Origin of the sequence: Paenibacillus sp. BIC5C1 (assembly GCF_032399705.1) — a bacterium.
Classification (GTDB): domain Bacteria; phylum Bacillota; class Bacilli; order Paenibacillales; family Paenibacillaceae; genus Paenibacillus; species Paenibacillus taichungensis_A.
On sequence record NZ_CP135922.1, the window covers coordinates 4,957,721 to 5,419,093 of the forward strand.

At 46.5% G+C, this 461,373-nt stretch carries 419 protein-coding genes, 4 tRNA genes, 1 other RNA gene and 2 other annotated features (2 of these 426 only partly in view); of the genes, 91 read left to right on the forward strand and 333 right to left on the reverse strand.

Going from position 1 to position 461,373, the window contains the following annotated elements:
- The 11 genes from RS891_RS22175 to RS891_RS22225 all read right to left on the reverse strand — a co-directional run.
- Positions 1 to 275 carry the 5' portion of a DUF1064 domain-containing protein gene (locus RS891_RS22175; protein ID WP_315793222.1) on the reverse strand. 229 nt of this gene lie to the left of the window's left edge, so 275 of the gene's 504 nt are visible here — the first part of the coding sequence; the start codon lies at positions 273 to 275; the stop codon falls past the left edge of the window.
- Complete coding sequence (dnaN, locus tag RS891_RS22180) at positions 275 to 1,405, reverse strand: DNA polymerase III subunit beta (RefSeq protein ID WP_315793223.1); 1,131 nt, start codon at positions 1,403 to 1,405, stop codon at positions 275 to 277. The genes RS891_RS22175 and dnaN overlap by 1 nt, the downstream gene beginning before the upstream one ends.
- Positions 1,389 to 1,529, reverse strand: coding sequence for a hypothetical protein (locus tag RS891_RS22185; RefSeq protein WP_315793224.1), 141 nt, complete (start codon positions 1,527 to 1,529; stop codon positions 1,389 to 1,391). Before RS891_RS22185 ends, dnaN begins: the two co-directional genes overlap by 17 nt.
- Before the next feature lie 4 nt (positions 1,530 to 1,533).
- Positions 1,534 to 2,469 carry a primosomal protein DnaI gene (dnaI, locus tag RS891_RS22190; RefSeq protein ID WP_315793225.1) on the reverse strand — a complete coding sequence of 312 codons (936 nt, stop codon included), beginning with the start codon at positions 2,467 to 2,469 and terminating at the stop codon, positions 1,534 to 1,536.
- A 4-nt stretch (positions 2,470 to 2,473) separates the two neighbouring features.
- Positions 2,474 to 3,499 carry a replication protein gene (locus tag RS891_RS22195; RefSeq protein ID WP_315793226.1) on the reverse strand — a complete coding sequence of 342 codons (1,026 nt, stop codon included), beginning with the start codon at positions 3,497 to 3,499 and terminating at the stop codon, positions 2,474 to 2,476.
- A gap of 26 nt (positions 3,500 to 3,525) precedes the next feature.
- A complete protein-coding gene (locus RS891_RS22200) occupies positions 3,526 to 3,933 on the reverse strand; it encodes a hypothetical protein (RefSeq protein ID WP_315793227.1) in 408 nt (135 codons plus the stop codon).
- Positions 3,934 to 3,948: 15 nt separating this feature from the next.
- Positions 3,949 to 4,647 carry a hypothetical protein gene (locus RS891_RS22205; protein WP_315793228.1) on the reverse strand — a complete coding sequence of 233 codons (699 nt, stop codon included), beginning with the start codon at positions 4,645 to 4,647 and terminating at the stop codon, positions 3,949 to 3,951.
- Between the two features lie 320 nt (positions 4,648 to 4,967).
- A complete protein-coding gene (locus RS891_RS22210) occupies positions 4,968 to 5,396 on the reverse strand; it encodes an ORF6C domain-containing protein (RefSeq protein ID WP_315793229.1) in 429 nt (142 codons plus the stop codon).
- Positions 5,377 to 6,516 carry a ParB N-terminal domain-containing protein gene (locus RS891_RS22215; protein ID WP_315793230.1) on the reverse strand — a complete coding sequence of 380 codons (1,140 nt, stop codon included), beginning with the start codon at positions 6,514 to 6,516 and terminating at the stop codon, positions 5,377 to 5,379. Before RS891_RS22215 ends, RS891_RS22210 begins: the two co-directional genes overlap by 20 nt.
- A 13-nt stretch (positions 6,517 to 6,529) precedes the next feature.
- A complete protein-coding gene (locus tag RS891_RS22220; protein WP_315793231.1) occupies positions 6,530 to 6,838 on the reverse strand; it encodes a helix-turn-helix transcriptional regulator in 309 nt (102 codons plus the stop codon).
- Positions 6,839 to 6,883: 45 nt separating this feature from the next.
- On the reverse strand, positions 6,884 to 7,090 hold the full coding sequence (locus RS891_RS22225) for a helix-turn-helix domain-containing protein (RefSeq protein ID WP_315793232.1): 207 nt from the start codon (positions 7,088 to 7,090) through the stop codon (positions 6,884 to 6,886).
- Between the two features lie 192 nt (positions 7,091 to 7,282).
- Here RS891_RS22225 and RS891_RS22230 point away from each other — a divergent pair, with 192 nt between their 5' ends.
- The 3 genes from RS891_RS22230 (at position 7,283) to RS891_RS22240 (ending at position 9,494) form a co-directional block, all read left to right on the forward strand.
- Positions 7,283 to 7,702 (forward strand): helix-turn-helix domain-containing protein, encoded by a 420-nt coding sequence (locus tag RS891_RS22230; protein WP_315793233.1) that lies wholly within the window; start codon positions 7,283 to 7,285, stop codon positions 7,700 to 7,702.
- Positions 7,703 to 8,122 (forward strand): ImmA/IrrE family metallo-endopeptidase, encoded by a 420-nt coding sequence (locus RS891_RS22235; RefSeq protein ID WP_315793234.1) that lies wholly within the window; start codon positions 7,703 to 7,705, stop codon positions 8,120 to 8,122. It abuts the gene before it with no gap.
- A gap of 73 nt (positions 8,123 to 8,195) precedes the next feature.
- A complete protein-coding gene (locus tag RS891_RS22240) occupies positions 8,196 to 9,494 on the forward strand; it encodes a tyrosine-type recombinase/integrase (RefSeq protein WP_315793235.1) in 1,299 nt (432 codons plus the stop codon).
- A 97-nt stretch (positions 9,495 to 9,591) separates the two neighbouring features.
- Here the strand turns inward: RS891_RS22240 and RS891_RS22245 are convergent.
- Positions 9,592 to 9,664 (reverse strand) — tRNA-Val (locus tag RS891_RS22245).
- A 144-nt stretch (positions 9,665 to 9,808) separates the two neighbouring features.
- Here RS891_RS22245 and RS891_RS22250 point away from each other — a divergent pair.
- The 3 genes from RS891_RS22250 (at position 9,809) to RS891_RS22260 (ending at position 11,090) form a co-directional block, all read left to right on the forward strand.
- The gene (locus RS891_RS22250) at positions 9,809 to 10,063 is read left to right on the forward strand and encodes a hypothetical protein (RefSeq protein WP_113053899.1); all 255 of its coding nucleotides are present in this window, start codon (positions 9,809 to 9,811) and stop codon (positions 10,061 to 10,063) included.
- Between the two features lie 236 nt (positions 10,064 to 10,299).
- The gene (locus RS891_RS22255; RefSeq protein WP_076288307.1) at positions 10,300 to 10,743 is read left to right on the forward strand and encodes a GNAT family N-acetyltransferase; all 444 of its coding nucleotides are present in this window, start codon (positions 10,300 to 10,302) and stop codon (positions 10,741 to 10,743) included.
- A 110-nt stretch (positions 10,744 to 10,853) separates the two neighbouring features.
- On the forward strand, positions 10,854 to 11,090 hold the full coding sequence (locus tag RS891_RS22260) for a DUF3892 domain-containing protein (RefSeq protein WP_076288193.1): 237 nt from the start codon (positions 10,854 to 10,856) through the stop codon (positions 11,088 to 11,090).
- A 59-nt stretch (positions 11,091 to 11,149) separates the two neighbouring features.
- On the opposite strand, the gene RS891_RS22265 is transcribed toward RS891_RS22260, so the two are convergent.
- From RS891_RS22265 to RS891_RS22280, 4 genes are all read right to left on the reverse strand, one after another.
- Complete coding sequence (locus tag RS891_RS22265) at positions 11,150 to 11,431, reverse strand: hypothetical protein (protein ID WP_079349571.1); 282 nt, start codon at positions 11,429 to 11,431, stop codon at positions 11,150 to 11,152.
- Positions 11,425 to 11,637: a hypothetical protein gene (locus RS891_RS22270; RefSeq protein WP_113053898.1), complete on the reverse strand. Its 213-nt coding sequence runs from the start codon at positions 11,635 to 11,637 to the stop codon at positions 11,425 to 11,427. Before RS891_RS22270 ends, RS891_RS22265 begins: the two co-directional genes overlap by 7 nt.
- Positions 11,638 to 11,795: 158 nt before the next feature.
- The gene (locus RS891_RS22275) at positions 11,796 to 12,116 is read right to left on the reverse strand and encodes a DUF3889 domain-containing protein (protein WP_113053897.1); all 321 of its coding nucleotides are present in this window, start codon (positions 12,114 to 12,116) and stop codon (positions 11,796 to 11,798) included.
- Positions 12,117 to 12,170: 54 nt separating this feature from the next.
- Positions 12,171 to 12,467 (reverse strand): hypothetical protein, encoded by a 297-nt coding sequence (locus RS891_RS22280; protein ID WP_113053896.1) that lies wholly within the window; start codon positions 12,465 to 12,467, stop codon positions 12,171 to 12,173.
- A 228-nt stretch (positions 12,468 to 12,695) separates the two neighbouring features.
- On the opposite strand from RS891_RS22280, the gene RS891_RS22285 reads away from it, so the two are divergent.
- The gene (locus RS891_RS22285) at positions 12,696 to 13,598 is read left to right on the forward strand and encodes a manganese catalase family protein (protein ID WP_113053895.1); all 903 of its coding nucleotides are present in this window, start codon (positions 12,696 to 12,698) and stop codon (positions 13,596 to 13,598) included.
- Between the two features lie 110 nt (positions 13,599 to 13,708).
- Here the strand turns inward: RS891_RS22285 and RS891_RS22290 are convergent, their stop codons facing one another.
- The 3 genes from RS891_RS22290 to RS891_RS22300 all read right to left on the reverse strand — a co-directional run bounded on the left by RS891_RS22290 (position 13,709) and on the right by RS891_RS22300 (position 15,873).
- Positions 13,709 to 14,728, reverse strand: a complete 1,020-nt coding sequence (locus RS891_RS22290; protein ID WP_315793236.1) for a VanZ family protein — start codon at positions 14,726 to 14,728, stop codon at positions 13,709 to 13,711.
- 135 nt (positions 14,729 to 14,863) lie between these two features.
- The gene (locus RS891_RS22295; RefSeq protein ID WP_315793237.1) at positions 14,864 to 15,250 is read right to left on the reverse strand and encodes a DUF5071 domain-containing protein; all 387 of its coding nucleotides are present in this window, start codon (positions 15,248 to 15,250) and stop codon (positions 14,864 to 14,866) included.
- 41 nt (positions 15,251 to 15,291) lie between these two features.
- On the reverse strand, positions 15,292 to 15,873 hold the full coding sequence (locus RS891_RS22300) for a DUF3221 domain-containing protein (RefSeq protein ID WP_315793238.1): 582 nt from the start codon (positions 15,871 to 15,873) through the stop codon (positions 15,292 to 15,294).
- A gap of 705 nt (positions 15,874 to 16,578) precedes the next feature.
- On the opposite strand from RS891_RS22300, the gene RS891_RS22305 reads away from it, so the two are divergent.
- A complete protein-coding gene (locus RS891_RS22305) occupies positions 16,579 to 16,995 on the forward strand; it encodes a TroA family protein (RefSeq protein WP_315793239.1) in 417 nt (138 codons plus the stop codon).
- A gap of 155 nt (positions 16,996 to 17,150) precedes the next feature.
- Here RS891_RS22305 and RS891_RS22310 read toward each other — a convergent pair whose 3' ends face one another.
- The 4 genes from RS891_RS22310 to RS891_RS22325 form a co-directional block, all read right to left on the reverse strand.
- Entirely contained in the window at positions 17,151 to 18,866 is a 1,716-nt protein-coding gene (locus RS891_RS22310) for an ABC transporter ATP-binding protein (protein WP_315793240.1), read from the reverse strand.
- 44 nt (positions 18,867 to 18,910) lie between these two features.
- Positions 18,911 to 19,942: a FecCD family ABC transporter permease gene (locus RS891_RS22315; RefSeq protein ID WP_024631187.1), complete on the reverse strand. Its 1,032-nt coding sequence runs from the start codon at positions 19,940 to 19,942 to the stop codon at positions 18,911 to 18,913.
- 2 nt (positions 19,943 to 19,944) lie between these two features.
- The gene (locus RS891_RS22320) at positions 19,945 to 21,000 is read right to left on the reverse strand and encodes a FecCD family ABC transporter permease (RefSeq protein WP_113053889.1); all 1,056 of its coding nucleotides are present in this window, start codon (positions 20,998 to 21,000) and stop codon (positions 19,945 to 19,947) included.
- 239 nt (positions 21,001 to 21,239) lie between these two features.
- Positions 21,240 to 21,977: a glycerophosphodiester phosphodiesterase gene (locus tag RS891_RS22325; protein ID WP_315793241.1), complete on the reverse strand. Its 738-nt coding sequence runs from the start codon at positions 21,975 to 21,977 to the stop codon at positions 21,240 to 21,242.
- A gap of 358 nt (positions 21,978 to 22,335) precedes the next feature.
- Here RS891_RS22325 and RS891_RS22330 point away from each other — a divergent pair, with 358 nt between their 5' ends.
- A complete protein-coding gene (locus RS891_RS22330; protein ID WP_315793242.1) occupies positions 22,336 to 22,530 on the forward strand; it encodes a hypothetical protein in 195 nt (64 codons plus the stop codon).
- Between the two features lie 189 nt (positions 22,531 to 22,719).
- Here the strand turns inward: RS891_RS22330 and RS891_RS22335 are convergent, their stop codons facing one another.
- The 5 genes from RS891_RS22335 to RS891_RS22355 form a co-directional block, all read right to left on the reverse strand.
- Entirely contained in the window at positions 22,720 to 22,851 is a 132-nt protein-coding gene (locus RS891_RS22335; protein WP_211754062.1) for a YjcZ family sporulation protein, read from the reverse strand.
- Positions 22,852 to 22,949: 98 nt separating this feature from the next.
- Positions 22,950 to 23,534, reverse strand: coding sequence for an LOG family protein (locus RS891_RS22340; RefSeq protein ID WP_072735382.1), 585 nt, complete (start codon positions 23,532 to 23,534; stop codon positions 22,950 to 22,952).
- Between the two features lie 233 nt (positions 23,535 to 23,767).
- Positions 23,768 to 24,193: a hypothetical protein gene (locus tag RS891_RS22345; protein WP_181586606.1), complete on the reverse strand. Its 426-nt coding sequence runs from the start codon at positions 24,191 to 24,193 to the stop codon at positions 23,768 to 23,770.
- Positions 24,194 to 24,207: 14 nt separating this feature from the next.
- On the reverse strand, positions 24,208 to 24,876 hold the full coding sequence (gene ung / locus RS891_RS22350) for a uracil-DNA glycosylase (protein ID WP_113054054.1): 669 nt from the start codon (positions 24,874 to 24,876) through the stop codon (positions 24,208 to 24,210).
- A 229-nt stretch (positions 24,877 to 25,105) separates the two neighbouring features.
- Positions 25,106 to 26,326, reverse strand: a complete 1,221-nt coding sequence (locus RS891_RS22355) for a MalY/PatB family protein (RefSeq protein WP_315793243.1) — start codon at positions 26,324 to 26,326, stop codon at positions 25,106 to 25,108.
- 247 nt (positions 26,327 to 26,573) lie between these two features.
- On the opposite strand from RS891_RS22355, the gene RS891_RS22360 reads away from it, so the two are divergent.
- Positions 26,574 to 27,281, forward strand: a complete 708-nt coding sequence (locus RS891_RS22360) for a helix-turn-helix domain-containing protein (protein WP_113053884.1) — start codon at positions 26,574 to 26,576, stop codon at positions 27,279 to 27,281.
- Between the two features lie 153 nt (positions 27,282 to 27,434).
- On the opposite strand, the gene RS891_RS22365 is transcribed toward RS891_RS22360, so the two are convergent.
- From RS891_RS22365 to RS891_RS22375, 3 genes are all read right to left on the reverse strand, one after another.
- Positions 27,435 to 30,356 (reverse strand): insulinase family protein, encoded by a 2,922-nt coding sequence (locus RS891_RS22365; RefSeq protein ID WP_315793244.1) that lies wholly within the window; start codon positions 30,354 to 30,356, stop codon positions 27,435 to 27,437.
- Positions 30,357 to 30,636: 280 nt separating this feature from the next.
- Positions 30,637 to 30,722 (reverse strand) — tRNA-Leu (locus RS891_RS22370).
- 237 nt (positions 30,723 to 30,959) lie between these two features.
- Positions 30,960 to 31,409, reverse strand: a complete 450-nt coding sequence (locus tag RS891_RS22375; RefSeq protein ID WP_315793245.1) for a general stress protein — start codon at positions 31,407 to 31,409, stop codon at positions 30,960 to 30,962.
- Positions 31,410 to 31,617: 208 nt separating this feature from the next.
- Here RS891_RS22375 and RS891_RS22380 point away from each other — a divergent pair, with 208 nt between their 5' ends.
- Positions 31,618 to 31,854: a hypothetical protein gene (locus RS891_RS22380; RefSeq protein WP_113053881.1), complete on the forward strand. Its 237-nt coding sequence runs from the start codon at positions 31,618 to 31,620 to the stop codon at positions 31,852 to 31,854.
- 176 nt (positions 31,855 to 32,030) lie between these two features.
- Here RS891_RS22380 and RS891_RS22385 read toward each other — a convergent pair whose 3' ends face one another.
- Positions 32,031 to 32,513, reverse strand: a complete 483-nt coding sequence (locus RS891_RS22385) for a NucA/NucB deoxyribonuclease domain-containing protein (protein ID WP_083678812.1) — start codon at positions 32,511 to 32,513, stop codon at positions 32,031 to 32,033.
- Positions 32,514 to 32,610: 97 nt separating this feature from the next.
- The gene (locus tag RS891_RS22390; protein ID WP_113053880.1) at positions 32,611 to 33,759 is read right to left on the reverse strand and encodes a sensor histidine kinase; all 1,149 of its coding nucleotides are present in this window, start codon (positions 33,757 to 33,759) and stop codon (positions 32,611 to 32,613) included.
- Between the two features lie 323 nt (positions 33,760 to 34,082).
- On the opposite strand from RS891_RS22390, the gene RS891_RS31745 reads away from it, so the two are divergent.
- Positions 34,083 to 34,247 (forward strand): DUF6199 family natural product biosynthesis protein, encoded by a 165-nt coding sequence (locus RS891_RS31745; protein WP_397386969.1) that lies wholly within the window; start codon positions 34,083 to 34,085, stop codon positions 34,245 to 34,247.
- A 144-nt stretch (positions 34,248 to 34,391) separates the two neighbouring features.
- Positions 34,392 to 35,585 carry an MFS transporter gene (locus RS891_RS22400; protein ID WP_315793246.1) on the forward strand — a complete coding sequence of 398 codons (1,194 nt, stop codon included), beginning with the start codon at positions 34,392 to 34,394 and terminating at the stop codon, positions 35,583 to 35,585.
- An 81-nt stretch (positions 35,586 to 35,666) separates the two neighbouring features.
- Here RS891_RS22400 and RS891_RS22405 read toward each other — a convergent pair whose 3' ends face one another.
- From RS891_RS22405 to pyrR, 24 genes are all read right to left on the reverse strand, one after another.
- The gene (locus tag RS891_RS22405; RefSeq protein ID WP_053784203.1) at positions 35,667 to 35,996 is read right to left on the reverse strand and encodes a DUF1904 family protein; all 330 of its coding nucleotides are present in this window, start codon (positions 35,994 to 35,996) and stop codon (positions 35,667 to 35,669) included.
- A gap of 171 nt (positions 35,997 to 36,167) precedes the next feature.
- Positions 36,168 to 36,293, reverse strand: coding sequence for a sporulation protein YjcZ (locus tag RS891_RS22410; RefSeq protein WP_113053877.1), 126 nt, complete (start codon positions 36,291 to 36,293; stop codon positions 36,168 to 36,170).
- 116 nt (positions 36,294 to 36,409) lie between these two features.
- Complete coding sequence (locus RS891_RS22415) at positions 36,410 to 37,084, reverse strand: hypothetical protein (RefSeq protein WP_258530686.1); 675 nt, start codon at positions 37,082 to 37,084, stop codon at positions 36,410 to 36,412.
- A gap of 179 nt (positions 37,085 to 37,263) precedes the next feature.
- Entirely contained in the window at positions 37,264 to 37,434 is a 171-nt protein-coding gene (locus RS891_RS22420) for a hypothetical protein (protein ID WP_181586604.1), read from the reverse strand.
- Between the two features lie 87 nt (positions 37,435 to 37,521).
- The gene (locus RS891_RS22425; protein WP_113053876.1) at positions 37,522 to 39,072 is read right to left on the reverse strand and encodes a tetratricopeptide repeat protein; all 1,551 of its coding nucleotides are present in this window, start codon (positions 39,070 to 39,072) and stop codon (positions 37,522 to 37,524) included.
- 237 nt (positions 39,073 to 39,309) lie between these two features.
- Positions 39,310 to 39,735 carry a hypothetical protein gene (locus tag RS891_RS22430; protein ID WP_113053875.1) on the reverse strand — a complete coding sequence of 142 codons (426 nt, stop codon included), beginning with the start codon at positions 39,733 to 39,735 and terminating at the stop codon, positions 39,310 to 39,312.
- 190 nt (positions 39,736 to 39,925) lie between these two features.
- Positions 39,926 to 40,123 carry a hypothetical protein gene (locus tag RS891_RS22435; protein WP_315793247.1) on the reverse strand — a complete coding sequence of 66 codons (198 nt, stop codon included), beginning with the start codon at positions 40,121 to 40,123 and terminating at the stop codon, positions 39,926 to 39,928.
- 185 nt (positions 40,124 to 40,308) lie between these two features.
- Positions 40,309 to 41,541 (reverse strand): sialidase family protein, encoded by a 1,233-nt coding sequence (locus RS891_RS22440; protein ID WP_113053873.1) that lies wholly within the window; start codon positions 41,539 to 41,541, stop codon positions 40,309 to 40,311.
- A gap of 23 nt (positions 41,542 to 41,564) precedes the next feature.
- A complete protein-coding gene (locus RS891_RS22445; RefSeq protein ID WP_113053872.1) occupies positions 41,565 to 41,933 on the reverse strand; it encodes a hypothetical protein in 369 nt (122 codons plus the stop codon).
- 242 nt (positions 41,934 to 42,175) lie between these two features.
- Positions 42,176 to 42,249: transfer RNA gene (locus RS891_RS22450), tRNA-Ile, on the reverse strand.
- A gap of 56 nt (positions 42,250 to 42,305) precedes the next feature.
- Positions 42,306 to 42,379, reverse strand: a tRNA-Met gene (locus RS891_RS22455).
- Between the two features lie 71 nt (positions 42,380 to 42,450).
- Positions 42,451 to 42,615 (reverse strand): hypothetical protein, encoded by a 165-nt coding sequence (locus tag RS891_RS22460; protein WP_167666091.1) that lies wholly within the window; start codon positions 42,613 to 42,615, stop codon positions 42,451 to 42,453.
- A 132-nt stretch (positions 42,616 to 42,747) separates the two neighbouring features.
- Positions 42,748 to 44,202 (reverse strand): ABC transporter substrate-binding protein, encoded by a 1,455-nt coding sequence (locus tag RS891_RS22465; RefSeq protein WP_113053871.1) that lies wholly within the window; start codon positions 44,200 to 44,202, stop codon positions 42,748 to 42,750.
- Between the two features lie 21 nt (positions 44,203 to 44,223).
- Complete coding sequence (locus tag RS891_RS22470; RefSeq protein WP_315793248.1) at positions 44,224 to 45,087, reverse strand: ABC transporter ATP-binding protein; 864 nt, start codon at positions 45,085 to 45,087, stop codon at positions 44,224 to 44,226.
- A gap of 2 nt (positions 45,088 to 45,089) precedes the next feature.
- Positions 45,090 to 47,966 (reverse strand): ABC transporter permease, encoded by a 2,877-nt coding sequence (locus RS891_RS22475; RefSeq protein ID WP_315793249.1) that lies wholly within the window; start codon positions 47,964 to 47,966, stop codon positions 45,090 to 45,092.
- Complete coding sequence (locus RS891_RS22480) at positions 47,966 to 49,081, reverse strand: efflux RND transporter periplasmic adaptor subunit (protein ID WP_315793250.1); 1,116 nt, start codon at positions 49,079 to 49,081, stop codon at positions 47,966 to 47,968. Before RS891_RS22480 ends, RS891_RS22475 begins: the two co-directional genes overlap by 1 nt.
- Positions 49,044 to 49,982 (reverse strand): ABC transporter ATP-binding protein, encoded by a 939-nt coding sequence (locus RS891_RS22485; RefSeq protein WP_315793251.1) that lies wholly within the window; start codon positions 49,980 to 49,982, stop codon positions 49,044 to 49,046. Before RS891_RS22485 ends, RS891_RS22480 begins: the two co-directional genes overlap by 38 nt.
- A gap of 271 nt (positions 49,983 to 50,253) precedes the next feature.
- Positions 50,254 to 50,895 carry an orotate phosphoribosyltransferase gene (gene pyrE, locus RS891_RS22490; protein WP_062326374.1) on the reverse strand — a complete coding sequence of 214 codons (642 nt, stop codon included), beginning with the start codon at positions 50,893 to 50,895 and terminating at the stop codon, positions 50,254 to 50,256.
- Positions 50,892 to 51,632, reverse strand: coding sequence for an orotidine-5'-phosphate decarboxylase (gene pyrF / locus RS891_RS22495; protein ID WP_315793252.1), 741 nt, complete (start codon positions 51,630 to 51,632; stop codon positions 50,892 to 50,894). The genes pyrE and pyrF overlap by 4 nt, the downstream gene beginning before the upstream one ends.
- 111 nt (positions 51,633 to 51,743) lie before the next feature.
- Entirely contained in the window at positions 51,744 to 54,962 is a 3,219-nt protein-coding gene (gene carB, locus RS891_RS22500) for a carbamoyl-phosphate synthase large subunit (RefSeq protein ID WP_113053865.1), read from the reverse strand.
- Position 54,963: 1 nt separating this feature from the next.
- A complete protein-coding gene (gene carA / locus RS891_RS22505) occupies positions 54,964 to 56,106 on the reverse strand; it encodes a glutamine-hydrolyzing carbamoyl-phosphate synthase small subunit (RefSeq protein WP_053784194.1) in 1,143 nt (380 codons plus the stop codon).
- Positions 56,107 to 56,445: 339 nt separating this feature from the next.
- Positions 56,446 to 57,750: a dihydroorotase gene (locus RS891_RS22510; RefSeq protein WP_315793253.1), complete on the reverse strand. Its 1,305-nt coding sequence runs from the start codon at positions 57,748 to 57,750 to the stop codon at positions 56,446 to 56,448.
- 126 nt (positions 57,751 to 57,876) lie between these two features.
- The gene (locus RS891_RS22515) at positions 57,877 to 58,788 is read right to left on the reverse strand and encodes an aspartate carbamoyltransferase catalytic subunit (RefSeq protein ID WP_315796393.1); all 912 of its coding nucleotides are present in this window, start codon (positions 58,786 to 58,788) and stop codon (positions 57,877 to 57,879) included.
- Positions 58,788 to 59,351, reverse strand: a complete 564-nt coding sequence (gene pyrR / locus RS891_RS22520) for a bifunctional pyr operon transcriptional regulator/uracil phosphoribosyltransferase PyrR (protein ID WP_090901445.1) — start codon at positions 59,349 to 59,351, stop codon at positions 58,788 to 58,790. Before pyrR ends, RS891_RS22515 begins: the two co-directional genes overlap by 1 nt.
- A gap of 784 nt (positions 59,352 to 60,135) precedes the next feature.
- Here pyrR and RS891_RS22525 point away from each other — a divergent pair.
- Positions 60,136 to 62,811, forward strand: coding sequence for a YhgE/Pip family protein (locus RS891_RS22525; protein WP_315793254.1), 2,676 nt, complete (start codon positions 60,136 to 60,138; stop codon positions 62,809 to 62,811).
- Positions 62,812 to 62,966: 155 nt separating this feature from the next.
- Here the strand turns inward: RS891_RS22525 and RS891_RS22530 are convergent, their stop codons facing one another.
- The 8 genes from RS891_RS22530 to lspA form a co-directional block, all read right to left on the reverse strand.
- The gene (locus RS891_RS22530) at positions 62,967 to 64,268 is read right to left on the reverse strand and encodes a DUF6080 domain-containing protein (protein WP_113053862.1); all 1,302 of its coding nucleotides are present in this window, start codon (positions 64,266 to 64,268) and stop codon (positions 62,967 to 62,969) included.
- Between the two features lie 24 nt (positions 64,269 to 64,292).
- Positions 64,293 to 64,613, reverse strand: a complete 321-nt coding sequence (locus RS891_RS22535; RefSeq protein ID WP_258530685.1) for a DMT family transporter — start codon at positions 64,611 to 64,613, stop codon at positions 64,293 to 64,295.
- Positions 64,600 to 64,890, reverse strand: a complete 291-nt coding sequence (locus RS891_RS22540) for an EamA family transporter (RefSeq protein ID WP_113054051.1) — start codon at positions 64,888 to 64,890, stop codon at positions 64,600 to 64,602. The genes RS891_RS22535 and RS891_RS22540 overlap by 14 nt, the downstream gene beginning before the upstream one ends.
- A gap of 26 nt (positions 64,891 to 64,916) precedes the next feature.
- Positions 64,917 to 65,549 (reverse strand): HAD family hydrolase, encoded by a 633-nt coding sequence (locus tag RS891_RS22545; protein ID WP_113053860.1) that lies wholly within the window; start codon positions 65,547 to 65,549, stop codon positions 64,917 to 64,919.
- Positions 65,550 to 65,582: 33 nt separating this feature from the next.
- The gene (locus RS891_RS22550) at positions 65,583 to 66,497 is read right to left on the reverse strand and encodes a decaprenyl-phosphate phosphoribosyltransferase (protein ID WP_397386860.1); all 915 of its coding nucleotides are present in this window, start codon (positions 66,495 to 66,497) and stop codon (positions 65,583 to 65,585) included.
- Between the two features lie 179 nt (positions 66,498 to 66,676).
- Complete coding sequence (locus RS891_RS22555; protein ID WP_315793255.1) at positions 66,677 to 67,930, reverse strand: LL-diaminopimelate aminotransferase; 1,254 nt, start codon at positions 67,928 to 67,930, stop codon at positions 66,677 to 66,679.
- Positions 67,931 to 68,039: 109 nt separating this feature from the next.
- On the reverse strand, positions 68,040 to 69,023 hold the full coding sequence (locus RS891_RS22560; protein ID WP_113053858.1) for an RluA family pseudouridine synthase: 984 nt from the start codon (positions 69,021 to 69,023) through the stop codon (positions 68,040 to 68,042).
- On the reverse strand, positions 69,016 to 69,510 hold the full coding sequence (gene lspA, locus RS891_RS22565; RefSeq protein WP_024628399.1) for a signal peptidase II: 495 nt from the start codon (positions 69,508 to 69,510) through the stop codon (positions 69,016 to 69,018). The genes RS891_RS22560 and lspA overlap by 8 nt, the downstream gene beginning before the upstream one ends.
- A 220-nt stretch (positions 69,511 to 69,730) precedes the next feature.
- On the opposite strand from lspA, the gene RS891_RS22570 reads away from it, so the two are divergent.
- Positions 69,731 to 70,468 carry a TraR/DksA C4-type zinc finger protein gene (locus RS891_RS22570; RefSeq protein ID WP_111618747.1) on the forward strand — a complete coding sequence of 246 codons (738 nt, stop codon included), beginning with the start codon at positions 69,731 to 69,733 and terminating at the stop codon, positions 70,466 to 70,468.
- A gap of 12 nt (positions 70,469 to 70,480) precedes the next feature.
- Here RS891_RS22570 and RS891_RS22575 read toward each other — a convergent pair whose 3' ends face one another.
- From RS891_RS22575 to RS891_RS22755, 37 genes are all read right to left on the reverse strand, one after another.
- Positions 70,481 to 70,837, reverse strand: a complete 357-nt coding sequence (locus RS891_RS22575; protein ID WP_109998718.1) for a DUF5665 domain-containing protein — start codon at positions 70,835 to 70,837, stop codon at positions 70,481 to 70,483.
- Positions 70,838 to 71,075: 238 nt separating this feature from the next.
- Complete coding sequence (gene ileS / locus RS891_RS22580) at positions 71,076 to 74,174, reverse strand: isoleucine--tRNA ligase (RefSeq protein ID WP_315793256.1); 3,099 nt, start codon at positions 74,172 to 74,174, stop codon at positions 71,076 to 71,078.
- A 591-nt stretch (positions 74,175 to 74,765) separates the two neighbouring features.
- Positions 74,766 to 75,057: a binding site (T-box leader), on the reverse strand.
- A gap of 58 nt (positions 75,058 to 75,115) precedes the next feature.
- Positions 75,116 to 75,625 carry a DivIVA domain-containing protein gene (locus RS891_RS22585; RefSeq protein ID WP_063566974.1) on the reverse strand — a complete coding sequence of 170 codons (510 nt, stop codon included), beginning with the start codon at positions 75,623 to 75,625 and terminating at the stop codon, positions 75,116 to 75,118.
- A gap of 239 nt (positions 75,626 to 75,864) precedes the next feature.
- Positions 75,865 to 76,647: a YlmH family RNA-binding protein gene (locus RS891_RS22590; protein ID WP_076288135.1), complete on the reverse strand. Its 783-nt coding sequence runs from the start codon at positions 76,645 to 76,647 to the stop codon at positions 75,865 to 75,867.
- Between the two features lie 16 nt (positions 76,648 to 76,663).
- Positions 76,664 to 76,933: a YggT family protein gene (locus RS891_RS22595; protein WP_205524745.1), complete on the reverse strand. Its 270-nt coding sequence runs from the start codon at positions 76,931 to 76,933 to the stop codon at positions 76,664 to 76,666.
- A gap of 7 nt (positions 76,934 to 76,940) precedes the next feature.
- Positions 76,941 to 77,408, reverse strand: coding sequence for a cell division protein SepF (locus RS891_RS22600; RefSeq protein ID WP_063566976.1), 468 nt, complete (start codon positions 77,406 to 77,408; stop codon positions 76,941 to 76,943).
- Positions 77,399 to 78,100: a YggS family pyridoxal phosphate-dependent enzyme gene (locus tag RS891_RS22605; RefSeq protein ID WP_090901480.1), complete on the reverse strand. Its 702-nt coding sequence runs from the start codon at positions 78,098 to 78,100 to the stop codon at positions 77,399 to 77,401. Before RS891_RS22605 ends, RS891_RS22600 begins: the two co-directional genes overlap by 10 nt.
- A gap of 6 nt (positions 78,101 to 78,106) precedes the next feature.
- On the reverse strand, positions 78,107 to 79,000 hold the full coding sequence (gene pgeF / locus RS891_RS22610; protein WP_113053855.1) for a peptidoglycan editing factor PgeF: 894 nt from the start codon (positions 78,998 to 79,000) through the stop codon (positions 78,107 to 78,109).
- A gap of 51 nt (positions 79,001 to 79,051) precedes the next feature.
- Positions 79,052 to 79,441 carry a YlmC/YmxH family sporulation protein gene (locus RS891_RS22615; RefSeq protein ID WP_258530684.1) on the reverse strand — a complete coding sequence of 130 codons (390 nt, stop codon included), beginning with the start codon at positions 79,439 to 79,441 and terminating at the stop codon, positions 79,052 to 79,054.
- A gap of 200 nt (positions 79,442 to 79,641) precedes the next feature.
- On the reverse strand, positions 79,642 to 80,424 hold the full coding sequence (gene sigG, locus RS891_RS22620) for an RNA polymerase sporulation sigma factor SigG (RefSeq protein ID WP_024628410.1): 783 nt from the start codon (positions 80,422 to 80,424) through the stop codon (positions 79,642 to 79,644).
- A 111-nt stretch (positions 80,425 to 80,535) separates the two neighbouring features.
- Positions 80,536 to 81,258: an RNA polymerase sporulation sigma factor SigE gene (gene sigE, locus RS891_RS22625; protein ID WP_017687308.1), complete on the reverse strand. Its 723-nt coding sequence runs from the start codon at positions 81,256 to 81,258 to the stop codon at positions 80,536 to 80,538.
- An 11-nt stretch (positions 81,259 to 81,269) separates the two neighbouring features.
- Positions 81,270 to 82,250, reverse strand: coding sequence for a sigma-E processing peptidase SpoIIGA (gene spoIIGA, locus RS891_RS22630; protein WP_315796404.1), 981 nt, complete (start codon positions 82,248 to 82,250; stop codon positions 81,270 to 81,272).
- Between the two features lie 255 nt (positions 82,251 to 82,505).
- Positions 82,506 to 83,618, reverse strand: a complete 1,113-nt coding sequence (ftsZ, locus tag RS891_RS22635; protein ID WP_063566980.1) for a cell division protein FtsZ — start codon at positions 83,616 to 83,618, stop codon at positions 82,506 to 82,508.
- Between the two features lie 150 nt (positions 83,619 to 83,768).
- Positions 83,769 to 85,055 (reverse strand): cell division protein FtsA, encoded by a 1,287-nt coding sequence (gene ftsA, locus RS891_RS22640; RefSeq protein WP_113053854.1) that lies wholly within the window; start codon positions 85,053 to 85,055, stop codon positions 83,769 to 83,771.
- A 293-nt stretch (positions 85,056 to 85,348) separates the two neighbouring features.
- Positions 85,349 to 86,116, reverse strand: a complete 768-nt coding sequence (locus tag RS891_RS22645) for a cell division protein FtsQ/DivIB (protein WP_315793257.1) — start codon at positions 86,114 to 86,116, stop codon at positions 85,349 to 85,351.
- A 58-nt stretch (positions 86,117 to 86,174) separates the two neighbouring features.
- On the reverse strand, positions 86,175 to 87,458 hold the full coding sequence (gene murA, locus RS891_RS22650) for a UDP-N-acetylglucosamine 1-carboxyvinyltransferase (protein WP_113053852.1): 1,284 nt from the start codon (positions 87,456 to 87,458) through the stop codon (positions 86,175 to 86,177).
- A 17-nt stretch (positions 87,459 to 87,475) separates the two neighbouring features.
- Positions 87,476 to 88,381: a UDP-N-acetylmuramate dehydrogenase gene (gene murB, locus RS891_RS22655; protein WP_113053851.1), complete on the reverse strand. Its 906-nt coding sequence runs from the start codon at positions 88,379 to 88,381 to the stop codon at positions 87,476 to 87,478.
- A 148-nt stretch (positions 88,382 to 88,529) separates the two neighbouring features.
- Complete coding sequence (gene murG, locus RS891_RS22660) at positions 88,530 to 89,639, reverse strand: undecaprenyldiphospho-muramoylpentapeptide beta-N-acetylglucosaminyltransferase (protein WP_113053850.1); 1,110 nt, start codon at positions 89,637 to 89,639, stop codon at positions 88,530 to 88,532.
- 7 nt (positions 89,640 to 89,646) lie between these two features.
- The gene (spoVE, locus tag RS891_RS22665) at positions 89,647 to 90,744 is read right to left on the reverse strand and encodes a stage V sporulation protein E (protein WP_099858475.1); all 1,098 of its coding nucleotides are present in this window, start codon (positions 90,742 to 90,744) and stop codon (positions 89,647 to 89,649) included.
- Positions 90,745 to 90,792: 48 nt separating this feature from the next.
- Positions 90,793 to 92,214 carry a UDP-N-acetylmuramoyl-L-alanine--D-glutamate ligase gene (gene murD, locus RS891_RS22670; RefSeq protein ID WP_315793258.1) on the reverse strand — a complete coding sequence of 474 codons (1,422 nt, stop codon included), beginning with the start codon at positions 92,212 to 92,214 and terminating at the stop codon, positions 90,793 to 90,795.
- 3 nt (positions 92,215 to 92,217) lie between these two features.
- Positions 92,218 to 93,186, reverse strand: a complete 969-nt coding sequence (gene mraY / locus RS891_RS22675; RefSeq protein ID WP_063566988.1) for a phospho-N-acetylmuramoyl-pentapeptide-transferase — start codon at positions 93,184 to 93,186, stop codon at positions 92,218 to 92,220.
- A gap of 12 nt (positions 93,187 to 93,198) precedes the next feature.
- Positions 93,199 to 94,611 carry a UDP-N-acetylmuramoyl-tripeptide--D-alanyl-D-alanine ligase gene (locus RS891_RS22680; protein ID WP_315796406.1) on the reverse strand — a complete coding sequence of 471 codons (1,413 nt, stop codon included), beginning with the start codon at positions 94,609 to 94,611 and terminating at the stop codon, positions 93,199 to 93,201.
- A complete protein-coding gene (locus RS891_RS22685) occupies positions 94,611 to 96,098 on the reverse strand; it encodes a UDP-N-acetylmuramoyl-L-alanyl-D-glutamate--2,6-diaminopimelate ligase (protein ID WP_315793259.1) in 1,488 nt (495 codons plus the stop codon). The genes RS891_RS22680 and RS891_RS22685 overlap by 1 nt, the downstream gene beginning before the upstream one ends.
- Positions 96,099 to 96,227: 129 nt before the next feature.
- A complete protein-coding gene (locus RS891_RS22690) occupies positions 96,228 to 98,192 on the reverse strand; it encodes a stage V sporulation protein D (protein WP_053781224.1) in 1,965 nt (654 codons plus the stop codon).
- Positions 98,193 to 98,285: 93 nt separating this feature from the next.
- Positions 98,286 to 100,616, reverse strand: a complete 2,331-nt coding sequence (locus RS891_RS22695; RefSeq protein WP_315793260.1) for a penicillin-binding transpeptidase domain-containing protein — start codon at positions 100,614 to 100,616, stop codon at positions 98,286 to 98,288.
- Positions 100,617 to 100,666: 50 nt separating this feature from the next.
- The gene (locus RS891_RS22700; protein ID WP_113053846.1) at positions 100,667 to 101,095 is read right to left on the reverse strand and encodes a hypothetical protein; all 429 of its coding nucleotides are present in this window, start codon (positions 101,093 to 101,095) and stop codon (positions 100,667 to 100,669) included.
- A gap of 27 nt (positions 101,096 to 101,122) precedes the next feature.
- Positions 101,123 to 102,073 (reverse strand): 16S rRNA (cytosine(1402)-N(4))-methyltransferase RsmH, encoded by a 951-nt coding sequence (rsmH, locus tag RS891_RS22705; protein ID WP_113053845.1) that lies wholly within the window; start codon positions 102,071 to 102,073, stop codon positions 101,123 to 101,125.
- 18 nt (positions 102,074 to 102,091) lie between these two features.
- A complete protein-coding gene (mraZ, locus tag RS891_RS22710) occupies positions 102,092 to 102,529 on the reverse strand; it encodes a division/cell wall cluster transcriptional repressor MraZ (protein ID WP_017687291.1) in 438 nt (145 codons plus the stop codon).
- A 275-nt stretch (positions 102,530 to 102,804) separates the two neighbouring features.
- Positions 102,805 to 104,070, reverse strand: coding sequence for an adenosylhomocysteinase (locus RS891_RS22715; RefSeq protein WP_113053844.1), 1,266 nt, complete (start codon positions 104,068 to 104,070; stop codon positions 102,805 to 102,807).
- A 45-nt stretch (positions 104,071 to 104,115) separates the two neighbouring features.
- Complete coding sequence (gene bshC, locus RS891_RS22720; protein ID WP_315793261.1) at positions 104,116 to 105,747, reverse strand: bacillithiol biosynthesis cysteine-adding enzyme BshC; 1,632 nt, start codon at positions 105,745 to 105,747, stop codon at positions 104,116 to 104,118.
- 155 nt (positions 105,748 to 105,902) lie between these two features.
- Positions 105,903 to 107,666 carry an ABC transporter ATP-binding protein gene (locus RS891_RS22725; RefSeq protein ID WP_113053842.1) on the reverse strand — a complete coding sequence of 588 codons (1,764 nt, stop codon included), beginning with the start codon at positions 107,664 to 107,666 and terminating at the stop codon, positions 105,903 to 105,905.
- A 17-nt stretch (positions 107,667 to 107,683) separates the two neighbouring features.
- The gene (locus RS891_RS22730; protein WP_376038011.1) at positions 107,684 to 108,577 is read right to left on the reverse strand and encodes an ABC transporter permease; all 894 of its coding nucleotides are present in this window, start codon (positions 108,575 to 108,577) and stop codon (positions 107,684 to 107,686) included.
- A 35-nt stretch (positions 108,578 to 108,612) separates the two neighbouring features.
- A complete protein-coding gene (locus RS891_RS22735) occupies positions 108,613 to 109,545 on the reverse strand; it encodes an ABC transporter permease (protein ID WP_063566998.1) in 933 nt (310 codons plus the stop codon).
- 189 nt (positions 109,546 to 109,734) lie between these two features.
- Positions 109,735 to 111,432: a peptide ABC transporter substrate-binding protein gene (locus RS891_RS22740; RefSeq protein WP_113053840.1), complete on the reverse strand. Its 1,698-nt coding sequence runs from the start codon at positions 111,430 to 111,432 to the stop codon at positions 109,735 to 109,737.
- Between the two features lie 151 nt (positions 111,433 to 111,583).
- Positions 111,584 to 111,958, reverse strand: coding sequence for a DUF3397 domain-containing protein (locus RS891_RS22745; RefSeq protein WP_109998736.1), 375 nt, complete (start codon positions 111,956 to 111,958; stop codon positions 111,584 to 111,586).
- Entirely contained in the window at positions 111,958 to 112,920 is a 963-nt protein-coding gene (locus RS891_RS22750) for a ketopantoate reductase family protein (RefSeq protein WP_315793262.1), read from the reverse strand. The genes RS891_RS22745 and RS891_RS22750 overlap by 1 nt, the downstream gene beginning before the upstream one ends.
- Positions 112,921 to 113,064: 144 nt before the next feature.
- On the reverse strand, positions 113,065 to 113,715 hold the full coding sequence (locus RS891_RS22755; protein ID WP_063567002.1) for an RsfA family transcriptional regulator: 651 nt from the start codon (positions 113,713 to 113,715) through the stop codon (positions 113,065 to 113,067).
- A 316-nt stretch (positions 113,716 to 114,031) separates the two neighbouring features.
- Here RS891_RS22755 and RS891_RS22760 point away from each other — a divergent pair, with 316 nt between their 5' ends.
- Complete coding sequence (locus RS891_RS22760) at positions 114,032 to 114,268, forward strand: DUF2626 domain-containing protein (protein ID WP_053781237.1); 237 nt, start codon at positions 114,032 to 114,034, stop codon at positions 114,266 to 114,268.
- 181 nt (positions 114,269 to 114,449) lie between these two features.
- Positions 114,450 to 115,529, forward strand: coding sequence for a coiled-coil domain-containing protein (locus RS891_RS22765; RefSeq protein ID WP_315793263.1), 1,080 nt, complete (start codon positions 114,450 to 114,452; stop codon positions 115,527 to 115,529).
- On the opposite strand, the gene RS891_RS22770 is transcribed toward RS891_RS22765, so the two are convergent.
- Together RS891_RS22770 and RS891_RS22775 are read right to left on the reverse strand one after the other, a co-directional pair.
- Positions 115,521 to 116,801, reverse strand: coding sequence for an ABC transporter substrate-binding protein (locus tag RS891_RS22770; protein WP_315793264.1), 1,281 nt, complete (start codon positions 116,799 to 116,801; stop codon positions 115,521 to 115,523). The genes RS891_RS22765 and RS891_RS22770 overlap by 9 nt on opposite strands.
- Positions 116,802 to 117,024: 223 nt before the next feature.
- Complete coding sequence (locus RS891_RS22775) at positions 117,025 to 118,359, reverse strand: PhoH family protein (protein ID WP_024628438.1); 1,335 nt, start codon at positions 118,357 to 118,359, stop codon at positions 117,025 to 117,027.
- A gap of 153 nt (positions 118,360 to 118,512) precedes the next feature.
- Between RS891_RS22775 and RS891_RS22780 the strand changes: the two genes are divergently transcribed.
- A complete protein-coding gene (locus tag RS891_RS22780) occupies positions 118,513 to 119,208 on the forward strand; it encodes a YhcN/YlaJ family sporulation lipoprotein (RefSeq protein WP_315793265.1) in 696 nt (231 codons plus the stop codon).
- Between the two features lie 7 nt (positions 119,209 to 119,215).
- On the opposite strand, the gene RS891_RS22785 is transcribed toward RS891_RS22780, so the two are convergent.
- The 6 genes from RS891_RS22785 to RS891_RS22810 all read right to left on the reverse strand — a co-directional run bounded on the left by RS891_RS22785 (position 119,216) and on the right by RS891_RS22810 (position 124,977).
- Entirely contained in the window at positions 119,216 to 119,668 is a 453-nt protein-coding gene (locus RS891_RS22785) for a pyridoxamine 5'-phosphate oxidase family protein (protein WP_063567005.1), read from the reverse strand.
- Positions 119,669 to 119,767: 99 nt separating this feature from the next.
- On the reverse strand, positions 119,768 to 120,829 hold the full coding sequence (locus tag RS891_RS22790) for an LCP family protein (protein WP_113053834.1): 1,062 nt from the start codon (positions 120,827 to 120,829) through the stop codon (positions 119,768 to 119,770).
- 90 nt (positions 120,830 to 120,919) lie between these two features.
- Entirely contained in the window at positions 120,920 to 121,216 is a 297-nt protein-coding gene (locus RS891_RS22795) for a YlaH-like family protein (RefSeq protein WP_053781242.1), read from the reverse strand.
- 298 nt (positions 121,217 to 121,514) lie between these two features.
- On the reverse strand, positions 121,515 to 123,359 hold the full coding sequence (gene typA / locus RS891_RS22800) for a translational GTPase TypA (protein WP_109998743.1): 1,845 nt from the start codon (positions 123,357 to 123,359) through the stop codon (positions 121,515 to 121,517).
- Between the two features lie 177 nt (positions 123,360 to 123,536).
- Positions 123,537 to 124,031 (reverse strand): hypothetical protein, encoded by a 495-nt coding sequence (locus tag RS891_RS22805; protein ID WP_113053833.1) that lies wholly within the window; start codon positions 124,029 to 124,031, stop codon positions 123,537 to 123,539.
- 286 nt (positions 124,032 to 124,317) lie between these two features.
- Positions 124,318 to 124,977 carry a TerC family protein gene (locus tag RS891_RS22810; RefSeq protein WP_315793266.1) on the reverse strand — a complete coding sequence of 220 codons (660 nt, stop codon included), beginning with the start codon at positions 124,975 to 124,977 and terminating at the stop codon, positions 124,318 to 124,320.
- A gap of 103 nt (positions 124,978 to 125,080) precedes the next feature.
- Here RS891_RS22810 and RS891_RS22815 point away from each other — a divergent pair, with 103 nt between their 5' ends.
- The gene (locus tag RS891_RS22815; RefSeq protein WP_315793267.1) at positions 125,081 to 125,782 is read left to right on the forward strand and encodes a TerC family protein; all 702 of its coding nucleotides are present in this window, start codon (positions 125,081 to 125,083) and stop codon (positions 125,780 to 125,782) included.
- Positions 125,783 to 125,911: 129 nt separating this feature from the next.
- On the opposite strand, the gene thiI is transcribed toward RS891_RS22815, so the two are convergent.
- The 6 genes from thiI to RS891_RS22845 all read right to left on the reverse strand — a co-directional run bounded on the left by thiI (position 125,912) and on the right by RS891_RS22845 (position 130,846).
- Positions 125,912 to 127,156 (reverse strand): tRNA uracil 4-sulfurtransferase ThiI, encoded by a 1,245-nt coding sequence (thiI, locus tag RS891_RS22820; RefSeq protein ID WP_315793268.1) that lies wholly within the window; start codon positions 127,154 to 127,156, stop codon positions 125,912 to 125,914.
- Positions 127,157 to 127,162: 6 nt separating this feature from the next.
- Positions 127,163 to 128,311, reverse strand: a complete 1,149-nt coding sequence (locus RS891_RS22825) for a cysteine desulfurase family protein (protein WP_315793269.1) — start codon at positions 128,309 to 128,311, stop codon at positions 127,163 to 127,165.
- 174 nt (positions 128,312 to 128,485) lie between these two features.
- Positions 128,486 to 129,247 (reverse strand): lytic transglycosylase domain-containing protein, encoded by a 762-nt coding sequence (locus tag RS891_RS22830; RefSeq protein WP_315793270.1) that lies wholly within the window; start codon positions 129,245 to 129,247, stop codon positions 128,486 to 128,488.
- A 249-nt stretch (positions 129,248 to 129,496) separates the two neighbouring features.
- Positions 129,497 to 129,919 carry a hypothetical protein gene (locus RS891_RS22835; RefSeq protein WP_315793271.1) on the reverse strand — a complete coding sequence of 141 codons (423 nt, stop codon included), beginning with the start codon at positions 129,917 to 129,919 and terminating at the stop codon, positions 129,497 to 129,499.
- Between the two features lie 34 nt (positions 129,920 to 129,953).
- Positions 129,954 to 130,172, reverse strand: coding sequence for a DUF1540 domain-containing protein (locus tag RS891_RS22840; protein WP_315793272.1), 219 nt, complete (start codon positions 130,170 to 130,172; stop codon positions 129,954 to 129,956).
- A 167-nt stretch (positions 130,173 to 130,339) separates the two neighbouring features.
- Complete coding sequence (locus RS891_RS22845) at positions 130,340 to 130,846, reverse strand: YpuI family protein (RefSeq protein WP_063567014.1); 507 nt, start codon at positions 130,844 to 130,846, stop codon at positions 130,340 to 130,342.
- A 287-nt stretch (positions 130,847 to 131,133) separates the two neighbouring features.
- On the opposite strand from RS891_RS22845, the gene RS891_RS22850 reads away from it, so the two are divergent.
- Positions 131,134 to 133,011, forward strand: coding sequence for a S8 family peptidase (locus RS891_RS22850; RefSeq protein WP_315793273.1), 1,878 nt, complete (start codon positions 131,134 to 131,136; stop codon positions 133,009 to 133,011).
- A gap of 97 nt (positions 133,012 to 133,108) precedes the next feature.
- On the opposite strand, the gene RS891_RS22855 is transcribed toward RS891_RS22850, so the two are convergent.
- Entirely contained in the window at positions 133,109 to 133,366 is a 258-nt protein-coding gene (locus tag RS891_RS22855) for a hypothetical protein (RefSeq protein WP_315793274.1), read from the reverse strand.
- A gap of 85 nt (positions 133,367 to 133,451) precedes the next feature.
- On the reverse strand, positions 133,452 to 134,972 hold the full coding sequence (locus RS891_RS22860) for a MocR-like pyridoxine biosynthesis transcription factor PdxR (RefSeq protein WP_315793275.1): 1,521 nt from the start codon (positions 134,970 to 134,972) through the stop codon (positions 133,452 to 133,454).
- A 109-nt stretch (positions 134,973 to 135,081) separates the two neighbouring features.
- On the opposite strand from RS891_RS22860, the gene RS891_RS22865 reads away from it, so the two are divergent.
- A complete protein-coding gene (locus tag RS891_RS22865; RefSeq protein WP_113053825.1) occupies positions 135,082 to 136,311 on the forward strand; it encodes an aminotransferase-like domain-containing protein in 1,230 nt (409 codons plus the stop codon).
- A gap of 239 nt (positions 136,312 to 136,550) precedes the next feature.
- Here the strand turns inward: RS891_RS22865 and rnpB are convergent.
- From rnpB to RS891_RS23015, 30 genes are all read right to left on the reverse strand, one after another.
- Positions 136,551 to 136,959, reverse strand: an RNA gene (gene rnpB / locus RS891_RS22870) — RNase P RNA component class A.
- A gap of 81 nt (positions 136,960 to 137,040) precedes the next feature.
- On the reverse strand, positions 137,041 to 138,156 hold the full coding sequence (locus tag RS891_RS22875) for a Nif3-like dinuclear metal center hexameric protein (protein ID WP_113053824.1): 1,116 nt from the start codon (positions 138,154 to 138,156) through the stop codon (positions 137,041 to 137,043).
- Positions 138,132 to 138,890 carry a tRNA (adenine(22)-N(1))-methyltransferase gene (locus RS891_RS22880; protein WP_113053823.1) on the reverse strand — a complete coding sequence of 253 codons (759 nt, stop codon included), beginning with the start codon at positions 138,888 to 138,890 and terminating at the stop codon, positions 138,132 to 138,134. Before RS891_RS22880 ends, RS891_RS22875 begins: the two co-directional genes overlap by 25 nt.
- A gap of 183 nt (positions 138,891 to 139,073) precedes the next feature.
- Positions 139,074 to 140,213, reverse strand: a complete 1,140-nt coding sequence (rpoD, locus tag RS891_RS22885) for an RNA polymerase sigma factor RpoD (RefSeq protein WP_024628459.1) — start codon at positions 140,211 to 140,213, stop codon at positions 139,074 to 139,076.
- A gap of 43 nt (positions 140,214 to 140,256) precedes the next feature.
- Positions 140,257 to 142,077: a DNA primase gene (gene dnaG / locus RS891_RS22890; RefSeq protein ID WP_113053822.1), complete on the reverse strand. Its 1,821-nt coding sequence runs from the start codon at positions 142,075 to 142,077 to the stop codon at positions 140,257 to 140,259.
- A 47-nt stretch (positions 142,078 to 142,124) separates the two neighbouring features.
- Complete coding sequence (locus RS891_RS22895; protein WP_371129144.1) at positions 142,125 to 142,592, reverse strand: YaiI/YqxD family protein; 468 nt, start codon at positions 142,590 to 142,592, stop codon at positions 142,125 to 142,127.
- Between the two features lie 228 nt (positions 142,593 to 142,820).
- Entirely contained in the window at positions 142,821 to 144,896 is a 2,076-nt protein-coding gene (gene glyS / locus RS891_RS22900; RefSeq protein ID WP_315793276.1) for a glycine--tRNA ligase subunit beta, read from the reverse strand.
- Positions 144,889 to 145,776, reverse strand: coding sequence for a glycine--tRNA ligase subunit alpha (gene glyQ, locus RS891_RS22905; protein WP_024628463.1), 888 nt, complete (start codon positions 145,774 to 145,776; stop codon positions 144,889 to 144,891). The genes glyS and glyQ overlap by 8 nt, the downstream gene beginning before the upstream one ends.
- A gap of 409 nt (positions 145,777 to 146,185) precedes the next feature.
- Positions 146,186 to 146,938 carry a DNA repair protein RecO gene (gene recO / locus RS891_RS22910; protein ID WP_063567024.1) on the reverse strand — a complete coding sequence of 251 codons (753 nt, stop codon included), beginning with the start codon at positions 146,936 to 146,938 and terminating at the stop codon, positions 146,186 to 146,188.
- 33 nt (positions 146,939 to 146,971) lie between these two features.
- On the reverse strand, positions 146,972 to 147,112 hold the full coding sequence (locus RS891_RS22915) for a YqzL family protein (protein ID WP_113053819.1): 141 nt from the start codon (positions 147,110 to 147,112) through the stop codon (positions 146,972 to 146,974).
- 101 nt (positions 147,113 to 147,213) lie between these two features.
- Entirely contained in the window at positions 147,214 to 148,113 is a 900-nt protein-coding gene (gene era / locus RS891_RS22920) for a GTPase Era (RefSeq protein WP_090901607.1), read from the reverse strand.
- 41 nt (positions 148,114 to 148,154) lie between these two features.
- On the reverse strand, positions 148,155 to 148,568 hold the full coding sequence (locus tag RS891_RS22925) for a cytidine deaminase (RefSeq protein ID WP_090998102.1): 414 nt from the start codon (positions 148,566 to 148,568) through the stop codon (positions 148,155 to 148,157).
- A 294-nt stretch (positions 148,569 to 148,862) separates the two neighbouring features.
- Complete coding sequence (locus RS891_RS22930; RefSeq protein ID WP_315793277.1) at positions 148,863 to 149,234, reverse strand: diacylglycerol kinase family protein; 372 nt, start codon at positions 149,232 to 149,234, stop codon at positions 148,863 to 148,865.
- Entirely contained in the window at positions 149,234 to 149,731 is a 498-nt protein-coding gene (gene ybeY, locus RS891_RS22935; protein ID WP_036674804.1) for an rRNA maturation RNase YbeY, read from the reverse strand. Before ybeY ends, RS891_RS22930 begins: the two co-directional genes overlap by 1 nt.
- 33 nt (positions 149,732 to 149,764) lie before the next feature.
- Positions 149,765 to 152,014, reverse strand: a complete 2,250-nt coding sequence (locus RS891_RS22940; protein WP_063567029.1) for an HD family phosphohydrolase — start codon at positions 152,012 to 152,014, stop codon at positions 149,765 to 149,767.
- 15 nt (positions 152,015 to 152,029) lie between these two features.
- A complete protein-coding gene (locus RS891_RS22945; protein ID WP_315793278.1) occupies positions 152,030 to 153,001 on the reverse strand; it encodes a PhoH family protein in 972 nt (323 codons plus the stop codon).
- A gap of 6 nt (positions 153,002 to 153,007) precedes the next feature.
- Entirely contained in the window at positions 153,008 to 154,201 is a 1,194-nt protein-coding gene (gene yqfD, locus RS891_RS22950; RefSeq protein WP_113053816.1) for a sporulation protein YqfD, read from the reverse strand.
- Entirely contained in the window at positions 154,198 to 154,491 is a 294-nt protein-coding gene (yqfC, locus tag RS891_RS22955) for a sporulation protein YqfC (protein ID WP_024628472.1), read from the reverse strand. The genes yqfD and yqfC overlap by 4 nt, the downstream gene beginning before the upstream one ends.
- A gap of 174 nt (positions 154,492 to 154,665) precedes the next feature.
- Positions 154,666 to 155,286 carry a hypothetical protein gene (locus tag RS891_RS22960; RefSeq protein WP_315793279.1) on the reverse strand — a complete coding sequence of 207 codons (621 nt, stop codon included), beginning with the start codon at positions 155,284 to 155,286 and terminating at the stop codon, positions 154,666 to 154,668.
- Between the two features lie 13 nt (positions 155,287 to 155,299).
- Positions 155,300 to 156,310 carry a flotillin-like protein FloA gene (gene floA, locus RS891_RS22965; protein ID WP_315793280.1) on the reverse strand — a complete coding sequence of 337 codons (1,011 nt, stop codon included), beginning with the start codon at positions 156,308 to 156,310 and terminating at the stop codon, positions 155,300 to 155,302.
- Between the two features lie 162 nt (positions 156,311 to 156,472).
- On the reverse strand, positions 156,473 to 157,795 hold the full coding sequence (locus RS891_RS22970; RefSeq protein ID WP_315796407.1) for an NfeD family protein: 1,323 nt from the start codon (positions 157,793 to 157,795) through the stop codon (positions 156,473 to 156,475).
- A gap of 339 nt (positions 157,796 to 158,134) precedes the next feature.
- A complete protein-coding gene (locus tag RS891_RS22975; RefSeq protein ID WP_053781272.1) occupies positions 158,135 to 158,578 on the reverse strand; it encodes a GatB/YqeY domain-containing protein in 444 nt (147 codons plus the stop codon).
- Positions 158,579 to 158,593: 15 nt separating this feature from the next.
- Positions 158,594 to 158,767, reverse strand: coding sequence for a 30S ribosomal protein S21 (rpsU, locus tag RS891_RS22980; protein ID WP_005547957.1), 174 nt, complete (start codon positions 158,765 to 158,767; stop codon positions 158,594 to 158,596).
- A 189-nt stretch (positions 158,768 to 158,956) separates the two neighbouring features.
- Positions 158,957 to 159,316 carry a histidine triad nucleotide-binding protein gene (locus tag RS891_RS22985; RefSeq protein ID WP_024628477.1) on the reverse strand — a complete coding sequence of 120 codons (360 nt, stop codon included), beginning with the start codon at positions 159,314 to 159,316 and terminating at the stop codon, positions 158,957 to 158,959.
- A 213-nt stretch (positions 159,317 to 159,529) separates the two neighbouring features.
- Positions 159,530 to 159,829, reverse strand: coding sequence for a hypothetical protein (locus RS891_RS22990; RefSeq protein WP_258530696.1), 300 nt, complete (start codon positions 159,827 to 159,829; stop codon positions 159,530 to 159,532).
- Positions 159,830 to 160,338: 509 nt separating this feature from the next.
- Complete coding sequence (locus RS891_RS22995; RefSeq protein WP_315793281.1) at positions 160,339 to 163,758, reverse strand: SbcC/MukB-like Walker B domain-containing protein; 3,420 nt, start codon at positions 163,756 to 163,758, stop codon at positions 160,339 to 160,341.
- Positions 163,755 to 164,939, reverse strand: coding sequence for an exonuclease SbcCD subunit D (locus RS891_RS23000; protein ID WP_315793282.1), 1,185 nt, complete (start codon positions 164,937 to 164,939; stop codon positions 163,755 to 163,757). Before RS891_RS23000 ends, RS891_RS22995 begins: the two co-directional genes overlap by 4 nt.
- Before the next feature lie 71 nt (positions 164,940 to 165,010).
- Positions 165,011 to 169,330 carry a helicase-exonuclease AddAB subunit AddA gene (gene addA / locus RS891_RS23005; protein ID WP_315793283.1) on the reverse strand — a complete coding sequence of 1,440 codons (4,320 nt, stop codon included), beginning with the start codon at positions 169,328 to 169,330 and terminating at the stop codon, positions 165,011 to 165,013.
- Complete coding sequence (gene addB, locus RS891_RS23010) at positions 169,327 to 172,830, reverse strand: helicase-exonuclease AddAB subunit AddB (protein ID WP_315793284.1); 3,504 nt, start codon at positions 172,828 to 172,830, stop codon at positions 169,327 to 169,329. Before addB ends, addA begins: the two co-directional genes overlap by 4 nt.
- Positions 172,831 to 173,025: 195 nt before the next feature.
- Positions 173,026 to 174,402 carry a class I SAM-dependent rRNA methyltransferase gene (locus RS891_RS23015; RefSeq protein ID WP_113053809.1) on the reverse strand — a complete coding sequence of 459 codons (1,377 nt, stop codon included), beginning with the start codon at positions 174,400 to 174,402 and terminating at the stop codon, positions 173,026 to 173,028.
- A 461-nt stretch (positions 174,403 to 174,863) separates the two neighbouring features.
- Here RS891_RS23015 and RS891_RS23020 point away from each other — a divergent pair, with 461 nt between their 5' ends.
- Positions 174,864 to 175,865 carry a Na/Pi cotransporter family protein gene (locus RS891_RS23020; protein ID WP_113053808.1) on the forward strand — a complete coding sequence of 334 codons (1,002 nt, stop codon included), beginning with the start codon at positions 174,864 to 174,866 and terminating at the stop codon, positions 175,863 to 175,865.
- Between the two features lie 53 nt (positions 175,866 to 175,918).
- Here RS891_RS23020 and RS891_RS23025 read toward each other — a convergent pair whose 3' ends face one another.
- The 18 genes from RS891_RS23025 to gpr all read right to left on the reverse strand — a co-directional run bounded on the left by RS891_RS23025 (position 175,919) and on the right by gpr (position 193,785).
- Positions 175,919 to 176,353 carry an NUDIX hydrolase gene (locus RS891_RS23025; protein WP_113053807.1) on the reverse strand — a complete coding sequence of 145 codons (435 nt, stop codon included), beginning with the start codon at positions 176,351 to 176,353 and terminating at the stop codon, positions 175,919 to 175,921.
- Between the two features lie 114 nt (positions 176,354 to 176,467).
- Positions 176,468 to 177,814, reverse strand: a complete 1,347-nt coding sequence (gene mtaB, locus RS891_RS23030) for a tRNA (N(6)-L-threonylcarbamoyladenosine(37)-C(2))-methylthiotransferase MtaB (RefSeq protein WP_113053806.1) — start codon at positions 177,812 to 177,814, stop codon at positions 176,468 to 176,470.
- Positions 177,815 to 177,816: 2 nt separating this feature from the next.
- On the reverse strand, positions 177,817 to 178,581 hold the full coding sequence (locus tag RS891_RS23035) for a 16S rRNA (uracil(1498)-N(3))-methyltransferase (RefSeq protein WP_063567294.1): 765 nt from the start codon (positions 178,579 to 178,581) through the stop codon (positions 177,817 to 177,819).
- Between the two features lie 139 nt (positions 178,582 to 178,720).
- Positions 178,721 to 179,398, reverse strand: coding sequence for a site-2 protease family protein (locus RS891_RS23040; protein WP_076288076.1), 678 nt, complete (start codon positions 179,396 to 179,398; stop codon positions 178,721 to 178,723).
- Between the two features lie 3 nt (positions 179,399 to 179,401).
- On the reverse strand, positions 179,402 to 180,367 hold the full coding sequence (prmA, locus tag RS891_RS23045; RefSeq protein WP_113053805.1) for a 50S ribosomal protein L11 methyltransferase: 966 nt from the start codon (positions 180,365 to 180,367) through the stop codon (positions 179,402 to 179,404).
- A 162-nt stretch (positions 180,368 to 180,529) separates the two neighbouring features.
- Positions 180,530 to 180,922, reverse strand: coding sequence for a hypothetical protein (locus tag RS891_RS23050; RefSeq protein ID WP_315793286.1), 393 nt, complete (start codon positions 180,920 to 180,922; stop codon positions 180,530 to 180,532).
- Positions 180,915 to 181,094: a YfhD family protein gene (locus RS891_RS23055; RefSeq protein ID WP_113053803.1), complete on the reverse strand. Its 180-nt coding sequence runs from the start codon at positions 181,092 to 181,094 to the stop codon at positions 180,915 to 180,917. Before RS891_RS23055 ends, RS891_RS23050 begins: the two co-directional genes overlap by 8 nt.
- Before the next feature lie 225 nt (positions 181,095 to 181,319).
- Complete coding sequence (locus RS891_RS23060) at positions 181,320 to 181,688, reverse strand: hypothetical protein (protein WP_063567301.1); 369 nt, start codon at positions 181,686 to 181,688, stop codon at positions 181,320 to 181,322.
- Between the two features lie 152 nt (positions 181,689 to 181,840).
- Positions 181,841 to 182,962, reverse strand: a complete 1,122-nt coding sequence (gene dnaJ, locus RS891_RS23065; RefSeq protein WP_063567290.1) for a molecular chaperone DnaJ — start codon at positions 182,960 to 182,962, stop codon at positions 181,841 to 181,843.
- Between the two features lie 129 nt (positions 182,963 to 183,091).
- Positions 183,092 to 184,936: a molecular chaperone DnaK gene (gene dnaK / locus RS891_RS23070; protein ID WP_113053802.1), complete on the reverse strand. Its 1,845-nt coding sequence runs from the start codon at positions 184,934 to 184,936 to the stop codon at positions 183,092 to 183,094.
- Between the two features lie 160 nt (positions 184,937 to 185,096).
- Complete coding sequence (gene grpE, locus RS891_RS23075; protein WP_076288071.1) at positions 185,097 to 185,672, reverse strand: nucleotide exchange factor GrpE; 576 nt, start codon at positions 185,670 to 185,672, stop codon at positions 185,097 to 185,099.
- 40 nt (positions 185,673 to 185,712) lie between these two features.
- Entirely contained in the window at positions 185,713 to 186,744 is a 1,032-nt protein-coding gene (hrcA, locus tag RS891_RS23080) for a heat-inducible transcriptional repressor HrcA (RefSeq protein WP_113053801.1), read from the reverse strand.
- 253 nt (positions 186,745 to 186,997) lie between these two features.
- Positions 186,998 to 187,468: an N-acetyltransferase gene (locus RS891_RS23085; RefSeq protein WP_063567287.1), complete on the reverse strand. Its 471-nt coding sequence runs from the start codon at positions 187,466 to 187,468 to the stop codon at positions 186,998 to 187,000.
- A gap of 117 nt (positions 187,469 to 187,585) precedes the next feature.
- Positions 187,586 to 188,770: a radical SAM family heme chaperone HemW gene (hemW, locus tag RS891_RS23090; RefSeq protein ID WP_113053800.1), complete on the reverse strand. Its 1,185-nt coding sequence runs from the start codon at positions 188,768 to 188,770 to the stop codon at positions 187,586 to 187,588.
- A 181-nt stretch (positions 188,771 to 188,951) separates the two neighbouring features.
- The gene (lepA, locus tag RS891_RS23095; protein WP_315793288.1) at positions 188,952 to 190,766 is read right to left on the reverse strand and encodes a translation elongation factor 4; all 1,815 of its coding nucleotides are present in this window, start codon (positions 190,764 to 190,766) and stop codon (positions 188,952 to 188,954) included.
- A 146-nt stretch (positions 190,767 to 190,912) separates the two neighbouring features.
- Positions 190,913 to 191,272, reverse strand: a complete 360-nt coding sequence (locus RS891_RS23100; RefSeq protein WP_315793289.1) for a hypothetical protein — start codon at positions 191,270 to 191,272, stop codon at positions 190,913 to 190,915.
- Between the two features lie 54 nt (positions 191,273 to 191,326).
- Entirely contained in the window at positions 191,327 to 192,622 is a 1,296-nt protein-coding gene (locus RS891_RS23105; protein ID WP_113053798.1) for a stage II sporulation protein P, read from the reverse strand.
- A 161-nt stretch (positions 192,623 to 192,783) separates the two neighbouring features.
- Positions 192,784 to 193,785, reverse strand: coding sequence for a GPR endopeptidase (gene gpr, locus RS891_RS23110; protein ID WP_113053797.1), 1,002 nt, complete (start codon positions 193,783 to 193,785; stop codon positions 192,784 to 192,786).
- 175 nt (positions 193,786 to 193,960) lie between these two features.
- Between gpr and rpsT the strand changes: the two genes are divergently transcribed.
- Complete coding sequence (gene rpsT / locus RS891_RS23115; RefSeq protein WP_024628504.1) at positions 193,961 to 194,233, forward strand: 30S ribosomal protein S20; 273 nt, start codon at positions 193,961 to 193,963, stop codon at positions 194,231 to 194,233.
- A gap of 166 nt (positions 194,234 to 194,399) precedes the next feature.
- Here rpsT and holA read toward each other — a convergent pair whose 3' ends face one another.
- From holA to RS891_RS23130, 3 genes are all read right to left on the reverse strand, one after another.
- Positions 194,400 to 195,416 (reverse strand): DNA polymerase III subunit delta, encoded by a 1,017-nt coding sequence (gene holA / locus RS891_RS23120; RefSeq protein WP_315793290.1) that lies wholly within the window; start codon positions 195,414 to 195,416, stop codon positions 194,400 to 194,402.
- A 258-nt stretch (positions 195,417 to 195,674) separates the two neighbouring features.
- Positions 195,675 to 196,931, reverse strand: a complete 1,257-nt coding sequence (locus RS891_RS23125; RefSeq protein ID WP_315793291.1) for an anti-sigma factor family protein — start codon at positions 196,929 to 196,931, stop codon at positions 195,675 to 195,677.
- Positions 196,928 to 197,476: an RNA polymerase sigma factor gene (locus RS891_RS23130; RefSeq protein WP_024628507.1), complete on the reverse strand. Its 549-nt coding sequence runs from the start codon at positions 197,474 to 197,476 to the stop codon at positions 196,928 to 196,930. Before RS891_RS23130 ends, RS891_RS23125 begins: the two co-directional genes overlap by 4 nt.
- Before the next feature lie 350 nt (positions 197,477 to 197,826).
- Here RS891_RS23130 and RS891_RS23135 point away from each other — a divergent pair, with 350 nt between their 5' ends.
- Positions 197,827 to 198,129, forward strand: coding sequence for a hypothetical protein (locus RS891_RS23135; protein ID WP_053781298.1), 303 nt, complete (start codon positions 197,827 to 197,829; stop codon positions 198,127 to 198,129).
- A 621-nt stretch (positions 198,130 to 198,750) separates the two neighbouring features.
- Here the strand turns inward: RS891_RS23135 and RS891_RS23140 are convergent.
- The 3 genes from RS891_RS23140 to RS891_RS23150 all read right to left on the reverse strand — a co-directional run bounded on the left by RS891_RS23140 (position 198,751) and on the right by RS891_RS23150 (position 202,962).
- Positions 198,751 to 201,615, reverse strand: a complete 2,865-nt coding sequence (locus tag RS891_RS23140; protein ID WP_315793292.1) for a ComEC/Rec2 family competence protein — start codon at positions 201,613 to 201,615, stop codon at positions 198,751 to 198,753.
- Between the two features lie 104 nt (positions 201,616 to 201,719).
- On the reverse strand, positions 201,720 to 202,241 hold the full coding sequence (locus RS891_RS23145) for a deoxycytidylate deaminase (protein WP_113053793.1): 522 nt from the start codon (positions 202,239 to 202,241) through the stop codon (positions 201,720 to 201,722).
- A 133-nt stretch (positions 202,242 to 202,374) separates the two neighbouring features.
- Complete coding sequence (locus tag RS891_RS23150) at positions 202,375 to 202,962, reverse strand: ComEA family DNA-binding protein (protein ID WP_315793293.1); 588 nt, start codon at positions 202,960 to 202,962, stop codon at positions 202,375 to 202,377.
- Positions 202,963 to 203,148: 186 nt separating this feature from the next.
- Between RS891_RS23150 and comER the strand changes: the two genes are divergently transcribed.
- On the forward strand, positions 203,149 to 203,994 hold the full coding sequence (gene comER, locus RS891_RS23155; protein ID WP_315793294.1) for a late competence protein ComER: 846 nt from the start codon (positions 203,149 to 203,151) through the stop codon (positions 203,992 to 203,994).
- Here the strand turns inward: comER and leuS are convergent.
- The 17 genes from leuS to spoVAC form a co-directional block, all read right to left on the reverse strand.
- Positions 203,975 to 206,419 (reverse strand): leucine--tRNA ligase, encoded by a 2,445-nt coding sequence (leuS, locus tag RS891_RS23160; protein ID WP_315793295.1) that lies wholly within the window; start codon positions 206,417 to 206,419, stop codon positions 203,975 to 203,977. The genes comER and leuS overlap by 20 nt on opposite strands.
- A 71-nt stretch (positions 206,420 to 206,490) precedes the next feature.
- Positions 206,491 to 206,757, reverse strand: a binding site (T-box leader).
- A 98-nt stretch (positions 206,758 to 206,855) separates the two neighbouring features.
- Positions 206,856 to 207,812: a phosphotransferase family protein gene (locus RS891_RS23165; RefSeq protein WP_315793296.1), complete on the reverse strand. Its 957-nt coding sequence runs from the start codon at positions 207,810 to 207,812 to the stop codon at positions 206,856 to 206,858.
- Positions 207,813 to 207,989: 177 nt separating this feature from the next.
- A complete protein-coding gene (locus RS891_RS23170) occupies positions 207,990 to 208,760 on the reverse strand; it encodes a class I SAM-dependent DNA methyltransferase (RefSeq protein ID WP_090998008.1) in 771 nt (256 codons plus the stop codon).
- Positions 208,761 to 208,898: 138 nt separating this feature from the next.
- A complete protein-coding gene (locus RS891_RS23175; protein ID WP_113053789.1) occupies positions 208,899 to 209,804 on the reverse strand; it encodes a CvfB family protein in 906 nt (301 codons plus the stop codon).
- On the reverse strand, positions 209,801 to 210,148 hold the full coding sequence (gene rsfS, locus RS891_RS23180) for a ribosome silencing factor (RefSeq protein WP_315793297.1): 348 nt from the start codon (positions 210,146 to 210,148) through the stop codon (positions 209,801 to 209,803). Before rsfS ends, RS891_RS23175 begins: the two co-directional genes overlap by 4 nt.
- Before the next feature lie 22 nt (positions 210,149 to 210,170).
- Complete coding sequence (yqeK, locus tag RS891_RS23185) at positions 210,171 to 210,737, reverse strand: bis(5'-nucleosyl)-tetraphosphatase (symmetrical) YqeK (RefSeq protein WP_113053788.1); 567 nt, start codon at positions 210,735 to 210,737, stop codon at positions 210,171 to 210,173.
- A complete protein-coding gene (locus tag RS891_RS23190; RefSeq protein ID WP_074095918.1) occupies positions 210,721 to 211,311 on the reverse strand; it encodes a nicotinate-nucleotide adenylyltransferase in 591 nt (196 codons plus the stop codon). The genes yqeK and RS891_RS23190 overlap by 17 nt, the downstream gene beginning before the upstream one ends.
- A gap of 15 nt (positions 211,312 to 211,326) precedes the next feature.
- Positions 211,327 to 211,620: a ribosome assembly RNA-binding protein YhbY gene (yhbY, locus tag RS891_RS23195; protein ID WP_063567269.1), complete on the reverse strand. Its 294-nt coding sequence runs from the start codon at positions 211,618 to 211,620 to the stop codon at positions 211,327 to 211,329.
- A 278-nt stretch (positions 211,621 to 211,898) separates the two neighbouring features.
- Entirely contained in the window at positions 211,899 to 212,762 is an 864-nt protein-coding gene (aroE, locus tag RS891_RS23200) for a shikimate dehydrogenase (RefSeq protein ID WP_315793298.1), read from the reverse strand.
- Between the two features lie 41 nt (positions 212,763 to 212,803).
- The gene (gene yqeH / locus RS891_RS23205) at positions 212,804 to 213,931 is read right to left on the reverse strand and encodes a ribosome biogenesis GTPase YqeH (RefSeq protein WP_024628522.1); all 1,128 of its coding nucleotides are present in this window, start codon (positions 213,929 to 213,931) and stop codon (positions 212,804 to 212,806) included.
- Entirely contained in the window at positions 213,928 to 214,455 is a 528-nt protein-coding gene (locus tag RS891_RS23210) for a YqeG family HAD IIIA-type phosphatase (RefSeq protein ID WP_315793299.1), read from the reverse strand. The genes yqeH and RS891_RS23210 overlap by 4 nt, the downstream gene beginning before the upstream one ends.
- 109 nt (positions 214,456 to 214,564) lie before the next feature.
- On the reverse strand, positions 214,565 to 216,778 hold the full coding sequence (locus tag RS891_RS23215) for a transglutaminase TgpA family protein (protein WP_315793300.1): 2,214 nt from the start codon (positions 216,776 to 216,778) through the stop codon (positions 214,565 to 214,567).
- Complete coding sequence (locus RS891_RS23220) at positions 216,775 to 218,022, reverse strand: DUF58 domain-containing protein (RefSeq protein WP_113053785.1); 1,248 nt, start codon at positions 218,020 to 218,022, stop codon at positions 216,775 to 216,777. Before RS891_RS23220 ends, RS891_RS23215 begins: the two co-directional genes overlap by 4 nt.
- A 3-nt stretch (positions 218,023 to 218,025) precedes the next feature.
- Entirely contained in the window at positions 218,026 to 218,982 is a 957-nt protein-coding gene (locus tag RS891_RS23225) for an AAA family ATPase (RefSeq protein WP_053781313.1), read from the reverse strand.
- Positions 218,983 to 219,189: 207 nt separating this feature from the next.
- Positions 219,190 to 219,540: a stage V sporulation protein AE gene (spoVAE, locus tag RS891_RS23230; protein ID WP_053781314.1), complete on the reverse strand. Its 351-nt coding sequence runs from the start codon at positions 219,538 to 219,540 to the stop codon at positions 219,190 to 219,192.
- A 3-nt stretch (positions 219,541 to 219,543) separates the two neighbouring features.
- The gene (gene spoVAD, locus RS891_RS23235; RefSeq protein WP_113053784.1) at positions 219,544 to 220,560 is read right to left on the reverse strand and encodes a stage V sporulation protein AD; all 1,017 of its coding nucleotides are present in this window, start codon (positions 220,558 to 220,560) and stop codon (positions 219,544 to 219,546) included.
- The gene (spoVAC, locus tag RS891_RS23240) at positions 220,557 to 221,060 is read right to left on the reverse strand and encodes a stage V sporulation protein AC (protein WP_113053783.1); all 504 of its coding nucleotides are present in this window, start codon (positions 221,058 to 221,060) and stop codon (positions 220,557 to 220,559) included. The genes spoVAD and spoVAC overlap by 4 nt, the downstream gene beginning before the upstream one ends.
- Positions 221,061 to 221,674: 614 nt before the next feature.
- On the opposite strand from spoVAC, the gene RS891_RS23245 reads away from it, so the two are divergent.
- Together RS891_RS23245 and RS891_RS23250 are read left to right on the forward strand one after the other, a co-directional pair.
- Positions 221,675 to 222,748 carry a M42 family metallopeptidase gene (locus RS891_RS23245; protein ID WP_113053782.1) on the forward strand — a complete coding sequence of 358 codons (1,074 nt, stop codon included), beginning with the start codon at positions 221,675 to 221,677 and terminating at the stop codon, positions 222,746 to 222,748.
- 205 nt (positions 222,749 to 222,953) lie between these two features.
- Entirely contained in the window at positions 222,954 to 223,271 is a 318-nt protein-coding gene (locus RS891_RS23250; RefSeq protein WP_113053781.1) for a hypothetical protein, read from the forward strand.
- A gap of 223 nt (positions 223,272 to 223,494) precedes the next feature.
- Here RS891_RS23250 and RS891_RS23255 read toward each other — a convergent pair whose 3' ends face one another.
- A complete protein-coding gene (locus RS891_RS23255; protein WP_315793301.1) occupies positions 223,495 to 224,202 on the reverse strand; it encodes a metal-dependent hydrolase in 708 nt (235 codons plus the stop codon).
- Positions 224,203 to 224,519: 317 nt separating this feature from the next.
- Here RS891_RS23255 and nirB point away from each other — a divergent pair, with 317 nt between their 5' ends.
- From nirB to RS891_RS23275, 4 genes are all read left to right on the forward strand, one after another.
- The gene (gene nirB, locus RS891_RS23260) at positions 224,520 to 226,949 is read left to right on the forward strand and encodes a nitrite reductase large subunit NirB (protein WP_315793302.1); all 2,430 of its coding nucleotides are present in this window, start codon (positions 224,520 to 224,522) and stop codon (positions 226,947 to 226,949) included.
- A gap of 70 nt (positions 226,950 to 227,019) precedes the next feature.
- Positions 227,020 to 227,346 (forward strand): nitrite reductase small subunit NirD, encoded by a 327-nt coding sequence (gene nirD / locus RS891_RS23265; protein WP_315793303.1) that lies wholly within the window; start codon positions 227,020 to 227,022, stop codon positions 227,344 to 227,346.
- 54 nt (positions 227,347 to 227,400) lie between these two features.
- A complete protein-coding gene (locus RS891_RS23270) occupies positions 227,401 to 228,183 on the forward strand; it encodes a formate/nitrite transporter family protein (RefSeq protein WP_315793304.1) in 783 nt (260 codons plus the stop codon).
- Between the two features lie 225 nt (positions 228,184 to 228,408).
- Entirely contained in the window at positions 228,409 to 229,038 is a 630-nt protein-coding gene (locus RS891_RS23275) for a YfbR-like 5'-deoxynucleotidase (RefSeq protein ID WP_113053733.1), read from the forward strand.
- 52 nt (positions 229,039 to 229,090) lie between these two features.
- Here the strand turns inward: RS891_RS23275 and RS891_RS23280 are convergent, their stop codons facing one another.
- Together RS891_RS23280 and RS891_RS23285 are read right to left on the reverse strand one after the other, a co-directional pair.
- A complete protein-coding gene (locus RS891_RS23280) occupies positions 229,091 to 229,849 on the reverse strand; it encodes a response regulator transcription factor (RefSeq protein ID WP_315793305.1) in 759 nt (252 codons plus the stop codon).
- Between the two features lie 5 nt (positions 229,850 to 229,854).
- Positions 229,855 to 231,735, reverse strand: coding sequence for a cache domain-containing sensor histidine kinase (locus RS891_RS23285; protein WP_315793306.1), 1,881 nt, complete (start codon positions 231,733 to 231,735; stop codon positions 229,855 to 229,857).
- A 176-nt stretch (positions 231,736 to 231,911) separates the two neighbouring features.
- On the opposite strand from RS891_RS23285, the gene RS891_RS23290 reads away from it, so the two are divergent.
- The 5 genes from RS891_RS23290 (at position 231,912) to RS891_RS23310 (ending at position 236,554) form a co-directional block, all read left to right on the forward strand.
- Positions 231,912 to 233,213 (forward strand): ABC transporter substrate-binding protein, encoded by a 1,302-nt coding sequence (locus RS891_RS23290; RefSeq protein WP_113053730.1) that lies wholly within the window; start codon positions 231,912 to 231,914, stop codon positions 233,211 to 233,213.
- 112 nt (positions 233,214 to 233,325) lie between these two features.
- Positions 233,326 to 234,198, forward strand: a complete 873-nt coding sequence (locus tag RS891_RS23295; protein WP_315793307.1) for a carbohydrate ABC transporter permease — start codon at positions 233,326 to 233,328, stop codon at positions 234,196 to 234,198.
- Positions 234,199 to 235,023: a carbohydrate ABC transporter permease gene (locus RS891_RS23300; RefSeq protein ID WP_315793308.1), complete on the forward strand. Its 825-nt coding sequence runs from the start codon at positions 234,199 to 234,201 to the stop codon at positions 235,021 to 235,023.
- A gap of 110 nt (positions 235,024 to 235,133) precedes the next feature.
- On the forward strand, positions 235,134 to 235,559 hold the full coding sequence (locus tag RS891_RS23305) for an Rrf2 family transcriptional regulator (protein ID WP_315793309.1): 426 nt from the start codon (positions 235,134 to 235,136) through the stop codon (positions 235,557 to 235,559).
- Between the two features lie 137 nt (positions 235,560 to 235,696).
- Positions 235,697 to 236,554 carry an SDR family oxidoreductase gene (locus RS891_RS23310; RefSeq protein ID WP_315793310.1) on the forward strand — a complete coding sequence of 286 codons (858 nt, stop codon included), beginning with the start codon at positions 235,697 to 235,699 and terminating at the stop codon, positions 236,552 to 236,554.
- Between the two features lie 471 nt (positions 236,555 to 237,025).
- On the opposite strand, the gene RS891_RS23315 is transcribed toward RS891_RS23310, so the two are convergent.
- The 14 genes from RS891_RS23315 to RS891_RS23380 form a co-directional block, all read right to left on the reverse strand.
- Positions 237,026 to 237,565 (reverse strand): RNA 2'-phosphotransferase, encoded by a 540-nt coding sequence (locus RS891_RS23315; RefSeq protein ID WP_315793311.1) that lies wholly within the window; start codon positions 237,563 to 237,565, stop codon positions 237,026 to 237,028.
- 87 nt (positions 237,566 to 237,652) lie between these two features.
- Entirely contained in the window at positions 237,653 to 238,096 is a 444-nt protein-coding gene (imm48, locus tag RS891_RS23320; protein ID WP_315793312.1) for an Imm48 family immunity protein, read from the reverse strand.
- A 246-nt stretch (positions 238,097 to 238,342) separates the two neighbouring features.
- A complete protein-coding gene (locus RS891_RS23325) occupies positions 238,343 to 239,935 on the reverse strand; it encodes an FAD-dependent oxidoreductase (protein WP_315793313.1) in 1,593 nt (530 codons plus the stop codon).
- Positions 239,925 to 240,878, reverse strand: coding sequence for an ROK family protein (locus RS891_RS23330; RefSeq protein WP_315793314.1), 954 nt, complete (start codon positions 240,876 to 240,878; stop codon positions 239,925 to 239,927). Before RS891_RS23330 ends, RS891_RS23325 begins: the two co-directional genes overlap by 11 nt.
- A gap of 28 nt (positions 240,879 to 240,906) precedes the next feature.
- A complete protein-coding gene (locus tag RS891_RS23335; RefSeq protein WP_113053705.1) occupies positions 240,907 to 241,734 on the reverse strand; it encodes a MurR/RpiR family transcriptional regulator in 828 nt (275 codons plus the stop codon).
- Positions 241,721 to 242,428, reverse strand: a complete 708-nt coding sequence (locus tag RS891_RS23340) for an N-acetylmannosamine-6-phosphate 2-epimerase (protein ID WP_315796409.1) — start codon at positions 242,426 to 242,428, stop codon at positions 241,721 to 241,723. Before RS891_RS23340 ends, RS891_RS23335 begins: the two co-directional genes overlap by 14 nt.
- 17 nt (positions 242,429 to 242,445) lie before the next feature.
- Entirely contained in the window at positions 242,446 to 243,999 is a 1,554-nt protein-coding gene (locus tag RS891_RS23345; protein WP_315793315.1) for a DUF4127 family protein, read from the reverse strand.
- A 27-nt stretch (positions 244,000 to 244,026) separates the two neighbouring features.
- Positions 244,027 to 244,845 (reverse strand): carbohydrate ABC transporter permease, encoded by an 819-nt coding sequence (locus RS891_RS23350; protein ID WP_315796410.1) that lies wholly within the window; start codon positions 244,843 to 244,845, stop codon positions 244,027 to 244,029.
- Between the two features lie 26 nt (positions 244,846 to 244,871).
- Positions 244,872 to 245,753, reverse strand: a complete 882-nt coding sequence (locus RS891_RS23355) for a carbohydrate ABC transporter permease (RefSeq protein ID WP_315793316.1) — start codon at positions 245,751 to 245,753, stop codon at positions 244,872 to 244,874.
- A 67-nt stretch (positions 245,754 to 245,820) separates the two neighbouring features.
- The gene (locus tag RS891_RS23360) at positions 245,821 to 247,134 is read right to left on the reverse strand and encodes an ABC transporter substrate-binding protein (RefSeq protein ID WP_315793317.1); all 1,314 of its coding nucleotides are present in this window, start codon (positions 247,132 to 247,134) and stop codon (positions 245,821 to 245,823) included.
- A 252-nt stretch (positions 247,135 to 247,386) separates the two neighbouring features.
- Entirely contained in the window at positions 247,387 to 248,376 is a 990-nt protein-coding gene (locus tag RS891_RS23365; RefSeq protein ID WP_113053702.1) for a serine/threonine protein kinase, read from the reverse strand.
- A gap of 155 nt (positions 248,377 to 248,531) precedes the next feature.
- Entirely contained in the window at positions 248,532 to 249,401 is an 870-nt protein-coding gene (locus RS891_RS23370) for an alpha/beta fold hydrolase (protein WP_315793318.1), read from the reverse strand.
- Between the two features lie 195 nt (positions 249,402 to 249,596).
- A complete protein-coding gene (gene rnhA, locus RS891_RS23375; RefSeq protein WP_063567948.1) occupies positions 249,597 to 250,259 on the reverse strand; it encodes a ribonuclease H in 663 nt (220 codons plus the stop codon).
- An 87-nt stretch (positions 250,260 to 250,346) separates the two neighbouring features.
- The gene (locus tag RS891_RS23380) at positions 250,347 to 250,844 is read right to left on the reverse strand and encodes a HEAT repeat domain-containing protein (protein ID WP_113053699.1); all 498 of its coding nucleotides are present in this window, start codon (positions 250,842 to 250,844) and stop codon (positions 250,347 to 250,349) included.
- 214 nt (positions 250,845 to 251,058) lie between these two features.
- Here RS891_RS23380 and RS891_RS23385 point away from each other — a divergent pair, with 214 nt between their 5' ends.
- Complete coding sequence (locus RS891_RS23385; protein WP_315793319.1) at positions 251,059 to 251,625, forward strand: DUF421 domain-containing protein; 567 nt, start codon at positions 251,059 to 251,061, stop codon at positions 251,623 to 251,625.
- A gap of 66 nt (positions 251,626 to 251,691) precedes the next feature.
- On the opposite strand, the gene ssuD is transcribed toward RS891_RS23385, so the two are convergent.
- Positions 251,692 to 252,852: an FMNH2-dependent alkanesulfonate monooxygenase gene (gene ssuD, locus RS891_RS23390; protein WP_315793320.1), complete on the reverse strand. Its 1,161-nt coding sequence runs from the start codon at positions 252,850 to 252,852 to the stop codon at positions 251,692 to 251,694.
- A gap of 230 nt (positions 252,853 to 253,082) precedes the next feature.
- On the opposite strand from ssuD, the gene RS891_RS23395 reads away from it, so the two are divergent.
- Complete coding sequence (locus tag RS891_RS23395; protein WP_315793321.1) at positions 253,083 to 253,685, forward strand: TetR/AcrR family transcriptional regulator; 603 nt, start codon at positions 253,083 to 253,085, stop codon at positions 253,683 to 253,685.
- Positions 253,686 to 253,906: 221 nt separating this feature from the next.
- Here the strand turns inward: RS891_RS23395 and RS891_RS23400 are convergent, their stop codons facing one another.
- Together RS891_RS23400 and RS891_RS23405 are read right to left on the reverse strand one after the other, a co-directional pair.
- Entirely contained in the window at positions 253,907 to 254,674 is a 768-nt protein-coding gene (locus tag RS891_RS23400) for an ABC transporter ATP-binding protein (RefSeq protein ID WP_113053695.1), read from the reverse strand.
- A 2-nt stretch (positions 254,675 to 254,676) separates the two neighbouring features.
- Positions 254,677 to 255,753 (reverse strand): FecCD family ABC transporter permease, encoded by a 1,077-nt coding sequence (locus tag RS891_RS23405; RefSeq protein WP_315796412.1) that lies wholly within the window; start codon positions 255,751 to 255,753, stop codon positions 254,677 to 254,679.
- A gap of 248 nt (positions 255,754 to 256,001) precedes the next feature.
- On the opposite strand from RS891_RS23405, the gene RS891_RS23410 reads away from it, so the two are divergent.
- From RS891_RS23410 to RS891_RS23425, 4 genes are all read left to right on the forward strand, one after another.
- A complete protein-coding gene (locus RS891_RS23410; protein ID WP_315793322.1) occupies positions 256,002 to 256,448 on the forward strand; it encodes a MarR family winged helix-turn-helix transcriptional regulator in 447 nt (148 codons plus the stop codon).
- Between the two features lie 52 nt (positions 256,449 to 256,500).
- Positions 256,501 to 257,346, forward strand: a complete 846-nt coding sequence (locus RS891_RS23415) for an alpha/beta hydrolase (RefSeq protein ID WP_315793323.1) — start codon at positions 256,501 to 256,503, stop codon at positions 257,344 to 257,346.
- 193 nt (positions 257,347 to 257,539) lie between these two features.
- A complete protein-coding gene (gene sigK, locus RS891_RS23420) occupies positions 257,540 to 258,241 on the forward strand; it encodes an RNA polymerase sporulation sigma factor SigK (protein ID WP_113053693.1) in 702 nt (233 codons plus the stop codon).
- Between the two features lie 576 nt (positions 258,242 to 258,817).
- Complete coding sequence (locus RS891_RS23425; RefSeq protein WP_315793324.1) at positions 258,818 to 261,463, forward strand: galactose-binding domain-containing protein; 2,646 nt, start codon at positions 258,818 to 258,820, stop codon at positions 261,461 to 261,463.
- Between the two features lie 107 nt (positions 261,464 to 261,570).
- Here RS891_RS23425 and RS891_RS23430 read toward each other — a convergent pair whose 3' ends face one another.
- From RS891_RS23430 to RS891_RS23445, 4 genes are all read right to left on the reverse strand, one after another.
- Complete coding sequence (locus RS891_RS23430) at positions 261,571 to 261,750, reverse strand: hypothetical protein (protein ID WP_063565447.1); 180 nt, start codon at positions 261,748 to 261,750, stop codon at positions 261,571 to 261,573.
- Positions 261,751 to 262,155: 405 nt separating this feature from the next.
- Positions 262,156 to 263,229: a DUF3298 and DUF4163 domain-containing protein gene (locus RS891_RS23435; RefSeq protein ID WP_315793325.1), complete on the reverse strand. Its 1,074-nt coding sequence runs from the start codon at positions 263,227 to 263,229 to the stop codon at positions 262,156 to 262,158.
- 153 nt (positions 263,230 to 263,382) lie between these two features.
- Entirely contained in the window at positions 263,383 to 264,633 is a 1,251-nt protein-coding gene (locus RS891_RS23440; protein WP_315793326.1) for an MFS transporter, read from the reverse strand.
- Between the two features lie 25 nt (positions 264,634 to 264,658).
- A complete protein-coding gene (locus tag RS891_RS23445; protein WP_315793327.1) occupies positions 264,659 to 265,582 on the reverse strand; it encodes an ADP-ribosylglycohydrolase family protein in 924 nt (307 codons plus the stop codon).
- 526 nt (positions 265,583 to 266,108) lie between these two features.
- On the opposite strand from RS891_RS23445, the gene RS891_RS23450 reads away from it, so the two are divergent.
- Both RS891_RS23450 and RS891_RS23455 read left to right on the forward strand, forming a co-directional pair.
- Positions 266,109 to 266,777: an HAD family hydrolase gene (locus tag RS891_RS23450; RefSeq protein WP_315793328.1), complete on the forward strand. Its 669-nt coding sequence runs from the start codon at positions 266,109 to 266,111 to the stop codon at positions 266,775 to 266,777.
- 47 nt (positions 266,778 to 266,824) lie between these two features.
- Positions 266,825 to 267,997, forward strand: a complete 1,173-nt coding sequence (locus RS891_RS23455) for a mannitol-1-phosphate 5-dehydrogenase (protein ID WP_315793329.1) — start codon at positions 266,825 to 266,827, stop codon at positions 267,995 to 267,997.
- Between the two features lie 138 nt (positions 267,998 to 268,135).
- Here RS891_RS23455 and RS891_RS23460 read toward each other — a convergent pair whose 3' ends face one another.
- The 3 genes from RS891_RS23460 to RS891_RS23470 all read right to left on the reverse strand — a co-directional run bounded on the left by RS891_RS23460 (position 268,136) and on the right by RS891_RS23470 (position 270,763).
- On the reverse strand, positions 268,136 to 269,023 hold the full coding sequence (locus RS891_RS23460) for a hypothetical protein (RefSeq protein WP_315793330.1): 888 nt from the start codon (positions 269,021 to 269,023) through the stop codon (positions 268,136 to 268,138).
- Positions 269,024 to 269,165: 142 nt separating this feature from the next.
- Positions 269,166 to 269,819 carry a YkyA family protein gene (locus RS891_RS23465; protein ID WP_315793331.1) on the reverse strand — a complete coding sequence of 218 codons (654 nt, stop codon included), beginning with the start codon at positions 269,817 to 269,819 and terminating at the stop codon, positions 269,166 to 269,168.
- A gap of 41 nt (positions 269,820 to 269,860) precedes the next feature.
- Complete coding sequence (locus RS891_RS23470) at positions 269,861 to 270,763, reverse strand: polysaccharide deacetylase family protein (protein ID WP_258530664.1); 903 nt, start codon at positions 270,761 to 270,763, stop codon at positions 269,861 to 269,863.
- Between the two features lie 229 nt (positions 270,764 to 270,992).
- Here RS891_RS23470 and RS891_RS23475 point away from each other — a divergent pair, with 229 nt between their 5' ends.
- Both RS891_RS23475 and RS891_RS23480 read left to right on the forward strand, forming a co-directional pair.
- The gene (locus tag RS891_RS23475; RefSeq protein WP_315793332.1) at positions 270,993 to 271,937 is read left to right on the forward strand and encodes a DMT family transporter; all 945 of its coding nucleotides are present in this window, start codon (positions 270,993 to 270,995) and stop codon (positions 271,935 to 271,937) included.
- A 98-nt stretch (positions 271,938 to 272,035) separates the two neighbouring features.
- Positions 272,036 to 272,872 (forward strand): sulfurtransferase, encoded by an 837-nt coding sequence (locus tag RS891_RS23480; RefSeq protein WP_315793333.1) that lies wholly within the window; start codon positions 272,036 to 272,038, stop codon positions 272,870 to 272,872.
- 61 nt (positions 272,873 to 272,933) lie between these two features.
- On the opposite strand, the gene RS891_RS23485 is transcribed toward RS891_RS23480, so the two are convergent.
- The 5 genes from RS891_RS23485 to RS891_RS23505 form a co-directional block, all read right to left on the reverse strand.
- Positions 272,934 to 273,521: an imm11 family protein gene (locus RS891_RS23485; RefSeq protein WP_315793334.1), complete on the reverse strand. Its 588-nt coding sequence runs from the start codon at positions 273,519 to 273,521 to the stop codon at positions 272,934 to 272,936.
- Between the two features lie 151 nt (positions 273,522 to 273,672).
- Positions 273,673 to 274,713: an NAD(P)/FAD-dependent oxidoreductase gene (locus RS891_RS23490; protein ID WP_315793335.1), complete on the reverse strand. Its 1,041-nt coding sequence runs from the start codon at positions 274,711 to 274,713 to the stop codon at positions 273,673 to 273,675.
- Between the two features lie 245 nt (positions 274,714 to 274,958).
- On the reverse strand, positions 274,959 to 276,545 hold the full coding sequence (locus RS891_RS23495) for an exosporium glycoprotein BclB-related protein (protein WP_315793336.1): 1,587 nt from the start codon (positions 276,543 to 276,545) through the stop codon (positions 274,959 to 274,961).
- 37 nt (positions 276,546 to 276,582) lie between these two features.
- On the reverse strand, positions 276,583 to 276,942 hold the full coding sequence (locus RS891_RS23500; RefSeq protein WP_315793337.1) for a hypothetical protein: 360 nt from the start codon (positions 276,940 to 276,942) through the stop codon (positions 276,583 to 276,585).
- A 353-nt stretch (positions 276,943 to 277,295) separates the two neighbouring features.
- Positions 277,296 to 277,847: an NAD(P)H-dependent oxidoreductase gene (locus tag RS891_RS23505; protein ID WP_315793338.1), complete on the reverse strand. Its 552-nt coding sequence runs from the start codon at positions 277,845 to 277,847 to the stop codon at positions 277,296 to 277,298.
- 200 nt (positions 277,848 to 278,047) lie between these two features.
- Here RS891_RS23505 and RS891_RS23510 point away from each other — a divergent pair, with 200 nt between their 5' ends.
- From RS891_RS23510 to RS891_RS23520, 3 genes are all read left to right on the forward strand, one after another.
- Positions 278,048 to 278,410, forward strand: coding sequence for a winged helix-turn-helix transcriptional regulator (locus RS891_RS23510; protein ID WP_113053675.1), 363 nt, complete (start codon positions 278,048 to 278,050; stop codon positions 278,408 to 278,410).
- Positions 278,411 to 278,455: 45 nt separating this feature from the next.
- Positions 278,456 to 279,175, forward strand: coding sequence for an SDR family NAD(P)-dependent oxidoreductase (locus RS891_RS23515; RefSeq protein WP_113053674.1), 720 nt, complete (start codon positions 278,456 to 278,458; stop codon positions 279,173 to 279,175).
- A 318-nt stretch (positions 279,176 to 279,493) separates the two neighbouring features.
- On the forward strand, positions 279,494 to 280,525 hold the full coding sequence (locus RS891_RS23520; RefSeq protein WP_315793339.1) for a MerR family transcriptional regulator: 1,032 nt from the start codon (positions 279,494 to 279,496) through the stop codon (positions 280,523 to 280,525).
- A 20-nt stretch (positions 280,526 to 280,545) separates the two neighbouring features.
- Here RS891_RS23520 and RS891_RS23525 read toward each other — a convergent pair whose 3' ends face one another.
- Entirely contained in the window at positions 280,546 to 281,982 is a 1,437-nt protein-coding gene (locus tag RS891_RS23525) for an alpha/beta hydrolase family protein (RefSeq protein WP_315793340.1), read from the reverse strand.
- A 326-nt stretch (positions 281,983 to 282,308) separates the two neighbouring features.
- Here RS891_RS23525 and RS891_RS23530 point away from each other — a divergent pair, with 326 nt between their 5' ends.
- Positions 282,309 to 283,166 carry a CPBP family glutamic-type intramembrane protease gene (locus tag RS891_RS23530; RefSeq protein ID WP_315793341.1) on the forward strand — a complete coding sequence of 286 codons (858 nt, stop codon included), beginning with the start codon at positions 282,309 to 282,311 and terminating at the stop codon, positions 283,164 to 283,166.
- A 132-nt stretch (positions 283,167 to 283,298) separates the two neighbouring features.
- On the opposite strand, the gene RS891_RS23535 is transcribed toward RS891_RS23530, so the two are convergent.
- From RS891_RS23535 to RS891_RS23575, 9 genes are all read right to left on the reverse strand, one after another.
- Positions 283,299 to 284,162, reverse strand: coding sequence for an IS3 family transposase (locus tag RS891_RS23535; protein WP_315796181.1), 864 nt, complete (start codon positions 284,160 to 284,162; stop codon positions 283,299 to 283,301).
- A complete protein-coding gene (locus RS891_RS23540) occupies positions 284,159 to 284,479 on the reverse strand; it encodes a transposase (protein WP_315793342.1) in 321 nt (106 codons plus the stop codon). The genes RS891_RS23535 and RS891_RS23540 overlap by 4 nt, the downstream gene beginning before the upstream one ends.
- A gap of 232 nt (positions 284,480 to 284,711) precedes the next feature.
- Complete coding sequence (locus RS891_RS23545; RefSeq protein WP_315793343.1) at positions 284,712 to 288,149, reverse strand: DUF4838 domain-containing protein; 3,438 nt, start codon at positions 288,147 to 288,149, stop codon at positions 284,712 to 284,714.
- A gap of 10 nt (positions 288,150 to 288,159) precedes the next feature.
- Positions 288,160 to 289,323 carry an N-acetylglucosamine-6-phosphate deacetylase gene (locus tag RS891_RS23550; protein WP_315793344.1) on the reverse strand — a complete coding sequence of 388 codons (1,164 nt, stop codon included), beginning with the start codon at positions 289,321 to 289,323 and terminating at the stop codon, positions 288,160 to 288,162.
- Positions 289,320 to 290,102, reverse strand: a complete 783-nt coding sequence (locus tag RS891_RS23555) for a glucosamine-6-phosphate deaminase (protein WP_309304335.1) — start codon at positions 290,100 to 290,102, stop codon at positions 289,320 to 289,322. Before RS891_RS23555 ends, RS891_RS23550 begins: the two co-directional genes overlap by 4 nt.
- Positions 290,103 to 290,141: 39 nt before the next feature.
- Complete coding sequence (locus RS891_RS23560; protein ID WP_315793345.1) at positions 290,142 to 292,415, reverse strand: Ig-like domain-containing protein; 2,274 nt, start codon at positions 292,413 to 292,415, stop codon at positions 290,142 to 290,144.
- 59 nt (positions 292,416 to 292,474) lie between these two features.
- Positions 292,475 to 294,034 (reverse strand): extracellular solute-binding protein, encoded by a 1,560-nt coding sequence (locus RS891_RS23565; RefSeq protein ID WP_076287988.1) that lies wholly within the window; start codon positions 294,032 to 294,034, stop codon positions 292,475 to 292,477.
- Between the two features lie 48 nt (positions 294,035 to 294,082).
- Positions 294,083 to 294,952 carry a carbohydrate ABC transporter permease gene (locus RS891_RS23570; protein ID WP_053781400.1) on the reverse strand — a complete coding sequence of 290 codons (870 nt, stop codon included), beginning with the start codon at positions 294,950 to 294,952 and terminating at the stop codon, positions 294,083 to 294,085.
- 13 nt (positions 294,953 to 294,965) lie between these two features.
- Positions 294,966 to 295,934: an ABC transporter permease gene (locus tag RS891_RS23575; RefSeq protein ID WP_090953579.1), complete on the reverse strand. Its 969-nt coding sequence runs from the start codon at positions 295,932 to 295,934 to the stop codon at positions 294,966 to 294,968.
- A gap of 494 nt (positions 295,935 to 296,428) precedes the next feature.
- Here RS891_RS23575 and RS891_RS23580 point away from each other — a divergent pair, with 494 nt between their 5' ends.
- Complete coding sequence (locus RS891_RS23580; protein ID WP_315793346.1) at positions 296,429 to 296,563, forward strand: hypothetical protein; 135 nt, start codon at positions 296,429 to 296,431, stop codon at positions 296,561 to 296,563.
- Between the two features lie 181 nt (positions 296,564 to 296,744).
- Here the strand turns inward: RS891_RS23580 and RS891_RS23585 are convergent, their stop codons facing one another.
- On the reverse strand, positions 296,745 to 297,419 hold the full coding sequence (locus RS891_RS23585; protein ID WP_113053668.1) for a hypothetical protein: 675 nt from the start codon (positions 297,417 to 297,419) through the stop codon (positions 296,745 to 296,747).
- 358 nt (positions 297,420 to 297,777) lie between these two features.
- Between RS891_RS23585 and RS891_RS23590 the strand changes: the two genes are divergently transcribed.
- The gene (locus tag RS891_RS23590; protein WP_315793348.1) at positions 297,778 to 300,063 is read left to right on the forward strand and encodes a helix-turn-helix domain-containing protein; all 2,286 of its coding nucleotides are present in this window, start codon (positions 297,778 to 297,780) and stop codon (positions 300,061 to 300,063) included.
- A gap of 76 nt (positions 300,064 to 300,139) precedes the next feature.
- On the opposite strand, the gene RS891_RS23595 is transcribed toward RS891_RS23590, so the two are convergent.
- A complete protein-coding gene (locus RS891_RS23595) occupies positions 300,140 to 301,165 on the reverse strand; it encodes a leucine-rich repeat domain-containing protein (RefSeq protein ID WP_315793349.1) in 1,026 nt (341 codons plus the stop codon).
- A 181-nt stretch (positions 301,166 to 301,346) separates the two neighbouring features.
- Between RS891_RS23595 and RS891_RS23600 the strand changes: the two genes are divergently transcribed.
- A complete protein-coding gene (locus RS891_RS23600) occupies positions 301,347 to 302,531 on the forward strand; it encodes an aminotransferase class I/II-fold pyridoxal phosphate-dependent enzyme (RefSeq protein ID WP_315793350.1) in 1,185 nt (394 codons plus the stop codon).
- A 119-nt stretch (positions 302,532 to 302,650) separates the two neighbouring features.
- Here RS891_RS23600 and RS891_RS23605 read toward each other — a convergent pair whose 3' ends face one another.
- The 5 genes from RS891_RS23605 to RS891_RS23625 form a co-directional block, all read right to left on the reverse strand.
- Positions 302,651 to 304,699 (reverse strand): iron ABC transporter permease, encoded by a 2,049-nt coding sequence (locus RS891_RS23605; RefSeq protein ID WP_113053664.1) that lies wholly within the window; start codon positions 304,697 to 304,699, stop codon positions 302,651 to 302,653.
- Positions 304,696 to 305,691: an ABC transporter substrate-binding protein gene (locus RS891_RS23610; RefSeq protein WP_113053663.1), complete on the reverse strand. Its 996-nt coding sequence runs from the start codon at positions 305,689 to 305,691 to the stop codon at positions 304,696 to 304,698. Before RS891_RS23610 ends, RS891_RS23605 begins: the two co-directional genes overlap by 4 nt.
- Before the next feature lie 196 nt (positions 305,692 to 305,887).
- Positions 305,888 to 307,297 carry an alpha/beta hydrolase family protein gene (locus tag RS891_RS23615; RefSeq protein WP_315793351.1) on the reverse strand — a complete coding sequence of 470 codons (1,410 nt, stop codon included), beginning with the start codon at positions 307,295 to 307,297 and terminating at the stop codon, positions 305,888 to 305,890.
- A 154-nt stretch (positions 307,298 to 307,451) separates the two neighbouring features.
- Positions 307,452 to 308,093 carry a TetR/AcrR family transcriptional regulator gene (locus tag RS891_RS23620; protein WP_113053661.1) on the reverse strand — a complete coding sequence of 214 codons (642 nt, stop codon included), beginning with the start codon at positions 308,091 to 308,093 and terminating at the stop codon, positions 307,452 to 307,454.
- 107 nt (positions 308,094 to 308,200) lie between these two features.
- Positions 308,201 to 308,731: a CueP family metal-binding protein gene (locus tag RS891_RS23625; protein ID WP_397333670.1), complete on the reverse strand. Its 531-nt coding sequence runs from the start codon at positions 308,729 to 308,731 to the stop codon at positions 308,201 to 308,203.
- Between the two features lie 168 nt (positions 308,732 to 308,899).
- On the opposite strand from RS891_RS23625, the gene RS891_RS23630 reads away from it, so the two are divergent.
- Complete coding sequence (locus RS891_RS23630) at positions 308,900 to 309,556, forward strand: TetR/AcrR family transcriptional regulator (RefSeq protein ID WP_181586593.1); 657 nt, start codon at positions 308,900 to 308,902, stop codon at positions 309,554 to 309,556.
- 39 nt (positions 309,557 to 309,595) lie between these two features.
- Here the strand turns inward: RS891_RS23630 and RS891_RS23635 are convergent, their stop codons facing one another.
- Positions 309,596 to 310,366: an SDR family NAD(P)-dependent oxidoreductase gene (locus RS891_RS23635; RefSeq protein ID WP_113053658.1), complete on the reverse strand. Its 771-nt coding sequence runs from the start codon at positions 310,364 to 310,366 to the stop codon at positions 309,596 to 309,598.
- 359 nt (positions 310,367 to 310,725) lie between these two features.
- On the opposite strand from RS891_RS23635, the gene RS891_RS23640 reads away from it, so the two are divergent.
- Positions 310,726 to 311,493, forward strand: coding sequence for an undecaprenyl pyrophosphate synthase (locus RS891_RS23640; RefSeq protein ID WP_315793352.1), 768 nt, complete (start codon positions 310,726 to 310,728; stop codon positions 311,491 to 311,493).
- A gap of 23 nt (positions 311,494 to 311,516) precedes the next feature.
- On the opposite strand, the gene RS891_RS23645 is transcribed toward RS891_RS23640, so the two are convergent.
- Positions 311,517 to 312,407: an alpha/beta fold hydrolase gene (locus RS891_RS23645; RefSeq protein WP_113053657.1), complete on the reverse strand. Its 891-nt coding sequence runs from the start codon at positions 312,405 to 312,407 to the stop codon at positions 311,517 to 311,519.
- Between the two features lie 153 nt (positions 312,408 to 312,560).
- Here RS891_RS23645 and RS891_RS23650 point away from each other — a divergent pair, with 153 nt between their 5' ends.
- Positions 312,561 to 313,274 carry a MerR family transcriptional regulator gene (locus RS891_RS23650; RefSeq protein ID WP_315793353.1) on the forward strand — a complete coding sequence of 238 codons (714 nt, stop codon included), beginning with the start codon at positions 312,561 to 312,563 and terminating at the stop codon, positions 313,272 to 313,274.
- A 110-nt stretch (positions 313,275 to 313,384) separates the two neighbouring features.
- Here the strand turns inward: RS891_RS23650 and RS891_RS23655 are convergent, their stop codons facing one another.
- From RS891_RS23655 to RS891_RS23665, 3 genes are all read right to left on the reverse strand, one after another.
- Positions 313,385 to 314,422, reverse strand: coding sequence for an NAD(P)/FAD-dependent oxidoreductase (locus RS891_RS23655; protein ID WP_113053655.1), 1,038 nt, complete (start codon positions 314,420 to 314,422; stop codon positions 313,385 to 313,387).
- Positions 314,423 to 315,397 (reverse strand): ABC transporter substrate-binding protein, encoded by a 975-nt coding sequence (locus tag RS891_RS23660; RefSeq protein ID WP_113053654.1) that lies wholly within the window; start codon positions 315,395 to 315,397, stop codon positions 314,423 to 314,425.
- A 114-nt stretch (positions 315,398 to 315,511) separates the two neighbouring features.
- A complete protein-coding gene (locus RS891_RS23665) occupies positions 315,512 to 317,122 on the reverse strand; it encodes a helix-turn-helix domain-containing protein (protein WP_315793354.1) in 1,611 nt (536 codons plus the stop codon).
- A gap of 230 nt (positions 317,123 to 317,352) precedes the next feature.
- Between RS891_RS23665 and RS891_RS23670 the strand changes: the two genes are divergently transcribed.
- The 3 genes from RS891_RS23670 to RS891_RS23680 all read left to right on the forward strand — a co-directional run bounded on the left by RS891_RS23670 (position 317,353) and on the right by RS891_RS23680 (position 322,089).
- Complete coding sequence (locus RS891_RS23670) at positions 317,353 to 317,724, forward strand: hypothetical protein (protein WP_315793355.1); 372 nt, start codon at positions 317,353 to 317,355, stop codon at positions 317,722 to 317,724.
- A 217-nt stretch (positions 317,725 to 317,941) separates the two neighbouring features.
- Positions 317,942 to 320,593 carry a cation-translocating P-type ATPase gene (locus tag RS891_RS23675; RefSeq protein ID WP_315793356.1) on the forward strand — a complete coding sequence of 884 codons (2,652 nt, stop codon included), beginning with the start codon at positions 317,942 to 317,944 and terminating at the stop codon, positions 320,591 to 320,593.
- A 152-nt stretch (positions 320,594 to 320,745) separates the two neighbouring features.
- Positions 320,746 to 322,089 (forward strand): MFS transporter, encoded by a 1,344-nt coding sequence (locus tag RS891_RS23680; protein ID WP_315793357.1) that lies wholly within the window; start codon positions 320,746 to 320,748, stop codon positions 322,087 to 322,089.
- A gap of 118 nt (positions 322,090 to 322,207) precedes the next feature.
- Here RS891_RS23680 and RS891_RS23685 read toward each other — a convergent pair whose 3' ends face one another.
- The 3 genes from RS891_RS23685 to RS891_RS23695 form a co-directional block, all read right to left on the reverse strand.
- The gene (locus tag RS891_RS23685) at positions 322,208 to 322,672 is read right to left on the reverse strand and encodes an SMI1/KNR4 family protein (RefSeq protein ID WP_315793358.1); all 465 of its coding nucleotides are present in this window, start codon (positions 322,670 to 322,672) and stop codon (positions 322,208 to 322,210) included.
- A 33-nt stretch (positions 322,673 to 322,705) separates the two neighbouring features.
- Entirely contained in the window at positions 322,706 to 323,362 is a 657-nt protein-coding gene (locus RS891_RS23690; protein ID WP_315793359.1) for a DUF2625 family protein, read from the reverse strand.
- Between the two features lie 61 nt (positions 323,363 to 323,423).
- Entirely contained in the window at positions 323,424 to 324,101 is a 678-nt protein-coding gene (locus RS891_RS23695) for a Crp/Fnr family transcriptional regulator (RefSeq protein WP_315793360.1), read from the reverse strand.
- 165 nt (positions 324,102 to 324,266) lie between these two features.
- Here RS891_RS23695 and RS891_RS23700 point away from each other — a divergent pair, with 165 nt between their 5' ends.
- The gene (locus RS891_RS23700; RefSeq protein ID WP_315793361.1) at positions 324,267 to 325,118 is read left to right on the forward strand and encodes a leucine-rich repeat domain-containing protein; all 852 of its coding nucleotides are present in this window, start codon (positions 324,267 to 324,269) and stop codon (positions 325,116 to 325,118) included.
- A gap of 63 nt (positions 325,119 to 325,181) precedes the next feature.
- Here the strand turns inward: RS891_RS23700 and RS891_RS23705 are convergent, their stop codons facing one another.
- Positions 325,182 to 326,981, reverse strand: a complete 1,800-nt coding sequence (locus tag RS891_RS23705; protein WP_315793362.1) for an SgrR family transcriptional regulator — start codon at positions 326,979 to 326,981, stop codon at positions 325,182 to 325,184.
- Positions 326,982 to 327,092: 111 nt separating this feature from the next.
- On the opposite strand from RS891_RS23705, the gene RS891_RS23710 reads away from it, so the two are divergent.
- Positions 327,093 to 328,328 carry an MFS transporter gene (locus tag RS891_RS23710; RefSeq protein ID WP_315793363.1) on the forward strand — a complete coding sequence of 412 codons (1,236 nt, stop codon included), beginning with the start codon at positions 327,093 to 327,095 and terminating at the stop codon, positions 328,326 to 328,328.
- Between the two features lie 172 nt (positions 328,329 to 328,500).
- On the forward strand, positions 328,501 to 329,982 hold the full coding sequence (locus tag RS891_RS23715) for a right-handed parallel beta-helix repeat-containing protein (protein WP_315796414.1): 1,482 nt from the start codon (positions 328,501 to 328,503) through the stop codon (positions 329,980 to 329,982).
- A gap of 120 nt (positions 329,983 to 330,102) precedes the next feature.
- On the opposite strand, the gene RS891_RS23720 is transcribed toward RS891_RS23715, so the two are convergent.
- The 3 genes from RS891_RS23720 to RS891_RS23730 form a co-directional block, all read right to left on the reverse strand.
- On the reverse strand, positions 330,103 to 330,933 hold the full coding sequence (locus tag RS891_RS23720; RefSeq protein ID WP_113053644.1) for a methyl-accepting chemotaxis protein: 831 nt from the start codon (positions 330,931 to 330,933) through the stop codon (positions 330,103 to 330,105).
- 68 nt (positions 330,934 to 331,001) lie between these two features.
- Complete coding sequence (locus RS891_RS23725) at positions 331,002 to 332,000, reverse strand: sensor domain-containing diguanylate cyclase (protein WP_113053643.1); 999 nt, start codon at positions 331,998 to 332,000, stop codon at positions 331,002 to 331,004.
- A 28-nt stretch (positions 332,001 to 332,028) separates the two neighbouring features.
- On the reverse strand, positions 332,029 to 332,835 hold the full coding sequence (locus RS891_RS23730; RefSeq protein ID WP_113053642.1) for an alpha/beta fold hydrolase: 807 nt from the start codon (positions 332,833 to 332,835) through the stop codon (positions 332,029 to 332,031).
- Positions 332,836 to 333,052: 217 nt separating this feature from the next.
- On the opposite strand from RS891_RS23730, the gene RS891_RS23735 reads away from it, so the two are divergent.
- Both RS891_RS23735 and RS891_RS23740 read left to right on the forward strand, forming a co-directional pair.
- On the forward strand, positions 333,053 to 334,270 hold the full coding sequence (locus RS891_RS23735) for an MFS transporter (protein WP_315793364.1): 1,218 nt from the start codon (positions 333,053 to 333,055) through the stop codon (positions 334,268 to 334,270).
- Positions 334,263 to 334,829: a TetR/AcrR family transcriptional regulator gene (locus tag RS891_RS23740; RefSeq protein WP_315793365.1), complete on the forward strand. Its 567-nt coding sequence runs from the start codon at positions 334,263 to 334,265 to the stop codon at positions 334,827 to 334,829. Before RS891_RS23735 ends, RS891_RS23740 begins: the two co-directional genes overlap by 8 nt.
- A 103-nt stretch (positions 334,830 to 334,932) precedes the next feature.
- On the opposite strand, the gene RS891_RS23745 is transcribed toward RS891_RS23740, so the two are convergent.
- Positions 334,933 to 336,567, reverse strand: a complete 1,635-nt coding sequence (locus RS891_RS23745) for a nucleoside hydrolase-like domain-containing protein (RefSeq protein ID WP_315793366.1) — start codon at positions 336,565 to 336,567, stop codon at positions 334,933 to 334,935.
- Between the two features lie 524 nt (positions 336,568 to 337,091).
- Here RS891_RS23745 and RS891_RS23750 point away from each other — a divergent pair.
- From RS891_RS23750 to RS891_RS23760, 3 genes are read left to right on the forward strand one after another with little or no spacing between them, the layout of a single operon-like run.
- Entirely contained in the window at positions 337,092 to 337,742 is a 651-nt protein-coding gene (locus RS891_RS23750) for a hypothetical protein (protein ID WP_315793367.1), read from the forward strand.
- A 34-nt stretch (positions 337,743 to 337,776) separates the two neighbouring features.
- Positions 337,777 to 338,334, forward strand: coding sequence for a DUF1697 domain-containing protein (locus tag RS891_RS23755; protein WP_315793368.1), 558 nt, complete (start codon positions 337,777 to 337,779; stop codon positions 338,332 to 338,334).
- A gap of 55 nt (positions 338,335 to 338,389) precedes the next feature.
- Positions 338,390 to 339,046: an Imm50 family immunity protein gene (locus tag RS891_RS23760; protein ID WP_315793369.1), complete on the forward strand. Its 657-nt coding sequence runs from the start codon at positions 338,390 to 338,392 to the stop codon at positions 339,044 to 339,046.
- A gap of 5 nt (positions 339,047 to 339,051) precedes the next feature.
- On the opposite strand, the gene RS891_RS23765 is transcribed toward RS891_RS23760, so the two are convergent.
- The 4 genes from RS891_RS23765 to RS891_RS23780 form a co-directional block, all read right to left on the reverse strand.
- Entirely contained in the window at positions 339,052 to 340,239 is a 1,188-nt protein-coding gene (locus RS891_RS23765; RefSeq protein ID WP_315793370.1) for an MFS transporter, read from the reverse strand.
- A 110-nt stretch (positions 340,240 to 340,349) separates the two neighbouring features.
- Complete coding sequence (locus RS891_RS23770) at positions 340,350 to 341,306, reverse strand: helix-turn-helix transcriptional regulator (RefSeq protein ID WP_064636122.1); 957 nt, start codon at positions 341,304 to 341,306, stop codon at positions 340,350 to 340,352.
- A 262-nt stretch (positions 341,307 to 341,568) separates the two neighbouring features.
- A complete protein-coding gene (locus RS891_RS23775) occupies positions 341,569 to 343,203 on the reverse strand; it encodes a carboxylesterase family protein (protein WP_315793371.1) in 1,635 nt (544 codons plus the stop codon).
- A 173-nt stretch (positions 343,204 to 343,376) separates the two neighbouring features.
- Positions 343,377 to 344,633, reverse strand: a complete 1,257-nt coding sequence (locus tag RS891_RS23780) for an amidohydrolase (protein ID WP_315793372.1) — start codon at positions 344,631 to 344,633, stop codon at positions 343,377 to 343,379.
- Between the two features lie 375 nt (positions 344,634 to 345,008).
- On the opposite strand from RS891_RS23780, the gene RS891_RS23785 reads away from it, so the two are divergent.
- Together RS891_RS23785 and RS891_RS23790 are read left to right on the forward strand one after the other, a co-directional pair.
- Positions 345,009 to 346,655 (forward strand): alkaline phosphatase, encoded by a 1,647-nt coding sequence (locus tag RS891_RS23785; RefSeq protein ID WP_315793373.1) that lies wholly within the window; start codon positions 345,009 to 345,011, stop codon positions 346,653 to 346,655.
- Positions 346,656 to 346,829: 174 nt separating this feature from the next.
- Entirely contained in the window at positions 346,830 to 347,195 is a 366-nt protein-coding gene (locus tag RS891_RS23790) for a VOC family protein (RefSeq protein WP_113053633.1), read from the forward strand.
- A 129-nt stretch (positions 347,196 to 347,324) separates the two neighbouring features.
- On the opposite strand, the gene RS891_RS23795 is transcribed toward RS891_RS23790, so the two are convergent.
- The 8 genes from RS891_RS23795 to RS891_RS23830 all read right to left on the reverse strand — a co-directional run bounded on the left by RS891_RS23795 (position 347,325) and on the right by RS891_RS23830 (position 355,119).
- Positions 347,325 to 348,548 carry a GNAT family N-acetyltransferase gene (locus RS891_RS23795; protein WP_315793374.1) on the reverse strand — a complete coding sequence of 408 codons (1,224 nt, stop codon included), beginning with the start codon at positions 348,546 to 348,548 and terminating at the stop codon, positions 347,325 to 347,327.
- 253 nt (positions 348,549 to 348,801) lie between these two features.
- Complete coding sequence (locus tag RS891_RS23800) at positions 348,802 to 350,283, reverse strand: methyl-accepting chemotaxis protein (protein ID WP_315793375.1); 1,482 nt, start codon at positions 350,281 to 350,283, stop codon at positions 348,802 to 348,804.
- Positions 350,284 to 350,582: 299 nt separating this feature from the next.
- Positions 350,583 to 351,626 carry a pectate lyase family protein gene (locus RS891_RS23805; RefSeq protein ID WP_113053631.1) on the reverse strand — a complete coding sequence of 348 codons (1,044 nt, stop codon included), beginning with the start codon at positions 351,624 to 351,626 and terminating at the stop codon, positions 350,583 to 350,585.
- Between the two features lie 198 nt (positions 351,627 to 351,824).
- Positions 351,825 to 352,964, reverse strand: coding sequence for a DUF4179 domain-containing protein (locus RS891_RS23810; RefSeq protein ID WP_113053630.1), 1,140 nt, complete (start codon positions 352,962 to 352,964; stop codon positions 351,825 to 351,827).
- Entirely contained in the window at positions 352,954 to 353,502 is a 549-nt protein-coding gene (locus tag RS891_RS23815; RefSeq protein WP_254790176.1) for an RNA polymerase sigma factor, read from the reverse strand. The genes RS891_RS23810 and RS891_RS23815 overlap by 11 nt, the downstream gene beginning before the upstream one ends.
- Positions 353,503 to 353,642: 140 nt before the next feature.
- On the reverse strand, positions 353,643 to 353,969 hold the full coding sequence (locus RS891_RS23820) for a hypothetical protein (protein ID WP_113053629.1): 327 nt from the start codon (positions 353,967 to 353,969) through the stop codon (positions 353,643 to 353,645).
- 38 nt (positions 353,970 to 354,007) lie between these two features.
- On the reverse strand, positions 354,008 to 354,631 hold the full coding sequence (locus tag RS891_RS23825; RefSeq protein WP_113053628.1) for an SMI1/KNR4 family protein: 624 nt from the start codon (positions 354,629 to 354,631) through the stop codon (positions 354,008 to 354,010).
- A 38-nt stretch (positions 354,632 to 354,669) separates the two neighbouring features.
- The gene (locus RS891_RS23830) at positions 354,670 to 355,119 is read right to left on the reverse strand and encodes a DUF6386 family protein (RefSeq protein ID WP_315793376.1); all 450 of its coding nucleotides are present in this window, start codon (positions 355,117 to 355,119) and stop codon (positions 354,670 to 354,672) included.
- A gap of 251 nt (positions 355,120 to 355,370) precedes the next feature.
- On the opposite strand from RS891_RS23830, the gene RS891_RS23835 reads away from it, so the two are divergent.
- Positions 355,371 to 355,748, forward strand: a complete 378-nt coding sequence (locus tag RS891_RS23835) for a PilZ domain-containing protein (RefSeq protein ID WP_113053626.1) — start codon at positions 355,371 to 355,373, stop codon at positions 355,746 to 355,748.
- Between the two features lie 66 nt (positions 355,749 to 355,814).
- Here the strand turns inward: RS891_RS23835 and RS891_RS23840 are convergent, their stop codons facing one another.
- Together RS891_RS23840 and RS891_RS23845 are read right to left on the reverse strand one after the other, a co-directional pair.
- Complete coding sequence (locus RS891_RS23840; protein ID WP_113053625.1) at positions 355,815 to 357,161, reverse strand: uracil/xanthine transporter; 1,347 nt, start codon at positions 357,159 to 357,161, stop codon at positions 355,815 to 355,817.
- Positions 357,158 to 357,742, reverse strand: coding sequence for an ankyrin repeat domain-containing protein (locus RS891_RS23845; protein WP_315793377.1), 585 nt, complete (start codon positions 357,740 to 357,742; stop codon positions 357,158 to 357,160). Before RS891_RS23845 ends, RS891_RS23840 begins: the two co-directional genes overlap by 4 nt.
- Before the next feature lie 184 nt (positions 357,743 to 357,926).
- Between RS891_RS23845 and RS891_RS23850 the strand changes: the two genes are divergently transcribed.
- Positions 357,927 to 358,820, forward strand: a complete 894-nt coding sequence (locus RS891_RS23850; protein WP_315793378.1) for a LysR family transcriptional regulator — start codon at positions 357,927 to 357,929, stop codon at positions 358,818 to 358,820.
- A 99-nt stretch (positions 358,821 to 358,919) separates the two neighbouring features.
- Here the strand turns inward: RS891_RS23850 and RS891_RS23855 are convergent, their stop codons facing one another.
- The 5 genes from RS891_RS23855 to RS891_RS23875 all read right to left on the reverse strand — a co-directional run bounded on the left by RS891_RS23855 (position 358,920) and on the right by RS891_RS23875 (position 365,734).
- The gene (locus tag RS891_RS23855) at positions 358,920 to 360,839 is read right to left on the reverse strand and encodes a beta-glucoside-specific PTS transporter subunit IIABC (RefSeq protein ID WP_315793379.1); all 1,920 of its coding nucleotides are present in this window, start codon (positions 360,837 to 360,839) and stop codon (positions 358,920 to 358,922) included.
- A gap of 127 nt (positions 360,840 to 360,966) precedes the next feature.
- A complete protein-coding gene (licT, locus tag RS891_RS23860; RefSeq protein WP_113053622.1) occupies positions 360,967 to 361,818 on the reverse strand; it encodes a BglG family transcription antiterminator LicT in 852 nt (283 codons plus the stop codon).
- A 234-nt stretch (positions 361,819 to 362,052) separates the two neighbouring features.
- Positions 362,053 to 363,477: a glycoside hydrolase family 1 protein gene (locus RS891_RS23865; protein ID WP_113053621.1), complete on the reverse strand. Its 1,425-nt coding sequence runs from the start codon at positions 363,475 to 363,477 to the stop codon at positions 362,053 to 362,055.
- Positions 363,478 to 363,705: 228 nt separating this feature from the next.
- A complete protein-coding gene (locus tag RS891_RS23870) occupies positions 363,706 to 365,163 on the reverse strand; it encodes a glycoside hydrolase family 1 protein (RefSeq protein WP_062325655.1) in 1,458 nt (485 codons plus the stop codon).
- A 280-nt stretch (positions 365,164 to 365,443) separates the two neighbouring features.
- A complete protein-coding gene (locus RS891_RS23875; RefSeq protein WP_315793380.1) occupies positions 365,444 to 365,734 on the reverse strand; it encodes a hypothetical protein in 291 nt (96 codons plus the stop codon).
- A 107-nt stretch (positions 365,735 to 365,841) separates the two neighbouring features.
- Between RS891_RS23875 and RS891_RS23880 the strand changes: the two genes are divergently transcribed.
- The 3 genes from RS891_RS23880 to RS891_RS23890 all read left to right on the forward strand — a co-directional run bounded on the left by RS891_RS23880 (position 365,842) and on the right by RS891_RS23890 (position 367,732).
- Complete coding sequence (locus RS891_RS23880) at positions 365,842 to 366,066, forward strand: hypothetical protein (RefSeq protein ID WP_113053618.1); 225 nt, start codon at positions 365,842 to 365,844, stop codon at positions 366,064 to 366,066.
- A gap of 18 nt (positions 366,067 to 366,084) precedes the next feature.
- On the forward strand, positions 366,085 to 366,846 hold the full coding sequence (locus tag RS891_RS23885) for a LuxR C-terminal-related transcriptional regulator (RefSeq protein ID WP_315793381.1): 762 nt from the start codon (positions 366,085 to 366,087) through the stop codon (positions 366,844 to 366,846).
- A 97-nt stretch (positions 366,847 to 366,943) separates the two neighbouring features.
- Positions 366,944 to 367,732, forward strand: coding sequence for a hypothetical protein (locus RS891_RS23890; protein WP_315793382.1), 789 nt, complete (start codon positions 366,944 to 366,946; stop codon positions 367,730 to 367,732).
- A 104-nt stretch (positions 367,733 to 367,836) separates the two neighbouring features.
- On the opposite strand, the gene RS891_RS23895 is transcribed toward RS891_RS23890, so the two are convergent.
- On the reverse strand, positions 367,837 to 369,588 hold the full coding sequence (locus RS891_RS23895) for an ABC transporter ATP-binding protein (protein WP_315793383.1): 1,752 nt from the start codon (positions 369,586 to 369,588) through the stop codon (positions 367,837 to 367,839).
- A 170-nt stretch (positions 369,589 to 369,758) separates the two neighbouring features.
- Between RS891_RS23895 and RS891_RS23900 the strand changes: the two genes are divergently transcribed.
- The 3 genes from RS891_RS23900 to RS891_RS23910 are packed head-to-tail and all read left to right on the forward strand — an operon-like array spanning position 369,759 to position 374,588.
- Positions 369,759 to 371,177, forward strand: a complete 1,419-nt coding sequence (locus RS891_RS23900; RefSeq protein ID WP_397386970.1) for an ABC transporter permease — start codon at positions 369,759 to 369,761, stop codon at positions 371,175 to 371,177.
- Positions 371,178 to 371,189: 12 nt separating this feature from the next.
- Positions 371,190 to 372,704 (forward strand): ABC transporter permease, encoded by a 1,515-nt coding sequence (locus RS891_RS23905; RefSeq protein ID WP_315793384.1) that lies wholly within the window; start codon positions 371,190 to 371,192, stop codon positions 372,702 to 372,704.
- A gap of 57 nt (positions 372,705 to 372,761) precedes the next feature.
- Positions 372,762 to 374,588: an ABC transporter substrate-binding protein gene (locus RS891_RS23910; protein ID WP_315793385.1), complete on the forward strand. Its 1,827-nt coding sequence runs from the start codon at positions 372,762 to 372,764 to the stop codon at positions 374,586 to 374,588.
- 77 nt (positions 374,589 to 374,665) lie between these two features.
- Here the strand turns inward: RS891_RS23910 and RS891_RS23915 are convergent, their stop codons facing one another.
- Positions 374,666 to 375,157 carry a hypothetical protein gene (locus RS891_RS23915; RefSeq protein WP_315793386.1) on the reverse strand — a complete coding sequence of 164 codons (492 nt, stop codon included), beginning with the start codon at positions 375,155 to 375,157 and terminating at the stop codon, positions 374,666 to 374,668.
- 183 nt (positions 375,158 to 375,340) lie between these two features.
- Between RS891_RS23915 and RS891_RS23920 the strand changes: the two genes are divergently transcribed.
- The gene (locus RS891_RS23920; RefSeq protein WP_113053611.1) at positions 375,341 to 375,541 is read left to right on the forward strand and encodes a hypothetical protein; all 201 of its coding nucleotides are present in this window, start codon (positions 375,341 to 375,343) and stop codon (positions 375,539 to 375,541) included.
- A gap of 148 nt (positions 375,542 to 375,689) precedes the next feature.
- Here RS891_RS23920 and RS891_RS23925 read toward each other — a convergent pair whose 3' ends face one another.
- The 9 genes from RS891_RS23925 to RS891_RS23965 all read right to left on the reverse strand — a co-directional run bounded on the left by RS891_RS23925 (position 375,690) and on the right by RS891_RS23965 (position 384,968).
- Positions 375,690 to 376,394 carry an ankyrin repeat domain-containing protein gene (locus RS891_RS23925; RefSeq protein ID WP_315793387.1) on the reverse strand — a complete coding sequence of 235 codons (705 nt, stop codon included), beginning with the start codon at positions 376,392 to 376,394 and terminating at the stop codon, positions 375,690 to 375,692.
- Positions 376,395 to 376,407: 13 nt separating this feature from the next.
- Positions 376,408 to 377,913, reverse strand: coding sequence for an S-layer homology domain-containing protein (locus RS891_RS23930; RefSeq protein ID WP_315793388.1), 1,506 nt, complete (start codon positions 377,911 to 377,913; stop codon positions 376,408 to 376,410).
- Between the two features lie 119 nt (positions 377,914 to 378,032).
- The gene (locus RS891_RS23935; RefSeq protein ID WP_113053609.1) at positions 378,033 to 378,725 is read right to left on the reverse strand and encodes a response regulator transcription factor; all 693 of its coding nucleotides are present in this window, start codon (positions 378,723 to 378,725) and stop codon (positions 378,033 to 378,035) included.
- Positions 378,703 to 380,202, reverse strand: a complete 1,500-nt coding sequence (locus tag RS891_RS23940; protein ID WP_315793389.1) for a sensor histidine kinase — start codon at positions 380,200 to 380,202, stop codon at positions 378,703 to 378,705. Before RS891_RS23940 ends, RS891_RS23935 begins: the two co-directional genes overlap by 23 nt.
- A gap of 252 nt (positions 380,203 to 380,454) precedes the next feature.
- Entirely contained in the window at positions 380,455 to 381,192 is a 738-nt protein-coding gene (locus tag RS891_RS23945) for a cyclase family protein (protein WP_315793390.1), read from the reverse strand.
- 81 nt (positions 381,193 to 381,273) lie between these two features.
- Positions 381,274 to 381,903 carry a type 1 glutamine amidotransferase family protein gene (locus RS891_RS23950; protein WP_315793391.1) on the reverse strand — a complete coding sequence of 210 codons (630 nt, stop codon included), beginning with the start codon at positions 381,901 to 381,903 and terminating at the stop codon, positions 381,274 to 381,276.
- 257 nt (positions 381,904 to 382,160) lie between these two features.
- Positions 382,161 to 382,949 (reverse strand): hypothetical protein, encoded by a 789-nt coding sequence (locus tag RS891_RS23955; RefSeq protein WP_315793392.1) that lies wholly within the window; start codon positions 382,947 to 382,949, stop codon positions 382,161 to 382,163.
- Positions 382,950 to 383,193: 244 nt separating this feature from the next.
- Positions 383,194 to 383,745 (reverse strand): GNAT family N-acetyltransferase, encoded by a 552-nt coding sequence (locus RS891_RS23960; RefSeq protein WP_113053605.1) that lies wholly within the window; start codon positions 383,743 to 383,745, stop codon positions 383,194 to 383,196.
- Between the two features lie 296 nt (positions 383,746 to 384,041).
- Positions 384,042 to 384,968, reverse strand: a complete 927-nt coding sequence (locus tag RS891_RS23965; protein ID WP_113053756.1) for an NADP-dependent oxidoreductase — start codon at positions 384,966 to 384,968, stop codon at positions 384,042 to 384,044.
- 180 nt (positions 384,969 to 385,148) lie between these two features.
- On the opposite strand from RS891_RS23965, the gene RS891_RS23970 reads away from it, so the two are divergent.
- A complete protein-coding gene (locus RS891_RS23970; protein ID WP_315793393.1) occupies positions 385,149 to 386,027 on the forward strand; it encodes a PhzF family phenazine biosynthesis protein in 879 nt (292 codons plus the stop codon).
- Here RS891_RS23970 and RS891_RS23975 read toward each other — a convergent pair.
- The 4 genes from RS891_RS23975 to RS891_RS23990 form a co-directional block, all read right to left on the reverse strand.
- Positions 386,022 to 386,978: an alpha/beta hydrolase gene (locus tag RS891_RS23975; RefSeq protein ID WP_315793394.1), complete on the reverse strand. Its 957-nt coding sequence runs from the start codon at positions 386,976 to 386,978 to the stop codon at positions 386,022 to 386,024. The two genes, RS891_RS23970 and RS891_RS23975, sit on opposite strands and share 6 nt — an antisense overlap.
- A 313-nt stretch (positions 386,979 to 387,291) precedes the next feature.
- The gene (locus RS891_RS23980; RefSeq protein ID WP_113053602.1) at positions 387,292 to 388,497 is read right to left on the reverse strand and encodes a cation:proton antiporter; all 1,206 of its coding nucleotides are present in this window, start codon (positions 388,495 to 388,497) and stop codon (positions 387,292 to 387,294) included.
- Between the two features lie 3 nt (positions 388,498 to 388,500).
- A complete protein-coding gene (locus tag RS891_RS23985; RefSeq protein ID WP_113053601.1) occupies positions 388,501 to 389,007 on the reverse strand; it encodes a cation:proton antiporter regulatory subunit in 507 nt (168 codons plus the stop codon).
- The gene (locus RS891_RS23990) at positions 388,997 to 389,470 is read right to left on the reverse strand and encodes a GreA/GreB family elongation factor (protein WP_113053600.1); all 474 of its coding nucleotides are present in this window, start codon (positions 389,468 to 389,470) and stop codon (positions 388,997 to 388,999) included. Before RS891_RS23990 ends, RS891_RS23985 begins: the two co-directional genes overlap by 11 nt.
- A gap of 388 nt (positions 389,471 to 389,858) precedes the next feature.
- Here RS891_RS23990 and gdhA point away from each other — a divergent pair, with 388 nt between their 5' ends.
- Positions 389,859 to 391,235 carry an NADP-specific glutamate dehydrogenase gene (gene gdhA, locus RS891_RS23995; protein ID WP_113053599.1) on the forward strand — a complete coding sequence of 459 codons (1,377 nt, stop codon included), beginning with the start codon at positions 389,859 to 389,861 and terminating at the stop codon, positions 391,233 to 391,235.
- 200 nt (positions 391,236 to 391,435) lie between these two features.
- Here gdhA and RS891_RS24000 read toward each other — a convergent pair whose 3' ends face one another.
- Positions 391,436 to 391,978, reverse strand: coding sequence for an NADPH-dependent FMN reductase (locus tag RS891_RS24000; protein ID WP_113053755.1), 543 nt, complete (start codon positions 391,976 to 391,978; stop codon positions 391,436 to 391,438).
- A 507-nt stretch (positions 391,979 to 392,485) separates the two neighbouring features.
- Here RS891_RS24000 and RS891_RS24005 point away from each other — a divergent pair.
- Positions 392,486 to 393,340, forward strand: a complete 855-nt coding sequence (locus RS891_RS24005; RefSeq protein WP_315793395.1) for a pentapeptide repeat-containing protein — start codon at positions 392,486 to 392,488, stop codon at positions 393,338 to 393,340.
- Between the two features lie 180 nt (positions 393,341 to 393,520).
- Here RS891_RS24005 and RS891_RS24010 read toward each other — a convergent pair whose 3' ends face one another.
- The 15 genes from RS891_RS24010 to argH form a co-directional block, all read right to left on the reverse strand.
- A complete protein-coding gene (locus RS891_RS24010) occupies positions 393,521 to 394,498 on the reverse strand; it encodes a diaminopimelate dehydrogenase (protein WP_397386862.1) in 978 nt (325 codons plus the stop codon).
- Between the two features lie 144 nt (positions 394,499 to 394,642).
- Positions 394,643 to 394,789 carry a hypothetical protein gene (locus RS891_RS24015; protein ID WP_157258407.1) on the reverse strand — a complete coding sequence of 49 codons (147 nt, stop codon included), beginning with the start codon at positions 394,787 to 394,789 and terminating at the stop codon, positions 394,643 to 394,645.
- A gap of 50 nt (positions 394,790 to 394,839) precedes the next feature.
- A complete protein-coding gene (locus RS891_RS24020) occupies positions 394,840 to 395,823 on the reverse strand; it encodes an alpha/beta fold hydrolase (RefSeq protein WP_315793397.1) in 984 nt (327 codons plus the stop codon).
- Between the two features lie 272 nt (positions 395,824 to 396,095).
- Complete coding sequence (locus RS891_RS24025; protein ID WP_113053596.1) at positions 396,096 to 396,851, reverse strand: exodeoxyribonuclease III; 756 nt, start codon at positions 396,849 to 396,851, stop codon at positions 396,096 to 396,098.
- A gap of 105 nt (positions 396,852 to 396,956) precedes the next feature.
- A complete protein-coding gene (locus RS891_RS24030) occupies positions 396,957 to 397,691 on the reverse strand; it encodes an alpha/beta hydrolase (protein WP_113053595.1) in 735 nt (244 codons plus the stop codon).
- Positions 397,692 to 397,728: 37 nt separating this feature from the next.
- On the reverse strand, positions 397,729 to 398,751 hold the full coding sequence (locus RS891_RS24035; RefSeq protein WP_113053594.1) for a FecCD family ABC transporter permease: 1,023 nt from the start codon (positions 398,749 to 398,751) through the stop codon (positions 397,729 to 397,731).
- Entirely contained in the window at positions 398,744 to 399,751 is a 1,008-nt protein-coding gene (locus tag RS891_RS24040) for a FecCD family ABC transporter permease (protein ID WP_315793398.1), read from the reverse strand. Before RS891_RS24040 ends, RS891_RS24035 begins: the two co-directional genes overlap by 8 nt.
- Before the next feature lie 24 nt (positions 399,752 to 399,775).
- Positions 399,776 to 400,780 (reverse strand): ABC transporter substrate-binding protein, encoded by a 1,005-nt coding sequence (locus RS891_RS24045; RefSeq protein WP_315793399.1) that lies wholly within the window; start codon positions 400,778 to 400,780, stop codon positions 399,776 to 399,778.
- 117 nt (positions 400,781 to 400,897) lie between these two features.
- A complete protein-coding gene (locus RS891_RS24050) occupies positions 400,898 to 402,541 on the reverse strand; it encodes an AraC family transcriptional regulator (protein WP_315793400.1) in 1,644 nt (547 codons plus the stop codon).
- 109 nt (positions 402,542 to 402,650) lie between these two features.
- Positions 402,651 to 403,475 carry an alpha/beta hydrolase gene (locus tag RS891_RS24055; protein WP_315796416.1) on the reverse strand — a complete coding sequence of 275 codons (825 nt, stop codon included), beginning with the start codon at positions 403,473 to 403,475 and terminating at the stop codon, positions 402,651 to 402,653.
- 241 nt (positions 403,476 to 403,716) lie between these two features.
- Positions 403,717 to 404,577, reverse strand: coding sequence for a carbohydrate ABC transporter permease (locus tag RS891_RS24060; RefSeq protein ID WP_315793401.1), 861 nt, complete (start codon positions 404,575 to 404,577; stop codon positions 403,717 to 403,719).
- Between the two features lie 25 nt (positions 404,578 to 404,602).
- Positions 404,603 to 405,547: a carbohydrate ABC transporter permease gene (locus tag RS891_RS24065; RefSeq protein WP_315793402.1), complete on the reverse strand. Its 945-nt coding sequence runs from the start codon at positions 405,545 to 405,547 to the stop codon at positions 404,603 to 404,605.
- Between the two features lie 27 nt (positions 405,548 to 405,574).
- Complete coding sequence (locus RS891_RS24070) at positions 405,575 to 406,921, reverse strand: sugar ABC transporter substrate-binding protein (RefSeq protein ID WP_315796418.1); 1,347 nt, start codon at positions 406,919 to 406,921, stop codon at positions 405,575 to 405,577.
- Between the two features lie 66 nt (positions 406,922 to 406,987).
- A complete protein-coding gene (locus RS891_RS24075) occupies positions 406,988 to 407,932 on the reverse strand; it encodes an amidohydrolase family protein (protein WP_113053588.1) in 945 nt (314 codons plus the stop codon).
- A gap of 18 nt (positions 407,933 to 407,950) precedes the next feature.
- Positions 407,951 to 409,459 (reverse strand): argininosuccinate lyase, encoded by a 1,509-nt coding sequence (gene argH, locus RS891_RS24080; protein WP_315793403.1) that lies wholly within the window; start codon positions 409,457 to 409,459, stop codon positions 407,951 to 407,953.
- A gap of 231 nt (positions 409,460 to 409,690) precedes the next feature.
- On the opposite strand from argH, the gene solA reads away from it, so the two are divergent.
- On the forward strand, positions 409,691 to 410,845 hold the full coding sequence (gene solA / locus RS891_RS24085) for an N-methyl-L-tryptophan oxidase (protein WP_315793404.1): 1,155 nt from the start codon (positions 409,691 to 409,693) through the stop codon (positions 410,843 to 410,845).
- 102 nt (positions 410,846 to 410,947) lie between these two features.
- Here the strand turns inward: solA and RS891_RS24090 are convergent, their stop codons facing one another.
- From RS891_RS24090 to RS891_RS24130, 9 genes are all read right to left on the reverse strand, one after another.
- Positions 410,948 to 412,786 carry an RICIN domain-containing protein gene (locus tag RS891_RS24090; protein WP_315793405.1) on the reverse strand — a complete coding sequence of 613 codons (1,839 nt, stop codon included), beginning with the start codon at positions 412,784 to 412,786 and terminating at the stop codon, positions 410,948 to 410,950.
- Between the two features lie 46 nt (positions 412,787 to 412,832).
- Entirely contained in the window at positions 412,833 to 414,167 is a 1,335-nt protein-coding gene (locus tag RS891_RS24095; RefSeq protein WP_113053585.1) for a glycoside hydrolase family 43 protein, read from the reverse strand.
- A gap of 297 nt (positions 414,168 to 414,464) precedes the next feature.
- Complete coding sequence (locus RS891_RS24100) at positions 414,465 to 417,455, reverse strand: beta-galactosidase (protein ID WP_315793406.1); 2,991 nt, start codon at positions 417,453 to 417,455, stop codon at positions 414,465 to 414,467.
- 162 nt (positions 417,456 to 417,617) lie between these two features.
- Positions 417,618 to 419,150 carry a glycoside hydrolase family 30 protein gene (locus RS891_RS24105; RefSeq protein ID WP_315793407.1) on the reverse strand — a complete coding sequence of 511 codons (1,533 nt, stop codon included), beginning with the start codon at positions 419,148 to 419,150 and terminating at the stop codon, positions 417,618 to 417,620.
- An 82-nt stretch (positions 419,151 to 419,232) separates the two neighbouring features.
- Complete coding sequence (locus tag RS891_RS24110) at positions 419,233 to 420,078, reverse strand: carbohydrate ABC transporter permease (RefSeq protein ID WP_315793408.1); 846 nt, start codon at positions 420,076 to 420,078, stop codon at positions 419,233 to 419,235.
- Positions 420,071 to 420,958 carry a carbohydrate ABC transporter permease gene (locus RS891_RS24115; RefSeq protein ID WP_063565348.1) on the reverse strand — a complete coding sequence of 296 codons (888 nt, stop codon included), beginning with the start codon at positions 420,956 to 420,958 and terminating at the stop codon, positions 420,071 to 420,073. Before RS891_RS24115 ends, RS891_RS24110 begins: the two co-directional genes overlap by 8 nt.
- Positions 420,959 to 421,059: 101 nt before the next feature.
- On the reverse strand, positions 421,060 to 422,319 hold the full coding sequence (locus RS891_RS24120) for an ABC transporter substrate-binding protein (protein WP_113053582.1): 1,260 nt from the start codon (positions 422,317 to 422,319) through the stop codon (positions 421,060 to 421,062).
- A 184-nt stretch (positions 422,320 to 422,503) separates the two neighbouring features.
- On the reverse strand, positions 422,504 to 423,532 hold the full coding sequence (locus RS891_RS24125; RefSeq protein ID WP_315793409.1) for a LacI family DNA-binding transcriptional regulator: 1,029 nt from the start codon (positions 423,530 to 423,532) through the stop codon (positions 422,504 to 422,506).
- A 37-nt stretch (positions 423,533 to 423,569) separates the two neighbouring features.
- Positions 423,570 to 423,695: a hypothetical protein gene (locus RS891_RS24130; protein ID WP_258530653.1), complete on the reverse strand. Its 126-nt coding sequence runs from the start codon at positions 423,693 to 423,695 to the stop codon at positions 423,570 to 423,572.
- Positions 423,696 to 423,780: 85 nt separating this feature from the next.
- On the opposite strand from RS891_RS24130, the gene RS891_RS24135 reads away from it, so the two are divergent.
- Positions 423,781 to 424,155 carry an iron-sulfur cluster biosynthesis family protein gene (locus RS891_RS24135; RefSeq protein WP_256336612.1) on the forward strand — a complete coding sequence of 125 codons (375 nt, stop codon included), beginning with the start codon at positions 423,781 to 423,783 and terminating at the stop codon, positions 424,153 to 424,155.
- 172 nt (positions 424,156 to 424,327) lie between these two features.
- On the opposite strand, the gene RS891_RS24140 is transcribed toward RS891_RS24135, so the two are convergent.
- Complete coding sequence (locus RS891_RS24140) at positions 424,328 to 426,385, reverse strand: methyl-accepting chemotaxis protein (RefSeq protein WP_315793410.1); 2,058 nt, start codon at positions 426,383 to 426,385, stop codon at positions 424,328 to 424,330.
- Positions 426,386 to 426,645: 260 nt separating this feature from the next.
- On the opposite strand from RS891_RS24140, the gene RS891_RS24145 reads away from it, so the two are divergent.
- A complete protein-coding gene (locus RS891_RS24145; protein ID WP_315793411.1) occupies positions 426,646 to 427,662 on the forward strand; it encodes a hypothetical protein in 1,017 nt (338 codons plus the stop codon).
- Positions 427,663 to 427,830: 168 nt separating this feature from the next.
- Positions 427,831 to 428,787: a phosphotransferase family protein gene (locus RS891_RS24150; protein ID WP_315793412.1), complete on the forward strand. Its 957-nt coding sequence runs from the start codon at positions 427,831 to 427,833 to the stop codon at positions 428,785 to 428,787.
- Positions 428,788 to 428,955: 168 nt separating this feature from the next.
- Here RS891_RS24150 and RS891_RS24155 read toward each other — a convergent pair whose 3' ends face one another.
- The 14 genes from RS891_RS24155 to RS891_RS24220 form a co-directional block, all read right to left on the reverse strand.
- A complete protein-coding gene (locus RS891_RS24155) occupies positions 428,956 to 429,834 on the reverse strand; it encodes an amidohydrolase family protein (RefSeq protein ID WP_315793413.1) in 879 nt (292 codons plus the stop codon).
- 1 nt (position 429,835) lies between these two features.
- A complete protein-coding gene (locus RS891_RS24160) occupies positions 429,836 to 432,991 on the reverse strand; it encodes a GNAT family N-acetyltransferase (protein WP_315793414.1) in 3,156 nt (1,051 codons plus the stop codon).
- A 298-nt stretch (positions 432,992 to 433,289) separates the two neighbouring features.
- Positions 433,290 to 433,625: a type II toxin-antitoxin system PemK/MazF family toxin gene (locus RS891_RS24165; RefSeq protein ID WP_113053576.1), complete on the reverse strand. Its 336-nt coding sequence runs from the start codon at positions 433,623 to 433,625 to the stop codon at positions 433,290 to 433,292.
- Positions 433,622 to 433,924, reverse strand: coding sequence for an AbrB/MazE/SpoVT family DNA-binding domain-containing protein (locus RS891_RS24170; protein WP_017687001.1), 303 nt, complete (start codon positions 433,922 to 433,924; stop codon positions 433,622 to 433,624). The genes RS891_RS24165 and RS891_RS24170 overlap by 4 nt, the downstream gene beginning before the upstream one ends.
- A gap of 370 nt (positions 433,925 to 434,294) precedes the next feature.
- The gene (gene rarD / locus RS891_RS24175; protein WP_315793415.1) at positions 434,295 to 435,173 is read right to left on the reverse strand and encodes an EamA family transporter RarD; all 879 of its coding nucleotides are present in this window, start codon (positions 435,171 to 435,173) and stop codon (positions 434,295 to 434,297) included.
- A gap of 104 nt (positions 435,174 to 435,277) precedes the next feature.
- On the reverse strand, positions 435,278 to 436,066 hold the full coding sequence (locus RS891_RS24180; RefSeq protein ID WP_315793416.1) for a nucleotidyltransferase domain-containing protein: 789 nt from the start codon (positions 436,064 to 436,066) through the stop codon (positions 435,278 to 435,280).
- 22 nt (positions 436,067 to 436,088) lie between these two features.
- On the reverse strand, positions 436,089 to 436,688 hold the full coding sequence (locus RS891_RS24185) for a maltose acetyltransferase domain-containing protein (protein ID WP_113053574.1): 600 nt from the start codon (positions 436,686 to 436,688) through the stop codon (positions 436,089 to 436,091).
- A gap of 64 nt (positions 436,689 to 436,752) precedes the next feature.
- Positions 436,753 to 437,196 carry a GNAT family N-acetyltransferase gene (locus RS891_RS24190; RefSeq protein ID WP_113053573.1) on the reverse strand — a complete coding sequence of 148 codons (444 nt, stop codon included), beginning with the start codon at positions 437,194 to 437,196 and terminating at the stop codon, positions 436,753 to 436,755.
- Positions 437,197 to 437,498: 302 nt separating this feature from the next.
- Positions 437,499 to 438,119 (reverse strand): hypothetical protein, encoded by a 621-nt coding sequence (locus tag RS891_RS24195; RefSeq protein WP_315793417.1) that lies wholly within the window; start codon positions 438,117 to 438,119, stop codon positions 437,499 to 437,501.
- A gap of 562 nt (positions 438,120 to 438,681) precedes the next feature.
- Positions 438,682 to 439,194, reverse strand: coding sequence for a pilus assembly protein (locus RS891_RS24200; protein WP_315793418.1), 513 nt, complete (start codon positions 439,192 to 439,194; stop codon positions 438,682 to 438,684).
- Between the two features lie 172 nt (positions 439,195 to 439,366).
- A complete protein-coding gene (locus RS891_RS24205) occupies positions 439,367 to 439,684 on the reverse strand; it encodes a hypothetical protein (RefSeq protein ID WP_258530651.1) in 318 nt (105 codons plus the stop codon).
- Positions 439,685 to 439,728: 44 nt separating this feature from the next.
- Positions 439,729 to 440,163 carry a hypothetical protein gene (locus RS891_RS24210; RefSeq protein WP_315793419.1) on the reverse strand — a complete coding sequence of 145 codons (435 nt, stop codon included), beginning with the start codon at positions 440,161 to 440,163 and terminating at the stop codon, positions 439,729 to 439,731.
- A gap of 169 nt (positions 440,164 to 440,332) precedes the next feature.
- The gene (locus tag RS891_RS24215) at positions 440,333 to 440,893 is read right to left on the reverse strand and encodes a DUF4367 domain-containing protein (RefSeq protein ID WP_315793420.1); all 561 of its coding nucleotides are present in this window, start codon (positions 440,891 to 440,893) and stop codon (positions 440,333 to 440,335) included.
- A gap of 64 nt (positions 440,894 to 440,957) precedes the next feature.
- A complete protein-coding gene (locus RS891_RS24220; RefSeq protein ID WP_315793421.1) occupies positions 440,958 to 441,191 on the reverse strand; it encodes an XRE family transcriptional regulator in 234 nt (77 codons plus the stop codon).
- A 264-nt stretch (positions 441,192 to 441,455) separates the two neighbouring features.
- Here RS891_RS24220 and RS891_RS24225 point away from each other — a divergent pair, with 264 nt between their 5' ends.
- Positions 441,456 to 443,216, forward strand: coding sequence for a methyl-accepting chemotaxis protein (locus tag RS891_RS24225; RefSeq protein ID WP_113053566.1), 1,761 nt, complete (start codon positions 441,456 to 441,458; stop codon positions 443,214 to 443,216).
- Between the two features lie 210 nt (positions 443,217 to 443,426).
- Here RS891_RS24225 and RS891_RS24230 read toward each other — a convergent pair whose 3' ends face one another.
- The 3 genes from RS891_RS24230 to RS891_RS24240 all read right to left on the reverse strand — a co-directional run bounded on the left by RS891_RS24230 (position 443,427) and on the right by RS891_RS24240 (position 446,222).
- Positions 443,427 to 444,626: an MFS transporter gene (locus RS891_RS24230; protein ID WP_315796420.1), complete on the reverse strand. Its 1,200-nt coding sequence runs from the start codon at positions 444,624 to 444,626 to the stop codon at positions 443,427 to 443,429.
- 96 nt (positions 444,627 to 444,722) lie between these two features.
- Positions 444,723 to 445,757, reverse strand: a complete 1,035-nt coding sequence (locus RS891_RS24235; protein WP_315793422.1) for an ROK family protein — start codon at positions 445,755 to 445,757, stop codon at positions 444,723 to 444,725.
- Between the two features lie 195 nt (positions 445,758 to 445,952).
- On the reverse strand, positions 445,953 to 446,222 hold the full coding sequence (locus RS891_RS24240) for a hypothetical protein (protein WP_315793423.1): 270 nt from the start codon (positions 446,220 to 446,222) through the stop codon (positions 445,953 to 445,955).
- 108 nt (positions 446,223 to 446,330) lie between these two features.
- Here RS891_RS24240 and RS891_RS24245 point away from each other — a divergent pair, with 108 nt between their 5' ends.
- Positions 446,331 to 446,546, forward strand: a complete 216-nt coding sequence (locus RS891_RS24245) for a helix-turn-helix domain-containing protein (protein ID WP_315793424.1) — start codon at positions 446,331 to 446,333, stop codon at positions 446,544 to 446,546.
- A 184-nt stretch (positions 446,547 to 446,730) separates the two neighbouring features.
- Here RS891_RS24245 and RS891_RS24250 read toward each other — a convergent pair whose 3' ends face one another.
- On the reverse strand, positions 446,731 to 450,924 hold the full coding sequence (locus RS891_RS24250) for an S-layer homology domain-containing protein (protein ID WP_315793425.1): 4,194 nt from the start codon (positions 450,922 to 450,924) through the stop codon (positions 446,731 to 446,733).
- Positions 450,925 to 451,071: 147 nt separating this feature from the next.
- Here RS891_RS24250 and RS891_RS24255 point away from each other — a divergent pair, with 147 nt between their 5' ends.
- On the forward strand, positions 451,072 to 452,424 hold the full coding sequence (locus RS891_RS24255) for an IS4 family transposase (RefSeq protein WP_315793080.1): 1,353 nt from the start codon (positions 451,072 to 451,074) through the stop codon (positions 452,422 to 452,424).
- On the opposite strand, the gene RS891_RS24260 is transcribed toward RS891_RS24255, so the two are convergent.
- On the reverse strand, positions 452,407 to 452,865 hold the full coding sequence (locus tag RS891_RS24260; protein ID WP_315793426.1) for a leucine-rich repeat domain-containing protein: 459 nt from the start codon (positions 452,863 to 452,865) through the stop codon (positions 452,407 to 452,409). The genes RS891_RS24255 and RS891_RS24260 overlap by 18 nt on opposite strands.
- A 1,484-nt stretch (positions 452,866 to 454,349) precedes the next feature.
- Between RS891_RS24260 and RS891_RS24265 the strand changes: the two genes are divergently transcribed.
- The 3 genes from RS891_RS24265 (at position 454,350) to RS891_RS24275 (ending at position 457,005) form a co-directional block, all read left to right on the forward strand.
- Entirely contained in the window at positions 454,350 to 454,688 is a 339-nt protein-coding gene (locus tag RS891_RS24265; protein WP_315793427.1) for a hypothetical protein, read from the forward strand.
- Between the two features lie 186 nt (positions 454,689 to 454,874).
- Entirely contained in the window at positions 454,875 to 455,486 is a 612-nt protein-coding gene (locus RS891_RS24270) for a TetR/AcrR family transcriptional regulator (RefSeq protein ID WP_315793428.1), read from the forward strand.
- Positions 455,487 to 455,682: 196 nt separating this feature from the next.
- Positions 455,683 to 457,005 carry an amidohydrolase family protein gene (locus RS891_RS24275; RefSeq protein ID WP_315793429.1) on the forward strand — a complete coding sequence of 441 codons (1,323 nt, stop codon included), beginning with the start codon at positions 455,683 to 455,685 and terminating at the stop codon, positions 457,003 to 457,005.
- Here RS891_RS24275 and RS891_RS24280 read toward each other — a convergent pair.
- From RS891_RS24280 to uca, 3 genes are all read right to left on the reverse strand, one after another.
- Positions 456,994 to 457,332: a type II toxin-antitoxin system HicB family antitoxin gene (locus RS891_RS24280; protein WP_113053561.1), complete on the reverse strand. Its 339-nt coding sequence runs from the start codon at positions 457,330 to 457,332 to the stop codon at positions 456,994 to 456,996. The genes RS891_RS24275 and RS891_RS24280 overlap by 12 nt on opposite strands.
- 238 nt (positions 457,333 to 457,570) lie before the next feature.
- Positions 457,571 to 459,313 carry an allophanate hydrolase gene (gene atzF, locus RS891_RS24285; protein ID WP_315793430.1) on the reverse strand — a complete coding sequence of 581 codons (1,743 nt, stop codon included), beginning with the start codon at positions 459,311 to 459,313 and terminating at the stop codon, positions 457,571 to 457,573.
- On the reverse strand, positions 459,310 to 461,373 hold the 3' portion of the coding sequence (gene uca / locus RS891_RS24290; protein WP_315793431.1) for an urea carboxylase. 1,662 nt of this gene lie beyond the right edge of the window; 2,064 of the gene's 3,726 nt are visible here — the last part of the coding sequence; its start codon lies off the right edge, out of view; it ends in the stop codon at positions 459,310 to 459,312. The genes atzF and uca overlap by 4 nt, the downstream gene beginning before the upstream one ends.

Consider the following 461,373-nt stretch of genomic DNA (forward strand, 5'->3'; position numbering starts at 1 on the left):
TCTACCACACGCCGGCTACCATCCAACTCAGTTACCATAAAATCAGCAATGTATGTGATCTTCGGTTTCTCTTGTAGAACAAATTTAGGATGACATTCAAAGTCCTTGATTTCCCCATACTTCCGCTGTTGGAGGAGAAACTGGTAATACTCCCCCTCCGCTACACTGTCAAAACGTTTGCCAGTTACATCAAGTTCATGCTTTTTGACAATCCATTCTGTAAATAGGGTTCCGTCTTCAGTGACGATTACTTTCGTTGCATTGTATTTGTTCATTATACTTCTTCCGTCCTATAAGGAAGTACCATATGGAGTGATCTCTCGTCACTTTCATCCAATATATAAATCGGCTTCAACTTACCAGGGAAAATCAGTGTCACTTTATCTCCTTCTAATGCTTTGATAGCATCTATGAAGTACTTGGAATTCAGAGCAACGGCGAAATTTTCACCTTTAAATGACAATGGAACCAAACTCTCATTTGCCTTTCCAGATTCTTTTCCTTTGCCACGAATGCTCACTTCATTCTCTGTAATGCTGATGATGATCTGGTTATGCTTATCTTCCTTGGCAAGTGTGTAAATGAGATCAAGGCAACTCATTAATTCTCTTTTTTCGACGCTTACTTCCGTAACACCATCTGGCACGATTGACATCCGGCCTACATCCGGGAACGATCCTTCCAACACTCTGGAGTAAAAAGTGAATCGGTCTGTTCTCGCAAATACGTGTACTACTTCGCCGGTGAAAGATTTCGAAAATCCGAATTCAAGATTGTCTTTATCCAAGATGATCTTTTGCAACTCACCCAATGCCTTAGCCTCAATGACAGCTCCACCCAAGTTACCTACTTCTGTGTGCTGATCCGCTTTTGCAAGTCTGTGCCGGTCTGTCGCTTCAATGCCAAATACTCCGTCATTGATGTACACATGTGCTCCAGCTAGAATTGCCGCATTCTTGCCGGTTGGATCAGCAGCATAGGTTGCTTTTCTGAAAAGCCGTTTAAGTTCTCTGCCTGTAGTCTCAAATAACTCGCTGTCATCAATGTCAGGCACCCTTGGAAACTCTTCTGGATCAAATACACCCATGTCAATTTCCTTCTTCCTAGATATGATAATCGCGTTGTTACCTTTTTTCTCAATGCTCACATCACCATTAAGTTTCTTGATTACTTCAAGGGATAGCTTAGGGAGTGCGATCTGACCAGGCGATTCAACTTGAACGTGTTCACTGAAAATGTATGACTGTATCGTTGTACGTGTATCCGTTCCAGTGACCTTAACACCTTCTGTACCAGCCTCGATTAAGAAGCAATCCAGAATAGGCATAATGTTCTTGCTTGCAATGGCCTTGCTTGCATCTTCCAAGGCTTCTGCCAGTAGTTCGCTATCAACGACTATTTTCATAAGGTCGATTCACCTCCAACGGTTTTTTCTTTGCGTTGGGATTGCACTCCGGGCAAGGTCCCAGCACCATCATTGCACCAATAAACTGATATTTCACTGTTGCGCCACCACAAGTTTTGCACATTCTACTATCCCCTCCGTCTATTTCTTCCGCCTACTGGCAGCAACTTTACAAATGGTTCGATCCGCTCAATGATCCGAGCTGCCTTCTTCTCATCCTGAGATCCCTTGGCATTAGCAAAATGTTTGGACAACTCTTGTATCGTTAGATTGGATGTGTAGATGGTCGGCAACCGCTCCATACGTCTCTGGAGAACCGGACCAATAACTTCATCCCTTACCCAACCACTCATCGACTCTGCCCCAATATCATCCATGATAAGCACTGGTACCGTTCTGAGAGCATCCAGTTTCTTTGCTACGCTCTCTTTGGAGCCAATGGCATCTTTGACCTCTTCGATGAAATCGGGAACGTACACCATAAGGACATCCACTTCACATTTAGCTAACTCCTGTGCGATAGCTCCAGCAAAACGGCTCTTACCGACTCCCATTGGGCCGTACAAATACAATCCCTGTACCGTTTCTTTGGGAACAAATTCACTACAAAACTTCACCGCTCCCGCAATAGCTGCCATCCTGGGAGCATCAGGCTCAATGTCATCAAAGGTGGCGTTCAAAATGTGTTCCGGGATGAAATGGCTTTTAATCCGTTGTCCTATACCCTGCTGCCGCTCGTGAGACTTTAGTAAATCGCATTTCCTGAGTCGGAACACTAACTCGTCCGTTTTATCAGGGTTAGGCTCTTCGACGCTCCTATGCCCCTTCTGGACGTTCTGACAGCCTATTAGACCGGGGCACTTAGCGCACGCATCACATTGAGCCAAATGTTCGGACACATCCCTGTACCGTCTTGGGCTTGTTAGGTCTCCTGAGCGATCAGGATAAGCCTCTCTGAGCCGTTTGACTTCGGGATGGATATTAATCTGCTGAATAGCTGCCTGCTGCCTTTCTTCAAACCTTGGGGGAATTAGCGCTTTGAGTTCCTCCTGAAAGCTGCCCATGTACTCACACTCCTTGCTTTGACCTTAGATTAGCAAGCAACTCTTTTAAATCATCTGCGGTCACGTTTGATACCGTTTCAATCGGCGCATCTGGTACGGTAGTCGCTATTTGCATTTCGGCTGTGTTTGATTTTTCGCGTTTGGCATGCAACGAATATACAACCGTTGCACAGTAACTCAGGTTTCGTATCTGATCCCATTTGTTCTTGGGTTTAAAATTGTCAAACGATTGGTCAATACCATCGATAACTGTTTGGAGCGGAATCCTCTCAGCTATGAACTGTTTAACCGCAACTTCATCGTTTAAGGTTATCTCCAGTCCCTTACCTCTTCTCAGGAGATAACGAGCTGCCACTTGATTACGATATTCGGTTTGGGAAACCTCCCGATCAGAGTCAGAATCTGCTTCGGGATTAGGAACAGAATCCGGGTTTCCCTTGTACGGTTCAAATACCGAATCGGAATCAGTTAAACAACAACCAACTTTAATACTGTCTTTAAACATGTCTTTAGAGGTGCCTTCAGCCTTACTCCCGCAAGGGATTGAAGCCTCTTCGACTTCCACTTTTCGTAACTCGCCAGTTACACTTTTCGTAACTTCGGAGTTACACTTTTCGTAACTTTCAGGCAATTCATCTTCTTTTTGTGTTACACTTTTCGTAACTTTGGTTTTGCTCAAATTAAGTGAAATAAGTTCGGAAAATTTGTCTCTATCCCACTCTTTCACGAGACTGACTCGCCATTCATCATAGTTTTTATTAAGCGAATAAACTTGATTTCCGTCCCACATGATTACTTTGCATTGTTGCAGGTAGACAATTTCTTTCTTCGCGTCCTGTATACGCACTCCACATAGTTCAAAATGCTTTAGGAGGGGTATAACAGCCTCTTTCTTTTGGCAGCCATAAGATAGCCTTAGAACGAGTTTGAGAATCTTCTGCTGTCGCTCGGTGAACTTTCTGCTGATGATCTCATCCCATATCTCATTAGCTATGCCGATATATCCGTTACCTAACTGGGGACTTGCCACTCACCTCACCCCGGAACTTCTGATTTCTATCTTCTTGCACTTGCTGGATTGTCGTACTCAGCGAGCAGAACCTTCAGGCTGTATTTTAAAGAGTTTATAACTTGATCATTACTTTCCACTGCATTGTGCCAGCGAACCTTATCTGCCTCGGCGTCAGCCTCCTGGATACGAAGCTTAATGATAGCCAGTTCCGCATGCTGCGCTTTATCTTTACCAGCAGCCAGGTACGCCTCGGCATAGACCCGCTTACGTTCGGCATAAATGCGTTTATAGTCTCTCACCGCCTCCGCAGCTCTCCGGCCTAACAAAACTTGTACCTCGGTCAAATACTCGATCTTTCGCGCCAGTGTAGCCGGGTAATCGTGACTGCACTGTTCTGCTAAACTGTATAGTTCGCCTAGCGTATATTGTTTTTGTAGAGACAATGCAGTCACTCCTACTTAAATTTTTTAATAATCATCACCGTAATAGGTATCTACTTCATCCTCATCAACAACAACCTTCGCGCCTGTAGCGAAAATTTGGAACATTAACTTATCAAAGTCATAAAACGATGTCATGATCTCATTGTTTTTGGATAATTCATGACTATCAATTTTGGAATTGTAGACATGACCTTCTTTATCTAAGTGAAGTTGATATTTATAATTGTATTTCGATCTGCTAGAGCGCCATGATTCTGTACCGTCACTTTCAGGATCAAGGTAAATGTGTTTGTAACCGTAATCGTTATCTTCAAGAATGAAGCCTATTTTTTCGCCATCTTTATCGCGATCCTCGTTCTCATCCTTTTTCATAGCCTCAACTAACTCAGATAACTTGTATTCTGACTTGACGCCAACGAGCATTTTTTCCATATTTTCTTTTATTTTTTGGACACCCTGAATGTGAAGCGCTGTTTCCAATTGAGACTTTACTTCATTCAGAACCATGAGGTTGTATCCGCCAATTCCGAGTTTGCTCATATCAATTTCCAGTTGTTCTTTTACTTGGTTTTCCAACTCTTTACGGAAATCTCCATAGGAGCCAAAGTAATCTTCAACGACTTTTTTGATAGTAGTCTCCAATTGCTTTTTAATAACTTCTTCTACAAACCCATCCTTTTGGATAGTCTCCATAGCGTCATTTACCAGGTTATTTAAATTCATATTTTCATCCCCTATTTTCAAAATTGGAATTGCATGGTATACTGCCGTTGAATTCTTTTTTAAATGATCGTGTTGGTAGCACGATTAACCTAAGGACTCATTTGATACTGTTGTTGCGGTAGACTCTTCTGCAATAGTAGTTACAAAAGAGTCCTTCTTCATTTGGATCAGGAATTTTCTGTGCATCGGTAATCATGATTTCTTATTCCGATCAATGTTTCGAGTGATTATCGCGTGCTGCAATGGCTTGTGTGACCAGATACGTGCCAAGTCATCCAGAGTCATAAATTTGTTTCCCATCGGTTTCAACTCCTATCAGATCAGATGTAGTCTTCCGGACGAAATCCCTTAATGAAATCAACTGCATCATCAAAGTCGATACGCCGTACATGGCTGTATTTTGCTACTTCAAATCGTTCTTTCAACTTACTCCAGATCATCCGGCGGTATCGACCGACCAAGTCTTTGAATTTCTCATCTGACTCCTTGTATCGGTCCTTCGTTAATGAATTCGACTTCTTGCGAACAAGAGACTGGAGTTGGTAGCACTCCGCATCCGTCAGCGTTACGCTGTCCCGGACCTCCTGAACCATCATCTGGACCTCTCCAACCTTTTCGACCACATCCTCTTGCATCTGTCTGATGCCATCCACCAAACCGCGAATAGCCATACCTTGTGCTTCAGTTAACTGCATCTGTCTTTCTACAACCGATAAGAAGTCAGGCTGATTAGGATTCATCAATGTCATTTGGATTTACCACCTTTCTTGAATTAATTGCTGGACGCATCTGGTCAATGAAGGATTGAAGCATATCAAGACCTTCTGACAACCGCTTTTTCTCACTGGTGCTTGCACCCGAGACTGCCCCAAGCATGAATGATGTTATACCAACCTTTTGAAGGAACTGCTTAACATGAATGCTGATTTGAATAGTGTTACTGTCAGCTTCAAAGCGAAGTTTTTTCATCTGAGCTGCCGCTTGTTGGTCATCAAAGTCATCAGGCTGCTGGAGCTTCATTGTCTCCAACTCTTCTTTCGTCCGCTGATAACCCGCTTTCAGCTCTTCTATCTTCAGACGCTCAGCTTCCACATCGTCCTGAAGCTTGCCCTTCCAGTATTGGTCACGCTCTTCAATCTTCTTAGCAGATTCCTGAGCTTTCTGTTGGAGAACAACTTCTGTTTCTTCATCTCGTCGCTCTACCGCCGCTGCTACTGCTTCGTCCACCTGATCGGCTGGAATCGCGCCCTTGTACCGCCGCTGAAGTTCTTCCTTCTCCTGCTCGGCTTGATTAGCCCGAGTCTCAGCCTCTCGCAAAGCAGCTTCAAGTCGTTCTTTTGTCTCCACATACGCTTTGTGTGTAGATATGATCCCTTCATCAAGTTGCTGGATGATTTCTGGTGTCGCGTTTTCCATGATGTACTTCGCTTTATCGTAATTTCTGCCTGATCCAAACCCTGCTTGATCAGCAACTATGTCACGAACCTGTCCGGCAGGCTGCTCAGGAACATTTTCCTTGCCTGCGGCCATTCGTTCCTTTGCCTTGATCCGTTCGATTTCCTCCAACCGTTTAGCCCACTCGACTCGCTCTGAGAAGGTAAATTCTTTTCGATGCTCGTTTTCTGAAATTTCCAGTCGGAGTTGATGTTCAAAATCGCTGATTTCCATTACTCGGACTACAACCTCTTTACGTCCTAGGTACTGATGAGCACGCAAGCGACGCTCTCCTGCAATTAACTGATAATCTGGTGTTACTACTATAGGATTGATAAGTCCGTTATGATCAATGTCTTGCGCCAGTTCTTCGATGCCGCCGAAGTCTTTCCGAATTCGATCGCTGACTTTAATTTGGTTAATGTCTATGAGCAAAATAAGACCCCTTTCAGCTTTCTTTTTTGTAACTAGCAGCCCGCTGTGCAGCTCTCCATGCCTCCAAATCAGAGAGACGGAACTTGATTACAGGCCTTCTGGAACCTGATGTCCCATAACGTTCATGTGGAATGCTTCCTTCTTGACACATACGGTATATCAGTTTTTCAGAGATCCCTATGTGTGCTGCCGTCTCTGCTACGTCCAGAGTTTTATCACTCACTCCAGCAAACTCTGCTCTGAGTCGATTTTCTGCAATAGTTACATGCTCGGATATCATTGAACGAATTGCATCCTCAAGAGCAACTAAAGGATTATCCATATCACATTTCCTTTCTATGAAAGTGTGCTATACTTAGCAGCAAACTCAGACACGGTTTTTCACCAGTTCATCAACTGTGCAATCAAGAGCACTGGAAAGCTTAAGCAAAGTTTCTGCATATGGACCTTGTTTTTTCTTCCCAATGTTGTAAAGTGCCGATACTGTTACGCCACTTTCTTTCGAAAGACGGTAAATAGTCCATCCCTTCGCTTCGATTAACCTCTGTATGTTTACTTCGATTGTTTGACCCATTCCACTCACCTCCTGAACACATATTATAACTCTATTGTGTTATATTCAACCTGTATCATAACCCAATAGAGCAATAAAATCCCCTTTTCTCTCCCTATTGCTTCTAATCGCTTGACTTATCTCCCTTTTATGTTCTATTATAACTTTATAGAGTTATAACTAATAAGAGATATACTTTTAGGAGGCATTTAAGTGGATTTAGCAGATAAAATCTTAGAATTGATGAGTGAACAAGGAATTACTAAATACCGACTCTCTAAAGAAACTGGTGTCTCCTACACAGGTCTTACTAAAATCCTTTCCAAACAAACCAAACACCCACAAGTTGACTCACTTCAATCGATTGCAAATTTTTTCAATAAGCCACTTGATTACTTTTCAGAACAAGAAAACGAACACCAAGCTCCTGAATGGGCCACCGCCAAAGATCTTTCTGACATTAAAAAGATTCTCGAAGAGGATCAGCCCGTCTTGTTTGATGGGGTGCCAATTACAGATGAAAACCGTCAAAGAGCAATGGACATTCTAACCGGGCTACTTTGGGAAGCGAAAGAGCTAAATAAGAAAACTTATGGACGCAAGAAAAAGGCAGCCCCTAAAGACGAAGAGTAGGTGACCGGTTTGGATGACATCATTCGCAAGCTCGTTCGCAGATTCAAGACCAACGATCCTTTTGTAATAGCTAAAGGACTTAACATAATAATCCAACATGCGGAATTCGGACCCGGCACGAGAGGTTTGTACTACAGACGGTTACGAAGGCGGTTCATAGTTATACATAACGGCTTGCCTGAAGAATGGCAGCGTGTAGTGTGTGCTCATGAACTTGGACACGATCGACTTCATTCGGGCTTAAGTCAATTCTGGATTGATGAGCATACTTTCTTCAATACAGGCAAATTCGAACGACAGGCAAATATTTTTGCTGTAAAACTGTTAACCCAACTCACTGAGCGCGAGCCAGGAGAAACAGAAGAAACATACCTCTTGAGATGCGGCATACCGAAACAGCTTCATAACTTAGAAATGTAACTTTGCGCTTTCCAGCCGCAAGGCTGTTTACCATAGACAAAAACAGAACTGGTGTTCGTCAGGAGGGATTTATGTGGCAAAAGGAAGCATAGAAAAAAGAGGGAAAAACACATGGCGTCTTACGGTTGACTTAGGTATAAACGGGGACGGCAGTCGGAATCGTCCTCGTAAATCAATTATGATTGAGGATGAAGTCTTGTTAAGAACAAAGAAACGGTTGAATGATCACCTTAATAATGAGCTGGCTAAATTTAAAATTGAAGTAGAAGCAGGAGCATATATCGCACCAGAAAAAACAAAATTCATTGACTTCATTGAAGAATGGCGAGAAAAGTATGCTAGTAACCCCAACAACCTTTCTCTAACTACATTAACTGTATACGAGAATGTCATTGAATCTCGATTAATACCTGCATTTAAGAATGATCGTATAGATCAACTTACCACTTTAAAACTTGTGTCTTTTTTTCACGATCTAGAAAAACCGGGAACAAGGAAGCCTTCCAGTAGCAAGAAACCCCTAAGTGAAAAACAAAAGGCAAAACAACTTGAACCACTTGATGCCAGTACACTAGCACACATCCATCGCGTACTAAAGAATATATTTTCCCGAGCAGTCGAGTGGAAAATAATAAAAGAAAACCCGATGGACGGAGTAAAAAAACCAACCGCAAAAAACGCAAAAGAGAAACTAATTGAGCAACGGGAAAATCCCCAATATTTCGATGAAATGGAGGCCCAAGAAGTTGTTGATGCCTTGTATAAAGAAACAAGAAAATGGCGGCTTTTAATATTAGGATCAATGTTAGGAGGATTCAGACGTGGTGAACTTAACGGATTAGAATGGCCAGAAGTTCTATTTGACAATAACACGATAAGAATTGAAAACAACATACCTCTCACCTTGAAGGGGAAAGCTGTCGAAAAAGGACCGAAGTCTTTAGCTTCATTTAGAGATGTAGACATGCCAGATTGGTATATGAATGAGTTGAAAATTTATAAACAGGAGTGGCTAAAAGAAAAAGAGTTTTTAGAAGACAAGTGGCTTGGTGCTGATCGGCAATATGTTTTCCATAATGGCACAGGAACCCCCTACTATTACCAACATCCTTCAAAATGGTGGAAACGATTTTGTGATAGGCATAGTCTGCGGTACATTAAATTCCATGGCTTACGACACAGTGCCGGAACCTTACTACTTGAAGACGAGGATGAAGCTAATTATGATTCGATACTTATCGCTATTCAGAGGCGCTTAGGTCATGCCAGACTTTCCACAACATCAGACACGTATGTGCACGTCACTAAAAAGGTAAAGACTCGAGTAGCAGGAAAGTTAAATAAATTCGATCCTTCAGGTTTACGCAAATGAAATTCCGTCCCCAGTTCGTCCCCAAAGCCATTATTTCGCCCCTCTATCAGAACATAAGAAAATAAAAAAGCCCTTGCTACACAAGGACTTTTGCGTATGATCTGTAGTGGGCTCGAACCACTGACCCCTACCCTGTCAAGATAGTGCTCTCCCAGCTGAGCTAACAGATCATGATATCTAGTTGTTGTCCAATCAAGTAACAGTATCATACCAAGTAACCGTGTTCATTGTCAATCGTTATATTGGTAATATTTTATTCGAATTGGTGCACAATAAAGGAAAGATTACCATTTTGATGACGAGGTGACTTCCATATGAGGAACATGAAAGAACGTAAACTGCGTTTATTTATCACAGCCAAAAACATAGCCTGTCTGATTGCGCTTGTTGCATTAATATACGTTTCTGTCGGTTGCAGTTTAGAACGGGATGAACACACCGTACAATTCCAACAGTTGAAAGTACCCCATGAGGTTAATGATGACCTGCCTGTTTGGATGGATGTGTATTCCAAGTCTGTTGTGCATGACGTTTACTCCCCACAAGGCAATGTTGAAGTCTTACCCTGAGAAACATTATGTCGCATTTCACTCATCTTCGTCCCACTTTTTGGAATAAGCCTTTTTGGTCACATAATACAACAAAGCTATCATTCCGGCCGACATCAAAAGGGTGATTGCCATCACTCCAGCCATACCCATGGTTCGAACCCCCTCTCCCAGTATGTTCCAGTCTTAACTATACAGTAAAAGCATTTTTTTGTATAATTCAGTCTGATAGCGTAGAGCAGAAAGAAGGTATGGAATTGGCAGCTGAGATTAGTTATGTAACGACTGAAGAACAACTCCAGAAAGCACTGGATATTCGCAATAACGTTTTTGTAATCGAGCAGCAAGTGCCTGCTGACATTGAGATTGATCAATATGATATCATCAGTCCGGATGTGCATCACGTGTTGTTGAGTAAAGATGGACAGGCAGTAGCCACGGGGCGTCTGATCTATTACACCAAGGATACCGCCAAAATGCAGCGCATCGCTGTACTCAAATCGCATCGTGCGTTCGGTTATGGACGTGTGCTGCTGTTAGCCATGGAAGAACGGGCACGTGAATTGGGATTGGCCTATTCTGTTTTGGACGCACAATGCCAGGCGCAGAAGTTCTATGAGAAGCTCGGATATGAAGTGATCTCGGAAGAGCCTTTTTATGATGCAGACATTCTGCATGTTCGTATGCAAAAGAGCCTGTAAATAACCTTTGCGTGCGAGATAAAGCTATGTGGTGCATACTTTTTTTTGATCCGGACAGGCTAAAGAGGTAACCAGATTCCTATTTGGCCAGATAAGGAGAGTGTGACATCATGGATCAAACGACACGCGAAAGCTTCACAGCAGTACAAAAAAATGGAGACGGCGATCTGACGGCGTTCCAAACTTCATCCGGGCGTGTGCTGGATTACCAACAGGCACTGGCTGAAGTAAAAGCGGGAGCAATTGCAGGTGTGAACGTCTTTAAAGGCAAAGACGGCGAAATGTACATTCGCGGTGACGCAGACGGCGACCCAACCAATAACCTGGATCAACTTCCTATCTTCTAATAGATGTACACTGATTAACAAGGCGCCAATCCGGCATTCCGGGTTGGCGTTTTTACGTTTTAATATTCGGTAAAATATTTCACGGCATCGCCAGCAGGCTGGCTTTTGCGAATGGGTTGTGGTTCCTGCTCCCATGCTTGCAGAATGAGTATACCTTCCAACGTAGACTTGTTCTCCCACACAATATGCTGCCTGCGCTCAAGCTCCAGCAGTGACTCATGAATGAACGCCTTGCTTCTTCCCGTCTTATTCTCCAGCTCATCCATCCGTGGCACTCGGCGGCGCTGGCCCGCATAATTAACAATTATACGCAAAATTTTGCGTTCAAAATCGTTCAGCATATATCTTCCTTCCCTTCCTTATGGAGTACGGGACGCCATGCCAGAATACCTTGTTCCAGAAAAGTTCTTGGTGAACCCTCTTTTCCTGCGGATGCTCTAATCTTTCCTTCGCGTACACTGTTGATTCGAATCTGCCGCTGCGTAATATGCCCTGCACGATCCATGTAGACGAGTTCCACCATCTGACCAATATATTTTCCTAGCATAATCATCCCTCCAATAAGAACATGTGTTTGTTTTATTATTATATGCGAACATAAGTTCTTTATTCAATAACTAAAAAAAGGATTTTCTTGAAATTAAAAAAACCAGACTCACTCCCTTCATAGGGAAGTCTGGTTCCTGTCCTGCTTGCTATGCAATCTCAACGTCGATCCGATTCCATGAATTGTACCTTTTTCAACTGCTGGGTAGACGGGTTAAAATCAACATTTACAAATACAGCAAATTGTTTACCGTCTTTGTTACGAACCCATAACTTGAACTGTTCACGAGATTGGTCTGCTGTTAGTGAGGTGCGGCCGATGTGTTTGTAATCCAAAATATCCACGTTGTACTTGGTTTGTGTTTCTTTCACTGCAATAATTCCCCATTTCGCATAATCCGGAATCGCAGTTGCTGAACTGGTTGATAATCCACTTAAACTTAGTATCACCGTCATCAGGGCTACGATGAGCATTCTCATATCATTCACTCCTCGGGACAATGTTTACGTTAGCCTGCCCTGTAGAAGTTTATTTTACACTAGTAGACGAATGATAAACGCAATCGGTTGCAGGAGCGATTGAACTGTACTTATCGCCATCTTATACCGTTCAATTGGTGAATTGAAGCTTATCCCCCAGTCACCCTCCAATAAAAAATTTCGCAGAGGTGGATCTTCCTGCTTTTCCAAACCGTACTTTTCTGCAAGCTCATCTTTTCTTTGTTGATCCAACTCACTCGGATAATCTGCATATGCTCCCGTAACATCGCTACATCCAAAAACGACAAGCAGTAGGACACCCCATCCCACCATAATCCAACGTTTGCGCACGCTCAGCTTCTCCTTCATTTAAATCAGATAATGACAACTATACTTAACTTCATTCGTCCTGATTGTACATAAATAACACGGGATTGGAAATAACAAATGTAGACTCATTACATACGTCTTAAGCCTTATTTGCAAAATTATGGGTTTAGCGTATTCAATAAACGTGTAATAGGCCATGCAAGCATCACTTCATTATTCTGAGCAATCATTTCGAGGAGGTTACACCTGATGTTCAAACGTATGGATGAAATCGCAATTGAAATCCCCAATGTCGAGAGACCGGACCCGAATGCAGCGGCAGCAATACAAGAATTGCTGGGTGGTAAATTCGGAGAGATGTCAACGTTGAACAACTACCTCTATCAATCCTTTAATTTTCGTTCCAAAGAAAAATTGAAACCCTTCTACGATCTGGTGATGAGTATCACCGCCGAAGAATTGGGTCATGTGGAGCTTGTGTCTCACGGCATTAACAAATGCCTCAGAGGTTCCACCGAATACAAAGAGCCTGACGATACACCGCTTGGTTCCGTGAAGGATGCACGTCTGTCCTATCATTTCCTGGCTGGCGCACAGGGAGCAATGCCTTTCGACTCCATGGGCAATCCCTGGACAGGAGCCAACGTCTTCAACAGTGGGAATTTGGTCGAAGATTTGCTGCATAACTTTTTCCTTGAATGCGGAGCACGTACACATAAAATGAAAGTTTACGAAATGACCGATCACCCCGCAGCTCGGGCAGTTGTTGGCTATTTGTTGGTACGCGGTGGCGTACATGTGGTCGCTTATGCTAAGGCGCTTGAAATCGCAACCGGAGTGAATGTAACCAAATTGGTGCCGATTCCATCCCTGAGCAACAAATCCTTTAACGAAGCGTGGAAATACGAAGAAAAAGGCCTACACACCAAGCTGTATACTTATAGTGATAAAGACTTTACTGCGATCAGTCAGATCTGGAAAGGGACACACCCCGAAGATGGACAAGCGCTGGAAGTCATTCAAGGCGTACCTGAAGGGTACCCGATCCCGGAAGCTCCTGCGGTGGAAGAGGAATTCGCACCGGGCATTTCGCAGGAAGACTTTCAGGAAATTGCACGTCGTCTGAAGATGGCGGGAAATATTGCGGAATAAGGTAGCATTATGTAGTGGATGTATTAGTTGTTCTTGATTGGGCTTGAAATGGATTAAGCCCTCAAATCTTGCTGCTTCAGTGGGCAGGATCGAGGGCTTTTATTGATGTATTAAAACATGGATTTAATGCTGTTGATGAACTTTTGCCCTGTGTTTGGCTCTGTCAGTGTAATGTCCCACATTACAATATTGGTCACCGCATTTGAATCATCGTTAAATACTTTTATAGTCAATGCATTAACCCCTTTTAACGGAATTCGAAAAGAGTCAGGATGGTTCTCCCCGCTGTTCGCTGATACAACCAGGGAATAAATTTCGGTTCCATCAGCGATAAAGCTTACTGTAATACTCTCATTGCTCGCTGTGCGGAAAATATCGTCCGGTATAGCGAAATAACCTGTCATATTTTTGTATTTTCCATTTAAGAGATATGAAAACACATCCGTTTTTTGTTTCTCTCTACTATACAGATTGATTTGAGGCTCGACATTTGTCTGCCCTACTGTAAAACCGGAGAGTTCTTCATCCCATGTAACAGCCCCATCACTCGAAGCAAGTTCATTCAGTGCAACACTTTTTCCGTCAACGTTATCTAAATAATGATTGAGACCACCAACTACAGATATCGTAACCATTGAGAAAATAATCGCTGTCAGGAAGATTCGAATAAGTCCTTTTAATGTATTCCGCTGATGCATTACTACCCGCTGTGCACCATATCCCACGGCAGCCCCTAAAGTATTAATCAGGATATCGTCTATATCAAACGCACCTAAACGCGAAATCATTTGTACCGTCTCTATCATCGTAATACATAGAATGAATAGGCTGATAAAGCGAATAAACCCACAGCGAAAGAGGAGCGGAATGACCATCCCGAAGGGGATGAAGGCTATAAAGTTCCCCATTTCAAAAAACCAAATCTTAAAATCCCTCCCCATCGGAAAATGTAAAGGAATTCCTTGAGGGGTTAAGCTGTATCGTAAACCCTGATCAAGACTGGACGAGCTTCTATCGAAGCCCAAGAATAAGAAATACAATGTTAAACAAGTATACAACGATAACAATACAATGATGAATTTTCTTGACTTTCCTTGATACAAAATCAAAATCACACCTTCTTTTTTCAATAAACTTCTACATCATCAAATCATTCCCACACTACAATCTGCAGAAATTTCCTCGACTTGAATGGCGGTCTGCACAGTCTGAACTTTTCTGAATCACAAAATGAAAAATACGCTTCTTAAATTGTAAATTGCTTGTTATCGTATTTTATTCAGTAGTGGTACTACAACCTCATCCAATTCCTCAAGCATCTCACTTTTAGTAGGATTATTCAAAATTCTTTCCAAATCATCCTTCAATACTATTAGATATCGGGAAGGCAATCTACTGATTAAACCACTGATCATAAAATATTCCCATTGTGGATCTTTAGTTTTAAATACATTTTGAATATGAGGAATAAGTTCTTCTCCAAATCTCAAAAGTAAATCTTCTACGGACTTGGCAATGGGCCAATTTCCATCTTGCAACCATTCCATAAGCTCAGGAATGATATCTCGCAACTCTTCATTACCTAATTCACTTAACTTACGCACCGCTTCGAAATCATGCTTCTCGCGGGGAAGCCATTCTCTAACATCCATGCTCATCACCTCTTGTCATCCGACGATGAAATCCAGCATTCCTACTTCTGCTCCTCTGCCGGCTCGATATCTTCTATTTTCACTTCAATCTGATCCTGAGTATCCGTGGTTGACATGGCATCTCGCATACGAATAGTCCATATTCCTGTCTTCTGATCAAAATCAACATTCTCAATTACAGGAATACGTACTTGCTCTCCGTCTGACGAGTACAATCCAGCCCGGATGGCATCCTCCTCACTCCTATGAGCACCATCTGGGGTGGCCGGGCAAGATACAGCAATCGTTTCCGCTCTGGCTTGTCCAGGGTAAGGCTGGTTTTCGGGGCTGCCATCCGTCCAAATCTCAACATAGGAGCCGATCTTAGGATTAGGCGCATTGGAGAACCATTTGGCCGGATAATACCGATCCGATCCCCCATTGGCACTGAAATTTTCATATGCAGGGTTAACAACAAGTATGGAATTCTCCTTGCGGTCAACCACATAACCAACGAAGCCTTCTGCTCTTTGTGCATTCGCCTGGACATGTGTCTCACATTCGTTTTGCCCCGTAACCGTACAACCTGTAAGACATAATATCAAGGTCAAGCACGAACTAAGCAGCAGACGAAGATTCCACATATGTAAAGCCCCCTGTTAATTCCTTATTCTCTTTTTGACGTTGCCTATAGGGTGATTGTTGCATGCAACGTACGATTAACATCCCTTTTATGATGTCAAATAAATCACCTTGATTTATTGCTCTTGTACCAGTACCTTCCCCATACAATCAATATCACACATAACAAAAGTGCACAGTATCCCCAGGTGAAAAACAAAGCCAGTCCCAATCCAATGTTGGCTCCTATATATCCCCCGCGTAACTCCGTATATAATGCATACCCCAATGGTACGCTACCTGCAACAAAAAGTCCGATTAACCATCCGCCCCAACGTTTAAAATTAGATCCCTCTCTATCCTTGGAAATCTTTTGGATACCTTGAGCCAGTAGAATCAACATTAAAATCAATATTAGCCAGGTTATGAAAATGTACAACATAGCTTTTCTCTCCTCTCCTTCAAATTCCCCTTATTTTCGTACAAAGGTTTTCCGCCTGTTTGTCCCCGCTTTCGATATACTGATCACATTCGAACTATATTGATAATGATTAACATCATCCAAAGAGTAGCCTATGCGGGAGAAACCATAACGATGGACGCAACACGCAAGCTCGGTACCCTTATACTCATGATTACCCTGATTGGTGCGCTGTTATCAGCCTGCGACAGCAAAGCAGAGCCACACCATCTTCCAAGATTGTCGCGATGGGCAATATGGTCGGACAATGATGACACTGGGCATTCGGCCTGTTGGCGCAGAACTCACCATCATCCGTCATCAAATCGTGTACCGGAACCAATTGCAGTACATTCAAGATGTGGGTGTAATCAACAACGCTTCCGTTATTGCAGGTTTGGAGCCTGACCTTATTGTCTATGAGCACCGTTCGGACGCGATGAGAGAGTTGCTTGAGCAGGTGGCGCCCACACGTACTATCAATCCGGCCAGCAATACCGCCGAGCAGCTGCGCTGTATTGCGAAAAATGTGGGTGAAGAACAGAAAGCGGAACAATGGATTGTCCACGCCTCTGTTCGTACACACACGTATACGACAAACGCCAAATGGAACTTCGATGACCCGATCACAAGAGATCGTTTACTCAAAGTCATGCCACGTATTTTAAAACATCCACTGACTTAGATGTGTGATACTCTTCTCTCGCCAGCAGGCACAACGTGATATTAAAAAGTAAAAAAAGACGCCTTCGCTTACTCAAGATAATGAGTAGATGAAGGCGTTAATTTTTAATTTATATACAGCTTCCTTATATTACGTTCACAAACTCTCTGTTACGTTCAGGCACCAAACTGTGCATAATGCAGACGACTGTATACTCCACCTGCTTCAAGCAATTCTTCGTGTCTGCCCTGCTCTGTAATCCCTTGCTCGGCAACAACAATAATGCGATCCGCATTTTTGATCGTAGCCAATCTGTGGGCAATAACCAGGGTAGTCCGTCCTTCGGACAATTCCGCAAGGGATTGCTGGATCGCTGCTTCGGTCTCAGTATCCAGTGCAGATGTAGCTTCATCCAAAATTAGAATCGGAGGATTCTTCAGAAACATACGCGCAATGGACAAACGCTGTTTCTGTCCGCCGGACAGTTTCACACCACGTTCACCAATCAACGTGTCCATTCCTTCCGGCATAGAAGTGATCAGTGTCTCCATCTGAGCACGACGAGCGGCCATCCAGATTTCTTCCTCTGTTGCATCCAGCTTGCCATACGCAATATTCTCACGAACTGTCCCATCGAAGAGGAACACGTCCTGCTGCACAATTCCGATCTGACTGCGTAATGAATCCAGCGTCATGTCTTGAATCTCCTGACCATCGATCGTGATGCGACCTTCCAGCACATCATAGAAACGAGGCAGCAGACTGCACAGCGTTGTTTTTCCTGCACCGGATGGTCCAACAAGAGCCACTGTTTCGCCAGCGTGAATATTCAGATCAATCCCTTTCAGAACAGGCTCCTGATCCGAATAGCCAAAGGTCACCTGCTCATATCGGATATCTCCACGCAGATGAGAGACCGTAGTGGCACCCGGTCGATCTTCAACGTCCGGCTCCATATCGAGCAATTCCGTATAGCGTTTGAAACCTGCAATCCCTTTTGGATACGTCTCAATAACGGAGTTGATCTTCTGAATGGGTGTAAGAAACACATTGGACAGCATAATGAACGCAATAAATTGACCATAGCTCATACTTCCATTAATGACAAACCAAGTGCCGCAAACTAGTACAAAAAGGGATACCAGCTTCATCAGCATGTAACTGATGGAAGAGTTCCAAGCCATGATTTTGTACGCGATCAGTTTGGTCTGACGAAAGCGGCTATTGTTCACAGCGAATTGTGCTTTTTCATGCTCTTCATTAGCAAAAGCCTGAACCACGCGAATACCACTTACATTGTTTTCTACACGTGCGTTAAAATCCGCTATATCCCCAAACATTCGGCTAAATGCCTTGGACATCTTGCTGCCAAAATACAAGGATAGATAAATAATGAGCGGTACGATAATAAATGTTAATACGGCCAGATTTCCGTTGATGCTCATCATGATGCTGAATGCACCGATCAACGTCATCACTGCGATAAATACATCTTCCGGGCCATGATGGGCAATCTCGCCGATATCCATGAGGTCATTGGTCATACGAGAGACTAGGTGTCCGGTTTTGGTATTGTCGAAGAAACGAAATGACAGCTTCTGTACATGGTTAAAAAGTGCCTTACGCATATCGGTCTCGATATTAATACCAAGCTTATGTCCCCAGTATGTAACAACAAAGTTGAGGAACGAGTTTAATAGATAGATCGCGAGCAGCGCAAGACATGCCCATAATATCCAGTCCCAGCGTCCCCCCGGCAAAAGGTCATCCACGACTCTATTAACTGCCAGCGGGAAGGCCAGTTCCAGCAGAGCTACAAAAATCGCGCAGCTAAAGTCCAGAATGAACAGCTTTTTGTAAGGCCTGTAATAGGCAAAGAAACGGCGAAGCATGGACTGGAGTCCTCCTTATAGCAACCATACAACATGATTGCTTTCTATTTCGTTTTGCTCAAGAGATACAGGAAGTACGGGGCACCAATGATGGCAACCAGAATACCTGCCGGAATCTCTGAAGGCTGCAAGATTACGCGTCCCAGCGTATCTGCAACAAGCACAAGCAATGATCCGACCAGAGCGGATGCAGGCAAAAGGAACTGATGTTTTGGTCCCACGAGACGACGTGCCAAATGTGGACCGATTAGACCCACAAAACCAATGCCGCCACTGACGGATACGCATGATCCGGCCAGTCCCACGGCAGCAGCCAGTAGGATCAGTCTTTCACGCTCCACCGGTGCGCCGAGACCACTCGCTGTTTGATCGCCTAGGTTCAGTACATTGAGCACACGGGCTTTATACAGAACAAGCGGCACAAGGACAATGAGAAACGGCAGCAACGCTGTTACGAATTTCCAGTTGGAACCCCAGATGCTACCTGCCATCCAAGTGGCCACAAATTGATACTTCTCCGGACTGAGCCGAAGTGTTAGTACGATCATAGCTGAGCTGATCCCTGCAGCTACCCCAATCCCTGTAAGCAACATGCGCGTAGGCATGAGACCTTCTCCCTTTTTGTAAGAGAGCACATAAATCAGAAATGCAGCAAATGTTGCACCGATCAGAGCCAGAATTGGCAGCAAAAATACCGGAGCCGCCGTCGTTGTTGGGAAGAAGGATACAAACAACATCACAACCAATCCCGCTCCAGCGTTGATACCCAGAATCCCTGGATCAGCCAGAGGATTTCGGGATACCCCCTGCAGAATACAACCGGACAGCGCAAGTCCTGCACCAACCAGAACCGAAATGACGATACGCGGCAAACGGAATTCAAACAGAATCAGTTCCTGCTTTGCCGTCCCACCGCCAAACAAGGTCCGCATAACCTCAAGTGGAGAAAGCCGAGTGAACCCTGTATTCATACTGATAATAAAAGCCGTAATAATCAACGCACCAAGCACAATCATGACAATGGTGCTTTTTGTTCTCTTTTTGCGTTCTGCTCCAACCAGAGTTGAGGATTCCATGGTTACAGAGTCCTCCTTTCTTTACGCGCCAGATAGAGGAAGAAAGGTACCCCAATTAGGGCAACCAAGGCGCCAATTGGCGTCTCATATGGCGGGTTAATCATACGTGCAGCCAGATCCGCGAATACGAGCAGCAGACTGCCCATCACTGCGGAACATGGAATAATCCAGCGATAATCGACCCCAACCAATTTACGTGTGAGATGGGGAATGATAAGCCCTACAAAACCAACAGCACCCACCACGGATACGGCTGTACCCGCGAGGATCAGGACAACAATCAGACCAACCAGCTTGATCAAGCCAGTACGTTGACCCAACCCAACGGCAATGTCTTCTCCCAAGCTAAGCAGCGTAATGGAACGGGAAATAATAATCCCTGCAATAAGCGCAGCCAAAACCCAAGGGAACATGACCTCTAACTGGGACCACTTCGTCCCGGCTACACCACCAGCTGTCCAGAAAGCGAGATCTTGTCCAATTTTGAAATACAGTGCAATCCCTTCGCTTAGTGCTGACAACATCGCAGACACTGCCGCCCCCGCCAGAACGAGCCGGAGAGGTGTAAGTCCGGATTTGGACGCTGCACCGAAACCATAAACCAATAGAACCCCAAGTCCTGCCCCCACAAAGGAGTACAGAATGATATACATATATGGCATGCCTGGGAAAAAGGCAAAGCAGACAGCGAGCGCAAATCCTGCGCCAGCATTCAGTCCGAGTAACCCGGAATCTGCCAGCGGGTTACGGGTCATCCCCTGCATAATCGCACCGGCTACAGCGAAGCAGGCACCGACCATCGCTCCGCCAAGTATACGTGGTAACCGAATCTCCCATATGATCTGATGCGGAGTCAGTTCAGGATTAAAGTTAAAAATGGCTTCCCATACAACGCCCAGCTTAATATCTGCGGCCCCAAACGAAATGGATAACGCCATCCCCAGTGCGAGCAGCAGAATCCCCCCGGTCAGGATCAATGTGGCAGCCCAGGGACGAGTGTGTATTTTGGCTGTCGGTGATTCCGTAGGTTGACTTGCCGATGAAACTTTCGAACTCATATGTCCCCACCCTTGTTATGAGTGGTGCAGACAGATCCTATGTACATAACATTCACCTCTCTATTAATACATAACTGATATTGATATTGATTCTCATTCCCATAGACCATTGTATGTCAACTAACTGTCTCTGGCAATGGACAAATGGGACATGTTTATTGCATAAATGAATTTTTGTACTAAAAAAAGCTGCATGGATTATAAGAACTCCAATGCAGCACCTCTGTTTTAAATATGAATTAACGACTATGTACAGCAGTCAATGCTGCCAGCACATCAGGCACATCCGTAATGATTCCCTTCACACCCATGTTGATCAGTTCCTGCATTTCGGTAGGATCATTCACCGTGAAAGGATGTGTTGCAATTCCCTGAGCCAGTGCAGCAGCAACTTCCTCTCGTGTTACAGCCAGCTTGTAAGGATGAAGAGCAGAAGCTTCCAGTTTGGCCGCATAATCATATGGGCGGTAGAGCTTTTCCATATATAGAATTGCTGTGCGAATTTCCGGAGCAAGCCGTTTGCACCTCACTAACGAGGCATGATTGAAGCTGGACAGAATGACCTGTTGTTCCATATCCCAATCCCGAATCGCTTGTATCAACTTTTCTTCCATTCCTTTATAACTAACAATACCATTTTTCATTTCCAGGTTAAGTAGTATGTCTTTTCCCCGAACCAGATCGAATAATTCATCCAAAGATGGAATGCGTTCTCCGGCAAAATCGGCATGGAACCAAGCTCCTGCGTCAAGAGTACGCAATTCTTCAACTGATTTATCCTTGACCCAGCCTTCTGCTCCAGCAGTGCGGCTTAACGTCTCATCATGTATCAGTACAAGTCTACCGTCACTGGACAGCTGCACATCCGTTTCAATGCCTGTCGCTCCAAGCTGCAAACTGCGTTCAAATGCAACCATCGTATTCTCGGGACATACGGCGGATGCTCCCCTATGGGCAATATTTTCAACTTTTTTCATTCCAGCCCCTCCTGAGATCAACATTAACTCTATGACTCTCACTATAAACACAGTTTGTCATACCTGTATTAACAGAGCGTTTAATTGTGTGCTCCGTCCGTGTATAGGGTAACATCTTGGGGTGCTGGGGATTCACTCATTTTGTGAACTCAATCTGTAAAGCAGACATAATATAGTATCAGTCATAGACAACTGCACTCCGCTGTAAGGAGGTCGCTCATTGAAACCCCTAAACAAGAAGAGATCTGTATCTCACACAACTTCCTCCCAGAAAACTCACTTACCCAGAATTTCTGCCAAAAGCAGATCCGGCAAACCCAACAGCAAAACAAGAACGCCCCCCGGAGCACGCCAACATATGAAAAAGGCATCCGTTCGCGGGCTGGCCGTTCCTGACAAAACAAATAATCAAGCATCTGTCATTAACACACAGCGTGGTCTGGATCAGTTGGCTGTTATCGCCGCTATTCTGGCCCTTATTGCTGCTGTAATCGGATTGTATATTGCCTGGAAAACACTCAGTTTGCCTGGTGATACTGTTGTAACGGTCTAACCTCTCTTGTCTTGTCCTGCCCTGCTCTGTCTCTCTTTTTCCTAGAGGCGGAGTTCCTTTTTTTTTTTTGCAAACAAAAAAAACCGTTCCCCTGAGACGCCGACCGTACCGGCGTCTCTTTGGAAAGGCCATTTCTTCATCGGGCATTGCCCCGGCAACTATGTCACCGTCCAGGAATGGCTGACCGAATTACAGTACGAATGTACGAGAGATGATAACGAGCAGGATGAACAACACCAGTATCGCGCCTGTTGATGTCCATGCTCCACCGCCAAAGCCGCCGTATCCGTAACCGTATCCTGTGCCTTTAATTTCGCTCATGAGTGACACTCCCCTCTTTTAAGAAAGTACACTATAGACTATGTTTTGGAAGGGAACTTGCTTGGGCACATCGGAAAGTTTTCCGCTGGAGCGGGTAGTTACTTATCCTGAAGCTGAGACCACTTCTGAGTCAATTGTGCCGGAATATAGGAGGACATCCGGTTCAATAGTTCAGCCGGATCAGATTCCAGACTCCATAGACTGAGATGTGAGGTATTGGAAAATCCTTCATGCACGCTGTGCTCAACCATTTTCATCAACGGCTCGTAATATCCGTTTACATTTAGCAAACCAACGGGTTTACGATGAATACCAATTTGTGCCCAGCAAAGAACCTCAAATAGTTCTTCAAATGTACCCATCCCACCAGGAAGCGCCACAAATCCGTCGGACAGCTCGGCCATCGTTGCCTTGCGTTCATGCATCGTTCCCACTTCAATCAGCTGCGTAAGTCCTCCATGAACGACCTCTCCCCGGAATAAGCCAGTTGGCATGACACCAATCACTTCTCCACCCTGTTCCAGAGCAGCATCGGCTACCGCGCCCATTAATCCCATACATGATCCCCCATAGACAAGTGCGTACCCACTATCGGCGATCTGTTTACCCAATTTAATAGCCTGCTGTGTGTAATCGGGGTGATTTCCCGGGTTGGAGCCTGCAAAAACACATATACGTTTCAATGGGTTTCACTCCTTCTCATTATCTATTTCATTAGTGTATAACATGAATGTAAATACTATGTTACATCACTCATCATACTCAAGTGAATAAAAAAACACCCGACCGTTTGCAGCCGGCCGGGCTCCCATAATTAGTACACATCATTTAGAAGGGGTTGTTACTGTTTACTATAAAGGCCGAACATTAAATCCATATGATCTTTGCATGAAATGAATATTAAATATCATTGGACTTATCGTATTCCACGCCGTGAGCGCACCACAAACATATGCTTGTCCTTGCGAAGAATCCGGCCGTCTGCAAGCTCAACCTGATCCTCATCATGACGTATAATGGTTGTGGATAATGCTACAATTTTGGCCCGACGCCAAATCATAACCTGTGATTTGAAATAGATGGCATTTTCAAATTGTACGGCCTTTTTCATCACATATCCAACCTTATGCACCTCGGATCGCGCTTTTTTCAAGGGAAGGCTCTCTTCAGGCAGAGGCCGGATCATTGCGATATTGTCGAACGATACCTTGATCCGCTTGGGTCCGATTCGTACACAATCCGCTTCTTCATCCCACTCGACCAGCGTTCCTTTCAGTGGCTCTCGTATGCCGGTTGCACGATATACGGCTACTTTCCGTCCTACCCAATGTCGCAATGCCATCGCCCCCCGTTTTTCTAGTTTTCCGGTATCGTCCAATCAATCGGTTCAATACCTTTGGAGGTCAAGAATTCATTGGCTTTGGAAAAAGGACGACTGCCCAGGAAGCCACGATGTGCTGCAAGCGGACTTGGATGTGTGGACTCCAACACCAGGTGTTTATCCCGGTTAATGAACGCCCCTTTCTTCTGGGCATGACTGCCCCAAAGCATAAATACCATCGGTTCTGAACGTTCATTCAATGCCCGGATAACAGCGTCAGTAAACGTCTGCCAACCCAGTCCCTGATGGGAGTTCGGCTGTCCTTCACGTACCGTCAGAACTGCATTCAGCAACAGCACACCCTGCTCTGCCCAATGAACGAGCGATCCGTGATTCGGAATCGGCAGACCCAGATCCGCGTGAAGCTCCTTATATATATTTTTCAAAGAAGGAGGAATACGCACCCCCGGTCTGACCGAGAAACTTAATCCTTGAGCCTGACCTGCTCCGTGATAAGGGTCCTGACCGATAATTACGGCCTTGACCTTATGATACGGAGTCAGTTTAAGAGCCGAGAACAAATCTTCCTTGGGTGGAAAGATGGTCTGTGTTTTATACTCGGCGGCGAGTGCATAACGAATGTTGTTGAAATACTCGGCTTCAGTCTCTTCCTGAAGCACCGTGTCCCAATCATTTCCAAACATATGTAAAGGCTCCTTTCCCTGATAAATACATATCCGTGCAGTCCACATAACGAACTGCCACCTGCGTGAGCCGCATCCTACGACTCATAGACTATCCACCATTTTAACATAACCGGGGACAGCAGACCAGAAGTGTACATCAGGGATAGGTTGCCTGTATAACTAACGTTACTTCAAAGTGACCATGAAACAGCGCGCTGCAATTTGATGTGCTTTAATTCTGTACTATTCAAACCTGAACGGGTATGCCCTCATCTTTATTGACCAAGACGGTGCTTATTCTTCTGAGCCCCTCTTCAAGAACCGAACGCGGACATGCCAGGTTCAGACGGATACAACCGCCTCCATTAGCTACGAACATATGTCCATCTTCAAGTAATACCCCTGCTTGTTCAGCGAAAAATAAAGGCAGATTTACATTTGAGGGGACGTATGCCGTAATATCAATCCATGCCAGATACGTAGCTTCCGGAATATGAAATACCGCCTGTGGCAGATAACGCTTCACATATTGATCCACAACGGCAAAATTGTCGTCGAGATACGTTTTCAACTGTCTCAGCCATTCGTCGCCATGTTCGTAAGCCGCTTGTGTTGCAGCAATGCTCAGCGGATTTTTGAATCCATAATGCCGTTTCTGCCAGATTGTTCGAAGTCCTTCATTTGCAATAATTACATTCGAGAACATTAGGCCCGCCATATTGAACGTTTTGCTTGGAGACATACATGTAACGATTCGATCTGTATTCGGGAACAGCTTGGCAAGCGGTGTATGCTTCTTGCCTGTACGCAGCAAGTCACAGTGAATTTCATCCGAGATTACCCACACGTTATGGCTCAGACAGATCTCACCCACACGTTGTAACTCTTCTGTTGACCATACCCTTCCAGACGGATTATGCGGATTGCAAAAAATACATAATGTGACTTGCTCATCACTGGCTTTGGCTTCAAAATCTGCAAAGTCTATTGAATAATGTCCCTGCTCGTTGATCAAATCTGAGCAAACCAGTTCAAGATGATTATGCTCCGCAGCCGATTTGAAATAACCATAGGAGGGTGTCACAATCAGCACCTTCTCATTCGGTTTGCAAATGTATTCAACCAATTCATATAGCGCAGGAATGATCCCATGTGAGGTCTCCAGATGCTCCTTGGGGAATGACCAGTCGTAGTATCTGTGCATCCAGTTGGAGACAGCTTCGTAGTATGCCGGATCGAATACCTGGGAGTACCCCATAATTTTCCGGTCCAGGCGCTCCTTGACTGCTTCCCGTATTTCGGGAGGTGTGGCAAACTCCATATCTGCAATCCACATGCGAATGAATTCTTCATCCTTAAAGGGAAATTTCATATCTTCTGTTCCGTTAAAAATATATTGACGGAAACCATCCGTATTCATGGCATTGGTTCCTGTGCGATCAATAATCTCATCAAAATCATACTTCATAGCCTTCTGCGCCTCTTTCTCTCTGTTCTCCATCCTGGGATGAGGTTCTGTTAGATACATTATTTCATGGCTCAGAAGTTACATCAAACGCAGTACAATCTATTCAGAAGAAACAAATCCATCTTAATGTTTCGTGATAATAGGTATTTTCATGAAAAAAGTGTTATATTTTTCGTAAAGATTGATTTTACCAAGGGGTTTCCCCTTTTCTCATATTCTTAAGAAACTTAACAGAAGGAGATCCGATATGAACACCATCAACCAAGAAGTAGGCAAGAAAATCCGTAATTTTCGCAAATGGAAAGGATTAACGGTTCAGCAGCTGGCGGATCAGATCCACAAAAGTAAAGCCACTCTGTCCAAATATGAAAGTGGAGATATTACACTTGATGTAGTCACGCTGCATCAAATAGCTGATTCATTGAACATTCAAGTGGAGCAGCTGTTGTATATCGAGCCCAAGCAAGCCTCTCCGTTGATGAATACCGTACCGTCCAGCTTTTTCAAAAATTCCACGCGGTTTTATTCATATTTTTATGACGGGCGTAACAATAGCCTTATCCGTTGTGTCATTGACATGATGGCACAGTCGGACGCGAATCGTTATCGAACCGTGATGTATATGAACGTCAAGAATTTTGAGAATTATCAGGAATGCGAAAATATGTATTGGGGCCACACCGAGCATTACGACACACTCACCACGCTGATTCTGAAAAATCAGGCTACACCGCTGGAGAACCTGTATATTAACATTTTGGCATCTTTTCAGGAATCCGAGAAAAAGTGGGGGTTGATGGCCGGGGTTTCTTTCCGTCCCTTTATGCCCATCGCTTTGAAAATGTTATTCTCCCGAACGCCTTTGCCTGAGAATCAGGAGTTATATAATGAGCTGAAAATGTCAAAGGAAGATCTGCGCACGTTAAAAATCTATAATATGCTCGCCGTCACCTAAACCTCAACACAAGCTGGTTCATCAAAGTGGATTGGATGAGAATCCCCTGTATACAAAAAAAGGGCCGCAGTTATAAGCTATTACTGCTCATAAAAGCGCCCTTTTGGATCAGATGTTTATTACTTCACACTTCAACTTTGATGTATTATTCGATTAGTTCTTGATCAAATCAAGGGTTTCGTCAAATAATTGCTTCTGGTCCTCAATCTTGTTTTCATTACCGATAACACAGCGTTGCTGCTGTTCCAATATGGCGGATACGAGTTCCGCAAAACCTATAATGTCACTTTCTGTTGTGCTTAGCACTTCATCCCGTTCTTTCTGAAGATCGGATTCGGTGACATTAGACAGATAACATTCCAGAGAGAATGATCCTTCGCCATAAGGGGTCCTTGGTGTATCGAGGTCCTGGATGGCGCCAATGATATACCTCGTCATTTCCCGTTTATCTGCTTTGAAATCCTTCAGGTATTGCGGCATCTCTTCATAAACTTTGTATGTTTTTTCGAGATTCGGGTCGCGGTACGATGCTACATAGCTGTCTCCGTTACGTCTGAAGCCTGACATGCAGCCGTATGCTCCGCCTTTGGCTCTGATATTATTCCACAAGTAATCCAGAGATAGAATTCCCTGCAAGACACGCAGCGAGCCGGTATACGAATACCCTTTATCGATAAAATTACCTGTTTGAACGACATATTGGACTTCAGATGGAGATCTGAATCCTTCTTTGTGATGCACAGGTGTAAATGCCTCTTTTTCTTTGGCAACGTCCTGGGTGAACAGCTTCGCTTTCAAATCGGATACCTGTTTCTCCAAGCCCGCATATCCCTGATCATCCGCAGTGTAACTCACCAGCAAGTTTTCCGGTCTGAAAATAAAGCCAGTCAACGATTGAAGGCTGGTCGACAGTTCTTCTTTTCTTGCCTCAAAGTTCGCCTGAAGCTCCTCAAGCCACTGGTAAAAGGTGATGCCACTAACGGCTTCCCTGAAGTCTGCGACAGCAGAGTGTTTAGAGGTAGAACGGCCAATTCCCGCTGAATGCCCTCCGCTGATCAGATTGCGCTGCAAGTTGCCTTTCAACTGGGCAATAATTTCGTATAAACGCTTCGAATCATCAAATTTGGACGTAAACACAATTTCTTTGATCATGTCAAAAGCAAATCCAAGTTTGTCATACAGTACTTTGGCGTTGAATTCATACGTAGCCTTGAAATCACTGTGCTCATGCGCGTTTGCATACGTACCTATACCACTATGAATGCCCCCGGAATGAATGTGAATTTCATTCGACAATTCATTAAATGAGAAATTCTGAGTATCGACGTAACCGAGCACACTTTTCAGCAATCCAACATACGGCAGTAAACGCCGTGGGACTTCCTTAATATCGAACAACAGTCTCAGATAACCGATCCCATTGGTATAGATGTTATGGTGCAGTACCGTTGTACCTTCGACTTGATTTACCGTCTGGTAGAGCGTAGATGCTTTCGGTTCAATATCCTCTATCGACAACGTCGGAATCACCTGCTGTTGTTCCTTGGTTGACGGTGCATTCTGGTACTCGGCGAGAGCCTCGGTTCTCTGAATGAGCTGCTGAATCTCTTCCTGACTCAGTCCCGCCTGAACTGATTTCAGATGTGCTTTCAGCGCTTCTTCTTTGCGTGCGTTTAATCCTTTATCCGGCGTGACAGCAACAAAAGAAGTATGTGTATTTTTTAGTAAATACGTCTCAATCAACTTCTCGAAGTAACCCTCGGTCATCTTCGTTCTCAGCTCGGCAAATACGTCATTTGCTTCCAAATGAGTGAATGGAGCATCGACATCATACAGCCAGCTTTGCAATGAGGAGAAACCATAGATTAACCCTTTGGGCATTCTTCCATAATCCGCTTCACGGTGGTTGAATTCATAGGAATTAATACCTGCGAGCAGCGCTTTTGGATCAAAGCCTTCTTTCACAACACGCTCAAGCACCTCTTTTACCGTCCCCAGAAAATCTTCTTTGCTTGCCAGATTGCTCTTCTTCAATCCAACGGTGAACACGGGCTGATACAGGCTGTCATCATACGTACCATAGACATCCTTCGCAATGCCCTTATCCAGCAAAGCCTGCTTCAGAACCGCTCCTGGAGCGTTAAGCAATGCGTACAGCAAAATTTGAAACGAGATGTTTAATTCCTTGTCCAGACTTGTTCCAATAACCGCATTATAGGTCAAAAAGCTGTTATCCACTTCTGATTCGGTACTTCCGGCAGAATATGTTTTAACTGCGTCCACTCTTTCTCCGAATGCAGGTTGAGGCTGAATGGCAGAATCGATCTCAATCCGATCATACTCACTCAGATAGTTCTCATCTAACCACTGCAATTTCTCTTCCATATCCATATCCCCATACAAATAAATGAAACTATTGGATGGATGATAGTATCTGGAGTGGAAATCCAGCAAGCCTTGATAGGTCAGATCGGGAATGGCATCGGGAAATCCGCCTGATTCACAGGAATATGTAGTATCCGGGAAAAGTGAATTCAAGACTTCTCTGCGCACAATCCGTTCCGGGGAAGAAAAAGCACCCTTCATCTCGTTATATACAACGCCGTTATAGGTTAACTCATCTTCAGCTGAGGTCAGGTTGTAATTCCAACCTTCCTGCAGAAATATTTTTTCATTATCATAAATATTCGTGTGGAGTACTGCATCCAGATAAATATCCATCAGGTTATGGAAGTCATGATCATTCCGGCTTGCAATCGGATAAATCGTTTTATCGGGATATGTCATCGCATTCAGAAATGTATTAAGAGAACCCTTCAGCAATTCAACAAAGGAATCCTTCGCCGGAAATTTCTTGGAGCCACAAAGTACGGAATGTTCCAGAATGTGAGCTACACCTGTATTGTCTTCCGGAGGAGTACGGAAACCGATACTGAACACCTTATTATCATCTTGATTGGATAAGAGTACAATTTTGGCTCCGGATTTCTGATGTTCCAGGAGATACGCATCTGACTTCAACTCTTCAATTCTGCGTTCCTGCAGCACCTTATAGGGCTTAAGCTGTTTCAACATGGGTCGAGTCCTCCGTCCATTAAATTGTTTAGTTTGGTATGCAACCTTGAGTTCTTCAAGTTCAAAGTTAGAGGTAATTTATGCCTACGGATAGTATACACCATCGATCATGGTAATTCATAATGGGCAGCCTCATAGGCGTCATCTGATATGTATTATCATTTTTTTATGTTTATGAGCTGAATGGTACAGCAGAAAATCATAAAAATTAAATTTTTCAAACAAAAAAAGATCGCATGAACAACTTGTTTAACAAGTGTCATGCGATCTTTTCTTAGGATGCCGAGGACCGGGATCGAACCGGTACGGTAGTCACCTACCGCAGGATTTTAAGTCCTGTGCGTCTGCCAATTCCGCCACCCCGGCATGGGTATGTATTTCTTGGCGACAAGAAATATCTTACCATGAAATTTATAGCTTTGCAATACCTTAACATAAAATAATCCAAAAAAAATGAAACAGGCACTGCCAGCGTTAGCGAGCAGTGCCTAGAAAGTTCGAGTTGCGGTCCCGAACTTTCTTTAAACCATCTATATTAAGGGAGGTGTGAAATAAGAATACCTCCCCAACATTAAAGAAACCTAAAATCAGGCTTAAATTAAACTAAAAAAGAAGAATAGGTGCAATTCGGGCCGCCTCTTCCTCGCTGCATTCCACAACCACCAGGATATGCCCCTGTACCAGCCAATCTTCGTAGTAATTAGCATCTTCCTCGGAGACCCCTGCTTCGGTTAAGGTAAGCACCAAATCATCCGTTTCACTTCCAATCTCGTTGCCTGCAAGTTTGCGTACCGCTTTTCCGATGGACATCGTCTGATCCATCCGCTTGCCCAGACCAGCAAGCACCCCTTTAAACACGCCTAAAGCTCCATCTGTTCCTGCGCCCTTCAGAGGTAGCGGCAAACCAGTTTTCTCACTTACCATTTCGAGATTAACCTGTTCTTTGGCTACCGCGCCCAAATATTTATCTGCAATGCCTTCTTCTTTCAATTTATTCAGCATGATAATGGCTTCGTGCTCCGTACGTACAAGTCCAATCAGCAATTGTGTCATTATACATCCCCCTCCTTTTATCCTTATATAACCCCTGGTTGCTTCTTCAAAAACGGAAATCCTGTAATAAGTCCTTACACCTATGTAAAATATAATTTCTTATCTGGAAATCTATACCTAGTTCTGATAGACTATATAAAGAAGACAAATTAACCATTGAAATTATTGACATATCGAATTACTAATCCATAACCAGGAGCAATGACATATGAAAAAAGAGGTAGAAATTGCCATTCGACGCAAACAACAAATTATCGTCCGTAATACAAGCGGGCAAACGGTAACTGGATTTCCGGAACGTACAGCCGATGCTTCCATTCTTTCCTTACGGACCGTCCACGGAAGCCTGTGGATTCCATTCGACGAAGTGGAGCAAGTCACTCGTTTGTTAAGTATCCGCTCCCATCATTTAAGTGGAACGCAGTTGTGTACGGCTGATCTGTAAACAGGGAACAAACACTTCATGTATGTATACGTGAACTAGACGTGTTTATTTCGCCATTCATAAAATAAAACCAGACGCATCAACGTCTGGTTTTATTTTGCCTTTTACGCTATGCCACACACTTCAAAGCCCCAGGGCATATCTGTATCAATCACTTTCTCATTCCTGGCATGTCATTATTTCACTACAAACTTTACTCGCGTTCCATCCGGATATGTACTTAGTTGGTTTCCCACCCATGAGCCTGCGCCACGATTATCCTTGGGACTAATATATTGGATATCAGCTCCCGCTCCTCCTTCCGCACACATTGCCATTGGCCACTCATCCCGGTCTTTCCCCTTTTTAACCGGAACACCTTTGAGGGACAAATCCCGATTACCTTCAGCTCCACTGCGATCAATGGTGCATACATCGGAATGTCCTGCCTTGATTGCCGTCTTGATATGATTGGCCGTTTCGGGATAGCGCTCTGCCGGGAATGTGATGGTATGATCTACGCTTCCTTTGCTTCCCCCAAATTGGGATGGGATGTCCAGAGACCATTCTCCCCCAACCCATGCATAGAGAGCCACCATTAACATGGCCACCAGCGTCAATATCTGCTTTTTAAATCGTTGCCTGCCCTTGCTCTTTCTGCTTCTGCGTCTTTTACTCATGCTGTTTCTCCCCCATTCAACACTTGCATTATACCAGAACGCCAGTTCGCTAAACAATATAAAAAAACAGCCGACATACTCGGCTGCTCTGTATAGGCTACCCCACGTTAGGGATCGCCTGTTGTCGAAGTAAGGGCAAAGTAACCTCAAACTTCGTTCCTTTTCCCTCAATACTCTCCACCGTAATTTGACCATTCATCAGTTCGAGCAGCTCTTTACAGATGGTAAGCCCCAGTCCGCTGCCGCCAAATTTGCGTGCGTGGGAGACGTCCGTCTGCGTAAATGCCTCAAATAATTGATTAGTTTTATTTTCTGGAATGCCAATCCCCGTGTCATGGACAGTGAATACCAGGATAACGGTATCCCCTCGCTGCTCCTGAACATCGATCTGTAATTGTACTTCACCTTGTTCCGTAAATTTAATGGCGTTGCTGAGCAGGTTGTCCAGCACTTGGCGGAGACGCAGAGGATCACCCGTGAGTACATCAGGAATGGCCAGATCCGCATGACAGAGCAAGCGAATTTGTTTATTTTGCGCCGCGGGTTCATGCGTTTTAATAATCTGTTGAATCAGCTTCAACGGCTGAAATTCAATTTGCTCCACTTTCATTTTCCCTCTTCCCAGCTTGGCCATATCAAGACTATTGTTGACAATGTTCAGAAGAGCTTCCCCTGACTGGCGCGCAAGCTCCAGATACTCTTTCTGCTCCTCACTGTTGTCCCCCATGCCGACAAGTTCGATCATGCCCATAATCCCATTCAGCGGCGTACGAAGCTCATGGTTCAGTTTCCCAATGAACTCCATCTGCCCCCGACTGTTCATTTCCGTCAGCGAAGCTGCCATCCGCAACTGCTGCTCAGCATATTTCCGCTCCGAAATATCGTATTGAATCCCTACAAAAAACAGACATTCCCCTGAATCATCGAAAATAGGATCAATATTCAGTTCATTCCAGAACTTCTGTCCATTCTTTGTATAGTTCAGAATCTCTGTTTTGATCGACTGCTGCTTATTCAACGCTTCGCGGATATGCTGTACGGTTTTCGGGTCCGTATCTGGCCCTTGCAGGAACCGGCAATTCTGTCCAATTGACTCTTCAGCACTGTATCCGGTTAACTGAGTAAAATATTCATTTACATACATTAGCGGAAAATCAGGCAAGGTAGCGTCAACTACGGTCACGGAAGATTTAATTTTAGAGATAATAAATTCCCATTGTATAGCGAGTTGATTGTATTTAGTCATGCTTCCTCCTTCATCTCACCAAACTTAAGTATATTCATGCTCCTAATGAAGCTATCGATAACCCGATGGTATGTGATTATATAAAAACAATATAATTAATTGTAACATAGTTATTCAAGTCATGTGTTCCTTGGGTAATATCTGATAAATACATTCAAAAAAACTTATCAAGTCATCAGGAGGGGCACTCATGAAATTTTTATTAATCGTCATTATTATTATTTTGCTTGTTTTCTTTTTCACAAGACGTAAACGTTAATGTTGAGCCGGTCATGTAAAATGAGGAAGGAAGATCGGGTATGCGAACCCTCTTTTTTATATTCATGACACTTTGTATCATCAATCTGTGCTTCCCGAAATTTGGCTGGTATTTGCGTTACGGCTGGATTTCCAGGGGAGAGTCTGAACCCAGCAGACCATACATGGCGATGACCAGAATGACCAGTCTGTTGATGCTGCTTATCGCTTTTTCGCTCGTTGTGGCTTGAATAATAGAAACCAGAATGGCAGCTGTTTCTTGGGACAGCTGCTTTTTTGCTGCTTCAATGACGGGAAAATGACAACTTTGTTTGTGGTGCGTTTGCAACGATCCCCGTAATATATAACTATCGTTGTGGAAAGGACACCTTAGCATGAACATCGCATTTTATCCATATTGGGCTGCCAAAACGCTGCTTTCTCTCATTAATGTTATATATATCATGGTTATTACAACATTTATTTACGGTCAGACTGGGTCTGTCCTTTACGCTGCACTGTTTCCATTCATTCAAATGTTAGCGCGTATCGTCGCAGGCTTTACTGTACCATTGCTTGTGAACCGTTTCGCATTCTCCAGGCTGATTGTTAGCATTCCTTTAGCCAAAACATTGCTGATTACCGGAATCGCCATTGCATTTACCGATCTCACTGCTCATATTCCTTTTCTGCTTGTGGGAACAGCGATCCTCTCGCTCCTGGACGGATGGGAATCTCCATTAATAAACACATTAACTCCACGATTGGTTCAAGGAGAAGATCTGGTGAAGGCGAATAGTTTTCTCTCGTTTTCCACTCAGACCGTGACGATCATTGGATATGCGATGACAGGATACATCGTTATGTACTGGGGGGCTTCACAAGCATTCTGGGCGGCTACAAGCTTATCCTGGGCTGTTCTGCTCTTAATGATTACGATCAGTTCACTTACCCGCAATATTCAGGAGAAAGTCGAGAAATCCACTTCCAGCTGGAATGTATTAACGGAAGGCTGGCTTATTCTTTGGAAAAATCGGTCGCTGCGCCTGATAACGTTCATGGATCTGGTTGGAGGTCTTGCTGGCTCCATCTGGATTGGCGCTATCACGCTTGCTTTTGTGAAAGAAGCTTTGGGCCAACAAGAAGGTTGGTGGGGACTTATCAACTCCAGTTATTCTGCCGGTACCATTCTTGGGGGGATTTTAGCCATCGCCCTAGCCTCTCGCATACAGAAGCACCTAATCTCAAGTATGGCCGTAGGCTCTCTGCTCTTCAGCTTGCTGACCATCACATACGGTTTAAACAGCCTTCCTTGGCTTGCTCTGGTATTGTGTGTGCTTATGGGTCCCGCTTATCAGATCCGAGATGTGGCTCAGCAAACCGCTTTTCAGAGAAGTATGCCCGTCGAATCCTTGTCCACGGTATACGCAGCGCATGGAATTATTCTATCCACTGCCATGAGCATATCTACGGTAGTCTTTGGTCTGATTGCTGACCAAATGGGAGTTCGGCTGGTGTATTTGATTGGTGGTGCCTTATTCATCATATCCTCTTTGTGCTCTTTCCGATTAAATAGAATCAAAGACTAAAATGATTGAATCAAAAAAAAGACGAGCAACATCTGCTCGTCTCCGCTGCTTCCGAACATTATCGAAGCAGCCCTTTTATTCTCAATCCAATCGGTAATCTGTCAACGGTTTGCCCTGTTTATAATACAACGCTGGTGACAGTATATTGAAGAAAATATGCACATCAGGCAAATCCGCTTCTTCCAAAATAGCCTGCATTGAGGAAGCAATCCGATTATGAATCTCCTGATCACGTTGGAACATCAAGATCTCTACTGAAGCCGGAGAAGGAGTAAGGGCTTGTACGTCATGACGTTCTGCCTTCATTCTCTCCCGCGGAATATTGGTAATCAATGCAAATTGCTCCGTGATGCGGGGTACAACTTCCTCCAGTTGGGGTCCTGTGAATCCTTTAAAACGAATAAACGGCATTGCTATCCCTTCAATCTCTATTATTAGTCTCTTATGTGATTTTAAGCACATTGTTTTCGGTTGTCAAATCTCTTTCATCATATCATTTTTTTCATAGAAACGCAGAAAAGCCCCGCTGAAGTCTCAGCGGAGCATACACGTAACCAGAATCTCACCTTGTTCTGTAGTGGCTTACAGCCAGAAAGATTTAGTGATGATTACGAGCAGGATGAAGAGTACCAGAATTGCGGCAGTGGAAGTACAAATACCGGTCCCTACTCCTCCAACATTATTACAACCGTATCCAACATTACTCATTTGATTGGCCTCCTTTGAATTTCAAGGTATGCCATAACATATGTCGATTCAAACATTAATGACCGGGCTATACGGCAAGCTATCCAGCCCATTCATTGTGTGTTTTGTCAGTTGAATTATGCCGAAGGAATGACTTGGATGTTCACATTACTTCCTGTTACTTCACGATAGAGGTCTGCTGTATTTTTCTTCTCAAGGACAATCAAACGAGTACGTGTATCGTTTCTGGACGCCAAGACCACCTGACCATCCGGAGCAATACAATAGGCGATTGGAATTGAAATTTCACTGTCACGATACGAGCCATCGGCATGGCTTGTCCCCATAACAATGCATTGATGTTGTATCGCCATCTGCCGAGCTTCTTCAATCCACTCTGTGTACTGCTCTTCACTGAACATCCCCACTCCAATGGAATGCATAACGATATCCACTCTACCAATATTCTCGTTACGAAAACCTTGCAGCACCAGCTCATCACATAACAAGGTGCTTATGCTCCAGTCCTGTTCCTTAACGACCTCAGCAGCGGTATACTTCGCCTTCTCCAATACAGTCTCCCCAGCTTTGTTAATGATGACCGCACGGTCCTTGGGACGTTCATCCAACCTGCGATGACCTGATATAATCATCGTTCCATATACAGCCGCCAGATGCCTAGCCTCTTCCACGTTCTGATTCAGGTATCCCTCAGGAAAGAGCAACACATCCACTTCTGGATATTGTTTCAATTCCGCTTCCAGTTGCAGCAATTGTTGTTCCAACATGGGTTGTCCAATAATAATCTTCAACGTTTATCCCCCATTCATAAATAAAAGCCGGTTCATACCTAAATTAGGTACGAAACCAGCTTAAAGGCTGTACAGGCAGGATTCCTGCTCATCACACTTTGCTTCAAGAGTAATTGTCTTTGGCATATCGCTCCGTCTAACAATTACTTTTACAGTTGAAATGATATGTAGTTAGGAATTTAGGAATTTCTGTGTTCAATTCTATCATAAATCTCCTGCCCGTCATAACCTCGATCTGTAGCTATATCTTTCGCAAAAAGTACCATATCACCAGTCGCAGCTGAATTCGCGCCCAACGCCCCCACAACCGCCGCAAGCGGATAAAGCAAAATGCTCAGAACCTTCTTCATGTTCTCATCTCCTCTTCCGTTTACAGGAAATTTTTGTGTGATCATCCTAATAATACGATAAAGAGAAGTTAGTTTCAATCTTTATAGTCATTCGAAACTTTTCAGCAAATCCATTGCCTCTTCATGATCAGGTTCCAATGCCAGTACTTTCCGCGTGTAAGCCAGTGCTTCTTCTTCCAGTTCGAGTTCATAACAACACACGGCCAAGTCATACAGTACCGCCGAGTCCTGTTTTCTCGAATCAGCATCTAACGCCAGCTCCAGAAACCGCTTGGCGTCCCCATACATGTACATCCCATATAACAACTGACCTGCAAGAAACGCCACATCTCCTAATCGCTCCATTACATAATATGAAGACCACATGACGTGAATTCCAGACTGAATATCAAGCATTTCCTCATCGCTTGCATCCGGGAGAAGATTCGAAATTCGGTTGGCACTATGAATCAAAAACTCAGCATCATATCCGCCCAGACGCCAGAACGGTATAATCTGCTTCAGTTCCATCCGCTCAACCTGATGATCCATCCATTCTTTTATACTAAAGAAATCGTCGGGTCCAAAACGTTCAACAAATCGGTGATATGCCAGCCTTGTGTTCACGTACCCTAACGGTTCGTCCACCATCAACATACATCCAACGTTCAGATCCTTATAATGATGTGTTGTAAAGGAAGTGTGGGCTCCTTGCCCTTCCAACACATATTGAATGGCATGATAATTTGCCGTTAAAGAAAAACTCCCATGAAGTACGAATTCAGGTGGCTCGGCAAACTTCCAGTTGTCCAGTCGATGGTCTCCTTTGTCCGCAGTAATCAACACATACCCTGACTCTGATAACCTATTCAATCGTTCGAGGCATGACAGACCAATTGCCGGGAACAAAATGTGCGAATCCTCCAACTCTTCCTTGTATAGTGCAATAAGTTCCTGATATGCATAGTTCTCCGCACTGTACTCAGGTGCGCGGCTGTATTCATAACTCAGTGTCATGTTTTCCAGCAATTCGGCAGGTTCGGAAACAAGAGAACGTTCTGGAGATTGGACGAATACGTCACACTCATATATCTCACCCTCACCAACATAAATTAATTCCTGTGGAATGCTGTCAAAAAAGTAATTGGCAATCAACAGCAAAGGTTGCTTCAGATCGCCTGGTCGAATAACTGTATCCGCTACCACCAGATTCAACACCGTATCCTGTACTGCGTCAAAACGTGCAAAATCCAGTATCCCTTGATTAATAAAGGATTGCATAGAAGGATGCTCTCTCCAAGCCAATACATTATCTTCAACTAGATCGGTCATTACATAGCGAAAAGCTGGCAGCGCCACGCCTGCAAAATCTTTCAACTCTGTCAGTTTGAGCAGAATTTGGTGTGCCAAGCGGCCTACGCCCGCTCCAAGTTCCAGAATGGTCACTGCCTCGGCCGTCTTTCCTTTGCTGGCGAGATCTTGAAGAAAACCAAAAATCATCTCGGCATACGCCGTTGCAATCATGGGATTACTCGTAATATATTGCGGAACCTGATTCTCTGTCCAAGCGTGCAGCCCTTTCTGTTCATAGTATGCCCGCTGCCAGTCCCATACCGGAGCTTCACTGAAGCGGAACCGTTGTCCTTCGTTTTGCATCATTGGTTGAAAACCTGCTTTCCATTCATAATTTTATCGAATTTCGGACTTACAATTCCATGCCCGCATAGACCGCTCCCTTAATCTCTAACGCATTATATCATAAACAAAGCCTGATCCAATGAAGTGCTAAACCGCACCCCTGTAAAATAGAAAAAACCTACCTTTCTCAAGGCAGGTAATACTTTTTAATACATTAATGATTTTTTTATAACGAACTGTTAGCAAGGGCATTCAACGTTAGTCCGAATACAAGACTCCATCAAAGTTCTCTGGACCTACACGAATCGTACCCAGCAAGTTAGAGCTGACGAATGCGGTGTACGTTAATTGAGGTGTGATCGGTGGGTTGAAATCATCCGCAGAGAACGTAATGACTTGAGGAGCCAGGATGCTCAAGCTAAACGTAGACGTCGCAGAATAGATGACAGGGTCCGTTGCCAAGGTTCCTCTGACAATCGTTATCGTTATTCCAACGAGAGCCAAGGGAAGTTGAACTGAAACGGTCCCTTTGAATTGCACACGCGGATTGGCACCAATACCCGCAGTAGTTACAAGTCCAATCTGACCAAATAATTGTGGCGTATTAATAACAAGGATCGGTATTGCAATAGAATTCGCCAAACTTGCATTCTGCGACGTTCTCGCATCAATAAATTGGCTCATGAAATCTACCTCCTATTGTTTGGAATATGATAGTATATGTGAGATTTGTAATGTGGCATGGACAGACACTGATATTCCGAAAAAAGGGCACACTAAAAAGACACTGCCCGTATTATTACAGCAGTGCCTCTCCTTCTTTGACTTTCAAATTTGCAATTGATTATTGAACATTCTTCTTTTTTTAAATGGCTTACTCGATATTATGATCGTTTTTCTCCATTTTCTGATTTAATAATCGAATCTCTCGCTTCAAACCTGATATTTCCTCTCTTAAACCTGATTTTTTTATTGCCATAGAAAACACAGCATATAAAATCAGACCTACCAGACCAATGAAAATAAATATAGTTAAAATCCCTACAAAACCCACAGCACTAGCACCATTCATAGCTTTAAATTGTCACCACCTTCTTAACACATATTTTAGCAATGATACCATATATTTATTTTATCAGCTTTATTTCAATTTCTTTAGCACTCACCTTTCATAAAAAAAAACTCTGCTGGCATTGTGCCAACAGAGCTTTTCCACAGTGGTTTATTTAAAATATTCTCATCCTTACTTGGAATTCATCAACTTCCAAAGTAAACGTCCAATTTACCAGTAGGCGGAGTTGTTGCCATCCAAACTGCAGCCAAATTATCGGGAGCATACGTTGTAGCGGTGATATAATCACCAATTAATACTGTAGGTGTAGAGGAATTGCCATTGGGATTAAACGAAGTTGTCGTGAGTCTGCGATTCGCAAAGGTAGCTCCTCCGTCAAACGATTCAGCAACAAACACATCTAAAAGAAACCCATCAATTTGATTGGAATAATAAATAACCCTTACAGTTCCTGTGAATGGCGATACGGTGATGGAAGGGAAGAAATTTTGTGACCCGGCAGGTGCTCCGGTAATGCTAACGGGATCTGACCATAGAAGCCCATCCGGTGAACTGCATAGGAAAATGTCTGTGTATCCATTCCGCGCATCATTCCAGGTTGCATAGACTGTACCACTAAAGGTTCCATTGGATATGTCAGCACCCAAGCCCAGGTTCGTCTGCACTCGAAAAGCATAGTTCGTGACAGGTAAGGGAGATGGTGCAGGCACAACAGAAGCGATCAACGTCGATTGTTGTTGAATAGGTGGCTGAAATGTAGCCCCTCCATCGTACGAGATGCGAAGTAAAGCGTACGGACTATCCGGCCCCGTAGTAATATATCCTGCATATACCTCACCAGTAAAACCTATAGCTATAGCACTTCTATCATGAAAACCTCTTGGGCTTGAAATTCGGCTTGGAATCTGCCATGTTGTCCCCTGATCTAATGATCTCTGCAAAAAAATAGACGATGCCAATGTAGCAAGAGGTGTATACCCCACATACGCGTTACCACGATAAGGACTTCCAGGTGTTCGATCCACTGCAATATACGGTTCATCATTATGAACGATAAGGCCATATCCCCTGTTCACAAATACGGGAGGAGTCCAAGTCACCCCATCATCCAGGGACGTGTAACTAATAATTGTACCGTCATTATCACCGTTAAATATATGGACTGTCACTATGAACGTACTCGGAAATGTGTAATCAATCGTTGGCGCTTCGGCGCCAGCATATCCGGCAGGTTGCTGCAAAAGTGTCGTTGTCCATGTCTGCCCAGTATCAATTGAACGGTAAAACCCAATGAGCGTAGGGCCTGTACTTGTATCTACAGCAACCGCACACATAATATTGGGAAGCAATTCGTTCGTAGCTATAGAAGGTTCGAACTGATTTCCACCAAGTGCTCCTGTAATATTTACAACTGGCAAACCACTCACCTCCAAATCGCAAATTAAGGAATATTCGTAAACCGGTCAACCCATATCATTTCAGACTGTAAAACGCGTTGAATAATCTCACCCGTAGAATCAATACCATATACATGAATGATCGTACTCGTAGCACTAAAAAAGTCCGATTGGACTTCATAAAAGGCTGCACCGTTCAGAGCATAAATCAAGGTCTGAGAAGCTTGGGGTCCTAATTGAAATAAATCGTGCCCGATTGGAATTCTGGCATTCTGAGTAGTGTCCCACTTAAACACCTCAATCTCGATATTCACAGGAATATTAAGTGAATCATTTAAACAAGTTACAAGAATCTGAGTAGCCATACTTGTACCTGTTGGCGAATTGTAAATCAACCCTGTAGAGTTTGGCAATCGAACCATCCCTCCTCTTTAAACCGCAGATTAACTACAATATTTGTACGCTAGTATCCTTAAAAGTAGTACCGGTTCTTTTTTAAAAGGGAATACAACAACAAAACCTTGATAAACCAGACAAGCCTGCAAAAGCTCATCACCATCGAGCTTTTGCAGGCTTGTTCCAGACTCAGGTAGTATTCAGTTTCGAGTTTGTAATAATAGAAAAAACCCCTTGCTTCGCAAGGGGTTTGAGAGAATGGGCCCTACAGGACTCGAACCTGTGACCAATCGGTTATGAGCCGACCGCTCTAACCAACTGAGCTAAGGGCCCTGAACAAAAATGTATAACGTTCAGATGATGGCTGTAAATCATCCAGTAAAACTAAATTGCGGGGGCAGGATTTGAACCTGCGGCCTTCGGGTTATGAGCCCGACGAGCTACCGGGCTGCTCCACCCCGCGTCAGTAAAAAATATTAAAACAGCGACTTAATTAATATACACCATCCATATCACATAAGTCAAGGGGTAATGTTAGGGAATAAAGCGTACGCCATATCGGCCCTTTTTTGAACGATATACTTCCACTTCTGCTGGCTCGTTATGACCGTAAATCCATCCATCCTGCTCCATCCGTTTTGCAAGACACCCTGCCTGAAATTTGGTTGCATACAATTTGCTGAAATATACCCAGTGCATTCCACTCGTCCTTCCTTGGAGTCATCATTTATCCCTGCTTTTGTAGAATACCCCAATTTCATAAAAATAGCCGCCGAAGATATAAATCTCCAGCGGCTGCATCTATGTTTTTACTACAAAATCATCTAACTTTTATTGAAACGTGGCTTTAGGGTTCTTTTTCAACTTCTCCAACATCTCGTTCCCTTTGGCTGCCCATTCACCAAGTGCTTCTTTAGGTGTTTTTTTGTTCTCAAGAACTTGATTGAAGTATTCCATACCCTTGTCATTTACTTGCCACAGGTTCGGCATTTTCTGATACATTTTATCCAAGTTCGTATTGGTCGGAGGTACAGGTTTCAATGTATAGAATGCCTGGATGTTGTAATCCAAACCATCCTTCGGTTTAATGAAGCTTTTCCGTGAAACCATCTCATAACTGCTGCGAGCTTTGATTTTCGCCCAGTCTTCACTGTTCATATACTTGATCAATTCCCATGCATCATCAGGGTTCTGAGCAGAACTATTAATGGCCATGAGGTTGCTCAGATAAATATTACCTCCAATTTCAGGAGCCTCCGGATGAACTGGAGGCGTGACAACATCCCAGTCTACCTTCGTAAAATCTTTCATTTTATCCGCATTTTTATTGGCATCAATCAATTGATTAATGTAACTGTAATCTCCAATCACCATGGCTGTTTTGCCACTCAGGAACAGATCACCCTGAAGTGGATTATAACGTCCACCCTCATCTTGATTATCCTGCGGTTCGTCTCCTTTAGGGATGACTTTATCTAAAGCCAGCTTGCTTATCGTACTCCATACTTTCTCCCACTGAGGAGAATCAACGGTCATTTTTTCTGCTTTGTCATCAAAAATTTTCAACTGCAGAGAGTTATAATACTGCGACATCGTATAGTATGGAGAACCGCCTTGATAGGTACTGAAAGAGAAACCAAATACATGGTCTTTTCCTTCACCTTTAGTGAGGCGAGTACCTAAGTTGAAAATATCATCCCAAGTCATATTGTCCGTTGGAGGCTCTACGCCTGCTTTCTCAAACATACCCTTGTTATAGAACAAAGCGGAAGAGGAGAACGTTGGCGTCAAAGCATAGATGCTCTGATCTCCCAAATCCTTGATTCCTTCGAGAACACTTGGCACAATATCCGAAGTATCAAACTTATCTTCCTGCATCAGTGGGTCCAGTTGTTTCACCATGTTTTCCTGAATTAACGACTTGACTGTCGCCGTATCCGCCACGATGACGTCTACCGGGTTATCCCCTGTCATAATCTTCTTCAAGCTTTCCATCGTATCCGGAATGTCCTGCTGTTCTTCCTGGTTACCATACCCGTACATGCTGCCCTGATCTACCGCTGGTACAACTTCAATCGTTATATTTGGATGTGTCAATTCAAAAGCATCAGTAAACTGCTGACGGAAATAACTGTCATCCTGGCCCCCCCATAAAGTCGCTACACGCAGTACACGCTGCTCGTTATCCTTGGACTCACTCGCTGTACAACCCGCAAGCAGCGGCAATGCCAGACTGGCTGTAGCCAGCACGGCCAGCACCCGTTTTCCCCAAAACCTGTTCTTCATCTCCCAATTCCCCCTCTAAAATTATCTTGGCGGTGTAATGACAATACGTTCACCGTCAAATTCCAATGTGGCACGATTATCAATAGACAGCGCCTCCAGATACTCCTTTGGCACTTGAAGTCGTCCCGCACGGTCAATAATGACAAAAGCTTCATGAATATCCGGGGCTCCTGCCTCCGATAAGCCGTGTTCGTCATCCAGATTCGGATTGCGTTTCACAAACTCGGTGCTGGTCAAGCCGTCCCGAATCGCCACGATCCGGTCCACCTTGCCAGCGAGGGTTAGATCATGAGTAACAATCACAATCGTGACCCCGAGTTCCTTGTTCATTTTGCGGAAAATGCCCATGATGGTATCACAAGTCTCTGAATCCACCGAACCTGTTGGCTCATCGGCAAGCAGCAGCTTGGGGCGATTTGATAGCGAGATGGCAATCGCCACCCGCTGCTGCTCACCACCGGACAATTGATGCAGCTTGTTGTGCATCCGATCCTTCAGTCCAACCCACTCCAGCAGCTGCATGGCATAGGCACGATCGCGCTTGCCTCCCAAAATCATGGGCGTTTCCACGTTCTCCAGTGCTGTGAGGTATGGCAGCAGATTACGGCCGTTATTTTGCCAAATGAACCCTACGGTATGACGTTTGTACTCTACCAATTGGGCGTCTGTCATTTTCAGCAAATCCCAATCCCCGACAACGGCTGTACCGGCTGTTGGACGATCAAGTCCACCCAGAATGTTGAGCAATGTGGATTTGCCACTGCCACTGTTACCGATAATGGCCATCATTTCACCTTGATTGACAATCAGATTGAGACCTTGAAGGGCAACGACTTCCACATCGCTGGATTTAAAAATTTTGACAAGTCCTTCGCATTGGATCACGTTTACCTCTCCTCTCCCATTTTGACTGCCTGGTGAACACGCAGCCTGCGAATCTGCCACAGCAGCATCGTTGCGCCAATGATCAGCATGACCACGGTCACGCCGTACAGTTGCAGCATATCTTTTTCTTCAAAAACAATTCGGAACGGAGGTACCTGAGCGGACACATTATCTGTCGTTTGCAGGAAGGGCAAGAACAGACGACTGGATACCTGACCAATGCCAATACCAAGAATGATGGACAGACCCGCCGTGAACACCTGCTCTAACAGCAACATACCGCTCAGTTGTGCCCGTGATAACCCCATCGCCCTCAGGACACCAAACTGTACTACACGCCCGGATAGATTGAAGAACCAGTACAGAATGTATCCGATCAGAGAAATAATGACCGACACAAGGAATCCGAGACTCAGTATGCCGAACACCCCGCCTCTTGACGGATGTTTGCCTTGGGATACCAGCTCTGTACGCACATCGCGTACAGACGATAACTCAATACCTTCTGCTGCAAGTTTCTCCATCAAAGGAGCGACTTTGGCATCAGGCTCCATCTTCAGCCAAACCTCATACGGAATCAGAGGCACTTGATCATAGATGTAATCCAGATTCGCGATGAAAAACGGCATTTGATCCGGGTATTGGGCAGGCCAGTACGGTATAATGCCAAAGACCACAAATTCAATCGCCTGGCCCTGTACTCCAATAGAGACGAGGTCTCCGGTTTTGAGCTTGAATTTGTCTGCAAATTTGGAAGAGATCAATACGGCCCCTTCATATTTTCCAAGCAAGTCAAGGTACTTATAAGGATGGGCCGGGAACAGATCGTTGCGGAACCACGCCACTTGGGCAAAATCCACATTGTCGATCCCCACCAGCATTCCCTGTCCACCCGATTTGCCAGAGACAATAATGTTGCCTTTCGTTTGCAGCACTCTCGCCGCATGTTCGACACCATTCAGGCTGCGGAACACTTCAAAAGGCGGCTCGGAATAGATCATCTTCGTGGGTTGTGAAGTACCACCGCCGCCTCCAGAACCACCGTTACCGTTTCCTCCACCCTGCTGTCCACCGCCTGAACCTCCGTTTTGTCCGGAACCATTTGGCTTAACCTCAGGTGTACCTTCCCATACCGTTTGCATAATAACATCCGAACCATAGCGGTATAACGTACGCTCGGTCGAGTTCAGGTCAATGGTTCGAGCCGCTGCCGAGTTATACACTCCGAGTCCGAGTGTCAATACAAGCAGGATCATCAAAGGATAGTAAGAAGACGATGAACGTGAAAGCTGCGTCAGTGTCAGATACAGTGGAACCGGGAGAAACTTACGCCCAATCAGCTGAATCAGCTTCAAAATCCACGGGAACAACCGTAAGAAGAACAATCCCAGTGCAAAGATCGCGAGTGCCGGTACAAAAAACAGAAACGGCTGTACCTGAAGCTGATCTGTCGTCATTCCGGTCTGGAACGTCAACATTTGCCGTTCATAGAACAAGTAATATCCATATCCGGCGAGCCCCAGCAAAGCAATATCCAGGAACCAGCGCTGCCATACCGGCGCACGATCCGTTCGTGCCTGTCTCCGCTTGGCTGATACAATCGTGGCCCGCGCATAGGTTATTGCCGGAATGAGCGAGGCTATGATTGCCACCAACACGGCGATAAGGCCAAGCAGAATGGCTTCTTTTGATATTCCGATTGGAATGGATTTGCGATCCACGAACGACAGGAATCCGCTTGCTGAACCGATGCTTTTCGCCATAAACCATCCAAGAAACGGTCCGATGACAAGAGCAATCGCTCCCAGGAATATACCTTCAAGCAGATAAAGAGAGAATATCTGCCGGGCAGAAGCTCCGCGACTGCGCAGAACCGCGATGTCACTTTCCTGCTTCTGTAACGACTGTCTGGCATTCATGGCAATAAAATAAAAGACCATCGCAATCATCGGTGCTGCCAGTGTGAACAGCATGGTCTGCAATTGCAGACTCTGACTGCGGAATTGTTTCAGCAGATCCCCGAAGGTGATGTCCACTTTCGTATCCTTCAACCGCTGATACAGTTCGATATCCAGCCTTTCCAGCACAGAGGTCAATCCCGAGAGCTGGCTCGTTTGAATCTCTTTCAGATCAAATGCATAATACCAACGTGAATTCTGAAGCGGAATTCCTTTTTCCTTCAGCAAAACATTATTAAATACCGACTCATCCACATATAGTCCGTTCATCATGCCGTCAAATCCCTGTACCCAATACGGACTGCTAGGATCATCAGCTTTGAAAGAACCTGTAATCTTCACACGCAACGTAATATCAAGACCGCTGTAAATCGGATACTCCAGAACATCTCCGATATGCAAATCGTTACGATACATGCCCTCTTCGAGCATGACCGCTTCAATCGTATCGTCCTTGACCTGGTTGCCCGGCTTCACTCCCGCCGAATAATTAACCTGTGCATCCAGGCCTGTCATCGTACCCAGACTCATGCTGCGGACCCGGCTGGCATCCACTTTGGTCGGGTCTTCCGGGTTCACCTCTGTGCTACGGATGGAACGGGAGTTCACATACGTATGAAAAGGAAAATCGATGTCACGGGGCACATCCTCGCGAATATATCGATCCACCTCTTCCAGACCACGTGTGTCTGTCTTCACACCACCAGGTGCCTGGTAACTCATGAGCAACGAGCCAGCTGGCAGTCCCTCACTGTTATCCTGCAGCGTCTGGGCCACGACCCGCTTCAGCGCACCATCGGCATACATCGGAATACTAACGGTGAACGCGACCGCCACAATCAGTCCGATCAGTGTGCTGAACGTCATCCAGCGAGTGTTCCACATTTTGCGGAACAACAGTCGAAGCAATGGCAGCCCCATTAGCGGCCCACTACTTTCTGTCCAACGGTCAGACCTTTTAGAATCTCCACATCCGTGGATGTCTGCTGTCCGACTTCTACGTCCACTTCACGCTTGCTTCCATCACTCTCCACCACTTGCACGTACGTTCTTGAACCGATGGAGCGCAGTGCGGATACAGGAATAACAATCGCGTTCTCTGTGCGCTGCGTGACAATCGACACCGTTAGAGGTGTACCGCGTTCAACACCTTTGGGCATTTTCGCCAGCGAGACGATAACATATTGATCCAGGCTTTCTTTCGCTGGAGGCGTTCCGCCTTCCCCCGAACCTCCGCCGTTACCACTTCCACTACCCGATGCTTGGGCTACAGGCATCACTTTAACTTTACCAGCCACTTTGCCTGCGCCATTAATGTCCACATCCGCCTTCATACCTGCCGAGAACTTTTCCAGATCTTCCTTGGCAAATGTAGCTGCGACAACCAGGTTGGATGTATCTGCTATGGTCGCAATCGGATCATAGGCTTTGACAGCCGCACCTTTTTCTACCTGCACGGCAATGATAGTTCCACCAAATGGAGCGGTCAAAGTAGCTTTACCCAACTGAGCCTCCAGATCGGCGAGTTCCTGACGAAGCTCTTCAAAGGCAATCGTGGACTCTTCGAACTCCACTGGGTCCATCTCATCCCGTTTGCGAAGCGTTTCCTTCATCTGGACTTCCGATTTGCGAATCTGCAGGTTTTTGGCCCGAATTTCCTTCTCTACGCTCTCTACATCAAGAACTGCGAGAAGTTGACCCTTTTTCACTTTGTCCCCTGGTTTTACATTCAACTCTTTGATATGCATACCGTCCAGCGTAAAATACACCTTTTCTTCCCGCTGGCTCATCATCTTGCCGCTTCCGCTTACTTTCTTCTCCAGCGTCTCCGTCCGAACTTCATATTCGGGCTTCTTGGAGATCGTTGGTGGCGTAATTGGCGGCAGTACTTCTTCCTCTGTTTCGGCCGGCAGCAAAGAGCAGCCGGACATCGTTGCAGCCACTATCGCACTAAGCACAATAAGCGCTGCGCGTTTCCCCCTCTTCGGAGCGGCCCCTTTACTTGATAAATCTGCCGTCCGCCATTTCATAAACATGGTCCGCAACCTCCAAAATCGTAGGATCGTGTGTAGTCATACAGATCGTTACTTGTTCAACTTCAATAATATTGCGAAATACAGCCATAACCTGTGCTCCCATTTTGGAATCGAGTTCAGCTGTCGGCTCATCCGCGAGCAATAATCTCGGTCTGTGGGCTATCGCCTTGGCGATGGCCACCCGCTGCTGCTCTCCCCCGGACATCTCGAATGGACGGTGCTTGACCCGTTTGGTTAGTCCGACCAGATCCAGACAATGACCTACCCGGTCCTTCCATTCCGAACGCGGCACGTCCGCCATGCGCAGAGACAGTTCTACATTTTCCCAGGCAGACAACAAAGGCATCAGCGCATATGCCTGAAAAATAAAACCGATTTCTCTGCGCCGCAAAGCGGTTCGCCGCCGATCTCCCCAATCCTGAAGAGGCTGTCCGGAGAACAGAATGTCTCCACTTGATGGCTGATCCAGCCCACCCAACATATTAAGCAGCGTCGTTTTCCCTGAGCCTGACCGTCCTTTCAACATCACCAGCTGTTGCGGGTTCACTTCCATATCGATACCTTTGAGCACATGAATAATACGGCTACCCGTCTGGAAACTACGATGAACATTGCGAACCTCCAGCACAGGTCCGTCATACGGAAGCAACAGATCCTTCTTGGAGGACTTGGACTTCACTTCGGGTTCAGCTGCTGCAACCGCAACCTCCTCCTGACTTGTTTCACTGGTTATGTCGTGCGGGTCGATGGATGTATTCTGCGGTTCACTTATGTATGCCGATTCCTCCTGCCCGACTGGTTCCTGCTGCTCCGTGTGTTCAACTGCACTGTCCTCGCCTGACTGGCTCTTGGCAGGTCTGATTTTGGAAAATAACTTCTTCATGCCAGCAATCACGCTCATCCTTTCTTCATATCCCGTTCACTTCATCAAGACACTAAAAATAGAAATCTATTCCATACTACACTGCATTATAAACGACGGATCACAACTAAAAGTTACAAGCTTTTTACAACGTTCCAGTGAAAAAGTTAATATTTTGATGAACAAACGAAAAAAGCATCCCAAAGTGCGGGATGCCTCTTGAATATTCGATGAATTTGCCTCTATGACGGCAATCATTACAATTTTGATACCGTTCACAATCAAACTGTTCAATTGGGTGTGAATGATATTATTTACCAAATGAAGAAGGATCTTCACGCCAGGATTTGAGCAGTTCAAAGTCACTTTCCTGGATTGTACCCTCAGCCAAAGCCACATCCATCAAAGCGGTGTAATTGGACAGAGTTTGCAGCGGAATTCCCGCTTCTTCAAAGGCCTTAATGCCTTTGTCGAGCTGATAGCTGAATATCGCCAGTACCGCCAGTGGAGTCGCCCCGGCTACGCGTACTGCTTCAGCGGCTTTGATAGAACTGCCTCCTGTTGAGATCAGGTCTTCGATGACAACAACCTTCTGTCCTTCGGTGATCAGACCTTCAATCAGGTTCTCTTTGCCATGTCCTTTGGCTTTATCACGAATGTAAGCCATCGGCAGATTCAGCTTTTGCGCTACCCAGGCAGCATGCGGGATACCCGCGGTTGCAGTACCTGCGATGACCTCTGCATCAGGGTATTGATCACGAATGATCGCAGCAAAAGCTTCAGCAATGTCGTTACGAATCTCGGGATAAGACATCGTTAGACGGTTATCACAATAGATCGGTGATTTGATGCCGGATGTCCAGGTGAATGGCTGCTGTGGACGCAGCGCCACCGCTTTTATTTTCAACAGTTGGGAAGCAATATGGTTAGGAATCTCAGTAAGTTCGATCATGCGTTCAACATCTCCTTCAAAATGGTTTCTGCGGCTTCACGCGGATTGGGAGCGCCCGTAATTGGTCTGCCTACAACAATGTAATGGCTGCCTCTGGCAATGGCTTCACCCGGCGTCAGGACACGAGTCTGGTCTCCCAGGCCACTTCCTGCTGGACGAATGCCCGGTGTGACCGTGTGAAAATCACTGCCACAGGCTGCGCGGATCGCCGGTACTTCCAGCGGGGAAGCAACAACACCGTCCAGACCTGCCTCATGGGCCAGTCCTGCATAACGGACGACTGCTGCCTCAACGCTTCCTTGAATGCCGATCTCAGCATTCATCGTTTCCTGACTGGTACTGGTCAGCTGGGTAACCGCAATAATCTCAGGTCTTCGAAGAGAAGGATCAGCAGCCAGAGCCGCCTCTGCACCTTCACGAGCAGCACGCATCATGCTTGTACCTCCAGCTGCATGCACATTGAACATATCCACTCCCAGACGGGTGATGCTTTCAGCACCCCCACGAACCGTGTTTGGAATATCATGCATCTTCACGTCAAGGAATACCGAGTACCCCTTCGACTTCAGCTCGCGAATGAAGTCCGGGCCAGCGGCGTAAAAGAGCTGCATGCCCACCTTCAGATAACAGGGAATGCCTTCTAAGGCTTGTACCAATTCCTGTGCTTGTTCTGCTCCGGGATAATCGAGTGCCACCATCAGACGGCCAGCCATTGCATTGAAATTCGGGTGATTCATATTCCAGCGCTCCTTCCAAAAGCTTGATTTTTCCGTTTTTGCCCGATATAAAGGACATCCCGCCAGCCCGAAGGCTGACTGATGTCCTTGATCAGTGACAAATCGTCTTATTTATTGTACAAGAGCCGGCATAGCCTCAGAGGAGAAGTTGATTGTTTGAAGCATGATCAACAGGGCACGGATCGTATCCAGTGAAGTCATACATACAATGCCGTTCTCTACCGCCTCACGACGAATACGGAATCCGTCACGCTGCGGGGTTTTGCCTTTGGTCAGCGTGTTGAACACAAAGTTTGCTTCGCCGCTGCGAATCATATCGAGAATGTTCGGCGAACCTTCACTTAATTTGTTCACCGTCGTCACCGGAATGTTCGCTGCTTCAAGCGCAGCCGCCGTACCTCCGGTAGCCATGATTTTGTATCCCAGTCTATAGAAACCTTCCAGCAGTGGAACAGCTTCCTCTTTGTCTTTGTCCGCTACCGTTACCACGATTGCTCCGGTGGCCGGGATCTTCATGCCTGCACCGATAAGACCTTTGAACAACGCTTTAGCGTAATTCGGGTCACGACCCATAACCTCACCTGTGGATTTCATCTCAGGTCCAAGCGTTGGTTCCACGCGACGCAGCTTCGCGAAGGAGAAGACCGGAACTTTTACGGAAACATGATCCGATTCAGGCCACAAACCATCGACATATCCGAGGTCTTTCAGCTTAACGCCCAGAATGGCTTGTGTTGCCAGGTTCGCCATCGGAATGTTGGTTACTTTGCTCAGGAAAGGTACTGTACGGGATGAACGCGGGTTCACCTCGATGATGTACACTTGACCCTTATGGATAACAAACTGGATGTTAACCAAACCGATCGTTTTCAGTTCTTTTGCAATCTTGATTGTAATCTCTACAATTTTCTCTTTGAGATCCTGGGACAGGTGTTGTGGCGGATAAACCGCGATGGAGTCACCGGAGTGAACCCCTGCGCGCTCGATATGCTCCATGATGCCCGGAATCAATACCGTTTCACCATCACAGATCGCGTCAACCTCAACCTCTTTACCCATCATGTAACGGTCGATCAGAACCGGATGCTCCGGATTGATTTTAACCGCCTGTTCCATATAAGTCAGCAATTCAGCATCGGAGTATACAATCTCCATCGCACGACCGCCGAGTACATAGGAAGGACGAACCAGTACCGGGTAGCCGAGACTTTGAGCCGTTTCAACCGCATCATCTACCGAAATGACTGTTTTTCCTTTTGGTTGTGCAATTTCCAGACGGGAGAGCAAACGCTCGAACTTCTTGCGATCCTCTGCCTCATCAATGTTTTCCAGATCTGTGCCGAGAATCGTTACACCAGCGGCACGCAGTGGTGCTGCCAGGTTGATTGCCGTTTGGCCACCAAACTGTACGATAACACCTACAGGCTGTTCCTGTTCGATAACGTTCATTACATCTTCGAAGAACAGAGGTTCAAAGTACAAGCGATCCGATGTATTAAAGTCCGTGGACACGGTCTCCGGGTTGTTATTGATGATAACTGCTTCATAGCCTGCTTTTTGCAGAGCCCATACTGCGTGTACTGTTGAATAGTCGAACTCAATCCCTTGACCAATCCGGATTGGACCGGAACCAAGTACAACTACTTTTTTCTTGTCTGAAGGAATGACTTCATTCTCAGTTTCGTAAGTAGAGTAGTAATATGGCGTTGTTGCTTCAAATTCAGCTGCGCATGTATCTACCATTTTGTAAACTGGGCGAAGGTTTTCCTCTTCACGACGTGCTCTGACTTCAGCTTCTTTCGTCAGCGTGCCTCCTGGTTGACCTTGTGCACGCAGTTCTGCGATGGCACGGTCTGTGAAGCCAAGACGCTTCGCTTGATACAAGGTTTCGGAGGACAATTCAGCTTCTTCGCGAATGCGATCTTCGAAGCGGATCAGTCCTTCGAGTTTATCCAGGAACCACCAGTCAATTTTCGTCAGATCTTGAAGCTGCTGCAATGTATAACCTCTGCGGAATGCTTCGGCGATCAGGAAGATACGCTCATCGTCGGCTTTGACCAAACGCTCGTTCAGCGTTGCTTCATCCAGTGTTTCGGCATCTTTCAAGTACAGACGGTGTACGCCGATTTCCAGGGAACGAACAGCTTTATGAATCGACTCTTCGAATGTACGGCCAATCGCCATAACTTCGCCTGTCGCTTTCATCTGTGTTCCCAGTTTGCGGTTCGCCGAGATAAACTTGTCGAACGGCCAGCGTGGGATTTTGCTCACGATATAATCCAGTGTTGGCTCAAAGCATGCATATGTTTGACCCGTTACCGGGTTTACGATTTCATCCAGTGTGTAACCCATGGCAATTTTGGCAGCCATCTTGGCAATCGGATAGCCCGTTGCTTTGGAAGCTAGTGCCGAAGAACGGCTTACCCGTGGGTTAACTTCGATAACATAGTATTGGAAGCTGTGCGGATCAAGCGCAAACTGTACGTTACATCCACCTTCGATGTTGAGGGCGCGGATGATTTTCAGGGAAGCTGAGCGCAGCATTTGATATTCACGGTCAGACAACGTCTGGCTTGGTGCCACAACGATACTGTCACCTGTATGAACACCTACCGGGTCAAAGTTCTCCATGTTGCAGACTACGATACAGTTATCGTTTTTGTCCCGCATAACCTCATACTCGACTTCTTTCATGCCTGCGATGCTCTTCTCAACCAGACATTGACCAATTGGGCTGTAACGAATACCTGCTACGACTGTCTCGCGCAGTTCTTCTTCGTTGGCACAGATACCGCCGCCTGTACCGCCAAGCGTGTATGCTGGACGGACGATGATTGGATAACCAATCTCATTCGCAAAATCAAGTGATTCCTCAAGCGTTGTTACGATTACACTCTCAGGTACAGGCTGCTCCAGTTCGCGCATCAGATCACGGAACAAGTCACGGTCTTCCGCTTTCTCAATGGATGTGAGCTGTGTTCCAAGCAATTTGACATTCTCGCGTTCAAGGACGCCGGCACGTGCCAGTTCTACAGCCATGTTCAGACCGGTTTGACCGCCAAGGGTTGGCAGCAAACCGTCTGGACGTTCCTGACGAATGATTTGTGTTACAAAATCCAGTGTAATCGGCTCGATGTATACTTTGTCAGCCATGTTGGTATCCGTCATAATCGTAGCCGGGTTGCTGTTGATGAGTACAACTTCCACGCCTTCTTCTTTCAGTGCCTGGCATGCTTGTGTACCGGCATAGTCGAACTCGGCCGCTTGACCGATGACGATTGGACCTGATCCAATCACCAGGATTTTTTTGAGATCTTTGTTAATCGGCATGTTATTGCGCTCCTTTCACTGCGGCTGCCAGTACGGCTTGACGCGGCTGTTGCGGGTGAGTAATTTTGTGCTCCCGAATCATCTCGATGAAGCGGTCGAACAGATAGCTGTTATCATATGGTCCTGGCGCTGCTTCAGGGTGATACTGTACGGAAAACGCCGGGAAAGTTTTATGTTTCAGACCTTCAATGGTCTTATCGTTATTGTTGATGTGTGTCACTTCGAGCTCCGTATTTTTCACGGACTCTTCGTTTACGGTGTAACCATGGTTCTGGGATGTGATGAAGCAGCGTCCGCTCTCCAGTTCTTTAACCGGGTGATTTCCCCCGCGGTGTCCAAACTTGAGTTTCTCTGTATCGGCTCCTGCCGCAAGTGCGAACAGTTGGTGACCGAGGCAGATTCCGAAGATCGGATATTCGCCGAGCAGTTCACTGATCATTTTAACCGCGTGAGGAACGTCTTTCGGGTCCCCAGGGCCGTTGGACAGCTGGATGCCATCCGGGTTCATGCGGCGTATTTCGTCCGCTGTTACATCATGCGGAACGACGACAACGTCACAGTTGCGTTTGCTGAGTTCACGCAAAATCCCTGTTTTTGCACCGTAGTCAACCAATACAATGCGTTCAGCCGTTCCCGGGCTGTTGTACACATGTTGAGTAGAAGTCATAGGAACCTGGTTACGCAGCTCAGCGATGCTGGTGTCTCCCATCATCTCCAGCAACTCTTCCACAGGTTTCGATCCTGTTGTGAGAATTCCTTTCATTGTGCCGTGGTGACGAATCCGGCGAGTCAGCATCCGTGTATCAATCTCGCTGATCCCTACGATGCCATACTCTTTAAGCAAATCGTCTACGCTGTATTCCGCACGCCAGTTACTTGGTGTCGGCTCATGACGACGTACCACAAAACCGTGTACGAACGGACGAATCGACTCGAAGTCGTCACGTGTAATGCCGTAGTTGCCAATCAGTGGGTACGTCATGGTGACGATTTGACCGCAATAAGAAGGATCCGAAAGCACCTCTTGATAGCCTGTAATTCCCGTATTAAAAACGACCTCACCTGTTGTTTCACCTTCAGCACCGAATGCTTTCCCGGTGAACAGTGTGCCGTCTTCCAACAATAATCTTGCCTGTGCCTGCATCCCATTTCACTCCTCTGTGTTTATCAAAGTTGAATACTTTGAGTTGAACATGGGGGACGTTACGTTTGGTGCGGCTCCGTGGGCAGAAAACCCTTTGATCGCTGTTATCCCCGGATTACTTTGATCCCATTCTTCAAATGGAGTAATCCGGTGATAAAGGCGAACGCTTTGCTTCATCGGGTTCTTTCTGCCCACTCCGCAGTTACGTTAGTGTCCATGTTCAAAAGCAATATTCAACTTTTCTTTGTTTCGTATGTTTGACTCTCGGCATGGTCTGCCTCGAGTTAGTTGTAAAGATGTTATTGAATTAAAGAGTTAATGATTCATTTGTGTAGCGATTTACTGTTGTACCGCGTTGTTCCAAACGCTTTTGCCGTCCACCCATGTTTGTGTGGCCCAGCCTTTTAGCTTCCAGCCTGTGAATGGAGTGTTTCTTCCTTTTGTTGCAAACGTTGCAGGATCAACCGCTTGTTCCTGATTCAGGTCAATCATGGTGATGTCTGCAGGTGCTCCCTCTTCCAGTTTGCCTGTATCCAGTCGGAATACCCGTGCCGGATCAGCTGTCATACGTTTCACGAGGAAGTCCAGGCTCCAAAGCCCTGTTTCCACAAACTTCGTGTACAGCAGCGGGAAGGCAGTTTCGAATCCGACGATACCGAACGGTGCCAGCTCCATGCCTTTTGCTTTCTCTTCTTCGCTATGCGGCGCGTGATCGGTAACAATCATGTCCAGCGTTCCGTCCAGTAAACCTTCGATACAAGCTTGCACATCGCGTGGTGAGCGAAGAGGCGGATTCATCTTCCAGTTGGCATCCATACCCGGGATATCCTCATCCGACAATACCAGATGGTGCGGACATACCTCAGCCGTTACTTTAATACCGATGGACTTCGCCAGACGAATCAGGCGAACCGATTGCTCCGTACTTACGTGGCAGACGTGGTAGTGGACTCCCGTTGCTTCTGCAAGCAGGATATCACGGCCTACATGAATGGCCTCGGATTCATTCGGGATACCCTTGATACCGTGACGCTTCGAAAACTCGCCTTCTGTCACATATCCTCCGACTACCAATGAGTCGTCTTCGCAGTGAGCGATGACTGGCATATCCATGCTTGCTGCCAAGCTCATGGCGTCTTTCATCATTTGAGCGTTTTGCACACCCACACCATCATCCGTGAATCCAATCGCACCCGCTTCTTTCAATGCGGCGAAATCAGTAAGTTCACGTCCAAGCTCGTTCTTTGTAATGGCTGCATAAGGCAGTACTTTTACCAGGTCGGCTTCTTTAGCTTTATCCAAAACCAGCTTAACAACATCCGCGCTGTCGGTTACCGGTCTTGTGTTCGGCATACACGCAATCGTTGTAAAACCGCCTTGTGCAGCCGAACGGGCACCCGTCTCGATCGTCTCTTTATGCTCGAATCCGGGTTCACGCAGATGCACATGCATGTCAATCAAACCGGGAATGACCAGTTTGCCTGAAGCATCGGTTACGCTATGCGCTGATTGCTCTGCTTTCAGTACCGCTTCGTCTTCCACTCCAGCGATCTTTTGAATTTTTCCTTCATCTATAATGATCGTTTTCCGTTCAAGTTCCCCTTGTTGATTCAAGATCTTCGCGTTCTTTATAATCTGTAGCATAATTGCCCTCCGCTTCGGTTCTGTCCGACTTGTCAGACAAGCCGGATGATTTTCTTTATCGTGTACCCTCACATCGCTCTATAAGAACTTCCGTCCCGTCAGCCTATGACCCACAGCCAGCCCCTGTTACAGTTTCATCGCACGTTCCATGACCGCCATGCGGATTGGAACACCGTTTGCCATCTGCGGGAAGATCCGCGATGCTGCGCTCTCCACTACCGCGTCATCCACCTCGACATTTCGGTTCACAGGAGCAGGGTGCATAATGATTGTGCTTGGTTTCAGGCGTGACGCCCGTTCTTCCGTCAATCCGTAGTGTTCGCGATAATCCTCAGCCGAAGTAATCAGGCCATGTTTATGACGTTCCAGTTGAACTCGTAGCATCATGACTACATCCGCATCGAGAGCCTCTTCCAGAGCTACATAAGGCGCGTGTTCTGCGAGCTCCGGTGCCTGCATCGTTTGCGGTGCGCAGAAGCGCACATCTGCACCAAACTTTTGCAAAGCCCACAGATTAGAGCGAGCTACGCGGCTATGCAGAATGTCTCCGATGATTGACACACGCAAACCTTTCAGCTCACCGAAAGCCTTCCGCATTGTGTAGAGATCCAGCAGAGCCTGTGTAGGATGCTCGTTATTCCCGTCTCCGGCGTTCACCAGTGGAACATTCACTTTCTGAGCCAGTTGTTGCAGAACACCCGAAGGTTTCAATCGGATCACCCCTGCGTCGATGCCCATGGACTCCAGTGTACGTACCGTATCATAGATGGATTCACCTTTCTCCACGCTTGATGCGGCCGCTGTGAAGTTCAGTACTTGTGCACCCAAGCGTTTCTCTGCCATCTCAAAGGAGAAGCGGGTGCGCGTACTGTTCTCGAAGAACATGTTGGCTACGAAGTGGGATTCCAGTACAGGAACCAGTTTCTCCTTATGCGCTTCCCAGTGTGCTGCTCTGTTCAGAATGGATTCGATCTCATCGCGACTAAGTTCCTTAAGGCCAAGCAAGCTCCGGTCCTTCAATGCTGGTTGTGTAATCATCATGCTTGTTCCCCCCGGTTCTGAATGATCTTGACTTCGTCCTGTCCGTCCGTTTCCATCAGTGCAACCTCGATCTCCTCTGACTTGGAAGTCGGCACATTCTTGCCGATAAAATCAGGTCGAATCGGAAGTTCCCGGTGTCCGCGATCTGCGAGAACCGCCAGCTGAATGTTCTGTGGTCTTCCACAGTCCATCAGGGCATCCATCGCTGCGCGAATCGTACGTCCGGTATAGAGCACATCATCGAACAAAATCACTTTTTTGTTATGAATCGAAAGTGATTCAGGTGTCATCGTCAACAGTTCCTTGCGATTCGCTTTATTCTCATCCAAGCGATCATCGCGATAAGGGGTCACATCGAGCTCTCCCCAAGGGATCGGTGTACCTTCGATTTCTTCAATCTTCGCGGCAATCCGTTCTGCGAGGTATACACCCCGTGTTCGAATACCGATCAGTACACAGCCCTCAATACCTTTGTTTTTTTCCAAAATCTCATGGGCAATCCGTGTTAATGCGCGGCGGATCGCGGTTTCATCCATAATGACATGTGTCTCTGTGCTCATGCGTTCAGCCTCCTCAGGATTTACCTTTCAGATCATGGCCCCGTGACGAGGAGAACAAAAAAGACTCCTTGCCGTGTTAATTGGCAAGGAGTCTCCGAACTTCAGACCGCTCTGAAGAAAGTTTACTCTCGGGATGCACCGCTTCATTTGCCGCAGCAAAAAAGCGATGTATCGTTCACGTTACCTTGCCAGTCTCACGGGACTGATTTAAAGGTGCTATTCATGTCGTTCATATTGAAGGACCTCACAGGGTTCTTTGCTCAATATGTCCGTTTGTCTTCATGAATTATGACAGAAAGACAACCCTCTGTCAACACCTCAACATCACAGGCGAATTCCTCTACTGTATTCCCTTTAGAATCAGCAGTTCGGCTGAAAAACATCCAAACACATCACATTTCATTCGTTATTCATAATTATACAATATTTCTGCATATTTATCCATAGATATTTGCGGAAAACCTTACGTCAAAATAATCCTTTGACTATAATCAAATTTTTGAGACAGAACCCTTCCCTTTTGGAATGAGCAATACGTTTTGTCAGAACTACTTTAAATACTGAAGGCATTTTAATAGGATACATCTCTTCAAATTTTAGGGTTAAACGTCCAGAAACACGGAATACATGAAGGCTCTGCATTAGTCCCCAGTGAAATGGGTAAAGTTTATAAACATGAAACAATTCATTGATGTTTCAATAAAGCCGATATACATAAGGATTTACAAATACGCGGCATAGAAATAAGATAAGACCTACATTTATTTACATTTAGGAGGAAGTTATGCGTCACATTTGGCAAGTTTACAAAACAGACTGGTTGCATATTTTGAAGGTTCCCACAGGTATTTTTCTAATTGTGGCTATTATTTTACTGCCCGGGGTGTATGACTGGGTAAACGTAAAATCCGTATGGGACCCGTACAGTAATACCCAAGGGATCAAAATTGCGGTGACAACCGAGGACAAGGGTGCAACTGTTGCAGGAACTAACGTTAATATTGGAGACGAACTGGTGTCTAGCCTGAAACAGAACGAAAAGCTGGGATGGACTTTTGTAAGCCAGGCTGAGGCTGATCATGGTGTGCAAACAGGAGAATATTATGCAAGCCTGCTCATTCCTGGAGACTTTTCATCCAAAATTACAGGTATCGTTGACGGGAAACTGGAACGACCAGAAGTAATCTATACCGTTAATGAAAAGGTAAATGCCATTGCTCCAAAAATCACAGGTTCCGGTGTATCTGCGATAACAACACAAATCAATGAAAATTTCACTGAAGCCGTCAGTCAGGCTGTTCTAACCAAATTGAAGGAAGCCGGGGTTGAGATCAATGCCCAACTTCCAACTTTGCGCAAGATGGAGAATGGCATTTTCACGCTGGAGAAAAATCTTCCGGCTATACAAGCTGCAGGTCAAAAGGTACTGGAAGTGGAAAAAGCCATGCCTGGTATCGTAAAAGATGCTCAAAAGATCGTCGAGATCGAAAAAAAACTGCCCGAAATCAATGAAGCCGCACAGTATGTGCTTAAGGTGCAGGAGTATTGGCCACAAATTAATGATGCAGCATCCGAAGTGTTGGCTATTCAGGGGCGGATTCCCGATATTCAAAAAGCCGTAGAACGTATTCAAGAAGTGGATGCAAACTTTGGTCAGGTATCAGGTGTCATCCAAACGGCCCTGGATAAAACCGACAAGGCTCTCGCTATCGTAACGGCCGCAGAGCAGGATCTTGACAAAGTATCACAAATCGCTGGTAATGGGATTGAACTGGCCGAAGGCTTGAATCAGTTTGCGGATTCCAGTGAAGAAGCGTTTCAGGCTATAGGCCCGGTGATCCGGCAAAACCTGCTGCTGGTACAGCAAATCGCAAACGCAGCGTCAGACGTATTTGGGCAATTGCAAAATACGGATCTTAATAACCTGCCGACAGCAGAAGATCTGGACCGGATTGCTGCCCGCTTGGGGGTTGCGGTAAAACTCGTCGACAGTATGGCAGAACTACTGGGCAAAATCGACAACTTACTTCCAAGCCATCCTCTTGCTAATAAAATTACGCAGCTGAATACCATTTCAGATAAACTTCAGTTGCAAATCCGACTGGCTGGGATTATCAGTGATGCTCTGCGTCGCAATACAACTCCGCCCGCAGACGTCATCGCCCAATTAAATGCTCTCTCCAAGGAGATTAGCAGCGGCATTGGCAATATCATGAACACCTACGAGAGCGAAATATCACCGGCTCTTGCGGCTGGGGTGGATAAGCTGAGATCCGTCCTTTCCACTTCAGCAGATACACTACAGGGAGCAAGGGATCGAATTCCGGATATTGCGGACATTCTTGCGTCAGCCAAAGAAGGCATTACGTTTGGGCAGACTGAATTGATAAAGATCCAGAGCGAACTGCCTCAAATACAATCTAAGATTCATGAGATATCAGAGACACTCGCGAATAAAAGTGAAGGCTTTATCCAAGCTTTGAACACAGTATCTTCATTAATTAGAAATGATCTGCCCAAGCTGGGGACCAAGCTGAATGAAGCAGCTGATTTTGTTCGGAACGATCTGCCCAATGCGGAGAAACAGATAGGCAAGGCATCCGATTTTGTACAGAACCAGCTTCCGGAGGTAGAACAAGGAGTACATCGTGTTGCCACGCTTGTACGTGATGATCTGCCCGCATTGGAAAGTGCCATCAGCAAGGCAGCAGACAAACTGAGGGAAGTTGAAGGAAATAACCAGTTTGCTGAACTCGCCAAGCTTTTGCGCGGCGACATCGAAGAAGAAAGTGCTTTTCTGGCAAGTCCGGTACAAATTAAGGAACAGCAGCTTTACCCGATTCCGAATTACGGATCAGCCATGTCACCATTTTATGGCGTGCTATCCTTGTGGGTCGGCTCAACGTTGCTAATTTCTTTGCTTCGTGCCGAAGCTGAGAATCCAGAGGGCAAGTTCCGGGGATACGAGTTGTATCTTGGGCGTCTTGCCACTTTTCTGACTATTGGATTGTTTCAAGCGATCTGTGTCAGCCTGGGAGATATCTTGATTCTCGGCGCCTATGTCGCAGATAAACTATGGTTTGTGCTGTTTGCCATGCTGGTGAGTGCCGTATTTGTCACCATTACGTACACCCTGCTGTCCGTTTTTGGAAATATCGGAAAAGGGATCGCAATCATCTTCATGGTGTTCCAGTTCTCCAGCTCCGGCGGTACGTTCCCGATCAGCATGACATCGCCCTTTTTCCAGGCACTAAATCCGTTCATGCCCTTCACATATGCGATTAGTCTGCTGCGTGAGTCAGTCGGTGGGATTTTGTGGTCGACTGCCATTAAAGATATTCTGTGGTTGTGCATGTTCATCGCGCTAAGTCTCATCGTTGCACTCGCTTTGAAACGTCCACTTAGCAGTCTCACCAAACGTTCAGCCGAGAATGCCAAGAAGACCAAAATTATTGCTTAAGATCGTCCCTGAGACCCTCTGCGTAAAGAACGCAGTGGGTCTTTTAGTTTTAAACCAACATGCACATATCGAATGAATCATGCCAAATAAGACAAGGCCATTGGATTTACAGTCCAATGGCCTTGTCTCATTAAACAGATAGTTAAAATCTCTGATTATTTCACTGTACGCTCCTGTTCCAACTGATCATAGGATTGCTTAATGGTTGTTAATGTTTCTACATGCCGATAGATGTTATTCCATGCGGTGACAAGAATACATAGCATGATCAAGCCTATTAGCAGTTTTTTACCCAGCCCCGGACGAAGACCAATGACGAAGCTCCCACCGAGGAGGAAAAACGCAAACAGATAGTGTCCCGCATACAGGTACATATCGTATTGAAATACCGCAAGCCCAAAACCAACAACGATATGAAGTAAAAATGCAAACAGAATGTATGGCACAAGAGTCCATACTTCCCGTTCACGGATGCCTTTAATAAACCCAGTGAGCGCCAGCAGCAGAATAAAAGTACCCGTGAGCTGAACATAGATCGGATTGGAACGGGATAGATCCGTCACAAACGCGACCATGCCCGGGTCCAGCAAATGCACTTTCGGTGAAAGTATTGGATTAATCGTTAGTAAGCTTAAAGCCTTCCAATGAACTGCAAACTGGAATGGAGTGGCATAGCTTGTTCCCCCATTTTGAATGCCAAGCAGCCAGTTGCTGACCCAACTGCGACCGCCAAACGCGATATACTGTATCCCTGTCAATACTACAATGAAGGCAACAGCCAGTGCCATAATCCCGATGTACTTTTTCCAACCAGACTTGCTACGCCACGTACGCAAATTGAAAAACATGGCGGCCGCAAACGGCACAATGTTGGTTGACGTCAGTCCGAAGTTGATGGATGCCAGCAGCGCATTCGGGATGTAACGGACATCTTTGCGTTCACGGGTGTATTGCATATACAGCACAGAGAACAAAATAACAAATTGTACGTACGGATACGAATCCGGAATCAACGCGGTAAACATCAGATAGGAGCTGAAACCGAACAATAAAGCGAAAAGTAACGGTGTGATGATTTGTTTATCTTTTTGACTCAAAAACAGAAATACCAGTACAACCGAACCCGCATTCACAAAGGACTGCAGGATAAGAAAGAACCAATTCCCGTCCAACAGTTGAGCACCTGCTTCAAGCACGACTGCTAGAAATGAAATTAACGGATGAATCACTGAAGAACTGTTGTCTCCATAATACATGGAAGGATCGAAGTTAAATAAATTAATTGGAAACTGTGTCGTACTAAATGGTGTGTATGACCCTAGAAGCTCTGCGTTATTCGCTATGTACGTCACGTAAGGTCCATTCATGAGGGCGTAAAAAAGAGCAAAACCCGCAAACAGGCAAAATGCCGTCCAATTGGTCCTGCGATTATAAAATATATAGTCCAAAAATTTCATACGTTCACATCCAGTTTCATTATTCTAGAAAACCAATAAACACAACCCGCCCATAATACAAGCGACACCGATCCAGCGCAAAGGACCCACTGCTTCCTTAAAGGCAAAGCGCGCTATAATGAGTGTCCACACATACGTTAACGCATTGGCTGGTAGCACAACCGTTAAGGGAAGAAATTTCAACAATACAATATTCAGGAGCGCACCTGTACCATAGAATCCAAGCCCCATTAGAACATGCAGCTTTTTGCGGCTGGTGGCGTAGGCTTTCAAACCCGCTCCCCCCATTGCTCCACACAGGGTCATTGCGATCAGGACAGCAATCATCCAGCTATCGATCAACACTGGTTAACGTCACCCCGATTCCAAGCAGCACAACAGCGGCCAGCTTCTGCACCGTAATTTCTTCTCCTAGCAAAAAGTATCCATAGATCAGCGCAAACACATAGCTGGCACACATCAAAGGATAGGCCACAGACAGCTTTTCCAAAGCAAAAGCCTTGATCATCAAAATGGCACCCAGTCCATAACAGAGAAAACCGATGCCCAAATAGATCCAATCGGTCAGACCCCACTTCCAGAACAGTTGGCCCGTTGCTGTAAGAAAAGCGGAGACCAGCATTAACAGCTTGCCTGTATGGTGCCCTTTTATCTTCCCCACGACAATGCCTCCATCTCTGGCACGCGCTTATTAATAAAGTAGCGCTGACTCACCAATCGCATCACTGGAAGATCGGATAAGGAGTCGGAGTAGGAGCAGGATTGATCATAATCAATCACCATCTTTTTCTCATCCAGATAGGCCTGGATTCGTCGAACCTTCTCATCCCCTTTGCAATTGCTGCCTTCAACCCTACAGGTATATCCATTTGAGTGACGAACCAGATCGGTACCAATGACATGATCCACCCAAGGAAAACTTTTAAAATATTTCATATAGGCATGCGGTGATGCGGTCACGAGCAATACATGATAGCCTGCTTCCTTACGGTGCTGCATCTCTACACTTGCCTCTGCAAAAATGGCAGTACGCAATCGTGTATCAAAAAAATGCTCCAGATCTTTTTCTGACATGCGCTCAATGCTCTTGAAATAGGAACGTTTGACACGCTCAACGGTCATCAGACCTGCCTTGAACAGTGCGGTATGAAATGCAATTACAGGCAATCTCCATACCTGCCATGGGTAACGTCGAACGCCGTAATGCACAAACTGAAACATGGAATCTCTGCGTATAATCGTTTTATCAATATCAAAGATGGCGATTTTCGTGCTTTTCACCCTGATCCCCCTCTACCTTCCGGACTCAAACTTTTATTCAAAAATAGCAAAAATCGAAATAACACTTATGACATACAAAATGACCGTGATCAAGATGGGCTTGTCCTCAAATAGAACTCGATCAGGTGAACCACCTTGATTCTTCATATGAATCAGATACAGATAACGGAACATGCCGTATATGACTAATGGAATCGTCCACATTAAATGAATGGAGCGATCGGATGTGAACGTAAAGAGCGAATAGCTTATAATAGTCGCTGTTGTGACAATGGTATTAAACTGATCCAATAACGTAATCGAATAGTTATCCAATACTTTGCGATGCGAACCAGTATTTCCCTCAAGCAGGGTAAGTTCATTCCTCCGTTTGCCAATAGCCAGGAACAGGGACAGCAGCATCGTACAGATGAGAAACCACGGCGTAAATGGTACATGGATTAGCACACCGCCCGCAATCGCACGCAGCACAAATCCAGCCGCAATGGTCATCATATCCAAGATAACGAGATGTTTCAGTACAAATGAGTACGACACATTCAGAAGGAAATAAACAATACATAACACTCCGAATAACGGGTTCATCACAAATGCTGTCCCGACGGAAAGAATCAATAACAGAATTCCAAACAGCAAGGCTTGAGCGGGATTGACCTGTCCAGAAGCAAGAGGACGAAACATTTTCACCGGATGCTGACGATCTCTGTCGCGATCTACATAATCGTTTAAAATATAAACGCAGCCTGCAACCAGGCTAAATAAAATAAAACCTAGCAAAGTCGATAGAATGGTCTCCGTCCGAATTTCCTCAAAAGAAAAAAGCAGCGCGGCAAATAACAGCAAATTTTTGGTCCATTGTTTTGGTCTCAATAATTTAAGCATTCCTGAAATGGTATTGCCTGTCCCTGCAGCAGGTGTGGACACGGTACTGGTTCGTGATGATAACAATTTCCATAACTCCCTTCAAAAGCAACTTCTGACTTATATAAATAACGTAAAGATCTAATCATATGTTGCTTGTATAATTTTGTAAAGGGATTACAGGAAGAATTTATATTTTTTTGCATAAAAAAGAGACCGTTTCCGGTCTCTTCTTTCTCTACATAATTATGATTATGTGAATTCAATTAAAATTCGAATTGCACGTCGCTCAGGCGGCGTTTAATCTCAGCGATAACACGTTTCTCTTCCTCTTCCCCTTTAGCTTCAAAGGTAACGGAGAAACGAACAAAGTTACCGGCATCATCCCAAGGCACCGAAGAGATCAGTTTCTCACGGATCAGGAACTGGGAGAAGTCTTCGCCTGATTCAAAGCGGCGGCCTCCGGCAATACCTTTTGGAGCTTCAACATAAAGGAAGAAGGAACCTTTAGGTTTCTCAGCCTGGAAGCCCAGCTCGTTCAGTGCAGCTACCAGCAGGTCGTGACGACGGGAATATTTCTCAGCGATTTTTTCCGTGATTTCCGGGTGGTTCAAACCATAAGCAGCAGCCTTTTGGATCGCGATGAACTGACCGGAGTCATTGTTGTCTTTCACGTCGCTGAATGCTTTGACAACAAGCGGGTTACCTGCAACAAAACCAATTCTCCAGCCTGTCATGTTGTAGGACTTGGACAAGGAGTGCAATTCCACGCCCACATCCTTAGCACCAGGTACAGACAGGAAGCTGAACGGTTTTTTGCCGTCATATGTCAGTGCTGCGTATGGAGCATCATGTACAACGACTACGCTGTATTTCTTCGCCCATTCAACCACTTCCGTAAAGAACTCCACGGTAGCACTTGCGCCCGTCGGGTTATTCGGGTAGTTCAGATAGAGCAATTTCGCACGTTTCGCAATATCTTCCGGAATAGCCGACAGATCTGGCAGGAAGTTGTTCTCCTTGGTCAACTGGATGTTGAAAACTTCACCACCCAGGTATTTGGTGTGTGTACCCATAACCGGATACCCTGGCACCGTCATAATCGTTACATCACCTGGATTAATGAAGCAAGAAGGCATCATCGCCAAAGCTGGTTTGGATCCGATGGAATGCACGATTTCAGTTGATGCATCGATACCTTCAACATTAAATACATTTTTCAGGTAAGCAACTGCCGCTTCCTTGAATTCAGGAATACCGTTATCCGCGTATCCACGGTTTTCAGGTTTGGAGGCTTGCTCCGCCAATGCAGCTACGATGCCTGCATCTGCCATTTCGTCTGGTTCACCTACGCCAAGGTCAATCAATTCTACATTGGGAAAATCTTTTTTAGCCGAAGCTTTGGCACGTTTGATTTTCTCGAATTTATAGATGTTGGTGTCTTTACCATAGTTGGAGCCGCCAATACGGTCGGCAAAATTAGTCTGAATGTACGTTTCCTGATATTTATCGATACTCATGATTTTGTTCATCTCCTCATTTGACGCAAATTTCTACACTTTAATATGAAGCATTTGCGCGTTCAAAACCATGGACAAATTATCCGAACATTTGTACTTTCTCGAGCTGTCAGCGGCTACGCAAGGAGGCCAGAACATCTTCCATATCCTGCGGAATCGGAGCTGTAAATTCAAGGTATTCTCCGGTCGTGGGATGCACAAAACCGAGAATCGCCGCATGCAGGGCCTGTCCCTGCATTTTGATCCCTTTGTTACGACCGTACGTCGGATCTCCAACAAGCGGATGACCAATGAACTTCATGTGAACACGAATCTGGTGGGTACGCCCGGTCTCCAGTTTCAGTTCCAATAACGTGTAGTCATTGATACGCTCGGTGACGGTAAAATGAGTGACCGCATGTTTACTGTTACGCTCGGTTACGGTGTACATTTTACGATCATTGGTATCTCGACCAATCGGTGCATCAACCGTACCCTGATCATGGCTAAGATGCCCATGAACGAGTGCAATATATCGTCTATTCACACTATGCTCTTTGAGTTGAGCCGCCAGCGAGGCGTGAGCACGATCATTTTTGGCAGCCATAATCAGACCTGATGTGTCCTTATCAATCCGATGCACAATACCGGGACGCAGCTCGCCGTTAATGCCTGAGAGATCTTTGCAGTGATACATCAGTGCATTAACAAGTGTTCCTGACGTATGTCCTGGTGCTGGATGTACAACAAGGCCACGCTGTTTGTTAATAACGATCAAATCACTATCTTCATACACCACTTCTAGTGGAATATCTTCAGCAATAATCTCTACAGTCGTCGGCTCAGGGATCAGAAGCTCTACCAGATCGCCTTCAGATAATTTGGCGTTAGCTTTGACTTTAGCCCCGTTCACCGTTACGAATCCGTCTCCGATCCACAATTGAACTTGGGAACGCGATACGTTATCCATGGATTCTGTAATATATTTGTCAATTCGTTCTTTATTATGTTCAGCAGCAACCGTCCATTCCATACGATCATTGCCATTCAAGAGCTCATCGTCATGCGTCGACGTGTCTCCGTTAGTCTGTTCTTCATTTTGCGATTTACTCATGATGTTCATTCCCTTCGACCTTTGCGGCTGCTTTCTCGCGCCGTCCTTCAAGCAACGTTTCCACAATAATCAGTACCACACCGATACAGATCGCCGAGTCGGCTATGTTGAAAATGGGAAACGTATAGCTACCAAAATTAAGCTGGATAAAATCGACAACTTCTCCGGTCAAAGCCCGATCCAGGAAGTTACCAATAGCTCCCCCAAGCACCAAACTAAGCGCTACAGGCAGCAATTTGTGCGGAGTATCTTTTACCTTTTGCAAATACCAAACCAAAGCCACCACGACAACCAGTGTAACCACAATAAAGAACCAGCGCTGATCCTGTAAAATACCAAAAGCTGCACCTGAGTTACGATGTGATGTGATGACAAAGAAATTGCCAATCACCGGAATTTCATCTCTAAGTTCCATCCGGGTTGCAATTAGGAACTTCGTTCCCTGATCGACTAAAAATACGATAAAAGCGAGGATATAATACACCACGTTTGTTTGTCACTCCGTTCTTGTCTTTTCCAAACGATACCAGGCTTTACGCCAGACTTGTTCATTGTAGCACAGCTGTTTGGAAATCGTCCACGACGCGGTTAGCCGCAGCCCGGATGGCAAAAACGATAACATTTCCCTTCTGTAATTCTGCACCAATTGGTACATCCTACAATAGAGTTAAAATCCGGAGTTCATATGGAACAGAAAGGGGAAAATGATGTCACATTTCACTGCCAAACAACTGCAATCCTTACGTTCCCAATTGATAACCGAAAAGCGCGATATTGAACATAGACTGGAGCAGAACGAACATTATGGTCTTGGTGATTCCATGAAGCTTCAGACAGGTGAATTATCACCGATTGACAACCATCCGGGGGATGTAGCTACCGAGATGTATGATCGCGAAAAGGATATTTCCCTGCTGGAGCATGATGAATTTCAACTGGAGCGCATCGATTCTGCCCTGCATTCCATCGAAGAAGGCCATTATGGAACTTGCGCCGTGTGTCAGCAGCCTATCCCCTATGAACGCATGCAAGCTGTTCCTTACACCAAATACTGCAAAAAGCATCAACCGGAAACCGTTGTTTCCGAAAATCGTCCTGTCGAGGAAGAATTCCTCGCACCTGCCTTTGGCCGCACAAGCCTGGATGAACGTGATGATCAGAACGGCTTCGACGGCGAAGACGCATGGCAGATTGTTGAAAGTTGGGGCACCTCCAATACTCCGGCCATGGCTGAGGGACGCGACATCGACAGTTATGACGTTATGGCGATTGAAGCCACTGACGAGGTGGAGGGCTGCGTTGAGGCGTATGAGAGCTTTGTCGCAACCGATATCTACGGTCATGATGTATCCATCGTGCGCAATCGGCAATATCGACAGTATCTGGAGAACCGTGAAGGCGATGGTCTGTTAGAACCGGATGTCGAGTCAGACGACTCGTATTAAGCCAAGGTTCACCTAATACGTATTCAACTCCAGTTGTCGTTGCACAATCCGTACAATATCTGCGATGTAATCACCCACGATGGGCAGATTAAGCGCACCTAGCACTTGTAACACATAAATGATTGTTGCTGCAAAAAAGGTGAAACCGATGGCGATCCCTACGCCCCTTGCGGCGCCAGACAACAGATTAAGTCCGATCAGCTTCCACGGCCGATTCAGTAATTCCGTATACTGTGCGATCCTTGAACGTTCAAGTTCATTCGCGAGCCGGTTAGTGAGCTTGTGAAGTTCTTCAATCTTGTCCTCCGCATTCTTGGAATGCGTCGTGGATTCTGAATTCAATGGCGATTGGGTATCCTGTTCGTTCATAATTTACTCAGTTCCTTTGATGTATATAGAATGTCTGCACAATAGAAATCATTGCCCATTTGCTGAAAAAACAAACGAGCCAGGACACAGGATTAATCTCCTGTATCTGAGGCTCGTTGGCATGTCTGTCTCTATATACTGTCCTATTTGAAATAGAGTTACTCTGTCCCCGTTAAAGTCTGACAAAGCAATCCTTTTTCCAGGAACGCCTTACGTTGAGAATTAGAGAATCATTGTATTACCCCTCGATATATACACCGATGGCTTTGCCCCCAGCTTCAATACGTTGCATCGAATCATTCGTACCGAAGGTAACTTCGGTAACGAGCACATTCTCACGCAGCACATGATCAAAAGCCTGAATCGCTTCTTGCAAAGCAGAGTCCACATCCAGCGTCAAACGTACTCTTTTCTCAATCGGCAAATCCAGCTTCTTCCGTGTGTCTTGAACTGCACGAATGACTTCACGGACCCAGCCTTCCTGTTCAAGTTCTGCTGTGATCTCTGTATTGAGAGCTACCGTCAGACCATAGCCGGATGCCGAGGCAAAACCGGATTTGGCTTGTTTCTCCACCAGCAGTTCTTCACCCGTCACTTGCAGCTCTTCGCCTTCAGGAGAAACGACGTTCAGAACATCTTCTGTGACCACTTTACGTGTCTCATCTGCTGACATTCCCTTGAAGAAATTCTGCAGGAAACCTACATTTTTACCATATTTTTTACCTGCTACTTTCAGATTAAGCTTCAAAGTGAAATCAACGAAATCCGCATCATCATGCTCGGTACGAATCGTTTTGACATTGATCTCATCCTTGATGATCTCTTCATAACTTGCCAGATCGAAGCCTTTATCCAGAGAAACGATCAGTTCGGACAACGGTTGACGTGTCTTGATTCCTGTTTCGTTACGAACGTTACGGGCAAGTTCCACGATTCGGCGTGCTGTCTCCATATCCTGCTCCAGATTCAAGTCAATCAGCGTTTCATTGGCAACCGGATAATCATCCATATGCACACTCTCACCAGTAGTCAGGTTCAGATAGATATCTTCTGCAAGCATTGGTGTGAATGGAGCGACGAGCTTGGCAGTAGTCACCAGCACTTCGGTAAGAGTACGGTAAGCGTCCAGTTTATCTTCTGTCAATCCGCTACCCCAGAAACGGTCACGTGAACGACGGATGTACCAGTTACTGAGTTCATCTACAAATGCTTCAATGGCTTTGGAAGAGTTCAGATAGTCGTTAACAGCCAGCGCTTTTTCCACAACGAGAATCAGGCTGTTCAGTCTGGACAATATCCAACGGTCCAGGTTGTGTGAAGACAACTTGAACGGATGCTCCTGTGGATCAAATCCATCAATCGTAGCATACAGCGTCAGGAATGCATGGGTATTGACCAGCGTATCCACCATTTTGGATTTCGCTTCGCCCACGATGCCTTTGGAGAAACGTTTGCTATTCCATGGTGCGCTGTCAGACAACAAAGCCCAGCGGAATGCATCTGTACCGTACTCTTCGATAACTTCCCAAGGATCGATAACGTTACCTTTGGATTTGGACATCTTCTGTCCGTTTTCATCGAGAACGTGGCCTGTTGCCATAACCGCTTTATAAGGTGCTTTGCCTGTCAAAAGTGTAGATACAGCCAGCAAGCTGTAGAACCAGCCACGTGTCTGGTCAATTCCTTCACAGATCATGTCTGCCGGATATTGCTGTTCGAATATTTCTTTATTTTCAAATGGATAGTGCTGCTGGGCAAACGGCATGGAGCCGCTGTCGAACCAGACATCGATCACTTCCGGTGTACGTTTCATTTCATATTTGCCACAAGAGCTCATGACTTTGACGTCATCTACATACGGCTTATGCAGCTCCAAATTCTCAGGTACGTCGCCGATGGCACGAGCACGCAGTTCAGCGATGCTATGCGGAGCGAATTGTTCACCTGTCTCTTCACATACCCAGATGTTCAGTGGCGTTCCCCAGTAACGGTCACGACTGATATTCCAGTCTACAAGATCTTCAAGGAACTTCCCGAATCGCCCATCACGAACGTGGCCTGGGTACCATTCTACTTCACTGTTGTTGGCGATCAGCTGATCCTTGATTGCTGTTGTTTGGATAAACCAGCTGTCCATTGCATAGTACAGAAGTGGTGTATCACAACGCCAGCAGAACGGGTAGCTGTGCTCATATTTTTCTTTGCTGAACAAACGTCCTTTTTCAGACAGGTATCTTACGATATCAATATCGCAATCCTTAACAAAACGTCCGGCAAAATCAGTTACCTGTGGCACAAACTTGCCTTCCAGGTCCACCATATTCACAAAACTGATGCCATTCTCACGACATACACGATAGTCATCTTCACCATGTGCAGGTGCCATGTGTACAATCCCTGTACCACTTGCATCGGTTACAAAACCTGCACCCAGGATGATGTTTGCTTTCTCAGCCTGCACGTAGTTGAACGGAGGATCATACGTTTTGCCAACCAGGTCAGAACCTTTCAAGGTACCGATGATTTCATATTCACCTTTGGCATCCTTCATGACTTTCTCAACAAGATTAGTCGCCATGATGTACACTTCGTTGTCCTGACGGACACGGGAGTAGTCCATATCCGGATTCACTGCAAGCGCAACGTGTGAAGGCAATGTCCAAGGCGTCGTTGTCCAGGCAAGCACGAATTCGCCGCTGTCATCCAGCTTGAATTTGGCTGTAGCACTAAGGTCTTTCACGTCTTTGTACCCTTGGGCTACCTCATGGGAGCTAAGTGTAGTTTGACAAGACGGACAGTAAGGACTCACACGGTGACCGCGATACAGCAGACCTTTCTCATGAATCGTCGCCAGAATGTTCCACACACTTTCGATGTAATTGTTGTCGAGTGTGATATACGGATTATTCATGTCTGTCCAGTAGCCGATACCTTCGGTCAGGTCGCGCCATTGTTGTTCGTATTCGAACACGCTCGCTTTACATTCGTTAATGAATTTCTCTACGCCATAATCTTCGATTTCCCACTTGTGAGAGATGCCCAGCTTTTTCTGAACACCGAGTTCTACAGGCAGACCATGTGTATCCCAGCCTGCTTTACGAACGACGCGGTAACCCTTCATTGTGTTATAACGTCCCACGAAATCCTTGATGACCCGTCCCAATACGTGACCGATATGTGGTTTACCATTGGCTGTAGGCGGTCCCTCGTAAAATACGAAGTTTGGCTTACCTTCTCGGTTTTCAATGGATCTTTTGAATGTATTCTCGGTTTTCCATTTGTTTAACACGCGTAGTTCTCTGGCGCGTGCCTTCTCTTTGACGTCAACTCGTTGCATGATGATCTTCCTTTCGAGATATAGTTGTGGACCGTCCACAAAAAGCGTTTCAATCCCCCTAAATCCCCCTTACCAAGGGGGACCCCATAGGTGCTCCGCCCTCTGGACACCCGGAAATGGTTGTCTGTGGCGGGAACTGCGACGGCGTTGGCGAGGGTGTGTATGGTGGAGTCGGCCCTCTTGCGGCTGTCCCCTTCGGGAACGCCGCAGGGCCTTACCGCGAGAAGGGAGTTGCCGGACGCTTTGCTCCTCCGGCGGCTGGCTCTCTCCTTGAGGTCCCTTCGGGCCTCATGGACGTTCGCCTTGGCGAACCCCTGCTGCCGGTCGCTTCGCTTGCCCGGCGAGGGCTCTCTCCTTGAGGTCCCTTCGGCCCTCATGGACGCTCGCCTTGGCGAACCCCTGCTGCCGGACGCTTCGCTCGCCCGGCGGTGGGCTCTCTCCTTGAGGTCCCTTTGGGCCTCATGTACGCTCGCCTTGGCGAACCCCTGCTGCCGGTCGCTTCGTTCCTCCGGCGGTTGGCTCTCTCCTTGAGGCACCTTCGGGCCTCATGGGCGTTCGCCTTTTTTTGGACACAAAAAAACCTCATCCCTGGAAAGGGACGAGGTTATGCTCGCGTTACCACCCTAATTCTGTTCATCACAAACCACATCCAATATAAATTGGGTATGCTCTGTCATCAACAGCGCTTATGCCCCGCTTAACTACAGCAGGGTGCCGATATAACGTTCGGCTCACGGTTTCGCTTACACACGGCCAATCCTTCACCGCTTCAGCGTCACTTCTCCGGGGAGATATTCGGCTATAACTCATCCATTGGCTTGCACCAGACGCCAACTCTCTGAGGGATGAGATCATAACGTACTGAACCCGTCATGGAATCACTATTCATTATGAATATAGTTATAGCCTCTTTACAGGCAAAAGTCAACCAGGCGGATAGACTAATAAATTTCCTTCATTTCCCGCTCACGGTCACGGACTTCCTGCTCCCGGCTCTCCAGCGCTTCCCAACCATCCTGAGTCAACAATTCAAGCTGTGCTTCCACAAGTGTACGGAAACGGGCACGATAGATGGACGCCTGCTTTTTCAGCTCTTCGACTTCCAAAGCAATTTTGCGTGATTTAGACAAAGATTCGTTTACGATCCGGTCCGCATTTTTCTCGGCTTCCTTCACGATCAACTGTGCTTCTTTTTTCGCATTGTTCTTCACATCATCCGCAGCTTCCTGCGCAATGATGATCGTTTTGCTCAGCGTCTCTTCAATCGTTGCAAAATGATCAAGCTTCTCCTGAACGGACAGCAACTGATTGCTCAGCTCTTTGTTTTCGCGAATGACGCCTTCGTAATCTTTGATGACTTGATCCAGGAATTCATTGACCTCATCCTCGTCATACCCGCGCAAACGTCGGGAAAATTCCTTGTTGTGTATGTCCAGCGGCGTTAATGGCATGCTGTCCACCTCCTGTAAAAGTTCCTTCCCGGGCTGAGAAGGTTTGCAGCATATGGGTTCCACCCAAGGGGCCGTATATGTGATGCCCAATCCTGGCACGAATACGGAATGCAGGACCAGACTCTGATCCTTTGGCGGTCATATCAACCTTTGCTTTAATGTATATCGGAAACACCGAATGTTTTTTGCACCTTTACCTTAAACATTTCGACAAGAAAGCTGGTTTTCCTGCAACACACTTAGGCAAATTTGCCGATTTTTACGCGGCAGCGTCCCTTTTTGGTCAACCCATCCTGTTCCATCACCTTGAATCGACCAAATCCTTGAATGGATACCACATCTCCCGCCTTCAGCGCTTTGGACGGATCTTCCTCCACTTTCCAATTCACACGACAACGGCCAGCCTTGATCGGAACGAGAACTTTACTGCGACTAAGCCGATACACATCTGCACAGATGCCATCTAAACGCAGGGAAGCCACGGTAATGTCCATCGTCTCCAGCTTGCTCTCGGACCATTTCAGCTGATCCAGTGCCAACAGCTCCGTAAACACATGTACCCGGTGTACTTGATTCAGTTGAAGCGATAAAAAAGCGCCGGTTTCCGACGCCACCACCGTATGGCACCCGTCCTCCAGCACTTGAATATCACCGATCTTGCCACGTTTCATGCCAAGCCCGAGCAGGGCACCCATATAGTCCCCATGCTCCAGCTCTTTGATTTTCTGATCGTCAGACGTAATGCTCATCACCTGCATACCCATATCCTCATCGTCCAGATACCGATAATCCGGTGCAATCAGCGCACGCTTACGTTCAGCTGTTTCATAACCACCATCCAGACGAATCTGTACATCATCTCGACGGTTCACAAGTGTTTGTAAAATAAAGACCTGCCTGGGATCAAGAAAGTCAGTTAGCTTCATGTCATGATACTTACCTGCCCGTTCAACCCAGTCTGAGGCTTTATCCACAAAATCCCGCTCATCATGACTAAAATGCTCGTAAATCTCACCGCTCATCTATGTTCACCCTACCTTAATATACAAAGTATCGGAGGACGGAGATCAGCCCATTAAGCGCGAGTTGAAGAACGATCAACGCCACAATCGGTGAAATATCCAACACACCGAACAAAGGCGGAATAAATCGGCGGAAAGGTCTCAAATATGGTTCCACAAACTTACCTAGCCATTCACCGATGAAGCTCTCCCGTGCGTTGGGAAGCCATGACATCAATATGTAGACAATGACCATGTAAAAGTAAATCTGGTATAACGTGTACAACACGCTTTCAATCTGGTACAAAAGTGGCTCACCTCATTCTGTTATAATCTTGCTCGCTGTCAGCCAGTATTTCCGTAATTGAACCCTGAATTTCAACCGTATCTGGCGTACAGAGAAAAATGTTGCCGCCAATTTTTGAAATACCGCCGCCCAGTGCGTACACTGTGCCACTCAAAAAATCAATGACGCGCAGAGCCTGATCCTGACGCACCCGCTGCAGGTTAACGACAACGGTACGATGGGAGCGCAGATGGTCAGCAATCTCTTGTGCTTCGTCATAAGAACGCGGTTCATAAAGGACGACTTTAACATTTTTCTGGGAATGAATGCTCACCACATTATTACCCCTTTGGTTTCTACGTTTATCGAGACTTGAGGTTTCAGCTTCCTGTTGATCAGGATCATGTTCCTCTTGTGCCGCCATACGCTCACGTTCCACAATCTCTTCCTCTTCCTGAAGCCCGAGGAAATTCATAAACTTATTCATTACGCCCATTGCGAACCCTCCTCTTTTCCTACGAGAATCGATCCAAGCCGAACCCAGGTTGCCCCTTCTTCAATCGCCACTTCAAAATCATTGGACATGCCCATCGACAACTCGGTCAATGGCTCCGCTGTTAAAGCTTGTCCATTCAAATGGTCTCTAAGCTCACGCAGTCCGCGAAACACGGGACGTGTAAGCTCCGGATCTTCCTCATGGGGTGCCATGGTCATCAGGCCGATGACCTTCAGGTTGTTGAACGAACTGATTTCACGCAAAAAGGAACTCGCCTGTTCAGGCTGCAAGCCAAACTTGCTTTCTTCACCCGAAATGTTTACCTGCAATAGTGTTTCCACCTGGATGCCAAGAGACGCCGCCTTTTTATCCAACTCCTTGGCCAGGGACAAACGATCCAGTGAATGTATGTAACGGAATTTACCGATGACGTCCTTCACCTTATTCGTCTGTAAATGACCGATAAAATGCCAGGTTCCCTGCTGACCGAATGCTTCCCATTTCGCTTGTGCATCCTGCCAGCGGTTTTCGCCAATATGCTCAAGACCGTGGTCCAGCACAGCTCCCGTTGTTTCAAGTGAGACGTATTTCGTGACAGCAATCACATTGACATCTTCACGTTGACGGCCACTGCGCTGACACGCGGCTTCGATCTTCTGATTTACTAGTTGTATACGCTCCTCCAATGACACAGAGGGTCACCTCTCTTCCAGCCCAATCCAGCTCGCCATTCTCCCGGTAATGCCATTTTCTTTACGATACGAGAAAAATAGCTCGGGATTGCAGCTTGTACACCAAGTTGTACATTCGATATGATCCGGCAATATTCCTGCTTTCATCATAATGTGTCGATTGCATTCTTTCAAGTTTAACATCGTTTTGCCATTTCCGGCAGCTCGATATACTTGATTGGATGCAGAGTTCTTGTATTCATCATTACCCGAGGAGTGGTCCAGCCAAACCCGTACATGCTGCATAACCGCTTCATCCACTTCATAACAGCAATCCCCAATGGAGGGACCTATTGCAGCATGGATATCCTGTCTGCGACTTCCATATTCCTGCTCCATCTTTTCGACCATCGATTCGGCTATACCGGCAACTGTACCTTTCCATCCGGCATGAGCTAGCCCCACCGCTTGTTGTACGGGGTCATAGAAATAAAGGGGTACACAATCTGCATAAAAGGAAGTCAGCAGCACACCAGGCACATTAGTGATCAACCCATCCGTATCCTGTAATGCAGACTGTCGATCCAGCAAACCTTTGCCCCGCTCTTGAGCCGTGATTACAGCGACATGGTTACCGTGTACCTGTTCTCCACAAGTCCAGGATTCCAAAGGAAAACCCAGCTTTTCAGCTACAAGTTTACGATTATTCAGCACGTCAGCCGGATCATCACCAACATGATAGGCGCAGTTTAGACTGGCGTAAGGTGTGCTTCCGACACCGCCTTGCCTTGTCGTAAAACCGGCATTCATATGCTTAAACTGCAATTTCCACGGCTCCACATATAATAACAACGGGTCAGGACCCCAATCTGAGTTCTGGCTTCCCGACCGTATTTCCTTATCCAAAATAAACGGTTCCATCTTCTCACCTCACAACTTCCAGTGTACCAAATGAACCCCGTTCTGTCTCGGTTATATCGTCCGGCGCTGGTTCCGATTTAAACGTTCAATACGTTCGACCCGGTCCATCCGGCCGTTCTGTTCGTCATACAACCGGGCTTCACGGTCGCGCTCATCGTAGTTAGTTTCCTTAATTTCATCCATTTTAACCAAAATGACATCCGAACCGATCTTCACAATATTTCTCCAAGGGATGACCAGATCCGTTCCCCCGCCGAACAGCCCCATAAAACGACTGTAGCCTGGTACAACAATCGCTTCAATTCGTCCCTGCTTCAGATCCAGCTCCAAATCGCTAATCTGACCCAGTCTTTTGCCATCCGTTATGTTAATAACATCTTTGGTTTGAAAATCCGAAATTTTCATCCCGCTACCCGCCGCTTCACCTGTGTTCACTTTCATTTGGTCACGCCCCCCGATTAATCCGCTTCTGCCCGTTCTCCGCTTCTATACAATATATGTTTCTTACGCGAAAAATGTCCTCTTTTTCGAAGGAAAGGCAACCGAACAAATCCAAATATCTCTGATGTCGAAATCCAAAAAGCAAAAAGACGATCAAAGGAATATTTCTTCCCTTTGATCGCCTCTTGGCTAACCCCTTGTTAAGACTTCACATGTTTCTGCATTTGTTGTATCGCTGATTTCTCCAGACGGGATACCTGCGCCTGGGAAATACCAATTTCATCAGCCACTTCCATCTGGGTTTTCCCTTCGAAAAACCGCATCGACAGAATCATTTTCTCCCTTTGACCGAGACGGTGCATCGCTTCACGCAGTGCAATTTCCTCAATCCAGGATACATCCTTGTTTTTGTCATCACTGATCTGATCCATCACATAGATTGGATCTCCACCATCATGATAGATCGGTTCGAAGAGCGAAACCGGGTCTTGAATGGCATCCAATGCAAAAACCACATCTTCCTTCGGCACATTCAGTACCTCAGAAATTTCGAATATCGTCGGTTCACGGGAATTTTTATTCGTCAGGCTATCACGCACCTGAAGTGCTTTATAAGCAATGTCCCGCAAGGAGCGAGATACCCGAATTGGGTTATTATCGCGCAGGTATCGACGGATTTCACCGATAATCATCGGCACCGCGTAGGTTGAAAATTTGACATTTTGGGATAAATCAAAATTATCAATGGCTTTCATCAGGCCAATACATCCAACCTGGAACAGATCATCGACAAACTCTCCCCGATTGTTAAAGCGCTGAATGACACTGAGCACAAGACGCAGGTTGCCATTCACTAATTTCTCTCTTGCTGAGCGATCATGGTGTTGCTGAAGGGAATGAAACAATTCCCGCATTTCTGTGTTGGTGAGGACAGGCAATTTTGCGGTGTCCACGCCACAAATCTCGACTTTGTTTCGGGTCATCGTGATTTACCTCCCAAGGAGAAACATTAATGTACATTATCTCCGGGGCAGGCTTTTTTATTCGCACTTGGCATCCTTGCCATTAATACCCATTATGAAAAATACTCCTGTTCAGACCATCTTGTTGAACTCCTTACGGAGTCTTTTAATGATTCTTTTTTCGAGACGAGAGATATAGGATTGGGAGATTCCAAGCAGATCGGCGACATCTTTTTGTGTCTTTTCTTCCCCATCCGTCAAGCCAAAGCGAAGCTCCATAATCATTCGCTCCCGCTCCGTTAATTTTTCCAATGCTTTATGCAAAAGCTTCCGGTCTACCTGTTCTTCGATATTCCGATAGATTGTATCGTTCTCAGTACCCAGTACATCGGATAATAATAGTTCATTTCCATCCCAATCAATATTGAGTGGTTCATCAAAAGAAACTTCTGTACGAATTTTACTGTTGCGTCTCAGGTACATCAATATTTCATTTTCGATACAACGGGAAGCATAGGTTGCCAGCTTAATTTTCTTTTCCGGGTCAAACGTATTAACGGCTTTAATCAAACCGATTGCACCGATGGAGACCAGATCCTCGATATTGATACCTGTATTTTCGAATTTGCGTGCGATGTATACCACCAGTCGCAGGTTCCGTTCAATCAGCATGGCACGAATCGCCGAATCCCCAGAAGACAACTTTTGCAACAAAAATTCTTCTTCTTCACGTGTTAATGGGGGCGGCAGCGCCTCACTGCCTCCGATATAATAAATCTCTTCACTTTTCAAACCAAGCAGAAATAATAAACGATAGTACTGCAGCTGCGCCACCAGTTTCCATTTTACAAGCATGTACGTTCCTCCTATACCACATTCAGCGGCTTTTCTGTTGCTCCCGCAGAGATAGCCGTAGACTGCGCAGAAGCAGCGTCTTGCACAAGCTCAGGGTGAATCACGGCCTGGTATTTTCCATCGGATGACAGTACGCCTCCGTCCAACCCTATTAATACCTTTGTCGTCTCATAACACATCTCATCCATCGTTACCTTCACCCGGTCTGGCTTCATCGCCAGCATAAAGGCAGTTCCTTTGTTAATGCCTCGATAGGGCACAAGCCTTAAACGATCCTGCCAGTGAAAATCCTCCTGATCGAGCTCCATGATAAGGTTGTCCGGCGCCTCATCCTTCAACCTGCCCTTCCATGCAGCAGGCAGCATGTCTTGCCATAACGATACTTCCATTACCATGACGGGCATACGTGAAAGGGGGTCTGTGAGCTGATTTCCTGTATCCAGAAGGCCTGTACAAGAAATAGTCACCTCGTCAATAGAAACCTCCACTTTACCCAAGTACGTTGTCATTCGGTCTGTTTTTCGTTTCGAGCTCTGCACCGCTTTGAATAGAAAAAGCACAGCAAAAAAGACGACAAACGTGAACCCGAAGGCAATTTTCAGATCAAAAGACATTCCACCTGATGCCGTAAACCAAATGCCGTTGAACAATTCCCCAGAGCTTTGCAGCATGTAGTGCACACCCAGAATTCCCCCTGCGGCGACAAAATTGATTACATAGAAGGTACCCAAAGTCCTCATAAATGCCTGAAGACCCTTAAACCCAAATGCAATACCTAGCATCACCAGAGACAATCCAAACTTGATTAAAAAGGTGAACATAAAATCAAACTCCGGTACAAACATCATGACGACATACAGCGCACCCACGATTGCGGACAGCAACCATCTCCACCAGACCAGCTTCGTTTTGCGCATCCAGGCCGTCAGTCCGATGAGTGCACCGTCAATACACAGGTTCGTCAAAAAAATAAGATCCACATATACAACCACATTCTTCACCTGCCTGCGCGCAACATATCGAAATAACGTTATCCCGATATTCATGAGCATATTCACAAGTATAAGGAGCTCACTTTTCAAAGTCTGTCTAATCATGGGGGGATCGTTCCAACTTTTTTTGTCGGAATTGCTCAGACCCGTTGTTCAGAATTTGTTCAATACGATGTGATAGGATAATAAAAAAAACAAAAAAGACCCGGTTGCTCCATCAGGAGCACCGGGTCTTCAATGAAATCTATTATCGTATTAATCGTTGTTATTATTACGTGAACGATTGCGCAAAAATGTCGGAATATCCAGCTGATCATTGCTCGGCTGATTTCCGAACGGACGCAGGTTCGGCGAACGGTTATCCGCAGGCTCACTTGCTGGAGCCGGTTTACGCCCTGGTGGTGGGGAAGCAGGTTTATCTTCAAAACCAGTCGCAATGACCGTTACTTTGATTTCCTCCTTCAGATCCTCATCAATGATGGCACCAAAGATCATGTTCACTTCCGGATCAGAAGCTGACGTAACGATCTCAGCTGCTTCATTGACTTCATACAGGGACAGATTAATGCCACCCGTAATGTTCATGATGACACCACGTGCACCTTCGATGGAAGTTTCCAGCAAAGGACTCATGATCGCTTTACGTGCCGCTTCTGCAGCACGGTTCTCGCCAGTTGATTCACCAATACCCATCAGCGCAGATCCACGCTCGTGCATGATCGTTTTCACGTCTGCAAAGTCAAGGTTGATCAGACCCGGTACAGCGATCAAGTCAGAGATACCTTGTACGGCTTGACGGAGCACATTATCTGCTTGACGGAACGCTTCAAGCATTGGTGTCTTTTTGTCTACAATCTCAAGCAAACGATCATTTGGAATGACGATCAGCGTGTCCACTTTTTCCTTGAGAGCTTCAATACCTTGCTCTGCATGGCTGGAACGTTTACGTCCTTCAAATGTGAACGGGCGAGTAACTACACCCACGGTAAGTGCACCGCACTCTTTGGCGATTTCGGCAATAACCGGAGCCGCACCTGTACCAGTTCCGCCGCCCATACCTGCTGTAACAAATACCATGTCTGCACCTTTCAAGGTGTTCATGATCAAATCACGGGATTCTTCCGCTGCTTTTTTACCTACATCCGGGTTGGCGCCAGCGCCAAGACCACGGGTTAATTTATCACCGATTTGCAATTTATGCTCGGATTTTGCAAGGTGTAACGCCTGAGCGTCCGTATTTACCGTAATAAATTCTACACCTTGTACACCGTTTTCGATCATACGGTTGACTGCATTGCTTCCGCCGCCGCCTACACCGATGACTTTAATTTGAGCCAAGCTCTCCATCTCGAAATCAAATTCCAACATATTATTCCATCTCCCCCTCAATGTGCATGGATGGCCCGTCCAATTTTTGATTGAACCGAATCAATTTCATATATCGACGAACGAAAGCGTTTATTTTAGAACCAGCGCATTCAGACGGCTTCAAGAATTGTATGAAATGGATTCAACCTTTTATATAAATTCGCTGAACATATTTTTCAGCCGTTCGAACAGACCTGGTTTCTGCTCCGATTCCTGGGCCGTATTCGGCTTAGGACGGTTGGTCGGTTTTTTGTTGTTATTGTTGTTGTTGTTGTTGTTTCCACCGCCGTTGTTGATCGAGGGACGAATACGCAAACTGCGGATTACACTGTGCAAAATGCCGACTCCGCTCGTGTAGCCTGGGTCACGCACACCGATATAATCCGGCACCGCAACTCGTACCGAAGCAACAAGCTCATGCTGAGCTACCTGCAGAACACCCGGCATAGAGACCGTACCTCCCGTTAGTATATAACCTCCAGGAAGATCATTGTAACCAAGACGTTTCACTTCTTGAGAAATCATCTGGAATATTTCCTGAACCCTTGGTTCAATAATAGCCGCCAGATCCTCTTGAGAGAATTCCTTGTCTACGTTACTGCCAATCCGTGTTACTTTGAACATGACATCAGCAGCAGCATCATCCAGCCATGCGCAGCCATACTTCAATTTCACCTTTTCGGCTTGATCTGTTAATGTGCGCAGACCATAGGCAATGTCATTCGTTACAAATTCCCCGCCAATAGGCAGCGTTGAAGTTGCAACGAGACTGTCTTCTTCGAAGATGGCGATGGTTGTAGCCCCTGCTCCGATATCAACAAGAACGGACCCCATCGTTTTTTCATCCTTGGACAATGCCAGCTGACCTGCCCCAAGTGACATGAGTACCAAATCACTTACTTTCAGACCCGCTTTTTCCACGCAGCGCAAAAGATTATGTATCGCGGTTTTTGCACCCGTAATGATGGTCGCCTCTACTTCCAGACGAACACCAATCATACCACGAGGGTCCTGTATGCCTTCCAAGCCATCTACAACATACTGCTTGGCGACAACATCAATAATTTCCCGTTCCGGTGGAACCGCAATCACTTCGGCTGCTTTCAACACCCGCTCCATGTCTTCTTCTCCGATTTCACGATCCTCGTTAGACACTGCCACGACGCCGTGACTGCTCATCAGTCCGATATGATTTCCCGAGATTCCAACATATACTTCGGATATTTGAATACCTACCATACGTTCTGCATGATCCACTGCATTGCGGATCGATTGCACCGTCTGATCGATATCTACGATTACACCTTTGCGAATTCCCTCCGAGTCGGCAGATCCAACTCCAATAATATTAAAGGTTCCATTATTCATTTCCCCAATAATAGCGCGAATTTTGGATGTACCGATGTCCAAACTAACAATGATGTCATTGTTGCTCAAGTCTGTGGCACCTCCTGACTCCAAATAGTAAAATACGTTCGGGTTTAAACACTCTTAAAACATATTCAACACACTTTAGGCTTTCCCTCTTTTTTCTACAATTTTTTTGGGTGCCAAGATCTGGTTGCGAGACATAAAACCTTGAAGAAAAAAGAAGGAGGCAACTCAAGTGCCATAAGTTCAAGTGTATCATTTTTTCTTCGTCTCAGAAAGAACAACTTTCACTGGATTAAAGGGGCTAAACCCCGATCCCGTCTGGTTTTGAATACTTCTCAACCGAATAAAGGCGGAAATCAGGGAGTTGCTCCTGGCTCAGCATCTTCTTCAGGATTATCCGGAATGAAAGGCACGTAAGTATCAGCCTCCAGCATCGTGATTTTCCCTGGACGTTCCGTCTCAATGACCTGATTGAGATACTCTACCTTATCGGATAATAGAGAAACGGTTGTAATCACTTCAAACTGTGACTTGGTATATATCCGAATCTGATCCGGGAATGAAGGTGTAGGATTCGGAATAATCTCTGAAATATCCGTCGTTAGTTCATTCGGGATCTTGGCCAACGCTTCACTCAGCTTAGCCTTGAGCGGATCGTCCGCCTTCCACTGGGTCAAAATCGGTTTCTCAACCGCAACACCAATGGTGGCAGGGACCGTTAAGCTTGTCCCGCTTGCCAGTATGGCTTTTAGCGTACCGTCAGAACCAAGTTCATACGCAACTGTTGGATATTCCTGCACCTTAATAAGAATAGTCCCGGGAAATTGTTTATCCACAGTTACGGTTGATATAGCCTTGATTGTTTTCAGTCGCTCAATCACATCAGCAGAGGTTGTCCCAAAAAACTGTTCGCCCTCCTTCAGACCACTTTTCTCCAGCAGTTCTGAAGTTGTTGTGTATACATTACCCGTAATCTCAATTGCCGAAATCCGACTCATCGAAGAACGAAAAAAAAGTACTGCAAGTAATACAATAAAAAGAAGTAAGAGAATAAAAACAATTTTACGGCTTGTGTTTCGTTTGGGCCGATTCTTCTTCAGAACCGGAATTTGACTTTTAGGCATAGGTCGCGCTCCACAAAGCCTCCGGCCCCCTTCCCTTAAGAAGGGGACTCAAAGGACGTTAATTGGCAAAATCCAGCTGCTTCGAAACGGGGGACTGTCGCTCAACCGAAGCTCCAAGACTCTGAAAAAGCTTCTCGATACGATCATACCCTCTATCAATATGATGCACTTGCTCCACAACCGTTTTTCCCTGGGCAGCAAGACCAGCAATAACTAGTGCTGCACCTGCCCGCAGATCGGTTGCTTCCACTGTAGCCCCGTACAAACGGGGAACGCCACGGATAAATGCTGCATTCATGTCAACCGAAATATCGGCTCCCATGACATTCAGCTCATCCACATGTTTGAACCGACCCTCGAATACCGTTTCCTTCATTACACTGAAACCGTCTGCCAGACTGAGCAGCACCATAATCTGAGACTGCAGGTCTGTTGGAAATGAAGGATACGGAGAAGTCACAATGCGGTCTACTGATTTGGGACGGCTCATACAGCTCACCGTCATTATATCATTGCAGACTGTGATTTGAACACCAGTACGCTTCAACACATGTATAAGGGAAGTAAGATGGGCCGGATTGCAGTGTGTAAGCGTTACATTCCCTCTCGTTGCTGCGGCTGCAATCATCACCGTTCCTGCAACGATCCGATCAGGTATAATTTCATAAGAGCAAGGCTTGAGTTTCTCCACACCATTAATGGTAATCGTATCCGTTCCAGCACCGATAATTCGTGCACCCATTGCATTCAGAAAATGTTGCAGATCCTGTATCTCTGGTTCTCTGGCTGCATTAAATATTGTAGTTGTACCTTCAGCTGTAACGGCAGCCATCATAATATTTTCTGTGGCTCCTACACTGGGGAAGTCCAGATGAATGTCTGTACCCACCAGCTTGCGCCCGCTGCATATGATCTGCTGATCCAGCTCTTCAATCGAAGCTCCGAGCGCCTCCAGGCCCCGAAGGTGAAGATCAATTTTACGTTCCCCAATGGCACAGCCACCTGGCTGGTACACGGATACTTGCCCAAACTTAGCCAGCAATGGTCCCATCAAAAAAATGGAAGAACGCATCTGCTTCATGAGATCCTCAGGCACATCATATGACCGGATGGACGATGTATCTATCGTCACTGTTCCTTGTTCATGCCGACACGTGCATCCAAGTCGTTCCAGGATATACAGCATCACTTCGATGTCCAGCAAGTGTGGAACGTTGTGCAACGTAACTTCTCCGTCTGCCAACAAACTTGCGGCCATGATCGGTAAAGCGGCATTTTTTGCTCCATGGATGCGTATGGATCCTGAGAGGGGTTTCCCGCCTTCAATCACCAATTTGTCCAATGTATCACCTCCGGGGTTTACCGTTCACCCACTACGAAGACTTCCGGTACCAGGTTAATACCGTTTTGAGATGATATAGTGTTCTGAATCTGCTGCATTAGGGTGATAACGTCCTCTGCTGTTGCTTGGCCTGTATTGACAATGAAATTGGCATGCATGGTGGATACCTGTGCGCCTCCCTGAGTCATACCTTTTAACCCCGCTGCTTCAATCAGACGGGCGGCATGATCACCAGGGGGATTCCGGAACACGCTGCCAGCACACGCCATCTGCAGTGGCTGTGTACGGCGTCTACGGTCTTTATAAGCCGCCATCGATTCCGAAATGACTTTGCGTTCACCCTGCTGGAGTGCAAATGTAGCCTCCAGCACGATGCCTCTCCGGTCATGCAGAACAGAGTGGCGATAGGCAAATTCCATGTCCTCCTTGCTGTAACGTACCAATTCCCCTGTCTCCAGTACAATCTCAGCGGATTGAAATATCCGTGACACATCCGATCCATGGGCACCAGCATTCATATACACGGCTCCGCCGACCGTTCCGGGGATGCCGCTGCCAAATTCCAAACCGGTCCACTCTTTCTTCGCAGCAACAACACTGAGTTTAACAAAGGAATGTGCTGCTCCGGCGGTCACCCCGCCCTCGTGAAACTCGGCATAATCAAAGCCTTCTCCCGGTTTCACGACAACTCCGCGTATTCCCTTGTCAGAGACCAGCATGTTTGAACCCCGTCCAAGCTGCATCCATGGGATCTGATGCATGTGCAGCAATTGGATGAGATTGACCATCTGCTCCTTGTTTTCCGGTATGACCAGCGCATCTGCAGGACCGCCGATCTTCCATGTGGTGTATTTGGCTAGCGGCTCGTTTTCAAGAACTTTGCCGACATTGTTCTGGGATAGTAACGATATCCACTGCTGCATATTAACATCCTCCTTTACTTCAAAACCGATGAGCACGGCAGCTTTCGTTGCTGCAAGCCGTGTTGCGGCGCCATGGAACGATTATCACGATTTATAGGGTATCTTATGTCAGTCCCGCCGTGTGTGTGACAATCGCCCAAAATGCACTTTAACGCCCTGCAGCAAGACGCCGAATCTCGCTCACAAGCACCTCGGCTGCATCAGGTTTTCCCAGTTCCCGGGAAGCTTTCGCCATCCTTTTGCGCGCCGCTTCGTCATTCATAATTTCAGCAATCGCTTGATATAGCGCCTGGCCTGTCAGATCCTTCTCCAGCATCGTAAGCGATGCACCGCCACCCTCAAGCGTACGAGCATTCGCCTCCTGATGATTATTCGTCACGTTAGGTGACGGAATCAGGATGGACGGAATACCGAGAGATGTAATCTCGGCAAGGAATGATGCACCTGCACGATTTACGATCAGCGACGTGCATGCCAGAACCTCGGGCATGTTGTGTACGTAAGGCAGCACATGCAGATGATTTGGCATTGTTCCAAGGGAACTGCGGATTGCCTCACGCGTTTCATCAAAATAAGAATCACCAGTCACGTAGACCACGTGCACATCTTCAAGCTTGGCCAGCATCGGTGCCATATCCACCATGGCTTTATTGATTGCTTTCGCACCACGGCTACCACCGACCACAAGAACAACACGGCTGTCCATAGGTACACCCAATGTCGCAAATCCACGATCGCGGCTGGCCTGGGCTACCGTTGTAGCTCTTGGATTACCGGTATACACAACCTTTTTGGCTCCAGAGAATGCTTTTTCCGACCCCTCAAAACTAACAGCTACCGTGTCCACATACCGAGTAAGGAACTTGTTCGTTAACCCGGGGATGGCATTTTGCTCATGAATAACACTTGGAATGCCAAGTTTGGCTGCTGCATAAACGACAGGCCCACACACATAGCCCCCTGTACCGATGACGACATCGGGTTTGAATTCCTTGAGCATTTTCTTGGCTTTGCGTACACCTTGCAAAAATCTCATGACAGTCTTCACGTTGTCAAAGGACAATTTCCGGCGAAAACCTGTAATGTCAATCGATTGAAACGGAATATTCTCTTGTGGCACCAGTTTGCTTTCCAGTCCACGGGTACCACCGATATATAAAAATGTCGAGTCGGGATTCTCCGCCTCACATTGCCTTGCTATAGCAACGGCCGGATAGATATGTCCACCGGTACCGCCGCCGCTTAGAACGACTCGCATCGTACATTCACCTCGCATAACGGGATAAGTTCAATAATATGCCTAACGCTGTCAACATCAAGGTCAGAGATGAACCGCCATAACTGATAAGCGGCAGTGTAATCCCCGTAACCGGCATAAGCCCGATCACAACGCCAATGTTGATAATGACCTGCACAGCCACCATACCCACAATACCTACGCCCAAAAGGCTGCCAAAGGCATCTGGTACCGTCATCGCTACGCGCATCCCTCTCCACACCAGGACCAGGAACAGCAATAATACAATCATTCCACCAATAAAGCCAAGCTCTTCAGCCAAAATGGAAAAAATAAAATCCGTTTGCGGCTCGGGTACGTAGCTGTATTTTTGTCGACTCATACCCAGCCCCAATCCCGCAAGTCCTCCGGGGCCGATTGCATATAAAGATTGAATAATCTGATATCCGGCACCAAGTGGATCAGACCACGGATCCAAAAAAGCTGTTATTCGCTGCAATCTGTAAGGAGCTGCCGCAATCAATGCGGCAAATCCAGCTACACCGCCCAGGGCAAGAAGCAAGAGATGCTTCATCCGTGCTCCTGCTGTGAAAATAATCAGCATGGATGCACCCAGCATTACTGTGCCTGTCCCCAAATCGGGCTGAAGCATAATGATACCAAAGGCCAAACCAATCAAGCCGAGCGGTGGCAGAAGCCCCGTCGTGAACGTTTTGATTTTGCCAGGTTCCTTGCTTAACCAGTGAGCCAGAAACAGGATCATCCCCAGTTTCATGAATTCTGAAGGTTGTATGCCGAATGAGCCAATGCCCAACCAGCTTCGTGCCCCTCCCCGAACTACTCCGATGCCAGGAATCAGCACCGCAATCAGCATTATAAAACAGGCAATCAGTATAGGCTTGGCATACTTTCTCCAGACCCGGTAGTCCACATTTGCTGTAACAAACATGGCAGCAAGTCCAAGTCCAGCGAACAGCAGCTGTCTTTTGACAAAGTAAAATGAATCACCATAGTCATGAAAAGCAAGCACCGAGCCCGCACTGTATACCATAATAATGCCGATGGCAAGCAATGCCAGAATACAAATTAGGAGCCAGAAATCCGGCGCCGGTCGCGTCTGTTTCATCAGGAGGCCACCCCTTGCATGGAAGTAGGGGCTTTTCCACCCCCCTACTTACAAGTTATGCGCCGCCTCTTTAAAAATGCGTCCCCGCTCTTCATAGGAAGCAAACATGTCCCAGCTTGCACACGCCGGCGATAACAAGACCACATCACCCGGAGCTGCAAACTGTGAAGCTTCCTGCACCGCAGCGGTTAACGTCCGGGCAGCGTCCTCCTCATTATCGACGACCTTAATTTGCTTTAATCCCGCCAGTTCCGCGACCTTGGCAATTTTCTCTCGTGTCTCTCCAAGAGCAACCACAGCTTTCACCCGCTCCTGGAACAATGGCAGCAATTCCATCATGTCTGAACCACGATCCAGTCCGCCGGCTATGAGAACGACCGGTTCCTTGAAGGAGTTCAGCGCCATTACGGTTGCTTTGGAGTTGGTTGCTTTGGAGTTGTTGTAATAGCCCGCTCCATTATGTTCAAGTACATACTCAAGACGGTGTTCAACCCCCTTGAAGTCAGCCAATGGCGCAGCAAGCACAGACGGATCGGCTCCAGCGGACACAGCAATAGCTACTGCTGCCAATGCGTTTCCCACATTGAATCGTCCCGGGATGCCGATGTCTTCCACATCAATAATGATGTGATGGTTGCCCTGACCGTCTGCATAGACCACCTGGCGCTTCACATCATCCTCTTCCCCGTCCACATAAGGAGGATCAGCATATACCCCTGCTTCAAGCTTCTCTGTCAGCGAGAATGGGAGCAGTTTTGCTTTGATATAAGGAACCAGTCCGCGGCATACCGGATCATCCCAGTTCAGGATAGCTACATCCTCTGGTTGTTGGTTGGAGAACAATTTGGCTTTGGAAGCCACATAATCATCCATGTTCCCATGGTAATCCAAATGAGTCTCCGCCACGTTTAGCAAACTCGCAATGCGCGGACGGAAATCGGATGTGCCTTTCAGTTGGAAACTGCTAAGCTCCACCACCATCCAGTTATCCACAGAAGCCTGCTCTGCCGCCTCACACAATGGCGTTCCAATATTACCGGCAACGATGGGTTTCAAACCGGCAAGCTCCAACATGTTGCCTACCCACGTTGTTGTGGTCGTTTTCCCATTAGAGCCAGTGATCCCAATCATAGGCGCAGCGCATAGATGATATGCCACTTCTACCTCGGTCACTACTTCAATACCTAATGCGAGTGCTTGTTGCACAGGAGGCGCTTGATAGGGAATGCCCGGATTTTTGACTACAAGCTTCACATCACTATGAATTAGGTCGTCCGGATGTCCACCGCATACAACAGAAATTCCCAAAGCCTCCAATTCGGATGCTTCGGGACACTGTTCTCTCTCTTTTTTATCATTAACTGTAACGATTGCGCCGGCACGATCCAGCACTTTGGCGACCTGCACGCCGCTCTTGGCCAGTCCAAGCACAACCACTTGTTGCCCACGATATGATTCAGGATGATTCATTGTTTACAACCCCTTGTTGAGATAAAGTCCAAGAGCGGCCAAAATGGCACCTACCGCCCAAAAAGTAATGACAACTCGCCATTCCGACCAGCCACTCAGTTCAAAATGATGATGAATCGGGCTCATTTTGAATACACGTTTGCCACGAGTTTTGAATGATACCACTTGAATAATGACGGACAGGATTTCGATGACGAAAATACCGCCAATGATGACAAAAAGAAGTTCTGTTTTCGTCACAATGGCGACGGCACCAATCGCACCACCAATTCCGAGTGAACCTGTATCTCCCATAAACACTTTGGCCGGGTGTGCGTTATATACCAGGAATCCAAGTACCGCACCAATCATCGCCGCCGCACATACTGCTGCTGGCATGGATGTTGCCTGCATCGCCACAATGGCAAATGCCCCAAATGCGATGGCGCTCACGCCGGACAGTAAGCCGTCCAAACCATCGGTAAAGTTAACTGCATTCGTGATGGCAAGCATCATGAATACCACAAACGGATAGTAGAACCATCCCGTCCAGTCGAAGGAGACTGATGTACCCGGAATCGATATGGCTGTACTGTGTCCATTCTGGATCAGCAAGTAGCACATCACGGCACTGAAGAACAGCTGACCTATCATCTTTTGTCTAGCCGTCAGCCCCAGTGAACGCTTGAATACAATCTTGATGTAATCATCCAGGAAGCCAATCAGGCCGAAGCCGAGTGTAGCCACGAGCAGGACGTAAAAGTCCGTATTTTTGACCGCTGAAAATTTCAAAAAGGCCAATGTGAACGCGAGTAAAATAACTACTCCGCCCATTGTAGGCGTTCCGCTTTTTTTCAGATGGCTCTGTGGCCCATCTTCCCGAACCTGCTGTCCGAACTTCATTCGACGCAGCAATGGAATCAAGAGCGGTGCAGCAATCACCGCCAAAATAAATGAAACACCGATTGTTAACAGTAATACCTGGAAATCCATGGGTTCACCCCTCTAGTCTACTCTATTCTGTAATGGAGCTATTTTTAGCGCTTCGACCACATCCTCAAGCTTCATGCCACGGGAGGCCTTAAATAAGACAACGTCTCTGGATTGGAGATTCTCCAGTAGATATCGGGTCAATTCTTCCTTGCTCTCAAAAGTGTGTACGGCTTCTGCTGGCATGTTTTGTCTTGCTCCTTCTGCAATACTCGCAGATAAAGGGCCATAAGCCAGCACCATATTCATTTTGTCGAGTGTGATATATTCACCGATTCCCCGATGGAGGTCATGCTCCTGAGGCCCCAGTTCCAGCATATCACCGAGCACGGCTACTTTGATCCGATACCCCTTGAGGCCCTCCAGCACATCCACAGCGGCTTTCATGGAGGTTGGACTAGCGTTGTAAGCATCATTAAGCATGGTCAAACCACTGACGCCGTTAATAATCTCGATGCGCATGCCGGTTAATTTCAGACGTGACAGTCCTGCTATAATCTGTTCAGCAGCCACTCCAAAATGACGGGTAACCGCTAATGCAGCAAGACAGTTGACCACATTATGTGTTCCCAATAACGGGAGTGTAAGAGCACCCTCTCCAGACTGCTTGGTGGTAAACGCGACCCCACTCTGTACATTCATAATTCCAGTTGGATAATCATCGTTATCTGTCTGCAAGCCAAATGTATACCGCTGAAGTCCTTCAGGCAGCTTCGTTACTGGCTCTGCCAGAACCTGCTCAATTAACGGTTCGTCGCCGTTGTATACCAGCAATCCACCTGGTTTCATACCAGCAGCAATTTCAACTTTTGCCCGAGCAATCTCCAATCGAGATCCCAGTTGAAGGAGATGGGATTCTCCAATATTCGTGATGATTGCGACATCCGGCTGAGCAATTAAAGATAATTCTTCAATCTCCCCTCGGCCGCTCATACCCATCTCCAGAATGACGATCTCAGTGTCCGGTTCCATGCTAAGTACGGTAAGTGGCAAACCAATATGGTTATTGAAGTTGCCTTGGGTCTTATGCACTTTGAACGTTGTAGAGAGAATAGCATCCACAATGTCCTTTGTTGTTGTTTTACCATTGCTACCTGTAATGCCTACAACGGAGGCCTTGTTTTCTCTTAAATAGGAGGACGCAAGCTTCTGCAATGCAACCAGGGTATCCTCCACAATAATCACCGCACCTTGAGGTGCAATTCCGTGATCCTTTTGCCATAATGCCCCGGCAGCGCCCTTCTCTACACAGGTTTGCACAAATTCGTGTCCGTCAAACCTTTCGCCAACAAGCGGGATAAAGAGACTGCCTTGAACTGGCTTACGCGAATCTGTAAATACACCCTCAACACCAACATCACCATAAGCAGCAACGTCAGTTAGTGTTCCTCCACACATCTCGGCCAATTGTGCCAATGTTCTTTTTATCAATTGGATTTGCCCCTTATCGCTTCTTTCGCTATGATCCGATCGTCAAAGTCCGTCTTGGTTGTGCCGATAATTTGATAGGTCTCATGCCCCTTACCCGCAATCAATACTACATCGGCAGTGCTTGCCATTTCAATAGCTTCATGAATCGCCTGGCGCCGATCCACAATCATCGTATAACGGTCAGGTTGAATGGCATCTTCAATCAGGCCCTGTTCAATATCCTTGAGGATCAGATCGGGATCTTCTGTCCGCGGATTATCGGAAGTGACAAATACGATATCACTGTACTTCGCTGCAATTTTACCCATTAGAGGCCGCTTCGTACGATCTCGGTCACCACCACATCCAAATACACAGATCACACGTCCTTCAGCAAATTCCTTCACCGTCCGCAATACGTTCTCCAGACCATCTGGGGTATGAGCGTAGTCAACAATAACAGCAAAAGACTGCCCTTCATCAACAGCCTCAACACGTCCATCTACGCCGGGTACCGTCTCCAAGCTTCGTTTGATCTCCTCCAGCGGAATGCCTTCAACCAGAGCAGCAGCGATGGCAGCCATTGCGTTATACACATTGAATTTGCCTACCATGCGTAAACGAATATCGGTGCCGCCTCTGAATGTATCTACATGGAAAGAAGTACCTTGCGAGGTAATTGAAATTTGGGATGCGCGTACATCCGCATTTTCCTCCATGCCGTATGTAATGACTTCAGCTGCAGTTACAGATATAAAATAGGCTGCAGCTGGATCATCTGCATTGATCACTGCAAATTTGCGTTTGGAAACATCTGCGGTATATCCGTTACCCAACCGTGCAAAAAACAGTCCTTTGGCTCCGCGATATTCCTCCATGGAATGATGGTAATCCAGATGATCCTGCGTCAGATTGGTAAATACAGCCGTGCGGAATTCCGTCCCCTTTACCCGACCTTGCTCCAAAGCGTGGGAGGAAACTTCCATAACACAACAGTCCGTGCCAGCTTGAACCATATCATTCAGACTGCGCTGCAGATCAAGTGCTTCCGGTGTAGTGCCTGACATCGGGTACGTGCGCCCGTCATAGCGCATTTGAATGGTCCCGATTAATCCTGTTTTTTGACCAAAGTCACTCATGATTTTTTCAATTAAATAGGTAGTTGTTGTTTTTCCGTTAGTTCCCGTTACACCAATCATATTCATCTTGCGGCTTGGCGAGTCAAAAAAGGAATCCGCCAGTACAGCCATAGCGAAACGGCTGTCTTTTACCAGCAACTGCGGAACAGGCAGATCCAGCTCTCGTTCCACAACCAGAGCAACAGCTCCAGTGTTTACAGCCTTCTCAGCATAGTCATGTCCGTCAACCGTATGCCCTGGAAGACAGATAAACAGATCTCCCGGTTGTACCTGGCGAGAATCTGTCTGTAGGTTTTGACATTCTGTATTTGGTTCGCCAATGACACGGGCGGTTGTCAGCAATGATGAAAGTTGTTTTAAAAGCACATGAATAACCTCACTTCTCCAAGTTTACTTCAATTTCAACAGTTCTCTGTAATCATTAATATCGTCAACACAGCCAATTAATGAAACGCAACTCAGTGCATTTTGTTGCGGTGGGGATCAAGAGCCCCATCAGGGCTCTTGTCCTTCCTCCTTGGTATGATCATGAATATCATTCAGAACATCACCCATATAGATCCGTATAGTAGAACCCTGATCAACCCGTGCCCCTGGCTTTGGAGCCTGGTTAATGACATATTTCCCACTGCCGGATTTGGCCAGCATAAAGTTCATATTCAGATCCTCATACAGGTCTTCGACCGTGGCTCCTGTCAGATCGGGAACCGTCACGATTTTCGTTTCTCCATACTTGTATTCTTTGGCTACCTGATCCTTCCGAACCGGAACATTCATATAATGCAGTGCATCCTCCAGAATGTTCTGTACGATCGGTGCGGCAACCACGCCGCCGAACTGAATTCCTTTCGGGTTATCCACCGCAGTATACACAACAATCTGCGGATCATCCGCCGGAGCAAAACCGATAAAGGATACAATATGCTCGGTAGAGGAATAACGTCCATTGATTACCTTCTGCGCTGTACCCGTTTTGCCGCCAACCCGATATCCATCAATAAACGCCGGACGTCCCGTACCCTTGGCAACGACACTCTCAAGTGCTTCTCGTACTTGCTTGGATGTATCTTCCGAGATGACTTGACGAACCAGTTCCGGCTTGGCCTCTTCCATCACTTCACCCGTTTCGGGATGAACCCAAGCCTTTGTAACATATGGCTTGTATAGTTTACCACCATTAATAGCTGCTGACACAGCCGCTACCTGCTGAATCGGCGTAACGGATACCCCTTGGCCAAAAGCAGTGGTCGCAAGCTCCACAGGTCCGACCCGTGACAACTTGAACAGAATTCCGCTGGCCTCACCACTCAGATCGATACCTGTTTTGGTGCCGAATCCGAAGTCTTTAATATAGGAGAACAATGATTCTTTGCCCAGTCTCTGACCTAGTGCAACAAATCCAGGGTTGCAGGAGTTCTCCACGACTTGCAGGAAGGTCTGACTTCCATGACCGCCCTTTTTCCAGCACCGCAGGCGAGCGCCTCCCACTTCAACAAATCCGGGATCATAGAACTGATCCTGCGTCAGATTTACTTTTTTCTCTTCAAGTGCTGCTGCGAGTGTAATGATTTTAAACGTTGAACCTGGTTCATACGTCATCCAGATCGGTAAATTCCGATTGTACACATCGGCCGGATATTGCTGATAATCCGCTGGTTCGTATCCGGGTCTACTGGCCATGCCAAGGATTTCACCCGTCTTAGGGTTCATTGCAATGGCAAGCGCCGAGTTGGCCTGGAACTTGACCATAGCCTGATCCAGCTCGCGTTCCATGATGGACTGAATCGATTTATCAATAGTCAGCTTGAGGTTCAGACCATCCTTCGGTTCCACATACTTCTCAGATGAGCCCGGCATTAGCCTTCCGGCCGCATCGGACAAGTAGGACACACTGCCATTCAAACCGTTCAGCTTATCATCATACTTTTTCTCTACACCCGTTAAGCCCTGATTATCAATGCCCGTAAAACCAAGAATATGAGCCGCCAGGTCGTCATAAGGATAGAAGCGTTTATTATCCTCAGCAACAACGATACCCGGAAGCTTCAAATCACGGATGTGCTGAGCTTTCTCCATCGTAATTTTGCGGCCACCGGGTTGTAGTCGTACAATTAGTTCTCTTTTCTTGATGGTTGCCAGCACTTTCTCTTCGGTCATCCCCAGCAAAGGAGCCAGTGCCCTTGCTGTTGTCTCCGCTTCCTTCACCTGAGCAGGAATCGCCATAATGGTTGGTGTGGTTATATTGTAGGCGAGAGAGGTTCCATTACGATCCAGAATCTCTCCCCGTTTGGCTGAATACGGAATATTCCGCCGCCAGGACTCTTCTGCCTTCGCAGATAGTTCCGGTCCTTTTCCTAACTGTACATAAGCAAGCCTGATCACCAAGGCTGAGAATAACAGAACTAAAATCACTAAACTCCATAACAGCCTGCGCCGCAGATTTACGCTTGACCCCTTCACGAAAAGATCCCCCCACTCGTCCCAAAATCATGATTGTGTTCAATTCATGAATATTCAGGACAACCGGGGGTTAGAACAAGCTGTCTGTGATCTCTATGGAAGTGAAGCCCCATCCGATGTGTTATCAGACGATTTTGTCTCATTTGAAGGTGGCTTTGTAGTATCCGTCTTGCCCGTTTTTTCGGTGTTCCCTACTCCATCTGCTGCTCCTTGAATGTCAGTCTCGTTCCCTAATGCTGGATCAGAAGACTCGGGAGCTTCATCTGCTATACCGGTAACTGCCGCTTTGGCCGTTTGCAGCACAAGCTCAACCGTTCTCTGTTCGCCTGCCACCTGCTCCGTTTGCTTCACCACGTATCCTTCACCTTTGACTGTCACGCCCACTTTCATGAGGGAGAGCACTTCAAGTGCGTCCCGGAGAGATTCGCCAGTCAGATCAGGGATCTTCATCTTGCTGCTCTCTTCGGTCAACAGATAGATTCGTTGGCCAGGATTCATGGCTGCACCCGCCACAGGATACTGGCGAATGACATTTTCACCCTGACCAAGCGTCTCATAGGCAATTCCTGCGTTCAAAAGTTGGCTTCTGGCCTGCTTGGCAGTCTTACCTGACAGATCAGGAGCTTTAGCTTGAACGACCGGCGTTGTTTTTGACTTTTTGTCAGTGGTCTTCACTGTATCTTTGGGAACTCCCATGTACTGAAGAGTCTGGCTCACAATCTTCTTGAAGACCGGAGCAGCTGCAGTACCTCCACCAATATTGGAACCATCAGGCTGGTCAATCACAATCAACATCGCGATTTTGGGATTATTTACAGGTGCAAATCCGATAAACGAAACGACGTCTTTGGATTTGCTGTATTCCCCATTTACGACTTTTCTAGCAGTTCCCGTTTTACCTGCCACCCGGTATCCTTCGATATAAGCATTGCGCCCTGTACCGATCGTTTGGTCGGCTACAACCTGTTCCAGATACCCGCTTACAAGTTTGGAAGACTCCTTGGAAATGACCTGACGAACAACCTTCGGCTTGATCACTTCGGATGTACCGTCATTCGGGTTAATAATTTCCTTTACCAGATGCGGTTCCATAAGTTTGCCGCCGTTGGCAATGGCCGAAATGGCTGCTACCTGTTGAATTGGCGTTACCTGTACAAGACCATGACCGTAAGCTGCTGTGGCAATTTCCGATTTATAAACCAGCGGCTTGATTGGTGAAGCCGATTCACTCGGCAGATCAATGCCCGTCTTTTTACCAAAACCGAATTGGTCTATGTAATGACGCAAACGTTCACCACCAAGCATGTTATAGCCGAGATTAACAAACGCAATGTTACTTGAACGTTTGACACCTTCCAAGTAGGAAATCCGGCCATAGGCGTGACCGTTATCACTGATTGGATAGCCACCGATATATACTCGCTTGGAATCAAACGTAGCATTCGGATCAAACAGCTTCTCTTCAACCGCACCCGCCAGCGTAACAATTTTAAAAGTAGACCCTGGTTCATAGATGGATTGTATCGCATGGTTGATAAAATTTTTCTGATCCGGCGTTTCAGCATACGTATTAGGATTAAAGGTCGGCCAATTGGCCATTCCTAAGATTTCCATGGTGTTAGGATCTGCTGCAATGACAGTCATGCTCAGTGGATTGTACTGGGCTACCGCTTCTTTCATTGCATCTTCGATGTAGTACTGAATTGTATCATCAATCGTCAGCTTTAAGTTGCTTCCATTCTGGGGTGGAAGGTAGCTGTCCTGGGAATCAGGCAGCTTGTACCCTTTGGCATCCTTCTGGTAGTTCAGATAACCATCTGTACCTGTAAGCTGTTCATCATAGGAGACTTCAAGTCCATTAACAGCCTTGCCATCACGACTCATGTATCCCAGCAAATGAGAGGCGAGCGTTTCTTCCGGATAATATCGCTTCGACTCTTGTGTCATGACAATCGCGTTTTTAGCCTTGTAGTCATCCTGCAGTTTTTCGCGAAATTCGTCTACCTTAGCAGCGAGTTCAGGGCTAATTTTATACCCTTCACTGCGTACTTCACGTTGTTGAAAGAATGTCCCATCTTCCTTTTTAGCTGTTACAAGTGCTCGCATTTCACTCTCGCTTTTACCCAATAAACTAGATAATTTGTCAGTAACCACATCTTCAATCCCAAGTTGATTAATCATCTCCGGGTTTACAGATACTGTGTATGCAGGCGCATCCGTCGCCAAAATGTTACCATTGCGATCTGTGATGGTCCCTCGACTGGCCTTGATGGTTTGTTCACGTTCGACCAAACCAGCTGCTCGCTCCTGCCAAATACCGCCATTAACAACCTGAATAAAAAAGATGCGGGTTATCAATACAAGAAAAAAGAGGGTAATACATCCCCCTATAAGCAGCGTGCGCATCTTTATTCTTTTTACCATCGGTACACCTCTTTTGCTTCAGCACTTTGTAAGAATTGATACAAAATGTTCTACTTATTTGCTGTATCCGAGGACGATTCAGTACCTGTCGAGTTCGTTGTACTTGTTGACCGAGGTACAAAAATGACATCCTTGCCGGAAGCCTCCACGTAACCAAGTTTGCGAGCATTCTCGATGACCAGATTGTTTAGTTTTTCTTTTTCCACTTGCAGATCTGCAATCGTTTTCTCTGCTTCTCTCACGTCAGACAACGTCGTCTGGGCCTGCTTGTTCAGATCATAGATGTGAGCGTAACGCGACATCATAACACCACCCACGACAATGACTGCAACCAGAGTAATCAGATACAAAAATTTTTCGCGTGCCGGAAGACCGGTACGACGGGTCACCACTTTCGTGGTTTCCTTGTACCGCTGCTGGGTCACACGTTCTTGGGACGCTTTTTCTTTCACTGCCAGATTACCACGTGTATATGCCATACTCCGACTCTCTCCTCCGCTCTTGATTTACAGTTTCTCGGCTACGCGCAGCTTTGCTGAACGAGCACGGGAGTTTTCGGCCAGTTCCGTTTCCGTTGGAATCAGCGGCTTTCTGTTCACTAAACGCATGGCACCCTTACCGCCGCAAACACACAACGGAAAATCGGGAGGGCATGTACATTTCTCCAGATAACTGCTAAATATCTGTTTGCAAATTCGGTCCTCAAGTGAGTGAAAAGTAATAACAGATACACGTCCGCCTGGTGCCAAGCACCGAACGGCCTGATGTAACGCTTCTTCGAACGCGCCCAACTCATCATTAACGGCAATGCGCAATGCCTGAAAACTGCGTTTTGCAGGATGTCCTCCTGTACGACGAGCCGCCGCCGGAATCCCCTCCTTGATTAACTCCACCAGTTCACCAGTCGTCTCAATTGTGGACTGCTTTCTTTTTTCAACAATGACACGAGCAATTCTTCTAGAGAATTTCTCCTCACCATAGCGATACAAAATACGGGCAATCTCCTCTTCCGGCCATTCGTTAACAATCTCTTTGGCGGTAAGGGATGCATCCTGATCCATACGCATATCCAACGGTGCATCGTGATTGTAGCTAAATCCACGTTCTCCTTCGTCGAATTGCGGTGATGATACCCCCAGATCGTACAAAATACCATCTACCTGCGGTACGCCATCTTTCATCGGTACATCCAGTTCTTTCAGTACCTGTTCCAGATCACGAAAATTGGTTTTCACCAATGTAATCCGCTCTCCATATGGAGCCAATTTTTCACGTGCGTTATCCAAAGCCCAATCATCCTGATCCAGTGCGATCAGACGTCCCCCTGGACCGAGCTTGGATGCAATCACGGAGCTATGTCCGCCACCGCCTAAAGTGCAGTCCACGTATATACCGTCCTGCTTGATGTTTAAACCCTCTGTTGCCTCTTCTTTGAGTACGGTTATGTGGTGAAACAACCTGCACCCCTCCTGACTTTATAGATCAAAATTAAAATCGACCAGCTTTTCGGCAATGTCGTTGAATGCTTCTTCGGATTGATTGAAATAACTCTCCCATATGCCTTTGCTCCAAATCTCCACCCGGTTCGACACGCCAAGAACAACGCAATCCTTGTCCAGCTTGGCATACTCTCTAAGATTGCCCGGCAAATTTACCCTGCCCTGTTTGTCCAATTCACATTCGGTGGCACCCGAGAAAAAAAAACGGGTAAACGCACGTGCATCAGATTTCATCAATGGCAGTGCTTTGAGCTTCTGTTCCATGACCCCCCACTCCTCCATGGGGTACACGAAAAGACACTGGTCCAAACCCCGTGTGACAACGAAAGACGGTCCCAGAGATTCGCGGAATTTAGCCGGAATAATAACCCGACCCTTGTCATCAATGCTATGTTGGAACTCCCCCATAAACATTGGCCCACTCACTCCTCACCCGTTTCTCCCACTTTGCCCCACTTTCCACCACCTAAGCATAATAGATTCGCACAAAAAAATCAAAACCCTTCTTACGAGCTTTAATTTTTTATTTTCCCAACCGCAAAAAAAACGTCTTTGATCCTGTCACTCAGGATCAAAGACGTTTCCCGTTTACGGGCAAGCGCACGTACACCCGCATATGAGCCATATCATTAATAAACCATTTTAAACCCTTTGAAGCACTTAATCAGCTTGTAATTAATGGATGCCTCTTAGAATTTCCAGCTGTCCAGATATTTTTCCTGCTCAGCGGACAAAGAGTCGATGGCAATATTCAAGCTTTCCAGTTTGTAGCTGGCAACCTGTTGGTCGATGTCATAAGGTACATTAACAACGGTTTTACCCAATTCGGCATAGTTCTCGCTAACATAACGGAGACCCAGCGCTTGCAATGCAAACGTTGTATCCATAATCTCGGCAGGGTGTCCATCGGCAGCACCCAGGTTTACGAGACGTCCTTCAGCAAGCAAATACATCTTACGGCCATCTTTGAAGCGATATTCTTCAATGTTGCGGCGTACGGTACGAATCGAATCGGAACGTTTAGCAAGTTCAGGTTTGTTAACTTCTACGTCAAAGTGACCCGCATTACTCAGGATTGCTCCATCCTTCATCACATCGTAGTGCTCTCCAGTGATTACGTCTTTATTGCCGGTAACAGCGATGAAGAAATCACCCAATTTTGCTGCTTCCACCATCGTCATGACCCGGAATCCGTCCATATGTGCTTCTACGGCTTTAATAGGATCAATTTCAGTTACGATAACATTTGCTCCGAGCCCTTTGGCACGCATCGCTACACCTTTACCACACCATCCATAACCTGCTACAACTACGTTCTTTCCTGCAACAACCAGATTGGTTGTACGGATGATACCATCAAAAGCAGACTGACCTGTACCGTAACGGTTATCAAACAGGTATTTGCAATAAGCGTCATTGACTGCAACCATTGGGAAACGCAATTGACCTTCTTTCGCCAAAGCTTTCAGACGAATGATGCCCGTTGTCGTTTCCTCTGCTCCGCCACGAATTGTGGCAGCTAGATCAGGACGTTCAGATGCAATAATAGTGGCAAAGTCTCCACCGTCGTCAATGATCAGATCAGGTTTTACTTCAAGTGCACGGAGCTGCAGTTCTTTGAACTCAACCGGATCCGGATTATGTTTGGCATACACCGTAACGCCGTCTTCCACCAGAGCAGCACAAACATCGTCCTGTGTTGACAATGGGTTGCTATGTGTAATTGTCACTTCTGCACCACCAGCCTGAATGACTTTCGCCAGATAAGCTGTTTTGGCTTCAAGGTGAAGGCAAATGGCTACCTTCAAACCTTTAAACGGAAGATCCTGTTCAAATTGGCTACGTATACGGTTCAACACCGGCATATGTGCTTCTACCCAATCAATTTTCAGATGACCTTCTGAAGCGAGTCCCATATCTTTAACAATACTGTTTTGCAATGCAGGGGTAGTCATTCCTCATCCTCCTCAACTATCTATTCCTTCTATTATAAAAGGTCACTACAACGTGATCACTTGGTGTTGTCCGCGGAATTCATTCTGACTTTCAATCAGTTGTTCAATCCACTCGGTTCCATAACGGTTAAGGTAAAAGAGTACATTATGTACTCGTTCCTGCGGTTTGTTCATGGGAAAGAGTGAGTTTTGCATCCCGTTCCAGTGCCTAAGACTCACATTGTGTTTATCTTTGATGGCTTTGTGGGTCTGTTGTTGCAGATACTGCATCTGTTCGCTGATCTTGCCTACATTGGTATCTCCAATTCGGTCCAAACCAGGGTGGATCTCTGCGATCTGATCAAGTAATGGACGATATAGATCGGCAAATGCTTGTTGAATGCGCTCGAACTGTTCATCGACCTGGAAGGTCTCCTGTTGTGCCAGCCACTGTTCCTTCTTTTCTTCCATATGATATTGAACGTCCTGGAAAGAAAGACCGTACTGCTTCATATGTTTGTGATGAACATCTTCCATAATAGTAAAGGACAGACGTGGAAGCAAGATTGGCATCTGCAACCCAAACCGGGCAAACGCTTCACGTGTCAATCCCCAGTACGCGATCTCACCTTGACCCAAGATAACAGCCGCTACAGGTAAAATGGAATCTTGCATCAATGGCCGGGTCAATACATTGTTGCTAAACCGCTCGGGATGTTCACCCAGTTCCTGAAGCAGTCGCTCTTCTGTAAATGAAACCAGACCTTTACGGTCGCCGTACAAGCCGTCTTTCAACATCAGAAGCAAACGCGCCCCTTCATGTATGTAAAACAGATTGGCCCCATCTTCCGCGACTTCAGCTGGCATGGCATATCCGGCTTGTTCCAACGCGGAGGCACCTTGTGCATATGCTTGGCGTAATGTCCCATTTTCACGAATCAAACGATCAAATACAGGCTGCTCAAGCCTGCGCAAGTCTGGATCTGCGGCATCCATCAGAACAAGTCCACTGCTGCCGAATAACGCTGAGATTAAACGGGCAAACGCATCACTCAAGTTTGAACTCGACTGATGAATCTCCGTAACCAACTTCATTAATCCTGGTTTGTGCACCGTATCCGGTAACAGATGTTCCACCTGCTCCAGCACAGTCATCCATTGTTCCGTTTCCACACGGACATAACTCACGGAATCCCTGCCTGCAAACCGCCCTTGTAACTTGATCTTCTTCATGTCCCCGCTGGCGTCAGGCAAGTATGTGTGGTTCACTTCATCCCAGTCATGGTCTTCTCCTGCAATCCAAAAAACGGGAACGACTGGCCGTTGTAGCCTGTTCTCCGCTTCCCGCGCAGCTGCAACCACACTTGCTGCTTTGTAAATTACAAACAACGGACCTGTAAGCAGGCCGCTTTGCTGTCCTCCCGTTACAACCAACGCATCTTGTTCCGCGAGACGTGTGATGGATTCATGAACAGCACCATGATCGTTCACCCGTTTATTATATATACGTAGATACTCTGCCAGACGTTGACGAGGAATACGAGTGTTCTCCGATTGGTCTAGCCACTCGGCACGCGTATGAAGCCCCGATTCCCAGCGAATGTCATACTCGTAAAGGCCACGCGCAGCATCCCTTGAACAGACATAGTCTTCTGCAAGTCGAGTTCCGCTGCGGAGTGCCTCGGTAATACCTTTCATGAGGTCTGCCTCCTATTCTGCTTCAAAGAGCCTTTCTTGATTGTACCGAATGAGAGCCCTCTTCGTCAAAAGAAAGTGCATCAAAAAATAAAAAACCGCCGAACAAAGTCGGCGGTTTGATATTCATGGATAAGTCCAAATGAAATTTGTACTTTTTATACGTAAGGTTCTGCAACCCAGTGACCTTTGGATACCTCAATTAATTGAGCGTTCTGCAGGTTGTAAGGATCATTTACAGGACCACCAGATCCATTCTTAAGCGCTTGTTCTTCCGGCAGCAAAATGCGACGTTTGCTCGCCTCTACTTCCGGATCAGGTACAGGGATAGCAGACAGCAATGTTTTGGTGTAAGGGTGAATCGGATTAGCATAAAGTTCTTCACTTTCTGCCAACTCCACCACTTTACCCATGTACATTACAGCTACACGGTCACTGATATGTTTAACCATGGACAAGTCATGCGCAATGAACAGGTATGTCAAGCCGAGACGTTGCTGAAGTTCTTCAAGCAAATTAACGACCTGAGCCTGAATGGACACGTCCAATGCTGACAATGGCTCATCACAGATGATGAATTTAGGGTCTACGGCCAATGCACGGGCAATCCCAATCCGTTGTCTTTGACCACCTGAGAATTCATGTGGATAACGGAGTGCATGGCTAGGATTCAGACCTACAAGATCAAGCAATTCTTCAACGCGTCTCTTCCGCTCTGCCTTACTTGATGCCAGACCATGAATATCAAGGGATTCACCGATGATATCCATAACGTTGAAACGTGGATTCAAAGATGCATAAGGATCTTGGAAAATCATCTGCATATCTTTGCGCATTTCTTTCATCTTGCGCGGAGACAGCTTGTAAATATCCGTTCCATTAAAGTTAACATTTCCACCTGTTGGCTCATAAAGGCGCAGAATTGTACGGCCAGTTGTGGATTTACCACAGCCAGACTCCCCTACAACCCCAAGTGTTTCGCCTTCAAAAATATCAAAGCTAACATCATTAACCGCTTTGAGAATGTTCCCTTTGCCCAAATTGAAGTATTGTTTCAGGTTCTTCACTTGAACCAGCGGCTTGTTGGCACCTTTGATAATACCAACTGGAGTAGGCTTTTCTTTTTTAGGCTCGTCCAGACGAGGAAGAGCATTCAGCAATTTAATCGTGTATGGATGTTGAGGATTACTGAAGATTTCAGCAGTTGTTCCAGTTTCAACAACTTCGCCTTCCTTCATAACGACAACACGATCACACATTCCTGCGACAACTCCAAGGTCATGCGTGATAAGCATGATAGAAGTTCCAAGTTTTTGCTGCATGTCTTTCATAACATCCAAGATTTGTGCCTGAATCGTTACGTCGAGTGCAGTTGTTGGCTCATCCGCAATCAGAAGGGATGGACGGCATGCCAAGGCAATTGCAATCATAGCACGCTGGCGCATACCACCGGAAAATTGGTGCGGATAATGGTTCATACGCGCTTCCGCATTTTTGATGCCTACAAGTTCAAGCATTTCCAATGCGCTTTTCTCGGCTTCTTTTTTGGACATATTCTGATGTTTACGCAGTACCTCAGTGATTTGCTTACCAATTTTGATGGTAGGATTCAAAGAAGTCATTGGATCCTGGAAGATCATGCCGATATCTTTACCACGGATGGCTTCCATCTGTTTATCTGTCTTATTCAGCAGGTCCTGCCCGTGAAAAGTAATTTCTCCGCTTTTGACCTTCGAAGGCGGGGAGGGAATCAATTTCATGATGGTTTGGGCAGTAACACTCTTACCACTACCGGATTCACCTACGATCCCCAGCGTCTCTCCTTTGCCAAGTTCAAAACTCACATTTTTAACGGCATCAAACTCACCAGAACGCGTCGTAAATGACACACTCAGGTCTTTGACTGTTAAAATCGGCTCCATAATCCCACCTCCTATTTCTATTTACGTAATTTCGGATCAAGCGCGTCGCGCAAGCCGTCACCAAGCAAGTTAAATGCGAGCATTGTCATAACCATCAAACCTGCAGGGAACCACATCCGCCAAGGATACAGCGTCCAGCCTGTAAGTGCATCATTGATCATAGATCCAAGAGAGGATTTAGGTGCAGATACACCCAATCCGAGGAAGCTCAAGAATGCTTCTGCGAAGATGGCATTTGGGATAGACAACGTCAATGTAACGAGAATTGGTCCGACAGCATTTGGCAACAAATGACGGAAGAGTTGACGTCCAGTGCTTGCGCCCATGGAACGAGCAGCAAGGATAAAGTCTCTGTTTTTGAGTTGCATAATCTCACCACGCACAATCCAGGACATACTGATCCATCCTGTAATAGTGAGTGCAATGATAATCGTTGTCAGACTTGGCTCCAATACAACCAGCAACAAGATAACTACGAGCATGTAAGGCAGGGAGTACAAGATCTCGGAGAACTTGTTCATGATGCCGTCCACACGTCCACCGTAGAAGCCCATGATGGCTCCATAAATTACCCCGATGACAAGGTCAATCAAAGCAGCAGCCAAACCTACAGTAAGAGACACACGTGCACCTACCCAGGTTCTTACCCATACATCACGGCCCAGTTCATCTGTTCCGAACCAGTGTTCAGCACTCGGTGCAGCATTGGCATTCAACAAATCATTGGAATAATAATTATAACTTGTGAACAAAGAAGTTGGACCAATCATAGAGAAAATGACAACAAGGACTAGAACAGCCAAACTAATCATAGCGGCCTTGTTCGTTGCAAGTCTATACATAGCGTCTTTGAATAGCGATACACTCTCTTGCGATTTCAACGCTGCCTGACTATCCAGGCCTGTGTTCACCGTTTCATTATTGTTGTTATTCGTGCCAGACAACGTTATGCCCCCTTCCGGCTTTCTAGCTTAATTCTAGGATCGATCAGCACGTAAGCAATATCCGTCAGGAAACGTGCAAGCATCAAGAGAATACCATAGAAAATTGTGATCCCCATAATCATCGTATAATCACGATTCGTAATACTTTCTACAAATACTTTACCAATCCCACCAATGTTAAAGATCTGTTCAATTACAACGGAACCTGTAATAATGTTCGCTGTCATTGGACCAACATAAGTAACAACTGGCAGAATACCGTTACGTAAAACGTGTTTAAACATAATAGCCGGCCATTTCAAACCTTTGGCTTTGGCTGTCTTGATGTAATCTGCATGCAACACTTCCAACATGCTTGAACGCGTCAAACGAGCGATAAAGGCAATTGGTGATGCAGACAAGGCTGCAACCGGAAGCACATAGTCGAGTGGGCCGTCGAAGCCCATAACGTTAAACCAGCCGAGTTTGAATGCAAAAACATATTGCACTAGGGATGCGAGCAAGAAACTCGGTACAGCAATCCCGATAACAGCCAGAATCATCGTAATATCATCAATTAACTTGCGATGGTACACTGCGGCAATAAGCCCCAACAAGACACCCACAACAATTGAGATAATAATCGCAAAGATTCCTAGTTTCAGTGATGCTGTAAACGTTTGAGTGATCATACCAGTTACATCTTGATTCAGGTATTTCATAGAAACCCCGAAATCACCTTTGATGATTCCACCCATATACTTCAGGTATTGTTCATACATCGGTTTGTCCAAACCATACTTCACTTCCAAAAGTGCCCGGATTTCAGGTGATACTTTTTTCTCGGATGTAAAAGGGTCACCCGGAATGGCCTTCATCAGGAAGAAGGTTGCTGATGCGAGTATGAAAAGCGATAGCAGCATAAATAGCAGTTTTTTCAGCACGTACTTAACCAACCCTTGCACACCTCCACAAACAATATTTTGTATACAAATCGATTGTAGAATTAGACAAGAATAATGTCCAATCCATTTATCGGAAATTTCAAGAATTATAAGGAAAATCGGTGCACATACAAAAAAATCGGGATATATATGGAATTCCACATATATATCCCGAAGTAATCATATAGACTTCAGAACAACTTATTTCTCTTCCAGATATGCACGAGTGAAGTCAATTGCTCCACTGAAATCAAGTTGTACGCCTTTCAGATAAGGCTTAGTCAAAGATACATTAGTGTAGTAATAAATCGGCATTACGCCCATTTCATCTTGAATCAGGATTTTCTCAGCATCTGCAAATGCAGCCATACGTGTAGCTGGATCAGCCGATTTTACAGTTTCTTTAACATCTTTGTCATACTGTTCGTTGCTGAATTTGGAATCATTGTTTGTGTTTCCAGTAGTCCACATTTCCAAGAAGTTGTACGGATCGTTGTAGTCCGCAGACCAACCTGCACGAGCAACTTGGAAGTTTTGGTTTTGACGGTTCTCAAGGAATACGCCCCACTCTTGGTTTTCCGTTTTCACGTCAACACCAAGGTTTTTCTTCCACATATCTGCAACAGCAAGAGCGATTTTCGCGTGACCGTCACTAGTGTTATAGATCAATGTTACTGCTGGCAATGTTGTGTAGCCTTCTTCTTTCATACCTTCAGCAAGCAATTTTTTAGCTTCTTCTACGTTTTCAGTGAAGTAGTCGTCTTTGTGCTCATCACGGAATTCGCCGTTTTCACCGCGGATACCTGGAGGTACAAAGCCGAAAGCTGGAATTTGTCCACCTTGTGTTACTTTGTCAACGATCAATTGACGCTCGATTGACATTGCAAAGGCCTTACGGATTTTAACGTTGTTAAATGGAGCTTCATTAACATTGAACTGGTAGTAGTAAGTACTTGCAATACCAGTAGCTTTAAACTCGTCCGGCAATTCCGCTTTTACAGAAGGAATTTGGTCGGAAGGAATTTCACCGTTAGGTGCGCCTGTGTAGTCCAATTGTCCAGACTTGTAAGCTTGCAGTTCGGAAGCACTGCTGTTTGTCAGGGACATGTTGATCTCAGACAATTTGATATCGGAAGCTGCATGGTAGCCTTCGTTTTTCTTCACGACGATTTTTTGACCTTTAGCGTATTGATCCATAGTGAATGGTCCGTTAACGATCATGTTTTTGTAGTCTGTGAAGAATTTGTCATTCGTGTCAGCAGACTTGTGTACTGGGTAGTACGTGTAGAATGCTGTCAGACCCAAGAAGTAAGGTGTTGGGTTTTCCAACGTTACTTCCAGCGTGTGCTCATCAGTAGCTTTAACACCTACTTGAGAGAAGTCTGTGATTTTAGTGCCTTTATATGTTTCGTCTTTGCTCAGGTTGTAACCCTCAGCACCTTTGATGTAATACAATTGGTAAGCATATGGAGAAGCTGTTTCCGGTTTCAAAGCACGTTCCCAAGAACGTACAAAGTCTTCGGCAGTGATTGCATCACCGTTGCTCCATTTAGCATCCGGATTCAGGTTGAAAACATATTTCAAACCATCTTCGGAAATTGTCCAGTCTTTAGCAACACCTGGAGCTTCTTTGCCATCAGGGTCGATACGCACAAGACCTTCATACAAGAATTTCAGTACAGTGTTTGTTTGGCTGTCTTTTGCTTGAGCCGGGTCTAACGTAGGAGGTTCAGCTGACAGGTTAATTTTCAGGATTTGATCTTTAGCAAGACCATTTCCTTCGGTTGCAGAACCAGTATCGGTGTTACCTGTGCCTTCGTTTTTCGATCCGCACGCTGCAAGTACGGTACCGAACGCCAAAATCAGCGTCAAAAGGACTAATAGACTTTTCCTTTTCATCTAACACTTTCCCCCTAAATTGATGTGGTATATGTTTATAGATTATACAACCACCGGTCAAAAAAATCTACATTACTTTTTCAGAAAGTAATGTTTTTTTCAGTTTTCGACAAAATCGACACATTTTTTAGCCCTTTTGCGTTATGTATCCTCACATCTGTTTCATGAAGTATCTAAATAATCCAAATATAGTAAACAAAATATACCCAAAACTCATTATGACAAAAGCCATGCGCCAAACGGCCCGGAACATTCTACCCCCATCGACCTTACCTTTGAGCCGATTTTGTGCTCCTCCGATGAATCCAAGCGCTATTAGTATGAGTATTAATGTTAAATAAAATCCAAAATTCGAATCAAATGTTAAGTTGAATAACGCCGATACAGAGAATATAAGAAATAAGGTTGTTACATCCATTGCCGAGCTCAAAGCCACACGCTTATCTTTCTTCCATCCATACATGATCCAATACACAAGAAAAAAAGGAAAGAACGGCAGTATGCTCAGCACAATAAAAAATCCCATTAACTCACTCCTTCCGGTTGCATACCTTCAATCAGATGAAGCAGTACTTCATGCGTTGGAGCAGACAGGCCACACCGACACGCCATGCTCACGATTTGCCCGTTAATGGATTGCACCTCCGTTTGTTGTCCATGCAGTACATCTGACAGCATTGAAGATGTATTCGAGGCTGTGGAACGACAGACAGAGAGGATTTGTTCCCACACATCCGAATCTAGAAGTATCCCACTTGCTCTATATATCGCCAATGCCTCATCGTACAGCTGTCGCATAAACATGATTCGCTCTTCCTTTGTAATTAACTCACCGTTAGGAATACGCCATATCGCGGTAAGTGGGTTAATGACAGCATTGATTAGCAACTTCCTATAAATCAGCTTATCGATTTCATTCGACACTGTACAGCCAAATCCTGCCTGCTGCAAAAGTCCCTGTAAACGAATGGGTTCATTTTGATCTATTGTCGTTAGAGATGAGATACGTACATCTGCACTTTTGCCCAACCATGTCTCTCCTATACCTGCACGGATGACTCCATCATGCTGACGTTTCGCCCCTTCTGTGGTTATGACGCTGTATACATTGGAATGTGCCATATTGGATTGCACATGATCCAGATGCCCAACACCATTTTGGAAACATGCGATGTTGAGCACTCGCGTCTTCAATGAACTAATTTCCCGCATAACATTATGTATCGCTGTCTGTTTCACCATTAAAAGTAGCCAATCTCCAGGCGAGTGTTCCCATACTCGGGTTAACTCCGTAATCGGCTTGGCCTGAATATGATCAGGTGTAATCTGGATGGTATTCTCAGGTTCAATGACCTTAAATCCTTCGATACTCAGTTTATTTGCCTGTTCGGCCGTCCTGGTCCAAAATCGAACCTCGTTACCTGCGTCCTGAAGCTTACCTCCATACAAAAGACCCAGTGACCCTGATCCTACAACGTCAATGATCATGCTGCATCCCTACCTCTGCTCCAATAGTTGCTTTTATATATAATAGAACAAAAACAGCAAACAAAAAACCCATCATACCCGCCGTTATGTAACGGAGGTGTGACGGGCCCTAATCTAATGCTGATCATCAGACATTGTTTGCTTTTATTCAATTCGTTCCAGATTCCCGTTGGCATCCATTTTGAATCTCGTTTTGAGTTCCTCTTCTTCTTCTGTCAGAAATGCAAGTCTGCGAGCACGATCCATAATCTGAATCAGCGCTTTATAATCGTCGTTTACAACACGATAATCAGTCTGTACTTCATTCACTTCCTTAGACAGACGATCATTCTCGCAACGCAGTTCATGAAGTTCATCCTCTTTTTCACGAAGCTCTTTCTCAAGCATTTTAAGCTGGCGACCGTTTTCCTGTACAGTTCCCTTCCATTGCCGCAAGAATCGTATAACTGCATCGATGGATAGGGAGTCTTCCGAAATACCATCCGCCTTGTACAGATTTTCTTCTGTATCTAGGGTGGACAAAGCTGCTACTTGTGGTCCAAGCAATGCCGGTTGTTTGCGAAGATAACTACGTTTTTGTCGTTGAGCCTTAGCATTGCTTATAGCAGACTCATACTTCTTACGTACACAGCTGTTCCAGCGAAAACCGCAAGCAGCAGAAGTCCTGCCTATTTTTTCGCCAACCTCTTCAAATGCAGCCAGTTGTGTACTTCCTTCCCGAATATGACGCAAAGTAACCTCAGCCAAAATCAAATCGTCCTCTGTACTCCAAGCATCCTGTCTCACTGCAGTCATGCTATAATACCCTCCTAACAACATCCTAAAATAACCGTCCCCATAACCGAGTTCCCGGCATGTGAATTAGGTATAAAAGCTGCTTTATTCATTCTTATGCCTCTCATAGAGTTCATAGAATTGATTTCATACTAAAATGTATTTCCACATTTATGAGTACTCATACGTTACATATGCAAAACTAACCATACTTTAACTCTTTTAGGCCAAAAAAAAGAATTCGCTTTCATATCCAATTTTGTTTACACCTTTTTCCTTTCCCGGTATAATGTTGTGTAGACAATCTATGATCGTACATAGGAGAGGAGGACTTACCGTGGCACGCATGTTTCGGGTACTCGGGTTCTTCACGCTAGCGATTGGCCTGATGGCTTTTGCGGGAGACTTAGTCGAAATGGCTTTGCTTTTTTTCCTGCAGACTGCGTTTTTTGTCATTTTGGGATACTTGAAATTTACCGAACGTACGTACATATTGCTCTTCTGGGGTTATATGATCGTGACTTTCACAGGGTTCAGCTACTGGACCGTATTCCAAATGGATTTGCCGCTCTAATCCGCCAGCAGCATCAAAGCGATCCGGCTAATGTCGGATTGCTTTTTTGTCGTTTTCAGATTAAATGACTATTCTTTGTGTTATGTAACCACTACGGATATTTCACGTATCTATTTCATATATTGTCTGGAAGAGATAAGCCTGTACGCATCACATGTAGATATGGAAAGGAGAATGAGTGGTGAAACGTCGATACGGCATTCCTGGCTTCATCGTATGTATTATATTTTTGATCCAGCTACCTTGGACTTATGCCTATGGAGAGCCTTCATCTGAGGAAACACGTGATATATTGCAACAAAGCCTATCCATCGTCGAAATCGATCATGAGATCGAACGGATCGCAGCAAGACAGAACCAGCTGGACGAACAGCGTCAGACATTATCCATTCAGCTTCAGGAACAGGAAGACCAGATACATACTCAGCAAGACCGAGCGGGTGCAGTTGTAAGATCCTACTATACCGGGGAGCGTGATAGTCTCTTGATGACAGTGCTCGGGGCAAGATCCATTAAGGACCTGTTCATCCTATACGATTACTATCAGATTATTATTGGCAGGGATCATGCTGTTCTGGACAAGTATCAGGATCAATATCGCACCATGCAGCAAACGTCTGTCCAGATTAATCAGACCTCCGCAGAGCTGTCTGAACTCAAAAATAATCTTCAAAATCAACGGGAACGGGTACTTGCATTGCAGAAAGAAGTGGACGGAAAAGTAGCTGCCAGCGGGGATGCTGCAGCCATGCAGAAATTGATGGATGAGTTGACCATCTATTGGGAGAACATCGGCATATACGAGGTCAAGCGATATTTTAAAGCATTGGCATCAGCCATGCAGAACCTGCCACAGTTTATTCAGGAACAAAACGGAGGAATCTCCACTACCGGAACATCGTACACCATTCGAATTGGACAAGATGAGCTGAATACGTTTCTTCGATCACAGAATCCGATATTTGAAGACTTTGCCTTTCAGTTCGACAAAGATCGAATCACTGCTTCTGGGCAGCGCGATCAGTTGCAATTAAGCATCGAAGGTCATTATACGGTCGAGGATGAACCTCAGAATTCAATTCGATTTCATGTCGACAAACTTGTGTTTAATCAGTTAGAACTGCCCGATACCACACGTCGTATGCTGGAACGAGAATTCGATCTCGGATTTTACCCCCAGAAAATTCTGTCCTTTGTCAAAGCCACAGAGGTATCCACAAGCAAAGGTATACTTGAAGTAAAGCTCGCCATTTCATTTTGACGAGCTTTGCAAGGCAATAATACTTTTGACATATTGATTAGCCGTGATCTCTCCCGCGAGAAGTTGTTGGATCTTCTTTTGAAAGGCAGAAGTTAGTATAGAACTTTCCGTCATTACAGCCTGTGAAGATTCAGCTGGAAACCAGGATTTTACATCAGTCGTATCATACTGCGTTATTAGTTTCTGTGACTCAAGATCTAGTTCCTGTTGCTTCGCTGGTAAATAGTTAGCCTGTTGGTACCACTCCAACTGCACGGCAGAGGAAGTCATTCCTTCAATCCAGCGACTGGCTTCTTCCGCTTCAAGTGAGCCAGCTGCAATAACAAGACTTCTTGATTTTAGCGGTTCTAACGCACTAAGAGCTATCTTCTCCGATGGACTCTGTTCGCCTGCCACGCTTTGATCTCCACTCAACAAACGAGAAAGCAACGTTACTACCATAGGAGTTCCTGCCTGCTCATCAGAAGAAGAGAACATCGGATTTATGGATTCGGCTGTAATATACGACTGAATTTGATCCAATAGCTGTATGATTTGTTGGTACGCCTCTGTTTGGGAAGAAGTTTGCGCTTTCTTTATTTGGTCAGGGGCCATGCCTGGCTCAAACTGATTTAACCACGCACTTACCGCGTGAAGGTCATTTAAGTTTATGCTTATCAAATCCGTTCCATCTTGCGTTGCTTGTTGTACAAGTTTGATCCATTGTTCCTTATTTTCGGGTAAACCTGCCAAACCGGCTTCGTCCAGAAATGGAGAGCGAGCTGCGAGTACATAAGCGTCAAAATCAAACGGCATCCCCCATTGGTAACCATTCCACTCTGTCATTTCCCGCAAGCCAACCACAGTTTCTCCTAAAGACTTGGACAGTGTTGTACCGTTTAACGGATACAGATGTCCTTTTTTGGCATGATATTGAACTTCCGCGCTATCCAGAAGAATAATATCCCCGCTCTCTCCTACCGAAAATTGATTATCAAGCACTCGCTTATATGTAACTGGCTCCAAATTCCGAAGACTGATTTCCACATGTTGAGAAGTAGCGACTTCATTAGCCATCTTTTTAAACGATTTAAAGTCGGTCTCAGACATCGAGACTACAATCTCTAGTGGGGCATGTTGGTCTTCGCTACGAGATGACGTATTGGGAAATGCATCTTTTTCCAGATCTCGTTCCTGATTAAGTTGTGAACCTCTAAAATCAAAGCTGGGAGACAGAATCGTTAACGAAAGCAGTAGCACTGCGAACAAAACAACCTGGTGTCCACGCTTCATTAACTTCCCCTCCTTGCTCACCTAATTTTTTCCTGCAACACTCATTGTAACAAATAAGTAGTGCTCTTGTCCTATCCTGCCAAAAAACAGTTTTCCGATATTTTGCATACCTCGAGCATATCGAGTTCTGTGCAATAACTGATTTTTATTTTTTCAGCAAAAAAACCGGCCCTAAGAGCCGGTTCAATAGGAACATTTTCCGGGAAATAAACTTCCCGTTACCTTACAATAAATCCGCTGCAAGCTGAGCGAGCTTGGAACGTTCTCCTTTTTCCAGCATAATGTGTCCACTGATTCCCTCTTGCTTGAATCGCTCCACAATATACGTCAAACCATTACTTGCAGAATCCAGATAAGGATGGTCTATTTGCTCAGGGTCACCCATCAAAATAATCTTACTGCCTTCGCCCACCCTTGATACTATGGTCTTCACTTCATGTCGAGACAGGTTCTGCGCTTCATCGATAATGATAAACTGCCCTGGTATAGACCGTCCACGAATATAAGTGAGTGCCTCGACCTGAATACTGCCAAGACCCATCAAAATTTTATCAATGTCGCCTGCTTTTTTGGTATCAAACAAAAATTCCAAGTTATCATAAATCGGCTGCATCCATGGTCTTAGTTTTTCTTCTTTCTCACCAGGGAGATAACCGATATCTTTCCCCATTGGCACAACCGGACGAGCGATCAATAACTTTTTATACTTATGGTCATCCTCCACTTTGAGCAAACCCGCGGCAAGCGCCAACAAGGTTTTCCCCGTACCCGCCTTTCCTGTTATCGTGACAAGTGGAATATCATCATTCAGGAGCAGTTCAAGGGCCATACGCTGTTGAGCGTTACGTGCACTGATGCCCCATACATTATCATTACTCAGGAAAAGTGGTTCCAACTTCGTTCCTTCTGTATTTACTTTGAGCAAGGCCGATTTATTGGTTCCCATCTCATCCTTGAGAATTACAAATTCATTCGGGTAAAGCGAATAAGACAACTGTAACGGTTTGATCGGTAGAAAGCGATATGTGTAAAACTCATCAATGACCGACGGATGAACCTTCAGCGCAGTGTAGCCTGGATATAATTCACTAAGGCCTGCCGTTCGATCTGATAAGTAATCCTGTGTGAAAAGACCGAGTACATCCGCTTTAATACGAACGAGCACATCCTTGCTGACCAGAACCACCTGTCGCTCAACGACCTCTTTCTCATTTTCCTCAATCTGATAATTAAGCGCGACAGCCAAAATCCGATTATCGTTGGACACTTCTCCAAACATTTCTTGTACTTTCACAAAACTACGATGATTCAGCTCCACTTTCAGATTGCCTCCATTAGCTAAAGGGACGCCACTGTGCAGATGTCCCAATTCACGCAACCCATCAAGAAGTCTCGATACATTACGGGCATTACGCCCAATTTCATCAGCATTTCTTTTTTTGGAGTCGATCTCCTCCAGTACAACCGCGGGAATGATTACCTCATGTTCCTCAAAGGCAAATATGGCATTGGGGTCATGCAGAAGCACGTTCGTATCCAATACAAAAATCTTTTTCATTCAATCCCCTCCAAAGCGGCGTCGTTAAAGGCATGGATAAGTTTGATCTTTCAGCAGCGACATGGACAATCATGCTCCCATACATAAATGTATTCGACTAGGACAAAATAATTGTCAACCATTCTGAAAAACTCCAAGAAAGGATGAACATTTATGAAATATTGGATTTGCACGCTGCTTCTGATCTTTATACTTACAGGCTGCAACAGTTCTACACGTAATGCCTCGCAGCAACAAGGTCAGCATGCCAGAGGTTACGGAGGAAATGTTACAACTCAGCAAGACCAACGGAAAGGATCTCACATGCTTAATACACAGGAAGATCGGTTGCACCCTTCAGCTGTAGACCATCTGACCGAAAATACAGGTGAGGTTCATGAGAAAAACGTCATGGACAACACCAAGGCCGATCGTATGCCAAATGAAAAAAGGGTCACCCACCTCAAAACACTTGCCAAGCAAGTGGAAGGTGTCAAAGATGCCAACTGTGTCATTCTTGGCAATACAGCCGTAGTTGGCATTGATGTTGACGGTGAACTGGAACGTGCACGAGTAGGTACAATTAAATACTCTGTAGCCGAAGCCCTCCGCAAAGATCCGGAAGGTGTGGATTCCATTGTTACCGCAGATGCTGATGTCACTGAACGCATTAAGGAAATTGGTGAGCATATTCGTCAAGGTCATCCAATATCCGGTTTCGCTTCAGAACTCGCTGACATGGTGGGCCGGATCATTCCCCAACTACCCAAAGATGTCAAAGTCCGTCAAAACCCGGATGAACACGTTGAACGTGAACAACAAATGCAGCAGCTGCATTCTTCAGACAAAAGACAACAAAAAGCCCAGTGATCTCTCACTAGGCTTTTTTCATTGCAGTAAAAACCTGCTCATCTAATTTCTCAGCAGCACGCTGATCATATATTTTGACAAATTGAGGCACAGAAGATAGCTGGGCTCCGTAAAAAAGGGCATTCCTTACCGCTTCAATGGAAATGTCGAAACAGCACATATTAAACGGAACATCCTGTAACGGATTTTGTCGTACGGAAGCACGTCCGTTTACCGCATACACCATCTCTTCCCCAAAAATGGTGACGGTAATAGCCGGATTTTCGATCATATTGTTCACGAGACGTGAACGATGATCAATCGCCACACGAAGGGTAGAAGCATTCTCCGCATAAATCCAGGAGATTGCTGTTGATGTCGGACCTCCAGATTCAATGTCCACGGTGCTCAAGAGCACAAAGGTTTCGTTCTTGAATTGCTGTAAAAGAGATTCAGTCAATTGTGTGACGGCTTCGGACATCCAACCAGCCCCCTAATCTTCTTTATGCAATTCTTGATTCGTTGTTGATGTTATTATAGCATACCACCAAACTTGCTTCCAATCCCAAAGAAATGAATGTTACTCCGCAGTTTGGGATGCTGTCACTTTGCCTGAAAGTGTATCCTGCAACGCCTGTTTGGCATTAGCCAATTCAGTTTCGTTGATATATACATATGGACTTCTCCACTCTCCGGTTACAGGTGTGTAGTGCACATCCGATTTGGAAATATTCCAATAGGTTGAAATGAAGTTCTTCATCTGCTCCGATTCCACGTCTGTTGTCATGTTGTCGTCAATAGCTCCAATCACTTTACCAATCTTCGTTACGCCTCCCAGTGATTTCAACTGATCCAACATGGAATTCAACACTTGATTCTGACGTTTATTTCGGTCAAAGTCATTGGATTCGTCTGTCTTCGGCTTACAGTTCGATTTACGGTAACGAACAAAATCAAGCGCTTCTTTGCCATCCAAATGCTGTGCACCAGCCACCAGGTTAATATCCGTGCCATCCGCCGTATCTTTGTAACACATGTTTTTATCCACTGTCACATCAACGCCACCTACAGCATTAACCGCATCACGGAACGCTTGAAAATTCAGTACCGTTGTATAATTGATATCCACATTCAGATATTTGCCCATCATTTCTTTCATTTGATCCTCTGCATTTTTGCCAGAGGTTTTTTCTTGGGCTTTAAATTTAGGATAATAAGAATTCAATTTATTCGCCTTGTATCCATCCAACTGAATACGGGTATCCCGAGGTAAAGATACAATGGTTGCCGTCTTGGTCTCCGGATTCAGAGATGCTACCATAACCACATCCGAGAGATACGTACCTGTTTCGGGACGATTATCCGTACCTAGCAGCAACATCGTAATGGGTTTGGTTTTCGCTGACATTCCATCCGGTACTGGCTTGTCAATTCCCGTATCAGCTACCTGATTATATACCCAATAGAGATATCCACCGCCAACCACAATTGCAATAACCAATAAACTTAAAATCAGTCTGCCAAAGGTTCGCATCTTTTTTTTCTTCTTTGGTTGCTTACCTTTGCCGTTCTTCGATCCAGAAGCGCCGGATTGAGTCGGTGCCTGTCTCCGTGGAGGCAGTCCGTTCGAATTCGAGTTCATATCTTCAACACCTTTATCACATCTGTTTTGGCCTATATATAAGACAACCGCTTTCCCTAAGGAAAACGGATGGTCTATACTATACAGAATTTATGAGTTTCGAGCGGCAGCTTCCGCTTTTTTCTTTTGACGACCTTCAATAAAATAGCGCACTCTCACTAACAGCATCAAACCAACAGCCACCAGCAAACATTGAATAATTGGCAACTTGTCGATTTGAAAAACAAGAAGCATGAATGTGCCCATCGCCATCAATATATAGAGAACGATTTCCTTACCAAGTGGCAATTTCTGACGTACCCGAAACACCTTGTTATAAACGTAAGTAATCAATACAAAGATGACGATGTAGGCTACGATCGGGTTTGATGCGAACCATGCTTGCATGCACAGCCAGCTCCTTTCGTGTTCATGCTAGGATATAAGTTAACTATTGTGAAACCCTTTCGATAACTCTGAATAAGACACACATCGGAGGTGACCGTTCCGGTATCGGATCGTTCTTTTGATCGCTGTTATCCCCAGATTTTTTGATCCATTTACTCAATGGTAAAATCCGGGGATAAAGGCGAACGCTTCGCTTCTACAGAATCGATTCCGATCCCTTCACTACTTCCACTGTGCATAACATCGTTAACTTCTCTGTTCCATCAAACGTTAACTTATATAGTTTATTTTGTTGTTATTAGGCTTTTGAAGCCATTTTGCGTTGTTTTTCTGCACGTTCACGCTCGGATTTGTTCAGGATCTTCTTACGAAGACGAATAGATTTCGGTGTAATCTCACAATATTCATCTTCATTCAGATATTCAAGCGCTTGTTCCAACGAGAAGATAATCGGAGTTTTAATTTTAACCGTATCATCTTTACCTGAAGAACGAACGTTAGTCAGTTGTTTTTCTTTACAGATGTTAACAACGATATCATTGTCACGTGTATGTTCACCAACAATCATACCTTCGTAGATTTCAGTACCTGGCTCCAAGAAGAGCGTACCGCGATCCTCAACGCCCATCATTCCGTAGAACGTAGATGTACCCGTTTCAGTGGAGATCAGTACACCCTGGTGACGTCCACCCACTTGACCGGATACTACTGGAGCGTAGCTGTCAAATGCATGGTTCATAACACCGTAACCACGAGTCAATGTCAGGAAGTTTGTGCTATATCCGATCAAACCACGTGCTGGAATCAGGAACTCCAGACGAACTTGACCACTACCTGTGTTGACCATGTTAACCATCTCTGCTTTACGTGCGCCCAGGCTCTCCATTACGGAACCCATGCTTTCTTCAGGGATATCAATCAACAAGCGCTCAAGAGGTTCCATTTTCTTACCATCTACTTCTTTAACGATAACTTCTGGTTTGGACACTTGAAGCTCATATCCTTCACGACGCATGTTCTCAATCAGGATACCCAAGTGAAGCTCACCACGTCCGGAAACGACAAATGCATCCGGGCTTTCCGTTTCGTCAACACGAAGGGAAACGTCTGTTTCCAATTCTTTTAACAAACGCTCACGAAGTTTACGGGAAGTTACCCATTTACCTTCACGACCTGCGAATGGACTGTTGTTCACGAGGAACGTCATTTGCAGTGTAGGCTCATCGATTTTCAAAACTGGAAGTGCTTCTGGATTGTTAGGGTCAGCAATGGTTTCACCAATATTGATGTCCTTGATCCCTGCAATGGCAACGATGTCACCTGCTCCTGCTTCTTCCGTCTCAATACGTTTGAGACCCTGGAAACCGAACAGTTTTTCGATACGTGCAGTTTTGCTCTTACCATCACGCATAATAACCGTAACGGATTGTCCTTGACGGATCACACCGCGGTTAACACGACCAATGGCAATACGGCCAAGGTATTCATTGTAGTCCATCAAAGTTACGAGGAATTGAAGCGGCTCTTCAACATTCTCTGTTGGGTGAGGGATATGACTAACGATCGTATCGTAGATCGCCATCATGTTGTCATCCTGATTAGCAGGATCATTGTCCATGCTGGATGTTCCGTTCAATGCGGAAGCATACACAACAGGGAATTCAAGTTGTTGATCATTGGCACCCAGTTCAATGAACAGGTCCAATACTTCATCAATTACCTCAGCCGGACGAGCCGCTGGACGGTCAATTTTGTTTACAATAACGATAGGTGTCAGGTTATGCTCCAGTGCTTTACGCAATACGAATTTCGTTTGTGGCATACATCCTTCGTAAGCATCAACAACGAGCAAAACGCCGTCAACCATTTTCATGATACGTTCCACTTCACCACCGAAGTCGGCGTGTCCTGGTGTATCCACAATATTGATCAGGTAATCTTTATAGGTAATAGCTGTGTTTTTGGCCAGAATCGTAATACCGCGTTCACGCTCCAAATCGTTGGAGTCCATTGCGCGCTCCTGTACCGTTTCGTGATCACGGAAAGTACCGGATTGCTGGAGCAACTTGTCGACGAGCGTTGTTTTCCCGTGGTCGACGTGGGCAATAATCGCAATATTGCGAATGTGTTCTCTTGAATGCATGGTTTGTATCCATATCCTTTCCAATTTCAATTCTTATCTACTAAACTTCCCGCAATTTCGCAGGTTACTCACCCAAAATAAGCGTCGGTGATATCCCGACGCATGTCTATATCCCTTATATTATAGTTGATCATAGGTAAAAATCAAGATATTTCGCTTGAAAGACCGCTGGGAAAGTTACCAGCCTCTCCCTTGGCGTCCTCGTCCAAACAGCAACCACATCCCGCCTACAATTAAAAGTACTGCCAAAACGTAGATAATACCGGTGTGAAGCAGTGTAAATCCGAATAAAATAATTGAAAGGATGCCAACTCCCAATGCAACCGGAAGAACCATTGCAGGTCTACGGTGATCAGCCAGTGCATATTCAAGCAAACCAACGGCAATTCCAAGCAAAAAAGCAGGCCACAGGTTGCTCATCAATCCGCTGCCCCATGTATTCGTGATTCCGAACAACAGACCATAGACGGTTAACGTTCCTGCTGGAACGAGTGACCATGATGGCGTAAGCCTTGCATAATATAATGCATGAAGAGCAATACCAGGCAACAAGATGAGCAAAGGCCAGAAGTGCCGTCCAATAAAGCCAAACACACCAAGTTTCCCGAGTAAAATTATTAAACCTGCAACAAAAATAAATATTCCGATTGCTTTTTCATTTCTCATCCTCATCTACAATCACCTCTTATAACATTTGGCTATGTACCCCGTAAGCTAAACTATAAACTTTCCATGATGACTGACTGTTCCCAGCCTTCTTCTAGTGTAGCCGATGTGTATGCAAAAAACTACACTTTATGTCGTACTTCGCCTCTCTCCATTATCCTGTATTACCCTAAATTGATCGGTCCATGACTTATTCAAGTTCCCTCATTTCTTCGAAACAAATAAATACAGCAAAAAACTGCCCGCAAAGGGCAGTTCGCCAGAAAAATTTACATTTCCATTTGTAATCAATTTACACGTTTCGACGAACGAACTTGTGCGCTCCTCCAATCGCGATTACAAGACAAGCCATAGCCACAGGCAGCACTGTATGCGCCTCAGCTGCCAAGCCACCAAGCCATTGTCCCAGTTTCGGATCATTCATCACCATCTCACCTGCTGTGAAGGCCAGAATACCTGAACCGGCAAATACTAGAATTGGAAACCGCTTCAACAAACCAACAATCAACCCGCTACCCCACACCACAATTGGAATACTTATGGCAATCCCGATGACTGTAAGCGCCAAGTCCCCATCCGCCAGTGCAGCAATCGCGAGAACATTATCCAGACTCATGACAAAGTCAGCAATCAAAATGGTTTGGATCGCTTTCCAGGTCGTGGACGCCTTACGAATATGTACTTCATCTTCATTCTGAAGCAGCAGCTTCACAGCAATCCAGAGCAACAGCAAACCACCAGCCGCCTGAATAAAAGGAATACCCAACAGCAGTACTGCTGCAAAGGTTAACAAACAACGCAAAACAACAGCGCCGAAAGCCCCCCACCATACCGCCTGTTTGCGCTGTCTCACCGGCAAATCCTTGCTCGCAAGTGCAATTACAACCGCATTATCTCCACTCAGAACCAGATTGATCATTAATATTTCGGTCAACAGCCATAGCGTATCCATGCTTCTCCCCCCCACTCTAACTTGTATGTCAAAGTTGTCCATGCTATTCTTAAACGTTGAACAAGCTTTCTCAGGTTTGGATATATAGAAGGAGTGACATCGTATGGAGCTGTTTAGCCCCGCTTTTTGGCTAGCGTTGTTGAACGTTGTATTTATTGATCTAATTCTGGCTGGCGATAATGCAATCGTGATTGGTCTCGCGGCTCGAAATTTGCACCCTTCTGTGCAGAAAAGGGCGATTCTTTACGGAACAGGCGGCGCACTTTTGATTCGCATTGTAGCTACCGTGATTGTGCTCTGGCTGCTCAAAGTGCCGTGGCTGCTTCTTGTTGGGGGATTACTCCTGATCTGGATTGCGTACAAGCTATTGGCGGATCAAGGGGAAGAGCATTCGGATATCAAGGCTGGCAGTTCTCTCTGGACAGCCGTGCGAACGATTGTCATTGCAGACGCTGCCATGGGACTGGATAACGTCATCGCCGTTGCTGGTGCAGCACAGCAGCATTTGGTGCTTGTTATTCTAGGACTGCTGATCAGTGTACCTATTATCGTGTGGGGCAGTACGTTGTTTATCAAATTAATTAACCGTTTCCCTTGGATCATTTATCTTGGAGCCATTGTGCTGGGATATACGGCTTCCAATATGATTACAGAGGAGCAGCGTCTTGTACCTTTCTTCACTGAGCATCCTGCACTGAGAATCTTATTTATCCTTCTTGTTACTGCTGGTGTCGTATTTGCCGGATATCGCAAACGTGCAAGCAGCAATAAACCAGGTGGAGAGCGTCAGCACTCCTATTCCTAAGCTTTATTAATGATACTCCCTTCAGCCACAATCATAAAAAAGGACTGACCGATAATACATCGGCCAGTCCTTTTTCTTCATGCAGATAACATAGTCCTTATTATGTCATTCAATCCAGAATGCGGATCCTCAGAACCACTCTTCTTTCATGTCATTAACTTCATCCTGTTGATTGGTTATCATATAGTTTTCACCTGCATGCAGCGTAATTGTTTCTGTCTTCTCCACCGCCTGCTCCACCCATTCCGGCAGCTGACTCATGGTCGCTTCGATTTTGTCCACAATGCGAAGATTCGGGTTCGTTGTTGGGGATTTCGGTACAAAAAGAGTACAACAATCCTCATACGGAAGAATCGATATATCATACGTCCCGATCTGTTTAGATAAAGTTATAATTTCCTGTTTGTCCATCATGACAAGTGGTCGCAGCAACGGCAGATCTGTCGCACGCCCTATGACATTCATACTTGGCAAGGTCTGGCTCGCTACCTGACCCAGACTATCTCCGGTGATCAGTGCAAGCGCGCGCTCACGTTCAGCCAGCTTGGTTGCAATACGTAACATAGAGCGGCGCATCAGTGTGATGATCAAGTTATCCTGCCCCAGTTGGGTAAATGCAGTTTGAATTTCCGTAAAAGGAACCAGATGCAGCTTAATTGTGCCTGCATGATCAGCAAGTGCACGCGCCAAATCAATGACCTTTTCTTTGGCTCGCTGGCTTGTGAACGGGTAACTGTAAAAGTGTACACATTCCACTTCCAGGCCTCTACGCATCGAAGACCATGCCGCTACAGGGCTGTCTATACCACCCGATAATAACAGCATCGCTTTTCCATTTGTACCCAAGGGGAATCCACCTACGGCTGGAATCACCTCACTGAAGATATACGTGCCCTGATCCCGAATCTCCACACGCAGTTCAATGTTAGGTTGGCGCACGTCTACACTTAACTGCTGGAATTTCCGAAGAATCGGGGAACCTACCAAATGGTTCATTTCATGCGAAGAATTGGGGAACTCTTTCCATACACGCCTTGCATTAACTTTGAATGTGGTACCGTCTTTGAATTCAGACTCTCTCTCATCCATAAAAGCAATGGCTGTCTCCACGATTTGGTCAGTTTCAGATGGAGTCACTTTAACAGGACTGATCGATGTAACACCGAATACTCGTTTCAGCACAGCAATCAGTTCTGTATGAGATTCACCACCCAGATCGACATACAACCTCCCAAACTCCTTCCGAAGACTTGCCCCTGGATAAGGTTTGAGCAGGGAACGCACCTGGGTGATAATCGTTTTTTCGAACCGGGCACGGTTTTTTCCTTTTAACATAAACTCTCCGAAACGGAGAAGCAGCATATCATATTTCATCTAAAATCACATCCGCCTTTCCAACGGGCGCAGCTGCGCCATCATCTGATGTAAAGCCTGCTCCAGCAGAGCCACATCTTCTTCTGTATGTTCATCTCCAAGACTAATACGCAATCCACCAGCAGCACAAGCATTATCCCTGCCCATGGCAAGCAATACCCTGCTCGGTTCAGCCGATCGCGAAGAGCAGGCAGATTGTGTAGAAACAGTTACTCCAAGTTGTTCGAGGGTATGCAGCGCTACTTCTGCCTTCATTCCAGGATAGGAAAAATGAACAATGTGCGGCGCCCCCTCTTTATGACTATTTAACACAAGTCCGGGAATCGTATCTATGACCTCCATAATACGATCTCTCAAAATCGTTGTACGTTGCGCAAATTCAGCCTGACGTTCCGCAGAGAGACGCATCGCCTTCGCCATACCCACAAGCAAAGGTACATTTTCAGTTCCCGCTCTAAATCCCTGTTCTTGAGACCCCCCTGACAATAAAGGGGTTAGCTCCACCCCACTTCGTACGTAGAGAAGTCCAGCTCCTTTGGGACCACGAATCTTGTGAGCAGACAAGCTGTACAGATCCGCGCCCCATGCCGCAGGTTTAGCCTCCATCTTGCCAAAACCCTGCACGCCATCTACATGAAAAAGCACCTTTGGTGTTTCCCTTTTCAGTCGTGCACCGATTTCAGCAATTGGGTGTATCGCTCCTGTTTCATTGTTTACATGCATCAAGCTCACAAGCACCGTATCAGATCTTATGGCATCCATTACCTGCTGGGCGCTAACCAGACCACTGGAATCCACGGGAAGCCAAGTGACTTCCCATCCCCACTGCTGTAGCTGCACAAAACTCTCGTATACCGAAGCATGTTCTGTTCCAGTTGTAATAATGTGTTTGCCCCTAGACTGATACTGTAAAGCCGCCCCTTTAATAGCAAGATTGTTGCTCTCGGTTGCGCCGGAGGTAAATACGATTTCTTCCGGTTTCACATCAATAGCGGCAGCACAACCAGCTCGCGCTCGGCGTAACAATTGATGGGCTCGCTCACCGTACCCATGGATTGATGACGGATTCCCATATTGCGCCTCCATAATCTCGGCCATTGTACGAACGACATCTGGATGAGGAGGCGTTGTTGCAGCATAATCAAAATATTTCAAATGAGGTTCCCCTCCTTGTCTGTTCGTTGTGGAATCTACAGTGAGCATTGTAACACGATCCCCGCTCAACACAAAAAGACCAAACAGGAACCAAGCACATTTAAGGCTGCTGTTCCCGCGTTTGATCTCTTCCTGGACGTACTGTTGTGTTGCCATTTTTGTGGTTTATACCATTTATACCGTATATTTCGACTGTGCTTTCTCCACTTTGGAGATATAAGCCTGTGTTTCCAATGGGAGGCGGTTAAGTACACTCATCAGTTCAGCGTCGCTCGATACACCCAGACTCGAAACTCGTCCGGGTCCGCCATTGTAAGCAGCAAGTGCCATCTTCACCTCGCCACCAAAACGCTGAAGCTGGAGAGACAGGTATTTGGTTCCACCATCTATATTTTGAGCGGGATCATAAGCGTTACTAACTCCCAACCCTGCTGCCGTCCCATCCATCAACTGCATTAGTCCTTTGGCACCTGCCGAAGACACTACATTCGGATTGAAACCGGATTCTGTGTCAATGACCGCCTTGATCAATGATTCAGGCACCCCATATTTGGTGCTCGCCGAAGCAATCAAAGATTCAAAATCTGTAGGTACAGATGCACCCGAATCCACTGCTCCTGTGTTTAGCAGAGAAGATAAAGAAACCACATTACTGTTCGAGGAAGAAACAGAACTTGTGTCCGGGTTATACATGCTACCTAGTTGCAACCACAACAGACCGTCACTGGATCGTTTGGAGATCGCAGCAGAATTCACGTCTTCGCCAACGGTACCAGTATTGTTCAACGTATTTGAATTCGTCCCGAGCAGCCCGTCCATCATACTGGCAAAATCCACTGTTGAAGCGGAGTTTCCATCCGATGCATTGGTTTCGTTGAGACTATTGGACAATTGCGGTTCCAGCAACTGCCGCGACGCGCGCGGATCAATCTGCATGAGTTATATTCACTCCCGTATAATGTAAACGTAGATTATGACTTTATTCTACATTATTTTACAGGGAGGTTCCATTGTTTTCAAAAAAATAGACCGATCATACAACTTTATTACGCAAATGCGAAAAAACCTTCTGTAATCCCCCTTTAGAAGGCGGGAGCAGAAGGCTGAAAATAATAAGCTCATATCCTGTTCGTTAAGCACTTGTTTAGTGCTAAAAAGATTAGATCATGTTTGTGCTTTGCTTTATTAACGGGCGAATGGGATCATGAAGAAATAGCTGAGTGTTGCCACTGCCCCAAGTCCGATGGACCACGCACCCGCCGTTTTCCGGCCATTGACGTAAGCATAGTAACCAAGTACGGCTGCAGCTGGACCAAGGACAATGGACCACATAAATAAGGATGCGATACCAAAGGCCAGCCCCATATATCCAGAGATACGGCCAGTAGATTTCATAACACCGTCACCGTCATCTTCACGCTTAACAGGAGTATGATCTGTTCTTTCCGTAGGTTCTGTTCGAATAGAACTTGTTGGGGGCGCTACCTCTGCGCCATACTCTTCTCTGTGGCTACGTCTTGGATAGTCTACACGTTGACGCTGCTTTTCATCTAACGGAGTCGATTTTGGACGTTGGAACGATTGATCATCTCTACGGTCATTATTCAATGCAAAGCACCTCCATATAAATGGGAATGACTGCTCATTTCGGTCTGAATGTGTGACAGCAAGTCGCAGATGAAGTACGGGCATGATCGTGATGATCGGAATCAAAAGTCTCTCCGGCAAATTCCTCATGTAAACGACGGGTGGCATGTTGGTCAATGTCAATCATGATGGCATCAGCCTGGCAGAAATTGTTTTCTCCCCAAAAGTGGCAGTTAGCAACACTGCATTTGACGATCGGCTTCTCTTGGCTCATTTTTATCACCTCGACATCTATTGTCTCCGCACCGTAAATCGGCTATTCTCCAACGAAATGCCAGATGATGACATGATCCTTTATCTACAAATGCCAGTTGAAGAAAACGCAAAAAAACCGCCCACAAGGGCGGTTTTGTCCAATTCGTATATAAGTTGAAAATGTAATTACGCGTGATTGCGTTGGTTTTGCATCCGACGCTGCGTTAGATAGTCACTTTCATAAAAGGCCAAATCATCGCGCAATTCTTCGTACGTTTTTGATATCTCAAGAATGACATCACGTACTGCACGAATTGGTTTATCACGGAAACGGATTGCATCCTGACCAGTGTAAGCATATCTTCCATCTTCGGAGTAACATTCATTTTTGGGATAAAAAAAGCTGTTTATACTTTGATGATATGTGTTATAGAGAGCCTTTTCGGCAAAATCGACATCAAAATTGGCACGACGCAGCACAACGCCAAGTTTTTCGTAAGAAACTTCAGAAAAAACGAGCAAATGACGGAGATCCGAAAGAAATCCTTTGTAGAAGGCTGATGACTCCTCCGTCTGATTCTGATCCAGTTCAGGCAAGGCATTTTCATTCAAAAATTTTTCGATCCGATCGATAGCCGGTTTTAACTTTTCCCTAGTTGACTCACATGTTTTCTGTACATTGGCTGCTGACATAAAGGTAGCTCCCCCTTAAATAAGTCCTTACATATAGATCGGCCAACGGGAGGTTCTCCCCTGACCTTGAATTCTCAGGTACTATCCTACCATAAAAAGATGACGAGCGGTATCCCTTAATCAGGCTTTCCCTTTCTGTTCCTGAACATGCCCTTTATACATTGCTCACCTGATGTTCATCTGCATAAAAATAACCGCTTTTCCTAACGATAGATATATCCAGTGACAACGATGATATCAGAGCACTGTAAGATGATTTTCAAAATAAACGAGGAGGTTCCATCCTTATGTCCAGACCGAAATGGGTTAACTGGGCCATTGCCGCGGGTGCGGGCGCACTTGCCTTGACGCTTTTGCTTCCAACGTCCAATCGCCCTGTTCCTGCTCCAAGTGCCATGCCCGATTCTCCACACGAGGAACATGCGAGCAAACAACGTCTTAAAGTCCAGGATGTAAAGTCAACCGATCTGCTGACCCGTGCAGATGCCAAACAGCACCTTAGCATCATGCTAGAGAAGACCTCCAAAATGAATGATGTGCAAATAAGCCAATACGTTAAAGAGCTACAAAAAACACATGATCATATACGATCTATTGATGTAATGAATACCAAAGGATTACGCAGTCGGCACTTTGACAAAACAGCAGCAAAAGGAAGCAAAATGGAACAGCAAAAGCTGGAGCATTCTCTCGCCTTAGCCAAGAAAGCAGTGAGCAAACGTCAAAGCTTCGAATCTTCTTCCTTTCCTCTCGGCAAGGAAAAGTTTTTTGTTATGGCGCAGCCCTCCAAGGATGGAGAACGTGCCGTCATTGCTCTGTTTAGCCAAAATGTACTGAATGCCGTGGAACAGCATCAGCGCAAAAATTTGCGCATGATCCCTTATCCTCGTGAAGGTAAATTTAAAATCGAGTCAGTGCACCCTGACACCCTTAAAGAAATCACTGTAAAAACAGGACATGATAATGCCAATGCCAGCCATTTTTACGAAAATGAAATCGTTATCCGGTTCCGTCAGGATCCAGGTGAACGGGATATGCGCATCATTAAATCTGACCTGCGGACGCAATCGGCACGCAAGCTGGGATACACGTATGTTTTTCGGTCGGAACATATGAATTATGAACAATTACATGCTTATTTCGAACGTAAATGGAATCCGCTGTATATGGAACCCCACTACATGTATTTAACCAATGAGACCGTTCCTGAACAAAAAGATGTAACCGTGCCCAATGATATTTTGTTTTCCGATTACCAATGGAACCTGCCCGCCATTGAGACTAACCGTGGCTGGAATATTACGAAGGGCAACAAGGATGTTATCGTTGCGGTGGTAGACACCGGCGTTGATCTGACTCATCCCGATCTGAAGGGTAAGCTACTGAAAGGTTATAACGTTGTCGATCCGGCGAGCCAACCGCTTGATGACGTAGGCCATGGTACACATGTAGCAGGCATCATTGGCGCTGTTGTGAATAACAACGAAGGTGTAGCAGGCATGAGCTGGTATAACAAGGTACTGCCTGTTAAAGTGCTGGATAATTCGGGTTCAGGCACAACCTATGCTGTGGCCGAAGGCATCATTTGGGCTGCTGATCATGGAGCCAAGGTCATTAATATGAGTCTGGGTAACTATGCCGATGCCCAATTTCTTCATGATGCTATCAAATACGCTTTTGATCGCGACATTGTATTAATTGCAGCGACCGGTAACGATAATACGGAGCGTCCGGGATACCCTGCCGCTTATCCAGAAGTATTTGCGGTATCCGCTACGGATGCTGACATGAACAAAGCTTCCTATTCCAACTACGGGGATTACGTCGATGTGACGGCTCCAGGGACCAGCATTGCAAGTACGTATCCGAACAACCAATATGCAGCCTTGTCCGGAACGTCGATGGCCAGCCCCCATGTGGCGGCACTTGCAGGCTTGATTCGCTCACTCAACCCTGATTTGACGAACACAGAAGTCATGGATCTCATGCGTCAAAGCGTCATAGATCTGGGAGACCCAGGTCATGACAAGTATTTCGGTTATGGTCAGATCGATGTGTTTAAAGCATTGGAGGCGGCCTCTGGCAACAGTGCCCCACTTCAATTCTGGCCACAACATGTGAGACAACAAATGGACAATACAATGAAAAGGTACATCAAACAATAACCGTACACTGTATAAAAAAAAAAAAAAAGCAGCTGCGCCCCGGGGCGTATGCTGCTCTTTGGTATATTTACCTATTCCCCCGGGGCACCCGCTGCGACTAGCGTTTGCGGGATGTTGTGCGGGATTTGCTTGATTTTTTCACGGATTTTTTCTTCCCGTTGTAGCTTGAAACATAACAAGGATCTTCTTCTTTGACCACGACAGGATACATGTGATGATGGATTGGCACACAGTGATGTTTTTTGATGACTTCAATCGGGTGAATTACGGGTACGATTTGTGGGATGTAGTAATCTTCAACAACCTGGATTGGGTCACATACAATCGGACAAAGCGGTGGACAGAAATGGTTCATTTCAAACCAACTCCCTTTCAAGTGATACTATAACGTATTGCACTGGGTCCGATGTGGATTGGATGTATGTCCGTGTTCCGAAAAATTATATAAGCGGGAGCCTGTCCGCCGATGTCCCACCCTGTTGCGGTGTAATGTTCTTAATGACCATGCATAATACCCGCAGCCCTTCACATAACAGCTCCTGATTCGTAACCGTGAAGCAAATCCTTAGACTCGCCGTATCCGTTTCCCCCACATAACAAGCAGAGCCCGGCAAAAAAGAAACACCTGCAGAAAGTGACTGGCGATGCAGCTCACGCATATCCAAACCATCTGGCAATTGCAGCCACAAGTTTAGTCCTCCATCAGGCAAAGTCCAGTACATCCCGGGAGAACCATGTTCCTCCAGTACCGCTGATGCGGCCAGCAGCCGGGAATATAACTCATCTCTCAATCGCGCTGTATACGCACTGTATTGATGTTGTATAAACGATTGCAAGGCCTTTTGTGTAAGCAGCGGACTCCCGAGATCTGCAGTGGATTTGGCTGCAACAAGTCGGGTGAGCACACTTCCGTCTGCAACTGCACACGCCACACGGCAGCCAGGAGACAGTACTTTGCTGAAGCTTTTAATATATATCACATGGCCCGTCCCATCCATCGATTTAATGGAAGCAGGTGGAGGATCACGGAAATACAGATCGGCGAACGGATCATCCTCCAGGATGAGACAATGATAACTCTGAGCAAGGTTAAGCAGTTGCGCACGCCGTTTGGCACTCATCGTAATGCCCGTCGGATTGTGAAACGTAGGAATCGTGTATATCAACTTTGGCGGGTATGTATCACACAATCGGGTTAACAAATCAATACGCATACCATCGTCATCCATCGGCACCGTAATAATCTTCGCTCCTCTGCTTGTGAACACATCAATGGCTCCCGTATAGCTCGGTGCTTCCATGTAAACGACGTCACCAGGACCAACAAAGGTACGCGCGACAAGATCGATCCCCTGCTGGGTACCGCTCGTAATCAGCATTCGTTCAGGCATTACCCGCAAACCTCTTTCTGCAAAATGCCCAGAAAACGTCTGACGCAATTCCCTATCTCCCTGAAAGGACCCGTAGGCAGCCATGCGCTCTGGATGATTCGAGGAAAGTCGGTATGCACTATCGATAATCTCTCGCGTTGGCAACAATTCAGGCTGAATTGCCGACATATGCAGCTCATATTTAACTTGTGGAGATGCGTCAAAATGTCTCCAGAGCTGAGCTCGGGGCAAATAATCCACAAGAGCCATCTGCCAGTTCCAAGGTGTGCTGGATTCATTCTTTGCATGAGTACGGTGATTTCTCTCCATATCCTCCGTTTTCTCCAGTTCTTGCGCCCCCCGTACGTAACATCCCTTCCCCTGGGAACATGTAACCAGCTGTATGGCTTCGAGCTCGGCATAAGCTTTGGACACGGTGACCAGGCTGACGCCCAGATCAGTCGTCATTTTACGAACCGACGGCAGACGGGTTCCAGGCTCAATTAGTCCAGACCTTATTCGGTCAGCAAGTGTAAGGGCGATCTGAACATACAATTTGGTGCTGCTTCCCCGTTTCAATTCAATATGCACACCTGCACCCTCCCAACTGTTATGATCAGCATTTTACTGTTATACTGCATTCCGTCTATTATAGTTTATAATATCAGTATAACAGTGAATAACAGGAGATGAGAATAATATGAATATCCCTTGGTCCAAAATGGCACAAAATACCCCGTCCTCTGTCGTTCGCGACATGTTACAGGCTGCACAGGCGCCTGGAATGATTTCTCTGGCCGGCGGTTTACCCGCCCAGTCATCATTCCCGCTTGAGGCCATCCGTGACGCATACGAAAAGGTATTCATGGGTGGTTCGGCTGCTCTTCAATATGCAGAAACAGAAGGTTTCCGACCATTACGTGCCAAAATTGCAGAACGTCTTGAGTCCAAGGGCATTCCCGCTTCACCTGACCATATGCTTCTGACTACCGGTTCCCAGCAATCCATTGACTTGGTATGCCGAATTTTGCTCGATCCAGGCGACAGCGTACTGGTTGAATCACCAACCTATCTGGCTGCTCTTCAAGTCATTCATTCCTATCAGGCTGAGGCGCACGGTGTTACCTGTGATGATGACGGAATGTTACCTGAATCCCTGGAGGAACAGCTACAACTGCATCGACCAAAGCTCGTTTACATTAACCCTACGTTCTCCAACCCGTCAGGTAAAGTATGGAGTCGCACCAGACGGCAACAAGCCGTGGATCTGTGCCGGAAATATGGCGTACTGATTCTGGAAGACGATCCTTATGGTGAAATCCGCTTTAAACCGGAACAACTGGATGCCCCTGCACTGGCGCAATTGGATGCGGAATCCTATGAGGGTCCATCCAATGTCATCTATACCAGCACATTCTCCAAAACAGTAGCACCAGGTCTCCGCACAGGCTGGATACTGGCTGCTCCGGATGTTATCAAAATTGCTGCACGGGCCAAACAAGGGGCAGATTTGCACTCCAGCAGCATCGACCAAAGAGCACTTCATGCACTACTGGAGTCTTTCGATCTGGACGTTCATATTCGCACTATCTCACAGGATTATGAACAACGGATGAAAAAAATGACCACTCTCATGGCTGCAAAATCGTGGGAAGGCATCTCTTGGAACTCACCTCAGGGCGGAATGTTCCTATGGCTGCAACTGCCTGAGGGTATGCTGGCCAGCAACCTGTTTACCTATGGAATTCAAGAGAAAGTATGTATTGTACCAGGGGATTCCTTCTATGCGGGTACACCAGAGCTGAACCGTATGCGAATCAACTTTACTCATACTGATCCAGATCTGCTTCCCGAAGCTGTAGAGCGTATGGATCGTGCCATTCAACGCTGGCATGCATCATTACAGTCGGACAGTGTAGTTACACTGTAACGAACTGTCATCCACTGTATCATTAGGAACAATTTCTCATTCTTGAATAACTACAAAAATAAGGCGCCAGATTCGAGCAATCTCGAAGTCTGACGCCTTATTTATATGACCTGCTGTGCAGGAATTCTTTTGAAGTTTAGTTTAATCGCGTCCTTCTGATCAGTCAGGCACATCAGGTACAATTGATCTGTTTGCCCGTGACTGATAGTGGACTGTACTTGTTACTGTTGTGTTGTAGTTAGGAAAGCTTACCGTAAGCCGGGTTCTGTGCTCTTCGTGGTTCAGACGGGAACTACCCTCCCACCACAAGCGACAATCATCTATCTAGGCCATACATTGCTGCACAGCTCAAGCGACCAACCTAGACACACCTCGGGCTAAGGCTGCCTTCTCTGAAGAGTTGACTGTGTCCCATTAGGTCTTGCTCCAGATGGGGTTTACCAGGAACGAAGTCACCAGCGTTCCTCGGGGTCTCTTACACCTCGGTTCCATCCTTGCCTGTGCCGGAAAATCCGGCCATCGGCGGTCCATTTCTGTGGCACTATCCTTCAACTCGCGCTGACTGGACGTTATCCAGCATCCTGCCCTGTGGAGCCCGGACTTTCCTCTCGTGGCAACGAGGCCACCAGCGATTGTCTGTCAAGCTTTCCGAACAACATTACATAGTATACAGGCATTTGAGTTTACAAACAAGCTTAATCTTACTGGAAGCAATAAACTCGAGTGCTTTTAGATAAACTGGAAAACTTCCGTATTTACCTCGGATGCGGTCACTTGCGTGTCATAACGTTTGTCTTCCAAGCGTAAACGCAGCCAGTCCGCAGTTTTTGGTTTCATGATTTTCTCGGCATTATGCCCGGCGTCAATAATACACATGCCCGCCATCAGCGCATCGTGAGCCGTATGATAATCAATGTCTCCAGTTACGATAACATCGGCACCTTTGAACCGAGCTGGAAGGGTATATCGACTGCCCGAACCGCCAAGCACTGCTGCTTTTTTGATTTGCCGATTGAGATCGCCTACTACCCTAACGTATGGCACATTCAGTTGGGCCTTAACGACCTCCACCAGCTCACCGAGTGTCTTTGGTTGTTTGAGTGGTCCCAAGCGCCCTAGACCAAGCGTACGGCCTTTTAAATCCATTGCATATAGGTCATAGGCCACTTCCTCATATGGATGAGCCTTAAGCATCGCTTGTACAACCTTGCTGCGCAGACTCTGCGGTACGATGGTCTCAATCCGCATTTCCTCTACACGCTCCATCTGTCCCTCTGTACCGATGAAAGGTTGTGTCCCCTCTCCCGGTACAAAAGTACCTGTGCCCTCCGTATTGAAGCTGCACTTGTTGTACTGCCCAATACTGCCAGCGCCGGCTTCGAGAATCGCCTGGAGTACCTGCTCATGATGGGTGCGAGGTACAAATACAGCCAGTTTGAACAAATGATCTGTATGTACATCCTCAAGTGATTCCTTGCTCTCAATTCCAATTGCCTCGGCCATCCAGTCATTCATGCCGCCTTCAGCCACATCCAGATTGGTATGACTGATGTACACCGCAATATCATGCTTGATTAGCTTCTCGTACAGTTTTCCCATGGGTGTGTCTGTGTTTAGCGATTTGACCGGGCGGAAAATGATGGCATGGTGCGCAATAATCAGATTGGCTCCAATCCGAATGGCCTCGTCTACAACTTCGTTCGTAACATCAAGCGCGATAAGAACGTGCGTAATTTCCTTTTGCAAACTGCCAAGTTGAAGACCGATCCGATCGTCCGGCACGGCCAGATGTTTGGGAGCAAGCTGCTCCATCAATTGAATTACAGTTTGACCTTTGGCAAACATGAGAGTACCTCCTTCAAGTTCACAATAAGACCTTCCACCTCAGCCGCCTTGTCCCGTGAAGACTCCTGATCGGATTTGGAGATGGACTGCACTACACTTTGCAGCTTGACGATTTCGCTTTCCCATTTGGCAAAAAACACATCCGTTGGACGGTCAGTTAAATAAGGCCCCATGCGGAGCAGCAAATCTGAAGTCAATTCCACTCCGCCTTCAAGCGGTCGTGCCCGATACACTTCCTCATTGGCAATCGGACTGAGTTCTTGCGGCATTGCTGTAATAATCTCGTACACTTTGCCATCTTCCTCAAGCAGCTGTTCTGCAACAACCACCCAGTGATGCTCCAACAACCAACGTCTGAGAATATCCTCACCAACATTAGGCTGCAAAATAAGGAGCTTGACCTCATCCAGTTTGGAGAGGCCACGATCCAGAATGGAGGCAATGAGAGCCCCTCCCATACCGGCAATGGTGATAACATCGACTTCTCCCGCAGAGATGACATCCAAGCCATCTCCACGACGTACTGTAATTCGTTCCTTCAGGCCTGCATCGCTGACTTGCTTGCGTGCAGCTTCATAAGGGCCAGGATTGACTTCTCCGGCTACTGCACCTGCTGCTTTCCCGCTGCGTACTGCCGCTACCGGAAGCAAAGCGTGGTCTGAGCCAATGTCAGCCAAACGGCTGCCTTCGGGAATTTGATCATGTATCCGCTGTAATCGATTCGAAAGTTTCATGAAGCACCTACACCATTCATTTAATTTATTGATTTGCATTGAACAACAAAAAGCGATAAAATGAAATCCAATAAAACATTTCAAGGATGAATTACCAAAACCAAGAAATTCAGATATTCAATTTAAAAATAAAGGAGACCCCGCCGCCGCTTAAGCGTCTTGCGGAAAGTCTCCCATAGTGATTTATTCGAGGAAATCTTTAAGCCGTTTACTGCGGCTAGGGTGACGCAATTTACGAAGAGCCTTGGCTTCAATTTGACGAATACGCTCACGCGTAACACCAAATACCTTGCCCACTTCTTCCAGCGTTCTTGTACGTCCGTCGTCCAGACCAAAACGCAGACGAAGCACGTTCTCTTCACGCTCAGTCAATGTATCCAGGACATCCTCGAGCTGTTCTTTCAGCAACTCATAAGCAGCAGCATCCGCCGGAGCCAATGCTTCCTGATCCTCGATGAAATCACCCAGATGAGAATCATCTTCCTCACCAATTGGTGTTTCCAGGGAAACCGGTTCCTGAGCAATCTTCGTAATCTCACGAACTTTCTCCACACTCAGATCCATCTCGGCAGCGATTTCTTCTGGTGTCGGTTCACGCCCAAGTTCCTGCAACAGCTGACGGGATACCCGGATCAGCTTATTGATCGTCTCCACCATGTGCACAGGGATACGAATCGTACGTGCTTGGTCCGCAATTGCACGGGTGATCGCTTGGCGAATCCACCATGTCGCATACGTACTGAATTTATAACCCTTTTTATGGTCGAACTTCTCAACCGCTTTGATCAGACCCATGTTACCTTCCTGAATCAGATCCAGGAACAACATTCCACGTCCAACATAACGCTTGGCGATACTGACCACGAGACGAAGGTTAGCTTCAGCCAAACGACGTTTCGCTTCTTCATCCCCGTTTTCAATCCGTTTAGCCAGTTCTACTTCGTCATCCGCAGACAACAAAGGCACACGACCAATTTCTTTGAGATACATACGAACAGGGTCGTTAATTTTGATTCCTGGTGGAAGGCTCAGATCATCATCAAAGTGGAATTCATCGTCTCCCTCTCTGGTGTTGTTCTCGGAATCTTCACTAGGGCGAAGGGTTACCTCTTCATCATTTTCGTTCACGACATCAATACCCAGGTCGCTCAGTTGTTCATAGAACTCATCCATCTGCTCTGCATCTTGCTCAAATGGGGAGAGTTTTTCTATAATTTCCTTGTAGTTCAATGAAGCTCTTTTCTTACCTGATTCAATCAATTGATCCTTAACCTGATCCAGTGTCAATTCTGTTTCTAGTTCAGTATGCTGATCATTCGCCATAACTCGACTCCCTCCTCCCTAGAAACATCCAACATTCAGACGTTCACTGTCTCTCTAGGGCAATCATTTCAATTGCAATTTGTGCCGCGCGTACAGAATCACCTGCCCGCTCTGCAGCAATCATTTCTTCTTTTTTCAGGTCGTACTCTTTCTTACGCGGATATTTCAGCACTTCCCTGATGCAATCGTCGAGCACCTGAATATTCCAATCACCTGGACCATCCATCATCGAGATTGAACTGACCGTCTTTTCCAGTCGGTCGTCATGCAGTGAAGACATAAAACGGCTTGTATCCGACGGTTTGCCTTGCGCATAATAGGCATATAGATAAGCAGCAATAGCTGCATGATCATCCAAGTTAAAAGCTTCACCAAGATGCTCATTCACGTACTGGGCAGCCTCATCATCCTGAAGCATCCAGGCGAGCAGTTTGCGTTCAGCAGCGTGGTAAGCCGGCAACAGATTGGGTGTAGGCACCTGCCTATTTTGTTGCCTACCATTATTCCACCTTTTCGGGTTATTATCCCCAAACTGGAGGTTATTTTTCATGGCCTCCCGTTCTTCATTGCACTCCTGCTTCAGTGTTTCAAATGATACATCCACTTCTGCAGCCAGTTCCCGCAGATATACTTCCCGTTCTGTAGGAGAAGACAAAGGAGCAATAAGTTTGACCGCTTCCTTGGAATAAGCGATCTGTCCGCCGCCTTCTAGCAGTATATGGTTTTTTTTAAGGTTTATAAGCTTAAATTTTGTAGTCGTTACGGCGCCGTCCACAATCTGGTTTCGGAACCGCTCGCCACCATGCTTGCGGATAAAATCATCAGGGTCGAGCCCATCCGGTATCAGAGCAATTTTGACCTGCAATCCCGCTTCCTCAAGAATAGGGAAGTTTTTGAGTGCCGCAGCCTGTCCGGCTCGATCGCCGTCATAACATACGATAACTTCATCACACATGCCTTTAAGCATCAATGCCTGATTTTCAGTAAGCGCGGTACCCATTGCCGCTACACCATTCTGAATATCCTGATCCCAGGCGGAGATAACATCGCCATACCCTTCGAACAATATGGCCTGCCTTTGTTTGCGAATTGCATTTTTGGCATGATGCAGATTGTAGAGAACACGGCTTTTGTTAAATAACCGGGTTTCCGGTGAATTTAGATACTTCGGTTGCCCGTCTCCCAAAATGCGACCTGCAAATGCAATCGGCTTTCCGCTCCTGCCATTGATCGGAAACATGACCCTGTCCCGAAAACGGTCCACATACCCCTGACCTTCGTTTCGCGGTGACAGTAAACCACCCTTTTCCATCTCTTCAAGCGGAAATTCGCGCTTTTCCAGAAATTGTACCAAGGTATCCCAGCGATTAGGCGCATAGCCAATCTGGAATTGATCAATGAGTTTGTCGCTAAACCCACGTGAGCGTAAATATTCCATAGCCACTTTACCATGCTCTGTATTTTTCAATAAGAAATGATACAGCTTTGCGGTAAGCTCATATGCTTCCAATAAACGTTCGGTTTCTGGATTAACATGAGCCGATTCCCTCCCTTGCCAGTCCCCCATTGAAATGTGGCTTTCTTCTGCCATCGTCTTGACAGCCTCGGGAAAGGATAACCCTTCGATTTCCATCCTGAATTTGATGGCATTTCCACCCGTGCCGCAACCGTAGCAATAGAAAATTTGTTTCTCAGGCGTTACTGTAAACGAAGGCGTCTTCTCAGAATGAAAAGGACAGAGGCCTTTCATATATTTCCCCTGTTTGGTCAGATGTACAAATCGGCTCACCGTATCGACGATATCATGCTGCTGTAACACCGATTCAATAATGCTTTCGGGTATACCGCCTTGTCCGGTACTCATCTTGGTCCACCTTCATCTCTTTAACACGTAAATATTATTCGATAAACTTACACATTCTCCTGCAAATCTTTCAAAAGTTTTGTCAGTTTATGTTGAAAAATTTCCCGATCCTGCTCTGTGAAAGGCTTTGGGCCTTTTCCATAATGCCCTCTTTTTCGTGCTTTGGCCGCAGTATGACGGGAATCCAGCATGAAATCAATGTCACGATCATTAAATTCACGACCACGAAATGATAAAACATAACAACGTTTGCCAAGTGCGAGCGCCGCCAGTCCATAATCCTGTGTAATGACCACATCGTATGGCTTGATGTGATTGGCAATGTAAAGGTCTGCACTCTGATCACTTCGATCCACCTGAACGGTGCGTACTCCTTCTCCGCCTTGAAGAAAATGGTCAAATGAAGAAACCATCAATACAGGAACTTTGAATCGGAGAGCTGTTTCTGCGATCTCAGCCTTGACCGGGCAAGCATCACCATCCACAACAATATGGCGTACATTCAACTCACTCAAAGCCAGACCACCCGGTTTCATAAAATATCTGCATATTGTAATATACGACCCCAGCCAGTCAAAATCCTTCTGACTGGTCTATGGAAATCAAAGGCTAAAATACGGAACGGCTGTAAATATAAATTTTTCACAATCCGTTCCGTATATTTATACCCTCATATATCCTTCTTTAATACTGAATTTATGCTTTGCCGCAGATCTGTCCACTCGGAGCAGAAAAGGACTCGACTACCAGACCAATTTGGAGAAATCAGCAAAAGCTTTCAGATCACGGTCAATGGCTGCAAGCAGTGCCAGACGATTCGCCCGTACAGCCTCATCTTCAGCCATAACCATAACCGAATCGAAGAATACAGTGATAGCTTCCTTCCAAGCCGATGCAATCGCGAGCGCTTCAGCAGCAGCATGCTGAGACAATACCTGACGATATTCCTCATTGGTTTTACTCCATGCCTCATGCAGCTGGCGTTCCCCTTCTTCTGTGAAAAGTTCTGCATGAACCGAAGCATTGGATGCTTTGGCAGCCAGATTACCGACACGGTTGAAGGATTCGACAGTTGTTTTGAAGGCATCTCCCGTTTGGACAGCTGCCATAAGTGCTTCACCTTTTGGAACTACCGCGCTGATATCATCAAATCCGGAAGAAATCACTGCGTCCACAACATCATAACGAACCGTTTCCGACAACAGTTTTTTCACTCGAAGACCAAAGAAGTCCTGTAAATCTTTACGCACCTCTTCATCCGCACGTTTCAACAGGTTCATCTGAGCATGAACTTGAAGTGCAACGCCGAATACATCGGACAATGTCAGCGGAAGATTGTGATCCAGCAAAATTTGTACGATACCTGCTGCCTGACGACGCAGTGCGTATGGATCTTGAGAACCTGTAGGAATGATATTGATCGAGAAACAACCTACAATTGTATCCATTTTATCCGCAGCACTCACAATAGCACCAACGAGGGAAGCAGGAGATTGATCCCCGGCGAAACGTGGCTGATAGTGCTCAAACACCGCTTTGGCAACTTCTTCTTTTTCACCAGCTTTACGGGCATAATCCTCACCCATCACACCTTGCAGCTCAGGGAATTCTCCCACCATAAGTGTAACCAGGTCGAATTTGCAGATATCCGCAGAACGATTCACCGCTTCGGCTACATCAGCTGGTACTTGCAGCTTGCTAGCCAGACCATCCGCAATTTTGCGAATACGGCGAACTTTATCTCCAACCGTTCCCAGCTCTTCCTGGAAGACGATACTTTCCAATTTCGATAATGCATCCTTGATCTCCAGCTTCTGGTCTTCCTCGTAGAAGAACTTGGCATCAGACAGACGTGCACGAAGTACCTTTTCGTTCCCTTTTGCAATGACATCCAGTGAATCGTTGCCGCCATTGCGAACCGTAACGAAGTATGGCAACAATTGTCCATCATTATCAAGCACAGGGAAGTAGCGTTGATGCTCGCGCATCGAAGTAATCAGTACCTCTTGTGGAATATTCAAAAATGAAGATTCGAATGTTCCAAATAGCACCGTTGGTGTTTCAACCAGGAACAGAACCTCTTCCAGCAAATCTTCCTTGATCGCAATATCCCATTTTTTCTCGGCAGCCAGTGCCTGGATCTGGGATACAATCATCTGCTCACGTTCTTTGATATGCGCAATGACGTGCTCGGAACGAAGCACTTCCACATACGAAGCGGGATCCGAAATAACCGCCTCTTTTCCGAGGAAACGATGTCCACGTGTTACATTGCCAGACTTTACGCCTGCAACTTCCAACTCAATCACATCGCTGCCCAGCAGAGCAACAATCCAGCGAATCGGACGTACAAATTTGAAATCATACGAAGCCCAACGCATGAATTTCGGGAACGTCATGGCATGCAGTATAGCCAGCAAACCCTGACCGATTACAGAGGAAGTTTCCACGCCTTTGCTGCTCTTGGTCGCATAGATATATTCCACGCCGCTCAGTTCCTTGAATGTGAACTGATCCGGTTCAACACCCTGGCTGCGGGCAAATCCGAGTGCAGCTTTACTCCAGTTGCCACTGTCGTCCAGTGCAATTTTACGGGAAGGTCCTTTAACTTCTTCCTCCACGTCCTCCTGCTTCTCGGCAACATCTTTAATCAAAACAGCCAGTCGACGTGGTGTCGCATAGGCATTCACTTCACCATAAGCAATACGGGATGCATCCAGCCATTTCACGACACGGTCTTGCAGCTGTTCAATTGCTGCTCGCATGAAGCGTGCAGGCACTTCTTCCAGACCAATTTCAAATAACAGATCCTTAGACATGCTCAGCTCCCCCTTTCTTGATCAGCGGGAAGCCGAGCTTCTCACGCTCTTCCACATATGTTGCAGCCACTTGACGAGCCAGATTACGGACACGGGTAATGTACCCGGTACGCTCCGTTACACTGATTGCTCCGCGGGCATCCAACAGGTTGAACGTATGTGAACATTTCAACACATAGTCATATGCCGGGAAAACCAGATTCTGTGCCATAGCCTTGTTGGCTTCCTCTTCATGCATGTTGAAGAGCGTAAACAACATTTTGACATCAGATACTTCAAACGTATATTTGGAGTGTTCGAATTCAGGCTGACGGAACACATCACCATATGTAATGCCGTCTACCCATTCCAGTTCAAACACATTTTCTTTTTCCTGAATGTATGAAGCAAGACGCTCCATACCATACGTAATTTCAACCGCTACCGGATTCGTCTCGATTCCGCCGACTTGTTGGAAATACGTAAATTGGGTGATTTCCATACCGTCCAGCCATACTTCCCAGCCGAGACCAGCACAGCCAAGAGAAGGGTTCTCCCAGTTGTCTTCAACAAACCGGATATCATGCTTGAGCGGATCAATGCCCAACTGTTTCAGACTTTCCAGGTAAATCTCCTGAATATTGTCCGGAGAAGGCTTGATAATAACCTGGAATTGATGATGCTGATAGAGACGGTTTGGATTTTCTCCATAACGGCCATCCGAAGGACGGCGGGAAGGCTCTACATAAGCTACTTTCCAAGGCTCGGGTCCAAGCGAACGCAAAAAGGTCATCGGGTTCATCGTACCTGCCCCTTTTTCCGTATCATAAGGTTGAACAATAATACAGTTGTGCTCGGCCCAGAATTGTTGCAGCGTGAGAATCATCTGCTGAAAATTCATAATCATGCTCCTTTTCGATGGTTTGTGATGAACAAGCCTAGAACGGTACAGACAATAAAAAGCCCCCGTCCTACGCCTGTTATACAGACATAGGGACGAGAGCTATTCCCGCGGTTCCACCCTACTTGGCTTAGATATAAACAGGAGATCCTGTCATTCAAGCCCACTTTTCCGTGTCATTCATGCTCCCAAGTGCCATTTCAAAGACCGATTCAACCCGGCTCCCACCATCCCCGGCTCGCTCACACAAGATTAGTAAGGTCAATTGACCTTCTCTGCTCTTGAATGTAATAAATCAAGTCTCCTACTTTCTCGTTCAATGCATGTCTCAAAAAGAGAAATTATAGTCCATAATATATAAAAATAAGTACGAAGTCAAGATATATTCCTTATTTCACATCAAGACGACTCAAATCCCGTACTTTTCCATTTGATCAAGAAAAGAACGGGATTTTAGATTCAAGCCAAGCTGATGATCCATAAAGGCCCGCATGATCTTTTTAATCTCATCCCGGGTGCCTTCACTCACCGATATATTACCAAGCCTTTGCAGATCCAGCTGTGCAAACAGACGTAAGAGCTTCAATGCTTTCGGACTCACGGACATCGCCGGAGGATCAAAGTGTTTGCAAGCACGACACAAAACGCCCCCAAGCCTTGGACTAACAAATAACTGTTCATCCGGACGCTCGTGACCGCAAGAAATGCAATCATCCAGCTGAGGTCCATACCCGGCTGCCTGTAATATTTTCATTTCATACAGGCTTGTAATGACGACCGGATCCTTCTCTTCCTTCAACGCCTGAAGACAGGCTTTCAACTGTTTGAACCAGAACGTACCTGTCTCTTCATCCTGCAACACACGATCCAGCAGTTCACAAGCATAAGATGCATAAGAAGCTTTAATTAGATCTTCACGCAGCTCATGATAAGATTCGATAATCTCACCTGCGTTGAGTGTTCCCAGACCAGTGTTACGAAAATATACATATTGACCGTACGTAAATGGCTGCACCAGTGCAGCATGTCGGCTTTTGGGCTTTTTGGCACCGCGGACGAGCACCCCTACTTTCCCGCCGCTTTCGGTGCAAAGCGTAATGATTTTGTTTCCCTCGCCGTAGTCCATGCTGCGGATGACAATCCCTTCCACCCTGTATAGCATGCCTCGTCACCTAACCATTCCCGAATTAGCCAATTAACCTTCGGCTTCTTCATCTTCAATCACTTCCCTTGCAGGTTCCGACTCCTGTCCCACCGAGTTACATGCCTCGGAATACAACAAATAGGATTCCACATCCCCCGTCATCGCAAAAACCTTCCACGAAAAATCTCGCATCGGAATTTCATCCTCTCTTCGGAAATGACGTCTGCTTCTACCAGATAGGATGGAGTCTTGCAAGGTAAACTATGTGTTGCAATTACTGGATACTACATTTATTATTCACGTCCGAAGCCAAGGTCGCGTAGTACACGCTCCTGGTTTCTCCAATCTTTCTTCACTTTAACCCACAGGTCCATGAAGATTTTGGAACCTAACAGGTTTTGAATATCCTGGCGGGCACGTTTCCCCACTTCTTTGAGCAAGGCACCCTGTTTACCGATAATGATTCCTTTTTGCGAATCACGCTCCACAAAAATGACAGCTGAAATATAAACGACGCCATTGTCCTGCACTTTCATATCCTCAATCGTTACAGCAATGGAGTGAGGCACTTCTTCGCGTGTCATTTGCAAAATCTTCTCCCGAATCAACTCGGCACAAACGAACTGCTCCGGATGGTCTGTAACCTGGTCATCTGGATAGTACTGCGGACCTTCCGGCAAATACTTGCCAAGCTGTTCAAGCAACGTGCTTACATTGCTGCCGAGCATGGCAGAAACAGGTACGATTTCAGCGAAATTGTGCAGTTTGCGATATTCCTCAATCAGCGGAAGCAGTGCTTCCGGCTCAATTTTATCAATTTTGTTCATGACAAGAATGACAGGCGTCCGTACATTTTTCAGTTGTTCTGCAATATAACGGTCACCACCGCCCATGCCTTCCGAGGCATCGATCAGGAACAGAGCAGCTTCAACTTCTCCGAGCGTGTTCAAAGCGGTCTGGTTCATGTAATCGCCCAGCTTGGATTGACGTTTGTGAATCCCTGGCGTATCCAGGAAAACGATTTGTTGTTGTTCCGACGTATATACACCATGTATCTTATTACGCGTCGTTTGTGGCTTGTCCGACATGATCGCAATTTTCTGTCCAATGACTTGGTTCATCAGTGTGGATTTACCTACATTGGGACGTCCAATAATGGCTACAAAACCGGATTTGAATGCTTGTTTTTTCATATGTTCCTCCTCAGGCGCCTAGGCCTGGAATGTATTGGTTTTTACTTTTTAGCAGAGTTCAGATCAGATGGTCCAAAAGCCCATGGCAATAGTTCGGCAACTGTAGTCTCCTGAAGATCGCCTTTCATGTTACCCAGAATAACTTTCATATCCGGTTCACACAGTTCATACATGACTTGACGACATACGCCGCATGGAGCAATCGGGCCATCTGTATCTCCTACAATGGCAATGGCTTTGAAACTGCGTGGTTGCTTACCTCCTGCAATCGCGCTGAACATAGCTGTGCGCTCAGCACAGTTACCTGGCGTGTATGCAGCATTCTCAATATTACAACCATGATGCACATGTCCCTCACTGTCAAGCAAAGCTGCACCTACACCAAAATGAGAATAAGGCGTATACGCTTTCGTACGTGCCTTAATTGCTTCTTGCATCAACAAACCATTATCCATAATTAATCTCTCCCTTTGGGGTGTACTATAAAGTTGCACTCAATGAGTTAAATTCAACTTAAAACATTTGCACTGGCCTCTCCGCTGTCAGAACAACCTTACGATCGCTATTATCCCCAGATTTTATTGATTCTCTTTTCCAAAGTGAAAATCCGGGGATAAAGGCGAACGCTTCGCTTCTACAGGTTATTTCTGACCTCTCCGTTATTGTGCAAACCAGAAGTCCAACTTAAAAACGAGTCCAACTTTATAATTAGTGTGTAATATTAAAATCAAAACAAAAACAAAACAAAATCAGAGCAAACTCAGCCAGCTCATCACCGGCTTAATGAAAACGACACACCCAATGATGACGGCGAACACCGCAGCCAGCAAAACTGCACCGGCCGCGGTGTCCTTCGCCGCTTTTGCCAGCGGATGTATATGCGGATGCGCCAGATCCACAGCAGCTTCCACCGCTGTATTCATCAGCTCCGTCACAAGCACCAGAAAAACGGCTGTCAGTACAAACATCCAATCCGTTCTGGAAATCCCGAAAAAAAAGCCGGCTGCACACATCAAAATGGCGACTCCTGTATGAACTCTTACATTCCGCTGAGTCCGCAGCCCGTATACGATTCCTTCCGCAGCATTGCGGAATACCATCCCCCAGGAGCGCCTTTTCATTATCGTGTCAACCCGGCTTGGGCGAGTACCGCTTCCTGTTTGCCCATCATTTCGGCTTCGCTGGCTTCATCCTGATGATCATATCCAAGCAGGTGCAAGAAGCCATGAACAAACAGGAACCCCAGCTCACGTTCAAAAGAATGGCCATATTCTTCACTCTGAAGAATGGTCCGTGGAACAGAAATAATAATATCACCGAGTACATCCGGCATTTCTTCCATTTCTTCATCCTCGTCCAACTCGTAGATAATATCCAGTTCCTCATCCACAGTCTCATTCATTGCAAAAGACAATACATCTGTTGGACGATCAATGCCGCGATAGTCGCGGTTCAGCTCATGAATCTGCTCATCATTTACGAAAGTCAGGGCCACTTCCCCGTCCGCAACACCCTCTGCTTCCCCTGCAAGGTTCAGCAGTTGCTCCAGCATTGCAATCATCGGTTCGGTGATTTCTTTATCCTGTTGTTCATTATTCCATGCTAGGTTAAGACTCATTCTTTCATACTCCTGTCTTCTCATATTAGCGAATCAACCCGCTTCAGGCGAGGTTGGCTTCGGTTTCTTCATTTCTTCCGGATATTCAATCCTGGAGTGGAATATACCCATAACGGTTTCCTTAAGGGTCTTAGCGACGATATCCAGCTCCCGCATTGTCAGATCACAGTCGTTAAACTGATGATCGTCCAGTCGACCTTTAATAATTTTTTCGATCATTGACTCCACTTGCTCCACAGTAGGCTTCCGCAAGGAACGGACCGCAGCTTCCACGCTGTCAGCAATACCAACAATTGCCGACTCTTTGGACTGAGCCTTGGGACCCGGATAACGGAAATCATCTTCCGTGAAATCAGGTTCCACTCCTGCTTCCTCAGCCTGACGCAATGCTTTGTGATAGAAGTAATGCAGGAAAGTTGTTCCATGATGCTGCTCAGCAATATCTCGAATAGGCCTTGGCAGCTTGTAGTCCTTCTGCATTTCCACACCATCGCGTGCGTGAGCAACGATTATCGACTTGCTCAGCTTTGGATCGATAGAATCATGCGGATTTTCCATATTGTTTTGATTTTCAATAAAATAAATCGGTCGCTTGGTCTTGCCAATATCATGGTAATACGAGCCGACCCGACATAACAACCCATTGGCACCGATCGCCTCCGCAGCGGCTTCTGACAGGTTTCCTACCATCACACTGTGGTGATATGTGCCTGGTGTTTCTGTTAGCAATTTGCGCAATAGCGGGTGATTGGGATTAGACAGTTCTACCAGTTTCAGTGCAGACAAAATGCCAAATGAAGTTTCGAAAAATGGCATAAGTCCAATGACCAATATGGCGGTCAGTACGCCACCGGCAAACGCAAATCCAATGCCATACAGCGTTGTTGTCCGGTTCCAGTCACTTGAGTCAATCAGAGCCAACGTGAAGACTGCGATCGATCCGAACAGACAGACCATAATGGCACCTTTCAGGATCGTAGACCGCTGACTTGCCCGATGGGTGGCGAAGATCGCAACAAACGATACCAACACCGCGAAGAACCCAAGTTCAAAATCAAAAATTTGACCCTGATGCGTATTCAAAATAATGCTCGACAGCATGCCGATAATAATCGAGCAGACAAAGGCAAGCGATGTATCCAGCAGCAATGCAATTAACATGGCTCCTACGGCAACTGGGGCAAGAAAGCCTACGTATGAATTCTCACTGGTCTGGAGTATCGCTGTAACATGCATAACCACAATCGTAATAATAAATATGAGAACTAGCATCAGCAGTTGAGCATTATTATATTTAAAATGCGTTCCGCTGAATTGCTGAATATACATGAGAATCGCTGCCGACAACAGACAGGACAGCATAAGCAGTCCAAGTTGAGGCCAATAGTTCACTTCGTTTTTCAGCAAATCGTTCTCGCCCAGAAGGGTGTACATCTCCGGGGTAATCATCTCACCCTTGGCAACAAGTGTATCTCCTTGCTTGATAAAGACCGTTTGAGTGTTCTCACGAGCCTGTACTTTAGCTTCCTTGGTACCCTCTTCATCGTAGAAGCGGTTCGACGTCACTACAAGACGTGCAAGCTCCTGCACAACCTCACGCTGCGTACGCTTGCTTAGAGAGCTCACACTGACCATCTCGGCCACTTTGGCACGAGCTGTTGTAGCCTCGCTAATCTGGTCGGTCATTAATCTGGAGACGATATCCCGAGCAACAGCCTTCATCTCCTGAATATCATCCGAAGTCAGACGTGAAATTTTGATATATGTCTCTTCCGGAATACGGTAGCTTTGCTCCTGTACCACATTTCTGATCTCTTCCAAAAGAGTTTCGGAGTATGTACCCGCTTTCCGGTTGTTGTTGATAAAATTGGAAACAAAGTCTTTCTGACGCTGCGGTATTTCATCACGATAGATGTCAATCTTGTCCTGACTGGAAATCTGATCATCCTGATTCAGTCGATCAATACGATCTAGCAGAGTGGTCATCAGATTTTCGTTCCGCATCTGCACGATCTGAAACATCGGCTGTACACGTTCAGCAGCTTCTTCTTGCGCTTTCAGCGTAGCCTTGGTATTCGGAATCTGCATTGGCGCAGCAATATTCACTTCACTTCGTGTGCCTTCCTGAATATCATACCGCTCTGGGAGCAGCTTGGAAGCAAGACTCACGTAGAAGAGGATCACCAGAAACAAAAACAGAAGATAGCGTGCCCACACGCTATACTTCCATCCTGTAGCTCTATTTTGAAAAGATTTGCCTTTTGACAGTTCCTTCGAGGTCATCGAGACAATCCCTTTCTATTCTTGATTTTCTGCGGCGTGGTTATAGGCAACGATAATTTTCTGGACGAGGGAGTGACGTACAACGTCTTGCTCGGCAAAATAGACAAATCCAATCTCTTCCACTTGTCCCAGTATTGTATTTGCTTCCACAAGCCCCGACTTTTTGCCGCGCGGTAAATCAATTTGTGTCACGTCACCGGTAATGACCATTTTGGAACCAAAACCGAGACGGGTCAGAAACATTTTCATCTGCTCCGGTGTCGTATTCTGGGCTTCATCCAGGATAATAAACGAATCATCAAGTGTACGTCCCCGCATATAGGCTAGAGGTGCAATTTCAATCAAACCGCGCTCGAGTGCTTTCGCAGTCTGTTCTTGTCCCATAACATCGTACAAGGCGTCATACAGGGGCCGCAAATAAGGATCAACTTTTTCCTGAAGATCACCAGGCAAGAAACCAAGACTCTCTCCCGCTTCAACAGCAGGTCTTGTAAGCACGATCCGCTTGACGCTTCCTTCCTTAAGCGCTGCCACAGCCAGCACAACAGCAAGATACGTTTTACCCGTACCGGCAGGGCCGATACCAAATACAACATCACGTTTTTTAATTGTAGTTACATAGTGCTTCTGTCCAATCGTTTTAACCCGAATCGGCTTCCCACGGTACGTCGTTGTAATCTCGCCTTTGAACAGATCCAGAAGCTGGTCTGCACGCAGTTCCTTTGCAAGCTCAATGGCATACATAACGTCCCTTTCGGTTAACACATATCCGTTACGTACCAATTGCAACAACACATCAAATAATTGTTCAAGCGATTCCACATTCTGAATGTTGCCATGGATCACAATCTCCGCTTCGCGGGATGCGATCTGGGCAGGAATCTCGGATTCAATCAGTTTCAGAAAAATATCTTGGGGTCCAAAAAGAGATTGACCCTCTCCCGCACTTTGGAGGGAGATTCGTATGCTGCGTGTTTGCTCTGACAAATAGCCTCATTCTCCTTGACTATGGACTAACGGAAGTTCTTCCGCAATGCTTTCTTCCACTTCAAATAATACTTTCATATAAACTTTACCATTCTCTTTCTTCTCATGCAAAATTTTTTCGCTTAAAATTTTCGTTCCTTTGCCGTTTTTAGCGATAATATCGTTTCTTGCTCCTTCCAATCCTTTCGTTCTAGCCCATTCAACCGTGTGCTGCTCCTCTTGTTCCCGAGTTTCCAGATCTTTCTCTGTCAGCCAACCCATGGGAAGAGTGAAGGATCTCCAGGTCAGCGGTTTATGATCACTTTCGGTATCAAATGTGGTAAAAGGCGTATTCCCGTATCCCCAGAGTTGTACTGCCCATTTTCCCAACACAATGTAAAAACGTTCCTTGCTATCTCCAGTCATCGTATTATGTTTCTGTACAAGGGGGACTTCAACCTGATATTCACGCCATACCAGTCCGCGCACTTCCCCTTTGGCTACAATGGTCTTTGTATTCTCTTCATCTCCCAAAATACCGGATATCAGCACCTGTCCCTTCTTAACGCGCATGTCCTTCTGCACGACAGGGCGACCCTGCTCCGCGTAGATTTGAGTGATTACAGCGTCTGCTTTACTGACCAGATGTCTCGGGTTCAACAGCGGCTCACGCTTTGGCTGTGCTGACTCCACAACCTGGATGGTGATGGTTGTCCCTTCTTTGCTCACCCCTATCCAGGTTACATCTGGTAGAGCCAGCGCGAGCTGCCTGGAGAGCTTGTCCTGACTTTGCAGCCGGAATCCCCACTGAAAGGGATAGATGCCTTCTTTTTTCGCTGCTGCGAGCACTTCATCCGTGGGAATCGTCACATTTCCTTTGACCTCTACATTCCAAACCATCGACGACAACGCAAACAGAGCTGCTACAAAAAACAGCATGCCGCCCAGAAAGAACTTCCTTCTTAACAAACGGGCTGCAAAAAAGGGAAATCCACTACGGTGCGTCACTTTTACACGGCAGCCTGTCCGTTTCAGCAAAGGACGCAGCTTGAAAAAATGCGGCAGCAGAATATTCATTTCTGCCTTGCGTCCGTCATGGGCACGCAGGTCCCATACTTCCAGTCCCTGCTCTGCCACCGTATTGATTAATGCTTCAATGTCCCCCCCAGTGACCGTGATTCGGACTGCTCCGCGCAGTTTGTACAGACTGGGCTGCTTCATCCGTTCCCCTCCGCTCCATTCATATGAATATCCAGAATTGTTCCTTCAACAGCCACTTCATCCGGCAAAATATTGCGAATCATCAGTTCAGTTCCTTTGATCTCCAGTTGGCCTTGAGAAAGAGCCAGAACAATGCGATCCGGTGTAAAATGAATGACACCACGATGATTCTCTATATACAATTGCTTTGTGCCGATCAGGGTTAACCGAGGCATATCGTAAAGCACGTCCTGCGGCAGATCCAAAACTTCACTGGTCCATCTGCGCAGCTTGCGGCTGATCCGGGTCATTCGAAGGTCTTCCCCCTTCCTCTACAGTTCAATTTATGCGCAGATTCCTGAAATTATGAAAACTACGGACCGTGTTAGATGTGAAATGTGAGAAAAAGATGATGAACGCAAAAAAAGCCGTCTCCGGCTTATTGCTCACCAGAAACGGCTTATACCTTCTAAATACTTAGATTGTTACAGTTTCCCTCTTGAACCGAAAGGGCGCTTGGATCGGGGAGCACCCAGTACTTCTGCCCATAAAACACCAGTACGAATATCTTCCGGACGAAGCTGGGAATTTCCCGATTCAATTGATTCCATTTGATCCCAACTGGAATCAGCCACAACAGGTTTGTTTGAAGAAGAAAAGCGATTTAGCCTTTCTTGAATCAGACGTTGTTGCCTTTCGAATTCTTTCTTTTGTTGGTCAAGCGAACGTTCCATCTCGCCACTAAAGTTTCGGCTACCTACTTCATCTGAAGGACGTGAGGAAGCTTCAGGTCCTGAATATGGCTGGTCATAACGAGCTTCATCATACTGGTTCTCATATGGTTCATCGTACTGGTTCTCGTAGGGTTCATCATAACGAGTTTCACCAGCAGTCTCAGTTCTGGCAGTTTTCATTGGAGAAGTCTGCGCTGGTGAACGGTCGGACTGATCAGAGTCACCAGTGCCTCCAAAGGTAGGCATTCCATTGTTCTGACGCCTTTTGTTTGGATCAGATGATTTAGCTGCTTTTCCAAGAAAAGAAAAGAGCGCAAAACCGATGACAGCCACGATATATAGATTATTAAAAATCCATTCAAATAGGCCCATATATACTCACCGCCTATCTTCCGTTTTTGGAATCACCCTGATCGTTAGAATTCGAGCCCTCAGCAGGTTTTCCCAGTGTGCTACGCATTTGAGTATCAGCTTCAATATTTTTGAGGTTCATGTAATCCATAACACCGATTTTACCACTGCGTAGAGCCTCTGCCATTGCAAGCGGTACTGCGGATTCTGACTCAACAACACGCGCTCTCATTTCTACAACGCGCGCTTTCATCTCTTGCTCTTGAGCTACGGCCATTGCACGACGCTCTTCCGCTTTTGCCTGAGCGATCCGCTTGTCAGCTTCTGCTTGCTCGGTTTGCAGGAAGGCACCAATATTTTTACCTACATCTACGTCCGCAATATCAATGGACAGGATTTCAAAAGCAGTCCCGGAATCCAGACCTTTGGACAAGACAGTACGGGAAATCAGATCCGGATTTTCCAAAACTTCTTTGTGGGAGTCTGCTGAACCGTTCGTACTTACAATACCTTCACCAACCCGGGCAATAATCGTCTCTTCACCCGCACCACCAACAAGTCGATCAATATTGGCACGAACTGTAATTCTTGCTCGTACGTTGACTTCAATACCATCTTTGGCTACAGCAGATACTACAGGAGTTTCGATTACACGTGGATTAACACTCATTTGTACAGCTTGCAATACATCACGTCCTGCAAGGTCAATCGCAGCAGCGCGTTCGAATTCGAGGGGAATATTTGCGCGTTGAGCAGCAATCAGAGCATTTACAACACGGTCCACGTTACCACCAGCAAGGAAGTGACTCTCGAGTTGGTTCATTGATAATTGTAGACCTGCTTTAGTTGCTTTGATCATAGGATTTACGATCCGGCTAGGTGTTACACGTCTGAGTCTCATCGCTACCAGTGTAATAATACTAACACGTACACCGGATGCAATTGCCGAGATCCATAGCATCACTGGGAAGAAGCTGAAGAATACGCTCAATACGATAATTGCAACTACCGCAATGAGCAAAACCGTAATCATGGTTGGTTCCATAGTATAAATTCCTCCATTTGCAATTTGATTTTTGTAAGAAACATGATAAAAACGGTGTGGAACTATGCTGCTGTGCATTGATTCACACCACTCCACTAGCAGCCTCCGTAGAATGGTTATGTACATTGCCGAAGCTTTAATCAACTCCGGCAACAGAGCGGGCTACACCGGTAACGCTTGTTGAACCACTATCCGGGTACCTTCCGCTTTGATCACAATAATTGGTGTATCAATCGGAATGAAATCTCCATCCGACACCACATCGACACGCTCTCCGTTAAACATCGCTGTTCCCGAAGGACGAAGAGGAGTCAGACTGATGCCCTGCAAACCGATCAACTCTTTGCGTTCTGTCGCCGAAGAGTATCCTTGATCAGCAGACAGCCTGTCACTTAATATGAATCGATTCCATATGCCTCGATCCTTAAATAGAATAACAACGATTGCAATGACTACCAGCGCGGCTCCAAAAGCAATACCTAACGATATAAATGCATCACTTGTATCATAGGCGGCTCGCACGACACCAGCGACAAGCGCAATCGACCCCAAAATACCCAGAATACCGAAACTTGGGATAAACATCTCCAGAATCATCATGATGAGTCCGACAGTGAATAACACCCATGTCTCCGCTCCAGCAAAACCGGCAATGTAGTTACCTGAGAAATAAAGTACAAAGCACACAATACCAACAATACCCGGCACTCCGAACCCAGGTACAATTAACTCAATGATCACACCGGCTATTCCGAGGAATAACAATACCGTCATGACGACAGGATTGGTTAGAAATGTAGATATGTTCTCTGCGGCTGTTCTCTGAACGGTGAACACATCATCCTGACTGTAACCAAGCCAGGCTGCAGCTTCTTCCGGCGTGTTGCTGATATGGTCCGCATAACCCACTTTCAGCGCTTCTTCAGCCGAGAGAGCAATAATTTCACCTTTTTCCTTGGTTTTATTAATTTCAGGCATCTCCACGACCATGTTAACATCCGTCATTCCGGCTGCAATTTTACCATCACGGCCACTTTTCTCAGCCGCACCCTGCATCTTGCTCTTCCAGAATGCAACCAACTTCGGATCATCGACATGTTTACCCGTGCTGTCCACCATCGCTGCCGCACCAATCATACTGCCTGGCGACATTACGATCTTATCTGCATTCAAAGCCAGAAAACTTCCGGCCGAAGCAGCATCTCCACGGACAAATGCAACGGTTTCAACTGGGCTTTGCTTAATTAAGTTACCCAGTTCTTCTGCCGTGTCGACACGCCCTCCCGGCGTATTGATATCCAGAACAATCAGGCCAGCATTCATCTCTTCCGCTTCCTTGAACCCGCGTTCCATAAACTTGCCAAGTCCCTGCTCGATTGGTTTATCCACCGGAATGATATATACGGCGCCACTTTTCTCAGCTGCATGCGCTGACGGTGATCCAATCCAGACAGGAAGCAGCAGCGTCAGTAGCATCATGAGCATCAATGGCCCCGTAAGCTTCTTCCGGCGCTTTCCCTTCACAAATAGTCCCCCCTTTTCCATTAATGTTATACTGTCCAGCTTATGGTATTTATTACGTACAATGCAACATTTCGTTTCAAAATCTTAAAATTATATTTGAAACCGGAAGCAATTGCAACATTTTAAATCCATAATCATATATATTATCCATTTAAAAGCAATATTTGTGAATTTCCTTGAACAATGTGGACAAATCCCAAGCATGCTTCAAGTTACTTCTGGAACCGAGGCATGTATCACGAATAATGTAAAACGGAAAAAACACCCCCTGACAAGTCAGGAGGTGTTTATTGATTTGCTTTATTGCAGAAATTGTTGAACTGCTTGATTTACCAGTTTGCCATCCGCTTTGCCTTTGACTTTCGGCATAAGGGCAGACATGACTTTCCCCATCTCGGCTTTCGAAGAAGCACCGGTTTCCTGGATGGTCTGCTGTACAATAACTTTAATTTCTTCTTCGGTAAGCTGTGCGGGAAGGTACTGACTGAGTAATTCAATTTCCGCTTTTGCATTTGCCGCGAGGTCTTCACGGCCCGCTTTGTCAAATTCTTGGAGGGCATCTTTGCGCTGTTTGATTTCACGACTCAGAATATCAAGCACTTCGTTATCATCCAAATCTCTTTTCAAATCTATTTCAAGATTCTTGATCGTCGAACGAATCAACCGAATGTTGGAGAGCTTGAACTTGTCCTTGCTCTTCATCGCTTGCTTCATATCTTCGTTCAATCGTTCGCTAAGATTCATGTAGTTAAAATCCTCCTAAAACTTTCTCTTACGAGCAGCCTCGGACTTTTTCTTGCGCTTTACGCTTGGCTTCTCATAATGCTTACGTTTCTTCACCTCAGCCAATACGCCATCTTTTGCGATGGAACGTTTAAAGCGACGAAGTGCAGCATCAATAGTCTCGTTTTTGCGAACTTTAGTTTCAGACACCAGTTTTCCCTCCCTCCGACCAGACCGTCCAAGAGCAATAACACGGTTCATCACCTTTCATTATAGGCGAAAGGTAATAAAGGTGTCAACCTTAACGTAATGATCATTTATTTTATGTGAACTTCAGCTCCATATTCATGCCTTTTATGCATATATGAGTCAGTCCTGATTTAGAGTAACTTGGATCGTTTATTTGTGTGAGTCTGACAAACTTGTCAACACGCCAAGTCGGGTCCCACCAAGTAAATGATAATGCAGATGATGAACGGTTTGTTCTCCATCCTTGCCGCAGTTATTAATCAGTCGATAACCTGTTTCTTCCACGCCGAGACGCTTGGCCGCTTCCTGCGCAGCCAAATGAATCTCACCAATCAACGGCAAGTCTTCCGCCGTTACTTCATTCATGGAAGCAATATGTTTCTTGGGAATAACGAGTACATGGGTCGGTGCAGCGGGCTGGATGTCATGAAAGACGATGACATGGTCATTCTCCAGTACCTTATTGGAGGGAATGCTGCCCTCTACAATTTTGCAAAATAAGCAATCCATTGTTCACACCCTCCTTTGAATTAAAAATTATGTATACCCTTCTATCATACCGGAACTGAAAACTCACGTCCAATTTAACCTGTTCAGCTATGTGACTGAGATCGGATTTATCCACAAAAAAACCTTTCACATCTTGGTGGACTGCTCAGCATTCACCACAGATGAGAAAGGTCATTATTTGCAGCACACGCATTACTCCATCACACAATTCTATCAATAATAAGGTAATAATGTTAAGGCAGTGAGACCAATCAGAGGAAGTACCAGCCTATTAAAACGTCTGCGACCATAACCATAGTAAGGATATGGATATCCATATCCCGGGAAAAATCCCCGTGAATGCGCTGGATAAGTAACTGGCATCATATTTGGTCCCCAGTTTGCATTTGCATGATTAACTGCAGCTTCATGCCCTACGGGAACAGCCAAATAAATCATGTCATCATCCACATGTTCCACAATGCCATCATAATGGGCACCGTCATGCATCTGTATACATACATAGCGATGCATGTGTTCCTTACACAGTTTCTTCGCTTCTACCTTTTCCACGTTCGATCGCCTCCCGAATCTGTTCTGCTCTTCATCACCCTTTCATGGTATTCAGATCTGGGCGAAATGACACTGTCAATGACAAGAGTTTCAAGATAAGTGCCTAAGGAGTGATATAGGTATAGAAGTTGTACCCCTGTGAATTAAAAAACGAAAAAAGAAGCACCCCGTTGCAGTTTCCATACGGAAGTCTGCTGTCGCGGGCGTCTAACCAGGATGATTCCTGATCAGACGTCCGCCGGGGTGCTTAACATAAAGTTTGTCGGCTTAACTGTAGTATAACAACAGGATGAACCTGTATCTGTGAGCAATCTCACTCAACTGTCACAACGAATATATATAAATGAGATTCAGACTAACAAACCTCAATTATTCAGGAGCTTCCCCTTAGGATCAAACTTTAAAGATTAGTTTATGAGAAGAATCACAATTGGGAATCATTCAATCATATGTGTTCTGTGTTCAAATCCCTATAATGTTTCCAATACTACGCGAGAGCCAGCTCCGGCTTCACCCGCTGGAATAACTACAAGTTTGCGTGGCAAGCGTGCTCGCAGCTCTGGAACGTGACTAATAATACCGACGGCAAGACGGTCATCATGCAGTTTTTCTAATGATGTAATGACGGTATCCAGCAATTCAGGGTCCAATGTGCCAAAGCCTTCATCCAGGAAGAAGAATTGCAGTGGGTACTGACCACGCAACTGAATCTGGGCAGACAGAGCCAGTGCCAGTGACAACGAAGTCAGGAACGTCTCTCCACCGGACAAGGTGGACACCGGACGTTTAACCCCACCGTTTGCATCATCACAGATGACGAAGCCGCCGCCCGAATCCACCTCAAGTGAGTAACGTTGTTTGGTCAGGAAGCGCAGACGCTGTGAAGCAGCCTGACTAACCTGCATCAGTTGTTCTTCTGCAATATACTCGACAAATGCATTACCTCTGAAAGCTGCTTGCAGTTTGCTAAGCATTTCACCTTGTCGGCTCACTTCCACCCGTTTGTTCTCTAACTCGGTCCAACGAACGTGTCGCTGTTGCACATCTTCCAGATCCCGTTCTGCACGCGCCTTGGCTCTAAGAGCCGCTTCATCCTCTGCACGAGACTGCTGGAGTCGCTCTGTGCATGCCAGCCATTGTTCCTCGGATACAACAGCTCCGCCCAGTTTTTGTTCCAGCTCACGCAATTGAGATACAAGTTCACGATCACGCTCCCGATGCTGCTGAATTTCCGCCACCATCCGCTCTGCTTCTTGGGAAGGAAGGGCTGCTTCCACAACGGCATTCTCGGAGTCAAATGGCGATTGATCCAGCAATTGCTTCCAGCGTTCCTGTGCCTGCTGCAAATGCTCTGCTGCCGAAGCTGCTGCTTGATGAGCCATGACATCCTTTTTGGCTGATTCCTGTTTTAGCGCATCTGCTTCTTTGTAACGCTGTGCTGAATCGGAAGCAATTTTCCGCAGCCCATCCAGTCGTGTCTGGGCCGCAGCAATCAAGTCCTCGACCCGCTGCTCGCCAACCCATTGGCGCAGACGTTCTTCCTTCTCGGCGAGCTGTTTGCTGTTTCCTTGCCATTCCGTTTGCCACTGAATCAGCTGTTTGTCCAACTCAACCAGCTTCTGCTGTAGGGACTGTACCAGCTGTTCCTTTTCTTCAAGGAACGTCACGCTCTTGTTCAGTCGTTCCTTGATGTCTTCTGCGCGCGCGTCGCGCTCCTGCATCGCCTGATGAAGGGCCATGGCCTGCTCTTGAGCGATGCCTGGCAGTTCCGCGGCCCAGCGGCCGTGCAATGCGGTTGCGGCGGCCTCACTCTCGGCCAACCGGCGCTCCGCCTGGGCGAGTCCGGCTTGGCCGGCCTCCTGCGCAGCAGCCGCTTCCATGCGGCGCTGCTGCGCGCCCACAGCCGCCTGCTGCAACGCGGCGGCTTCCGCTTGCAGCGGCGCTGCGGCTGCGGCCAGTGCCCGCGCGGCTTCGCGCAGTGCGGCGGCACGCTCCGCCCAGTCCGCCGGGGAGCGCCCGTGTACGGGCGACCCGGCGGGCTCCGGCTCCGCTGCCGCAGGCGCGGCCTCGGCTGCGGCCGGGGCTTCGACGGCCGCAGCACCAAGCTGCGTCAGCAGGCTGCGACGTTCGTGCAGCTGCTGGCGCAGCCCAAAGCGCAGCTCCTGCAGCTCTGCATGCAGGCTGCGCAGCAGTTCCAGGTCCGCATCGCCTGCGGGCGGACCTTCTCCCGGCGGCGCAGCCGGGAGTGGGTGGTGTGCGGAGCCGCACACCGGGCATGGCTCGCCGTCGCGCAGCTCGGCGCGCAAGGCGGAGGAGAGCCGGTGCAGCTCCTGCTCACGCATGGTTCCGCGCAGCTGCTCCTCCGCCCTGGCCAGCAGGCTCTGTTCGCGGCCAATGTCCTGTTCACAGGCAAGCAAGGCCTCAAGACCCGTTGCCGCCTGTTCAATCAGATGCTGACGCTGTTCACTCAGACGGCTCTCTTCCTGGGTAGCCAGCTTCAGCCTGTCTGCACCCTGTTCAGCCGACTGCTTATTGGCTTCCATCTCAGCCTTGTTCAGGCGCAATTGCTCCGCAGCAGTATCCAGACGATGCTTCAATTCCAGTGCAGCCTGCAGCTGCCTGCGTTCTTCGGACTTCACTTCATTCGGCTTCAGACTTTCCTGTAATTCTTCCCGCCGTTTGCGGCCACGTTGCTGTAATTCTTTCTCCTTCTCCAGCTGTTGTCCGATGACGCTCTGTTCTGCCTGTCCTTTGTCCAAAAGCTGCTTAAGGCGGGTACTATCCTCTCGTAGCCCGTCCCGTTCTCGTTGTAACTCCTTGGCCTGTTCCAGCTGTTCCAATCGAAGCAGCAGCTTGGGTTCTTCCTCAGCCATCTGTACACGGGCCGTTTCGGCCTTCTCGGCTTCCAGTACAGCCAGCCGTTCATGTTCCGCAGCTTGCTGGTGAGCAATCTCGGCTGCATCCTCACGTAACTTCTGCTGTGCTGCTGCGTCACGCATCGTCTGCAAAGAAGGGAGTATCGCGTCTGCCGCCCCAGCCAGTTTCAGCCGTTGTTCCCCAGCTTCGATCTGTGGTGCACGTGCTTTCAGCTTTTCGTGTTCCTCAATACGAGCCTGGCGTTCATGGCTTAACTCACGGACTTTGCCGAGCTGTTCGGCTTCGGTCATCGCTTCATCAAGCGTTTTGCGTGACAATTCAGACTGTTTCACAGCAGCTTGAAGAAGAAGCTCCGTTTCCGCCAACGTCTCTTTGCTGGCATTGCCGAGCCCCTGCTGCTCCGCAGCCAGTGACTGATGAACCATATCATTGTCCTTCACCCGCCGGCTGAGCTTGATGGCAAGCTGATCTCCATACTTCTCCAGATGGAATAAGCGTTGCAGCATCTGGCGTCGTTCACTGCCTTTCAGCGACAGAAACTCAGCGAATTTCCCTTGTGGAAGCACAACGGCTCGCGTAAAATCATCCATTTTCAACCCAATGACATCTTCAACGCAGCGGTTTACGTCTGCCAATTTATCAGCCAGCACCTGTTCCTCTCCGTTGACGGTCTCAATGAATTTGCTGATGGTGTTGCTCACCGAAACCTCATTGTTTCGTTTGAAACGTCGTTCCACCCGAAATCTTCTTGTACCTTCCGCCGATACAAGTTCAAACGTAAAAGAAACGGACAACGAATCCTCAGCGTGATTCATGATTCCCTGGGTACCGTTAACCGCACGTTCCACTTTTCCGTACATCGCCAGCGTAATCGCGTCGAGCAAAGAAGATTTCCCGCTGCCTGTAGGGCCAAAAATGCCGAACAGTCCCGTTTCCGTCAATACGGTAAAATCAATCTCCTGAGTCTCCCGATAACTTTGCAGACCTGCAACTTTCAATAAAATCGGCTTCAATTTCCCTCGACCTCCTCACGCACACCCGGCTCGTCCTCATCGACGAGTTCCAGGAACAGTTGAACCAGACTGTCTTCGGGTAATGCCCCACCTGTCTGACGCTGATAAAATTTGCGGAAAAGCTCATGTACTGGAAGCTCGGATCGTTGTTCCAAAAGCCCAGCAGCTGCCATCTCGGGATACACCGGACGGATATGAATAATTCCGTCATGCGACTTACGTAGCTGCTGAATTTCTTTCAGAGACATGGCGTCATCCAGCCAGACTTCCATATCTATATAAGCCTGAGGATCACGCCCTTCATCAAGCCACCGATAAACTTCAGCCAGACCGCCACGCGCCTTCCAGCGTACAAGTGGACGTCCGGAGGTCAACAGCACTTCTTCCACGTTTGCGGCTCCTCCTGGTGCCAGATCAACCATGGTGACGGACTTGCTCTGCCCCGCTTCAGAGAAACTGTAGGCCAGTGGAGAACCACTATACCGAATCACACCGTCCCCTTTAACTGCCTGCGCACGATGGAGATGCCCCAGTGCTGTATATTGGGCACCAGTCGACAATGCAGAAGGGTCAACCGTATAGGCGCCCCCTACCTGAATGGGACGTTCCGAATCACTTTCCACACCGCCCAGAACATAAATATGACTCATTGCCAAATTCACCGTATCCGCACGAAAAGAAGCAGCCAGACGCTGCATTAACATGCCGACCCGGCGACTGTATGCCTGGCGAAGCACATTCTCATCCCCATCCGTTGTCAGCAATTCGTTCAGTCTCGCTTCCGAGGGATATGGCAATGCAGCAATCTGCGCAGTCTCTCCCGTTCGCTTGGCATGGATCGTAACTGCTTCTGAAGTAGGCATGCCTACAAGTGTGATTCCCTGTCTGTTCACAAGCGGGGTCACCGAAGCCACTCGCTCCGGCTGATCATGATTCCCGGCAATCACCACAAGTGGTCTCCCTTGTTCTTTCAGACGCGCCGCAGCCTCATAAAAAAGCTGTTCCGCCGATGCAGGCGGATTTACAGAATCGTACACGTCTCCAGCCATCAATATGGCATCTGCCTGCTGCTCATCCGCGAGTCTAACAAGCTCATCCACAAAATCCTCCTGCTCTCGCAGCCGGCTCCGTCCCTCCAGCGTTTTCCCCAGATGCCAGTCCCCTGTGTGCAAAATCCGCATCGTCCGTTCAACCCCTCTCTCATGCCAAATCCAATGATAAAAATTCCATCCGGCCGTTTTAAAATTTCACTTTATAGTTTCACAGCATGTCCGCCATCAAAAAAGTACAGCCACTTCCGGTCGACTTTCCGACCCAGAATATCTTCAATAGCCCGGCCGTACAGCTCTAGCTGGAAACGATAGTTTTCCGTCAGTTTATCCAGTCCGCCCCGATGCTCCAACACCCGATCTGTCTTGTAATCGAGCAAAACAAGCTCCTCATCCACTTCATACAGGCAGTCAATAATCCCCTGTACCAGCACCGTCTCATTTTCTAGCGATGCCTGCATCTTACCGTCTTCCTCCAACGTTTGCATACCTGCATCTGGTGACAGACTATGAAGCCATTCGTCAGGAGAATGATGTGCAGGAAGTCCATAAATAAACGGGATCTCCCGTTTCACCCACTCCGCACGCAACAATTCTGTCCCAGGCTCTGTATTGAAGAATCCGGCCAGTTGTTCAGACTCAATAACCTCTGCCTGATGGGGGAGCAAAATCTGGAGCTCAACTAACCGCAAAAGTGTCTGCTCAACGATTTGCGAATCAACAGGTGAACCATCTACAGGAAGATGCTGCATCAACGTATGATACACCGTTCCCCGCTCGGCTCCAGTCAATTGTTTCTCCTCCATGAATTTGGGACGACGGAGATGCAATTTAAAGAACGAGCCTCCATCCTTCGCTTCACGGCCCTCATAATCCACAGAAGACTCAGATTGTTCTTCAACTTCCTCCATCATCTGTAACGGTTGTTGTTCCTGCATGGCAAGCAATGTCTTCAGTTCGGTAACCGATGTGCTGGCAGCTACTTGCGTTGCTGCTTGATGAGGATATGTCCATGAAAGCCGTTTATCTACTTCACGAAGCAGCTGCACGCCCTCTTGATCACCTATTGATAATACAGCTTCCTCACTGATGTCTCGTGGTGTTGAATCATGTGTATCCTCGATCATCTCTTCTTCAGATGAGGAAGGATACAGCTCCACAGGCTGAACTGCTTTTAGGGCAGCAATTCGATGTTTCCGCACTTCTGTCATGCCGTCTTCTTCACCAAGCGACTGATCCACAAATATCTCCCGGGATACTTGATCAGCAGAAATGACGGAAATGCCCCAACGTGATTCATCATCCACAAGGCAGGCAGCATACGAATCAGTGCCTCCCGCAAGTTCACGCAGCAAAGCCGCGTCCGGATGTCTCATCAAGGAGGGGCCGATCCAGTCCAGGTAACTCCGTCCTGCTGCAAGCAGATAGTCAGGCAATACCCGTTCCGGGCTGTCCTTAATCTGAGACCAGGCCACTGCCTTTTTAACAACATCTTTTACCGTACCAACCAAAATCATTTTCTCTTTTGGACGGGTCAGAGCCACATAGAGTACCCGCATTTCTTCGGCAAGCAGCTCAAAATGGGCACGACGACGAATCGCCAGATTAGCCAACGTTGGATAGGCAACCCGATTCTCACGATCTACAAACCTCGGACCAAACCCCAACTCCTTATGCATCAGAAACGGCGAATTCAGATCCTGCTGATTGAACATTTTGGATATGCCCCCTACAAAAACAATAGGGAATTCCAAGCCCTTACTCCGGTGAATCGTCATGATGCGTACCGCATTGTCCTGCTCACCAGAACCACTTGCTACGGTGCCAAGATCTCCCCCGTTCTCACGTAGTCTGGATACATAGGTCAGGAAGCGGAACAACCCACGATTGGCCGTTGCCTCTTCATATTGCCGAGCGCGATCATATAGAGCCTTCAAATTACTTTGACGCTGCATGCCTCCCGGCAGGCCGCCAACCCAGTCCAGATAACCCGTTTCCCGATACATTCGCCAAATGAGTTCACTCAGACTGCCTTGTCTGGCTTCAAGCCGCCATTGTTCCAACTGACGCATAAAGCGAATTAACTTTTGTTGCAGCTCTGAGTCGGTATCGTTCTCCCTATGCGTATCTTCGCTTATACCTACACCCATACTTGCATCTATACCAGCATCCAGGATCTCGTCTTTATTTGCATGTACAGAGGATTCCTGTACACGTTCGATAACATCTGCTTCGGCGGATACAGCCGACTCCCGCTGCCCCTGTTCCATTTCCGACCAGGCTTCCGGCCATACCAGCTGGATTGCAGATGAATCCGGATTCGAAACTTTCTCACCATGCAGTCTGGAAACATTCAACGAACTATTGAATGCTCCTGCAGCTGATACAACAGCATCATAGAAAGACTGTCGCTTGTCCCCAAGACGAATCTGCGCCAGCTCTTCTTCATCCAAACCGACAATCGGCGAACGAAGCACGGAAGCAAGTGGGATATCCTGTCTTGGATTATCCACAATCTGAAGCAAGGACAACATCACTTCCACTTCGGTGGCCTGAAAATACCCTTTGCTTTGCTCCCCTCCGGCAGGAATACCCTGCTGTCTGAACTCCTCAATCATGAGTGGAGCCCACATCAGGGCAGAACGCAGCAAAATGACAATGTCTCCGTAACGCGCAGGTCGCATGGATTTGAGGGCTTTATCATAAACATTGAGGGCTGGTTTATCCGTATCTCCAACCATTTCACGAATACGTCGAGCCATGGCCCGAGCTTCCAGCTGAGCGGTTTCCAGCTCGGCACTCTCCAGCTCAGCAGAAGGCAACGCGTCCCCGTTTTCGTCCGTGCTTTCCGTGAGATCAGGTCCTCCGCCTTGACGATCAATCAACATGAGTTCAGGTGTGTATACCTCATCTCCAAGCGTCTCTTCCGGGAAAGTAGCCCCATAAGCGAGCTGCGCTCGTTCATCATAGGCAATCTCAGCTACCCCTTCATTCATGAGCTGCTTGAATAACATGTTGACCGAATGGACGACTTCTGCACGACTACGGAAGTTGCGGGCAAGATCAATACGTCTTCCTGCATGCAATGAATCTCTCTCTTCGTCCAATTCCATATCCGAATTCGCTGCGTATTGACGATACTTGTTCAGAAACAGACCGGGTTCCGCCAGACGAAAACGGTAAATACTCTGTTTTACATCACCAACCATGAATCGGTTTCCTGGATTTTCTCTAGAAATCAGTCTGACGATATCTTCCTGCACCGTATTGGTATCCTGATATTCATCCAGCAGCACTTCATCGAAACGTGCCCGGTATTCCATTGCAGCATCCGAAGGCATGGACAGTCCAGGGGTTGAATCCTCATGACGCAAAATATGAAGACAGTAATGCTCCAAGTCACTGAAATCAACCTGACTGCGTTCCTGCTTGGCCTGTCGATATCGCTCTCCAAATGCGCTGACCAGCTTGGACAGTTCCTGCATTAGGGGTGCAGCCTGCTCCAGCTCCTGCCAAAACGAAAACGCACTTCTTCCAAACAACGACCCTTTCAGGTCCGTAACAGCTTTTTTCGCCGCCTCACGCAGTTCCTTGACCTGTTCTTGTAACCCCGGGTCCGTCTGGTCCTTTTTGCAAGGTTTCAGCTTGCCAAAAGCTGCTGGCTGAAACACTTCAGGCAATCTTTCCCACGGCATGACCTCTACAGCTGACAGAAGCTCTTCGACCATTGCCAGATCTTCTTTTAATGTATCTGCATAAGGTTTCGGACCTTCCGGCTGCATCGATATGCTGATCCCTTGACGCAGCAGACCAGCAGCTCCACTCAGGGCAAGCGCGGCATCTCGCAAAATACTCTGAACCCATGCAGAATGCCCAAGTGCCTCGACACTTTCCACCTGAAAAGCAGATGCCATCTCCGCAAGCCAATGATCCGGCCAGGAATGACTGCGTGAGAAATCATACAAACGCTGCACAAGTCGATGCATGGCATCATCGTTTCGTTCCCCACTGAACCAATCCACCAATTCGCGGAATGTACTGCCTTCGTCTTCTTCCCCATACTTTTCCTCAAACAACTGCTCCAGCAATTCCTGCCGCATAATTTCAGCTTCATTTTCATTCAGAATCCGGAAAGCCGGGTTTAATGGGATTTGCTGATAATAACGACGAATGACCTCCATACAGAATGAATGCAGAGTCGTAATGGATGCCCGCCCAAGTAGAGAAAGTTGTTTGCGCAAATGTTCTTCGGCAGGCTGCTCTTCAAGTGCACGTTCCAGTGCTTCCCGTATCCGTTGCTTCATCTCGGCCGCAGCAGCTTTCGTAAATGTTGCAACCAGCAAACGATCTACGCTGAATCCGCGGGAAGGGTCTGCAATCTTACGAATAATCCGTTCAACCAAAACAGCCGTCTTCCCCGAACCCGCAGCAGCAGCAACCAGAATGTCTTCCCCACTTTGTGAGATGGCACTCCATTGGTCATCACTCCAGAAGCTTCCCTCCGGTTTTGGCATATTCGTCATGATGATTCCCCTCCTTTGTCATGAGACAGCATGTCCCAGATTTGCTGTTTGCCCGGTTTGGACAACAGATTATATTCATTGCCTTCGATATTTTCATCAAATTGACAGACTGGCTTGTATGGACAGAAGGTGCATGCAACCTCCTGCTGGATACGGTAAGGTTCAATCGCCACATCCCCGTCTGTAATCCGGGTGCCAATCTCACGTATATTGCTGCGAACTGAAGCCAGCAAAGTATCCCATTGCTCTGGCGTAGCTACAGCAGCACTGCTATAAAAGCTGCCATCAGCCTTAAGCGCAACCGGAATAATAGCTGAATAGCCTTTGTCCAGGGTATTGTCCATTTGAGCGATCGCATCCCGGTCCGCGAGCAGCAAGCCTTTCATTTTGAACCTTTTCAGCAGTTCTTGTCCTGCCTGCTCAGAAGTCATGCCATTCGCCGATTGAAGCAACGGGTTATGCACATGGAAATAGAGTGTTCCTCCAGGCATCGCCGATTCTCCAAGCCACTCCTCGGCAGCACTAAGCAGCACCTCCAGGTACGTGAGCATCTGTAATGATAGGCCATAATATACTTCATGCAGCTTGAGATCGGTCTGGCTCGATTTGTAATCAATAACCCGCAACAGCAGGCCGTTCTCTCCTTCAGCCACATCCACACGGTCGATCCGTCCCACGATCTCCATCACACAGCCATTTTCCAATTCGAAGCGCAGCGGTGGCAGGGGTTTGCCTGGTCCAAAATCAAGCTCCAGCCCAATCGGTTCAAAGCTTCCCCGTCTGGACTGTTCACCCAAAATAACCGATGCCCGGCTAACGATATCCTTCAGCTTGCGGAAAATGTAACCATACCGTTTCGTGCTAAGCAAAATCTCTCCCTGCAACTGTGGTGCAATTTGCTCCACGGTGTGTTCCGCTTCCTTTCGACATTCATCCGGAGACAGACTGCCCCAGCTGCGATTCTGCTCACGCAAACGTATGGCAAGCTGACTCAAGGCAGCATGGAACAATTGTCCAATATCAGGGGCTTGCAAGCGGTACAACTGGCGCTCTTTCAATCGCAGCCCATGGGATGCAAAATGGGAGAACGCACATGCCACAAAACGCTCCATTCGAGAGACACTCGTCCTTACCTCTGTACCATATAATCTACGACTGGTAGCCGTACGCAGAGGTAACGCCCGATTGCGATAAAAGACCGATCCAAGCAATTGTTCCAGCTGAGGTCTGCTCGCCTCCCGAGAGACATGCCAGTTATAGATCGCCCACCACATTTCAGGAATATCTTCTCCACGACGCCATCTGCGCAATTGTCCGATGAGATAAGAGAGGCTCTGACCAGGATGGTTAACATAAGACCAGTGTATCTCTTCAGCATTGGTAACCGGCGGCTGGGCAAGCAATGGCTGCTCATGCAGACCGAACATCTTCCGTACATGTCGTACAATTTCCGAGGGCAGTAATGTTTTCCCTTCATCATCTGCAACGGGATAACTCAGCCATAACTGCTTGCTCGCCGCTGTCAGGGCTGTATAGATCAGAAAGCGTTCATCCAGCATTTGTCTTGTTGCTCCTGGCCCAAGTCCCAGTCCTCTCTCTGTCAATAACAGCCGTTCCTGCTCAGTTAACACACCATCATCCTGAGGCACAGCAGGAAGTTCACCATCAACTGCACCAAGAATAAATACGTAATTGATACCCTGAAGACGTGTACGATCCATCGATCCAACCAACACTTGATCAAGCGCTGGAGGAACAAGTCCCAACTTCAGTTCGGTTAATCCGGTCTCCATCAGCCCGGCAAACAGATCAATATCCAGCCGTTCGGCACCCATCATATCAACCATCTGATCTAATAGATCTAGGACGGCACCCCACATTTGACGATGCTCTCTTGACCGTTCCGGATCCCCCTGGTCCTTGGCTTCTGCAGACATCTGATCCAGCTTCCAAGGAATCTCGGCATCTTCCAGTAATCTGTATAGCGCCGCACATTGGTCTTTGGCTGTCTTTGCCTTGCTCATTCGTTTCTCAAAAGCACCCAGTGGATCAACAATTACCGTACGGCATTTTTCCATTAAGGACAGCATTTGTTCCCGGCCCCGGCTGCGGACTTCCTGATCGTTGTCTTCCAGGGAAAGGCTGGGTACATACTTCCATGGCTTTCCATCTGTCCAGCGGTATCCGTGAATTCCGCATGCCAATATATAATTTTCGAGCTGGTCCATATCTTCACGTTTGATGGAACCGTCCCGCGGTAGAAGCAGATCCGTTTTCACACAACGAAACACATCCTCATAACGCCAGCGACGGCGAACGATATCGAGTGCAGAACGAATAAATTCCGCTAATGGATGATGTAGTTCATTTCTTCTCCGATCCAGAAAGACAGGCACACCATAGTCCCTGAATAGGGGCTCAGCAATATCGGCATATGTATCCAACTGACGAACAAGCACTGCCATATCTCGATAACGCGCACCTTCATCTTGCGCCAAACGACGCATCTCACGAAGTGCTCCTTCCATCTCAGCCCGGCGGTTCTCCGCGGTGTAAAGTCGGACACCTGCATCGCGCCCTTCACTCTTCCAGCGAACTCTGCGATCAAAGCCAGCCTCCAAATGCGCCAGTCCAGGACTGCCTTCATATCTTGGCAAAACTTCCGGTTGAAGCAAGGTTGTCTCATTAAGAACACCCAGATCTTCAGCCATGCCTTTGAGACGTGCGTATGCACTCGCTGTGGGATGGAACAGCTCCAATTCTCCTGGAAGTGCGCCGTGGTCGTAAGCTCGATCCAACGTCAATGTAATTGTAACGGAAGAAGCTTGCAGCATCAGTCTTCCAATGACACTCATTTCCTGCGGGGTAAATCCCTGAAATCCATCGATCCAGATCTGTGCATCTTGCAGCAACATGCTTTCTGGCAATCGCTCTGTCAGTTCAGTCAACGTGTCTTCATCATCGATATATAGCTCGGTTAATTCCTTTTCATAGTCACGGTATATAAGAAGCAAGTCATGCAGCTTGTCTCCCAGAATCGGTGCAGAAGAGGAAGTATTCCATGTGGAAAGTCCTTCTTCCAGTGAAGCAGGGTCAAGTTCATAACGTTTAAACTCACTGTATAAATCATTTAAGTCTCCTATAAATCCCAGCTGACTGCCCGATGCTCCAAATAGCTTCAATTCTTCCTTTCGACGCTGGAGCACTTTGTAGAGCAGCATTTTTTTGCCTTCAGCTCCAATGGGAATACGTGCAGAACCACCTGCCTCCTGCATTACCCGATAGGCCAATCGGCGAAAACCAAGCACTTCAGCGCGCATGGTACCTTTAATAGCCCCTGAAGAAACCAGTGACTGTTCGGTTCGAAACGAACTCTGTTCCGGGACCAGAAGAATCAGTGGTTTACCTTGCGGTTCCTTTTGAAGCAGGGATGTGATTTCCCGGGTAATCAGCGCACTCTTGCCGCTGCCTGCCCGGCCAATAACAAAGCGTACGGACATGTTTAATCCTCCAAACCATCACGAACAAGATTTTAATTCCCAGTATAACATATCTGACTTGGTTCGGAACATACGTTTGCCACTATCCGGCAATTCCAGAGAGCTTTTGCATGAGCATAGCAAAAAGCCCGCAGCTTATGAAAACTGTGGACTCTTTACGTAAATGTGTGTTCCATTTAATTGGAAATCGCTCAATTAATTCTTTTTGCTGCGTACTTCGAAGATGGCAAATTTCAGGTAATGACCTTCGTCTACACCCAAAATTTGAGGGTGATCCTTACCAGCTGCTTTCCAGTCGATTAAACGTAGCACTTTGCCTGCATCCTCGGCTGCATCCGCAATGGTTTCCAGGAAGAGATCCGGACGCATGTGGTATGAACAGCTTGCGGTTACGAGATACCCGCCCTCATTCACCAGCTTCATTCCTTGCAGATTGATATCCTTATACCCACGGCATGCGCCTTTGACTGCTGATTTCGTTTTGGCAAAGGCTGGTGGATCGAGGATAACCACATCAAATGTTTTACCACCAGCTGCAAGCGCTTTGGACGTATCCACTTTCTGTTCGCCAGCACGGGCACGTACGTTACGCTCATCGAGGCCTTTCACCTGCTCACGCAAATATTGGAATGCATCCGCAACGACAAATTCTACCCGGTCAGTGAAACCATTCAGCTCTACGTTAGTACGTGCACTTTCAATTGCATGCTCTGAGATATCAAGGCATGTTACTTTTTTGGCTCCATATTTGCAGGCGTTCAATGTGAAGCTACCTGTATGGGAGAAACATTCCAGCACAGTGGCCCCATCCCAATAAGGGAACGTCACAACCTTGCCACTTTTATTCACAGGAAGCAACTGCTGCGTACCATCCTGCTCAGTCTGTTGGAGCGTAATGCCACTCTTGTACCCCCAACCCTTCATAAGTGGTTCGATGGCTGCACGATTCTCGCGCTGGTCGAAGAAATACCCTGTCTTTTGGCCTTCCACGATGTCCACCTTAATGAGCAATCCGTTCTCGGTTACCGTGACATGACGCGGGCAATCCCCGTACAATGGTCCCTTCGTCTGCTCCAAACCTTCCAGTTCACGAATGGATACATCACTGCGTTCATAGATGCCTTCTGGCTGCATCACTTCAATTAGAGCTTGTACAATCGCTTCACGACAACGGTCCATGCCCAATGTGAGCAACTGAACAACAAGGATGCTGCCAAAACGGTCAACTATCAGTCCTGGCAGGAAATCAGCTTCCCCATAAACGAGACGGTATGCCTCTCCATCCTGGATAAAACGCTCCCGGTGGCGCAAGCAATCACGGAAACGCGCTGCAAAAAACGCGGTGTCCATCTGTTCAAACTCCAAAGGTTGATAGGCCACAACTCGAACCGTGATCTGAGATGCAGGATTATAGTATCCCGTCGCAAGATAGCGACCTTGGTGGTTCAATACGTTGACGAGATCTCCCGGCTCGGGATTTCCTTCAACAGAGGCGATTTCATTGTTATATATCCATGGGTGTGCATGTTCAAGCCGCTTTTTGCGGCTACGTTCCAGTGTAACTGATGGCAAGATAGATCCACTTCCTTTAATTTATTGTTCAAAAGATAGGCTTGGTGCAAAAGAGACCGCTGCGGTGATGGATTGGACTTCGATCGCTGTTGTCTCCAGATTTTTCTGATTCCCTTTCTCAAAAGGGAAAATCCGGAGACAAAGGCGAACGCTTCGCTTCTACAGTTCCAATTCCATCACCTCCGCTACGTTTGCAGAATCTCCGTATCTTTTGATTGGGGGTGCGGTAATTGGGTGACCGCTACGATGATAGTTTCAATCGCTGTTATTCCTATGGATCGGGCTTTCAATCCCTGTTACGTCGTTGTACAGATGAATCTCAAATTTCACACTTGCCACTGCAATGACAGAACAATCTTCCGATCGCTGTTGACTTCAGAATTCCGTTAGCCTGTCATGGTTGTCCTTATTTACTCATAGGATGGGAATAAGGATACGCACGGAAGGAATGATGTTAACTCATGTTTAGAGATGTTGTGCTGCCCCTGTTGTACGGGCTTCTTATCTTTTTTGGCGGGATGAAGCTGATGGAAACAGCCTTGCAGCGGATGGCGGGGCCCATGCTGGCTGGATGGTTGGGCCGGGCTACCTCTGCTCCCTGGAAAGGCATGGCTTTCAGCGCGGGCGCTACTGCCCTGCTGCAAAGCAGTACTGCCGTCACCGTATTAACCATTGGGCTGGCGAACACCAGATTAATTACCTACGGACGCACACTTGGCATTATTCTCGGCACCAACATCGGGACGTGCCTGACCACCGAGCTGGTCGGACTGCAGATCGGACGGTTTTCCCTGCCTCTGCTTGCCTTCTCTCTGACAGGCTGGGCCGTCTTTGTTGTGCTTGGCGAACGAAATCAGTTCGCTCCTGAACGCACACGCCGGACGCTATTTACCATGCAATACAGCTTTCTCGCTTCAGCCGGATTTGCCCTAGTCATGACAGGTATTCAAGTGATGCAATCCATTGCCGTCCCCCTGCGAAGTATGGGTGTTTTCCAGTGGTTTCTGGATCGCTCAGCCGACAGCTTATGGTGGGGCTTTCTGGCTGGTGCCTGTCTGACGGCGCTCATTCATAGCAGCGCAGCCGTCATCAGCATGGCCATTACGCTTGCAGCCACAGGTGTACTGCCTGTGGAGATCGGCATCGCTATTGTGATCGGGTCGAACGTGGGGACCTGTATCACCGCCGTGATTGCTGCGGCAGGCGGAGCATCCGCAGGCAAATTTGTCGCAGCCTCCCATGTTGTACTAAACATTGCGGGAGCGCTGCTATTTATGCCGCTGATCGGCCAGCTGCATGCAGTTTCGGCCTGGCTGTCAGCGGATAACGGGGCACAGATTGCGCATGCCCAGACCCTTTTTAACGTCACCAGTTCACTGCTTGCCTTGCCATTTTGCTACTTGCCGATTTGGCACAAAAAACCACCGGTCTCCACCCCAGTAGCGAAGTCACCCGTGGCTTGATGCTCAAAACGCTCTCAACAAACAGTAGCGATACGTCACTCAATAGAAAATAGCTATACGTTAATGCCTAATTTGTTCAGCGCCACACGTAAAATATCATCGTTATTATCGTATCCACTTTGCAGCTGTCTGGACCAAGCTTCTTCCGGAGCGTACCAATCCACACCTTTGATTTCTTCAATCTGAGGCTGCAGATCGCCGCTTTCCGCTTCAACAAGATAATAATGAACTTCCTTATCCACCGGTCCAAACTCAGCATGCTGATACGTATAGGCAATGATATCGACGGGTTCTACAATTCGGCCGACCATGCCTGTCTCTTCCAGAATTTCACGCAATGCGGTCTGTTCCACCGTTTCTCCATCTTCCATTTTGCCCTTGGCGAGGGTCGTTTTGCCGTAGCGATCTACAATCAGTTGAATTTGAAGTTTTCCGTCTTCTCCCGTGCGGTAGACGACTCCGCCTGCCGAAATTTCTTTTCTGTTCATGTTGCTCTCCCCCATTACGTGGAATTGTCTTTATCTTTTTTTTGGAAAAAGAAGGACCTCATCTCCACGGGTACGCTCCCCAAGGAAATGAAATCCTTGTTTCTGACGCCTCGATTACATCGCTGCGGACTTGAGATTTTCTTCCAACACACGAACCAGTGTAGCCTGACTTTCATTCACACCCGCCTCGGTTACTTTGACACGGCATACTTTGCCGACCATATCCATGGAACCATCAAAGACCAGCTGAATGTAATTGTCACTGTAACCGTGCAGTTTACCACTGCCTTCACGGCCCTTGGCTTCACCTTCAGGAATGACATCCAGTACTTGCCCCACAAATTGCTTGGCGTATGCCAGCTGCATTTGCTCGGATAGATCAATCAGTTCATGCACGCGTGCATTTTTAACTTCCTCATCCACCTGATCCTCCATACGCGCTGCCGGTGTTCCGGTCCGCTTGGAATATGGGAATACGTGCATTTCGGAAAAACCGATTTTCTTCATCAGTTCGTAGCCGTTACGGAACATCTCATCCGTCTCACCCGGGAACCCAACAATAACGTCGGTTGTAATCGCTACATCCGGCATCGCTTCCCGAATGCGAAGCATTTTATTGTAGAACTCTTCGGTCGTATATTTACGACGCATGCGTTTCAGTACGGTATCATCGCCCGCTTGCAGCGGAATATGGAAGTGGCGCACAAGTTTGTCTGAACGTTTGATCACATCCAGCATCCGATCATCAATCTGACTGGCTTCAATCGAACTGATCCGAATACGCTCCAGGCCCTCTACTTTATCCAAGTCCCACAGCAGGTCCGTCAGATCGTAATTCTCCATGTCATCCCCGTATCCACCAGTATGAATGCCTGTCAGAACAATTTCCTTATATCCGGCGTGCACGAGTTGATGAGCCTGTTGAATGATGCTATTTGCTTCCCGACTACGGGAAAGTCCACGCGACCACGGAATAATGCAGAACGTACAGAAATTATTGCAGCCATCCTGAATTTTGAGAAACGCACGGGTACGATCGGCAAAATCCGGTACGTCCATCTCTTCAAATACCCGCGTTTTCATGATGTTGCGCACTGCATTGACGGGCTGACGAGATTCCTGAATTTCATTGACATATGGCAAAATTTTGTCCCGATCCTGTGTACCGATAACTAGATCCACGCCAGGGATGTCCAAAATCTCTGCTGGAGAAGTTTGCGCATAACAGCCTGTAACGGCTACAATTGCTTCCGGGTTGCGCCGTATGGCACGACGGATAATCTGGCGGCTCTTTTTGTCGCCGGTATTGGTTACTGTACAAGTATTAATCAAATATACATCTGCTGTCTGTTCATCGAAGTCTACCTGATCGTATCCTTCGTTTTTGAACAATTGCCAAATCGCCTCTGTATCATAAAAATTAACTTTGCAGCCTAAGGTGTAAAACGCCACGGATGGCATAATTACATTCCCCCCATTTCTCCGGATTCATATAAGACACAAGTTAGCGCCGCCATTCCAGCTGTCTCGGCCCGCAAGATGCGTTTGCCCAGTCCAACGGATACAGCACCCGCCTGATCGGCTTCAATCGTTTCCCTCTCCGAGAATCCGCCCTCAGGTCCAACAACGATCAACACTTCTGCACTCGCACCAGGTGCAAGCTGCTCCACAAACGGCTTCAAAGCGTCTCTTAACTGCTTGCCGTTTTCCTTTTCATAACAATAACATACCAGACTGTAACCCTCAAAAGAAGATAGCAGCCCTTTCCAGGAAAGTGGCTGCTCGACGGATGGAATGCGGTTTCGATGGCTTTGTTCAGCGGCTTCCTTCGCGATTTTCCGCCACCGCTCCAACCGTTTGCCTTCTTTCTTGGCATCATATTGTACAATCGTACGCTCAGACAAGAAAGGAACAAATGAAACTGCTCCGATCTCTGTACATCTTTGGATGACCGTCTCCATCTTATCGCCTTTTGGCAAGCTTTGAGCCACGGTTACACGTATCCGTGCTTCATGGTCCATTTCGAGGGGTTCCACAATATTCGCTGTTACTTGCTGGGCTTCGATGCTTTCAATCTCCACCAAAGCTTCTTTGGAGTTTCCGTCACTGACAATCAGTTTATCTCCAGGTTTACCACGCATTACTTTGCCGATATGGCGCGCATCATCACCCGTGATGACCACGGAATGTTCATTAAACTGTTCTGCAGATACAAAATAACGCTGCATTAGTCTATCCACCCATTCTATCCTGTTATGACTGGAATTCACCCCGCCTGATGGCAGGGCGTGAATCCAATCGCCACAGATGATCATACAACTTTTATGTCCTTCTGACCAGTATTTCAGTCCCATACACTATACGCTTCTAACGATATAAACCGATGATTAGCCTTGCCAGATCCAGATACATATTCTGGGCAAATTGATATAAAGGTTGAATCGTCGCATTTTGCAATGGAGGAATAACAAGGATCAACAGGAAAATAAATATGGACCATTGCTCTACCCCTTGCAGTTTGCGGCTGATTGAAGGCGGCAGAATATCCTCCAGAATTCGATATCCGTCCAATGGAGGCAACGGAATAAGATTAAAGAGAAAAAGGAAAAAGTTCGTCAGATTAAATATGGAGAAAAACATGGAGATTGCCGTAAGCAACCTTTCATTCTCAATGCCACCCAATGCCCCCGAACCAACCAGGGACGCATAGATGATCGTACCGATGATCGCAAGCAGCAAGTTACTCACAGGCCCTGCTACAGATACAATGACACCCATTAATCTCGGTTTGTCGAAGTTCGCCCGATTTACTGGAACAGGACGTGCCCAACCAAAACCGGCAATAAGGAGCAGCAACACACCAAACAAGTCAAAATGCACAACCGGATTGAGTGTAACCCTACCCAACAGCTTGGCTGTTGGATCGCCGAATTTGTTGGCAAAATAGGCATGAGAAAATTCATGGACCGTAAAAGCAATCAGGATCGCCAACAGGAAAAACGGCAGTTGATCCAGCGGATAACGAAAGAACGAGTTTAAGTCCATCGATTACCTCTTTCTGGCCACAAACGCGATCCAGTCCTCATCGCGATGCACCGAACTTATTTCGAAGCCGGAAGCAACGAGCGCATCATGGACAAGCTGCTCTTTATTTTTCCAGATGCCTGAAGTAATATAAACGCCGCCAGATTCAAGCGCATGATAGACATCATCCACAAACAGCATAATAATTTCGGCCAAAATGTTGGCAACAATAACTTTCACCGGAAGCTTCACGCCCAGCGCAGGGTCCTGACTACCCAGAACAGACAACAGATCACTCTCTTTAACCGTAATTTGTTGTCCCAGGCCATTAAGTTCCACATTTTCCTTGGCACTTGCAACAGCAACCGGATCAAGGTCCAGCGCCAGTACATGTTTTGCACCTAGGTGGACAGCTCCAATGGCCAAAATACCAGAGCCTGTACCTACGTCAATAACTTCCTCGCCACCCTGAATGACCGATTCGAGTGTACGCAGACAAAGTGAAGTGGTTGGATGTGTTCCTGTACCAAACGCCATGCCTGGATCAAGCTCAATAATTTTCTCATTTGGGCTTTCCGGTGTATACTCTTCCCATGTCGGTTTAATGGTTAGACGTTCCGAGACACGTACTGGCTTGAAATATTGTTTCCAGGCGTTAGCCCAGTCATTTTCATCCACTGTCCGAGTCTCAAAACGAACCTCACCCGTCTGGATATCGAATTCGGAAAGTTGCTCAATGCGTGGACTTACTTCAGATTGCAATGCATCCATGTCTGTACCTTCCGAGAAGTATCCTTTAATGACCGCAAAGCCTTCAGGAATATCATTCAATGGAAACTCGTACAACTCGCCATACGTCGTATCCCGTTTTTTATTTAAAGTACCGGACTCTTCAATCGAGACCCCTCCAGCACCCGCTTCATGTAAAAAATTCGAAATCATCTCCACAGCTTCTTCTGTGGTATGTATTGTTAGTTCATGCCATAACATACTTCGTTTTTCCTCCTCATTTTTCAAACATCCCAACCATTGTACTACACAAGCACGCAGGAGTACAAAACGGCAGCAGTAAAAGAAACAACAAAAACAGGATACCCGCAGCCTGACTGCTCGAATACCCTGTTTTAATTATGAATACACTCGATTAACTTGTTAGCAAAAGCGTCCACCATTCTGTGTAATCATCTCTGCAGCTTGCGGGAGAGAGTCACTGGATACGGATACGGTCAGCAAGATTTCTTGCTTGGACCTACCTTCAGAGCCAGCATGCGGATCGTCATAAACTTGTCCACCCGACAACATCTCGGTCTCATCGCTTATAAGGGAAAGTACATTCAGCTCACCACTGAATCCCCCAATCACGGCCATGGTTGAGTTATCAGTGCTCTCATCCGCTCCCGGATTTACTGAAGACGATGAGTCATTCAGACTCTCTATACTCAACTGGTTTGGGTGCAGCAATTCCAGCGCTCTGCGTGCAGATTCAGCCTCGGACCAGCTTGTGAACACTGCTTCGATAATTACTGCAGAGCGATCTTCAGTCATGAATCTCCCGACCCTGACGACGATTGGCAGCTTCACTTCGGCGCAAAGCCTCTATATCTTCATGATCTGCAGCTTCGGCGCTGAATTCCACATCCTCATTTTTGGCGGACTGCATTCGCTTCATCTTTTCCGTTTTCGTCAAAATCTTGCCTGGACGTTCATGTTCTGCCATCGTTATGTTCCTCCTTCAAATTGTATAAGTTCAACTAAGCGTATTTACACTGGCACTCCGATGACAGAACAACCTTCCGATCGCTGTTATCCCCAGATTTTTTTGATTTCCTTTCTTAAAAGGGAAAATCCAGGGATAAAGGCGAACGCTTCGCTTCTCCAGGTTTTTTCTGTCCTCTCCGTTAACGTGTAAATGTTTTAGATGAAACTTATATAGATTTTAAAACTAAATCATACCGCCGGCTTGTTCGATAATGGATAGGGCACGATGATGTACCGCCTCGTCTACGACAACGGTCAGTAATACATCTCTGCCCGTCGGACCCTCTTGTCCGCCATCGCTCATACCGCTTGCAGAAGGATCTGCTGCGGCCATGATACCAGCGCTGGCATTTGTGCCTAGAGCACCTGGTACCCAGGAAGAAAAACTGCCTGATACGCCTGGTGTATAGGATGCTCCACTCGGCCCGACACCCGCATAACGACTGAATCGATTGATCGACAGGTCTTCCACTCGCAATGCCTCCAGTTTTTTGGCTGCCCCTTCCGCTTGCTCCGGGCTATGGAAATAAGCCAAAATATTTTTTTCGGTCATCCGGTTCACCTGCTTCCCTAGTTTCGGCACATCAGTAAACCACTGAATGCTCATGTCTGGTATCTTTCCGCAAGCGTGCCCATTTTATGCAAAAAAGGACACCCCCGCGGAAAAACCGCTGTGGTGTCCTTTTTTAAATTAATGATTAAGACTCAGTCTCCACGGAATGCCCGTTTCACCCGGTCAAAGAAGGATTGCTCATGCTCATGAGTTTGTTCTCCATCCAGCGCAGCGATTTGGCGAAGCAGATCTTTCTGCTCGTCATTCAGCTTGCTAGGCGTAACGACAACAACTTTCACATGCTGATCCCCTTGCCCCATGCCGCGCAGGCGTGGTACGCCTTTTCCTTTAAGACGGAAATAAGTTCCAGTCTGTGTACCGGCAGGGACTTTCAGCTTCACTTTCTCGGACAGCGTTGGGATTTCAATCTCATCTCCCAATGCGGCCTGAGCAAAGGTAAGCGGAATTTCACAATAGATATCATCGCCTTCACGCTCGAAGAAATCATGTGATTTCACACGAATGACAATATACAGATCTCCTGCTGGTCCTCCGCGCAAACCACCTTCACCTTCACCAGTCATACGCAGTTGAGCGCCGTCATCTACACCCGCTGGAATGCGAACATGAATTTTGCGTTGTTTTCGTACTTTACCGCTGCCGCTGCATGTTGTACATTTTTCCTTGATAATTTGTCCAGAACCGTTACAGTTCGAACAAGCACGACGGTTGACCATACGGCCAAACGGTGTATTTTGAACCACTTCCTGTTGACCGCTACCTTGGCAGACAGAACAGGTCTCCGGTTTGGTTCCCGGTTTCGCACCTGAGCCATGACAAGTATCACAGCCTTCGGTACGAGGAATGGTAATGTCGGTTTCCTTACCAAATACTGCTTCCTTGAACTCAATCGTCATGGTGTATTGCAGATCGTTCCCCCGTTGCGGAGCATTCGGATCACGTCGTCCACCGCCACCGCCAAAGAACATATCGAAGATGTCGCCAAAGCCGCCGCCGCCAAAATCGCCACCGCCGCCGAATCCGCCCTGATTTGGATCAATATGACCGTATTGATCATACTGTGCCCGCTTCTGGCCGTCACTGACTACATCATAAGCTTCTTTAACTTCCTTAAACTTGGCTTCCGCGTCAGCAGCCTTGTTTACGTCAGGGTGATACTGACGGGCAAGCTTGCGGTATGCCTTTTTGATTTCCTCGTCGCTGGCATTTTTGCCGACGCCGAGTACCTCATAATAATCACGTTTTTCAGCCACTCTTCCACCCCCATATCATTCACCATATCGCACATCGTGACAAAAGGAAAGCCAAAGCACGGGAGCCCCGGCTATGACTTTCCCTTCGATCCGAACGTCACCGATGATTAATTCACTAAGAATCGTGAATTAATTTTGTTTTTTATCTTCATCCACAACTTCGTAATCAGCGTCTACGACGTTGTCACGTTTTGCAGAACCTTGTTGCTCTTCAGCACCTTGAGCTGCTTGCTCTTGAGCTTGTGCTTGCTCATACAGTTTTACAGACAGTTGTTGAACGATCTCTGTCAGTTCTTCTGTAGCGGCTTTGATGTCTTCCAGATTGTCGGAAGCCAGAACGCCTTGCAGTTTTTCTTTTGCAGCATTCGCTTTTTCAACTTCACCAGCGTCTGCTTTTTCGCCAAGATCTTTAATCGTTTTGTCAACAGAGTAGATCAGTTGATCTGCGCTGTTTTTCGCTTCAACGAGTTCTTTGCGTTTTTTATCTTCTTCCGCATGCAGCTCAGCATCTTTCATCATTTGCTCAACTTCAGCATCGCTCAAACCGCTGGAAGAAGTGATGGTGATTTTTTGAGTTTTGTTTGTACCTTTGTCTGTTGCAGATACATTAACGATACCGTTGGCATCAATATCGAAGCTAACTTCGATTTGCGGAACGCCACGTGGAGCTGGAGGAATATCTCCCAGCATGAAGCGACCGAGGGATTTGTTACCCGCTGCCATCTCGCGCTCCCCTTGCAGAACGTGAATCTCAACGCTAGGTTGGTTGTCCGCATAAGTGGAGAATACTTGGGATTTGCTTGTAGGGATCGTTGTATTGCGCTCGATCATTTTAGTGAATACGCCACCCGCAGTTTCAATACCCAGGGACAATGGAGTTACGTCAAGCAATACAACGTCTTTCACGTCACCTGTCAGTACGCCCGCTTGTACAGCAGCACCCAAAGCTACAACTTCATCCGGGTTAACCCCTTTATGAGGCTCTTTACCTGTCAGTTTTTTGATTGCTTCCTGTACTGCAGGAATACGTGTGGAACCACCAACCAATACGATCTTGTCGATATCGTTAGCTGTCATTCCAGCATCGCTCAATGCACGACGAGTTGGTTCAAGCGTACGCTCAACCAGACCAGCAGAGATTTCTTCAAATTTCGCACGGCTCAGGTTCAACTCCAAATGTTGAGGAACGCCATCAGCCACAGTAATGAACGGCAGGGAAATGGTTGTAGTCAATACGCCGGAAAGTTCTTTTTTCGCTTTTTCCGCTGCATCTTTCAAACGTTGAACCGCTGCTTTATCTTTACTCAAGTCAATACCTTGATCTTTTTTGAACTCACTTACGAGATAATCAATGATTACTTGGTCGAAGTCATCGCCACCCAATTGGTTATCCCCACTAGTTGCTTTAACTTCGAAGAAGCCGTCACCCAGTTCAAGGATGGATACGTCGAATGTACCACCACCCAAGTCATATACGAGAATCGTTTGGTCTTCGGATTTCTCCATACCGTATGCCAAAGCAGCTGCTGTTGGCTCGTTGACGATACGCAGAACTTCCAGACCTGCGATTTTACCTGCATCCTTTGTTGCTTGACGCTGGCTGTCATTGAAGTAGGCTGGTACGGTGATAACCGCTTGAGTTACCGTTTGACCCAGATAAGCTTCAGCATCAGATTTCAGTTTTTGCAGGATGATTGCAGAGATCTCTTGTGCAGAGTAGTCTTTGCTATCGATTGTTTCTTTGTGGGATGTACCCATATGACGTTTGATCGACATGATCGTACGATCCGGATTTGTGATCGCTTGACGTTTAGCCGTTTCACCGACAACGCGTTCTCCATCTTTTTTGAAACCCACTACGGATGGGGTTGTACGTGCGCCTTCCGGATTTGGAATAACGACAGCCTCGCCGCCTTCCATAACCGCTACGCATGAGTTTGTTGTTCCTAAGTCAATACCGATTACTTTGCTCATCGGAAAATTTCCTCCCTCGACAATTTAAATGGATCAGATTGATCCTTATTTGTATTTGTTGTTCCTAATCGTGCTCTATGTGTGTACTAACCTTTATATTAAACTTCGGTGGCATCGTACAATCAAGAGTGAACTCAATTATTCATTCTGTAATAGAAATTTATGAGCTAACTTTGACCATAGCCGGACGAAGTACTTTATCCTTCAACATGTAGCCTTTTTGGACTTCCTCGACAACGGTACCTTCTTCATACTCGTCGCTCTCCACGGACATAATCGCCTGGTGGAATTCAGGATTAAACGGTTGTCCTACCGTATCCATTGACGTCAGACCTTCATTGTTAAGCACAGTCTCCAGTTGACGGAAGATCATTTCGATGCCTTTGGAGAAGGACTCGACTTCCGTACCTTCCGGTACAGTAGCCATGGCACGCTCGAAATTATCAATAACCGGCACCAATTCGGTGACCAGCTTCATCGAAGCGTATTTCGCCAGTTCTTCTTTTTCTTTTTGTGTACGACGACGGAAGTTATCAAAATCAGCTTGCGCACGGACAAAACGTTGTTGATGTTCCTCAGCTTCCGCCTTCAAACGTGCGATCTCATCTTGCTCCTGATCTGTCATCTCTTCCGCCTGTGCTTCTGCAGCTCCGGCTTCGTTGACAGGCTCCTGTTCCGCTGCTGTAGTTGCTTGTTGTTCCTGTTCTTCTGCTGCGAATGATTGCTCCTCTTTCAAGATGTTCACCTCCTTATAAGAATGAAATGCTTCAATTCCCTTATTTGAAGCGATGCGTTAGCATGGCCGTCAAATCACGGGATAATGTATTTAAAATATGAATGACACGTGCGTAATCCATTCGCGTAGGTCCCAAAATTCCGATGGAGCCCAAAGCCTCTCCATCCAATGAATAGGATGCCGTTATCAGGCTGCAATTGGCGAAGGCTTCATGATCATTCTCGGTACCTATTCGCACCTGAATTCCAGATCCACCCTGCACGGGCATCATCAATTTCATGAGTGTTGGTGTCTCATCCAGCAGGTCAAGAATATCTTTTACCTTTTCAATATCTCTAAATTCTGGCTGAGTCAACATATTGGTGGCACCACTAAGGAACAGACGATTGTCATGCTCGTTGTCAAAGGCACTGTTCAGCACCTGCATGACTTCCTCATAACGTGTAATATGCCGTTCCATCTCTTGCCCAAGCTCGGTGTAGAGACGAGACTTTAGTTTGTAAATTGGCACGCCGACCAGCTTGGTGTTTAATAAGCGAACCACATTTTCCATCTCCGCTACCGAAATTTCGGGTGGAATCTGAACCGTCTTGTTCTCCACCTGACCCGTGTTCGTTACGATGATGGCTACAGCCTCGTTTTCATTAAGCGGAAGCAGCTGAAAATGACGAAGTGACGTGTGAAAAACTTCCGGTCCAAGCAGGATCGAAGTATAATTCGTCATATGCGACAAAATGACTGAGGCATGCTGAATAACTTGTTCCATCACGTTCAGCTTTTCTGCGAAAAATGACTTCAGGTCGTCCAGCTCTTGCGGCTCCACCTGATTCCAGGGAACCAAATGATCGACATAATATCGATAGCCTTTGTGCGAAGGTATGCGACCAGCCGATGTATGCGGCTGTTCCAGAAAGCCCATATCTTCAAGGTCCGCCATTTCATTACGGATCGTCGCCGGACTGTATCCAACATCTCCCCTTTTGGAAATGCTCCGGGACCCTACGGGCTCAGCTGAACGGATATAGTCATCCACTATGGCGTTCAGAATCATTCGTTGACGCTCTGTTAACATGGTGAGTATTCCCTCCTTCTGACTGTACTGTCCCATGTCGTTAGCACTCCGGTTAGATGAGTGCTAAGCGGTAATACAAAAATACCAAAATGACGTGAGCATTGTCAAGTCAGTTTGATGAGTACGCTCATCTATTTATAGTATAGACCAATGTCTCCAAGACATAACAACTTTACTGTGCATCTTATGAATTAAAAAGAACCGCAGGTGAGATAGAGTATACTCGGCTCAATCCATACGGTTCATTCATTTATCAGGCTGAAATATTCAACTCTTTTAATACAGCAATCTCATCACAGCAATCCTGTTTGCTGCAATGAACACAGTCGGTCCATACTTTTTCCGGGAAAATCTCCTTATTCACAACGGCAAAACCGTTTTTGAGAAAAAAGGACACTTCATATGTCAATGCCATGACCTTGGGAATTTGCTGTTTCTCCGCTTCCTCTACCAGTCGGTCCAGCAGCAGTGAGCCAATGCCCATGCCTTTGTGACCTTCGGAGATGCCGAGCGATCTGACTTCCACCAGATCATTTCCCAGACGGCAGAGAGATCCACAGCCTACAACCTGACCATTCACTTCTGCTACAACAAAGTGCTCCAGCTGCCGTTGCAGTACTTCCCGTGAACGCGGAAGCATGATTCCACGCTCTGCATAGCCCTTAATCATTTCAAATAATGGTTCAACATCTTCCGGTACGGCTTTTCTGCATATGGCCGACATCCAGCTCTCCTCCTATAAGAAGCTTTCCAGAGGAAAGCCGACTTCGTAGTTGTATAAATCACACGCTCTGTAAAATCAATATGAATAAATATACAACAGAGCGTATAGAATTTCAAGCTACGAATTCAGCGATATGGAACCGATAAACTCGGCAAAAACGTCATTTCCGAACAGGATGCCCTGTTCACTAAGCCGGAAGCCGTCTGGCGTCTTCTCCAGCAGTCCTGCATTCAACATTTTGCCCAAAGGCTTCGCAAACACTTCCTCCATAGGCTCCCCAAACTGATCACTAAACCGTGAGGATGAAGCACCTTCCAGCATTCTCAACCCAACCATCAGATAATCTTCCATTGCCTCGGCGCGGCTGATCTCAAAATGATCGAGACGCGGCAGACCTCCTTTGGAAGCTTCAACATACGGGTTTATACCTTTTATATTCATATGGCGTTCGCGGCCTACATATCCATGCGCACCTGCACCCAGACCGTAGTAGTCCTCATTACGCCAGTACGTAATATTGTGACGGCTCTCGAAGCCGGGTTTGGCAAAGTTACTGATCTCGTATTGTCCGTAACCCGCTTCTTTCATACGCTTCATTAATAGAAGATACATTTGCAACTCGTCGTCTTCATGAGGAAGCGGTAGCTGGTTCTTCTGATACAACGTGTGGAAAAGTGTATTTTCTTCCACCTTCAGGCTGTATATCGAATAATGCGGCAGATCCAGTTCCAGCGCTTTGTCGATACTCTCGTTTAGGTTCTCAACCGTCTGGTTTGGCAAACCAAACATCAGGTCAATGGACAAGTTATGCAATCCAGCTGCTCGGGCATTTTCCAAACTGCGGTATACATCATCTGTATTATGAATCCGGCCAATACCTGTCAACAGATCATTTTGAAAAGCCTGTACTCCAAAGCTGACACGGTTCACTCCGCCTTCTTTCATAACTGCGAGCTTCTCTGCATCGGTCGTGCCCGGGTTAGCTTCCATTGAAAACTCAATATCATCTGCCCAATTCGGAAAATAGGTTTTGACGGACTTCAGGAATACGGCCATTTCGTCCGGTTTCAGTGCAGTTGGCGTACCGCCGCCCACAAATATGGTCTTGATTTCTCCCGGCGGATTCGCTTTAACCGTATGTTCCATCTCCCGTTCCAGCGCTTCAAGGTACTGCATAACAGGCTGGTCCTTTAATACATAGGAGTTAAAATCGCAGTAAAAACATTTATTTGTGCAAAAAGGAATGTGAAGATACACCGCTTGGGGTGCACCTGTCTTCCGGCTGTGTGCTGCCAATGTCATGGCAAGTCCCCCTCTATTTGAAAAAAGGAAAGCCATCCGGCTTCCCTTTCAGCTTGGTTTATTGGTTATTCTGTAATCTAATTTGAATACACACATTCTGTGTTGTACCCGCGTTTGCAAGCAAACGGCTTACAATTCAATTTTGATACACACATTCTGTGTTGTACCCAAAATTGAATTATTAATCATCAATTTTCAGCACCGCCATGAACGCTTCCTGCGGAACCTCTACGTTACCAACCTGCTTCATCCGCTTCTTACCTTCCTTCTGCTTCTCGAGCAGTTTCCGTTTCCGCGAGATGTCACCGCCATAACACTTGGCAAGTACGTTTTTACGCATTGCTTTTACCGTTTCACGAGCTACAACTTTGGTACCCACAGATGCTTGGATCGGCACCTCGAACATTTGCCGTGGAATCAGCTCGCGCAGCTTCTCACAGATAATGCGTCCGCGGTTATACGCACGGTCACGGTGAACGATGAAGGACAAGGCATCGACTTGCTCACCATTAAGCAAGATATCCATTTTCGCCAGATTAGACTGACGATAACCGGACAGCTCGTAGTCGAAGGATGCATATCCTTTGGTGCTTGATTTCAATTGATCGAAGAAGTCATATACAATCTCGGACAACGGGATCTCATACGTAATGGTAACCCGAGTTGTGTCCAAATATTCCATATTCACATATTCACCGCGTTTATTCTGACAAAGCTCCATAATGGTACCTACATAATCATTTGGTACGATAATCGAAGCTTTAACATACGGTTCTTCAACGTAATCAATTCTTCCCACCTCAGGATAGTTGGATGGGTTGTCAATCTGCATAACTTCACCATTGGTCAACGTCACGTGGTAAATTACGCTTGGTGCAGTCGTAATCAGTGGAATATTGAACTCACGCTCAATCCGCTCCTGGATAACATCCATGTGAAGCAATCCAAGGAATCCGCAACGGAATCCAAAACCGAGTGCACTGGAAGTCTCCGGCTCAAAGCTGAGTGAAGCATCGTTCAACTGCAATTTCTCCAACGCTTCACGCAGGTTAACATAATCCGATGTTTCAATCGGATAGAGACCGCAGTATACCATTGGATTAATTTTGCGGTAACCCGGCAAAGGTTCAGGTGTTGGATTTTTGGCATCTGTCACCGTATCCCCGACTTGTGTATCGCCTACATGACGGATACCTGCAACGATAAATCCAACATCACCGACGTTCAGCTCGTCCACGATAGTCATGCGAGGTTTGAACGCTCCAACCTCAATGACTTCAAAAGTTTTGCCTGTTGCCATCATTTTGATTTTGGAACCTGATTTGATCTTGCCGTCTACAACACGTACGTAAACAATTACCCCTTTGTACGGGTCATAGTGAGAGTCAAAAATCAGCGCTTTCAAAGGCTGGTCCGGATCACCTTGTGGAGCTGGTACACTTTGCACGACTTGCTCCAGAATCTCTTTGATACCAATTCCCGCTTTGGCTGAAGCCAAAACCGCATTGCTTGTATCCAGTCCAATGACATCTTCCACTTCCTGTTTAACCCGATCCGGGTCAGCACTAGGAAGGTCAATCTTGTTAATTACCGGTAAAATTTCAAGATCATTATCTAATGCCAGGTACACGTTAGCCAGCGTCTGGGCTTCAATTCCCTGTGCCGCATCCACAACCAGCAAAGCACCTTCACATGCAGCAAGGCTACGTGATACTTCATATGTGAAGTCTACGTGTCCAGGCGTATCAATCAGATTCAAGAGATACTCTTCGCCGTCATCGGCTTTGTAAGTCAGCGCTACCGCCTGCAACTTGATCGTAATTCCACGTTCGCGTTCAAGTTCCATTTGGTCCAATACTTGTTCTTGCATTTCACGTGTAGTTAGCGCACCTGTGTACTCCAAGATCCGGTCCGCAAGTGTTGATTTGCCGTGATCTATATGTGCAATAATTGAAAAGTTACGAATTTTACGTTGTCTTGCCCGAATGTCAGTCATTCCTTACCCCCAGAAACAGCCTAGTGTCAATCACTTCATTATAACAGTTGATGCAGGGTGCATCAATCCCGCGTTGCCTCAACTTTATAATTAGCGCCACAATTGCGAACTCCCAAGGGTATATTTTGCCTATATGTCACAACCTTTTATTCAGCGACTCCGCTAAATAAGGATACTACCCACTTCATTCCGTTATGGGACAGATTTTGAAGAAGACCTGCCGTTTTGTCAGCCAGCACGTCGACCGGCGCTTTGCTCTGCTCTGCACCAAGCACCTGACTCGGTGACAGAACAGGTACTGCTGGAGGTTCTTTAATCTCCTGTTGTACGGACGTGGTCGGAACAGACTCGGCAACCGGTGACACCGGCTGAGTTTTCACCACTGCAGGGTTGCCGGTCGAATCATCGCCCCTATTAAAGCTGCTGCCTGCCAGCTGCATTCCAAACAGAACACCCAGCAACATTAATACACAGATGGAAAACAATCTTTTGCCGAATCTGGACACATTCCTCGCCTCCTGTTATATCTTTGTGTCTTCTATTCTTTCATCTCAAGAATACTAGCCACCTTTTGACGTCTTTTCCGCACTCGCTTTGTCCACCTTCTGATCATCCCAGTACACCTCTGCAATCATGTCGGCGAGTACTTTGGATGTCCGTTCCAGTTCAGCAGCCGTATTATCAATGCCGCCAATCTCAATCAATATGCTGTTGGGAGAAAGCGTCTGGTTGTATTCACCATTGTTGGCCCCGCCACCATCTTTGCCCCAGACGCCCCGAGACACCCCTGGATACTTCGCTTCCAGCTTCTTATGAATTTTGGCCGCAAAGGCTTCATTCTGCTGCCAGTTTGGATTTTCATGTCCTATAATAAAATATACTTTGGCATAACCCAGATTATTAATGGTCGTCGTTGTTTTGTTATGACGCTGAGAGTCACGGTGGATATCGATGAGATACGTAAGATCGTCATTTTGAGCGAGTGCAGCTTTCACTGTCTGACGAGAGTATTTATAGGAATAATTCCAGTTATAATCTTTTACCTTGGTCGGATAATCTTCCTTAGCATGTTCCACCCCAATCCCCAGTTTCTCTAAACTGTCGGTCAAGTAGGTTCCCACTTGAAAAACATTACCAGTCGATTTACCAGAGGAAGGATTGTCACTCTTCGTGCCCAAGAGAGGATTGTATCCTTCACGTGGATGAGAATGGTAGACAAGGATCGCTTTTTTTCCTGTCGTTGGTTTACTCGGTTCATCTTTACCGCCACTCTTCGGTGGAGGATCACCCTTTACTTCACCATCACCGGGGTCCTTTGGATCGGATGGATCGGGATTATCCTGACCTGGCGGGATATGCTGCTCGCCACCTGATTTCCCTCCGCCTGCCGAGGCCGTATCAATGAGTCCTGGACCCGGCTGATAATCTTCTGGAGCTTCAGCTTTTTCATTCCCCGATCCCGGTCGCAGCAATACGGGTTGATTGGAACCCATGCCAGGCATTTCTCTAGCGATCAGGCTTTTGGGGTCTTGCGGATTCACATTCGTCAGCAGTTGGAACACAAACGAAGTCAGATTCTCACCAGAAAATGCAGAAGCCTGATCTTTCTTAGCTAGATGAGGCATTTCCATGCCGAGCATGTCCACAAAAAAGCTGCTTGATACGGCTCCCGCAAATCCTTTCATAGAAGAAACGGGCGAGCTATTCAAACGCTTCTCTGCCATGCCTCCTAGACCGAGTACAACAAAAAACAAAGCAGATATGATCATAAGCAACAACAACGTACGGCCCATGGCCAGCACGTGCAAACATCTCTTTTTCCATTTACCAATATTCCAGGCCAATATTTTGTTCATTGCTTCTGTCTCCTTCCCTGCTGGACAACGCTTATACTTCAACTCTATGAGCCTGCCAGATTTGATAGAACAGGAAAAAGAAGATTGCACAAAAAAAGAAAGTCCGATAGATTCGGACCTTCTTTACAGGAGTCTCAAGCATTTAAATTCCAAAATGTTAATTAATGGGTGTACGCAGCTACATTCTCAGCATTTACTGCGTCATGGAGCGCGGCATTCAGACCTGTTGCAATAATATTGGCAATATCTTCGACAAATTCGTCGATTTCTTTGGGGGTAACGATCAGATCATGACCTAGCGGCTCCAGTACCTCTTTTACCAAACTGAGACGGTCATTTTCGCCGATATCGTCCAGCATGCCCATAATCTGTTTCGTCTGGTCGGTCTCTTGCCGAAAATGAGTACGCATCATTTCGATGACGTTATTCACAATGGTCGACGCATAACATACGGTAGGTACACCGATGGCAATGCAGGGAACACCCAAAATTTCACGTGTCAGTCCACGTCGCTTGTTCCCAATACCTGAGCCAGGATGAATGCCGATGTCTGCCACCTGAATCGTTGTATTAACACGTTCAAGGGAGCGTGAAGCCAGCGCATCAATTGCAATAATCGCATCCGGCTTCGTTCGATCCACGATCGCTTGTACGATGTCACTGGATTCTATACCCGTTGTACCCAGCACACCTGGCGCAATGGCACTGACTTCCCGATACCCCGGTGCAACCTGATCCGGCACCAGCTCAAAATACTGACGGGTAACCATCAGATTCTCCACTACCAGCGGACCAAGTGAATCAGGCGTGACGTTCAGGTTGCCCAAACCCACAATCAGCACCTTGGATGTCTTGTTAATTCCGGCCTTGGCCAAAAAATCTTCCATCTCCCGCGTGAATTCTGCCGCCACCCGCTCCTGAAGATCGGTATCCCCGTTACGAAGCGATGGAACCTCCAAAGTGACATAGTGCCCCTTCACACGCCCAATTGCTGAAGCGGCTGCATCATCAAGCACATCAATACGTGTGATTTTGATACCGTCTTTCTCATCCACATCCTCCCGCAGCCCGGGAATCGTCTGTTTCTGTCCCCCCTGAGCCATCTCCTTGGAGTCAATTGCCAAGTCGGTACGAACTGCATAATTTTGCAAATCCAGTGTCATCTGTCCCTGCCTCCCTTACCGCATTTGAGCATATTGTGTGGGAAAATGGTGTGCTTTATGCAGCACTATCGAACATCATAGGAAAATCTGTTGCAATTTGCATGCCAGCGTGCTAGAATATTTTAAGTTGTGAAACGTTTGTATTCATGCAAATGCCTTACAGGAGGTGAATGTAATGCCAAACATCAAATCCGCTGTTAAACGCGTAAAAACGAGCGACAAGCGCCGCGCACTCAACGCTTCCCAGAAATCTGCACTCCGTACAGCTGTTAAAGCTGCTGATGCTGCTCTGGTAAGTAACGAAGTTGATACTGCAAAAGCTGCGATTCAAGCTGCTTCCAAAAAGCTGGACAAGGCTGTAACTAAAGGTCTGGTTCATAAAAATGCTGCAGCCCGCAAAAAGTCTCGCTTGGCGAAAAAACTGAACGCTCTTTCCGCACAAGCGTAAGAAGCGTTACTTATACGATCTAATGGAAAAATCCTGAACAGCACGAGCTTTCAGGATTTTTTAGTATCTGATTCTATAAGCACTCATTTAAACAGAGCGGCCTTTATTCCGATGATCTCACCATCAACGGATTAGAGGCCGCTTTGTATTACAGTTGTATCTGAGTTTAAGCTCCGAGCCTTAACAAGAAAAGCTCCAGTCCGAGCACTTTATCCACTGCCCCGGTCTTCATCTGATAATCCAGTTCACTGAGGTGACTCAGAATCAACCTCAAACGTTCTGCCTGAAACTTGCGAGCCTGTTCACCAGCAATTTTAACAGCATACGGATGCAGACCAAGCTGGCTGGCAATTTGCTGTTGGGAGTAACTCTGCTGCCCTAACTCTTTTACCTGAATCATAATTCGAAATTGACGAGCAATCAAGGCAGCAATTTTGATTGGTTCTTCACGCTGCTTCAGCAACTCATAAAAAAGACCCAAGGCTTTCTCCAGCCTTAAGTTAGCGAGCTCCTCTACCAATGCGAACACATTCTGCTCCGTACTTCGCGCCACCAGTGATTCGATATCCGCGCGTGTGATCATGCCCCCGTTACCAGCGAACAGACATAACTTGTCCACTTCCGCAGATAACGTCTGAAGGCCTGTTCCTGCATAACTCACAAGCGTGTCAGCCGCTCCGGCCTCAAAAGATACATCCCGCTGCTTCGCCAGCTTTACAATCCAACCCAGCAGCTCCTCACCACTTAGCGGGGCAAATGCAAGGACAACGGCTTGTTTCTTGGCAACCTTCACTAGTTTTTTACGCTCGTCCAGTTTATCTCCTTGGGCCAAAAATACAATCGTACTGTAATCTGCCGGATTGTCCATATATGTAAGCAGCCGATCAATCTGGTGATCAATTTTGGAATCCTTGCCTGCTGTAAACAAATTAGCATCGCGAACGATAATGAGTTTACGTGGAACAAGAAAAGGAACCGTCTCCGCTTCTTCAATGACCACCTCCACAGGTGTCTCAGAGAGATCATATGGAATGATCGCAAATTCTCGGTGTTCTTCTTCAATTACCTGTTGTTTTAACATATCCGTAAATTGCTGTATCTGGTACTTCTCCGTTCCGTACAGCACATATACCGGAGCCGTTTCTCCATTACGTATTGCCTTTGTCGCACTCTTTACATCCATCACGGTGCCCCCTTATCTCTCTTATCCTACCAGAAAACGTAACAGACAACAAAGGGGCCTTACATCCGGTTAACGGATGAAGGCCCCCTGTCCTACATCTATATAAACGCTGACACCAACAATTCTAGAAAAAGCTGGTGCGCGGTCATACGACGTCAGTTATGCCAACTGAGATAGGACGTTGTTGTTACTTTCAATATATTCTTGATACAACAGAAATGTTCGGCAAGTCTTGAGGCCAAACGTATAATTCACAGCCTATTTGGCAGAGGTTCCGCTTGAAGTAGTAGACACGTTAAACGATTTTTTCACTGTTGTTCCATCTTGATCTGTCTCGTAATTAAATACGGCGCTATCCTGAGACCAGCTCGCAGATTTTAGTGTGCCCTCCACATTACGTTGCTCGACCAGATTTAGCACATCCGAGTCAGCGGCTGGTTTAGAGTAGATGCTGATCTGATCGCCGAGCAGCATGACCAGATAGGAGCCATCGGGTGACTTCCATTCTTTTGGAGTCGTGGTGGCAAGTGCCCCTGAATCCGTGGCAGCCAATCCTTTATTTCCTCCCGCTGCATCCATACCTGTCTCGGAATCAGGACTCGTCACGCCCTCTGTCGGCTCTTCTACCTTAACATCAGGCATATCCTGAGAAGTGAATGATTGTGCGTCCCCATTTTCAGGCTCTGTTGCTCCGCTCTCAGAAGAACCTGTCGAAGATCCCGTAGCAGGTCCTGAGTCTTGACTTTTTTGCTGATCCGCACTCTTGGTACTATCAGCAGGATTGGAACTGGAAGGGGCGTTCTTCGTTGCATCACTCTTGTTCAATTCTGAACCTGTATCCGGCTGTTTAGAAGTTTGGTCTTCCTTCAATTCAGGTTCCTGCTTCTTCTCTGAACTGTCTTCTTTAGGGCCAATTTCTTGAGCTTGTTTATCTTCAGCGGATGGCTGACTTTCCGAACTATCAACCCAGACACTGTTATCGCTCTGTAGAGAGGAGGAAGAATCTTCATTGTTGATCTCTCTGCTCAGTGGATTTTGTCCCTCATTCCCGCCTTCTTGAGCACTGCCTGTGCTCATTATCATTTCTGCATTTTCAATCTTCTCTGGCTGATATCCGAAAATAGCAACGCCCAGTACAACAGCTGCTGCTGCTGCGCCCATAGACATCCGACCTGCCATGGAATTCAACCATCTTTGCTTCGGTTTCCGCTCACTTGAACGCTGTAAATTCTCAAATGCAGCAGGGACAGGACTCATTTCCTGTATGGTACTGCTTTGTTCTCTTTTCGCTTCGTCGATTGCATCCAGTTGCGGCATAATGGCATCAACCAGACTGAATCTCGGGGTTACCTGCGGCAAATCTTCCAGTTCTCTGGAGAGAGCTCTGAGCAAACTAAAGTTTTCAGCGCACTCCGGACATTGGGCCACATGCTGTAGCATCTGCGCAGTTTCCGCCTCGCCCAGATCATGATCCAGATACCGGTGCATCCATTCCACCACCTCTTCGCATTTCATCCTGTCACACCACCTTTCTGATACTCCTGTAGTAGATTCTGTAATTGCTGTCTGGCTCTAAATAAATAAGATTTAACCGTATTCAACGGAAGATCGAGGCAATCCGCAATTTCGTTATAGGATAAGTCCTGCAAATATCTTAGAACAATAACGGTACGATGATGCTCAGGCAACTTGTTAATAGCATCCTGAATATCCTTTGCCACATATGTGGACATCACTTCGAATTCCACATCCTGATTGTCCTGAAAAACCATATCATGCTCGTCAATGGAGACGGAAGGCTTGGTTCTTCTGAATTTATCAATACAGATATTCGTGACGATGCGCTGAACCCATGTCTTAAACTGGGCCTTTTCCTCATATGAATTAATCTTGGTGTAAATTCGGATCAACGCTTCCTGAGCAGCATCTAAAGCGTCCTGTTCATTATTTAGAATGTAATATGCGGTCCGATAAACATGCTGTTCAATGTCCCGCAATAGGGTAATTAGAGCGTCGCGATCGCCCGATTGAGCGGCTCTGATGAGTTCCGGCTCTACCACAAAGGATCCCCCTCTCCCTGCAACCTTACAGACGTGACCATCAATAAAATTGTTGCAAAGTTAAGTATTTTTTTTATTGCCATAACAAAATAACGGCTTATGTATTTGGGGCCGCTGAAATCTTCTCTTAGAATAACAGAAATTGCATAACGAGTCATCAAGCCAGCTCAAAAGTCATTCCAGTACTTACACGACTCAATTTAATTACAATGGCATACATTATAGCTAACAACACTTATAGCATTGAAAATAAAAAAGTTCAAATTTCGTACAAATTTAAGCTCATTTTAATGTAATTTTCATGAAAACAGTGTATTGTAAATTTACATTCATAACACGAGGTGATGAGCATGCCAGCTCTTGCAAAAATTCAAGCGTTAAAAGAACAAATGCCCAAAGAATATCAAAGCATATCCCATTTTGTGGAACATGCATTGCAATCTATCGATACCCTGGTTGAAGAACATCGGAAATACACCGCTGCACAGGCATTATACGGCGATAAAATTGTCGGATCGGAAGAACGCTTGTACAGAGAAACCGTGCTCGATGTTCGCGCACAGCTCTTGCTTACGCTTGAGAAAACTGTAGAAGATCTGTTGCACAAAGGCGACAAACACTGGAGTAAACACTTCAAAGATGGCGTTGAATAATTCCTTGTTATAAGTCATTCCAAAATTAGCCCGCTTTCCGGCATTCTCCCCGAGGAGTATACCGGAAAGCGGGCTTTTGGTTTCATTCTACGAGCACATGATGTACTTCTTTAGTATTTATAGAGAGGCTTCTAGAAGTTATTGAGAAATGTGTAGATGTTATCATTATAGAGCGAACATGATGAACAAGGAATAACTCCCCACTTTAAACTAAATTTTACATTAGTCTCACATAAACAGCATAATTAGTCCCATTTTATAACTTATAATAGAAAATATAGCTACGTAGAGGAGGTAAATCAGACAACTAACGGAAAAACGAGACACTATTTTTATAGTAATTCAAGCTGCACTAACACGAATTAGAATTCACAACGGCGCAACAAAATTTATAACCGGATATGAGGCAGATTAATGAATTTGAAAATTTTCTTAAAATACTTCCTAGGATTTTTTCTACTCTGTAGTCTATCATTTATTGTATTCAATATGATAATACGCCATAAAACTTGGGATGAAATCGATCACATGATTAATATATTCAGTGCGACTATAATTAGTTTAATAGTTGGTATTTCAAAAGCAAGAGAGTAATCCATTTTAGTCAAGTCCCACAGAAATTCATGAATCATCCATCGTCAACTTATAACGCACATTTATCTTCCCATCTTTGATTTTCATCTGAATTTCCCCCATTTGATCAGTTCGATAGATGTCTGTACTCGAATCTACAAGACGTTCGAGCACCCCAGGATTGGGATGTCCATATGTATTGTTGGCCCCTGCAGATATCACGGATGCGGATGCATTCCAGTACTGTAACCAAGCTTCCGTTGACGATGTTTTACTCCCATGATGTGCGACTTTTAATACATCTATGGTGACAGGAACCTCCTTATGATTCTCCCCCGAGTGATGTGTGAACATCTCCTGAACAGTACCATCTGCTAACGTAGCATCTGCATCGTACTGTCCAAACGAGGCTGCGAGCGATCCATCCTGAATCATAAAGAGCAGATCCTGCTCGGCTGCAGCATCCATGTCTCCAGTGAACAATAATGAGGCGCCTGCCATTTCCAGCAAAAAGACAACTGAGTCATGATTCTGATGTTCCGATACGGGCAATCTTTCTCCTGTGTCCATCGCTTTCTCCAGATCCGGATATAAAAAATGCAATCTGGTTTCTCCATCCGGAGCGTAAGACATCCCTTGGCGAATGGCATATAACGGTATCTGCTTGTCTATAACGGTATCCAGCAATTTCTCAAAATTGGCTGTACCACTGGTTGTCCCATTGAACATGAATCGTTCTACCGGGATCTGTTCGAGCACAGCCTGCAATCCCCCGGCATGATCCTGATCGGCATGGGTTACGATTACGGCGTCCAGCCTATGAATGCCCCGCTTTTTCAATAAGGGAACGACCACCTTGGCCCCTACTTCATATGGATCACGTCGTGTCTTCCAGGAATGTTCAGACTTCCCGAATTGAACTGTACCTCCACCATCAACCAATATATGTTTACCTTCAGGTGTTGTAATAAGTGTACTGTCCCCTTGACCGATATCCAAAAACTGCACCACTCCGGTCCCCGCAGGTTGCGGTGTCTGGTACGCCCACCATAATCCCGCCACAAAGCTGAGAGCCAGCAGCGTACACATCCATTTGTGGAAGACGTTCATCCGTTCACCAGAGTAAAAACCCGCCCCTCGCGCAGCAAATGCACTTGTATATTCCGGCCAGGCAATACTTGCACTTAATGTTGTCATCGAACCAGGACTAACCTCACGTCGACCTTTATTTAATCCTTGTGATGATACATTAGACAACCCAGACAGCCCCAGAACCGCTTTAGGCGTTCCCCCAACATATCGGCGATCCAGCGGAGCCGTATCCTCTTCTGTGCCCTGAACAACAGGCTGTTCACCTCGGTCGCGATGAAGGATCCGCAAAAGTGCATAGAGAACGGCATAATATGCTGCAATCCACAGTAGCGATGGGGTAGCCCAGATCAGCACAAAACCAGGCAAACTATTCATCCACTCCACACTTACAAAGGTCAATTTGTTCAGCATAATCGCAATCCACGCCAATGGTTTAGCCAGAGGCATCCAAATTAACGACAAAATCAGAGCGACCGTTCCAAGAGGAAGTACAATGGCACTGATCAAAGACACAAGCAGGAAGTTTGCGACAAATGAAAGCAGTGAAAACTGGTTGAAATACAGAATCGTGACCGGAAAAGAAATGAGCTGTGCGGTTACCGTCACAGAAGCTGTTGCTGCAAGGCCCTTGGGCCAACTGCTAAATATCCGATTAATCAGTGGCATGTAAATCATCAGTCCGGCTGTTACCAGAAAAGATAGCTGGAAGCTCACGCTTAGTAAAAAATACGGATTGCACCACATCATTAACAACGCCGCTGCACTGATCATCTGCAATCCGTCCCTGGCAAGGCCACGCCGTGCCATATACAAGCCAATCATCGACATGATACCCGCACGAATGACCGATGGCGAACCGCCAGACAACAGTACATACGCAGGTATCAGCAGCAACACAATGGTGAGCGATGTTTCTCGGGTTAACCTAAGCCAGGATAAAAGGAGCAGCAGCGATGCCACATACACCGCAACATGTGTTCCGGAGATCGCCAATATATGAGTTAAACCAAGCTGTGAAAATTGCCCATATGTATCCGGATCGATATCATTAGCCATCCCGATAATCAGACCTTTCATATAGCCCGCATGAGGTTCGGGAAATATCTGTTCTACCGCTGCGCCAAGCTTATGCCTGATGATGTCATTCCACCGAAGGATATTGAGTTTCCCCAGCCCTTCAGGTGGAACGGTGGTTACTGAATTGGCCCCCTTCACTTTAAACAACCAATGGATATGAAGAGTCCTTAAGTATTTTCGATAGTCAAAGCCACCAAAGTTTCTGGCTTCACCAGGGAGCGCAAGGGAACCCGTCAACGTGATCGAATCTCCTCGCTTCCACCCCACTGCGACTTGCTGTTCTTCTTCCTCAGCCAGGCGAACTTGGACAATTAGATGTTCTCTCAAGTTAGACGCATTTCCCGCTTCCGACCCTGCTGCTGTTGATGCCTCGGATAGTGGAAGTATCGACGTGACCTGCATTTCAAAATCGGCCCGATCCCCATCTATGCGTACATCCGACATAAGGGTTCCTTCGAATGTAGCTGCATAACCATCCAAATCCTCCGCAGCCGTATGTGTGATATCGGGCAGACTGCTCCGATTCCGCGCATCATTCCATTCCCAGTGCACAGCACCGCCAACGAGTGCCCCGACCAGTAACAAGATGGACCAACCGCGTATATCAATCCATTGTAGTATAAGTGGCAGACAAATTAATGCCCCCATCATTCCCACGATCAAGGACCACCCCGATAATGCACATGCCATCCCACTACCGCATAACCAGCAGACGGTAAATACCAGTAAAGGCCTGCCTTTCATTTTCTCCCCCTCCTATGTGTCACCCGTATGAACGCAGAAAAACCCCCGGCAGCTGATACAGCAACCGGAGGTTCTTCCCCGCAAATTCGAATATTATATTGGTTCTAGTCACTTACGGTCATCATCGTCTCCCGCGGAGGCTGGTAATTTTCCAGCCGACGAAACGTAATGCCTTTTTGCTTCATCATGTTTGTAACTTTGCCTGTGTCCTTGGGATACGGGCGATGAAACACGATTTCTGTAATACCGCTATTCGCGAGCATATTGGAGCAAGTCCAGCAAGGTTCATCCGTGACATATACAGAAGAGCCTTCGCGGTCAATCCGATCGGTGAACAAAAGCAAATTCTGCTCCGCATGAATAGTACGAATGCAGCGTTGCTTTTTGACCATTGCCTCCTGACCGTCGGTTACCACCAGCTCATATTCTTCCGAGATCATGCATCCTGCTTCAGAGCAGTCCGGAACCCCCATGGGCGCACCGTTATAAGCTGTTCCAAGCAGTTTCTTCCCCTGTACAAGTACAGCGCCAACATGACGGCGTGAACAGCGGGAACGGGTAGAGACCATATATGCGATGTCCATGAAATACGTATCCCAGTCTTTGCGTACGTCTGCTGTGCTCATAACCGTTTCCCTCCCCTCGGATACAAGTTGAACCCATCTCATTGTCATCCAGACACTCAGCGTACAGAGAACATTGGGATGGCTATTCTGTCATTCAGATGCAACTTATATCCTAATATTTATTATTGCGTGATTATCTGATCTGCACATAAGGAGCCATTTTCTCCAGCATCTTCATTCCGATTCCTTTCACTTTGGTCAGATCGCTGACTTTGGTAAAAGGACCATGGGAAATACGATAATCAATAATGGCTTGCGCCTTTTTCTCCCCAATTCCGGGAAGTTCCATGAGCTTGGCAGCAGGAGCTGTATTGACATCAATTTTGCCATTGTCGACAGCTTCATTGCCCACCAACGCTTGGTTATTGTCTGATGAAGCAGCGGTTGCCTCGGATTTCGTTTGTGTCCCACCTGTAGAAGTATCCGTTTGCTTAACTGCAACTGTCTGATCAGCCACTTTCCCTGCTGCGTCATCAACCTGATTAGTCTCTACAGGGGCCTCTGTTGTTGACGGTATCTGTTCTGCATCGGAAGCCTTCGCATGTTCCTGAACCAAAGTAGCCGACTGTACAGCAGGGGGTTCCTGCTCTATCGTCGGCTTCTCGGTGGCGAGCTGCATAGGTTCCCAGCCAGAAGGCGGCTGTTCACTTTTGCCCGACCATAATATAAGTATACATCCGACCACCGCAGCAGCAATGGTCATCCCCTTGTTCCATCTCATTTCTTCCACACCTCTCCCTGGATTCAAAATAAATCTATTCTGAACACGGGCGGTGCTTCCGAACCGTTGGACTTGCCTGGTAAACCAAGCTGTACTATTTTCATGTCATGTGAAGCAGGTCCTGACGCATACACTAGAGGGAAAGAACTGCGCCATTACCGTAAAGCATGAAAGGAGGCCTGAACAATGAAGGTTGGATTTATCGGAACCGGCAGCATGGGCAGCCTGCTGATCTATGCCTTGATTCAATCCGGTGCACTTGAGCCACGGCAGATCGCCGCCAGCAATAGAACTCCTTCCAAAGTACGGCAGCTATCCCTCCGTTACCCCGGTCTGCATGAATCACAGAGCAACCGGGAAACCGTCATCCGCAGCAATATCATCTTTTTGTGCGTGAAGCCACTTGAATTCAAACATGTCATTGACGACATCCTGCCTGTCGTGAATCCCAATCATATAATCGTCTCGATCACCAGTCCCGTGCAGCTGCGCCATCTGGAATCTTCACTTCCTTGCAAAGTCTCCAAAGTTATCCCCAGCGTTACGCACCAGGTCGGCAGCGGAGCGTCCCTGTGTATACACGGTGAGCGAATGACTACCGAAGACCGCGCTGTGCTGGAAGGGCTGCTCAGTCATATCGGCAGACCCTACCAAGTGGATGAAGCCTGTACCCGGATCACATCCGACTTCTCCAGCTGCGGACCTGCATTCATATCGTTCTTTCTGGAGCAATGGATCGAGAGTGCAGTCAAGCTTACAGACATCAAACGAGCCGATGCCTGCGCTCTTGCCGGCGAGATGCTCCTGGGAACAGGCAAACTGCTTACCGAAGGAGGATACACCCCGCAAGAACTTCAAGCTCGAGTGGCTGTACCTGGCGGCATCACCGCACAGGCACTTGCCCTGCTAAAAGTGAATCTGAATGGTGTTTTTGACAGCTTAATCCAGACAACTCATGACAAATATGATGAAGATTTGTTAAAGCTGGATGAACTATTCAAAACCGGTGAGATTAACCGGCAACAATATTAACGAGTTTGCCTGGAACGGCAATGACCTTGCGAATGGTCTTGCCTTCCAGAGCCTGTTTCACAGGTGCCAGTTCCATTGTAAAGTCCTGCATGCCCTGTGCGTCCAGATCCTTCGCGATCGTAGCACGGGTTACAATTTTGCCATTCACTTGAACAACAATCTCCACTTCGGCGTCAACCGTCATGGACTCATCATACTCAGGCCAAGCTACGTAAGAGATTCCACCTTCATGACCGAGACGGCTCCACAGCTCCTCTGCCATATGCGGTGCCAGCGGTGACAACAGCTGTACAAAGTTCTCCATGGCTTCACGCGGCAGCGTATCTGCTTTGTATGCATCGTTGATGAAGATCATCAACTGGCTGATCGCTGTGTTGAAACGCAGATGTTCCAGATCCTCTGTAACCTTTTTGATTGTTTTGTGTGCAGTGCGCTTGAACTCATCGGTTCCACCATCTGCTGTGATCTTGTCGTTGATTGCACCTGTATCTTCATTGATGAACAGACGCCATACACGTGACAGGAAGCGGTGCATGCCCTCAACCCCGTTAGCATTCCACGGTTTTGTCGCCTCCAATGGTCCCATGAACATTTCGTACAGACGCAATGTATCTGCACCGAATTCATTGACGATCTCATCCGGGTTAATAACATTACCACGGGATTTACTCATCTTCTCATTGTTGGTTCCCAGGATCATACCTTGATTGACCAGTTTGTGGAACGGCTCTTTGGTATGCACCACACCCAGATCATACAGCACTTTATGCCAGAAACGAGCGTACAGCAAGTGAAGCACCGCGTGCTCTGCTCCGCCGATATACAGATCAACCGGCAGCCACTGCTGCTGTTTCTCTTGAGAGATCAGTTCCTTGTCATTGTGTGGATCGATAAAGCGCAGGTAATACCAGCAGCTACCTGCCCATTGTGGCATCGTGTTCGTCTCGCGACGTGCTTTCATTCCTGTTTCCGGATCTACGGTGTTAACCCATTCCGTAACATTCGCCAGCGGTGATTCGCCAGTACCCGAAGGTTTGATCTGGTCGATATCCGGCAGCAGCAAAGGCAGTTGATCTTCTGGCACCGTCTTCATCGTTCCGTCTTCCAGATGCAGAATCGGGATTGGCTCACCCCAGTAACGCTGACGGCTGAACAACCAGTCACGCAGACGGTAGGTCGTTTTGCCTTGTCCCTTACCGTTCTCTTCCAACCAGGCAATCATCTTCGCAATCGCTTCTTCGTTGTTCAATCCGTTCAGGAAATCGGAGTTCACATGCGGTCCGTCTCCGGAATACGCTTCTTGTGTCACGTCGCCACCCTGTACAACCTCGATGATGTCCAGACCAAACTGTTTCGCAAACTCCCAGTCACGAGCGTCATGTCCCGGAACGGCCATGATCGCGCCTGTGCCGTATCCAGCCAGAACATAATCGGCAATCCAGATTGGCACCTTCGCTCCGTTTACCGGATTGATGGCATAAGTTCCTGTGAACACACCCGTTTTGTCTTTAGCCAGATCAGTACGTTCCAGATCACTTTTGCGAGCAGCCTGTTCCTGATATGCCTTGATTGCTCCACGCTGTTCAGACGTTGTAATGACTTCTACCAGCTCGTGCTCAGGTGCCAATACAGCATAACTTGCGCCAAACAACGTATCTGCACGTGTCGTAAACACTTTGATAACTTCTTCATGACCCTCAATGGCAAAAGTAACTTCCGCCCCGGTCGATTTACCGATCCAGTTGCGCTGCATATCCTTGATGCTTTCTGACCAGTCCAGCTCTTCCAGGTCCTCCAGCAAACGCTCTGCATATTCCGTAATTCTCAACACCCATTGGCGCATCGGTTTACGAACGACCGGATGTCCACCACGCTCACTCTTACCGTCGATAACTTCTTCGTTCGCCAGTACCGTGCCCAAAGCTTCGCACCAGTTAACAGGTACTTCATCTACATATGCCAGCCCTTTATTGTACAACTGGATGAAGATCCATTGCGTCCATTTGTAGTAGTCAGGGTCTGTTGTACTGATCTCCCGATCCCAGTCATATGAGAAGCCCAGTGATTTGATCTGGCGACGGAAATTGTCAATATTGCGGAATGTAATATGTCGTGGATGCTCACCAGTATCCAATGCATGCTGCTCAGCAGGCAGGCCGAAAGCGTCCCAACCCATTGGATGCAATACATTGAAGCCGCGCATACGTTTGAAACGGGATACGATATCCGTTGCCGTGTATCCTTCCGGGTGACCTACGTGCAGGCCTGAGCCAGATGGGTACGGAAACATATCCAGGGCATAAAACTTCGGTTTAGCCGGGTCCTCACCCGTTTTAAACGTTTTATTGTCATCCCAGTACTGTTGCCAACTTTTCTCCATGACTTGTGGCTTGTAGCCGTGTTTTGGCTGTTGATTCTCACTCATCTATTGTTCCTCCTCTGGTTATTCGCATTTATTGCAACAAAAAAACCTCAGCATCCCGTAGCGTTTGCAGCGCTAGGGACGAGAGGTTGAATTCCCGTGGTACCACCCTAGTTAGCGGACGATCGTGCTTCGTCATCCACTCCCTTTGGACCTGTAACGGCGGTTAACCGATGCGGATTTCCATTCCTGAACTGAGTGTTACTTCAGTCGGTTGCAAGATGGTGTAGTCACCGCATTTCTCCAAGGCGAGTTCGTGAAATACTGTCAACCGACTTGCACCAACCGTCGGCTCTCTGTCATGTACAGGACTCACTACTGATCCTTATCATCGAAATATGTATACGATATGATCGGAAACATTATATAAAAAAGAAGCATTAAAGTCAATATTACACTGTCTGTTGAGTATAAGCAATGCCATGCATCAGTATACACATTAAGACGACTGGAATCGCTTGATTCCTTCTTCTAGGTTATCAATCGTCCACTGAATGTGTTCCTTGTTATCGTATTGACGATACGGACACTCGATTCTCAGCGCCAGATCAAAGTACAGATCATATAAACTTCTTCTTTTTCGTTCGCTGTCTGTTGTAACTGCTCTTCCATATCCTTTGAGGAATCCTGGTGTATTATTAAAATGACTGAAGTAGTGCTCCATCAGAGGATCTGCCCAGAGGGAACGTTCGAAATCGATAATGGCCGTGATTTGACCTGCCTCCACAAATACATTTCCATCCCACAAATCCCAATGTACAAGTACAGGTTCTTTGACATCATCCAGCACACCTGATTTCTCTTGAATTAAACGCTCCAGTTCCTCATAACGAATCGAAAATTCCACACCCGCTGCTTTGCTATCTGAGAGCATATCATCCATCAAATTCAGGAAAGCTTCTTTCCACGTCGCATAATGTGGTTTCTTTGAGGAAAAATACCCAAACTTCTCCCCTTTAATTTCATTAATCCGGCGATTGTATACACCCAGCTGTTGCTCTATGGATTTCTGCCCTTCTGCACTGTACTGATCTTTGACTTTGTTATACGGCGTTCCTGGCATGTATTCCATAATAAAATATTCTGCCGGAACCAGGGTGAGCGATGGATCGTAGGCCAATACCCGGGGAACGGGTACATCCTGAAGTTCTGCCACAAGTCGTAGTGCCTCAACCTCAGCAACCATAACTTGCTGTTCACAGCGCATCAGCTTAATGCCATTAGAAGGAGCAATTTTGAGTACAACCTTCTGTCCGTCTTTCTTGGTGATAAAGTAAGCGTGGTTTGCCCAGCCGTCGATCATCTCTTTGTATTCTTGGATACCTGTGTTAAAGTGCTGCTGCACAATTCTGTCTAATTGTTCGGAAGTCAGCCTTGTTTTGTATATACTTTCCATTCTACACCCCACCCGGAATTTAATTTTCAGGATTCTACTAATTAGAAAACGTTTTCCATCCAACTATTATGGCTTCCTTTAATCCTACTGGCAATAACTTTTATTACATATAAAAAAACATTCTTATAGACAAAGAACTGCCCTTATACATCATAAGGACAGTTCTTTATCATACTCCTATTTCACGGCTACATAGAATAGACGCTGTGCGCCTTCTCCCGCCTCTTTCCACTCAAAATCAGCATATACACGGACATCTCTGAATCCGGCCTTCGTGAGCTCCAGCTTCATCCAGTCCGGATCATACGCACGCTGAACATGAACCTCTTCAAACCGTTGGTACATATCCTTGCCACTCTCAGCCACACGTGAAAAGATACTTAGGTGATGCTCAATCTCACACCGATCATGATCCATATCACAGGTCCAAATATACGATACGGAGCGTTCGTCCAACACAAATGGTTGCTCCTCTTCGTATCGAATAAGGGTATTCGGATGATGTACATCGAACAGGAATGTGCCCTCCGGCTTTAGCATCTCGTAAGTACGCTGAAAGGTACGAACAACATCCTCTTTTTCAAGCAGATAATTCACGCAATCACAGAACGATATCACCGAGTCCACAGGCTCCGGAACCCTCCAGTCCCGCATATCCTGCTGCACCCAGCGGACACTGCCTTCCCGATATAAGCGGTGGCCTTGAGGCGTGGCTTCCATTTTACTGCGTGCAACAGACAACATGTCCGCTGACAGGTCAATACCTGTAACTTCGAAGCCGGAGTTCACCAGCGGGATCGTAATTGAACCCGTGCCACAACCCAGTTCAGCCACACTTTTTGGCATGCCATGCCGTTCCCAAGCCGTTCTCGCAAACCTTATCCAGTCCGGATAAGGCATATCCTCCATTAATTCATCGTACACATAGGCAAATTTCCGGTAAGACATGTCAGGCACCGCACTTTCAATTTCATTTTCGAATCTCTTTTGAACAAAAGAAAAAGCAGGGGCGTCCGGAGTTCACCCAGCCTTGCCCTGCCTTTACTTGTGAATTCAAGCACTTCCTTGATCCATGATACCTGTTTGTTACTTGTCTTCGTTCTGATCCTGAGGTACAGACTCTGTCAGATAGGTCCAGTTTTCCTTTTGAGTTACCAGACCGTCCTTCATCAGTTTGCCCAAGGCCCGCTTGAATGCGGATTTGCTGATACCAAAGCGCTGCTTGATGATGTCCGGTGGGGTTGCATCCGAATATGGCATGCCGCCCGTAGGGCGCTCTTTCATGAAAGCAAGTAGTTTGTCTGCATCTTCATTGCGACCAACCTCTTTGAGAGGAGACATCGCCAGATTGACACGTCCATCTTCACGTACCATGGTTACCCGGCATTTCACCTTTTCACCCAGACGCAGCATGCGGTTTCGTTCCGAAGAATGAATCATGCCGATAGCGCCAAATCCCAGCACTCCACCTTCGACAAGTACAAACGTACCCATCTGAAGTGTCTTGTAGACTGTTGCTTCAACCCATTGATTGACCCACGAGGTTGGCGCATGGAAAGACAATGGTGCAAGCTCACGTTCTCCAGCCAATTTCGCCCGCAAACGTCCCTGCTTGTCATGTTCCATGATAACAAAGACTTCATCCCCCACCTGGGGACGCAGCTCTTCCAATTCAGACAGTTCACGAATCGGGAGCAGCAATTGCCGTCCAAGCCCCATTTCGAGGAAACAGCCGAGGCGTGGATGAATATCAGCCACAACCAGTCGTCCCATTTCGCCGAGTGTGAGATATGGTTTTTTCATGGTTGCCGCCAGGCGATCTTCCGTATCAAAGAACAGAAAGACCTCCAGCGTTTCTCCAATTTTAACGTCACGTGTGAGCTCCGTATAGTGAAGCAGTACATCTTCCGATCCTGTCGTCAAAAAATAACCAAACGGAGACACTTCACGTGAAACCGGCAAGCTGACGACTGTTCCTGCGATCAAACTCATACCGTTTCCACCACTTTGGCATCAGACCACAGACGCTCAATGTTGTAATACTCACGCTCATCGCGGTGGAAGATATGAACAACCACATCGCCCATATCCATCAATACCCAACGTGCCGAATCCATACCTTCGATGCCTTTGATGTTCACGCCGGCTGCATGCGCCTGTTTGCGAATCTCTGTTGCAATCGCCTGTACCTGAGTATCCGAATTCCCGTGACAGATAACAAAATAGTCTGCTACCAGTGAAATACCAATCAGATCCAGCGCTACAATGTTGGATGCCTTTTTATCGTCAGCGGCCGCAACCGCCATATTCATAAGTTCTTTCGATGATATTGTCATGAACCAACCTCCATAATCTAATCTATAAATGTGCAATCAAATCATTTCGCGACAACATGGTCAAAGGATAAATAACACGGCGCTGCGAGATCAATAAGCTGATCGTCGAGTCGAAACCGGCAATTAAACCTTCTTCCAGACTGTGCTCAGCCTGTTCGCGAATATGATTCACTCCCGGAAAGTCTCTTCCCGGTTCAATATAATCCGCAAGACATACCACCTTATCCAGCAAGCTCATGCCTACTCGACCTGAGGTATGCCAACGAATAGCATTAATAATTTCGTCATCATTAATGCCATAGTCACGCTCGGCAACAAAAGCACCCACTTCGGAATGCCAGAGCTGCTTGTCATGCTGCAAAAGTTCTTGATTCAATCCATTATCACGGATGACCGCTTCCATCTCGGATACAGGCCAATACTTGGCCACATCATGCAAGATTGCTGCCAGATCCGCTTTTACAGGATCAGCACCATATTTTTCAGCCAACATCACTGCCGACTCCATGACACCCAGCGTATGCTTCCAACGCTTCTCCGGCATTTGACCGGAAACTGCGCGGATCAGTTCGTCACGGCTTAGTCCCATATAAACCGCTCCTTACAATGTATTGGTGCACCTCATCAGGAATCATGAAACGTACCGAATGACCTTTGGCAAGACGTCTGCGTACGGCTGTCGATGAAATATCGACCAAGGGCATCTCGGCCAGCAGGACCCGATCCTGTAATTCGTCTGGTAGATCATCCAGATGTAACTGGAAGCCTGGTCGACCAACCCCGATAAAGGTTAGGCGTTCTGCAAGTTCTTCAATCTGCTCCCATTTGGGAAGATAGTTCACCATATCCGCCCCGATAATGAAATAAAACTCATGTTCAGGATGGCGACGCCACAGTTCCTTCATCGTATCAATGGTATAAGACACTCCGCCAAGTTCCATCTCAATACCCAGCACCTCATATTGCTGCACACCTTTCACAGCCGCTTCCGTCATATCGAGACGTTGCTGTCCCGAAGCTCCGGCGCCGCGTTTGTGAGGTGGAACATGGGAAGGCATGAACCAGATCTCATCCAGTGCATGCGAATCCCTTGCCGCTTCAGCTGCCAGGAGGTGTCCCATGTGGATCGGATCAAACGTACCACCCATGATACCGATCTTCACCCGCGTCACACTCCCTTATCTAGGTAGTTCGATTTGTTTGTTATCGCGCGATTCTTTGTACAGGATGATTGTGTTACCGATGACTTGTACAAGCTCACTACCCGTTTCACGGGCAACTTCTTCGGCCATCTCTTTTCTGTCCTCGTCATTGTTGTTGAGCACTTGCACTTTCATCAATTCGCGCTTCTCAATCGCATCTTCGATGTGACGGAACAGGTGCTCATTCGTTCCCCCTTTGCCGATTTGAAATACAGGGGTCAGATGATGTGCCTGTGAACGCAAAAAGCGCTTTTGTTTACCGTTTAACATGAATACTCCATACTCCTTATGGTGAGCAAGCCTCAGCAACAGCACAATGACTGTCGGGGCCTGACCGTTCAATTATATTTTTACATTCATAAAACGAACTAACAAAGTTTACACAGTGTGACTACGATTGCAGTACCATCTTACGATCGCTGTTATCCCCAGATTTCTTCATTTCATTTTTATAAAGGGGAAATCCGGTGATAAAGGCGAGCACTTCGTTTCTTCAGATTGCTTCTGCACTCTTCGTCATCGTGTAATCTTGATTTCATTTTACAATATTAAAAACTGTCTAACACAGCAGGCCGCATCGTCTCCACGGGCGCCGGGATGCCGAGCCAGTGCTCGAAGGCTACGGCGCCCTGGTATATAAACATACCCAGGCCACCATGCACAGTACATCCACGCTCCCTTGACTCGCGAAGCAGACGTGTTTCCAGCGGATTGTAGATCAGGTCGCTTACTGCTGCGCCTGCTCGAATGAGTGCAGGGTCGACAGGTACGTCATCTACATGCGGATGCATGCCTGCGGCCGTCGTGTTAATCACGATATCTGCCGAAGCCAGTACCGCAGCAGCCTCTTCCATTCCACTACCCGTGATGTCGCCCAGTCCATGAGCCCGCAGATCGGAAGCAAGGGCAACGGCTCTGTCGGCTGTACGGTTAAGAATACTAATCTGTGCAGGCTTTTCCAAGGCAAGGGCGTATATCACACCTCTCGCTGCTCCGCCAGCCCCCAGAACAGCAATACGTTTACCAGCGAGTTCCGGAACAGCTTCTTCCTTCAAGGAACGCACATAACCGATGCCATCCGTATTGTACCCTGTCAGCTTGCCTTCTTCATTGACAATAGTGTTCACCGCGCCAATCAGGCGTGCACTTTCATCAATGACATCCAGATACTGCATGACCTGTTCTTTGTGCGGAATGGTTACATTCACACCACGATACCCCAGCGCCACAATGCCTCGAATGGCTGATTCCAACTGCTCGGGACGAACATGCAGTGGCATATACATTCCATTCACTCCTGCAGCCTGCAGAGCCGCATTATGCATGGCAGGCGATTTGGAATGTGCAATGGGATCACCCATGACGCCAAGCAGGACAGGCAGTGAAGGATTTGTTTTTTTCTGTTCCGACATACTTCCGCCTCCGATCTGATGGAAATACTGCTGTGATTACATTAGATCAAGGATGGGCGGATCAGTACACGAATACCTTTTGGAGCATGAACAGCTACAAGGGCCCCATTCTCACCGTTAACCTTAATCCAGCCCAGTCCGGAAATGAATACATCCGACTGGCTGCCACGTTTGATTCGGAATTCATGTCTGGTCCATTCAGGCATATCTGCTGCATCTTCACGCGTTGGTGGAGACAGCAACTCACCCAGATGGTCACGATACAAATCGTCTGCACGTTCCAGCTTCGTCCGGTGAATATCAAGCGCAGTGCTGATAAAACAAGTGAAGGACTGACGATCTCCCTCCACAAAGTCAAAACGAGCCATACCGCCAAAGAACAGCGTCTGACCAGAATTCAATTGATAAACGGCCGGTTTAAGTGGTTTCTCTGGCATAATGGCAGCCAGATCTTTGCGGGATACAATCTCACTGAAACGCCAAGGGTATACAATTCCCGGTGTATCAATAATAGCTTTTCCATCGTCCAGCGGAATATTAACCATATCCAACGTTGTCCCCGGGTAACGTGATGTTGTGAGCTCCTGCTCGAGATCACTGTAGTCCCGAATCAGACGGTTAATCAGTGTGGATTTGCCCACATTGGTACCACCAACCACGTATACGTCACGATCTCCACGATACGTGCCTACAAGCTCAAGCAGTCGGTCGAAGCCCTGATTTTGCTTTGCACTGCACAGAACGACATCTACCGTACGCAAACCTTGTTCTTTGGCCTGTTTTTGCACCCAGTTGCGAACCTTGTTCCAGTTGGTTACTTTTGGAAGCAAGTCCGTTTTGTTCACGGCAAGCAATACTGGATTGTTGCCTACAAAACGCTGCAAACCAGAGATGATACTGCCATCAAAGTCAAACAGATCAACGATATGGATGACAAGTGCATCCTTATCCCCGATTTTGCTCAGCAGGGCCAAGAACTCGTCCTGGTCCACTGTAACGGATGATGACTCATTGTAATTTTTGATACGGAAACAACGCTGGCAAATGACGGGTTCACGATCCAACGCTTTTTCGGGGATGAATCCTGGTAATTCCGGGTTTTCCGTTTGCAGATGCACTCCGCATCCGCTGCACCTTACGGCAATATTGCCGTTATGCGGTTCTGTCATTTCTTCTTATCCTCCTCAAGCCATAAGCCTTTCTTGCGCAAACTCGTTAGAGCAATCCGTTCCACGCGCCGATTGAAGCGGGTCATGAAGCCTTCATCTCCGATGGAGATCGGCAACACCAGAACCGTATAGAGTCCCAGTCGATTACCTCCAAAGACATCTGTAAGCATCTGATCGCCTACGACAATCGTTTTTTCAGGAGTTAACTCCATCATCTTCATTGCTCTACGAAACGGAACATTCGATGGTTTGCGTGCACTATGCACAAACTGGATATCCAGTGGCGTCGCAAACAGGGATACACGATTCAAATTGTTATTGGACACAATCATGAGCTGGAAACCAGCCTCTTTGACACGTGCGAACCACTCGATCAGTTCGGGCGTGGCATCAGGAGCTTTGGCCCCAACGAGTGTATTGTCCAGATCAGTTATAATTCCACGGTAGCCTTGAGCGTATAGCTCTTCCAGATTAATGTCAAAAACCGTGTCTACACGCAGCTTGGGCATTAATATTTCAAACAAAGAAGTCACCTCAGTTTCATACGACACACTATATCACAAATCCGTCTTTCCTGAAAATGCATACAGCGCCTGATGGCATAGGAAAAAAGGAAAAACGGGACGGGCGACATTACGCCCGTTCCGCTTTAAGTTCCTTGCGCAGCTTCAAGGCGGTCTGGTAGACGCCCTTCCAGTCGTCTGCAGTTACTGACGCCGGACTATAGCGAGTCTGTTCAAACTTCGCTAGAAGTTCATGCAATGTCGCTGCTGCAGCTGGTTTCGCCTGGCTCCAGCGGGTTACGGATTCACGAAGTGTCTCGTCCCCGCTCCGGGTCAATCCCTTGCGCTTCACATAACGAATCCAGCGTTCGGTCTCTGCCACTACCTTTTGTTCAGGCGTTAGCGGTCCACCTGTCCGCACACGAAGTACAAAGAATCGAAGCGAGAGACGATTTCGCCAGAACATATAAGCCACCCACAATACGATGATGGCTCCCGCAGCCCAGATTACAAAAGCCGGGATACTGGATGAAGCCTGCTCAGGCGCAGGAGTTTGCTCTTCCTCTTTTACCGGTTCCTCTTCAGGTTGTTCTTCAGGCTCATCTACAGGCTGTACATCTGGTTGTTCCGTGAGCAACGGCATGTCAAAGCCCGGCGTTGCTTCAACCGGAATCCATCCATACTCGCCAAAATAAACTTCAGCCCAAGAATGCGCATCTGCATTCGTTACAGTGTACGTTGTCTCGATCTCAGCCCCAGGTTGGCGTGGGGCTTGCATGTCTGAATTCAACGACAACTGTCCCGGCGCGTACCCTTTCACCCAACGAGCGGGAATACCCTCGGAGCGTGCCATCATAACCAGCGCAGTCGAGAAGTAATCACAATACCCTTCACGAATGTCAAATAAAAATCCTTCAACAAAGTCACTGCTTACTTTTCGGGATAAATCCGGATTGTTTGTGTAATCAAAATTTTGTTGTAAATAGTTTTGCAGTAATGCCACTTTTTCATACGGTGTATTTGCCGATGCTGTAATTTCAGCGGCCAGGTCCGTCACCCGATCAGGGAATCTGGATGGCAGCTGGAGATACATATCATCTGCCGGATTGCTCGTATACAGATCATCAAAAGATTTGGTACGAAGCTCATCTTCCACAATAACTGGCGCTTCGGATACAATCGTATACGTTTTGGGATATTGCGGTTGCTGGCGGTCTGTTACGACATGCAGCTCTGCCTGCTCCGGATTCCATAACATCCGGTCCGAATTCGCCTCACCATTGACAGATGTGACTTCAGAGATAGAATAGGCTCCAAAGAGGATCGGATACACGTTGTCATTCAACATCGTCACTTTCTGAGTGACTTGCTTGGTAGTTACACTTCCGGATTCGTCATTCTCCAGAGCCTGTCCGGCCTCAACATCCTCTGTTGCACCTCGTCCACGATCATCCCAGCCTGTTCCTGTATACTCTGCACGCGTCTCACCGCGCCAGTAACTGCGTTCATTGGTAGTGACGGACATGACAGGGGTATAGTCGAAGTTGAATCCTCCGCCAAGCTGGTTGTCTTCCCTGCTGTATCCTGACTCGGTAGCTGCGGGAATGTCCAGTGTTCCGTTGCCAGTCTGACTCCCCGAACTTCCGGTGTAGTTACGCCACGCGGTATAAGGATCAGTAAGGGTAGGAGGAACTTCCGGCATGTTCACACTGGCTACGATAATGAGAGAGAATATGATTGCAATGTTGGCCAGAATTTTATAGGGATATCGGATAATTCGTTTCCACCCTTGTGGATATTGCAGTTGGAAATTACGGAAGTGCTGACATACCAGCCATCCCATTCCCGCAAACATAACCCAAGCGATTTCAATCCAAAGTGGAAACTGAGTAAAGGAGTCCAGAATTCCCATGGATATAATGTTAATGCCCAGAAAAACGAGAATCCGGCGCGTTGTAGTCACCAAGCGCAGGGCAGCTTCAAGCATCACCCACGCGCATAGGGAGAACCAGATGTAAGGTGTCAGGTGCAACACAAATTGCTCTGTACGCTCCATTAACGTGCCATAAGGAATATAAACCGTGTAATCAGTTAAAGTCTTATGCAAAATATATACAAGGACAATCGCCTTGATTATCGTTCGAATCATTATTTTGAAAGGCAGAATAACTTCCAGAATACAGACCGCAGCGAGTGTCCACAGTACCAATGAAGTGGTCTCCGTATACCAGGATTCCTGTGTAAATGATATCCACTGCATGCCAATCAGGAAAATCCAGAGCAACGAAGCCGCATGATACCAGGATCTTCTCCCCACTGTCAGCTCTTGGCCATTAGTACTCATACACTACCTCCCCCCATAACTGTTGGAAGCTCCTGCAAATGGGAAACGGTAAAGGATCTTGTGCCTCTTCCGCGCAGCATGGCATTCCACTCGGAACTCCGGCGGGAATCAGTGGGTTCAATCAGAATATGACAAGGGGTCATCCCACGTGTGTCAGCCCATCGGAGCAGTTCCAGAACTTTTTCATCTTTTTGGGGAGAAATCACTACAAAATAAGCACCTTGAGGAAACTGACGTGACATCTTCTCGACACCTGGCAGCAGCCGTTTCTCCTGGCCATTATATTGGATATCTACCAGATGATGAATCATCTTCTGCCGTTCCATCGGACTTTCGCTGGGAGCAAAAAATGATGTCATCTCCGACAGTGTCAGCAGCCCCATGCCCATTCGTTCTCTTGTGCCATATTCCAGCAGGGAGGCAGCCGTAGACACAGCTAGTTCAAAGGCCTCACCATGTTCGTAGCTGCCTGACAGCGCATCCAGCACCAGAATCGTTTTCGGCACCGATTCATGTTCAAATTCCTTGGACTTCCACGTTCCCGTCTTTGCCGTTGCATTCCAGTGAATGCGGGAAAGGCGATCTCCATAAACGTAATCACGGACGCCGTTAATCTGGGTCGTTTCCCTGCGTGAGCGGGTCAAGGCTGTCTGTGGACCAGATAACCGTGATTTGCGGTCGTACAGCTGCCAGTACGGTATAAATACCGTCCGCGGCAGCACCCGGAATTCGCCTTTGGCTTTGAACGTTCCCCGATGCTCAATCAGTCCAAAGATGTCCTCGCTGGCACATTCCGTTTCGGAAAAGACATACTTTCCTCGCTCCAGCGGGGGGGTCTGAAATGACAATTCACCATAACCTCGCATGCTTGGAATGAGGCTTTCTTTGAAAGACCAGGATTCGCCGTTATGCCGATGCAGCATTTCGCGCACAACCACATATGGAAGTGGTAAAAATCCCGGAATGTTCAGACTTAACTTTACCTGTACCTGATCACCCGCATGCAGCAACTCTTCATGATCCTGGCCGGAAGAGAGCTTACGCACGCCGTGAGTACGCCTCACACCGCTAAAACCAGCAATCGCAAGGTAAATACAAAGCAGAGTCACCATCGACAGCAGCATCAGGGAGGTCTTCCCACCCTGGAACAAAACATAAGCCAAACAGCACATCCACACCGCCGCGATGCTCCATACGCGGGGGTGGCGTATTCCCCTTCTGACTGTACTCAAAAGCGGCTTCATCAATTATTGCCCCATGGAGACGGGCACTCGAACCTGCTGAAGTACGGAATTTAATACAGCCTCAGAGCTCATGCTGTCCAGTCTCGATTCGGGACGCAGCACAATCCGATGGGAGATGACATAAGGTGCCATCGTTTTCACGTCATCCGGAAGCACGTAGTCACGTTCCTGCAAAAAGGCAAAAGCCTTCACCGCCATCATAAATGAAATGGCTGCCCGCGGGCTTGCGCCCAGCAATACGGATGGGTGGGAGCGAGTTTTGCGAACCACATCAAGCAGATAATCCATGACCGGATCACCGATGAATACTTCCTTGATCTCCTGTTGAATGGCTGATATCTGATCCATATGGGTTACGGATTCAAGCCGATCAACAGGCTGACCAGACTGGTGCTGCTTCAGCAGCGTTTTCTCGATATCCTTGTCGGGATAACCCAGACTTATTTTCAACATAAACCGGTCCAGCTGCGCTTCCGGCAATGTGTAGGTTCCTTCAAAATCGATTGGATTCTGGGTTGCACAGAGCATAAATGGATGAGGCAGATCATACGTATCGCCATCTACCGTTACACTGCGCTCTTCCATGACTTCCAGCAAAGCGGACTGCGTTTTCGTAGTTGCCCGGTTAATCTCGTCTGCCAGCAAAATATTGGTCATCACCGGACCCGGACGGAAGTAAAAGCGCTCGTCACGTGGATGGAAAACGGATACACCTGTGATGTCACTTGGCAAAATATCAGGATTACATTGAATGCGGCGGTACTCTCCGCGCATGGATTTCGATAATGCTTTAACCAACTGCGTCTTGCCTGTTCCTGGTACGTCTTCAATCAGAACGTGTCCGCCTGCAAGCAAAGCTGTGAGCAAAAGTTGAATTTCAAAAGATTTTCCCATTATGCATGATTCCAGATTAGAACGAACTGCTGATATGATTTGGATCGACTCTTTGCGCACAGGCATGTGGTCTAACCTCCTAAAAAAGCATACAGATTTCCTTTTATTGTACATGATCCAAAGGCGCGCGTACACTCGAAGGAACTCAACATTTGTTTCCAGCCGTCAGATTCGCCGCAGTTATCGCATGATTACGACAAAAAGAGGCTCGGATAGAAGTTATCCGAAGCCTCTGCTGATTCCATATATAATGGGTAGCTCTGCCATGCTCTATTACCCTTTGGGCCGAACCACCAATGCCGCGAGAAAAGAAAAGATTATCGCTGAGGAAATACCCGCGGCGGTCAAATCGAATATCCCCGTAATGACACCAATCCATCCCTCTTTCTCCAGTTCCGTCAATGCCCCGTGCACGAGGGAGTTACCAAAACTGGTAATGGGAATAGAAGCTCCTGCCCCTGCAAATTTGACGAGTGGATCATACAGCCCAAACGCATCCGCAACCGCACCAGCCACTACAAGTGTACTCATCGTATGTGCAGGCGTCAGTTTGACACCATCCATCAGAAGCTGTCCCACGACACATATCAACCCGCCAACAATAAAAGCCCATAAAAATTGCATCCTTTATCCCTCCTTTTCTATGGCCACAGCATGTGCAATACAAGGAATGCTCTCGCCCTGCTGGTATGAAAGTGGAGACAACAATGCACCGGTAGCGACCACCAATACCTTATTGAGTTCACCCTTTTGCATCCGGTTCAAAATGTGACCATAGGTCACTGTCGCTGAACATCCACAGCCGCTTCCTCCGGCCACAACCTGAGGCTGCTTTTCCAGGTTATATATCATCAAACCACAGTCATTGAAGACCGTTTGTTCCATAGGGATACCCTCTTTATGCAAAAGCTCCTTAACGATGGGCAATCCAACCGAAGCAAGGTCACCTGTAACGATCAGATCATAATAACCAGGTTCCAGGCCTGTGTCCCGGAAATGAGAAACGATGGTATCCGCTGCGGCTGGAGCCATGGCAGCCCCCATATTAAACGGATCTTTGATACCCATATCCATAATTCGGCCAATTGTCGCTCTGGTGACTACCGGGCCCTGACCCGTACGCGATATCACACTACACCCTGATCCCGTAACAGTATATTGGGCATATGGCGGCTTCTGGGAACCATATTCTGTTGGATAACGAAATTGCTTTTCCACCGTACAGTTGTGACTGACCGTACCCGCGAGTACATAATCCCCTGCACCCGAATCCACGATGAGCGAGGCCAGGGCCAACGTCTCCATTGAGGTTGAACAGGCACCAAATACCCCCAGATAGGGAACACCCAACTTGCGGGCAGAAAAGGAACTACTGATAATCTGGTTCATCAGATCTCCGCCGACAAAGAACTGAAGCTCTTCCTTCGTAATATTCGCATTGATCAACGCCATTTGGGATGCCTGTTCAAGGAGTTTGCGCTCTGCCTTTTCCCAGGTCTTCTCCCCAATCTCCAAATTGTCATATACATAGTCAAAATCAGATGCCAGAGGCCCTTGGCCTTCATCTGGTCCTCCGACTGCCGACCTGCCAATAATGCGTGGACGGTTCTCAAATTGCCAGGTTTGTTGTCCCAGGAGCTTCATAGATGTCCACCTCCGAAGCCAAGAATGGCGTATATGATCCCCACGATGAAGGCAGCAACTACACCAAACACGATGACCGAACCAGCCAATTTGAACATGTTCGCACCAACACCCAGCACGAGTCCCTCGGCGCGATGCTCCAGTGCTGCCGAGCACATGGAGTTGGCAAATCCGGTAACAGGGACAGCCGTTCCGGCACCAGCCCATTGCGCCATTTTATCGTAGACACCGAGGCAAGTCAGGATAACTGAAATAAGAATCATGACCGCAACGGTTGGACTGGCTGCTTCCTTGGAAGTCATGTCAAACCCGGCCATAAAAGCTTCCTGGATAGCCTGTCCAATGACGCAGATGAATCCGCCGACGAAGAATGCCTTAATACAGTTCGCCCAGATAGGACGAGCAGGCTCATGTTTTTTGGCGACTTTTTTATATTCCTGTTCACTGATGGACAGGGATGATGATGATTTTTTTCCGCTACCCTTATTTTGAGCTGGCAAGATACAGAACCTCCTTGAAATGAAAATCAGTCAACAGTTGTGACTGCACATACTGTGTGTAATCCTGTATTCATTGTTTGTTAAGGTTGGGAAAGTTATGTATCCGGCAAATGGCAGCATTTGTTTCCAGCACAATGAAGCAGCCGAATCAGATGAGTCGCTCAGCGCCGGATCAGAGTCTTGAGAAAGTTATAAATAAAGCAGAACGATCACGAGCAAAATAAAGAGGACGATAAAAAGCATGGTTTCATTGCCTTCATCGGGTAGCTTCATCTATTGTCCCAGCTCCTTCCTGTTGTCAGGCAAGTGAAATTAGTAGCCTATTAAATAACCTCATCGAAAAAGGTTAAGCAAAATGATTTCTCACTCTATGCATATTCAATGTTGCTGCTTGTCGACTGTGTTTGGTGCGGATTTAATGTCCCGATGAATCATCAAACGAGCAAGCATTTATGCCTGAGATACGTGACATAACCATGGACAATTACTTGCGCAAGGTTCATACTGTAGTGTGACCAGTGGTTAAATAAACGTTCTTCTTTTTCGAAGGACAACAGTCCGGCAGCCGTTCTGCTGAGACCTGATCTACATACAAGCAGAGGAGTTGTCGACACATGAATCAAAAAACGTTGGAAATGTTTCGAACGTTAACGGAATTCCCTTCCGTTTCAGGGTTTGAACGCGAGCTTCGCGGATGGATGAAAGAACAAATGTCTCCTTATACGGATGAATTTGTCCAGGATCGCCTGGGTAGCCTTTTTGGTGTATTGCGAGGAGAAGCGTCTGGACCCAAAGTCATGGTTGCAGGTCACTTCGACGAAGTTGGCTTCATGACCACAGGCATTACGGAAACAGGCATGATCAAATTCCGCCCACTTGGTGGATGGTGGAGTCAGGCTGTACTATCACAACGTCTGGAACTCATCACTCCGGATCGCAGAATTACAGGGGTTGTCGGTTCAACACCTACTCATCTTCTCGATGAATCCCAGCGCAATAAACCGGTTGATCTTAACCATATGTACTTGGATATTGGTGCAGATAACCGTGCAGAAGCAGAGTCTTGGGGAATCCACCCGGGTATGCAGATCGTACCGATCTGTGAATTCACACCGATGGCCAATCCGAAGAAAATCATGGCTAAGGCATGGGATAACCGTTACGGTGTAGGACTTGCACTTGAGCTGGTTGAAGCATTGCATAAGGAAAAATTGCCAAACACCCTCTATTGCGGTGCAACAGTTCAAGAGGAATTGGGACTTCGCGGCGCACGTACAGCTGCCAATCTGATTGAACCAGATATTTTCTTTGCATTGGACTGCAGTGCTGCGAATGATATGACCGGGGATAAACAATCATTTGGACATATTGGACAAGGCGCTTTGCTGCGAATCTTCGACCCAGGCATGTTCACCCATCGCGGCATTGTTGAATATGTTCAGGACACAGCATCATCCAACCAGATCAAAATGCAATATTTCATCTCCCCTGGTGGAACAGATGCCGGAGCGGTTCATTTGAGCGGTATCGGTGTACCATCCACGGTAATTGGCATCTGTGCTCGCTACATTCATACTTCTTCTTCCATTATTCATACGGATGACTATGATGCAGCAAAAGAGTTGCTCGTGAAGTTGGTGAAGGGTCTGGATCAGACAACACTGAACACGATTATCGGAAACGCATAATTGTGGATTCATGGCAGAATCTTGAGACTACATTTGCTTCATTGCTTAACTTCATTTAAATTAATAAATTCAAGAGAGATCCTGACTTCATCAGGGTCTCTCTTTTTTTGATGCAACTAGTTTAATAGCTAGAACATTTATAGAAAAGATACATAATATACAACAACGGTAGAAGAAATAAAGATCAAGCAGCGGGGGACCTATTATGGCAATGAGAAGGAATGGAAAATCGAATAAGGGTTCCAAAAAAACAGATGCTGCAAATACCCTTCTCAACGGTAACCTAAAAGGAAAAAATCTGGAGATTATCGTTGCAGCCTTGCTCGTAAGTGGAAAATTAAGAGTTGATGCCGTAACGTTGTTTCGAGAAGCCACACTCGTTGTTGAATTAGTTGGTCAGTACAAAACACTTAAAAATATTTCGCCGTCGAACGCCGATAAGCTAGTCCAATTTCTTGACGAAATGGGCGACATGACACTGGATGATGTAGTACGGGCTTTTCAACAAAGGATAAATTCCTAGATAGCATGAAATGAGGTTGGGATGATGTCTGACTTTGACGGAATCGGCTTCGCCGAACTGATAATTGTAGTTATCCTTGTAATGTTATTTGTATTTGGTTCAACAGATATTGAAGGTTTGTCAAGTACACCCACAACCACATGACCCTCTCCATATTGATTACAGCCATGGATATGAACAAAAGAAATACCAGTCCTCTTGCAGGACTGGTATTTTTGAGATTTTACAGAAATAAAGGGGAGAACGCAATCCAGGCCAAAATGAGAGCCAGTACAATACACACATTTTCCACAACAGCTCCATGCTTCGTGCCCGTACTCATAAGATTGACCCTTATACGCCACTTGAGTGGCGGCAATGGACGAATGCCGCGATTCGTCAACGAATCAGCCAGTAGATGCATGACATACGCTGTACCTCCGGCTACCCAGATCTCTGGACCTTGCAGATGAGTTGTACTGTAGAGCAACCCAGCCCATACCGCGGTCCCATATAATGTGTGGGTTAACCCCCTGTGGGTTAACGTGGTACACAGCATTAACAGACTGCCAGCAATTAGATTCCACGGTGCGAATGCATGTCCATAAAATACAAGTCCCAATCCGATCGCAAACATCAACACTTTGCGCAGGGAACGGGACGGCAGGAAAGATACCATCGCAATCAGAATGGCAAGCAGCAGATTCCAGGGTTTCGCCTGAACATAGAAGTACACAAATACGGCGACAGGCAGCAGGATTGTCTGTAACAGCCGAATAAGACTGTTCGGCAATGCCTTGGATACCAGTAGCGAATTGGGCTCATCAATGTCTGGCAGCAGCGAACCGATCAGGGCCACGGTAACCGCTGGTGCAGTCACGGGCATGCCGGCCAATTGCAAAACAGAGAGGGATACAGTTGTCCCGATAATCAGGTGGGATCTTCCCATCATGGTGCAAAAACTTCCTTTCGAAGAAATAGGGAACATATACGGCCCACTCCAGATATTACAACGAAAACAATATAAGAACAATAGTTCGCATTTCTCAATTCATTTAACTATAACCTATATCCCTACTTATATGAATTGATATTCATAAAATAATTAAAAAAGCTTCCGTGACAGGCATCACACTTTGAACTTGTCATGTCTCTATAGTATTTAGTGAATTTAATCACATTTAATGTCACAATTGAACGTTATGATTCAAATATAAACCACTAAAAATGATTGTAATGTACAGTGTTCACTAAAGGAGGCATATACACATGAACGGAAATAAAGAAAAACTGGTTATCATCGGTAATGGTATGGCAGGCATAAGTACAGTTGAACAAATTTTGAAATTGAGTTCCCGGTTCGACATTACCGTCTTTGGCACAGAGCCCTATCCCAATTACAATCGGATAATGCTGTCCTATGTGCTGGAAGGCAGCAAAACAATTGATGATATTGTGCTTAATGATCTGCATTGGTATGAAGATTACGGTATCACCCTCCATACGGGTACAACCATAACACGCATTGAGTCAGAAACACGTGAAGTAGTAACTGCGGAAGGCTTACGTTTCCCTTACGATAAAGTCATCATCGCAACCGGCTCCAGCTCTTTCATTCTTCCTGTACCGGGTCATGACAAACAAGGGGTCGTTGGCTTCAGGGATATAGCGGATTGTAACGTCATGCTGGAAGCAGCGAAACAATATAAAAAAGCGGCTGTCATTGGAGGAGGTCTTCTCGGCCTCGAAGCTGCCAAAGGCTTGGTCCAGCTCGGCATGGAAGTTACAGTCGTGCATCTGATGCAGGATCTGATGGAACGCCAGCTTGACCCTCAGGCATCTGCGATGTTAAAAACCGAACTTGAGCGACAGGGCATCCGGTTCAAGATGGGCGCACAAACCGCAGAGCTTCTCGGTGGAGAACGGGTAGAAGGTATTCGTTTTGCAGACGATTCCGTGCTGAACACTGATTTTGTTGTCATGGCAGTAGGCATCAAACCCAATACGGGTGTAGCCCGGGAAAGTGGCCTGGAAGTTAACCGAGGCATTGTAGTGGATGACTATATGCAGACGTCACTAAATAACGTGTATTCCGTCGGAGAATGTACCGAACATCGCGGTGTATGCTACGGCCTCGTTGCCCCACTGTTTGAACAGGGCATGATTCTGGCCAAACATATATGCGGTGTTGATACAGCTCCCTATGAAGGTTCTGTGGTATCCACGAAATTGAAAATTTCGGGCGTAGACGTCTTTTCCACCGGTGAATTTATCGACAGTCCCGAACATACGATCATTTCACATAAAGACGACTGGAAACGCACCTACAAAAAAATTCTGCTTCGGGATAATATCATGGTTGGCGCTGTACTCTTTGGTGATATTACGGATTCTGCCGAATTACAGAAATTGATTAAACAACAGGCTGAGATGACAGATGAACTGTATGCTTCACTGATGGGTACAGGTTGCGGTGGGCACAAAAAAGCCACATCCGTGGAAACCATGGCAGAAGACGAAATTGTCTGTGGATGTAACGGAGTAACCAAAGGAACCATTGTCGATGCCATTACGAATGAGGGATTGACCAGCGTAGACGAAATCAAAGCCTGTACGGGTGCAACCCGCTCCTGCGGCGGCTGTAAACCGGTTGTTGAACAGATTCTGCAATATGTGCTTGGAGACAACTTTACAGCGGGTGCCAAACAGGGAATCTGCGCTTGCACCTCCCTCAGCCGGGATGAGATCGTAGCGGAGATTAGACAAAAAGGATTGCAAACGACCAAAGAGGTCATGCATGTTCTGGGTTGGAATCAACCCGAAGGGTGTTCCAAATGCCGCCCGGCCATTAACTATTACCTTGGTATGATTGCACCAGATACTCATGTGGATGAAAAGGAATCCCGTTTTGTCAACGAACGTATGAATGCCAATATTCAAAAAGACGGCACGTATACGGTGGTACCGCGCATGTATGGCGGCGTCACAACGCCGGAAGACTTGAAACGCATTGCCGACATTTCGGTCAAATACGATGTAAAAGCCGTCAAAGTGACTGGAGGTCAGCGGCTGGACCTGATTGGAGTCAAAAAAGAAGATCTGCCCAAAGTCTGGGCTGAATTGGATATGCCTTCAGGCTATGCATACGCCAAATCGCTGCGTACAGTCAAAACATGTGTCGGCTCACAATTTTGCCGCTTCGGCACGCAGGATTCCATGGCGATGGGTGCTCTGCTAGAACGCAAGTTCGAACGTCTCGATCTACCTGCCAAGTTCAAATATGCCGTAAACGGTTGCCCTCGTAACTGTGCAGAGTCGTGTACAAAAGATATCGGAATCGTGGGCAATGACGGCGGCTGGGAAATATTTATTGGAGGCAATGGCGGCATCAAGGCCAGACTGGCTGACTCTCTGTGCAAGGTGAAGACCGATGAAGAACTAGTTGAGCTTTGTGGAGCGATCATGCAGCATTATCGGGAGACAGCCAACTACCTGGAGCGGACTTCCGAATGGGTGGAACGTGTTGGGTTGGAGCAGATTCGGGCCGTTGTTGTCGAAGACGTAAAAGAGCGTAAGGCGCTTATGGAACGAATTGAATTCGCTCTTGAGCAAGTGGAAGATCCTTGGAAAAAAGCACTGCGTAACGAGGAAGGCCAGAACAAACTTTTCCAGGGCATAGAAGTTTCTGCTCGACCGTAGTCCTCTGTCTCTGCCATTATGATATATATTGACCCTGTAACGTGAACCTGATAATGAAGGAGATGTTCATATGACAACACAGCAATCTGCCATCTACTATCCTGCCGGAGAGATCGAAGAATTTCTGCCCCAGATAGGTAGAGTGGTTGAGATCAAAGACCATGAACTAGCTGTATTTCGCACCTCAGATGGCACCATCTTTGCTGCAGAAAATAGAAATCCTCATCCCAAGGGTGGACCGCTGGCGGAAGGGATTGTCTCCGGGTATTATCTGTATGATCCACTGTATGATTGGAAAATCGACCTGAACACAGGTCTTGTGCAGGCACCCGATCAGGGACAAGTCCAGATGTATTCTGTGAAGATCGAGAACGGGCAGGTCTGGATCGCTTTATAGTTAGATAAAAAGTTCACTGTCAACGACAGATGCACGATAATGGGGGAAATCGTCATGTATACATCAAATGTTGAAGGAATTATTGAAGCAGCGGTTAAAAAACGAGATCAAATGAACGCAAGCCTGCCTCGTTACATGGTTGCCGCTTTGATGGCTGGCGCATATGTAGGCCTTGGCATCATTCTGATATTCAGTATCGGCGCCCCACTGCTAGCTGCTCAGTCCCCACTGCAAATGATGCTGATGGGCATGTCTTTTGGACTCGCCCTCACACTCGTCATCTTTGCTGGTTCGGAGCTGTTTACTGGTAACAATATGTTCTTTACAATGAGCACGCTGGCTGGTCGGACTACTATTCGGGATACTCTCAAAAACTGGGGACTCGTCTTCCTTGGCAATCTGATCGGTGCCGTTCTGCTCAGTCTGCTTATTGTGGGGAGCGGTCTCTTCAAGACTGCGACTCCGGAACATCTGCTTTTTGTCGTTTCTGCCAAAAAGATGGCTGCTCCCGTTAGTGAACTTTTCTTCCGTGGCATTCTCTGTAACTGGCTGGTCTGTCTGGCGATCTGGATGGCGGCCCGTTCAAAAGAAGATATTGCCAAACTCGTCCTCATCTGGTGGTGTCTGTACGCCTTTATTGCGAGTGGATATGAACACAGCGTCGCCAATATGACTTTGCTCTCCTTGTCCTGGTTGTTGCCAAACCACCCGGAAACAATTACTCTGGCAGGCTGGATGCATAACATGATTCCGGTCACGCTCGGTAATATTATCGGCGGTGCGCTGTTTGTAGGTATGGCGTACTGGTTTGTTTCGCCCGTGAGGAAAAAAGGCTAGCTTATTCCCCATCCTTTTCCCATCCGCAATATCTTAAATGAACGGATGTAGATAAATGCAAAAGCCATCTTATTCTCTGATTCTACTTTCAGAGAATAAGATGGCTTTTGGCTGTCCAGCGATTCGACTTCTACTTTACCTTCGACTGTATCAGGGTTAATCTGTAGTTGACATAATCAAGTTATAATTAGTGCATACTTATAACTAAAAAGGATGATTGCACACATGGGAATTCACACGTACTTTAGATCACTCAACGATCTCGAGCGCATTATTCGTACCCCGGGAAAATTCAAGTTCGAGGAACACAGCGTATCCGCCCACTCCTGGAAAGTCGTGCAGTATGCCAAAACACTCGCCGATATTGAGGAACAGCATGGGGTCGCCATCGATTGGAAGAAGCTTTACGAAATTACCAGCAGTCATGATTATGGTGAAATCTTCATCGGTGATATCAAAACGCCGGTCAAACATTATTCACTGGAGCTTCGTTCGATGCTGCAACAGGTAGAAGAAGGCATGGTTGAGCATTTTATTAACGAAAATATTCCTGAAGAATTCCAGCCGATTTTCCGCAGACAGCTGCGTGAAGGCAAAGATAACTCTGTCGAAGGACTTATTCTGGAAGTGGCCGACAAAATGGATCAGGTGTACGAAGCGTTTGCTGAACTGCAGCGTGGCAATACAGAAAAGGAATTTATCGTGATGTACCGATATGCCCTGATCAAAATCAAAAATATTGACCTCCACTGTGTACACTATTTCCTCGAGCAGATTCTCCCCGACATCATTGAGGAAGGCAATCGTTCCCCATTTGATATCCGCCAAATCACGGAAGATGCTTTGTCACAATAATCAGCTCCAGTCATCGTGGTTCTTCAAGAGCCATGGACAGGGCTTTTTTTCGTTATTGTAACCTTTGGCGATATTCGCTGGGATAGAGTCCCGTTTTGTTTTTGAAAATACGGCTAAAATAATGGGAATCACTATATCCCACCGCTTTACCTACTGTCTTGATATCCATATCATCAAAGGCCGCGAGCATGCGTTTTGCTTCGTTGATTCGGAGCCCTGTCATGTATTTGAGCGGGGTCTCACCCGTCACCTTTTTGAAACATTTCCCCAGGTAATCCACACTAAAATGCATCTGGCCTGCCATGTCCTGCAACGTAATTTCATGCATATAGTTCTGTTTCAGATACAATTTGACTGCCTCTGCAATGTCCTCCGGCTTCACCTGCTCATCCAGCATTGCACTGACATGTGCCAGCGAATCCCCTGCATGGCCAAGCTTTAATTCCATTGCATCCAGCAGAGATCGAAGCTGTTCTTCCGTAAGGGGTTTAAGCAAATAATCCTCTACCTTGTAACTGATGGCCTGGCGTGCAAACTCAAACTCATGGTGGCCGCTCAGGATCACGATCTTGACATGCGGATAGGCAAAATACAGATGTTTCGCCAGTTCCAGTCCATTCATGACGGGCATCTGAATATCGGTAACGACCAGATCAGGCACTGTATGTTCAATCAATTCCAATGCTTCCTGTCCATTTCTAGCTTCACCGATAACCTCAAACCGTGTGCCCAGCTCGCTGAATTTCCGGGACACATTGCGGCGAATTAACGCCTCGTCCTCCACAATAATGGTTCTATATGTCATCACCATGCGTTTTAACTGTGCTCCTTTCGAATGGAACCGCCAATCGTAATGCTGACGCCGCCAGAAGGTTTATTCCTAATATGCATATGTGCCGCGGAACCATACCATAATTTGAGTCTGATCCAGATGTTTTTCAATCCCATCCCGTTGATCTCAAGTTCAGGCATAGCCTCCCATTCCTGTGATTGTTGTATGTACTGCTGGATGAGCGTAAGCGCCTCGGGTTCCATGCCAGGTCCGTTATCTTCCACTGTCATTAGCCAGGTCTCCTGCAAAGTGTCCAGCTCTCCAATGATATACAGTTTCCAGGGTGGAGTATCACGCAGTCCATATTTCATGACATTTTCCAGTAAAGGCTGAATGAGCAGCATGGGGACCTGAAGATTTTTCATCAAGTCCGGAACATGGAATTCATAAAGCAGATCATCTTCGAACCGAATTTTCATACACTTCAAATATCGCTCACAGTAGTCGATTTCTTTTTCCAATGGAACACCGCTTTTGTTCGGAGCCGAGATGTAACGCAGCATGGATGCAATGTGACCACAGAACGCAACGATCTGTTCATTCATGCCCTCTTCCGCCATGATGCTGATGTTCGTAATGTTGTTATACAGAAAATGAGGGTTCATCTGGGACTGCAACGCCAGCAATCTGGCATCCGTTTCCTGAGATTTGATCGCCAGCATGTCTTGGAAGGATTGCACAAGCTGTTGATTCAATTGAATAAAGGTATCATTCAACTCATCCATCTCACGGATGGAACCCGGATATTCCAACTTGAACAACTGGCCAGAGTCCTGACCTGTGGTCAGATCGTGGAGGCCAGTTTTCTGAATAATGCGCTGCAAACGGTGGAGCGGTAAGGTAACACGTTTGGAGATCAGATATGAGAGGAGCAGAATAAGAATTAAGGTAGCTAAAGTTGCCCCCATAAACAGAAAAGCCATGCGATTCAGATTCGCAAACAGGGATTGTTTGGACTGCATCACGATAACCGTCCATCCGGTCTCCTGCGAGGTCGTGTAGGTCATCATTTGCTTTGAATTTCCTTTGGGATCTACCACTTCTTGCATCGTTTCTGGTGGATAGCGGTCGTTACGAATCAAGTTAACAACGTCGGAATGGGGTGCATTTAACGGATGTTCATTGGACAAAAAAGGATATAACAGCTCATTACGTTCATTCAATACATAGACACTCAGATCTTCGTTCCCCGCTTGCACCTCATTCAAATGCTGGAACAGGGTTCCGGCATCCTGCAAAATTTCCACTACTCCTTGCGAGACATAATTTCCATCCTTATACACCCGGGTAAGGGAGAGATATGGTTTACCTGACTCCCCCTGCCCTGTTGGCATCGGTAATGCCCCACCATCCAGTAAACTTATGACACGCCAGCCATTGCGCGCCCACGTTTCCTCGTACCACGGTCTTTGGGTCAGATCTACAGACAGCTGTCCATTGAACGCACCGGCACCCAGCATTTTACCGTTCACATCATAGATATTAGCTTGTTTGGCTGTGTTGGAGCTGCTAATGATCGCCAGAATGACATCAATCAGCGTTGTTGTATCCTTGTAAAACGCCGGGTCACTTGTGAGCGTCTGTTCGTTGTTCTCCGCTGGAGATAAATAGTGACTGAAGTGCTCCTTGACCAGATTGGAATATACGATGTTCATGGAGAAATTATTCATTTTGACGATCTCCTGATCCAGATTGCCCACCATCGAGTTCCCCAGCTGTTTCTGCTGTTCGGCACTTCGACTACGAATGTCATTGGCAAGAAAAACATACAAGAGACTGGCTACAATCAATGAAAATACAATAAATACCGCAGAGTAGTAGGCAAACAGACTTTGCTGAAGCGTCCGGAATCGGTACTTAACCATCTCACACCTCGTTATTGGATGATATCTTGCAACTTACTCGAAAATGTCCACCCAACAGAACGCTTTTGTCTATTGAGCACATTCTTCGTTCCGCGTAAAGTTATCCACATAAGAATACGCTTACATGAAGCGTTTCGGCAAGAGCTATTATTCTTTATTCCATGGGAGGTTCATTGATGAGAAAACGATTTCTATTATCCCTCGTAGGTGCGCTGCTGCTGTCCAGCCTGCTTCTTGCCGGGTGCAACTCCGGTAAAAGTTCCGAAGGTTCAGGGAAGGTAACACTAACGTTCGGAACAAGTCAGAGCGGCATTCCACGTACGGGTATCATGCAAACGATGGCGAAAGAATATGAGCAGGAAACGGGTGTGAAAATTGACTTTCAGGTGGTCCCTGATGCCCAGTGGCGTGACCTGATTAAGGTGAAGCTTGCCTCAGGCGAAGCTCCAGATATTTTCAATGTGGATGTGGACCCGCTGAGCATGCCTGCCAACGTAAGACCTGAGGAAAATGCAATTGATCTGACCAATGAGGAATTTACAGGACGCATGTCCGAAGAGATTTTACCAACGGTTAGCTATAAAGAGAAGGTGTATGGAGTTTCTTTTGCACCATCGAAAATCTGGTATGTGTACTATAACAAACGCATTTTTGAAGAGCTCGGTATCCAGCCTCCAACGTCCTACGCCGAGTTCAAGGCAATCAGTCAGAAGATCAAGGACAAGGATATCATTCCGTTCTATCAGGCCCCTGCCAGCGGATGGTATCAGGTACTGCCATTGTTTGAAACCGGCCCAAACTATGAGCAAGCAACGCCGGGAACGTACGAGAAGCTGAACAACAATGAGATGAAGGTCGCGGATTTGACGCAGCTCAAGACGGTCATCGAGCAGTTAAAGGAATTTGCGGATCTTGGTTACTTCGGCAAGGATTTTCTGTCCAATACGGTCGAGGCTGGCATTGAAGCCTTTGGTCAGGAGAAAGCAGCCATGCTGCTTCGAGTTCCAGGCACTGAAAAGGAAGTGTCTGAGGCCTATCCGGACATGAAGGACAATATGGGATTTTTCGTGATGCCATGGGGCGATAATCAGACGATTGGTGTGAATCCAGGCGGTTCGGCTGCGATGTTTGGCAACAAAAACAGCAAGCACCCGGAAGAGGTACTGAAGTTTTTCCGGTGGATCACGGAGCATGATCATCTGCAGCGTGTATTCGATGGGGGTGAAGGCAACCTGACCATCTGCTGGCCTGAAATTGAACCGAAGCTGACACAGGACTATATCGACTACGAGAAAAATCATGAGAAAGGCACGGTCATGCAGGCCGCTGTAAAGTACATTGATCCGCAGTGGATGGATATCGGCAAGGATCTTTCCGGCATGTTCGCTGGAGCGATGACCCCGGATCAGATTCTGCAAAATATAGATAAACGCCGGGCTGAACAAGCCAAAGTGCTGAAAGATGATGCGTGGCAATAACAGCGCATATTCTGTGTAAACACATGAGGCTTGTGGCTACTACCGTCACATGCAGCGAGGTGAGGCGCCATGCACTCATGCATTTTGGCAGGAAGGACAGGTGTAACAGTTTATGAATGTAAATAAGATATATCCTTGGTATTTCTCATCTGGAGCGATTGTGCTGTATCTGCTGTTCATCGTCGCTCCCGCCCTGCTGGGCATCTATTATTCCTTCACCGATTGGAACAGCTACAGTTCGGAGAAAAACTTTATTGGTCTGGAGCATTTCCGAACCATTCTGGCGGGTGATCCAACGTATTTACTTTTTATTAAAAATACAGTCCTTTTCACCCTGATTACTTCGATCGCCAAGACGGTTCTGGGCCTATTCCTAGCTCTGTTGCTTGTCAGCGGTGTGAAGGCCGCCAATCTGCACCGGATGATCATATTTTCACCCCAAGTCCTTTCGTTCCTGATTGTTGGCCTGGTCTTCAAAAGCCTGCTCGATCCCAACAACGGCTTCGTTAACGTGACGCTGCGTTCGCTGGGGCTGGACGTTCTGGCCCAGAACTGGCTGGGCTCCCTCACTTGGGCAATGCCATCCATTATGGCGGTGGATACGTGGAAAGGCATGGGGTACATTATGGTGCTGTTCATTGCTGGACTGCTTGCCATTCCTCGCGATTATTATGAAGCGGCATCGATTGACGGTGCCGGCTTCTGGCAGAAGCTGTTTCGAATCACGATCCCAATGCTGATGCCGACGATTACCATCGCCACGGTACTCAATATTACATATGGCCTGCGTGTATTTGATGCGGTATATGTACTGACCAACGGCGGACCGGGCAATGCGACTGATGTGATTAACACAGCGGTGTATTCCTCTTTTGCTAAAGGCTATTGGGGAATTGGCAGTGCATTATCCACGATTCTGTTTGTCATTATGGCGATCATCTCCTTCTTCATCATCCGCTTGATGAACCGAAAGGTGGAATACTAGATGCGTGTGAAAAAACGGCTGATTTCCATCGGATTAAATGCACTCGCTTGGCTGCTTAGCCTGGTGGTATTGATTCCTTTTGTCGTCATAGTACTGAATTCATTCAAATCCGATGCCGAAGCCAAAGTGCTCAAACTGACCCTACCTGAGAAGTTCATCTTTGAAAATTATAAAATCGTCTATGAGCAGGGACACCTGGGTGGTTCCTTTTTCAACAGTCTGCTGCATTCAACGGCTTCTTCCCTGCTGCTGGTGTTTGTTGTAGCGTTCTCGGCCTTCACGTTATCACGAAATTATTCAAAGCTAAGCAAGTTCCTATATTTCTTTCTCATTCTGGGCATTACGCTGCCATTGAACTACATTCCATTAATGGAGGTCATGAAGTCGCTGGGCATGATTAATTCGCATGTGGGCATGATTCTGCTCTATACGGCGATGGGCATTCCGATCTCGCTATTCATCACATATGCGTTTGTATCCAATATTCCAAAAGAACTGGATGAAGCAGCGATCATGGACGGATGCAACGGAATCAAGCTGTTTCTCAGAATTATTGTGCCTTTGTTAACCTCTGTACTGGTTACGGTATTTGTTCTTAATTTCCTGAGTGTCTGGAATGAGTTTACCGCCCCACTCTACATGCTCAATACCGTCGAGATGTGGCCAATGACGCTCGCTGTCTATAACTTCTTCGGACAGTTCAGTGCTCAGTGGAATCTGGTCAGTGCGGATATCGTGCTTACGTCCCTGCCTGTGTTGATTGTGTTCCTGATTGGGCAAAAATATATTGTGGGTGGTCTGACTTCCGGGGCGGTTAAGGGTTGAGATGTATCCGAAATGAGAACGGAGAACTCAATACACTTAGCTAATTCGAAATTTATAATTGACATCGCGTTCATTTGTAACTATTATAGTTACAACGGTGGTGATCATGCATGAAACAAATCAGCAGTCGCTTTTCCATTGCGGTTCATACGCTGTCCCTGATCGCTGTTGTGCCCAATGAGTGCACGGGAGATTTTATCGCCAAAAGCGTGAATACCAATCCCGTCATTATTCGGCGCATTATGTCCAAGCTGAAACAGGCCGGCCTGATTGAGGTCAGACCCGGTGTCGGCGGTGCTTCTTTATTAAAGGCCCCCGCGGACATTACCCTTTTGGATATATATCGTGCACTTGAGGTGGTGGAGGATGGCGAGTTGTTTAACTTCCACAAGCATCCGAACCCAAATTGTCCGGTTGGCAGCATGATCGAACAAACCTTGCGTGCCGAACTTATTGAGGCTCAGCTAGCTATGGAGCAGCGTTTGAAACGTGTAACGATACAACAGATGATGGATCAGGTTCACGTCTCTGAATAAAAAAAGCTCATTACGAGCTTTTTTTAAACCTTTCGTTGTAATCACACCTGTTATAACATATACGATTACATCTATTCATGTAGTTAACATTTCACTTTTGTGTCGACACAAAATATACCTTATAGGAGGAAAATACAATGAAAATTTTAGTTACTGGAGCAACAGGTCATTTGGGTTCACTGGCCGTAGAAGCACTGTTAAAAACGGTATCTGCTGGGGATTTGGCTGTAAGTGTACGCAACCCGGAGAAAGCGGAAGCATTGCGCACTCAAGGTGTTGACGTTCGTCAAGGTGATTTCGATCAACCGGAAACGCTGGAAAAAGCATTTGCAGGGGTGGATCGGCTGCTGTTGATCTCCACAGACGGTGACAATGAAACACGTATTCGCCAACATCAAGCTGCCGTGCACGCTGCCAAGAAAGCAGGCGTTGGATTCATCGCTTATACCAGCGTTGTGAATGCGGAGAAAAACACCCTTTCACTGGCTGAAGTACATCGTGCCACAGAACAGGCTATCCGCGAATCCGGCATTCCTTATTCCATCCTGCGCAACAACTGGTACCTGGAAAATGAAGCAGGCAGCGTTCAAGCAGCTTCCCAGGGCGCACCTTGGGTGCATGCAACTAACGCCAGCCAAGTGGGCTGGGCTACTCGCAGTGATTATGCGCATGCTGCCGCTGCAGTACTGACAGGTGAGGGACATGAGAATTCAGTATATGAGTTGTCTGGTAAACTTCGTACCCAAGCTGAGCTTGCAGCCATCGTTGGGGAAGTGCTTGGACAGGACATCAACGTGCAAAACGTGGACGATGCCGCGTATGCGGACATCATGAAGGGTGCAGGATTGCCTGACTTTGTAGTCTCCATGCTCGTTGATATGCAAAGTGCCATCCGTGAAGGCGCACTGGCTGTAGAGAGCGATACACTGGAGACATTGCTTGGCCGTCCGGCTCAACCATTGAGTGAGGGTGTTAAAGCGATTTTGGGCAAGTAAGATTTTTGGGTAAGATAGCATTTCAGATCCGCATAGAAAATCAAAAAGGGACACACCAGCAAATGTTGGATGTGTCCCTTTTGGTGCAGCTATGAACGACAACACGATCTGTAAGCTACATATTGCTTTTATACCCGTGCATGTACTTTAATCCACTGAAACTGAAAGAAAAACCGACCTGAAGATGTCAGCGCGACCACGGGCCTGAATGTACAAACACACGAGCACTAACGAATCGAAGGCGTCTTATTCAGGGATTTGAAGTACCAGCAGAAATCTAAGAAACCTGAGACACGCTATAATTGAATAAACAGCCGATTACAGCGTTTTTATCAGGAATTTCAGAAAATAACGTGTCTGAGGTTCCTTACTTTGTACATAGAGCACCAGCAGGGGAAATAAGACGTCCTGAGTTCCTTAGAAAATGGTCTTCTCATTCGTCAGGATAAACCGGCTTGGACTATGAGACCGTTACGATTGCTCAATATACCGTGCCGGAATGTGTTCAGCCAGCCAAATATTTTCGTTGCCATGATAGAAAAGAATTCCGTCCTTGGCCGCTTGAGCGGCATTAATTTTCAATATTACCGGCTCGTCATCACGTCTTCTTCCCACCTGAGTGGCGGTATCCATATCTGCAGAAAGATGTACATATTGCCTTTGGCGCGGCTGCAAACCTTGTTCCATAATCGAAGCAACCGACCGCAGCGGCGTGCCGTGATAGAGTATATTGGGTGGAGTGGCAGGTGTCTTGGATATCCTCTGCGGAGTCGAATGACCATATAATGCCCGGATGCGGCCAGAACGGATTTCATGTCTCTTTTTCTCAGAAGCTTGAATCATCTGCTCCAGATTCGCTTCCGTGACATCTTTCCACTGTGGACTTTCATGTAAAGCCACCAGCAATTGCGGAATCTCCACCCAGCCCTCTTCGTCCAGCTCCAGCTCGTACTCCCAAGGGGCGTGACGCAAGGCGTATGAGAGCTCTTTACTTAACTTCATCAGATCCATCGCGCTCATCTCCCTAACAAGTTAAAGAATTCATTAGACATACAGACTGTCTGTCCCACTACGTGAAGAGGTGAACCCTCTGTTTCCTCAATTTCTTTCCGGTTGTACCGCAGCCAAAATCTCCTGAATGTTGCGGGCCAACCCTTCATCATCTTCCTGGTTAAATTGACGGTGTCCATCAATCCCACGATGAATAATCGTGTTCATCACGGGGTGCACCTCACGGTCTGAAGCCACCCGGATCAGATCATCGGCAAAATCCACAGCCTGCTGCTCACTATAGTTAAACGGTTTAATCAGCATCCGGATACTCAGTGCATGAGCCTGCGGCTCCGCAAGTTGATCCCGATGGGTAATGCCATATACAGCCCCAAAACCGAAAGCAGCCATCACCTGACGCTCCAGCTCTGTTGTCTGTTCCAAAGGCGTACCGATCAGTTCACAAATTTTGTCCACCATCTGCTCCAGCTCTGAAGCAGCCGCAGCCAAAATTACGTCGTTAATATCGTCAGCGTTGATAAAATCAGTCATATTGTAGTTCTCCATTTCTGAGCCGTATTGAATCCATTCTCTCAGACTCTATGAAAACATTGTATCGGAGTTAGGGGCGTGAGTTCAAATAAAATGATTAATTCTCTCCGCTTCAGGAAGAACAAGCAAAATAAAAAATTCGATCCATACCTATAACGCAAGAAAATAGTATAGACGTTATCCGAAGCAGATGCCCGAATAACGCCTTGCATAAATTTGTTTCATATAGTTCTCTTAAAAGTCTGTCTAACACTCCCCTGCCAGTTCCGCATCTGTCCAATGAAGCTGAACACCCTGGCGAATCAGCTGTGCCTGATAGGCACGAAGATGTTCCGTCGAAGCCCTCACCTCTGAGGGCTCTACTTGTTGTGCAATGGCATAAGCGGCAAGGGTGCCGGCAGCCTCGCCAATATTCCATTCGGTGGGATGCAGACGGTAACAACCGTTCGCAATCTGGGTCATGGAGATATTTTTGCAAGCCGGAAGCAAGTTCTTGACTCGCACCGGGATGAGTGCACCCAGCGGAATTTCATAGGGATGGTTCGGTATATAAAAAGTCCGCTGGCTCACGGTTGTTGGATGGAGATCCAGATGATAACTGCCGACACCCACACTATCCTCGTAACATTTGACTCCCTCTACTCCGCGCAATTCCTTGCTCACATCATGCTCGGTAATGGTATATACGCCTCGGATTCGCCGTGATTCCCGAATATACGGTGCTTTGGCGAGACCGTCTTCCGTACCGAGCACATCTCCACGCAGCCTTACGCCCGGATAACCCTTTCCGCCGTCCAGGCGGGGAGCTGCCGTCTGAAGCCAGTATACTAAGGAAAGAGTTAGTTGCCTCGCCGCTTCCAGATGCCGCTCGCGTTCCTCCCGCGATACGCCAATGATCGGCCCGGCGTAATAATCGTTCAGTGCCCAGTTGAGCAGCGTGACTTCACCATCATTCAGTGACTCTGTCCATATAGTCGGGTCAACGATCCGCCGATAATCCCACAGGGAGGTTATGCCCTGATCATTCGGGAACATCGTGAACTCTTTCAGCTTGGAGGTATCATTGGCATCCGAAGCGTACCAGCTCAGAATCGGATACAGTGAGAACGTGGGCACATACTGACGCCAGTAATCATAATCCCTCGGACGAGGGATCGTGAAGTCTCCACCCGCTACATAATCTACTGCAGCGACATGGGTAATCGACTGCATGTCTAGCGGGTCCGCTTCATCCAGGGCATGTGGTTCACCCGTTTCCCGCCGAGATTCCGCTCCACTTACATGCTCTACTCTGGCGAGGGGAAGCAGGTCGCTGCATTCTGTGGCATCCAGATAATAGGCACCCCGGAGCTTAATCAATTCCCCACTTCGCTCTTCACATACAGTCACGCCAGTCACCCGGTCACCTGCTGTCTCTACATGAACTGGCACGGTATGATAGAGCACCTCGATCCGACCGGTATTCACGTATGGCGCAAGCATCTCATGTAAAACAGCAAGCGCGACCTTCGGCTCATGCGCCAAGCGGCTCACCCAGCCATTACCGGGGTTAAGAACAGGATCCTTCTTGGCGACATCCGTAAGCGGGTAGTTCCGTCTGTAGTAATCTCTGACCCGGCTGCGGAACTCACGGTACGAAGCTGTACTACCAGATTGTTCAATCCAGCGATGCTCATCCGGCGGTACTGCCTGTGAGGTCAATTGACCGCCAAGCCAGTCCGTCTCTTCCGTCAAAAGTACCCGTAGCCCTGCCTTGGCTGCAGCCAGCGCAGCTGCAGTCCCGCCAAGACCACCGCCAATAATGACGATATCACTGTGTTTCTCCTGTTCAATCCCCATGGGTTGTCTCCTCCCTGTCAATGCCTTCAGACCAACCAATGCCGTTCTCACGCAGGCGTTCCAAGGCCAGCTGCGCCGCCCCGAAACAGCCTGCCCAGTTACCGAGTTCAGCCACTGCAACCCGGTCTGCCAATCCGACACTGTATAACCTAGCGGTAAGCATCGGCCACCACATAGCCTGGTCTTGGGTCACACCGCCACCAAGAATCATCAATTCCGGATCTATCGAGGCAGAAATATTCGCAATAACCAAGGCCAAATCAGATATGTAACGCTCCAGAATGTTCAACGCTATTGCTTCTCCCTGGCTTGCAGCGGCCATAATCTCCCGGCCGTGAGTATGCGTGTTGCCCTTCTGTTCCCGCGCCAGCCGCATCAGTGCACTACCGGAAATGTATTGCTCCACGCAGCCGCGTTTGCCACAATTGCAAGGTAGACCGTCAGGCACTAGCACACTGTGCCCCCAGTCCCCACCGCGCCAGTCTCCTCCCCGTAACATCCTGCCACATGCCATATTGGCCCCACCAACCCCAGTTCCGAGTGTCAGCATAACCAGGTTCTGCTTACCACGGCCGATACCAAGCCACGCCTCGCCGAGCAGTGCAGCATTGGCGTCGTTATCGGCAGTTGAAGGCAGGCCAAATTCCGCTGTTGCCCATTGTGTTAGTGGCATTCCCTGCCAGCCAGGTAAATTGTTCGTTGCGTGAATCACTGCACCCGTCTCCACATTCACCCTTCCTGCCGAGGCAATACCCAGGGCCTTCACTTCTTCACAGCTAGACAACAGTTCACTTACTAACCCGTGAAGTTGGCCAAGTATAGCCTTTCGGCCCAACCGGGCCTCGGTTGCACATGTAGCTTCTACCAGAACGACTCCTGCTTCATTGACCACAAGCCCTTTAATGCCTGTGCCTCCTACATCCACGCCAATGACCTGCGGCATCTGCTTTCCCCCTATTCACACAAACCCTTCAATAAATACGGTCGATAACCGCCCTGGCCGTTAATTCCTTCATCTTTTTAGTCTCTTCGCCATGCTCGCGCTCCAGTCCCTGGCAGAGTAAGTCGATAATAAACAGCTGAGAGATTTTAGCTCCTACAGAACCGCCTTCAAGGGGAGACTCCTTCCCCGCGGTCAAGAGCAAGATATCTGCAATAGAAGCAATGGGGGATTTGGCATAGTTCGTCATGGCAATCACCTTAGCCCCGTTTTGTTTGGCCTTCATCAACATATCGTTGGTATCCAGCGTACTGCCGGACACGCTGATGCCAAAAGCCACGTCACCTTCTCCCATCGTTACCGCCATCATGGACTGAATATGGCTGTCTGAATTCGCTTCCGCACGCCGCCCGATACGCAAAAATCGGTTCTTGGCATCCATAGCGGTAATGCCTGACGAGCCCACGCCGAAGAATTGCACATGTCGTGCGCTGTCCAGAGACTTTACTGCCTCTTCCAACTGGCTGCGATCCAGCATACCCAAGCTGGATTGCAGCACACCCACCATCGATGCATATAAATGGTCGGCGTAATCGTCCTTTCCCTGCTCGCCGTCTGGCTGGTTCTGCCGTTTCGGCAGTCCTTGGGCCAGCATCAGCTTGAAATCCTGATAGCCTTTAAACCCGATTTTACGGCAGAATCTCATCACCGTAGTCTCTCCGGTACCAGCAAAATCAGCCAGCTCAGTCACAGAAAAATAGATGATATTATCCGGATTGTCCCGTACGCACCTGGCCACCTTCTGCTCCGACTTGGTCATGGAAGGATAATACGTATTAATTCGGTCATTCATCTCCATTACTCTTCATCCTCGCTTTTCTGGTCACTGCTGCGAACTGTCGGGTAATTAGCTGTGGCCGAGTTATTGCGGAGCCCACCACAACAGCGTATGCCCCCAGATCAAGCGCCTCTTCTACCTGAGAGGGTTTACTAATCCGCCCTTCGGCAATGACCGGAATCTTCAACCGCTGTGCGGACATCCCCAGCAGCTCCAAATTCGGCCCTTCCTGCTGCCGGGAATACGGTGTATAACCCGATAGGGTAGTCGAAACACAACTGACTCCAAGCGACTCAGCATATAAAGCTTCCTCCAGAATGGAGATGTCTGCCATGGAAACCACCCCATTGGCGTTCAGATAGGCGGTGATTTGCTCCAATGTATGATTTTTCGGCCTGCTCTGGCGGGTCGCATCAAATGCAATGATATCCGCTCCGGCCTCCAGCAGCTCGTCAATTTCTCTGATGGTTGGGGTGATATATACAGCAGAATCCGGGTAATTGCGCTTTATGATGCCAATAACCGGCAATGAGACTGTCTGCTTGATCGCACGCACATCTGCTGCCCCATTCGCCCGAATACCCGCGGCCCCTCCTTCCTCCGCAGCCGCCGCCATACGGGCCATCATCGCCGCGCCATGCAGCGGTTCATCAGACAGCGCCTGGCAAGAAACAATCAGCCCCAAATGCAGTTTCTCCAGCACTACCTTTGTCAGGGTTCTCACCCTCTCTCTTATATTCTGCTTTCCTTACTAGGGTTGGATGGTACGAATCGTACAGACAGGCCCACTTCGAACATCCGGTTCCATGGCATGTAACAATCAGTAATCTGTATACTCCCTGCTTCAGTATCGATCCGCACAGCAAGCTCTTGACGCAGCCTCTTCTCTACTCGGGCGGCAACAAGGCCGCGAGGCCCATCCAGCAAGTACTTGCCATAACCCATCTCCTGCACCGGGCCATTGCTAAGTTCTCCCCGAACGACCGAACAATAGCAGACATCCTCGGCATAGCGGAGGGCGAGGAAATCAAGATGCGACTGTGTAGGACCATAGAGCAGATAGATCATCGCCTGCGAAATAACGGTGCCAAGTGAGTTGGAACTGGTATTCCAGGCGGCATATCCAGCCAGATCAAATAACATGCCTTTTTGTCGCAGCATCTTGACCAGCTTCTGATCCCCACCATTGGCATATCCCACATCCGCTACAGCCACCGGCTTCTCCTTGCTCCTGAGCAGAAAGTGTCCGTATTCCACCAGTTCCATCAAATTTCGGTATACATCATAGCTGTAAAAAGAATGCTGCTGCGACACCGCTTCCGCCATCGTCTCTCCAGGTGTACTAATCAACAGCACCAGATCTGCTTCAGTCTCACTGGACGCAATCAACCCACCTGCAGCCAAAATCTGATATTTGAGCGTCTCATAGAAAAATCGATCCTCGAATAGCGGGGTAACAAACGCCCCCTGAACAGATGATAATCGTGGGTACACCAGCGGCATCCGGCCGCGAGCCTTATTCATCATTCTGGAGAGCAATACGCAACCAACTTCGTCCGCACCAGGATACATGTAGACTTCAAGTTCCAGATCAAGGGTGGTAATCCGGGCTCGCACTTTCTCCTGATCCTTGGCTGTATGTCCATAAGGCGCTGAATCATCCTGCGGCACAATCATGAAGTCGATAATGCCTTCCTGGATCAGAACCAGCACTTGCTTGTTAGCTTCAATATTTACGGCCCTGCGTCCCAGGTAATCTTCCAGCACTTCCATTGGTAGACGATTATCGATATCGGCCAGCTCGCGGATCTCCTCATCCGTCGCAATTCCGAGCTCCAGCCGATGGCTGATGAAACCTTTGCGAAAAATCTCTCTTCCCCAGTCGGCGTAGTAATCCGGCTCCTCATCGGACAGGGAATATTGCGGGCAGCGCATAATCAGTTGGAACGTATACAGGGTTAGCTGCGGGTACTGTTGCTTGATCCCCCGAAGGCGCTCCAGACGGGCCGTCAGTTCATCTGGCTTCAACTGATGCAGCCGGGAAGGAATAATCCCGCCATAGAGCAACGTATCCAAAGCAACGATTGCTCCATCTGCCCTTGCACAGCTCTCCTCAAACCAGGTCCATAACTGTTCTACATCGCCCGGACGTTTTTTCAGACCCATGATTTCAAGTGGGGGACGCTCCACTGTGAATTCCGTTCCCTGTGCCAACAAATAAGGAAATTCATAATTGCAAGGCCGTTCATCTAACGGAACAAAGGTTAGCTTATACTGCTTCGGCATGAATGCGTTCACCCTTTCTGTGTTTTTTTATCCTTTAATCGCTCCGGCAATGCCTTCCATATAGTATTTTTGGGTGAAAAGGAACACGATGATAATCGGCAGCACCGAGATCATGGTGCCGGCGGCAATCCAGCCGAAGTTATACGAGAACTGACCGTTCAGATACGTCAGGGCCGCAGCCAATGGATATTTCTGCGGATCATCCAGCACCACAATCGGCCACAGGAAATTGTTCCAGAATGCCATGACTTCAAGCAAGCCAATGACGGCAACCCCTGGTTTCACCAGTGGCATGACAAGTTGCACGAAGATACGGAACTCGGAGGCTCCATCCATTTTGCCAGAATCCCGAATATCTGTCGGTATGCCCAGAAACGTTTGTCGCATCAGAAAGATGTTAAATACCGACACCGCGGCCGGAAGCACAACCCCAAGAAACGTATTGCCCAAGTGAAAGGCCTGAATCGTTAAATAATGCACAATCATCGCCGTTGCCGAAGGAATAATCATGGTCGAGATCAGCAGCGTGAACACCAGATTCCGTCCCTTGAACCGAAAGGTTGCGAGTGGATACGCCGTGAGGCAGGAAAGGAAGATGTTAAACACTACCCCAAGGAGCGTAATCACCACCGTATTTATGATGTAGCGTGGAAAATCCATGAACTCCCACACCTGCACGTAGTTATCGAAAGCGATGAAGGTAGGTAGAATGGCTGGTGGATTCGCGAACACATTACGGCCAGGCATCAGCGATACGCTGAGCAGCCACAGAAAAGGACCCATCATAAACAGGGCAAGCAAAATCAACAGTACATAAATGATCAAATGACGAAGGACTTTTTTCATTTTTTTGGACGAAAACGCACTCCGAATCAATAGGTATTCACCCCGCCTCTCCGGTTCAGCCGGAACACCAGCACACTGAGCGCAGCTACCATCACACTGACGATCAGCCCAAGCGCCGAGGCATACCCGAAATTGAATTGCTCCAGCCCTTTTTGGAAAATGTATACGCTTGAGGTCAGCGTGGACGTTCCCGGCCCGCCTTTGGTGAGAATATAGACCTCATCAAAAACACGAACGGCACCCATCACCGAAATTACGGTGCAAAAGAGAATATGTGGCCGCAGCAGCGGAAGCGTCACATGAATAATCAGTCTCAGTGGTCCAGCTCCATCCACTCTGGCGGCTTCATATAGATCTGCCGGAATTCCCTGAAGCCCGGCCAGATAGAGCATCATATAATAGCCGAGACCCTTCCACATGGTGATGAACATCAGCACATACAGCGCCGTACTGCTCGTGGAAAGCCAGGAGATCTGCTCACTAAGAATGCCAACCTTCAGCAGCAGGTAATTGACCACGCCGTTATTGCCCAACAACCAGCTCCAAATCAGTGCCACCGCGACCATGGAAGTTACAACCGGTATGTAGTAGGCAGCCCTGAACATTTTGACACCCGGAATCCGGCTGTTAACCAGAATGGCCATGAGGATCGAGATGATTTGAATCACCGGCACAACCAGCACATACACCAGCGAATTCCACAGCGAAATCAGGAAATTGTGATCTTGAAAGGCCCGGGTAAAGTTATCCAAACCAACGAAATGTGTCTCCGTAATGACAGAATAATCGGTTAATGAGAGGGGTATCCCGTAAATAATCGGCCAAAAGGTGAAAACCGCCAGAAACAACAATCCCGGTGCCATAAACGCCCATGCAGCAAAAGATTCGGATCGAATCGCCTTGTACACGGCTACGCCTCCTCTCTTCTAGGATCGAGGGGGAGTACTCCCCCTCATTAGACTGTATCGCATAAGTTCAGGAATCCTGGTTAAGAATTTGGTTAACTTCCTTCTCCACTGCGTTCAGCGTTTCTTTAATATCTGCTCCGTTCATCAAAATCTCCTGCAAGCCCCGTGCCAATGCGGAGTTGATATCTCCTGCATTCGGTACGCCGACCATGTAATCAGTGGCTTTATCGAGACTTTGTGAGGAGGCTACCTTGGCTTCGGCTTCCAGCGATCCGTCGGATTGAGTAAAGAACGGATCTTCAATGGAGGCTTTGCTCGACGGCAGCGTATTGGCTACTTTGGAGAAGGCAGTCTGGTTCTCTGCATTGGTCATAAAGGCGGCAAATTCCACCGCTTGCTCAGGGTTTTTGGATTTCTGTGGCACAACGAGATCCATGGAATTGGAGAGCCGCAGGTTCGCTTTGCCCGTTGGGAGCGTTACCGCAATCGTATTCTTGTAAACATCCGGTGCAGACTTCTTGATGAAGTTGATAAAGGTTGGACCCGACAATTGGAAAGCGACCTGCTCCCCGGAAAAATACTGGATCTGCTTGCTGAATTCCGCATCCTCCTTCAGCACTACGCCTTCGGCCATCAGATCACGCATTTGAGCGATCATCGCCTCTGCTACCGGCGTATTGAAAGCCGCGGCCGTTTTGTCTTCATTTAGAATGGGGATGCCGTCGATTGGAAACAGCTTGGAGACAAGCTGCTGCGCATAACCGGCCACTCCGGTCTTTTCATGGACCTGACGGGCCCACTCCACGAGTTCCTCTCGGGTCTGCGGCGGATTTGAAGGATCAAGGCCTGCCTCCTTCACCAGCTTGGTATTCATGAACAACACTTCCGTACCTGTGTACCAAGGAAGCGCGTAAGCTTTGCCATCCAAAACAGTCGAATTATAAATGCCTTCAAAGTAACTCTTCGCTTCCTCATCTGTCAGGTATTCATTCAGATTCAGCAGCGCTCCCTTACTTCCCAATTGACTGGCAAATTCGGTATTGAGGTTCACAACATCAGGGCTTTTGCCACTGGCCGTACTGGTCAATAAACGCTGTGAAATGGCATCATATGGATAGTCCTTCCACTCGACTTTCACGCCAGGATGACTGCTCTCATACTTGGCAATCAATTCATTGAAATAATCGTTGAACGTTGGCTGTAAAGCAATCGTCCAAAATTCCAGCGTCACCGGCTTTCCAGCTTCCGTACCCGTCTCCCCAGTGCTTCCCGGACTCGGCGTACCAGCCGTATTGTCATTTCCTCCGCAGGCGGCAAGCAGCATAGACATCATAACGACTAGCAGCAAAGATACTGTGAAGCCCTTTCTGTTGGTGGTCACACAACATTCCCCCTCAGTTTGGTATAAGACGGGAGCCGGCGCTTACGTCAGATTTCCTGGCTAATTACTCCATCTTTCCAATGGAGTATATGCAGGCCCTGGAGTTAGAATGAAGTATTCTTCCAGAAATAAATAAAAAAAAGAAATAATTTTTCTTTTAGGCTAAAAAACACAAAAAACAAGCCAGTTCGATCCGTATAAGGACCAAACTGGCTTTTTTGTTACAACTATATGTATAAGACAAGGCTGCAATCAAGCCGTCTCATGCTGTTTCTTCGGCTCTGCTTCGTAGACTTGGGTATGTTCATTCTCAGCTAAAACCCATTCTACTGTGCCAGGTTTGCGTATTTTCCACATCCAGGCCTGTACTTGAAGTGATCTCTTAACCCAAGCGAGGGAAGCACACCGTTGCTCGGAACGAACCGATAATCCCCAGTGAATAACGCGTGCGAGCCACCGATTCACATACTCATTATGAGAACGTACAGATGGCAATTCATCGCGGAACAGTCGCTGTTTTACATCCATAGGGGGCTGCCCGCATGTCCAATAATGAAGCAACGCTGCCAGGCTATATATGTCTGACATCGGTCCCTGACTGGATTTCTCCGAGTAGAACTCAAGCGGCGAATACCCGGCCGATGTAAAGATCGCCTGTTTTTCCCCGGATTGTACAGGCCAACGAGCTGCTGAACCGAAGTCCAGTAGTTTCGGCGTACCGTCTTCCATCACCATAATATTGGATGGCTTCACATCGCGATGAAGAATTCCCTGCTTATGAATATAGTCCAGTGTATCTACTAGCGGAAGCAATGTTTCCGTAATAAATGCCGCGTCCAGCGCATGATTTCGCTCAATCAGATATTCGGTTAAGGTTACCCCTGTACAATATTCCATAACAAGATACCCTGTGTCATTTTCTTCGAAATGATCCACGTACGACACAATATGAGGATGATGCAACGTGGATAACAGCTCTCCTTCGACCAAAAATGCAGCAAGAAGTTCCTGATACTGACCACTGAACCCCCGTGAAGAACAGAACACTCCCCGTTTGTCAGCCTGACGTGTTGCCAGCCTCTGGGGGAAAAACTCCTTAATCGCTACCTTTGCACCTGTATTCCGATCTCTTCCTGCATATACAATAGCCAGCTCACTGCTAGCCATGAGATGTCTTACCTGATATGTATCATTTAAAATTACATTGCGCTGCAATGCCATTTTGCAATTGTCCTTTTTCATAACAGACCCTCTTTTCAACCTTGTCGATCGGAAGACTTGCCGCATGTTGCATCATTCGGTCCAACCAGACAGGCGTTTCATCGCCAACCATGTATATAAACCAAATGATGCAATTTGAATCACAACCATGCGGAAATATTAAAAAAATTCTAAATTTAATAATTCTTCTGTAAAAATTGCTGAATTTCTTGGTTCATCTGCATCAACACGTCTTGAGACGGAAAATGACCTGTGTCGTATTTGATTGCTTTGACATTCGGAATAATCTTCTGCGCTCTTTCAATGACCTTATCTGCCGGGAAAAAAACATCCTTTTCTCCCACCAGCAGCAGAGTTGGCGATGTATAATTCACCAACTCGTCCTGCTCTGTAAGCTTGGGCATATCCTGCTCCAGACTGACGTATTTGAAGATTTTCCCGATTATATTTTTATCTATTTCTTTCATACAACTGCATGACATGATATCCGCGATCTTTTGCAAAGAAGTTGGAGAAGAAGTCATTTTGTACGTTACAAGTGGCAACACGATATCCTGAGCCATTTTAATTTTGGATCCCACGGCCAGTCCAGCGGGTGCTACCAGAACAGAACATGCAATTCGGTCCGGAATGTAAGTTGCCAGTCTTAGGATAATTCCGCCTCCAAAGGAAGGACCGATAAACGCACTTTTTTCGATCTTGTAGTGATCCAGCAAATCAGAAATCCACAAAGCCAAACTATCAAACCTTGCCGAAATTCGTGTTTCTTCACTGTAGCCTGGATGACCGATCGTATCCGGCGCGATAATCCGGTAATCTTTGAAAAGAGAAGAGAACCATGACAACGTCATCGGATTCACACAATTTCCGCCCTGAAGAATAAATAGCGGCTTACCGTCTTCTGGACCTGTTAATAAAACATGCGTTTGTCCAAAACGTGTCTCGACGTACTCTCGTGTAAAATCCTCGCCCAATTGCTCAACATACGCTTCGTATTCCTCAAGTATGCTGCTCTTGCCTTCTTCACTTCTATAAATGGAACTCATGTCTGCCTCCTGCAAAGTATACTCTTTCAACATTTTATGGATTTTAAGGTCCATAAATATAAAAGAGCCCGCTGATGACAGGCTCCTTCATATGTGTAACTTATCATAATGAACTGATTATAGAATGGAAACTGGAAATTGTAAACATCGTTTCTCATAGAAAATTAATAATACAGAAATTGTAGAGAAATAGGGCTATTTTCGGCCGTAATCTGCCTTGATTTCGCCCCACTGCTTGGTCTGCCATTTTAGCACTTTATTACTGTACGTATTCGTTCGGAGCCACTGCTCTGCACGGTCAATCATCAGCCAGATCTCTTCGGTGGAGGCATCCCTTGCGAGTGTGGTGGACACCGCTTTTTGCTTCAACCATTTCATCGCATTGACGGAGTCCGTATAAACCGTCTTGCTACTGCCCTCTTTTTTGAGATACGCCAAGGCATGTACGATGGCCAGAAATTCCCCGAGGTTATTTGTACCTTTGGAGATTGGCCCAACGGAGAAAATAATCTCACCCGTGCGGGTATCTACGCCTTTATACTCTACCGGCCCTGGATTCCCACGCGTACCAACATCAACCGAGATGCTGTCATAGTCAATTTCTGCGGAGGTCTCCATGCCCGCACTTCTTCCGCTGCTGCCAGACTTCGTCTTTGAAGAAGCGCCTGAACCACTGGCACCAGTACCCCAGTTTCCTTTCCATCCTGCACGATATGCCTCTTCTGCGGCAGCTTTCGATTCATACGATTTATATTTTGCTCCGGTAAAATGATCCGTTTGTGCTTTGCATTCAGCCCATGTGCTGTATACGCCAGGCTGCTTTCCTGCCCAGACGACATAGTATTTCTGCTTTGCCAATATGACCCGCTCCTTCGTATGCTGCATTCAATTCCTTATTGTAAACGATAGGGAGGTCAGATTGAAAGAAACGTGTTCATCTAATTTCTACACTTGATACCTCCATTTCTTCAACATGTCTAATGCTACTTCCAGAAGCTTGCTTGGGTTATGTGAGATTTGCATTTCAATAATTTGTTGACACCTAAGGTTTTGTAAATCCGATAACCTATCCATCATTTGTTCCAGCAACATAAATGACTGCGCGCTCACTTCCAGACTGGAATCACCGATAAATGGAATAATGTTCTCAATATGTACTATGTAATCCAGATTTTCAAGAGCGTATAGCAATGTGCCTCTGCTTCCTGATGTCTTGGAGTCGGTGATGACTTCAATTAACGGTTCAACTGCTCGATCATCTCCAATGTCAGATAAAGCGATAGCAATTGTGTTGCGTAATATGGTGTTGTCCGTAGATTTCAGGAGTTCAATCAAGAAAGCGAATTGAGTTATATCCTTTTTTTCACCAATATATGATATTTGTTTAACAACGCCTTCCATATCTCCTTGGGAAAGATGCTTTTGTATCATGTTTGTATACATTGTACGTTGTATCACTCCTCATTTTGTTAGAATAAAGCTCTCCATAATAATATCGGTCATTTCCTTATTTTAGGATGTAGTATAATGGTCCTTATAATGTCGGGACTATTTTCCTCATCCACATCTCTTGTCCTAAGCAATTGTATATTTCAACCAGATCAGGAACAGGCTAAGAAATACGACACATGATTTGGTACAGAAAGGAATACAACCAATGGACTGGATATGGAAATCCATCTTGCTTGTACTGATTGGCATGATTCTGTTGCGGATTGCTGGACGTAAATCCATATCGCAAATGAGTGTAGCCACGACGGTCATTATTATCTCAATCGGAACAACGATTGTGCAGCCAATTGCGAATCATGAGTTAGGCAAAGCGATCGGATCAGCGGCGGTGTTTATCCTCACACTTCTGATCGTTGAACAATTGCAATTGAAATTTAATTGGTTTGAAAAACTGATGAGCGGAAAATCGAAGGTTGTTGTGGAAGATGGGAAGTTAAATCTGCCGAATTTGAAACGCATGCGCTTTTCCGTGGACCAATTGGAGATGCAACTGCGGGAAAAAGGAATTACAAGTATTGCCGATCTGGAAACGGCCACGGTGGAGCCAAACGGACAACTCGGATACGTGCTCAAACGGCACGCACGCCCAGTAACCATAGGTGATCTGGAAGCACTCCTGAAGCAAGGTACATGGCCCACGGAATCCAAGGAACTGTTCCAGGAGGTCATCCAGGACGGACACTCGCGCCCCATTGACTCCAAGATACAGTAAATGAAAAAGACACCCGAAGGATTCATTCAGGTGTCTTTTAATTTTCACTGGTAATCCCTTATGAAATTAGGACTTAAAAGTAACTTCCGTTTTGACCGGGTGGTCCGGAATGTTGTTATTGGCAATGATCTCTCCAAATGGACCAACAAAGGAATGATCGCCGCATTCTCCATGTTGCGAGTACTGAAGTTTTGGAAACAGCAGTTCGGCCGTACGATAACATTCTTCCAGATGCGGATAACCGGATAAAATGAAAGTCTCAATCCCCAAATCTTCATATTCTCTGATTTTGGCTGCCACCTGATCGGGATCACCCACAAGTGCGGTTCCGGCACCACCTCTAACCAATCCGATCCCCGCCCACAGATTGGGGCTAATCTCTAGGTTGGAGCGATCCCCATTATGCAGCCTGGCCATTCTCTGCTGGCCCACGGAATCCATGCGGGCATAGATCTTCTGGGCAGCGGCTATTGTATCCTCATCCAGATGGGAGATTAGCTCATTTGCGGCCTTCCATGCTTCATCTGCTGTCGGACGTACAATAACATGCATACGTATGCCAAAACGAATGCTTCTTCCTCTTTTCGAAGCCAGCTCCCGCATTTGATGAATTTTAGCTTGCACCTGACTTGGTGGTTCACCCCACGTTAGATATACATCGACATGATCTGCTGCCACTTCCATTGCAGCATCCGAGGAACCTCCAAAATAGAGTGGTGGATGTGGCTGTTGGATGGTCGGATACAGGACGGAACCACCCTTAACCTTCAGATATTTGCCTTCATAGTCAACCGCCTCTCCCTGCAATTCCTTGCGCCAAATGGTCAGAAATTCATCAGCTAACACATAGCGCTCATCGTGGTCCAGGAACAGCCCTTCGCCTTCAAGCTCAATGGGATCTCCACCAGCCACCACATTGATCAGCAGTCTTCCTTTGGAGAAACGATCCAGTGTTGCGGCCATGCGGGCAGCTGTAGTAGGCATCATCAGTCCCGGACGCGCAGCGACGAGAAACTTGAGCCTTTCCGTGGAAGAAATCAGCGATGAAGCCACAATCCACGCATCTTCACACGACTTTCCCGTAGGTAACAAAACACCGGCATATCCTAGTTCATCCGCGGCTTGTGCCACCTGCTTGCAGTAGTGATAACTGACCGCCCGGGCTCCTTCTTTTGTTCCAAGATACCTGCCATCCCCGTGTGTGGGAATAAACCAAAACAGTTCCATAGGTATGTCCTCATTCCTATCCTTATATTTTATTTTTCCGATTGATTTGCTATGTTTTATTTATTATGATAGCTATTATCTGTTGGATATCAACGATCAATTAGGCAGAATCTGACGGTTAAACAACGCATTTGACCGATGTGTTGCGAAATGTCTTATTCATCTACATTCCCAAACCATTTGAAGGCTCAACAAAGTTGATCAATCCGTAGTTTTCGAGGTGATGAGAAGTGAATGAATCCCGTGGAGTGGATCGAAGAATTTTGAGGACCCGTGTGATGATTTCCAAAGCTCTCCTGAAAATTCTGCCACAAAAAGCCTACACCGAAATTAGTGTCGTGGACATCGCCGAACAAGCGAATATCAATCGCTCTACCTTTTACGCCCACTTTCTGGACAAGGATGATTTATTGGATAGCATGGTGAATGAGAAATTTCAACTGCTTGAGGAATTATTGGCGGAACGGAATGCTCATCTTGGGAGCCTGCCTTCATTTAACGAGCCAGATCCCATTTTTGCAGTATTGTTCGAACATATTTTGGAACATGATGAATTCTATCGGGTGATGGTACTCATTAATCCTGCCGGGAATTTCAACAGCCGATTGAAAGAAGTGATTAGAGAGATGTTTTTGGATCGAATTTCCCAATTAGGCATGGAGCAAAAAGAAGTACCTCTGGATTTTTTACTGGATCATATCAGCTTCTCCACCATTGGAATTATTCACAAATGGCTTGCTGACAGCAAGGTAAACTCACCTCATCATATGGCGCTTCAATTGACCCGCATAGCTCTGTTAGGAACATATAAAGCGATGGGAACATCGGATTAGAGGGAGTAGCCCCACCTCCAAAAAGGTGATGCATGGCATCTGAATACACTTGACATGTGACCCTTGACTCTGGAACAAAAAGAACTGTCATTTAAGCATATATTCCGCTTAAAGACAGTTCTTCTTTTGCTGCTTACTCCATAATTCCCTGTGCAACCGGAGCTATTGTGGAAGAGATAATGAGAGAACATGTGAGTTTCAACTGAAGACAGTTCTTTGTCTCACCGTGTACTCAAATAGGCAATACCCAAGCCACCGGTAACCGGATTTTCGTAGATTTCACATTCCACGTCGAATACTTCGCCAATCATTTCACGGGTCAGAATATCGGCGGGTTTGCCATGAACCACAATCTGTCCCTGCTTCACGACATAGAGGTAATCGCAATACGCTGCGGCGAGTTCGAGATCATGAAGCGCAGCCAATATGCCGATATCCAGACTCCGCACAATGTTGAGGATCTGAAGCTGATATTTGATATCCAGATGATTGGTAGGCTCGTCCAATATCAGAAATTCAGGTTGCTGCGCCAGCACACGGGCGAGGACCACACGCTGCTTCTCCCCGCCGGACAGGGACACGTAATTGCGGTCTGCATGGCCGGTCAGATGTACCTTTTCCAACGCCTGCTCCACGATTTCATAATCCCTTTCATTATCCGTCTCCAGCAGTTTCTTGTGAGGAGTGCGACCCATCATGACCATTTCACGCACAGTAAAATCAAAGCTCAATTCGTTAAACTGACCCACAACGCCCATATGCCGGGACACGACCTTGGGACTGGATTTCAAAATGTCAGTATGATCGAGAAATACTTTGCCTTGCTGTGGTTTGATCACTTTATAGATGCTCTTGAGCAGCGTTGATTTGCCACAACCATTCGGGCCAATCAGCCCGACGAATTGCTTGCCTTTCACCTGTAAAGAAATGTCCCGGATAATATCCGTGTTCAGCACCGATATGGATACATTTTCTACATTCAGTTTCATGTTTATTTTCCTCCAAAACCGTAGCCTTTTTTGACTAACATATACATAAACATCGGCGCACCAATCATCGCTGTAATGATCCCGATCGGCAATTCAACGCTGGAAATCAGTGATCGTGCAATAACATCCGTCCAGATCAGGAAGATGGCACCGAATAGTACGGATACTGGCATGACCTTACGATGGTCAGATCCAACCAGCCCTCTCACAATATGCGGAATAATCAACCCGACAAAACCGATCATGCCACAGCTTGCCACCATTACACCGGTGACGAGCGCCGTTAACAGCATATACAATCTGCGATATACACTGAGATTAATCCCTAGCGTAACCGCGGCTTCGTCACCCAGCAGCATCGTATTAAGGACCCGGGATTGCAACAGAAAGAACAGAATGGCTACGAGCACAACGATGCTAATCAGCGGAAGCTTGTTCCATCCTGATGAGGCAAGACTGCCCATGGTCCAGAATGTTACGGTCTTGATGCCTTCGGCATTGTTGGCAAAATAAATGATAAAGTTCGAAAAGGCACTGCACAGTGCATTAATGACCATCCCGGCAAGCACCAGCTTGACCGATGTCATTTTCCCCCGAATACCTGCGAGAGCCAGGACCAGCAAGGATGCACCCATCGCTCCGGCAAATGCCCAGAAGGCCACCCCGGTCTGACCCAGCCAGCCAATCGCGCCGAATCCGATCAGAATAGCAAACGTAGCCCCTAGTGAAGCTCCTGAGGAGATGCCCAGTATATACGGGTCTGCAAGTGGATTCTGCACGGCAGCCTGCATAACTGCACCACACAAAGCTAACCCGGCACCGATAAACATGGCCATCAGTACACGCGGAAAGCGAATCTGCCAGATGATATCCGTAAATGACCCCGCCTCAATCGGTGTAGATCCGAACTGAAATCCGGTTAATTTGTACAACAGAATACGATAAGAATCGGCGAGCGGAATGCTCACCTGTCCAATGGATACAGCAATCCCAACCGAAACAACCATTACGATGATTAAAGCGGCAATCAGTACTGCAAAACCGGATTTGCTGTGAATCAGGGATTCCCTTTTTCCCATACGCTGCTTCTGAACCTGAGCCGTCTGTGCCATCTCTTCCCCCATCAATTCCACTTGAATTTGAATAATAAAAATGTAGCTATTTACAAAGCATTTTCTCGGATTATAATTGAGAATGATTATCTTTGTCAATTGTATATATACAAAATAAGGACATTGGAATACAACCAAAAGAGCAGGAGATTATTCTAGCTGCTCTTTTTTATCTCTTTTACACACCAATATTGAAATACGAGCTTGACATTAGTTTGATAACAAACTATATTACACATATGAAAACGACAGACGCTATATCACTCATATCCAAAATTAAAGAGAAGGTCAACCGCTTCATTTTATCCGAGATGGCTGAACAGGGAATCCAGGATCTGGCCACATCCCATGGGGATATTATCTACGCCCTGTACAATAATTCCCGAATGACCATGGCTGAAATAGCCAAAAAAATTGGCAAGGATAAATCCACGGTCACAGCGCTTGTCGACAAATTGGTGCGTAACGGTTATGTCGCCAAAGATCGTGATGCAAAAGATTCACGGATTGTCCATGTGACATTGACTGCAAAAGGAGAAGAACTTAAACCGGTATTTGAACATATTTCACGTCGTATGCTGGACGCGTTTTATGCGGATGTTACTGAAGCGGAGAAAAAGGAACTGCTTCGAATTTTGATGAAAATTCACGGCAACTTCTAATTTTTTTTGGATTAATAGTTTGATATAAAACTAATTTTGGAGGTTGGTTCTAATGATCGATTTTACTCAATTGCTACCTGAACATGAAGTCAAAACGATAGGAAAACATGATTTGTACCTTGAAATATATGCAGGTGATACGGCTCCCCACTCGGTAAATTCAGTAACAAAGCCACCTCTCTTGTTTGTTCATGGCGCATATACAGGCAGCTGGATGTGGAGCAAATATATCCCCCACTTTGTTGAACAAGGCTGGACCTGCTACGTCATGAACCTGAGAAGTCATTACAAAAGCCGGGTAATGGACATGACGAAAATTACGTTTGAGGATTATTTGGAGGATATCCGCGAAGTTCTGGCAGAGTGCACAACGCCTCCTGTTCTCATCGGCTTCAGCATGGGTGGAATACTCAGTCAGAAGATTGCCGAGACAATTGCTTTAGCTGGATTGGTCGTGATTGATTCCAGTCTAAGCCAGGAAGTTCATCAATTGATTCCCTATCCTGAGGGTGATCGAATTACACCTGACATTGTTATGCCTCCCCCGGCCCGCGAAGAGCACAGCAGTATTGACGAATCTGCGGAGGACATTGCATTTCAGCGTAAATATCTGCAGATGGAGTCATCGAAGGCTTTTCTCACGTTCTCGGCGGCATTTGGGTCAAGCGGCGGTGTATCCATCAACGGCAATTTAATTACATGTCCGAGTCTGGTCATCAAAGCCGTAGAATCCGATGATGAGGAGCGAAGAGGTCAATTGACTGCAGAACAGCTAGGCGCTGAATATGCAGGGCTGTGGGATACGACCCATACCGGATTGCTCGTTGGCCAGCGATATTTGGAAGCTGTGGAGATCATTCTGAAATGGTTAAATCGGCTAGACAACATCAGTTCCTAGTCTCACATAATGGATCATTTAAAAGGTACAATCGTATGTAATGTCCCATAATTGTCTCAACGGATTGGTTTGAGCATCTAAACCTTTTTCAAGTGTACGTGCACTTCTGGGCCCCTGCCCACATACAATAAATCGACCCTGTTCCCACATGTGCTCAGGCCAGATCGTTGTAAAACTGCAGGAGGTGTCATCTGTGCCCGGATTGTTTACCGCAATTGCCCTGTTCATTAAAGAGTTAACGTTACTTGTCTCGTATGTCAAAAACAACGCCTTCCCCCAGCCTCTCGCTGAGGATGATGAAGCCAAACATTTACGCCTCATGGCCGAAGGAAATGCTCATTCCCGTAATCTGCTTATTGAACACAATCTGCGCCTCGTCGCGCATATCGTCAAGAAATTTGACAATACTGGCGAAGATCAGGAAGACCTGATTTCAATTGGAACGATTGGTTTGATTAAAGCCATTGAAAGTTTTCAACAAGGAAAAGGCACTAAACTAGCTACGTTTGCTGCTCGCTGTATTGAAAATGAAATACTTATGCATCTTCGCTCTCTGAAGAAAACACGTAAAGACGTATCCCTTCACGATCCTATAGGAACGGACAAAGAAGGCAATGAAATTACATTAATCGATATTCTCGGAACAGAAGCCGACGACGTTGTAGATAAGGTGCAACTCAAGATTGAAAAAAGTAAGATTTACCGCAATCTCGACATCTTAGATGATCGGGAGAAGGAAGTTGTTATTGGCCGATTCGGCTTGGAGGCAGGCGGGGAAGAGCGCACCCAACGCGAAATAGCGAAGGAACTTGGCATCTCACGCTCCTATGTATCACGGATTGAAAAGCGGGCGTTAATGAAACTGTATCACGAGTTTTATAAATCGAAGCAGTGAGAGCACAAGCTACAGGTAGTACTGATCACAATAGAGTATAGGAAGCGACTTGTCTGCGGATGAGTTGCTTTTTTTGTTGCGGTGTATCAGCGTTAGGTAGAAGCTTATCCACAAGTGAATAACGGAGGAACTTCGTTCAAAATTAATTTAGAATTAGAATATATTCTTTGCAGATGCCGCCAGTACGATGATTAAAAATAGGACGGGTAGTATGGTTTTTTCCCATCACTTTCTGCACGGATTTGTGTAATCGTAGCCTCAGTCATAATTACCGCACGCCACAGACCGTCAATATATCCACCATTTGCAACCAAATGCCTATACTCATTAATACACCGCCGAGATAGCAAGAATAGTCAAACTATCCTTATCATAATTGTACTTATTTTCTGTTAAAAACTCTCCCAAATCCCTCTCGCATAAAATGTAAATTTTTGTTGTTTAATTGAATATTTTACCTTATTATAGATTTCGAAAGGAGGACTAGATGCTTTTTGACATACTCTAAGAAACACGCTTATACCCATTCAGTCGATTTGTTTTGCAATTCATTTATTTTCTGGGAGGAAAATGATTATGCACAAGGTATACTCTTCGATTAAAAAGGCATGGGCTTCTTTTCTCGTACTATCTCTTCTACTACCGTTGCTGGCAGGGCTATGGCCTGGGCAAGTATATGGTGCATCTAACAACGAAGGTTCAATCACTTTAACGGCAGACAATGAATTTACATTGTATCTTAACGGCAAAGTGATTGGTACAGGGAACGATTGGAGCAGAGCTTATACTTTCCCTCTTCAGATTCAAACAGGTAAAAACGTCATTGCAATACAAGCCAAGGATTTGGGCAGTTATGCGGGACTGCTCGCTGACCTTAGCTATATGGATGAAAATATCGTAACGGATTTCAACTGGAAAGTATCTGAACGTTATGCGGGGGGCTGGGAGCAGTCGAATTTTGATGACTCTTCCTGGTCTCGTGCCACCGATTTCGGAAGATACGGGACATCCCCATGGAACCAGATTACCGGTATGCCAGAGGAAACAAGCGCTCGCTGGATCTGGGCAGGTAGCAGCAACTATAATTCTCCGGTTACCGAAGGCTATTTCCGCATTTCCTTTAACGTAACTGAAGATGGATTGGCTGTGAGCAATCCGGTACAGTCCTCCGGTCAATTCGAACAAGTTGACTATCAGTTAAAACCCACACTTCCTATGCCTCCCTCCATCTCTCAAAAACTTCCTGTCGTAAACCCGGTATTTGAAACCGCTGAAGAACAGGGCAGTTTTGTTCTGACCTCACAAGAAGCTGCCCAGTTGGGTAACAGTCTGGTGTCGGGGCAGATTTTCCTGGATCAATCCTCTGCTCGTGCGATCAAAGTAACCAATCTGACCAGCAATTCGGGCGGAACTCTCGTCGATTACACTACACCTGGTGTAGAGGAGGTTTTCGACTATTACGATATTCCTGAGCAGGAAGTATCTCTAGAAGAGCAGAATATCGTAATGCCTGACCCTGACATGGTACTGGATGCTCAGGATCTTCTGCAATTCGATGCTTCTTCATCCCTAGAACAGAGCAGCCAACAGGAAATGAATCAGGAAGCGCCATCCAATGATGATGCTGTCATGCAGTTGGACGAAATCATTCGGACGGCCGGAACAGATGATTTTGCCAATTGCCGCAAATCGGGTAATGAATTCGTCTGTGATTTCAAGAAAGTTCTCGTGAATCAGCAAAATTCGAATGGCAACAAAGTCTATGTGGAAGCAGGCGGCAAACTTACACTGATTACACCAAAGGTAACTGGAAAATATGGATTCTGGGGCAATTATGATCTGAAATTTACAGCTGGCGAGAAGGCCAACATCTACATCAAGGGCGATGCAAAATTTAAAAAGGAAGTCAAAGTTCCGATTTTTGGATTCAACATTAGTGCCGGCAGTTTGGGCGCTGTATCCGTCGGTGTATTCCTGGTAATCGGCGTTGACGGCAGCGTCACGTTTGAATTCCAGGTAGATCAGGGATACACCGTAACTGCGGGAGTCAAGGGAAAAACCCGTGTCTTCATCCCTATCAAAATTCAACCCTACAGCAGTGTGGACAAGTATCTGACCGTTACCCATAAAATTGAAGGACAGATTACAGCCTGGGCAGGTGCCAAAGCAGAGGTTGGATTAACCATTGTCGGCAAAAAAATTCTGGAAGTCAGTGTCTTCGCTGGCATTGAGGGGACGGGAAAATGGACAAGCAGTACGGATGTGCCAAGCGCTATGTCCCTTACTATTGATGCGCTTATCAAGGGAGAGGGTGCTGTATTCAATAAATCGTTCAAGCTCTTTGAACTGCGCTGGAATCTGGTGAAACTGGAGAAAAACCCATCGACCAATCCCGGCACAGGAACAAATCTGGCGCGAAATGCGACCATAACCGTTGATTCAACCTTCTCGGGGTACTCGGCAGCAAAGATCAACGACGGTGACAGGAACACGACACTCGGTGAAAATTATAGCTGGGCGAATGATCGAAATTCCCCATTGCCCCAATATGTTGTAGTAGATATGCGTACAGCCAATTCCATTAACCGGATTGATTTATATACCTCCCAAGGCTACCCGATTGCCGATTATGATCTACAATACTGGAACGGCGTAACCTGGGTGAATCTGGTTCAAGTAACAGGCAACCAGGATTTGATGCGCTCACACACGTTTACAGCAGTTAATACAACTAAAGTCCGTGTCGTCGCACGCAAAGGACCAAGCCACCAGCCAGGATATGTAAGAATTAACGAACTCGAAATTTATGGCAATCCGAATTTGGCCCGCACCGCATCCATCACAGCAGACTCAACCTTCAGTGGATATTCCCTATCCAAAATAAATGACGGTGACCGGAGCACAGCACTTGGCGGTGCATCCAGTTGGGCCAATGGTGCGAATACTCCTTTACCTCAAAGCGTTGCGCTTGACCTTGGTCAAAGCAAACAAGTAAGCAAAATTGACTTGTACACGACACAAGGCTACGTATTGGCTGACTATGATCTCGAATACTGGAACGGCTCAACCTGGGTTTCCCTTGTCAAGGTTACCAGTAATAAAGATACGTATCGAACACACAGCTTTAGTCCCGTCAACACTTCCAAAATTCGGGTCGTGTGCCGCAAAGGACCGTCGCATCAGGCTGGGTATGTACGGATTAACGAGCTGGAAATTTATTAATTCCAGGATAATGTAATGATAAATGCCTCCGCACCGCACATTGTGTGGATAGCGGAGGTTATTTGTTATTCAAGCTTTGATATGTCTTGTTCACAGCTCACGAAGATTTATACACTCACTGAAACGATGGAGCCCACCTTTTGTAGGATGAGGAATTCTTTCTCGACACTATCGATAAAATACTTCTTCTCACCAAATATCACGACATCATTCTCGGCTAATTGAACATCGCTTTTGAAATAAATAAAATTGTCCGTTTCTCTGAACGCACCTTTGTAGTAGTACAAGTTGTCACCTTCTCCTTGGAAAATGAATGATTTTAACTACTGTAATTACTATTCCTTTCGTTTAAAACACACCTTGTAAAGCATAAGCCCCATACCAGATGAACAAATAAGATAGCCAAAGAACAAGAAAAGTAAATAAACACCATGAAGATCTTCAGGAATCTGATTTACACCTTCAAACCACGCAGAACGAATAGGATACAGTAGCGCTACCCAAATGATCAGCAAGATCAGAATATAATTAATTATTTTTCTCACAATAACGATCCTTTCAGGTCCGAGTGGAAACAGGAAATAATAATTAGCAACTCCTACAACGAAAGTAAAAAAGCCGCTAGATTAGCGACTTTCTATGGTCAATGGTTCCGCCCTGACACTAGGAAATTACAAAGTCAGCATCATTTCTTAGTAATGTGAGATTATAATGCCGTGAATAAGTCCCTCAGTTGAACTGGAGGCGAAATGGACCCGAGTGTCCCCAAAACGATAGGAGAGTAAATATTCTCCTTGAATATCAGGGTTCTCACCCTTTTGGCCTTTTCCCAATATCTTCTCAATGTCACTGAAAGTTTTCATAGGGAGGGTTTTCCAACTCAAATAAATATGGACAAGACGGTCTGTGTCTCCCTCCCCAAAATTAAAGGAAGCATACTCTACACCCTCAAATATCCAGAAAAGTCCTCCCATTTCCGGTTCATAATAGGGCTCACGATCTGAACTTTTCAGCGCTTTCGATACGTCTGCTTTCGTTTGTCCAAAACTTATATTTTCAAACCCTGGTACTCTCCCACTCTTCAACTCCTGAATGGAGTTTTTATTTAAATCAAAAAATGGCCTGCTCAGTTCAGACTGAATTTTGGAGAACGGAACTTTCACCTCTATAAATCCCGCCGCATAAGGTCCAACTTCGTATGGGTTAAATACCATGACAATTCCTGTGTTTTGGTAGTAATAGCTAGATGTATTAGACAAGGGAAAGTTATAAAAACTGTCCGGGAAAACATTCTCATTACTCTTTAGGCCTGATTCAATACCCTCAGCTAGATTAACAGCTTGTTTATTGGTTTGAAGCACTTGGTTCAAGTAAAGTCGCTTTCCTGTTGTTAGATCGTAATTATAAGTCGTTACTTCTTCATACCCGTGCGCGCCGCCTCTGAAATTAAAATCTGTATATACAATAGATAGTAGGTTATTTTGATTGTATTTAGTCTGTGCAGTGGTATTCCAGTAAAAGTAATCTTGCTGTTTTTTTAGATATGTATTCTGTATAGCGGCATTTACGGCATGGATTTTGAGTGTTTTATTTATTTTATCCCTGACCTTTTGTTCGCCGCCAATAATTTGAACATACTTTTGCCCTTTATACGAGTAGATTTTTGTCGTTACTGTGCTCGACCCGGCGGCATTCGCATCACTTATTGGGATTATAAATAGAAACACCAATAAGAAGCTTATTAACATAGCAAATGATTTATTCAAATTGAAATCCATCCTTTCTAATTATTATGATATACCAATAATACTTTAACTTGGCTGGTTTGTCTTTTTCTAGTTGAAACTGTAATCCTTCCATAGAACAGCCTCCATCCCACACGTTAATGCGGAGTGAAGGCTGCATCTACCTGTCTATATCTAATTCACTGGTGCCGGCTCTACAGCATCGGCGATTTTCGGCACCCTATTTTTGCGTTCCATTGTCACGCTAACGAATAATCCCACAAGGCCAAGTGCTGCAATAACTGCTGCATACAACGGTACCGAGATGAGCCCCGTATGCGTAATTGCAAACCCGCCCAAATAGGCACCACCTGCGTTGCCCAGATTAAAGGCTGAGTGACTCGACGTGGTCGCCAGCAGCGGTGCTTCGCGAGTCATATTCATAATTCGAATTTGCAACCCTGGCATAATACCAAAAGCCGCAACGCCCCAGCAGAAGATGGTGATTACCGCAAGATACGGATTGTCCAGCGTCAACGTTAAGGCCGCCAACAGAACTGCCAGTATACCGAAGTTAACCATTAGGGAAGGCATCAGCTTCCAGTCTGCCAGACGACCGCCAAGCATATTACCCAATGTAACGCCGACACCGAACAGCACCAGAATCCAGGTCACGCTCTGCTCGGCAAAACCACTAATATCCACAAGCATTGGCGTAATATAGGTGAACACGGCGAACAGACTTCCACAGCCCAGCGCACCAATCAGCAATATTAATAACACTTGGGGGCGAACCAGATTCCGGAATTGCTGACCCAGGTTTGCTGGTGGTCCCTGCTGAATCACCGGAATGAAACGAATGATACCAATCAATGAGATGATGCCCAGAATGGTAATGGCTCCGAACGATGACCGCCATCCTAGCTGCTGCCCAATGAAGGTACCGAACGGCACACCGATAATGTTGGCAATCGTTAATCCTGCCAGGACTACGGATACTGCCCCTGCCCTTCTCTCCGGTGCAACCAACCGTGTCGCCATCAGCGAGCCTACACCTAGAAACGTACCGTGGGCAAATGCCGTTAGAATACGTGCCGAGATGAGCAGTCCGTATGTTGGTGCAATAACAGACAATGCATTACCAATGATAAAAATACACATTAACAGTACCAGCAGTTTTTTCTGCGGTATCTTGTGTGTGAACACGGTTAGTACAGGCGCACCCACCGCCACACCAAGCGCGTAACCCGTAATTAACTGCCCTGCTTGGGGGATACTCACATTCAAATCCGTCGCTACATTAGGCAGAAGGCCCATAATAATAAACTCTGTCATGCCAATGGCAAAAGCCCCTACCGTCAGACATAAAAGGGATAAAGGAAACGCCCCTCGTTTAGCAGATTTCGTAACTTGCGATTCCGTTTGAGATGACCCTGTCTTACGCATATGATGTTCTCTTCTCCTGTCTCTTCTATCTAGCTTCGGCCTTTGACCACAATGCCTCTGACAATTCACTCAGCGTATCCCGCATGGCCAGCTTCTCTCGCCAGTGTATCGGAATGCCGCTTAATCCATAATACGCCCCGGCAATTTGCCCATATACCGCTCCCGTCGTGTCAGCATCATCACCCAGATTCACTGCCAGTAGCGCACCTTCTTCAAAGGTCGATGATTGATGGAATGCCCATAACGCTGCTTCAAGTGAACGAACAACATAGCCGCTTCCCTGAATATCAGGCGGTGCTTTATCCCGGTATGATCCCTGGACAATTTCTTCAATCGCTGGTGAAAAAAATTTCTCTTCCCTCCACTGACGACAGGTTTCAGGCCGTAACATAACTTCCTTGTCCGCTCCGCGCAGTCCTGCAACCAATATTGCCGCCAGCACTTCACATGCTTCCACACTTTCAACAGCAGCATGAGTCGTTCTGGAACTCAACCCGGCATACCGCACTGCCTGATCCGGCTGGTTGGCATATGCCATGGCTACAGGTGCCAGCCGCATAATTGATCCATTCCCAGCAGTCATCGGGTTGGTTGAACCACTATACGCTTCACCGGTTGCTGCAAACCGTTCAAGGGCACTCCGAGTAGCCCCGCCTATATCAAAGCAGGTTCCCGTGCTGCTCATATAACCTACCTGATACCAATTCGTATATCTGCGCATCTGGTCCCCGGGATCAAAGTTCTCTTTTCTCACCAAGCTTTCTGCCAGACACAGGGCCATCGACGTATCATCCGTCCACTGTCCAGGCGCCAAATTGAATACCCCGCCTCCCACAATATCGGTAACAGGCTCAAATGTGCCGGGACTGCTGAATTCCACTGTAGTTCCCAGTGCATCTCCCGCGGCAAGCCCAATGAAACAACCTTGGAAACGATCCTTATGCAGCATCGTCGATCCCTCCTCCGCGATTTATGAGTCAAATAACTTCTTCCATTCTCCCACATGGCTTGATATGGCGTAAAGAATTTTAATAGGTTAGTTCGATTTGCAAATTTATTTTAACCCTATGCTGAGTTGCCTTTCTTCTATTATAAAAGTGTCGAAAGCTGTTGAACGGTTGAATCATCCAAATTTCTTAAAAAAAGTTTGCTACGTATAAACTGAAAATACAGGTTTTCCAGTACACCGCTTACATGCAAAGGGCATAACGTTTTTCCACTTTTATCATTTTCTGAAAACAAATCATCCATGTGCAAATTTTCCATGTAAACAATCATAACGCACTTGACCCTTCCGTTTGTCCTATGTTACGGTTTTATTAACCTTTACACCTGTTTTTTCCCAAATTAATATTTATAACTCAGTTTTCACGTCAACTAATGTACCGCAAGTTAAAAAGATTACAGTGTGTATTGGCAAAAAGATTCATTTAGCTTTATCCCAAAACTAATTCTGAAACAGGAGGAACAAATTTATGATTAAGGCACTGGTTTTTGATTTCGATGGAACGATTATTGATACGGAGACAGCATGGTATGTTGCTTTTCGTGATGCCTACAAGGAACACGGCGTAGACTTAACCCTGGAGATGTACTCGCAATGCATCGGTACCAGTCTGAAAACATTTAATCCTTATGAGTACCTCATCACAGATTTGAATCTTCCGATCGATCGGGAAGCGTTCAGGGAATCCGTTCAGCTGCATCATGCAGCCTTAATGAACAAGGAACAGGTACGGCCCGGTATCCAAAACTACCTTGAAGCTGCACGCAAAGCTGGATTGAAACTGGCTGTCGCTTCAAGCTCCAAACGAGACTGGGTTGAACAGCATCTGGAACAGCTCAAGCTGAAAGATTACTTTGAAGTCATTCGCACTGCAGATGACGTTGCCCATGTGAAGCCTGATCCTGCATTGTACAATCAAGCACTTGAAGCCCTTGGAGTAACTGCAGACGAAGCCGTAGCGATTGAGGATTCACCTAACGGCGCGCGTTCAGCTGTTGCGGCTGGTATTCACTGTGTAGTCATCTCGAATACCATTACCGGGACACTTGATTTCGATATGCCTCACCAACGGCTGTCATGCCTGACCGACCTCGAATTTAACGATTTGATTTCGAAACCACTCGTCACTACAGTCTAGGGACTGAACGAATTTCGCAACTCAAACTTTAAAGGGGGAGTTCACACATGAAAGCTGTACATTTTGGTGCGGGCAATATTGGCCGCGGATTTATCGGTCATATGTTGTCCGCTTCCGATTATGAAGTCTGCTTTGTCGCACGTAACCCGAAGAAAATCGCCATGCTTCAAAAGAGGCAGGAATATCCCATTACCCTCGCAAATGCGGATCAGGATACAACCATTGTGAATAACGTAACCGCCATTAATGTCGACGAACAGGATCGCGTTGCTGAAGTGATTGCTTCAGCAGATCTGATCACAACAGCCGTCGGTGTATCAGCACTGGAAGATATCGCTGAACCTATTGCCAAAGGCATCTATCTCCGTATGAAAAATAATAATTCTGCGCCACTTCACATTATCGCTTGCGAAAATGCCATCGGAGGCAGCACTCGGCTTAAAAAACGGGTATATCCGTTTCTGGATGTGGAGACCCGGGAAAAAGCAGAACGTTATGTCTCATTCCCCAATGCAGCGGTTGACCGCATCGTCCCCGCTCAAGATCATAAAGACCCGCTACAAGTTACCGTTGAGCCTTTCTATGAATGGGTGGTTCATCGCCCTGCACTGCTGGAAGGATTTAAGAAAATTGAAGGCGTGCACTACGTGGACTCTCTTGAACCTTATATTGAGCGCAAAATGTTTACGGTAAATACCGGTCACTGCGTCGCCGCATACTTCGGATATCTTGAAGGATTCAAGACGATCCGGCAAGTAATGAGCCATGCACCGATTCGTGCCAAGGTACGCAAAGTGATGGAAGAAACCGGAGCCCTGCTCATCGCCAAGCACGGTTTTAATCCTCAGAAACACAACAGATATATCGATACGATTCTCGAACGTTTTGCCAACCCGAACCTGACGGATCAGGTAACCCGGGTCGGACGCTCACCCCTTCGCAAGTTATCGCCTTACGACCGGCTTGTTCGCCCAGCGATGCAGGCCAGCGAATTCGGAATTGAAATTCCTCATTTAACTTCAGCTATGGCAGCCGCGATGCTGTTCAATCATGAACACGACGAGGAAGCCATGAAGCTCCAACACCTGATTCGCGAAGATGGCGTCTCTGCCTTCATTCGTGAACGCATGGGAATTCCCGACGAACATCCCGTTCATCAGCATGCTATCGCCCGTTATGAAGAGCTCAAAGGGCGACAGGAATCAACCATCTTAACCTGATTAACCATAGGTCAGTAGGTTGATCGCGCAAACTGAATAGACATACGGCCAAAAAAGCCGGGAGGAACCTATGCTTATCGCATCGTTCCTTCCGGCTTTTTCAAACTTACGGCATACATATTTTTTATTGAAGCACGCTTACTCGTTCATGATGGAATTGATGGAGGCATAAACCATAGGCAGGAAGCCCTCGGAAGGTTCGCCAACCGGTGCATGGATATGGAAAGCGAATCCATTGCCATCCAGCTCTTTTATGATGAAATACTCCGTTTTCTTATTGTTTTGAGACATCATGAACAATTTTGCCTCTTTCATCGGGCCATTGCTAAGCTCTTCCTCGCTTAATTGTTTGACCGTTCCGGTTTCTGACAATTCTTTCTTTGCATCTACCTTCAGTTCATTCAAGTTATAATCCGAAGACAGTTTTTCAATCTCGACCTCGTAATCCGGATCAATCTTCATGGTCAATTCTTGATCATCCGCATCGTAAACCATCGGTTCAAACACATATAATGAGTATCCTTTGCCTTGAGCCAGTGTAACTGCGCGCTTTTCGGTCATGCCTTCCACGGTCACTTCCAACTCGGATGTTTTGGCACGATCAGATGTAACATTACCGCCTGCATTCGTACCGTTACCATCATCGGACTCGACCTTGGCAATTTCCGTAAGCACCAGCTGTTTGGTCGTTGTATCGCCTTCAATGGCTTTCTCTACATATTTGAATTGAACGGAATCTTCGTCGTCGATGTCATCCAGAGATTTCTGCAGATCTTCGCCCACCTGGAAAGACATCGGTTCCTCTTTCACACGAATTTCAACCGTGTGCGGGTCTGCCCATCCGGTCAAAATGCCTTCAGCTTCAATCACAGTACTTTCCTCTGGCTGCTTCCCTGGTGTCGGTGTCTGTTCTTCTGTATTATTCGCGGGTGGCTGAGCAGTAGGACTACTATTGCCGCAGGCCACCAGCGAGAATCCCATAACCAAAACAAGTAATGATGCACTAATATTCATAGTATTTCGCATATGAACACCTCCGTTAGCTTATACGCAATGATGTTTGTCCATGTTGCCTGACTTGTTAACTTGACAGCTTAGTATTATTTACACGGCTGACCCGTCACTCAATCATAGAAAGTGTTCAATGCTTCTTTGACACCATGAATACTCAGCCGGCTTGCTCCATTTGCACAAGTTTCGCATTGGCTCCGTTAAAAGCTTTTGTCTGCTTGTTAAACTGCTGTCTTAACTCGGCAACTTTGGCATATTGGCTGTTCCGTTCCCGAATCGCACGTTTGATTTTAACCAAGTTGGGCTCCACACTGCCTCTCATCAATGCATATAATTGCTCGTCTGCATCAAGGCTCTGCCTGTAGGAGGCAACAAACGCTTCAAATGACGCAGCTCTTTGCTCATACTGATCCAATACCGTGTGGGCTTGAGCCAGGTTCTCTTCCTTTTCAAAGGATAACTGATCCAACGAAGTTCGCAGCTCTTCCATCTGTTCTTTAGTCCGGCTCATCACCGCTTCAGCTTGTTCCAGCAGTGTTCTTCGCTCGGCAATATGTCCGTCTGCCTGATCGAGCAAGGCCTCCAGATTACTGTTTTTGTTCTTTCCTTTACTCAGTATCGATCCGTATAATTCCATGTCTTCCCGCTCATGGCGTACAAGCTCCTTCAGGCTTTGGTTCATCTCCTGATCGGTAAGAATTAATTGATTGACTTGATTAGCCGCAGGTTCCTGTGGTTGACCGCAAGCACTGACAAGCAGAGCCAGCAATATGCTGACCCCGGCCAGAGCTATCTTTTTTCTTCTAAGCACCTCGGGGTGCCTCCTCTCTTGCAACTGCTATGTTGTTATTCTTACAGGCGGGTGTCTGCGCTAAAATTGGATACCCAATGTGCATTCGGATCGTAAACCTCAAACTCATAACCCCGATCTTCAAGCAGCTTCAAAATGCGTGGCAGTGCCTGTACCGTTTGCTCACGCTCATGCATCAGAATCACTTCCTTATCCCGATGTACACTGCTGCTAACCCGTTCCACGATTTTGTCCGGCTGACCGGGAAGATTCCAGTCGAGGGAGTCAGTGGTCCAATCCCACATTTTGAATCCGGCCGCAGCAATGTCGCCCCTGAATTCTTCTCCGATCTGTGGGCTACTGCCATATGGAGCACGAATCAGATGCGGCGTAAAACCGATCAGATCCTTGACCATCTTCTGCTCCTTTTTGAACTCCTTCACAAAGTTAGAGGAGCTGCCACTCTTATACAATTTGTTATAGTTATGTGTCATGCTGTGAAGCCCCGGATAACTGCCCTCTTTGACAAGCCGCTCCACTGCTTCCTTGTGTTGATTCAACTGACGTCCAATCATGAAAAAGGTTGCCTTTGCCTCATGCTGCTTCAAAATATCCAACAGTTGATCAGTATATACACTTGGTCCATCATCAAACGTTATGTATGCCAGCTTGCGCACCTGACCCTGGAACCGCGCAGGCTCCTCTTTGGACTCCGGTGTCATTTCAATCATGCCAAGCTTCGTTGGCTGTTCAATTGCAGCTACTGGCGGAGGTGCTACATAATCCTTGATCCAGTGCGTCATGCCAATGAATGCATATGTTAAACCGATAATGAGCAGTGCCAGAAGCGCCAGCGCAGCACTCAGTCTCCCATATCGGATTTTTCTTCTTCCATGCGTCTTGGTTCGGCTTGTTCTATGCGGAATGCCGCCACTCTCTCCCGCTCTCTGTTGTTGAACTCTCACTTCCAGGCCACTTCCTTACTTTCATTTTTTCCCGATTATTGGTACATTATATCGTTTCATGTCTCTATATAGAAGATTAATAGAAAAATAGTCCGTGAGAATGACAGAATAGTTACAAGGCCGGTTACAATCTACTTATCTATTTCTTCTCTTATGCTTTTCCTGCGGATGCATTCTCCTGTATAATAAATTGATTTACGCCATTTGACTTCAAGAAGGAGCTACATCCATGACTAGCTTGAACCGTGCCGGCAGATCGATCTATCTGCTATTCTTTGTCGGCATTATTGCCATTTCGTTTTCTTCCATCTTTGTGCGCTGGTCCACAGCCGACGTCGCCGTCATTGCGATGTACCGACTGTTCCTCACAAATCTGCTAATGCTGCCTTTTGTGTGGAAATACCGGCACGAGATGATGCGTTTAAACTTCAGACAGTGGGCTTTACTGCTCGCATCCGGCGTGATGCTGGCACTGCACTTTCTGCTCTGGATGGGATCGCTTCGGCTCACGAGTGTAGCCAGTTCAACGGTCATTCTCGCTTTGGAGCCGATATTGATTCTCGCCGGTTCCGTCTGGCTGTTCAAAGCCAAAATTAACCGCATGATGATCATCGGTATGGGCGTTGCCCTGCTCGGATCGATCGCTATTGGAGCTGGAGATTTCCAGTTGGCAGGCACAGCGCTGCGAGGGGATATTCTTTCTTTGCTCGGAACGATCGCTGTGGCGGTACACATGCTGCTTGGACAGTTTTTGCGTGCCGGACTAAGTGCCTTCTCCTATAACTTCTGGGTATTTTTCGTAGCTGCCTTTACACTTGCGGTATATAATCTGGTTAATGGTCACCCGTTTGGCGGTTATGCGGCTTCCGAGTGGGGAATTTTCCTGTTGCTCGCAATCGTACCAACGATCTTTGGACATTATCTCTTCAACTGGCTGCTTCAATATATGAATGCCACGACAGTATCGATGGGGGTACTGGGGGAACCTGTATTTTCCTCTCTGCTGGCCTGGATGCTACTCGGTGAATCCCTCAACGGGCTTCAGATGTCTGCCGGAGTTGTCATTATTTTCGGGGTATGGATCTTCATTCGGTATGGCAAAACCAAACCACAGCCCATTCCCTCAGATGCTCCGCTAGCTGGAAAAGGACCAGTCGAACCTACAGCGGTGTAACTTGCGTTTGTATTCGGATATTTGTAAAAACAACTGGAACCTGCACCACGCAGATTCCGGTTGAATCCATCCCACTACATATAAGGCGGTGTGTTTTCATGAAAAATATTGTATCCATGCGCTGGCTGCTCGCCAGAATGTATGAACCAGATGTCGTCATTGCCGATTGCCGATTCTTGCTCGGTCAACCAGATGCCGGAAGACAAGCTTACGAGGCTGGACATATTCCAGGTGCTGTCTATCTCGATCTGGAAAAGGATCTTTCCTCTCCTGTATCTACCCATGGAGGACGTCACCCGCTACCAGATCCGGCTGAACTTGCAAGTCGTCTCTCCAAAGCTGGCATCGGCTCGAATACACGCATTATTGCCTACGATGACCAAGGTGGTATGAACGCATCGCGGTTGTGGTGGTTACTTCGTTATCTGGGACATGATCAGGTGTATGTCATGGACGAAGGGTTCTCCGCCTGGCAGAATGCCAAGTTCCCGGTGACTAAGGATGTGCCGGTTCAGATTCCGGCTTCGTTTGAGGTGAACGTGCAGCCAGAGCTATTGGCGAGTGTTGAGGATGTGCAGCAAGCATCTGCTGACGGCTCAGCTGTACTAATCGACTCCCGTGATGCTCGCCGCTATGCGGGTCTAGAGGAACCCATTGATGCCAAGGCCGGACATATTCCGGGTGCGGTGAATTATTTTTGGAAAGATGTGTTGGATTGGGATGGACGTTGGACAGATACTGGGGTGTTAGAAGAGCGTTTCAGCAAGCTGGACAAGGATGGCGCGATTATCGTGTATTGTGGCTCCGGTGTCTCTGCTTGCCCGAATGTAATTGCGTTGGAAGAAGCGGGATACACGAATGTGAAGTTGTATTCAGGAAGCTGGAGCGATTGGATCAGTTATGAGGGGAATTCGGTGGCTACCGGGGAAGAATAAAGACTAAGAGCCCACGTCAAACGCGGGCTTTTTTGTTCTTTTATTATATCCATGTAGAATTTTAGATGCTTATATTTCCGACTCCTGTAACGTTCAGATTCAGCTTATGTTTTCGGCATACTTCGTAAAAATCTTTTGAAATAATGGGTTTGAAGATATTTATATAGTCCAGCATAAAAAATTCATGCTCGCCAATTTGCTCTTCATGAAGGCCGACTCGAGATACAACTTTGACTATTTTACGTGGAGGCTGTTGTACAGATGCAGCAATGACCGCTTTGCGCCCATATTCCGAATTTTCATAATCGAAAACATCCAAACGATCAAGGTGATGTGCAGTCCAATAGGTTTTTTCAACCGAACGACCGTCGTGGTAACACACAGTTGTCGGAATAAACTGTGTGTTTGTTTTAGTTTCCTCCAACAACGTTTTAAAACGATCTGATACATGCCTTGTTCCTGTGATCGTCTCAAAATAATCTACTTTCAGATTGCGCACCGTAGACAGTAACTCAACTTCTGCCGTTGTCCCCTCTGGCAGCGGATTCTCTATCGCCAAATAATTCATACCTAATTTGGGAGTGAAGGTCGTTCCGCCACTAATAAACCCTCTACGTGGGTATTGAGATTCCAGAAAGTAATACTTCATAGAAAGATGTCTCCTTTCCGAATCAAGTGATTAGTTATGTCGAAAATCCGGTGGCGACGGGGGAAGAATAAAAGAAATAAGCAGCTATGCACTATGTAATATAGAGTACATCTGTCATGTGGCGATGTACTCTTTTATTTTTCGTATGGTCCTAAAATCGGGAGAGTCGACAAGGTTCTAATTCAATTCTTGATTCCCGATCGATGATTTCACTTGCAGCCAGACGTGCAATCAGCGGCGCCAGTGTAATTGCAGAATGCATCACGGTTAGATAAAGTCCCTTTACGTGATCTTGGAAACCCACAATCGGATAGCCGTCTTCAGGCATTGGTCTCAACCCGACCTTTATGCTTTCCAGTTCCAGTTGATTCCCATCTTTCAGACTGCGACGCAACGTGTCGAACGCCCTCTTACCAACTGCCTCTGGTCCGTTTTCTTCCGACTCGTCGATATAATCTTCCGCAGCCAGCAGCGTATAATCTGTCAGTTGACGCGCTTCAAATTGCGCATTGGAGATTAATGTATGGATCAGTTTATTCGCAGTTTTCATCCGAATCAGAATGGAAGGCGACGACGTTACTGGCACTGGGCAACCTAACGGGTTGCAAAGTTCGGGGACGCCTGTACCTGCAGCCAATACTACGACATCCGACTCCAGAAAACCGTTGGACGTATGCACGCCGACCAGGCGTGAATCTTCATGCTGAAGCTGTGTAACGTTGGTATCGAACTGAATCTTTGCTCCATACTCCCGTGCTTTGTTCAACAACAGCTCCGTTATCCCTATGGGGTCTACCGCACCTTCTTCGCGGACATACATCGCTTCATCCGGATAGTCCAGCAGATTCGGCTCCAATGCCTCAAGCTGCTCCCGGTTTAATTTTTGAAAGTGGAGTTGCTCTCTTAGCGGCGGAGTGTCCCAAGTCAACGCTCCGCGCCAATGAATTTCCAGTTCGGATAATTCTTGCTGAAGTACATGATATTCTTCCAAAGCCGCATCATATAAATGCCAGTAATCGGGAGCCACCCTATGAGTCGTATGTATCCAGGCAAAAGATTTATCCGTGACTTCGCGCGCCGCTGCAGGATGTCGTTCAATAACGGTTACATCTTGATTTCTTTTGGCTAGATGATAGGCCATGGACGCCCCAACAAGACCTGCGCCAATAATCACAATTTTTTGTTTAATCAATAATGACTCCTCCTTTTTCAACCTATTGTAACATAGGCATTATGATAATCAGATGTTATAACATATGAGCGGAGCTGGAGCGACTTGAATAGTTATAGGGAGAATCCGGTTGCTGTTGAAGAGGGCTAACTTAAGTAAAAGTGCTACTGCTCTACTGTTATGCTCACACATAGAAACAGGGACCTCTCTGCCATAATCGGCAAGGGGTCCCTGTTCCTTGACTGGATATAAAGTATAAAGCGATATTAAGTGATGGTAAGACTGCCGCTTGCATATCCGGCTATGGTTGAAGCCACATCAATTCCGGCCGTTACTGATGCTGAGAACACCATAAGCAGACGATCACCGGCAGCTACTGGAATACTCAGTCCTGTGGTCAATCCGCTGGATATTGTGCCCAATGACAAAATGCCGGTCAGTGGTGGAGCCAAGGTTACCACTGCACCCGGTACAGCGGTAAAGGAGTTATTAGGTGTAGTCGAATGGTATAATTGTGCAGTTATGGTTACTGTAGATCCAACCAAGCTAAGCCCAGCTGTTGTACTGAAATAAGCGGCCAGTGAAGTAATCGTTCCTGGACGCGATGCCGAGAAAGCAAAGTTAAGCAAGGTGCCTGCAGCGCCTGTGAGATCAATAATCCCTCCGTTAACACTTATTCCTGTAGCATTGTTGCCAAATCCAACTAAACTGGAGGTATTCAAAAGTCCGCCTAATACCGTAGTCAATGCAACAGGCAGGCCTGATGCGTAAGGGATGATTGCTCCAGAACCTGCTGCCCCTGTTGCTCCCGTAGCTCCAGTTGTACCCGCGGTACCTGTTGCTCCCGTAGCTCCAGTTGTACCCGCGGTACCTGTTGCTCCCGTTACTCCGGTTGCACCTGGTGTGCCTGTCGCTCCCGTTACTCCGGTTGCACCTGGTGTGCCTGTTGCTCCCGTTACTCCGGTTACACCTGGCGTACCTGTCGCTCCCGTTACTCCGGTTGCACCAGGTGTGCCTGTCGCTCCCGTTACTCCCGTTTCGCCTGGTGTACCTGTCGCTCCCGTAGCTCCCGTTTCGCCTGGTGTACCTGTCGCTCCCGTTACTCCGGTTGCACCAGGTGTGCCTGTTGCTCCCGTTACTCCGGTTGCACCAGGTGTGCCTGTCGCTCCCGTTACTCCCGTTTCGCCTGGTGTACCTGTCGCTCCCGTTACTCCGGTTACGCCTGGTGTACCTGTCGCTCCTGTTACTCCGGCTGCACCTGGCGTACCTGTCGCTCCCGTAGCTCCGGTTGTGCCTGCCGTACCTGTTGCTCCTGTTACTCCGGCTGCACCTGGCGTACCTGTCGCTCCCGTTACTCCGGCTGCACCTGGCGTACCTGTCGCTCCCGTTACTCCGGTTACACCTGGTGTACCTGTCGCTCCCGTAGCTCCCGTTGTACCTGCCGTACCTGTCGCTCCCGTAGCCCCTGTTGCGCCTGTGGCTCCAGTGACGCTCGGAATTTCACTCAGCAATTCTGAGGAAACCAATCGATGGGCTGTTACCAAAGAACCTGTGCTGCTCTTCCCCCATACGGATACTTGAACAGGATCATCAACCATCATTGTTGTTGTAAAAGTAAACTCGAAGGCATCCAGATTGGCAAAGTAGTTGTTGGTTATGACTTGATTTGGTGCGATGTCAAAAGATTCACTGATATACAGAACCCTCAATCCACCACTCATGTAATACCCTTGCATCTGTATAGTTGAGGCTGTCACATCGCTGCGGTTATCCATCCTCACGGTAACTGACTGAGTCGGTCTTACACCACTAACAGGATTGTTTTCAATCGGCCCTGTTGATAAAAAGCTCATCGTTACTCTCCCCTTTCTTTTGAGTAAATTTTATCTGCTAGATGTTTTTAACTGTTTTTTCGTGCTCCACTACCCGGTGAGCATCTACCAATTGTCCCGACGTTTGTTTGCCCCATACTGAGATTCCTACTTCTTCAGCACCTTCTGTACTGGTTCCAAAAACAAACTCAAAAGCATCTAAGTCTGCAAAATAATTTCTGGTCACTGCTTCGTTTGATGCAATACTGATCATTTCGCTCACATACAGTGTTCTTGTTGTGCTTAGCACATACCCCTGAACGGATACCGTTACAGGGTCCACAGCAGTTCGACTTACCAACCTAATCGTTACCTGTTGTGTCGGTCTAACACCAGAAACCGGATTGTTTTCGATCGGCCCAGTTGATAAAATAGCCATCTTCCCCATCCCACCTTTTTATGAACCTCTTAGTCTCTTAAGCTCACATGAATAGTAATATTCATGCATGAAAGCAACGGTGTGGACAAAAGACAGGCGTCAATTCACCATTATTCATAAGGGTTATAAGGTTACGGGAAGAAGTAGTATATGAAGTTATTAACGGAAGCAGCCGAAAGTGCTGGAATTCAAATGTGTATTTTATACAACAAATCAGCCTCGTGTAGTTTGGTGTTTTCTTGTCAAAGGGGCCGTCCAAAAGTCATACTCATGACTTGGGACAGCCCCTTCATAGTTACATAGTTATTTAGATCTAATGAATATGGCACACGATTGCATCGCTTTTTATCTGTTCAAATCGATAGATTCCTAACCTCATTCTGATACTTATGGATATAACGGATATAATCTTGTGCACTTTGGTTAATTTCTTCATCGGTAGCTTGAAATGAGGCACCAAAGACTGCAAAATACGGTAACGCTACGGCTCCAACATGATTTATGCTGGCCTTGAAAGGCGTAACCACCTCTTCCACAGTAAAGGAAACTGAACCATCCTTCGTGTAACTTTCCTTCTTGTCGCCAATGGATATGGCCAAACCCATCTTTTTACCATGCAATTTGTTACCTGTTGATCCATACGCCCATCCGTAAGTAAAAACATCATCTAACCACTTTTTCAATAACGGTGGATAGCTGTACCAATATAACGGAAACTGCAAAATAATATGATCATATGCTTCAAGTAACTTCTGTTCTCTGGAAACATCGATGTTCCAATCAGGATAGGCTTTATCAATCTCATGAATTGTAATATCGGAGTGCTGCAGCAGCTCATCTTTCCAACGTTGATTTACTCTTGAGACCTCTATATTGGGATGCGCCAGAATGACCAGTGTTTTCATGTTTAACATTCCTTTCTCGGTTCAGTTTCAGACTCCTTTTTCGACTAGGGCCATTATCATATAAGCCTAAAAAAAAGAAAATACACACTCGAAAGTAAGATGGTTACTTCAAAGTGTGTATGGACTTCATCAGCCACATTATGAGAAAATGAATAGTTATACCACATCAACACGATGTAACATGAACGAGGTGATATGTCATGAAGCAATATAACCTGGGAATCGAAGCAACACTCGAAATTATTGGCGGCAAATGGAAAGCGCTAATCATATGTTTATTAATGTCCGGTGTGAAAAGGACAGGCGAGTTACAGCGCAGTATAGACGGTATCTCGCAAAAGGTCCTGATCCAGCAATTACGCGAACTTGAAAGAGACGGCCTTGTCAGTAGACATGTTTACCAACAGATGCCGCCCAAAGTCGAATACAGCCTTACGGAGTATGGAGTTACCGCCAACAAGATCGTGGATGTGATGTGTACATGGGGGCGGGAGAATATAGCATTAAGGCAACAACAAGGAGAAGACATTATATTATTGGAAAATAAAGAGCCTGCGTTTTGAGCTGGTATCTTTAGCCGACACTTTGGAGAAAAAGGAGCACTTTAATTGAAAAACTATCTTGTATTTGGTGCTAGCAAAGGATTAGGAGATGCATTTGTCAGGGGGGTTCCTGAACAAGGCGATAAAGTCTGGGTTGTGTCCCGCACGAAACCTGATAACTTGAAGCTCGACGATGGCGTAGAACGCATTTGGATACAGGCAGATCTGTCTACGCTTGATTCATCCGAACAGATCTGCGATGCCCTTCAGAACGAGACTTTGGATGTTCTCATTTACAATGTGGGCATTTGGGAAAAAGAGGGGTTCGAGGACCACTATACGTTCGATAAGGACACCCCCGCCGACATCAGTAATCTGATTCATGTGAATGTAACATCCGCTATTGTAAGCATTCAGGCATTATTGCCCCACCTCAGGAAATCAACAGCAGGCAAAATCATTCTTATTGGCTCAACTGCGGGTCTGAGCAATGCGAACAGTACACAGGTATCTTTTGTAGCCTCCAAATTTGCCATTCGTGGGGTTACAGAAGCCCTGAGAGAACATACAAGAAACGATCGGATCGCGGTTACATGTATCAACCCGGGAGAACTCGCAGCCGAAGTTCCATATAAAGATGGCATTGACCGCGCTCTTTCCGAATATAATGGTACACGCATCCCTCTTCAAGATATGGTTTCTATTGTAAAGTGCATTGTCGGCCTGTCGAATGCAGCCTGTGTAAAAGAAATTAATATGCCGGCAATTACGGATCTGAACGCATAATTTAAATACATGGCCATCTTAAAGAATGATAAAGAAACACCATGACAACCAGCTAAACACAAACAAAAGAGCGCGTTTGAGACGTGCTCTTTTTGCTCTTCCATAAACCATTCGCATGACGGGGAAATCCCTTATTCCCGTTATTTTGTCTAAGAAAGCCAGTACACGTTATTCGCTCTCCTACTGAGTTTTAACGAATCACTGCGGCCTTATTTCTATTGTAAAATAGGTGATGATAATCAAATTGATATATATATCCTATTAAATATAAAATGAGTTATAAATATATAGTCATTATTAACATTGGAGGTAATTTTCTTGCATTCAAATGTCGATACAGAGCTGCAGCATCACATCTCCACTGATTCTCCGAATAAGGTAGAGACCTTTACGATTGGAGAAGTAGCTAAAATGATTGGTTCTAAGGTCAGAACTATTCGATACTATGATGAAATCGGGTTAGTGAAGCCCACAAATTATACAGAAGGAGGACATCGACTCTATTCAACCGAGGATGTGTGGCGGTTAGAGCTCACTGCAACGCTCCGCTACTTGGATTTTGGTATTGAAGAGATTAGCCAGTTATTTTCTGGAGAGTTATCGATTGATAAAGCACTCGACTGGCAGATTGAAACCCTTTCGATCCAAGCTAGCGCGCTAACCAATATGATATCTATTTTACAACAAGCGAAGCAGCAACAAGGGGGTTCCTTGCGTTACCTTTACGACCTCGTTCAAGCCAAAGCGTCCAATGTTGAAAAGCGGAAAAAGTTCATTAATGAGAATGTTGAAAGTTCTAATCTCTTTGAAGGAGTTCCTCCAGACTATCAGGCTCCCATGCTGCATTACTTTAATAAACATATTGTAAATCAAAAGAAAACAACGGCAATAGAAATAGCTGCATGGAATGAGTTACAAGAAATTATAAATGATCCCCAATTCATGAAAGACATGAAAATCACTAACTTTGCATTCTTTATTAATGAACTACAACCCCGCTATGATGCTGATACATGGATCAAGAAGCTGGATCAAATCTATGTTCGATTAACCCATGCGTTGGAAAGTAAAAAGTCTGCTGACAGTCCTGAAGTTCAGGCCATCATTGAAGAGTCGGTCTCTCTATATGACAATGCAGAGCAAACGATCTATAACGAGGATTTCCTTATTTCCTTTTTGGAACATGCCGAGCAGACTCATTCGCCGCTCATTGATCGGGTCAACAGGTTGTGTGCCATTATGAGTCCGCAATTAAACTTGCTTGCAGAAGGAAATCTAATTTTTTTTCAAAACCTGCAACAAAGGATAATACCATTACAAAGTCACTCCAGTGTACAGCCCAAAGGCTAGAGCCTTCGGGCTAGGTTGCTTTAGTCATGAAGGAGGGTAAATTTCGGGTGCTCTCCAACATTTTGCCCTATAAGTTCAAATGGTTTTCCCTTTAAATAATGATCGAAGAAATCCTGTGAATAATCGGTAATGAGGCTCAGACCCTCCCGAACATCACGGCCCTGCATCAATTGAAACAGAGGTGAGAACAGAACCATATCGGTAAAGCTGAGGTGATTCGTCTTATTTAGGATCATCCAGTAGTTACCACCTGTTGTTACATGATCGAACCGAGGCAGAACTTCCTTCATCATGTCAATCGGACTGCCCTCCGTTACCTTCTTCATACTCTCTACACTGGAATCAGCACTCATCATCATAAATGGCTTCTTCAGCCCTTCTTCCGGAATACGACGTTCCCCATATAATGCACCATCCATATTAAGCGCCGCCTTAATTCTTGAATCTGTCATTAACGCTTGTACACTTGTTGCACCACCAAAGGAATGACCGAACATCCCGACATTATTCATATCCATCCGTCCAGTAAAACGCCGCTCTGGATCATTTGCCGCCAGTTGCTCCACTTGATCTAGTACAAAACGCGCATCTTCTACCCATTGTATATTGGCTTCATCCAGGTCTGCGATGGAATTGATGTCTAGCATAATTAAAGGCGCCACACGCCCATTCGGGAAAATTGAAGCGGTACTGCTGTAGGTATGGTCTATACCAACAACGATGTAACCCTGGCTAACCAATTGTTCAACCTGGAAGGTATTCTGCATTTTGTTTCCAGTGAGGCCATGGGAAAAAAGAAGTACCGGATAGGACGGCTCTGCATTAGAAATCTCTGCATGTTCTATGGCATGCGTCTTTACATAGCCGATTGAAGAAAACAGAAGCTTAGGAACATTAAACATTTTGTGGTATCCCTCCGCAAAGACATCCATATTAGAATGATAGGCTTGCGGTTTCCCTTTCGCTTTGGCGTCCGCAGGATACCAAATTTGTACCATTAATTCGCGCTTATCGCTTGGATCTGACGTAAGGATTTCTTCACGCTGATCATCTACCCAGTCATAAGTAACTGTGCCGATTTTGTAAGGACCTGTTGGCATATCAAAAGTGAATACCGGAAGCAATATCGGCAATACCACCGCTGCCGCTGAATAAACAACCATCAGTATTGTCACGAAAATGAGCTTTACAACCGATCTTTTTCGAGTGGTTTGTTCCTCTTCTTGTCGAGACTTCGACTTCAATTTAGTTATGACTACGACAAACGGTATTACTGTCATCACATAGGCCGGAATCATTGGCCAACGCATGCCTTCTATGATCCCATGCATCAGCATGAGAATGGCAGACACGCCAAATCCAATAAGCAAATTACGCAGCGTCTTGTTTTTCGCAAATATAATCCAACCCACCATCATAATATTAAAAACAACAAACAAAACTTCTAAAAACCTCATAAGAATTGAACCTCCACCTTTATAGTAAGTTGCTAGCTAGCTAATTCGTAGCTTACAACCTCCAGTAGGTGAAGATTCAAGACCCTCTTAAAAAAATCTATTCCAAAATCCTTTGTGCTGGCAACAAGGTGTTGTGCGAAATTATACACTGCATAGGAATAGCTGCGCTTTACCTCATTTTTCAAATCTCGCTACTATACTTTAGTCGTGTTCCTCCTGGGCTAGGGTCTTGGACAAAGACTGGGCTTGAGTTTGTTCTGATTATGGTAAATCCACTGTTATACTGCAAAGCGACATACATATTTTGATTAAAAGGAGCTATCACAATGAGAACAGATTTTAGTACGATGCCCAGCTTGAGTTCAGAGGAGGAAAAGGTCCAAAAAGCCAGGCGAGGACTGCTCGTTTTCTTTGCCATACTCATCCCTCTCTCCATCCTTAGTTATGTACTGATCATGAAAGCACCGATTTTCGGCCTGCTCCTCATGTGGACACCGGGCTTATCCTCCATCTTCGCCCGTATCGTACTGCGTGAAGGAATCTCGGATATTTCCCTGCGGATTGGGGGGAAGCAAACCTTCAAGTCGTTACCTTTCATTTTGCTGTTTCCAGTTGTCATTGGTTTATTCGCTTATGGAATTGCCTGGATTACAGGACTTGTTCAGTACGTTACACCGGAATCATTCATTCAAGGTCCATCAGGCGTTATCTTTGCAGGAACGATACTTGTTCAAATGTTTGCGGGTACTGCAATCGGTATAATCAGCAGTTCAGGAGAGGAGCTTGGATGGAGAGGCTATATGCTCACTCGCCTAATCAACGCCCGTGTACCTCGACCCGTGCTGACGAGCGGAATTATTTGGGGGGTATGGCACCTTCCCGTGATGCTTTTTGCAAATTATTATTCCGGTCCATATCCTGCCTTATCGGTTATCCTATTTATGATTTCAGTGACCTCTTTCAGTTATCTGATCAGCCGCTTGCGCTTAACAACGGGCAGCATATGGCCTGCAATTCTCCTCCATGCATGTTGGAATGCCGTGATTCAGGATGCCTTTGATATATCTTCCAGTGGCAAGAACGTTCTTCTATGGACTGGAGAGTCGGGAATTCTAGTGGCTCTCGCCTTGCTAATTGCAGCATGGATGATGTCGAGAAAGCCTCTTGTCATAAGACATCTATAAACTATTGCTGTGGATGAAGATGTATAAAACTTTTTTTGAGAAGACGATGTTGTTGTATTAGAGTTTAGTTTAAAGACTGACCAAAAGCCCGCACAGTGGTCTTACCCCTGTCAAGTAGACAGATAAAAAAAGCTATGCTGCCAGTGCGCATCGATATTCAATCGGTGCGCGCTGTTTGAGTTTGGCTTGAAAGCGTCGGTAGTTGTAATTGTACATATAATCTTCCACGGCTTGTCGAATCTCTACTTCTGAATTACACTGGTTAAGGTACAGCTTCTCTGTCTTGAGATGCGAAAAGAAGGATTCGATGCATGCGTTATCTAGGCAGGTTGCTTTGCGAGAGTGGCTGCCCTTCACGCCGAATGCTTCTAATCGTGTGTTGTACGCCTGAGACGTGTATTGGAAGCCCTGATCCGAATGGAGCACGGCTTCTGAAACGTCTCTTTTTTGTGTCCATTGTTCCACCGTATCCAATACGAGCTGAACATCGTTCCGTTTAGACAACTGCCAAGCTACAATCTCATTGTTGAACAGGTCTTGAATCACGGACAGGTAAACAAATGTACTTCCATTCGGAATATAGGTAATATCCGTCACCATTTTTTGCTGGGGTGCTGTCGCATGAAACTGGCGCTTCAGGCGATTCGGATAAATCACAGATGGCGTATAGCTGGACTTCTTCCGCTTCTTACGAATTACCGATTGGATCGATAGTTCCCGCATGATTCGCCATACTTTCTTGTGATTAACGTTCAGACCAGCCTCCCACAACGCCGTTGTCATGCGAGGATAACCAAACTCTCGGTTTGCAAAATGAATAGCCATCATGTGTTCTTTGATCTCACGCTCACGGTCTTGTCTTGCGTCTCGCTGCGGCTGTGTTGCTCGCCATTTGTAGTAACTGGAACGGGGTATTCCTGTAATCGATAATAGGCGTGTAATGCCATGCGAGCAGCGCAATTCGTCTATGATATCGTAGTTCTCCCGTTGGCTCAGCGCTTCTCCTTTACTAGATTTGGATACCGCTTTTTTAAATAATCCACCTGTGCTTGAAGGTAATCCCGTTCTTCTTCTACACTGCTAAAGGCAGTACGAGGACGTCCTTTCATTGGATTCGGAACATTGTTTTTTCGCTCATCAAACACTTCCCCGTTTTTCCATTTTTTTACCCACACCTTCAGTTGTGAACAGTTTCGAATTCCTTCGCGATCAGCGACCACTTTGTAACTTGAAGAACCTTCGACATAGGATCTAACTGCATTCAATTTAAACTCTTCGGTATACGTCTGAAATGTTTGTCCTTTTTTGGCCATAAAAATATCCCCTCCAAGTGTCACTTGAACCCTCATGATAACATGAAGGTTTTTTTAAGTGTCTACTTAAAGGGGATAATACCACAGTGCGGGCTTTTTTTGGTCCATCCTGGATCATTACTTTTCAAGCTAGATCGCTTGTAAGAATGAAGTTTGGCAAATGCACGCAAGCTTTCTTTTGAGCTTTTGGATAATTTCATTGCCCTGTTGATCAGCTCATCACTGATAAGTCTCACTTTGATGCTGTCAAGCATTCCACCAGTGCCCGCAGTGAATAATCGGAGGTTGAGCACAACAGTATGCTTCCGGCTGTCTGCGGCAGTACAGCGTCATCATAGGGATTGCGCAGCACCAGATTCAGCAGTGGCTTAACTGCAGCCAAGGCCTCGGACAGTTCCAGCTGTCCTGTGAATAGATGGGCATTAAGGGTGCCCTGGATAACGACATCCGCATCAGCAGCTTGCAGAACCAGAGACTTTATCTGCACGGGATCCGGCTTCATTGCACAGTAGCGCGTCTGCACAACCAAGCCTTCATCCTTCAATTGGGAGGCTACCCTGATTTCCGCAGAACCACTATTATCGGCCTGGGTCAGCTGCTCCTGCTGCGGCAGTATCAGCAAATATTTCAGCGAATCCTTGAGTGGCAGCAGACCCTGCGGGTCCCGACTAACTTTGACAGTCATACGAGCCAGCTTCAGTGCCGCCTCTCCCCACTGCTCTCTGGGAATCGGCTGTGCAGCCGCTTGGTACTGCCGGAATTGGTCATACAGCTGCCGAATACGAAGAACCGACTCGTCGATTCGCGACTCGTGGATGCGCCCATCCCGTACAGCTGCCAGAATACCCGCGATGACTCGGCTCTGGAACTCCGGCGTATGGCACATCAGGATCATATCATTCCCCGCCTGAACAGCCAGCACACCCACATCTTCCGGGCTGAAATTTTTGCGAATTGCCCCCATTTCGATGTCATCGGTGCAGATCACCCCCGCAAAGCCCAACTGCTTCCGCAGCAATTCCGTGGCAAAAAAAGGACTGAGCGAGGCCGGAAGTCCGCCGGATTCCGGAATGTTGGGAAACACCAGATGTCCCATCATGATGGAATCTGCACCAGCTTCAATCGCCTTAATGAAGGGAAGCAACGGCCCCTCCATCAACTGCTCGATCGTCAACTCACATTCGGGCAAAACAATATGTGAGTCTCCGCTCACTTGCCCGTGTCCGGGAAAATGCTTTGCCGTCACGGCTACACCTGCTTCATGCATTCCCTGTATATAGGCGCGGCCGAATTGGGACACCAGCTGCGGGTCCTCTCCAAAGGAGCGAACACCCACAACCGGATTATCTATATTCGTGTTCACATCCAGCACTGGTGCCCAGTTCATGGGAATACCAAGGGAGTGCAGCTCACTGCCGATGATTTTACCGAGCAAAAGAGCGGCTTCCGGATCTTCACTTAACCCGACTGCCCGGTTGCCAGGAACATAGGGAAAAAAGGACTTAAACTTGGACAGGGTCCCACCCTCTTCATCTACTGAAACGTAATAAGGCAAAAGGCTACCGCTCTCTCCGGCTATGTTCTTCACTTCTGCAAGCAGCGTATGTGACTGCTGCTCGCTCTCAATATTATGGGGAAAGATGCCGATGCCCCCGAATCGGTGCTGTGCCATTCTGCCGCGAAACTCCGGCTCGGCCCGAGTCGATGGTGTGCCGACTACACACATCAGAGCTATTTTGTCTTCCAAGCTCATTGCCGTCAGATCGGCTTCTGGATGCAGTGCGTTCAGACCCAGTTCTTGATAGAGCGTGCGCTCCAGATAATCATGCAGATAGAACCTCGATTTTACAAAGTGCTCTGCCATATCAGAGGGCTGGTAACGCTCCAGCGCAGCCTTCATCCGAGGGAGGACGCCCTCACGCCCGCGGCGGTTTCTCGTATAATTGTTATGGAGTGAGCGCCACTCCGCATCGTCTCCGGGATACAGCTCCCAGCGGTAAGCATACTTATGGATTGCCCGCGAACGATCTGTCGCCACCTCAAAATCATGCATTATCGCAATCAGTTCCGCTTCTTCCTTGTGCTCGCGTACTTCGTCCACCAGCTTCCAGATCACATCATAATAATCCTCTACCCTGTAATTGCCGAGGAGGTTGTGTCCAGTAACAGGATCAATGCCATGAAACCGTTCCAGAAACCGGTCGATGAAGGTAGTGGCATTCGCCTTTCGGTTCCAGGCCAAATCCGCATGCAGCAGCATGGGGTACCAGGTGGTTTCGAAAATACCATATGGAACACCGAGGCTGAAAGGCCCCGTCCAGTTAGTAGCAACAACACAGCCAATATCCAACTTGTCGGCCGTCTCTGCCCACTGAAGCAAGTTGTCTGTCCGGTTCAGCAGTACCGGATAATTCTGATGCTCAGCCCAGTCAAAGCTGCGGACTGCTGGCGCTCCCATTACTTCAATGCCGAGCGACCTGAATTTGGCCGCATGTGAAGTCACCTCCGCTTCGATATTGCGTCCGTTGTAGATCCAGATCATGGCGACACTTCGCTGATCCAGCTTAACCAGCTCCTCTGGCGGGCATTTATCCAGCATGTCATGCCAGAAAATTGGCAGTTTCCCCCGTTCTGCCGTAAATGCAATCAGACGATTCAAAAAGGCGATAAAAGCTCGTTCTCGCACGCCTCCAAACTCGATTTTGCAGCGTTCGCATTCGCATAGGCTATAGACCTCGTCACACCCGAGGTGGATATATCGCGAATCCGGGTGGGCGTCGATCATCTCCTCGAGTAAAGAGGTTATCAATCCAAAGGTTTCCGGATGCGATGGGCAGATCTCCCCGGTGGACCGCTCTGTCTCGCGAAGATGCCGCCAACCTTCGTGGCGTAATACATATTCCAGATGTCCGAAGCTCTGCTGGAGTGGAATAATCTCTATAAAGTGCTCGTGGGCGTTCTGCTTCAGTTCTTCCAGTTGTGAACGACTTAACGCATGTTGTGGATGTGCGAACTCGGGATGCGACTGAAATGGGAACTTATCCTCGTATTCAATCAAAATCGCGTTCGTCTTATAACGAGCGATATCAGCCAAATACCCTGTCAGCAGTTCCGGCTTCGAGAACGTCTGACGCAGGTCAAAGTTCATTGCGCGTAAAGATGTGTCCGGCCAGTCGGTTATGGATACCGCCGGGATGACACCATCCGGTCCAAGCAGTTGTACCAATGTCTGTAATCCATAAAATAGACCCGCCGCATCCAGTGCGTGGACTTCAGCCCTGTCGGTCGACACCTCCAGCTTATATCCTTGTGGACGTCGGTCCAGCCCAGTCAGATCCATTCTGTCTTGTTGAGTAAATGAAGGGACATCAGAAATGACCTGGCTATTCTGTTGCGCTCCCAGAACTTCATGAACTGCATGCGATCCGTAGTCCTCATCATTGACCACCTGCTTCGTTTCCTGCTCTGAGAAACGTCCGATTACTAACAAATAACCCTTTTCTATTCTGGAGCATATATATTCCATTCCCGGAAATGCCCTGCGGCAATGAATTCCCAATCTGGGATCATCCTGTTCCATGAAAAGACCCCATTTTTCCTCTCCATTCAGTCGCAAGGCTTCTCCTTCGCTCGCTGCAATTTGCTTCGGTTGTGGTATCAAGCTCGGCATCGCTCTCCTCCTATTCTCGGCTCTGTGGACTGATCCGGCCATTCTTCCAACACTGCAAAACACTTAACTTTCCACCATCGATGTTGAAGCTAACGATATCCGCAGGCGCTCCGACCTCAAGTCCGGCAGCCTGTTTAAGCCCAAGCAGCCGTGCCGGATGCACCGATGCACAGTCCCAGGCATCGGGAAGCCCGGACAACCCCGCTTCCACAAGATATCCCACCTGATTCGGCAGCATCATCGCCGAGCCAGCCAACAGCTCCGGCTGGCCGGCAAGGTGCAGCCGACCTTCGGCCGTCAATACCACATCTCCGCCGATATGCAGGTGGTAGGAACCTGGCGGCATTCCGCTCAGTGAGACAGCATCACTGACCAGAATGGCGCGGTTCCGTTTCATCCGGAGAATTACGGCCAGCACGGACAACGGAAGATGATGACCATCCGCTATCATGCACCCATACAGCTCATCGGCCGCCAGCTGTTCCCACAAGTAGTTTGGATGACGCGGAAGCATCAAGTGCGCACCATTACCAAGATGTGTAGACATCACTGCTCCTGCGGAGACCGCTTCCCTGATCTGTTCTGGCGTTGCTGCCGTATGTCCGATCGAGACAAGAATGCCGGATTCGCAGCACCGGGCAATAAATGAAGCTGATCCAGGCCACTCGGGTGAAAGGGTAATGATGCGAATTAACCCATCGGCGGCATCCTGCCAACGGCTGAGCGCCTCCCAATCAGGCGGAACAATATGCTGGCTTGGGTGGGCGCCGCGTGGGCCATTCTCCGGCGAGAGGAATGGGCCTTCCAGATGAATGCCCACAATCCCTTCGGCCGCATCCGGGTTCAGCCGAACGGCTTTTGCAATGACAGAAGCCGCCTCAGCCAGCCGTACGGAACTGTTTGTAATCAACGTCGGGCAAAAGTTGGTAACACCTTGACTTTGCAGCTTCCGGGTCAGCTGCACTACCATATCTGGACATAGCGGGGCTGTGTTCAGATCCAGCCCCCATCCACCGTTGACCTGTAAATCCACCAGTCCAGGCGCAAGCCAGGGCAGGCAATCTACGGGAGGCGACATTTCAAGTTCAGTAACAGCAGTGATACGTCCATCTTTGACCTCCACCTCAATGGGCAACCCTGTTCTGTAGTGCTTCCCGATCATTGGCACACTCACAGGTCGTAGGCTTCCCGGTCTGTGAACATCGTTATGCCGGGATGGGTTCGCAGGATGGTAGCAGGACATGCCGTGCTGATCGGATCATGTAAAGCTGCCGCAAGTGCACGACGCTTGGATGCTCCTGGCACAATTGCAAACAGCTCCCTTCCAGCCATCAACGTTGGCACAGTAAGAGTCAACGCCTCCGCAGGCACATCATCCAGATGGGCAAAGCACCCATCGTTCACCTGCTGACGGCGACAGGCTTCGTCCAGTTTCACTGCTTTGACGATCCTCGAATCTTCAAAATCGGCAACAGGCGGATCATTAAAGGCGATATGCCCATTCTCTCCAATCCCGAGGCAGACGATATCAATAGGAGCCGCACGCAGCAGGTCTCCATATCTCTGACACTCCTGCTCCACATCTTGTAGCCCATCCAACAGCTCCACCCGCCCAGGCTGCACCCGACTGAACAGCCAATCCGTTAAATATTGACCAAATCGCTGGGGAGCGGTATCCGCCAGACCCATATATTCATCCATATGAAAGGCACAAACCCTTGACCAATCGATACCTGGCTCCCGTACCAAACCTTCATATAATTCGTTTTGCGAAGGAGCAGCAGCGAACACCATGCGTACCTGACGCTCCGAATCCTGAAGCAGCTGTCTTAATCTGGCCCCAACCGCAGCCGCAGCGGCTGCCCCCATCTGATTCCGATCTGCATAAACCTGTACAGACATGTGCTCAATGATATGAGTCTTGAGCGGTTCCACCAAGTCATTCATATTCATGTGCTTCCCCCTCCTTCAAGCCGTTTCTTTCCTGCTTGTTCAATTGCTGGCATTCATCAGCAGTGTTGAATGCGGCGAATCATGACCTACTGCGTAGTAATAGCCGTTGTAACGGATTCTGCGAGGTTCAAAACCAACCTGTCTGCCCGTTCCCACCGCTTCCGAGACAAGCGTCACGCTCCCATCCACTCCGGTTGTCCCGCTGGTGTAACGCCCCGCCGAATAAGTAAATCTCCCTTCGACTTTCGCCCCCGCAAGTACCGCGCCTGTATCATAATCTCTGACCTTCAGTGTGACGGATACCCCTGATCCGCCATAGACCAGATTCATGTCTGTTACAATCAATGGCTTCAATGTGGTACTACCAGTGGTCGCTGACATTTCATCAGTGAGAGGCCCGATATTTCCACCCAAATCACGGGCCGCAATACGATAGTAGTATGTCGTATCCGGCAGTAGCCCTTTGTCTTGGTAATTCAGTGCGCGAGCGAGTCCGACGATATCCGCAGCAACAGGTGTGAACCCCTGAACGGTACTTCGGTATATCACATAGCGTTCTACTTCCATGTTATCTGAAGCCATTCCATACTTCAGATGTACAGTCTGATAATCAGTGGCCTCAATGGAAGGAACCCCTGAAAGGGCGGAAGGAGCTTCCTGGTCATCCGGAGCTGTCCAAACTACACCGCCCGGCCCCCAATAAGAAGGAAGTGCCCGGTAGGAATCATAGTGATGGACGGCAATGCCGCCAAAGGAGCTGCTCTGCCCGTAAGCTGCATATACCTTATCCAGCTCGGCCTCCATGTGGATGCGCCCCTCCTCCCAGAAGGTAATGGTCTCCGGGTCGCCGCTATTGGCGATATCCAGCGTTTCCACACCAATCACCACGGAATTCGGCTTGCCGATCTGATCCGCATAAGCCAGCTCTCCAGCAGCCCCGGCAATAATGCCAGCCGAGCCATCCGCCGTATCCCGGTAATCCATAATGGAGATATAATCTGATATATCCTGAACATGCTCAGACAACCATTTGCTGGAGCCATTCCATGAAATATTTGCTGCTTGATCCGATGTGTCATACCACTTCGGCACAGCAGGACCGAACGGAAGCCAAATACCTGCGGTATCCCGGCGATCAATCATCTTTTGCAGGCCATCCAGGTATTCCTTCTGCAGGAAATGACTTGGGTCTTTAAAGTCGGGAGAGATATAAGGCTCAATATCCACATTGATGCCGTCAAACTTCTCCGTATCCCCCGCTGCAAGGTTGTAATTGATCACCTGCTCCATTTCCTGCACAGCATGATGGTGATATTTCTCGTAAGCGCCCATATAGGCCGGCGTAGTGCCGCCTGCAATTAACGCATGCACTTGCAGATTTTTGCTGTGCGCCCAACTCACGAAAGAACGTAACTCCACTTCCTGCGCTTCCAGCGCATCGTATCCGGCATAACCGCCTACTGCGAGATAAAGCGTCTGAACCGGTGTTTGGCCGAATGTCTGCGTATCGGTGATGAATGACTCCAGCACCTGACGTGATCCAGGGTTCAGCAGCAGCTTATAGCTCTCCGGTTCCCAGATCCACATGGCCCGCTCCTGTACAGGCAGAGGAACGGCAGTCTCATGCGTCCCGGTTCCCACCTGAGCATACACCGTCGGGCTATAACCGTAACGCTCCGGCGCGCTGGCTGCTCTGGCCTCCAGACTGACCGTGCGATCGCCAAGTCCCGCCGTGTCCCAGAAGTATACATACTCGGAGCCTTGTTGAAGAGCCTCCTCCCATGGCCCGCGGTTCACCCGAACCTCTACCAGCATGATTGGAAGTGGAGAGCTGGTCTCGACAGAGATCTCCACCTGACCGCTAAGAGCTACGCCCTCAGATGGTCCCGTGATGGTTACTACAGGAACAGCACCTGCCGGGTTATTAACGGTAAGGATGGCCGGTGCTCCCCATACCCCGTAACGGGTGGACGTATCCAGTCCACGAACCACCAGTTCCACAATCCCGTTATAGCCTGAGGTATCCAGCATATAAGACCATGTGCCGCTGTCATCCCCATCCGGATCATTTAATACCACTTCGAATTGAGCCGTTCCGTCCACAAACAGTCGAATGTCATACAAGTCGGTATAACTGCCCCCAATTTCCACCAGCCCTCCATCCGACACATATCCGCCCGCAGGCGCATCCAGTGAAATTGAACCCGCCGCTTCTGCCTTGCCAGGGACAGTTATCCCAATCGTCACCATACAGATCAACAGAAACAATCCCAGTTTGAATCCGGAGTACACACGCAGATGCTGCTTTTTCATAAGCGAAGCCTCCTTTTGCCATTCTGTAATGGTCTAGGATTCCTGTGCCTTACATTCGCTCATTTCGCGCTCAGCTGAACATTCTGAACACGGTCATACGCTTCCTTATAGGTGTTCAGCAGCTTATCTACCCCAAGATTGTTAATTTCCTCTACGTACTTCTCCCAATCCGCCAGACTCCGGGAACCCGTAACAAATTTGGCAAAGCTCTCGTCACGGTGCTTCTTGATTGCCTGCCCGGTAATGGATATGACTTCATTTTCCACTTCTGTAAAAGCTGGTCTTGGCTGCATTGCGGGAGGGTCATATTTGACCGCTTCTTCATAGGCATGCTTCAGATCGTCCGAGAATAGTGACAAATGCGCGTTGAAATCAATCCAGGTGTAGGTTCCGCTCGTTTGAAGCCCTGTCTGTTTGCGCATTTCAATGACATCGTTATACTCCGGCTTGAACTTGATCGTATCGCCTTCCTTTATAAAGGTCTCGCCCTCTACACCCCAGCTGCTCAGCGTACGTCCTTCCTCGGAATAGAAAAAGTCCATGTACTTCATCACATCATCAATGTTCTTGGAGGTCGAAGCCACCGTCAATCCGCCTTCCATATAATGAAAATACGGATTTAGTTGTTTCCCCCCTGAAATACCTGCCGGAGGGGCCAGAAACTGCATGTTGAACTCTGGATTTTCCTGCTGCATGGCATTATTGAAGAAATCAATCCGGCTGATATAATCAATGGTTACAAATGATTTTCCAGTCGAGACCATATCCTGCCACTGCTTGGTTTGCAATGATAAGAAGTCGGGTGGGACCAACCCTTCATCGTAAAAACTTTTCCACATCCCTACCATGGCCTTGTAGTTGTCTTCAGTCGGTCCATAACGCCATTCCTTCTGGTCAAAATCATAGTAGGCACCCTCACCCGTTCCGTAGTTCACCGTCATATTGGCATTCATCTCATCCGGGATCTGACCGTAACGGATCGAGAGCGGGTAACTGTCCGGGTATTTCTCCTTCAGCTTCTTCAGCGCTGCATGCAACTCTTCATAAGTTGTTGGAACCTGAATGCCTTCCTTGTCAAAAACATCCTTACGGTACATCCAGATCATACGATTCGTCTCGCCGAAGCCCTGATTGGGGAACATATACATTTTACCGTCTGCGGACAGGGCAGCCTTCGCTTCCTCGGGATATTGCTTCATCCATGCCTTTAGATTCGGCATACTGTCCATATACTCCATCAGGTCCACCAACGCGCCCTGTTGACCAAACTTGTTCGAATCCTTGCGATTGGGCATATACATCAGATCAGGCAGCGCTTTGGAGGCAATCGCAAGGTTCAGGCTCTCATCCAGCTTGCCGGAAGGTGTCTGCACTTCCAGCGTGACGCCCGTCTTTTCCTTCAACCAGCTCCAAATGGGCCAGCTCTTGGAATAAGGAAAAGTGGCATTGTTGTCCAGCAGGGCCGTGAAGGTCTTTCCCGCACCGGTGGAATTATCGGTTATTCCGGTACCATTTCCCTTGGTATCTGTTTGCGGGTCGGCACCCTTGCCGCCGCTGCACCCTGCCACCATCGTAACTGCAATCAGCAGGGGAAGTATTACCGATTTCCATTTGCCCATAAGCTTCTCTCCCTTAACCTGAATTCGCGGTGCATTTCTTGCCTCACTTTAACCTTTGACCGCACCAACCATGGCTCCCTTGACGAAATACTTCTGTACGAACGGATAGATGACCAGAATTGGCAGGGTTGAGACCATGATGGTCGCATACTTGAGCGATTCCTCCACCACCAGATTATCTCCCCCAATGGATGTTACGTCGCCTGAGCTTGCGCTGCCGGCCAGCACGAGATTACGCAGCAGCACCTGGAGTGGAAATAAATCGGGAGACCGTAGATAGAGCAGTGGAAAGATAAAGTTGTTCCACATACCCACAGCATAGAAAAGGGCAATCGTGGCAAAGGATGCCTTGGACAGCGGCACAATAATACGTATGAAGATACCAATATCGTTCAAACCGTCCATCCTGCCCGATTCCTCCAGCTCTTTGGGGATGCCTGAGAAGAACGTGCGCATCAGAATGAGGTTCCAGGTGCTAACTGCACCCGGGAGAACCATGCCCCATACGGTGTCCACCAGATTCAATGAACGGACCACCAGGAAGGTCGGAATCATCCCACCGCTGAAGAACATCGTAATTACAATCAGGACGGTGAAGCTATTACGCAGTGCCATGTCCTTTCTGGACAATGCGTAAGCTCCAGTGGAGGTGACCACCAGCGAGATCAGTGTACCAAGCACAGTGTAAATGATCGTATTTCGGTAAGCCGTCCAGATTTGCGGATCGCCGAGCACCAATTTGTACATGCTCAGATTAAAGCCTTTGGGCCAGAAGGAAATATTGTTTTGGATGACGTTTACGTTGCTGCTGAGGGAAACCGCCAGCATATGAAGGAACGGATAGAGTGTAACCACAACAACGAACAGCAGGATTAGCGATGCCACAACGTTAAACCAAGAAAATCGGAGTGATTTCACGCCACACCTCTTTCTACCATAGACTGGTCTCACTTAATCGGCGGCTGAGCCAGTTAGCCGTATAGATGAAAATCAGACTGATGACTCCCATGAACAAATCAATGGATGCCCCATAACTGAAGTTCCCCTGTACCATGCCTACCCTGTAGACATACGTGCTGATAATATCCGCTGTATCGTAGATCGCCGGATTCTGCATCAGGAAGACTTTCTCGAAGCCGATCTCCAGCACTTTGCCGATATTTAGAATCAGTGTAATGACGATCGCGGGAGATATACCGGGCAGTGTGACATGCCAGATTTTGCGCAATCGGCTTGCTCCGTCCATATCGGCGGCTTCATACAACTGCGGGTCGATGGCCGTCAGCGCGGCCAGATAAATAATGGTTTCCCACCCGATATGCTGCCAGATTTCCGAAAGGACGTAGATGCCCCGGAACAGCCCGGGCTCATTCATGAAATTGATCGGTCCAATGCCGATCCCTGCCAGCAAATTGTTAATGAGCCCTCCAGTTGGAGACAGAAACATAATTACCATACTCGCCACGATTACATTCGAAATGAAATGCGGCAGATAGCTGACGGTCTGTACAAAGCGCTTGAATGCTGCCCTTCGTACCTCATTCAGCAGAATGGCCAGCAGGATCGGGGCTGGAAAGCCGAACACCAGCTTATACAGTCCCAGCAGAAACGTATTCTTCATCAGCGGCCAAAAATCGGGATTCTCCAGAAACATCCGATAATATTTGAATCCCACCCAATCACTGGCCCAAATTCCTTTAAACAGATTGTAATCCTTGAACGTGATGACCAGACCAAACATCGGCGCATAGCGGAAGATCAAATAATACAGGAGGCATGGCAGGAATAGCAGCCATAGCGCCTTGTTCCTGTTCCAGGTTCTGATCAAACGCGACTTCCGCCGAGGCGGCCGGTGCGCTTCCTTTTGCAGTGTACGTTGCGTTACGCTAGCATCAGCCATCGGCATGCCCCCTCTTGCTTAAATGAGTTAAATCGACTTTTATGTCAGATAACTTACCCTGAAATTCCGGGGTTCGTCTCCGAATTATAGCTGTATTTCTTTAGAAAGCGCTATCTACATGTTATATAACTTTTCGCCTTTACTCCTTTTTTCCAGATATCCGCGTATAATTCAGTAAAAGTGTATATTGTTTGTGTCAGCTTTATGCCGCTATGATAGGATTAACTACTCGATCCGGGGCTGTATTCAAGGGGGAATGTCATAATGCAGGGACTGCTTCAAAACACAATTCTAGCCTCACTCAATTGGATACTGAACAGCCAACTTGGGCATTATTTACTCCAACGTCCGGGGGCTACACTCTTTTGCCCACTTTGAATAAGGGGAAGAGAAGGCTTTGCTGGGTGAACTAGCTATAGAAGTAAATGAAGAAATTACACACACCTGGGAAAGGGCAAGATCAGCAACTTGAGCCAGAAGGAAGGTGGCGATACGTGGAAATGCCCGGCAATCAGGATACTTACGTTACTCATATGAAAGCAAACCAACCACCGAAAGGGATTATGGAACGAAACTTCATCACTCAAATGCGCAGACTGCACGGATTGTCCGCTGAAAAACAAATGTAAGAAGGCCGCACCTTCCCCCTTCACCGGATGAAGAGACGTAGAGCGGATTTTGCAACTGAAAAACGTCATATGGGACAGTGGCTAGCACTTGTAAATGCGAGCCATGCCCTTTGACGACATTTTTAAAATATGTACCCGTTTAAACCACTGAAAATAACAATCCAATTGCTAGGGGAATTCATCAGTTAATTGTGCTCACCCATTCCGTGTTATTCCAGATATCAGGATTGTCAATAGTCTGAGTATCTCCACGTACAGATGAATCATAACTATCCTTACTACTAGTATACCAATCAACAATAACTAACTTTCCACTCGAATTTTGCACAAGAAATTCAGTAGGTTCAGCAAAGTCACCTATATCCTTATGAACACGTGCATCTAATTTCAAATAGAAAAAACTATTATCTCCTCCAACATACTCTACTTGTCTAGCACCAATATCAACGCTTGTGACCTGATTATAGGTAAACTTGTTTTTAAGGAATAAATCATATTGAGATGAAACTTTTTTCTGCGTATATTGTTTAAGGTTTTCGTTATCGATATAAGTATCCAAATCAATTTCCGAGCCGTTCCAAATCGCTTTATAATATCCAGACAGAGCTTCTGCACACATTTTATAGGCCGTTTCAGAATCCCCAGCAGTTAGATCACTTTCGTTCTGAGCTAAAAATTCTGAGGGAACTTTTGATAAATCCCCTTTTGTGCTCAGCGCAATTTCTGTGTTTTTAGAATCCTCCGCATTCGTATCACCTACAACAACGGCATTGTTATCTTCATTAGTACTAGTATTAGTCTGTTCGCATGCGCTAAGGGTAAGCACAATTATTATTAACAGGTAAGCACGTTTCATTGCAATTCCTCCAGTGAAAATATTGTTCAATTCCTGTCATTAAGCAGGGGAAGTTCTTTTTGAAGCACAAGACTTCAACCAAAGATTGTAGTGAGGTGCACCCTCTCTTGCTTAGAAGATTGTAAATTGACTTGAATGTGAGGTAACTTCCCTTGTAAATCCAGAGTACATTTCCTCATTATACCAATTTTCATAAGGAAAGCGCTATCTACATGTTATATAACTTTTCGCCTTTACTCCTTTTTTCCAGATATCCGCGTATAATTCAGTAAAAGTGTATATTGTTTGTGTCAGCTTTATGCCGCTATGATAGGATTAACTACTCGATCCGGGGCTGTACTCAAGGGGGAATGTCATAATGAAGGGACTGCTTACAAGCAAATTTGCGCTGAATGGACTGTTTGTCAAGCTAATGCTGAGCTTCCTCAGTGTCATCCTGATTTTGGCTTCATTTAATCTGTTCTCCCACCTGTACTTAAGCAACAAGGTCTATCAGGAGATGGTCAGACAAAATGAACTGGGCCTTGCACAGACCGTCGAAGGATATGAGAATCATTTCCGACTGACCCAGAATATGATTCTGGCCCTCACTCAATCGGATACCTGGACAGCCAACCTTGGCATTTTGAGCCACATTAAGGAGAACCGCCGTTACGATATTCCCGCAGAGGTGAAGTCGGACCTCTCCACGCTGTACGCCAATCCTTTTCTGCATATTGACAATTTCATTCTCTATTTCAAGCAAGAAGACTATGTACTGGAGAAGGAAGGTCTTAGCAGTGCCAGTGATATGTTCGGTAAATATTATTATAGTAAAGAATATCCTCCGGACTACTGGAAAACGCAAACGATGAACAACCAGTTTCTGAAAGTCATGCCTGCAGCAGCTTTTACGGAAAATACCGTTCACTCATCACGTTCTCTCGGTCAACTGATGCCGCTCATGATGAAAGCCATTCCCTACGAAGATGTGTATGGCATTGTTATGCTGGATCCACAGCGTATGCAGGACACATATGGCGATGCCGCTAATAATCCGTTCTACATTCTGGACAACGAGGGACGCCTGCTTTTTACCACGATGGAGGAGGAAATGCAGAATCCGCAGCTACCTGCAGACGGGAGCAAACATGAGCGTATTGGGGATCAGTATTACTTCTATGAAAAAGGTAAGCAAACCGGATTTACCTATGTTCGTGTCACTCAGGCCGCGGTAATCGCTGCGGAAATGCGAGGCATGCAGCTGCTGCTGGCTTTCCTGCTTGGTGCTGCTGTACTGATTAGTGTGATCTCCTCCCTGTTTTTCAGCTTACGACTAAATCAGCCGCTCCAGCGCCTTATTGCCGCTCTGGACCGAAATCCGGACAGCGGTCCTAACAAATGGAGCAGTGTAAAAGAATTCGCCATGATCGGGGACCGCCTGAGCTCCATTCTGGAAAAGAACCGTTACATTCAAAGCGACCTTGCGCAAAAGAACTCTCTCGTGCGTCAGTATGCTTATATCCATAAAGTAAAAAATATACCGCTCAGCTCCTATTTGGCGGAGCTTGAGGATGCCCAGCATTCCGAGCAGCCTTATGTCTCCATTCTGTTCAAGGTGGGCTTCAAATCACAGCCGGATGAATTCGGGCAGCATACCCTGTTATTATGGAAGCTGATTCAAAGCCTGTTCACCAGCAGCCAAACCAATAGCGTTGCCATTCAGCCCGAGCAGGACCAACTGCTCCTGCTGCTGTTCGATCCAGGTCCACAAAGTGGTATTCTTCAAGCGCTCGATACACTGAAGGAGTTGCTGGCTGTCGAGGAAACCCTTTATCTGACCATCGCGGTAAGTCCGGTGTATTCCAGAGAAATTCCTTTTACCGATACGTACAGCAATCTGTCCATGTTGTTAAAAGAACGCAGGCTGAATGGGGATACACAAGTTATTGTGGAGCCGCGCGCTTCTTCGTCAAATGCCTTCCATGTGAAGGTCACCTATGGGGAGGAACTGCACAACCTGCTGCAATCCGGCAATGAAGAGGCCGTATTCGCTTGGCTGGATCGCCAGCTGGAGCAACTGCAGCACAAGGATGCGGCCGCAGAAGACTTCCGCACCTTTGCGATTGGCGCAGTCGAACAGATCAGCAAGACGGTGATGAAGCTGAATTTGACGAACATCGAATCCGAGCTTCGCTCTTCTCCTCCGGGAGAGACATTTGCTAGTTTCCATTCCATGCAGCAATACAGAGAATGGCTTCAGGCGCTGGCTCAACCGGTGCTTGCGGCAGTACGCAGCCAGCTGGAAACACGTGATCCGGTTATCAGCTTTGTGCTGGACTACCTGGATCATCATTATGGGGAAGATATTAATTTGAATATCGTCGCCGACAAATTGAATTTAACATCGGGGTACCTCTCCAGTATTTTCAAGGAAAAGACTAACATCAACTTCAGCGAATATCTGAACAATCTGCGCGTTGAGCGGGCCAAGGAACTGCTTGTGAATGTAGATCTGCGAATCCAGGACATTGCGACACAGGTCGGCTATCAAAATGTGAACTCGTTCATCCGTATGTTCAAGCGTCGGTATGGGCTGACCCCCGGAGAATACCGCAAGCGTCATGCGGGTGATGAGCCCTTTATCTCCTCCAGCCATGGTTAGCCAGGCGTGGGCCGGTATGGACCGAGGATTGTAAATACACAAACGCCCGTTTCGGAGGCGGGCATTTGTGTATGGTTTACATTAGAATTTTGGAGAGGTGCACAAGAGCCATCGAAGGAATTCGCTGTTCTTCAGGAATTTGTTCATAGAGCAGGTGCCCTTTTCCCGCTTCAATCATTTGTTTGCTCATACTGGCAATCCGACCTTTACTATGATCAATAAAACGAAAATCCACCTGCCGTAAACTTTGCATTTCAGTCAAACGTTCGAATGCCTCAGCCTTGATCCCCTTATGTATCTCTTTCAGTTCCAGCACCACCAATTGATCCGCAGTCCACAGGTTCTCAATCTCTTGCAGAGACTTCATGAAATCAAGTTCAAGCTGCCGTAGATTCTTCATGTGCGAGAAGTCGCACAGCCGCTTGATTTTGGGCAATGACAGATGCAGATAGACCAGATGATGTAATGCCCCCACTGCATCGATCTCGGTCAGATTCTTTACGGACGATAATCTCAGCATATGGATATTCGATTCAGCCAGTACTTTGAGTGAACCATTCAATGTACAGTGATCAAGAGCCAAATACTCAATAAATGGCAAGTCTGCAACAAAATCAAGCTGATCAATGTCACAGTTCAGGACGAGGGTATTCAACCGAATGCAGTCCTCAATCGGCGAGAGATCGGGAAATTTCCCGCTAAGTGCGAGGTAATTCAAGTATTTGTAATTTCGGATGAAGTCCAGGTTTTGCTTTTTGGGTGAGCGAATGTTCAGAAACTCCATCTTTTGAAACGCACTCAATATACTTAAATCCTGTGGTTGCTTGAGATCCAACTGCAAAGCGGTGACATGTTTTAAACCAGCAAGTGCCTCCAGAAACTCTTCTGAATACCGCCCCTTCACATCTGTATTGGACACATTTAGAATCAAATCAGGTCGTTTGGCAAACACATGTTCATCCAATTCTCGCAGATCATGCATCTCGTCCAGCCCGACAACAAAGCTAATCGTAGCCCTGTTCCGCAGTTGAACGATAGCCTTGTCCATTTTATCCTCGTTCCAGGGAAATCCACTCATTGAAGCGGCCCACGGTTCGTTCATTACTGGTCACCCTCCAATTCTCTGATACTTATCTATGTCTAGCTTTCCTTTAATTGTAAATCAAGAAGAGTATATTGAGAAGTCGGATACACATTTCGTGGTTACTTATCACCTGAAAACTCTGCTATAATACCTCCAAGTGTTATTCCCCAAGGGGAGATCAGGATGGAGGATAATCATCATGAAGTTTGCTAAACGAATGGAACATTTCAGTGAGGGGATATTCACACGTTTGCTGGAAATCAAGAGGCAACGACTGGAGAATGGAGAACCTGTCATCGATCTAAGTGTAGGCACACCCAATATTCCCCCAGCCCAACATATCATGACGGCTTTATGCGAGGCAGCAGCAGATGCTTCAAACTATACATATGCTGTAAATGATCAGAGCGAATTGCTGCAAGCAGTCAGTGAATGGTACAAGCGCCGTTACCATGTTGAACTGAACCCGAAAACCCAAATTTGTTCCTTGCTTGGATCACAGGAAGGTCTCGCCCACATTTCGTTGGCGATCGTTGATGAAGGAGATCTGGTCCTTGTACCCGATCCTTGTTATCCAGTCTTTGCAGATGGACCTCTACTTGCAGGAGCCGAACTGTATTATATGCCCCAAAAAGAAGAACATGGTTATGTTATTCAAATTCAGGACATTCCTGAAGCTGTTGCGCGCAAAGCAAAATTCATGCTTGTTTCCTATCCGAACAATCCCACGACAGCAATGGCACCCGATCAGTTCTATCTCGATCTGATTGAGTTTGCCAAGAAATATGACATTATCGTTCTTCATGACAATGCATACAGCGAGCTGGTGTTCGATGGGAAAACATGCGGTAGTTTCCTTGCTTATCCCGGCGCGATGGATGTAGGCATTGAATTCAACTCGTTTTCCAAAACCTATGGATTGGCTGGGGCGCGGATCGGCTTTTGTGTGGGGAACCCTGATGTGGTATCCGTGCTTAAAAAGCTGAAATCCAACATGGATTACGGCATGTTTCTTCCAATTCAGAAAGCTGCCATTGCTGCAATCACAGGGGATCAGAGTGAAGTTGAGCGGGTCAGAGATATCTACGCGGAGCGTAGAGATATTCTTTGCGAAGGATTCACCAACCTCGGTTGGCATATTGCCAAACCTGAAGCCAGCATGTTCATCTGGAGTCGGATTCCAGACCACTACGATACCTCGGAACAGTTTGCCATGGATTTGGTAACACAAGCGGGTGTAATCGTAACGCCCGGGAGTGCCTTCGGACCTTCGGGTGAAGGATATGTGAGATTCGCTTTGGTTCAGGATAAAGAGACGTTGCAGCAAGCGATCCAATCGGTAGATAACAGTGGAATGCTAAGAGAAAAAACAACTAATTTATAACACGAATGAAAAAAGCTATCATAAGAAATATCCCCTCTAGGTAAGCAATGAGAGAGAACATGTTTACATGAACTCAACACTGAAATCCAGAGGGGATTTTTTTATTTAGGATCGAAAGTTTAGGCCGATTTGCGCCAGTTGGAACGGTACATTAAATAGAGGAAATACGGCGTTCCAATAATCGCAATCAACAACCCGGATGGAATCTCGGTTGGTGCCATAACAGTCCTTCCGATTGTATCCGCCAGCACCAGCATCACTGCACCGACCAAAGCCGACAGAAACATTGACCGTCTTAATTTGTTTCCCGTCAATAGACGGACCATATGTGGAGCGATTAGCCCGATAAATCCAACCGTTCCCACACAGGCGACTGCACCTGCGGCAAGCAAAACACCAACGGTCATAGCCAGCAGACGTGTCCGACGAACACTCAAGCCAAGACCTGAAGCACTATTATCGTCGAATACCAACAGTTCGAATCTTCGCGCCAGCCACCACGCAAGCGGAATCAAAATCAATAGGAATACCCCAATGATCTTCACTTGATCCCACGTACGTGCATAAGTACTGCCTGTCAGCCAGATAAAGCCGCTACTGCCATATACAGCGCCGCGAACAATCAGAACCTGAATGCCTGCGCCTGCAATTGCAGACATGGCGATACCCAACAATACAACTGCAGAAGGATTGAGACCCTTCTTCCAGGATAAAGAGAATACGATTGCTGCAGCGATACCTGCGCCAACAATCGCCGCGATAGGCAGCAAGAACACTGGAAGACCAGGCCATAGAATGATGACCATCATCGCACCCAAGCCTGCGCCTGACGACACGCCCACGATGGACGCGTCAGCAAGCGGGTTGCGGACGGCCATCTGAATAAGCACACCGCTGATCGCCAGCGCAGCACCTGCACCTGCGGCGACAAGAGTACGCGGAATGCGAAGCTGAACAATGGCCGAGTATAGCCCATCCGATTGAAACAGGCTTGGCAAAAGATCGGCCATTGGAATGCGCATCCCACCAAACATCGTACTAAGGAGAACCAATACTAACGTTAGTACCGTAAAGATAATAGCAATAGGGCCAAATGCCCAGCGACGAGAACGTGCTCCTGTGCTCATTGAGGTAGACATGCCTGATCCATTTGCTGCCTTCATTCGTGTAAGTACAAGCCAGATCAGCCATGGTGCACCAATGATTGCCATCACGGCCCCTGTCGGCAACTCCAGACTGGAGTTATGAACCATCTTGGCAAGCACGTCTGCACCGACCAGCAGTGCTGCGCCCCACAAGAAAACACCAGGCAATAACAATCGATTGGAACGAATTCCACTCAATCGAACCAGATGAGGTGCCACCAAACCCACAAAGCCAATTGGCCCAATTACACTGACAATAACCGCTGCCAGCAACACAGCAATAATCAACCCAGTGGCACGGGCCATGCCTACTTTTTGCCCGAGTGAAGAAGCAGTTGATTCATCCAACTCCAACATATCCCACTGCCGGGATAAAACCAGGGCAACGATCGTAATTCCAATGACCCAAGGCCATGCGTAAATTACACCGCTCCAGTCATTCTGAACAAGCGTTCCTGATCCCCATAGAAATAATGCCTGAGTCTCCTGAGAGAAGAAAATATGCAGCGCGCTTGTAAAAGAACCAAGTACCATCGATACAATCATGCCGGAGAGCGCAAGTCGTACTGGACTTGACGTCCTCCCCCCGCCCATGAAGTACGCTGCGGCAGCTGCCAGTAATCCACCGAGCACGGCGAAAAGGAAAGGCGATTGCTGCATCAAGCCTGGGAAAAAAATTGTTCCCAACACCACAACAAAATAGGCCCCCGCATTGATGCCGAGTGTGTCAGACGCCGCGAGCGGATTGCGTGTAATGGTCTGTAACAACGAACCAGCAACAGCAAGCGCCCCTCCAGCGAGTATACCAATTACCGTTCGCGGCATGCGCAGATCCCAGATCATATTATGTTCCAGTGTGTCCTGCCTGCCCATAAGTGAATCTACAACCGTATGGAGTGGAATTGAAGCTTCTCCATAACACAGGCTTACAAAAAAAAGCACGATGAGAGCGGTTAGACCGCCCCCATAAATGCTTAATGTACGCCAGTTAAACACTGGTCGGGAATGTTGGACCGAACTCATTGGGTAATCGCTCCAACAACCCCGTCAACCAGAGCTTTGGACGAGATAGGTCCACCGAACGTCCATGTTGTGCTATCCAGTTGATAAGTGCGTTTATCTTTGACAAAATTCAGACCTTTCCAGACTGAATTGTCTTTCATTGCTGTGCCAAAAACGTCATCATCCGGTTGTGTGATGTAGATGAAGTTGCTGTCCTGAACAGCAGGTAGAGATTCAATACCCACCGTTGAGAAACCATACCCTTCAATCTTGTCCGGCTGCCAGTCGTTAACCAGTCCAACCTTCGCCAACGTGCCAATTACGACAGCGTTATCGGTAAACATGCGAAGACTTGCTGCATTTTGATACGTAAATGCTTGTGTCAGTACATAATGGAATTCCGATTTGTCGGCAGCAGCAAGTTTATCTTTGGCTTCTGCATAATGCTGATCGAGTTCATCGAGTACCTTCTTCGCTTGGTCTTCTTTTCCAAGAGCTACCGCGATATTGTTGAACGTTTCCGTCATTTTGTCATAAGTATAGCCATCACCCGTATACAGATCATATTCAAGCGTTGGTGCAATGGCATTGAGTTGATCATAGATATTCGAATTTGAATTGGCGATAATCAGATCCGGCTTCAAAGCTGCAATCGCCTCCAGATTTGGCTCGTCACGTGTTCCAACATCCGTCACCGTGTCATCCAGAGCTGCTTCGGGAGTCACATAGACTTTATAGTTGGCGTTGTCTGCACTACCTACTGGCTGAACACCCAGTGCTACTACATCTTCCGTATATGTCCATTCCAGCGTAACAACTCTCTTAGCGGGTTTGTCCAGTTTGAGTTCTCCACCACTATGTTTAACTGTAACAGGACCTGCTGTCTCTTCAGTCGGCGTGCTGCCGGAAGAGGCATTTTCATTTGTATCTGTTGTGCTGTTGGCTTTACCGCAACCTGTCAGAGCAAGCGCCAAAACCGTCAGCAGTAAAAATCCGTTTAAGCTTTTTTTCATATCCTACTTCTCCCCTATTTATATGTATTTATATGATAACAATTATCATTATCACTAATGGATTATCCCGTAGGATTGCGATTTTGTCAATTCAAAAGCATGATTATTTTTCATTTGCAATATCTTCCCTTTCACTGCATAAACAGAAAAATGACAGAACCCGCATTCAAGGCGGGCTCTCTTAACTGTAATTAATCTAATACTTGATTAAGTTAATTTCAGGATGCGCGGTCCGAATGTCATCCAGAGTATGGTCGGTTATTCCTTTGAGATGCTGATCAAAGAAGCTCAGCGATAATTCATTAATAAGTTGGAAATTGGCTGATACATCGGCTCCTGCTTCATTAATGATTGGAGATACGCCAGCCAGGTCGGTATAACTCCCGTGATTGGTTTTAGGAATGGTGGCCGTATATACACCCGGTTTCTCAATCGTTTGATTGCGAAGGTAAGCCTCGGCAAACAGCTCATCCCTATTCCCGGGCTCTCCCTTATTGGCCTCTTCCATGAATCGAATGGAAGCCTCGGAATTCAATAACAGAAACGGCTTTCCAGGACCAGCTATTGGCATGGGACCACCGTATAATCCGCCATCCATATCGATCGCTGCCTTGACCCTCTCATCCTTAACCAGCATTTGGGCCGATGTCGCACCGCCAAAGGAGTGACCCAGCATGCCAATCTGCTCCGGGTTGATCATCGCTGCAATGGGCTTGAATGCTTCGTCAAAATCGCCGCCGATCACTTCATCCAGAACAAAGGATACATCCTGTTCCCAAATATGAATACGTTCATTCAAGAAGGTTATTGTGTTCTCAATGGGTGTAAAATCTACCTGATCCCCATCAGGGAAAACAGTTGTTGCGGCATCACCCGTAAAGTTGAGCGCCACGATAACATAGCCGTGACTGGCCAGCTCCTCCAATTGGAATGTATTTTGTTGACCGTAAAGACTCATTCCCTGTGCGAACAGAAGTAAGGGGAACTTACTGTCCGTTTGCACAGGCACTGCTTGGGTAAATGAATGGGTTTTGGTCAACCCAAGATGAGTGGTTGCAATATACGGAAATCCTTGAGTTACCGATAATTGCTTACTCAGTGCTTTTATATCTGCATGATATGGAGCCGGTTCACCTGTATTCTTTTCCGCCGGATAATAGACCTGTACCATTAATTCCCGGTGCACCTGGTGGTTGGGGACAACCAGCTCTTTTCGACTTGTATCTATTAGATGAAAAGACTGCGTTCCTACCGCATACGGTCCTGTAGGCGCAGCAAAAGTCAGAATTGGAAAGAGCATCGGTAAGGCAAACATGAGAATGGTGGCAAAGATAATACCCGTTCCCTTTAGCAGCTTCACTGCTTTTTTGCGGGATACCTCTATGGCTTTGTGCTTAATAAATACCTGCAATGTAACAGCGATCAGCATCATATACGCCGGAATCATGCGCCAGTTAGCCCCCACTGCAATCAGGGTTGTCAATAAAGCAAGGTAGTCTACACCCAGAATGATGACGTTGTTTCTCGTTACACCTCGTTGTCTAAACGTAAATAAAAGGCTTGATAGAATAAGTACAGCTACAAATAGTATCTCGATTAATTTCATATCGCAATCTCCTTAAGCAGTTATACATTCATATGAATGTATATGGGTAAATTTTTTTTGGATTCAGCTACGATGATAGAATGAAGACCAGCATATAAAGCACTTACATTCAAATGAATGTATATAAGTAAAATAATAAGCTACAACATGTAGCCTATTTTTCTACCGCATCAAACAATTGAATAAATACACCTTTCAGATCCTCATTCACAAGTGATATGCCAACACCTTCAAACAGCAAACGGATATGCTCTATTTTCTGCAAAAATTCTTCTCGACTGACTTCGAATATGCCTGGATTCATCCAGATATCAAACAGTATCGTAAAGGTTTCCGCTGCTTGTTTGGGGTAGGCGACTTGCATGGAACCGTCCCTGTTTCCATCCTCAATGATTCTTTTGATGCCAGGAGCAACCACTCTTGCCCCTTCTGTAATCCGGCTAAATACAAATTCAGCTGAATGCATATTGGAAGAAACATTCGACAGGTCCCCTTCCTTGATGCTTTGCAAAATGGAAAAGGATACGCCCTGTCTTAGACGTTCCAGTGCATTTAAGCTGGCCAGATCCGTAGCTTCGTGAAATACACTTTTTTCGGCCATGGTTTCTTTGGTTACCGCCTGGATCACATCTGCGAGTGTTTTGAAATGATGATAGAATGCACCTCGAGTAATGTCTCCTACATCATTCACAATATCCTGAATGGATACATTGTTGTACCCGTTAAGGGTAAACAATCTCACAGCCGATTCCATAATGCGCCTTCTTGTAACTTCCGGATATTTATTTCTCGCCATATAAACTCCCCATATACATTCATTTAAATGTATCTGAATCGTAAATGAATTTATACGTTTTGTCAAACCGGAGAGAGACGATCAAGCGTCTTTCTCTTTACAACGTTTTAACTCAACTGCATCGTTGTGATACACGTATTATCTTCTTCATAAGTAGATAGCTGTGTCTCTGCAACCTTTCCATCATGCACCACACGGATGAGGTATGACTTATCTCTAGCTAACCAGATATCCATAAAACCGTTGGAACCAGCCTTCATCTCAGTATCCTTCATAAGCGTATTCCCTTCGGAGTCATGGATCGTCACAATGAAGTTCTTATTTTTCATTTCACCCTGACATCCGGTCAGGCTATGAATTGCACAGGGATGAGTCTGTTCCACATAGGGTGCAATGGAAAGGAAAAACTCCTTTTCAGGCAAGTCGTAGGTTGTCGTTTGGTTACCTTTATCCGTGACGATTAACTGGGTGGCATTAATGGAGGCCGATTCCGGTTTCTCCTTGCCTGTACTGATATCTTCTACTAATTTCTTGATATTGGGCGCTTCGGTGTTACCTGCTTCTTCTGTCCCCACATTGCTTGCAATCAGATAAGCCCCCAACACAATTACAACCACAAAGCTGGCAATGATCCACATTTGTTTTTTCAACTGGAGTTCATCTCCTCGTCCGTTTTGGTTTATTATAATGGAGAACGAACCATCATGGACTGAAAGCGCATGTAATTCACCATTTATTCACATATTTGTATGCTTCATTCGCATTATGTTAGATGTATCATTGATCAGCAAAGGAGGATGTGTATAATGCATAAATCCCTATCTATACCCGACATGGATCGCAGAGTCCACAGATCCAAACAGGCCCTGAAAGCCTCATTGTTAGAATGGATGTCGCGCAAGCCATTCGAGAGTATTACCATTACCGATATCGTGAAATTGGCCGATGTGAATCGCAGTACCTTTTACAAACATTATGTATATAGAGAAGACTTGCTCAATGAAATTTTGAAAGACGTGATGGCAGATCTGATCTTCGCCTACCGTGCTCCTTACCAGCACTACCAGGATTTCGGAATCATGGACCTGAACGCTTCAGCGATCAAAATTTTCGACCATGTTCTTGGCCATGCCACTTTTTATGCCTTGCTGGTGAACACAAACACGCTCTCGGGTTTTCGGGATACACTCTATGAAACGCTCAAAACTCTGTATCTGGAGGATGTAACCGATATGTCGCCAGACCCCCGAGTGAACAAGGAACTTCTTGCCTGTTATCAGGCCAATGCAGTTCTTGGTTTGATTACAGGATGGGTGCAAAGCAATTTCAAATACAGTGCCTCCTATATGGCGGAGCAGCTGCTGGAATTTACACGCATGAATCGCTCCAATGAAGTTTACCGTTCGAATCTGAATCCATCATTGGATGAAATGGAAAGAGGCACCGTCTCTCATGACAACTGAGAAACCAGTACCTCTTTGAATGCTTCCATCAATCTGTTGTTAGTTGCTGATCCAGCCACCATCCACTGGCAGCTCTACACCCGTGATGAATTTGGATTCATCAGAAGCTAAGAACAAGTAAGCATAGGCGATATCCATGGACTCTCCGGCATGCGGAGGCAGTGGGGCTAGATTTTTGTAATGCTCTCCCATCTCCACTTGGGACTTGATGCCCGCTTTTTCCACCATGCCGGTAAACACAGCCCCTGGATGTACAGAGTTCACACGAATGTTATCTTTGGCGAACCACTGTGCACCATGTTTGGTCAGTGAACGCACAGATCCCTTGGAAGCACTGTATGCTGCGCCCTGGGCATCGGCGATTCCCCCAATGATGGCAGCGATGGAGGACGTATTTACGATGGAGCCTTGTCCATTTTGCTGCATATAAGGGATAACTGCCTTCATTCCCAGCCATACACCAGTACCGTTAATGGACATGACCTTGTCCCAATCTTCCAATTCTGCTTCCAGAATGCCTTTGGCAATGTGAATGCCGGCATTGTTGACCAGAATATCAATTTTGCCATAGTTTGCGACGGTTTCTTCCACAACTGCATTCCATGATTCCGGACTGGATACATCCAGCTTTAATGCAATCGCTTCGCCGCCGTCAGCTACGATCTGTTTCACTTGTTCCTGCAAAGCGTCAATCGCTACATCGGTAGCCACTACCTTTGCTCCTTCTCTGGCAAACAATTGAGCCCCAGCCAATCCCATACCGCTTGCCGCTCCAGTTATAATTGCAACTTTTCCAGTTAATCTTCCCATGTCCAATCACCCTTTCCAAATAAAGATGGATGCCATTCAAGACACATCCGACCTTGTTGACACCTTTAGTATACGGATGAAATGAAAGCTCTTTCAATCAGCAAACGAGCAGGTTTTTGTAGGATAACCGATAGTTGGGTGCAGCTTTGTTCATTCCCTGTAAGTAATCCCACAGATGCAGGGTTATTTGTTGTTTTAACATCAAGGTGATCCTGCTGCTTCTTGGTGACATTGTAAACCTATCATGGCTTGTCCCTGTGCAATCCTATATAATAATCATAAATTATGGAAATCACTTTAAACATTTGAATCCATTATACGTGTCTAACTTATTCTAGCTTGAGCAGGAGGAATTCCCATTGAAGTGGCACCGTGTACATAAAGAAAAACCAAATACTATCCATTCCATCGACTGGAACGGATTAGTCCCTAAACATATTGCAATTATGATGGATGGAAATGGAAGATGGGCGACAAGAAGAGGCTTGCCTCGAAGTGCTGGGCACTATGCAGGAATGCAGACGATGCGGGAAACGATAAGCATGTGCCACAAAAACGGGATTGCTTCACTCACGCTGTACGCCTTCTCTACAGAAAACTGGAAAAGGCCCAAGGAAGAGGTCGACTACATCATTAGTTTGGTGGTCGAATTTGTACAGGATACAACTGTTCAGGAACTGAATCAGAATAATATCAAAGTTAATTTTATTGGTGATATCTCAAAATTCCCAGAAGAAACACAGGAAGCGATGCGCAAAGTGGTGGAACTAACCCAAACGAACAGCGGGATGGCTGTGTATTTTGCGATGAATTATGGAGGTAAAAACGATATTGTGCAAGCGATCAAAACATACATCGTAGAAAACAATGAAGAAAAAGAAACCTCGGAAATCTCCGAGGCGGAATTCGAAAAGTTTTTGTATACCGGACTCAATCCTGCCCCCGATCTGCTAATTCGAACCAGTGGGGAGAAACGGTTAAGCAATTTCCTATTATGGCAAGCCGCTTATTCCGAGCTCTGGTTTACGGATGTGATGTGGCCGGATTTCAACGAGCAATTGTTATACGAATCCATCCTGGATTATCAGCAGCGCAAACAAAGAGCTTTAGACGATGTAACACAGTAATATCAACTTGTTTTTGCCGATCCTCAGCTTAACTGAGCTTTTAACCAGGGAAGGATAATAGGGAGAACGGTACTGGGCTGCATCGCTTTGGTGTGATCCATATCCGCTCCCTTGATGATTTCGACGGTCCAGCCGAAGTTCTCAAGAATGGGTTTATGCTTTTGCAATCGTCCAGCGATATCCACCGTCACACTGCCAAATTTCTCACCGTACACAATCGTATCTTTCTCTCCTGCAAAAGCCAATCTGGGCATATTCAGCTGAGTATGAATACGTTGATCATCGAAATCAATTAAACCTTGATACAAGGTCACAAATTGTTTTGTTTGAGCCGGATCGATCTTTAATTCCACGTTGTCCCAATCCAATTGATCCGGGCTCAATTCTTCTGCTTTCATTAGAGCTTCTGCTGAATGTATTTCTCCCAATTCTTCATGCTGTTTCAATGCTCCCTCATAAGTCTTTGTGGTCACTACTCGCATTTCATCATACGGCCCTTTGTATGGCGGGAATCCTCCCATAATGAGACTTGCCATACGGTCAGTCCGAAGGGCGAGCTGCAGCCCCACGAGAGCCAGCCAAGAGTATCCATAGTAACTAAATCGATTCACATTCATCTGATCTGCAATTCGTAACAAATCCTGAGCGATATATTCGGGCGTAAAATGTTCCGGATGGGGATCTGCCATATAGTGGCCTTCATAATCAAAATGCAGGATCTGATATTCATCGGAAAGTCCGTCGATAAACTTTGCACCCAATTCAGGATCAACACCCCATAACTTTAAGGTTTCGGCTTCTTGTCCGGTTACGGACTTTTTGGCTATGGGCAGCATAATGACGCTACGATCTTGTGCTCCCGTCAGACCCACTTCAAGCTGCGAGCCATTTAACAATGTAATCATTTTCTGCAATTAAACCAGTCCTTTACTGTTGATACCCTCAGTGTATAACATGGATGCAATCTTCCGGTTTTCATTATAAAATGTGGATAAAATATGGACTTTGGCGCGAGGTATGTTAATGTAGCACTTGAAGGTTTTACTTGAAGCATGAGGAGAAGAAGCATGAACCGAGCATATACACCTGGGCAGATTGCCACAAGGCTGGATATAAGTACAACTACACTTCGACGGTATGAAAAGGAGAACCTTATTCCTGACGTTCCACGGACCGCCAGCAATCACAGGTACTATACCCCTATTCATCTTCAGGCGTTTGTTGCCATTCGTTTATTATTGAAAGGGTACGAGATTCCCGTTGTATACGAAGTTATGAGAAAAGTAAGACAGGGCAATACGATGGATGCCCTCTGGCTTATGAACCAGCAGCTGTACAACAGCCAACTGGAGAAGGAACGAATGGAAGACATTTGGAACATGGTGCAACAGGTGGATTTTGCTAACGATATAAAGGGTGGAACGTTGGATACCATGACGATTGGAAAAGCTGCCGAAGCAGCCGGGGTCAACACTTCTGCTATCAGACATTGGGAAAGCGAAGGCTTGATTTGCTCGGAAAGAGACCCTGACAACGGTTATCGAATGTATACCCGAGCCGAATTAAGAAAGATATTGGTCATCAGCAGTTTAAGAAAATCCGTCTACAACATTGAACATATGAAAGAGCTTCTGAACACTGTCGGCACGCAGGATTATACACAGATTAATAAAGCCTTTCAACTAGCCTTGCAAAAGCTTAATAGCCAACTAACCCTGCAATTTGCAGGAGTGAAGGAACTTATGACATATATTGAATTACATCAGGAACCACAGGATTAACTTATGGTTAGTTGAGCATGAAAGTTTTAATAAAAAAAGCCCAACCATGTTGGAGAATTCTCAACACGGGTCGGGCTTTTTTTATTATTTTACATTCTACACATGCTACTTTACAGGGTAGATATGGCTTTGTTTTTCTCAAAGAACCTTGCATTATGGGACGATACCCCTGCCATATCTGAGGCGGCTGGCTCCAGATAGAGTTTAGCGCTGTTTACTGCGAGTACAGCATCATTAAATGCACCAGCAATAAGACGGACTTTGCTTCCATAGGTAATGAAATCACCTGCTCCGAATATTCCCGGCTGACTTGTGCACATTCGCTGATCAACCGAGATACCGTAATCTTCACGTTCCAGTCCCCAATGGACCAGGTTACCAAAATCACGATCGTATCCATGACTTACAATCACTTCATCCACTTCAATCGGCAGGATGTCACCATTGTCTACATGGGCGAGTTCAACACGACCTATTTTGTCTCCTGTACCATATAAGCGAGAGATGCTGTAAGGGGTTAAGACTTGGGCAAAAGCTTTCATCTGGGCAACTGGCAGTTCATGTGCCGTAAACTCCTGTCGTCTGTGCACTACAATGACCTCCCGCGCCAATCTCTCCATTTCATTCGCCCAATCTATTGCGGAATCTCCGCCTCCCGAGATTAACACACGTTTATCCTTGAATCTGGACAGATCCGTAATGGTATAGTGTAGATTCGTCAGCTCGTACCGATTTGCGCCTTCAATATCCAGCTTTTGAACCTGCGTCATGCCTCTGCCTGCACATAACAAGATCGTTCGCGTGTAGTGACGTTCCCCTGTCTTTGAGGTGAGTACAAACACTTGATCATGGCGTCGTTCCATCTGAGCAATTTCCTGGCCGAATACAATAGTTGGATCGAAGGTTCTTGCCTGTCTTTCCAGGGAATCGATCAATTTCTCACAACGAATCGGATCAACTCCACCTACATCCCAGATCAGCTTCTCCGGGTACGTACGCATAAACCCGCCCAATTCCTCTTTGGCTTCAATGATTTTGGTACGCATGGCTCTCATCCCGCTGTAAAATGCAGCATACATTCCTGCAGGTCCGCCACCAACAATCGTTATATCGTAAATGTCCAATTGCTGCTCCGCTCCAGTATTCATCTAGGGTACCAACTTTCCAACGACATAATCCAACAGCTTGGCCGATCCAATAGGACCCACACCTGTTACAAAATCACTCGTTTTCAGCGGAAAGACATGATTGTCTTTCACTGCGTTCAAGCTCGCCCACACTTTGCTTTCTTTCAGATTGTCCATGGATTCCTTCGTATCATAGCCTTTCAGCGTCCTGTCTTCTAGAAAAATATAATCCGGGTTCATTTCCGGCAAAAATTCCAGGGAAAACTGGCTAAACCAATCTGTAGAGTCTTTGATCACCTCGGGGCTGTTAAGACCCAAAGTATCATAGAAAAAGACGCTGCTGCTGCCTCCTTTGGGACCCATAAAACGGTAACGATTGTGTTCCACTCGAAGAACAAGCACTGTTTTGTCACCGATGGCTTGAGAAATTTTCTTCTGTGCCTGCTTCGCCTTCTCATCAAATTCAGCCAGCACTTTGGCAGATTCCTCTGTCTTGTCAAAGACAGCAGCCAGCTTCGGCATGGCAATCTGCATTTCACTGTTGGAATCCAAAGCCACCGTTGGAGCAATCTTGGATAGTTCATCATAAACGCCTTGTTCCATGCCTACGCCTGCGGTAACAATCATATCTGGTGACAACGTCAGCAATTGTTCATAATTATATTGATATTGTTCAGCTTCAATCATTTGTACCCCCTGTTCCTCAAAATAAGACGCACGATATTCCGGTTCAATCTCCGGAACAAATATAACCATCTGCGGTGTAACGCCCATCTCAATCAAGTACTCGGCATAGATGGAATCCAGTACAAGCATATTTTGAGGATTCGTAGGGATCGTCACCTCTCCAAACTGATCCCGAACAACCTTCGTTTCATTTTCCCCTGCCATTATTGCTGAAGCTTCCACTTCCTGATTAGAAGTACCGGAACAGGCGGAAAGCACCAAATTTAGCGCCAACAGCACCATTCCTAAACCTTTAAACCTTCGTGACATGATCTACTCGCCCCTTATGTATATTGATAATGATAATTATTATCAAATACTAGCAAATAGGAAGAGATCCTTCCATAGGAGATGGTGCGTATTCAGTTGGATTATTGTGCTCTATCAGACATTGGTGACGAGGCTATTCACAATTTGATTCAAAATCATTTGGTTTCCAATAATTCCGCGGCCATCCACCCACAGGCGTGTATCCACAAGAAATACCCTGTTGTTTTTTACAGCCTTCAAGTCATTCCATTGAGTGCTCTCCACTAACTTGTTCATATTTTCTTCAGCACTAAAGTGCTGCATGACTCGTTTCTCCACAAACAGGTAATCGGGATTGGCTTTGACCAACAAGTCGAGTGAGCAAGGATTAAACCACGCCTCCCCTGATTGCAGCGGCTTTGGCAAAGTTAAACGGAGCTGTTCGTACAGCAAATGCGATACCCCACTAGAATGACCACCCAAATATCGATAACCAAACGGTTCTACCCTCAGCACCATCACGGTAGAGGAAGATTGGACAAAATGCTGCAGTTGCTGCTGTGCTGCGTTTACTTCCAATTTCATCTGCATATGAAGTTTATGGGCTGTATCTTCTCGGTGAAACAAACTAGCCAGTTGATGGAGCAGAGCCTCCACATCGTTATTCAAACCAGTTATGATGGGTGCGATTGTGCGCAGCCTTTGCTTGATCTCTTCTGTCCAACAATTTCCCACAATCCATTCGGGCTCAACCTGCCGAATCAGTTCCACATCCAGCTCATATTGGGAGACTTTCAACATCTTCACCTGATGCGTTTCAAATAGTTCATGTTGATGTTCAGGCAATAGCAAGGGAGTTACCACAACGGCATGCGGAATAATACCCAAGTGAATCAACACCTCCGCACAAAGCGGTGAAAGACATATGATTTTACGCTGGGGTAGCGTGTGTGCATAATTTCTCGGGGAAACACCCGTTAACTGTTTGAAACGACGACTGAAATAATGGGCATCCTCAAATCCGGTCTTTTTGGCAATGTCCTGAGATGTAGCCGTTGTTAATAACAGCTCCTCTTGAGCACGATAGATCCTGTATTGAGCCAGATAATCCAGAGGCGGCTTTCCATAACGCTCACTGAATTTGCGGGAATAATACCAAGGACTGATGCCTGCGACCTCAGACAATTGCTTTCGGGAGATGACCTGTTCATAATGTTGCTGCATGTATTCCACAGAGCGGATAATGCTTCGTTCCACGTTTGGCCCCTCTTCCGACAACTCACGGTATACATGTTGCAAAAGTTCATACACCAGATGCTGATTTCTAACCCGGATGGCATTTGGATCAGGAGAACCTTTCTCACTCCAATGTTCGCTGAGATTCGCCAGTGTGCCACCGGTTAATTTCACTTTTTGATATGTCTCTCCTGACGGTACATGCCAATCATATTTCTCCACTTCACCTCGGTCTGGAAACATCGCATATGTATCGAACTGAACATGCCATCCGGCCAAATCCAGATTACCAACCTCAATCACTTCGATCACAGAGTTTTCTTGCACAGCAATTAACTCACCATAAGATATCGGAACCCTATGACCATTAATATTCCAGTTCGCATTCCCATCGAGGATGAGTAGTAAAGCATGACTAGGAAAGTGAATCAGCTTTCCCGCAGTCATCCATTGGTCTGTCAGTGGCTTAGTTGACTTCCATTGAGCCATCCACTCTATGTTGTTGGGCATATGTATGGTCATCCCTTTCTTCATGGTTTATATGTTTAAATTCTTTCCATTCCTGCATTGTATACTGGAATGCAATTCACCGTAATGCTTTTCCATCAAGCACTATTTATATCATCTATGAACTTCATCTCTCCAAGACTATTGTCCAAGCCATTACCTGCTGTTCAACATATGGTATATCACAATCTGTCATACAGACAGTTTGTCTAACAGCAGAGGAGGAATGACCCATGGATAAACAGGTCTCTATTTCTCAGACGTATCCCCGTCTTACCGTGTACAGTGAGGAGAATTTCAGAGGGCTTCGAAGAGTATATCGCGGCAACCTCGGAATCGCCGATATTGATGCTGTTCTGACAGGGATCGAAAGTCTGAAATTTTTCTCAACCAATCCAAACGCCACACTCGTGTTATTTGATCGTTCACGTTTTCGTGACAATTTCGTTGTATTGCGGGGAAATCGAATCATTCGCGAACTGGATGACTTCTTGCGCAGAGGTGATGTGGAGTCTCTCATTGCTTCCAATCAGCGGTTAACACTGGCACAGATTCGCGAAATTAGAAGAACCGGAGAGCTTCCTCCCGGCTACCGATTAATCTAATTTGTTAGATTCACCGACGGAAATACGTTCAACATTCCAGTGATGCATATCTTGTATGTGCATCACTGGAAATAAAAAAATTAAAACAGGGATATCTGGACTCCTTATGAAAAATACTGTGTACATAAAAATAATGAAATGCAACGATTCTATATTTTGCCCGTAAGGGTAATACAAGTGAAGCACATTGAAATCTATGATTCAAGGAGCTGGTCATTTGCAATATTACAGACACAGTGCAGAGGAGACGCTTCAGGACGTTCAGAGTTCCACGGATGGGCTCACAACCTCTGAGGCTGCGAAGAGACTGGAGACGGAAGGCTATAATGAGTTAAAAGGAAAAGCTGCAACCCCCGTCTGGAAGCTGTTTATTGAAAATTTTAAAGATCCCATGGTTATCGTGCTGCTCATCGCAGCCGCTGTTCAGATCGTCCTTGGACACCTGATTGAATCGCTAATCATTTTTCTCGTCATTCTGTTAAATGCGGTAATCAGCGTTGTGCAGACCAAAAAGGCCGAAAGTTCTCTGGACGCACTCCGGCAAATGTCCGCTCCCGAAGCCAAAGTCATTCGTGACGGGCAGAAAAAAACGATTCCCGCGCGGGAACTTGTTCCCGGCGATATTGTCTTGCTGGATGCAGGGGATTATGTCCCGGCAGACGGCCGCATTTTGGAATCAGGCAGCTTGCGAATCAACGAAGGCATGCTGACCGGAGAATCCGAAGCAGCGGAGAAACACGCAGATGCCATCCCGGAAGAAGCTCCGATCGGTGATCGTCGCAATATGGCATTCAGTGGATCACTGGTGGTGTATGGTCGGGGTACGCTCGTCATTACGGGTACAGCGCTGAAAACGGAAATCGGAAAGATTGCCGAATTGATTGAAAATGCAGAGGCGAAGGAAACCCCGTTACAGCGCAAATTGGAATCGTTTAGTAAGAAGCTGGGCTTCTTTATCCTGGGCTTGTCGATTCTTATTTTCGCCATCGAAGCAGGACGTGTCTGGTTAACTGAAGGAACGGAAAATATCGGGCCATCCATTGTGAATGCCCTCATGTTCGCAGTTGCCGTAGCTGTCGCCGCCATTCCTGAAGCCCTTTCCTCCATTGTGACGATTGTATTGTCTCTGGGAACGAATAAAATGGCCAAGCAGCATGCCATCATCAGACGTCTTCCTGCCGTAGAAGCCTTGGGTTCTGCCAGCATTATCTGTACCGACAAAACAGGAACGCTTACTCAAAACAAAATGACCGTGGTGGACTATTACATTCCACATGGCACCAAAGACCAATTCCCCGATGATCCCAAACAGTGGTCTGCAGAGGAACGGCGCTTATTACATATTGCAGTACTCTGCAATGATTCGAATATTAACCAGGAAGGCAAGGAACTTGGTGATCCTACCGAAGTGGCGCTCATTGCCTTCAGTAACCGGGTGAACAAGGATTACAATGAAATTCGTGACCAGTTTCCGCGTGAAGCCGAGCTTCCTTTTGACTCGGACCGGAAACTGATGAGTACAGTGCACACATTTGAAGGACAGACGGCTCTGCTGACCAAAGGCGGCCCGGATGTGCTGTTCAGCCGGTGTAGCCATGTTTTTATAAACGGAGAAGTTCAGCCATTGACACCCGAGATTCGCACCCAGTTTGAAGAAAAAAACGAAGCATTCTCCAAACGGGCCTTTCGTGTGCTGGCTTACGCCTACAAAAAGTTTGATGACCAAGGTCAGCTCACCATCGAGGACGAACATGATCTAACGCTTGTTGGTCTAACGGCTATGATCGATCCACCGCGTGAAGCGGTATATGGTTCCATCGAAGAGTCCAAGAAGGCGGGCATTCGCACCATCATGATCACTGGAGACCACAAAACAACAGCCCAAGCCATTGGTATTGATATCGGACTTGCAGGCCCGGACGATCTGGCTCTTACCGGAGCAGAGCTGGACAAACTGTCCGATGAAGAACTCGATCAGCAACTCGAACATATCTCGGTGTATGCACGCGTATCTCCTGAAAATAAAATCCGCATCGTGCGTGCGTGGCAGCGCAAAGGCAAGATTGCAGCGATGACCGGAGACGGTGTCAACGACGCACCTGCACTGAAACAGGCAGACATCGGCGTAGCGATGGGCAGCGGGACGGATGTCGCGAAAGATGCGGCAGCCATGATTTTGACGGATGATAACTTTGTTTCCATCGTAAATGCAGTCAGTGTCGGACGTATGGTATTTGATAATATCAAAAAAGCCATTGCGTACTTGTTTGCAGGAAACCTCGGGGCGATTATCGCCATTTTGTTTGCACTTGTGGTCGGCTGGGTGAACCCATTTACAGCTCTCCAGCTGCTTTTCATCAATTTGGTGAATGACTCCCTGCCTGCCATTGCACTGGGCACCGAAAAAGCTGAACCGGATGTCATGCGGCGCAAACCGCGGGATATCAACGAAGGCATCTTTGCCGGCGGAACGTTGCAGGCTGTCATTACACGTGGTGTTCTGATCGGGGTGGCTGTTATCGTATCCCAATATATTGGACTTGGGATCTCGGAGGAAATGAGTGTGGCAATGGCCTTCACAACCCTGATTCTGGCACGGAGTCTGCAAACTTTTGCAGCTCGCTCCAACACACAGACGATTTTCCAGGTTGGCTTCACTACCAACAAATATGTCCTCGGCTCCATCCTGGTTTGTCTCTGCCTGTATGGAATCACGCTGATTCCAGGGGTTCGCAGCATCTTCGCCATCCCGGCAGCCTTTGGCTGGAATGAGTTCCTCATCGCAGGGGGACTCGCTCTCGCCGCGGTCATTCTGATGGATGTCATCAAGTGGATTCGCAATCGTGGCACATCAACTACTGCTTCCTAAAAATGAACACATGAAAGTGAAATATACCAAAACGGCGTCCTGGTCAGGACGTCGTTTTGTTCTGATTACCAATCGAATCCGTATGACATTATTGCCATATACATAGATTGAGCGTAAAATGGTTTATTGAATTCATAGACAGGAATGGTTACGTGAAAGATAAAATTGTAATGCCTCTCTGGACTTGCTGCCTATTCATCGTTGTGATGAATACCACCATGTTTAACGTCTCTTTACCCGTGATTATTCATGATCTTCAGATTACATCGGACCTGGGGTCCTGGGTCATTTCAAGCTACTCCATTGGTTACGCCTTGTCGACGGTGATTTACAGTCGTTTGTCTGACCGTATTCCGGTACGCAAACTGCTGACGGTTGGATTGCTGATCTTGGGCTTATCTTCATTGCTTGGATTATTTGCGCACAGCTTTTCAATTCTATTGCTGACACGTATTTTGCAATCTGCGGGTGCAGGGGTGATGGCCGGACTTGGGCTTGTCATCGCAAGCCGTTATATTCCAGTGGAGCGACGCGGAGCTGCCATCGCACTGATCTCATCAGGCAGTGCCATGGCATTTGGGCTTGGTCCCATTGTGGGTGGACTCATTAGCGAGTATTGGGGCTGGAATGGACTTTTCGCTATCACAGTGCTTGTCCTGCTTGCGCTGCCCGTACTGCTCTATTTTCTACCTCGTGAAACGGCCAAACCTGAGAACCCTTTTGATATGATCGGTGCAGCATTAACCGTGATTAATGCAACCACTCTTCTGGTTGCCATCACTCAACAGTCTTGGTTATGGCTGGCTATAGGTGTCATTTCACTTGTTGCACACATCGTGTATATTCGCAGGGCGAGCCTTCCTTTTGTGAATCCACATGTATTCCGAACACCCGGGTTTACCCGGCTGCTGATCATCGGCTTCTGTGTTCTGGTCGTAAATCTGGGCAATCTGTTCCTGATGCCGCTAGTGCTCGCTGATCTGTTTGGACGTTCGTCACTGGCTATTGGTCTGCTGATTGCTCCGGGTGCCATCGTTTCGGCATTCTGCACCCGTTTCGTAGGTCGCTGGATCGACCGTTATGGCAATATGCGTTTTCTGATGATCGGACACATTTTGCTTGCCGCAGTACTTGCTCTGTTTATGCTGGGACTGAATCAGTCTGCCTTGATCATCACCGGCGGATATCTCTTTTTCTCCCCGGCACTCTCCGCATCGATAGCTTCGCTGAATAACGAAGCGTCTCGGGTGCTGCCCAAAGCACAGATCGGTTCCGGTATGGGTTTGCTGCAGTTGATTCAGTTTTTTGGCGGCTCGGTATCCGTGGCTGTTTGCGGTCTGTTGCTTCACGGCATTCCAGGCGTTCCGATTGAGGAAGCCTATCATTATGTATATGGATGTCTGCTTTTAGTCTGTCTGATCTCGCTTGTCATCGTGGTTTGGCATAACAAAGCTGGACGATCGAACTCTACGACTACAATGACTGAGACTGGATAGGTTGCAAACAAGGATGTATTCTATATCATTCAATTAGAACATGCATGTATTCGTTTGAGTAAAAGGCCCGCGCATAGCGCGAGCCTTTTGTCGTTCATGAGGATGTTCAAACGGTGAATCACTCTACTGAATCACTCGATCTGGCTTTTAAACAAGTTATGAATATATTGAAATTGGCAGCGATCTCTCGTACATTTTCCTCCAGCAGTTGCTGGGCTTCCTCCGATGTCTCTGATTCACTCTCAGCATCTTCGCGCACCATTGCTTCTTCATGATCCATAACCAGTACGCCAGGAGATTCTGAATTCGTTCGATAATCCAATAAATAGTTGTTGCCGCTGCTGACACTCCAAGCAAATGGAATGATCCGGCGTGGATCGGGATTCACATCGTCAACCAGATTGATGTTATTCGCAATGAACTGATCATCGAGAGCAGAGAAACGAATCTCCCAATCAATGATCTCTCCATTTTCAATCATATCAAATGCCTGACCGCCAGACTCCTGCTGAAACTCCACATATTCGTGGGGAAACACAATGCCGTAATACTTCTGAATGTTATCGATATTCAATTTATTCATATACTCCCTCCCCTACAGCCCTGTCATAACACATCATTTCCCAGCCAATGCTGCCTTCCAGGCCTCCTCCACCGCTACAGGAGCTTTTGTGCTGCTCTCGCCGCCGCCCTCCTCTGTCCAAAGCGGTGGATAATATGCAAATACTTGCCCTGTCTGAAGCTGCCCCATGTCGTTTTGCCAACCCTTCCAGCGAAAGGTCTGATAGTACTGCTCCAGATCACCATTGGCCAACCAGTTGATGAAGCCTGAATAAGCCAGTTCTGTCGATTCCCATTCCAGCGTGTCAGGGGCAAAATAGTATACATGTCCCGTACGGCCATACTTACCCATATCCATTCCGAAAAATCCACCCGCGGCATCGTAGGCGACGATCATCATGCCTTCCAATGCGGGTACACACGGCATGTCACCCACACCATTCCAACGGGTCAGACTCCCGAAAATACGGTCACTACCCGATCCAAGTAATGTAATCCAGCCATCATCCAACACGATTCCCTCTGTCTCATAGGCAACGGCTCCCAAATAGGATTTGGTGCTTACTTGGAGGCGATAGAGCGCATCTTCTCCGACCTCCCGCTGTGCAGGTATATAGGTGTATTTATTTTGTCCATGGTCCAACAGTTCCTTGAGTTCCTCCCAAGCATGATATTCCCGATCCACTAATTCATTTGCAGATAGTTTATGCATGATCACTCGCCCCTCTCCAACCTATAACTTTACATATCGTTCATTTCCAATAGCTGCTCGTTTATTCAGACTTGGCGAAGCTCATCAACGCTTCAGGGTTCATAATAACTATTTTTTGATTTTGCATTTGCACCACATCCTGCTGCTGCAAATCCTTTAACAATATGCTTACCGTTTCCCTCAGAGTTCCAACCATATCTGCCAGATCCTGATGAGTCAGTCTCAAATTAATGATGGACTTTCCCTCTTCCTGTGCACCGAATTTGGAATACAGTTTTTGCAGCGTCAGCATTAATCGTGTTTTGGCATCATTGATTTTCATCTCATGCAGCTTCTCATTAGCCAGGATCAGACGATCAATCTGAAGCTGTAGCAAACGGTCTTTAACACCTGGATATTGGGCAATCAACTGTTTGAATACCTTACCGTCAATGGTACAGACCACACTGTCACGATGGGAAACCACAGATAACAGCCTCTCCTTGATGGGATCGATAAGCTCCATATCTCCAAAGACATCGCCCTGACCCAGCAAATCAACTGTATGCTCTCTCCCCTGTGTCGTTCTGTACACTTTGATGACTCCCGATAACACAATATAGGCATAATGACTCGGTTCACCTTCATCAAAAATCCGTTTGCCTTTGGGGTAAGATATCGTTCGGAATAAAGGACAGATTTCTTCAAGTTCTTCCGGATACAAGTCTCTGAATAACGGAATATCTTGCCATAATGTCATAATGCCCATAAGCTTCCTTTCTGTACCTCGGATGATCGTATGCTGGCATACAGCACTTCTTCACCAGCGCTGTTATAGTAGGTTCAAGAACACGATGCCACAATCAAACCACCTATTTTCCACAACCAGCATGTCCATTATTTTGTATAACGAGGAGAGAATGTGATGAGAATTAATCTGGATGGGCTGGGTTTAACCGAGACACCGGAACATGTATGGGATACTGAAAATCTGCTTGAACTAAGCCTCTATAACAACCGGATCAACACAATTCCCGATCGGCTGTTCCAACATACTGATATTGAAGTTTTGAATTATGCAGGAAATGAAATTGAGATTTTGCCAAGCCTTATCGGTCGCCTTGCTCGCTTGAGAATGCTGGATCTTGGACATAATCGTCTCGAACAGTTGCCCAAAGAAATTGGACAATTAAGCTCGCTGGATACGTTCCTCTACCTGAGCAACAATCGATTTACAAATCTTCCTGCAGAGTTGTGTAACCTCAAGTCACTTCGATATCTGAATGTTACAGACAATCAGCTTCGGGAGTTCCCAGCAGAATTAGGCAATCTGAAGAGCCTCATTGAGCTACGTTTATATTATAACAAACTGGAATCACTTCCCGAATCGCTTACCGAACTAAGCCAATTGAGAGAACTTCACGTATACGGTAATCTGCTCACTTACCTGCCTCAGGGACTAGGCCACCTTACTGAACTTCGCATATTGGATTGTAACAACAATCGGATTAATGAACTGCCTCACTCTATTCAGGGCATGAAAAAATTGAGAAAGCTAAGCCTTAGAACAAACAGAATAACCCAGTTACCTTCAGAAATCGGTGCACTCGCCAACCTGATTGAGCTAGATTTGAGAGATAACGACATTTCGGAAATTCCTGAATCCATCCTGGAGCTGGAGCATCTGGAGAAGCTTGATCTCAGGTGGAATAGCAATCTGAGGCCCACTTCCTGCTTAACTACCCTCGAGCAAAGAGGCTGTGTGGTTTATACATGAGCATTATAGCCTTCTGCATGAAAAGGTCGGATGAAGGATAGTACCATCTTGGATTTCTCGATGTTACACTTCCTCGACATGCTTCACCCAGATATGCTTGTAGTCGATTTTCCCCCATGCATTTAAGGCCATGCCTTCAAGCATGGGGTGATGCTGGGCTTTCTGAAGGCTGTGATACAGAAAGATGACATTAGATGAACTTTTGAGCTTTTCCTGAATGTCCATAAGCAGCTTCATTCGCTCATCCGAGCTTGGTTCTCCCATACATACTGTTAACTTGTCATCCACATAAGCGGTCAATTCCGGGCTGAGGTGATTACGCAGGAAACTGAAACGGGATTGATACAGCTCCAGCAGGGTCAGGTCTGCCTGCTCCCCAAGCACTTCTCCTGCCATGACCAGGTCGGCCTGTGCCAGCACTTGAGGGTCAGCCAGATGCTCGATCGGGAGCTTCACTACGTTCAGTTGAACCCCCATCTCCTTGCATCGCCTGCTAATCCACGCAGCCGTTTTTTCATTCTCCAACCATTCATACGTGTACAGGTTCAGAGACTGACCTCCATATTCGGATGCCTGAATCCGTTTTTTGGCTTCATCCAGATCAAAACTCGCTGTGTCATCCTGCTGCGCTCCACTGAGCACAAACCCTTCCGATGCACACTGCCTAAGTCCACCCAGTTCCTTAATCATTCGTTCCCGATCCAATCCCATATCTATGGCCTGACGAAATAGAATATTTTGCTGAATCCCTGCTTTGCTCAGGTTAAAGGTCAGATAGGTGCTACCATTCTCCAACTGGCTGAGAGAGGGTTCACTCGTTGATTCTCTACTCGCATCCGAATATAACAGCTGCATATCCCTGCCTGTCCTGTGTGATCCAGGTTGTCCTTCATAGTCCGGCCACACCCACATCTCAATCCGATCCAGATGAGGACGCCCTTCAAAGTAAAGATCATTCGCTTCCAATACAAGCAGGGATTCATTATTTTTGATCATACGGAAAGGACCCGTGCCAATCGGCAGTGCTGGGAAACATGCAGCTTTATCAGGGCCTCCCAAATTTTCAGGTACGATCGAACAGCGATCCGTACAGAGAAAAGCTGGAAATACTGCATTGGGCTGGGCAAAATAAAAGTCAATGCAATATCTCCCGGGAGTCTCTATAGCTTTAATTAAAGAAAATATCCATTCTGAGGATGTCCTTCCTGACATGCGTTCAAATGTAAATTTCACATCCTGTGCAGTCATTTCCTGACCGTGGTGGAACCGTACTCCCTTACGTAAGTAAAATCGCCAGCGCGATGATGATTCGTCCCATTCCCAATGATGGGCTAGTCCAGGAAGAATACGTTTTTCCTCTGGATCGAATATGAGGAGTGTATCGAAGATCTGCCTTACCCAATGAGATTCAGTACGCCGCTGAACCCACGCGGGGTCCAGATGAGGGACTGGACGGTAAAAGGGAAAACGCAGCACCTCCCGTTCCTCCTCATCGGTGCGCAAGATGCCCAGCTGTCGTTCCAGCCAATCGGTAAAGTCATCCTTCATTCGCTGTGTACCGGAAGAATCAATTAAACGCCATGCTTCATTCAGCTGCTCATTCTCCACAAGCTGCTTCGCTTTGGCTGCAAGCAGATCCGATATCGAAATATGAAAAGACATTCGGGATACCTTGCCTCTTCCACGACCGGGTATCCATGTCAAATAACCGGATTCCGTCAATTTGTTCAGAACTAGCTGTGCATTGCGCCTCGAACAATCCAGCAGTTCAGTGACCTGTTCCATCGTGACTTCAATCATTTCCTGCTCAGGAACACCCTCAAACTGGGTGCGCAAGATAAGGTAATGCTCTTCTGCGTCCATCTTCACCCTCCTAAAAGGCGAAGTCGACTTGGTGAATGCTTCGCTTTTTCTTCCTCTTTTGCAAAAGTATAATGGACCTCATTACCACACGTAAAGAGGAGATTGTTATCCATGTCCGAAATCAACGTACACGCCGCATCTGTCACCACACCCGCCACATCCGTATGGAGAAATCCAAGCTTTATCATTCTGTTTGTTGCCAGCGGCATCATTGCTCTGGGCAATCAAATCTATGAATTGGCCCTGCCTCTTATTTTATATGAACTCACAAAATCTCCTGTAGCGATGTCCACCATGCGTGGCATTGAATTTCTGCCGAATCTGTTTCTCGCCATGTTTATCGGTGTACTGATGGACCGGGTGCATAAGAAATGGTGGTCTATTGGCTCCATCGCGTTACAGGTTATGCTTCTGCTCGCGCTGTTTCTGTCTTTTCAATATGGTCAACCTTCCATTTATGTACTCTACGGGTGCGGTTTTATGCTGATGACACTAAGTTATGCTTTTCGCAATGCATCAGCTGGCATGATCAAGCAATCGGTGCCTACGCCACTGCTAACGTCAGCTAATGCGGCTCTGGGTTTCACCACAACGTTAATTACCATTATGGGTTCCGCCCTGTCAGGAATGCTTTTGATGTTATCCAACTTGTATACGGGGCTGTTAATTACGGCCATTTTACTTGCGGTATCATGTATCATTCTATTACCACTGCACTCTGCACCTGTGTCCAGAGGAACATCTCCTCAGTGCTTCTGGGTAGACTTTAAAGAAGGCTGGATCGAACTGCGACGCAACCATATGTTACTGGTTATCAGCATTACGGTCATTTTTCTCAATGCCACCTATGGTATGGTGGATGCAACCGTCATCTTTTATGCCAAAGATACTTTGCAACTGCGTAATCTGGAGCTTGGACTTGTACTAGCTGCTGCCGGGGCAGGTGGTTTAATCGGTAGTCTGATGGTAAGCTCCCTGCGCCGCAAATATTCGGCTGGCGTGCTGATTGTGGTGACCACATTGCTTCAAGGATTCGCCTTTTTAATCCTTTGTTTGTCCCACTCCACCTACGGACTTGCAGTGGGCCTGTTTCTATCTGGTATTTTCCAAACCATCAGCACAATCTGCATCTGGACATTCCGTCAGGAATCCACGCCGCATCACATGATAGGCCGGATCAGCGGGATTACCGGCTCTCTGTTCAAGCTCGGCATGCCCTTGGCTATATGGGGAAGCGGCTGGATCTCCGAGCTGTCCAATCCTGCGTTGGTGTTCGGCATAGCCGCAGCCGTCAATGTCATCATTTTTATCTGCTGCCGCTACAGTGTGCTCTGGGACCGAAAATAACAAGCAACATATACAAACAGGTGGCGAGATCACACTCACCACCTGTTTCGCTGTTTCTAAGAACCTCTCCCCATTCTGAAATTCTATGAGTACTCACGCGCTAATTCACCATTCAAATCTGCTATAATCGAACTTCATGGCTTGTTATTAAGGAGGAATCAACTTGTATCGTATGGCTGCAATTGTACTCCTGGCTCTGATTCTGTTCGCAACCGGTTGTCAGAAGGACGAGGCTTCATCCATCCCTTCTCCCGAGGCTGTGCAGGTACCGGATACCCAGAAGATGTATTACATATCACCACAAGGAAACGATTTGAACAAAGGAACCATTCAAGCTCCCTGGAAAACGTTGCAGCATGCTGCCGACCATGCTCCCCCGGGAAGCACCGTTTATTTGCGGGAAGGTATCTATCACCAAAAAGTTAAAATTACCAGAAGCGGTAATTCATCAGGCAATCCAACCCTGTTTTCCAGCTATCTACAGGAGAGGGTCATCATTGATGGTGAAGGTCTGTCGGTACGCGGCATAGAGGGTTTGATTGAAGTCGAAAATGCCAGCTATATTACGATTCAAAATCTTGAAATCCGCAACTTTACTACCTCACTTCGGGGACAAGTGCCTTCTGGCATATATGTTCACGGGGCAGGAGAGCACATTCAACTGCTGGGCAACACCATTCATTCCATTGCCAATGATGCTACACCTTCAGGACCCGATTTACAGGGCAGAGATGCCCATGGAATTGCGATATATGGTACGGAGCATCCCCAAGCATTGCGTGATATTATCATCAAGGATAATGAAATGTATGATCTCGTGCTAGGCTCAAGTGAGTCACTCGCAGTCAACGGGAATGTGGATACGTTTGCGATACTGGACAATACGATCCATGATACCGACAACATCGGTATTGATCTGATTGGGTATGAAGGAACTTCGGAGGACGACACTTACGATCTAGCGCGAAACGGGATTATACGGGGAAATGAGGTCTATAATATCTCTTCCAATCTTAATCCGTCCTATGGAACGAATCTCCCTAATGACAGCAATTCAGCTGGGGGAATCTATGTAGATGGAGGCAAAAATCATATTATCGACCATAATCGGGTATATCGCAACGATATCGGAATCGAGATTGCTTCGGAGCATGCCGGGCGTTCGACCAGCCACATTACGTTACAGGATAATCTGATTTTTCACAACAGGCTTACAGGCATCGCCATGGGCGGTTATGATGAGGAGCGTGGCTCTACCGAGGACAGTACGATTATGTATAATACGTTAGTAGATAACGACCTGCTGGATGCAGGCAATGGGCAGCTCTTCTTGCAAGCCCAAACGAAGAACAATACGTTCAAACGGAACATTCTCGTATCGGGCAGCTCTGACGTGCTCATTTACAATGAATACACCAGTAATTCGGGGAATGTATTTGATTATAATGTGTACTACTCCCCTGCACCACAAGAAGAGGCCCTGTGGGTATGGAAAAATACAGAGTATTCCGGCTTCACCTCCTACACGGATGGATCAGGAAATGACGCACATTCATTGTATGTAAACCCCCAATTTGTAGATGAAGCCAACGAAGATTTCGCTCTCCAAGGCAGTTCACCTGCCCTTGGAAATGGATTTATGAGCCATGAGTAGATTGATATGATTCCAATTGGTGAAACTCTAAACAAACCGAAAAAAACGCTCAGCCACGATGATGGTTGAGCGTTTTTTCGACTTCAGGATATGGAGTACAGGATTAAACGCTACAAATTATTATTCAGCGTCGTCAGTAATTTTTTCTACCAGTTTCCGCAAGCCATGATTGGTTTCGTTCAATTGATCAATTACACTCATAAACTCTGTGACCAGTTTGGCCTGTTCTTGAGAAGAAACTGAAATCTGGGCAATCTCCTGTTCCATGTTCAGTACGGACTTTTTCACAGCATCAAGAGACTGTTCTATTCGTCCCGTGGCTTCCTTTGTCCCTGTTGACATTTTACGGATTTCCGTGGCTACTACTCCAAAGCCTGCCCCGGCTTCACCGACCCGCGCCGCTTCAATTGCAGCATTTAAACCCAGCAGATTGGTCTGTTCTGAAATTTCTTTTATGTAGCTAACCACTTCATTCACATTACTGGAATCTTCAACCGCACGTTTCGTATTGCTCAAAATTTCTTCCGAGGTTGCACTCAACTCTTCCGAATGAGCAGCTACATGCTGGATACCTTCAATCAGTCTGCTTGTAACTTCTCCTGCCTGATTCATCAGTTTTTTCAATTGATCCTGGGTATCCATACTATATGTAATGCAAAGGACTGCTTCTATCTCGTTCTGTTCATTCTTAATCGGAAGGAAATAGGAATCCGTAGCGATGCCAAAAACCTCAGCCGGATAATGCTCCCTTGTCTTGGCTTCATTTTTTAACATCTTAAAGTCTCTGTGTATATCTGCAATTGGGTCTCCTGCCTTGAAATCATATTTCAAAGCGTTACCGGATTCGAAAAATAGGAATTTTTCCCGGTCCATGACCGATATGGAAACATCCTGACGTGTAGCTTCGCGAATAAATGGTATTGCAGCCAAAACAGCCTCAACCTGATTCATAATGATATATTCACTTCCTCTTAATAGAGATAATAGTGCTGAATATTATATCGACAGTTATTAATCAATTATGAAGGCTTAATACCATTACTCGCTGCTTCGGCTGCATGGGTCACCCGATTTCGCCCGCCCGTTTTGGAGGCATAGAGCGCCTGATCCGCCTTTTGAAACAAAGACTGATCTGTATCTTCCTGCGAAACCGTTGCCGCGCCAATACTCACTGTAATGTTATACTCTCCCCAATCGGCAGAGGCGACCTGTGAACGGTATCTCTCTGCTATAGTTACAGCTTGCTCTCGATCACAATCCGCAAGAATAATGACAAATTCTTCTCCGCCATAACGCGCCACCACATCCGTGCTTCGTGACACCGATTGCAGCAGGCCTGCCAGGTTACCCAAAACCAGATCTCCAATCGGATGTCCATACGTATCGTTAATACTCTTGAAGTGATCAATATCAACGACAAGAAGGGAGAAAACAAACTGAGTATCCCGGAAGAGAGCCAAACTTTCCAGCATTTTATCCTGAAAAAATCTGCGGTTCTTGAGTCCTGTAAGCAGATCCGTCGAGGCCATTGTCTCCAGCTGATCATTTACTTTAATCAATGCCTGCTGCTTCACCTTGTATTCTTCGTGCAGTCGTTCAAGCTCCTTGTTCGCTTCATGGGTAGCTTGATACAACTCTTGCAGCTTCGTTTTGGTATTCAAAATATCCTTTTCATGCTCAATTCGCTTGCGCATGACAACCACAACACAATCGATTACGTTTTCCCCATTGCGGGTCTGGCGAACCCCGTTCAGTAGAACCGGAACATCCTGTTGATCGCTGGTCCGAAATGAAAAATACATCTCATCCACATGTCCATATAACTGAATGTAGGGATAGAAATACGTATGAAAAAAAAGCTTGTTGGTCACAGACATGGTGGACTCGATATGTCGTCCCAACAGCTCGTTGCGTTCATATCCCAGCAAAGTCAGCAGGGTTTGATTAATGGATTGAATGATTCCCGAATCAGCGATCGAGAAGTAGCCACATGGAGCCACATCTAATTGAATATCCATGAAATAATTGCCTTTCCTCTCATTTTATTTACACGCTCTGCAAATAGTCTATAATGAAGCGGCTTGTCTCTTCAGGCTGACTCAAATGTGGATAATGTCCCTTGGCCGTCATCTGTTGAAGTCTGCTGTTCTTCAGATGTGTATGCAAGTAATGCCCCACTTCAACAGGCGCAATGCTGTCATCTGAGCATTGAAGAATGAGCGTAGGTACCGAGGCGCGCTCCAATTCATCCCTACAATCCGAGAAAAACGTCACTTCCGCAAATTGTCTGGCAATATGCGGATCTCTCGAACAAAAGCTTTTTTCCAACTCATCCGTCAGCTCTTTCCGTTCCTGATTCTGCATAACAATCGGAGCGAGATAGCTGGCCCAACCTATGAAGTTCATCTGCATCATTTCCAGCAGTTCATCAATGTCACGCCGATCAAAACCGCCGTAATAACCCGGAAGATCGTTTACATAACGCGGGGAAGGCCCCAGCATAACAATATGTCTAAAATAGTTGGATGCTTCGATGGAAGCGAGCATGCCAATCATGCTGCTGACAGAATGCCCGACAAATATGGCGTCTCTCAATTCGAGCGCTTCCATAATCTCCAGCACATCCTGTGCATATCCTCGCAGACTGCTATATTTTTCAGCATCATAATAGTTAATTTGAGATTGGCCAGAGCCTACATAATCAAATAAAACGACACGATAATTATCCATGAAGCTCGGAACGATATAACGCCACATATCCTGATCACATCCAAAACCATGGGCAAAAACAATCGTTTGACTGCCAGAACCGAGCACCTTCACGTTATTGCGTACAAGTACATCAATCGCCACAACAATCACCTCTCTGAGGTAGTATCCTTTTGTATTGTCTATCTGGTTATTATATCGGAAAATGCTGGGATATGGATAGAAAATATTAATTTCCTCATCTCGGAAGGTACAGATAGACATCGTACAGAATTATTTTTAGACCTTTACAATCTGACTAACGTCAGATAAAATCAGATAAACATGTCGCGCGACAGAGATTATATTGCGGAGGAAAACGATGAACACTCTGACCGATAACCATTTGCCTCAGAAATTGTGGGGAAGATCCTTTATTTTTATTATGCTGGCTAATGCATTTTTGTTTATGGCTTTTGAAATGCTGCTTCCCACTCTGCCTTTATTCGTTTCATCCCTAGGAGGAGAAGCTTCCCAAATCGGACTTGTCACAGGTATTTTTATGTTCTCTGCCATCCTGGTAAGGCCATTTACAGCAGTATTGGCCACAAGAATGGACAAAAAATATCTTCTGATTATCGGCATAGCAATCTGTGCTTTAAGCACTGGAGCATACTACCTCTCGTCAGGTATATGGATAATTCTTGTGTTACGAGTCATTCACGGTTTTGGCTTTGGTTTGGCGACAACATTTTTCGCAACGATAGCTACGGAGAACATGCCGAAAGAACGACGCGGGGAAGGCATGGGATATTTCGGAGTGGGTGAGACCGTAGCTATATCCATTGGACCACTGGTTGGAACCAGCCTGTTGTTCAGATACAATTATCAAAGTCTTTTTGTGGGAGGGATGTGCATATTGCTGTTAGCCCTTCTGATGGCGGTATTTGTATCCCGAAAACCAAAGCCGGTCCAAGGCAATCAAAGAACGGAGCTCCCCGTTGCTACAGTCAAGCTAATCGAGAAAAAAGTATTATTTCCTTCCCTCCTGATCATGTTGGTAGGTATAGCTGCTGGTTCCATCATGTCATTTGTGGCTTTGTTTGCCTCAGAACGCGGTTTTGAGAATGTAGCCTGGTTTTTCTTTATCGTGGCGATAGCCAGCTTTGCAGTTCGATTATTCTCTGGGAAAATGTTTGATCGGTTAGGGCCAGGCTCGGTATTGCTGCCATCAGCCGGATTTGCAATCGCTGGACTGTTTATGCTAACAGTAGCCCAGAATGAAGTACATTTCCTGCTCGCCGGGGCGCTGTACGGTTTTGGTTTTGGTGCCATTTTCCCAGCCATTCAGACCTGGTGTGTAAATCTCGTCGATGAACATGAACACGAGAATGCCATGGCCTCCTTCTTCAACTTCTTCGATCTTGGTATTGGCGGCGGGTCGCTAGTGCTTGGTATCATGGCTTCTGCTTTTTCCTATACAATGGTGTATCATATTGCCATAGGTGTCTTTGTGGTATATCTATTATTATTTTTGGTATACTCACGGAGACAGCGGATGAGAGATCAAGCCAACCAACTGGAGGTAAACCTTGAGTAAAAGAAGAATTAAAGAAATCGCCATCCAACATTTCAACCGCCACGGTTATGAAGGGACCAAAATGGCCCAGATTGCCGAAGAAACAGGCATTCGCAAGCAATCGCTTGCTTATCATTTTCCAACAAAAAAGGCTCTGCTGATCGAAATATATGAGGAAGTAGTTCAGGAGGAACAACAATTCGTAAAACAGTTCTTTCAAAAAGAGACTGCACAACCTTTGGAGCAGCAACTGCATGCCTTTTTAATTGAACACAAAAATCGGTTCCTGACCAACCCGAATGTGGCCTTTATGTATATATTGTCTTTTATTACTCCACTAGAGGTCCATGATTTTGTGCTGGCTCAGTACCGTTCATATCTGGGCACATTGAAGGAAGAGCTTGCAGAAGTTTTCGCGAGACATCCAGATATCCGTTTAAGTCCAGAAGAAGCAACTTTAGCCTTCGTAACGCTTATGGATGGTCTTGATGTGCAGCTTGTGTATGAGACAAGACAATCCTACGAGCAGGCTTTGGCGATCACCTGGAATGTTTTCTGGTCAGGTATCCAGCAGCGCTGAGCACCAGGACCAGGTACACCTTTTGGTGAATGATTGACGTGAAACCAAAGAGGAGCATCTCCCCAAGTTTATACTTTTGGGAACCGCTCCTCTTTGTTTTGTTTCATTTTACAGTCAATATCACACGTTGATAATGCTTCAACTGGTGCTCCCCATCATCCTGTACTTCCGCTACGATATGAATGGTATCGCCCGATTTGGCATCGTCAGGTACCGTGAACGTTACAGCATTGGTATCACTGTCCTCTAATTGTATTGTATCCAGCTTCTCACCCTTTGCCAGTTCACGATGCAATCCAAGCTGCAAGTCTCCCGCCATCTCAGGCTGGACTTTCTCCTCCTGGACGTTGGAATCTTTGTACGTATCTGCTTCAAAATATCTCCACCATTTGTAAGTCAGTTGATCCCCATCCGGGTCTTGGCCTTCTGCATGAAGGGTTACTTTCTCACCCGGACTGACGGACAGGTCCAATCCTTCCTTAATTGTTAATGACGGATTATGATTGGCTCCTTCATACGTATCCGTGACGGCCCAATCGGCACGAGCAGCAAAATCATTCTGAATATCGTCAAACCATCTCATCAGAGAGTATTCAGCCTCATAACGTTTGGTATACGGATCGTAGTCAAGAACGTTGTTCCTGAACAGCTTGTCATTTACTACACCGAAGCGTCCACCCCAACCACCGTAAGAAGGGTCTTCCATACTGCGCAGGCCATTGTCGATCAGATAGAAGAAGGATGGAGAATCACCCTCCGAGATAAAATCGTATTTATCATATTGTGGATTTTTCTTTAGATATTCAGCACTACCGCGCTGCTCTTCGTCCAGCTCGCCTTCAATCATTTTGCCATCACCCATGGATGCATACATATCCAACAACTTGCCATGACCATCCAGAATGTTTTTAATCATCCAGTCGCCATGCAGCTTACTGTTGACTTCCTCTGTATGGAATTTCCACGCATAGGCAAAATGCCAGAAGTTCGATTGGTCGTTCAGAATACGAATGTCCGGCCAATTTTTTGCAATATAGTCATTATAGCTGTCATCCTGATCGAGGATAATGTATAACACCAGTTTATCACTGACTTTTTTGCGAATCGTTTCCCACTCCGCCGTATCCTTATATTGTTCTTCAATCGATTTCAATGCTCTGGCTGTTGTATTCGTACCGCCCCAGGTCTGCACAATCAGATCTCTGGAATCATCGTCGAGGAAAAGCGTCTGGAGAAATTCGGAACCTTCCGTTTCTTTCACCATCTCACCTTTGTCAGTGATATTACCGATTTTGGTCATCTTGCGAAGCTGTTCCGGCTCCGGATATCCCTCTGCATGTTGGGACAAATTGGGATAAATCTCACCATAGGCATCAATCATATCATACACCCACTGCGTACCTGTCCAGCGGAAAGGTTTGATTCCTGCTTCCTCATCCCCTGCATAATGATACACTGAACTGGTCAGTACAATGCCCGCAAGATCCATTTCATTGGAGTATAATAGAAAACGAATAACCGAGTTCATATCATCCACTTCACCATCGGTAGTAATCACCGTTCTGGCTTTGGTTGCGGACTGATTTGAAGTTTCTGTAGGTTCATTTTGTTCCTGTTCTGCTGTCTTGTTCGGTGTTTCAGTAGCCGATTGCGGTGTTTTGGATGCGCATCCACTGACAATCAGAATCACACTGAGGCAGCCAGCGGCCAAAACATTTAACCATTTTCTAGTACTCATGTTCGTGTTGTTCCCCTTTCTTGTGTTCCACGCGATGTGTTTTTGGGAATGTCTGCGATGTTAGCCTGCTACTTAATATGGTCCATAAAATGCAAAAAAACCCAAACATCAATATGAGTTGGACAGAGTCCACGCATATCGACATTCAGGTTTTGCCTGCCAAAGCAGTAACAATCCTCATTTGAGAAAAAGTATAGCATAATCTTAGTTTACTGTAAACGCATTCAATATTAACTATATAAATTGAACTAAAGAATATTTACACTGCCACTCCGATGACAGGGAACCTTCCGATCGCTTTTATCCCCAGGTTTTTTTGATTTCCTTTTTCATAGGTGCAATTCCGGATGCTCCGCCGCTTCTTCAGGTTATTTCTGTCCTCTCCGTTCTCGTGTAAATGTTTAGTTCAATTTATATAACCACAGGGTGTAGATTTTACCATTTTGATATATGATAATTCTTATGATTATGAGTGTATGTAACCACTTGAAAATAAGCCTAACACAAGGAGGAATCAGACACCGATGGAACAACTGAAGGCAGCCCTAATCCGTTTTGTGGAGCAGCAAGATTTATATAATGAAGCTTATGGACTTTTCAAAAATCATGATCTTCGTCCTCGTGAACAACATCGCCAGCCGGAAGTGGACGAACGAATCCCGCTCTCTCCAGAGCTGCAATATCTGTACAGCCAGTACGAGATGATGGATGAACAGGCCAAAGGCACACTCAAAATGAAAAGTGCAGCTGTCGAGATCGGTGATGCAGCTCTAATCTTCTTTGTTGCACCTGAACATCTCTATCGTCAACAACTGGGGCACCGCTGGATCGGAATGAACGAACCTTATGAGGAGTCAGCCTCTTGGCAAAAAAATCATGTTGTCATCGCGAATTTTAATGATGATCCATTGATTGTGGATACAGTTGCACCGTATTCACCGGTATATGCTGCTTTTGCAGGTGAAGAACCTCAGCTTATTGCCGATTCATTAACAGACTTTTTCAATGCACTCGCCATCCTGATTGAAGCTGCACGGGCCTATGACGGGGAATTGAAGGACGAGGAAACTTATGAAACCAAACCCGAATATTTGGAGCATGTCGAACCTATATTGAATGATTTACTTGGAGTAGAGCATACTGCACATTTATTCGAATATTTGTCATTTCGTTAAAAGTAAAGGATCACAAGATACGGAGGATTGAATCATGATTTATGTTGCTTTGCTTCGGGGCATTAATGTGGGCGGGAATAACAAAATCAATATGAAACAGTTAAAAGAAACCTTTGAGCAAGCTGGCTTGCTGGATGTGGTGACATATATCAACTCAGGCAATATTGTCTTTGCCGATCATCAGGAACGCGTGGATGCGAATACGGAATTATCCCAAATTCTTGAACAAGCCATAGCTGTCGATTTTGGCTTACAGATCAAAGTGATGGTACGTAATCTGGATGAAGTCCGAACTGTTATTCAAGCACTACCGGAGGACTGGACGAATGATGCCACGGCCAAAAGTGATGTCATGTTCCTCTGGGATGAAGTGAATGATGCTTCAGTTCTGGACAAACTGCCCATCAAACCGGAGATCGGCACATTGCTATATGTTCCCGGAGCTATTTTATATTCCGTCAGTAAAGAACTTGTCACCAAAAGTGGTATGAACAAGCTCATAGGCTCCAAGGTCTACAAATATATGACGGTCCGGAACGTGAACACGACCCGCCAGATTTACAAGCTGATGCAAGCTGCAGCTGAGAGATGATCAGGGCCAAGTGAAGTGTCTTGCCAGTTTTCAAAGCTTATTCGGAGGGGATTGCATGAATCAGGAGCCGGCATGGAACGTTAGCATAAAATCTGTGGAGCGGGAGGAATTTTATTTTGCCCCGAATACGGGATGGCAGGTGAAGGTACCCACCTTCCGAGTACACTTCAATACAGACTGCGAATTAAGGCTGCATGCTCAAGATCAGATTTTGATAACTGTTGGTGAGGTTGGAACAGCAGACTGGACCGCATTTATTGGAATGGCAATAGAATGCGGACCTGATTCGATCCTGCTGTACACAAATCCCCAGTATGAGTCACGATTGGTGGAAGCCTGGCAGTTTGAAATGGTCTTCTCACCACTTAATTCCATTGAAGGTGCCCAGAACGTAATCGATACGTTGGGGTTCTTCCCACCCTTTCACTACGATGAACTAACAAATGTGAAGCTGGAAAATGCGGATCAAGGCGCTAGGTATGAACATCTGTCCCTGACGATTACTCATACTTCCACAGACGGGTTGGAACAGCCCCTCGACTTTAATTTTGAAGATGTGCAGTTTAAGAACATCTCTCCCGCCGAGGAAAGAAATGTCTGCTTGCAGCTCAGCTTCGCTTACGAAGGTGAACAGATTGGCGTGCAACTGGACGCAATGACCGGATTCGCAGCGACATTTCTATGCCGCAAAGTTGTGGTTCAGTTAGGTTAATAACATTACCCGGCAACGGAATGGGTTTGATTTTTCCTCACCCCCAGCATGACTGCACCCATGACGAGAACCAACAGGGCTACCAGCATGAAGGGAATATGTTTATCCACCTGATACAGCGTTGTTGTCAGTAAAGGGGTAATCACGGCAGATATGCCCTGAATCGCTGCAACCAATCCGGCTGCGCCACCCTGCTGTTCTTTGCTGACCGAAAGAGAAGCTCCCGCCATGAAACCAGGCATCATCAGACCCGAACCCATGCCGAACAGGAAGAATGAGAGATAATAGGCTACCAATTGACTGGAAATCAGAAACAAAACCATGCTTGTGAGCAGAAAAAGGGACCCGAGCAAAATCATTGGCCGCGGCTGCCATTTCAACCACTTCATCTGAATTACCTGCATAATCAGCATTGCAGCTCCGGAGAACATGAGTCCGAATGAGACCATTCTGGCTGTAGCTCCTGGAGATAATGCGAGCTGATCCTGAAAATAAAATCCACCCACAACCTGTAACGTCATAATACCAATCATTGTAACCAACCCGGCAGCAAGATACATACGCAAACCGCGTTGGAGCGGGTTAACCTTGGGCGCTTTCTCCTGAATGACCGGTTTGGCAGCAGGAATGAGCAACAAAGCGATAATAAACGCCGCTACCGCAATAAAAATACCAAAATAAAGCGGCCACAGCAGACCGATAATCGTAAAAGCACCTGCTATCGCAGGACCAAATACAAGTCCCAGCCCATTGGCGGCGCTAATCAGTGCCATCCCGCTCCCTCGTTCCTTTCCTTCCGTCACATCGCCCATATACGCCTGAGAGGAGGATAGCACTGCCGGAATAAACATACCGATCAAGCTCCGTGTTACAATCAGAAGAGTTAACAGCAGGCCCCCTCCGATCCACGCATTTAATCCACTATACATCGCCAATGCAAACAACGCACAGCTTATGGACATGCCTATGAATCCAATCAATATGATGGGTTTTCTGCCTTTCAGATCACTGAATCTGCCCCATACCGGACCCATCACAGCCATGGCGATGGACCCGAGTGAAATAATTAGCCCGGAATGACTTTCTTTCATCCCCAGCTCACGAATAAGCGGCGGCATAATGGGAGCAATAAGCATAAGACCCAACATGGCTGCAAATACGCTAAAAAAGATACTTCCTCTAATTCTGTTCACGCTCATACACTCCTTTATTTTTCAGTACAGTATCCACTGTACCTGGAGTATACAAGGCTGAGAGAGTGTCGACTGCCTCCATACGGAACAATTAACGGTTAGACGGATTATTAATATATTTTTTTCATTTCCGATGGCTTCACGCCGAATTTGCGATAGAATTGCTGGGAAAAGGCACTGATATTGCTGTAACCAACTGCTATCGCTGCCTCAGTAACGTTGTTCTGCTGGCTGCGCAGCAATTTCATGGCGTTATCCAGACGAATCTGGCGCAAATATTCAAATACGGTAGTGCCGAATAACGCCTTGAATCCTTTTTTCAATTTAAAATCGTTTAGACCCACCTGTTTGGACAACGCCAGCAGGGACGGAGGGTCCACCATGCATGCCTCCATAATCTCTCGGGCAGTATGCAACTTCCGTATATCCTCTCTGGAAAATCCCGAAGGGATAGGTGCCAGATCAAATAGCTGAATCATAAACCGATTCAATATCTCCAATGCGGTCGCTTCCATCATTAAGGAAGATCTATAGGGGTTGTTCAATTCCCCAATCAGACTGTCAATCATCGTTCGAATTCTGTGATCCAGCTGAAATATGATCGGTTTGAACACACAATGTCCTAAAATGTCCTGAAACCGAATGGACTGGCTCGTTGCCAATTGAGCGCCCGCATAATTAAACAATGAGATAGGAATTCCGATAGCAAAAGAAGTATAATTCTCCAGTGCAGGTGGATGAAACCAGGCTTCAAAATCACGCATCATAATGAGTGCTCCCTGCCCAGTGGCCAGCGTATATTCCTGACCAGATATATCTACGTAACGCGCACCTGACAATGCGAATTGAAGCTCAATGATGGGAATATTCGACGCAAAGAACGTAGAGCACGGTTCACTATATTTAATCTGAGAATACACAATTTCGATACCACTATACGTGGTTACTCTTTTTATATTGCCACTGCCCGCTTTAGCAGAGAGCAGGTACGTATTTTCATCTTGCTGACTGAATGGTTCCTGCGTTAAGTAATGCTGGTATACGACAGCTAACGAATCGAAACCCATATGTTCTCACCTCGTCTATAACTTGATCTTAACTTTCAGAAAGAGATTCATTTAATTGAGAATAATTCTCAATAATTCTACCTCAATTTCTGCTTTTAGACCAGCCCCATGACGAAAATCACTACACTTCAAACCGAAAATGAACCATAAACCACCTGTCGAAATCGAATGTTCAGGTTGAAAATAAAGAGATACGCCTTTAACTAAAAAAGGACACGAGAGATCATCCTCTCGTGTCCTTTCGCATAGCTTAATCCCGTCCTTATTCCCAGAAAAAACGTCCGGCAAATACCTGCTCCGTCAGCAACTTGTATGTCTCGTCTGGCAATTCTTTTTTCATTTTAGCTATTACGGCATCCTTGCCTCCATTATATTGTGTAGACATGCCAATCACTGCGGTAGTATTGCTTGCGTCCAAGCGCATGATTGGTGCTCCGGCATCTTTTGTCCAAGGTGTCCATTCAGCCCGTTCTGACGATCCACCACGACCCGGGTTGCCTGTATAGAGGAATTGCTTCAAGTATGCTGCCATCGCGGCAGACAATGCCTCACGGCCAGGTTTGTTTTGTTCACTAAAATAACCTTCAGGGAAAAGGGCGGCGACACCGTCTGTGTGTCCTGTGTAAAAGTCCATATCCGCGCCATGCGGCGCGCCCATTAATGTTTGCAGTCTTTCGGAAATGACCCCAGGTTGTGTGCCCCATGCAAAACGATAGGCATATACAGGTGGCCGTCCCACTTCACTCGTCAGGCGTTCAGCTACCCGCTCTGCATTGAAGCCTGCATAAGCCTCACTGCCGTATTTCAGAGCTGCGTTATACTCTTTGGCCTTGGTTTCATCTGTAAACAGAGTTTCATCTTGAATGGAAAGTACAAAGTTTGGATCACCAAAGGCAAAGCTGGAAAACTCGGTTTCCAAACTGCCGAGCAAAACAGGCACTTGTGCATAATTACCGCTGTTGATGGCATCAAAGCCTTCTTTTGGAATGACTGTCCCGTCATGGAACAAATGTGGGAATGGCTGCATACGAATTGCCGTTGAACCATATGCAGTGACCAGTTTATCTGCAGGCAACTCACGCAAATAACTCGCCATCTGTGCCTGAGACTGCTTACCGATCCATGTTCTCGCATGTTCGATAGAGGTCACTTTTCCCTCTTGCACGAGTAATTTCACAATTGTATCCTCGGATTTTCGCTCGCCTTCTTCCGGTGCAGCCGTGGTCAGACCACCACTGAAAGCAGCTAATTTCTGAAATAACCCTTTGCTTAGCGGCGAGACTAACGCTGCCAGAACATCACGCGCTCCGGCCGACTGCCCGGCCAAAGTAACATTTCCTGTATCTCCGCCAAAGCCCTCGATATTATCCTGTACCCACTGCAGTGCACGGAATGCATCAAGTAATCCATAGTTGCCCGAATCATCAAGAGCATTTCCGGTTTTCAATGCCGCGTTTCGAAAGAACCCAAGAGCTCCCAAACGATAGTTCACCGATAAGATAATGCTATTCGTGTTACGTGCAAGCTGTTCACCCTGAAAATCCTTACCTGATCCGGTCATATTCCCGCCGCCGTGCAAAAACACCACAATCGGAAGCTTCGAACTGGTTGTATTCGGACGCCAAATATTGAGATACAGTGAGTCTTCACTTCCGGCTATCGTTTCGCCGGATAACTGCAAGCTGCTCGCAGCAAATTCCTTGGTTGTTCGAGTGCCTGTCCATGAATCCGGTTCACGCGGCGCTTTCCAGCGTAATTCACCTACCGGAGGTGCTGCATAAGGAACGCCTAGCCAGCCGAGCGTACCGTATTGTTCATAGGTTTTGCCGTCAATGGCTCCATATTTCGTCTGCTGCAATGTTTGAGGTTTGAACCCCTGATCCTGTTTATGTTTCATCCAGCTCTGCTCCAAGGTCCCGCCGCCATTTTTGAGCTGCGCCTGCAACGCTTATGCAGTCGCCTCAGCCAACTGGCGATTGGTACGTTCGCTCGTGCTCCTGCCTTGAAGCGCGTTCACCTCCTTGACCGATATGTAAGTCAAAACCTCTCCTTGGTTGCAGATATATCCTTCTAGTGTGTTCGTGCCAATCTCTCCAGCAGTTCCACCGCAGGAGCCAACACGGCTTCATCAATATCGAATTCAGGATGGTGATGCGGAGCAGGCAGCTCGCTGCCAATAATCATATACGTAGCTTTCCCACCTTGTTCCTGTACGCGCCGAATCATGTAACTGGCATCCTCACTTCCGAGTGAAGCACCGTCCGAAATAGCCTGCGCATGGGTAAATCCTGCGATGCCTTCTGTTTGCTGCACAGCAAGCTCTGCAAGCTCCATATCACAGCGAATAGGAACTGCACCGCCGATGACTTCAACCGTAGAGCTTAACTCATGCATCGCCGCGCTGTGCTCGATGATCTGACGCACTCGTCGCTCCAGCTCACGATTCGTTTCTTCTGTCGTTGAACGGGTTTCAATCACCATCCGTGCGTGCTCGGGAATAATATTGGCCCCTGTTCCGCCTTCAAGAATACCCACATTAATGCGTGTATCTGCCGTGCTAAACCGAGGCAGCGCATGAATATTAAGGAGTGCTGTAGAGGCTCCAAGCAAAGCATTCCGTCCTTCCTCCGGTGTAGCTCCGGCATGAGAAGACACACCTGTAAAATGGGCTTCCAGCTTGGTCGTTGCCAGGAATCCAGTAGACGCCCCTCTGATATGACCAGATGGCACACCTGTACCCAAATGTATGCAGAACAGACGGTCCACCTGTTCCAGCATGCCTTTTTCGACCATGGCATGCGCACCACGCACACCTTCTTCAGCAGGCTGGAACAACAGACGGATCTTCCCGGCGAACTTCCGATTACTCAAACGTTCTGCAAGAGCAAGCCCAATGGCAGTGTGTGCGTCGTGTGCGCAAGCATGCATGATGCCTTCATGACTGGAGCGGAATTGCCCCACCTGTGGTATATGCTTGTCCGACTTGCTCTCACAGATCGGAAGTGCATCCATATCAAAGCGGAACGCCGTTGTTGGTCCTTCCACTTCTCCTTGTAACTCAGCGACAACCGCCGTGAATCCCCCTCGCATCTGCTGCACAATCGCTGGATCTGCGCCTTCATCGAGGGCACGCTGATATGCATCTTCCAACACTTCAGGCTTTGGCAGACCTCGCCGCGATTTGTCATCAATCGCATCTTTTCCATAGGTCACACGGTACCCCAGTTCCGTTAACATCTGCACGACTTTGGCAGCCGTACGGAATTCAGTGAATCCCAGCTCTGGATGTTCGTGAAGGTCTCGTCGAAGCGCAATAATATCAATCATGGTCACCTCACCTCTCTCATCAAGCTCTCTATTTCATCCTGCATACACCTTATACACTACGAATTCTATACCATAGGTCGCTAATCCTGTTTGTGATTCTTATGCAAACGTGCTTCACGGCCAGCCCATACTGATTGAAAGCTCCTTGCTGGATATGTGCTGTCCTCTCCTCGTTCCGTCAAGAGAGAAGTGCTGGCTCATTGAAGCAACTGGTCTCCACCATAATGAGATGACGAATATTCAGTACCTATCCAGCCGCCTTTCTCTAATCGTAAAATTTACATTTAGTTAATCGAGTACATACGCTCATTTATCATTGATTGTATACACTGGTTTTGGATACCAAACTATACATATCATTAGGAGGATGTATTCATGTTCAATCGATTCAATACCCGTGCCGCCAAAATGATGCTCGCGGTTACGACCATTGTTACAGCTACGCTGGGAGGCAGTAGTGCAGCATGGGCTGTGGAAGACACCACCTCATCTGCTTCACCGATCAAAAATGTAATCATCCTGATCCCGGACGGTATGGCGAACGATGCAACAGCTTTGACTCGCTGGTACAAAGGTTCCTCTCTTACACTCGACTCCATGGCTAGTGGCATGGTTCGTACACACTCTGCGGATGCGCCGATTGCGGACTCGGCTCCTGCGGGAACAGCCTTTGCTACAGGTCACAAATCACATACAGGTTATGTCGGAGTGCTGCCGGATAAAGCAACAATGCCTGGACAAAAAGCCATCGCCCCGGGGGATGCCAAAAAACCGGTCGCTTCGATCCTGGAAGCATCCAGACTGGCAGGCAAAGCAACTGGAATCATTGCGACATCTGAAATTATGCACGCCACACCAGCGGACTTCTCAGCCCATTATCCGGATCGCAAAAATTATGATGCATTGAGCAAACAGCAGGTCTATAACGGTATGGACGTGGTTCTCGGTGGAGGAAGCAGTTATTTGGAGCCTGCGGGACGCAAAGATGGCGAAAATCTGGTCTCATCCATCAAAGCACTGGGCTACGATTATGTGACTACTCCGGCAGCGATGAAAGCTTCCACTTCAGGCAAGCTGTGGGGCATGTTTGCCCCGGCAGGCATGGCTTACAATATGGATCGTGATCCAGCAAAACAGCCAAGCCTCGCCGAGATGACAACTAAAGCGATCGAAGTTCTGTCCAAAGATGAAGATGGTTTCTTCCTGATGGTTGAAGGCAGCAAGGTCGACTGGGCAGCACATGCCAACGATCCAATCGGCATTATCAGTGATGTGCTGGCATTCGATGATGCTGTCAAAGTAGCCATGGATTTTGCCAAAAAAGATCAAGAAACCGTCGTTGTCGCTGTCACGGACCACCAGAACGGTGGATTGACGATCGGCAATGCCTCAACTACAGGTACTTACGACAAAGAGCCGTTGTCCACATTTATCGGACCTCTGAAAAAGGCCAAGCTGACAGGCGAAGGTCTGGAATCCAAGCTGGATGCCAAACGCACCAATATCAAAGCCGTGATGAAGCAATACTATGGCATTACCGACCTGACTTCCGAGGAAATCGCGGCCATTAAAGCGGCAAGCCCGGGAAGCCTCAATTATACGGTTGGACCGATGATCAGCAAACGTTCCGGCATCGGCTGGACCACTGGCGGACATACGGGTGGAGATGTTGTGCTATATACGTACGCTCCGAATAATGATCGACCTTTCGGTGTTATCGACAACACGGATGTGGCCAAATACATGGCACGTGTGCTGGACCTTGACCTCGATAGCGTTAGTAAACAATTATTTGTCCCTGCCAAACAGGCTTTTACTGCCAAAGGTGCAACGTACAAGCTGGACCTGACGGATGCTAAAAATCCGAAAATCCTCGTAACAAAAGGTAGCACCAAGCTTGAACTGCAAATCTACAAAAATATCGCACTCGTTAATGGTAAAAAGACAACTCTGGATGGCGTTATTGTCTACAATGGCGTAGAAACTTTTGTGCCACAGGATGCAATTGATCTGATTCAATAAAAAAAAGTGCCCGCTCATTAAACGGCACTCTTAACCAAACTGCCCAGGAATATTCTTGGGCGGTTTTTTCGAATTCACTTTTAAAGGTAACGTGGTATGATAGGCCCACGCACAAGCTTATCGTATAATAAGCATGACGTTGATGAATATGACGCAAAAAAGGAGAGACTCATTATGTTGATCAGATTAAACTGGATCACACTGCGTGTACGCGATCTGGAAGCATCACTCCGCTTCTACCACGAAATGCTCGGTCTACCGATTCAGCGCAGATTCGAAAGCCGGGGGCGGCAGATTGCCATGCTGGGACTGGAAAATGAAACGAAGTTGGAACTGATTGAGGGCAGCGAAACCACACTCAAGTCAGAGACCGGTGTTTCGATCGGCTATGAGGTAAGTTCACTGAACGAAGCCATGGAGCAGCTCGCCGCATTAGGCATCCCGATTGTACGAGGTCCCGTCCAGCCCAATCCGCATCTGCGGTTTATTTACATTGCCGATCCAGATGGCTTCGAAGTTCAGTTGGCCGAACATACCTGATTAACGCACAATTATGTTTGAGGCGAATCAAAATAAGTGTACGTTTTACGAAGACTGACCTGCTGTGTGCGGAGCCAAACCTGCACGCGCACCCCACATAGGACGGCGTCAGCGCGCAGTTGTGCAAGTTTACAGCTTCATCCGACGCATCAGCGGCACACCTACGCGATTTAAAAGCCGTTCAAGCAGCAGCCAGCACCAGCGTCTGCTCATTGGCAGATGACGCTCATACACGGCAGAATACTCAAAATCCGACACAGCGCCACGGTTGCGTTTGAACTGCGCAGCACCAGCACTCTCATGCAGCAGATGACCGTTCTCACGGGCCTGTCCAATCAGGCAAGCTGACAGCATACGGTACAGCCCGATAGACTGGGGGAGGGCCGTATCGTAACCGAACAACGGTGTTGTCATTACCCCATTTCGACAGAAGTATCCCATAACCGCATCGATACGCCCTTCTTTCCGCAGACCATACAAACTCAGCGCTCCCGAAGCTTTTGCTGTAGCAATGAACTGTTCACTAAATTGCGGATTATCATAAGAGTATTTATCAAGGTACAGCAGCTTGTACAGTTCCGCAATTCGTGGAATATCTTTCTCCGTCAGATCCGCTTCGGAAACGAATTCATATCCATGCTTGGTCAACAATTCATAATCTCTCTTGAGCAGCCAGCGCGACTTCGCATTGCCGAAATTCGGATCATTCGCCCGGAACAGATAGATTTGCCGGCTCGGGATCAGCAGAGATCCTGCTTGCTTCAGCTTTTCCGTCAGATCCGAGTGAAGACCTGGGCACAAGGAACGATATATGACGGCATGTTCAGGATATCGTTCTTTTACCGCTTCAAGCAGACAAACCGCCTGCTCACCGGACATGGCCGGATACAGGTTCGTTGATAACAGCCAATTGTTGATATGTACAACCTTGTTTATTTGTGAACGCTGCATTCCCCAACCCACCGCACTGAGCAGCACGGAAAGCCCCTTCTCCAGCAACGGTTTCCGAAGCAGCATCAACTCCTGCTTGGCATACCGTACATAATGCGTATAAGGCGAACAAACGTAAGAATTTTCATACTCTGCATCATTTACCGTCAACGGAAGCACAAGATCGTCGATCCGGGCGATGAGCAGGGTTGTGCTTACGTTTACCATGAAGCCCTGCGTCCCTTGCAACATCATGGGTTCCAAATATGCTCTTGCATATCTGCCATCCTCCGTATTGGGCCAGTCCATATCTTCAACCGAGTTCCGATCATAGAATCGAATGCGACTACCGCAATTTTTATTCGTTGCTGGATCTGTACGATCGCCGCTATCCGTCCTTTTTTCCATTACTGCATTCTTCACGTTCTGCTCCTCCAATTACCCAAACTTCCTATCATCAATTGCTTTTGCATATTCCTATTCCTCCCATTATAGTGGGCCTGAATGAACATCCACAATCGTTTCATTGAAACCGGGCAGAGGGATAAGCCATCTAAAAACAACCAAGCCTGCCTCCATTTCATGGTTGGAGACAGGCTCAGTAACTGAACTTTGAATATAAAATTGGTGTAATCAGGTAACTCCGATGCAGCAGGCTAACTGCAGCCTAAGCATTTTACAGCGTACCCGTTGCAGAACCTACTTCGTTCTTATCCGATACCAACTCGTTCAGGTCCACAATCAGCTGCTCCAGTTCTCCGAAGCTGTCCACCATCTTCTGGGTCAGATTGCGCTGTTCTTCCATACTGGCAAGAATTTCTTCCGTAGCAGCACTCGATTGCTGGGTCACACTTGAAATCTCCGAAACCTCATTAACCACTCTCGTAGAGGATTCTCTCATGGTGACCGAACTGCTCTCGATATCTGCATCCTGATTCAATACTTGCTGAGAATTGCTGTTGATCGTACGGAAAACTTCTTCTGCCGTTTGCACACTGTCTTTTCCTGCTTCCAAAGCAAGCCGAATGCGCTCAAATCGATCCGTCAACGCCTGTGTCTGTCCTCTCAAACGGGACAAAATAGCAGCAATATCGCTGGCCGAATGACCGGAGTGCTCCGCCAGTTTGCGAACTTCCTCCGATACAACTGCAAACCCGCGTCCATGTTCACCTGCACGAGCTGCTTCAATTGCTGCATTGAGCGCAAGCAGATTCGTCTGGTTCGCTATATCCGAGATGCTGTTCAGCATTAGCGACATGGACTCACTTTCCTCGTTAAACTTACTCATATCATCGGCTGTGGTATTAATCGTTTCATACAGCTCCTGCATCTGAACATTCAGATGATCCATTTGTGTACTGCCTGTTTTCGTGCTCGTTGCCATGCTGGCTGACAGTTCTTTCATCTGAAGTGAGTAAGCAGCAACATCTCGAATATGCTGGTCCGACAAGGACAAGGACTCTGAAATTTCAGCCACACTAGTAGCTTGAAATTCAACGCCTTTGGCCACTTCACTGAATCCAAGCGTCACTTCATGGGTAATGGAGCCGGTGTCGGTTACTTTTTGCTTCAGTTGGTCCGTATAACGAGATAGGCCCTCTACGGATTCTTTGACCCTTACAAGCATCGTTTCCACTCTCATTTTGGAATGCTCCACCTCTTGCCAACGTGCTTCGCTATCCCAAAAGAGTCTTTGATTCAACTGGGAAACCATCATCAGAATGGCTCCGGTCAGTGCAAACAAGCCTACATCAACAATATGGCCAATAAACTCCTCAGAGCTCTTTGTTTCCACTAGAACAACCTGAAGAATACTAATAGCAAGCAGTACGAGAAATCCGGTTGTGAACAGTTTTTTATCGGGATAGAGCAACAATACTGAAGTGATGACCAGACTTAAAGTGATGTTAACACTTCCCCAGCCTGCATAGACGCCACAGATTGTAATCAGGAGTGTACAAAGCCACGGAATCACATGAATATACTTCTTTTTGATATTGGCGTACGTTACCCAACCTGTAAATAAAATTGCTACTCCATTAGAAACAAGTAACTTGGGTGCGAGAAAGGCCATACCAAAACCGATGGCAACAATAACCCACAGGATGATACAGATTAGCTTGTTCCTTCTCCAGATGATTTCATCATAACGATTCATGAATTTCCCGTCCTTTTCATCAATTAAATACGATGGTGAAACATTTCTGTACTATCTTTTATCAGTCTATGGTCCTTGCTTATGATTAAATTGCAAAATCCTAGGGCTTTGTTATAGTACATTAGGTCTTCATAAACATGAAAACACACTTAATGTATATCGGATTTTTATTATAAATTTTTAATATATGAAGGAATATAATATGTACTAATATTTCAGATATTTTATTTGGTTTTCTCCATAGTAAAAACCCGCATCAAGGATACGGGCTTTCACATGTTAAGGTGGTCAGCTACCTTTTATTTTCCGAACACAAGTGTGTTGTTAGACGAACCTGCATACTTGGTGACAAACTCGCGGGCATAACTGGCTGTCTGCACTTCATAGCTGTAGTTGGTGCTTGGTCTCCAACTAGTTTGAGGAGATGATGGACTGTTTAATGCAGGTGTACTGCCTGTATCCGTAAATTCCCCGTTTCCTTTATCATCCAGAATGCCGCCTTTTTCAGCGCCCGCACCAAAATAATTATTTTCAGAATAAATGCGAGCTTTCTCGCCAATGGTAATGGCCTGGTTAAAGTTATTGGCGTAATTGTTTTTGATATGGAAATAACCGTATCTCATGAGACCAGGACCACGTACATAAAGGTTTTCAAAATAGTTATTTGCCATGGTTACATGAGGTACACCATTATAGCTGCTGTTGCCATCATTCGGATATCCGAGAATTATTCCGTATTTGTGGTTCGCAAATTTGGAATTGCTGATCGTAATATAATCTGCGCGATCTCCAATATATAGCAGCTTGTCCAGATCACTGCCGCTCGAGCTGTAGCTATGGCCGGAAAACGTCACGTGATCGATCCAGTAGTTGGAGCCTGAAGTAATATACATCTGGATATCGTCGTTAGCATTAATATTGGAAGCGTGTTCAAAAGTCAGATTCTGAAAAATGACATTGCTTGAACTGGACGTCGATCTGAAATGAATGTTTGTCAGTGTGTGTTTATCAAAGGAACCTATCAACGTTTTATTCGATCCAAATTCGACTTTTTGCAACGTAGAGGAAGAAATATTTTGTTCAATAACTACAATCTTGGCAGTTGAGCCTGCCATATGCGTTCGCAAATCATTCAGATTGCTGACGTAGACAACCTGACCGTTCTTGCCACCTGTCGTGGCTGATTTGGATACACCACTCTCATTTTTGGCGTTACCGGCAAAACCCGTTAAACCATTCGTGCCTGTGTTGGGATAACTGGCCGCACCATATGTAGCAGGTGCCGTGGAGACTGTCAACAATAACAGGGTTACAGCGAGTAAAAGAATTGAAAATTTCTTCAAAATTTCACCATCCTTTATAATTTCATCCTGCAAGACAAGTAGATTATATCGTGTAACATCGGATGTGACAATACAAAAAATGCAATTCAACCATTATTTTTATTTTTTTGCAACAGCAGTCCCCGTATAAGAAAAATGAATAGACGATACAAAGTCATCTGCAAAAACCATGACTTTATATCGTCCTTCCTCTGAATCCTATTTGATTTTCAGTTCCAGCTTATGTTTCTCCGCTTCCTGCAAATCATCGTAAACTTTGCCCGGTTCACCGCGAAGTTGTAATACCAGAGATTGTGGGTCATCCAGCAGATTACTACTGAAGGAATAGATCATCCCGTCATCCGTCCCATTACCTGACACACTGGACAACTTGGTTTTCTGCCCGTTCTTGGTGGTGGATACAATCTCGGTAGGATTAACCACATCACTGACGGAGAGTTTGGTTTTATAATCAATATTTTGATTAGGTTCATAGATAAATCTTACCCGTGTCACAAGTGGCGATACCTCTGCTTCAGATAACAATACCTCATGACCCCCAATCGTAAATAACTGATTAAGTTTGATCTTCTCGGTCTTAGGCACCGAAAATTTAGGGTCCAGATCGAAGCTCACTTCCATCGGTTTCGAAAATTGGTATTTGGTATCTTTTTTAACCTTATTCGCGTCAGTCAGCAGAACAGGAACTACAGATGAAATGCGAAAATTGAACTTCACTTGTCCAGGAAGCGGTGTATTCTCATCCATTTCAACGGTGCTACGTCCATAAAGTGTATACTTTCCATTGGAGCTATACAGGCTGCTTATACCGCCATTGCCAAGCGATTGGTTCGTCATGCCATTGACCATACTCGTTTTGGGAACCGAATATATCTCCTGGGAAGCATCCGTCTGGGCTGTGTACAATACGATCATTTTGTTTGCATCCGCCATCACTGCATTGATGGTTAACTGATATATTCCTGATTTCACAGAACGATTCACGAGCTGCACATAACCATTGTTAATTGCCGATATAATTGTGTTGCCGTCTACATCTTTTCCTGCCAACTCCCGAAAAGGTTCAAGAACTCCCCAATTCTGTGCGGGCGGGCTGTACATTGCCTGTTGTGGTGTAGGACCAAGTGTACCCATTAGCAGCCAACCTGCTGCCAGAGCTGTTACGAGCACCGCCGTAATCCACTTTAATTGCACATGACCTTTCATTCGCCGAGTTCTTGCCTTTGCCAGACCTCGCTGAATGGCAAAGGCCGTGTCCGCCGGATTCAATTGCTGTCTCTCCAGCTTAACCTCGGAAGCATCTGCGAAAAGTGCCTGTTCCTCCGGACTAGTTGTCATGCCAATCCCCCCTGTTCTTCATCTGTTTCCGTAACAGTTCCAACCCTTTATGCTGCCAGGTCTTGATGGTGCCCTCCGGTTTGCCGAGAATGGAGGCAATCTCAATCGACGTCATGTCATTATAGTATTTCAGCAGTAAAACATGGCGGTATTTGGGTTTGATTTTCTCAAGCATGGACCACATCGCAAGTCTGTTGTCGCTGCATTCTGCACTGCCAGACTCGGATATCGCCTCTTCCAACCCTTCGCTAGGCAGTGGTGTGGCCCGTTTGCGACGTCTTTGTTCATCAATGCACACGTAGATCAAAATACGAATAATCCATGATTTGAATGCCTTCTCATTTTTCAGAGAGCGACGCTTGATCCAGGCCCGGCATGTCATCTCCTGCACCGCTTCGAGCGCATCGTGACGATTACGCAGGTAACTGTAGGCTATGGAGATCAGCGTGTCCTGATGCTCCATGATGGATTGGACAAATGCCGTCTCGTCTTCGCTCTGCACAAACAGCATCTTCTTCATCTCGGCTTTGGTTTCCACCCCGCAATCCCCTCCTTCTCTCTCTTTCTGTGGTTTAAGACGGATGAACAAGCCAAACCGTTTTTTATTTATTTTCCATCACAAAAAAGCCCCGCCTAATTCTGAGGAGGAAGCTCTTGTATTGATTTCAGCATCATTATTTAAAGTTCAAACCATTCCAGCTCATTGTCATCCTGATTCGTAGCCTCTTCCATCTGTTTCAGCCAGTTTGCCGCGAATTCACCTCCTACATGAAACAGACAATATATGTATAACTCTCCCTCTACAATCTTATTCATTTCCGATGCCACTTCAATCGAGACTTGTAGAGCTTCAGGCCAGGATGAACCCTCCTGAATTAACGCAAACCCATCTTCATAATGCTCCAGCTTATACAAGTCAGAGAAAGTTAAGGAATCCGCCAGTCGCTTCACGATCCGAGGTAAAATGACAGGATTTGTTGTTCTGATGCCATATTCCCAGCCCACATGGTACCTCCTTTAATCTAAAAGTTAGCTAAAGGCTACTACTCTTGCTCATTCAATTCATTGATCGAGCGGTCCAGCCACAATTCATACCAGTCGAGAAAACCCAGCCGCTCCGTGTTGCCCATATAATGATCCGGATAAATTCCATTACTGTTCGCACGATCATCGGTCCAGATCTCTCCGTAGGACAATCCCTTCACAATCAGATTAAGCGACACGCCGCAGCCAAAATCGCTGATTCGCAGCATCCCTGCCGACCATTTCGGATCATAATACTCATGTTCAAGCGCTGCCCACTCGTCCTCTTCTTTGCTGTCGTCGTACCAGTCAACATCCCAATTCCAGGATTCCACATGTGGAAACGGCTCAGAAATTGCATTCAACTCATCATCATAATCCATCACCAAATATATGCCGTTCTCCGGCTTTTCCAGCCCATAATAAGGACCTGCACCACCACTTCCAATCACAAGCAAAAAAGCTTGATACTCTTCGGGTAGCTCTATCTTCCATTTCTGTTCAAAAGCTTTAATTTCGTCCAATGTCCATACCGGAGCCATCTCATATTGATGATTCTCTGCCCCAAACAGATTCCGCTCCGGGTCCAGAGTCTGGAGTTTGTTCAACTTTTCCTGTATACGTTCCAGCTGGGGATTGTGCATGTCTGTAGTCCTCCTTCCATCGCGTCGTACCTATAACGTCAGATACGGATCAAGTCATTCAAACTATTTTCGTTTTGCAGACTGGGTTTGATGGTAATCCATATTTGGTTGTTGTCCCTCGATATCGCGCACGCATAATTTCCGGGCTGCATCTGGAGAAACACACCGCCGCAAGACTCATCGGGTTCTAGCTCGCCCCCACTTACATCATCGGCAGCTCCCAGATACACGTTACCGGAAGGGACACGTAGATGGTATACCTGTGCATTCTCCAGTTCCTTCCCCGCATCATCCAGACTCCATGTCACCTCATACTGTCCATCTTCACCCAGATTCAGAAACAAACAGTTGCCTGCATTTACCTCGTTCAGTTCATCCTCTGCAATAGACCACCAGTCCGGTGTATCTTCAACACGATGTTTTAGCGCCGCCAGATCATACAGGCACAATGCTGCCGTATCCGTGAATACCTGAAATTTCCCGTTCATTCTATATCTCACTTCCTTATTCAAAATAAACACCCGTTCCTTTCCCAACTGATCCAGGTGAGAAATCCGAACCATATCCAACCATTATATCAAGCCGTACACTAGGGTTAAAGGAACCTCAGGGCTATCCGTGATCCTTCTGCACCTGTAGAAAATTGAAGGTATTAGCAAACAAGCTTAATCTCTTCATTTTTTTAGCAAAAATGACGATATAATGATAACTGACTTTTTTTGATTTTGTGGAGGAAACCATGGCTATCAACCTTAGAAGAGAACCTTTTCGCTATACTTTAAAAGAACCGATAACGTTCGAAATTTTTATACTCAGCATTAACGGCGCCTCTGCACCACTTAAACCCATTCAAGCGGAATTATGCGATATCAGCCGATCCGGCTGTCAGCTTTCTTTCCCGTTAAATCTGCATGTGGAGTCCAATAACATCCGAATCGGCATGAACTTGCTGCTTTTTGAAGACCCCTTGTATTTGGAAGGAACGCTACGCTGGGGCAAAGAAGAGAATAACCGATGGCACTACGGCGTACAGCTGGAGATCCAGCAAGGCAATCATGAGCGTTTATCCAGAGAAATGAGGATGCTTGCGGGGCAAGGCAAAATTATGGTGAAGTAACCCGGGAAGCACCAACCTAACAAAAAAACAGCCCGGTAAACCGGACTGTTTCAATATTTTAGATATTCAGGCCGCCTTGGTCGCAGTCGTAGTATTGTCCATCTTGGACCAATCCACTGTGGTCTCGAGCAAAAGTGACACCACAACCCCAATGACAAGCCCATTGCTAATGATCGGAATGAGATACATGGGCAGAGCCTGAAATGCTTCAGCAGGGATATTCATTACAGCAACACCTGTAAGAACTGGCAGTGCCACACGATATATTGTTTTGGAATTAAAAGTGGTGCCTTCAAGTGTTCTTAGGGCTGTACCAAACATTTGCAGATAGGCTACAAATAGCACAGCACTCCCTACACTGGGAGGGATTTGTGCGAAAAAGGCTGTCACAGAAGGCGTCAGCCCCAATATACATAACATGCCTGCTCCAACAACAAACGCAGCCCGTTTCAGAATACGGGTGCTCTCCAGAAAACCAATCGAAGAGGCAAATAATCCGAACGGCAGCACACCTACACATGCAGATAACATGGTGAACAATCCCGTGAGCATGTACGATCGTTTATATTGTTGGCTGGACGTGTGTACTCCATATATTTTTTCGACGGAGCTTAACGTGGTGATGGAATTTGTCATATTTACCAGCCCAACAAAAAAAGCTGTGATGACAATACCTGGCTCCCACTTCGGCGTCCCCCACGGAAACCAGGAAAACAGGTTTAAATCCTGATGACCTGATGCTCCTGCATGCTGTCCAGGGAATACAAAACTATAGGCAATCCATCCCGTCACAATGCCAATCAGGATGGAGTAGTTACCAAGCTTGCCTTTTCCTTTAAGCTGGATCAAAGCTACAAGAAATGCAATGGCAACGGACAACGCCGCTACAGGCAGGTTAAAATTGCCGAACTCGGTATATCCAATCATGCCTTTGAAGAAATTCATGGTCAACTGAATCGTCATCAGGAATAACATCGCACTCTTGACCATTGGTGTGAACAGCTTCTGAAGTACATGCGCCGCTCCAAGTCCGCCAAGGATCATCATTGTCAGACCCGCTAACAGAAAACCCGCAGCCAATCCTCCCCCGATGCGTTCCAAACTCATACCTGCCGATGAAGCCGAGGCCGTTAAGCTCAGTGTCAGCCCCCACCATAATCCCGAGGGACCATCCATCACGGCATAACGGTGTCCAAAGAAAGCCTGTAATATACACACAGCCCCAGTAAGCAAAAAGGCATGCTGCATCGACGCAGCAATAGCCTCCGGTGAAAGCTGAAAATTATGTCCGATGGATAACGGCACCACAACAGTGTTGGTAAACAGAAAGAAGAACCACTGAATGCCTGCCAATGCAAGCGATGACGCACCCTTTATATGATTTTGCAAAGATTGCTCTTGATGTCTGTTCATGATTGAGTTAACATTCGCTCCATTTCCTTATAATGATGCCTCCGGGCATGCGCAAGTGCAGTAACGCCGTCCCGGTCTGTAATGAGGCGATCCGCACCATGTTGCAAAAGCAATGCTACGATCTGCTGATGACGAGTGCCGCCATCCCCCAGAATGACCGCTTCCAGCAAAGCTGTCCAGCCCAGATTGTTGATATGGTTCACATCCACATCCGTGCATTTCAGAAGGATTTCCACAATATCGACATGACCTCGATCTGAAGCAGGAATCAGAGCTGTGCCTCCAAACCTATTCGTAAGCCGGGTATCGGCACCTGCTTTTATCGCCAGTTCGACCATTTTACGCAAACCTTCCGCACTGGCATACAGCAGCATGTTGTCCAGTCGTTGATCCTGGATGTTCACATCGGCTCCCGCTTCAATAAGTGTGCTTGCCGTCTCCGGCTTGTTGCCATGAACCGCAGCCATCAGAGGTGTCCGTCCTCGTACATCCCGGTCATTCACTCTGGTTCCTTGTGCGATAAACCGCAGCACATCATCCGTTTGTCCAGCTTCAGCAGCTGCATGTATTGTTTTCAGCATCGCACCTTCACCCTCCAATTCGTCGTCATCCTCACGGCATATATTCAATACATCATAATCTACATGTGTGATTTGAAGTGTTTAAACCTTATGTATGTTAACATAGGATAATAGTATATTAAAAATACATGTTTTGTTGGTTTCCCATATGAAAATCATATCGCTTCAAATAAGGAGAACACACGTGGATATCAAACAATGTCGCTATTTCATCGCGATTGCCGAGGAGAGACAGATCACGGCGGCAGCGCGCAGATTACACATGGCTCAGCCTCCTTTAAGCCAGCAACTCAAGCTGATGGAAGACGAACTCGGCGTGGCTTTGTTTGAACGCAAAGGACGTAGCATGGAGCTGACACAGGCAGGTCGAAGCTTCTATGATTATGCGGTTACGATGACCAAATACATGGAAGAAGCCGTCATGGAGATGCAGAGCTTCAGGTATGGCATTCGGGGCAAACTGTCGCTTGGCATTAATACCATTTCAGATCGTTTGATCCCGCAGGCACTCCAGCAGTTTCGGACAACACATCCCCAGGTGACCTATAAAATTCAGCAAAATGAGTCTGCACAGCTCTGCCAGCTCTTGGGTGAAGGCAAAATCGAGCTTGCCTGTGTGCGAATGCCTGTCAAAACCGAGCAATATGAAGTGCTGCATCTACCACAGGAAGCTCTCTTTTATATTTCCTCTACACCGCTGGGATCAGCGGATGAGAGCGGGATTTATTTTCAAAAGCTGGCAGGCATCCCTCTCTTGCTTCCCAGTACCGAAGGACTCGGGATGTTCGAGCTAATCTTGCAGAAATTCCGTGAGCATCACGTGAATCCTTCCATTGCTGGAGAATGCTCGGATATTAACATGTTGCTGGAGCTTGTACGACTTGGCTTTGCAAGCTCCATCGTGCCCCATACGGTTTTGCAGCTATATCATGAGCATCTGTTTCATGTCTATCGTATTCTAGATGCGCAATCCGCCGTAGATTCTGCGCTAGTGTGGCATCGCAATCGGCATCTTTCCAAGCCCGCGCAGCACTTTGTGCAATTGGTTCAGGAGCTGCTGCCTTCTCGCTCGGTTTAGCCTCCAGTAGATATCAGCCATGAAGAATATCGCCTATATACTAAAAAGCAGCAGCCTTGCCGGAATCCATCCGGTAAGACTGCTGCTTTTTAATGTTCGTTAAGCTTTTGCCGTAAATAACAATTCTTTTTCCTTAATCGTTGTACGTCCGGCAGACTCAATTGAATTATATTGATGCATGTTCGTAATGATGACCGGCGTAATCGTTGTGTAACCGGCTTTTTCGATTTCTTCCCGGTCGAATTCCATCAGCACATCACCAACGGCAACCTTCGCTCCGGCTTGAACTTTAGGAGAGAAGAATTGACCTTTCAGTTTCACGGTATCAATCCCGATGTGAATCAGCATTTCAGCACCGTCATCACTAACGAGACCAATGGCATGTCCACTCTTCGACAACGAGAATACTGTACCGTTAATTGGAGAAACCACACGGCCTTCCGACGGCTGGATGGCAAAACCTTTACCCATAATCTCTTCCGAGAATGCAGGGTCCGGAACTTCACTCAATGATTTAACTTCACCAGTAATTGGGCTAAATACATCTTGATCCAGTGCTTTAGGTTCTTCAACAGCAGTTACTGCGGAAGCAGAAGTCGTTGCTGCTGGTGTTGTAGGCTCAGCAGCTGATGCAGCTTCAGCCGATTGTGGAGCATCGTCTTCTTGGAAACCAAGGATATATGTCAGTATTGCTGCCGCTACGATGGCAATCAAACCACCAGCCAGGGCGTAAAGCAGCGTGCTAATTGCCGGACTGATAAATGCTGCAATACTTGGCAGACCCACTAGACCTGTTAGTACATAAGCTTTAACATTGACGATCCCCATGAATCCACCTGCAACCGCTCCACCAATCAGGGCTGCAATAAATGGTTTTTTGAACTTCATATTGATCCCGTACATTGCTGGTTCCGTAATCCCCATAATAGCCGTAAGACCTGTGGAATAAGCAAGCGATTTAGTTTTACCATTTTTCGATCTAAGACCAACACCGAATGCTGCACCACCTTGTGCCAGGTTAGCTGCAAACATCAGTGGAATAATAAAATCGTAACCAAGTGATGTCATCGAACCAACAATGATCGGCAACAGTGCATAGTGCATACCCGTAATGATCAGAAGTGACATCGTACCACCAATCAGGATACTTGCGAATATTGACATATTGTCGAACAACCAGGAAATACCACCTGACAAACCATTACCAAGCACTGTACCCAATGGTCCAACTGTCATCAAGGTCAGAGGAACCATAATTAACAGGGTAACCGTTGGAACAATCAGAAGCTTAAGCGAAGCATGTGTAACACGATCAACCGCTCTCTCTACATAGGAAGCAATCCAGATTGCGAGAATAATCGGAATAACCGTAGAAGAATAGGTTGCGGCTATAACCTTAATGCCTACAAATGTGGTGTCACCATTGGCAAGCAAGGCTGTAATCGTCGGATGCATAATCCCCGCTGCCAGCGCTGCTGCAATATACATATTGCTACCGAGCTTACGTGCGGCACTGATCGCCAGAATGATCGGCAGGAAGTAGAATGCGCCATCACCGATAGCAGACAAAATGATATAAGTTGAACTGGTTTCAGACAACCAACCTACAGCTACCAGGATTGCCACGATCCCTTTGATCATACCAGCACCCGTAATCGCTGGCAGAATCGGCGTGAATATTCCCGAAATAAAGTCGAACAATGCACTTACTGGATTTCTCTTTTTCTTCTCCCCAGTCGAAGCACCGGTTGATCCGGCGTCTGCATTCGGGGACTTGGACATGTTACCTACCAGTGCATTATACACAACAGGCACATCGTTCCCGATAATGACCTGAAACTGTCCGCCATTCTCCATAACGCCCATAACGCCAGGTGTATTTTTCAGCGTCGCTTTGTCCGCTTTTTTGTTGTCATTCAGGTTAAACCGGAGTCTTGTCATACAGTGTGTGACTTGATCGATGTTCTCTTCGCCACCAACAAGCTTCAGAATATCCTTGGACAATTGTTGTTTATCCATTGTGTTTTGCTCCTTTTATGTGTAATGAAGGTTAAAAAAAAACCTAAACACTGAATAATGACAAAGCAGTTTCAGCTTATCATTATTCAACGTTTAGGTTTTGCCTTTTTTGCAGTAACAATCCCAATTATTCAATTGTTTGTTCAGTTCTGACAACTCGTTCAATATGAATGGTCAGATATAGAATTTCTTCCTTGGATAAGACCCGACTATAGATCTTGCGAGTATAGTCATTAATCTTACAAGCACATGCATGTGCCTCAGGATATTGTTTGCTTACCAGATCATGAAGCGGATTATCCGCTTCCTTATCTTCAATCGCTGTACCTTGTAGTACGCGCTGAGCAAAGAACTTCAAATGTGTCAGGAATCGATAATAACTCAGCGAATCCTCATCCAGCTCAATGACAAAGCTGCGTCGTACAATGTTGAGTATATCTTTTACGATATTCGTAATGCTGATGGTTTCTCTCATCTCACCGTTCATCTGGGCATTGACCAAATGCATTGCGATGAATGCGCATTCGTCTTCAGGAAGCAGGACACCCAATGTCTCTTCAATGATCTGAAGCGCCTTGAGCCCAATGGCATATTCCTTGCGGTACATGCGTTTGATCTCCCAGAACAATGCGTTACGAATCAGCAAGCCTTGACGATGCCGGTCAATGGCAAAATGAATATGATCCGTAAGTGAAATGTAGATGCTCTCATGAAGCTTCTCACCCAACACGGTCTCGGCGTAACGGATAATCTCATCCGAGCATTCAACATATTCAACTGGAATATCAGACAGAAGCGTTTTCAGTTTCTGTGATACTTCCTTGCTTTCCAATGAGAATATTTTTTCGACCAGACTGTCGTCTATCGTTTCACCAGTATGCTTTTTGAAGGCTATGCCCCGCCCCATGACGACCAGTTCGTTTCCTCCTGGATCAATCACAGTAACTACGTTGTTGTTCAGCACCTTCTCGATTTTCATTTCTTCACATCACCTTGCACCGTCAAAGTAGTAAAAGGCAAAACCAAAGCTGGTCATGAAACACATGCCCCGCTTCTGGTTTTGCCTGATTGAACAGTAACAATCCAGTATTCATTAGCCTTAGGCCCATCTTACCATATAATTATCCATCTGACAATGTTTTTGTGAAAGCGGTTAATGTGCTTGAATATGACACAAGAAGATGCTGCCCACATATGTCTTTGGAACCAGAAATTAATGGTTGTCTGATTTTAAACTTGCGCCGTTTGTACCAATAACTTCTTTGTACCAATGGAATGATTTTTTCTTGTAACGATCCAATGTACCAGATCCGTCATTGTTACGATCCACATATATGAAGCCATAGCGCTTCTTCATTTCTGCTGTAGATGCACTCACCAGATCGATGCAGCCCCATGAAGTGTAGCCCATGACTTCAACTCCATCTTCAATCGCTTCACCCACTTGCACCAAGTGATCATTCAGGTATTGAATCCGGTAATCATCATTCACTGTTTTATTGCCATTTTCGTCTGTGATCAGCTCATCGACTGCACCCAAACCATTTTCGACAATAAACAATGGTTTTTGATAACGATCCCAGTATTTATTCAGCGTTACGCGCAGGCCTTGCGGATCAATCTGCCAGCCCCATTCACTTGCTTTGAGGTAAGGGTTCTGTACACCTGCAAATAGATTTCCTTTGCCTTCAACACGTTTCTGTGGGTCACCTGTCTCACAAATACTTACATAGTAACTGAATGAGATGAAGTCCACTGTATGTTTCAGAATTTCAGCATCGCCATCTTCAAACTTGATGTTGATATTATTCGCTTTGAAGTAACGATTGATGTATTTCGGATAATAGCCACGTGCATGAATATCGGCAAAGATGTCATTCCGCTGTTCTGCATGCATTGCAGCTACCACATCATCCGGATTTGGTGTCAATGGATAGGTTGGCATACTGAGTACCATACAGCCAATTTTCGCTTCAGGCATAATCTCATGACCCAGTTTTACTGCCAGCGCACTTGCCACCAGCTCATGGTGGATTGCTTGGTACAGATCCTGTTTGGACAGTTCCGCTTTTGGTGTAAAGATGCCGCCACTCATGAACGGTTCTTCCAGAATGGAGTTAATTTCATTAAACGTCAGCCAGTATTTTACTTTGCCTTTGAAACGGTTAAACAGTACGGTTACATAACGCTCGTAGAAATCAATCATTTTACGGTTAACCCAGCCGTCATACGTTTTGGACAAATGCAGCGGTGTCTCATAATGTGAGATCGTTACCAGGGGTTCAATCCCATATTTGTGGCATTCGTCAAACAGGTCATCATAGAACTGCAGACCTTTTTCATTTGGCTCCAATTCATCACCTTTAGGGAAAATACGGGACCAGGCAATGGAGGTACGGAATACTTTGAAGCCCATTTCAGCAAACAACTTAACATCCTCTTTGTAACGGTTGTAGAAATCGATACCGATCAATTTCAGGTTATCCTCTGTCGGTCCTTCCGTTCTTGGCGTCGTAATCCCATGCGGCATTACATCCTGAACAGACAGGCCTTTGCCATCTGTATTGTAGGCTCCTTCGAGCTGATTGGCTGCGACTGCGCCGCCCCATAGAAAATCCTTCGGAAATGGTGTTGTCATATCTTCATTCCTCTCTGGTTACGTTGTACTCATTCTTTGTTAAAACAGTTGACCCTATGCCCGTGAACACATCAAAAAGCGGACAATGCGCAACTAAAAGGGCTTCAGATCAGATAATCATCGATGGCCTGCTTTATGTTGGGTTTTGCCCGCTTTATGCGGTAACAATCCTCGAATAGCCTAATTACTTACAGCGATCCGGATTTAAGATACAGGAATCAGACCAAATTATAGTTGCTCACCATTGCTGGCAATTACGTTTTTGTACCAGTCAAACGAATCTTTCTTCGAACGTTTGAGTGTTCCATTACCTTCGTCGTCCAAATCCACGTAGATGAAGCCATAACGTTTGGACATTTCAGATGTGGACATGCTCACAAGGTCAATCGGGCCCCATGCTGTAAATCCAATCAGATCCACACCGTCTTTGATCGCTTCTTTCATTTGTTCGATGTGTTTCTTCAAGTAATCCACACGATAGGAGTCATGAATTGAACCGTCTTCTTCAACACGGTCATATGCCCCCAGGCCATTTTCTACGATGAACAATGGTTTCTGGTAGCGATCCCAGAAGTTATTCAACGTTACGCGCAGACCGATCGGATCGATCTCCCAGCCCCAGTCGGAAGCTTCCAGATAAGGGTTTTTCACGCCGCCAGTCAGGTTACCTGTTGTTTCTTCTTTATCTGCGGATGCAGATTTGGTTACGGACATGTAGTAACTGAAGGAAATGAAATCAACGGTATTGTTGAGCAAGATCTCATCATCGCCTGCTTCTTTCTGAATCACAATGTTGTTTTCTTCAAAATAACGGGCCATGTAGTTCGGGTATTGACCACGAGCATGCATATCCGTGAAGAAGAGGTTAATCTGATTCTCATGTTGCGCAAGACGAACATCTACCGGATTACAAGTCGCCGGGTACGTTTCCATACGAGCGAGCATACAGCCCACTTGGGAACCAGGAATAATCTCATGTGCAAGCTTGGTTACCAGTGCACTTGCTACAAATTGGTGATGCAGCGCTTGATATGTCGTTTGCAGTTGGTTGTCCACTTTATCGATCAGGATACCGCCGCCTGTGTACGGGCTAAACAGCATCACGTTGATTTCGTTAAACGTCAACCAGTATTTCACTTTATTTTTATAACGGTTGAAAACTGTCTCTGCATATCTCACATAGTGACCAATCACTTCACGACCTGCCCAACCATTGTATTTCTGTGTCAGACCGAGCGGTGTTTCGTAGTGAGACAAGGTTACCAACGGTTCAATGCCGTATTTTAACAATTCGTCGAAAACATCGTCATAGAATTTCAAGCCAGCTTCGTTCGGCTCTTGATCGTAACCGTTAGGGAAAATACGTGCCCAGTGAATGGACAAACGGAACACTTTGAAGCCCATTTCAGCAAACAACGCGATATCTTCTTTGTAGTGATGATAGAAATCAATACCAAAACGTTTAGGGAAACGTTCTTCAATTTTGCCGGAAAGGATCTCTTCAATTCGTGTAGAGGAGATTTCCATGGCATGTCCGCCTGTACGCTTCTCTTTGGGAACATGCGCAATCATATCCGCAGTAGAGAGACCTTTGCCGTCCTTATCGAATGCACCTTCTAATTGGTTGGCAGCTGTAGCGCCTCCCCACAGGAAGTTTTCGGGGAATCCTTTTTTTGCCGTGGTCATAACGAACAACCTCTTTTCGAATTTTATTTGGGTTTTTCCCGAATACAGCGGCTGTATTTCAGGCCAAAAAACAAGAAAAACCTAAACTCAAGGTAAAATAGCTCGCAAATAAAGAGCCTTCATTTCACCATCAGTTTAGGTTTTGCCTGTCTGCACAGTTACAATCCATCAAAAGATGTTATTGCGTATTCGGTTGTTTTTCTCTTGTAATGTAAACGTAACATATCTATTTTGCAAAATCAACTTTCCGCTCAATGCACTCGCTGACTACCTTTGGACGTTATCGAGGCATTTGCATAATTGCTGCTCTTAGGGCATTTGTATCCCCGTTTTCGAGATAACTGGCAGGACTTTCGTCGCCCAATGCAGGAACATTCATATCGATCCATCGCAGCGCATATTCACCCATTTCACATAAAATAGCCTTGCTAATATCTGCCGGAATCCCCCGCTGCTCTGCACATTCAGCCCATATTGGGTCCACATGCAAATATGATTTTTCGAAGAGTCTCACAAATGAGTCCCAACTGCTTTGATTGAACTCCGCCAGATATAACTCTTTCATACTCATGTAAATGCCCTCCCTGAAATAGACATCGTAACCCCCAAGTCCTACGATAAGCAATTCATCCTTAAGCCGCTTGAAACCGATTTTTAAAAAGGTAGACTTAATTTTAAATGTTTTTCGGGAAAATGGATAGCCAAGGAGGAACACCCTCAACTTCTGAGGATGGCAACCAGATTACAGTGATTGTACATGAACAAGCCGTATTGGAATTAGTTGCAAACCTTCGCTCTGTCGAACAAACATATGAGATTGCTTCATTGCCTGGCATTCTTTTTCGAGTTGCCCGCACTGAAATTACCGATCAGGATGGTCATGTGATCGAAACCATCGGTTGATCACAAGGAGGACATCTTATGTCAGCACAAACATCTAACTTACGAGAACCCTCGTTAGAGAACGAGATATATACACCCGGTATGGCACATATCCAGTATTTAACGAAAATCAATCTGGACAGGATGCGCAAAACCAATCATTTTCTGATTAACGCCTTCCAGCAAAGTCTCTCGGATATCAAAGAAAACCTGTCAAGCACGTACCTCTTTCTGCTCACCGACGCACACGGGGTTCTGCTTGCCATGGATTACAGCCCTGATCTGGAACAGGTGGTGAAACAATCTCCCATCCGCCCGGGCATGATCTTTACGGCTAGAAGCTGTGGCGTCAATGCCATATCTGAATCTATGGACAAACACGGGCCTGTTCAACTGCCCCCTGAGCAGCACGAGAATCCGCTTTTTCAGAACTGGCATTGTTACGCTGCACCTCTGTCAGTCGGTCTTCAACATGTTGGCTACCTGGACGTCTCCACCATTAATGCAGATATCCAGAGTGAACTGATTGCAATCGCCAAGCTGATCCCGGCCCATATGCAAAATCGGTATCAATCTAACCTTGCCTCGTCGGTAACGAAGCAGCCATCGATTGAATTCACCAAGCGACAGTTAACCATTTTAAAAATGATCTCTAGCGGACTGACGGTTAAAGCCATTGCATTGAAATTGAAAATAAAGGAATGCACCGTAAATCATCATAAAAAAGTGATTTTTAACAAATTAGGTGTACAATCCAGCGCGGAAGCTGTTTCAATTGCCAGCCGTCTGTCTTATCTATAAAGGTACCCCTATAGATTCCTATAGGTGGTCAACACGAACATCTGTGCTAAGATTTTGAGAGAGAAAAAGCACACACACACATTTTCAGGAGGGTAATATGTCTATTCCAAAAAAAGCTTCATTGTTTGCCATGTTAATTATGATTCTGTTGGTTGCTGCAGCTTGTGGCGAAAAAGCGGATAACAACGCCAAAACAAACGAATCAACTGCAACGAAAACTACTGCCGGCACTGACACAGACACGGCGAAGACAGAAGATACGGAGAACACGGAAAGCTCCGAAGCATCCACTTCCGAGTCCAAGGAAACAGATAGCTCCAAAGACGTTGAATTGGGAACCACAGAAAAAGGCTCTTACAACAATGACTATTTTGGTGTATCGCTGAAATTCCCCGAAGCTTGGGAGTTCCAGGATGCCGAAGGCATGAACGAGCTGACTAACGCTTCCTCCGAAGTTATTGCCGGAGACGATGAAACGAAGAAAAAACAAATTGAACTATCTCAGGCCAAAACACTGAACCTGTTGATGGCTTCACAATATCCACTGAACGGAAGTCAGGTTGGTCCTTCCGCTATGGCGATCGCTGAAAAAGTAAGCCTGCTGCAAGGAATCCGCACCGGTAAAGATTATCTGAAAGCAACGAAGAAATTCATGATGGACAGCCAGTTCCCTTATGAATACAAGGAATTCACAACCGAAACGATCGGTGGCAAAGAGATGGATCTGATGCAAATTACGATGGATGCGGGCAACGGTTCAACCATTACGCAAGATTACTACAGTACCATTATTGAAGGTTATGCATTCAACTTCATCTTCACCTATTTGGATGATACCACTAAGGCCGAGATCGACAACATCAAGAAATCCGTTCAGTTTAAATAATACACTCACTGTCACAGTGCATGCTGTGCATGAAAAGAACCCCGCGCAATGACGTTCCACAGTCATTGCCGGGGTTCTTTTGGAGTGAAAATGAATGTTTTGCCTTATCCGGAAATGGCCACCCAATGTCCCTCTTTCACTTCCACCCACTGAGACTGTTCCAGATTATAGCGATCTTCCACTTCGACTGTCTCTCGTGGTGTTTGGTTAACTGCAAGACGTTTTTTCTTCGCTTCCACAGCCGGGTCCGGCACCGGAATGGCCGATAACAAGGCCTTTGTGTATGCATGCTGAGGATTCGAATATAACTCTTCACTTTCTGCTAACTCCACAATTTTCCCGTTATACATGACAGCCACACGATCACTGATATGTTTAACCATGGACAGGTCATGTGCGATGAACAGATATGTCAGACCAAGTCGCTGCTGCAATTCTTCAAGCAGTTGTACGATCTGTGCCTGAATGGACACATCCAGCGCAGACAAAGGCTCGTCACATACAATAAATTCAGGTTCCACAGCCAGCGCACGAGCGATTCCGATCCGCTGCCGTTGACCACCCGAAAATTCATGAGGGTATCGCTGTGCATGAGCCGGATCGAGCCCCACCATCTCCAGCAATTCCTCCACACGCTTTTCCCGTTCAGCAGGGCTGCCGGCAAGATGGTGAATATCCAAGGCTTCGCCAATAATGTCCATAATTCTAAATTTGGGATTAAGCGAGGCATACGGGTCCTGGAAAATAATTTGCATATGTCTCCTCATCGTTTTCATCTCTGAGGCAGAGAGGCGGTTGAGCGGCACTCCCTTGAACAGCACATCTCCACCTGTAGGTTCATGCAGTCGCAGAATGGCTCGGCCTGTAGTCGATTTCCCGCTACCCGATTCGCCAACGACCCCCAGCGTCTCCCCCTGGCGGATCTCGAAACTGATATCGTTCACAGCTTTTAAAGTGTTGCCTTTACCCAGATTAAAATGTTGCTTGAGGGACTTCACTTCCAGTAAAGGCTGATCATCCTCCAAATCGCGTGGCACCAACGAGACGAGTTTTGGCTTTTTCTTCTCGTCCAGTCGAGGTAATGCATTCAACAACCTTGCTGTGTATGGATGCTTCGGATTAGCAAAAATCTCTGTGGTTGTGCCGGATTCCACAATCTGCCCGTCTTTCATGACCACGACCCGATCACACATGCCTGCCACTACTCCGAGATCATGGGTAATCAGAATAATAGAGGTGCCCAGCTGTGCCTGCATATCTTTCATCAAATGAAGGATTTGGGCCTGGATAGTAACATCAAGCGCAGTTGTAGGTTCATCCGCAATCAGCAATTCAGGACGGCAAGCAAGAGCAATAGCGATCATCACCCGCTGACGCATACCTCCGGAGAATTCATGTGGGTACTGGTTGAAACGTATTTCACTCCGGGTGATACCAACGAGCTCCAGCATGGCAATCGCCTGCTTCTTCGCTTCCCCTCTGGAAAGCTTCTGATGTTTAATCAGACTTTCGGTAATCTGTTTTCCGATCTTCACGGTCGGATTAAGAGAACTCATAGGGTCCTGAAAGATCATGCCGATGTCACGGCCACGGATACTTTCCATCTCTTTTTGCGTTTTATGGACCAGATCTACCCCTTTAAACAGGATCTCACCCTTTTTCATCTGCGAAGGAGGAGAGGCAAGCAGTCTCATAATGGAACGTGCCGTAACACTCTTCCCACTGCCGGATTCCCCTACAATGCCAAGTGTTTCCCCTTTCCGTACTTCAAAACTGACTTCTTTCACCGCCTGAAATTCACTCTCTCCGGAATGAAAAGAAACGGACAACTCATTTACTTTCAACAAAGGTTGCATGTGATCACCAGCCCTCATCCATATTTTCACATGTGCTCATATGTATACTCTTCCATACCTTGACAATTAAATAGACTCTAAATAATATATACTATATCAATCGGAATAATGCAATTTAAAATGAGATGAAAGGAGGCTCGCATGGTTTGAATCTTGCAAAAGGCAGCAAAATGTCACAGCTTGTTTACACCCTGGGATTTAATTATGGCAAAATGCTGCTTCATCCCTCCTATCGATATGTTCTATTTATTCTCGGACTGCCCGTTAATCTGGTTGTGCTTCTGATCTGGCACTCTAGACGAAAAAGGGATGGCTGGGCCGTGGTTCAACAAGCTGTTGAGCACGATATGCTCTCCACTTCTTACCGGGATAAACTTCGAATGGACGTGGAAGAACAGTTGAGGCGTAAACATCGTTTCTTTCAGCAGCAAGTTAGTGAGGCAGAGTTTAAACGTCAAACGGAGGAATGGCTGGAGGAATCCGTTCAGAAGGAGTTAAAGGAACGAACGTTCAGCAAGCTTCAGGAACAGGGGAAACAGCGCCTGACGATGGCTGATACATTCCAATCGATAATTGATAAACCTTGGTTCCTTGCGATATCGGTTATTCCTGGCTGTCTGATGTACGCCATGATGTTTCTGTATGGCAATCCTTATCTAAAGTACATATTCGAAAGAATTCTGATGACGGTATTCGTCATTCTGGGCGTAGCAACACTTGTATTCACCATCTTGTACCTGTCTCCATTCAATCCGGCAGCCAACATTCTCGGAGAGACAGCAACACAGGAACAGATCGCAGCTTTTAACCATGTGTATGGCCTGGATCAGCCCTATCTTGTCCAACTCTGGAACAATATCAAGGGCATAGCGCTATTTGATCTCGGCAAGTCTTTTTCAGGGAATGAAGATGTCACGGCTACGATCGCCAGAAAGTTTCCAATCACGTTAACACTGGCTGTGATCTCCTTGTTGCTTGCCCTTGTCATTGCATTACCCATCGGTATCATCTCGGCGATCAAGCCCAATTCACTGTTTGATTACACATTCATGTTTATTGCATTGATTGGATTATCGATTCCGAATTTCTGGCAAGGACTCATCTTTATCCTGAATTTTTCGATCAAGCTGCAGTGGCTTCCGGCTACCTTCAATCCACAGAACTGGCTGTCTATTATTATGCCAACGATTGTTCTGGGAACGGGATTAACCGCTGCGGTGGCCCGTATGACTCGCTCTTCCACACTGGAAGTTATTCATGAGGATTACGTAATGACTGCTCGTGCCAAAGGATTAAGTGAACGACAGGTTCTGCTGAAACATGCTGTGCGCAATGCGCTAATTCCAATCGTAACCGTTGTAGGTCTTCAATTTGGAGGCATGCTTGGCGGGGCGGCTGTAACGGAGAAAGTATTTAATATCAGCGGTCTCGGCAGCTACATTGTGGATAAACAGTTTATCCCTGATATTCCGAGCATTATGGGCGGGGTCATATACACAGCGATTACGATCTCCATCATTAATGTTGTGGTAGATCTGTTGTACGCTTTTGTCGATCCAAGGGTCCGTTCCAAGATGAAACAATATTAAAGCAGGTGCACTATGACAAAATCGGGTTCACTTACACAAGAAATGCGTTTTCGGCTTAAGTCTTCACAGGAGTACAGTCAGGCGAGCTTCGCCTGGGTCACTTCCGTTCTCTTGTCGGTGTTACTGTTGTTCAACAGTTATGACTGGAGCCTTCAGGCGTTCAGACCATTTCTGCTAACTGCGCTCGGAATCTACCTATTTTTCACGCTGGTCCAGAGTGTGCTGACGCTCCGGATTCGGAGAAGCCTGATTCGGCAGGGAACAATCTCTGTGCTGACTCGCAGACTCGCCTGGGTTCAGCTGTTTGGTATCATTTCAGGCAATATCTTTATCGTGACGGCCGCTTTTCATCTGATCAAGAAAACAAAGAGCATTGAGTATACATTTGCGGTGTATATGCTACTGACCCAGCTGTTCGTTATTGGGGTCTCGGCACTCAATATGTTTAAACCGTATGTTGCGGATACGTTTTTGCCAGCTATGGCTGTGCTCGTACTTGTGCTTGTCATTGATATGATTGTGCTGTTTATCGTATCCCGGTATACCTCAGCCTCGATCATCCCACGCTGGATGTTGGGCGTGAGCACGATCCTCATTCTGACTTCGGTCACAGGGAATGTATTCGCACTGCTGCTGGGTATCTCCATCATTGGACGAATCCGCAGACAGGGTAAACAGAAATCCAACTTCTGGAATGATCTGTGGGAGCGTCTTGCTCCAAATGTCACGGCCATGTCCGGTTTGTTTTTTATCATCTTCCTGTTCTCGATATCGATTTGCAGCTTCTTTACTTTTGATTACAGCATGGCTGTAGAAAATAACTACTCGGCCTTGCTTCAATCCCCATCGCTCGCCTATCCCTTGGGAACAGATGACTTTGGACGATGTTTATTTTCCCGGATTGTATTCGGCGCCCGTATATCGTTGATCGTAGGCTTCATGTCGACTCTGATCCCGGTTCTGATAGGCGGTATTCTCGGAGCATTCTCGGGATTCTATGGAAGACACACGGACAATATCATCATGCGACTGCTGGATATCCTCTATGCCATTCCGGGTATTCTGCTCGCCATTGCCATCATTGCGGCGTTCGGGGCCAACACGGTCAATCTTATTCTGGCACTCAGCCTGGGCTCAATCCCAACTTATGCACGAACCATGAGGGCCAGTGTGCTCTATGTATCTACGTTTGAATTTGTTGAAGCTGCACGTGCACTGGGTTACAACAATCGCTCCATTATTTTCAAACATATTATTCCGAACTCGCTCGCACCCATGATTATCAAGTCCACACTTACGATCGGCGGAGCGGTCATTGCCACCAGCAGTCTGAGTTATTTGGGGCTCGGTGTGGAGCCGCATATTCCCGAGTGGGGCAACATTCTCAAGCTGGGCAGCACATATCTGGAAACCCATTCGTATCTGGCCATCTATCCAGGTCTTGCGATCATTCTGCTTGTTCTCTCGTTCAACTTTCTGGGTGACGGACTGCGCGATGCGCTTGATCCGAAGCTGGAAAAGGCTTAACCGATTCTCAGCTCAATTTGATTTCCATTGATTATGAACTTATCTGGAGGTATTTTCATGAAAAAGCGTATGCTGATAGCACTACTATTAACTTTTGTCCTTGTGGTCTCCGGTTGCAGTGTGAAGACCAAGACGGAATCCCAGTCCGAAACCGCACCATCGGACACAGCAGAAAACACACAAAACCAAAAACCGGTTGACATCGAATTACTGGCTCAGAGCTCTTCCGAAAATGACGTGAACATTATCCGGGACCAACTCACCAAGAATGGCTTCAATGTTAAGCTGAACCTGCAGCCGGATTACGGCAGCTACAAATCCCAGCAGGATGCAGGCAATTATGACATTGCGCTGTCCAGTTGGACAACGGTAACCGGGAATCCGGATTACGCAGTTCGTTCACTCTTCAAGACAGGCGGAGACTACAGCATCCTGGCTGATGAAGAAATCGATAAACTCATTGACCAGGCTGCTACCCAGACTCCGGACGAATACAAGGATACGTATAAACAATTGGAGGACCGCTTGGTAACCGACCAAGCCTATATCGCTCCGCTGTACATTTCCCTGAAAAGTCAGGCTGTGAACAAAGACATTCTCAATGCAGACACCGTTCGCTTGTCCAAATCCCGCGCCATGGCATGGGAACCGATTGAATTCAAAGACAGCTCCAAAAATACAAAAGAACCATTAATTCTGACACAAACCGCTTCTGTCCTGACTTCCCTTGACCCGATCAAAGGAAATGACGGTTCCATCAACCAACTGAACACCAACATGTATGTACGTCTCGTTAACCTGACAGATGACGATCAACTTACACCAGAAGGTTCCCTCTCCCACAATTTCAGCATTGCTGAGGGGAACTCGGAGTATTACTTCATTCTCAGAGACGATATCAACTTTGCCAAGATTGAACATAAAAAAGCGGTAGATACGGGAGAACGCGTCGGTGCAGATGACGTCATCTTCTCTCTCGATCGCGCCAAAAACAAAGATTCCGTACCCGATCACCGGACATACAGTCTTCACGAACATATCAAGGAAGCCGAGTTGGTAACCGATCTGGGTGCCTTGGAATCCGTTCAGCAATCCAGTGGCAGCGGTACGGTTAAAGACGCATTGGAGCAAGGGCTTGGCACCAAAATTACCGAACTGGTTACGGACAAAAACAAAGCCGATAACGCTGCCGGGAAGTATCAGGTTGTAAAACTCACAACCACGGAACCTTTCCCGCAAGTATTGAACTATCTGGCTCACCAATCTGCTGGCATTGTGTCCAAAAAGCAGGTTGAGAGCATCAATACGTATGATGTTGCTTCGTTTGACGTGAATAAAGACATTCCTTACGGCGATCAGAATACTGTGACTGAAGGCGCTGCGTACAACAACACCCTGTATGCCAGCGGCCCATATATCTTGGCATATAAAAATGATTACGAAGGTGTATTCTATCAGAATCCCGGCTACCGTAAAGGCTCCGAATATGCACCCAAAATCTCTCAGGTGAATGTTCGGTTTATCTCCGATGCTGACAGTGCATTGTCTGCTCTTCGCAGCAGTGAAATCCACCTGTACTACGGAGTGTCTGAAACAAAGTATGACATCATCAAAAATGACAGCAAATTGCAATTGCAGAGCATTCCGAGCAATGCGGTTTCCTATCTGTTGTTCAACACAGCCAACCGGGAAGTTGCCAAGAGCAGTGACCTGAGAAAATCCGTGCTCTATTCCATTAATCAGGATGACATTTTGCAGTTCTACAAAAACAACAAACTTAAGTCATATTCTACAGTAAGTCCACTCGTGCAGACCGGGAATGAATTGAAATCCGATCCGGCAAAAGTGAAAGAATTTTTGAGCGCATACCAAGCTTCCAAGTAACAATAAAGATAAACGGCTGCCACCCGGATCAATCCAGGATCCGGATGACAGCCGTTTTATTTTATTGAAAGAATACACTATGATGAGCAGTCTGCCTGATACTTTCGCTGTACGCAGGGCAACAGAGTGACGATCTGGATCCCCACTCCCCAGGCAAAATAGACAAGATGGATGACAGATACTTGCTGGATCCAGTAAACCTGTATCATAATCCAGATGATCAGAGCAAATCCCGTATATAAGGAGAACGTCCATCCCCAGTATTGATTCGAGTAGAGATTCAGTTTTTCACCTATTTCCCAGTGAGTGCGACGAAGGAGTGAAATGGCAATGATCATTGGCATAACACCAAGAACCAACAATAGTATAATCCCGGGGATCAAAAAACTGCCAAACGGGGATTGTTCCAACAATGAATTCGGCATGTTGACAAGGTTTCCCGATGGATCAATAATGAGTGCTCCCCCTCCAATGATCGCACCAATGGCCAGTAACCCCTGCATCATAATGAGCGCCCACGACCTTCCCGGTCCACATTCACGCTTCATTCCATCAGCACTAGTTCTCATCCCTCACCCTCCAGACATGATACAGATTTTACTGAACGTTCTATTCCATTTTCACATATGGAAAAGGCTGAATCCTGTGCTCTTTCTCACTAAAATCGTCCAAAAAATTCGATTATGGTAAAACTTGATAAAAGAACGTACGTTCGGTATAATAGAGATATACTTAATGAGCGAGAGGCAGATATGGACGACAAATTTATTAAGGAACTACGCGAGATTAGCCGGGACGACAGACGAAGATCAGAATTTATGATCCAGGGCATGAAAGAAACACTACAGGGAAGAAAAGAAGAAAGTATATTCAAACGCTGGATTCGGCGTAAGAAGACAGAGAAGAAAATTTCACAACGATTCAATCAGGATCCCTCTTCGGATCAAAAGTAACCACATAAAAAGGAGGCGTAGTACGCCTCCTTTATTATTTATATGAATGCCTATTCGTCTAGACGTTGTATGGATTGGATACTTCTTCTAGTTCACATTCTCTACCCTGGAGCAAGAAAATTGAATTATGCAAAATAAAAACGTTACTTCATTTCGCACCAGCCCGGACCAAAATCGCTTCGATTTCCTTGAAGCCTTTATTCTTAGCATGAATAAGCGGTGATACACCATCACGATCTGAAAGGTTTACGTCTGCTCCATGATCAATGAGTAATTTGATCGTCTGCTGCTGTCTTTTATTGCCATCGTTTAGAATGATCGCTTCCAACAGAGCTGTCCATCCCAATTGATTAATATGGTCCACATTCACTGAAGTTTGGGTCAGCAATTCTCGTACCACATCCACATATCCATGCTCCGATGCTGGAATAAGTGCAGTTCCTCCATATCGATTTGTTATCGCTGGGTCGGCTCCCGCCTCAATCGTCAGCTTCAAAATATCTAAGTATCCTTCGGCGCCAGCGTACAAAAACGGGTTATTCTTCATATCATCCTGTACATTAACATCTGCACCCGCTTCAATCAACATTGTGGCTGATGCCAGATCATTGTTGTACGTTGCAATCATAACAGCTGTTCTTCCGCTCTGATCCTGAGCATTGATATTGGTACCCTCTTGAATCCATTTTTCAATACTTTCGGTGTCTCTTTCCTCAGCTGCCTTCAACAACAGCTCTTCCGGTGAAGTCGATAACGTCTCCTCCACCTTCGGGACGTTGCTCACTTCAGGCCCGCAGCCTTGAACGACGAACATACTGGTTATTAGGATAATCATCATCAGCGACTTATTCATACTGCCTCCCTTACTACAGTGTCACTGTTACCGTAGAAGCGACACTCCAATCCCCAACTGGACTTATTGTATAGGTCGTGCCTGGGATTAACTTACCATCATTAACAATGTCGAATACACCTGTGGCGCCTTTCCGACTTGAATATTTATATGTCGCTGTCAGAACGTCACCGTTAGGTGATGTTAGTGTCACACTTCGACCGGAGAACAGTTCATCTCCAGGATCTTTTGCCAGCGTAACTTCAATTGAAGTTTCACTCACAACTTGGGAACTCGCAACCTCCAACGAATCGAACGACCTTGCGGTGAATGAAGCGTTATTGATGTTCGCCCAGTCAGAAGAAACCGTATATGTCACACCGGATTGCAATGTTTGTCCTTCTGGCAAACGGAATTTCGGTTCTTGTTTACCATCTGTCGATTGCGTGAACGGAACATATTTGGCAACGATTGGCTCGCCACCTTCTGGCGTAATCATAACTTGTCTTGCCTGCAAGGAGGAGATAATTTGATATGTTTTTCCTCCTGCTTGTTCTTGGTCATTCAACACAAACGCATTAGCCCCTCGACCACCGCTGTATGCTGAAATGATATAGCCATAATCCACTACACCGTTCGCTTGCAGTGCTTCAATCTCGAACGTATCATTCGTTATTTGACTAGCCGTCGTCATGTTTAGTTTTGTACCACTGCCTTCAAAGGAACCAGCATCTTGGCCTTTATAAGTGAGACTGTATACTTCACCTGCATGTTGAACGGACGTTGGAACGATGTAGGTTGCGATGGACCCTGTTTTCAGACGAGGCATGTTGGTCAATGACAACCCACCACTGAGCGCAAAATCGGTTTGTGCCTTAGCAAATACTTCATCCGCTGCTGTCAGAGGCTTGTCGAACGTCACAATTAAGGTAATGGCATTGAGCGATCTAACGCTCTGTATTTGAGCCTGCCCCGAAGGAATAGCCTGGTGGGCCGTTTGCAACAGTACCGCTGCTTCCCCGCGTGTGGTCGAACCGTTCTCGGAATAGAACGTGCTCATCCAATGGTGAACGGATTTCACATCACGCTGCATCGCTTTGGATACAACCTGTTCCAGTTCTGCATCCGTCACTTGACTGTTCGGATTGAATTGCCCATTATTTTCCTGCATGATGCCAAGTTCAACGAGCTTTGATGCATACGGTGCGTACCACGCGTTAGCATTAACGTCCGTTAATTCAACACTTTCTCCTGTCTTGCCCTCCAGATTAAACGTTTTGAATACCAGTGTTGCTAATTCCGCGCGGGTAATGGCTCTATGTTCACCCATGGATTGATCGGCATATCCGTTCATGATCCCCAAGCTGTTCAGTGTCTTGATGGCAGCCTCAATCTGCTGGTTGGTAAGCTGTGTCGCTGTAGCTGCAACGTTGGTAACATATGTAGCTGCATGGACGTGATTGGTAGTTAGCGGGAATACTGCTGTGCCTAATGCAGTTATCGTTAAAAATGTAGCCATTTTTCGGGTTATAGGATTCATATTTGAATTCCTCCTCTATAGGTTGAAGTTGCCTGTATCTATAGAGTAGAGGACAAAAAGAAACTCCCAAGGACAAAAATATTAACAAAATATAAACTGAATCTAATTTTTCTCGAAACTTATATGGTGAACCGGTAGCCCGCACCCCAGACGGTCTCAATGTACTCCGGATTTTTGGGATCTGCCTCCAGCTTCCCACGCAGTTTGCGAATATGGACGGTAACCGTCGCAATATCTCCGCTGGAATCCATGCCCCAGATCCGCTCGAACAGATCGGCTTTGCTGAATACACGGTTGGGATGACTCGCAAGAAATACGAGTAGATCGAATTCCTTGGTTGTAATTGCTACCTCTTCACCATTAGCAAAAACGCGGCGCGCTCCCTTGTCGATATGAAGCCCACGAATGTGGATTTCATCTTGTTCAGCTGGTTTGCTTTTTCCAAGCAGTCTCTCATATCGGGTCAAATGAGCCTTCGCTCTTGCAACCAACTCGCTTGGGCTGAACGGCTTTGTAATAAAATCATCAACACCCAAATTAAACGTTCTAATCTTATCGATCTCCTCCTTTTTCGCGGAGACGACAAGGATTGGCACCTCTTTCACTTCACGAATGCGTCTGCAACATTCGAAGCCGTCCAGTCCCGGAAGCATCAGATCAACGATAATCAGATTGTAACTTCCCTCCAGAGCCAGCTTCAGTCCTTCATCTCCGGTATGGCAGAGCTCCACAGAAAACCCGTTGAGTTCGAAATAATCCCGTTCCAGTTCCGCAATCGTTGTTTCATCCTCAATAATCAAAATGTTTGTCATTTCCCTTTAGTCCCTCCTTTTCATTGAGCCGTTGAAGTTTGATATAAATGATCGTGCCGTCTTTCGGTTTACTTTCGGCCCAGATGAAGCCTCCGTGTCCATCAATGATTTGGCGGGCTATCGCCAGCCCCAATCCACTTCCACCTGTTGAGGAATTGCGGGATTGCTCTGCCCGATAAAAGCGTTCAAATATATAAGGCAGCGCCTCTTCCGGTATTCCTCTGCCATTATCCTTAAAGGCTATCGTAATCCATTCGTCATCTGCTTGAAGTGTAATCCCGAATTGTTTTTGTTCATTCTCCATATATTTGAGGGCATTATCCACCACATTGACAACGGTGCGTTTTAATTTATCCAGATCTACAGACGCCATGACCGGACCAGATGCCCGATTGTCCCAATCCAAAGCCACCCCTTTGTCCTCCAGATCGTATCTGAGCTCTTCAATGCTATCTTCCAGGAAATCGACAAGGTCTACTATTTTAAACAGGAAAGGTTCCTGATTCAAGTCGAGCTTTGAATACAGAAACAGTTCATCCACCAACTTATCCATACTAACTGCTTTGGAGTGAATGATATTGACGTATGTCTCCATTTTTTCCGGAGTGTTGGCCACTCCATCACGAATTCCCTCAATATAACCTTTAATATTGGTGATTGGTGTACGAAGGTCATGCGAAATATTGGAGATGAGCTCTCTGCGGTTCGCTTCGTCTTGCTGTCGCAAATCATTGGAGCGCTGCAATTGAGTCCGCATGCTTTCGAACGCTTCACTGAGTTGTCCCACTTCATCATTGGAGCTAAGTTGAAGCTTGAAGGACAGATTCCCATCTTTAATATGCTCGGCTGAGCTCCGCAGTTGATTCAAAGGCTTAATGAAGCTGCGAGTGATCCAGCGGAATAAGAGCAGGTTTGCGATGATGAGAACGCCGATGAGCAGAAGTGACATCACAGGCAGCAGTTTGCGAGTAAGCTCTGCAAATGGGCTTCTCTCACGAATAACGAAGATACTTCCTCTTTCTCCATCTGAATATTGAAAATCAAATTTCGCATATGCATAGAATCGCTCACTAATGTTAAAGGTGCTGCGAATCTGATAATTGTTGAGATCATACGCAGGCAGTGCTTGCTTCAGTTCCGGCTGGTTGAAGGTCAGCGATTCGAAGATCTGGCTATTCTCCCGTCTGATGTAAAGCCCGGATTTCTCGGCTCGAAGCTTCATGTCGTACTCACGCAGCAAAACCTTGTTCTGCAGCTCGTCGGGATCATTTTTGGCCAGAAACTTCATCTCTTGAAAGATCGATTCTCCCTGTTCCGTGAGTGGATTCACCTGATAATGTACTTTGTAAATATCGCGAAAACCCTGCAGATCGCCTGTTGCCGCAATCGTATACAGACTGGCCGTAAGCAGGATGAACAGCAGACTTATGACAAGCATGCCCGTAAAGGACAGCAACATTTTTATTCGAATGGACATGGTATCCCCTTCTTAATCATGCTATTGGGTTAGTTAGTGCACATGTTAACACAAGATTGATCCAAATGCCCATAGGAGTATTCCATATCAGCAGTTCTGCCTGAACAGAAGAAAACCCAAGGTCGTAAAAATGACCTGGGTTTCTTAACAATCAGAGGAGGGATACACCTCCTCCCTGTTATTTACTTATGCGAATCATTCAGTTTGAACTGTGTCTGAGTCCATTGCGATATATCTATGTTCAACCCTGATTTACGGAAGTATGGCAAACGAGCGCACTGGAAAGCCGGACGCCTTTTCGGCCTTTGGTACGATATTGAAGATCACCGCACCTTTGGCTGGTACCTGATCCAGATTCGTTAACAGCTCTACCTGATATGTATCTTGGGCAAGTACATAATATTCTGCGAGAAGTGCCCCATTCTTTTGATAATCCACGGCTGAATCGGTGTCGAAAGTTTCATGGCCAATCGCCTGTATTTTTCTTTCCTCGAACAAAAACATTAGTGCACTGACTGACCATCCCGGTGCATGACTGTTTCCCTTAGCATCCTTGTTGTCGAATGCTTCATGACTGGGCCAGCGTTTGCTCCAATCGGTGCGCAGTGCTACAAAGCTGCCAGCTTCAATAACGCCATGCTCTTTTTCAAACTCAAGAATATGCTCGACATCCAGTGTAAAATCCGGATTGCTCTCTACAGCCACAGATTGATCAATGACCACCAGCGGTAGTACAAGCTCCTTCAACCCCAATTCATCGAGATACCGGGTATCCCTCACAAAGTGAATTGGCGCATCCAGATGCGTACCATATTGACCAGGAAATCTGAAACTCTGGGCAAAGAAACCTTGATCGTGATTAAACAACGTATCGAATTGTGCCGCATCAAAAGCCGAGAAATGTGGAGATTGCGGTCCAAACGTATGGGTCAGATCCACCCACTTCTTTTCTTTTAATAATTGAATCGCTTGAATGAGCTCATTGGACATCCGAATCACCTCATCATAGAATGGAATAAATTGTTACTATTATATCTTATTCCACTCCATGCGAAAATATCGAAATGTCAGTTATTTGATAGAATTCATTAACTCGAAGAAGTATTTTGGTTCATGAGTCTGATATAGATTGAACCACGAATCTAAAGTCTCCAGTGTAAATACATCCAGCACCTTCAATACATGCATCGCAAATTCCAACGGAGCTGTGCCCGGTGCTGTAACTAAATTATCATCCGTTACGGCCGGTGCCATTTCATAGTATTTTTCTCCAATGTAATGAGGACAAATCATTTTCAAATATTCCAGATCGTTGCTTGTATGCCTTCTGGAGTCCAGCAATCCCATCCTTGCAAGTCCAACGGTTGCACCACATATTGCCGCAACAATATGACCTTTTTCCAAAGATACCGAAGCTTTTTTCAATACAGGCTCGTGAATGGATTCCATCCAAGTATTCCCGCCTGGAAGAATCAACACATCCGTACTTTCCAACATACACTCATCAACAGAAATGCAAGGTAATATTTCCAATCCTCCCATCGTAGTCACCGGACTTTTATCAACACCAACAGTAACCACCTCTATTGGTGCCAGCCCTTTCCTAAAATACCTTCCCGAGTTTAGTTCAGCAATTAAATAGCCAACCTCCCAGTCTGACATCGTATCAAATACATAAAGATATGCTTTTTTGGTATGCATCGTGCACTCCCCCTTCTAGTCGATACCCCTATTATAAAAAAACTTTACTGACATCTTCCGTCAGTAAAGTTTTTTGAATTTGATAATAATCATATAGTCGGTTCAATTCCTTTTTGCTTCAGACTAATGGGTCCGATGACTTGAACAGATTTGCCGTAGGGTAAAAAGTAAATAGGTACGTATAAATTGCTTGAAATGTCACTTTCATTAAAGTCTCTTATGCTATATCAGATACACCCTGTTTGATCACTATGTCCTCAAACTCTGTTTATATAAAATGATTCGAACTCACCAACAGAGTCGAACTTGTTGATAGATACACCTTCTCTTTTTAACTGCTTCTCTAATTGATCTATAAGCTGTATGACGGCTAATCGCAACGGTTCAAAATCGTTTGGATCCAACAATGCTATCAGATCTGGATACCCATAATTAGCGTAAAATTCGCGATGCTCACCCAAGTCAATAATGCCAGGCCAGCGTCCCTTTTCCGCCGCATACAATATTCGGGATAACCCGTCTTGCAACCCAATAGCAACGAAGAAGGCTGTTTCGTAATGGCCTTTTTCGCACGCGGTTAACAGTTTATTCATCATACCTTTTTCCTCTTCATAGTACCCCTGCAGTTGCTCTTTATAAGAGCGAGTCTCTTCTTGGCTGTTTTGTCGCTCCGATATGAGACAAAGTGTATCCGCTGTCAAATTCTCGCACGCTGATACTATTTCATCTGGAGAACGGCTGAACATAATGGTATCAAGGTATGGGTCTAGTTTATCCGGTTTAATGGAGAGATTTCTAACTTGCTCACGATAGTGACCCCAACTCCGCTTATAGTAAATTTGGTTCAAAAAACCAAGCGACTTGAAAATGTTTCCCGCAATCTCTTGAGCGTGGGTTCGACAATACGACAGATCCTTGTTTTTTTTGGAAAGACGCATTTTAGCTATGCTTATAAAACATTCCTTTAATACGGATTCAGCTTTGCTGATCATATCCGATGTTTTGGATTTACTCCCCATGTTGGATATCGTTTCGCGAAGTTCCATGAATCTGGCTAGTTCATCATCTGATCGGACATATAACAATTCATACAAATTTTGGGATAACTGTCTTATTCGAGACCTAGTACCAAGACCCCTTTTAGAGGATCATTTCTGAGAGTTACATTTGAAAATGAACATCATTAAAACTGAGCACCAACTAAAGAAATCATTCAGCCTACATCCCGCCTCGAGTTAAATTTTCATTTTCCGTTATTCAAAAAAAGGCTACCACTAGGGTAGCCTACTCTCATATCTTCATTTTCGAGTATTCACTTTTAGTCAAACCATAGAGATATTCATCGTAATGCTGTCCATTAGTGAATACCATATCTCTGAGTTTCCCTTCTTGGACAAATCCAAGACGCTCATGAAGTTCTAATGAACCTTCATTAAAAGCATAAACATGTGCGGTAACTTTCTGATATCGTAGTTCCTCAAAGTAATATCGCAACAATATTTTTATAGCTTCTGAAGCATAACCATTGCGCCAGAATTCTCTAAAGATAGCAACACCGTAAGTAAAAGTTCCATTTCGGGTATCACAGTTATTCGAACTTATACTTCCCACTAATACTCCATCAAAAGTCTCGACTGCGAGCATAATTTTATCCCCATCAGGACCACGGGATGCCCGGTGTTCAGCCCAAGCTTTTGTACCCTCTTCCGATCTTGGGAAATTTATTACATCGCAAAGTCTAGCACAGTCAGAATCAGAATCATTATTGTGGAACTTATCCCAATCAGTTGGGAGAATTGCACGTAATCTTACTTTATGACCTGTCCAAATATTATTTTTCATTATAGATCCTCCTAAGGTTTATTTACTTCTACCTCACTCATATCTGAATTAAGGCGGAGATCTGGCCTTGGGATCTAAGTCTTCATAGACTACATCGTTCTCATTCCTTTCAACACTTACATCAAGTATATACCGTAATATTCCATTACTTCAAATTATATTATTCATTTGCTCTCTTTTCCGCAAAAAAAATACACCTCCTAAATTATTACTGACTCCCCATAAGGTTATGTCCAATGTAAATTTTAGGAGGTGTACATTTGATCAAATTCTATCTTAAACATTTAACGTTAATCCTAATCTACTCGAATGACCAGTTTCCCGCGTGTATGATGGGTCTCGCTTTTTTCGTGCGCTTCACGCAGTCCTTGTTCACTCAAGGGGTATGTCTCATCAATGATGGGTCTCAGCTTGCCCTCAGCAGCGAGCTCAGCCAACTGATCGAGTTGGTCTCCTTTGGGTTCCATCATGAACACGTTGGCCGTTACACCAGCTTCCTTAGCCAGCGTTTCATCCGGCTGTTCCACAAGCGATACCAGATGTCCACCGGCCTTCAATACCTTGAAGCTATTACGCTGAATGTCGCCACCCATCGTATCCAGCACGACATCATACCCGGAGAGAATCTCCGAGAAGTCTTCTTTTTTATAATTGATAAAATGGTCCACTCCCAGCGAACGAAGCAATTCCTCATTCGATTCACTCGCCGTGGAAGCCACTTCAGCGCCAAGATATTTGGCAATTTGAATGGCATAGGTTCCTACACCACCCGCTCCCGCGTGAATGAGAACCTTCTGCCCTTTGGCAAGCCGCCCATGGTCGACAAGTGCCTGCCATGCCGTCATGGCGGCTAGCGGTATGGCAGCTGATTCCTCAAAGCTCAGATTTTCCGGAATACGGGCAATGATATCCGCATCCACAGCTACATATTCTGCATAGGTCCCGAAATGACGAGGACGGGCAAATACGCGATCTCCCGCTCTGAACCTTGCGACATTCGAACCCGCTTCAGTCACCGTACCGGCAACATCCCCGCCCAATATTAGTGGGAAAGAATCCGCCGCCTCTTTCATATGACCTTGTCTGACTTTGAAATCCACCGGGTTCACAGAAGTAGCATGAATGCGGATTAGCACCTGATTCACTCCACATGCTGGCTTGGGCATTTCCATTTCCTTCAATTGTTCCGCTCCACCGAACTTTTCAATCACAATTGCTTTCATTAGAGATTCCAGCCTTTCCATAGCATTATCGTTATACTCTCCTTCTTCATTACCCTTCCCGGTATTTCATTTGACCTATCATCATGAATTCGCAGAGGTTTGGGTTCACAGTCCCGATTAGGAACCGTGATATAATGTAGAACTGTTGAACCTAAATAACTGAACAAGCGAGGTAGCAATGTGGACATTGAAGTAAGTACGTTACATGCATTTTCGGATAAACCTTTAGGCGGAAATCCCGCAGGAGTTGTTTTACAAGCAGGACACTTGTCCGACCCCCAGATGCAGGAGATTGCCAGACAAGTTGGATTCTCAGAGACCGCGTTTGTGATGCCATCGGACCAGGCTGATTTCAAAGTTCGTTACTTCACCCCTAGTGATGAAGTTGATCTATGTGGACATGCAACGATTGCCTTATTTTATTTAATGAACGCACAGCATATCGTTGAGGTAGGTACATACACGATGGAGACGTTAGCCGGAATACTTGAAGTGGATGTCCAAAACAATGGTGAAGTCTATCTGTCTCAGACGCTTCCGGAGTTTGGAGATATCGTTGACCGACAAGACATTGCAGATTCTCTGGGTATTTCTACACATGATTTACACGCCGAATTACCTGTACAGATCGTGTCTACCGGATTGCGCGATATCTTGATTGGGGTTAACCATGTTGATGTGCTGTCAAAAATCAATCCTGACTTTCAGCTTATCGCAGAAATTAGCAAAGCTAACCATGTCGTAGGTTATCATGTGTTTGCACTTGAACCAGATAAAGAAATCCCTCTGGCAGAATGCCGGAATTTTGCTCCCCTTTACGATATCCCTGAAGAGAGCGCAACGGGTACTTCTAACGGTGCTTTACTCTGTTATTTACATAAATACAACCAACTATCAGATTCCCACGATACAACCTATACGATTAAACAAGGATACACCATGAACCGCCCTTCGGAGATTCGAGCCAGATTAACGCTGGGCATTGCCAATGAAATTACAAAGATTCAAGTGGGCGGGGTCGCGGTTCATATCAAGAACATTCAAATCCAACTTTCATAAATGTTGCGCTTCAATTTTATGTAAAAATCGTAACACGGCTTCTTCCAATTGATTCAGCCCTGGCTGTTCTATAGGGAAGTGGCCCGTTCCTTCCAACACTACGCATTCCTTTTCCACCTTCAATCGATCAAAAAAAGATTGGCTGAACCGTAATGGTGTCATCGGGTCCAGTTCGGGGTGAACCAGCAGTACAGGACATTGGTCAAACTGTTCCGGATCTACCTCCGGCTTCTTATTCAGGAAGGTTCTTAATAGTTCCAACGGGACACGTGTCGCTGCCGCCTGTGAATCATTCATAATGAGTCGGGTTAACTCCGGATTATTGGTAATCAGCTGCATACGCGATACTTGCTTCACAGAGATACGTATATGATCCAGTAAAGCCGGAAACTGATCCATCATACGTTTGCCCCATCGGCTCACCAGACGGTTTGGTGCAAGCTGATCTCGCATATCCGCATCACTCGTGTCCACAAATGTCGTTGCGATCAGGCCTTGTACGTGCTCACTGCGTGCACTCGTGTGATAAGCCAGCATGCCTCCGATGCTGCTTCCCAACGCCATGATCGGCTTGCCGTCTTTTCTAAATTCCCAAGCAGCGAGTGAAACAAGCAGCTTGATCCATAGTTCATAATTGAGACGTGTCCCAGGCAACGGATAGCTCAGTCCATACGGTGGAAGATCTGGCGATACTACCTCATAGCCTCGGAGCTGCAACATTCGAGCATAAGGCGCGAGCAACCTGCCATTGCCTCCAGCTCCGTGAATGAACAGAATTTTGATCGGCGAATCGGGCGCGGGCAGACGATCGATGTGCAGATGAACCCCGTTCGATTCCCACCACTCTTCTTCAGGATTCGCATGGTCCCCTAGCCTGAATTGTTCCGGGAAGAAGGTTTGATACTGTTTCCAATAATGATGTGATGAATGATATGAAGGCAGATTATTCATATTGACATTCTCCTCTTGTCATAGATCAGTCCGTTCGGATTGAATGAGCATGATCCTATATAGCCAAAAAAGGCCGTGCATTGCACGGCCTTACATTAAGCCTACTTCCATAAGTATACTTCTTTGTATAACAGTCTTCATACATCTGTCAATAAAGGGATGGTACATTCCCCGGTACAATAAACGCCACACCAAGGAGAGGATATCCCCCAAGCAGTGTGGCGTGAACGGTTAATCAATGGATTAGATTCAATATGTGTTTGCATCTGTGTACTAACCTACGCTGAAAAGACGTGGCAAACAGATGCATCATTCATCCCGTCTCTTTCCCCCTCATTCTTTTCCTCAAGCGAACATATTGACTGTAGATCCAAGGTGATTCTTTCGTCAGAATCGGGCCAAGCACTGCAAGAATCAATACGTATAACACGGCAAAAGACTGAATGGATGCCATCAGGCCTCCTGCCTTGCCGATGTTCGCCATAATGATGGAGAACTCTCCACGGGATACGAGTGTGAATCCCACATTGAGAGAAGCCTTGGGAGTCATCCCAGAGAGTCTGCCAGCGATCATGCCCGCACCATAGTTGCTGGCAATGGTCAGAATAACGGCAATCACGGTCATTCCTACGGCCCCGCCAAGGGTCGAGGGTTCAATCGTCAGGCCAAAGCTGAAAAAGAAGATGGCCCCAAAGAAATCTTTGAACGGCATAATTTGATGCTCAATTCGGCTGGCATGTCTCGATTCTCCCAGAACCAACCCCATCATTAGAGCTCCAATCGCCTCGGCTACATGTAGCGTTTCCGAGAAACCCGCCACCAGAAAGAGCAGTGTCATAACCGTAAGCAGAAATAACTCGGATGACTTGATGTTGAGTGCCTTATCAATATACTTGATGCATTTCCTGCCTATAATCAGAAATAGCACAATAAAGAGCAGCGCAGACAGGGATACGAGCAAGACGCTGAGGAATGAGGTAGCCCCACTAAGTACAAGCCCCGTCAGAATCGAGATATGGATGGCGATGAACAGATCATCAAACATGATCATGCCCATAATAATCTCCGTCTCGGGGTTCGCCGTGCGCTTTAGATCGACGAGTACTTTAGCCACAATAGCTGTGGAAGAACTCGTCATAATACCACAGACAACCAACGTTTCCTTGAGTGGCAGTTCCATGAACCATCCCAGCAGCAGACCGGAAGCAAAATTTAGTCCAACGTAGAACATACCTCCGGTCAGAATGGCTTTGCCTGACTTCATCAGGCGGGAGACCGAAAATTCCAGTCCCAGATAAAAGAGCAAAAACAGAATACCCAGCCTGCCCATAAATTCAATAAATTCCGAGCTTTCGATAAAACGCAAATCCACAATGCCGATCTGTGGTGCATGCGGTCCAACAGCCATACCAATCAGAATATAGAAAGGAATGACCGAAAATCGTAATCTTGCAGATATTAGCCCCGTAAGTGTAATCAGCGCAACGGCAATTCCCACTTCGAATATGAGCATATCCATAGGCTAGAGCCGCCCATTGGATAACAACTGTTTTAACAGTTTGATCTGATCCCGTTCACCAGCGACAACAACCGTAGCCCCCGCGGTAAAGGTATAGTCCGGACCTGGATTAAACTGCTTCGTCCTGTTCTTCTCCACCACAGCCAGAATAACTGCCCCTGTTGCCTGGCGAATATTAAGTTCTCCGATCGTTCTTCCTATGCTCTCTGAATGCGGCTCAATACGGAGCCACTCAATTAACAGTCCTTCCAGCATAACTTCACGCTCATCCTGAAAGGTTGGTTTGTACGTCATGCCACCGACAATAGCCGCAACCGCACGTGCCTCATCATCATCCAGTGTGACCAGTGACACCATGTCTCCCAGTTCTTCAGGCGAATCGCCTGATTCCATGTGAAACAGGTCACGTCTCTCATCATTATGGATGACGATGACCAGATGCTCACCGCTACGTGTGTGCAGCCAATATTTCCGTCCAATTCCCGGCAAATCCGTCTCTTTAAAGTGCATGATCTGCACCCCCAGTGGACATCCGGTTCAAGGATTCATTGTTTAACGTAATATCCGTAATGCGTACTCGCATGGAGCCAGCCGGTATATTAATCGACCTCACTTCCCCCTTGAGCCCAAGCAATAATTGCCGCCCCACTGGGGAGAGGAAGGAAATATGCCCCGCATCCGGGTCCGCGTCATCCGGCATCACAATGGTGAATGAATCAGATGTATGGAAGTCGACGTACTCAAAACGGATCAAACTACCGATAAGTACCACCGAGTCCAGAGCTTCATCCGAACCAAGGAGCAGCTTCTCCACACACGTCGTATAGTTCGCGAGCAGCCGTTCCATCTGCGAACGTTCCGGATCACGCACGTCAAAATAGGCGTCGAGAAATGTTCTTTTCTCTTCACCGAATATAATGAGCTGGTTCACCAGCATTTCTCTGCAATTTTGAAAGGAGGTCCTATGGTTCATAATAGATCTCACCTCCTATACAAGCCCTGTTCTCCATGTTGATTCGCATGTTTTTCTTCATCATGTTGTTCTCCTCCTTCATATAGATAAAAAAACCACGGATACCGCGGTCTTACTACCATCTTACCAAAACAAATTTTTTAATCCAGCTATTCCGTTAACTTTGCGTTTTATAACGATAAAAATGGCGTTAATCCAGCTTCCAAACTTAACCTTTACATCATATGACAGATCCATAGAAGATTTTAATAACGTCATAAAAAACATTTTATGGGTTTTCATCTCGTATTTTTATTTTGTTTCCTGTATATTTAACTACAAACTTTTATGCAATTTATACAAATAGCCATCCCAAGACTTTAACACAATAAAGGAGTGCATTGAAAAAGTGTCGACTATAACTAAGGATTCAACTCAAGTAACTGCCGCAGAGTATGTTCATTCCGTTTACGAATCGGTTATCGCCAGAAATCCACAGGAAAGTGAATTCCATCAGGCTGTCAAAGAGATCCTGGACTCGCTTATTCCTGTCATTGCAGCTCACCCGAAATATCGGGAGAATGGCTTGCTTGAACAACTTGTTGAGCCAGAACGTGTCATTACGTTCCGCGTGCCTTGGGTAGATGATCAAGGCAAGGTACAAGTAAACCGTGGATTCCGTGTTCAGTTCAACAGCGCAATTGGGCCCTACAAAGGCGGACTTCGTTTTCACCCTTCCGTTTACTCGGGAATCGTTAAATTCCTGGGGTTCGAACAAATTTTCAAAAATGCCCTGACTGGCCTGCCAATCGGTGGTGGTAAAGGTGGTTCCGACTTCGATCCAAAAGGAAAATCAGATCTGGAAGTCATGCGTTTCACTCAAAGCTTCATGACTGAGCTGTACAAATATATCGGTTCCGATGCGGACGTACCTGCCGGCGACATCGGTGTAGGTGCACGGGAAATCGGTTATATGTTCGGACAGTACAAACGCATCAGTGGTGGACACGAAGCTGGCGTACTCACAGGTAAAGGATTACTGTACGGAGGAAGTCTTGCACGTAAGGAAGCTACAGGATTCGGATGCGTGTACTTTGTGAAGGAGATGTTGGCGTCCAAAGGACTGAGCTTCAAGGACAGCACGGTGGTTGTCTCCGGTTCGGGTAATGTATCCATCTATGCCATTCAGAAGGCTCAGGAGCTTGGAGCTCATGTTGTGGCGTGTAGTGACTCCGGTGGTTACATCTATGACGCTCAAGGAATCAATCTGGATACCGTAAAAAGATTAAAAGAGGTTGATCGTCTGCGGATCAGCGAATATGTCAAAGAGCATCCACATGCCGTTTATACCGAAGGCTGTGAAGGCATCTGGTCTATCCCTTGTGATATCGCGCTGCCTTGTGCAACGCAAAATGAAATCGACGAACAGGCTGCTGCATTGCTCGTGCAAGGCGGAGTTAAAGCGATCGGTGAAGGAGCAAATATGCCTTCCACTCTGGCTGCAATTGACGTTTTCCATAAAGAAGGCGTTCTGTTTGGACCAGCCAAAGCAGCTAATGCTGGCGGAGTTGCCGTGTCCGCACTTGAAATGTCGCAGAACAGCATGCGGTTGTCCTGGTCATTTGAAGAAGTGGACGCCAAGCTGCATGACATTATGTCGAACATCTACACTAGCTGTGTTCAGGCAGCGGATGAGTACGGCTGTGCAGGCAACCTGCTTGCCGGAGCGAACATCGCTGGTTTCCTGAAGGTGGCAGATGCCATGCTCGCGCAAGGTATCGTCTAGTCCTTCAGATGGCATTACTCTCTGCATTACAGAACATCTGCTTTACAGAATAACTTAAACGATACATCTTATCGCACAGATATAAGCAAGGGCAGTTCTCCATTTGGGAGAACTGCCCTTTAACATTGATATAACAGACGATGGTTACTTGAATCGCAGTGTCGGTCCCTCTGTAAGGAAGACAATAACTCATATATTACTTACGAACGTACCGTTTTTAGAGCACCACTCCACGAAAGCACCTGATCCAGCATGCCGTTCAGATTGGTCAAATGCAGATCAGCCGGTTTAAAGGTCGTGCCGTTCTCAAAATCGGTAAACAGCGACAGTGCCGGATGAACACGAACATCTGCAACAGACAATTCGCCAAGAATGCCCCGAAGATGTTCTGCCGCGCGTGCACCACCTACGGAACCATAACTTACAATGCCTGCCGCCTTGTTGTTCCATGCCTCACGTGCGTAATCCAGTGCATTCTTCAACGATGCAGAGATACTATGATTGTATTCCTGAACAATAAATACGAACCCGTCCAGGCTTGCCAGCTTCGTATTCCAAGCAGTCGCCTGCTCCGTTGCATCCGCCTCTCCCAGAAGCGGAAGCTTGTAATCAGCGATATCCACGATCTCGTAGTTTGCGTCACCACGTGCATCCGCAATCTGTTTTACCCATTCTCCAACCTGTGGACTCAAACGCCCTTCACGTGTACTCCCAAGAATAATTCCAATGTTAAGTTTCGACATCGTTTGTTCCTCCTCTTGTGTGTTGTTGTTTGTTTTCCCGAATAATTTATCCATAAAACCCATGTTCACACCATCCTGTATCCGCTTGGTTTGATTTATTCTGTTAATATTGATAATAAGTAATTAAATTCATTTAGTCAAGTAACTTACATAAAGTTTGTATATATTTTTTTTAATTTTTCTTTATCATACAAATATGGTTATGAATTTATTCTACATAAGATAAGAGTTCAATAAAAAAAGTGGTTTTCCCGTTTACCCGAAAAAACAGCCCTCGGCGGAAATCGCTATTCAGTCCATTCATGCCAAGGTTGTCTTTCTGGATAAAGCGTTTGAACATGTGGATGCGAACGTGGAGCGCAGATCCTGCATGCCGATTGCTGCCTCAAGTCCATTCTAGCCTACGCTTTCTTCGCTACTATGCAGCATATTGATCGAAATCCAGCCTGATGGTAAAGTTGTACTAACCTTAAAATAGCATTCTTTTTAATAAAAGGAAGTGTACAAATGACTAACCAAGCATTCAGTAGCAATCAGGCTACTCTGCATTTAAGCGCAGACTGCGAGCAATGTTTTGGGCTATGCTGTGTCGCCTTGCCGTATGGCAAGTCCTCAGACTTTGCTTTTGATAAATCCAGCGGTACCCCCTGTTCCAATCTCCGTACCGATAACCGTTGTGGCATCCATACACAGCTGCGACAAAAAGGGTTCAAGGGCTGCACAGTCTACGATTGCTTCGGGGCTGGTCAGAAACTATCACAGATTACATATGCGGGCAAGGATTGGCGTAATCATCCGGAATCAGCTGCTGAAATGTTCGATTGTTTGCCTGTCATGAAGCAGCTTCATGAGATGATGAGCTATATCATTGAAATGCTACAGCTGCCGGAAACATCATCCATCCATGCCGCGTTGAAGGACGTATATCGGGAAACGGAACGACTGACCAATCTGAAGCCATCTACCATATTACGTCTCGATATTCCCTCACATCGGGCGATGGTGAACGAACTGCTTGTACAGGCCAGCGAGATGGTGCGGGCAAAGGTCCCAGCTTCGGATAAGGGTCCTTCCAAATCGAAGACCAAAAAGCGTACCGGAAGAGACTTTCTAGGGGCCAATCTTAAAGGCGCTGACCTTCGGGGTGCAAGCTTTAGAGGTGCCTTAATGATAGCTGCTGATTTACGAAACGCAGATATGAGAAGCACCGATCTAATTGGGGCCGACTTGCGGGATGCGAATCTGGGTGGGGCCGATCTGAGAGGCAGCATCTTTCTGACACAATCCCAGCTCAACTCGGCAAAAGGCAGTGCAGATACCAAGTTGCCGGATCATTTAAACATTCCCTCACACTGGCTGTAGGGAAGACTGTCTCCACATGAGTTACGAGTATGAATCACTATGAACAGCTCATGAATATGCACTGATTCGTTTGTACAACAAATAGCTCGTCCCTCTTTTAAGAGGGACGAGCTATTTGTGTTGTAATACATTTTAGATCTACATGATCAGAACTTACAACTGCGGTAATGAATTAACGGACTACAGCAAGTCGCGGCGAAGGTCCTCAGCTGATTTAGGAGACAGGTGACCGAGTGGGATATCAAATACCGTCTTGGCCCCTTTGTGCCCTTCCAGACTCAAACGTTGTGCGGCTCTTGCATAAGCCACCAGCACACTTGCGGTAAATTCAGGATTGCTGTCGAGCTTCAGACCAAATTCAATAATTTGTTTCTGGCCTGCGCCTGTAACTCCACTGCGAATGACAAACCCACCGTGCGGCATGCCTTCATGCTCAGCCTTCAATTGCTCTTCAGTAATGAACGTCACCGTTGTATCGTAATCCGAGAAATAGTTAGGCATGGATACAATCGTTTCACGAATCTCGTCCTGATTTGCACCAGCTTCTGCAACTACATAACATTGACGCAGATGCTTCTCACGTGTGGTCAATTCTGGTGTCTCCCCAGCACGAATGCTGTTGATTACTTCTTCAACAGGTACAGTGTATTGCACACCAGCCTTAACGCCCGGAACACGACGGATCGCATCGGAGTGACCTTGGCTGACCCCTTTACCCCAGAACGTGTACTCTTTACCCTCTGGCAGGATCGATTGGGCAAGCAGTCGGTTCATTGAGAACAAGCCCGGGTCCCAACCTGTGGAAATGACGCTCACATGGCCACCTTGCTCTGCCGCAGCGTTAACTTCTTTATAGAATTCAGGAATTTTGGCATGTGTATCGAAGCTATCCACCGTATTGAACAATTTTGCAATTGCAGGTGTCTGCTCCGGAAGATCAGTTGCCGAACCGCCACACAGAATCATCACATCAATTTTGCCTATGTATTGCTCAGCAGCAGAGATGTGCTCAAAACGAACCTCCGTACCTTCTGCAACCATCTGCTCCGGGTTACGACGTGTAAATACAGCAACAAGCTCCATATCCGTGTTTTGAGTAATAGCTTTCTCTACACCTTTGCCCAGATTTCCGTAACCTACGATACCAACTTTGACCATGTTCAATCCTCTCCTGTCTTCATCTATAGTTGCCTACTTTATCTAGTATAATGATATAACATAACATGTAAATTGTCAGGTATCCAGTTTGAAATAAAAATACCTTGCATGCAGAGCAGCAAGGACTGATATATTCCATTTATTCTAATCACGTCCAACCGAATGGATAAACGGTATGGCATCTACGGAAGAAGTAGCAAACAAGACGGAAACGGACAACACCGTTAGAGACAACAGACAACTTGCCAGGAGTAAGGAAAGGAATCTTGATGCGGTTCTGATCTTTTTCATCCATCCTACCTCCTCATCCTGTTTGCTATATTTTGGCTGAATTATGTTCTTCATAGTTCACCGGACCGCTTCACTAACTCCAAAATTTCATTGGCGACAATATCCGGCTGACTGTTATGAATATCGTGTTTGGCGTGTGCTACAGTGACCTGTGTCCCTTGACTGGACCATGAAGCAAAATCGGCCTGATCTGCCTGCCATGACCGGCTACCTTCGCTTGGTTTCTCTGAACCGGCCGTCAGAATGGTTAGCGGGAAGGTGAATTCCTTTTTATGCTCCAGGATATGGGCTGCGTTCGTCTTGGAATTGCGCATCTCTCCAATCACGTTGTCATTGTAAGCATGCATGAGTGTGGATATGGTGGCTGCCTTTCTCATTGACTCCGTAACGAGATCCGGGTTAACGACCATAGATTCCGTAATCCGATCCGAATGTAGCAATGTACGCACAATTCCTGTTTTCACCAGAAGACGGGCTGAATCGAAATACCAATCCGATTGCTCCATAGCCACAGTGCTGTAATATTCGGGACTTCCTCCATCGATCATGACCATGCCAGCTACCTCATCGGGATACATTTGTGCGAATCGCACAGTCTCCAGCGATCCGAGAGAATGACCTACCATGATATATGGCGGACGTTGGCCGGATACTCGCAGCAGTTGATGGATCTCCTCCGTAATGGTATCGATATCACGTGGCCGATCCGTATAATCGCTATACCCGTAACCGAACCGATCATACACCGCAATTTTCACCTGGGATTTCAACTTGTTATACAATGGGCTGAAATCAACGTACGGATTAGGCGTACCCCAGCCTGAAGCGAGAACGACTGTCGCATTTCCTCTTCCCGTTGTATAGAGATGCATGTTATGTCCGCTCACCTCATACATCTTGCCCGGTGCAGTATAAGATTTCATGTCCTGTGTCGACTGATAAGCCTCGTACGCGGTTCCTGCCAGCAGCAAAAGTCCTGTTGCCAGCATCAGGCCACCCAGCCCTTTCAAACCTCTCCGTAACCCCTTCTTCATCGTTCTCTACCCCTTACCCGAATCATCTTCTATATGTATTCTTCAATCTTACCCAAGTACGGGTGGAAACGGAACGATCCCGGGTCCAGTTCTTTCCCCAACCTAAGTCTAGTTCCATCCCCCTACCCGCAGCATCAAAAATACCATTGAGACCTGTACCAAAGGGAAGATAATCATATAGACAACGTCAAATAACCGCAAATTCCCGTTAACGGAAACCTGCGGTTTTGATGATATTCATTTTGTAAAAAGGCAAATACACCCTCTGCAATCTACAGTTGCAACGTGAGACCCACCGGGCAATGATCACTGCCCATGACATGGCAATCAATATGTGCATCTGACACCTTCGGAGCAAGCTGATTGGACACCAGAAAATAATCGATTCGCCATCCAACATTACGCTCTCTTACCTTGGGCATGTACGACCACCAACTGTACACATCCGTGCGATCCGGGTACAGATGGCGGAAGCTATCCACATATCCGGCAGCCAGCAGGTCGGTCATCTTGCCTCGCTCTTCCAGCGTGAATCCCGAGTTGCCCAGATTCGGCTTCGGATTCTTCAGGTCGATCTCCTGATGGGCTACATTGAGGTCACCACATACGATAACCGGCTTGGTCTGCTCCAATTGCAGCACGTACCCTCTGAACCGATCCTCCCATTCCAAACGGTAAGGAAGTCTGGTCAGATCCCGCTTCGCATTGGGGGTATATACGTTGATTAGATAAAAATGATCAAACTCTAACGTAATCATTCGGCCTTCCGGTTCGCTATCTTCCTCTATCCCGTACCAGACAGATAACGGCTTGATCCGGGTAAATACGGCTGTGCCGGAGTATCCTTTTTTTACAGCATAATTCCAGTATTGATATACGTCTTCTCCCAGATCCATCTCGATCTGTCCTGCCTGCAGCTTAGTCTCCTGTACACAGAAAATATCGGCCTGACTCTCGTTATAATAATCCATGAATCCCTTGGTGACACATGCCCGCAATCCATTCACATTCCAGGACACCAGCTTCATATCCTCATCTCCTCACATCTCCCCAATATAGCATGGGCGAATTCGGAAGGACAAGCTGAGGTGTGACGATATCGAAACAGAGTGAGCGCTTCCTAAGCCATAAGCTCACTCATACAACCAGGATAATGCTTCGGGCAGATGCTTGGCAAAGAACAATAGATCATGCGTTCCGCCCTCTTCCTCCACGTAATTCAGCCGCTCAGCAGGATAGCCCTGGGCCAAAATCATGCGACACGCGGAACGTGTATTTTCCAGCATTTGTGCTTGGGCATTAGCCTTGTACACACCTTCCAGACTCCCAACGTACATATACAGCTTCAAGCCACGGCGTTCAGCCCATGAATATTTACTCATATAATCGAGGAAACCTTCATACCACATTGAGGCTGATAACGCCCCAACCTTTCCAAAGATATGAGGGAATTCCATCGCCGCAAACAGAGAGATCAGCCCACCGAGCGAACAGCCAAGTATACCTGTATTCTCTGAATCTGCAAGAGTACGGTAAGACGAGTCCACATACGGCTTCAGCTGCTCAGTGATCGCCTTCAGATATATGCTTCCCTGACCGCCAAAGGCCGAAAAGGATGCATGCAGCGCTGGTACAGGCCATGGTGTATAGTCATCGTTGCGATTGTGAGGTTCAATACCGACCAAAATCAATTCAGGCAGTTTTCCGGAGCGAAAGGAATGATCCAGAAGATTACTGCAGGCTTTGGCTACCCCTCCTCCATCCTGAATATAAACGACCGGGTAATGACGATCTCCCTCTGTGTAAGATGGCGGAAGCAGCAGATGGAGCGTCCAGCCACCAACCGACTCCTGTACCCATTTGCTCATGTATCGAACCCTTCCCTTCTGTTTCAAATCTGGCTTGTTACATTCGGTTTTTGAGCAGTAAAAAAATGAAATAAGGAACACCAATAATGGAGATGACGATGCCCACAGGCAGTTCTGCCGGGGCAAACACCGTTTTGCCGATTAGATCCCCTACAACGACCATCGCCATGCCAACCAATCCGGATATCGGAATGACCCGTTTATGGTGAAGCCCCACCAGGCGCCGTGCAATATGAGGAGCGATTAACCCAACAAATCCGATACTCCCAGATACGGCAACACAGGCACTAACGAGCCCAACACTGCCCAGTAACAATATTTTTCTCTCCCGATGCACATCCACGCCGAGTCCCATGCTGCTAGCCTCCTGCAGCTGCATGACATCCAGCACACGGGATTTAGCCCAAAGCAATGGAATCAGCAGAACCAGCCATGGAATCATCGCCGATATGTATCGCCAGTTGGCATTATAAATGCTGCCTGTCAGCCAGACGGTAGCCATCTCAAAATCGGAGGGGTTCATTTTGAGGGAAAGGTAAAGCGTAATTGCACTAAAACCTGAACCGATGGCAATCCCGACGAGAATGAGCCTTTGGGAATCCAACTGACCGCGCTCCTGTGCAAACCACAAGATGAGAACGACTGCGGTTAACCCACCTACCAAGCCAAACAATGGCATCGCCATTATGGATAACCATCCTGTACCCGTTATGGACCCGTGAAACAGAAGCATAAAGAGCACCATTGCTGTTCCGGCGCCGGCGTTAATACCAAGCATGCCGGGGTCAGCCAGCGGATTGCGCGCGATGCCCTGAATCACAGCTCCGGCAATCCCGAGTCCCAGGCCAAGCAGTAATGCAATGACAATACGCGGCAGTCTGAAATCAAAAATAACGAGATCATGCTCATGGACAGGGTCCAACCGCAATAACGTTTTGACCACATCCATCACCGATATGTCAAACGCACCGTTGGTCAAACTGATATAAACGGCTGTTGCAATGATTATTGCACTTATGAAAATGACGAACCATAATCTTCCCCGCTGCGCTTCAGGCATGTTTTCCCCCTCCTTTGGTTTTGATCAGATAAAGGAAGAAGGGAACGCCGAATAATGCGGTGACGACTCCAATTGGTGTTTCGAACGGAGAGTTAATGAAACGGCTAAGGATGTCACACCAAGCCAAAAAGAACCCGCCCAATACAGCGGAACACGGAATAACCCAGCGGTAATCCACCCCGAAGAGAAATCGGGTAATATGCGGAACCAACAAACCGACAAAAGCGATTTTGCCCGCCAAAGCTACAGATATTCCAGTCAGTATAACCACACTTAGTATTGATAAGGCCTTAACCCATCCGGTACGCTGCCCCAGGCTTGTTGCCACATCATCACCCATCGACAGAATGGTAATGGACTTGGAAAGGATGATGGCTATCGCCAGTCCTACTACAGCAAATGGAATAATCAGCTTAATCATGCCCGGGTCCATCTGATGCAATCTGGCGTTATACCAGAAACTGATTGTTTGAGACACCTGATAATAGGTAGCCACGGCCTGAGATACACCACCGAGGAATGTACCGATAATTGTGCCCAGAATGGCAAGCCGAACAGGCGACATGCCGCCTGGCAGTAACCAGGCTATGAAGAATACCAGTCCTGCTCCTAGTGCCGATCCCGCCAAAGAGTAAAATATAAGGCCAAGGGATGTCGTATTCGGCAAAAATACCATACATAAGGTGATGACCACTACAGATCCATCGGATACCCCCATAATGGAAGGGGATGCAAGATAATTTCTTGTCATCCCCTGCATGAGTGCACCTGACACCGCCAGAAAAGCCCCGATCAATAGAGCTCCAATGACACGTGGGAGCCGGGATGACACGATAATCTGGTGATCGATGCTCTCTGTATCAAAATGAAAAATGGCTGCTGTGATGGTCGAAACGTCAATGCTCTTGGCTCCGTACATGACCGATGCCAGAATGGTAACTGCAATGAACAGAGGTGCTGCTGCGAACAGCACCACCGGATTCAATCTTCTTTTATGCATAGGAGTATACACGCCTTGCTCTAATTATTTGGATAACTGCTCAACGGCTGCTTTCAGGAATTCAATACGACTCCAGGCCGGACCACCTTCAGCCAATGGATCAATGACATTGACAAAAGCATGATTTTCTTTCAGCGCAGTTGTCTTCTGGATAATCGGGTTGTTCTGCAGATCTGTCAGGGCATTCGGGGTGTCGGAGTTCTCGGATGTCTCAAATTGTACAAACACGTAATCCGGGTTCATCTCTGCAAACTTCTCCACCGAAAGTGCTTCCTGTGCTTTGGCTGCCTGAATCTCGGCCGGAACCTGGAATCCAAGGTCTCCATACAGGATCGGATTCACAAAGACAGACTCAGGATACACATACATTTGTCCGTTACGAATACGTACTGCCAGCACTTTTTTGTTTTCCAGTTTGTCCCCAAGTTCAGCCTGGGCAGTAGTCAGAGCAGCCTTATACTGTTCAATCTCCTGTTTGGCCTGTTCCTGCTTGCCTGTCAGCTCAGCCAGCAGATTCAGGTTAGACTCCCAATCTGTAGCAATATGAGACACCTGGATAAACGGCGCAATTTTGCTTAACTGCTCGGCCACTTCAGGCTTAAACTTCGTGGAACCCAGAATAATATCCGGTTTCAGGGACAAAATGGTTTCAAAGTTAGGCTCAATCTTCTGCCCAATGGACTCAGCCTGATCCGTGATAGAAGCATACATCTCCGGGAATTCGCCGCCAAAAGTAATAGCCCCTACCGGATGTACATCAAGAACCAGTGCATCCTCCATGGCTTCCATGGAACCGGTAATTACAATACGGCTAACCTCTGTAGGAACCGTGTACTCCTGATCTAAGTATTTAATGGTGCGTGTGCTGCCTTCAGCTGCCTCAGCTGTATCCGTTTGATCGGTCGTTGCCGTGGTTCCGGTCGAAGCCGAATTCTCAGCAGTCCCTGACGCGTCCTCTTTATTGCCGCACGCTCCCAATACAGCGAGCATACATATCATGACCAAACATAACCCCAATTTCTTTCTCATCTCTGGTGATCCCCCTTCAATTTCGATTATTCTAATTGAGAATAATAATCATTATTGAATGATAAACAAGATTGACCAACAGAACCATGGACTCTGTCCTGAATCTCTATGGATTTTTCACCGATAGCGATCCATCAGATCGTCCAGGATGCGTTCGTTGGCGAGGGGCGAGTTCTCAAGCCAGGGATCAGCCGGGATGATGAACAACCGGTTATTCTGAACAGATTTTATATTTTGCCACAAGGAGGTTTTCTGAACATCCTCCCAGAAGGATAACGTCTCACTCTCCTGACATACCATCAGAAATATCCAATCGGTCTGCATTTCATCCAGTTGTTCCAGTGTAATCGGCTCGTTATATATCTCCCCTTCTTCACTGATATGGGCTGGTTTGACTGCCAAATCTCCATATAACACTTCCAACATGGAAGGTGAACAATAACGTGTGAACTGATGTTTTAACAAACGGACAACGACAACCTTCTCGCTGCCAAGCTTCTGCTGCATCATCGTTTTGACCTGATCCGCCTTATGATCATAAGTTTCCAGCCAACTCTTGGCATCCTGCTGTGCCCCCAGATGTTCAGCCAGAATCTGAAGCTGTGATCGCCAGTTGTGATCTGAGACTGTGAGGTAATGAACCGGCGCAATACCTTCAAGCTGTGCTTTCTCCTCAGGTCGCAAGTGGTCGTAACTGATAATCAGGTCTGGCTGATGCTCCTGCAGAGCCTGAATTTTGGATTGCCATTCCATGTCAATCCGATAGGCACTCAGATGCACAGGGATGTCTTTACCATACATTCGATAATAATACGACGTCCATTTCGGGTGCAGCGGTGCCGCATAGGGAATCATGTTCAGGGCTAGCAAATGTCCTGTAATCGCAATGTGATAAGCGGCAATTTTACGGCGGCGACTGTTCATATATACCGAAGGGGATATTCCCATGGCTTTTTTAAATTTGCGACTGAAATAAAATTCGTCCTGGTATCCAACCTGATGGGCAATATCCCGCAGACGCATTTCAGTACCGGCCATCAGTTGCTTCGCCCGGTTAATGCGGAGTGAAGAGATATAATCGGTTGTACTCATTCCGTATCTTCGCTTGAACAGGTCCACATAATATTTCGGACTCAGCCCGGCCATGCCTGCCAGATATTCCACGGTTAGATTCTCATTGGAATGCTCATCGATATAATCTTTGGTACGCTGGATCATCATCTGGGAATCTTCCTTGAGCGGAGGTGATGCTTCTGTAAGGCTTGCGAGCAGTTGGAGAAACTGCACATGTGCCTGAAAATGCCCCATGGCCCTGCCACTATGCCACAGGTTGTGTATTTCTTCGCACATAAATGAGAGCTGAACGGTTGGAGACACCGCCAGCTCCTTGCCAGATCTGAACATCGGGGTATCTTTAACCACATGCAAGGTGTCAGGATCATCATGCAGCTCTTGATAAAGATCAAACCGCATGATCGTTACTTCGGCTCCTTCATCTCCGAAAGAAGTCAGCCCAAAAGTGGATTCGGGTACACAGGAATAAACGCCTTGTGCATGGATATGGATAGACCCCCGATCCAGTGTCAGTAAGGCTTCACCACCTGTGACCATGACAAGCACATAAGATGAGGTATGCTGCTGGGGAATGTTCCAGTCTGAAGTGGATTTCATTTTCTCTATATCACGCAATTTTATAGTCAATCTGTCGAGTGCATACGCGGAATCCATTTCTTGATTCGTATATATGTTAGGGGAAATCATCTATTTACAGGCCTCCATTTGATAACCATTCTCAATAACTATTAATCAGTATATCAAATTTTCGGAGGCCCCCGCATCTACTACTTCTTTCATAATCGTGCTAATCCGTTCAATCTCTGGATGCAAATCGCAGTGCCCTGCTGATCAACACAGGTAATACTGAGACGTGACCCTCATCTTCAAAACAGATAAAATCAGCGCGGACTCCACTTGCATCGGAATGGTTCAACCATTCGGTAAACGCTCGGGAACGTTCAATTACCCCGCTGGGATGACTCCCCTCCAGTTCTCCTGCTGCAAGTAAAACATGAATTTCCGTCCGGTTATCCAGCAAACGGGAAGCAAACGTCTCTTGCTGCTGGGCGATCCATGCCGAGTTCCAATGAAGAGACGGACTACCTGCAATGTAATTTCGGTAGGTTCCCGGACGTTCCAGTAACAACTGCAAAACAAATAATCCGCCCAGCGAGTGCCCCACAACGGATTGTCTGCTCCGGTCGATAGGATAGCGTCGTTCAATATCCGGCTTCAATTGTTCCTCGATAAACAGGGTGAATGCTTCAGCGCCGCCATGCTCCGGCCAAGTTGCTCCATCCGGTATCCGGGGTAATTCCCCTTCGGGAACCGACATCATAAAATCATAGTGCCTGTCCGGTGGAAAGGGTTCCCGGACTGCATACCCAACGCCAACAATAACTGACGGCACAACCCCGGTCTTCTCCGGGCGTAAAGATTGTACACGCATGGCCTCAACCATCGTACCAAACACCGCATTGGCATCCAGCAGATAGATCACGGGATATCCTGAAGCTGGCGGGGTACCCTCCGGCACCCAAACTCTGATCTCATACTCTCTTTCGGTCTGTTCTGCACGCATGCGGTAAAAGGTTGTTCCCGGCAACGTTACCTCTGGTTCTGTTCCGTCATGTCTCATCACTTGTTTCAATAAAGATTCCTCCTGGTTGCTACGGCTGTAGTCTCCGATTATATCCAAGGTCGGTCCGGCCTTCCATGGACGAATCACCCATTTCCATATGGAAAATGCACCGCTTCATTGCACGTATGACCTTTTCATTTTTATGTAATAAAACAAACCGGACCCCTGACGGGGTAACCGGCTTTGTTTTGTATTGTAGTGTTCTGTTTTTCTATAAAAAAAGTCCGACGCTTTAATGCTATTTGAGCCCTGTTGTAGCAATGCCACGAATGATCTGCTTCTGGAAGCACAGAAAGAGAACGATCAATGGCAGAACCGAAAGTGTTGCTCCAGTCATAATCTGCACCCAGTTGCTGCTGTCCTTGGCCTCGCTGGAGAAGAAAGCCATGCCGACCGGAATCGTAAACATCTCCTCACTCTGCGTAATAATAAGCGGCCAGATGAATGAATTCCAACTGCCCAGGAATGTCAGAATGCAGAGGGTGGCAAACGCTGGTCTAACCAGCGGAACAGCAATCCGAAGGAAAATGCCCCATTCTCCCATGCCATCCATTCGTGCCGCGTCCAGTAATTCCAAAGGAAGGGATTCCATGAATTGCTTCATTAGAAAAATGCCAAACCCGGATATTAAACCTGGAAACAAAATACCCCAGTATGTATCCATGCCGTTGAAACTGCTGGACACAAGATACCATGGAATAATCAGCATTTCAGTCGGCACCATTAATGTACTCAGAATGAGTACAAAGATAACCTGTTTCCCCCAGAAGGTAAATTTGGCCAGAATGTATCCCGTAATGGAATCAAATACGCAAACGCTCACGGTGGCAATGACGGCTACATATAGGCTGTTCAACATCCAGCGGGGAAATGGGGTTCCCTGAAAAATGGCCGCATAATTGTCCCATGTGACTCTGGAAGGGATGAGGCTTAGAGAGTAGATTTCATCCAGCGTCTTGAACGACGTCGATATCATCCATAGAAACGGAAACACCATCAAACCAAGTCCGAGCGTAAGTAAACCATAACTGATCAGTGAACCGGAACGTTTCCAGCGGAGCGTTGTTCGGGTATCGGCCCATGCGGCAGTTCTGCTCATGCTTGAAAAGCACCCTCCTTTCCTTTTACTCCTGTTGAAAACGGCTACCCAGCACTTTAAGCTGAACCAGTGTCAACATGAGTATGATGACAAACAGAATGACTGTGGCTGCCGAAGCCAGACCCATATCAAAACTCTTGAAAGCCAAATTGTATATATGAAGCACGACAGATATGGTGGAGTCCAACGGCCCGCCGCCAGTCATATTCAGCACCTGGGTAAAGGATTGCAGGAACCCAATGCTTGCCATGACGACGGAGAGGAGCATAACCGGGTTCAACAGAGGGATCGTAATATGCACAAAGCGCTGCCAGCCCGTGGCTCCGTCTATGGCAGCCGCTTCATAATACAATTTAGGGATGTTTTGCAGGCCCGCCAGGAAAATGAGCATCTGAAAGCCAATATTCTGCCATACCATCACCGCAATAATCCAGAAGATGGCCTGTGAGGGCGAATACAGGAAAGATTGCGGACCAAGGCCCAACTCAATAAATAGAGCATTTACAATCCCGTTCTTCATTAGCAGCCACCGGAATATCCAGCTTACCGCCACTACACTGGTTACATACGGAATAAAGTAGGCCGTCCTGAACAGTCCGCGCAGCTTCACCACTTGCTGGAGAAGAAGAGCCACGATTAATCCGGCAATCAACTGTGCAGGTACACCAACAACGACGTAAATTCCTGTGTTCACCAGCGACTTAAGAAACAGAGGGTCACTTAGCAACGTAGCATAATTATCAAAGCCCACAAAGGGTTTATCCGGTGACAGCATGCCCCATTCGCGAAAGCTCACGTTAAAGGAATACAGAATCGGCAAGATGCGGATGACTACAAAATAGATCAGCGGAATCAACAAACCGCCATAAATGAATAACCGCTGTTTATGTCTGTAATTGAGTCTTCCTATTCCCGATCCGAACCATAAACGCCGTTTCGGCCGCGAAGGGATCACTCCGGTACTCCTCATAGCTGCGCAGCCTCCTTGAATGAGAGCTTATTTTTTCTTATCCTGTTTCGCCCAGTAGTCGTCATAGAGCTTCTGGGTTTTGGTCACCAGATCATTGAAAGCCTGCTCTTCCGGCACATGATTAAGCAGCACCTCATCCACAGCGTTCACAAACAATGTACGCTCCTGCGTCTCATCAATGAAGAAGTGGGCATTGGCATCGTTCAGTTGGGAGATAAAAGGGCCAAGCAGCGGGTCATTCACATACTTATCCTGAAGAGCGACTTCTTTCTGTGCAGGAAGTTCACCGACCTTCTCCACCCATTGTTCCTGAACGCCCTTGCTGATCAAAAACTGCAGGAATGTTGTCGCTGCTTCCAACTTCTCTCCGGTAACATTGGCCGGTATCGCATTGGCCCAGAATGAAGCCTGTGTGGATTTTCCTTTATAACCCGGCAGCGGTGCGACAGCAAAATTCAAATCGGGTGCGTCTTTTTTGATAGATCCCAATCGATATGAACCATCCACGTTAATTGCAGCATGGCCCGTTTTGAATGCATTGGCATCATCGGTGTAAAATCCGTTAATGCCCACCTTATGCACAGTTGCAAAATCCACCAGATATTTGAATGCTTCAAGCCCTGCGGGTGTATCATTCCACAGAATTTTCCGACGATCCTCGCTCGTATCCTTGCCTCCTGCTTGATATAACAATCCGTCTCGGAACCAGTGATGAAGCTGGGAACCCGGTTCCCACGCGAAACCCTCTGTCACCAACTGGCCGTTTTTGTCCGTTTCCGTTAATGCCTTGGCATCCGAGACAAGCGCTTCCCAAGTCGTCGGCGGTTTGTCGGGATCAAGTCCAGCCTTGGTGAACAGGTCCTTGTTATAAAACAACCCCAGCGTTCTCACGCCTGTAGGCAGAGCATAATAGCTTCCATTTAATTTGGCTGTATCTACAAAAGGGAAAAATGCCTCTGCGATGCCGGGAAAGCTGCTTTCAGGCAGCGGCTGTAAATAACCGGATTGCACATATTTGGGCAGCCAGCCGTAATACAGATTGATGACATCCGGTCCTTTTCCAGCGGGAACAAGTGTAGCCACCTTTTGATTGTACTGGTCGTACGGAAAATTGGTTTGTTTGACTTTGATGTTGGGATGTTCAGTCTCGAATTCCTGGATTAAGGTATTGATCAGTTCAACCTTGGCTGGAAATTCGTACTGCCAGTACTCAATCGTGATGGGCTCCGTCTGATCACCCGAAGCTGTAACAGCTACTGAACCGGACTCTTCAGATGGCTTGGTTGAACAAGCTGTAATGCTCAATAAGAGTAAACCTGCAATCAATAATTGCAGGGTCTTGCTTGGTCTGAATGAAAAGTAACCAGATTCCATCAAGTGAAGCCACTCTCCCCTCTTTTGCAACAAAAAGTGTTATACCCCGTTCTTTATTTCCTTGACTTACGCGTTGATGGAACCGACGGCTTTGCCAACAGGCAGCTTCAATAAACGCCTTGCGTTATTTCCGAAAATGAGTTCAATGTCTGCTTCAGGGAAGCGAAGTTCACGGCATACACGCACCTGATCCTGCAAATAACGATAGGGATAACCACGTGGAAATCCGCTTGCATCCGTTCCAAAGATAATTCGCTCCGGACCCAACAGTTCGTAGGTTTTTCGAAATAATATCTCCAGATTCAGCTCGTATGGCATCCAGCGTACCCACTGATTGGAACCCGATGTGTCGATGTAGACGTTAGGGCAGCTCCAGCTTAGATGAAGCAGTTCCTGGAAATAGCCTGCGCCAAAATGAGGGATAATGAACGGAATATCCGGGTAAGCACGGGCCGTGTTAAAGATGGCAAGCGGATTGATGTTGGGATGATGAACGATGCCTCCGGCATGACCAAGCATGCCAAAATGAATCAGGACAGGCAGGCGGCGCTCCGCAAGAAACGCCCACACCGGATCAAGCGAAGGGGAGTCAAAGGGAATCTGGGTGAGGGGACCAAACAACTTATATCCTCGCAATCCGAGCTCATCAACCGCCCGACGAAGCTCTATGGATGCATCTTCATTTTCAATGGGATGATAGGCGAAGCCGGTAAACCGATCCGGGTATATGGATATTTGTTCAGCCAGATTGTCATTATCCAGAGCTGTCAGAAAGTTAAGTCCGGCAATATTGTATTTGTCCAATTCATCTACCCACCGTTCAATTAACGGCCGTGCTGCTTCCTCTCCCTGCTCCTCCACCGCCGGGAAATCCCAGGTTAGTCGCATTCGCTCACTTCGTTCCTTGCCATATCGCGTCACCAGTTCGTGGTTTTTATATGAGGAAAACAAAAGTTTATAAGGCAGATGGGCATGGATATCAAAAACTCGAAAGTCAGGATTGGAGAACATTGATTTTGCTCCTTCCGTTTAGGTTTGGTTAAGCCAACCGTTTAGAATTAAATCCAGATTCGCATCTACGGAACGGAGTTTATTGGTGGTGCCGAGACTCCATTGTTCCTGTGTGTCAAGACGGAGCGATTGAGCCTCCAATGCTCTTGCCACTTCCTCCGGATTCGGTCCACCACGCACATGCCGAATGTGTACAAAATGCTCGGGAGATATTGCTTCCTCTAATTGCTCAAAGGTTAGGGCAAGCGGCTTGGCGGCAATCTCCTGAATCGCTGTATTCACAACATCCCAGTTCAATCCCGAAATGGAAGTACCGGACTCAGTCAGCTGTGTTACAATGCGGCTCACGATGGAATGAGCTTGTCGAAACGATAATCCTTCTGTGCGAACCAATGTATCTGCAAGTTCGGTAACCGTGGCGAAGCTATGCTCTGCCCGTTCACGCAGCAATGACACATTGACCTTAAGGGTATCCATGACTTCGGACAGCAAGCGGTATACAGATCCAAGCGTATTCAGACTTCTCCATATATAGGGCTGCATATCATCTTCGGTATCTACAATGTCGCCAAAGGGCGTGTTATGCATCATATTAAGCGCAGTTGCTGCATCCCCTTTGGCACTTGAAAGGAGTGAACGGGTGTGTTCAATCGATACCGGATTCCGTTTTTGCGGCATGATGGAACTAATCTGAACGTAAGGGGCAGCTACAATTAATGCACCATATTCCTGTGTGCACCATAACAGCAGATCCTGAACGAAACGCCCCAGATTGATAGCTGCAAGCTGGGCTACAGAGGCGGCTTCACCTGCATAATCCGCACCGCTGACGGCATCATAGGCATTCTCAATAATGCCATCAAAGCCAAGCAGTTCTGCGGTCCGGCCTCGACAGACCGGAAATCCAGAAGTGGTGAGCGCAGCCGCACCAAGACTGCTGCGATTGCAGCCTGCATAGGCGGATCTCAACCGATTAAGATCCCGTTCAAGGGAATCACTAACGGCACAGATGTAATGGGCAAGTGTTGTCGGCTGGGCTTGTTGGGTATGCGTGTGAGCAATCATGAGGGTATTGATATGACGTAATGCAAACTTTCTTAGGCTTCTGTGTAATAACAGCCCTGAGGAAATCGTTGAGTTCAGCTTCTCCCTCAGCACCATACGATACATGGCAATTCCCATATCGTTGCGGCTTCTGGCTAAATGCAGATTCCCGACAGAGGGTCCGCCGAGCTTATCTAGTTCAACTTCAACTTGGTAGAACAAATCTTCAACGTGGGAGGAATATTCGCTCGTTCGGAGCCCATCCACATCCAGACTTTGTATAGCCGAAGCGATATGGCACGCCTCTTCTTCCGAAATGATGTGTTGCTCACGGAGCATAATCAGATGTGCTTTGTTTACGGCCATCATGGGGTTCAGCAGATGCTGTGTGGCCTGATTATAGGCGGGTTTAAGTACAATTTCGGCATAGGTTTGACTGGGAAAACCAGACGTTTGTGTTGGATTCGTTGACGTTGACTTCACCTTCCTTGTTCTTCATCTGAATTTACAGAGATCTGAAATACCGACTAATCAGGTCGGAATGTTTAGTTCAAAACTCTACCACTATTTTGGTATACATACAACTTTATCCTTAATCAATTTTTTCTATTGTCGTATCGGCTTTCTCTATAACCGGTTCTATTGACTGCTGCAGATTTGAAGACTAGATTATCCTGTATACGATTGGTCTGAGATAAATAAGCGGAAGGAGGGATGGTTATATCACATTCCTATGATGTCATTATCGTTGGAGCCGGATCGATGGGCATGAGTGCAGGTTATTATCTATCGCGCAGCGGATTAAAAACATTGCTGATGGATGCCTTTGATCCTCCGCATACGGAAGGCAGCCATCACGGAGAACCACGGCTTATCCGCCATGTGTATAGCGGGGGACCTGATTATATAGCGATGGCACTTCTGGCGCAGGAACTGTGGGAAGAACTGGAGGATACTACCGGGGCCAAATTACTTGTACCTTCGGGCGTCTTGAATATAGTTGACCCGGGCATCTATTCTTTTCATAATCGTTTAACCCATGCTGACGATGCGGGGATTCGGTATGAAACCTTGCGCGCAACCGAAATCATGAAACGCTGGCCAGGCATTGAAGTCCCTGAACATTACGAGGGAATGTATGAGCCTGATGCAGGATATTTGTTCAGTGAACGCTGCGTGCTCGCTTTCCGTCAGGCAGCCGAAGCATCGGGTGCCACTCTCTTAACGCATACACGTGTTGAACATATCGAGTGTAGCCCAGATTCTGTTGGAGTCATCACATCTGCTGGCGAGACGTATTATGCGAACCAGGTTATCCTCAGTGCCGGAGCATGGTTTCGGACGCTGAAACCATTCGTGAACCTACCCATTCGAGCTGTACGCAAAACCGTGGGATGGTTTGATGCACCGGAGGCATTGTTCGCCGAGGATCACTTTCCCGGTTTCACGCTGGCTGGAAAAGAAGGTGGATATTATGGATTTCCAAGCATTTGCGGGTCGGGTCTGAAAATTGGACGTCACGATACGGGGCAAGAGTGGACACCAGGCGGTACACTGGCTCCATTTGGCTCTGATGAAACGGATGAGGGTGATCTGCGGAGATTGCTTGAACTTCGGATGCCTCTGGCAGCCGGAAAGCTGAAGCGTGGTGCGGTATGCAAATACGAGTTCACATCGGATGAGGATTTTATTATTGACCGTCACCCCGCCCATAACCATGTATGGCTGGCAGGCGGATTCTCCGGTCATGGCTTCAAATTCGCAAGTGCAGTAGGCAAAATATTGTCTGACTTGGTGCAAACAGGGCATACGGATCAGGATATCGGACGATTTGCTCTTTCCCGATTTGGTAGCCATATATCGGGGTGAACTCCTTTCTTGAACCGTGCCGTGTGGTATAGCGCACCATGTTTCAAGAAAGGAGTACCATGAACCAAATCTAATCGAAATAAACAGGTCGCACAGCCATTGCTAATTCACTTTGACCAAGCTCCATTGCTGATTGGCCCCACCATTGTCTGCCCATTGAATGGTCGAGGCACCAGCGGTTGTGGAGCTCTGGTTGATATCAACGGTTAAGCCGCTATTGCGGTTCACGAGCACAAGATATCCTCCGACATCCACCGGTAACCACTGTTGATTGTTGCCCCCATTATCCTGCCATTGAATCAGGGCTGCGCCTCCTTGAGTTGAGCTCTGATTCACATCCAGCAGCAGACCACTGCCTACGTTACGGATCTTATAATAACCGTTGCCCGCAGACTCCAACTTCCATTGTTGGTTTGCTGCGCCATTGTCGTTCCACTGGATGATCGTTGCACCCCCGGCAGTGGAAGCTCCATTCACATCCAGAGCGAGATCACTGTTCCGATTGATCAGCTTATAGATCGCCCCGGATTCATATCCTGTACTGCCGTTATAAGTCGCGCCGGATATGACATAGGTTGTAACCGAGCCTGCTTTGACGGTCGCTGTAAACTTTTTATTCTGAATGTTGATGTTGGTCAATTGCTGCAACTTCTCCGTAGAGGATGTTCGGTGTACTTGAGCAGACGATCCAACACTTGTAAACTGACTCAAATCGTACGTCACCGTTGTATCACTCGAATCCGAATTGGTAGTCACCAGCACTACTTTACCTGAAGCAGCATCATAGGCAGCAAGCGTATTGGCATCACTCATACCAATGATCTTGGTTCCGGGACGAATAAACTTGCTGTAGTTGCCCATGACATAATATTTCTGATTCACGGTGTAGCTGGTCGTTTGCGTGTTATTCAGTACGTTTTTGAAAAATCCCCAGCCATCCGCACTATCTACGGCCTGCCAGTACACCCACGCACTCGCCCCCATGTTGCGTAAATCCTTAAGGATTGTGCGTGACATCGTTAGTCCACTGGCATCCCCGTCTCCATATTCTGAGGTCCAGAGATGTTTTCCCGCTGAAGTCGCTGTATTCCGCAATGATACACGATTGCTTCCGCCATAGGTATGTGTGTTAATCTGACTGATCGCAGACTTCACTGCACTGCTGTAACTGTTGAAGGAAGTGGTTGTGTCATCCAGACTGTATTCTTCTGGTGCGCTTAGCTTCGTGGACAATCCCTTTGCTGTAAGTGAAGATTGCAACTGGCTCAGAATCGTGTTTTGATCTGCCCGATCAAAATGCATACCCTCCTGATTATTGCCCAGCTTCCACCAAGTGGAGATCGGTTCATTGAGCGGGGTAACTGTGTCAAACGTGATCCCCCAGTTATCTCTGAAATGCTTCACGACCTCTGTGAGATAATCTGCAAAATCATCATAATAATCCGGCTTGAGATTGTTGCCACCATTCGCGGCACCGGACACACTTCCGCTAATAGTCATCCAATAGGGTGCCGAGTTCGCAAAGGCTTCAAAGACGTTGACTCCATATGATTTGGCGGCTTGGAGCATATACCTCTGATTGGCATCTGCATTCCAGTCATACACGCCCGGGGAAGGCTGATATCCCGGCACGGCTTTGCGATATTCCAGCACGTTTGATGCAGGATTATCGCCGCCTCCAATGTTGTAACGAAGGACGTTCAGACCTAGTCCGGTTGTTGGGCTAAACATCTTTTCTACATATTCATCCCGGTTGGAGTACTCCCCAACCACTTTGCCCCACCAGGCAAGGGATGTTCCCCAACCTTCGATGGTCTGATATTGCTTCGAGGGATCAGCCGTAGCTGTATAAGAACCCGCGGCGGATGCTTCCGTACCCAATCCCCCTGTTATAAGACTTCCAGCCAGCAGTAGAGCACCCAATCGTTTCAACCATTTCATTCGATTCACTCCTTCTAAAATGAGTTAAATGGAGTCTTTTCATGCTTTATTGTGCTGTCTCCCTGAAGGTGGCGTCCGATTTGTCAACCGCGGTTACGATCGGTTCCAGCCGCAGCATGTTGTTCACATGTCTCAAATAACGGTCTGGGTAATTCGAGGATACGTAAGAAGTCCATGAAGAATTGGCAAGCCCATTAACACGCTTGAACGTGGCATCACTTTTGAAGGCTGCACTGCCATCATTTTTCACAAGTACAATGTCATAGTTGTAATGCCTCAGGAAGTAGCCCGGATAATTGATGGATTCGAACGATACCGCTGATGAATCAGCCAGTCCAGGAACGATGCGAAACTGTGCATCCTCCGCAGGGCTGACGTTGGTGTCCATGCGGGCCTGATAGTTGTAATGGCGAATATAGCTGCCCGGAGCATTGTACGATTCCAGCCTTCGAATATCACCCGGTTGTCCTGTCTCCTTCAACACGGTCATGTGCCGAACCAACCCGGTCAGACCGGCAAGCTCCTGCTTTGCACTCCAGGTTTGAAATCCGTCGGCAGAGTCGCTGTAATAATATTTTTGTGTAGAGTATCCGTCAAAATAGATTCGCCAGGAACCGTTATCCAGCTGGACAAGCGCAGGTCCCTCTACCCAGGAACCCCAGCCAGCCCAATCCCCTGTCCCTTTGAATGTGTAAGGTCCGGTGAGGGAAGTAGATGTAGCATATTCGATATACTTGGTGGTTTCATTCTTGGTGAATGCGTGATAGGTTAAGCCGGTCTTAACGATGAAGGTATCGATGTAGTTGGGGGCAAGACCTGCAAGCTCTGTGGCAGCAGACCATGTTGTGGAAGACAAGGTTGAATTGGTCGCCGTGATGACATAAGGTTTGAAGTTCTCATAGTTGCCTGGGGAGATGGACACGATGATGTTCAGACTTCCGTTGCTGTCCTTGAACCATTCCGGTGCCCAGGTATGCGCAATCGTGGTGGGTCCAGATAGGGTAATATTACGGACAAACGTCCAATTCACCTTATCCGTGCTGGATGCGATGCCAATCGTATTGCCTGACCAGTTCGTGGTATAAACGACATAATACAGCCCATCCGTATGCTTCATGATGCTGGGATCTCGGATCAGATTGGCCGGGGGTGTATATGCAGGCCCTTTAAGCAAACCGTAATTAGTCGCATTGTAGGATTCATAGATATACAGATTGGATTCACTCGTATTGGTAAAAGCCGAAATCGTGTAAACACTTGTTGCTGCTCTGGCTGTATTCGGGAATAACGTGATGAATAGAAGCAATGCTCCAAGCAGCATGATCATGCCGGACTTACAAGTTTTGAATAATCTTGTGCTCCATCTTTTCCTTGTGAACATGGGTCATCTCCTTATCGAAAATGTGGGACAGGCATATCTTTTGCCAAACATCACCCCCTCCAAAGACTACGTAGCCCGCAAACCCTCATTATGTAAACGGTTTCAATAAACAATACTAGCTGTCCTCACCGTCCATTCACCTTGCAAGAACTGCCCGGAGATTCAGAATCTATAGATTCAATTATCCGAGCAGTCTCCGCAAAGAGAGGTTAAAAGAATAATTGGGAACCTCTAGAACAGGACACGACTGGTTAGAACAGACCCAATTCTTCTTATACGGTTCAATGAAAAGAAGATTTACTCAACCACACCCCATGGATACTGGGACAAGTTATCATACAAGAAACGCACCCGTTCTGGCGTTCGACCTTCCTCATCAAATAACAGCAATTCATTCTCATCCTGCAGCCAGGATACCGGAATTTTGTAATCCTCTTGCGGACCGATCTGCCAATAACGTCCCAGATGGTGCCCGTTCAGATGAATTTTTCCCTTGCTCATCCCGGTAAGACGAAGCATCAGGTTCACTCGGAAGTGTTCGGGCACAGCTGACTTGGAAAAACGCCAGCGGTACCAGACAGGTTGACCGTACGAACCATTGCCCACCGACATGGCATTCCAATTGCCACTATAGTCCGCATCCTGCCGATAGGTATCGAGATGACCTGAAACGTTCGGTGGCTCATATAATCCCCATTGTCGTGGAAGCAGGGCATCCGTACCTGCCATGCGCCAATCCTTCAGCTCATTTTCACTCCGGTAAAGGATCAGTTCCAGCCGATTCAGCGGCGTTCTGCTATAAGGCATCTCCAGCGTATTGATCTCTCCATGCCGCAAATAAAGGGAAAGATCCAATGTGTTGAACGAAAACCAGTTCTGATACCCTTCCATTGGCACATCCATGCCATTAATGCGCAATCCCTGGCTCACCGCTCCAACGAGAATCCCACGGTCCATGCCATCCAGCGTAAAGCTTCTGCTCAGAAGTGGGGCATCCTCAAGATGATTCACTTCATCGAGATGCACCACCCCATGCTCCGTATGCCAATTCCGGCGTATATCCTGAACGGAACCACCGATGTATACAGATCCTGTTAGGCCTTTGCTTTCACCCAAATAAGGAGAAAAATTCAGCCTGCCCATATGCTGTACCAGCACCTGAAGTGTATTCTTTCCTTTGGTCGTCTGCACCTGAACACCCGCTGCACCAACTTGACGAACCAGTGCCTGCTCTACACGATTAACATAAATTCTGGTCGTATCCTGGAGATCCGGCAGAATAAGGGTGGTGATTCCTTCCTCCGAACGGTCGAAGTCGCACTCGTATAACAGATACCCGAAATCCTGTCCGTACTGGGAAAAATGCTCTGGTTGACCATTCGAAGCACGCTGTTCCGCTGTCAAAGTCACACGAGACAGCTCAGGGGAATCCGACAGTTTCGGTGGCATTGGCGGCGTGGTGAACAGAGCATACTGATTTTCTGGGGATGACTCCTGAACATGTTCATCCTGTACAACACTCTGTGAATCGTTTGCTTCTCCGTATATGAACTCATGTCCAGTCAACGACCGTTCACCATCCGCCCAACTCCCGAGAAGTAAAATATTCCGATTCGGATCAGAGATCATACCCGTGACCTGCCCGGATAGGGAGACATCTACATCATCGAATCCGATTGCGTAACGCAACTGTTTCGCGCCTCCCCCTCCATTGATTCTCCACGTGCGATCCATCGTTGCCTTGTCCAGAACCACGAACCGAATGAGGACACCACTTGCCTCCAGATGAATGATGCCTGGCTCACAGAAATGTACCAGTTCGAACCGATAAGCTCCGTTTAACTGATCACGTTCAACCAGTACTTGCATGCTGCTGCCCTGTACATTCAAGACGTTTGTCTCCAGTTCTATAACTGAACGCTGTCCCGCCTCCGCAACGATGAACAGGGTCAATTTTCCGTTCACCACTTCATTGCCCGTAATCATCGTGCCACCTGTCAGGTATACATTCTGGGCAATCTCTACCCTGTCCAGTATCGGAATAATCTGCCCTGGGTTCAGGGCAACGGGAATTGTCCGGCCTTCCTCCAGCGTGACGTGAAACGTCTCGCGCTCCTCTTTGCGACTCTCCAAGAACCATATCTTCTCGCTACCTTTAGACCTGCCTCGTACAGAAACGCCTTGCGGATGACGGACCTTGATCTGCTCTGCTGGTACTTCCTCCGTCTCCATCAGCAATGCGCCAAATGCATCGACAAAATAGGATAACGTCTTGGCTACGGCATACTTGGCCGTTCCCCGCCCGTACTCGTTCAGCGGTGCATCATAATCGTAGGAGGTAATCATGAAAATATCGCTGCTGCCCACGGTTCTGCCACCGTATCCGCCAAAGTTGGTTCCGCCGTAGAACATGTAATGACTGATTCCGGTGTAACCTGTGCGAAGAATTTCCATCATACGTTTCTCAAATAGTGGCGCCGTCTTCTGAATGGCAGAGGGCCCACCCCAATTCTCGAACCATCCCGTCCAAAATTCCGTAACGATCTTCGGTGTATCCGGCTGTTTCTCCCGCAGCTTCGCATAATGCCCGTCAGCACCTGACCAGAAGTTGGCCCCTTCAATCGTTCCCTCCGCGCCCCCTACACAGGTGATAAGCGGAACGTCAATCCCTCGCTGAAGCAGGCTGTCCCGAAGGTGGTTCATATGGGCACTTGCTGCTGCATCATCCATCAGATAGCCGTATTCGTTCTCGACCTGCACGAGAATAACAGTGCCTCCGGCAGATAGCTGGCGCTCACGAATGATTGGAATGATTCGGTCAAAATACAAATCTACATAATGCAGATAGGCTTCATTATTTTGCCGGAACTTGATTCCCTGCTTCGTTTCCAACCAATACGGAAAGCCGCCAAAATCCCATTCTGCGCAAATAAACGGACCCGGCCTCGTGATTACATACATGCCCAACTCTGCACACAGGTCCAGAAAGGCACCGCAATCATTGTCTCCTTCGAACGACCATTGTCCTTCCTCCGGCTCGTGCACGTTCCAGGCAAAATAGGTATCAATGCAATTCATGCCTGCCAACTTCGCCTTCATTAGAACCTCCCGCCATTCCTCCCTTGGCATGCGGAAATAATGAATGGTGGCACTGTTCAGAAATACTCGTTCTCCATTCATGATGAAGCTGCGCTGATCATAAGTCAGTTCAGATCGAGCACTATGCTCAGTGCCGGTATCTATATTCTTCTCCTGCTCCTGAAGCAAAAGGGATGATTTCTCTGTCAAAGATAAGCCCTCCTTCTCTGTGTTGAGTTCATATGTCCTGTATAATTCATCTACTTTATAAGTTCAACTAATGCATATTTACACTGCACTCTCATGACAGAACATCTTTAAGGTCGCTGTGATCCTGTGAGGGTTTATCTGAAATGATATATTGCTTGACCCTCAGTTCGCCTGCAACGTTACGCCCTCCAATACCACCGTGGTGATAGAATTGTCCACAGTCGATACTTCCAATCCATTGGCATATACCGGAACATCTTCAAGCTGCTCCATATTGCGATCCGGTGACGTCTGGTACACCTGTGCTGTAGAAGTACTGCTGTATTCAAACTCCCCAAGTTCAAATGCTGTGGTTCCGGCAGATAACTCATTGCGAATCACCAGCACCAGTCTCTTCTGTTCTGCATCGTAAGCAGCCAGTGTTCGCCCATCATCTGTTGGAATAATCGTTGCACCTGGACGGATGAATTTCGTAAACTGGGCCATGCCATAATACTGTTTTGTCATCTCGTACTGCTCTTCTCCATTAAAATTGGCATGTATGAAGCCCCAGTTATTGTTGGCACCTTCATCTTCAACGGCCTGCCAATACACCCAGGCAGAAGGCTGCATGATTTTCAGATCGAACATGATGCGCTCCGCAAGCTCCTGCACAGAAGTCATGTCCTCATGACTATGCGGTTCGCTGCCACCTGTCCCATACTCGGACATCCACAGTTTCTTGCCATACCGCTCGGCCAACATCCGCAGCTCTTCCATTTTGCTTCCATTATAGGAGTGCGTGTTAATCTGGTCGATCACATCCAGCGTATCCTGATCATACAGGCTGAAATTGTGCACCGTCTCGTCAATGCTATTATCGTCCGCAGCACTGATGACCGTACCGTCCAGCCCTTTACTTTTGAGTGATGCCGCAACCTTCTTGATAATCTCGGCCTGTTTCTCATTGGTAAAATGACTGCCTTCCTGCATGTTGCCTTTCTTCCACCAATCCGAGGAAGGTTCATTAAGTGGGTCAAGTGTACGGAATGTAATGCCCCACTCATCGCGATAATGCTTCACGACCTCGGTTAGATAATCGGCAAATGCATCGTACTGATCCTCTCGCAGATTGTTGCTGCCATCTACAGCACCCGTAACCGAGCCGCTGATCGTCATCCAGTAAGGGGGTGAATTGGAGAACGCTTCGGCAATATTGACCCCACGTTCCAGAGATCCTTGTAATACGGCACGTTGTCCTGCATCTGCCTCCCAGTCCCACACGCCAGGTTCAGGCTGGAACCCGGGAACATCTCCTCCTGGCCGAAGCGCCTTCATGTCGGGATTCTCCTCGCCGCCAATATTGTAGCGAACAATGTTCAGACCTAGCCCTTTCTCTGCATCAAACACCAGATCCATTACTTCACTGACCTTGGCTTGATCTTTCCATCCTCCAAGATCGTTGGCCCACCACGCAAGCGACGTACCCCAGCCTTCAAAATGATCATAGGATTGCTCCAGCTTCAGATGTATCGGCTCACCTTGGAATGCAACCGTTTTGGATGATTCATTGGCAAAATGATTGATGATAATCCCTCCTCCCGCAAGGAGCGCGATCAGGGCTACACCCATCAGGATGTAACTCCGGCTGCGCCACCTGCGCTGCTTGTGATGAGTATTGTTGTCATTGTTGAAAGGGCCCTTGTTGTTATCCATAGTTCATGCAGCCCTTTATTGATGTGCGATGTAGACGGTTCTTGGTTTTCACAACTGGCTTCAACACTGCGTTCACCTCCCGTTACTTGATCCCGCTGCTGCCGCCACTGATATTCGCTTCATAGACAAAACGCTGTCCGAACAGATATACCAATACCATCGGAATGGTCAGGAACAGGGAAGCAATCATAACGAGGTTCCATGGCGGCATCTGTCCGCCACCGACCGTGGTCAGAAGCTGAACACCGAGTGCCAGTGGCATTTTCTCCGGATCATTGATGTAAATGAGCGGCCCCATGAAGTTCCCCCAGTTGTAGGAAAACGAGAAAATGGCGATGGCGGCAAGTATCGGATAGGTGAGTGGCATAATGATCTTCCAGTAGATTCCCGGATGTCCCATACCGTCGATCATCGCCGCTTCATCAAGCGACCTTGGAATACTCATGACGAACTGCCGAATGAGAAATACGTTGAATGCTCCGGCGAAAAAACTCGGCACGATCAGTGGATAGAATGTATTGATCCAATCCAGATGGCGGAAGATGATGAACTGCGGCACCATCGTCACCTCGCCCGGAATCATCATCGTACTAAGCAGTACAATGAACAGGAACCGACTGCCTCTCGCCTTGATCCGAGCGAAACCGTAAGATACGACCGAAGCTGACAACACCGACCCGATAATGGTAATGACGGTAATAATGACTGAGTTTTTCAAATACGTACCCAGATTATTATTCGTGAAGATCGTGTAGAAATTGGACCATTGGAATTCGAGCGGTATGAAGGTAAAGGCTGATTTCACGGTTGTAGCGTCACTCGCCAGTGCGATGGAGATCATGTACAGGAAAGGGGAAGCCAGCAGCACCCCGACCAGAATCAGAAAAATGTAGGATATCGTTTTCTCTACAGTGGATGGATTACTCATTTGCTTTTCCCTCCTCGTAATGCACCCATAGCGCCGACGAACGGAACACAACCAGGGTCAACGCCATGATGATGATGAACAGCACCCAGGCAATGGCTGATGCATATCCCATTTTGTAGAACTGGAACGCATTCTGGAACAGGTAAGGAACAACCATCTGACTGGCATTGTCCGGTCCACCTGCTGTAACGATGAATACCTGTGCGAACGTCTGGAGCGCCCCGATCATCCCGGTGACGAGATTGAAGAAGATGACGGGAGTCAGCATCGGAAATGTAATGTGAAAGAACGATTGTGAGCTCTTCGCCCCATCGATGGCGGCGGCCTCGTACAGCTCCTGAGGAATACCTTTCATACCCGCCAGCAGCAGTACCACGCCGCCCCCGACGCCCCATAGCGACATGAGGATCAAGGCTGGTTTAACCCAGTTCGGATCAAGCAGCCAAGCAGGACCTTGAATGCCGAAAATGGCAAGCGCCTGGTTAATCAAACCTTCCGTTGGTGCAAGCAGATGGATGAAGAGCAGTGAGCTTGCAACCACCGGAACGACAGATGGCAGATAGAACAGGATGCGGAAGAAAGTAATACCTTTGATTTTTTTGTTGAGGTAATACGCAATCCAGAGCGAGATGGACATGCCCAGCGGAATCGATATTAGTGCGTAGAAGAAGGTATTGCCTACGGATTTCCAGAAGATCGGGTCATCGGTCAACAGGTTTTTGTAATTGTCTATACCGATGAATTCAGGAGACTGGAACAGATCCCAATTGGTGAAGCTCATGTAGATGGAAAACAGGATCGGACCCAGGGTAAGTCCAAGAAATCCAATCAGCCAAGGCGAGATGAAGATATAAAACCATTTCCCGTCCTTTTTTCTCACGTTAAGCCCTCCCATAACGAAGCGAGCAGACGAAACTCGGATTCATTCATGCCGAATTCCGCCTGTCCTCTGTCGATGCTATTTATGCATGTGAACAACCTCTATTTGTAGATTCTTTCCAGTCCACTCTGAATTTCAGTCACGGTATCATCCAGTGAGGCTTTATTGTTGAAGTAGACACCCAGCTTGTCGTTAATGAGCTTCATCATTTCATTCCATTGCGGATTGAACGGCTCGGCATAAATGGTGGACTCACTGAAAGCAGCCATGTTGATTTTCTTGCCGCCATATTCTGCATTCAGGAACTCATCGCTGGACAGGCCTGCTTTCGTTGCCGGAGCATCCTGGCCCGCTTTGATCATCGGTAATTGTGCTTCTGGTGTGGTCAGCGCTTCTATGATTTTGAATGCCTCTTCCTTATGTTTGGACGCATTCGTAATTGTGAAGCCATTGAAGAACGCGTTCGTTTCACCCCATATCGGAGAAATGTCCCAATTGATGCCTTCCACCTTGGCAAGTGAACCGATATTCCAGAATCCCGTCGTCTCCATCGCAATCTTGCCCTGGGCGAACAATGGGTCAGCACCGATATTTCCCATGTCGGCAATCTCCGTTGGCGTTGGTCCCACACCATGCGTGAAAGTCAGATCATTCATGAATTGCAGTGCTTTACGTACAGGTTCGGTATTAAAGGTTGGTTTGCCGCTCTCATCGAACAGGGAACCACCGTTTTGGTAGATCAACTGCATCCATTGTGGCCACCAGCTGCCTGGGTAGTACCCCCATTGAACCGTTTTGCCATTCTCCTTCACTGTCAGCTTCTGAGCAGCAGCGAGCAGGTCTTCCTGGGTCCATTCCTTGGTTGGATATTCCACCCCGGCCTTGTCGAACAGGTCTTTGTTGTAAAAAAGCACCATTGCTCCTGCGCGGTCAGGCATTCCGAACTGTTTACCATCGAATTTCATCAGGTTGGCGATGTCGTCAGAATAACGCTCTGACATGTTCACATTGTTGGCCTGAATCATGTCATCCAGCGGAACAATTTGGTTTTTGGAGGCGTACGCCTGATAGTTCTCGGCAATCATCATGATGTCCGGTGCGGTACCTCCGGCGATCATTGTCTGAACCTTTTGGTCATAGTCCCCGGCAACGACGTTCAGTTTCACATTAATCTCGGGATAGGTCTGCTTCACAATGTCGAGTCTCTCCTGGTAAATCTTCTTCTCGTCCTCTGAGCCCCAGATCGTCATGCTCAGATCGACCTTACCGCCAGCTGCACCGCTGTCACCCTTGCTGCAGGCTGTTAGCCCCATTACCATGACCAGCATCAATAACGAAATGACCTTTAAACTTTTTCTCATACCGTGCGCCCCCTTGAAATATGAATGGAAGATCAGAGACAACTGAAACCCGTTTCATGAAATGGGTTTCATAACGTTTAAAATTAAAACCCGTTCCAGTTTATGAAAGGGGTTTCATTCACGACCTCATTATATTTCACCCTCCGAAGGAATGTCAACGCTTTCTTTTTTAAACATTCTCCATTTATCGTGGTGCGGGGCCAGTACTTTGGCGGACAACAAGCTCTGGTTGCAAAATGGTCTGTTTCTTCGGATTACCCTGATTAATCAGTTCATGCAGCTTGTCCACCGCCAGCTTGCCCAACTGATACGTATTCTGGGACACAGTCGTCAGTTCTGGTATAACGGCACTGGCGAGCGGTGTATCATCAAAACCAACAATGGAAATATCCTTTGGTATCGATAAGCCATGCTCAATGGTAGCCTTAATCGCACCAATCGCCGTGTAGTCGTTCACACAGATCACCGCAGTTGGAGGGTTTCCACGGTCCAGCAGCTTAGACATCTCCCGTTTGCCATCTTCAATGGAGAAGCTTCCAAGCAGTTGACGCTCTTTCGGAATTTCGAGTCCATGCTCACGCAGTTTTTTCTGAATGGCTTTGACCTTAACCATCGTGGTGGACAACTCCTTCAAACCGCCTACAAAAGCAATATCCCGATGTCCCAGTTCGAGTAAATGTTCAGCAGCCAAAACAGCCCCGGCCCCTTCATCCGTGTACACCCGATGGAATCCGCCTTTGGCAATATTGCCATTGACCAGTACGATCGGCATGCGTTTGCCCATATCAATCAATTCCTGAGCCATCTCATCCGGACAGACCTGCATGTTAATTCGCCCACCGAGAAAAATAATGCCATCTACCCGCTTCTCACGCAAAATGGAAAGATACTCGGACTCCCGGTTGTAATCCCCGGCCGTATTGCACAGGAAGAATGTATATCCTAATCCACGTGCCTCGTTCTCAGCCCCCCAAAACACTTCCGGGAAGAACGGATTCGTAATGTCTGGCAGGATGATTGCAATGGTTCCCGTCTCTTTCTTAATCAGACTGCGCGCCTGCGCGTTGGGTTGGAACTGATGTTTTTCAATGATGGACATGATCTTCTCCCTTGTGCTTGCACGCACAGGTGCCGTATCATTCAGCACACGGGAGACCGTGGATACGGATACGTTCGCTTCTTTGGCGATGTCATATATGGTAATCGGTGTCATATGTGGAACCATCCTTTTTCTCTAATATTCCTGCTTATCATACCAGATAAGGAATCGGGATGAAATGGGTTTCATTCCGAGGCTCCATCACAGCATCTCCACCGATGATATTCAAGTAATCGGACCATTCGATTGGATGATCCAGCAAAGTTGTAATTTTCATCGGATTCAGCCTGCTTTCCCTTCTATTTCACACCATTGATCCATATATTAGATTGTAAGCGAATTCATAAGGTGATTAGAGGAGTGTGAACGACGTTATGATCATTCAGGTCAGTCCGCTGGCAGAATCAAGACTTAACGCGATGCTGGGAGATCGGCCGGGCTATTTCAAGCTGTTTTATGACACCGATGGATGCGGATGTGATGGTACTGCTGTGCTTCTGATCGTTAACGAGCCGGACAGTGATGACATTCGGATTGAATCCGATTCGCTTCCTTTCCTTATCAACAAACAGCAACAGATTTATTTCGAGCCTTGCCTTCGCCTGCAATCAGAGAACAGTTTCCCTTCCTACCGATTGAGCAGTGATTCCATGATATACGGCAATCATGTCAAAGCCCATGATCTTCGGGATACCGCAGACACTTCGCCGCAGCCGCTCAGTTGGTTCGTACGATAAAAGTTAGAAAATATGGACCTACGAAAAAACCTCTCAACCCTTGAAACTTAACGGGCGGGAGGTTTGTTCTTTGATTGTTTTTGTATGGCCTGCACCAGTTGTGCGACTGGAAAGTTATCTCTAGGACCAATCGCAGCATACCGGATCTTGTCTAACGACATCATGCGCTTATTTACTTTGTTTTGAATCGGGATGATGCTTCTGCAAGCTGTTTGGTCAATCCATCGATGGTCTGTACCATCTCTGACAGATGCTCGGTCATGCCTGACTGTTCCTCCATCGTCGCGGTAACTTCCTCTACGGATGCGGACACTTCTTCACCCGAAGCAGACAAGTTCTGAGCAGATCCAATAACGTCATCCTTATCGCGTTCAATGGATTCAATCTCAGAGGCAATGGCCTGGACCTGGTCCATCATTTCATTCATATTTTGGGTAACAAAATTGAACGTTTCCTTGGTCTGGCCTACACTGCTCTTATGCTGTTCTGCAATCGCCTCAATGGCTTGTACACTCCGGTTATTCTGCTCGACATGATCAATCGTCTGCATCACAATCCGGCTGATATCCTCCGATTGGGCTGTGGTCTGCTCCGCCAGTTTGCGGATCTCCGATGCAACTACGGCGAAGCCACGCCCATGCTCGCCTGCCCTAGCGGCTTCAATAGAGGCATTAAGTGCAAGCAGTTTCGTCTGATTTGCAATCTCCGTTATCGTACCTGTGATTTGGTGAATGCCAGAGGAACTTTCGGCCAGCTGTACTGTGATTTTGGAAATGTTGGCTACTTCGGCCTCGTTCTGTTCGTTCACCGCAATCAACGCGTCAATGACCTCATGGTTGCTCTTGAATGCATCCGTGATCTCATCTGCCTTGAGCTTCACCGACTGTGACATCTCATTGACGTTCTCAATTTTATTGCCCACGTTCATGAATTTATCCACGATCGCTTCCGTATCATTGGCCTGAGATTCCATGGCTCGTGAAATTTCAAACGCCGTTGTCGTGGTTTCGGCAATGGAGGTCGAGGTCTGCTGGGTGGAAAGATCCAGTTCGGTTGTACTTGCTTTCAGTACGCTTATGGAATGATTCATACTGGAAATCAGCTGTTGGTTGCCCGCCGCCATCGTGTTAAAGCTGTCCACCAGTTGTTTGAATTCTCCACTATATTTGCCCTTAGCCTGCACTGTCAGATCCCCGTCTGCAAGTTGTCTAAACAATGCTGTTAGTCTTGTAATGGGTTTGGTAACCAGCAGGGAGATCAGTATTCCAGCAATGACAGACACCGCAATCGCGCTGAACAAGACGATATACATCTTTTTCGCCATTGTCCCTAATGGCTTCTGCACATCACTTAGTTTATCTTCAACAATGATAGTCCAATCTGATCTTGGAATTTTGGAATAAAAGACGACTTTGTCCTCTGTGCTAACATCGCCTTGTTGCAGCTGCTCGTTAGAAGGCAGATCAATCAGTGACTGATATTCACCAGACTCCAGCTTCTGACCCGCCATCTTCTCATCCGCCGAATTGAACATCACTGTACCCACGCGGTCCAGAATAATGACTTTTCCCTCTTCATTAATGTTGATATTCTGAAGCTGGTCAACAAAGAACGAGGTTGATGCGGTAGATACGAGTACGCCCTCCACTTGTTTGTTTTCATCGTAGATCGGCATTGCAAAAGCGGTACCCAGCGTACCCAGTGACTTGGAGATAACCCCTTCACTAATTACATTCTGGCCTTGAACCGCCTGTTGAAAATACGCACGATCTGCACGTTCTCCCCCTAGGGCTTCAGGATCGTTCGCTGCAACGACGATGCCATTCCGGTCCAGCAATATGATATTGCTGTTGCCTTCCATCCCTGCGAGGCTATCTGCCAATATCCCGTTGGCTTTATCCACGAGTTCACTATTTTCCGAGAAAAAAACATCATCATTCTGTCCTTCGCTATTTCGAATCTCCAGCAGGTCCTGGAATGTGCGATGTGTTGTAATTAGAAATGTGGACTGTTCTTCCAACGTTAGTGAAGTGAACAAGCCCGCACCAATCCGATCAGAGGTTGCTTTAATCTCATCCTTGCTTTTGTCGAGGGTAATGACTGCTGCTACAGAGTAAGATAATACCGCAGTTACCGCCAATACGAGGGTTACCAGTAAACTAATCATTAGCGGCAATTTGACTCTGAACGACATGTTAATCATGCGTTCTCTCGCCTTTGCGAATACCAAATGAATCCACCTTCCATTTCATCCTTGATTGTGTGCAATATTGTATGGGTTAACTTTATATCGGTAGATATCGATTAATTGTTCAGCAGGAAAAACGTTTGCACTGAAAATGTTTTTTAATAGCTCATATTCATCTATATATAAATAGAACTATATGTAACTAGTATTATATTTTATTAATTGACTTAATTTGTAAAATAAAGGTATAATTCACTTTGAATTCATCTATCGTTTCTTTTAGTGAAAAGGGTGCAAAGATAATGAAAAGAACGATCTTACCCAACCAATTTATTGCAGTCGTAATAACTTTACTTCTCTTCATTGCAGGGTGTGGTCCAGAAGAAGAAGCACATGAATATCTCTCAATTACAAACACGGAATATGTTAATGGAACAGATACCGATGATGGTATGATCATGAGAGTATACACATACGACCTCCAAACGAAGGCTCTAACTAAACTATCTGATTTACCTTATACCTCACAATATCCCTTAACTGTAGCTTCCTTAGCAAATGACACCATCTATTATTCAGGAGCAGGAAAAGATAAGGGTGACGAGTTGTATTCCTATGATATTCAGGCACAAACGACTCAACAATTAAGCTCAGGCTTATTTGCAATTAATTCAATTATTCCAGATACCGTTGATCATACTTTGGTTATGGCTGCTGTTAAGAAGGGAGAACGGCCTGTCAAAGTTATGTTCTATAATAAAGAAACTCAAGACATGACCATATTGAATGAAAATGATTCGGATACAACAACATGGGATATTTCTTATGATCCAGAAACAAGAAAATCCTATGCCATCCAATATTCTGAAGAGGAGCAATATAATCATATGGAGGAGTCCAATAAAACGCAAACACCGATGGTTCCTCCAAACCATAGCATCATTGAAATAGACCCTATTTCCATGCAGACCCGTAAGGTCATTGAACTGGATAAGGAACAGATCTTAACTCTGTCCGCACGTGGAGATCAGATTATGATTGCCACGGCAAAACACATCAATAAGTATCCCATTGAATACAGTATGGTGAATATCAGAACAGGCGAACGAACGATACTGTTCCTTCCTATCAAGACCAGCAGAGAATTGTGCTTATCCAAAGATGGACGAGGTTTTTATTTCCTTGGGGAATATGTAGATGCAAATGTCAAACATGAACGAGGAATCTATTACTATGATTTGAAAACGCAACAATTCGAAGAGGTATTTCTTCAAAAAGAGGGATTCATTAATAATTTTATGCTTCTATCAAATCCATAGACATTCCGTAATTTTGTTATTATCAAAAACAATACCAAAACAAGGACTTTCCTAAGAAACACAGGCACGCTCTTGTCGATTGGGATCACCAACAAGGTGAATGCGCCAATTGCAACTGCAGTGATGCTTGGTAAGCTACTTAACTAAAAGGCATGAAGGAGCGATCAGATGAGTAAGGAATCTATCACAGTACAAGCATTAATAGAGCAAACCATTAATCAGTATGTCTCATCGGATGCTCACATCCTAAGCATGGAAAGTAACCCTATCCAATTGGGACTTCAGGCCGTGGAATTGCTTCGACATCATATTGAATTCCTAGTCAATGGAGTGCAAAAGGACATTTCTGTCATTACGAAGAAAGCCACGTTCATTGAACGCTCTGCATTGACCAGATTATTTTCACAAGGCGCTAATGTGCCCTTTAGTCTAACAAATGAGCCTCATACTGAAGATCGCAGCTTGATCTGCATTCAGGATGTGGACTACCAAACCGATTATAGCCATCTGGATATGGATCTGCTTCAGAATAAAGAATTACGAGCGCTGGCTTACATACATGGAACGAATATGGGGTTAAAAAAAGAAATGCCCTGGATACCCACTGTGGATCGGAATCATATCATCGGCATGATGGAAAATCGTTGGAGACCTTCGTGGAACGCCGCCATAGAAAACCCAGCATTCATTGCGGAATTTGGATTACCAATCATATCGGAAATTGAAGCTCTAGCCAGTACCATCGTAGATGATCTTGAAGTTCTGATCAGAGATGAACATATGCATACGATGATCCATAATGATCTGAATCCCGGAAACGTACTGGTACATAACAATGAGGATGTCTATTTTATTGATTGGGAGGAAGCAAGGTACGGCTCCTTATTCTTCGATATTCCTCTACGCTGTAGCCATATGAGACAAGTAGACATCTATCGGGAGGCCCTAAGTTCCCACGGATACGATATTCCACAAGATCAATTCGAAAAGTATTTCTCCCTGGCATCCCGATACCTTGGCATCCGCTATATGAGTTGGAACCTTGGGGTATGGGAACAACACTCATATGCAAAAGACGACTTAAAAAAGTATATGAAGATGGTAACTCAACCTTTGTTCTCCTAATCCCCTCCTTATTCCAGGTTAAGCATAAGATGAATTCACTGTTTTGCCGAAAAAAAAGCTCCTGCCACCAGAAGTGACAGGAGCTTACATGATAAGGATTCAGCATGAACATCGTATGCTTCCACGACCTACATGGCTTACATTTTTCACAAAATTATGAACTGGTGCTTAACCCAGATCTGTAATTCGCTGTTTAATGCGCGGAAATAAACCAAAAGCATTCTCATAGAATACCTTCTCATGATGCTGCTCCGGCACAAGTCGGCGGACGAATTCTGCATACAGATCGATCGGCGCAAGCGGCCAGTCGGTTCCGAACAGCATTTTCTCGTAATGATCCGAATACACCAGCGCCCGGCGGAAATGATCCATGAATAAGGGCTCGTTCATAAATCGTTCAAAATGGGGCCGATCACCGACAACGAGGCCGGACAGATCTGCGTAAACGTTCGGATTCTTCGCCACGACTTCAGCGGCATCCATCACCCAAGGATCACCCAAATGACAGATCATAAAATTCACACCGCGCTGTTGAAAAGCTAATTCGTCCACGGTCAGCGGATGTGCATATTTGAGCAATCCATTCATCGAGTATGTATCCCCCGTATGAATGACCACCGGCACGTTATACTTTGCTGCGAGTTCATAGACCGGTGTGTAGATTTTGTCATACACGTAGTGATGATAGTACCCCGCATATAGTTTAATTCCGGCTACCTCAGGAGCTTGCAATCGTGCTTCAATCCGGTCCAGCTCGTCCTGAGCGTTTTCACCACCTAGGTGGTTTGGATTAATGCCGACGCATTCCATGAGGAATGAAGGAACCGTTTCTTCCAAATCAAGTCCCATCGGGTTGGGAGAGCTGGAATCCGGGAATGCTCCCTTTGTCTGCTCCGTAACCCCCATTCCGATGCCAAGAATCACGTCGTTCTTATCAAACTCCGCCTTGAGGCCAGCGGCAGAATAATCCACTTTCGATAAATCTATTGCCGTTCGATGAAAGCTGTCGATGTCCGACAGATGAATGTGAATATCAATAATCGGCATGTTAAGCCTCCTTTTCACCTTTTGAAGTTGCAAAGTTTAGCTGCAGAAGGCCTCGTACATCCTCCGGATTCAGAGGGATTTCTCCCAAGATCAGATAGGTCGGCTCTGTCCAGGCCGTTTCCCCATTCGACAGTGTCAGATGATGATTCACATTAAGACCCGTCACCTGGTTGTTGGCAAATGCCCAAGCACTCTGATTCGGGTAACGGTTCACCGCATGCAGCATATTTTTACGCGAAACCGATCCTACTCGCAAAAGATTTTCGAGTGGCAGGCCAACATCCACCTTGCCTAGAGGGAATCGATCTTTACCTGGTTGCTCTATCCAACCTTCCGTAAACACAGGTGAAGGCTGAATAAAACGCTCCTCTGCAAGAGAGTAATTTGTCAGCAGCAGGCCGCTTTCGTTTGTCATTTCAATCAACGTACAGAGCACGGGAACGCCTGGCAGCATCAGATAGTGCTGATTAATAGTTATACCCCGATTGGCTTCATGTTTTTCAATTCGGGTGGTCAGCTTGATTCCCTTCCAGACGTTGCCGGATTGATCCTTGTGCTCTGTCCATGAAGCGTTTCTCTGTTCCGCTTGGCGGCTGAAGCCGTTCATGCCCGGAATGCCCACACCCAGTCCGCCGTACCACGGATTCCACCACGAACGTGGTGCTGGTTCAGGATACGAGCTATCCAGCCATTCTTCCCCCAGATATTTCAGAGAGTGTACAACGCTTCCGAAGTTCGGAGCCACAGCAATAGATAATACACCATTGTTCACGGTATACAAAGTCCCCGTTGGACCTTCTTCGCTCACACGCTCAACATCTGTTCCGTTCTGAGGAAACCAGAGGGCTGTTCGCTCCTGAATTCGATCCTCCCCACGGTATACCCCACGGACCTTCCATCCACCTTTGTGCGCTTCATGAAGATTCGTTTTCTCAGGGATGAACTCCACCTTTGCCATATCCAACTGCTGTTCCGAATTGAATTCCGTAGTCGTTGCCAAGTACTCCGGTTCGCCACCCTGCTGAACATATAGTTCCAGCTTGCCAGCGAGCGAAACCAGCTTACGTTCGGTCAACTCCACCTTTAGCGCTTCCGGAGTAAATGGATCACCACCACTCAGTGTCAAATCAAGGTGACTATCCAGGAACGGGATAATCGGATTATGCTGCTTCCGGGCAAACGCACGGAAATCCGACCATTTGGCAAAGGTGTTTAGGGCAAACACGGTTTCCTTGGTTCGTCCCACAGCCCCTGCCTCCAGGCGTCCGATCTCATGCTGCAATCCGAGCGTGTATTCCGGCCGAATCAGCTTGAGGGAAGGATCCCAATAGATGCCGCACGCACCATACTCCTCCTTGCAGAACAGCCAGTTCTCCGTAATCTGTGCACTATCCCAGTGGTTCGGATCACCTGCATAATCATCACTCATATCTACGAATCGGCCCTGATAAGGAAGGATTAATCCGTTTCCGTAAAATCCAAAATTGTTCATGAGGAATATATCCTCTTCCCATGCTGTGCCTCGTGTATTTTCAATCTCATGATGGAATTCGGCAATTCCGTTTGAAGACAGCTTGACGACAGACTTGATGTGTAAGCCAGGGAAATCCTCCGAGTCATAAACGGCCTCGAAAATCTGCCGCTCTCCCTCCGGATAGATGTTTACTTCTCTGGCTTGTTTCTTGGACAGCTCTTCTGCGTACGGCTTGCCCAGCTTCGGATAGGTCCACCAGAATGAGTGCCGTGACCCAGGGTATTCAATCCACATAATATTATCCTGCTTGTTCATATGGAGAGAGAATGCGCCGTTTACAGCTATCCACTGGTCTCCGTTCTCCCCGCCATAACGTCCTTCTGTCCCCTTCATTAACACAGACAGCTTGGTTGTATAAGTAACCGCCTGTCTATCCGTCGGAACAGCCGTTACCATTACTTCTCGCGAATAGAGACCATACGAACGCAAAGTGAAGGCTACGGGTACAGATGCTTTGCCTTTTGCAGGGACCGTAAAGCTCACCGAACGTTCTGCCCACTCCAGGAATTCTTCTTCTGGCAAGTCAAAAGTGAACACTGCTTCGGAATCAAAATTATTCTCCACGTTCAGGTATAGCTCAGCAGGAATGCCTGTATAGAGCTCTTTTACGGGCAACGCCGTGTCGATCTTGGCCGGAAATTTCGGGGCAACACCCATACGAAACTCGGCTTTTCTGCCACCGATCAGCCATGTGCTCGCGACAACGGGATGGGTCTTATTCTGACTTTGCTCCTCCTGAACCGGATCAAGGTAGAATTCGCCCTCCACGATTACCGTTTCTCCCGGAGCAACCGCTCTTGCATCGTCCAGGGCAAAACGGATATTTTTGTTGTCCTGGCCCTTGATCTCGAACTTCAGCTCGGATGCTGAGCGGTTCGTGATCCGGTAGCGAACCTTGTATGCGGAACCAAATACGAGGTCATGATCGTCGATCTCTGTGGAAATTTCGTAATCCGGTGTTTCAAGAGCTGTCAGCCCGCGACCAGACTTCTCGAATTCGGCTCGCAAGGAGATATCTCCCTTTTGCCAGGAATAATCAAAGAAATCGAAACCACGCTCCCGACGGCCATCCGGTTCAATGACGAGTTCGCGAGTGCTGTCTGCGTACCAGTCCAGCTCCTCAAAATAGGGAGCAAGTGCTTCCGTCTGCAAAATGGTCGGGATGAAGTTCATCAGATGCACATTATCATCCTTTTTCTCCCAGAAGAACCCGCATTTTTTGTACATTGGTACAGCCTTGGTGTTACCTGCCCACGTGAACAGATCCAGGCGTGGCCATCCCGCTTCCACGGTCTTGCGAACAGCGTTCAGAATCAGATTGCGTCCGACTTTGTAGCCGTGATAATCGGGGCGCACATTCAACAGCGGTACATACAGGGCATTCTCGTCATAGCGGTAGTGGGCAAAACTACAGAAGCCAACAACCTCTTTCTCATGAACGGCAAGAAATACATGAAGATTGGACGAATTCTCCATCTCCCGGCGAACGGTATCCTCTGTTCTCTGGTTGGTTCCACCTCCCCAACTTTCATTGCTGCGGTTCCACATATCAGCGACTGCGGCAGCGTAGGAGGGATCGTATTCGATAATGCGGATTTGTTCCATAATCGAAGTTACTGTCATATTTGGATCTCCTTATCTTTATCTATAGGATGGTCTTCGTGATCATTCGATATGGCCTTTGCCCGATAGCCGCAGAGATAATACAGGCCATGTTTGAAGAAGCTAGCGATAGTCTTATCATACTATAAATGGAAACATTTTCAGAGGATTAAAATCTTTCTTTTCAACTTATAGATGCCTTTCGAATGCTCTTGTTCGGAGTGTCAGTGATGGACGAATAAATTTAGGTATGAAAGAAAAAATCCACGTCTCTGAGTTAGACGTGGATTTAGGTATACGAACAGCTAATAATCTTCAATTATGCCAATATAGAACGGACATTGCGTAGAACTGATTTCATAAATTCAGAGGTTGGTTCGGCATGCCCCGCAATTTGGATACGTCGTTGCCGCACATCAAGACTCTTCAACTGATCCGTCAAAACAACACCTGAAAATGGCAGGTCTTCTGGTAGTGTAACTTCAAAAGGATAATCCTTGGCTTGGCTCGTTATGGGACATACAACGGCAAAACCCGTTATTTCATTGAATTCAAGTTCCGATAGAACAATAGCCGGTCGTCTCCCGGCTTGCTCATGACCCACTTGAGGATCAAAGTCAAGCCATATCAGATCGCCTCGCTTGGGAATAATCAAAGTAACTCGTTCCCTTCAGTGCCAAAGTCTATTTCTTCATGTCTTGTATCCTGTTTCACTTTAGAGAGCAAAGTCTTTAGATGGTTACGTAGTTCCTCATTGGACTCTACAGGCTTGGTTTTTGGACGCAACAACAATTCATTATCTTCTGTCACCAAAATCTCAATTTCCGAGCCTTCTTCCAGATTAAGACGCTTAAGCAATTGGTTAGGAATGCGAATTGCACTGCTATTTCCCCATTTGCTAAGTGTGGCTGTAGTCATGGCAATCCCACGCCTTTCGTTTGATTGATGCTCCAATTATACCTCACCTCTCTACAGTTGTATATCCATATGATATACATAAAACAATAAAAGGATACATTGCTTTCTACCGTAAAATAATGATTGTAAAGCCTATGATTACCTATAGATATACCATTGATATAAAGCAAAATGATCTAGGAACCCTCGTTTGGTCTAAACGAGGGTTCCTAGATCATCCCCAACAAAAAAAACAGCTGTAAGCCTTAGATGAAAAAATAAAGTCCAGACTGCCTCTGTTTTATGGAGCTATCGTTCCAACGTAGTGCGCTCAGGTACGCCTGATAACACTACAAACAAAAAATGGCTCTTATCCGCCTTATCGGACGGAAAGAGCCATTTTGATGATACCGGGGTACTGTGGCCATCAACTCGCCTTCGCGAGTTTCGCGCCGCGAATCGATGCTGTAGCGTATACGACGAGCGCTGTCCAGATGAGAGCAAAGCCTACGAGTAGAACCGGCGAAACCGATTCCTTGAATACGAATATGCTCAGCAAAAGCATGATCGTCGGCCCGATGTATTGAACGAAGCCGAGCGTTGACAGCGACATCCGGGCGGCTGCTCGCGCAAAAAAGAGCAGCGGTAGCGCCGTGACCACGCCGGAAAGAAGCAATTCAATGAACGTCGGTGCAGGCAGCGTCCATGCCGTCGTTTTCCCCACGACGGCCAAATAGATCCAGTAGCCGAGCGCGACAGGCAGGACTACAGCCGTCTCCGAGAATAAACCTATAGAAGCGTCTTGCTTGATCTTCTTCTTCGCCAGGCCGTACAAACCAAATGACGCAGCCAGCGAGATCGCAACCCACGGAAACCGTCCATAGTCAATCGCGATGATAAGCACCGCTGCGCCAGCGATGGCAATTGCAAGCCATTGGCCGCGGTTTGGCTTCTCACGAAGGAAGGCGACCGCTAACAGCACGTTCAGCAACGGATTCAAATAATAGCCAAGGCTTGTCTCTACGACATGGCCGTTGTTGACCGCCCAGATGAAGATGAGCCAATTAACCGCGATCAGCATTCCGCTGGCGGTGAGCGACAGCAGGAGCGAGCGGTTAGTTGCAATCCGCTTTATATCACCCCAGCGACGCTGGGCGGCGACCAGAATACCCATAAAAACAAACGACCATACAACCCGATGCGACAAAATCTCACCTGCCGGAACTTCGCTAAACAACTTCCAATAAAGCGGGAGAACCCCCCACATGATATACGCAATAATAGCGTTGACTAACCCGTTATTCATAATCATTTTTCCCCTCTTCTTGCTCTGATGTCTCAACGGATTATACGTCTTGAACCTCTTTCAAGTAAAGGAAAATAATGAACGGTCCGATAACTGTTATGGTATTAAAGATCAGCTACAGGCACATGTCCGGTCATCCAGTTCAGTTCGCTATCCAGCATAAATCGAATATGCCATCCTTTCTCTGACTGAGGCCATTGATGAAATTGTGTGACACACTCATATAAAACTTCGACGCTTTCCTTCGATTTATCTTTAAGTACGTTATTTATGATTACATGAAGATCATTGGGTTTGTTATTGACGCCTTCCAGCACTTTCATAAACCATTTATGATAAGGATAGACAACTTCGTTATAGGCCAAAATGAGCCGCCCCGCAAATAAAACGAAATTAGTCGCTGAAAATTCAATTACATAAGGCTCTTTCTTTTTTAACCCTTCATAGAACATCCATCTCCAGCCTTCAAATTGCGCATGAAACTTTTCCATCGTTTCGTTTTTCCGCTCAATCGGATAGCGTGATGCCGCTTGTACCAACTCTTCTAAGCCGATTATTTCACTATAACTCACTATTGCATCCTTGAAGGCAAAGCGAGCTGGTTCACTGCCAGATTCGGCTACTTTTTTAATGTACGAAATCGAGGTGTATTTTCCATCCACGTAGCCGCCATCATAAGGTGTTGACTCCGTTTCATGGTAATGAATATCCCCGCTTTCTAATAACGAACGATAATGCTCATCCGACACGACCAACATAAGGTCTATATCCGAATCTTCTTTTGCAAAACCATGCGCAACGGACCCGCCTACAATGACAGCCAAGATTTCTTCCTTAACCTTGAGTTTGTCGGTAATCGTTTGAATAGCCGTTTGGTGATGTGGATACATCATGAATAGCCCCTTTAACGTGAAATTATGGTTGCACCTTCCGATTTTTATAATAGTACGTTTTGTCTTCTTCCGTAATTAGTCGCAGAACTTTGCAGGGATTGCCTACTGCAACCACGTTTGGCGGAATATCCTTCGTGACGATGCTGCCTGCGCCTATTACACTATTCTTTCCTATCGTTACACCCGGATTAATGACTGCACCGCTACCAATCCACACATTATCTTCAATAACAACGGGAAATGCATACATTTGCCCTGTTGCACGCAACTCTGCATCGACGGGATGTCCGGTCGTAGATATCGTAACATTAGGGGCGAATAAGACTCCATTGCCAATCGTAACCGTTGTGTCATCCACGATTGTAAGATTGAAATTTACATAGACATTATCACCAATAAACGTGTTAGAGCCATAGGCAAAGTGAATGGGTGGTTCAATCCAGCAATTTATGCCCAAGCTTCCAAAAAGTTGCTTAGCCAATGCTTCACGTTTGGCCACCTCGGACGGTCTCGTTTGGTTAAAGTCGTATACCAGTTCTTTTCCCTTAAGCCGTTCCTCCGGCAAGCCTTCTCCCATGTCTGTAAACAACAATCCATTTTTTATATTTTCACGCTGTGTCATTTTTTCACGTTCCTTTCTACATATTTGTATTTTTCAAATGGAACTTCAAAAGTTGATTTACATATTAGTCAAACTTAATAGCCTTATCAAAGCAGTATGAATCTTTATCATAACCATTATGCTCATAAAAAGCATGGGCTTCAGCTCGCTTGAATCCGCTGCATAAAATAATACTAGATATTCCGAATTCTTTAGCATAATTTTCAGTGTGTCTTAATAGTTTGGTACCGACCCCACGATGCTGAAATTCCTTTTTAACGGCCAGAGCTTGTATATGTAAATAACCAATCGGAACCCCTATGGATAATGCCTGAACTATAGTTACAAAACCAACCACATCATTTTCAAATAATGCAACAAATGTTTTGTAATCCCCGGCCGCATTCATTTTTTCTGTAGTAGCTCGAAAATTTTCCTCATTAACAGTGCGAATCTCAAGCACATCGTTCCATAAAAAAACAACTTCAGTATAATCATTCGCTGCAATTTCTCGTATCTTAATTTCCATGCCTATTCTCCCTTAATAGAAATGTTCATTAGAGCATTCGATAATTGATGAAGCAATCCTGCCCGTTAGAGCCTCGCGAACGTGATGTAATCGATTCGGACAGGCTCTGCCGATTCGATCCGAAGTGCCCGATTGATCTGTCCCCGGTGATATTGCCCATGTAAGAGAACCTGCAACAGGATGTCCGGAAGGGAACCCCGTTTTGATTCGCGTAGTCGATCATTTCGTCCAACTTAGATTCCTCAAGCCCTTCGATATAGACGTGATATTGCTCAGCGTTGTCTTCGAACATCTTCCGGATCTTAACGTAAATCCGTAAGGACTTGTCTCGCATAAGCATCCCAGTCTGCTTCATCTGTGTTAATCTCTAAAGTTGGAATCAATGATTGTTTCGTAGCCATTCGAAGATTTTCTTGATTATCTAAAAACGTTTCACATACTTGGGGAGTAGTAGAATTTCCCATCACATATGACTTCCAAGCTTCACCGCGACTTTCAATATACCTTGGCTCAACTGCATCCGGGGTCAAGGTTAAGAGTACACAATGTGCATTCATCATGAATAGACGTTTCTCAAGCAACTCAATCTCAGGAGAGGCTTTAAATGCGGCTCTATGATTTACATGAAACCTCTCTAAAAGAAAAAATATACCTTTGGATGGTTTGGAATGACCCAGAGAGTTAATCCAATCGTATTGTTGTTCAAGATAATCAACATGTCGACTTAGAAGTGAAATATGTTCATCCTTATCCATGGATCTTAAAACACCTTGGTATGAATGCAATACTTGTGAATAGTGTTCACTTACTGCAACTATAGTTTTTTCACTATTCGGTGTTTGACTATGTAATCTCTTTATAGCAGAAAATAATGATGTTTTTCCTACAGTAGACATCCCTTCGATAACTACACCCCGAATCATCTTCCTACTCCTCCTAAGCTTCGTAGTATTCTGCCCTTTAGTATACTTAGTGCCGTGAACTAACCTGCCCGTTAGTTCAATGATTTATTAGTTACATCATTCGGAATTGAATCATCATTATAACGATAAGAGAAGAAATGCAGCTTAGTATTGCAATCAGAATATGAAGACAACTGAATGAAATTTTTTCTATAAAAATTCTTTCTTTTCTTTGAATGAAACACGAGTAAATTAACACAGTGATCACAATGGGCAGATAATGATATAGATCCGGTCCATCCTTACTGGGTAATACTTTATTAATATAGCCACTTATTGTTTCATCAATGATCATAAATGTATATATAACTCCGATTAACGCTGAAATAAAAAACTGAAATGCTAACTGAACTAGATTTTTCTTTATAAACAAGGGACCAATTTTTCGGTATAGATCATTGACCATTATGTATTTGTTGCCTCCTCACTTTTTGAATAACACTCCTCCTATATTTTACCACATAGATCGTTCTATTGATTTCGTGCAGCGATACCTCAAATTAAAACTAACCTGCCCGTTAGTTCAATAAGACAGAGGAGCAGTATCGTCCGGGTCTGAACCAGCTGCTCCCCATACTTCCCCATCAACGTTATAACCGCCACCGCTCCATTGAAGCAAGTAGCCTCCAGTACGCATGCCTTGTGAGAAACCTTGATTAATATTTATCCAATCCGAAGATTCCCCGGCAGCAATCGTTATAGCGAAATACACTTTACTAGTTTCTAAATGTGTTAAACTAACATTGACTTCGTGTCTACTATTGTTCTTCATTAGAAGTTTTATATGTACAAATTCCGGATTTATTGAAAAGGGTTGCTGTACCGTTGCGCCCCCAGAAGCAATATAGTGCGAGGGTTTATCCTCTTCTTCACTTAAAGAATTAGTAAGAATTGGACTTGTTGACTTGCTTGATAATACACCAGACTTTGGAGTAGAGGTATTCTCTTGAGTTGAACTTGTTGAATCACAGGCAGTTAAGGTCGCTGTTGTTAAAGATAATAATAAAACAGCAAAAAAAAGCCCCTTTTTTTTCACAACTTTATCCCTCGTATTCTTTTATTAGTTATTCTAGAACCTATAAGACGTTCCTCGTTATTAATAACGCTATCAAATCAATGAGAGTTACATCTGTAATTCACAAAATGGCACTGAGTTAACCTGTTAGTATATTTTATTGTTCAGTTTAGATTTTGCTGAACCTTTCACTTCATAAGGATAAATGATCATCCTCTACTTCTCCAGATAAGTTAAATATCATTTGATACATTGCAGCATATACTTCTTTATAGTGTACTCTAAGTGTAATTACTACATGATTATAGCCATCATCTGGCCAATTAGTAATACGAAGTGATACACTATCCACGAACAACTCTATTTTATTTGGATCATATTCGGGGAATTCTTTTTTAAAATCATCATTACATTCTTTCTTATAATTATTAAAGTAGTTCCAAAATCCTGAGTAACTCCGATCTTCTAAATTATACTCTTCAACAAAATCTTTTATTTCTTGAACATTCATATTAATAGCCCCCACTCTTATTCGACGTAAGAATTCAACTAAGATTATTTAACAAGAATTTCAATTGGATTCATTGTTAATGAGATATCACCATCAATATTTACAAGAAGATTTTGTTTCCCTTTTTTTGTTACTATAAATTCATCTTCAACCTCAACGAGTTGACCTGACTTAAACTCAGTTAAGTATGCCATATCCTTATAATTACGCTCCTCGTTACTACCCGAAAAGTAAAAACGAATGATTGGTTTTCCATGGAAAACTTCAACGGGTTGAATACCCGTATATTTAAGAGTCCCTTTTACTTTTATTGCTTCACCAGTAACTATATTAGTTGGGGTTGTTACTTCGAGAACAAAATCAGATGCTACTACACTTTGAGTCACAATTTCTTCATTTTTTTCTGTTAATGAACACCCAGCAAATATCATCGGTACCACTAATACCAACATTAAGATCCAACTACTCTTTTTTGTCACATCATATCACCTCTCTCATACTACAACGGATTTATATAGAATTTGTTGCTTAATTTCAAGAATACAAGTCATTCCGCTTTCGTAGTCTACTTAAAGTCAAATAAAATAGGCTTCCATGTAAGCTGGCAGCCTTAATTACTTTCCTTTTCCGTTAGTTTGAATTACTGAATCATCTCATTGATTTTGCTAACGCGATCATTTCCTCTTTAGTTAATTCTCCGCTGTCCATTTCAATGAAAGTATCATTTTGTACCCATCGTAGGTATCCGCCTGGTATATGGTTAGCCCATGGTTCAAATCGCCCCTCTATTCCATTTATGTTCATTTTCTCTCCATGTTCATTAAATTTAAAATCCTCGATTATAGTTCGTGTTGTACTTGATCGGTTACGGACATCGACGTTAGTGACAACTCGGTTTACTTTATATCCAATCGCCTTATGTTCTTCAATTCCAAACAAATATGTCTGTCCTGATTCATCAAAAAAATGAAGTCTAACTTTTGAAACGGATGGACTACTAACAAACGGGTATGGCTCCTTAATTTCTAATTTATAGTTTTCAACCAAGTAAGACGGCGTAAAGAGTTTGAAATCCGCAACAGTTTGCAGCTTGTCCAAATCCACATTTGAAAAAGCTTGCGTAGGTTTAGCAGATGTGATGAGTAAGTCATTGTTGATTCCAACAGCAAGCGTAAGGACAAAAATTAATGAAACAATCTGTTTAAGCAAGGACATTCCCTCCAAATTTTATGAATCACGTATTTATTTCTAAAAAAACCTACTACTTATTTCATTAGTCTCCCATTACTTCATAATCATTCGGAATTAATTCATACAAGGCACGAACATCACAACCGACGGTATCGGCGATCGATATGGCAATTTTGAGTGGCATCACTCTTTTGTTTTCAATAAAGTCATAAACTCGTTCCGGTTTAAAAAGCAATTCCTTTGCCAGCCATTCCGCTGACTTTCCGGTTTCCTTCAATCGTTCATTCAGTAAGCAACGTCCTAGTTCAAATTTCAAGAAACGATGACCTCCTTCATAAGATCACATTTAACCTTAAGCGTAGTCCATTAACAGCATTTCTATACAAAACCAAAAACTAACACAAACTCCCAGTCGTAATGTTTTTAGTAGGTCAAGTGGATTTAGATAAGAGGAAAGGTATAGATCAAGGACTTCATTTTACAGTATATTTTTTCGATATATTATGTACAGACTTTTATTTTAAATTTTAACTATTGAAGTTATGGGAGCTGTAAATTGATGTGTTGAGGGGGAAATGTAGTGAAGACAAAGATTGTATCCATACTAAAAATGAGATCTTTGAGAACAAAGTTAGTCACTCTATGTTTGGCTATACTAATTGTGCCCACGATCGTGATAGGGTTCACTTCGTATACGGTTTCGAAAAATGAAATGAATGAATCAGGCAAGGCAGCACTTGAAAATAGTGTGAATATGGTTATTGGCATGATTAGCCTCCTCAATGAGCAAGTAGAGAGCGGAGATTTAACATTGGAACAAGCACAGGAAAAACTCCGCGCCGAACTGCTCGGTGAAAAAAATGCAGATAATAAGCGGCCTGTAAAAAGTGAATATACTGTAGGGAAAACAGGATATCCATGGGCAGTTGATAAGGTTGCTCATTCCGTGATGAATCCTTCAAATGAAGGTCAGGATTTGACAGATGTCGTGACGGAAGATGGCGTGTATTTGGGAAAAGAGCTTGTTAAGGTTGGGTCAGCCGGAGGGGGATTTGTCACCTACAAGTGGGCTCTACCCGATACTGGTGAAATAGAAACCAAAGTTTCATATGTTGAAATGGATCCACATTGGGGCTGGATCGTCGGTTCTGGTGCATATTTAAGTGAGTTCAACAGCGGTGCAACCCAAGTACTCTATCTTGTAATAATGGTTACGGCAGTTGCAGTAGTTCTCGGATCAGTTATCGTCAGCATTGTCTCAGGGCGTCTAACGAAGCCTATCCTTAAGATCGCAAAGCGACTGAAGTCAGTTGCGGACGGTGATCTGACCGTTGAAGAAGTCAAAATTAAGTCCAAAGATGAAATAGGTGAGCTGTCTAAAGACTTTAATGAAATGATTAAAAACATGAGATATCTTATTAGACAAGTCGATCTTTCCACAAAGCAGGTAGCTTCATCCTCCAAAGAATTGAACCTTGGAGCAGAGCACACCAGTCAAGCAACTGAGAATATCACCATTTCGATCCAAGAATCCGCAGTCGGCGCACAAGAGCAACAAATGATGCTTCAAAGAACAACCAACTCACTCGAGGAAATATCAATTGGTATCCAGCGAATAGCGGAAAGTTCATCAACTATTGCTGATTCTTCTGTTGATGCGATGGAATTGGCGAATATAGGTAGTACTGCCATAGAGCACACGACGAAGCAAATGAACCTGATTAACCATTCCGTTAATGAAACCGATGTAGTAATGAGGATGCTTGATGAACGCAGCCAGCAGATCGGTACGATGCTACATGCCATTACGGATATCGCAAACCAGACTAACCTTCTGGCTTTAAATGCTTCGATTGAGGCTGCCCGTGCAGGAGAAGAAGGCCGCGGTTTCTCCGTAGTTGCTGCTGAAGTAAGAAAACTTGCTGAACAATCGAATCAGTCATCCGGGCAGATTTCCACGTTGATTCATGATATGCGTACAGATATAGAGCAATCTCTCAAAACGTTGGAACGAGTTAAACAGGACGTCGACTCCGGTATACAGATTGCTAGTGAGACAGAACAACAGTTCAACAAAATTGTGGGGTCCACAAACTTTATTGCGCAACAAACGGAAGAACTCGCCAGTGTTACACAGCAGATAACTGCAAGTGTCCAGGAAATAACAGCGGGTCAAGAGCAAGTCTCCAATCTTGCGCTTCAAGCTGCAGACCATTCACAAAATATAGCTGCATCTTCAGAAGAACAACTGGCTTCAATGGAGCAAATTACGAGCCTAGCCACAACCTTGTCGGATATGTCACAGCAGTTAGAGCGTTTGACAATCCAATTTAAGTATTAATCACTAAAAATTTGCGACTGCACTTGCAGTTATAGACTAACCTAAGTTAATTGAACAAAGGCAGCCGATCACGTTGTCGGCTGCCTCCTTGTTTTTATTGAGTTATCGTATCACGTTAGTTTAAAGAAGCATCGTTAATCCACACTTTATTTCCTCTCTACATCAAACATCGATTTCTGTTCTGATACTATAAAATGATATCTACATAATCTAAATCAGTTCCTGCTTCCGCTTCAAATACCCGTACAACACTATTCCAGATGCCGCACAGATCACAGCGCATAGGCCGATGAATCCGTACCCTGCTTGAAGTCCGCGTAGTAACCCCAACTGAGTCGTTGGACCGTACATATTCTTCACACCTTCAATGACCCAGCCAATCACATAGTTACCAATGACACTTCCGACCCCCATGAGGGTGACCGTCAACGTAATCGCGGTGTCACTGCCGTTCGGATACCTGCGTGCGATAAATGCCATCACCGTTGGATAGATCATCGCAATACCCGCACCGGATACCGCAAAGAAGAATGCAAGACTCTCTCCTCCTGTAAGCGCCACAAACGTACACACCGCCGAGAAAGCCGAGAACAGAATGAGCGACAACACAAATCCGATTCGGTCCGTTAGTGGACCCAGCAGCAGACGACCTAACGAGAAAGCAAGGAAGAACGCAGAGAGCAGCCCAGATGCTTTGACCGTGTCCCACGTATAGGCTTTCTCCAGGAAGTTAACGAGCCAACCCCCAACCGCCAGCTCCGATACCACGCCAAAAGAAAGAATGAGCACCATCAGCCAGATGGCTGGATCACGTGTTAACGTCTTGAGCGAGGTCCGATCTTCATGAGGAAGATCATCCCCCGGAAATTTGCTGCGCAGTGCCGCAATGATCGGCAGCAAACAGAGTGACAGCATCACGAGATACATGCCGCGCCAGTCCAGTACGTGTCCGAACACGCTTAACGACATCACCCCTGTCGCCAATAAAGGCGCCACCGTTGAACTCAGCCCATAGAAGAAATGGGACAGGTTCATCATCGTACCTGTGTTTTTCACAAAGATCCGCGCTCCCAGAATTGCCAAGGCAATCTCCAGCATGCCGTTTCCGATATACATGAAGAAGTATGATGAAGCAAAAAGTGGATATGTATGAGATACGTAAATGAACACACCCGAGAGAATCATCGATGCAAATGAAATGATGCTAACCGCCTTAATGCCCCATTTGCGTACCAGGATGGCGGTGAATGAGCAGGCGATCAAGTAACCCAGCGCATTCAGGGACAACAGCGTCCCGAGCTGTTTCTCATCCAGATTGAAGTCGAATTGAATACGCGGGATGGCTGGTCCCTTAATATTTTCCGATATGCCGAATACGATAAATCCCAGAAAGATCGTGGCCAGTTGCATGGCGTATAGTTTGTTGAACTTTTTCTTGGTTCCTTCTGTACCTGCTTGCTGATTCAAATTAAGTTCCTCCATTATGGCGCCATAAAATGTGGTTGACTACCATTGTTTCTCGATCAGTTGGATGCGGTAAGTCAGGCTCTCCAACGTAACAGCGACCACTCCAGTAAGGTATTCTCGTCGTGTGTCTCGCTGAATGATCAGTTTGGGCATATGCTCCTGTGGGATCATGTCCCGACAACCTTGAGTCAGGCCATCCAGCATGGACGGGTCCATCGTATCCCCTGTAACCACAATCGTAGCCGGGTTGATGATTGCGATAATGGATACCAGCGTCTGTACCACCAGTTCCTGCAATCCTTCCGTCGTTTTCAACATTCGCAGTTGTTCTTCCCGTGACACGCCAAATGGCAGAAAAGATACCTCTCCACCAAATTGCGTATTCCCTGTGAGCGGACGACCATCAATGATAAAGCCTGCACCCGGAAAATGATTCTCCGGAAAAGTCACTACCGCAAAGTTCTTCTCTTCCTCAAATTGCTGCTGATTGTACAGTCCGTAGACCGTCAGGTTCATGTCATTGCCAATGACTACTTCCACATCATCATACTGTTCCTTGAGCCTTGGCCCTAACGGTTGACCCGCCAGATCCGGTACGTCGCATATGCCAATCACACCGTTGTGTGCCACCCCTGGTATACCAATGCCAATGGCCTGCACATTGTGATGCGTTTCGATCAGTCTCGCAATCAAATCCTCTACCACAGTCACATTGATCTCATCCAAAATAAGAGTCTCTTCGTCCGTCATTTCCCCGTTCAGATTGGCATGGGTATGTGTGATCGAGTGAATGCCGCCCTCTGTTCGAATGATCAGGCAAAGAACGCTCGCGTAGTCCGCATTAAACTGATATCGACTGGCTGGTCTTCCCCCACTAGATTCATCCGGGCCCAAATCAATAATTTCACCAGTTTGGAGCAATTCGTTCAGGATCGTGCCGCATGTTGCAACACTGAGTTTGGTCAGGTTCGCAATGGAAGCCTTCGTGCCTACGTCCATTGATCGAAGCGTATTCTTCACAAGTTCAACGTTGATCCGCTTCACCTGTTGGGTGTTGTGTGATGTAGGTAACATGGTTTGTATGCCTCCTTTCGTTCATTTCGAACCATTCAATGAATGTTTTTAAAAGTGTTTTAATAATTGAAGTGTAGGGGGATTTGGGAGGAAAGTCAATGCTTAATTGGGAGCAATAATCGTTTGGATGGAAAGGCAAAAAGACAGTTCAAGATCATCTTATATGATCCTGCGCTGCCTTTGGTTAAGGTGTTTTTATGTAGACTGGCTCATCCGATTCGCTAAGATGCTCTTCTCCAGTCGGACTTTAAATAGCTTTCGGTTCAAATCCTGTTCCATGGAATGAAGGTGATATGCTGCTTGTTTCACGGTATCCATCTCTAGCACACCTGCCTGCTTCGCAATGATGTCCATGGCGTCCAAGATTAGTTTGTTGCATGTGATGAGTTGATCAACGTAATCGTCTTCCTGTATTACGAGTTGTGCGTACTGCAAAGCGAGGTCTTCGCTGTTGGTACTTGTCATGTCACCACCCCTAAAATTGGTACGCATAAGAGTACCAGGTATACAAAAAGTATATGGTACGCTCATGCGTAACGTCAAGACCATATGGAAATTTTAGGAGTGATACTCATGGCTAAGAAAGTCGTCGTCAACATTCATAAACTCACGGAAAAACATAATATCTCTTTGCGTGAACTAGCACGATTGTCTGATATCCGACACGCTGCGTTGAGTGAGTTGCAGTCTGGGAAACGAGAGAATATCAATTTTACTCATATTGAGCGGATTGCCGAGGCGTTGGATATAGATGATATAAGAGAGATTATTGAGATTCATGAGGATTAGTTTCTTTACCTTGATGAAATAATCACCAACCATTTTCTTGTCAAATGACTTTTCACACATAGCTGCCAATTACATGTACGACAAAAAGGAGCTGCCACTAGGTAGCTCCTTTACTATCGTTATACAGACGATACTATGAATGAGTATCTCAATTAATAATTTTGGATTGATTACTTTCCTTGATTTAATCGATAAAATGTACATTTTGCAGGAACCTTTTCAGTATAACCGCTGCCTGCGCCCTCGTTACATTCTCCGTCGGGGCAAAGCGTCCGTCCTCCATCCCTTTCATTATGCCGTCTTCCCATACCCGGACTACTGGAACCTGCGCCCAGGAAGAAATGGAGTCTCGATCCGTGAAAGTTTCCAGATGGCCTCCCTCTTGCCCATCACTACCGTTTCCATGGCTGGTGAAGGTTAAAGCGCCAGCCATCAAAACAGCCATTTGCTCGCGAGTAATTGGATCGTTAGGCGCAAAACGGCCGGAACCGATGCCGCTAACCAGCCCGCTAGCCACTGCCGAATTTACTGCAGATGCATACCATGCGGATGCAGGGACATCCGTAAAACGATCACTGCCCTCGCTCCCCTTCACGGATAGCCCTAGTGCACGAACGAGCAAGGCTGAGAATTCCGCTCGTGTAACGGTTCCCTCTGCATCAAAACGGTCAGCAGCCACGCCGTTCACCAGCAGTTTGGACGCCAGATGCTCTATATCCACTTTCGCCCAATGTCCACTTAAATCGGCGAAGGTTCGGGCTTGCACATTTACGACTGTGTATAAGCTGTTATGTGGCACGTTCAGAATCGCTTCATTAGTGCCGTCTGGACCGGTTTCCATCTTTGCTGGAACAAACACGACGGTTCCGTTCTCCGGGATATACTGAACGGCAACCAGGTTATGATTTGTGTTCTCTCGGTCCAACTTAATGGTACGAATCGTGTACGATCCGCCATAGTCGTGCACCTCCAACATTTGCCCGTTTGCTTCGACCATCACCTTGTAGTCAATAACGTCAGCGAAAACAGAAAAACCTTTGGAAACGCCGATCCGATTGATCTCTTCCCGAATTTGCTCACCGGCCAACTCCTGTATGATGTTCACGGTCAAATTCGATATTTCCGCATCGAGACGCTCCGCCAAGCGGATCAGATTGATTGCGCTTAACCGTAATTGGTAGCTAGAATCGTTCAACCTCACCTCTATAATTGTATTAGGATTAGCTTTGACCATATCCGCGATCCAGTCAGCTTGAAGCTGTGCCTGTACTACTTGCTCCCGATTGCCGATTGTAATGCTGACAAACGGTTTCATCGTATCTTTCAAGAGTTCCAGCACTTGCTTCCTCGTCCGTTCAGGGAGGATGATTTTCTCGATCATCGTGCCGTCCGAACGTTTGACTTGTTTGATGTCGGATGGATCGATAACAATTGTAATCCCACCATTCGGAGCTAACTTCACAGTTGTCCCAGATGTGCCTGATCGATCGTCGTTACCCGATGATGGGACCGGTCGATTGCCGTTATCCGACGAAGACGGAGTTAAGATCCCAGTTACAGTGATCGTTTTCACTGCTTCATTGCCTGCTTTGTCGAGGGCATAAACCGTATAGTCGCCGTTGGTAGTAATAGTGAATTGAGGTACGGCCAAAATATCGTTTCCTTTCGTTCCGCCGACAAAATCAACTTCACTAAGACTTCCAGGCAGCCAACGGAGCTGCGTCATGGCATTTCCCGCAGCCACCCCATACACGCTTGCCATCACACTTATCGTTTTACGTTCCAATCCGTTCGGTACAACCGTCAGGGCAACCTCGGGCGGGATCGACGCGATACGAATTCCGCTCACGTCCGGTGCTGCGTAAGTTAGCGTAGCTGAGTGCCCGCTAGAGGTGCGAACGATACTTGCACCGTTTGGGAGCTCCAATGCTGCAGCAACTTCAATTCCGTCAACATCCGCCAACCCCCCAGGAACTTCGAATTCGAAAGTAAGTTTTGTCACTGCCTCGCCGCGTGCTCCCATATATGAGGCATATACCGTCTGAGTGACGGAATTATCTCCAACCCTGATCGGAACGACCGGTGTCCCTATTACGGTTACTTCATATCCGTAAAATACTGTAAAGCGAAGCGTATCTCTCGTTCCGTACAAATCATTGACCGGTGCGGTTAGCACCACTCCCACCCAAGCGGCTTCAAACACCGCCATAGCGTCATTCAAACTGACAGTTGCTTCATCCAAACGAGTCTGAGATTGATTTTCCGCATCGTCGGCAATAGCCTGCGCTGCATCTATCGCGGTCTGCAGGGTAGCGCGATCTCCTGCCGAAGTTTGCCCTACATCCGTTCCTTCGGGATGATCTGCCAATGCCTGCTGCGCTGCCTTAATCGCCGAGTCCAGTGCAGTCGGAATGCCCGCTTGTATCACAGCGGCATTAAAGACTTGAACCGCTGAATCTAACTCGTTAACCGCGGTATTCAGTTGATCCTGTGTGTAATTGCCCCCGTTATCGAGAATCTGCTGCGCAACATCCAGTGCAGTTTCCAGCGCGGTGCGCGTTCCTGCCGAAGTCTGCCCTACATCCGTTCCTTCGGGATGATCTGCCAATGCCTGCTGCGCTGCCTTAATCGCCGAGTCCAGTGCAGTCGGAATACCCGCTTGTATCACAGCAGCATTAAAAACTTGAACCGCTGTATCTAACTCGTTAACCGCGATATCCAGTTGATCCTGTGTGTAATTGCCCGTGTTAACAAAAATCTGCTGCGCTACATCCAGTGCAGTTTCCAGGGCAGCGCGCTCTCCTGCTGAAGTCTGCCCTACATCCGTTCCTTCGGGATGATCTGCCAATGCCTGCTGCGCTGCCGTAATCGCCGAGTCCAGTGCAGTCGGAATACCAGCTTTTATCACAGCAGTATTAAAAACTTGAACCGCTGTATCTAACTCGTTAACCACAGTATCTAGTTGAGTCTGCGTGTAATTGCCCGCGTTAAGGAGAATCTGCTGTGCCGCATCTAGCACAGTTTCCAGTGCGGTGCGCGTTCCTGCCGAAGTCTGCCCTACATCCGTTCCTTCGGGATGATCTGCTAACGCCTGCTGCGCAACCGTGATCGCCGCGCCAAGCGCCGTCGGAACACCCGCTTGTATCACAGCGGCATTAAAAACTTGGACCGCTGTATTTAACTCGTTAACCGCGGTATCCAGTTGACCCTGCGTGTAATCGCCCGCGTTATCGAGAATCTGCTGCGCCGCATCCAGTGCAGTTTCCAGCGCGGTGCGCGTTCCTGCCGAAGTTTGCCCTACATCTGTTCCCTGAGGATGATCCGTCAACGCCTGCTGCGCCGCCGTGATCGCCGAGTCCAGTCCAGTCGGAATACCCGCTTGTATCACAGCAGCATTGAAGACTTGAACCGCTGCATTTAACTCGTTAACCGCGGTATCCAGTTGATCCTGTGTGTAATTGCCCGCGTTATCAAGGATCTGCTGCGCTGCATCGGTTGCGGATTGCAGTGCAGTGCGAGCTCCTGCCGAAGTTTGCCCTACATCTGTTCCCTGAGGATGATCCGTCAACGCCTGCTGCGCCGCCGTGATCGCCGAGTCCAGTCCAGTCGGAATACCCGCTTGTATCACAGCAGCATTGAAGACTTGAACCGCTGCATTTAACTTGATAACCACGGTATCCAGTTGATCCTGTGTGTAATTGCCCGCGTTATCAAGGATCTGCTGCGCTGCATCGGTTGCGGATTGCAGTGCAGTGCGAGCTCCTGCCGAAGTCTGCCCTACATTCGTTCCTTGCGGATGATCCATCAATGCTTGCTGCGCCGCCGCAATCGCCGCCCGCAACGCTGCGGGATTGCCAGCCTGAACAATTTGAGCATTGAATGCCTCAATTGAAGAGATCAGAGGAGTTGCAGCGCTAGCTAGGTCGGAGGCGATGGTGGCATTCCCGATTCCGTCGATAAAAAGCATGGCTGCGTCATAGGCTGACAATAAGTCGTTGTAGGCATTGGCCGAAACTTGTCCTACGCCGGTGCCAACCAGTTTACTTTTCAACAACGACTTGGCGCTAGAGAGCGCTTGAAATAACGCCGTTCCGTCCACAAACGTATGTCCGTTGCTTGACGCATAAGCGGCTACAGGAGAATTCTCAATACCAAATATTTTCAGATTGCTCGGATTACTCGCAAATACACCTGAACCAAAAGTTGTTGCATCGCCTAACACAGTTATACTAGTCAAGCTGTTATTATAGAATGAACTACTGGCGACATTCGTTACGCTGGCTGGGATGACAAGTTTCGTAATGTGATTGGTGTCGAAAGCCCCGCCATTAATCGTCTTCAAATTTTCCGATAATTTAATTGATGTTAAATTATTCACTCAACTTTCGCACCTAGAATATTGAGTCAACCCCTTGTGGGCGTAAGAGAATTTAAACATTACTGTTTCTCTTGACAAAAAAAACACCTTGCTTGTTTAGTATCATGGAAGTGCGACCAACCATGAACAAGAAAGGTGTGTAACCCTATGTTACAACAACATTCCCTGTCTGACCAGTCTCGTTTTTCTAAACTTTTTGCTTCACTTCACATCGGGAAAGCTTTGCGGCATGCAGGGATTTCCAAATCGTTTGGTCTTTCGAGTTTAGCTATTTTTCGAATCGTGTTCTCCTTGGTTTTTGAAGGGAAGAACTGGTTTCGCCTGTTGGAGAGTAACCGCGGAGCCGATCTGCCAGGTAAAGATGTCATCTATCGATTCTTGAATCAATCTTCCTTTGCTTGGCGGCGATTTTTGCAGACATTAAGTCTCCAGATCGTACGCTATTTTGAAACGCTCATTTCCTCCAAACGCGTACGTGTATTTATTGTGGATGATTCGGTGCTCAGCCGAAACCGGAGTAAAAAAGCAGAACTGCTGGCACGTGTGTTTGACCATTCTGCAGGCAGGTACATCAAAGGCTACACGATGCTCACACTCGGCTGGTCGGACGGTTTTAGCTTTGCACCGCTCGATTTTGTCATGCTGTCTTCCGCCAAACTGGCCAATCGTTTTTGCGAAATGGCCTCCCATCTCTCGAAACGCAGCCATGGATACAAACGCCGAATAGAGTCTTTTTCTCGGAAGCCCGATGCCGTTGTGGGCTTGTTAGATCGGGCGTTAAAAGCCAGCTTCACGGCGGATTATGTTTTGATGGACAGCTGGTTTACGCAGGTTCCATTACTTCGCGAGCTCACAGCCAGAGGTCTGCCGGTGATTGGAATGATTAAAGAAATGAAGCAACGGTATCTCGTACAGGGACAGCGTATGACGCTAGGTGCTGTGTTTCAAAGCCTGCCTAAATCGAGTTCAAAAGACATCAAAGGCTCCGTGGTCGTACATACGTCGTGCGGTCTGCCCGTGAAGCTTGTTTTTGTGCGCAATCGGAATAAAAGACGGGAATGGCTTACCATTTTAAGTACAGACGTCACGCTGGATGCGGCAGAAATTGTACGAATTTACGGCATGCGTTGGAGTATTGAGACCTTTTTTAAAGTGACCAAAAGCTATTTAAAACTAGGAACCGAATTTCAGGGCCGTTCCTTCGACCAACTGATTAGCCACACGACGGTTGTATTCAGCCGTTATTTAGCGATGGAATACGAACGACGCGAAACCAATGATGACCGAACCCTGGGAGGACTCTTTTTCCTCTTTGCCGATGAGGTTCGGGATCTGGACTTTCAAACCGCGCTTCAGCAGCTGATGCGTTTATTTCTCGACATGTCTCAAGCGAAAACGAAAACGAACAAAATGGACGTTTTTTGTCAACTACAAGAATGGATCTCCGGTTTACCCAGCTATATCAAGGGTTTGTTTGGAGATTTAAGCTGCGAAAGTTGAGTTATTCATATAAAAAGAATAATTGCCGATCATCGTCACACTATCCGGAAAAACGACTGTTGTAAGCGGATTGTTCTCAAATGCGCTGGAGCCGATCGTTAACAAACCGTCTGGAAGTTCTATGGAAGTGAGGCTGGTATAACGGAAGCCATACGTTTGAATGACCTTCACAGTGTCCGGAATCACGACGCTCGTAATTCTAGGTTTGCCTGTATTATACGTATCAAATGCTGCTCTCCCAATTTCAGTTACCGAAGTTCCCTCATACTCATCGGGAATAACTACATTCAGATCCGTACCCTTGTAGTCCGTAACCGTTGCGCCATTGGGGCCGATTGTAAAAGTAAAATCGTTCTCAGCTGCATGGACAGGCAGAATCTGTGAGAATGAAGTCCCAAACGTAAATATTACAATTAATAGACATATGGCTGTTTTTTTCATGGATTTTCTCCTTTGTTATAACGCTTAAAGTGAGATGATAAAGAGTAGAAAAATTTCGGATGAGCGGGATAGGGCTAGGCTTGCAAGTGGATGGCAACTACATTTGATTATTAAGAAGGCTAATAAAAGAATAATGAAAAAATTAGCATATTTCTCTAACGCCTGAGGAGTCGAATCGATCGTAGGGCGGTGGGCTATATCGATAAGGCATAATCCACCGTTTATCATTTGCTTCACTATTGGTTTGCCTTCAGCAAGTGAAGAGTGGTCAGATTGAAATTTTGGCGCAGATCATGCTGCTTGTACTGGCTCATTTCCATGGGGAACGAGCTGCATTAAGTTGGACATTGCTTTGCGGGCGCAAAACAGACAACTCTTTAGCGTCACGGAAACGATTGGTGCAAGGCACAATGAGTCAGGATGCGAAACATTGGAAAACCTAACCTTTTTATTGTCATGGACCGTTGCGGAATGCGTCACGGTGGAATGCTGATGAAGACTCTGAGATCTTTCACGATTTCACATGCCAATTGGGAACGCCACAGTGCCGTTCCAAGCGCGTCATCGTGTTGTCTTCTTTCGTGATTTTGAGGGAATTGAAATTCGTGTGATGACCGATTAATCTTTCGTACAACCGAAACTATCTTCTATGGTCAGTTGTTCTCTGCACTTATCGTCTTTGTGCTGCTCAAATGGCTGTTTGATGCTTTTAGACGAGTTGCCGGTCGAATGGAAGATTCGTATAAATCTTAGGTTGAATCTCCATTACGGATCACCTCCGGTCACAAATTCTGGTTAATCAACAGGCCTGCTAACATCTAAGACTTAGCCTCCATCAATAACCATATTCCTTTTTACCTCACTTATTATATACGATTTGTTAAACACAGGACATAAGTCTCTTATGTTTACTTGAGTACACCTAAATTCTTGTTGCATAACTATTTGATCCTTGTATTAACTAGGACCATTGCTTCATTATTTTATGGATTAATAATCTACTCATATGTGGACCACAGAATGAAGTTCCATCATAGAAGAATTGGAGCTAAAATAATTTTCATTCTCTTAGTGGGGGAGTAACTAATATCGATTGATCCAAGTACTTGGGAAACGGGATATAACAGCATTGATAAATTTTATGTCTCTGGAGTTACCAATCAGAAACAATGGACCTATGCATCAGGACAGTATACTGGTTGCTCACCTACCGCAGCCTCAAACATTGCAATGTGGTTTGCAAAAAGTTATCCTTCTTTAAATCCTACAAATAACCAAAGAGACATAGTTATGTCTTTAAGAAAAGAGATGGGAACTACACAGACCAGTTCGGGTGAGGGTCTAACTGACTTTTATTATATCGACGATGGACTGCAATCCTACTTCAGAAAAAATGGAAGACCTAACGCTGAAGTACAAAATGGACTCTTGCCTGATTACGACATTTGGAAAATGAGAATTAAATATAAAGGAGATCAAGAAAGATGAGAAAAAAACGAATATTAATAGGCATTTGTACGGTAGTTGGCTTATTACTACTCAGTGAAATTATCCTTTGGTCTTCGGGAAGAGTTGGATTAATAAACACAGCGAACAGGTTTATCTCTGGCGCTCCTAATGTTGAAATACAAGGGAAGAGATTATCTTATCAAGGAACTATTCAAACTAGTCTTTCCAATCTAGACGAGTATACATCAAGTGATGAAGGTGAACCTCTGTATAAAGCCAAGGGTACACCACCAAATCCACCATGGATATATGTAAAAAAGGATTTGAATACTTTTTTCCGTTATAAAATTCCACATGTACCTTGGCGAATATAATCTAGATAGGAACTAAACATATTTCCCCTCTCACATTAATGATTTTATAAGATAAATAAAGAGCGCCGCTTGGCGCACTTTATTTGTAAATTCTATAATCCTCTATACTAATCCCCATTGACACCCCCTCCAAAAAAGTCTATCCTAATAACGAACCAACCATTCACTATTAAGGAGTCGTTCCCGATGGTGCAAGCCAAGAAAGACGAAGTCAGGAAAGAGATTGAATATGCGGCGCTCAAAGTCTTTTTTGAAAAAGGCTATGCGGATGCCAAGATGAGCGATATCGCGGATGAGATCAATATTTCCGTGGGCAATATCTATACTTATTTTAAGAATAAAAAAGAACTCTTCTACGCCGTCGTGCCACCGGATCTGGTGGATTATCTGAAGAATGTGTTGGTGGATACGATTCACTTTGATAATCAAACCCTGTTCGAGGAAGCAGATAGCGAGCGAAAGTCGGCGCTGTTGCAGGAACAGGTGGATGTATTGCGTAAATATCGGAATCAGATCGTCATTATCTTCGAAAAGAATAAAGGTACGATTTACACCAACGCCAAGAACGAACTTGTCGAGCTAATGATTGAAACCAAGAAGGCCTATCTGAAGAATCAATATAAACGGTATGAGATTGGCACCGAGGAGAACTTGATCTTGCTGAACATTCTCGCGCATAATGTGATCGACATGAACCTTGATCTATTAAAGCGAGATATGAGTGAGGACAGCCGGAAGCAAATATTTGAAGCGTTGTATGTATACAGACTGTACGGTATGAAGAGCCTCAACGAATAACGCTCCATCTCATCACTTATCTAGGTAGCCAAAGCGTGCAGATCATATCAACTCCAATTGGTTTGCACGCGAAAAAACTTAATCATAGATCAGCCTATTTTTTTGACCTAAAAATGAATTAATTATTCATTTTTGAAAAAGGATCATCGTTACCCTAACCACTCACCTCACCCACATTCTAAGGAGGAACCACCATATGAACACCGCTTACGCATTGAAAAACGTCAATCTGATCCACGGCGACTCAAGCCGCAATCTGCAAAAAAACATGACGATTCTCGTCAATGAACAAGGTCTTATTCAGGACATCGGCCGAGATCATGAACTCAATATCCCAAGTCACTACACAACAATCGACCTCTCAGGAAAATACGTAATGCCAGGACTGATCAACGCCCACGTGCACCTCTTTGCAGATGGTAAACCATTCAGTCTTTCGGTCAGTGAAGGTTTGTTGCAGTTTGCCTATGATCGGATATTGAACACCAAATTTGGTAGAAACGTTTTGAAAAAACGCATGAAACGCAACGCGCTGACCGCACTCCATGCGGGTGTAACAACGATGCGCAGTGTGGGAGAATTCTTTTACACGGACGTCCAGCTGCGGGATGAGATTAACAACGGTGAAGTTGTCGGCCCTAATCTGCTTGTCTCCGGGTTCTTCCTAAGTGTCACGGGCGGACATGGTGCCCCATTCCTCGCTCTGGTAGGCGATTCCCCGTGGGAAGCACGGAAAAATGTACGACTGAATGTGAAACACGGCGTGGATCTGATCAAAATCTGTGTGACGGGTGGCGTGACGGATGCGAAAATGGTTGGCGAAGCTGGACGTTTACAGATGACGGTGGAGGAAGTTGCGGCGATCTGCGATGAAGCGCATAAGATTGGCCTGCGGGTGGCAGCGCATGTGGAAAGCACGGAAGGCGTAAGAGTTGCGTTACAAGGTGGCGTCGATACGATTGAGCACGGTTCGGAGATGGATGACGAAATCATTCGTTTATACAAAAATAATCCCAATGCCCTGAATGGCTACACCGCACTCATCCCCACCCTGCAAGCCGCCTATCCATCCGCTTCACTGGATACCAGCGTAACGAAGGTAAGTGCAACGGTAAAAGAGAATTCCAGACTGGTCTATGATTCCATGCTCAAGGGCGTCAAGCAAGCAATCGAAAACGACATCACCATTGGGATCGGCACCGACGCCGCCATGCCTTACGTGACTCACTATGATATGTGGAGAGAGATGGACCACTACATGAGACAGGCCAACCTGAACAACAAGCAGGTCATTGACATGGTGACTCGAACTAATGCGAAGATCCTCGGTGTTGACGATGTTACAGGGACGGTGGATATCGGGAAACATGCTGATCTGATTGTCATGGAGCAAAATCCGCTGGAACATATTGATGCCTTGTCGGATATCTCTATGGTCATGGTCAAAGGAAATCTAATTCAAACACCATCTGTCACCAAAATCAAAGAAGTCGACGATGTTCTAAACTCAGTTTGGTGAATTCAGGAGTGAAATCACGCTTGGTATATTGGTCAATTGCTTTTCCATTATATGCGGGAGTACCCTTGGGGCCATCTCCAAATGGATACTCACTTCAATTAAATAAGCTTTGTCATTTGATTCAACTACCTGAGGCATTGTCTGAGGAGGCGGAAGTTTTTCCACGGGTACTTCATCTATAAATAAAGCAAGTGCTTCTTTGGCCATCATCAATGCCTCTTCTATGGAATCCCCCCAGGTAAGGCAACCCGGCAGATCGGGGAACGAAACATTAATTCCGTCGTCAGCAAAATTAAAAATCGCATAGTATTGGTAGGTTCGAATCATATGAGGACATCTCCTTTATTTTGTTTGTGGGACCTGCGCACTTGAACCCCATCCGTATACGTGCAGACGTTCCTTTCATCACTGGATTATTATCATAACGTACAAGTTCAGGTAAAGCACCGCTTTTTCTATCAGTTACCGCTTGGTTCCCCCATCTAAACATACAGCAAAAAGTCTTTCAGATCATATCCGAAAGACTTGTTTTTGACACCTTATTTATTTATATCGCTAATCCCACTCAAGATATAACCCTTGTCTCAATCCACTCTCTCCATCCGCCCGAGTCACTGATCTTCTCGGCACCTTCCGCAACGTAGGCCTCACAGACAAATCCGCTCACACTTCTGCCATCGATTAGCTCGACTTGACCGATGCCAAGCGGGGCGGGGATCGACGCGGTGAAGGCTCCAAACGAGGCGCGCGGCATATCCCACAGCTCGACTTCAATGGATGTGCCGCCTGTTACTGTGCGCACAAGACCAGGCTTGGCTGGCGTGGTGGGCAGTGCATACATCTCATACACAGGCGCCGTCAGCGACTCTTCCCGGAATACGGCACCGAGTCCAGTCATCTGGGGTTCCAGTGGCATTCCGCGCAGGTGAAGTCCGCACACGGCAACCGTAATGACATCTTCCTGCTGAAGCAGAAGTTCAGATGCCACGATGATATTCGCTTCTTCTTCCGGCCGGGCAAACAGCGTTATACCAAAAGGAAGCCCTTCCTCTGCCCAGCCTGCGGGAATCGCCACGGCACTCAGATCAAGCAGATTGCAATGGTTGGTGTACAGTCCCATCTTGCTGTTCGTTTCGATCGGATTCGCAATCACCTGCTCGCGGGTCCAGGTTCCCCCGCATGTCGGCAGAATCAGCACGGCATCCTCCAGCAAAGTCGCCGTGTGCCGCCGAATCTCTGCCAATCGATGCTGAGCCTTGAACAAGGCTGAAGCGGTAAAGGCTTCTTTTTTCCCAGACTCCAGTACCGTCTTCGTAACCGGAAAGACCGCTTCCCCATGTGCCTCCACATATTCATCCAGATCAGACCAGCGCTCCGCAACCAAAGGACCTTCGTACAGAAGCGCTGCCGCTTCCTGTAGCATGGCAATATCGATCTCTTTCACAGCTACACCGGATGCTAGAATGGCTTCTTTCTTCCGGTTCCATGCCTCTTCATACGCTATAGCATAAGGGCCATAGAATTCGAGTGCATTGGACGGCAGCAAAAAGGTACGCGGCATCTCCCCTCGACTCAACGGGCGATGCACAGAATACGGATCTTGCACATCCACACCCCGCACCACCTCGTCCACGCACTGTGTATCGGCCAGTTCATGAGCGAATACGGTGACGCAATCGATGCTGCGACAAGCGGGAATAACTCCAGCCGAAGGCCATGCACCCACCGCCGGCTTATATCCAACAAGATTATTCAGCGCTGCTGGCACACGTCCTGATCCGGCGGTATCCGTTCCGAGAGCAAACGCCGCCTGACCAGACGCTACCGCTATGGCCGATCCCGAACTGGAGCCTCCGCTGATCAGCTCGGGACGAAGCGCATTATGTGTATCGCCATACGGACTTCTTGTGCCTACAAGTCCGGTGGCGAACTGATCCAGATTGCATTTCCCCACCGGAATGGCACCTGCAGCAATAAGTCTTTCTACCACGGTCGCATGGCGATCCGGGACATAAGCGTAGTCTGGACAAGCCGCCGTAACCGTCCAAGCGGCTACCTCAATATTGTCTTTGATGGCAAACGGAATGCCCCAAAGCGGGCAATCCTCCGGTTTCATCAGCGCAAGTCGATCCAGGAACGGCTGAATCCGTTCAAGGGTCGGCGGCAGAATCCAGATGTTACGATCCCGGGCATGCTCTGCCCGCTGGATAATAGCCTCGATCACATCCTGTGGGGTGAAGTGGCGATGGCGATAAGCTTTTTGCAAGTTAGGTACGGTGAATTGCCCTGGTACAGATGATTGGTTCATGACGCATTCACCTCTTCTACAGGATATATAGCTGCAATGCAGTCCCCGGCACGAACCTGGTCCCCTGATGAGACATAGATGGAAGCGACAATTCCGTCATAAGGTGCCTTTTGCGGGAACTCCATTTTCATACTTTCTTCTATTATAATGTCTTCGCCTTGGAGTACCTTCTGACCCACTTCCACAAGCACCTTCCATACACTGCCGGACATCGAACTGTTCACTTCCAGACTTCCTTCGGGCAAAGCCTCTTGCTCCGCCGCACTCGCACCTTCCGGTTCGGACACATGTTCTGCGATGCCAAGCTCCTTCCAGTACTCCCGCTCCTGCTGGAATGCAGCCTGCTGTGAATCCCGGAAACGTGCGGAAGGCTCCTGAATCTCTTCCAGCCAGCTGAGATATTCACCCAGATTGAACGTTGTCTCTTCCACGTCAACCACCATCTGCCCGCGCGGGAAGTCCTCTCTCATCTGCAACAGCTCCTCCTTGGATACCGGATAGAACTGAATCTGATCGAAGAAACGCAGCAACCACGGTTTGCCCTGCTGGAAGTTGGTTGTCTCTCTGAATTTGTTCCACATCTGGATCGTACGACCGACAAATTGATATCCACCCGGCCCCTCCATGCCATAAATGCACAGGTACGCGCCGCCAATGCCAACCGCATTCTCCGGTGTCCATGTGCGTGCAGGATTATATTTGGTCGTCACCAGACGATGACGCGGATCAAGCGGTACAGCTACTGGCGCTCCGAGATATACGTCACCCAGTCCCATCACCAGATAGGATGCGTTAAATACCACTTCAGCGACTTCTTCCAGCGAGCCGAATCCGTTCATGCGACGAATGAATTCCAGATTACTGGGGCACCAAGGCGCATCCGGGCGTACATTTTGCTGGTAACGTTCAATCGCCAGTTGGGTGGCCGGATCATCCCAGGACAGCGGCAGCTTCACAATCCGGGATGGCACTTCAATTGAATCCAGCGACGGCAATTGCAGATCCAGTTCCATAATGATCGCTGCGGCTTCCTTCACCGTCATTCGGGTGCTGTCCAGATGAATCTGCAAGGAGCGAATGCCCGGTGTCATCTCGATGAACGGTATCAGTCCACTGTCACGCACCGTTTGCATTAAAACATAGACCTGGAAGCGATACAGAAGATCCAGTTCCCGATCTCCATATTCAATCAGAATATTCTCGTCACCAGAGCAACGAATACCGATCTTGAACCGACGTCCCTGCTCCTCATAAGCGAGAATTGGCATATAGGCGTCAGAAGAAATATCCAACAGTTTCGGCAAAGAAAGACGTTCGCCCCCCTCGATCAATGCATCGAGATAGGTATGCTGTGCATCCCGGAGCTGCTCGGCTTCCTCCACTGTGATCAGCCTAAACTTTATTTTGTCGCCCGGAGACAGCTGTCCGACTTTCCAGAATTCCGCCGACGCCGTTGTCACCGGACATACGAATCCTCCCAGACTCGGTCCATCCGGCCCCAAAAGAATTGGCATATCTCCGGTCAGATCAAGTGCCCCAACCGCATAGGCATTATCATGAATGTTGGATGGATGAAGCCCGGCGTCTCCGCCATCTTCTCTTGCCCACAGCGGCTTAGGGCCAATCAAACGCACGCCTGTACGTGAGCTGTTAAAATGAACTTCCCACTCCGTCTCCGTCAACTGCTCCAAATATTCCTGTAAAAGATATTCCTGCGTGCAGTGAGGCCCCGGAATAACACCAATCATCCAGTTATGGGTTAATTCCGGTTGTTGATGAAGAGAGAGCGGCTGCAAAACAGTTTTCTGTTGCTGGCCTTGCTGCACTTGTTGCTGCATTCCCTCTGGCTTAGACTGCTGCACTTGCTCTTGCTCCTGATTCCGCTGCTGACTTTGCTGTTGCTCCTGCTGCCGCTCTGGATGAACTCGCAATACCGCTCCCGTTCGCAGTGCACTGCCCGTATGCCCGCCGAACTCCCCCAGAGTAAAGGTTGACGCACTGCCCAGCGTCAGCGGCATATCCAGTCCCCCAGAGACAAGCAGGTAACCCCGCATGCCGAC

Bases quoted from the DNA above. Each gene is read 5' to 3' on its own strand.
- RS891_RS24120 (WP_113053582.1), bottom strand. From the start codon at position 422,319: ATGAGAAAAAGTTTAAAGGTCATTTCGTTATTGATGCTGGTCATGGTA.
- RS891_RS23810 (WP_113053630.1), bottom strand. From the start codon at position 352,964: ATGACAACTAGTCCGGAGGAACAGGCACTTTTCGCAGATGCTTCCGAG.
- RS891_RS22940 (WP_063567029.1), bottom strand. From the start codon at position 152,014: ATGACCTCGAAGGAACTGTCAAAAGGCAAATCTTTTCAAAATAGAGCT.
- RS891_RS23825 (WP_113053628.1), bottom strand. From the start codon at position 354,631: ATGCACAATCCCCAGCTGGAACGTATACAGGAAAAGTTGAACAAACTC.
- RS891_RS22250 (WP_113053899.1), top strand. From the start codon at position 9,809: ATGAGGAACATGAAAGAACGTAAACTGCGTTTATTTATCACAGCCAAA.
- RS891_RS22220 (WP_315793231.1), bottom strand. From the start codon at position 6,838: ATGGATAATCCTTTAGTTGCTCTTGAGGATGCAATTCGTTCAATGATA.
- RS891_RS22360 (WP_113053884.1), top strand. From the start codon at position 26,574: ATGAACACCATCAACCAAGAAGTAGGCAAGAAAATCCGTAATTTTCGC.
- RS891_RS24020 (WP_315793397.1), bottom strand. From the start codon at position 395,823: ATGAAGAAGGGGTTACGGAGAGGTTTGAAAGGGCTGGGTGGCCTGATG.
- RS891_RS23670 (WP_315793355.1), top strand. From the start codon at position 317,353: ATGGATAAACAGGTCTCTATTTCTCAGACGTATCCCCGTCTTACCGTG.
- RS891_RS23350 (WP_315796410.1), bottom strand. From the start codon at position 244,845: ATGAAAAAAGTCCTTCGTCATTTGATCATTTATGTACTGTTGATTTTG.
- RS891_RS22390 (WP_113053880.1), bottom strand. From the start codon at position 33,759: ATGACTAAATACAATCAACTCGCTATACAATGGGAATTTATTATCTCT.
- addA (WP_315793283.1), bottom strand. From the start codon at position 169,330: ATGACGAATATGCCAAAACCGGAGGGAAGCTTCTGGAGTGATGACCAA.
- RS891_RS22400 (WP_315793246.1), top strand. From the start codon at position 34,392: ATGAACATCGCATTTTATCCATATTGGGCTGCCAAAACGCTGCTTTCT.
- RS891_RS23510 (WP_113053675.1), top strand. From the start codon at position 278,048: ATGAAGCAATATAACCTGGGAATCGAAGCAACACTCGAAATTATTGGC.
- RS891_RS23600 (WP_315793350.1), top strand. From the start codon at position 301,347: ATGAAGTTTGCTAAACGAATGGAACATTTCAGTGAGGGGATATTCACA.
- RS891_RS22405 (WP_053784203.1), bottom strand. From the start codon at position 35,996: ATGCCGTTTATTCGTTTTAAAGGATTCACAGGACCCCAACTGGAGGAA.
- RS891_RS24150 (WP_315793412.1), top strand. From the start codon at position 427,831: ATGAGTAAGGAATCTATCACAGTACAAGCATTAATAGAGCAAACCATT.
- bshC (WP_315793261.1), bottom strand. From the start codon at position 105,747: ATGAAAGGTATTACCGAGGCACTCCGCAGCGGAACTCGACTTGCAGAA.
- RS891_RS23165 (WP_315793296.1), bottom strand. From the start codon at position 207,812: ATGGAAAGTATATACAAAACAAGGCTGACTTCCGAACAATTAGACAGA.
- licT (WP_113053622.1), bottom strand. From the start codon at position 361,818: ATGAAAATCGAGAAGGTGCTGAACAACAACGTAGTTACTGTGATTGAT.
- RS891_RS23175 (WP_113053789.1), bottom strand. From the start codon at position 209,804: ATGAGTTTGATCGCAGGAACAGTCGTCAGCTTGCCGGTTTCACGTGAA.
- RS891_RS23920 (WP_113053611.1), top strand. From the start codon at position 375,341: ATGGACGACAAATTTATTAAGGAACTACGCGAGATTAGCCGGGACGAC.
- RS891_RS23755 (WP_315793368.1), top strand. From the start codon at position 337,777: ATGATTTATGTTGCTTTGCTTCGGGGCATTAATGTGGGCGGGAATAAC.
- RS891_RS23480 (WP_315793333.1), top strand. From the start codon at position 272,036: ATGAAAAATATTGTATCCATGCGCTGGCTGCTCGCCAGAATGTATGAA.
- RS891_RS23530 (WP_315793341.1), top strand. From the start codon at position 282,309: ATGAGAACAGATTTTAGTACGATGCCCAGCTTGAGTTCAGAGGAGGAA.
- RS891_RS22970 (WP_315796407.1), bottom strand. From the start codon at position 157,795: ATGCTCATGATGCTACTGACGCTGCTGCTTCCTGTCTGGATTGGATCA.
- RS891_RS23295 (WP_315793307.1), top strand. From the start codon at position 233,326: ATGAATGTAAATAAGATATATCCTTGGTATTTCTCATCTGGAGCGATT.
- RS891_RS22435 (WP_315793247.1), bottom strand. From the start codon at position 40,123: ATGAATGGTGCTAGTGCTGTGGGTTTTGTAGGGATTTTAACTATATTT.
- RS891_RS22585 (WP_063566974.1), bottom strand. From the start codon at position 75,625: ATGCCATTAACGCCGCTGGACATACACAACAAGGAATTTTCCCGACGT.
- RS891_RS24055 (WP_315796416.1), bottom strand. From the start codon at position 403,475: ATGAGACATGACGGAACAGAACCAGAGGTAACGTTGCCGGGAACAACC.
- dnaK (WP_113053802.1), bottom strand. From the start codon at position 184,936: ATGAGCAAAGTAATCGGTATTGACTTAGGAACAACAAACTCATGCGTA.
- RS891_RS23305 (WP_315793309.1), top strand. From the start codon at position 235,134: ATGAAACAAATCAGCAGTCGCTTTTCCATTGCGGTTCATACGCTGTCC.
- ung (WP_113054054.1), bottom strand. From the start codon at position 24,876: ATGTTTGGAAATGATTGGGACACGGTGCTTCAGGAAGAGACTGAAGCC.
- RS891_RS22555 (WP_315793255.1), bottom strand. From the start codon at position 67,930: ATGAGTATCGATAAATATCAGGAAACGTACATTCAGACTAATTTTGCC.
- RS891_RS23415 (WP_315793323.1), top strand. From the start codon at position 256,501: ATGATCGATTTTACTCAATTGCTACCTGAACATGAAGTCAAAACGATA.
- RS891_RS22310 (WP_315793240.1), bottom strand. From the start codon at position 18,866: ATGCTTCGCCGTTTCTTTGCCTATTACAGGCCTTACAAAAAGCTGTTC.
- RS891_RS22185 (WP_315793224.1), bottom strand. From the start codon at position 1,529: ATGTGCAAAACTTGTGGTGGCGCAACAGTGAAATATCAGTTTATTGGT.
- RS891_RS22805 (WP_113053833.1), bottom strand. From the start codon at position 124,031: ATGAGGATGAGAAATGAAAAAGCAATCGGAATATTTATTTTTGTTGCA.
- RS891_RS22985 (WP_024628477.1), bottom strand. From the start codon at position 159,316: ATGGATTGCTTATTTTGCAAAATTGTAGAGGGCAGCATTCCCTCCAAT.
- RS891_RS23025 (WP_113053807.1), bottom strand. From the start codon at position 176,353: ATGAACAGAAAAGAAATTTCGGCAGGCGGAGTCGTCTACCGCACGGGA.
- RS891_RS24190 (WP_113053573.1), bottom strand. From the start codon at position 437,196: ATGGAAATTAAGATACGAGAAATTGCAGCGAATGATTATACTGAAGTT.
- RS891_RS22560 (WP_113053858.1), bottom strand. From the start codon at position 69,023: ATGAGTAAATCGCAAAATGAAGAACAGACTAACGGAGACACGTCGACG.
- RS891_RS23905 (WP_315793384.1), top strand. From the start codon at position 371,190: ATGACAAAATCGGGTTCACTTACACAAGAAATGCGTTTTCGGCTTAAG.
- RS891_RS23450 (WP_315793328.1), top strand. From the start codon at position 266,109: ATGATTAAGGCACTGGTTTTTGATTTCGATGGAACGATTATTGATACG.
- RS891_RS23980 (WP_113053602.1), bottom strand. From the start codon at position 388,497: ATGGATATGCTCATATTCGAAGTGGGAATTGCCGTTGCGCTGATTACA.
- RS891_RS22510 (WP_315793253.1), bottom strand. From the start codon at position 57,750: ATGCTACAGATTATAAAGAACGCGAAGATCTTGAATCAACAAGGGGAA.
- RS891_RS22430 (WP_113053875.1), bottom strand. From the start codon at position 39,735: ATGAGCCAATTTATTGATGCGAGAACGTCGCAGAATGCAAGTTTGGCG.
- RS891_RS22925 (WP_090998102.1), bottom strand. From the start codon at position 148,568: ATGGATAATGGTTTGTTGATGCAAGAAGCAATTAAGGCACGTACGAAA.
- yqeH (WP_024628522.1), bottom strand. From the start codon at position 213,931: ATGACAGAACCGCATAACGGCAATATTGCCGTAAGGTGCAGCGGATGC.
- RS891_RS23745 (WP_315793366.1), bottom strand. From the start codon at position 336,567: ATGAGTACTAGAAAATGGTTAAATGTTTTGGCCGCTGGCTGCCTCAGT.
- RS891_RS22205 (WP_315793228.1), bottom strand. From the start codon at position 4,647: ATGAATTTAAATAACCTGGTAAATGACGCTATGGAGACTATCCAAAAG.
- RS891_RS23930 (WP_315793388.1), bottom strand. From the start codon at position 377,913: ATGAATCCTATAACCCGAAAAATGGCTACATTTTTAACGATAACTGCA.
- RS891_RS23840 (WP_113053625.1), bottom strand. From the start codon at position 357,161: ATGAACAGACATCAAGAGCAATCTTTGCAAAATCATATAAAGGGTGCG.
- dnaN (WP_315793223.1), bottom strand. From the start codon at position 1,405: ATGAAAATAGTCGTTGATAGCGAACTACTGGCAGAAGCCTTGGAAGAT.
- RS891_RS22695 (WP_315793260.1), bottom strand. From the start codon at position 100,616: ATGGTAAAAAGAATAAAGATGCGCACGCTGCTTATAGGGGGATGTATT.
- RS891_RS23935 (WP_113053609.1), bottom strand. From the start codon at position 378,725: ATGACAAACATTTTGATTATTGAGGATGAAACAACGATTGCGGAACTG.
- RS891_RS23615 (WP_315793351.1), bottom strand. From the start codon at position 307,297: ATGAAATTAATCGAGATACTATTTGTAGCTGTACTTATTCTATCAAGC.
- RS891_RS22790 (WP_113053834.1), bottom strand. From the start codon at position 120,829: ATGAACTCGAATTCGAACGGACTGCCTCCACGGAGACAGGCACCGACT.
- RS891_RS22480 (WP_315793250.1), bottom strand. From the start codon at position 49,081: ATGTTTATGAAATGGCGGACGGCAGATTTATCAAGTAAAGGGGCCGCT.
- RS891_RS24265 (WP_315793427.1), top strand. From the start codon at position 454,350: ATGAGAAAAAAACGAATATTAATAGGCATTTGTACGGTAGTTGGCTTA.
- RS891_RS22210 (WP_315793229.1), bottom strand. From the start codon at position 5,396: ATGACATTGATGAATCCTAATCAGCCTGACTTCTTATCGGTTGTAGAA.
- RS891_RS22265 (WP_079349571.1), bottom strand. From the start codon at position 11,431: ATGCTGAACGATTTTGAACGCAAAATTTTGCGTATAATTGTTAATTAT.
- RS891_RS23705 (WP_315793362.1), bottom strand. From the start codon at position 326,981: ATGGACGCAGAAGAGCATTACCTTATCTTGCGCACCCAGTTTGAGGGT.
- RS891_RS23560 (WP_315793345.1), bottom strand. From the start codon at position 292,415: ATGAAAAAGCAGCATCTGCGTGTGTACTCCGGATTCAAACTGGGATTG.
- RS891_RS23280 (WP_315793305.1), bottom strand. From the start codon at position 229,849: ATGGTGATGACATATAGAACCATTATTGTGGAGGACGAGGCGTTAATT.
- RS891_RS22700 (WP_113053846.1), bottom strand. From the start codon at position 101,095: ATGGCATATACACGTGGTAATCTGGCAGTGAAAGAAAAAGCGTCCCAA.
- pgeF (WP_113053855.1), bottom strand. From the start codon at position 79,000: ATGGAACCGTTTATTTTGGATAAGGAAATACGGTCGGGAAGCCAGAAC.
- RS891_RS23245 (WP_113053782.1), top strand. From the start codon at position 221,675: ATGAATCAAAAAACGTTGGAAATGTTTCGAACGTTAACGGAATTCCCT.
- era (WP_090901607.1), bottom strand. From the start codon at position 148,113: ATGAAAAAACAAGCATTCAAATCCGGTTTTGTAGCCATTATTGGACGT.
- RS891_RS24195 (WP_315793417.1), bottom strand. From the start codon at position 438,119: ATGATTCGGGGTGTAGTTATCGAAGGGATGTCTACTGTAGGAAAAACA.
- RS891_RS24030 (WP_113053595.1), bottom strand. From the start codon at position 397,691: ATGAGCAAATGGGTACAGGAGTCGGTTGGTGGCTGGACGCTCCATCTG.
- RS891_RS22615 (WP_258530684.1), bottom strand. From the start codon at position 79,441: ATGAAAGTGAACACAGGTGAAGCGGCGGGTAGCGGGATGAAAATTTCG.
- RS891_RS24130 (WP_258530653.1), bottom strand. From the start codon at position 423,695: ATGAAAATTACAACTTTGCTGGATCATCCAATCGAATGGTCCGATTAC.
- RS891_RS22755 (WP_063567002.1), bottom strand. From the start codon at position 113,715: ATGACTGCAGTGAGACAGGATGCTTGGAGTACAGAGGACGATTTGATT.
- RS891_RS23455 (WP_315793329.1), top strand. From the start codon at position 266,825: ATGAAAGCTGTACATTTTGGTGCGGGCAATATTGGCCGCGGATTTATC.
- RS891_RS22345 (WP_181586606.1), bottom strand. From the start codon at position 24,193: ATGGCATTGCGACATTGGGTAGGACGGAAAGTAGCCGTATATCGTGCA.
- RS891_RS24245 (WP_315793424.1), top strand. From the start codon at position 446,331: ATGGCTAAGAAAGTCGTCGTCAACATTCATAAACTCACGGAAAAACAT.
- ybeY (WP_036674804.1), bottom strand. From the start codon at position 149,731: ATGAGTCTTAACCTAGCATGGAATAATGAACAACAGGATAAAGAAATC.
- prmA (WP_113053805.1), bottom strand. From the start codon at position 180,367: ATGTTATGGCATGAACTAACAATACATACCACAGAAGAAGCTGTGGAG.
- RS891_RS23215 (WP_315793300.1), bottom strand. From the start codon at position 216,778: ATGAGTACTAATGGCCAAGAGCTGACAGTGGGGAGAAGATCCTGGTAT.
- RS891_RS22850 (WP_315793273.1), top strand. From the start codon at position 131,134: ATGTCCAGACCGAAATGGGTTAACTGGGCCATTGCCGCGGGTGCGGGC.
- RS891_RS23955 (WP_315793392.1), bottom strand. From the start codon at position 382,949: ATGGAACTTCGCGAAACGATATCCAACATGGGGAGTAAATCCAAAACA.
- RS891_RS23685 (WP_315793358.1), bottom strand. From the start codon at position 322,672: ATGAATAAATTGAATATCGATAACATTCAGAAGTATTACGGCATTGTG.
- glyQ (WP_024628463.1), bottom strand. From the start codon at position 145,776: ATGAATTTTCAGCAGATGATTCTCACGCTGCAACAATTCTGGGCCGAG.
- RS891_RS22875 (WP_113053824.1), bottom strand. From the start codon at position 138,156: ATGTTTGCCAAAGGTCAAACTGTAATTCAATTGATGGAGCAGCTTGCT.
- RS891_RS23385 (WP_315793319.1), top strand. From the start codon at position 251,059: ATGGACTGGATATGGAAATCCATCTTGCTTGTACTGATTGGCATGATT.
- RS891_RS23925 (WP_315793387.1), bottom strand. From the start codon at position 376,394: ATGAATAAGTCGCTGATGATGATTATCCTAATAACCAGTATGTTCGTC.
- RS891_RS23365 (WP_113053702.1), bottom strand. From the start codon at position 248,376: ATGAAAAAGGACAATTGCAAAATGGCATTGCAGCGCAATGTAATTTTA.
- RS891_RS23650 (WP_315793353.1), top strand. From the start codon at position 312,561: ATGAACCGAGCATATACACCTGGGCAGATTGCCACAAGGCTGGATATA.
- RS891_RS22320 (WP_113053889.1), bottom strand. From the start codon at position 21,000: ATGAGTTCGAAAGTTTCATCGGCAAGTCAACCTACGGAATCACCGACA.
- RS891_RS22305 (WP_315793239.1), top strand. From the start codon at position 16,579: ATGATGACACTGGGCATTCGGCCTGTTGGCGCAGAACTCACCATCATC.
- RS891_RS22740 (WP_113053840.1), bottom strand. From the start codon at position 111,432: ATGAAAAGGAAAAGTCTATTAGTCCTTTTGACGCTGATTTTGGCGTTC.
- spoVAD (WP_113053784.1), bottom strand. From the start codon at position 220,560: ATGAAGCTCCTGGGACAACAAACCTGGCAATTTGAGAACCGTCCACGC.
- RS891_RS22375 (WP_315793245.1), bottom strand. From the start codon at position 31,409: ATGACACAATTGCTGATTGGACTTGTACGTACGGAGCACGAAGCCATT.
- carA (WP_053784194.1), bottom strand. From the start codon at position 56,106: ATGCAGGCACAGGCAAGATTATTGTTGGAAGACGGCACACTGTTCACC.
- RS891_RS22815 (WP_315793267.1), top strand. From the start codon at position 125,081: ATGGAGCTGTTTAGCCCCGCTTTTTGGCTAGCGTTGTTGAACGTTGTA.
- RS891_RS24260 (WP_315793426.1), bottom strand. From the start codon at position 452,865: ATGAAAAAAACAGCCATATGTCTATTAATTGTAATATTTACGTTTGGG.
- RS891_RS23605 (WP_113053664.1), bottom strand. From the start codon at position 304,699: ATGAGTTCGGTCCAACATTCCCGACCAGTGTTTAACTGGCGTACATTA.
- RS891_RS22725 (WP_113053842.1), bottom strand. From the start codon at position 107,666: ATGGAGCCGATTTTAACAGTCAAAGACCTGAGTGTGTCATTTACGACG.
- gpr (WP_113053797.1), bottom strand. From the start codon at position 193,785: ATGACACTGGATTTGCAAAATTATGCAGTTCGTACCGACTTGGCAATT.
- RS891_RS23285 (WP_315793306.1), bottom strand. From the start codon at position 231,735: ATGGTTAAGTACCGATTCCGGACGCTTCAGCAAAGTCTGTTTGCCTAC.
- RS891_RS23085 (WP_063567287.1), bottom strand. From the start codon at position 187,468: ATGTCGGCCATATGCAGAAAAGCCGTACCGGAAGATGTTGAACCATTA.
- mraY (WP_063566988.1), bottom strand. From the start codon at position 93,186: ATGGATTTCCAGGTATTACTGTTAACAATCGGTGTTTCATTTATTTTG.
- rarD (WP_315793415.1), bottom strand. From the start codon at position 435,173: ATGAATAACGGGTTAGTCAACGCTATTATTGCGTATATCATGTGGGGG.
- solA (WP_315793404.1), top strand. From the start codon at position 409,691: ATGGTTATATCACATTCCTATGATGTCATTATCGTTGGAGCCGGATCG.
- RS891_RS23880 (WP_113053618.1), top strand. From the start codon at position 365,842: ATGTTTTTCGGGAAAATGGATAGCCAAGGAGGAACACCCTCAACTTCT.
- RS891_RS24090 (WP_315793405.1), bottom strand. From the start codon at position 412,786: ATGAAATGGTTGAAACGATTGGGTGCTCTACTGCTGGCTGGAAGTCTT.
- RS891_RS22485 (WP_315793251.1), bottom strand. From the start codon at position 49,982: ATGAGCGTGATTGCTGGCATGAAGAAGTTATTTTCCAAAATCAGACCT.
- RS891_RS24280 (WP_113053561.1), bottom strand. From the start codon at position 457,332: ATGATTCGAACCTACCAATACTATGCGATTTTTAATTTTGCTGACGAC.
- RS891_RS23170 (WP_090998008.1), bottom strand. From the start codon at position 208,760: ATGTCTTACCGGAAATTTGCCTATGTGTACGATGAATTAATGGAGGAT.
- RS891_RS22335 (WP_211754062.1), bottom strand. From the start codon at position 22,851: ATGAGCGAAATTAAAGGCACAGGATACGGTTACGGATACGGCGGCTTT.
- RS891_RS23665 (WP_315793354.1), bottom strand. From the start codon at position 317,122: ATGCCCAACAACATAGAGTGGATGGCTCAATGGAAGTCAACTAAGCCA.
- RS891_RS23990 (WP_113053600.1), bottom strand. From the start codon at position 389,470: ATGAACCATAGGACCTCCTTTCAAAATTGCAGAGAAATGCTGGTGAAC.
- RS891_RS23750 (WP_315793367.1), top strand. From the start codon at position 337,092: ATGGAACAACTGAAGGCAGCCCTAATCCGTTTTGTGGAGCAGCAAGAT.
- RS891_RS22380 (WP_113053881.1), top strand. From the start codon at position 31,618: ATGAAAAAAGAGGTAGAAATTGCCATTCGACGCAAACAACAAATTATC.
- RS891_RS23485 (WP_315793334.1), bottom strand. From the start codon at position 273,521: ATGAAGTATTACTTTCTGGAATCTCAATACCCACGTAGAGGGTTTATT.
- RS891_RS23540 (WP_315793342.1), bottom strand. From the start codon at position 284,479: ATGGCCAAAAAAGGACAAACATTTCAGACGTATACCGAAGAGTTTAAA.
- RS891_RS23835 (WP_113053626.1), top strand. From the start codon at position 355,371: ATGGCTATCAACCTTAGAAGAGAACCTTTTCGCTATACTTTAAAAGAA.
- RS891_RS23690 (WP_315793359.1), bottom strand. From the start codon at position 323,362: ATGCATAAACTATCTGCAAATGAATTAGTGGATCGGGAATATCATGCT.
- glyS (WP_315793276.1), bottom strand. From the start codon at position 144,896: ATGTCTAAGGATCTGTTATTTGAAATTGGTCTGGAAGAAGTGCCTGCA.
- RS891_RS31745 (WP_397386969.1), top strand. From the start codon at position 34,083: ATGACACTTTGTATCATCAATCTGTGCTTCCCGAAATTTGGCTGGTAT.
- RS891_RS23020 (WP_113053808.1), top strand. From the start codon at position 174,864: ATGTTTAGAGATGTTGTGCTGCCCCTGTTGTACGGGCTTCTTATCTTT.
- RS891_RS22420 (WP_181586604.1), bottom strand. From the start codon at position 37,434: ATGAAGAAGGTTCTGAGCATTTTGCTTTATCCGCTTGCGGCGGTTGTG.
- RS891_RS22865 (WP_113053825.1), top strand. From the start codon at position 135,082: ATGAATATCCCTTGGTCCAAAATGGCACAAAATACCCCGTCCTCTGTC.
- rpoD (WP_024628459.1), bottom strand. From the start codon at position 140,213: ATGGCGAATGATCAGCATACTGAACTAGAAACAGAATTGACACTGGAT.
- RS891_RS24105 (WP_315793407.1), bottom strand. From the start codon at position 419,150: ATGGATAACAACAAGGGCCCTTTCAACAATGACAACAATACTCATCAC.
- RS891_RS23290 (WP_113053730.1), top strand. From the start codon at position 231,912: ATGAGAAAACGATTTCTATTATCCCTCGTAGGTGCGCTGCTGCTGTCC.
- rsfS (WP_315793297.1), bottom strand. From the start codon at position 210,148: ATGACAATATCATCGAAAGAACTTATGAATATGGCGGTTGCGGCCGCT.
- nirD (WP_315793303.1), top strand. From the start codon at position 227,020: ATGACAACACAGCAATCTGCCATCTACTATCCTGCCGGAGAGATCGAA.
- lepA (WP_315793288.1), bottom strand. From the start codon at position 190,766: ATGACTGACATTCGGGCAAGACAACGTAAAATTCGTAACTTTTCAATT.
- RS891_RS23425 (WP_315793324.1), top strand. From the start codon at position 258,818: ATGCACAAGGTATACTCTTCGATTAAAAAGGCATGGGCTTCTTTTCTC.
- comER (WP_315793294.1), top strand. From the start codon at position 203,149: ATGAAGGTTGGATTTATCGGAACCGGCAGCATGGGCAGCCTGCTGATC.
- RS891_RS24025 (WP_113053596.1), bottom strand. From the start codon at position 396,851: ATGAAGCTGGTGTCCTGGAATGTGAATGGATTGCGGGCATGTGTCACC.
- RS891_RS24160 (WP_315793414.1), bottom strand. From the start codon at position 432,991: ATGACAGTAACTTCGATTATGGAACAAATCCGCATTATCGAATACGAT.
- RS891_RS23785 (WP_315793373.1), top strand. From the start codon at position 345,009: ATGTTCAATCGATTCAATACCCGTGCCGCCAAAATGATGCTCGCGGTT.
- RS891_RS23915 (WP_315793386.1), bottom strand. From the start codon at position 375,157: ATGAGAACTAGTGCTGATGGAATGAAGCGTGAATGTGGACCGGGAAGG.
- dnaI (WP_315793225.1), bottom strand. From the start codon at position 2,469: ATGGGCAGCTTTCAGGAGGAACTCAAAGCGCTAATTCCCCCAAGGTTT.
- RS891_RS24035 (WP_113053594.1), bottom strand. From the start codon at position 398,751: ATGCCTGAAGCGCAGCGGGGAAGATTATGGTTCGTCATTTTCATAAGT.
- RS891_RS22410 (WP_113053877.1), bottom strand. From the start codon at position 36,293: ATGAGTAATGTTGGATACGGTTGTAATAATGTTGGAGGAGTAGGGACC.
- RS891_RS22300 (WP_315793238.1), bottom strand. From the start codon at position 15,873: ATGTGGAATCTTCGTCTGCTGCTTAGTTCGTGCTTGACCTTGATATTA.
- RS891_RS23770 (WP_064636122.1), bottom strand. From the start codon at position 341,306: ATGGGTTTCGATTCGTTAGCTGTCGTATACCAGCATTACTTAACGCAG.
- RS891_RS24000 (WP_113053755.1), bottom strand. From the start codon at position 391,978: ATGTCGAAACTTAACATTGGAATTATTCTTGGGAGTACACGTGAAGGG.
- RS891_RS23625 (WP_397333670.1), bottom strand. From the start codon at position 308,731: ATGTGGATCATTGCCAGCTTTGTGGTTGTAATTGTGTTGGGGGCTTAT.
- carB (WP_113053865.1), bottom strand. From the start codon at position 54,962: ATGCCGATTAACAAAGATCTCAAAAAAATCCTGGTGATTGGATCAGGT.
- RS891_RS23460 (WP_315793330.1), bottom strand. From the start codon at position 269,023: ATGCGAAATACTATGAATATTAGTGCATCATTACTTGTTTTGGTTATG.
- RS891_RS23965 (WP_113053756.1), bottom strand. From the start codon at position 384,968: ATGAAAGCAATTGTGATTGAAAAGTTCGGTGGAGCGGAACAATTGAAG.
- RS891_RS24060 (WP_315793401.1), bottom strand. From the start codon at position 404,577: ATGAGCAGAACTGCCGCATGGGCCGATACCCGAACAACGCTCCGCTGG.
- RS891_RS22365 (WP_315793244.1), bottom strand. From the start codon at position 30,356: ATGTTGAAACAGCTTAAGCCCTATAAGGTGCTGCAGGAACGCAGAATT.
- RS891_RS23700 (WP_315793361.1), top strand. From the start codon at position 324,267: ATGAGAATTAATCTGGATGGGCTGGGTTTAACCGAGACACCGGAACAT.
- RS891_RS22570 (WP_111618747.1), top strand. From the start codon at position 69,731: ATGTCACATTTCACTGCCAAACAACTGCAATCCTTACGTTCCCAATTG.
- RS891_RS22590 (WP_076288135.1), bottom strand. From the start codon at position 76,647: ATGAGCGGTGAGATTTACGAGCATTTTAGTCATGATGAGCGGGATTTT.
- leuS (WP_315793295.1), bottom strand. From the start codon at position 206,419: ATGAGTGAGAATCAACAGCCAAAACACGGCTACAAGCCACAAGTCATG.
- RS891_RS22930 (WP_315793277.1), bottom strand. From the start codon at position 149,234: ATGAAAAGGCGCTCCTGGGGGATGGTATTCCGCAATGCTGCGGAAGGA.
- RS891_RS24010 (WP_397386862.1), bottom strand. From the start codon at position 394,498: ATGGTCAAAGTTGGTATCGTAGGTTACGGAAATCTGGGCAAAGGTGTA.
- RS891_RS23940 (WP_315793389.1), bottom strand. From the start codon at position 380,202: ATGTCCATTCGAATAAAAATGTTGCTGTCCTTTACGGGCATGCTTGTC.
- ftsZ (WP_063566980.1), bottom strand. From the start codon at position 83,618: ATGTTGGAATTTGATTTCGAGATGGAGAGCTTGGCTCAAATTAAAGTC.
- RS891_RS24185 (WP_113053574.1), bottom strand. From the start codon at position 436,688: ATGACACAGCGTGAAAATATAAAAAATGGATTGTTGTTTACAGACATG.
- RS891_RS23950 (WP_315793391.1), bottom strand. From the start codon at position 381,903: ATGCATACCAAAAAAGCATATCTTTATGTATTTGATACGATGTCAGAC.
- RS891_RS22330 (WP_315793242.1), top strand. From the start codon at position 22,336: ATGAAAAAGGCATCCGTTCGCGGGCTGGCCGTTCCTGACAAAACAAAT.
- RS891_RS23060 (WP_063567301.1), bottom strand. From the start codon at position 181,688: ATGACCGAAAAAAATATTTTGGCTTATTTCCATAGCCCGGAGCAAGCG.
- RS891_RS22540 (WP_113054051.1), bottom strand. From the start codon at position 64,890: ATGCTGGTCTCCGCTTTTCTTACAGCAACGGGCCAACTGTTCTGGAAG.
- RS891_RS23960 (WP_113053605.1), bottom strand. From the start codon at position 383,745: ATGAAAAATAATATTTGGACAGGTCATAAAGTAAGATTACGTGCAATT.
- yqfC (WP_024628472.1), bottom strand. From the start codon at position 154,491: ATGACCCGGATCAGCCGCAAGCTGCGCAGATGGACCAGTGAAGTTTTG.
- RS891_RS22225 (WP_315793232.1), bottom strand. From the start codon at position 7,090: ATGGGTCAAACAATCGAAGTAAACATACAGAGGTTAATCGAAGCGAAG.
- pyrF (WP_315793252.1), bottom strand. From the start codon at position 51,632: ATGAATCACCCGAATTTCAATGCAATGGCTGGCCGTCTGATGGTGGCA.
- RS891_RS23270 (WP_315793304.1), top strand. From the start codon at position 227,401: ATGTATACATCAAATGTTGAAGGAATTATTGAAGCAGCGGTTAAAAAA.
- RS891_RS23710 (WP_315793363.1), top strand. From the start codon at position 327,093: ATGTCCGAAATCAACGTACACGCCGCATCTGTCACCACACCCGCCACA.
- RS891_RS22990 (WP_258530696.1), bottom strand. From the start codon at position 159,829: ATGCATCGCTATGTATGTATACAGATGCATGACGGTGCCCATTATGAT.
- RS891_RS23505 (WP_315793338.1), bottom strand. From the start codon at position 277,847: ATGAAAACACTGGTCATTCTGGCGCATCCCAATATAGAGGTCTCAAGA.
- RS891_RS22385 (WP_083678812.1), bottom strand. From the start codon at position 32,513: ATGAGTAAAAGACGCAGAAGCAGAAAGAGCAAGGGCAGGCAACGATTT.
- RS891_RS22515 (WP_315796393.1), bottom strand. From the start codon at position 58,788: ATGATTACACAACCAGCATTGAAGGACCGGAGCTTGCTTGGCCTTAAG.
- atzF (WP_315793430.1), bottom strand. From the start codon at position 459,313: ATGAACCAATCATCTGTACCAGGGCAATTCACCGTACCTAACTTGCAA.
- RS891_RS23715 (WP_315796414.1), top strand. From the start codon at position 328,501: ATGGCTGCAATTGTACTCCTGGCTCTGATTCTGTTCGCAACCGGTTGT.
- RS891_RS24275 (WP_315793429.1), top strand. From the start codon at position 455,683: ATGAACACCGCTTACGCATTGAAAAACGTCAATCTGATCCACGGCGAC.
- holA (WP_315793290.1), bottom strand. From the start codon at position 195,416: ATGGATGTAAAGAGTGCGACAAAGGCAATACGTAATGGAGAAACGGCT.
- RS891_RS23000 (WP_315793282.1), bottom strand. From the start codon at position 164,939: ATGCGGATTTTGCACACAGGGGACTGGCATCTGGGGAAAACGCTGGAG.
- mtaB (WP_113053806.1), bottom strand. From the start codon at position 177,814: ATGCCATCCGTGGCGTTTTACACCTTAGGCTGCAAAGTTAATTTTTAT.
- RS891_RS22715 (WP_113053844.1), bottom strand. From the start codon at position 104,070: ATGACTACCCCTGCATTGCAAAACAGTATTGTTAAAGATATGGGACTC.
- RS891_RS23125 (WP_315793291.1), bottom strand. From the start codon at position 196,931: ATGAAATGCGAAGAGGTGGTGGAATGGATGCACCGGTATCTGGATCAT.
- RS891_RS22745 (WP_109998736.1), bottom strand. From the start codon at position 111,958: ATGGGATTTTTTATTGTGCTGAGCATACTGCCGTTCTTTCCTTTTTTT.
- RS891_RS23445 (WP_315793327.1), bottom strand. From the start codon at position 265,582: ATGCTGCATAAGGATCGTTTCCAAGGTTGTTTCATTGGGCTTGCCGCG.
- RS891_RS23310 (WP_315793310.1), top strand. From the start codon at position 235,697: ATGAAAATTTTAGTTACTGGAGCAACAGGTCATTTGGGTTCACTGGCC.
- RS891_RS23300 (WP_315793308.1), top strand. From the start codon at position 234,199: ATGCGTGTGAAAAAACGGCTGATTTCCATCGGATTAAATGCACTCGCT.
- RS891_RS23405 (WP_315796412.1), bottom strand. From the start codon at position 255,753: ATGGGAAAAAGGGAATCCCTGATTCACAGCAAATCCGGTTTTGCAGTA.
- RS891_RS23255 (WP_315793301.1), bottom strand. From the start codon at position 224,202: ATGATGGGAAGATCCCACCTGATTATCGGGACAACTGTATCCCTCTCT.
- hrcA (WP_113053801.1), bottom strand. From the start codon at position 186,744: ATGTTAACAGAGCGTCAACGAATGATTCTGAACGCCATAGTGGATGAC.
- RS891_RS22600 (WP_063566976.1), bottom strand. From the start codon at position 77,408: ATGGGCGTAATGAATAAGTTTATGAATTTCCTCGGGCTTCAGGAAGAG.
- RS891_RS23620 (WP_113053661.1), bottom strand. From the start codon at position 308,093: ATGGCGAGAAATAAATATCCGGAAGTTACAAGAAGGCGCATTATGGAA.
- RS891_RS22285 (WP_113053895.1), top strand. From the start codon at position 12,696: ATGTTCAAACGTATGGATGAAATCGCAATTGAAATCCCCAATGTCGAG.
- RS891_RS22355 (WP_315793243.1), bottom strand. From the start codon at position 26,326: ATGAAGTATGATTTTGATGAGATTATTGATCGCACAGGAACCAATGCC.
- RS891_RS23910 (WP_315793385.1), top strand. From the start codon at position 372,762: ATGAAAAAGCGTATGCTGATAGCACTACTATTAACTTTTGTCCTTGTG.
- RS891_RS23595 (WP_315793349.1), bottom strand. From the start codon at position 301,165: ATGAACGAACCGTGGGCCGCTTCAATGAGTGGATTTCCCTGGAACGAG.
- RS891_RS23220 (WP_113053785.1), bottom strand. From the start codon at position 218,022: ATGAAGCCGCTTTTGAGTACAGTCAGAAGGGGAATACGCCACCCCCGC.
- sigG (WP_024628410.1), bottom strand. From the start codon at position 80,424: ATGACCCGAAACAAAGTCGAGATTTGTGGCGTGGACACCGCAAAATTG.
- addB (WP_315793284.1), bottom strand. From the start codon at position 172,830: ATGTCCGTACGCTTTGTTATTGGCCGGGCAGGCAGCGGCAAGAGTGCG.
- RS891_RS23565 (WP_076287988.1), bottom strand. From the start codon at position 294,034: ATGGGCAAATGGAAATCGGTAATACTTCCCCTGCTGATTGCAGTTACG.
- RS891_RS23585 (WP_113053668.1), bottom strand. From the start codon at position 297,419: ATGAAACGTGCTTACCTGTTAATAATAATTGTGCTTACCCTTAGCGCA.
- murD (WP_315793258.1), bottom strand. From the start codon at position 92,214: ATGAATCATCCTGAATCATATCGTGGGCAACAAGTGGTTGTGCTTGGA.
- ileS (WP_315793256.1), bottom strand. From the start codon at position 74,174: ATGCAACGAGTTGACGTCAAAGAGAAGGCACGCGCCAGAGAACTACGC.
- RS891_RS23865 (WP_113053621.1), bottom strand. From the start codon at position 363,477: ATGACAACACCATTTCCGAAGGATTTTCTATGGGGCGGCGCAGTCGCA.
- dnaG (WP_113053822.1), bottom strand. From the start codon at position 142,077: ATGAGTACCGGACAAGGCGGTATACCCGAAAGCATTATTGAATCGGTG.
- sigE (WP_017687308.1), bottom strand. From the start codon at position 81,258: ATGCTTGTAAAATGGAAACTGGTGGCGCAGCTGCAGTACTATCGTTTA.
- murG (WP_113053850.1), bottom strand. From the start codon at position 89,639: ATGCGAGTCGTTCTAAGCGGCGGCGGTACCGGTGGACATATCTATCCG.
- RS891_RS23500 (WP_315793337.1), bottom strand. From the start codon at position 276,942: ATGGCTATTTTATCAACTGGGCCGATCGAAAACAATCCGGTTTCTGGT.
- mraZ (WP_017687291.1), bottom strand. From the start codon at position 102,529: ATGTTTATGGGGGAGTTCCAACATAGCATTGATGACAAGGGTCGGGTT.
- RS891_RS24070 (WP_315796418.1), bottom strand. From the start codon at position 406,921: ATGGAATCTGGTTACTTTTCATTCAGACCAAGCAAGACCCTGCAATTA.
- RS891_RS23330 (WP_315793314.1), bottom strand. From the start codon at position 240,878: ATGCCGCAGGTCATTGGCGTGGATGTAGGAGGCACAGGCATTAAAGGG.
- RS891_RS23725 (WP_113053643.1), bottom strand. From the start codon at position 332,000: ATGGATATTCAATTAGATGTGGCTCCATGTGGCTACTTCTCGATCGCT.
- RS891_RS23695 (WP_315793360.1), bottom strand. From the start codon at position 324,101: ATGACATTATGGCAAGATATTCCGTTATTCAGAGACTTGTATCCGGAA.
- RS891_RS22295 (WP_315793237.1), bottom strand. From the start codon at position 15,250: ATGGATGTTAGAGAATGGCTTCCCCGCGAGAAGCATGATTTCGAAGCG.
- RS891_RS22915 (WP_113053819.1), bottom strand. From the start codon at position 147,112: ATGCGAGATTTTTCGTGGAAGGTTTTTGCGATGACGGGGGATGTGGAA.
- RS891_RS23895 (WP_315793383.1), bottom strand. From the start codon at position 369,588: ATGCAACCTTTGTTGAAAGTAAATGAGTTGTCCGTTTCTTTTCATTCC.
- RS891_RS22575 (WP_109998718.1), bottom strand. From the start codon at position 70,837: ATGAACGAACAGGATACCCAATCGCCATTGAATTCAGAATCCACGACG.
- RS891_RS23250 (WP_113053781.1), top strand. From the start codon at position 222,954: ATGGCAATGAGAAGGAATGGAAAATCGAATAAGGGTTCCAAAAAAACA.
- RS891_RS22975 (WP_053781272.1), bottom strand. From the start codon at position 158,578: ATGAATCTTAGCGAACGATTGAACGAAGATATGAAGCAAGCGATGAAG.
- RS891_RS24075 (WP_113053588.1), bottom strand. From the start codon at position 407,932: ATGTTCTCCAATCCTGACTTTCGAGTTTTTGATATCCATGCCCATCTG.
- RS891_RS24270 (WP_315793428.1), top strand. From the start codon at position 454,875: ATGGTGCAAGCCAAGAAAGACGAAGTCAGGAAAGAGATTGAATATGCG.
- RS891_RS22275 (WP_113053897.1), bottom strand. From the start codon at position 12,116: ATGAGAATGCTCATCGTAGCCCTGATGACGGTGATACTAAGTTTAAGT.
- RS891_RS23830 (WP_315793376.1), bottom strand. From the start codon at position 355,119: ATGAACGGGAAATTTCAGGTATTCACGGATACGGCAGCATTGTGCCTG.
- pyrR (WP_090901445.1), bottom strand. From the start codon at position 59,351: ATGAGCACAGAGACACATGTCATTATGGATGAAACCGCGATCCGCCGC.
- RS891_RS23315 (WP_315793311.1), bottom strand. From the start codon at position 237,565: ATGGATCTGATGAAGTTAAGTAAAGAGCTCTCATACGCCTTGCGTCAC.
- RS891_RS23525 (WP_315793340.1), bottom strand. From the start codon at position 281,982: ATGAGGTTTTTAGAAGTTTTGTTTGTTGTTTTTAATATTATGATGGTG.
- RS891_RS22830 (WP_315793270.1), bottom strand. From the start codon at position 129,247: ATGCAGATTGATCCGCGCGCGTCGCGGCAGTTGCTGGAACCGCAATTG.
- recO (WP_063567024.1), bottom strand. From the start codon at position 146,938: ATGCTATACAGGGTGGAAGGGATTGTCATCCGCAGCATGGACTACGGC.
- RS891_RS23800 (WP_315793375.1), bottom strand. From the start codon at position 350,283: ATGAATCGTTATGATGAAATCATCTGGAGAAGGAACAAGCTAATCTGT.
- yqfD (WP_113053816.1), bottom strand. From the start codon at position 154,201: ATGAAGCAGCCCAGTCTGTACAAACTGCGCGGAGCAGTCCGAATCACG.
- RS891_RS23855 (WP_315793379.1), bottom strand. From the start codon at position 360,839: ATGGATAAACAACAATTGTCCAAGGATATTCTGAAGCTTGTTGGTGGC.
- RS891_RS23610 (WP_113053663.1), bottom strand. From the start codon at position 305,691: ATGAAAAAAAGCTTAAACGGATTTTTACTGCTGACGGTTTTGGCGCTT.
- RS891_RS23040 (WP_076288076.1), bottom strand. From the start codon at position 179,398: ATGGACTTAAACTCGTTCTTTCGTTATCCGCTGGATCAACTGCCGTTT.
- RS891_RS22645 (WP_315793257.1), bottom strand. From the start codon at position 86,116: ATGCCTAAAAGTCAAATTCCGGTTCTGAAGAAGAATCGGCCCAAACGA.
- RS891_RS23985 (WP_113053601.1), bottom strand. From the start codon at position 389,007: ATGCACTTTAAAGAGACGGATTTGCCGGGAATTGGACGGAAATATTGG.
- pyrE (WP_062326374.1), bottom strand. From the start codon at position 50,895: ATGATCGAACTTACTGAGATTCCTAACCATATTGCTTCCCAACTGTTG.
- RS891_RS23875 (WP_315793380.1), bottom strand. From the start codon at position 365,734: ATGAGTATGAAAGAGTTATATCTGGCGGAGTTCAATCAAAGCAGTTGG.
- rpsT (WP_024628504.1), top strand. From the start codon at position 193,961: ATGCCAAACATCAAATCCGCTGTTAAACGCGTAAAAACGAGCGACAAG.
- RS891_RS23775 (WP_315793371.1), bottom strand. From the start codon at position 343,203: ATGAAACATAAACAGGATCAGGGGTTCAAACCTCAAACATTGCAGCAG.
- RS891_RS23660 (WP_113053654.1), bottom strand. From the start codon at position 315,397: ATGTCACGAAGGTTTAAAGGTTTAGGAATGGTGCTGTTGGCGCTAAAT.
- RS891_RS23870 (WP_062325655.1), bottom strand. From the start codon at position 365,163: ATGACCACGGCAAAAAAAGGATTCCCCGAAAACTTCCTGTGGGGAGGC.
- spoVAE (WP_053781314.1), bottom strand. From the start codon at position 219,540: ATGCAATTTTTATGGGCTTTTATTGTTGGCGGGTTGATATGTGTCGTG.
- RS891_RS23575 (WP_090953579.1), bottom strand. From the start codon at position 295,934: ATGGCTGATGCTAGCGTAACGCAACGTACACTGCAAAAGGAAGCGCAC.
- RS891_RS22475 (WP_315793249.1), bottom strand. From the start codon at position 47,966: ATGGGGCTGCCATTGCTTCGACTGTTGTTCCGCAAAATGTGGAACACT.
- RS891_RS23325 (WP_315793313.1), bottom strand. From the start codon at position 239,935: ATGGGGATTGAACAGGAGAAACACAGTGATATCGTCATTATTGGCGGT.
- typA (WP_109998743.1), bottom strand. From the start codon at position 123,359: ATGCATTCAAGAGAACACATTCGCAATATTGCGATTATTGCCCACGTC.
- RS891_RS24155 (WP_315793413.1), bottom strand. From the start codon at position 429,834: ATGCCGATTATTGATATTCACATTCATCTGTCGGACATCGACAGCTTT.
- RS891_RS23900 (WP_397386970.1), top strand. From the start codon at position 369,759: ATGTCACAGCTTGTTTACACCCTGGGATTTAATTATGGCAAAATGCTG.
- RS891_RS24125 (WP_315793409.1), bottom strand. From the start codon at position 423,532: ATGACACCGATTACCATATATGACATCGCCAAAGAAGCGAACGTATCC.
- RS891_RS24230 (WP_315796420.1), bottom strand. From the start codon at position 444,626: ATGCAACTGGCCACGATCTTTCTGGGATTTATCGTATTCGGCATATCG.
- RS891_RS22840 (WP_315793272.1), bottom strand. From the start codon at position 130,172: ATGAGCCAAGAGAAGCCGATCGTCAAATGCAGTGTTGCTAACTGCCAC.
- nirB (WP_315793302.1), top strand. From the start codon at position 224,520: ATGAACGGAAATAAAGAAAAACTGGTTATCATCGGTAATGGTATGGCA.
- RS891_RS22530 (WP_113053862.1), bottom strand. From the start codon at position 64,268: ATGAAATTTTTGGACTATATATTTTATAATCGCAGGACCAATTGGACG.
- RS891_RS23655 (WP_113053655.1), bottom strand. From the start codon at position 314,422: ATGAATACTGGAGCGGAGCAGCAATTGGACATTTACGATATAACGATT.
- RS891_RS24015 (WP_157258407.1), bottom strand. From the start codon at position 394,789: ATGAAAAAGATCAGAACCGCATCAAGATTCCTTTCCTTACTCCTGGCA.
- imm48 (WP_315793312.1), bottom strand. From the start codon at position 238,096: ATGACTGATTTTATCAACGCTGACGATATTAACGACGTAATTTTGGCT.
- RS891_RS22315 (WP_024631187.1), bottom strand. From the start codon at position 19,942: ATGGAATCCTCAACTCTGGTTGGAGCAGAACGCAAAAAGAGAACAAAA.
- RS891_RS22465 (WP_113053871.1), bottom strand. From the start codon at position 44,202: ATGAAGAACAGGTTTTGGGGAAAACGGGTGCTGGCCGTGCTGGCTACA.
- RS891_RS23495 (WP_315793336.1), bottom strand. From the start codon at position 276,545: ATGAGCTTTTTATCAACAGGGCCGATTGAAAACAATCCTGTTAGTGGT.
- RS891_RS23890 (WP_315793382.1), top strand. From the start codon at position 366,944: ATGTCTATTCCAAAAAAAGCTTCATTGTTTGCCATGTTAATTATGATT.
- RS891_RS23760 (WP_315793369.1), top strand. From the start codon at position 338,390: ATGAATCAGGAGCCGGCATGGAACGTTAGCATAAAATCTGTGGAGCGG.
- RS891_RS22775 (WP_024628438.1), bottom strand. From the start codon at position 118,359: ATGAAAAAGATTTTTGTATTGGATACGAACGTGCTTCTGCATGACCCC.
- RS891_RS23780 (WP_315793372.1), bottom strand. From the start codon at position 344,633: ATGATTGATATTATTGCGCTTCGACGAGACCTTCACGAACATCCAGAG.
- RS891_RS24205 (WP_258530651.1), bottom strand. From the start codon at position 439,684: ATGAATGTTCAAGAAATAAAAGATTTTGTTGAAGAGTATAATTTAGAA.
- RS891_RS23555 (WP_309304335.1), bottom strand. From the start codon at position 290,102: ATGAATATGAATGACTTGGTGGAACCGCTCAAGACTCATATCATTGAG.
- RS891_RS22780 (WP_315793265.1), top strand. From the start codon at position 118,513: ATGAAATATTGGATTTGCACGCTGCTTCTGATCTTTATACTTACAGGC.
- RS891_RS23275 (WP_113053733.1), top strand. From the start codon at position 228,409: ATGGGAATTCACACGTACTTTAGATCACTCAACGATCTCGAGCGCATT.
- RS891_RS23440 (WP_315793326.1), bottom strand. From the start codon at position 264,633: ATGCGTAAGACAGGGTCATCTCAAACGGAATCGCAAGTTACGAAATCT.
- RS891_RS24045 (WP_315793399.1), bottom strand. From the start codon at position 400,780: ATGAGAAAGAAATTGGGGTTATGTTTGGTCATGATATGTATGCTCGCT.
- RS891_RS23370 (WP_315793318.1), bottom strand. From the start codon at position 249,401: ATGAGTTCCATTTATAGAAGTGAAGAAGGCAAGAGCAGCATACTTGAG.
- RS891_RS22785 (WP_063567005.1), bottom strand. From the start codon at position 119,668: ATGTCCGAAGCCGTCACACAATTGACTGAATCTCTTTTACAGCAATTC.
- RS891_RS23335 (WP_113053705.1), bottom strand. From the start codon at position 241,734: ATGGAGATGAATGACCGAATTAATACGTATTATCCTTCCATGACCAAG.
- RS891_RS23150 (WP_315793293.1), bottom strand. From the start codon at position 202,962: ATGAGATGGAACAAGGGGATGACCATTGCTGCTGCGGTGGTCGGATGT.
- RS891_RS23885 (WP_315793381.1), top strand. From the start codon at position 366,085: ATGTCAGCACAAACATCTAACTTACGAGAACCCTCGTTAGAGAACGAG.
- RS891_RS23635 (WP_113053658.1), bottom strand. From the start codon at position 310,366: ATGGGAAGATTAACTGGAAAAGTTGCAATTATAACTGGAGCGGCAAGC.
- yqeK (WP_113053788.1), bottom strand. From the start codon at position 210,737: ATGGGACTAAGCCGTGACGAACTGATCCGCGCAGTTTCCGGTCAAATG.
- RS891_RS22325 (WP_315793241.1), bottom strand. From the start codon at position 21,977: ATGAAAAAAGTTGAAAATATTGCCCATAGGGGAGCATCCGCCGTATGT.
- RS891_RS22260 (WP_076288193.1), top strand. From the start codon at position 10,854: ATGGATCAAACGACACGCGAAAGCTTCACAGCAGTACAAAAAAATGGA.
- hemW (WP_113053800.1), bottom strand. From the start codon at position 188,770: ATGACATTGGCAGCACACAGCCGGAAGACAGGTGCACCCCAAGCGGTG.
- RS891_RS22425 (WP_113053876.1), bottom strand. From the start codon at position 39,072: ATGATGCAAAACGAAGGACAACGGTTCCGCTTCAGTGAAGCTCCGGTA.
- RS891_RS23140 (WP_315793292.1), bottom strand. From the start codon at position 201,615: ATGAAAGGCAGGCCTTTACTGGTATTTACCGTCTGCTGGTTATGCGGT.
- RS891_RS23735 (WP_315793364.1), top strand. From the start codon at position 333,053: ATGAACACTCTGACCGATAACCATTTGCCTCAGAAATTGTGGGGAAGA.
- floA (WP_315793280.1), bottom strand. From the start codon at position 156,310: ATGGAACCAACCATGATTACGGTTTTGCTCATTGCGGTAGTTGCAATT.
- RS891_RS23720 (WP_113053644.1), bottom strand. From the start codon at position 330,933: ATGAATCAGGTTGAGGCTGTTTTGGCTGCAATACCATTTATTCGCGAA.
- RS891_RS23630 (WP_181586593.1), top strand. From the start codon at position 308,900: ATGCATAAATCCCTATCTATACCCGACATGGATCGCAGAGTCCACAGA.
- RS891_RS22845 (WP_063567014.1), bottom strand. From the start codon at position 130,846: ATGTCAGCAGCCAATGTACAGAAAACATGTGAGTCAACTAGGGAAAAG.
- RS891_RS23055 (WP_113053803.1), bottom strand. From the start codon at position 181,094: ATGGCAGAACATGAACGTCCAGGCAAGATTTTGACGAAAACGGAAAAG.
- RS891_RS24180 (WP_315793416.1), bottom strand. From the start codon at position 436,066: ATGATGTATCCACATCACCAAACGGCTATTCAAACGATTACCGACAAA.
- RS891_RS24235 (WP_315793422.1), bottom strand. From the start codon at position 445,757: ATGTTACCTACATCACACAACACCCAACAGGTGAAGCGGATCAACGTT.
- RS891_RS23475 (WP_315793332.1), top strand. From the start codon at position 270,993: ATGACTAGCTTGAACCGTGCCGGCAGATCGATCTATCTGCTATTCTTT.
- RS891_RS22855 (WP_315793274.1), bottom strand. From the start codon at position 133,366: ATGAACCATTTCTGTCCACCGCTTTGTCCGATTGTATGTGACCCAATC.
- RS891_RS23035 (WP_063567294.1), bottom strand. From the start codon at position 178,581: ATGCAGCGTTATTTTGTATCTGCAGAACAGTTTAATGAACATTCCGTG.
- yhbY (WP_063567269.1), bottom strand. From the start codon at position 211,620: ATGTTAAACGGTAAACAAAAGCGCTTTTTGCGTTCACAGGCACATCAT.
- RS891_RS24240 (WP_315793423.1), bottom strand. From the start codon at position 446,222: ATGACAAGTACCAACAGCGAAGACCTCGCTTTGCAGTACGCACAACTC.
- RS891_RS24040 (WP_315793398.1), bottom strand. From the start codon at position 399,751: ATGCATAAAAGAAGATTGAATCCGGTGGTGCTGTTCGCAGCAGCACCT.
- RS891_RS23790 (WP_113053633.1), top strand. From the start codon at position 346,830: ATGTTGATCAGATTAAACTGGATCACACTGCGTGTACGCGATCTGGAA.
- RS891_RS23590 (WP_315793348.1), top strand. From the start codon at position 297,778: ATGAAGGGACTGCTTACAAGCAAATTTGCGCTGAATGGACTGTTTGTC.
- RS891_RS23380 (WP_113053699.1), bottom strand. From the start codon at position 250,844: ATGTATACAAACATGATACAAAAGCATCTTTCCCAAGGAGATATGGAA.
- RS891_RS23545 (WP_315793343.1), bottom strand. From the start codon at position 288,149: ATGCCGAGCTTGATACCACAACCGAAGCAAATTGCAGCGAGCGAAGGA.
- murB (WP_113053851.1), bottom strand. From the start codon at position 88,381: ATGCAGCAGTGGATATCGTTACTATCCCAGAACAATGTCGGCAAAGTT.
- RS891_RS23135 (WP_053781298.1), top strand. From the start codon at position 197,827: ATGCCAGCTCTTGCAAAAATTCAAGCGTTAAAAGAACAAATGCCCAAA.
- RS891_RS22810 (WP_315793266.1), bottom strand. From the start codon at position 124,977: ATGGATACGCTATGGCTGTTGACCGAAATATTAATGATCAATCTGGTT.
- RS891_RS24110 (WP_315793408.1), bottom strand. From the start codon at position 420,078: ATGAGTAATCCATCCACTGTAGAGAAAACGATATCCTACATTTTTCTG.
- RS891_RS22880 (WP_113053823.1), bottom strand. From the start codon at position 138,890: ATGAAACTTTCGAATCGATTACAGCGGATACATGATCAAATTCCCGAA.
- RS891_RS22525 (WP_315793254.1), top strand. From the start codon at position 60,136: ATGCGTCACATTTGGCAAGTTTACAAAACAGACTGGTTGCATATTTTG.
- RS891_RS22750 (WP_315793262.1), bottom strand. From the start codon at position 112,920: ATGATCATTGACGTTGTAGGATCAGGGTCACTGGGTCTTTTGTATGGA.
- RS891_RS24145 (WP_315793411.1), top strand. From the start codon at position 426,646: ATGAAAAGAACGATCTTACCCAACCAATTTATTGCAGTCGTAATAACT.
- RS891_RS23145 (WP_113053793.1), bottom strand. From the start codon at position 202,241: ATGAGCACAGCAGACGTACGCAAAGACTGGGATACGTATTTCATGGAC.
- RS891_RS23225 (WP_053781313.1), bottom strand. From the start codon at position 218,982: ATGCCTGTGCGCAAAGAGTCGATCCAAATCATATCAGCAGTTCGTTCT.
- spoVE (WP_099858475.1), bottom strand. From the start codon at position 90,744: ATGAAACAGACGCGACCGGCGCCGGATTTCTGGCTCCTAATTTGTATT.
- RS891_RS24095 (WP_113053585.1), bottom strand. From the start codon at position 414,167: ATGTTCACAAGGAAAAGATGGAGCACAAGATTATTCAAAACTTGTAAG.
- RS891_RS22770 (WP_315793264.1), bottom strand. From the start codon at position 116,801: ATGAAGCGTGGACACCAGGTTGTTTTGTTCGCAGTGCTACTGCTTTCG.
- RS891_RS22795 (WP_053781242.1), bottom strand. From the start codon at position 121,216: ATGCAAGCATGGTTCGCATCAAACCCGATCGTAGCCTACATCGTCATC.
- RS891_RS24005 (WP_315793395.1), top strand. From the start codon at position 392,486: ATGACTAACCAAGCATTCAGTAGCAATCAGGCTACTCTGCATTTAAGC.
- RS891_RS23975 (WP_315793394.1), bottom strand. From the start codon at position 386,978: ATGAATAATCTGCCTTCATATCATTCATCACATCATTATTGGAAACAG.
- thiI (WP_315793268.1), bottom strand. From the start codon at position 127,156: ATGAAATATGATATGCTGCTTCTCCGTTTCGGAGAGTTTATGTTAAAA.
- RS891_RS23400 (WP_113053695.1), bottom strand. From the start codon at position 254,674: ATGAAACTGAATGTAGAAAATGTATCCATATCGGTGCTGAACACGGAT.
- RS891_RS22270 (WP_113053898.1), bottom strand. From the start codon at position 11,637: ATGCTAGGAAAATATATTGGTCAGATGGTGGAACTCGTCTACATGGAT.
- aroE (WP_315793298.1), bottom strand. From the start codon at position 212,762: ATGTCGGAACAGAAAAAAACAAATCCTTCACTGCCTGTCCTGCTTGGC.
- RS891_RS23105 (WP_113053798.1), bottom strand. From the start codon at position 192,622: ATGAACAAAATATTGGCCTGGAATATTGGTAAATGGAAAAAGAGATGT.
- ssuD (WP_315793320.1), bottom strand. From the start codon at position 252,852: ATGGAACTGTTTTGGTTTATTCCCACACACGGGGATGGCAGGTATCTT.
- RS891_RS23845 (WP_315793377.1), bottom strand. From the start codon at position 357,742: ATGCTGAAAACAATACATGCAGCTGCTGAAGCTGGACAAACGGATGAT.
- RS891_RS22960 (WP_315793279.1), bottom strand. From the start codon at position 155,286: ATGGGCCTATTTGAATGGATTTTTAATAATCTATATATCGTGGCTGTC.
- RS891_RS22460 (WP_167666091.1), bottom strand. From the start codon at position 42,615: ATGCACTGGGTATATTTCAGCAAATTGTATGCAACCAAATTTCAGGCA.
- RS891_RS23945 (WP_315793390.1), bottom strand. From the start codon at position 381,192: ATGTCCAATGAGCTCATTCAAGCGATTCAATTATTAAAAGAAAAGAAG.
- RS891_RS23050 (WP_315793286.1), bottom strand. From the start codon at position 180,922: ATGACTGAAGATCGCTCTGCAGTAATTATCGAAGCAGTGTTCACAAGC.
- RS891_RS24050 (WP_315793400.1), bottom strand. From the start codon at position 402,541: ATGATTTCCCCTAACATATATACGAATCAAGAAATGGATTCCGCGTAT.
- RS891_RS23345 (WP_315793315.1), bottom strand. From the start codon at position 243,999: ATGCCGAAGCAGTATAAGCTAACCTTTGTTCCGTTAGATGAACGGCCT.
- RS891_RS24065 (WP_315793402.1), bottom strand. From the start codon at position 405,547: ATGAGGAGTACCGGAGTGATCCCTTCGCGGCCGAAACGGCGTTTATGG.
- RS891_RS24255 (WP_315793080.1), top strand. From the start codon at position 451,072: ATGTTACAACAACATTCCCTGTCTGACCAGTCTCGTTTTTCTAAACTT.